The organism is Allosphingosinicella indica, assembly GCF_900177405.1.
Lineage (GTDB): Bacteria > Pseudomonadota > Alphaproteobacteria > Sphingomonadales > Sphingomonadaceae > Allosphingosinicella > Allosphingosinicella indica.
Genome location: NZ_LT840185.1, coordinates 2250342 through 2701859, shown reverse-complemented (window position 1 = coordinate 2701859; position 451518 = coordinate 2250342). Strand labels below are relative to the sequence as shown.

Annotated in this window: 427 protein-coding genes, 10 tRNA genes, 2 pseudogenes and 1 riboswitch (2 of these 440 running past the window's edge); of the genes and pseudogenes, 197 read left to right on the top strand and 242 right to left on the bottom strand. The window is 67.2% G+C overall.

Annotation, left to right across the window (positions count from 1 at the left end; all coding sequences use genetic code 11):
- The 7 genes from B9N75_RS13365 to otsA all read left to right on the top strand — a co-directional run.
- Positions 1–134: the 3' portion of a hypothetical protein gene (locus B9N75_RS13365; protein ID WP_085219235.1), read on the top strand. Its footprint begins 136 nt before the window's first position; only the last 134 of its 270 coding nucleotides appear in the window; the start codon falls outside the window, past its left edge; the stop codon is at positions 132–134.
- 53 nt (positions 135–187) lie between these two features.
- Positions 188–1327, top strand: a complete 1140-nt coding sequence (locus B9N75_RS13360; RefSeq protein ID WP_085219234.1) for a glycosyltransferase — start codon at positions 188–190, stop codon at positions 1325–1327.
- A 60-nt stretch (positions 1328–1387) separates the two neighbouring features.
- Positions 1388–2794 (top strand): NAD(P)H-dependent flavin oxidoreductase, encoded by a 1407-nt coding sequence (locus B9N75_RS13355; protein WP_085219710.1) that lies wholly within the window; start codon positions 1388–1390, stop codon positions 2792–2794.
- A 91-nt stretch (positions 2795–2885) separates the two neighbouring features.
- On the top strand, positions 2886–3374 hold the full coding sequence (locus tag B9N75_RS13350; RefSeq protein WP_085219233.1) for an SH3 domain-containing protein: 489 nt from the start codon (positions 2886–2888) through the stop codon (positions 3372–3374).
- Positions 3375–3398: 24 nt separating this feature from the next.
- Positions 3399–4136, top strand: coding sequence for a trehalose-phosphatase (otsB, locus tag B9N75_RS13345; RefSeq protein WP_244552362.1), 738 nt, complete (start codon positions 3399–3401; stop codon positions 4134–4136).
- Positions 4133–5923, top strand: coding sequence for a glycoside hydrolase family 15 protein (locus B9N75_RS13340; RefSeq protein WP_085219232.1), 1791 nt, complete (start codon positions 4133–4135; stop codon positions 5921–5923). Before otsB ends, B9N75_RS13340 begins: the two co-directional genes overlap by 4 nt.
- Positions 5920–7305 carry an alpha,alpha-trehalose-phosphate synthase (UDP-forming) gene (gene otsA, locus B9N75_RS13335; RefSeq protein WP_085219705.1) on the top strand — a complete coding sequence of 462 codons (1386 nt, stop codon included), beginning with the start codon at positions 5920–5922 and terminating at the stop codon, positions 7303–7305. The genes B9N75_RS13340 and otsA overlap by 4 nt, the downstream gene beginning before the upstream one ends.
- A gap of 4 nt (positions 7306–7309) precedes the next feature.
- Here otsA and B9N75_RS13330 read toward each other — a convergent pair whose 3' ends face one another.
- The gene (locus tag B9N75_RS13330; protein WP_085219231.1) at positions 7310–7627 is read right to left on the bottom strand and encodes a UrcA family protein; all 318 of its coding nucleotides are present in this window, start codon (positions 7625–7627) and stop codon (positions 7310–7312) included.
- Between the two features lie 144 nt (positions 7628–7771).
- Here B9N75_RS13330 and B9N75_RS13325 point away from each other — a divergent pair, with 144 nt between their 5' ends.
- A complete protein-coding gene (locus tag B9N75_RS13325; RefSeq protein ID WP_244552361.1) occupies positions 7772–8659 on the top strand; it encodes a LysR family transcriptional regulator in 888 nt (295 codons plus the stop codon).
- Positions 8660–8698: 39 nt separating this feature from the next.
- On the opposite strand, the gene B9N75_RS13320 is transcribed toward B9N75_RS13325, so the two are convergent.
- From B9N75_RS13320 to B9N75_RS13295, 6 genes are all read right to left on the bottom strand, one after another.
- A complete protein-coding gene (locus tag B9N75_RS13320; protein ID WP_085219230.1) occupies positions 8699–9220 on the bottom strand; it encodes a glycine zipper 2TM domain-containing protein in 522 nt (173 codons plus the stop codon).
- A gap of 108 nt (positions 9221–9328) precedes the next feature.
- The gene (gene rodA / locus B9N75_RS13315; RefSeq protein ID WP_085219229.1) at positions 9329–10432 is read right to left on the bottom strand and encodes a rod shape-determining protein RodA; all 1104 of its coding nucleotides are present in this window, start codon (positions 10430–10432) and stop codon (positions 9329–9331) included.
- The gene (mrdA, locus tag B9N75_RS13310; RefSeq protein WP_085219228.1) at positions 10432–12378 is read right to left on the bottom strand and encodes a penicillin-binding protein 2; all 1947 of its coding nucleotides are present in this window, start codon (positions 12376–12378) and stop codon (positions 10432–10434) included. Before mrdA ends, rodA begins: the two co-directional genes overlap by 1 nt.
- Positions 12375–12890 (bottom strand): rod shape-determining protein MreD, encoded by a 516-nt coding sequence (gene mreD / locus B9N75_RS13305; RefSeq protein ID WP_157123854.1) that lies wholly within the window; start codon positions 12888–12890, stop codon positions 12375–12377. Before mreD ends, mrdA begins: the two co-directional genes overlap by 4 nt.
- Positions 12887–13798 carry a rod shape-determining protein MreC gene (gene mreC, locus B9N75_RS13300; RefSeq protein WP_085219226.1) on the bottom strand — a complete coding sequence of 304 codons (912 nt, stop codon included), beginning with the start codon at positions 13796–13798 and terminating at the stop codon, positions 12887–12889. The genes mreD and mreC overlap by 4 nt, the downstream gene beginning before the upstream one ends.
- Before the next feature lie 19 nt (positions 13799–13817).
- Complete coding sequence (locus B9N75_RS13295; protein WP_085219225.1) at positions 13818–14858, bottom strand: rod shape-determining protein; 1041 nt, start codon at positions 14856–14858, stop codon at positions 13818–13820.
- A 148-nt stretch (positions 14859–15006) separates the two neighbouring features.
- Here B9N75_RS13295 and mutL point away from each other — a divergent pair, with 148 nt between their 5' ends.
- The gene (mutL, locus tag B9N75_RS13290; protein ID WP_085219224.1) at positions 15007–16800 is read left to right on the top strand and encodes a DNA mismatch repair endonuclease MutL; all 1794 of its coding nucleotides are present in this window, start codon (positions 15007–15009) and stop codon (positions 16798–16800) included.
- A gap of 575 nt (positions 16801–17375) precedes the next feature.
- Here mutL and ilvC read toward each other — a convergent pair.
- Together ilvC and miaA are read right to left on the bottom strand one after the other, a co-directional pair.
- A complete protein-coding gene (gene ilvC / locus B9N75_RS13285) occupies positions 17376–18359 on the bottom strand; it encodes a ketol-acid reductoisomerase (RefSeq protein ID WP_085219223.1) in 984 nt (327 codons plus the stop codon).
- 180 nt (positions 18360–18539) lie between these two features.
- On the bottom strand, positions 18540–19493 hold the full coding sequence (miaA, locus tag B9N75_RS13280) for a tRNA (adenosine(37)-N6)-dimethylallyltransferase MiaA (protein WP_085219222.1): 954 nt from the start codon (positions 19491–19493) through the stop codon (positions 18540–18542).
- Here miaA and serB point away from each other — a divergent pair.
- Entirely contained in the window at positions 19492–20367 is an 876-nt protein-coding gene (serB, locus tag B9N75_RS13275) for a phosphoserine phosphatase SerB (protein ID WP_085219702.1), read from the top strand. The two genes, miaA and serB, sit on opposite strands and share 2 nt — an antisense overlap.
- Positions 20368–20371: 4 nt before the next feature.
- On the opposite strand, the gene B9N75_RS13270 is transcribed toward serB, so the two are convergent.
- Both B9N75_RS13270 and B9N75_RS13265 read right to left on the bottom strand, forming a co-directional pair.
- On the bottom strand, positions 20372–20653 hold the full coding sequence (locus B9N75_RS13270) for a hypothetical protein (protein WP_072046882.1): 282 nt from the start codon (positions 20651–20653) through the stop codon (positions 20372–20374).
- A 98-nt stretch (positions 20654–20751) separates the two neighbouring features.
- Positions 20752–21723 carry an SPOR domain-containing protein gene (locus tag B9N75_RS13265; RefSeq protein WP_085219221.1) on the bottom strand — a complete coding sequence of 324 codons (972 nt, stop codon included), beginning with the start codon at positions 21721–21723 and terminating at the stop codon, positions 20752–20754.
- A gap of 192 nt (positions 21724–21915) precedes the next feature.
- On the opposite strand from B9N75_RS13265, the gene B9N75_RS13260 reads away from it, so the two are divergent.
- From B9N75_RS13260 to B9N75_RS13250, 3 genes are read left to right on the top strand one after another with little or no spacing between them, the layout of a single operon-like run.
- On the top strand, positions 21916–22635 hold the full coding sequence (locus B9N75_RS13260; protein ID WP_085219220.1) for a ParA family protein: 720 nt from the start codon (positions 21916–21918) through the stop codon (positions 22633–22635).
- An 11-nt stretch (positions 22636–22646) separates the two neighbouring features.
- Positions 22647–23234: a hypothetical protein gene (locus B9N75_RS13255; protein ID WP_085219700.1), complete on the top strand. Its 588-nt coding sequence runs from the start codon at positions 22647–22649 to the stop codon at positions 23232–23234.
- Between the two features lie 11 nt (positions 23235–23245).
- Positions 23246–24568: an SPOR domain-containing protein gene (locus B9N75_RS13250; protein WP_085219219.1), complete on the top strand. Its 1323-nt coding sequence runs from the start codon at positions 23246–23248 to the stop codon at positions 24566–24568.
- A gap of 22 nt (positions 24569–24590) precedes the next feature.
- On the opposite strand, the gene B9N75_RS13245 is transcribed toward B9N75_RS13250, so the two are convergent.
- Genes B9N75_RS13245 through B9N75_RS13230 form a run of 4 tightly spaced genes read right to left on the bottom strand, consistent with a single transcriptional unit; the run spans position 24591 to position 27637 of the window.
- Positions 24591–25085 carry a cupin domain-containing protein gene (locus B9N75_RS13245; RefSeq protein WP_085219218.1) on the bottom strand — a complete coding sequence of 165 codons (495 nt, stop codon included), beginning with the start codon at positions 25083–25085 and terminating at the stop codon, positions 24591–24593.
- Positions 25082–26023, bottom strand: a complete 942-nt coding sequence (locus B9N75_RS13240) for an aspartate carbamoyltransferase catalytic subunit (protein ID WP_172840908.1) — start codon at positions 26021–26023, stop codon at positions 25082–25084. Before B9N75_RS13240 ends, B9N75_RS13245 begins: the two co-directional genes overlap by 4 nt.
- 43 nt (positions 26024–26066) lie before the next feature.
- Entirely contained in the window at positions 26067–26528 is a 462-nt protein-coding gene (gene ruvX, locus B9N75_RS13235) for a Holliday junction resolvase RuvX (protein WP_085219216.1), read from the bottom strand.
- Positions 26525–27637, bottom strand: a complete 1113-nt coding sequence (locus tag B9N75_RS13230) for a DUF3089 domain-containing protein (protein ID WP_085219698.1) — start codon at positions 27635–27637, stop codon at positions 26525–26527. Before B9N75_RS13230 ends, ruvX begins: the two co-directional genes overlap by 4 nt.
- Positions 27638–27782: 145 nt before the next feature.
- Here B9N75_RS13230 and gatC point away from each other — a divergent pair, with 145 nt between their 5' ends.
- From gatC to B9N75_RS13195, 7 genes are read left to right on the top strand one after another with little or no spacing between them, the layout of a single operon-like run.
- The gene (gatC, locus tag B9N75_RS13225) at positions 27783–28070 is read left to right on the top strand and encodes an Asp-tRNA(Asn)/Glu-tRNA(Gln) amidotransferase subunit GatC (RefSeq protein ID WP_072047039.1); all 288 of its coding nucleotides are present in this window, start codon (positions 27783–27785) and stop codon (positions 28068–28070) included.
- Complete coding sequence (gatA, locus tag B9N75_RS13220) at positions 28070–29563, top strand: Asp-tRNA(Asn)/Glu-tRNA(Gln) amidotransferase subunit GatA (protein WP_085219215.1); 1494 nt, start codon at positions 28070–28072, stop codon at positions 29561–29563. Before gatC ends, gatA begins: the two co-directional genes overlap by 1 nt.
- A gap of 1 nt (position 29564) precedes the next feature.
- Positions 29565–31034 carry an Asp-tRNA(Asn)/Glu-tRNA(Gln) amidotransferase subunit GatB gene (gene gatB, locus B9N75_RS13215; RefSeq protein ID WP_085219214.1) on the top strand — a complete coding sequence of 490 codons (1470 nt, stop codon included), beginning with the start codon at positions 29565–29567 and terminating at the stop codon, positions 31032–31034.
- A gap of 8 nt (positions 31035–31042) precedes the next feature.
- The gene (locus B9N75_RS13210; protein WP_085219213.1) at positions 31043–32392 is read left to right on the top strand and encodes an amidohydrolase family protein; all 1350 of its coding nucleotides are present in this window, start codon (positions 31043–31045) and stop codon (positions 32390–32392) included.
- 39 nt (positions 32393–32431) lie between these two features.
- Positions 32432–33562 carry a dipeptidase gene (locus tag B9N75_RS13205; protein WP_085219212.1) on the top strand — a complete coding sequence of 377 codons (1131 nt, stop codon included), beginning with the start codon at positions 32432–32434 and terminating at the stop codon, positions 33560–33562.
- Positions 33562–34440 carry a bile acid:sodium symporter family protein gene (locus B9N75_RS13200; protein ID WP_085219211.1) on the top strand — a complete coding sequence of 293 codons (879 nt, stop codon included), beginning with the start codon at positions 33562–33564 and terminating at the stop codon, positions 34438–34440. The genes B9N75_RS13205 and B9N75_RS13200 overlap by 1 nt, the downstream gene beginning before the upstream one ends.
- Complete coding sequence (locus B9N75_RS13195; RefSeq protein WP_085219210.1) at positions 34437–35408, top strand: ornithine cyclodeaminase family protein; 972 nt, start codon at positions 34437–34439, stop codon at positions 35406–35408. Before B9N75_RS13200 ends, B9N75_RS13195 begins: the two co-directional genes overlap by 4 nt.
- On the opposite strand, the gene cysC is transcribed toward B9N75_RS13195, so the two are convergent.
- Positions 35409–37250 carry an adenylyl-sulfate kinase gene (cysC, locus tag B9N75_RS13190; RefSeq protein WP_244552360.1) on the bottom strand — a complete coding sequence of 614 codons (1842 nt, stop codon included), beginning with the start codon at positions 37248–37250 and terminating at the stop codon, positions 35409–35411.
- Positions 37251–37327: 77 nt separating this feature from the next.
- Here cysC and B9N75_RS13185 point away from each other — a divergent pair, with 77 nt between their 5' ends.
- From B9N75_RS13185 to B9N75_RS14260, 4 genes are all read left to right on the top strand, one after another.
- Positions 37328–38377, top strand: coding sequence for a hypothetical protein (locus tag B9N75_RS13185; protein ID WP_085219208.1), 1050 nt, complete (start codon positions 37328–37330; stop codon positions 38375–38377).
- A gap of 1 nt (position 38378) precedes the next feature.
- Positions 38379–39044, top strand: coding sequence for a Fe2+-dependent dioxygenase (locus B9N75_RS13180; protein WP_085219207.1), 666 nt, complete (start codon positions 38379–38381; stop codon positions 39042–39044).
- A 360-nt stretch (positions 39045–39404) separates the two neighbouring features.
- The gene (gene cas5 / locus B9N75_RS14265) at positions 39405–39674 is read left to right on the top strand and encodes a CRISPR-associated protein Cas5 (protein ID WP_197685118.1); all 270 of its coding nucleotides are present in this window, start codon (positions 39405–39407) and stop codon (positions 39672–39674) included.
- 105 nt (positions 39675–39779) lie between these two features.
- Entirely contained in the window at positions 39780–39998 is a 219-nt protein-coding gene (locus tag B9N75_RS14260) for a Cas5 family CRISPR-associated protein (RefSeq protein WP_197685117.1), read from the top strand.
- 35 nt (positions 39999–40033) lie between these two features.
- Here the strand turns inward: B9N75_RS14260 and B9N75_RS13170 are convergent.
- Both B9N75_RS13170 and B9N75_RS13165 read right to left on the bottom strand, forming a co-directional pair.
- Positions 40034–40109: transfer RNA gene (locus B9N75_RS13170), tRNA-Lys, on the bottom strand.
- A gap of 178 nt (positions 40110–40287) precedes the next feature.
- Positions 40288–41475 (bottom strand): acetyl-CoA C-acyltransferase, encoded by a 1188-nt coding sequence (locus B9N75_RS13165; protein WP_085219206.1) that lies wholly within the window; start codon positions 41473–41475, stop codon positions 40288–40290.
- A 203-nt stretch (positions 41476–41678) separates the two neighbouring features.
- Here B9N75_RS13165 and B9N75_RS13160 point away from each other — a divergent pair, with 203 nt between their 5' ends.
- The 8 genes from B9N75_RS13160 to B9N75_RS13125 all read left to right on the top strand — a co-directional run bounded on the left by B9N75_RS13160 (position 41679) and on the right by B9N75_RS13125 (position 49581).
- On the top strand, positions 41679–42830 hold the full coding sequence (locus B9N75_RS13160) for an isovaleryl-CoA dehydrogenase (protein ID WP_085219205.1): 1152 nt from the start codon (positions 41679–41681) through the stop codon (positions 42828–42830).
- On the top strand, positions 42827–43078 hold the full coding sequence (locus B9N75_RS13155; protein WP_172840889.1) for a YgjV family protein: 252 nt from the start codon (positions 42827–42829) through the stop codon (positions 43076–43078). Before B9N75_RS13160 ends, B9N75_RS13155 begins: the two co-directional genes overlap by 4 nt.
- Positions 43075–44670: a carboxyl transferase domain-containing protein gene (locus tag B9N75_RS13150; protein ID WP_085219204.1), complete on the top strand. Its 1596-nt coding sequence runs from the start codon at positions 43075–43077 to the stop codon at positions 44668–44670. Before B9N75_RS13155 ends, B9N75_RS13150 begins: the two co-directional genes overlap by 4 nt.
- A gap of 5 nt (positions 44671–44675) precedes the next feature.
- Positions 44676–46568, top strand: a complete 1893-nt coding sequence (locus tag B9N75_RS13145; RefSeq protein WP_085219694.1) for an acetyl/propionyl/methylcrotonyl-CoA carboxylase subunit alpha — start codon at positions 44676–44678, stop codon at positions 46566–46568.
- Positions 46569–46739: 171 nt separating this feature from the next.
- A complete protein-coding gene (locus tag B9N75_RS13140) occupies positions 46740–47189 on the top strand; it encodes a MaoC family dehydratase (RefSeq protein ID WP_085219203.1) in 450 nt (149 codons plus the stop codon).
- Positions 47186–48040 carry an HpcH/HpaI aldolase/citrate lyase family protein gene (locus tag B9N75_RS13135; protein WP_085219202.1) on the top strand — a complete coding sequence of 285 codons (855 nt, stop codon included), beginning with the start codon at positions 47186–47188 and terminating at the stop codon, positions 48038–48040. Before B9N75_RS13140 ends, B9N75_RS13135 begins: the two co-directional genes overlap by 4 nt.
- A 24-nt stretch (positions 48041–48064) precedes the next feature.
- Positions 48065–48832, top strand: a complete 768-nt coding sequence (locus tag B9N75_RS13130) for a prepilin peptidase (protein ID WP_085219201.1) — start codon at positions 48065–48067, stop codon at positions 48830–48832.
- Positions 48833–48852: 20 nt separating this feature from the next.
- A complete protein-coding gene (locus B9N75_RS13125) occupies positions 48853–49581 on the top strand; it encodes a hypothetical protein (RefSeq protein WP_085219200.1) in 729 nt (242 codons plus the stop codon).
- Here B9N75_RS13125 and B9N75_RS13120 read toward each other — a convergent pair whose 3' ends face one another.
- Positions 49582–49968, bottom strand: a complete 387-nt coding sequence (locus B9N75_RS13120; RefSeq protein ID WP_244552359.1) for a RidA family protein — start codon at positions 49966–49968, stop codon at positions 49582–49584.
- A gap of 167 nt (positions 49969–50135) precedes the next feature.
- Here B9N75_RS13120 and B9N75_RS13115 point away from each other — a divergent pair, with 167 nt between their 5' ends.
- On the top strand, positions 50136–51677 hold the full coding sequence (locus B9N75_RS13115; protein ID WP_085219198.1) for a hypothetical protein: 1542 nt from the start codon (positions 50136–50138) through the stop codon (positions 51675–51677).
- An 80-nt stretch (positions 51678–51757) separates the two neighbouring features.
- On the top strand, positions 51758–54490 hold the full coding sequence (locus tag B9N75_RS13110; RefSeq protein WP_085219197.1) for a TonB-dependent receptor domain-containing protein: 2733 nt from the start codon (positions 51758–51760) through the stop codon (positions 54488–54490).
- Positions 54491–54623: 133 nt separating this feature from the next.
- Here B9N75_RS13110 and B9N75_RS13105 read toward each other — a convergent pair whose 3' ends face one another.
- A complete protein-coding gene (locus tag B9N75_RS13105; protein ID WP_157123853.1) occupies positions 54624–55244 on the bottom strand; it encodes a prolyl hydroxylase family protein in 621 nt (206 codons plus the stop codon).
- Between the two features lie 212 nt (positions 55245–55456).
- Between B9N75_RS13105 and B9N75_RS13100 the strand changes: the two genes are divergently transcribed.
- The 12 genes from B9N75_RS13100 (at position 55457) to gspN (ending at position 66404) form a co-directional block, all read left to right on the top strand.
- A complete protein-coding gene (locus tag B9N75_RS13100; protein ID WP_342039333.1) occupies positions 55457–56236 on the top strand; it encodes a type II secretion system protein N in 780 nt (259 codons plus the stop codon).
- The gene (gene gspD / locus B9N75_RS13095) at positions 56233–58425 is read left to right on the top strand and encodes a type II secretion system secretin GspD (protein WP_085219195.1); all 2193 of its coding nucleotides are present in this window, start codon (positions 56233–56235) and stop codon (positions 58423–58425) included. Before B9N75_RS13100 ends, gspD begins: the two co-directional genes overlap by 4 nt.
- 74 nt (positions 58426–58499) lie before the next feature.
- Entirely contained in the window at positions 58500–59999 is a 1500-nt protein-coding gene (gene gspE / locus B9N75_RS13090) for a type II secretion system ATPase GspE (RefSeq protein ID WP_085219692.1), read from the top strand.
- Positions 59992–61221, top strand: a complete 1230-nt coding sequence (gene gspF / locus B9N75_RS13085) for a type II secretion system inner membrane protein GspF (RefSeq protein WP_085219194.1) — start codon at positions 59992–59994, stop codon at positions 61219–61221. The genes gspE and gspF overlap by 8 nt, the downstream gene beginning before the upstream one ends.
- A gap of 2 nt (positions 61222–61223) precedes the next feature.
- A complete protein-coding gene (gene gspG, locus B9N75_RS13080; RefSeq protein ID WP_085219193.1) occupies positions 61224–61646 on the top strand; it encodes a type II secretion system major pseudopilin GspG in 423 nt (140 codons plus the stop codon).
- The gene (locus B9N75_RS13075; RefSeq protein ID WP_172840907.1) at positions 61618–62097 is read left to right on the top strand and encodes a GspH/FimT family pseudopilin; all 480 of its coding nucleotides are present in this window, start codon (positions 61618–61620) and stop codon (positions 62095–62097) included. The genes gspG and B9N75_RS13075 overlap by 29 nt, the downstream gene beginning before the upstream one ends.
- A complete protein-coding gene (gene gspI, locus B9N75_RS13070; protein WP_342039332.1) occupies positions 62060–62512 on the top strand; it encodes a type II secretion system minor pseudopilin GspI in 453 nt (150 codons plus the stop codon). Before B9N75_RS13075 ends, gspI begins: the two co-directional genes overlap by 38 nt.
- Positions 62509–63111, top strand: coding sequence for a type II secretion system minor pseudopilin GspJ (gene gspJ / locus B9N75_RS13065; protein WP_085219190.1), 603 nt, complete (start codon positions 62509–62511; stop codon positions 63109–63111). The genes gspI and gspJ overlap by 4 nt, the downstream gene beginning before the upstream one ends.
- Positions 63108–64097, top strand: a complete 990-nt coding sequence (gene gspK / locus B9N75_RS13060) for a type II secretion system minor pseudopilin GspK (protein ID WP_172840762.1) — start codon at positions 63108–63110, stop codon at positions 64095–64097. The genes gspJ and gspK overlap by 4 nt, the downstream gene beginning before the upstream one ends.
- Positions 64094–65212, top strand: coding sequence for a type II secretion system protein GspL (gspL, locus tag B9N75_RS13055; protein ID WP_085219188.1), 1119 nt, complete (start codon positions 64094–64096; stop codon positions 65210–65212). Before gspK ends, gspL begins: the two co-directional genes overlap by 4 nt.
- Positions 65209–65688 carry a type II secretion system protein GspM gene (gene gspM / locus B9N75_RS13050; RefSeq protein WP_085219187.1) on the top strand — a complete coding sequence of 160 codons (480 nt, stop codon included), beginning with the start codon at positions 65209–65211 and terminating at the stop codon, positions 65686–65688. Before gspL ends, gspM begins: the two co-directional genes overlap by 4 nt.
- Positions 65688–66404 (top strand): type II secretion system protein N, encoded by a 717-nt coding sequence (gspN, locus tag B9N75_RS13045; RefSeq protein ID WP_085219186.1) that lies wholly within the window; start codon positions 65688–65690, stop codon positions 66402–66404. Before gspM ends, gspN begins: the two co-directional genes overlap by 1 nt.
- Here gspN and B9N75_RS13040 read toward each other — a convergent pair.
- The 3 genes from B9N75_RS13040 to B9N75_RS13030 all read right to left on the bottom strand — a co-directional run bounded on the left by B9N75_RS13040 (position 66374) and on the right by B9N75_RS13030 (position 69426).
- Complete coding sequence (locus B9N75_RS13040; protein WP_085219185.1) at positions 66374–67357, bottom strand: bile acid:sodium symporter family protein; 984 nt, start codon at positions 67355–67357, stop codon at positions 66374–66376. The genes gspN and B9N75_RS13040 overlap by 31 nt on opposite strands.
- A gap of 151 nt (positions 67358–67508) precedes the next feature.
- The gene (locus B9N75_RS13035) at positions 67509–68240 is read right to left on the bottom strand and encodes a hypothetical protein (protein ID WP_085219184.1); all 732 of its coding nucleotides are present in this window, start codon (positions 68238–68240) and stop codon (positions 67509–67511) included.
- 1 nt (position 68241) lies between these two features.
- On the bottom strand, positions 68242–69426 hold the full coding sequence (locus tag B9N75_RS13030; RefSeq protein ID WP_425292398.1) for a toxic anion resistance protein: 1185 nt from the start codon (positions 69424–69426) through the stop codon (positions 68242–68244).
- Between the two features lie 197 nt (positions 69427–69623).
- On the opposite strand from B9N75_RS13030, the gene B9N75_RS13025 reads away from it, so the two are divergent.
- Positions 69624–70964: an APC family permease gene (locus B9N75_RS13025; RefSeq protein WP_085219182.1), complete on the top strand. Its 1341-nt coding sequence runs from the start codon at positions 69624–69626 to the stop codon at positions 70962–70964.
- Complete coding sequence (locus B9N75_RS13020; protein ID WP_085219181.1) at positions 70961–71521, top strand: SAM-dependent methyltransferase; 561 nt, start codon at positions 70961–70963, stop codon at positions 71519–71521. The genes B9N75_RS13025 and B9N75_RS13020 overlap by 4 nt, the downstream gene beginning before the upstream one ends.
- On the opposite strand, the gene B9N75_RS13015 is transcribed toward B9N75_RS13020, so the two are convergent.
- On the bottom strand, positions 71491–72363 hold the full coding sequence (locus tag B9N75_RS13015; protein ID WP_172840887.1) for a subclass B3 metallo-beta-lactamase SIQ-1: 873 nt from the start codon (positions 72361–72363) through the stop codon (positions 71491–71493). The two genes, B9N75_RS13020 and B9N75_RS13015, sit on opposite strands and share 31 nt — an antisense overlap.
- 111 nt (positions 72364–72474) lie before the next feature.
- On the opposite strand from B9N75_RS13015, the gene B9N75_RS13010 reads away from it, so the two are divergent.
- Positions 72475–73341, top strand: a complete 867-nt coding sequence (locus B9N75_RS13010) for a LysR family transcriptional regulator (RefSeq protein ID WP_085219179.1) — start codon at positions 72475–72477, stop codon at positions 73339–73341.
- Here B9N75_RS13010 and ligD read toward each other — a convergent pair.
- A complete protein-coding gene (gene ligD, locus B9N75_RS13005) occupies positions 73338–75854 on the bottom strand; it encodes a DNA ligase D (RefSeq protein ID WP_085219178.1) in 2517 nt (838 codons plus the stop codon). The two genes, B9N75_RS13010 and ligD, sit on opposite strands and share 4 nt — an antisense overlap.
- Before the next feature lie 93 nt (positions 75855–75947).
- Positions 75948–76817, bottom strand: a complete 870-nt coding sequence (gene ku, locus B9N75_RS13000; RefSeq protein ID WP_085219689.1) for a non-homologous end joining protein Ku — start codon at positions 76815–76817, stop codon at positions 75948–75950.
- 134 nt (positions 76818–76951) lie between these two features.
- On the opposite strand from ku, the gene B9N75_RS14140 reads away from it, so the two are divergent.
- Positions 76952–77368 carry a hypothetical protein gene (locus B9N75_RS14140; protein ID WP_157123851.1) on the top strand — a complete coding sequence of 139 codons (417 nt, stop codon included), beginning with the start codon at positions 76952–76954 and terminating at the stop codon, positions 77366–77368.
- A 386-nt stretch (positions 77369–77754) separates the two neighbouring features.
- Here B9N75_RS14140 and B9N75_RS12990 read toward each other — a convergent pair whose 3' ends face one another.
- Complete coding sequence (locus tag B9N75_RS12990; RefSeq protein WP_085219177.1) at positions 77755–78225, bottom strand: Lrp/AsnC family transcriptional regulator; 471 nt, start codon at positions 78223–78225, stop codon at positions 77755–77757.
- 113 nt (positions 78226–78338) lie between these two features.
- Here B9N75_RS12990 and B9N75_RS12985 point away from each other — a divergent pair, with 113 nt between their 5' ends.
- From B9N75_RS12985 to B9N75_RS12975, 3 genes are read left to right on the top strand one after another with little or no spacing between them, the layout of a single operon-like run.
- Entirely contained in the window at positions 78339–79559 is a 1221-nt protein-coding gene (locus tag B9N75_RS12985; RefSeq protein WP_197685116.1) for an amino acid aminotransferase, read from the top strand.
- Positions 79552–81636 carry an alpha-ketoacid dehydrogenase subunit alpha/beta gene (locus B9N75_RS12980; RefSeq protein ID WP_085219176.1) on the top strand — a complete coding sequence of 695 codons (2085 nt, stop codon included), beginning with the start codon at positions 79552–79554 and terminating at the stop codon, positions 81634–81636. Before B9N75_RS12985 ends, B9N75_RS12980 begins: the two co-directional genes overlap by 8 nt.
- Positions 81636–82862, top strand: a complete 1227-nt coding sequence (locus tag B9N75_RS12975) for a dihydrolipoamide acetyltransferase family protein (protein ID WP_085219175.1) — start codon at positions 81636–81638, stop codon at positions 82860–82862. Before B9N75_RS12980 ends, B9N75_RS12975 begins: the two co-directional genes overlap by 1 nt.
- Before the next feature lie 54 nt (positions 82863–82916).
- Here the strand turns inward: B9N75_RS12975 and B9N75_RS12970 are convergent, their stop codons facing one another.
- The 4 genes from B9N75_RS12970 to paaG form a co-directional block, all read right to left on the bottom strand.
- A complete protein-coding gene (locus B9N75_RS12970; RefSeq protein WP_085219174.1) occupies positions 82917–83732 on the bottom strand; it encodes an outer membrane protein in 816 nt (271 codons plus the stop codon).
- A 264-nt stretch (positions 83733–83996) separates the two neighbouring features.
- The gene (locus B9N75_RS12965; protein ID WP_085219173.1) at positions 83997–84323 is read right to left on the bottom strand and encodes a glycine zipper 2TM domain-containing protein; all 327 of its coding nucleotides are present in this window, start codon (positions 84321–84323) and stop codon (positions 83997–83999) included.
- 143 nt (positions 84324–84466) lie between these two features.
- Positions 84467–86485 (bottom strand): phenylacetic acid degradation bifunctional protein PaaZ, encoded by a 2019-nt coding sequence (gene paaZ / locus B9N75_RS12960; protein ID WP_085219172.1) that lies wholly within the window; start codon positions 86483–86485, stop codon positions 84467–84469.
- A 104-nt stretch (positions 86486–86589) separates the two neighbouring features.
- On the bottom strand, positions 86590–87369 hold the full coding sequence (paaG, locus tag B9N75_RS12955) for a 2-(1,2-epoxy-1,2-dihydrophenyl)acetyl-CoA isomerase PaaG (protein ID WP_085219171.1): 780 nt from the start codon (positions 87367–87369) through the stop codon (positions 86590–86592).
- A 10-nt stretch (positions 87370–87379) separates the two neighbouring features.
- On the opposite strand from paaG, the gene paaI reads away from it, so the two are divergent.
- The 7 genes from paaI (at position 87380) to paaE (ending at position 93202) form a co-directional block, all read left to right on the top strand.
- Complete coding sequence (paaI, locus tag B9N75_RS12950) at positions 87380–87805, top strand: hydroxyphenylacetyl-CoA thioesterase PaaI (RefSeq protein WP_085219170.1); 426 nt, start codon at positions 87380–87382, stop codon at positions 87803–87805.
- A 91-nt stretch (positions 87806–87896) separates the two neighbouring features.
- Entirely contained in the window at positions 87897–89099 is a 1203-nt protein-coding gene (gene pcaF / locus B9N75_RS12945) for a 3-oxoadipyl-CoA thiolase (protein WP_085219169.1), read from the top strand.
- A gap of 72 nt (positions 89100–89171) precedes the next feature.
- Complete coding sequence (gene paaA / locus B9N75_RS12940) at positions 89172–90155, top strand: 1,2-phenylacetyl-CoA epoxidase subunit PaaA (RefSeq protein WP_085219168.1); 984 nt, start codon at positions 89172–89174, stop codon at positions 90153–90155.
- 142 nt (positions 90156–90297) lie between these two features.
- Positions 90298–90579 (top strand): 1,2-phenylacetyl-CoA epoxidase subunit PaaB, encoded by a 282-nt coding sequence (paaB, locus tag B9N75_RS14135; RefSeq protein ID WP_157123849.1) that lies wholly within the window; start codon positions 90298–90300, stop codon positions 90577–90579.
- Between the two features lie 124 nt (positions 90580–90703).
- Positions 90704–91549 carry a 1,2-phenylacetyl-CoA epoxidase subunit PaaC gene (gene paaC, locus B9N75_RS12930; protein WP_085219166.1) on the top strand — a complete coding sequence of 282 codons (846 nt, stop codon included), beginning with the start codon at positions 90704–90706 and terminating at the stop codon, positions 91547–91549.
- Between the two features lie 56 nt (positions 91550–91605).
- The gene (gene paaD / locus B9N75_RS12925; protein WP_425292397.1) at positions 91606–92124 is read left to right on the top strand and encodes a 1,2-phenylacetyl-CoA epoxidase subunit PaaD; all 519 of its coding nucleotides are present in this window, start codon (positions 91606–91608) and stop codon (positions 92122–92124) included.
- Between the two features lies 1 nt (position 92125).
- Complete coding sequence (gene paaE, locus B9N75_RS12920) at positions 92126–93202, top strand: 1,2-phenylacetyl-CoA epoxidase subunit PaaE (RefSeq protein ID WP_085219164.1); 1077 nt, start codon at positions 92126–92128, stop codon at positions 93200–93202.
- Positions 93203–93205: 3 nt separating this feature from the next.
- Here the strand turns inward: paaE and B9N75_RS12915 are convergent, their stop codons facing one another.
- Both B9N75_RS12915 and B9N75_RS12910 read right to left on the bottom strand, forming a co-directional pair.
- Positions 93206–94105, bottom strand: coding sequence for an SDR family NAD(P)-dependent oxidoreductase (locus B9N75_RS12915; protein WP_085219163.1), 900 nt, complete (start codon positions 94103–94105; stop codon positions 93206–93208).
- Positions 94106–94211: 106 nt separating this feature from the next.
- Positions 94212–94595 (bottom strand): hypothetical protein, encoded by a 384-nt coding sequence (locus B9N75_RS12910; RefSeq protein ID WP_085219162.1) that lies wholly within the window; start codon positions 94593–94595, stop codon positions 94212–94214.
- A 134-nt stretch (positions 94596–94729) separates the two neighbouring features.
- On the opposite strand from B9N75_RS12910, the gene B9N75_RS12905 reads away from it, so the two are divergent.
- On the top strand, positions 94730–95146 hold the full coding sequence (locus B9N75_RS12905; RefSeq protein ID WP_172840886.1) for an EVE domain-containing protein: 417 nt from the start codon (positions 94730–94732) through the stop codon (positions 95144–95146).
- A 6-nt stretch (positions 95147–95152) separates the two neighbouring features.
- On the opposite strand, the gene phoB is transcribed toward B9N75_RS12905, so the two are convergent.
- Genes phoB through B9N75_RS12875 form a run of 6 tightly spaced genes read right to left on the bottom strand, consistent with a single transcriptional unit; the run spans position 95153 to position 101367 of the window.
- The gene (gene phoB, locus B9N75_RS12900) at positions 95153–95851 is read right to left on the bottom strand and encodes a phosphate regulon transcriptional regulator PhoB (RefSeq protein ID WP_085219685.1); all 699 of its coding nucleotides are present in this window, start codon (positions 95849–95851) and stop codon (positions 95153–95155) included.
- A complete protein-coding gene (gene phoU, locus B9N75_RS12895) occupies positions 95844–96551 on the bottom strand; it encodes a phosphate signaling complex protein PhoU (protein WP_085219160.1) in 708 nt (235 codons plus the stop codon). The genes phoB and phoU overlap by 8 nt, the downstream gene beginning before the upstream one ends.
- A gap of 11 nt (positions 96552–96562) precedes the next feature.
- Positions 96563–97372, bottom strand: coding sequence for a phosphate ABC transporter ATP-binding protein PstB (pstB, locus tag B9N75_RS12890; RefSeq protein WP_244552356.1), 810 nt, complete (start codon positions 97370–97372; stop codon positions 96563–96565).
- A gap of 14 nt (positions 97373–97386) precedes the next feature.
- Positions 97387–98655: a phosphate ABC transporter permease PstA gene (gene pstA, locus B9N75_RS12885; protein WP_085219159.1), complete on the bottom strand. Its 1269-nt coding sequence runs from the start codon at positions 98653–98655 to the stop codon at positions 97387–97389.
- On the bottom strand, positions 98648–100033 hold the full coding sequence (gene pstC / locus B9N75_RS12880) for a phosphate ABC transporter permease subunit PstC (RefSeq protein WP_085219158.1): 1386 nt from the start codon (positions 100031–100033) through the stop codon (positions 98648–98650). The genes pstA and pstC overlap by 8 nt, the downstream gene beginning before the upstream one ends.
- Before the next feature lie 41 nt (positions 100034–100074).
- On the bottom strand, positions 100075–101367 hold the full coding sequence (locus B9N75_RS12875; RefSeq protein ID WP_085219157.1) for an ATP-binding protein: 1293 nt from the start codon (positions 101365–101367) through the stop codon (positions 100075–100077).
- 96 nt (positions 101368–101463) lie between these two features.
- On the opposite strand from B9N75_RS12875, the gene B9N75_RS12870 reads away from it, so the two are divergent.
- From B9N75_RS12870 to nadC, 9 genes are all read left to right on the top strand, one after another.
- Positions 101464–101871 (top strand): hypothetical protein, encoded by a 408-nt coding sequence (locus B9N75_RS12870; RefSeq protein WP_157123847.1) that lies wholly within the window; start codon positions 101464–101466, stop codon positions 101869–101871.
- 11 nt (positions 101872–101882) lie between these two features.
- Positions 101883–102158, top strand: coding sequence for an HPr-rel-A system PqqD family peptide chaperone (locus tag B9N75_RS12865; RefSeq protein ID WP_085219155.1), 276 nt, complete (start codon positions 101883–101885; stop codon positions 102156–102158).
- Entirely contained in the window at positions 102155–103018 is an 864-nt protein-coding gene (locus B9N75_RS12860; protein WP_085219154.1) for an HprK-related kinase A, read from the top strand. The genes B9N75_RS12865 and B9N75_RS12860 overlap by 4 nt, the downstream gene beginning before the upstream one ends.
- A complete protein-coding gene (locus B9N75_RS12855; protein ID WP_085219153.1) occupies positions 103015–104061 on the top strand; it encodes a nucleotidyltransferase domain-containing protein in 1047 nt (348 codons plus the stop codon). Before B9N75_RS12860 ends, B9N75_RS12855 begins: the two co-directional genes overlap by 4 nt.
- Before the next feature lie 48 nt (positions 104062–104109).
- Positions 104110–104964, top strand: coding sequence for an MBL fold metallo-hydrolase (locus B9N75_RS12850; protein WP_085219152.1), 855 nt, complete (start codon positions 104110–104112; stop codon positions 104962–104964).
- Positions 104961–105653 carry a DUF4230 domain-containing protein gene (locus B9N75_RS12845; protein ID WP_244552355.1) on the top strand — a complete coding sequence of 231 codons (693 nt, stop codon included), beginning with the start codon at positions 104961–104963 and terminating at the stop codon, positions 105651–105653. The genes B9N75_RS12850 and B9N75_RS12845 overlap by 4 nt, the downstream gene beginning before the upstream one ends.
- Positions 105650–106651, top strand: coding sequence for a quinolinate synthase NadA (gene nadA / locus B9N75_RS12840; protein WP_085219150.1), 1002 nt, complete (start codon positions 105650–105652; stop codon positions 106649–106651). The genes B9N75_RS12845 and nadA overlap by 4 nt, the downstream gene beginning before the upstream one ends.
- 74 nt (positions 106652–106725) lie before the next feature.
- Entirely contained in the window at positions 106726–108828 is a 2103-nt protein-coding gene (locus tag B9N75_RS12835) for a prolyl oligopeptidase family serine peptidase (protein WP_085219681.1), read from the top strand.
- Positions 108825–109673, top strand: coding sequence for a carboxylating nicotinate-nucleotide diphosphorylase (nadC, locus tag B9N75_RS12830; RefSeq protein WP_085219149.1), 849 nt, complete (start codon positions 108825–108827; stop codon positions 109671–109673). The genes B9N75_RS12835 and nadC overlap by 4 nt, the downstream gene beginning before the upstream one ends.
- Here nadC and B9N75_RS12825 read toward each other — a convergent pair.
- A complete protein-coding gene (locus B9N75_RS12825; RefSeq protein WP_085219148.1) occupies positions 109670–110110 on the bottom strand; it encodes a DUF4112 domain-containing protein in 441 nt (146 codons plus the stop codon). The two genes, nadC and B9N75_RS12825, sit on opposite strands and share 4 nt — an antisense overlap.
- Before the next feature lie 12 nt (positions 110111–110122).
- A complete protein-coding gene (locus B9N75_RS12820; protein WP_085219147.1) occupies positions 110123–111571 on the bottom strand; it encodes an ABC transporter substrate-binding protein in 1449 nt (482 codons plus the stop codon).
- A 159-nt stretch (positions 111572–111730) separates the two neighbouring features.
- Here B9N75_RS12820 and B9N75_RS12815 point away from each other — a divergent pair, with 159 nt between their 5' ends.
- Positions 111731–112051, top strand: coding sequence for a PilZ domain-containing protein (locus B9N75_RS12815; RefSeq protein WP_085219146.1), 321 nt, complete (start codon positions 111731–111733; stop codon positions 112049–112051).
- 5 nt (positions 112052–112056) lie between these two features.
- Here B9N75_RS12815 and B9N75_RS12810 read toward each other — a convergent pair.
- Positions 112057–112143, bottom strand: a tRNA-Leu gene (locus tag B9N75_RS12810).
- Positions 112144–112238: 95 nt separating this feature from the next.
- Between B9N75_RS12810 and B9N75_RS12805 the strand changes: the two genes are divergently transcribed.
- Both B9N75_RS12805 and B9N75_RS12800 read left to right on the top strand, forming a co-directional pair.
- Positions 112239–113174, top strand: coding sequence for an ABC transporter ATP-binding protein (locus tag B9N75_RS12805; RefSeq protein WP_085219145.1), 936 nt, complete (start codon positions 112239–112241; stop codon positions 113172–113174).
- The gene (locus B9N75_RS12800) at positions 113174–113941 is read left to right on the top strand and encodes an ABC transporter permease (RefSeq protein ID WP_085219144.1); all 768 of its coding nucleotides are present in this window, start codon (positions 113174–113176) and stop codon (positions 113939–113941) included. The genes B9N75_RS12805 and B9N75_RS12800 overlap by 1 nt, the downstream gene beginning before the upstream one ends.
- Before the next feature lie 181 nt (positions 113942–114122).
- Here B9N75_RS12800 and B9N75_RS12795 read toward each other — a convergent pair whose 3' ends face one another.
- From B9N75_RS12795 to cmk, 3 genes are all read right to left on the bottom strand, one after another.
- Entirely contained in the window at positions 114123–114401 is a 279-nt protein-coding gene (locus B9N75_RS12795; RefSeq protein WP_085219143.1) for an integration host factor subunit beta, read from the bottom strand.
- A 206-nt stretch (positions 114402–114607) separates the two neighbouring features.
- Positions 114608–116311: a 30S ribosomal protein S1 gene (gene rpsA, locus B9N75_RS12790; protein ID WP_085219142.1), complete on the bottom strand. Its 1704-nt coding sequence runs from the start codon at positions 116309–116311 to the stop codon at positions 114608–114610.
- Positions 116312–116502: 191 nt separating this feature from the next.
- A complete protein-coding gene (gene cmk, locus B9N75_RS12785) occupies positions 116503–117147 on the bottom strand; it encodes a (d)CMP kinase (protein WP_085219141.1) in 645 nt (214 codons plus the stop codon).
- A 178-nt stretch (positions 117148–117325) separates the two neighbouring features.
- Here cmk and B9N75_RS12780 point away from each other — a divergent pair, with 178 nt between their 5' ends.
- From B9N75_RS12780 to B9N75_RS12770, 3 genes are all read left to right on the top strand, one after another.
- Positions 117326–117649 carry a TIGR02300 family protein gene (locus B9N75_RS12780; protein ID WP_085219140.1) on the top strand — a complete coding sequence of 108 codons (324 nt, stop codon included), beginning with the start codon at positions 117326–117328 and terminating at the stop codon, positions 117647–117649.
- 83 nt (positions 117650–117732) lie between these two features.
- Positions 117733–117808 (top strand) — tRNA-Ala (locus B9N75_RS12775).
- 244 nt (positions 117809–118052) lie between these two features.
- Positions 118053–119090 (top strand): AI-2E family transporter, encoded by a 1038-nt coding sequence (locus tag B9N75_RS12770; RefSeq protein WP_085219139.1) that lies wholly within the window; start codon positions 118053–118055, stop codon positions 119088–119090.
- Here B9N75_RS12770 and B9N75_RS12765 read toward each other — a convergent pair.
- Positions 119077–121458, bottom strand: coding sequence for a YadA-like family protein (locus B9N75_RS12765; protein ID WP_085219138.1), 2382 nt, complete (start codon positions 121456–121458; stop codon positions 119077–119079). The genes B9N75_RS12770 and B9N75_RS12765 overlap by 14 nt on opposite strands.
- Before the next feature lie 232 nt (positions 121459–121690).
- On the opposite strand from B9N75_RS12765, the gene B9N75_RS14130 reads away from it, so the two are divergent.
- A complete protein-coding gene (locus B9N75_RS14130) occupies positions 121691–121867 on the top strand; it encodes a hypothetical protein (RefSeq protein ID WP_157123845.1) in 177 nt (58 codons plus the stop codon).
- A gap of 10 nt (positions 121868–121877) precedes the next feature.
- Here the strand turns inward: B9N75_RS14130 and B9N75_RS12760 are convergent, their stop codons facing one another.
- Both B9N75_RS12760 and B9N75_RS12755 read right to left on the bottom strand, forming a co-directional pair.
- On the bottom strand, positions 121878–123155 hold the full coding sequence (locus tag B9N75_RS12760; protein WP_085219137.1) for an MFS transporter: 1278 nt from the start codon (positions 123153–123155) through the stop codon (positions 121878–121880).
- 21 nt (positions 123156–123176) lie between these two features.
- Positions 123177–124751 (bottom strand): leucyl aminopeptidase, encoded by a 1575-nt coding sequence (locus B9N75_RS12755; RefSeq protein ID WP_085219136.1) that lies wholly within the window; start codon positions 124749–124751, stop codon positions 123177–123179.
- Between the two features lie 144 nt (positions 124752–124895).
- Between B9N75_RS12755 and pgsA the strand changes: the two genes are divergently transcribed.
- A complete protein-coding gene (gene pgsA / locus B9N75_RS12750) occupies positions 124896–125462 on the top strand; it encodes a CDP-diacylglycerol--glycerol-3-phosphate 3-phosphatidyltransferase (RefSeq protein WP_085219135.1) in 567 nt (188 codons plus the stop codon).
- A 39-nt stretch (positions 125463–125501) separates the two neighbouring features.
- Here pgsA and B9N75_RS12745 read toward each other — a convergent pair whose 3' ends face one another.
- The 3 genes from B9N75_RS12745 to B9N75_RS12735 form a co-directional block, all read right to left on the bottom strand.
- Positions 125502–126119: a fasciclin domain-containing protein gene (locus tag B9N75_RS12745; protein ID WP_085219134.1), complete on the bottom strand. Its 618-nt coding sequence runs from the start codon at positions 126117–126119 to the stop codon at positions 125502–125504.
- Positions 126120–126167: 48 nt separating this feature from the next.
- The gene (locus tag B9N75_RS12740; RefSeq protein ID WP_085219133.1) at positions 126168–127088 is read right to left on the bottom strand and encodes a hydrogen peroxide-inducible genes activator; all 921 of its coding nucleotides are present in this window, start codon (positions 127086–127088) and stop codon (positions 126168–126170) included.
- 83 nt (positions 127089–127171) lie between these two features.
- Complete coding sequence (locus B9N75_RS12735) at positions 127172–127438, bottom strand: hypothetical protein (protein ID WP_157123844.1); 267 nt, start codon at positions 127436–127438, stop codon at positions 127172–127174.
- A gap of 131 nt (positions 127439–127569) precedes the next feature.
- Between B9N75_RS12735 and epsC the strand changes: the two genes are divergently transcribed.
- Both epsC and B9N75_RS12725 read left to right on the top strand, forming a co-directional pair.
- Entirely contained in the window at positions 127570–128274 is a 705-nt protein-coding gene (gene epsC, locus B9N75_RS12730) for a serine O-acetyltransferase EpsC (RefSeq protein ID WP_085219131.1), read from the top strand.
- The gene (locus tag B9N75_RS12725) at positions 128274–128618 is read left to right on the top strand and encodes a DUF2794 domain-containing protein (RefSeq protein ID WP_085219130.1); all 345 of its coding nucleotides are present in this window, start codon (positions 128274–128276) and stop codon (positions 128616–128618) included. The genes epsC and B9N75_RS12725 overlap by 1 nt, the downstream gene beginning before the upstream one ends.
- Here the strand turns inward: B9N75_RS12725 and B9N75_RS12720 are convergent.
- The 3 genes and pseudogenes from B9N75_RS12720 to bla form a co-directional block, all read right to left on the bottom strand.
- Positions 128599–129655 (bottom strand): annotated as a pseudogene (locus B9N75_RS12720) (hypothetical protein). The gene B9N75_RS12725 and the pseudogene B9N75_RS12720 sit on opposite strands and share 20 nt — an antisense overlap.
- Before the next feature lie 18 nt (positions 129656–129673).
- Positions 129674–130240: a TetR/AcrR family transcriptional regulator gene (locus tag B9N75_RS12715; RefSeq protein WP_085219679.1), complete on the bottom strand. Its 567-nt coding sequence runs from the start codon at positions 130238–130240 to the stop codon at positions 129674–129676.
- A 32-nt stretch (positions 130241–130272) separates the two neighbouring features.
- Positions 130273–131481 (bottom strand): class A beta-lactamase, encoded by a 1209-nt coding sequence (bla, locus tag B9N75_RS12710; protein ID WP_244552354.1) that lies wholly within the window; start codon positions 131479–131481, stop codon positions 130273–130275.
- 315 nt (positions 131482–131796) lie between these two features.
- Here bla and B9N75_RS12705 point away from each other — a divergent pair, with 315 nt between their 5' ends.
- Genes B9N75_RS12705 through B9N75_RS12690 form a run of 4 tightly spaced genes read left to right on the top strand, consistent with a single transcriptional unit; the run spans position 131797 to position 136594 of the window.
- Positions 131797–133953, top strand: coding sequence for a TonB-dependent receptor (locus B9N75_RS12705; RefSeq protein ID WP_085219128.1), 2157 nt, complete (start codon positions 131797–131799; stop codon positions 133951–133953).
- 30 nt (positions 133954–133983) lie between these two features.
- Positions 133984–135045: an alanine racemase gene (gene alr, locus B9N75_RS12700; protein ID WP_157123842.1), complete on the top strand. Its 1062-nt coding sequence runs from the start codon at positions 133984–133986 to the stop codon at positions 135043–135045.
- A complete protein-coding gene (locus B9N75_RS12695; protein WP_085219127.1) occupies positions 135042–135839 on the top strand; it encodes an MlaE family ABC transporter permease in 798 nt (265 codons plus the stop codon). Before alr ends, B9N75_RS12695 begins: the two co-directional genes overlap by 4 nt.
- Positions 135836–136594 (top strand): ABC transporter ATP-binding protein, encoded by a 759-nt coding sequence (locus B9N75_RS12690; RefSeq protein WP_085219126.1) that lies wholly within the window; start codon positions 135836–135838, stop codon positions 136592–136594. Before B9N75_RS12695 ends, B9N75_RS12690 begins: the two co-directional genes overlap by 4 nt.
- 106 nt (positions 136595–136700) lie before the next feature.
- Here B9N75_RS12690 and B9N75_RS12685 read toward each other — a convergent pair whose 3' ends face one another.
- Positions 136701–137876, bottom strand: a complete 1176-nt coding sequence (locus tag B9N75_RS12685; protein WP_085219125.1) for an acetyl-CoA C-acetyltransferase — start codon at positions 137874–137876, stop codon at positions 136701–136703.
- 50 nt (positions 137877–137926) lie between these two features.
- The gene (locus tag B9N75_RS12680; protein WP_172840885.1) at positions 137927–138892 is read right to left on the bottom strand and encodes an alpha/beta hydrolase; all 966 of its coding nucleotides are present in this window, start codon (positions 138890–138892) and stop codon (positions 137927–137929) included.
- Between the two features lie 91 nt (positions 138893–138983).
- On the opposite strand from B9N75_RS12680, the gene phaR reads away from it, so the two are divergent.
- A complete protein-coding gene (phaR, locus tag B9N75_RS12675) occupies positions 138984–139532 on the top strand; it encodes a polyhydroxyalkanoate synthesis repressor PhaR (RefSeq protein WP_085219123.1) in 549 nt (182 codons plus the stop codon).
- A gap of 44 nt (positions 139533–139576) precedes the next feature.
- On the opposite strand, the gene B9N75_RS12670 is transcribed toward phaR, so the two are convergent.
- The 3 genes from B9N75_RS12670 to B9N75_RS12665 all read right to left on the bottom strand — a co-directional run bounded on the left by B9N75_RS12670 (position 139577) and on the right by B9N75_RS12665 (position 142580).
- Positions 139577–140425 carry a class I SAM-dependent methyltransferase gene (locus tag B9N75_RS12670; RefSeq protein WP_085219122.1) on the bottom strand — a complete coding sequence of 283 codons (849 nt, stop codon included), beginning with the start codon at positions 140423–140425 and terminating at the stop codon, positions 139577–139579.
- 297 nt (positions 140426–140722) lie between these two features.
- Positions 140723–141724, bottom strand: a complete 1002-nt coding sequence (locus tag B9N75_RS14125) for a hypothetical protein (protein WP_157123840.1) — start codon at positions 141722–141724, stop codon at positions 140723–140725.
- Positions 141725–141872: 148 nt separating this feature from the next.
- Positions 141873–142580, bottom strand: coding sequence for a hypothetical protein (locus tag B9N75_RS12665; RefSeq protein WP_085219121.1), 708 nt, complete (start codon positions 142578–142580; stop codon positions 141873–141875).
- 49 nt (positions 142581–142629) lie between these two features.
- On the opposite strand from B9N75_RS12665, the gene B9N75_RS12660 reads away from it, so the two are divergent.
- On the top strand, positions 142630–142851 hold the full coding sequence (locus tag B9N75_RS12660; RefSeq protein ID WP_157123837.1) for a hypothetical protein: 222 nt from the start codon (positions 142630–142632) through the stop codon (positions 142849–142851).
- A gap of 389 nt (positions 142852–143240) precedes the next feature.
- Here the strand turns inward: B9N75_RS12660 and B9N75_RS12655 are convergent, their stop codons facing one another.
- Complete coding sequence (locus B9N75_RS12655) at positions 143241–144761, bottom strand: TadA family conjugal transfer-associated ATPase (RefSeq protein ID WP_085219119.1); 1521 nt, start codon at positions 144759–144761, stop codon at positions 143241–143243.
- Positions 144762–144863: 102 nt separating this feature from the next.
- Between B9N75_RS12655 and B9N75_RS12650 the strand changes: the two genes are divergently transcribed.
- Positions 144864–145769: a DMT family transporter gene (locus tag B9N75_RS12650; RefSeq protein ID WP_085219118.1), complete on the top strand. Its 906-nt coding sequence runs from the start codon at positions 144864–144866 to the stop codon at positions 145767–145769.
- Here B9N75_RS12650 and B9N75_RS12645 read toward each other — a convergent pair.
- The 9 genes from B9N75_RS12645 to B9N75_RS12605 all read right to left on the bottom strand — a co-directional run bounded on the left by B9N75_RS12645 (position 145742) and on the right by B9N75_RS12605 (position 154581).
- The gene (locus B9N75_RS12645) at positions 145742–147139 is read right to left on the bottom strand and encodes a class I SAM-dependent methyltransferase (protein ID WP_244552353.1); all 1398 of its coding nucleotides are present in this window, start codon (positions 147137–147139) and stop codon (positions 145742–145744) included. The two genes, B9N75_RS12650 and B9N75_RS12645, sit on opposite strands and share 28 nt — an antisense overlap.
- Positions 147139–147360: a hypothetical protein gene (locus tag B9N75_RS12640; protein ID WP_085219117.1), complete on the bottom strand. Its 222-nt coding sequence runs from the start codon at positions 147358–147360 to the stop codon at positions 147139–147141. Before B9N75_RS12640 ends, B9N75_RS12645 begins: the two co-directional genes overlap by 1 nt.
- A 63-nt stretch (positions 147361–147423) precedes the next feature.
- On the bottom strand, positions 147424–149019 hold the full coding sequence (locus B9N75_RS12635; RefSeq protein WP_085219116.1) for a hypothetical protein: 1596 nt from the start codon (positions 149017–149019) through the stop codon (positions 147424–147426).
- A gap of 42 nt (positions 149020–149061) precedes the next feature.
- Entirely contained in the window at positions 149062–149322 is a 261-nt protein-coding gene (locus tag B9N75_RS12630; RefSeq protein ID WP_085219115.1) for an ATP synthase F1 subunit epsilon, read from the bottom strand.
- A complete protein-coding gene (locus B9N75_RS12625; protein WP_085219114.1) occupies positions 149322–150020 on the bottom strand; it encodes a hypothetical protein in 699 nt (232 codons plus the stop codon). The genes B9N75_RS12630 and B9N75_RS12625 overlap by 1 nt, the downstream gene beginning before the upstream one ends.
- Before the next feature lie 3 nt (positions 150021–150023).
- Entirely contained in the window at positions 150024–151487 is a 1464-nt protein-coding gene (gene atpD / locus B9N75_RS12620) for a F0F1 ATP synthase subunit beta (protein ID WP_085219113.1), read from the bottom strand.
- Between the two features lie 27 nt (positions 151488–151514).
- A complete protein-coding gene (locus B9N75_RS12615) occupies positions 151515–152402 on the bottom strand; it encodes a F0F1 ATP synthase subunit gamma (protein ID WP_085219112.1) in 888 nt (295 codons plus the stop codon).
- A gap of 83 nt (positions 152403–152485) precedes the next feature.
- Positions 152486–154015, bottom strand: a complete 1530-nt coding sequence (gene atpA, locus B9N75_RS12610; protein WP_085219111.1) for a F0F1 ATP synthase subunit alpha — start codon at positions 154013–154015, stop codon at positions 152486–152488.
- 11 nt (positions 154016–154026) lie between these two features.
- Positions 154027–154581 (bottom strand): F0F1 ATP synthase subunit delta, encoded by a 555-nt coding sequence (locus B9N75_RS12605; protein WP_085219673.1) that lies wholly within the window; start codon positions 154579–154581, stop codon positions 154027–154029.
- Positions 154582–154841: 260 nt separating this feature from the next.
- On the opposite strand from B9N75_RS12605, the gene B9N75_RS12600 reads away from it, so the two are divergent.
- The 3 genes from B9N75_RS12600 to B9N75_RS12590 all read left to right on the top strand — a co-directional run bounded on the left by B9N75_RS12600 (position 154842) and on the right by B9N75_RS12590 (position 156967).
- On the top strand, positions 154842–155255 hold the full coding sequence (locus tag B9N75_RS12600) for a DUF1203 domain-containing protein (RefSeq protein ID WP_172840884.1): 414 nt from the start codon (positions 154842–154844) through the stop codon (positions 155253–155255).
- A 79-nt stretch (positions 155256–155334) separates the two neighbouring features.
- Positions 155335–156381, top strand: coding sequence for a bifunctional DNA-binding transcriptional regulator/O6-methylguanine-DNA methyltransferase Ada (gene ada / locus B9N75_RS12595; protein ID WP_157123963.1), 1047 nt, complete (start codon positions 155335–155337; stop codon positions 156379–156381).
- Positions 156382–156487: 106 nt separating this feature from the next.
- Positions 156488–156967, top strand: a complete 480-nt coding sequence (locus tag B9N75_RS12590) for a DUF3617 domain-containing protein (protein WP_085219108.1) — start codon at positions 156488–156490, stop codon at positions 156965–156967.
- 7 nt (positions 156968–156974) lie between these two features.
- On the opposite strand, the gene B9N75_RS12585 is transcribed toward B9N75_RS12590, so the two are convergent.
- Positions 156975–158525 (bottom strand): cryptochrome/photolyase family protein, encoded by a 1551-nt coding sequence (locus tag B9N75_RS12585; RefSeq protein ID WP_085219107.1) that lies wholly within the window; start codon positions 158523–158525, stop codon positions 156975–156977.
- 11 nt (positions 158526–158536) lie between these two features.
- Positions 158537–160702, bottom strand: a complete 2166-nt coding sequence (locus B9N75_RS12580) for a primosomal protein N' (RefSeq protein WP_085219671.1) — start codon at positions 160700–160702, stop codon at positions 158537–158539.
- A 210-nt stretch (positions 160703–160912) separates the two neighbouring features.
- On the opposite strand from B9N75_RS12580, the gene B9N75_RS12575 reads away from it, so the two are divergent.
- A complete protein-coding gene (locus B9N75_RS12575; protein WP_085219106.1) occupies positions 160913–162031 on the top strand; it encodes a serine hydrolase domain-containing protein in 1119 nt (372 codons plus the stop codon).
- Between the two features lie 10 nt (positions 162032–162041).
- Here the strand turns inward: B9N75_RS12575 and B9N75_RS12570 are convergent, their stop codons facing one another.
- A complete protein-coding gene (locus B9N75_RS12570; RefSeq protein WP_244552352.1) occupies positions 162042–163328 on the bottom strand; it encodes an acetamidase/formamidase family protein in 1287 nt (428 codons plus the stop codon).
- 119 nt (positions 163329–163447) lie between these two features.
- Here B9N75_RS12570 and fsa point away from each other — a divergent pair, with 119 nt between their 5' ends.
- Complete coding sequence (fsa, locus tag B9N75_RS12565) at positions 163448–164101, top strand: fructose-6-phosphate aldolase (RefSeq protein ID WP_085219105.1); 654 nt, start codon at positions 163448–163450, stop codon at positions 164099–164101.
- 52 nt (positions 164102–164153) lie between these two features.
- Here the strand turns inward: fsa and B9N75_RS14120 are convergent, their stop codons facing one another.
- The gene (locus B9N75_RS14120; protein ID WP_157123835.1) at positions 164154–164753 is read right to left on the bottom strand and encodes a hypothetical protein; all 600 of its coding nucleotides are present in this window, start codon (positions 164751–164753) and stop codon (positions 164154–164156) included.
- 123 nt (positions 164754–164876) lie between these two features.
- Between B9N75_RS14120 and B9N75_RS12560 the strand changes: the two genes are divergently transcribed.
- Positions 164877–165437, top strand: a complete 561-nt coding sequence (locus B9N75_RS12560) for a DUF484 family protein (protein ID WP_085219104.1) — start codon at positions 164877–164879, stop codon at positions 165435–165437.
- Positions 165422–166345: a tyrosine recombinase XerC gene (locus tag B9N75_RS12555; RefSeq protein ID WP_085219103.1), complete on the top strand. Its 924-nt coding sequence runs from the start codon at positions 165422–165424 to the stop codon at positions 166343–166345. Before B9N75_RS12560 ends, B9N75_RS12555 begins: the two co-directional genes overlap by 16 nt.
- Here B9N75_RS12555 and B9N75_RS12550 read toward each other — a convergent pair whose 3' ends face one another.
- The 7 genes from B9N75_RS12550 to rsmI all read right to left on the bottom strand — a co-directional run bounded on the left by B9N75_RS12550 (position 166346) and on the right by rsmI (position 170522).
- Positions 166346–166738 (bottom strand): hypothetical protein, encoded by a 393-nt coding sequence (locus B9N75_RS12550; protein ID WP_157123834.1) that lies wholly within the window; start codon positions 166736–166738, stop codon positions 166346–166348.
- Positions 166689–167081 (bottom strand): hypothetical protein, encoded by a 393-nt coding sequence (locus B9N75_RS12545; protein ID WP_085219101.1) that lies wholly within the window; start codon positions 167079–167081, stop codon positions 166689–166691. Before B9N75_RS12545 ends, B9N75_RS12550 begins: the two co-directional genes overlap by 50 nt.
- Entirely contained in the window at positions 167078–167551 is a 474-nt protein-coding gene (locus tag B9N75_RS12540) for a hypothetical protein (protein WP_157123832.1), read from the bottom strand. The genes B9N75_RS12545 and B9N75_RS12540 overlap by 4 nt, the downstream gene beginning before the upstream one ends.
- A gap of 160 nt (positions 167552–167711) precedes the next feature.
- A complete protein-coding gene (locus B9N75_RS12535) occupies positions 167712–168320 on the bottom strand; it encodes a DedA family protein (protein ID WP_085219099.1) in 609 nt (202 codons plus the stop codon).
- On the bottom strand, positions 168317–169270 hold the full coding sequence (gene gshB / locus B9N75_RS12530) for a glutathione synthase (protein ID WP_085219098.1): 954 nt from the start codon (positions 169268–169270) through the stop codon (positions 168317–168319). The genes B9N75_RS12535 and gshB overlap by 4 nt, the downstream gene beginning before the upstream one ends.
- 74 nt (positions 169271–169344) lie before the next feature.
- On the bottom strand, positions 169345–169695 hold the full coding sequence (locus B9N75_RS12525; RefSeq protein ID WP_085219097.1) for a YraN family protein: 351 nt from the start codon (positions 169693–169695) through the stop codon (positions 169345–169347).
- A complete protein-coding gene (gene rsmI, locus B9N75_RS12520; protein ID WP_085219667.1) occupies positions 169692–170522 on the bottom strand; it encodes a 16S rRNA (cytidine(1402)-2'-O)-methyltransferase in 831 nt (276 codons plus the stop codon). Before rsmI ends, B9N75_RS12525 begins: the two co-directional genes overlap by 4 nt.
- A gap of 13 nt (positions 170523–170535) precedes the next feature.
- Between rsmI and B9N75_RS12515 the strand changes: the two genes are divergently transcribed.
- Positions 170536–171717: a penicillin-binding protein activator gene (locus tag B9N75_RS12515; protein ID WP_085219096.1), complete on the top strand. Its 1182-nt coding sequence runs from the start codon at positions 170536–170538 to the stop codon at positions 171715–171717.
- Between the two features lie 202 nt (positions 171718–171919).
- Here B9N75_RS12515 and hemW read toward each other — a convergent pair whose 3' ends face one another.
- From hemW to rph, 3 genes are read right to left on the bottom strand one after another with little or no spacing between them, the layout of a single operon-like run.
- Positions 171920–173080 carry a radical SAM family heme chaperone HemW gene (hemW, locus tag B9N75_RS12510; protein WP_085219095.1) on the bottom strand — a complete coding sequence of 387 codons (1161 nt, stop codon included), beginning with the start codon at positions 173078–173080 and terminating at the stop codon, positions 171920–171922.
- Positions 173077–173727, bottom strand: coding sequence for an RdgB/HAM1 family non-canonical purine NTP pyrophosphatase (gene rdgB, locus B9N75_RS12505; protein ID WP_085219094.1), 651 nt, complete (start codon positions 173725–173727; stop codon positions 173077–173079). Before rdgB ends, hemW begins: the two co-directional genes overlap by 4 nt.
- A complete protein-coding gene (gene rph, locus B9N75_RS12500; RefSeq protein ID WP_085219093.1) occupies positions 173724–174455 on the bottom strand; it encodes a ribonuclease PH in 732 nt (243 codons plus the stop codon). Before rph ends, rdgB begins: the two co-directional genes overlap by 4 nt.
- A gap of 107 nt (positions 174456–174562) precedes the next feature.
- On the opposite strand from rph, the gene hrcA reads away from it, so the two are divergent.
- From hrcA to B9N75_RS12485, 3 genes are read left to right on the top strand one after another with little or no spacing between them, the layout of a single operon-like run.
- Positions 174563–175606: a heat-inducible transcriptional repressor HrcA gene (gene hrcA, locus B9N75_RS12495; RefSeq protein WP_085219092.1), complete on the top strand. Its 1044-nt coding sequence runs from the start codon at positions 174563–174565 to the stop codon at positions 175604–175606.
- Complete coding sequence (grpE, locus tag B9N75_RS12490) at positions 175603–176154, top strand: nucleotide exchange factor GrpE (protein WP_085219091.1); 552 nt, start codon at positions 175603–175605, stop codon at positions 176152–176154. Before hrcA ends, grpE begins: the two co-directional genes overlap by 4 nt.
- The gene (locus B9N75_RS12485; RefSeq protein WP_085219090.1) at positions 176147–177376 is read left to right on the top strand and encodes a threonine synthase; all 1230 of its coding nucleotides are present in this window, start codon (positions 176147–176149) and stop codon (positions 177374–177376) included. The genes grpE and B9N75_RS12485 overlap by 8 nt, the downstream gene beginning before the upstream one ends.
- Here B9N75_RS12485 and B9N75_RS12480 read toward each other — a convergent pair.
- Positions 177349–177813 (bottom strand): vgr related protein, encoded by a 465-nt coding sequence (locus tag B9N75_RS12480; RefSeq protein WP_085219089.1) that lies wholly within the window; start codon positions 177811–177813, stop codon positions 177349–177351. The two genes, B9N75_RS12485 and B9N75_RS12480, sit on opposite strands and share 28 nt — an antisense overlap.
- A 115-nt stretch (positions 177814–177928) precedes the next feature.
- A complete protein-coding gene (locus B9N75_RS12475; RefSeq protein ID WP_085219088.1) occupies positions 177929–178387 on the bottom strand; it encodes a copper chaperone PCu(A)C in 459 nt (152 codons plus the stop codon).
- A gap of 128 nt (positions 178388–178515) precedes the next feature.
- Between B9N75_RS12475 and dnaK the strand changes: the two genes are divergently transcribed.
- Positions 178516–180438 carry a molecular chaperone DnaK gene (dnaK, locus tag B9N75_RS12470; RefSeq protein ID WP_085219087.1) on the top strand — a complete coding sequence of 641 codons (1923 nt, stop codon included), beginning with the start codon at positions 178516–178518 and terminating at the stop codon, positions 180436–180438.
- A gap of 114 nt (positions 180439–180552) precedes the next feature.
- Positions 180553–181671, top strand: coding sequence for a molecular chaperone DnaJ (gene dnaJ / locus B9N75_RS12465; protein WP_085219665.1), 1119 nt, complete (start codon positions 180553–180555; stop codon positions 181669–181671).
- 3 nt (positions 181672–181674) lie between these two features.
- On the opposite strand, the gene B9N75_RS12460 is transcribed toward dnaJ, so the two are convergent.
- The 4 genes from B9N75_RS12460 to radC all read right to left on the bottom strand — a co-directional run bounded on the left by B9N75_RS12460 (position 181675) and on the right by radC (position 186856).
- The gene (locus B9N75_RS12460; RefSeq protein ID WP_085219086.1) at positions 181675–184242 is read right to left on the bottom strand and encodes an HWE histidine kinase domain-containing protein; all 2568 of its coding nucleotides are present in this window, start codon (positions 184240–184242) and stop codon (positions 181675–181677) included.
- Positions 184239–184781 (bottom strand): biliverdin-producing heme oxygenase, encoded by a 543-nt coding sequence (locus tag B9N75_RS12455; RefSeq protein ID WP_085219085.1) that lies wholly within the window; start codon positions 184779–184781, stop codon positions 184239–184241. The genes B9N75_RS12460 and B9N75_RS12455 overlap by 4 nt, the downstream gene beginning before the upstream one ends.
- On the bottom strand, positions 184778–186091 hold the full coding sequence (purB, locus tag B9N75_RS12450) for an adenylosuccinate lyase (protein ID WP_085219084.1): 1314 nt from the start codon (positions 186089–186091) through the stop codon (positions 184778–184780). Before purB ends, B9N75_RS12455 begins: the two co-directional genes overlap by 4 nt.
- 78 nt (positions 186092–186169) lie before the next feature.
- The gene (radC, locus tag B9N75_RS12445; RefSeq protein WP_085219083.1) at positions 186170–186856 is read right to left on the bottom strand and encodes a RadC family protein; all 687 of its coding nucleotides are present in this window, start codon (positions 186854–186856) and stop codon (positions 186170–186172) included.
- A 128-nt stretch (positions 186857–186984) separates the two neighbouring features.
- Here radC and B9N75_RS12440 point away from each other — a divergent pair, with 128 nt between their 5' ends.
- The 4 genes from B9N75_RS12440 to B9N75_RS12425 all read left to right on the top strand — a co-directional run bounded on the left by B9N75_RS12440 (position 186985) and on the right by B9N75_RS12425 (position 191391).
- Positions 186985–190164: an intermembrane phospholipid transport protein YdbH family protein gene (locus B9N75_RS12440; protein WP_085219082.1), complete on the top strand. Its 3180-nt coding sequence runs from the start codon at positions 186985–186987 to the stop codon at positions 190162–190164.
- Positions 190161–190373 (top strand): YnbE family lipoprotein, encoded by a 213-nt coding sequence (locus tag B9N75_RS14435; RefSeq protein ID WP_085219081.1) that lies wholly within the window; start codon positions 190161–190163, stop codon positions 190371–190373. Before B9N75_RS12440 ends, B9N75_RS14435 begins: the two co-directional genes overlap by 4 nt.
- A gap of 14 nt (positions 190374–190387) precedes the next feature.
- Positions 190388–190771: a YdbL family probable chaperone protein gene (locus tag B9N75_RS12430; RefSeq protein WP_244552351.1), complete on the top strand. Its 384-nt coding sequence runs from the start codon at positions 190388–190390 to the stop codon at positions 190769–190771.
- Positions 190772–190899: 128 nt separating this feature from the next.
- Positions 190900–191391, top strand: a complete 492-nt coding sequence (locus B9N75_RS12425; RefSeq protein WP_085219080.1) for a YciE/YciF ferroxidase family protein — start codon at positions 190900–190902, stop codon at positions 191389–191391.
- A 50-nt stretch (positions 191392–191441) separates the two neighbouring features.
- On the opposite strand, the gene accD is transcribed toward B9N75_RS12425, so the two are convergent.
- From accD to B9N75_RS12405, 4 genes are all read right to left on the bottom strand, one after another.
- Positions 191442–192293: an acetyl-CoA carboxylase, carboxyltransferase subunit beta gene (gene accD, locus B9N75_RS12420; RefSeq protein ID WP_085219079.1), complete on the bottom strand. Its 852-nt coding sequence runs from the start codon at positions 192291–192293 to the stop codon at positions 191442–191444.
- A gap of 64 nt (positions 192294–192357) precedes the next feature.
- A complete protein-coding gene (pyrF, locus tag B9N75_RS12415) occupies positions 192358–193032 on the bottom strand; it encodes an orotidine-5'-phosphate decarboxylase (protein WP_085219078.1) in 675 nt (224 codons plus the stop codon).
- On the bottom strand, positions 193029–193397 hold the full coding sequence (locus B9N75_RS12410) for a lipopolysaccharide assembly protein LapA domain-containing protein (protein ID WP_085219077.1): 369 nt from the start codon (positions 193395–193397) through the stop codon (positions 193029–193031). Before B9N75_RS12410 ends, pyrF begins: the two co-directional genes overlap by 4 nt.
- Before the next feature lie 56 nt (positions 193398–193453).
- The gene (locus tag B9N75_RS12405; protein WP_085219076.1) at positions 193454–195757 is read right to left on the bottom strand and encodes a patatin-like protein; all 2304 of its coding nucleotides are present in this window, start codon (positions 195755–195757) and stop codon (positions 193454–193456) included.
- Between the two features lie 204 nt (positions 195758–195961).
- Here B9N75_RS12405 and B9N75_RS14420 point away from each other — a divergent pair, with 204 nt between their 5' ends.
- Positions 195962–196495, top strand: a complete 534-nt coding sequence (locus B9N75_RS14420; RefSeq protein WP_280173569.1) for a septal ring lytic transglycosylase RlpA family protein — start codon at positions 195962–195964, stop codon at positions 196493–196495.
- Between the two features lie 59 nt (positions 196496–196554).
- Entirely contained in the window at positions 196555–197838 is a 1284-nt protein-coding gene (locus B9N75_RS12395; RefSeq protein ID WP_085219074.1) for a serine hydrolase domain-containing protein, read from the top strand.
- Here B9N75_RS12395 and B9N75_RS12390 read toward each other — a convergent pair.
- On the bottom strand, positions 197825–198520 hold the full coding sequence (locus tag B9N75_RS12390; RefSeq protein ID WP_085219073.1) for an endonuclease/exonuclease/phosphatase family protein: 696 nt from the start codon (positions 198518–198520) through the stop codon (positions 197825–197827). The two genes, B9N75_RS12395 and B9N75_RS12390, sit on opposite strands and share 14 nt — an antisense overlap.
- 86 nt (positions 198521–198606) lie before the next feature.
- Here B9N75_RS12390 and radA point away from each other — a divergent pair, with 86 nt between their 5' ends.
- The 4 genes from radA to B9N75_RS12370 all read left to right on the top strand — a co-directional run bounded on the left by radA (position 198607) and on the right by B9N75_RS12370 (position 202470).
- Positions 198607–199977 carry a DNA repair protein RadA gene (radA, locus tag B9N75_RS12385; protein ID WP_085219072.1) on the top strand — a complete coding sequence of 457 codons (1371 nt, stop codon included), beginning with the start codon at positions 198607–198609 and terminating at the stop codon, positions 199975–199977.
- 66 nt (positions 199978–200043) lie between these two features.
- The gene (locus B9N75_RS12380; protein ID WP_085219071.1) at positions 200044–200568 is read left to right on the top strand and encodes a CvpA family protein; all 525 of its coding nucleotides are present in this window, start codon (positions 200044–200046) and stop codon (positions 200566–200568) included.
- A complete protein-coding gene (gene cysS / locus B9N75_RS12375; protein WP_244552350.1) occupies positions 200565–201875 on the top strand; it encodes a cysteine--tRNA ligase in 1311 nt (436 codons plus the stop codon). Before B9N75_RS12380 ends, cysS begins: the two co-directional genes overlap by 4 nt.
- 148 nt (positions 201876–202023) lie before the next feature.
- Positions 202024–202470 carry an iron-sulfur cluster assembly scaffold protein gene (locus B9N75_RS12370; RefSeq protein ID WP_085219069.1) on the top strand — a complete coding sequence of 149 codons (447 nt, stop codon included), beginning with the start codon at positions 202024–202026 and terminating at the stop codon, positions 202468–202470.
- On the opposite strand, the gene B9N75_RS12365 is transcribed toward B9N75_RS12370, so the two are convergent.
- Entirely contained in the window at positions 202433–204259 is a 1827-nt protein-coding gene (locus B9N75_RS12365; protein ID WP_085219661.1) for a monovalent cation:proton antiporter-2 (CPA2) family protein, read from the bottom strand. The two genes, B9N75_RS12370 and B9N75_RS12365, sit on opposite strands and share 38 nt — an antisense overlap.
- A 68-nt stretch (positions 204260–204327) precedes the next feature.
- A complete protein-coding gene (gene trmFO / locus B9N75_RS12360) occupies positions 204328–205653 on the bottom strand; it encodes a methylenetetrahydrofolate--tRNA-(uracil(54)-C(5))-methyltransferase (FADH(2)-oxidizing) TrmFO (RefSeq protein WP_085219068.1) in 1326 nt (441 codons plus the stop codon).
- Positions 205654–205791: 138 nt separating this feature from the next.
- On the opposite strand from trmFO, the gene B9N75_RS12355 reads away from it, so the two are divergent.
- Entirely contained in the window at positions 205792–206223 is a 432-nt protein-coding gene (locus B9N75_RS12355; RefSeq protein WP_085219067.1) for a DUF488 domain-containing protein, read from the top strand.
- 111 nt (positions 206224–206334) lie between these two features.
- On the opposite strand, the gene gyrA is transcribed toward B9N75_RS12355, so the two are convergent.
- The gene (gyrA, locus tag B9N75_RS12350; protein WP_244552349.1) at positions 206335–209025 is read right to left on the bottom strand and encodes a DNA gyrase subunit A; all 2691 of its coding nucleotides are present in this window, start codon (positions 209023–209025) and stop codon (positions 206335–206337) included.
- Between the two features lie 399 nt (positions 209026–209424).
- On the opposite strand from gyrA, the gene B9N75_RS12345 reads away from it, so the two are divergent.
- From B9N75_RS12345 to B9N75_RS12330, 4 genes are all read left to right on the top strand, one after another.
- Entirely contained in the window at positions 209425–210636 is a 1212-nt protein-coding gene (locus tag B9N75_RS12345) for a tetratricopeptide repeat protein (protein WP_157123825.1), read from the top strand.
- 29 nt (positions 210637–210665) lie between these two features.
- Positions 210666–211907, top strand: coding sequence for a tetratricopeptide repeat protein (locus B9N75_RS12340; RefSeq protein WP_085219064.1), 1242 nt, complete (start codon positions 210666–210668; stop codon positions 211905–211907).
- A gap of 198 nt (positions 211908–212105) precedes the next feature.
- Entirely contained in the window at positions 212106–213734 is a 1629-nt protein-coding gene (locus tag B9N75_RS12335; protein ID WP_085219063.1) for a sensor histidine kinase, read from the top strand.
- A gap of 52 nt (positions 213735–213786) precedes the next feature.
- Positions 213787–213861, top strand: a tRNA-Ile gene (locus B9N75_RS12330).
- Positions 213862–213986: 125 nt separating this feature from the next.
- Here the strand turns inward: B9N75_RS12330 and B9N75_RS12325 are convergent.
- Both B9N75_RS12325 and B9N75_RS12320 read right to left on the bottom strand, forming a co-directional pair.
- Positions 213987–214063 (bottom strand) — tRNA-Pro (locus B9N75_RS12325).
- Positions 214064–214126: 63 nt separating this feature from the next.
- Complete coding sequence (locus B9N75_RS12320) at positions 214127–215512, bottom strand: M28 family peptidase (protein ID WP_085219062.1); 1386 nt, start codon at positions 215510–215512, stop codon at positions 214127–214129.
- A gap of 153 nt (positions 215513–215665) precedes the next feature.
- On the opposite strand from B9N75_RS12320, the gene ettA reads away from it, so the two are divergent.
- Together ettA and B9N75_RS12310 are read left to right on the top strand one after the other, a co-directional pair.
- Complete coding sequence (gene ettA / locus B9N75_RS12315; RefSeq protein WP_085219061.1) at positions 215666–217345, top strand: energy-dependent translational throttle protein EttA; 1680 nt, start codon at positions 215666–215668, stop codon at positions 217343–217345.
- The gene (locus tag B9N75_RS12310) at positions 217342–217899 is read left to right on the top strand and encodes an AAA family ATPase (RefSeq protein WP_085219060.1); all 558 of its coding nucleotides are present in this window, start codon (positions 217342–217344) and stop codon (positions 217897–217899) included. Before ettA ends, B9N75_RS12310 begins: the two co-directional genes overlap by 4 nt.
- Here B9N75_RS12310 and B9N75_RS12305 read toward each other — a convergent pair.
- Together B9N75_RS12305 and B9N75_RS12300 are read right to left on the bottom strand one after the other, a co-directional pair.
- The gene (locus tag B9N75_RS12305; RefSeq protein ID WP_085219059.1) at positions 217883–218614 is read right to left on the bottom strand and encodes an NYN domain-containing protein; all 732 of its coding nucleotides are present in this window, start codon (positions 218612–218614) and stop codon (positions 217883–217885) included. The genes B9N75_RS12310 and B9N75_RS12305 overlap by 17 nt on opposite strands.
- Before the next feature lie 21 nt (positions 218615–218635).
- On the bottom strand, positions 218636–219271 hold the full coding sequence (locus B9N75_RS12300) for a carbonic anhydrase (protein ID WP_085219058.1): 636 nt from the start codon (positions 219269–219271) through the stop codon (positions 218636–218638).
- A gap of 89 nt (positions 219272–219360) precedes the next feature.
- On the opposite strand from B9N75_RS12300, the gene lipA reads away from it, so the two are divergent.
- On the top strand, positions 219361–220320 hold the full coding sequence (gene lipA, locus B9N75_RS12295; RefSeq protein ID WP_085219057.1) for a lipoyl synthase: 960 nt from the start codon (positions 219361–219363) through the stop codon (positions 220318–220320).
- 8 nt (positions 220321–220328) lie between these two features.
- Positions 220329–220829 carry a type II toxin-antitoxin system RatA family toxin gene (locus tag B9N75_RS12290; RefSeq protein WP_085219056.1) on the top strand — a complete coding sequence of 167 codons (501 nt, stop codon included), beginning with the start codon at positions 220329–220331 and terminating at the stop codon, positions 220827–220829.
- On the opposite strand, the gene B9N75_RS12285 is transcribed toward B9N75_RS12290, so the two are convergent.
- Together B9N75_RS12285 and B9N75_RS12280 are read right to left on the bottom strand one after the other, a co-directional pair.
- Positions 220751–221257 (bottom strand): CinA family protein, encoded by a 507-nt coding sequence (locus B9N75_RS12285; protein WP_172840905.1) that lies wholly within the window; start codon positions 221255–221257, stop codon positions 220751–220753. The two genes, B9N75_RS12290 and B9N75_RS12285, sit on opposite strands and share 79 nt — an antisense overlap.
- 47 nt (positions 221258–221304) lie before the next feature.
- Positions 221305–222474 (bottom strand): bifunctional 2-C-methyl-D-erythritol 4-phosphate cytidylyltransferase/2-C-methyl-D-erythritol 2,4-cyclodiphosphate synthase, encoded by a 1170-nt coding sequence (locus B9N75_RS12280; protein ID WP_085219054.1) that lies wholly within the window; start codon positions 222472–222474, stop codon positions 221305–221307.
- Positions 222475–222533: 59 nt separating this feature from the next.
- Between B9N75_RS12280 and dusB the strand changes: the two genes are divergently transcribed.
- From dusB to hflX, 5 genes are all read left to right on the top strand, one after another.
- Complete coding sequence (gene dusB / locus B9N75_RS12275; protein ID WP_085219053.1) at positions 222534–223532, top strand: tRNA dihydrouridine synthase DusB; 999 nt, start codon at positions 222534–222536, stop codon at positions 223530–223532.
- Between the two features lie 88 nt (positions 223533–223620).
- Positions 223621–225873: a sensor histidine kinase gene (locus tag B9N75_RS12270; RefSeq protein ID WP_244552348.1), complete on the top strand. Its 2253-nt coding sequence runs from the start codon at positions 223621–223623 to the stop codon at positions 225871–225873.
- 6 nt (positions 225874–225879) lie between these two features.
- Positions 225880–227268, top strand: a complete 1389-nt coding sequence (gene ntrX, locus B9N75_RS12265; protein WP_085219052.1) for a nitrogen assimilation response regulator NtrX — start codon at positions 225880–225882, stop codon at positions 227266–227268.
- A gap of 119 nt (positions 227269–227387) precedes the next feature.
- The gene (hfq, locus tag B9N75_RS12260) at positions 227388–227885 is read left to right on the top strand and encodes an RNA chaperone Hfq (protein ID WP_085219051.1); all 498 of its coding nucleotides are present in this window, start codon (positions 227388–227390) and stop codon (positions 227883–227885) included.
- Positions 227882–229186 (top strand): GTPase HflX, encoded by a 1305-nt coding sequence (gene hflX / locus B9N75_RS12255; protein ID WP_085219050.1) that lies wholly within the window; start codon positions 227882–227884, stop codon positions 229184–229186. The genes hfq and hflX overlap by 4 nt, the downstream gene beginning before the upstream one ends.
- On the opposite strand, the gene mazG is transcribed toward hflX, so the two are convergent.
- The 9 genes from mazG to B9N75_RS12210 all read right to left on the bottom strand — a co-directional run bounded on the left by mazG (position 229183) and on the right by B9N75_RS12210 (position 237593).
- Positions 229183–229947, bottom strand: coding sequence for a nucleoside triphosphate pyrophosphohydrolase (gene mazG, locus B9N75_RS12250; protein ID WP_085219049.1), 765 nt, complete (start codon positions 229945–229947; stop codon positions 229183–229185). The two genes, hflX and mazG, sit on opposite strands and share 4 nt — an antisense overlap.
- Positions 229948–230001: 54 nt before the next feature.
- Positions 230002–230604 (bottom strand): retropepsin-like aspartic protease family protein, encoded by a 603-nt coding sequence (locus B9N75_RS12245; RefSeq protein WP_085219048.1) that lies wholly within the window; start codon positions 230602–230604, stop codon positions 230002–230004.
- Positions 230601–231365 (bottom strand): MBL fold metallo-hydrolase, encoded by a 765-nt coding sequence (locus tag B9N75_RS12240; protein WP_085219047.1) that lies wholly within the window; start codon positions 231363–231365, stop codon positions 230601–230603. Before B9N75_RS12240 ends, B9N75_RS12245 begins: the two co-directional genes overlap by 4 nt.
- Positions 231362–232138, bottom strand: coding sequence for a TatD family hydrolase (locus B9N75_RS12235; RefSeq protein ID WP_085219046.1), 777 nt, complete (start codon positions 232136–232138; stop codon positions 231362–231364). The genes B9N75_RS12240 and B9N75_RS12235 overlap by 4 nt, the downstream gene beginning before the upstream one ends.
- Positions 232138–233685: a methionine--tRNA ligase gene (gene metG / locus B9N75_RS12230; RefSeq protein WP_085219045.1), complete on the bottom strand. Its 1548-nt coding sequence runs from the start codon at positions 233683–233685 to the stop codon at positions 232138–232140. Before metG ends, B9N75_RS12235 begins: the two co-directional genes overlap by 1 nt.
- A 5-nt stretch (positions 233686–233690) precedes the next feature.
- Entirely contained in the window at positions 233691–234674 is a 984-nt protein-coding gene (locus B9N75_RS12225) for a DNA polymerase III subunit delta' (RefSeq protein ID WP_085219044.1), read from the bottom strand.
- Positions 234671–235312, bottom strand: coding sequence for a dTMP kinase (gene tmk, locus B9N75_RS12220; RefSeq protein WP_085219043.1), 642 nt, complete (start codon positions 235310–235312; stop codon positions 234671–234673). The genes B9N75_RS12225 and tmk overlap by 4 nt, the downstream gene beginning before the upstream one ends.
- A 1-nt stretch (position 235313) precedes the next feature.
- Complete coding sequence (locus tag B9N75_RS12215; RefSeq protein ID WP_085219657.1) at positions 235314–236480, bottom strand: D-alanyl-D-alanine carboxypeptidase family protein; 1167 nt, start codon at positions 236478–236480, stop codon at positions 235314–235316.
- 81 nt (positions 236481–236561) lie between these two features.
- Complete coding sequence (locus B9N75_RS12210; protein WP_085219042.1) at positions 236562–237593, bottom strand: lytic murein transglycosylase; 1032 nt, start codon at positions 237591–237593, stop codon at positions 236562–236564.
- Between the two features lie 113 nt (positions 237594–237706).
- Here B9N75_RS12210 and B9N75_RS12205 point away from each other — a divergent pair.
- From B9N75_RS12205 to B9N75_RS12190, 4 genes are all read left to right on the top strand, one after another.
- Positions 237707–237796, top strand: a tRNA-Ser gene (locus B9N75_RS12205).
- Between the two features lie 52 nt (positions 237797–237848).
- The gene (locus B9N75_RS12200) at positions 237849–239345 is read left to right on the top strand and encodes a tetratricopeptide repeat protein (protein WP_157123823.1); all 1497 of its coding nucleotides are present in this window, start codon (positions 237849–237851) and stop codon (positions 239343–239345) included.
- 76 nt (positions 239346–239421) lie between these two features.
- Complete coding sequence (locus B9N75_RS12195) at positions 239422–240612, top strand: acyl-CoA dehydrogenase (protein WP_085219040.1); 1191 nt, start codon at positions 239422–239424, stop codon at positions 240610–240612.
- The gene (locus tag B9N75_RS12190) at positions 240612–241733 is read left to right on the top strand and encodes a CaiB/BaiF CoA transferase family protein (protein ID WP_085219039.1); all 1122 of its coding nucleotides are present in this window, start codon (positions 240612–240614) and stop codon (positions 241731–241733) included. The genes B9N75_RS12195 and B9N75_RS12190 overlap by 1 nt, the downstream gene beginning before the upstream one ends.
- A 66-nt stretch (positions 241734–241799) precedes the next feature.
- Here the strand turns inward: B9N75_RS12190 and B9N75_RS12185 are convergent, their stop codons facing one another.
- The 3 genes from B9N75_RS12185 to rpmE form a co-directional block, all read right to left on the bottom strand.
- A complete protein-coding gene (locus B9N75_RS12185) occupies positions 241800–242069 on the bottom strand; it encodes a GlsB/YeaQ/YmgE family stress response membrane protein (protein WP_085219038.1) in 270 nt (89 codons plus the stop codon).
- A gap of 102 nt (positions 242070–242171) precedes the next feature.
- Positions 242172–242714 carry a GNAT family N-acetyltransferase gene (locus B9N75_RS12180; protein ID WP_085219037.1) on the bottom strand — a complete coding sequence of 181 codons (543 nt, stop codon included), beginning with the start codon at positions 242712–242714 and terminating at the stop codon, positions 242172–242174.
- Positions 242715–242717: 3 nt separating this feature from the next.
- Positions 242718–242945, bottom strand: a complete 228-nt coding sequence (gene rpmE, locus B9N75_RS12175) for a 50S ribosomal protein L31 (protein WP_085219036.1) — start codon at positions 242943–242945, stop codon at positions 242718–242720.
- Between the two features lie 102 nt (positions 242946–243047).
- Positions 243048–243247: riboswitch (cobalamin riboswitch) on the top strand.
- Positions 243248–243326: 79 nt separating this feature from the next.
- On the opposite strand from rpmE, the gene B9N75_RS12170 reads away from it, so the two are divergent.
- The 4 genes from B9N75_RS12170 to B9N75_RS12155 are packed head-to-tail and all read left to right on the top strand — an operon-like array spanning position 243327 to position 247612.
- Complete coding sequence (locus tag B9N75_RS12170) at positions 243327–245204, top strand: TonB-dependent receptor plug domain-containing protein (RefSeq protein ID WP_172840883.1); 1878 nt, start codon at positions 243327–243329, stop codon at positions 245202–245204.
- A complete protein-coding gene (locus B9N75_RS12165; protein ID WP_172840882.1) occupies positions 245173–245958 on the top strand; it encodes an ABC transporter substrate-binding protein in 786 nt (261 codons plus the stop codon). Before B9N75_RS12170 ends, B9N75_RS12165 begins: the two co-directional genes overlap by 32 nt.
- Positions 245955–246923 carry a FecCD family ABC transporter permease gene (locus tag B9N75_RS12160; protein WP_085219033.1) on the top strand — a complete coding sequence of 323 codons (969 nt, stop codon included), beginning with the start codon at positions 245955–245957 and terminating at the stop codon, positions 246921–246923. The genes B9N75_RS12165 and B9N75_RS12160 overlap by 4 nt, the downstream gene beginning before the upstream one ends.
- Positions 246920–247612, top strand: coding sequence for an ABC transporter ATP-binding protein (locus B9N75_RS12155; protein ID WP_085219032.1), 693 nt, complete (start codon positions 246920–246922; stop codon positions 247610–247612). The genes B9N75_RS12160 and B9N75_RS12155 overlap by 4 nt, the downstream gene beginning before the upstream one ends.
- Here the strand turns inward: B9N75_RS12155 and fabZ are convergent.
- The 13 genes from fabZ to B9N75_RS12090 form a co-directional block, all read right to left on the bottom strand.
- Positions 247609–248046, bottom strand: a complete 438-nt coding sequence (fabZ, locus tag B9N75_RS12150; protein WP_244552346.1) for a 3-hydroxyacyl-ACP dehydratase FabZ — start codon at positions 248044–248046, stop codon at positions 247609–247611. The genes B9N75_RS12155 and fabZ overlap by 4 nt on opposite strands.
- Before the next feature lie 53 nt (positions 248047–248099).
- A complete protein-coding gene (locus tag B9N75_RS12145) occupies positions 248100–248696 on the bottom strand; it encodes an OmpH family outer membrane protein (RefSeq protein ID WP_085219030.1) in 597 nt (198 codons plus the stop codon).
- A complete protein-coding gene (gene bamA / locus B9N75_RS12140) occupies positions 248696–251356 on the bottom strand; it encodes an outer membrane protein assembly factor BamA (RefSeq protein ID WP_085219029.1) in 2661 nt (886 codons plus the stop codon). The genes B9N75_RS12145 and bamA overlap by 1 nt, the downstream gene beginning before the upstream one ends.
- A 140-nt stretch (positions 251357–251496) precedes the next feature.
- Positions 251497–252633: an RIP metalloprotease RseP gene (gene rseP, locus B9N75_RS12135; protein WP_085219028.1), complete on the bottom strand. Its 1137-nt coding sequence runs from the start codon at positions 252631–252633 to the stop codon at positions 251497–251499.
- Positions 252630–253787 carry a 1-deoxy-D-xylulose-5-phosphate reductoisomerase gene (locus tag B9N75_RS12130; protein ID WP_085219027.1) on the bottom strand — a complete coding sequence of 386 codons (1158 nt, stop codon included), beginning with the start codon at positions 253785–253787 and terminating at the stop codon, positions 252630–252632. The genes rseP and B9N75_RS12130 overlap by 4 nt, the downstream gene beginning before the upstream one ends.
- Positions 253784–254614 (bottom strand): phosphatidate cytidylyltransferase, encoded by an 831-nt coding sequence (locus B9N75_RS12125; RefSeq protein WP_085219026.1) that lies wholly within the window; start codon positions 254612–254614, stop codon positions 253784–253786. Before B9N75_RS12125 ends, B9N75_RS12130 begins: the two co-directional genes overlap by 4 nt.
- Positions 254611–255345 (bottom strand): isoprenyl transferase, encoded by a 735-nt coding sequence (locus B9N75_RS12120; RefSeq protein ID WP_085219025.1) that lies wholly within the window; start codon positions 255343–255345, stop codon positions 254611–254613. The genes B9N75_RS12125 and B9N75_RS12120 overlap by 4 nt, the downstream gene beginning before the upstream one ends.
- Positions 255342–255899: a ribosome recycling factor gene (gene frr / locus B9N75_RS12115; protein ID WP_085219024.1), complete on the bottom strand. Its 558-nt coding sequence runs from the start codon at positions 255897–255899 to the stop codon at positions 255342–255344. The genes B9N75_RS12120 and frr overlap by 4 nt, the downstream gene beginning before the upstream one ends.
- A gap of 3 nt (positions 255900–255902) precedes the next feature.
- Entirely contained in the window at positions 255903–256622 is a 720-nt protein-coding gene (pyrH, locus tag B9N75_RS12110; protein ID WP_085219655.1) for a UMP kinase, read from the bottom strand.
- A 145-nt stretch (positions 256623–256767) separates the two neighbouring features.
- A complete protein-coding gene (gene tsf, locus B9N75_RS12105) occupies positions 256768–257712 on the bottom strand; it encodes a translation elongation factor Ts (protein WP_085219023.1) in 945 nt (314 codons plus the stop codon).
- A gap of 88 nt (positions 257713–257800) precedes the next feature.
- Positions 257801–258556, bottom strand: a complete 756-nt coding sequence (gene rpsB / locus B9N75_RS12100) for a 30S ribosomal protein S2 (RefSeq protein ID WP_085219022.1) — start codon at positions 258554–258556, stop codon at positions 257801–257803.
- A gap of 387 nt (positions 258557–258943) precedes the next feature.
- Positions 258944–259747, bottom strand: coding sequence for a CDP-diacylglycerol--serine O-phosphatidyltransferase (gene pssA / locus B9N75_RS12095; protein ID WP_157123822.1), 804 nt, complete (start codon positions 259745–259747; stop codon positions 258944–258946).
- Between the two features lie 7 nt (positions 259748–259754).
- Positions 259755–260492, bottom strand: coding sequence for a phosphatidylserine decarboxylase (locus B9N75_RS12090; RefSeq protein ID WP_085219650.1), 738 nt, complete (start codon positions 260490–260492; stop codon positions 259755–259757).
- Positions 260493–260608: 116 nt separating this feature from the next.
- On the opposite strand from B9N75_RS12090, the gene B9N75_RS12085 reads away from it, so the two are divergent.
- Entirely contained in the window at positions 260609–261823 is a 1215-nt protein-coding gene (locus tag B9N75_RS12085; RefSeq protein ID WP_085219021.1) for an NADP-dependent isocitrate dehydrogenase, read from the top strand.
- A gap of 10 nt (positions 261824–261833) precedes the next feature.
- Here the strand turns inward: B9N75_RS12085 and B9N75_RS12080 are convergent, their stop codons facing one another.
- Both B9N75_RS12080 and B9N75_RS12075 read right to left on the bottom strand, forming a co-directional pair.
- Positions 261834–263057: an FAD-dependent oxidoreductase gene (locus tag B9N75_RS12080; RefSeq protein WP_085219020.1), complete on the bottom strand. Its 1224-nt coding sequence runs from the start codon at positions 263055–263057 to the stop codon at positions 261834–261836.
- On the bottom strand, positions 263054–263263 hold the full coding sequence (locus B9N75_RS12075) for a hypervirulence associated TUDOR domain-containing protein (protein WP_085219019.1): 210 nt from the start codon (positions 263261–263263) through the stop codon (positions 263054–263056). Before B9N75_RS12075 ends, B9N75_RS12080 begins: the two co-directional genes overlap by 4 nt.
- Before the next feature lie 104 nt (positions 263264–263367).
- On the opposite strand from B9N75_RS12075, the gene B9N75_RS12070 reads away from it, so the two are divergent.
- Positions 263368–265158, top strand: a complete 1791-nt coding sequence (locus tag B9N75_RS12070) for a cation:proton antiporter domain-containing protein (protein ID WP_085219648.1) — start codon at positions 263368–263370, stop codon at positions 265156–265158.
- A 3-nt stretch (positions 265159–265161) separates the two neighbouring features.
- Here the strand turns inward: B9N75_RS12070 and alaS are convergent, their stop codons facing one another.
- Both alaS and B9N75_RS12060 read right to left on the bottom strand, forming a co-directional pair.
- A complete protein-coding gene (alaS, locus tag B9N75_RS12065) occupies positions 265162–267822 on the bottom strand; it encodes an alanine--tRNA ligase (protein WP_085219018.1) in 2661 nt (886 codons plus the stop codon).
- 50 nt (positions 267823–267872) lie between these two features.
- Positions 267873–268352, bottom strand: a complete 480-nt coding sequence (locus B9N75_RS12060) for a hypothetical protein (protein WP_085219017.1) — start codon at positions 268350–268352, stop codon at positions 267873–267875.
- 194 nt (positions 268353–268546) lie between these two features.
- Here B9N75_RS12060 and B9N75_RS12055 point away from each other — a divergent pair, with 194 nt between their 5' ends.
- On the top strand, positions 268547–270565 hold the full coding sequence (locus B9N75_RS12055) for an elongation factor G (RefSeq protein ID WP_085219016.1): 2019 nt from the start codon (positions 268547–268549) through the stop codon (positions 270563–270565).
- Positions 270566–270678: 113 nt separating this feature from the next.
- On the opposite strand, the gene B9N75_RS12050 is transcribed toward B9N75_RS12055, so the two are convergent.
- Complete coding sequence (locus tag B9N75_RS12050; RefSeq protein ID WP_157123820.1) at positions 270679–272007, bottom strand: dicarboxylate/amino acid:cation symporter; 1329 nt, start codon at positions 272005–272007, stop codon at positions 270679–270681.
- A 142-nt stretch (positions 272008–272149) separates the two neighbouring features.
- Between B9N75_RS12050 and B9N75_RS12045 the strand changes: the two genes are divergently transcribed.
- Entirely contained in the window at positions 272150–273466 is a 1317-nt protein-coding gene (locus B9N75_RS12045; RefSeq protein ID WP_085219015.1) for a dicarboxylate/amino acid:cation symporter, read from the top strand.
- 9 nt (positions 273467–273475) lie between these two features.
- On the opposite strand, the gene B9N75_RS12040 is transcribed toward B9N75_RS12045, so the two are convergent.
- Both B9N75_RS12040 and speB read right to left on the bottom strand, forming a co-directional pair.
- Positions 273476–274099: a glutathione S-transferase family protein gene (locus tag B9N75_RS12040; protein ID WP_085219014.1), complete on the bottom strand. Its 624-nt coding sequence runs from the start codon at positions 274097–274099 to the stop codon at positions 273476–273478.
- Complete coding sequence (gene speB / locus B9N75_RS12035) at positions 274096–274929, bottom strand: agmatinase (protein ID WP_085219013.1); 834 nt, start codon at positions 274927–274929, stop codon at positions 274096–274098. Before speB ends, B9N75_RS12040 begins: the two co-directional genes overlap by 4 nt.
- Before the next feature lie 75 nt (positions 274930–275004).
- Between speB and B9N75_RS12030 the strand changes: the two genes are divergently transcribed.
- Entirely contained in the window at positions 275005–276249 is a 1245-nt protein-coding gene (locus B9N75_RS12030) for a multidrug effflux MFS transporter (protein WP_085219012.1), read from the top strand.
- 93 nt (positions 276250–276342) lie between these two features.
- Here B9N75_RS12030 and recA read toward each other — a convergent pair whose 3' ends face one another.
- Entirely contained in the window at positions 276343–277413 is a 1071-nt protein-coding gene (gene recA, locus B9N75_RS12025; protein WP_085219011.1) for a recombinase RecA, read from the bottom strand.
- A 287-nt stretch (positions 277414–277700) separates the two neighbouring features.
- Here recA and wrbA point away from each other — a divergent pair, with 287 nt between their 5' ends.
- The 3 genes from wrbA (at position 277701) to B9N75_RS12010 (ending at position 280582) form a co-directional block, all read left to right on the top strand.
- Entirely contained in the window at positions 277701–278300 is a 600-nt protein-coding gene (wrbA, locus tag B9N75_RS12020) for an NAD(P)H:quinone oxidoreductase (RefSeq protein WP_085219010.1), read from the top strand.
- Positions 278297–278554 (top strand): hypothetical protein, encoded by a 258-nt coding sequence (locus tag B9N75_RS12015; RefSeq protein ID WP_085219009.1) that lies wholly within the window; start codon positions 278297–278299, stop codon positions 278552–278554. The genes wrbA and B9N75_RS12015 overlap by 4 nt, the downstream gene beginning before the upstream one ends.
- Before the next feature lie 81 nt (positions 278555–278635).
- Complete coding sequence (locus B9N75_RS12010) at positions 278636–280582, top strand: S9 family peptidase (protein WP_085219008.1); 1947 nt, start codon at positions 278636–278638, stop codon at positions 280580–280582.
- Here the strand turns inward: B9N75_RS12010 and B9N75_RS12005 are convergent.
- From B9N75_RS12005 to B9N75_RS11960, 10 genes are all read right to left on the bottom strand, one after another.
- Positions 280579–281616, bottom strand: a complete 1038-nt coding sequence (locus B9N75_RS12005) for a sensor histidine kinase (RefSeq protein ID WP_085219007.1) — start codon at positions 281614–281616, stop codon at positions 280579–280581. The genes B9N75_RS12010 and B9N75_RS12005 overlap by 4 nt on opposite strands.
- Positions 281613–282059: a response regulator gene (locus B9N75_RS12000; RefSeq protein WP_085219006.1), complete on the bottom strand. Its 447-nt coding sequence runs from the start codon at positions 282057–282059 to the stop codon at positions 281613–281615. The genes B9N75_RS12005 and B9N75_RS12000 overlap by 4 nt, the downstream gene beginning before the upstream one ends.
- Positions 282056–283561, bottom strand: coding sequence for a sensor histidine kinase (locus B9N75_RS11995; RefSeq protein ID WP_244552345.1), 1506 nt, complete (start codon positions 283559–283561; stop codon positions 282056–282058). Before B9N75_RS11995 ends, B9N75_RS12000 begins: the two co-directional genes overlap by 4 nt.
- A 52-nt stretch (positions 283562–283613) precedes the next feature.
- Complete coding sequence (locus B9N75_RS11990; RefSeq protein ID WP_244552344.1) at positions 283614–284738, bottom strand: FAD-dependent oxidoreductase; 1125 nt, start codon at positions 284736–284738, stop codon at positions 283614–283616.
- Entirely contained in the window at positions 284735–286651 is a 1917-nt protein-coding gene (locus B9N75_RS11985) for a S9 family peptidase (protein WP_085219004.1), read from the bottom strand. Before B9N75_RS11985 ends, B9N75_RS11990 begins: the two co-directional genes overlap by 4 nt.
- Before the next feature lie 27 nt (positions 286652–286678).
- Entirely contained in the window at positions 286679–289648 is a 2970-nt protein-coding gene (gene addB, locus B9N75_RS11980) for a double-strand break repair protein AddB (protein WP_157123819.1), read from the bottom strand.
- A 137-nt stretch (positions 289649–289785) separates the two neighbouring features.
- Positions 289786–290547, bottom strand: a complete 762-nt coding sequence (locus tag B9N75_RS11975) for a nucleotidyltransferase family protein (RefSeq protein WP_085219002.1) — start codon at positions 290545–290547, stop codon at positions 289786–289788.
- Positions 290544–291533, bottom strand: a complete 990-nt coding sequence (locus B9N75_RS11970) for an aminoglycoside phosphotransferase family protein (RefSeq protein ID WP_085219642.1) — start codon at positions 291531–291533, stop codon at positions 290544–290546. The genes B9N75_RS11975 and B9N75_RS11970 overlap by 4 nt, the downstream gene beginning before the upstream one ends.
- A complete protein-coding gene (gene tsaE, locus B9N75_RS11965; protein ID WP_425292396.1) occupies positions 291530–291976 on the bottom strand; it encodes a tRNA (adenosine(37)-N6)-threonylcarbamoyltransferase complex ATPase subunit type 1 TsaE in 447 nt (148 codons plus the stop codon). Before tsaE ends, B9N75_RS11970 begins: the two co-directional genes overlap by 4 nt.
- The gene (locus B9N75_RS11960; RefSeq protein WP_085219001.1) at positions 291973–294339 is read right to left on the bottom strand and encodes a sensor histidine kinase; all 2367 of its coding nucleotides are present in this window, start codon (positions 294337–294339) and stop codon (positions 291973–291975) included. Before B9N75_RS11960 ends, tsaE begins: the two co-directional genes overlap by 4 nt.
- Positions 294340–294422: 83 nt before the next feature.
- Between B9N75_RS11960 and B9N75_RS11955 the strand changes: the two genes are divergently transcribed.
- Entirely contained in the window at positions 294423–295391 is a 969-nt protein-coding gene (locus B9N75_RS11955; RefSeq protein ID WP_085219000.1) for a 2OG-Fe(II) oxygenase, read from the top strand.
- 32 nt (positions 295392–295423) lie between these two features.
- On the opposite strand, the gene ahcY is transcribed toward B9N75_RS11955, so the two are convergent.
- Both ahcY and B9N75_RS11945 read right to left on the bottom strand, forming a co-directional pair.
- Positions 295424–296836 (bottom strand): adenosylhomocysteinase, encoded by a 1413-nt coding sequence (gene ahcY / locus B9N75_RS11950; protein ID WP_085218999.1) that lies wholly within the window; start codon positions 296834–296836, stop codon positions 295424–295426.
- Between the two features lie 115 nt (positions 296837–296951).
- Complete coding sequence (locus tag B9N75_RS11945) at positions 296952–297512, bottom strand: YqgE/AlgH family protein (protein ID WP_085218998.1); 561 nt, start codon at positions 297510–297512, stop codon at positions 296952–296954.
- A gap of 113 nt (positions 297513–297625) precedes the next feature.
- On the opposite strand from B9N75_RS11945, the gene B9N75_RS11940 reads away from it, so the two are divergent.
- Positions 297626–298108 (top strand): peroxiredoxin, encoded by a 483-nt coding sequence (locus tag B9N75_RS11940; protein ID WP_085218997.1) that lies wholly within the window; start codon positions 297626–297628, stop codon positions 298106–298108.
- A 3-nt stretch (positions 298109–298111) separates the two neighbouring features.
- Here B9N75_RS11940 and B9N75_RS11935 read toward each other — a convergent pair whose 3' ends face one another.
- The 4 genes from B9N75_RS11935 to B9N75_RS11920 are packed head-to-tail and all read right to left on the bottom strand — an operon-like array spanning position 298112 to position 302384.
- Positions 298112–298693 (bottom strand): YbjN domain-containing protein, encoded by a 582-nt coding sequence (locus B9N75_RS11935; RefSeq protein WP_085218996.1) that lies wholly within the window; start codon positions 298691–298693, stop codon positions 298112–298114.
- 13 nt (positions 298694–298706) lie between these two features.
- Positions 298707–300533: a M2 family metallopeptidase gene (locus tag B9N75_RS11930; protein WP_085218995.1), complete on the bottom strand. Its 1827-nt coding sequence runs from the start codon at positions 300531–300533 to the stop codon at positions 298707–298709.
- Positions 300534–300592: 59 nt separating this feature from the next.
- Positions 300593–301351, bottom strand: a complete 759-nt coding sequence (locus B9N75_RS11925) for an alpha/beta fold hydrolase (RefSeq protein WP_085218994.1) — start codon at positions 301349–301351, stop codon at positions 300593–300595.
- A 4-nt stretch (positions 301352–301355) separates the two neighbouring features.
- Positions 301356–302384: an aspartate-semialdehyde dehydrogenase gene (locus B9N75_RS11920; protein ID WP_085218993.1), complete on the bottom strand. Its 1029-nt coding sequence runs from the start codon at positions 302382–302384 to the stop codon at positions 301356–301358.
- 163 nt (positions 302385–302547) lie between these two features.
- Here B9N75_RS11920 and B9N75_RS11915 point away from each other — a divergent pair, with 163 nt between their 5' ends.
- Both B9N75_RS11915 and B9N75_RS11910 read left to right on the top strand, forming a co-directional pair.
- A complete protein-coding gene (locus B9N75_RS11915; RefSeq protein ID WP_085218992.1) occupies positions 302548–303360 on the top strand; it encodes a DUF2189 domain-containing protein in 813 nt (270 codons plus the stop codon).
- A 56-nt stretch (positions 303361–303416) separates the two neighbouring features.
- The gene (locus B9N75_RS11910; RefSeq protein ID WP_085218991.1) at positions 303417–305660 is read left to right on the top strand and encodes a M20/M25/M40 family metallo-hydrolase; all 2244 of its coding nucleotides are present in this window, start codon (positions 303417–303419) and stop codon (positions 305658–305660) included.
- Between the two features lie 57 nt (positions 305661–305717).
- Here B9N75_RS11910 and rplS read toward each other — a convergent pair whose 3' ends face one another.
- Genes rplS through B9N75_RS11895 form a run of 3 tightly spaced genes read right to left on the bottom strand, consistent with a single transcriptional unit; the run spans position 305718 to position 308376 of the window.
- Positions 305718–306113: a 50S ribosomal protein L19 gene (rplS, locus tag B9N75_RS11905; RefSeq protein ID WP_085218990.1), complete on the bottom strand. Its 396-nt coding sequence runs from the start codon at positions 306111–306113 to the stop codon at positions 305718–305720.
- Between the two features lie 11 nt (positions 306114–306124).
- Positions 306125–306856: a tRNA (guanosine(37)-N1)-methyltransferase TrmD gene (trmD, locus tag B9N75_RS11900; RefSeq protein ID WP_085218989.1), complete on the bottom strand. Its 732-nt coding sequence runs from the start codon at positions 306854–306856 to the stop codon at positions 306125–306127.
- Positions 306853–308376: a serine hydrolase domain-containing protein gene (locus B9N75_RS11895; protein WP_085218988.1), complete on the bottom strand. Its 1524-nt coding sequence runs from the start codon at positions 308374–308376 to the stop codon at positions 306853–306855. Before B9N75_RS11895 ends, trmD begins: the two co-directional genes overlap by 4 nt.
- Positions 308377–308464: 88 nt before the next feature.
- Between B9N75_RS11895 and B9N75_RS11890 the strand changes: the two genes are divergently transcribed.
- Positions 308465–309382, top strand: coding sequence for an NAD(P)/FAD-dependent oxidoreductase (locus B9N75_RS11890; RefSeq protein WP_085218987.1), 918 nt, complete (start codon positions 308465–308467; stop codon positions 309380–309382).
- Here the strand turns inward: B9N75_RS11890 and rimM are convergent.
- From rimM to ffh, 3 genes are read right to left on the bottom strand one after another with little or no spacing between them, the layout of a single operon-like run.
- Positions 309379–309864 (bottom strand): ribosome maturation factor RimM, encoded by a 486-nt coding sequence (gene rimM / locus B9N75_RS11885; protein ID WP_085218986.1) that lies wholly within the window; start codon positions 309862–309864, stop codon positions 309379–309381. The two genes, B9N75_RS11890 and rimM, sit on opposite strands and share 4 nt — an antisense overlap.
- 44 nt (positions 309865–309908) lie before the next feature.
- Entirely contained in the window at positions 309909–310481 is a 573-nt protein-coding gene (rpsP, locus tag B9N75_RS11880; protein WP_085218985.1) for a 30S ribosomal protein S16, read from the bottom strand.
- Between the two features lie 27 nt (positions 310482–310508).
- Positions 310509–311966, bottom strand: a complete 1458-nt coding sequence (gene ffh, locus B9N75_RS11875; RefSeq protein WP_085218984.1) for a signal recognition particle protein — start codon at positions 311964–311966, stop codon at positions 310509–310511.
- A gap of 276 nt (positions 311967–312242) precedes the next feature.
- Here ffh and B9N75_RS11870 point away from each other — a divergent pair, with 276 nt between their 5' ends.
- Genes B9N75_RS11870 through B9N75_RS11850 form a run of 5 tightly spaced genes read left to right on the top strand, consistent with a single transcriptional unit; the run spans position 312243 to position 317432 of the window.
- On the top strand, positions 312243–313805 hold the full coding sequence (locus tag B9N75_RS11870) for a putative bifunctional diguanylate cyclase/phosphodiesterase (protein ID WP_244552343.1): 1563 nt from the start codon (positions 312243–312245) through the stop codon (positions 313803–313805).
- Positions 313806–313844: 39 nt separating this feature from the next.
- Positions 313845–314648 carry a diaminopimelate epimerase gene (dapF, locus tag B9N75_RS11865; protein ID WP_085218983.1) on the top strand — a complete coding sequence of 268 codons (804 nt, stop codon included), beginning with the start codon at positions 313845–313847 and terminating at the stop codon, positions 314646–314648.
- Complete coding sequence (mtaB, locus tag B9N75_RS11860) at positions 314645–315880, top strand: tRNA (N(6)-L-threonylcarbamoyladenosine(37)-C(2))-methylthiotransferase MtaB (RefSeq protein ID WP_085218982.1); 1236 nt, start codon at positions 314645–314647, stop codon at positions 315878–315880. The genes dapF and mtaB overlap by 4 nt, the downstream gene beginning before the upstream one ends.
- A 23-nt stretch (positions 315881–315903) precedes the next feature.
- Positions 315904–316809 carry a signal recognition particle-docking protein FtsY gene (ftsY, locus tag B9N75_RS11855; RefSeq protein ID WP_425292421.1) on the top strand — a complete coding sequence of 302 codons (906 nt, stop codon included), beginning with the start codon at positions 315904–315906 and terminating at the stop codon, positions 316807–316809.
- Positions 316806–317432: a septation protein A gene (locus B9N75_RS11850; protein WP_085218980.1), complete on the top strand. Its 627-nt coding sequence runs from the start codon at positions 316806–316808 to the stop codon at positions 317430–317432. Before ftsY ends, B9N75_RS11850 begins: the two co-directional genes overlap by 4 nt.
- Before the next feature lie 105 nt (positions 317433–317537).
- Here B9N75_RS11850 and B9N75_RS11845 read toward each other — a convergent pair whose 3' ends face one another.
- The 8 genes from B9N75_RS11845 to ccmC form a co-directional block, all read right to left on the bottom strand.
- Positions 317538–318146 (bottom strand): superoxide dismutase, encoded by a 609-nt coding sequence (locus B9N75_RS11845; RefSeq protein WP_085218979.1) that lies wholly within the window; start codon positions 318144–318146, stop codon positions 317538–317540.
- A 102-nt stretch (positions 318147–318248) separates the two neighbouring features.
- Positions 318249–318893 (bottom strand): tetratricopeptide repeat protein, encoded by a 645-nt coding sequence (locus B9N75_RS11840; protein WP_244552342.1) that lies wholly within the window; start codon positions 318891–318893, stop codon positions 318249–318251.
- A complete protein-coding gene (locus tag B9N75_RS11835) occupies positions 318893–319315 on the bottom strand; it encodes a cytochrome c-type biogenesis protein (RefSeq protein WP_085218978.1) in 423 nt (140 codons plus the stop codon). The genes B9N75_RS11840 and B9N75_RS11835 overlap by 1 nt, the downstream gene beginning before the upstream one ends.
- Positions 319312–319839: a DsbE family thiol:disulfide interchange protein gene (locus B9N75_RS11830; protein ID WP_085218977.1), complete on the bottom strand. Its 528-nt coding sequence runs from the start codon at positions 319837–319839 to the stop codon at positions 319312–319314. The genes B9N75_RS11835 and B9N75_RS11830 overlap by 4 nt, the downstream gene beginning before the upstream one ends.
- Complete coding sequence (locus tag B9N75_RS11825) at positions 319836–321761, bottom strand: heme lyase CcmF/NrfE family subunit (protein WP_085218976.1); 1926 nt, start codon at positions 321759–321761, stop codon at positions 319836–319838. Before B9N75_RS11825 ends, B9N75_RS11830 begins: the two co-directional genes overlap by 4 nt.
- Positions 321758–322195 carry a cytochrome c maturation protein CcmE gene (gene ccmE, locus B9N75_RS11820; protein ID WP_085218975.1) on the bottom strand — a complete coding sequence of 146 codons (438 nt, stop codon included), beginning with the start codon at positions 322193–322195 and terminating at the stop codon, positions 321758–321760. Before ccmE ends, B9N75_RS11825 begins: the two co-directional genes overlap by 4 nt.
- Positions 322192–322323 (bottom strand): heme exporter protein CcmD, encoded by a 132-nt coding sequence (ccmD, locus tag B9N75_RS14115; protein ID WP_157123817.1) that lies wholly within the window; start codon positions 322321–322323, stop codon positions 322192–322194. Before ccmD ends, ccmE begins: the two co-directional genes overlap by 4 nt.
- A complete protein-coding gene (ccmC, locus tag B9N75_RS11815) occupies positions 322320–323039 on the bottom strand; it encodes a heme ABC transporter permease CcmC (protein WP_085218974.1) in 720 nt (239 codons plus the stop codon). The genes ccmD and ccmC overlap by 4 nt, the downstream gene beginning before the upstream one ends.
- A 109-nt stretch (positions 323040–323148) precedes the next feature.
- On the opposite strand from ccmC, the gene B9N75_RS11810 reads away from it, so the two are divergent.
- On the top strand, positions 323149–324075 hold the full coding sequence (locus B9N75_RS11810; protein WP_085218973.1) for a DMT family transporter: 927 nt from the start codon (positions 323149–323151) through the stop codon (positions 324073–324075).
- Here the strand turns inward: B9N75_RS11810 and B9N75_RS11805 are convergent.
- Both B9N75_RS11805 and B9N75_RS11800 read right to left on the bottom strand, forming a co-directional pair.
- The gene (locus B9N75_RS11805) at positions 324072–325121 is read right to left on the bottom strand and encodes a Glu/Leu/Phe/Val family dehydrogenase (protein ID WP_085218972.1); all 1050 of its coding nucleotides are present in this window, start codon (positions 325119–325121) and stop codon (positions 324072–324074) included. The two genes, B9N75_RS11810 and B9N75_RS11805, sit on opposite strands and share 4 nt — an antisense overlap.
- Positions 325122–325149: 28 nt before the next feature.
- Positions 325150–325226: transfer RNA gene (locus B9N75_RS11800), tRNA-His, on the bottom strand.
- Positions 325227–325334: 108 nt separating this feature from the next.
- On the opposite strand from B9N75_RS11800, the gene B9N75_RS11795 reads away from it, so the two are divergent.
- On the top strand, positions 325335–326327 hold the full coding sequence (locus B9N75_RS11795) for an LLM class flavin-dependent oxidoreductase (RefSeq protein ID WP_085218971.1): 993 nt from the start codon (positions 325335–325337) through the stop codon (positions 326325–326327).
- Between the two features lie 39 nt (positions 326328–326366).
- Here B9N75_RS11795 and B9N75_RS11790 read toward each other — a convergent pair.
- The 3 genes from B9N75_RS11790 to lon form a co-directional block, all read right to left on the bottom strand.
- Positions 326367–326441, bottom strand: a tRNA-Val gene (locus tag B9N75_RS11790).
- 137 nt (positions 326442–326578) lie between these two features.
- The gene (locus tag B9N75_RS11785) at positions 326579–326854 is read right to left on the bottom strand and encodes an HU family DNA-binding protein (protein WP_085218970.1); all 276 of its coding nucleotides are present in this window, start codon (positions 326852–326854) and stop codon (positions 326579–326581) included.
- A 149-nt stretch (positions 326855–327003) separates the two neighbouring features.
- On the bottom strand, positions 327004–329415 hold the full coding sequence (gene lon, locus B9N75_RS11780) for an endopeptidase La (RefSeq protein ID WP_085218969.1): 2412 nt from the start codon (positions 329413–329415) through the stop codon (positions 327004–327006).
- 89 nt (positions 329416–329504) lie between these two features.
- On the opposite strand from lon, the gene B9N75_RS11775 reads away from it, so the two are divergent.
- The 3 genes from B9N75_RS11775 to B9N75_RS11765 are packed head-to-tail and all read left to right on the top strand — an operon-like array spanning position 329505 to position 331132.
- Positions 329505–330086, top strand: coding sequence for an anthranilate synthase component II (locus B9N75_RS11775; RefSeq protein WP_085218968.1), 582 nt, complete (start codon positions 329505–329507; stop codon positions 330084–330086).
- A gap of 57 nt (positions 330087–330143) precedes the next feature.
- Positions 330144–330794 (top strand): transcriptional repressor LexA, encoded by a 651-nt coding sequence (lexA, locus tag B9N75_RS11770; protein WP_085218967.1) that lies wholly within the window; start codon positions 330144–330146, stop codon positions 330792–330794.
- Positions 330794–331132: a VOC family protein gene (locus B9N75_RS11765; RefSeq protein WP_085218966.1), complete on the top strand. Its 339-nt coding sequence runs from the start codon at positions 330794–330796 to the stop codon at positions 331130–331132. Before lexA ends, B9N75_RS11765 begins: the two co-directional genes overlap by 1 nt.
- Here B9N75_RS11765 and B9N75_RS11760 read toward each other — a convergent pair.
- Complete coding sequence (locus tag B9N75_RS11760; protein WP_244552340.1) at positions 331078–333225, bottom strand: ComEC/Rec2 family competence protein; 2148 nt, start codon at positions 333223–333225, stop codon at positions 331078–331080. The genes B9N75_RS11765 and B9N75_RS11760 overlap by 55 nt on opposite strands.
- A gap of 104 nt (positions 333226–333329) precedes the next feature.
- Between B9N75_RS11760 and gltX the strand changes: the two genes are divergently transcribed.
- The gene (gene gltX, locus B9N75_RS11755; RefSeq protein WP_085219630.1) at positions 333330–334757 is read left to right on the top strand and encodes a glutamate--tRNA ligase; all 1428 of its coding nucleotides are present in this window, start codon (positions 333330–333332) and stop codon (positions 334755–334757) included.
- Positions 334758–334769: 12 nt separating this feature from the next.
- On the top strand, positions 334770–336056 hold the full coding sequence (locus B9N75_RS11750) for a citrate synthase (RefSeq protein ID WP_085218965.1): 1287 nt from the start codon (positions 334770–334772) through the stop codon (positions 336054–336056).
- A gap of 12 nt (positions 336057–336068) precedes the next feature.
- Here the strand turns inward: B9N75_RS11750 and B9N75_RS11745 are convergent, their stop codons facing one another.
- The 5 genes from B9N75_RS11745 to B9N75_RS11725 all read right to left on the bottom strand — a co-directional run bounded on the left by B9N75_RS11745 (position 336069) and on the right by B9N75_RS11725 (position 341877).
- A complete protein-coding gene (locus B9N75_RS11745) occupies positions 336069–337628 on the bottom strand; it encodes a S41 family peptidase (protein ID WP_157123816.1) in 1560 nt (519 codons plus the stop codon).
- A 204-nt stretch (positions 337629–337832) separates the two neighbouring features.
- A complete protein-coding gene (locus tag B9N75_RS11740; protein WP_085218963.1) occupies positions 337833–339206 on the bottom strand; it encodes a sensor histidine kinase in 1374 nt (457 codons plus the stop codon).
- Entirely contained in the window at positions 339203–340261 is a 1059-nt protein-coding gene (locus tag B9N75_RS11735; RefSeq protein WP_085218962.1) for a DUF2336 domain-containing protein, read from the bottom strand. Before B9N75_RS11735 ends, B9N75_RS11740 begins: the two co-directional genes overlap by 4 nt.
- A gap of 35 nt (positions 340262–340296) precedes the next feature.
- A complete protein-coding gene (locus B9N75_RS11730; RefSeq protein WP_085218961.1) occupies positions 340297–341505 on the bottom strand; it encodes a hypothetical protein in 1209 nt (402 codons plus the stop codon).
- Between the two features lie 63 nt (positions 341506–341568).
- Positions 341569–341877, bottom strand: a complete 309-nt coding sequence (locus B9N75_RS11725; protein ID WP_085219628.1) for an Hpt domain-containing protein — start codon at positions 341875–341877, stop codon at positions 341569–341571.
- Between the two features lie 81 nt (positions 341878–341958).
- On the opposite strand from B9N75_RS11725, the gene B9N75_RS11720 reads away from it, so the two are divergent.
- Entirely contained in the window at positions 341959–344262 is a 2304-nt protein-coding gene (locus B9N75_RS11720) for a coiled-coil domain-containing protein (RefSeq protein WP_085218960.1), read from the top strand.
- Here B9N75_RS11720 and B9N75_RS11715 read toward each other — a convergent pair.
- The 19 genes and pseudogenes from B9N75_RS11715 to ndhC all read right to left on the bottom strand — a co-directional run bounded on the left by B9N75_RS11715 (position 344259) and on the right by ndhC (position 362468).
- Positions 344259–344531 (bottom strand): DUF1467 family protein, encoded by a 273-nt coding sequence (locus tag B9N75_RS11715; protein WP_085218959.1) that lies wholly within the window; start codon positions 344529–344531, stop codon positions 344259–344261. The two genes, B9N75_RS11720 and B9N75_RS11715, sit on opposite strands and share 4 nt — an antisense overlap.
- A gap of 4 nt (positions 344532–344535) precedes the next feature.
- Positions 344536–346173 carry a ribonuclease J gene (locus B9N75_RS11710; RefSeq protein WP_085218958.1) on the bottom strand — a complete coding sequence of 546 codons (1638 nt, stop codon included), beginning with the start codon at positions 346171–346173 and terminating at the stop codon, positions 344536–344538.
- A gap of 117 nt (positions 346174–346290) precedes the next feature.
- Positions 346291–347073 carry a type III pantothenate kinase gene (locus B9N75_RS11705; RefSeq protein WP_085218957.1) on the bottom strand — a complete coding sequence of 261 codons (783 nt, stop codon included), beginning with the start codon at positions 347071–347073 and terminating at the stop codon, positions 346291–346293.
- Positions 347074–347083: 10 nt separating this feature from the next.
- Positions 347084–347770 (bottom strand): biotin--[acetyl-CoA-carboxylase] ligase, encoded by a 687-nt coding sequence (locus B9N75_RS11700; RefSeq protein ID WP_085218956.1) that lies wholly within the window; start codon positions 347768–347770, stop codon positions 347084–347086.
- A gap of 25 nt (positions 347771–347795) precedes the next feature.
- Positions 347796–349241 carry an NADH-quinone oxidoreductase subunit NuoN gene (nuoN, locus tag B9N75_RS11695; protein ID WP_085218955.1) on the bottom strand — a complete coding sequence of 482 codons (1446 nt, stop codon included), beginning with the start codon at positions 349239–349241 and terminating at the stop codon, positions 347796–347798.
- Positions 349241–350788 (bottom strand): NADH-quinone oxidoreductase subunit M, encoded by a 1548-nt coding sequence (locus B9N75_RS11690; protein ID WP_085218954.1) that lies wholly within the window; start codon positions 350786–350788, stop codon positions 349241–349243. Before B9N75_RS11690 ends, nuoN begins: the two co-directional genes overlap by 1 nt.
- Positions 350785–352836 (bottom strand): NADH-quinone oxidoreductase subunit L, encoded by a 2052-nt coding sequence (nuoL, locus tag B9N75_RS11685; RefSeq protein ID WP_085218953.1) that lies wholly within the window; start codon positions 352834–352836, stop codon positions 350785–350787. The genes B9N75_RS11690 and nuoL overlap by 4 nt, the downstream gene beginning before the upstream one ends.
- 7 nt (positions 352837–352843) lie before the next feature.
- Entirely contained in the window at positions 352844–353149 is a 306-nt protein-coding gene (nuoK, locus tag B9N75_RS11680; RefSeq protein WP_085218952.1) for an NADH-quinone oxidoreductase subunit NuoK, read from the bottom strand.
- The gene (locus tag B9N75_RS11675; protein WP_085218951.1) at positions 353146–353754 is read right to left on the bottom strand and encodes an NADH-quinone oxidoreductase subunit J; all 609 of its coding nucleotides are present in this window, start codon (positions 353752–353754) and stop codon (positions 353146–353148) included. Before B9N75_RS11675 ends, nuoK begins: the two co-directional genes overlap by 4 nt.
- A gap of 31 nt (positions 353755–353785) precedes the next feature.
- Positions 353786–354271, bottom strand: coding sequence for an NADH-quinone oxidoreductase subunit NuoI (nuoI, locus tag B9N75_RS11670; protein WP_085218950.1), 486 nt, complete (start codon positions 354269–354271; stop codon positions 353786–353788).
- The gene (gene nuoH / locus B9N75_RS11665) at positions 354268–355419 is read right to left on the bottom strand and encodes an NADH-quinone oxidoreductase subunit NuoH (protein ID WP_085218949.1); all 1152 of its coding nucleotides are present in this window, start codon (positions 355417–355419) and stop codon (positions 354268–354270) included. Before nuoH ends, nuoI begins: the two co-directional genes overlap by 4 nt.
- Positions 355416–357437, bottom strand: a complete 2022-nt coding sequence (nuoG, locus tag B9N75_RS11660; protein ID WP_085218948.1) for an NADH-quinone oxidoreductase subunit NuoG — start codon at positions 357435–357437, stop codon at positions 355416–355418. The genes nuoH and nuoG overlap by 4 nt, the downstream gene beginning before the upstream one ends.
- A complete protein-coding gene (gene nuoF / locus B9N75_RS11655; protein ID WP_425292395.1) occupies positions 357437–358741 on the bottom strand; it encodes an NADH-quinone oxidoreductase subunit NuoF in 1305 nt (434 codons plus the stop codon). The genes nuoG and nuoF overlap by 1 nt, the downstream gene beginning before the upstream one ends.
- Positions 358738–359406, bottom strand: a complete 669-nt coding sequence (nuoE, locus tag B9N75_RS11650; protein ID WP_085218946.1) for an NADH-quinone oxidoreductase subunit NuoE — start codon at positions 359404–359406, stop codon at positions 358738–358740. The genes nuoF and nuoE overlap by 4 nt, the downstream gene beginning before the upstream one ends.
- Positions 359399–359656, bottom strand: coding sequence for a hypothetical protein (locus B9N75_RS11645; protein WP_085218945.1), 258 nt, complete (start codon positions 359654–359656; stop codon positions 359399–359401). Before B9N75_RS11645 ends, nuoE begins: the two co-directional genes overlap by 8 nt.
- A complete protein-coding gene (locus B9N75_RS11640; RefSeq protein ID WP_172840904.1) occupies positions 359653–360870 on the bottom strand; it encodes an NADH-quinone oxidoreductase subunit D in 1218 nt (405 codons plus the stop codon). Before B9N75_RS11640 ends, B9N75_RS11645 begins: the two co-directional genes overlap by 4 nt.
- A gap of 32 nt (positions 360871–360902) precedes the next feature.
- Positions 360903–361547 (bottom strand): annotated as a pseudogene (locus B9N75_RS11635) (NADH-quinone oxidoreductase subunit C); the annotation flags it as partial.
- 4 nt (positions 361548–361551) lie between these two features.
- A complete protein-coding gene (locus B9N75_RS11630; protein ID WP_085218942.1) occupies positions 361552–362100 on the bottom strand; it encodes a NuoB/complex I 20 kDa subunit family protein in 549 nt (182 codons plus the stop codon).
- Positions 362091–362468, bottom strand: coding sequence for an NADH-quinone oxidoreductase subunit A (gene ndhC / locus B9N75_RS11625; RefSeq protein WP_085218941.1), 378 nt, complete (start codon positions 362466–362468; stop codon positions 362091–362093). The genes B9N75_RS11630 and ndhC overlap by 10 nt, the downstream gene beginning before the upstream one ends.
- A 173-nt stretch (positions 362469–362641) precedes the next feature.
- On the opposite strand from ndhC, the gene B9N75_RS11620 reads away from it, so the two are divergent.
- Positions 362642–363340, top strand: coding sequence for an META domain-containing protein (locus B9N75_RS11620; protein ID WP_157123815.1), 699 nt, complete (start codon positions 362642–362644; stop codon positions 363338–363340).
- A gap of 106 nt (positions 363341–363446) precedes the next feature.
- On the opposite strand, the gene B9N75_RS11615 is transcribed toward B9N75_RS11620, so the two are convergent.
- Positions 363447–363875: a VOC family protein gene (locus tag B9N75_RS11615; RefSeq protein ID WP_085218939.1), complete on the bottom strand. Its 429-nt coding sequence runs from the start codon at positions 363873–363875 to the stop codon at positions 363447–363449.
- A gap of 10 nt (positions 363876–363885) precedes the next feature.
- Complete coding sequence (locus B9N75_RS11610) at positions 363886–365277, bottom strand: DNA recombination protein RmuC (RefSeq protein ID WP_085218938.1); 1392 nt, start codon at positions 365275–365277, stop codon at positions 363886–363888.
- 120 nt (positions 365278–365397) lie between these two features.
- Between B9N75_RS11610 and B9N75_RS11605 the strand changes: the two genes are divergently transcribed.
- The gene (locus B9N75_RS11605) at positions 365398–365778 is read left to right on the top strand and encodes a four-helix bundle copper-binding protein (RefSeq protein WP_085218937.1); all 381 of its coding nucleotides are present in this window, start codon (positions 365398–365400) and stop codon (positions 365776–365778) included.
- Between the two features lie 129 nt (positions 365779–365907).
- Here B9N75_RS11605 and def read toward each other — a convergent pair whose 3' ends face one another.
- Both def and recR read right to left on the bottom strand, forming a co-directional pair.
- On the bottom strand, positions 365908–366432 hold the full coding sequence (gene def, locus B9N75_RS11600; protein WP_085218936.1) for a peptide deformylase: 525 nt from the start codon (positions 366430–366432) through the stop codon (positions 365908–365910).
- Between the two features lie 39 nt (positions 366433–366471).
- On the bottom strand, positions 366472–367068 hold the full coding sequence (recR, locus tag B9N75_RS11595) for a recombination mediator RecR (protein ID WP_085218935.1): 597 nt from the start codon (positions 367066–367068) through the stop codon (positions 366472–366474).
- A 64-nt stretch (positions 367069–367132) separates the two neighbouring features.
- Between recR and fmt the strand changes: the two genes are divergently transcribed.
- Both fmt and truA read left to right on the top strand, forming a co-directional pair.
- Positions 367133–368038 carry a methionyl-tRNA formyltransferase gene (gene fmt / locus B9N75_RS11590; RefSeq protein ID WP_085218934.1) on the top strand — a complete coding sequence of 302 codons (906 nt, stop codon included), beginning with the start codon at positions 367133–367135 and terminating at the stop codon, positions 368036–368038.
- Positions 368035–368802, top strand: coding sequence for a tRNA pseudouridine(38-40) synthase TruA (gene truA, locus B9N75_RS11585; protein ID WP_085218933.1), 768 nt, complete (start codon positions 368035–368037; stop codon positions 368800–368802). Before fmt ends, truA begins: the two co-directional genes overlap by 4 nt.
- On the opposite strand, the gene B9N75_RS11580 is transcribed toward truA, so the two are convergent.
- From B9N75_RS11580 to B9N75_RS11525, 12 genes are all read right to left on the bottom strand, one after another.
- Positions 368697–370673, bottom strand: coding sequence for an XrtA/PEP-CTERM system amidotransferase (locus B9N75_RS11580; RefSeq protein ID WP_085219626.1), 1977 nt, complete (start codon positions 370671–370673; stop codon positions 368697–368699). The two genes, truA and B9N75_RS11580, sit on opposite strands and share 106 nt — an antisense overlap.
- A gap of 4 nt (positions 370674–370677) precedes the next feature.
- Positions 370678–372210, bottom strand: a complete 1533-nt coding sequence (gene xrtA / locus B9N75_RS11575; RefSeq protein ID WP_085218932.1) for an exosortase A — start codon at positions 372208–372210, stop codon at positions 370678–370680.
- Positions 372207–373397, bottom strand: coding sequence for a TIGR03087 family PEP-CTERM/XrtA system glycosyltransferase (locus B9N75_RS11570; RefSeq protein WP_085219622.1), 1191 nt, complete (start codon positions 373395–373397; stop codon positions 372207–372209). The genes xrtA and B9N75_RS11570 overlap by 4 nt, the downstream gene beginning before the upstream one ends.
- Positions 373394–374452 carry a FemAB family XrtA/PEP-CTERM system-associated protein gene (locus B9N75_RS11565; RefSeq protein ID WP_085218931.1) on the bottom strand — a complete coding sequence of 353 codons (1059 nt, stop codon included), beginning with the start codon at positions 374450–374452 and terminating at the stop codon, positions 373394–373396. The genes B9N75_RS11570 and B9N75_RS11565 overlap by 4 nt, the downstream gene beginning before the upstream one ends.
- The gene (locus B9N75_RS11560; protein WP_172840881.1) at positions 374449–375330 is read right to left on the bottom strand and encodes an XrtA system polysaccharide deacetylase; all 882 of its coding nucleotides are present in this window, start codon (positions 375328–375330) and stop codon (positions 374449–374451) included. The genes B9N75_RS11565 and B9N75_RS11560 overlap by 4 nt, the downstream gene beginning before the upstream one ends.
- Complete coding sequence (locus tag B9N75_RS11555) at positions 375299–376345, bottom strand: ExeA family protein (protein ID WP_085218930.1); 1047 nt, start codon at positions 376343–376345, stop codon at positions 375299–375301. Before B9N75_RS11555 ends, B9N75_RS11560 begins: the two co-directional genes overlap by 32 nt.
- Before the next feature lie 12 nt (positions 376346–376357).
- On the bottom strand, positions 376358–377965 hold the full coding sequence (locus B9N75_RS11550) for a hypothetical protein (protein WP_085218929.1): 1608 nt from the start codon (positions 377963–377965) through the stop codon (positions 376358–376360).
- Positions 377965–378918, bottom strand: coding sequence for a P-loop NTPase family protein (locus B9N75_RS11545; RefSeq protein WP_085218928.1), 954 nt, complete (start codon positions 378916–378918; stop codon positions 377965–377967). Before B9N75_RS11545 ends, B9N75_RS11550 begins: the two co-directional genes overlap by 1 nt.
- Positions 378919–378926: 8 nt before the next feature.
- Positions 378927–380468, bottom strand: a complete 1542-nt coding sequence (locus B9N75_RS11540) for an XrtA system polysaccharide chain length determinant (RefSeq protein WP_085218927.1) — start codon at positions 380466–380468, stop codon at positions 378927–378929.
- A 25-nt stretch (positions 380469–380493) separates the two neighbouring features.
- The gene (locus B9N75_RS11535; RefSeq protein WP_085218926.1) at positions 380494–381144 is read right to left on the bottom strand and encodes an XrtA/PEP-CTERM system exopolysaccharide export protein; all 651 of its coding nucleotides are present in this window, start codon (positions 381142–381144) and stop codon (positions 380494–380496) included.
- Between the two features lie 140 nt (positions 381145–381284).
- Positions 381285–382520: a pyridoxal-dependent decarboxylase, exosortase A system-associated gene (locus B9N75_RS11530; protein ID WP_244552339.1), complete on the bottom strand. Its 1236-nt coding sequence runs from the start codon at positions 382518–382520 to the stop codon at positions 381285–381287.
- Complete coding sequence (locus B9N75_RS11525; RefSeq protein ID WP_085218925.1) at positions 382517–384019, bottom strand: acyl-CoA ligase (AMP-forming), exosortase A system-associated; 1503 nt, start codon at positions 384017–384019, stop codon at positions 382517–382519. Before B9N75_RS11525 ends, B9N75_RS11530 begins: the two co-directional genes overlap by 4 nt.
- A gap of 50 nt (positions 384020–384069) precedes the next feature.
- Here B9N75_RS11525 and B9N75_RS11520 point away from each other — a divergent pair, with 50 nt between their 5' ends.
- From B9N75_RS11520 to B9N75_RS11505, 4 genes are read left to right on the top strand one after another with little or no spacing between them, the layout of a single operon-like run.
- Positions 384070–385068, top strand: coding sequence for a GNAT family N-acetyltransferase (locus B9N75_RS11520; RefSeq protein ID WP_172840880.1), 999 nt, complete (start codon positions 384070–384072; stop codon positions 385066–385068).
- 32 nt (positions 385069–385100) lie between these two features.
- Positions 385101–385373: an acyl carrier protein gene (locus tag B9N75_RS11515; protein ID WP_085218923.1), complete on the top strand. Its 273-nt coding sequence runs from the start codon at positions 385101–385103 to the stop codon at positions 385371–385373.
- Complete coding sequence (locus B9N75_RS11510) at positions 385370–386002, top strand: alpha/beta hydrolase family protein (protein WP_085218922.1); 633 nt, start codon at positions 385370–385372, stop codon at positions 386000–386002. The genes B9N75_RS11515 and B9N75_RS11510 overlap by 4 nt, the downstream gene beginning before the upstream one ends.
- Positions 385990–386772, top strand: coding sequence for a hydrolase 1, exosortase A system-associated (locus B9N75_RS11505; protein WP_172840879.1), 783 nt, complete (start codon positions 385990–385992; stop codon positions 386770–386772). Before B9N75_RS11510 ends, B9N75_RS11505 begins: the two co-directional genes overlap by 13 nt.
- A gap of 3 nt (positions 386773–386775) precedes the next feature.
- On the opposite strand, the gene trxB is transcribed toward B9N75_RS11505, so the two are convergent.
- The gene (gene trxB / locus B9N75_RS11500) at positions 386776–387741 is read right to left on the bottom strand and encodes a thioredoxin-disulfide reductase (RefSeq protein ID WP_172840878.1); all 966 of its coding nucleotides are present in this window, start codon (positions 387739–387741) and stop codon (positions 386776–386778) included.
- Between the two features lie 140 nt (positions 387742–387881).
- Between trxB and hppD the strand changes: the two genes are divergently transcribed.
- A complete protein-coding gene (gene hppD, locus B9N75_RS11495; protein ID WP_085218919.1) occupies positions 387882–388928 on the top strand; it encodes a 4-hydroxyphenylpyruvate dioxygenase in 1047 nt (348 codons plus the stop codon).
- Positions 388929–389014: 86 nt separating this feature from the next.
- On the opposite strand, the gene B9N75_RS11490 is transcribed toward hppD, so the two are convergent.
- Positions 389015–389626 carry a flavodoxin family protein gene (locus B9N75_RS11490; protein WP_085218918.1) on the bottom strand — a complete coding sequence of 204 codons (612 nt, stop codon included), beginning with the start codon at positions 389624–389626 and terminating at the stop codon, positions 389015–389017.
- Positions 389627–389696: 70 nt separating this feature from the next.
- Positions 389697–389773: transfer RNA gene (locus tag B9N75_RS11485), tRNA-Met, on the bottom strand.
- A gap of 173 nt (positions 389774–389946) precedes the next feature.
- On the opposite strand from B9N75_RS11485, the gene B9N75_RS11480 reads away from it, so the two are divergent.
- Entirely contained in the window at positions 389947–390384 is a 438-nt protein-coding gene (locus tag B9N75_RS11480; RefSeq protein WP_342039331.1) for a DUF3775 domain-containing protein, read from the top strand.
- Here the strand turns inward: B9N75_RS11480 and B9N75_RS11475 are convergent.
- Both B9N75_RS11475 and B9N75_RS11470 read right to left on the bottom strand, forming a co-directional pair.
- A complete protein-coding gene (locus tag B9N75_RS11475; protein WP_085219616.1) occupies positions 390381–390881 on the bottom strand; it encodes a 2'-5' RNA ligase family protein in 501 nt (166 codons plus the stop codon). The two genes, B9N75_RS11480 and B9N75_RS11475, sit on opposite strands and share 4 nt — an antisense overlap.
- On the bottom strand, positions 390878–392797 hold the full coding sequence (locus B9N75_RS11470) for a potassium transporter Kup (RefSeq protein ID WP_085218917.1): 1920 nt from the start codon (positions 392795–392797) through the stop codon (positions 390878–390880). Before B9N75_RS11470 ends, B9N75_RS11475 begins: the two co-directional genes overlap by 4 nt.
- 153 nt (positions 392798–392950) lie before the next feature.
- Here B9N75_RS11470 and ald point away from each other — a divergent pair, with 153 nt between their 5' ends.
- On the top strand, positions 392951–394051 hold the full coding sequence (ald, locus tag B9N75_RS11465; RefSeq protein ID WP_085218916.1) for an alanine dehydrogenase: 1101 nt from the start codon (positions 392951–392953) through the stop codon (positions 394049–394051).
- 55 nt (positions 394052–394106) lie between these two features.
- Here the strand turns inward: ald and B9N75_RS11460 are convergent, their stop codons facing one another.
- The 3 genes from B9N75_RS11460 to tpiA form a co-directional block, all read right to left on the bottom strand.
- Positions 394107–395750: a CTP synthase gene (locus B9N75_RS11460; protein ID WP_085218915.1), complete on the bottom strand. Its 1644-nt coding sequence runs from the start codon at positions 395748–395750 to the stop codon at positions 394107–394109.
- A gap of 86 nt (positions 395751–395836) precedes the next feature.
- Positions 395837–396247, bottom strand: a complete 411-nt coding sequence (secG, locus tag B9N75_RS11455; RefSeq protein ID WP_085219614.1) for a preprotein translocase subunit SecG — start codon at positions 396245–396247, stop codon at positions 395837–395839.
- Positions 396248–396357: 110 nt separating this feature from the next.
- The gene (gene tpiA, locus B9N75_RS11450) at positions 396358–397101 is read right to left on the bottom strand and encodes a triose-phosphate isomerase (RefSeq protein WP_085218914.1); all 744 of its coding nucleotides are present in this window, start codon (positions 397099–397101) and stop codon (positions 396358–396360) included.
- 125 nt (positions 397102–397226) lie between these two features.
- On the opposite strand from tpiA, the gene B9N75_RS11445 reads away from it, so the two are divergent.
- Positions 397227–399176 (top strand): peptidylprolyl isomerase, encoded by a 1950-nt coding sequence (locus B9N75_RS11445; RefSeq protein WP_085218913.1) that lies wholly within the window; start codon positions 397227–397229, stop codon positions 399174–399176.
- A 188-nt stretch (positions 399177–399364) separates the two neighbouring features.
- The gene (locus B9N75_RS11440) at positions 399365–402349 is read left to right on the top strand and encodes a DUF3857 domain-containing protein (protein WP_342039347.1); all 2985 of its coding nucleotides are present in this window, start codon (positions 399365–399367) and stop codon (positions 402347–402349) included.
- A gap of 9 nt (positions 402350–402358) precedes the next feature.
- Here B9N75_RS11440 and clpX read toward each other — a convergent pair whose 3' ends face one another.
- The 8 genes from clpX to B9N75_RS14255 all read right to left on the bottom strand — a co-directional run bounded on the left by clpX (position 402359) and on the right by B9N75_RS14255 (position 415103).
- Positions 402359–403618 (bottom strand): ATP-dependent Clp protease ATP-binding subunit ClpX, encoded by a 1260-nt coding sequence (clpX, locus tag B9N75_RS11435; RefSeq protein ID WP_085218911.1) that lies wholly within the window; start codon positions 403616–403618, stop codon positions 402359–402361.
- Positions 403619–403912: 294 nt separating this feature from the next.
- Positions 403913–407242 carry a type ISP restriction/modification enzyme gene (locus tag B9N75_RS11430; protein WP_197685115.1) on the bottom strand — a complete coding sequence of 1110 codons (3330 nt, stop codon included), beginning with the start codon at positions 407240–407242 and terminating at the stop codon, positions 403913–403915.
- A gap of 49 nt (positions 407243–407291) precedes the next feature.
- Positions 407292–407939 carry an ATP-dependent Clp endopeptidase proteolytic subunit ClpP gene (clpP, locus tag B9N75_RS11425; RefSeq protein ID WP_157123812.1) on the bottom strand — a complete coding sequence of 216 codons (648 nt, stop codon included), beginning with the start codon at positions 407937–407939 and terminating at the stop codon, positions 407292–407294.
- A 53-nt stretch (positions 407940–407992) separates the two neighbouring features.
- Positions 407993–408961 (bottom strand): glycosyltransferase family 2 protein, encoded by a 969-nt coding sequence (locus B9N75_RS11420; protein WP_244552338.1) that lies wholly within the window; start codon positions 408959–408961, stop codon positions 407993–407995.
- 201 nt (positions 408962–409162) lie between these two features.
- Positions 409163–410743 (bottom strand): trigger factor, encoded by a 1581-nt coding sequence (gene tig / locus B9N75_RS11415; RefSeq protein WP_085218908.1) that lies wholly within the window; start codon positions 410741–410743, stop codon positions 409163–409165.
- A 67-nt stretch (positions 410744–410810) separates the two neighbouring features.
- Positions 410811–410895 (bottom strand) — tRNA-Leu (locus B9N75_RS11410).
- Between the two features lie 100 nt (positions 410896–410995).
- Positions 410996–413320 carry a putative bifunctional diguanylate cyclase/phosphodiesterase gene (locus tag B9N75_RS11405; RefSeq protein WP_085218907.1) on the bottom strand — a complete coding sequence of 775 codons (2325 nt, stop codon included), beginning with the start codon at positions 413318–413320 and terminating at the stop codon, positions 410996–410998.
- A 7-nt stretch (positions 413321–413327) separates the two neighbouring features.
- The gene (locus B9N75_RS14255) at positions 413328–415103 is read right to left on the bottom strand and encodes a FecR domain-containing protein (protein ID WP_197685114.1); all 1776 of its coding nucleotides are present in this window, start codon (positions 415101–415103) and stop codon (positions 413328–413330) included.
- 161 nt (positions 415104–415264) lie between these two features.
- On the opposite strand from B9N75_RS14255, the gene B9N75_RS11385 reads away from it, so the two are divergent.
- Positions 415265–416938 (top strand): ShlB/FhaC/HecB family hemolysin secretion/activation protein, encoded by a 1674-nt coding sequence (locus tag B9N75_RS11385; protein WP_085218906.1) that lies wholly within the window; start codon positions 415265–415267, stop codon positions 416936–416938.
- 18 nt (positions 416939–416956) lie between these two features.
- Here the strand turns inward: B9N75_RS11385 and B9N75_RS11380 are convergent, their stop codons facing one another.
- Complete coding sequence (locus B9N75_RS11380; protein WP_085218905.1) at positions 416957–417550, bottom strand: peptidylprolyl isomerase; 594 nt, start codon at positions 417548–417550, stop codon at positions 416957–416959.
- Positions 417551–417719: 169 nt separating this feature from the next.
- Here B9N75_RS11380 and B9N75_RS11375 point away from each other — a divergent pair, with 169 nt between their 5' ends.
- The 8 genes from B9N75_RS11375 (at position 417720) to B9N75_RS11340 (ending at position 424065) form a co-directional block, all read left to right on the top strand.
- Positions 417720–417965: a hypothetical protein gene (locus B9N75_RS11375; RefSeq protein ID WP_085218904.1), complete on the top strand. Its 246-nt coding sequence runs from the start codon at positions 417720–417722 to the stop codon at positions 417963–417965.
- A gap of 45 nt (positions 417966–418010) precedes the next feature.
- Positions 418011–418247, top strand: coding sequence for a hypothetical protein (locus B9N75_RS11370; RefSeq protein WP_085218903.1), 237 nt, complete (start codon positions 418011–418013; stop codon positions 418245–418247).
- Between the two features lie 55 nt (positions 418248–418302).
- Positions 418303–419304 carry an N-acetyl-gamma-glutamyl-phosphate reductase gene (argC, locus tag B9N75_RS11365; RefSeq protein ID WP_085219610.1) on the top strand — a complete coding sequence of 334 codons (1002 nt, stop codon included), beginning with the start codon at positions 418303–418305 and terminating at the stop codon, positions 419302–419304.
- On the top strand, positions 419301–420461 hold the full coding sequence (gene argJ, locus B9N75_RS11360; protein ID WP_172840876.1) for a bifunctional glutamate N-acetyltransferase/amino-acid acetyltransferase ArgJ: 1161 nt from the start codon (positions 419301–419303) through the stop codon (positions 420459–420461). Before argC ends, argJ begins: the two co-directional genes overlap by 4 nt.
- A gap of 142 nt (positions 420462–420603) precedes the next feature.
- A complete protein-coding gene (gene argB / locus B9N75_RS11355; RefSeq protein ID WP_197685113.1) occupies positions 420604–421470 on the top strand; it encodes an acetylglutamate kinase in 867 nt (288 codons plus the stop codon).
- Positions 421467–422330: an ornithine carbamoyltransferase gene (locus B9N75_RS11350; protein ID WP_085218900.1), complete on the top strand. Its 864-nt coding sequence runs from the start codon at positions 421467–421469 to the stop codon at positions 422328–422330. The genes argB and B9N75_RS11350 overlap by 4 nt, the downstream gene beginning before the upstream one ends.
- Positions 422327–422791: an arginine repressor gene (gene argR, locus B9N75_RS11345; RefSeq protein WP_197685112.1), complete on the top strand. Its 465-nt coding sequence runs from the start codon at positions 422327–422329 to the stop codon at positions 422789–422791. The genes B9N75_RS11350 and argR overlap by 4 nt, the downstream gene beginning before the upstream one ends.
- A 26-nt stretch (positions 422792–422817) precedes the next feature.
- Positions 422818–424065 carry an argininosuccinate synthase gene (locus B9N75_RS11340; RefSeq protein WP_085218898.1) on the top strand — a complete coding sequence of 416 codons (1248 nt, stop codon included), beginning with the start codon at positions 422818–422820 and terminating at the stop codon, positions 424063–424065.
- A gap of 3 nt (positions 424066–424068) precedes the next feature.
- Here B9N75_RS11340 and B9N75_RS11335 read toward each other — a convergent pair whose 3' ends face one another.
- On the bottom strand, positions 424069–424326 hold the full coding sequence (locus tag B9N75_RS11335) for a hypothetical protein (RefSeq protein ID WP_085218897.1): 258 nt from the start codon (positions 424324–424326) through the stop codon (positions 424069–424071).
- A 46-nt stretch (positions 424327–424372) separates the two neighbouring features.
- Complete coding sequence (locus B9N75_RS11330; RefSeq protein WP_157123811.1) at positions 424373–425053, bottom strand: TIGR02117 family protein; 681 nt, start codon at positions 425051–425053, stop codon at positions 424373–424375.
- Positions 425054–425132: 79 nt separating this feature from the next.
- On the opposite strand from B9N75_RS11330, the gene B9N75_RS11325 reads away from it, so the two are divergent.
- The gene (locus B9N75_RS11325) at positions 425133–425519 is read left to right on the top strand and encodes a PaaI family thioesterase (RefSeq protein ID WP_085218896.1); all 387 of its coding nucleotides are present in this window, start codon (positions 425133–425135) and stop codon (positions 425517–425519) included.
- Here the strand turns inward: B9N75_RS11325 and B9N75_RS11320 are convergent.
- From B9N75_RS11320 to B9N75_RS11310, 3 genes are all read right to left on the bottom strand, one after another.
- A complete protein-coding gene (locus tag B9N75_RS11320; protein ID WP_085219605.1) occupies positions 425513–426628 on the bottom strand; it encodes an acyl-CoA dehydrogenase family protein in 1116 nt (371 codons plus the stop codon). The genes B9N75_RS11325 and B9N75_RS11320 overlap by 7 nt on opposite strands.
- Positions 426629–426630: 2 nt before the next feature.
- Positions 426631–427794 (bottom strand): acyl-CoA dehydrogenase family protein, encoded by a 1164-nt coding sequence (locus B9N75_RS11315; RefSeq protein WP_085218895.1) that lies wholly within the window; start codon positions 427792–427794, stop codon positions 426631–426633.
- 62 nt (positions 427795–427856) lie between these two features.
- The gene (locus B9N75_RS11310; protein WP_172840875.1) at positions 427857–428555 is read right to left on the bottom strand and encodes a hypothetical protein; all 699 of its coding nucleotides are present in this window, start codon (positions 428553–428555) and stop codon (positions 427857–427859) included.
- A gap of 113 nt (positions 428556–428668) precedes the next feature.
- Here B9N75_RS11310 and B9N75_RS11305 point away from each other — a divergent pair, with 113 nt between their 5' ends.
- The 3 genes from B9N75_RS11305 to B9N75_RS11295 all read left to right on the top strand — a co-directional run bounded on the left by B9N75_RS11305 (position 428669) and on the right by B9N75_RS11295 (position 431620).
- Positions 428669–429907 carry an acyl-CoA dehydrogenase family protein gene (locus B9N75_RS11305; protein ID WP_085218893.1) on the top strand — a complete coding sequence of 413 codons (1239 nt, stop codon included), beginning with the start codon at positions 428669–428671 and terminating at the stop codon, positions 429905–429907.
- 139 nt (positions 429908–430046) lie between these two features.
- Positions 430047–430823, top strand: a complete 777-nt coding sequence (locus B9N75_RS11300) for an SDR family NAD(P)-dependent oxidoreductase (protein WP_085218892.1) — start codon at positions 430047–430049, stop codon at positions 430821–430823.
- 5 nt (positions 430824–430828) lie between these two features.
- Positions 430829–431620, top strand: coding sequence for an SDR family NAD(P)-dependent oxidoreductase (locus B9N75_RS11295; RefSeq protein WP_085219603.1), 792 nt, complete (start codon positions 430829–430831; stop codon positions 431618–431620).
- Here the strand turns inward: B9N75_RS11295 and B9N75_RS11290 are convergent.
- A complete protein-coding gene (locus tag B9N75_RS11290; RefSeq protein WP_085218891.1) occupies positions 431613–433559 on the bottom strand; it encodes an LTA synthase family protein in 1947 nt (648 codons plus the stop codon). The genes B9N75_RS11295 and B9N75_RS11290 overlap by 8 nt on opposite strands.
- 259 nt (positions 433560–433818) lie before the next feature.
- Here B9N75_RS11290 and B9N75_RS11285 point away from each other — a divergent pair, with 259 nt between their 5' ends.
- The 8 genes from B9N75_RS11285 to B9N75_RS11245 all read left to right on the top strand — a co-directional run bounded on the left by B9N75_RS11285 (position 433819) and on the right by B9N75_RS11245 (position 441262).
- Positions 433819–434481 (top strand): glutathione S-transferase family protein, encoded by a 663-nt coding sequence (locus B9N75_RS11285; protein ID WP_085218890.1) that lies wholly within the window; start codon positions 433819–433821, stop codon positions 434479–434481.
- A gap of 72 nt (positions 434482–434553) precedes the next feature.
- Positions 434554–434895 (top strand): ArsR/SmtB family transcription factor, encoded by a 342-nt coding sequence (locus B9N75_RS11280; RefSeq protein ID WP_172840874.1) that lies wholly within the window; start codon positions 434554–434556, stop codon positions 434893–434895.
- Complete coding sequence (locus tag B9N75_RS11275; protein WP_085218889.1) at positions 434892–435362, top strand: ArsI/CadI family heavy metal resistance metalloenzyme; 471 nt, start codon at positions 434892–434894, stop codon at positions 435360–435362. The genes B9N75_RS11280 and B9N75_RS11275 overlap by 4 nt, the downstream gene beginning before the upstream one ends.
- Positions 435359–435766: an arsenate reductase (glutaredoxin) gene (gene arsC / locus B9N75_RS11270; protein ID WP_085218888.1), complete on the top strand. Its 408-nt coding sequence runs from the start codon at positions 435359–435361 to the stop codon at positions 435764–435766. The genes B9N75_RS11275 and arsC overlap by 4 nt, the downstream gene beginning before the upstream one ends.
- Positions 435759–436820 (top strand): ACR3 family arsenite efflux transporter, encoded by a 1062-nt coding sequence (gene arsB, locus B9N75_RS11265; protein WP_085218887.1) that lies wholly within the window; start codon positions 435759–435761, stop codon positions 436818–436820. The genes arsC and arsB overlap by 8 nt, the downstream gene beginning before the upstream one ends.
- 1165 nt (positions 436821–437985) lie before the next feature.
- Positions 437986–440043: a 3-hydroxyacyl-CoA dehydrogenase NAD-binding domain-containing protein gene (locus B9N75_RS11255; RefSeq protein ID WP_085219599.1), complete on the top strand. Its 2058-nt coding sequence runs from the start codon at positions 437986–437988 to the stop codon at positions 440041–440043.
- A 64-nt stretch (positions 440044–440107) separates the two neighbouring features.
- A complete protein-coding gene (locus B9N75_RS11250) occupies positions 440108–440713 on the top strand; it encodes a cytochrome b (RefSeq protein ID WP_085218885.1) in 606 nt (201 codons plus the stop codon).
- A 108-nt stretch (positions 440714–440821) separates the two neighbouring features.
- Positions 440822–441262, top strand: a complete 441-nt coding sequence (locus B9N75_RS11245; RefSeq protein WP_085218884.1) for a glycine zipper 2TM domain-containing protein — start codon at positions 440822–440824, stop codon at positions 441260–441262.
- Between the two features lie 72 nt (positions 441263–441334).
- Here the strand turns inward: B9N75_RS11245 and B9N75_RS14100 are convergent, their stop codons facing one another.
- On the bottom strand, positions 441335–441496 hold the full coding sequence (locus B9N75_RS14100; RefSeq protein ID WP_157123810.1) for a hypothetical protein: 162 nt from the start codon (positions 441494–441496) through the stop codon (positions 441335–441337).
- Here B9N75_RS14100 and B9N75_RS14095 point away from each other — a divergent pair.
- Complete coding sequence (locus tag B9N75_RS14095) at positions 441486–441650, top strand: hypothetical protein (RefSeq protein WP_157123809.1); 165 nt, start codon at positions 441486–441488, stop codon at positions 441648–441650. The two genes, B9N75_RS14100 and B9N75_RS14095, sit on opposite strands and share 11 nt — an antisense overlap.
- A 32-nt stretch (positions 441651–441682) precedes the next feature.
- Here the strand turns inward: B9N75_RS14095 and B9N75_RS11240 are convergent, their stop codons facing one another.
- Both B9N75_RS11240 and B9N75_RS11235 read right to left on the bottom strand, forming a co-directional pair.
- Entirely contained in the window at positions 441683–442111 is a 429-nt protein-coding gene (locus B9N75_RS11240; RefSeq protein WP_244552337.1) for a GFA family protein, read from the bottom strand.
- Positions 442112–442137: 26 nt separating this feature from the next.
- Positions 442138–442683, bottom strand: coding sequence for an NADPH-dependent FMN reductase (locus B9N75_RS11235; protein WP_085218883.1), 546 nt, complete (start codon positions 442681–442683; stop codon positions 442138–442140).
- Positions 442684–442806: 123 nt separating this feature from the next.
- On the opposite strand from B9N75_RS11235, the gene B9N75_RS11230 reads away from it, so the two are divergent.
- The 4 genes from B9N75_RS11230 to kdsA are packed head-to-tail and all read left to right on the top strand — an operon-like array spanning position 442807 to position 447138.
- Positions 442807–443979 carry a hypothetical protein gene (locus tag B9N75_RS11230; RefSeq protein WP_085218882.1) on the top strand — a complete coding sequence of 391 codons (1173 nt, stop codon included), beginning with the start codon at positions 442807–442809 and terminating at the stop codon, positions 443977–443979.
- The gene (locus B9N75_RS11225) at positions 443976–444974 is read left to right on the top strand and encodes a KpsF/GutQ family sugar-phosphate isomerase (RefSeq protein ID WP_085218881.1); all 999 of its coding nucleotides are present in this window, start codon (positions 443976–443978) and stop codon (positions 444972–444974) included. Before B9N75_RS11230 ends, B9N75_RS11225 begins: the two co-directional genes overlap by 4 nt.
- Positions 444971–446290 carry an RraA family protein gene (locus B9N75_RS11220; protein ID WP_085218880.1) on the top strand — a complete coding sequence of 440 codons (1320 nt, stop codon included), beginning with the start codon at positions 444971–444973 and terminating at the stop codon, positions 446288–446290. The genes B9N75_RS11225 and B9N75_RS11220 overlap by 4 nt, the downstream gene beginning before the upstream one ends.
- A 2-nt stretch (positions 446291–446292) precedes the next feature.
- Positions 446293–447138, top strand: coding sequence for a 3-deoxy-8-phosphooctulonate synthase (gene kdsA, locus B9N75_RS11215; protein WP_085218879.1), 846 nt, complete (start codon positions 446293–446295; stop codon positions 447136–447138).
- On the opposite strand, the gene B9N75_RS11210 is transcribed toward kdsA, so the two are convergent.
- From B9N75_RS11210 to glmS, 4 genes are all read right to left on the bottom strand, one after another.
- Positions 447090–447941 carry an inositol monophosphatase family protein gene (locus B9N75_RS11210; protein WP_244552336.1) on the bottom strand — a complete coding sequence of 284 codons (852 nt, stop codon included), beginning with the start codon at positions 447939–447941 and terminating at the stop codon, positions 447090–447092. The two genes, kdsA and B9N75_RS11210, sit on opposite strands and share 49 nt — an antisense overlap.
- A complete protein-coding gene (locus B9N75_RS11205; protein ID WP_085219595.1) occupies positions 447938–449524 on the bottom strand; it encodes an MFS transporter in 1587 nt (528 codons plus the stop codon). The genes B9N75_RS11210 and B9N75_RS11205 overlap by 4 nt, the downstream gene beginning before the upstream one ends.
- A gap of 66 nt (positions 449525–449590) precedes the next feature.
- Positions 449591–450235 (bottom strand): TetR/AcrR family transcriptional regulator, encoded by a 645-nt coding sequence (locus tag B9N75_RS11200; protein ID WP_085218878.1) that lies wholly within the window; start codon positions 450233–450235, stop codon positions 449591–449593.
- A gap of 68 nt (positions 450236–450303) precedes the next feature.
- Positions 450304–451518, bottom strand: the 3' portion of a protein-coding gene (glmS, locus tag B9N75_RS11195; protein WP_085218877.1) for a glutamine--fructose-6-phosphate transaminase (isomerizing). Its footprint extends 606 nt past the window's final position; 1215 of the gene's 1821 nt are visible here — the last part of the coding sequence; the start codon falls outside the window, past its right edge — the gene reads right to left on this strand; the stop codon is at positions 450304–450306.

Genomic DNA, 451518 nt, shown 5'->3' with positions numbered 1-451518 from the left:
CGATGCTCACTAAGAAGTATCGCTGCGTCCGCCGCCACGACGTGCCGCATATAGCCGAGCTCAGCGGTCTCCTCGACGTCTTCTGGCAGGAAGTGAAGATGGCCGAGGCGCATCGCGAGAATCTGCTGCACTGACGGAATGGCAGGCCACGGATGACGGCGCCGCCCCGTCGGGGCATAAGGCGGCCATGCCCGTGCGCATCCTCCACGCCCATTCCACCTTCTCGCTCGGCGGGAAGGAGGCGCGCGCGACCCGCCTGATGAATGCCTTTGGCGATGCCGCGGAGCATAGCATCCTCTCCGCCATGCCCGATCGTCTCGAGGCGCGCGACGCGGTGGCGCAGGGTGTCGTCGCTCAATATCCTGACGATGCGCCTCCGCTCACCGGGATGCCGGGCCTGCCGCGGCTGTTCCGCCTTTCGCGGTATCTCAAACGCTTCGATCTGGTGCTCAGCTACAATTGGGGCGCGTTCGATGCGGTGATGGCGCGCTATCTCTTCGGCGGCCCGCCGCTCATCCATCACGAGGACGGTTTCAACGAAGACGAGGCCGCGCGGCTCAAGCCGCGCCGCAACCTCTACCGGCGGCTGGGGCTATCGGGTACGCACCGCCTCGTCGTGCCCTCCGCGCGCCTCGAAACGGTCGCGCGCACGGCCTGGGCGCAGCCTGCCGAGCGTATCGTGCTCATCGCAAACGGCATTGCGGTGGGCCGTTATGCGCAGCCGCCCGAGCCGGGCGCGATCCCCGGCTTCGAGCGTCGCCCGGGCGAGCTGGTCGTCGGCACCGTCGCGGGCCTCCGCGCAGTCAAGAATCTTCCGCGCCTCGTACGCTGCTTCGCCGCCGCGGATCTCGCCGATGCGCGGCTCGTCATCGTCGGCGAGGGGCCGGAGGCGGAGCGGATCGCGCGCGAGGCGGGCGCGCTCGGCATCGGCAACCGCGTGCTGCTTCCCGGCTTCCTTGCCGATCCGCACCGCTGGATCGGTCATTTCGATATCTTCGCGCTCTCGTCGGACAGCGAGCAGGCGCCGATCTCGCTGATCGAGGCGATGGCGGCCGGCCTTCCGGTGGTCGCGACGGCCGTCGGCGACGTGCCCGCGATGGTCGCGGACGACAATCGCCCGCTGATCGTCGCGCCCGAAGACGAGGCCGGTTTCGCGGCTGCGCTCCGCACGCTCGCCGAGCGGCGCGATCTGCGCCGGACGATCGGGGCCGCTAATCGCGCGCGCGCTGTCGCGGAGCATGACGAGGATGCGATGATCCGCGATTATGCCGCGCTTTACGAGGGAGCGATCAGCCGCCCCGGCGCGTTGTATCGGCCGCGCGGCTGATCTTTTTGCGCTAACGCCTCGTCGTGCCTATAGACGGGCTTTCGTCAATTCGGAGGCATGATGTTCAAGGGTCTGAGGCCCATCCGCTACGCTGGCCGCGAAGTCTGGCCGCTCGTAGAGGGCGGCAAGGGCGTATCGGCGACCAATCACATGAGTTCGGGCGCGTGGGCCGCGGCCGGCGGCATCGGCACCGTCTCCGCCGTCAACGCCGACAGCTACGATCCGGAAGGCCGCATCGTGCCGCAGGTCTACAATGCGCTCACCCGGCGCGACCGGCACGAGGAGCTGATCCGCTACGCCGTCGACGGCGCAGTCGAGCAGGTGCGCCGCGCCTATGACATGGCCGGCGGCAAGGGCGCGATCAACATCAACGTGCTATGGGAAATGGGCGGTGCGCAGCGCGTGCTCCACGGCGTTCTCGAACGGACAAAGGGTCTCGTTGCGGGTGTCACCTGCGGCGCGGGCATGCCCTACAAGCTCTCCGAGATCGCCGCCTCCTACGGCGTCAACTATCTGCCGATCATCAGTTCCGCACGCGCGTTCAGCGCGCTCTGGAAACGCGCCTATTCGAAGGCCGCGGACTGGCTCGCGGCGGTGGTCTACGAGGATCCCTGGCTCGCGGGCGGCCACAATGGTCTGTCCAATGCCGAAGACCCACTCCAGCCGCAGGATCCCTATCCGCGCGTCAAGGCGCTGCGCGATGCGATGCGCGCCGGCGGCATTTCCGACGAAGTCCCGATCGTCATGGCGGGCGGCGTCTGGAACCTCAAGGAATGGAACGACTGGATCGACAATCCGGAGCTCGGCCAGATCGCCTTCCAGTTCGGCACCCGGCCGCTGCTCACCCAGGAAAGCCCGATCCCCGATGATTGGAAGGCGCGGCTGATGACGCTGGAGGAGGGCGACGTGCTGCTCCACCGCTTCTCGCCGACCGGCTTTTATTCCTCCGCGGTCCGCAATCCGTTCCTGCGCAATCTCGAGGCACGCTCGCACCGCCAGATTGCATTCACCAAGGAATCGCTCGGCGACCATGCGTTCGAGCTCGACGTCGGCATCGGCACCAAGAAGAACCATTGGGTAACGCGCGGCGATCTCCTCCACGCACGCGAATGGTACGCGCAGGGCTTCACCGAGGCGGTGAAGACGCCCGACGAAACGCTCGTCTTCGTGACGCCCGAGGAAAAGACGATCATCCGCAAGGACCAGGCGGATTGCATGGGCTGCCTCAGCCAGTGCGCCTTTTCGTCCTGGGCGGACAACGAGAAGAACTCGACCGGCCGTCTCGCCGATCCGCGCAGCTTCTGCATCCAGAAGACGCTGCAGGACATCGCGCACGGCGGGCCGGTCGAGGAGAATCTCATGTTCGCGGGCCACGCCGCGTTCCGCTTCCGCAAGGATCCCTTCTACTCGAACGGATTCGTGCCGACGGTGAAGCAGCTCGTCGACCGCATCCTGACCGGCGACTGAGTCCAGCGCCGGGACATATCGTCCACACCGGTTGAACAGACGCGGGTTGCGGGCCTATGGCTGGCGCGTGGACCGCGAGGGGAGGCACGTCATGTTGAGGCCCGCGATGCTTGCTGCCGCAATCACCGCGGTGGCGCTGGCCGCGATGCCGGCGGCAGCGCAGGAAAAGCGTAAGACGCCCTATTGGGCTTCGATCTCCGCGGGCAAGGCGCTGATGCGCACCGGCCCGGGACGCAACTTTCCCGCCACTTGGCTCTACCAGCGCGCCGATCTCCCCATCGAGGTGATCGAAGTCTACCCCAATTGGCGCAAGATCCGCGATCCGGGCGGCACCGAGGGCTGGATGCTCGTCAACCTGTTGAGCGACACGCGCACCGCCATCGTGCAGGGATCGGGCGAACTCACGATGCACAAGAAGCCGGAGGCCGGCGCGCCTGTCGCCTATCGCGTGCAGCCTGGCGTCGTCGGCCGGATCAGCCGCTGCAAGGCGGGCTGGTGCCGGCTCGACGTGAAAGGCAAGGCGGGCTTCATCGAGGCACGCAATCTTTACGGTCTGAAGCCGGGCGAGGAACTCGATTGAGGGTCTGACGCTTCTGTCTGCTTCGTGCCAATAACCGATCTCTCCCCCCCACCGCCGCTTGCGCCCGACGTGGCGCTGTTCCTCGATTTCGACGGGACGCTCGTCGAGCTTGCCGAAGCGCCCGACGCGATTTCGGTGCCGCATCATCTGCCGCGCCTGCTGACCCGGCTGGGAGAACGACTCGACGGACGCATCGGGATCATCTCGGGCCGCGCGCTCGCCGATCTCGAACGCCATCTCGATTGCCGCGGCTTCGCTGTCTCCGGCTCGCACGGTGCCGAGCTGCGCCTGGGCGACGGCACGTCGCTCCCAGTCGAGACGCCGGAATCGCTGTCCGCCGCGCGGATCGCAGTGCGTGCGCTGGCTACGCGTTTTCCCTTGCTGATCGTCGAAGAAAAGCCGGCTGGTATCGCCGTCCACTATCGCCGCGTGCCTGAGGCCCAGGATGCCGTGATCGCTCTGATGACCGAGCTGGCCGAGGGCGACGGCTTCGTCCTCCAGCGCGGCAAGATGGTGGCAGAGCTGCGCCCGCGCGGGGCCGACAAGGGCGCTGCGCTTCGCCGCTTGATGAGGGAACCGAAGTTCGCGGGCGCGCGTCCTCTCTTCGTGGGAGACGATCTTACCGATGAAGACGCGTTCGCCGCAGCCGCGTCGATCAACGGCGCCGGCATACTCGTCGGTCCGCCGCGCAAGACCGCGGCGCGCTGGCGTCTCGCCGATGTCGCGGCGGTAGCGGCCTGGCTTGAAGAGGGAGCAAGATGAGGAACCTGTCGCTCTGGCCGATCGGCAATTGCCAGGTGAGCGCGCTGATCGACGACACGGGCACCTTCGTCTGGGGTTGCGCGCCGCGGATCGACGGCGACCCTCTGTTCTGCGGCCTGCTCGAGCCGCGCAGCGACGGCGAGAGTGCGCTCGGCGAATGGCGCATCACGCTCGAAAATCAGGACAAGGTCGAGCAGCGCTATCTCGGCAACACGCCAATCCTCTCGACGCGGATCACCGACACCGATGGCGGCGCGATCGAAATACTCGACTTCTGCCCGCGCTTTCCGCGCTCCGGCCGGATGTATCGGCCGGTGGCGTTCGTCCGCATTGTCCGCCCCGTCTCGGGCGCGCCGCGGATGCGCGTGCGGCTCAATCCAGCGAAGAATTGGGGATCGGAAGCGGCCGAGCGGACCAACGGCACCAACCACATCCGCTATCTGCTCAAGCCCCAGCCGCTTCGCCTCACCACGGACGCGCCGATCGGCCACGTTCTCGAAGGGCGCGCGTTCCGGGTCGAGAAGGCGCATCATTTCTTTCTCGGACCCGACGAGCCGTTCGTCGGCAATGTCGGCCATACGCTTGCGGCAATGCTTCACCAGACGTCGGACGAATGGCGGCTGTGGGTGCGCGGCCTCGCCATTCCTTTGGAGTGGCAGAAGGTCGTGATCCGCGCCGCGATCACGCTCAAGCTCTGCCAGCATGAGGAGACTGGCGCGATCGTCGCCGCAATGACCACTTCGATTCCGGAGGCGGCGAGTTCCGGCCGCAACTGGGACTATCGCTACTGCTGGATCCGCGACGCTTATTACACCGTCCAGGCGCTCAACCGGCTGGGCGCGCTCGACGTGCTGGAGAATTACCTCTCCTACCTGCGCAACATCGTCGACGAGGCGCAGGGCGGCCACATCCAGCCGCTCTACACCGTCAATGGCGATCCGAAGCTGGAGGAGTGGGTGGCCGAAGGGCTGGCGGGCTATCGCGGCATGGGCCCGGTGCGCGTCGGCAACGCCGCCTACACCCAGATCCAGCACGATGCCTATGGCCAGATCGTCCTTTCCAACGTCCAAGCTTTCTTCGACGAGCGGCTATTGCGCAAGGCAACGACCGACGATTTCACGGCGCTGGAGCGGGTCGGAGCGCGCGCGTTCGAGATGTATGACCAGCCCGATGCGGGGCTATGGGAATTCCGCACGCGCACCAGCGTCCACACCTACAGTTCGGTGATGTGCTGGGCGGCGTGCGACCGGCTCGCCAAGGCGGCGGACGCGATGGGCCTGGACGAGCGCGCCTCCTACTGGCGCGAGCGTGCCGACGAAGTGCGCGCCGTCATCGAGGAGAAGGCCTGGCACGCCGGCGAGGAGCGGTTCGCGGCTACGTTTGGCGGTGACGAGCTTGACGCGAGCCTGCTCCAGCTCATCGACATGCAATTCCTCGGCCGCGACGATCCCCGCTTCCTCGCCACCTTCGCCGCGGTCGAGAAGGGGCTGCGGCGCGGCGAACATATGCTGCGCTATGCCGCGGAGGACGATTTCGGCCTGCCCGAAACCGCGTTCAACTTCTGCACCTTCTGGCTGATCGAGGCGCTGCATCTCGTCGGCCGCGAGGAGGAAGCGCGGGCGCTTTACCTTAACATGCTTGAGCGGCGCACCCCCGCCGGGCTGCTATCCGAGGACACCGATTTCACGACCGGCGAACTGTGGGGCAATTATCCGCAGACTTATTCGCTCGTCGGCCTGATCAATTGCGCCGGGCTGCTCTCCCGGCCGTGGAGCGCGATACGGTGAGCCGCCTGATCGTCATTTCCAACCGCGTCTCGGCGCCCAAGGGCCAAAGCGGCGGATCGCAGGGCGGGCTTGCGGTCGCGCTCGCCGCGGCGCTGCGTGAATATCGCGGCATCTGGTTCGGCTGGTCGGGCGGCATGACCGATCATTTCACCGGCCACATCGATCTGCAGCGGCACGAGGGCGTGACCACTGCGACGATCGACCTCGAAGGGCAGGACGTCGACGAATATTACAACGGCTATGCCAACAAGACGCTGTGGCCGCTCTTTCACTATCGCATCGATCTCGCCGAATATGACCGCAGTTTCGGCAGCGGCTACGAGCGGGTCAACGAGCGTTTTGCCGAGACGGTCGCGCCGCTGATCGAGCCCGACGATCTCGTCTGGGTGCACGATTATCATCTCATCCCGCTCGGCCAGCAGCTTCGCCAACGCGGGCTCAAGAACCGGATCGGCTTCTTCCTGCACACGCCGTGGCCGCCGGCGCGCCTCCTGACGGCGCTGCCGTTTCACCAGCGGTTGGTGCGCTCAATGCTAGCCTATGATCTCATCGGCTTTCAGACCGAGGAATGGTTGCTCTCTTTCCGCCACTATATCGAGGAGGAGCTTGGCGGCACCGTGGACCCCGACGGCACTGTCCGTGTCGGCGATCGCACACTCAGGGCCGCGGCTTTTCCGATCGGCGTCGATTACAAGGATTTCGCCGACACCGCCGCCAGTCAGGAAGCCGCCGAGGCCTGCGCGACGCTTCAGGACTCTGCTGAACTCAAGAAGGTCATCATCGGCGTCGACCGGCTCGATTATTCGAAGGGCATCGAGGAACGGTTCAACGGCTACCGCCGCTTCCTGGAAGAGAATGACAATTGGCGCGGCAATGTGACCTTGCTCCAAATTGCGCCGCCCTCGCGCGGCGAAGTCCACGCTTATGAAGCTATCCGTGAGCGGCTCGACGAATTGAGCGGACGCATCAACGGCGAGTTCGCGCATGTCGACTGGGTGCCGATCCGCTATGTCAACCAGGGTTATGGCCGCGCCGCGCTCGCCGGCTTCTACCGCGCTGCGGATGTCGCGCTGGTCACCCCCTTGCGCGACGGCATGAATCTAGTCGCCAAGGAATATGTCGCCTCACAAAACCCCGACGATCCCGGCGTCCTCATCCTTTCGCGCTTCGCGGGCGCCGCGCACCAGCTTCGCGAGGCGATCATCATCAATCCCTACAGCAAGGACGAGCTGTCCGACGCGATCCGCTCGGCGCTCGAAATGCCGCGGGAGGAGCGCATCCGCCGCTGGAATGCGCTCATCGAAAGCGTCAAGCGCGACGACGTCGTCGCCTGGCGGCGCGATTTCGTCGCGGCGCTCGAAGGGGTCAAGGTGGCCGCCTGACCCGTCACTGCGATCCGGCGAGCCGCACCGGACGCTCGGCCGCGGCTATCGCGATCGCGCGTTGCTCGGAAATCGCGGCCAGCGTCGCGTCCCGGCACTCGCGGACCTTGCTGCGCCCCTCGGCGTCCGCGTCCGACGGATGCCCGCACACCTCGCGCACGGCACGCGCGATGCGCTGGTCGAGCCGCGCGCGGCCATTTGCAGACGTGAGATCGAGGTCGACGGTGAGCACCACTAGCGAGGGTTGCGCGGCGAGCTGAGCCGACGCGGGCGCGGTGACGGCTGCACCGGTCAGCGCGAGAAGGAAGAGGGCGTTTCGCATTGTATGTCTCCGCTTGGCGCCGGATCGTGCCGGCGGAGTGCCCAGATAGTCCGCCGTCCGCGGCCGCGGGAGCAACGATGTTGCGCGACCATTCTGCGAAAGTGCAGAATGATCGCGGTACCGGGATGGCGCATTGGGATTGGGATGATGTTCGATTGGAACGACCTGCGCGCCTTCCTGGCGGTCGCCGAAGCGGGGAGCACGCTCGCCGCCGCCCGTGCGCTGCGTGTCAGCCAGACCACGGTCGCGCGACGCATCGCTGCGCTGGAGGCAGCGATCGGGCTGACCTTGTTCGAGAAGCGGCAGGCTGGCTATGCGCTGACCCCGATCGGCCAGGCGCTGGTCGAGGCTGCGCGGGAAGTCGCTTCGGCCGCCGGACGCTTCGCCGATGCCGCATCCGGCGCGGCGCGCGACGTCAGCGGCGCTGTGCGGATCACCACGCTCGAAATCTACGCGGTGACCATCCTGCCGCCGATCCTCCGCGATCTGCACGACGCCCACCCCGGCATTCAGATCGAGCTCGACATGAGCGAGGAGCCGCGCGATCTCGCCGCCGGCGCTGCCGATATCGCGCTCCGCAACGCCGCCGCGCCCGACGGCCCGGGCCTTGTCCGCCGCAAGGTCGCCGACGATCCCTGGACGCTCTACTGCAGCCGCGCCTTTGCCGATGCGCACGGCGTCCCGCGCAGCCGCGACCAACTTGCGCAGCATCCGATCGTCGGCGGGGGCGGGGACAAGGTGTGGCGCGCCTATCGCGCCTGGCTGCAGCGCCACGATCTCGAAGGCGCAGTCGCGATGCATCAGGGCTCGGTGATCGGGCTGCTCGCCGCGGTGCGGTCGGGGATCGGGCTCGCGATCCTGCCGAGCTTCGTCGCCGACCGCGATCCCGATCTCATCCGCTGCCTGCCGCCCCGCGAAGGCGATCCGGCCGCGATGTGGCTGCTGACGCACGAACGCCTGCGCCACGTGCCGCGCATCCGGACCGTGCTCGATTTCCTCGGTGAGAGACTGACCCGGCTGGCGAAAGCCTGAGCCAGCGCGGGCCCCGGCTCGTGCCGGGGCCGAACGCCTTTAGCGGCAGCGCACGTCGTTGCTGCGCTCGACTCCGCGGCCGAGCAGCGCGCCGAGCGCACCGCCGATCAGCGTGCCAGCGGTACGGTTGCGGCCGCCGTCGATCAGATTGCCGAACAGCGCGCCACCCGCGCCGCCGATGATGAGGCCGGTCGTGCCGTCGGTCCGGCGGCAATAATAGCGGCCGTCCGATCCGCGATAGACATAGTCGTTCTCGGACAGCAAACGCTCCTGATAGCGCGGATCGTCGCGATAATAGCGCGCGGCGTCATAGTCGGTCGCGTAAGGATCGCGCGCGCCATAATCGCGGTCGCGATAGTCCCGGTCGCGATAATAGCCGCCGCGGCGGCTGCGCGCGTCCTCATAGCGCTGGCGCTCGCGCTCGTAGAGCGCGCGCTCGTTGTCGAACCGTTCCTGGGCCGCCTGCCAGCGGGCTTCCTCGGCGCGCGTCTGGGCGACGGCGGGGGCGGTGAAGGCGGGGATGGCGGCAAGCGCCGCGAGGGCGACAAGGCTGGTCCGCATGGGTCAATCTCCTAGATACGCGTTACAAACGACCTCATTGTGCCACGCGTCTGCTCAGGGAGAAAGCGCGATGCGGCGGAAGGTTGCAAAAGCCTCCGCGGGGCGGCCTCAGCGCCGGTTGGCGCGGTTGTCGCGGTCGATGGCCATCATGATGCCGAGGCAGATCATCACCGTCAGCATCGCCGATCCGCCGTAGGAGAAGAGGGGGAGGGGAATGCCCACCACCGGGGCGAGCCCCATCACCATCAGGAGGTTGATCGCGAAATAGAAGAAGATGGTGAGCGTCAGCCCGGCGGCGGTGAGGCGCGAGAAGCGGCCCTTGGCGTCGAGCGCGACGCGCATGCCCCAACGGAAGATGAGCGTGAAGCAGGCGATGAGGAACAGTCCGCCGGCCAGTCCCCACTCCTCCGCCATCGCCGGGAAGATGAAGTCGGTATGCTGCTCGGGAAGGTAGTTGAGGTGGCTCTGGGTGCCGTTGAGGAAGCCCTTGCCGAACAGCCCGCCCGATCCGATCGCGATCTTGGACTGGGTGATGTGATAGCCCGCGCCGAGCGGATCGTCCTCGGGATTGAGGAAGATCAGCAGCCTCTTCTGCTGGTGTGGCAGCAGGAAGGAGTAAGCCAGCGGCACCAAGGCGGCGACCGCGGCCATGCCGCCGAGGAACAGCCGCAGCGGCAGTCCGGCGAGAAACATCACCACGATCGCCGAGAAGATCAGCAACAGCGCGGTGCCGAGATCGGGCTGGATGAGGATGAGCACGCCCGGCACCATCGTCAGCGCCGCCGCCGGCCAGATCGCGCTGAACCGCCGTATCTCGCCCGCCGGGAGCGCGGCGTAGAAGGAGGCGAGCACGAGCACGAGCACCGGCTTCATCAGTTCGGAGGGCTGGAGCCGGAGCGGGCCGAGCTCCAGCCAGCTCTGCGCGCCGCCGCGGACTGCGCCGATGGTCTGGACGACCACGAGCAGCAGCATGATGATACCGTAGGCCGGGAAGGCGGCGCGCTTGAATGTGTCGATGCGCACGTAGGAGATCAGCACCGCCATGCCGAGCAGCGCGAAGAAGCGGACGAAATGGTTGAGCGCCCAGGGCGTGATCGATCCGCCGGCGGCGGAGAAGAGCGTGACGCCGCCGAACATGCCGACCGCGACGACGAGCAGCAGCAGCCGCCAGGGCAGCCGCGCGATCGTCTGCGGGACGACGCCGTCGACCATCAGGCGGTGCCCTGCGATGCCTTGAGCGCGGCTTCGGCGGCGGCTTGTGCTTCGCGCGCCGGCTTGCCCGCCACCCAGGCGGCCGCCTGCGCCTCCATCCGCTTGGCGATGTCGCCGCCCCAGCCTTCCTCCATCGGCAGCAGCGCTTCCATCGCCTTCTGCTTGTCGAAGAGGTAGGTGAGCACGTCCTTGGCGACCGGCGCGGCGGCGCGCGATCCGCCCATGCCATGCTCGATCACCACCGATGCGGCGTAGCGCGGATTGTCGGTGGGCGCGAAGCATACGAACAGGCCGTGATCGCGATATTTCCACTCGCCGCCCTGGCCGCGCTGCGATCCGGCGATGCGGCGCACCTGCGCGGTGCCGGTCTTGCCGCCCATCTCGATGCCGGGAAGCTGGAGGCGGCTGCGCCCCGCGGTGCCGTTGCCGTTGACTACTTCCCACATGCCGCTGCGCACCGTCTCGAAATGCTCGGCGGGCATCGGCAGTGCTTTAGGCACGGTCCTGTCGCCGCCGATCAATCTCGGCTGGAGGTTCTTGCCCGATGCGATCCGCGCTGACATCACCGCGAGCTGGAGCGGATTGACGATCAGATAGCCCTGGCCGATCGACGCGTTGAGCGTGTCGGACTGCGTCCATTCCTGCTTGTATTTCCGCCGCTTCCACTCGGAATCTGGCACCGTGCCGAAGCTCTGCGATTCTACCGGAAGATCATATTTGGCGCCGAGGCCGAGCTGGCGCGCATAGCCTGCGATATGATCGTAACCGACCCGCCGCCCCATCGCGTAGAAGTAAGTGTTGCAGCTCTTCGCGATCGCCCGGTGCATGTTCATCGGCCCGTGGCGGCCGAGGCAGCGGAAGAAGCGGTTGCCGAGATTGTAGCCGCCGCCGCAGCTCACCGTCTCTTCGGGTTTAACGCCCGCACCCAGCAGCGCCATCGCCACCATCGGCTTGATCGTCGAGCCCGGCGGGTAGAGCGCGTTGAGCGACTTGTTGATCAGAGGGTGGCGCTGATCGGCGGAGAGCATGTTCCACTCGTCGTGGCTGATCCCGTCGGAGAAGCTGTTGGGATCGTAAGCCGGCATCGACGCCATCGCGAGGATGTCGCCGTTGTGGAGATCGATGACGACCACCGATCCGGATTCGTTGCCGAGCCGCCGCGCCGCATAGGTTTGAAGCCCCGCGTCGATGGTGAGCGGCATCGGCGCGCCGCTCTTGTCGGCGAGGGTGGAAAGCTCGCGCACCAGCTTGCCGCGCGCGGTGACTTCGACGCGCTTGGCGCCGGGTTGGCCGCGCAGGCGCTCCTCCATCGTCTTTTCAAGACCCTGCTTGCCGATCTTGAAACCAGGCGTCAGCAGTAGCGGCGCCTTGTTCTCGGCTTCATATTCCTTGCGGTTGGGGATGCCGACATAGCCGATCAGGTGGCCGACCGCGGCGCCATCGGGGTAGAAGCGCGAGAAAGCGCGGAGCGGCGAGACGCCGGGAAGTTCGGGCAGTCGCACCGTCACCGCGGCGAATTTCTCGAACGAGAGGTTCTCCGCCACTGCGACCGGCTGATAGCCTGCGGCACCCTTCAGATCGTCATGGATGCGCTCGATCTCGTCGCTGCTGAGCCCGAGGATCTTGGTGAGCTCGGCGATGATCCGCTCACTGTCGCGCAGACGATCGGGGATGAGATCGACCCGGAAATCGCTGCGGTTGATCGCGATCGGCTGGCCCTGCCGGTCGACGATCCAGCCGCGCCGCGGCGGAATGAGCTGCATGTGGACGCGGTTGCCCTCGGCGAGCAATTTGTAGCGCTCGTTTTCGGCGATCGCGATATAGCCGAGCCGCCCGGCGAGGATCGCCGCGACGCCGCCCTGCAACGCACCAAGGACCATGGCGCGGCGGGTGAAGGTGAAAGCCTGCGAATTCTCGGTGATCAGCGGCGGGGCGCGGCGCCTCATCGCGTAAGTCTCCACCGGTCGAGCCCGACGACGATGCGCGACACGATCGGATAGGCGAGGATCGCCAGCCCGATCTGCGGCAGCATGATGGCGAATTCGATCCGGCTTCCCATGAGCCAGGCGATATACCAGCCGCCGGCTGTATGGAGAATGACGAGGACCGCGGCGAGCAGCCAGTCCATCCAATAATCGCGATAGATGGCGCGGCTGTCGATCAGATCGACGATCAGGAAGGCGATCGTCCAGAGCGCCATCGCCTGGCCGATGGGATGGCCGGCGAACACGTCATCGACGAAGCCCAGCGCCAGCGCGGCCTTGGCGGTCCACATCTCGGGCCGCAGCAACCGCCAGGCGAGCGCGGTGAGGAAGGCGAAATCGGGAACCAGCGGCGTCTCGATCACGATCGGCAGGATCGAGAGCGCGATGGCGAAGAGGATCGAACCGACGGGGACGTAGGACCGGCGGACATATTTCATCCGCATGTCGTGCGGGGTGAGGGCGATCCGGCTCACGGGCGGGGAGGCGCCGGTGCGGGCGGCGGAGCGGTCGGCGCGGTCGGCGCGATCGGCGCGTTCGCCTGCGGCATGTATGCGGGAAGCACGATCGCGAAATCGAGCTTGCCCGGATCGGCGAGCGGCTGAGCAATGGTGAGGTCGCGCGTCACCTTGAGCACCCGCGCCACCGGAATGCCGGGCGGATAGATGCCGCCGACGCCGGATGTGAACACCACGTCGCCGCGGCGGAACGGGCTCTGGCCGACCTCGAGGGTGCGCAGCTCGATCGTGCCGTCGCCGCGCCCGGTGGCGAAGGCGGGCGTGCCGTCGCGCGCGAGGACGATGGGGACGCTGTTGCCGCCGTCGGTGACGAGCAGCACGCGCGCTGCCGAGCGGCCGGTCTCGACGACGCGGCCGACGAGCCCGTCGACCGAGCGCACTGGCTGGCCGATCACCACCCCGTCGCTGCCGCCGACGTCGATCGTCGCCAGCCGGCGCGCGCTATCGAACGTCGATCCGACGACGCGGCCGGTGGCGACCGCCGTCTCGGCGCGCTGGCTGATGCCGAGCAGCGCCTTCAGCCGCCTATTCTCCTGCCGCAGCGCCTGCGCCTCGATCGCCGCGCGGCGCCGCTGGGCGAGCTCGCTCCGCAACGCCTCGTTCTGCGAGGCAGCGAAGAAATAGGCGTTCACCGAGTCGATGCCGTCGCCGATTCCGCGCACCGCTCCGCGCCCGGCCGAGGAGACCGGCGCGGTGAGATCAAGCGCAAGGCCCTTGAGCCCGTTGAACCCGCGCGGATCGATGACCGCGACGATCAGCAGCAGCAGCGCGAGGATGACGCCGCCGGCCGCCACGACATAAGACAGGAACAGGCCGTATTGCGCCCGCCGGGAAAAGCCCGGGCGCCGTTTGGATGGCGGCGCCATTATCCGTTCCTCTGCCCGATCAGGCGGTGGTCAGCACGCCGCGGAAGACCTCTTCCTCCAGCGCGCGACCCGTGCCGAGGGCGACGCAGGTCAGCGGATCGTCCGCGACCGTCACGGGGAGGCCCGTCTCGTCGCGCAACACTTCGTCCAGACCCTGCAGCAGCGCGCCGCCGCCGGTGAGCACGATGCCCTGGTCGACGATGTCGGCGGCCAGTTCCGGCGCGGTATTCTCGAGCGCGATGCGTACGCCCTCGACGATCGTGCCGACCGGCTCGGACAGCGCTTCGGCGATCTGCCGCTGGTTGATCGTGATTTCCTTGGGCACGCCGTTGACGAGATCGCGGCCCTTGATCTGCACCGAGAGGCCGTCGCCGTCCGACGGCGGCTTGGCGATGCCGACCTGCTGCTTGATGCGCTCGGCCGTCGCTTCGCCGATCAGGAGATTGTGGTTGCGGCGGACATAGGAGGAGATCGCCTCGTCCATCTTGTCGCCGCCGACGCGCACGGAGGTGGTGTAAGCAAGGCCGCGCAGCGAGAGCACCGCGACTTCGGTCGTCCCGCCGCCGATGTCGACCACCATCGATCCGATCGGCTCGGTCACCGGCATGTCGGCGCCGATCGCGGCCGCCATCGGCTCCTCGATCAGCCAAACCTGACTGGCGCCCGCGTTGGAGGCGGCGTCGCGGATCGCGCGGCGCTCGACGGAGGTAGAACCGGAGGGCACGCAGATCACGATCTCGGGCCAGCGCGGGAAGCGGCGCTTGCCATGCACCTTCTGGATGAAATGCTTGATCATCTGCTCGGCGACATCGATGTCGGCGATAACGCCGTCACGCAGCGGCCGGATCGCCTCGATCTGGTCGGGCGTCTTGCCCATCATCAGCTTGGCGTCGTCTCCCACCGCCTTGACGCGCTTGACGCCGTTGATCGTCTCGATCGCCACCACCGACGGCTCGTTGAGCACGACGCCGCGGCCGCGGACATAGACCACGGTATTCGCCGTGCCGAGGTCGATCGCCATGTCGTGGGACGGGAATTTGAGAAAACGCCAGAAGGACATTGGGGGAGGTCTCGCTTCCTGAAAACCGGGCGCGGGAGAAGGGTGCGGACCCCCGCGATTTCGCCTCTATAGGGTGCCGTCCGGGGCGGCGTCCACCACAGTTGAAGGGCGCTCGCAGGACGGCGCGCCTTGGTCTAGGGGAGGGCGCATGTCAATACGCCGCCTGCCCGAACATCTGGTCAACCGCATCGCCGCCGGCGAGGTGGTCGAGCGGCCCGCCAGCGCGCTGAAGGAGCTGGTCGAAAATGCGATCGACGCGGGCGCGACGCGCATCGCGATCGCGCTCCAGGCGGGCGGGACGGAGCGGATCGAGGTCGCCGACGACGGCTGCGGCATGGACCGGGATGAGATGGCGCTGGCGCTGGAGCGGCACGCCACCTCCAAGCTCCCGGACGACGCCATCGATCAAGTCGCGACGCTCGGCTTCCGCGGCGAGGCGCTGCCTTCGATCGCCAGCGTCGCGCGGATGCGGATCGAAAGCCGGGTGAGGGGCGCCGACGGCTGGCAGCGCACCGTCGACAATGGTGTGGTGGCGGAAGAGGGGCCGGCGGCGCTCCCGCCGGGCACGCGGATCACGGTCGAGGATCTGTTCGCCCGGGTACCCGCGAGGCGCAAGTTCCTGCGCTCGCCCCGATCCGAATATGCCGCCTGCGTCGATGCGGTGAAGCGGCTCGCGATGGCGCGGCCCGACATCGGCTTCACGCTGGAGCATGACGGGAGGCGGACGCTCGCGGTCCAGCCGGGCGAGTCGCGGCCCGATAGGGTGGCGGCGCTCACCGATCGCGGCCTCGCCGACAACAGCGTGGCGGTGGACCATTTGCGCGGCGATATGCGGCTCGGCGGGGTCGCCGGGCTGCCGACCTTCAACCGCGGCGTCGCCGATCATCAATATCTCTTCGTCAACGGCCGTCCGGTAAAGGACCGGCTGCTGATCGGCGCGGTGCGCGGCGCCTATGCCGAAATGATCCCGCGGGATCGCCATCCCTTGCTCGCTTTGTTCGTCGATCTCCCGGCGAGCGAGGTCGACGTCAACGTCCACCCGGCCAAGACCGAGGTCCGCTTCCGCGATCCTGGCGGTGTCCGCGGCCTCATCGTCGGCGGCCTCCGCCACGCCCTCGACGCCGCCGGCCACCGCAGCGCCCAACGCCCGAGCGCCGCCGCCTTGGGGAACTGGCAGACCGAAACCTCTCCCCTCCGCCATTCCCGCGAAAGCGGGAACCCAGCTTCTTTCTTCTCGGCTCACTTAGAAGGCTGGGCCCCCGCTTTCGCGGGGGTGACAGGGGAGGTGCGGGAGCAGTTCCTCGACTACGCCCCCCAGGCCCGCGCCGAGCCCGCCACCGAGCCACCGCCGCAAGCCGCCGCGCACCCGCTCGGCGTCGCGCGCGGGCAGGTCGCGGCGACCTATATCGTCGCCGAGGCGGAGGACGGCCTCGTCATCGTCGATCAGCACGCGGCGCACGAGCGGCTGGTGCTGGAGCGGATGCGCCGCGCGATGGCCGACGGCGGCGTTGCGCGCCAGGCGCTCCTGCTCCCCGAAGTGGTCGAACTCGATGAGCCGGCGTGCGACCGGCTGGAAGCGCGCGCCGCCGAGCTCGCCGAAATGGGGCTGGAGGTGGAACGCTTCGGCCCGCGCGCGATGCTGGTCCGCGCGACCCCGGCGCTCTTGGGTCAGGGCGATTCCAAGGGCCTCGTCACCGATCTCGCCGACGAGCTGGCCGCCTATGACGACGCGCTGAGCCTTCGCGAGCGGCTCGACCATGTCGCCGCGACCATGGCCTGCCACGGCAGCGTCCGCGCCGGCCGCATCCTCTCGGTCGCTGAGATGAACGCGATCCTCCGCGAAATGGAAGTCACCCCCCACTCCGGCCAATGCAACCACGGCCGACCGACCTGGGTGAAACTGGCGCATGGTGATATCGAAAAGCTGTTCGGGCGAAAGTGAGGGCCAGTTTCCGCCTATTGCCATTGCTGCTATAAGTGTCTGCTATAAGCGCGGGTTTTAGCACGACATGGACGTGTCTGATTTCATCAATCTGTCAGTAATGGCGATGGCATTCCCAGGGCCAATCGTAACAGGCTTTATACCCCGAAGGTGGCTGATATTTTGGATTATATTCGTCATTCTTTTTTACGCTATTTGGATGATCTTCTTTGAAGGCATTTTGCAGGTTTTGGATAGGCAAGACGGTTGCCCTGGAGGTGGATGTTTTGCATCTGTAATCGTTTTATTATTTCTCCTCGTAGTTGGGATAGGTTTCAACGCGATCGTTATAATTGGCAGGGGTATCCGCGAAATCTTCTCGAACGAAAGCTATATTCGATAAGGCTGTTTCTACCGCGGAGAGGTGCCGGCCGCAGGTGGCAGCGGCTGTTTTCCTACACGTACGAATTCTGCGATAACGAGCAACTCGAACTCTTCCCATCATCCGCTTTTTTGAACTCGAGTTCAGCCCTAGCAAGTTGATCCGCGCAAACCTCATGGCCAGTGCGAACATTGGGACCTTTCGGCTGCCTCCATCACGGCTTGGCGAGATTTCTCAGTCGGGCGCCGGCGGCTTCGATCGGGTGGGCGGCGGCTTCGGCGCGGCTGGCTTTGAGGCGGGGGTAGCCGGCCTTGGCGTCGGCGATCAGCCGCTGGGCGAGATGGCCTTCGCGGACGTCGCGGAGGATGCGGCGCATCTCGGTGCGCGTTTCGGCGGTGACGATGCGGCGGCCGCCCTCCAGCGCGCCGAACTCGGCGGTGTTGCTGATCGCCTCGCGCATCCCCGCGATTCCGCGCTCGGTGATGAGGTCGGCGATCAGCTTCACTTCGGTGAGGCATTCGAAATAGGCGACTTCGGGCGAGAAGCCCGCCTCGACCAGGGTGTCGAACCCGGCCTGGATCAGCTCGGGGATCGCGCCCCAGATCACCGCCGCCTCGTTGAACAGATCGGCCTCGCATTCCTCGGCGAAGCTGGTCTCGATCATGCCCGCGCGCCCGCCGCCCAGCGCCGCGGCATAGGAGAGCGCCAGCGCCTCGGCGCCGCCCGATGCGTCCTGCGCCACCGCGAACAGGGTGACGAGCCCGCGGCCCGCCGCATATTCGGAGCGAAGCGCGGTGCCGGGCCCCTTGGGCGCGACCAGCATCACGTCGAGATCGGCACGCGGCACGATCAGCCCGAAGCGGATCGCGAGGCCGTGCGCGAAGACGAGCGCGGCGCCCTGTTTCAGATGGGGCGCGAGGTGGCGCTCGTAGACTTCGGCCTGATCCTCGTCGGGAAACAGCATCACCGCGACGTCCGCCCAAGCTGCCGCATCGGCGAGGTTCGTCACCCCAAGCCTGTCCGCCTCGGCCCGTGCCCTGCTGGCGCTGCCCTCGCGCAGCGCGACGACGAGTTCGCCGACGCCGCTGTCGCTGAGATTCAGCGCCTGCGGCCGCCCCTGGTTGCCGTATCCGAATATCGCGACTTTGCGGTCGCGGATGAGGGCAAGGTCGGCATCGGCATCAAACAAGGCGCGCATGGCGGGGGATTAGGCGATGCGGGGCAGGGCGGCAATCTTAAGGCCGAACTCCCCTCCCTTCGCGGGGGACAGGCGGAAAGGTCGAACCGTCGGAGAGGGAGGGGCCGGGGGTGGGTTTCGCTCCTTCTCCGGGCATAACCCACCCCCAACCCCTCCCTCGCAACCGATGGCAACTGTCCGTCATTCGCCGAGGGAAAGGAGGGGGGATTTAGCGAGTATAAGGCCCAATGCCTCTTCCACTTTATCCCCCTCCAGCGCCGCCTCGAACCGCGGCCATTCCGCCGGCGGCTGGTGGCGGAACCAGGTGTATTGGCGCTTGGCGTAGCGCCGAGTCGCGGTGCGGCCGGCTTCGAGCGCTTCTTCGCGGGTCGCTTCGCCGCGGACGAAGGCGGCGATCTCGCGGACGCCGATCGCGCGCATCACCGGCAGGTCCGGATCGAGCGCGCGGTCAAGCAAGGCTTCGACCTCCGCGATCCCCTCAGGCGCCATCATCGCGGCGAAGCGGCGGTCGCAGCGTTCGTAGAGCCAGTCGCGCGGCGGCAGCAGGACGAGCGGCGCGAGCGCGATATCGCCGCCGATCCCGCCCGATCGTTTGGCCTGCCAGTCGGCGAGCGTCCGGCCGGTCGATCGGACCACCTCCAGCGCGCGGGCATTGCGCGTCGCGTCGGTCGGGCGAAGGCGCGCCGCGGCATCGGGATCCTCGATCGCCAGCGCCGCATGCGCCTCGGCGACGGCCATCGCCCGCACCGTGGCACGTACCGCGGGGTCGATGTCTGGCACCGGCGCGATGCCGTCGAGCAGGGTGCGGAGATAGAGGCCGGTGCCGCCCGTCAGGATCGGCAGCCGCCCCTCGGCATGCACCTTGGCGATCGCGGCCTTGGCGAGCGCCGCCCAATCCGCCGCCGAGCAGGCCTCGGCGCCGTCGCGGATGCCGTAGAGCCGGTGCGGCGCGCGCGCCTCGTCCGCCGTATCCGGGCGCGCCGAGACGATCGCAAGGTCGCGGTAGAGCTGCGCGCTGTCGGCGTTGATCACCGTACCGCCGGTCCGCTCGGCGAGGGCGAGCGCCAGCGCCGACTTGCCGCTCGCCGTCGGCCCCGCGATAAGCGCCACCGCTGGCAAGGAAGACGAATCCATGTTCATCGCGACGGTGATAGCATCGGGCGGGCTATCGAGCGCGCTGCTTTCGGACGCCGAGGATGCACTGCGCGATGCCGGGATCGAGCCGATGGGGCGGAGCTGGGTGGAGCGCGACATCGCCTGCGATCTGCTGTTCTCCGCATCGCCCCGCGCGGCCGAGGCGGCGCTGGAGCCGCTCCGCGCCCACGTCGACATCGCCGTCCAGGGCGAGGCGGGGCGGCGCAAGCGGCTGCTCGTCGCCGACATGGATTCGACCGTCATCACCGTCGAGTGCATCGACGAGCTTGCCGATTTCGCCGGGGTGCGCGCCCGCGTTGCCGAGGTCACCGAGCGGGCGATGCGCGGCGAGTTCGATTTCGAAGGCGCGCTGGAGGAACGGGTGGCGCTGCTGAAGGGGCTGCCGGAGCGGACGCTGGCGCGCTGCTATGAAGAGCGGGTGAAGCTGACGCCGGGCGCCAAGGCGCTGGCGCATACGATGCGGGCGCACGGCGCGCGCTGCCTGCTGGTCTCGGGTGGTTTCACTTACTTTGCCGATCGCGTGGCGCAGCGGGCGGGTTTCGATCGCGCTGCGGCGAACCGGCTGGAGGTGGCGGACGGCGCACTTACCGGCACCGCGCTACCCCCGGTGCTGGGCGCTCAGGCGAAGAAGCAGGCGCTGATCGACGAGGCGATCGCGATGAGCATCGACCTGTCCGAGACGATGGCGGTGGGCGATGGCGCCAACGACATTCCGATGATCGAGACCGCGGGGCTCGGCGTCGCTTATCACGGCAAGGCCGCGGTCAATGCCGCCGCGCAGGTCCGCATCGCGCACAATGATCTTGGTGCGTTGCTTTATCTGCAAGGCTATGCCCGCGCCGAGTGGCGCTGAGCGGTCAGGCCGGGCGGCTCATGTCCGAAGCGATCGCCGCCATCGCGAAGGCGACTGAGGCCTCGCCGCGCTCGAAGCCGATCGCGATGCCGTCATTGGCGAGCGAGCTGACCACACCGCGGATCGCGCCCGCTTCCGGGTGATGCAGCTCGATGCCCGCGCCGAGCGGGGGCCGTGCGCAGGTTTCGAGGAAGGCGCCGGCGGCGGACACGTCGCGGAGCGCCGCTGGGCTGGGGAGATCGGCGATCAGCACGCACATGCTGCGCCGACGCCAGCGCGAGGCCATGGCCGTGGACCCGATGAACCTGCGCCGTGCACCCATGACCGCCCCCTTACGCGATTGAGCCGCCGTCTTACCGGGGATGCGGAAAGATAAGGTTAAACTCAGGGCGCGACCGGGAAGCAGGCCTGGCCGGCAGCCTTGGCTGCCGCGCAGACGCCGTCGGCGGCGGATTTGCTGGCGATCGGACCTACGCGCAGGCGGGTGAACTTGCCTGCCGGTTGATAGGAGGGTGTGAAGCCCGACAGCGCGGAGAGCTTGCCGAGCTTGCTCCACTGCGCGCGGGCGGCATCCGGGCTGTTGTAGGCGCCGAGCTGGACCTGCCAGCGTCCGCCCGCGGCAGGCGCGGCGGCAGGCTGCGGGGCCTTCGTGGCTGCCTTGGCGGCAGGTGCGGGCGCAGGCTTGGGCTTCACCGGCTCGGCGGGCTTCAGGACGCTGCCGGCGCGTGGCAGATCGGCGCGCGCCATCGCGGCCGGGTTCGGTTGCTTCGCCGCGGCCTCCATCTGGCGGGCGAGCGCGATGCCGCGCGTTTTGTCCGCCTGCGCCATATGCTTGTCCATCTGGGCGAGATTGTTGGCGGCGGGCGGCAGCCCCTGCGCCGAGGCGCGGGTCATCAGCGCATAGGCGCGGGCGCGGTCCTGCGGCACGAAGTCGCCGTTGAACATGGCGGTGCCGAGAACATATTGCGCGCGGGCATCGCCGCGATCGGCGGCTTTGCGGATCCAGGGCATGGCGTCGAACTGCTTGCCATTCTGGAAGAGCAGCAGGCCGAGATTGGCTTGCGCCTGATCGTGACCCTGCTGCGCGGCCTTCTGATACCAGCTCTGCGCGATCTTGAGATCGGCGGGCACGCCGCGGCCGAGCTTGTAGGCCTGGCCCATATTGAACTGCGCGTCGGCATCGCCTTTGTCGGCGAGTGGGCGCCAAGCGCGCACCGCGCCGGTGAAGTCCTTGCGGCCCCAGGCATCGACGCCGGCCTTGACCGGATTTGCGCCCGGCGCGCTCGCGGCAGGCGGCGCAGCCGCGATGCAGGCGAGGGCGGCGCAGGCCAGGGCAGTCAGTCGCGTGAAGGACATGTGCGTCTCTCCGTTGGATACGAAGCGCGGTGTAGAAGCGAATGGTTAACGCGCTCTTAGCATGTTTTTCAACGGCTTCGGATATCGTCTCCGAAATGGACCTGGCGATCGGCCGCGCCGGCCAGTTAACCGGATATTAGCGACATCGGGCGCAATTCCCTCCGCAATCGAACCGCAAGCCGAGGGGAAATCATGCGCGTTCTCGCATTGTCGTCGCAGAAGGGTGGATCGGGCAAGACCACGCTCTCCGGCCACCTCGCCGTTCAGGCGCAGCGCGCGGGCGCGGGCCCCGTCTGTCTGATCGACATCGATCCGCAGGGCTCGCTCGCCGATTGGTGGAACGAGCGCGAGGACGACATGCCCGCCTTCGCGCAGACCACGGTCGCGCGGCTCGGCGCCGATCTCGAAGTGCTGCGCCAGCAGGGCTTCAAGCTCGCCGTCATCGACACGCCGCCGGCGATCACGATGGCGATCCAGAGCGTCATCCAGGTCGCCGAACTGATCGTCATTCCGACCCGCCCGTCGCCGCACGACCTGCGTGCCGTCGGCGCCACCGTCGATCTGTGCGAACGCGCGGGCAAGCCGCTGATCTTCGTCGTCAACGCGGCGACGCCCAAGGCCAAGATCACCTATGAGGCCGCGGTCGCGCTGTCGCAGCACGGCACCGTCGCTCCGGTCACGCTCCACCACCGCACCGATTTCGCCGCCTCGATGATCGACGGCCGCACGGTGATGGAGGTCGATCCCAAGAGCAAGTCGGCCCGCGAGGTCGAGGAGCTGTGGGAGTATGTCTCCGACCGTCTCGAGAAGAATTTCCGCCGCACCGTCTTCGCCGCGCCGGGGATGATGCCGGCGCATGCCGCCGCGCAGCGGCCCGCCAGCGGCTTCGGCCGGCGCGTGGTGGGGCAGTGAAGGGGATGGGCATGACCGACATCAAACCCTTCGCCTCGCTCTCCTCCGGCCTGCTCGCCCGCAAGGGCGCGGCCAAGCCGGCGATGCGTCCGCAGGGCTTCGGCCATTTCGGTGGCAATATCGAGGATCTCGGCTGGAACGATATGGGCCAGGCCGGCGGCTTCGAGCCGCAGCCCGAGCGCGTGCCGAGCTCCATCGCCGCGCTGACCCCGGCGCCGTCGGCGTCGGACAGCGAGGAGCATGTCATCCCTGAAGTCGCGCCCGAAGCACCGACGCCGCCTCCGGTCGTCGAGCAGCAGCGCAGCATCGAGGCCAAGTTCGGGGGCAGCGACAAGCCCGTTCGCGTCAAGGTCCAGGCGACCGCCGCGGTCGTGCCCTTGCCGCAGGTTCCGCGCGCCGCCGCGGGCGCCAAGGGTAAGGCGGCGTTCACGCTCCGCCTCGATCCCGATCGTCATCTGAAGCTGCGCCTCGCCTGCGCGGTCAACCATCGCTCCGCGCAGCAGATCGTCACCGAAGCGCTCGACGCCTTCCTCGACGCGCAGCCGGAACTCGATTCGCTCGCCGGGCAGGTGCCCGCTGCGGGCGGCAAGCGGCACTGAGGGGAAATCACATGATCCGCACGGCCACGCTCAAGATCGCCGCGTCGACCCTGATCCTGGGGATGACGATGGTGGGCTGCACGACGCAGCACAGCCCGCGCATCGCTTCCGCCTCGGCCAAGGCGCCCGCCGGGGAACGCCAGGCGAACAAGCTGCATGCCGAAGCCTATGCGCTCGCCGGCAAGCAGGATTATGCGACCGCGCTGGAGCGTGCCGAACAGGCCGTCGAGCTTGCGCCGCGCGACGCCGGTTACCGGCTGATGCTGGCCGATCTCTATCTCAAGAACGGCCGCTATGCTTCGGCCGAAACCGCGTTCTCGGACGTACTGACGCTGGCGCCCGACAACAACCGCGCTGCTCTGAGCCTGGCGCTGATCCAGATCGCGCTCGGCAAAACGTACCAGGCGTCCGCGCGCCTCGATTCGATCGCGGACCGCGCTGCGGCCAGCGATGTCGGCCTCGCTTATGCGCTCGCCGGCCGCACCGACCGTGCGATCGCGCTGCTCGAACGGGCTGCTCGTGAGCACAATGCCAACGGCCGCACGCGCCAGAATCTTGCGCTCGCTTATGCGTTGAGCGGCGATTGGCAAAAGGCGCGGGTCACCGCGGCGCAGGATGTCTCGCCGATCCAGCTAGAGCGTCGCATGGAGCAATGGTCGGCGATGGCCAAGCCGGCCGAGGGCTATACGCAGGTCGCTACGCTGCTCGGCGTCCAGCCGGTGGTGGACGATGCCGGCCAGCCGGCGCGTCTCGCGCTCGCCCCCGCGCCAATCGAGAATCACGCGTTTGCCGCTGCCGAGCCGCAGCCGGCCTTCGTGCCCGCTGCTCAAACGGTTGTGCCGGTCGCCGATGTGCCCGCCGCGCCGGTGACGCTGGCATCTTCCGATATTGTCGCGCCGGTCGTCCAGCCGGCGGCCGTCTTCGAAGGCACGGCTGCCAACGATTACAAGCCGGTGCCGCGCTTTGCTCGCGCCGAAGCTCCGGCCGTCAAACGCGCCACGATCCGCAAGGCCAGCGCGGTTCAGGCGCCGCGTGGCGATAGCCCGTTCGTCGTCCAGATCGGCGCATACAGCACGCCGGGCTCGGTCGAGCGCGCATGGGATGCGGCGCAGGCGCGCTATCGTCTCGCCGAAAGCGTGACGCCGCTGACCACCACCGTCACCATTCCGGGCCGCGGCGTCTTCCATCGTCTCGCCGTCTCGGGCTTCGAAAGCCGTTCCGATGCGAACGACCTCTGCGCTTCGATCAAGGCGAAGGGCGGGGCCTGCTTCGTGCGGACCAGCGCCGGCGACGCGCCGGTGCGCTGGGCCTCGCGCAACACGGCGCGCGGCTGATCCGGTCTAGGGCGGCCGGCGCTCAGGCGTCGGCCGTGCCGGTTTCGCCTTCATAATAATCGGTGTCGCCGCCAGCGCGGTACATCTTGCGCAAGCCGTGTTCGCCCGGCTTGCCGGTGACGGCGAGCAGCTTCCCCGAATCGGGATATTCGCACACCTCGACCTCGACCATCGTCGACACCGCGAGATAGCGCATGTCGGTGCTGCCGGTGTTGATGATCTGGTGCGCCACCTCCGGTCCGCCGGTCGGGCAGGCGATCACGTCATGCTTGCGGATCGGATAGCGCTCGCTGCCGAAGCGCAATTCGCCCTCGCCCTCGAGGATGAAGAACATCTCCTCCTCGCCATGATGGTTGTGGAACGGGCATTGCACCTTGCCGGGCGGCAGCACGGTCAGATTGTAGCCGAGATCGCGCGCGCCGATGTGTGGTGCGAGGCTGGCGCGCTTCGAGGTGAACCGGCCGTTCTCTTCCACATCGTCGAACTCGGCATCGTCGATGTTGAGCACCGGCTTCATGCGGTTACTCCTCGTCGCTCGCGGGTCAGCAGGTCGAGGCAGGCCATGCGGACGGCGACGCCGAGCTCGACCTGCTCCACGATCAGCGACTTCTGTGGATCATCGGCGAGCGCGCCGTCGATCTCGACGCCGCGGTTCATCGGACCCGGATGCATCACCATCGCCGACGGATTCGCCGCCTCGAGCCGTTCGCGGGTGAGGCCGTAGAGCGCGTGATAGTCGCCGAGCGAATCGGATAGCGCCGCGGCCATCCGCTCGCGCTGGACGCGCAGCATCATCACGATGTCCGCGCCGGCGATGCCCTGATCGAAATCGGTGAAGCCTTCGACGCCTTCGGGTAGCCGGTCGGGCAGCAGCGACGGCGGGCCGACCACGCGCACCTCGGCGCCGAGCAGCGGCAGCGACTTGAGGTTGGAACCCGCGACCCGGCTGTGGCGGATGTCGCCGCAGATCGCCACCTTCACGCCTTCGATCTTCCCCAGGCGGCGGCGGATGGCGAGCGCATCGAGCAGCGCTTGCGTCGGGTGTTCGCCGGTGCCGTCGCCCGCATTGATGACCGGGCAGTCCATCACCGCCGCGACATCCGCCGCCGCGCCATTGGCCTCGTGGCGGATGACCATCACGTCGGGGCGCATCGCGTTCAGCGTCAGCGCGGTGTCGGCAAGGCTCTCGCCCTTCTTCACGCTCGATGCGGCGACGTGGAAGTTGGCGACTTGTGCGCCCAGCCTCTTACCCGCGATCTCAAACGAGAAGAGCGTCCGCGTGCTGTTCTCGAAGAAGGCGTTGATCTGGGTGAGGCCGGCCAGCCGGTCGTCCTGCTTGCGAAGCCCGCGGTTGAACGAGACCCACTGCTCCGCCTCGTCGAGAATCAGCGTTAGATCGGCTGCGGAAAGCCCCTCGATGCCGAGGAGATGGCGGTGGCGATAGGCTGGCATCAGGTGCGGCTATACGGCGCGGCCCGGAGCCCGACAACTGCGCGGATCAGGCCATCGTCAACGCGTCGATCGCGCCTTGGAGGATGTAGGCGGCGGCCATCTTGTCGACCAGTTCGGCGCGGCGGGCGCGGCTGGCATCCGCCGCGATGAGGGTGCGGGTCACCGCTTGCGTCGACCAGCGCTCGTCCCACAGCAATAGCGGCAGGCCGAGCGGCGCGAGATTGCGCGCGAAGGCGCGGACCGATTGCGTGCGCGGGCTGTCGCTGCCGTCGAGATTGAGCGGCAGGCCGACGACGAGGCCTGCGATGCTCTGCTCGATCATGATCTCGGCAAGCCGCGCCAAGTCCTTGGAAAACTTGCCGCGCCGGATCAGCTCGGCGGGCGTCGCGATCGTCCAGGCGGCATCGCAATAGGCGAGGCCGATGGTGTGCGTGCCGACATCCAGCCCCATCAGTCGGCCGCCGCCGGGCAGCGCGGCGCGGAAGGGCGCGCGGTCGGCGGTGATCATCGCGCCACGAAGGCGGCGAGCCGCGCGGCGGCGTCGGCGCGGATGTTCGCCCAGAACAGGGCGTAGTCGAAGACGTGGTAGTTGTTGCCGGGCAGCACATAGGGGCCGAGCTCGGGCGGATTCTCGCCGATCAGCAGGAAGCCGCGCACGTCGCAGCGCGCGGGGACCGCGCCGGGCCTCAGCTCCGCGCCGGTGAGATCGGCATTGGGGATGAGCGTGCCGAGATCGGCACTCGCCTCTGCCGAATCGCCCGCATTGCCGGTCAGCGGATTGACGCACAGCATCGGCGTCCCGGCCCGCGAGCGGCCGTCGGGCGCGACCGAAGCGTCATAGACGTCGGTCACCATCTTCGGATCGGCAGGTTCGCCGAAGCTCTGCCACGAGACGACGCAGCCCGGTTGCCCCGCGCTTTCGCACGCCGGCAGCCCCAGCGCCTGGATGTCGGTGGTGAGCGAGACCGGCCAGCCGATCACATAAGCAGCGGCAATGCGGTCTGCGAGCGGCGTGCCGGCGATCCGCTCGGCGAGCAGGCGGGTGAGGTGGAGCGAGCCCTGGCTGTGCGCGGCGAGGATGATCGGCCGATCGGCGGGCGCTTCCTTCACGAACTGGTCGAACGCCGCCACGACGTCGCGATAGGCGAAGTCGAGCGCGCGCTCGGCATCTTCCTTGGTGGTGAGGAACGCGCCGAAGGTCGCCTGGCGGTATTTGGGCGCCCAGATCGCGCCGACATCGTTGAACGCGCTCGCCTGGCTGCGGACGAAGAGCGCAGCGCGATCCTGCGAGTCCTTGTCGTCGAGCGGCGCGTTCCAGCGCGATCCGTCGAGAAAGCTCGTCGGGTGGATGAAGAACACCGATGCCTGCGGTGCATCGGTTGCGGTGAAGCCTTCCGGCACCCAGAGCGCGGCATTGCCGGGAATGTCGGGCCGCGCGATCCACATGGCGCGATCGGCATAAGCGGACGGGGCGGGCGGCGCCGCCGTCTCCTCGAACTTCGCGGTCGGGACGAAATAGGCCTCCATCAGCTCGGCCTGGAACAGCCGGTAGGCGAGCGCGCCTGCCAGCACGAGCACTACCAGACCCGCCACAACCCACAGAAACCGCCGCGCCAGCATCAATAACTCCACTTCGTCCGCGCGCCCGTAGAACAGAAGGAGCGTGCCCAGCGCAAGGCGCGGCTTGAAAGCGGGGGCGGGGCGATGCTAGCGCCGCCTTCTCCCGCGCATCATTCTGGCGCGGGCGCAGCAAAGGCATTGCATGTCCGTCGATCAGGCCACCGTCCGCCATATCGCGAACCTTGCGCGCATCGCCGTCAGCGACGGCGAGGTCGAGGCGCTGGTTCCAGAGCTCAACAACATCCTCGGCTGGATCGAGCAATTGCAGGAGGTTGACGTCAGCGGTGTCGCGCCGATGACCGCAGTGATCCCCAATCACCTGCGTCTGCGTGAAGACGTGGTGACCGACGGCAATGCGCGCGATGCAGTGCTGGCGAATGCGCCGGCGGCAGAGCACGGCTTTTTCGCCGTGCCGAAGGTGATCGAATAATGAGCAATCTGACCGATCTCGGCGTCGCGGCAATCCGCGACGGGGTGAAGGACGGCGCCTTTTCGGCGCGCGAGGTGGCGGAGGCGTATAACGCCGCGGTCGCCGGCGCAAAGGCGCTCAATGCCTTCGTCATCGAAACCCCCGACCATGCGCTTGCCGCCGCCGATCAGGCGGACCGCGACCGCGCGGGCGGCACGCTCAAGCCGCTTTCAGGCGTGCCGATCGGCATGAAGGACCTGTTCGCCACCAAGGGCGTCCAGACCACCGCGGGCAGTCACATGCTCGAAGGGTTCACGCCGGTGTACGAATCAACCGTGTCGCAGCGGTTGTGGGACGCGGGCGCGGGCATGCTCGGCAAGCTCAACATGGACCAGTTCGCGATGGGCTCGTCCAACGAGACAAGCTATTTCGGCAACGTCATCTCGCCCTGGCGGCGCGGCGACGGCGGCAATGCGCCGCTCGCGCCCGGCGGATCGTCGGGCGGTTCGTCTGCGGCGGTTGCGGCGCGGCTCTGCCCGGGCGCAACCGGCACCGACACCGGCGGCTCGATCCGCCAGCCCGCCGCATTCACCGGCATTTCGGGCATCAAGCCGACCTACGGCCGCTGCTCGCGCTGGGGCATCGTCGCTTTCTCCTCCAGCCTCGACCAGGCCGGGCCGATGGCGCGCGACGTTCGCGATTGCGCCATCCTGCTGGAGGCGATGAGCGGGTTCGACCCCAAGGATTCGACGTCGCTGCAGATGGACGTTCCCGCCTGGGATGCGAACCTTAGTGCCGATCTCAGGGGCAAGAAGGTCGGCATTCCCAAAGAATATCGGATCGACGGCATTCCCGCCGAGATCGACCGGGCGTGGGAGCAGGGCATCGCCTGGGCGAAGGACGCCGGCGCAGAGATCGTCGAGATATCGCTGCCGCACACCAAATATGCGCTACCGACCTATTACATCATCGCCCCCGCCGAGGCGTCGTCCAACCTCGCGCGCTATGACGGCGTCCGTTACGGCCAACGCGTCGCGGGCGAGGGGAGCGGCACCGGCGCGGGGCTTGCCGAAATGTACAAGGCGACGCGCGCCGCGGGCTTCGGCGCCGAGGTGAAGCGCCGGATCATGATCGGCACCTATGTGCTCTCGGCGGGCTTCTACGACGCCTATTTCAACCAGGCGCAGAAGGTGCGCGCGCTCATCGCCCGCGATTTCCAGAAGGCGTTCGAGACGGTGGACGTGATCCTGACGCCGACCGCGCCGTCGGCTTCCTTCGCGCTCGGCGAGAAGAGCGCCGATCCGATCGCCATGTATCTGAACGACGTGTTCGCGGTGCCCGCGAGCCTCGCGGGTCTCCCTGCGATGTCGGTGCCCGCGGCGCTCGACGATCAGGGCCTGCCGCTCGGCCTCCAGATCATCGGCCGTGCCTTCGACGAGCAGGGCGTCCTCAACGCCGGCCTCGCCATCGAGCACCGCGCCGGCTTCACCGCACGCCCGGAGGCATGGTGGTAAGATGAGCAGTTATCGCATCCAGGGTGCCACGGGCGAGTGGGAGGTCGTGATCGGCCTCGAGGTCCACGCGCAGGTGACGTCCAACTCCAAGCTCTTCTCCGGCGCGGCGACCGAATTTGGCGCGGAGCCGAACAGCCAGGTGAGCCTGATCGACGCAGCGATGCCGGGGATGCTGCCGGTGCCGAACCGCGAGTGCATCCGGCAGGCGGTGCGCACCGGCATGGCGCTGGAGGCGGAGATCCACGCCTGGTCGCGGTTCGACCGCAAGAATTATTTCTACGCCGATCTGCCGCAGGGCTATCAGATCAGCCAGCTCTACCACCCGATCGTCGGCGAGGGCACGATCGAGATCGAGGCGGGCGAGACGACCAAGACGATCGGCATCGAGCGCATCCATCTCGAGCAGGATGCGGGCAAGATGATGCACGACCAGCATCCGAGCTTCTCCTACGTCGATCTCAACCGGTCGGGGGTCGCGCTGATGGAGATCGTGTCGAAGCCCGACATGCGATCGCCGGAAGAGGCTGGGGCTTACGTCCGTAAGCTGAGATCGATTCTCCGCTACGTCGGATCGTGCGATGGCAATATGGAGCAGGGCTCGATGCGCGCCGACGTCAACGTCAGCGTGCGCAAGCCTGGCGCCGAGTTCGGCACGCGCACCGAGACCAAGAACGTCAATTCGGTGCGCTTCATCCAGGCCGCGATCGAATATGAGGCGAACCGCCAGGTCGACGTGCTCGAGAGCGGCGGCAGCATCGTCCAGGAAACCCGGCTGTTCGATCCCGACAAGGGCGAGACGCGGAGCCTGCGCTCCAAGGAAGAAGCGCATGATTACCGCTACTTCCCCGATCCCGATCTGCTTCCGGTCGAGCTCGACGAGGCGTTTTTGCGCGATTGCCGCGAGAGCCTGCCCGAACTGCCCGACGCCAAGCGCAGCCGCTACGAGAGCGAGCTGGGCCTCAGCCATTATAACGCCAGCGTGCTCACCGCCGATGCCGAGACGGCGCGCTGGTTCGAGACCTTGCTCGCCGCGACGGGAAAACCCGCCGCGGATGTGGGCCGCGCGGCATCCAACTGGGTGATCTCGGACCTGTTCGGCGCGCTCAACCGCCTCGGCAAGGACATCGGATCGAGCCCGGTGACGCCGGAGCAGGGCGCACGGCTGATCGGGCTCGTCGCCGATGGCACGATCTCGGGTACGCTCTCGAAGCAGGTATTCGAGGTCATGCTCGAGACGGGGCAGGATCCCGACGCGATCGTCGAGGAACGCGGCCTCAAGCAGACCAGCGACACCGGCGCGATCGAGGCGGCGATCGATAGCGTCATCACGGCGAACCAAGACAAGGTCGCCGACTATCGCGGCGGTAAGGACAAATTGTTCGGCTTCTTCGTCGGCCAGACGATGAAGGCGATGGGCGGCAAGGCCAATCCGGGCGTCGTGAACGAACTCCTCAAGAAGAAACTGGGCTGACGCGCGTGATGCGGGGAGCAGCGCGGGCGATGCTGCTTGGCCTCGCGCTCGCGCTGCTTCCCGCCCAGGCCGCGCCGCCGCCCTATGCGCCGCCCGCGGCGGACACGCGCGTCATCTACAGCGGCGCGACGCTGATCGACGGCACCGGCGCGCCGCCGCGCCGCGACATGGCGGTGGTGGTGGAGGGCGAGACGATCCGCGCGGTCGTCCCTGTTCGCGATCTCGATGCAAATCTCCGCAATGGTGCGGAAGTCGTTGATCTCAAAGGCCGGTATCTTCTCCCTGGCTTGATCGACAGCCACGTCCACCTCGCGACGCCGCCCGACCGGCCGTTCGCCGAGGCGATGATGCGGCGCGATCTCTACGGCGGGATCACGGCGGTACGCGATATGGCGGACGATCTGCGCCAGATCGCCGATCTCGCCCGCGCATCGCGCGTCGGCGAGATGCCGGGGCCGGACATCTTCTTCGCTGCGGTGATGGCTGGGCCGAGCTTCTTCGACGATCCGCGCACCCGCGCGGTGACGGCGGGTGCCGAGCCCGGCCATGTGCCGTGGATGCAGGCGATCGACGACGCGACCGATCTGCCGCTCGCGGTGGCGATGGCGCGCGGCACCGGCGCCACCGCGATCAAGATCTACGCGAACCTGCCGCCGCATCTGGTGAAGACGATCACCGCCGAGGCGCATCGCCAGAAGTTCAAGGTCTGGGCGCATGGCATGGTCTTCCCGACGCCGCCCGCCGACGTGGTCGGGGCCGGGCCGGACGTCATCAGCCATGTCTGCTACCTCGCCTATCAGGCGATGGACCGCCGCCCGGAGAGCTATCAGGCGCGCTTTCCCGTCGACGCCTCGCTGTTCGCGCGCGACAATCCGGCGATGACCGCGCTGTTCCGGGACATCGCGAAGCGCGGGATGATCCTCGACGCGACGATCCGCGTCTATGCAGCGGCCGAGGAGCGGGCGCGGAGCGATCCGAATGCAAAGCCGGTGCACTGCACGTCCGATCTCGCCGCGCGGCTGACGGCACAGGCAGTGCGCGAGGGCGTGATCGTCTCCGCCGGAACCGACGGGTTCAGCGCCAAGGGCGATCCCTGGCCAGCGCTCTACGGCGAGCTGGACTTGCTGGCGAAGAAAGCGGGCCTGTCCAATGCGGCGGTGATCCGGGCGGCGACGTTGACCGGCGCGCAGACCATCGGCGAGGAAGCGCGGATGGGGAGCATCGCGCCGGGCAAGCTTGCCAACATGATCGTCACCGCCAAGGATCCGCTCGCCGACATCGCCAATCTCAAATCGCTCGAGATGACGGTGAAGCGCGGGCGGCGGTTTCAGCGGATGGATTACCGGACGGAGCAATAGGAGGGCGCATTGGGGCAGGGGATCGACAGGCGGCTGTTCATGGCGGGCGCGGCGGCGGGGCTGATGACGGCGCCGTCCGCCTTGGCGGCAGCAGCGCAGCCGGGACGGCGCGACATGCTGATCGTCAACGCGCTCGGCGGCCTCTACAATCCCAACCCTTCGCCCGGCCCGGAGCGGGGCGACAAGGCCGTCCCCGGCGCCGACCAGATCCGGCTTTCCGACCGGGTGATCGCGGATGCGCGCGCATCGGGGATGAACGCGGTCAACACCACGCTCGGCTATGTCGCTGGCGAGGACGAGCCCTTCGAATATAGCGTCAAGGAAATCGGCCAGTGGGACGCTGCGATCCGCTCGCGCCCGAAGGATCTGATGAAGGTCCTGACCGCCGCCGACATCGAGCGCGCGCGGGCAAGCGACCGCATCGGCCTCATTTACGGCTTCCAGAATGCCGCGATGATGGGCGACGACGCGGCGCGCGCCGACATCTTCGCCAATCTCGGCGTCCGCATTATCCAGCTCACCTACAATCTCGCCAACCAGCTCGGCGACGGATCGATGGCGCCGGCAAACCGCGGGCTGACCAAGTTCGGCCACGAGGTGGTCGAGCGGCTGAACCTCAACCGGGTGATGGTCGATCTCTCGCACAGCGGGCAGCGCATTTGCCTCGACGCCGCGCGCGCATCGAAACAGCCGATCTCGATCAACCACACCGGCTGCCGGGCGCTGATCGATCTGCCGCGCAACAAGACCGACGAGGAATTGCGGCTGGTCGCCTCGAAAGGCGGCTTTGTCGGCATCTATTTCATGCCCTTCCTCGATGCGAACAGCGTCGCCAAGGCGAGCGACGTCGTCGCGCATATCGACCATGCGGTGAACGTCTGCGGCGAAGATCATGTCGGCATCGGCACCGACGGCGGCACCACCGCGATCGACGACATGGCCGCCTATCGCAAGAAACTGCTCGAGCAGAATGCGGCGCGGCAGAAAGCGGGGATCGCGGCGACCGGCGAGAAGCCGGACACCATGCCCTTCGTCGAGGATCTCGCCGGGCCGACCCAATTCTACAAGCTCGCCGATCTGCTCGCCGCCAAGGGTTATAAGGAAGCGCGGATCGAGAAGATCCTCGGCACCAACTTCCTGCGTTATGCGCGCGACGTCTGGGGCGCCTGATGCCGCCGGAGACTATCGAGTTCGTCAACACCGTCTTCGTGCCGGTGGGCCTGATGCTGATCATGTTCAGCATGGGACTGACCCTGGCGCTCAAGGATTTCGGCCTCGTCCTCGGCAACGGCCGCGCCGTGGGGGCGGGGCTGTTCGGGCAATTGCTGGTGATGCCGCTGCTCGCGCTCGCCATCGGCATCGTCTTCCGGCTCCCGCCCGAGCTGGCATTGGGTGTCTTCATCCTCGGCATCACCCCGGCGGGGACGACCTCGAACGCGCTGACCTTCGTCGGCAAGGGCAATGTCGCGCTTGCGGTGGTGCTGACCGCGCTTTCCAGCCTGATCACCGTTTTCTCGATCCCGATCCTGTTGAGCTGGGCGCTGCCGCATTTCTTGGGTGACGGCGGCGGCACGGTGCCCGAGCTGTCGATCCCGACGACCATCCTCCAGCTGCTACGCATCACTATCCTGCCGATGGCGGTTGGTATGCTGGTCCACCGCCTCGCGCCCGGTTTCGCGAGCCGCATGGCGCACTGGTTGCGGCCCACCTCCTTCATCGTGCTCATCGGCGTGATCGTCTTCGCGGTGGTGGTGAGCCTCGATATGGTGCTCGCCAATCTGATCCAGGCCGGCCCGCCGCTCTGGGTGCTCAACGTGCTGGCGATGGGGACCGGGCTGCTGCTCGCCAGACTGATCGGCGTCGGCGGCCGCGATTCGATGACGCTCGCGATCGAGGTCGGCGTCCACAACGTCACGCTCGCGACCTTCCTGACGCTGACCGTGCTCAACAGCCTGCCGCTCGCGGTGACGCAGAATATCTACGGCGTGGTGATGCTGGTGAATGCGATGATCCTCATCCGCTGGTTCCGCGCGCGGACCGCGGCATGATCGTCATCGGCCGGGACGCGGTCGCCCGGCATCTGCCTTGCGACACCTGCATCGCGTTGATGCGCGAGGCGATGACGGCATTGTCGCGCGGCGAGACGCGGCAGCTTCCCCGCGGCATCGTCGATCTCGCCGGCGGGCGGATGTTCGGGACGATGCCCGGTGCGCTGGCAGCGGATGGCGTGTTCGGCGCCAAGCTGATCAGCGTCTTCCCCGACAACTTCGCGGCCGGGCGCCCCTCGCATCAGGGCGTGGTAGCGCTGTTCGATCCCAATAGCGGCGCGCCGCTTGCCGTGCTCGACGCCAACGAACTCACCGCGATCCGCACCGCCGCCGCTTCGGCCGCGGCGAGCGACGTGCTGGCGCGGGCGGATGCGCGGACGCTCGCGATCCTCGGCTATGGCGAGCAGGCGTGGCGGCATGTCGAGGCGATCCGCACCGTCCGCCCGATCGCGTCGGTGACGGTCTGGGGCCGCGACACAGCCAAGGCACGGGCGTTTGCCGCGCGGGTCGAGGCCGAACTCGGCCTTGCGGCGGAATATGCGCCGAGCGTGGCAGAAGCGGTCGCCGTTGCGGACATCGTCTGCGCGGTGACAGCGGCGTCCGAACCGATCCTGCACGGCGCCGAGGTCCGGCCCGGCACGCACGTCAATCTCGTCGGATCGGGCCGCGACGGGCCGACCGAGGCGGACGTTGTTCTGGTCGCCAAGGCACGCTTCTTCGCCGATCATCGCGATTCGGTGGAGCGGCAGGGCGCCGAGCTGCGCCGCGCGATCGCGGCGGGCGCCGTCGGCGGCGATCACCTGCTCGGCGAGATCGGCGATGTGATGGATGGGCGCCTTGCCGGCCGCGTGGGGGAGGAGGATGTGACGATCTACAAATCGCTAGGCCATGTCGTGCAGGATTTGGCGAGCGCCTGGCACGTCTATCGTGCCGCGTTGGCAGCGGGGACTGAGCCTGTCGACTTTTGATCAGGTTTCGAGCTTAAGCAAATAGTCCACGATCGCCTGCGCGGCATCTTCGGGGCTGGTCCGCGTCGTGTCGATGCGCAGCTCGGGCGTCTTGGGCGGCTCGTAGGGCGAATCCACACCCGTGAAGTTGGCGAGCTGGCCGGTGCGGGCCTTGGCGTAGAGGCCCTTCACATCGCGCCGCTCGGCCTCGTCCAGCGGCGTATCGACGAAGATTTCGACGAACTCGCCCGGCGCCATCCGCTCACGCACGGCGCGGCGCTCGGCGGCGAACGGACTGATCACCGCGACCAGCACGATCAGGCCCGCATCGGCCATCAGCCGCGCAACCTCGCCGACGCGGCGGATATTCTCCGAGCGGTCGGCATCGGTGAAGCCAAGATCGCGATTGAGCCCGAGGCGGAGGTTGTCGCCGTCAAGCAGGAAGGAATGGCGGTCGAGCGCGTGAAGCCGTTTTTCGACGAGATTGGCGATGGTCGACTTGCCCGCGCCCGAAAGCCCGGTGAACCACAACACGCGCGGCCGCTGGTGCTTGATCGCGGCGCGCGCGGCGCGGGTCACGTCGAGGGTCTGCCAATGCACGTTGGTCGCCCGGCGCAGCGCGAAATGGATGAGGCCCGCGGCGACGGTCGCATGGCTGATCCGGTCGATCAGGATGAACCCGCCGAGCGCGCGGCTCTGCTCGTAAGGCTCAAACGGCAGCGGCGCGTCGGTCCACAGATGCACGACGCCGATCGCGTTGAGGCCGAGCGTTTTCGCCGCGAGGTGGCCCATCGTATCGACGTCGATCTCATATTTCGGCGCCTGGACGGTGGCGGCGACGGTGCGCGTGCCGAGCTTCAGCCAATATTGGCGGCCGGGCAGCATCTCCTCCTCGCCCATCCAGATCAGCGTCGCCTCGAACTGGTCGGAAACTTGGGGCGGATCGTCGGGCGCGCAGAGGAGCTCGCCCCGGCCGCATTCCACCTCGTCGGCAAAGGTCAGCGTCACCGCCGCGCCGGGGCCCGCCTCGGCGCAATCCTCGCCCGCATCCAGCAGCCGGGCGATCGTCGTGCGGCGGCCGGAGGGGATGAGCAGCACGGGATCGCCGGGTGCGATGCGTCCCGCCGCGATCGTCCCCGCATAGCCGCGAAAGCTCGCATCGGGCCGGATGGCGAGTTGCACCGGCATCCGGAACGCGCCGTCCGCGCCGGCGCCCGGCGCGTCGACTTGCTCCAGATGCTCCAGCACCGTCGGCCCATCATACCAGGGCATCGCTGCGGAGCGCGTGGCGATATTGTCGCCCGCGGTCGCCGAAACGGGGATCGCGGTGAAAGCCTGGATACCGATCCCCGCGGCATAGGCAGCGAAGTCCGCGACGATCGCGTCGAACGTCGCCTGGTCGTAACCCGCGCGGTCCATCTTGTTGACGGCCAGCACGATCGCGCGGACGCCCATCAGCGCCGCGATCGTGGCGTGGCGGCGAGTCTGGGTGAGCAGGCCCTTGGTGGCATCGACCAGCAGCAGGGCGAGATCGGCAATCGAGGCCGCGGTCGCCATGTTGCGGGTATATTGTTCGTGGCCCGGCGCGTCGGCGACGATGAAGCTGCGCCGCGCAGTGCCGAAATAGCGCCATGCCACGTCGATGGTGATGCCCTGCTCGCGTTCTGCCGAAAGCCCGTCGAGCAGCAGCGCATAATCCACCGCGCCGCCCAGCGTGCCGAAGCGCCGCGAATCCGCCTCCAGCTCGGCGAGCTGATCGCTGGGGATCGCGCCGGTCTCGGCGAGCAGGCGGCCGAGCAGGCTCGACTTGCCGTCGTCCACCGAGCCGCAGGCGAGGATGCGCAGGAGGGAGCGTTCGGTCATCGCTGCGCTTCTTAGCAGCGTCGCCGCGCTTTGCATCCGCTTGTCGCCGCGCATCGTGCGTGCGAAAGCCGCGGCCGATGACCGATGCCCGCGCGCCCTTCGCCGATCGCTTCCGCGCCGACGCGAGCATTTTCGTCCAGGCCTATGACAGCGCAACGGATCAGGCTTTGATCGCGATGATGAGCGAGGCGGATTATAGAGCGGCGAGCTTTCTCGATGAGCGGATCATGACGCAGGGCCGCGCCGCCGAATGGGCGGGCTGGGACGATCTCGCCGCGGTATCGAACGGGCTGCGGCAGGATGCGCAGTTCATCTTCCACATCGGCCATGTCGGATCGACGCTGATCGCGCGGCTGCTCGGCGAGCTGCCCGGCGTACTGGCGTTGCGCGAGCCGCTAATCCTGCGCGCGCTAGCCGAGCTGGCGCGGCTGAAGGGGAGGGCGGAATCGCCTTGGTCGCCGGAGCGGTTCGATCGCCGCGTCGGCGATGCGCTGGGCTGGCTGTCGCGGACCTTCCGGCAGGAGCAGCGCGCCCTCGTCAAGGCGACGAGCTTCGCCAGCGACGTCGCGCCCGCCGTGCTGCGGCCGGGCACCAAGGCGCTGTTCCTCTATGTCAATCCCGCGACCTATATGCGCACGATCCTGGCGGGCGAGAATTCGGTGCGCGAACTGGCGAGCCTGAGCGCCTCCAGGCTCACCCGGCTGCACGAGCGGATCGGCGCCGAGCCGTGGCGGCTGTGGGCGCTTTCCACCGGCGAGCGTGCCGCGCTGGCCTGGGCGTGCGAGATGGCGGCGCTGGAGGCTGCGGCGAACGACGATGTGCTATGGATGGACTTCGACGCATTCCTCGCCACGCCGGCGGATGTGTTGATGCGGATCGCCGGTCATTTTGGCGAACCGCTCGATGCGGCCGAGGCAACCCGGTTGACGTCGGGCCCCATCATGCAGCGCTATTCCAAGGCGCCCGAGCACGGCTACAGCGCGGAATTGCGGCGCGAAGTGCTCGCCCAGGCGGAGCGCGATTGGGCGGAGGAGCTGGATCGCGGCGCGCGATGGATCGACGCTGCCGGCGCCGATCACGATCTCATCGGCCGCGCGCTCGCCCGCGCGGCAGCCAAGCGAGGATGACATGTTCAGGCTGATCGAGAATGTGCTGGGCCCGGCCGAAATTACCGAGCTGAAGCGGATCGCGGCGGCGTCCGATTTCGTCGACGGGCGGGTCAGCAACCCCAATTCGCGCGTCAAGAACAACCTCCAGCTCCACGATCAACAAGCGGGGGACCGCGCCGCGCAGATCATGGCGCACGGCCTGTTCCAGACGCCCGAGTTCGTCGATTTTGCCTTCCCCCACCAGATCGCGCCGCCGCTGATGACGCGGTACGAGGTCGGCATGGGCTACGGCCTGCATCCGGATTCGGCGCTCATTCCGCTCCACACCGGCCCGCTCCGCTCGGACCTCTCCTGCACGCTCTTCATCAACGATCCCGCGGATTATGATGGCGGGGCGTTGCACCTCCTGCTCGGCACCGCGGAACTGCGGTTCAAAGGCCCGCCCGGCTCGGCAATCGTCTATCCCTCGACGACGCTCCATCAGGTCGAACCGGTGACCAAGGGCCAGCGCCTCGTCGGCATCACCTTCATCCAGAGCCGCGTCGCCGACACCGCGCGCCGCGAGCTCCTCTACGATCTCAACGAGGTCGCCGCGCTCGAGGGCCTCACCATGGCGCCCGAGAATTTCACGCGGCTCCAGACGGTGCAGGCCAACCTCTACCGGATGTGGATGAACACGCCCTGATCGCTTCGACGTTGCCGACGAGTTATAGACAGACTTGTTGCGCTGTCAGCGGCAAAGTCTATCTAGCGTGATGCGGATGATCGCTTCGCCATTCGCAGTTCGCCGCAGTCGCGGCGGAGGTTTAGACGACGCTTCAACGATCAAGGTCAAGCAAGCTTTTCCGCGAGACTGCGAAATCTGGAATTCGATCATTTGATCTCCTATCCACACCGCATGGCAGTGACGCGTCTTCTCAAACCGGCAAGGCCGCATCGCTGATTCCAAAACGATCCACTTCGGACATAACCAGCCCGATTTCGGACAAGATTGGATTTGCGCGCGAACAATATGGGAACAAAGTGGCTCGCGAGGAGCCATTACATGTCTGTACGATTGCGGGTTGTCGGGCCAATGGCGTGTTTTGCCCGACCGGAAATTCGGGAAGCTCGTGTCAGCTATGATGTCATGACGCCCTACGCCGCACGAGCAATCCTGGAAGCAATACACTGGAAGCCGGCGATCCGATGGATCGTGGACAGCATCACCATCTTCAACCCAGTCCGATTCGACGATGAGTCAAAATCGGTCGATAACGGCTCGAGATTAGCGGCCAGAGAACGATTGCTTTGGCCGACGTCGATTATTGCGTGAAGCACACTTCGCGATGACGTCGTATGCCTCGCCGGGCGAAACTGAAGCGAAACACGCAGCGATGTTTCGTCGTCGGCTCTCGCAAGGCCGATTTCACAGACCTCCTTGTTTGGGGCGGCGGAATTTCCAGCAATAGTATGGCTCAAAGAGGAGAAACTGGGAGAAATCGCAAATGCTTTTTGGAGATTTGGCAAGGATGATGTCGGCTGGATTTTGTACGATCTCGATTTCGAAAAAGGACGGCTGCCGATTTTCTTCCGCCCAGTCATTTCAGACGGTGTGATGGCAGTACCCCGAGCCAAAGATGCGGCGCTTGTGCGGTGACACAAGTTGCATCGCGACAGATTGCTTCGCAAAAATGGTGGACGCACTAGGGCTCGAACCTAGGACCCGCTGATTAAGAGTCAGCTGCTCTACCAACTGAGCTATGCGTCCACGCCGGCGACCGCCGCGATGCCAGCGGCCTTCTGGCGGCTGGGCGGGTGCCCGCTAGCATGGGATATTTGGGGATGCAACGGCCTGCGGGCGGAAAAGCGTAGCGCCGCGGTTTCCCGCAGCGCCGCTCTCGCTCGGTCTAACCCGGCACTGTGGGCCATCTTCCTTCGCGCGGATCTCATTCCACCAGTTCCACCGCGACTGCGGTCGCTTCTCCGCCGCCGATGCAGAGCGAGGCGAGGCCGCGCCTGCCACCGTGGGTCTGGAGCGCGCTCAGGAGCGTCGCCATAACGCGCGCGCCGCTGGCGCCGATCGGGTGACCAAGCGCGGTGGCGCCGCCGTGGACGTTGATCTTGTCGTGGGGGATGCCGAGATCGCGCATCGCGATCATCGCGACGCAGGCGAAGGCCTCGTTGACCTCGAACAGATCGACGTCGCCGATCGCCCAGCCGGCGCGGTCGAGCGCTTTCTGCATCGCGCCGACGGGGGCGGTGGTGAACAGCGCCGGCTGGTGCGCATGCGCGGCATGGCCCGTAATCCGCGCGACCGGCTTGAGGCCGAGCCGGTCGGCGACGCTCTGACGGGTGAGCAGCATCGCCGCGGCGCCGTCCGAGATCGACGAGGCGTTGGCGGCAGTGATCGTCCCGTCCTTGGCGAAGGCGGGCTTCAGCGTCGGAATCTTGGACGCATCGCCCTTGGCGGGCTGTTCGTCCCGGTCGATGGTGACCACGCCCTTGCGGCCGGCGATCTCGACGGCGGTGATCTCGCGATCGAACCAGCCTTGCTGCTGCGCTTTCTGCGCGCGCTCCAGCGAGGCGATGGCGTAATCGTCCTGCGCTTCGCGGGTGAACTGGTAGCTCTGCGCGGCTTCCTCGGCGAAGCTTCCCATCAGCCGGCCCTGCTCATAGGCGTCCTCGAGTCCGTCGAAGAACATATGGTCGATCAGCCGGTCGTGGCCGATGCGCGCCCCGCCGCGGTGCTTGTGGCTGAGATAGGGAGCGTTGGTCATGCTCTCCATGCCGCCCGCGATGATGATATCGGCCGATCCGGCGGCGAGCGTATCCGCCGCCATGATCGCCGCCTGCATGCCGCTGCCGCACATCTTGTTGACCGTAGTCGCCTCGATATGGTCGCCGAGGCCGGCCTTGATCGCGGCCTGCCGGGCAGGGGCCTGGCCGAGCCCGGCGGGCAGCACGCAGCCCATGTAGATCTTGTCGATCGCCTGCGCCTCGACGCCGGCGCGCTCGACCGCGGCCTTGACGGAGGCGGCACCGAGCTCGGTCGCGGACGCACCGGAGAGGCTGCCCTGGAACGAGCCCATCGGCGTGCGCGCGTAAGAGAGAATGACGATCGGATCGGCGGACATATTCGAAACTCCTTGCCGCTCATGTCGAGCAGGGTTCGAGCGAAGCCGAGAAGCCGCGTCGAGACACGTCCCTCGACGCCGCGTCTCGACATGGCTCGACGCTGGCTCGGGATGAGCGGTGCTTCAAGCACATAGGCTGCCGCGCCGCCTTGTTCAAACCTTGGCGGCTCTGCTACGCGCCGGACGAGTCAGGAGAGAATATAATGTCCGACATGGGGCTGGATTTCGCGCTGGGGGAAATGGCGGACACGATCCGCGACACCACCCGCCGCTTCGCCGAGGACCGGATCGCGCCGCTCGCCGCGAAGATCGACGCCGAGGACTGGTTTCCGACCGAGCTGTGGCCAGAGATGGGCGCACTCGGCCTCCATGGCATCACCGTCGCCGAAGAGGATGGCGGGCTGGGGCTCGGCTATCTGGAGCATGTCGTCGCGCAGGAGGAGGTCGCGCGCGCGTCCGCCTCGATCGGACTCAGCTACGGCGCGCATTCCAACCTTTGCGTCAACCAGATCCGCCGCTGGGCAAACGCCGAGCAGAAGGCGCGCTATCTGCCCAAGCTCATTTCCGGCGAGCATGTCGGCAGCCTCGCCATGTCCGAGGCTGGGGCCGGTTCGGACGTCGTCTCGATGAAACTCAAGGCTGAGAAGAAGGGCGATCGCTACGTCCTCAACGGCACCAAATTCTGGATCACCAACGCCGCTTATGCCGATACCCTCGTAGTCTATGCGAAGACGGGCGAGGGGAGCCGCGGCATCACCACCTTCCTTATCGAGAAGGACATGAAGGGTTTCGCGATCGGCCAGAAGCTCGACAAGATGGGGATGCGCGGCAGCCCCACGGCTGAGCTTCTGTTCGACGATTGCGAGGTGCCGGAAGAGAATGTGATGGGTCCGGAGAACGGCGGCGTCGGCGTTCTCATGTCGGGGCTCGATTACGAGCGGACGGTGCTCGCCGGCATCCAGCTCGGCATCATGCAGGCCTGCCTCGATGTCGTGATCCCCTTCGTCCGCGAGCGCAAGCAGTTCGGGAAGGCGATCGGCAGCTTCCAGCTCATCCAGGCGAAGGTCGCCGACATGTATGTCGCGCTCAATTCGGCGCGCGCCTATGTCTATGCGGTGGCGCGGGCGTGCGACGCAGGCAAGACGACGCGCTTCGACGCCGCGGGCGCTATCCTGCTCGCTTCCGAAAATGCGGTGAAGAGCAGCCTCGAGGCGATCCAGGCGCTGGGCGGCGCCGGTTATACCAAGGACTGGCCGGTCGAACGCTATGCGCGCGACGCCAAGCTGCTCGACATCGGCGCCGGCACCAACGAGATCCGCCGCATGCTCATCGGCCGCGAATTGATCGGCGCGTGAGCGGCACACTCGAATGGTTCGCGACCATCGGAGGAATCATCGCGGCCTTCATGATCTCGCTCGACAACGGGCGGCGGATCACCGGCTGGGGTTTCGTCCTGTTCGTGTTCGCCAGCCTGTCGTGGATCGCTTACGGCCTGATGGATGAGGAGACGGGGCTGATGACGCAGAATATCGTGCTGCTGGGCATCAACCTGCTCGGCGTTTACCGCTACCTCATCCGCAAACGCGCCCCGGAGGCGGCATGACGATATTGACGAGCAAGATCGACGAAGCCTCGGACGCCTATCGCGCCAATGCCGCGCACAATCGCGCGCTGGCGGAGGAGCTGCGGGCACGGGTCGTGGTGTCGGCGCGCGGCGGGCCGGACAAGCATCGCGACCGGCACGTCAGCCGTGGCAAGCTGCTGCCGCGCGATCGCGTCACCCGGCTGCTCGATCCCGGATCGCCCTTCCTCGAGATCGGCCAGCTCGCCGCCTGCGACATGTATGGCGGCGAGGCGCCGGGGGCGGGGATGATCGCCGGCATCGGCCGCGTCTCCGGCCGCGACACGATGATCGTCGCCAACGACCCGACGGTGAAGGGCGGCGCCTATTTCCCGATGACGGTGAAGAAGCATCTGCGCGCGCAGGAGATCGCGCTGCAGAACCGCCTGCCGTCGGTCTATCTGGTGGACAGCGGCGGCGCCAACCTGCCGCACCAGGCCGAGGTCTTTCCCGATCGCGAGCATTTCGGCCGCATCTTCTACAATCAGGCGCAGATGTCGGCCGAGGGGTTGGCGCAGATCGCATGTGTGATGGGAAGCTGCACCGCGGGTGGCGCTTATGTGCCGGCGATGTCGGACGAGAGCGTGATCGTGAAGAACCAGGGCACGATCTTCCTCGGCGGCCCGCCGCTGGTGAAGGCGGCGACCGGCGAAGTGATCAGCGCTGAGGATCTTGGCGGCGGCGATCTCCACGCGCGGAAATCCGGCGTCGCCGATCATCTCGCCGAGAATGACGATCATGCGCTCAGCATCGTCCGCGACATCGTCTCGCGGCTGAACACGGTGAAGGCGCCGGACATCGACATCGCCGATCCGGTGCCGCCAAAATTCGATCCCGACGAGCTTTACGGCATCCTGCCGGACGACGTGCGCACGCCCTATGACGTGCACGAGGTGATCGCGCGGATCGTCGATGGCAGCGAGTTTCATCCGTTCAAGCCGCTCTACGGTACCACCCTGGTGTGCGGCTTCGCGCGTATCTGGGGCATGCCGGTCGCGATCCTCGCCAACAACGGGATCCTGTTTTCGGAAAGCGCGCTGAAGGGCGCCCATTTCATCGAGCTCGCCTGCCAGCGGCGCGTGCCCCTGCTGTTCCTCCAAAACATCTCGGGCTTCATGGTCGGCGGCAAATATGAGGCGGAGGGCATCGCCAAGAACGGCGCCAAGCTGGTGACCGCGGTTGCGACCGCGCAGGTGCCCAAGATCACCGTGCTGATCGGCGGCAGCTTCGGCGCGGGCAATTATGGCATGTGCGGCCGCGCTTATTCCCCGCGCTTCCTGTTCACCTGGCCCAACAGCCGGATCAGCGTGATGGGCGGCGAGCAGGCGGCGAGCGTGCTGGCGACCGTCCACAAGGATGCGGATAGTTGGTCGCCCGAGGACGCGGAGACATTCAAGGCTCCGATCCGCCAGCGCTACGAAGACGAAGGCAACCCCTATCACGCCACCGCCCGGCTCTGGGACGACGGCATCATCGATCCCGCGCAAACGCGCGATGTCCTCGGCCTCGCGTTCGCCGCAACGCTGAACGCTCCGATCCCGGAGCGCGCGCGCTTCGGTTTGTTCAGGATGTGATGGCCATGATCCAGTCTCTCCTCATCGCCAATCGCGGCGAGATCGCGTGCCGGATCACCCGGACAGCGCGGCGGCTCGGCATCCGGACGGTCGCGATCTATTCGGATGCGGACCGGCATGCGCTGCATGTGCGTGAGGCCGATGCGGCAGTGCATATCGGGCCGCCAGCGGCGCGCGCTTCCTATCTGGTGGGCGAGAAGATCATTGCCGCCGCTAAGGAGACGGGGGCGGAGGCGATCCATCCGGGCTACGGCTTCCTAAGCGAAAATGCGGCCTTCGCGCAGAGCGTGATCGACGCCGGGCTGATCTGGGTGGGGCCCAACCCCGCCAGCATCACCGCGATGGGCCTCAAGGACGCTGCCAAGAAATTGATGGACGCGGCGGGCGTGCCGACCACGCCGGGCTATCTCGGCGAGGACCAGGCGCCCGAGCGGCTGAAGGCGGAGGCCGATGCGATCGGCTATCCGGTGCTGATCAAGGCGGTGGCGGGCGGCGGCGGCAAGGGGATGCGGCGCGTCAACGACGCCGCCGACTTCGCCGACATGCTGCAATCGTGCAAGCGCGAGGCGGCGGCATCTTTCGGCGACGACCGCGTGCTCATCGAGAAATATATCCTCTCGCCGCGCCACATCGAGGTGCAGGTGTTCGGCGACACCCACGGCAACGTCGTCCACCTGTTCGAGCGCGACTGCTCGCTCCAGCGCCGCCACCAGAAGGTGATCGAGGAAGCGCCCGCGCCGGGCATGGACGCTGAGACGCGTGCGGCGGTGTGCGGGGCGGCGGTGAAGGCGGCCGAGGCGGTGGATTATGTCGGCGCGGGGACTATCGAGTTCATCGCCGACGCCAGCGAGGGCCTCCGCGCCGATCGCATCTGGTTCATGGAAATGAACACGCGGCTCCAGGTCGAGCATCCGGTGACCGAAGAGATCACCGGCCAGGATCTCGTCGAATGGCAGCTCCGCGTGGCATCGGGCGAGCCCCTCCCCAAGCGACAAGACGATCTCGCGATCAGCGGCTGGGCGATGGAAGCGCGGCTCTATGCCGAGGATCCCGCGCACGAGTTCCTACCTTCGACTGGCCGCCTCGAACATTTCGATCTAGGACGCCGCATCCGCATCGACACCGGCGTGGAGGAAGGCGATCGCGTCACGCCGTTCTACGATCCGATGATCGCCAAGCTGATCGCCAGCGGCGATACGCGCGAGGAAGCGATCGACACGTTTCTCGGCGCGCTCGACGAGGTCGAGGTGTGGCCGGTCAAGACTAACGCCGCTTTCCTCGCGCGCTGCGCCGCCGATGCCGATTTCCGCGCAGGGCGGGTCGATACCGGCTTCATCCCGTCGCGCATCGATGCGCTGGTGCCCTCGTCCGAACCGGGTGACGGCGTATGGGCGATGGCGGCGACCGCGATGCTGGCCAGCGACTTCGGCCGCGCCGCCGCGCCGGGCGATCCCTGGCGTGCGCTGCAGGGCTTCCGTGCCAACGACGCGGCGGAGACCGGCGTCGCGCTGCGGCAGGGCGGCGAGACGCGTGTCGTCGATACCGACGACGCCGAGCTTGCCGGCGTCGCCACAGCGCAGGGCGATGCGATGCTCGTGTTCGCCGAAGGCCAGGCCTTCGCCTTCACCTTGCCCGGTGCGGGCGGGGCCGGCGCAGGCGGCGCCGGGTCGGACGGCACCCTGCTTTCGCCGATGCCGGGCCGGATCATCGCGGTCGATGCGCGGCAGGGCGACAGCGTGAAGAAGGGCCAGAAACTCGTCACGCTGGAAGCGATGAAGATGGAACACAGCCTCGTCGCACCGTTCGACGGCGTGGTAGCCGCAATCGACGCCGCGGAGGGCGCGCAGGTGACCGAGGGGGCGATGCTGGTGAAGATCGAGAAAGGGGAGGGCGCGTGAGGTCATCCTTCGCAGCTCCTTCTTCCCCCCTTGTGGGGGAAGGATACGCAGCCTTGGCGACGAAGGCGCCTAGGCGGAGTTGGATGGGGGGTGGCGCTGCCACGCAACGCCGCGCGCCGGCGGCGCGCACCCCCACCCCAACCCCTCCCCACAAGGGGGAGGGGCTTTAATATGCCGGGCCGCTATTACGACCAGTGGAGCGTCGGGGACCGCCTCTCGCACCAGCCGCACCGGACGGTCACGGAGACCGACAATCTCCTCATCTCGACGCTGACCCACAACCCCCAGCCGCTCCATCTCGACGCGGAATATGCCGGCGGCACCGAGTTCGGCCGGATCGTCGTCAACGGCACTTTCACCTTCGCGCTGCTCGTCGGGCTTTCGGTTGGCGATACGACGCTCGGGACGCTCGTCGCCAATCTGGGCTACGACAAGGTGCGCATGCCGAGCCCGGTGTTCGTCGGCGATACGCTGCGCGCGGAGACCGAGGTAATCGCGCTCAAGGATTCGAAATCGCGGCCCGACGCGGGGATCGTGACCTTCGCCCACCGCATGTTCAACCAGCGCGGCGAACTGGTGTGCGAAATGGAGCGAACCGCACTGATGCGGCGGCGGTTGTGAAACTGCGCTCGCTGCTGTTCGTGCCCGGGGACCGGCCGGAGCGCATGGCGAAGGCGCTGGGGCTCGGCGCCGATGCGCTGATCCTCGATCTCGAGGATTCGGTGGCCGCCGCCGCCAAGCCCGATGCGCGCCGGGCGGTCGCGGATTTCGTAAGCGAGAATGCGACCGCCAACCTCTGGGTCCGGATCAATCCGCTCGACGGCGGCGAGTGGGAAAAGGATCTGGATGCGGTCGTCGGCGCGAGGCCGCACGGCTTCGTGCTCCCCAAGGCCGAGGGCGGCGCGTCGGTCGATGCGCTGGCCGAGCGGCTGACCGCGATGGGCAACGCCACCGCGCGCATCCTGCCGATCGCGACCGAGACGCCCGCCGCGATGTTCCAGCTCGGGAGCTATGCCGGCGCCAAGCGGCTCGCGGGCATCACCTGGGGCGCGGAAGACCTGCCAGCAGCGATCGGCGCAGTCACTTCTCGCGAGGCGGACGGCAGCTTCACGCCGCCCTACCAGCTCGCCCGGTCGCTCACCCTGTTTGGCGCGGCGGCGGCGGGGGTGGCACCGATCGAGACCGTCTATCCCGATTTCCGCGATGCCGACGGCCTCGCCGCTTATGCCGGCCGCGCGCGCCGCGACGGCTTCACCGGAATGATGGCCATCCATCCCGCGCAGGTGCCGGTGATCAACGCCGCCTTCACGCCGAGCGAGGCGGAGGTGGCGCACGCCCGCGCCGTGGTGGATGCGTTCGCCGCCAACCCCGGCGCCGGCGCGCTGTCGCTCGACGGCAAGATGATCGACCGCCCGCATCTGGTGCAGGCCGAACGCATTCTCGCCGCCGCGGGCGAAAGTCCGGCGATCTAGCACAGCGCTGGACGCGGCGACGCGATGGCATCCCTTCCGCTCCCGCCACTCTGGATAGCCGCCGTCATCGGCCTGGCCCTCGGGGCTATCGTCGGCAGCTTCCTCGCGACCGTGCTGATCCGTTGGCCCGCGGGGCGATCGGCGCTGGGCGGCCGGTCCGCGTGCGACGGATGCGACGCGGCGCTCGGCGCGGCGGAACTGGTGCCGGTGCTGAGCTGGGCGCTGCAGCGCGGCCGTTGCCGCCGTTGCGGCGCGGCCATCGATATCCGTCATCCCGCCATGGAAATTGGCGCCGCGCTGATCGGGCTGATCGCCGCGCTCGCGCTGTCACCCGTCGCTGCGCTGATTACCGCCCTGTTCGGTTGGTGGCTGCTGCTGATCGCCGCGCTCGACGCCGAGCATCAGTGGCTTCCCGATCGGCTGACATTCCCGCTCATCGTCGCGGGCCTTCTGGTGGCGTGGCTCGGGATTGGACCTGTGCTAGAAGACCGGTTGATCGGCGCCGCTGCCGGCTTCACCGTGCTGGCCGCGATCGGCTTGCTTTACCGGCTGCTGCGCGAGCGCCTCGGGCTGGGCGGAGGTGATCCCAAATTGCTGGCGGCGATCGGCGCCTGGCTCGGCTGGGCGCAATTGCCGCTGGTGCTGCTTGGTGCGGGGCTGGTCGGGCTTGCGGCGATCGCAGCGCGGTGGCTGCGCGGCGAGCGCATCGCCGCGACCGACCGGCTACCGCTCGGCACGCTGATGGCCGTCACTGCCTGGCCGCTGTGGCTGGTGGTCACGCGCTTGTCATAAGCCGACGCTAGGCGGCCGCGATGGCCGCGCTCGCGCTCCACGATCCCAAGGTCCGCAAGGCCGCGCTCGGCGGCGCGATGGCGCTTTCGCTTGCGGCTTTCGCATGGACGCTCTGGCCGCAGACATCCGCGCCGCCGGCATCAGAACCCGTCGCGATCGCTCCACCGATCCTTCCGCCCGCGCCGGTCGCTCCGCCGCCCGAACCGGCCGCGCCCGCGCCGCTCGCCGCCGGTCTGTCGACCCTGGTCCTGCGCGGCGTGCTGGCCAGCGGCGCGGTGTTCGGCGACGGCGCGAGCCAGCGGCTCGTCCGCATCGGCCGCGACGTGATGCCCGGCGCGACACTGAAAGCGATCGGCGTCTCGCACGTCATCCTGGCCACGGCATCGGGCGACATGCGGCTGGCCTTCAACCGCGCCGCGACCGCCCAAGCACCCGCCGCCCCGACCGCAACCGGGCAGCCTGCGGCGGCGAATGCCCGTCGGGAAGTCGCCGCGCTGCGCATGGGACTCGAGCCGCGCAAGGCGGACGGCGGCATCCGCGGCTATCGCGTGAAGCCCGGCGCGCGGCTGCCGCTGCTCGCATCCGCGGGGCTCCAACCGGGGGACGTCCTCATCGCGGTCGGCACCGATGCGATCGACAGCGAGGAGCGATTGTTCGACATGCCGCAGCAGATCGGCGCCGATCCGGTCGCCATCAGCTTCGAGCGCGGCGGCCGGACGATGACCGCGAAGGTCTCGCGCGGCGGCTGATCAGCGCGCCACCGCCACCGCATCCACCTCGACCAGATAGCCGTGGTGCAGCTCGGGCACCGGAATCACGGCGCGCGCCGGCTTCGCGTCACCGAACATTTCGGCGAAGACGCGGTTGAACTCGGGCCAGTTCTCGATGCCGACGATATAAGCGTTGACCTTGAGCATCGTCTCAGGCCCCGCCCCGGCCGCCTCCGCGATGGCGAGCAGGTTGCCGAGCGCCTGCCGCGCCTGATCGGCGAAGGGCGCCGACGAACGGTCGCTGCGGTCGGGCGGCACCGGCAATTGCCCGGCGATATGGACAAGGCCCTCCCACCGCGTCGCCTGCACATAATGGCCTGCGGGTGCCGGAGCGTTTGCGGTGCTGATCTGATCGATACCGGCCAAGGCCTGTCCTCCCATGTTGCAGAATCAAGACGCTTTTAAGTCGCTTCGTTACACGAAGCCGTAACAATCGCGACGCCGAACCTCCCTAGCGGGCGAGTGGAGCGGGGCAGGGCATTCTTCGAGTCCCTTCCCGCAGCGAACACTCGTTCAACAAGGGGATTTCGATCATGTCCGTTCTTCGTACGATCCTGCTGCTCGGCAGCGCCCTTCCTCTCGCAGCCTGCGGCGCCGACAGCGTGGGATCGCCCGGGGAAGGCGTGATCGTCGTCCCCGGCACGCCGACGCCGAGCCCCAGCCCGACGCCGTCGCCGAGCCCGACGCCCAGCCCGAGCGGCCCGGCGGCGTCCTGCCCGACCGGCACCACCGATCTCGGCGTCATCGCCAACCGCCGCAACTGCCGCATCTCGAACGACATCCGCGGCGATTATCGCATCCAGAACCTCGCCGGGACGATCTACTCCTTCTCGGGCCGCGTGAACGTCGGCGTCGATGTCGGCGGTGATGGCGCAGCGGCGGGTGGCCAGGCATCGCGCTTCACCATCGATCCGGGCGTCACACTGTTCGCCTCGTCGGGCGCCGACTTCCTCGTCGTCAACCGCGGCTCGCAGATCTTCGCGCAAGGGACGGCCGACAAGCCGATCGTCTTCACCTCGCGCCAGAATATCGAAGGCACCGCGACCGACAGCAGCACCAACCAGTGGGGCGGCATCATCCTGCTGGGCCGCGCGCCGATCAGCAATTGCGCCAGTGCGGTGCCGGGCGGCTCGTCCGGCTGCCAGCGCCTCGTCGAAGGCCCCGGCGCCAACGCCTTCTACGGCGGTGACCAGGCGGGCGATTCGAGCGGCGTGATGCGCTACGTCCAGATCCGCTACACCGGCTTCTCGCTGGTCGAGGGCAACGAGCTGCAGGGCCTTACCACCGGCGGCGTCGGCGCGGGCACCGAGATCGAATATATCCAAGTCCACAACAGCGGCGACGACGGCATCGAGATCTTCGGCGGCCGCCACAACATGAAGCATATCGTCATCACCGGCGCGGACGATGACAGCCTCGACACCGACTTCGGCTACAAGGGCTTCATCCAGTTCCTGCTCGCGATCCAGCGCGATCAGGCCAGCGGCGACAGCGGCGATACGATGATCGAGGCGGACTCGACCGACGACGGCCTGTTCGACGCCGTGCCGCGTCAGAACACCCGCCTCGCGAACTTCACCTTCATCCAGCGCCGCACGGGCCGCAGCGCGATCCTGCTGCGCGGCGGCACCGATTACGGCCTCTACAACGGGGTGGTCGTTGGCCCTACCAACTGCCTCGACGTCGATACGCCGCAGACGGTGCAGGCCGCCAATGCAGGCATCGACGAGGTTGGCCCGCCGGTGTTCCGCTCGGTGGTCTTCACCTGCCCAACGGCATTCGATCCCGATGCCGACGCGTTCGAGGACCAGGCGTTCAACGCCGCCGGCAACAGCGGCAACAATCCGAACTTCGTCTCCACGCTGACGGATCTCTTCGTCAACGGCGCGAACGAGCGGGGTGTCGCTCCGGTCGCCAACCTCACCTCGATCAGCGCCTTCTTCCAGAACGTGGATTATATCGGCGCCGTCCGCGACGCCAACGACACCTGGTACCGCGGCTGGACCTGCGACTCGGGCTACGCCCCGCTCGGCAGCGGCAAGGCCTGCACCGCGGTCCCCGAACTCAACGTCTGATCTGAACGAACCGGAAAGGGGCGGCGGCCAGCGGGCCGCCGCCCCGCCGCACAACCGAATTCCCTGGGGGTTACCTTACAATGTCCAAGCCGCTGACGCTCGGCGCGATGCTTCTCCTCACCACGGCGCTCCATGCGCCGGCTGCGTTCGCGCAGGACACTGGCGGACATCCCCCGATCCAGAGCCCGGTCGCCACCGCCAATCCGGACGCGGGGGCCTCTCCGGCCGCTGAGGAACCCGGCCCCGACGCGGCGGACGACACGCGGGTGGACGTATCTGCGCCTGGCTTCGATTCCAGCCTGGAGATCGTCGTTACCGGCCGCAACATTCCCAATGTGCTGCGTGCAACGCCGCAAGTCATCTCGGTGCTATCGACCGCGGACATCGCCCGCACCGGCGAGGGTGATATCGCGGGCGCGCTGCAGCGCGTCACCGGTCTTAGCGTCGCCGGCAACGGCTTCGTCTACGTCCGCGGCCTCGGCGATCGCTACTCGCTGGCCCTGCTCAACGGCCTGGCCTTGCCGTCGCCCGAACCGTTGCGCCGCACCATCCCGCTCGACATCTTCCCGACCGCCGTGCTCGCCTCGACGCTTGTCCAGAAAAGCTATTCGGTGAATTATCCGGGCGAGTTCGGCGGCGGCGTCATCAACCTCACCACTGCGGCGATCCCGGACGAGAGCTTCCTCACTATCGGCGGCAGCGTCGGCGCCGACAGCTTCACCACCAACCAGCTCGGCTACACCTATTACGGCAGCGACAGCGATTTCACCGGCTTCGACGACGGCACGCGCACCCCGCCGCGCATCCTGCGTGATGCGCTCAACAGCGGCGCGCTGATCGCGGAAGGCGCGACGTTCAGCCGCCGCGACATCCAGGACATCGCCGCGAGCCTCGTCAACGCGCCGACCACGCTGGTCCAGCGCAACAACCATATCCCCGCCAATTTCGGCCTCGACCTCAGCGGCGGCACGGCGTTCGAAATCGGCAGCACCCGCGTCGGCATCATCGCCAGCGCGGGCTGGAGCAATAGCTGGAAAACGCGTGAGGCGACGCAGCAGACCGGCGGCCTCAACACCATCGCCAGCGATTTCCGCACGGTCCGCACCGACAACCGCATCGTCGTCAACGGCCTGCTCGGTCTCGGTGTCGAGTTCGGCGAGAACAAGATCCGCTGGACCAACCTCTACATCCGGGACACGCTGAAGCAGGCGCGGCTGGGCGAGGGCTACAGTCTTTCGGTCGGCGATCCCGATCCGTCGCAGCCGCCGCAGCTCATTCGCCAGGGGACGGCGTGGTTCGAGCGGCAGCTCATCAACAGCCAGCTCGTCGGGGAATTCCGCGCCGACCCGTGGTCGCTCGACGTGCGCGCGGGCTATGCCAACTCGCAGCGCGAGTCTCCGTATGAGCGCAACTTCTCCTATCTCTACAGCCCGACGGTCGGCGATTACGTCAACAACCTCACCGCCACCGGCCAGACCGCGACCGTGTCCTTCAGCAACCTCAACGAGGACGTTTATAACCTCGGCGCGGACCTCACCTACCGCTTCCCGAACGATTATGCGCTCACCGCCGGCTACGCCTATCTCGACACCAAGCGCGACGCCTACCGCCGCGACTTCGCCTATCGTCCGGCCAATGCGCTCGGCATTGCGGTGTCGCAGCTCCGCCCGGACTATCTGGTCTCGGACTATAACATCTATACCTACGACATCCTGCTGGTCGAAACCTCGGCCCTCGCCGGGGCTGCCGCCTATGAGGCCGATCTCACCGTCCACGGCGCCTATGCAAAGCTCTCCGGCGAAATCCTGCCGGGGCTGAGCGCCGAGGCGGGCGTGCGCTACGAGGACGGCAAGCAGTCGGTGACGCTGATCGACCTGTTCGATCAGGGCGGACTGGTCCAGACTCCGGCGCTCAAGAACGATTACTGGCTCCCCGCCGCGACAGTGACGTGGAATTTCGCAGAGGATCAGCAGCTCCGGCTCAGCGCCTCCAAGACGATCGCCCGGCCGCAGTTCCGCGAGCTGGCGCCGCAGCTCTATCTCGACATCGAATCGGATCGCCAGTTCATCGGCAATCCGTTCCTCGTCGACAGCGAGCTCACCAACGCCGAAGCGCGCTACGAATGGTATTTCGCTCGCGACGAGCGCGTCAGCCTTGCCGGTTTTTACAAGAAGATCGACCGGCCGATCGAGGCGGTTGCGACCTTCGCCACCGGCGGCACGCTGCAGACGACCTTTGCCAATGCGCCAAAGGCCGATCTCTACGGCGCCGAGGTGGAGCTGCAGAAATATTTCGCGCTCGACGGGCTGGGCGGCGATTTCTTCACGCCCCGACGCGCAGTGCTGATCGCCAACTACACCTACGCCGACTCCAAGCTGAAGGTCGGGCCGGACGACACGACGATCATCAACGACAGCCGCGGCCAGCGCCCCGCGACCGAAGTGTTCGGCGACGGCGACCGGCTCACCGGCCAGTCGAAGCATCTCGTCAACCTGCAGCTCGGTCTGGAGAACACCGACCGGCTGTCGCAGCAGACCTTCCTGCTCACCTACGCCAGCAACCGCATCACCAACCGCGGGCCCTTCGTCGGCGACATCCGCCAGGCGGACATCGTCGAGCGGCCCGGCCTCAGGCTCGATTTCGTGGCGCGCGAGGGTCTGGAGATCGCCGGCAAGGAAGTCGAAGTGAAGTTCGAGGTGCGCAACATCACCGGCGAGGACTTCATCGAATTCCAGCAGGACGACATCCGCATCATCAACAACGGCTATCAGGTCGGGACCAGTGTCTCGCTGGGAGCCTCGGTGAAGTTCTGATCGGACTGTTCCCCGGCGAAAGCCGGGGCCCAGCCGCTGCCTACCGCGTCATTGCGAGCGCAGCGAAGCAATCCAGTGGTGCCGCTGGATTGCTTCGTCGCTACGCTCCTCGCAATGACGATCGTGTGAGACGTCACCGCGGCCAGGGGCGTTCCCGAAACCACTTGGTGATAACATATTTCGTGCCCGCGCGGACCTTCATGCCGTGGTGCAGCGTGTTGACGTTGGGGCGGCCGTCGGGCTTTAGATTGTTCCAGGCGAGCAGCTTGCCGGTTTCGGGCTGCACCGTCTTGTCGATCGTCTTGAACCGTGTCGCACCGCCCGCGTCCGGCTCGTTCAGGTAGATCATCACGGTCCAGGTCCGCTGCCCGCTGTCTTGGCAATAGCGCTGAAAGCCTTCGCCGCTCGGCTCGAAATAATCGGTATGCGCCTTGAACTCCTGGCCGACCGCGTAACGCTGGCCCTGGATCGGCTCGCCGAGCGCGAGGTCGAGACCGGTGAACGCCGCGATCTTCGCCTCCAGCGCGGCGATCGCCGGGCCGGCGCCTTCGAGATCGCAGGTCTCGCTCGTCCGGAAATATTTGTCGCCCATGTCGTCGGAGATGGTCGAGGGGCGGCGGTTGACGTCGATCAGCGCGACGATCGCGGCGCATTCCTCGGCATCGAGGAAGCCGCGTTTGATGAAGAGGTCGAGCTTGGGGCTCGGGACCTTCTGCACGCCTTGGTGGGCGGCAAGTGTCTGGGCAGTGTCCATATCGGCTGACTAGCCCTAAAACGATTGGAAATCAGCCCGATTCGGCCAGAAGGCGAAGGGCAGTTCGGCATCGTCCGGGGCGGCGGGAGCGCTTCAATTTCCTGTCATAATTCCAGAACCGATGTGTCATGTATGCGCTTTAGGGCCGAAGGGGTGGGTAACGATCGATGCGTATAGCTCTGGATCCGCGGGCTCGCCGTCTGTTGCGGCGGGTGCCGAGAACGACCGTCTATACGGCGCTGGAACTCGCTCTCCTCTCGCTGCTCGCGATCCAGGGCGCGCGGCTGGCGTGGACGATCTTTGCGCCGGTCGATCCTGTGGGTGACTGGCGGACGGCGGATTCGCTCCGCCGCGTTGCGCCCGCCGCGCCGGTCGGCTTCGATCCCTTCTTCCGCCTAGTCGGCGGCGGCACCGCGGTCGTCACCGCGCTCAACCTCAAGCTCTTCGGCGTCCGCGAGGATCGCGCCTCGGGTCGCGGCTCGGCGATCGTCGCACTGCCCGACGGCACCCAACGCAGCTTCGCCGTGGGCGAGGAGATCATGCCGGGGGTGAAGCTCAGCGCCGTCGGCTTCGACAGCATCACCATCGACCGCGCCGGCACGCCTGAGCAGCTCTTCCTCGACCAATCGACGCCCGCCACCGACGCGACTCCGCCCGCGCCCGCGCCGACCGCGGCCAGCACCACCCAGATCTTCGCGACGCCCGAACCTGCGCCGCCGCCGCCATCGCCCGCCGCGAACCAGATCCAGTATCAGCCGCGGCTCGAAGGCGGGAAGGTGACCGGCGTCACCGTCAATCCGCAGGGCAATGGCGAGGCGTTCCGCGCCGCGGGCCTCCAGCCGGGCGACGTCATTGTCTCGGTCAACGGCCAGCGCGTCACCGGCGCCGAGCAGGCCCGCGCGCTCGCCAATCAGGTGCGCGACAGTCAGGTCTCGGTCGAGGTCGAGCGCGGCGGGCAGAACGTGCCGCTCACCGTGAGGGCGCCGCAATGAGCCGCCGCGGTCTCCGCATCGCCATCGCGATGGCGCTCGCTTCGGTGTCGGCGGCGCCGGCGATGGCGCAATATGTCGTCAACCTCCGCGAAGCCGACATCCGCGCCTTTATCGAGGATGCCGCGCGCGTCACCGGGCGGACGATCATAGTCGATCAGGGCGTGCAGGGTAAGGTATCGGTCGTCACCCAGCGGCCTTTGTCACGCTCCGAATATTTCGAGCTGTTCCTCTCGACGCTGCGCGCCAACGGCCTCGTCGCGGTGCCGGCGCAGGGCGGCGCGCTGCGCGTCCAGCCGGTCGCCAGCGCCGCCACGACCGCCAGTCGCGTCGGCCGCGCGCCGAGCCCCAACAGCTTCGTCACCGAGATTTTCCGGCTGCGCAACATCGACGCCGCCTCGGCGGTGGACAGCGTCCGCCCGCTGGTCAGCCGCGAGGGATCGGTCACCGCCAACCGCAACTCGCTGATCGTCGCCGATTTCGCCGACAATATCGGCCGTATCCGCCAGATCCTGTCGAGCATCGACCGCGATTCCTCTTCGACGCAGCTCGTCGCGCTCGAAAATGCCGGCGCCCGCGAGATCGCCGAGGCGTTAACCGCGCTGGTCGGCGGGGGCGGGGAGGGGCGTGCCGCCGCGGTATCCGTGGTGCCCGTGGACAGCTCCAACTCGATCGCGCTTCGCGGCGATCCCGCCGCCGTCGCGCGGCTCGCCGAAGTCGCCCGCGATCTCGACCGGCGTGCCGCGAGCGGCACCGAAATCCGCGTCGTCTTCCTAGAACATGCCGATGCCGCGCAGCTCCTTCCGGTGCTCCAAACCCTGCTCGGCCAGCCGGCGCAGCAGGCGGCGCCGCAGCAGCGGACGATCCGCACGCAGACCGGCAACCGCACCGTCGCCGAGCCCACCGCCATCTCGGCCACGCCCGCCGCCGCGCCTGCTGCGACAGGTGCAACCACGGGCGGAAACGGCGTCGGCGCGTTCGGCAACAAGAGCGCGATCGTCACCCGGTTCGAAGGCGCCAACGCCATCGTCATCGCGGCGCCGATCGACGTGCAGCGCCAATTGGGCGAGGTGATCCGCCAGCTCGACACAAGGCGCGAGCAGGTGCTGGTCGAGGCGATCATCGTCGAGATCGCCGACAATGCGGCCAAGCAGCTTGGCGTTCAGCTCCTGCTCGCCGGGCTCAAGGGCAGCAACATCCCGTTCGCGGTGACCAATTATTCCAACGCCAGCCCGAACATCGCGACCATCGCCGGTGCGATCGCGGCGGAGCGGCTGCGGACGACCACGACCACGGTCAACGGCCAGGTGGTGACGACGACGCAGAATTCGTCGCTCGCCGACACGCTCCAGCAGGCGGCGGCGCAGCAATTGCTCGGCGCCAATGCAGGGCTCGCGGGGATCGGCTTCCGTAGCGGTAACGCGATCTTCGGCGCGATCGTCAACGCGGTGAAGTCCGACAACAAGTCGAACATCCTGTCGACGCCGTCGATCATGACGCTCGACAATCGTGAGGCGCGCATCCTCGTCGGCCAGGAAATCCCGATCACCACCGGCGAGGCGCTGAGCGACAATTTCGACAACGCCTTCCGCACCGTCCAGCGGCAGAACGTCGGTATCAGCCTCGAAGTGAAGCCGCAGATCAACGCCGGCGGCACGATCAAGCTCGATCTTCGGCAGGAAGTCAGCTCGATCGCCGGGCCGGTCTCGTCCGATTTCTCCGATCTCATCCTCAACAAGCGCGAGATCGAGACGACGATCACCGTCGACGACGGCGACATCGTCGGCATTGGCGGCCTCCTCGACGACAATGAGCGGCGCACGATCGAGAAGATCCCCCTGCTGGGCGACATCCCGCTGCTCGGCGCGCTATTCCAGTCGAAGGGCCGCGCGCGCGCAAAGACCAACCTCATGGTCTTCATCCGCCCGACCATCCTGCGCTCGGCGGAGGATGCGCGGCGGATGACCGACCGGCGTTACGGCTATATCCGCGGCATGCAGTTCCTGCAGGATCCGAACCAGGAGCCGAGCATCGACGAGCTGGTGCGCGACTATATGGGCGCGGTGCCGCCGGGTAGCAGCTCTTATGATCCGGCGGGCACTTTGCAGCCGGCGATCGCGCCGGTCGCGCCGCAGGCGGGCGATCAGGTGGTGACACCGGTAATGCCGCAAGTCGGCGATCCCCAGCCGTGAAGATCGGCCGCGGCAGTAGGGAGGGCGGCGACGCCCCCGCGACCGCGGCCGAGCAGGCTGGCGATGCGATCGAGCTGACCGCCGAGCGCGCGCTTCCCGTCAACATTCCCTATCCCTTCGCCAAGCGCTTCGGTGTCGCGCTGTTGGGGGAGGAGGACGGCCATCTCCAGGTCGCGCTCAAGGAGGGCGCCGATCCCAAGGCGCTGATCGAGGTTCGGCGCTATCTCGCGCGGCCGTTCGACGTGCAGTTCGCCGCGCCCGACGCCTTCGATCGCATCCTCTCGGATCGCTATGCGATGGACGGTCAGTTCGCCGCCGACGCGGCGGGATCGCTCGGCCTGGGGGACGATCTCGCGCATCTCGCCACCGATCTTCCGACCGCGGATGATCTGCTCGACTCCGCCGACGATGCGCCCGCGATCCGCCTCATCAACGGCATCATTGCCGATGCCGCGCGGCAGGGCGTGTCCGACATCCACATCGAGCCTTACGAGACCGGCCTCGTCGTGCGGATGCGCGTGGACGGCGTGCTGCGCGAGACGCTGCGGATGCCGCCGCACGTCGCGCCGGTGGTGGTCAGCCGCATCAAGGTGATGGCGCGTCTCGACATCGCCGAACGGCGCATCCCGCAGGACGGCCGCATCGGCCTCACGCTCGGCGGCAAGCTGCTCGACGTCCGCGTCTCGACGCTGCCCAGCCGCGCCGGCGAGCGTGTGGTGCTGCGCATCCTCGACAAGGAGAATGCCGGAATCGGGCTGGAGGAGCTGGGCATGCCGCCCGCGATCGAGGCGGTCTTCCGCGACGCGCTCGCCGAACCCAACGGCATCGTGCTCGTCACTGGCCCGACAGGATCGGGCAAGACGACTTCGCTCTACGCGGGGCTGCGCCTCCTCAACGACGGCAGCCGCAACATCCTCACGGTCGAGGATCCGGTCGAATATGCGGTGGAGGGCGTCGGCCAGACGCAGGTCAACGACAAGGTCGGCCTAACGTTCGCGACCGGGCTTCGTGCCATCCTCCGCCAGGATCCCGACGTCGTTATGGTCGGCGAAATCCGTGATCGCGAGACGGCGGACATCGCCGTCCAGGCGTCGCTCACCGGTCACCTTGTGCTTTCGACGGTGCATACCAACGACGCGGTCGGCGCGATCACGCGGCTGCGCGACATGAAGATCGAGCCGTTCCTGCTCGCCTCCACGCTCCGCGCCGTCATCGCGCAGCGGCTGGTGCGACGGCTCTGCCCGCATTGCCGGGTGCCGGTGCAGGCGTCGGGCTCGGTCAGTGCCTTGCTCGGCTTCGATCCCGGCACGACGATATACGAGGCGCGCGGCTGCTCCGAATGCGGGCAGAGCGGCTACAAGGGCCGGATCGGCGTGTTCGAGGCGGTGCGCATCGATGAAACGATCCGGCGGCTGATCAATTCCGGCGGCGACGAGGCGGTGATCGCCAGCCACGCCTTCCGCGGCGCCCCCAATCTCGGCGCGGCGGCGCGGGCGCTGGTGCGCGAAGGGGTGACGACGCCCGAGGAAGCCGTCCGCATCTCGCGCCGGGAGGCCGAGCCGGAACATGTCTGATTTCGACTATCTGGCGCTCGACACCGCCGGCCGCGAGAAGCGCGGATCGGTGCGCGCCGACAATGCCGACGCCGCCCGCGCGCTGCTCGGTAACCGCCGACTCTATGTGGTGCGCATGGAGCCATCGACCGGCGCATCGGCATCGCCGTTGCTGTCGCGCGGCAGCTTCCGCTTCCGCCGCCGACTGAGCTCGAAGCAGCTTACGCTCTTCACCCGCCAGCTCGCGACATTGGTCACGGTCAGTCCGCTCGAGGAATCGCTCCGCACGATCGCGCGCCAGTCCGAGCAGGAGCACGTCCGCCGCGTGCTGGACGCCGTGCACACGGCAGTGGTCGAGGGCCGCCGCCTGTCCGAAGCGATGGGGCGCGAGCCGTCGAGCTTCCCACCGCTCTACCGCGCGATGGTCTCCGCGGGCGAAGGATCGGGGACGTTGCCGCAGATCCTCGCCCGCCTTGCCGACCTCCAGGAGCGCCAGGCCGAGGTCCGCGGCAAGGTGATGAGCGCGCTCGCCTATCCGGTGATCCTCTCGATCGTCGCGACCTTCGTGGTCTTTGCGCTGATGGTGTTCGTCGTGCCCAAGGTTGTCGAGCAGTTCGAGGATGTCGGGCAGGCGCTGCCGTTGCTCACCCGCATCGTCATCGGCCTTTCGAATTTCCTCGGCAACTGGTGGTGGCTGCTGCTTGCCGCGATCGTGGGCCTGATCCTCCTTTTCGCGCGGGCGATGCGCGACGAGCGGTTTCGGATGAGCGTGGATCGCCGCCTGCTCAAGATCCCGCTGCTCGGCCGGCTAATGCGCGATCTTCACGCCGCACGCATGGCGCGGACGCTTTCGACGATGGTGGCGAGCCGCCTGCCGCTGCTCGAAGGCCTGAAGCTCACCACCCAGACGGTGCACAATCGCGCGCTGCGCGCGGCTTCGGCGGACATCACCGAGGCGATCCGCACCGGCGGCAGCCTGTCGGTCGCGCTGCGCCGCGCCGGCATCTTCCCGCCGCTGCTCGTCTATCTTGCCGCATCGGGCGAGGCGTCGGGCAAGCTCGACATCATGCTGGAGCGCGCCGCCGACTATCTGGAGCGCGAGTTCGACGGCTTCACCGCCACCGCGCTGTCGCTGCTCGAACCCGCGATCATCATCGTGATGGGCATGATCGTGGCGCTGATCGTGCTATCGATCCTGCTCCCCATCCTCCAACTCGACACGCTTGCGGGCGGAATAGGATAGACATGCGCCTTCTTTCGACACTCGGCCGCCTTCGCCGTCAGGACGACGAGGAAGGTTTCACCCTCGTCGAGCTGATGGTGGTGATCGTCATTCTCGGACTGCTCGCGACGGTGGTCGTCATCAACGTGACGCCGGCGCTCGACAAGAGCGCGGTCACCAAGGCGAAGGCGGACATCGCGACGCTGGAGCAGGGGCTGGAAATGTACCGGCTCAACAACCTGCGGTATCCCAACGGGCAGGAGGGGCTGCAAGCGCTGGTCGCGGGCGGGTTCGTCAAGCGACTTCCCGACGATCCCTGGGGCAACCCCTATCGCTACGCGGTGCCGGGGGCGAACGGGCAGGCGTTCGACATCATATCGTACGGCGCCGATGGCCGCGCGGGCGGCGAGAATGAGAATGCCGACATCAGCAACTGGAGCGGCTGACCGCGCATTCTGCTCGCATAGCGACGGCTTCACCCTCGTCGAGCTGCTGATCGTGCTGACCATCATCGCGATCGTCTCGACTGCGGTGGTGCTCGCGATTCCTGGCGACCGCAGCCATCTGATCGGCGAGGCCGAGCGTTTCGCCGCGCGTGCCAAGGCGGTGCAGGACCGCGCGGTGATCGATGCCCGCGCCACCTCGATCCGCGTCACCGCATCCGGTTACGGCTTCGATCAGCGCGGCCCGGGCGGCTGGCAGCCACTGGGCGGCGTGCCGGTCACCGAAGTGCCGTGGGACGGCGGCACCCTCGCCGCAGTTGCGCCGGGGCAGGAGGCGCGGATCGTCTTCGACGCAACCGGCATCGTCGAGCCGGCGCGCGTGCTCCTCCGGCGCGGCGACAGCGAGGCGGCGATCGATGTCGCCTATGACGGGAAGATCCATGTCGTCCGCTGAACGATCGGAAGACTGGGCTCCCGCTTTCGCTAGGGCGCCTTCGCGCGCGGAGGACGCGTGCGAAGGCGGCTTCACTCTCATCGAGATGCTTGTCGCACTCGCTATCTTCAGCCTCGCCGCGCTTGCCTTGCTGCGGCTCGAGGGCGCGACGGTCTCGAACACCGCGCGCCTCCAGGAACAGGCCTTCGCGCAGATCGTCGCGCGCAACGTCGCGATCGAGGCAATGACCGATCCTGTCCCGCCCGCGCTCGGCACCGAGACTGGGCAGGTCGAGAATGCCGGGCGGAGCTGGACGTGGACGCGTGTCACCGGCCTCTCGCCCGAGCCGCGCATCCAGCAGATCAATATCAGCGTGCAAGGCCAGCTCGGCCCGGAAGCGGCGCGGCTGGTCATCTTCCGGCGCGCAGCGCAATGATCCGCGCGTCATCGGGGGAGGGCGGCTTCACGATCGTCGAGCTGCTCGTGGCCTTGCTCATCTTCGGGATGCTGTCGGCAGCGGGCGTCGCCTTGCTCTCGTTCAGCGTGCGCGCGCAGGACGCCGCCAACGCCCGGCTCGGCGAACTGTCGGAGGTGCGGCGCACTGGCGCGATCCTGACCGCCGATCTCGCGCAGGCGACCGAACGCCTCACCCGCGACGAGGCCGGGGCGCCGCGGCCGGCGTTCGAAGGCAATGACGGCGGCCAGACGGTGCTGATGGGCTTCACCCGCCGCGGCTGGGAAAATCTCGACAATGCCGATCGCCCTTCGATCCAGAAAGTCGAGTATCTGCTGGGAGAGGGGCGGCTGGAGCGGCGGGCCTGGCGCTTCGTCGACGGTGCGGCGGCGATGCCTCCCACGGTACTGATCGAAGGCGTGCGCGCGGTCCGTCTCCGCTATCGCGACCAGCGCGGCGAATGGCGCGATCGCTGGGATCCCAACCGCCCGGTCGATCTGCCCCGCGCGGTCGAACTCACGATCGACACCGAACGCTACGGCAACATCCGCCAGCTCTTCCTCGTCGGGGTGACGCTGTGAGGGTTCGCCCGTCCGAGCGCGGCGCGGCGCTGCTCGCGGTGCTGCTACTCGTCGCGGTGATGGGCGCGCTGACCGCCGCGGCATTGGAGAAGCTGCGCCTCTCGACCGCGCTCGCGATCAACACTGCTGCGCTCGATCAGGCGCGCGCCTTCGCGGTCGGCATCGAATCGCTGATGGCGCTGACCGCCGACGATCTGCTTGCGCTCGACGCGCAGCGTACCACCAACGCGGGGGGATGGAACGGCGGCGTCCGCCGCATCCCGCTGCCCGACGATCTCGGCCTCGCCGAAGCGACGGTGCGCGACGGGGGAAATTGTTTCAACATCAACAGCGTGGCGGAAGGTGTTCCGCCCAATCCTCTGGTGCCGCGCGCGACCGGCGTCGCGCAATTCTCGGCGCTGATGCGGCTGCTCGGCGTGCCGCAGGGCCCGGCGGACCGGATCGCGGCGTCGGCGGGCGACTGGGTCGACGGCGACGATATCCCCAGCGTCGGCGGCGGCGAGGATGCGGTCTACGCCGGAGCCGCGCAGCCCTATCGCGCCGGCAACACTTTGTTCGCCGACGTCACCGAGCTGCGCGCGGTGCAGGGCATGACGCCGGAAATCTACGCGCAGGTCCGCCCGTGGATCTGCGCGCTGCCCAGCGCTGATCTCTCCCCGATCAACATCAACACCTTGAGCGTCGAACAGGCGCCGCTCCTCGCGATGCTCGCGCCCGACCAGATCCCGCTGGAAACGGCGCGCGCGGCAATCGCGGCGCGGCCGGTGGCGGGATGGGACAATCTCTACGATTTCTATCGGCTCGGGCCGATGCAGAGCGTGCTGCTTCCCCTCGACGTTCAACTGCAACCTCAGCTAAGGACGCGCTGGTTCTCGGTCGATATCCGCATCGCGCTGCAGGGGGCGGAATTGAGGGAATCGGCGCTGATCGACGCCCGGATACGGCCGGCGCGGGTGATTGCGCGACGTTGGGGGAGTGAGGATTGAGCGCCATCGACGCCCTGCTGATCTTCCTCGACGCCGCGGGCGATCGAGAAGGCTGGCTGCGCCTGTCCGATGGGCAGGTGGTCGCGCGCGGCGCCGCCGAGGATGTGATCCCTTTGGTGACCGAGGACGCGCGCGCGCCGCTGATCGCCGCGATCGTCCCGGGCGACAGCGTCGCGATGCACTGGCTGGAAGTACCTGCGGGCCTCGCGCCGTTGCAGGCGGTGGCCGCCGCGCGGATCGCCGCCGCCGACGTCTCCGCCCAGCCACTCGCCGACATGCATGTCTCGGTCGGTCCGGAATTGCCCGACGAGCCGGTGCGCGCGGTGGGCATCGTCCCGGCACTCCCGATGGCGGGCTGGATCGGGCGCCTCCAGGCCGACGGGTTCGATCCCGACCTCATCCTGCCCGAGCCGCTACTGATCGCCGCACCCGATGAAGGCTATGCGCGGTTCGATCGCGGCGCGGTGCCGCTGTGGCGCGGCCGATCCGACGCCTTCGCCATCGAGCCGGAGCTCGCCGCGCTGGTGCTTGGCGACGCGCCCGTCACGGCCCTCGACCGGGCGGGCTTCGAGGACGGGCTGGACGCCGCTATTACCGAACCCGCGATCAATCTCCGCCAAGGGCCGTTCGCGAAGCGCAAGCGCTGGAAGATCGAATGGCCGGTCGTGCGCCGCCTCGCCGCGCTCGCGCTCGGCATTCTCGTCTTGACGCTGGCGATCCAGATCGCCGCGATCCTGCGCTATTCCAGCGCCGCCGACGGGCTGGAGGCAGAGCTCGCGATGGTCGCCGAGCAAGCCGCGCCGGGTGCCGGCACCGCCTCCGATCCCGGCATCGCGATCACCCGCCGCCTTGCCGATCTGCGCGGCGCGGGGCTCGGCTATGGTGCGCTCTCCGGCATCCTGTTCGACGCGATCCGCGCGACGCCCAATGCCGAGCTGCAATCCTTGGTGTTCGATCGCGACGGCAGCCTGCGCGCCGCGGTGCAGGGGGATGGCGATGCGACGCTTGCCGCGGTGCAGGATGGCATCCGCGCCGGCGGATTGACCGTCGAAGCCGGTGCGCCGCGCAGCGGCGGCGGCCGGCAGATCGTCGATCTTACGGTGCGCGGATCATGATCGATAGCTTCAAGCGCTGGTGGCAGGGCCGAACCTTGCGCGAGCAGCGCCTGCTGCTGGCGATGGGCGGGCTCGCCGCGCTGGTGCTCGCCTGGCTGCTCGTCATCCGCCCGCTCGACGACGCGCTGTCCGCCGCGCGGGAGCGGCATGGCGCCGCCGCAATCGCGCTGGCGGAGGCGCGCGCCAACGCCGCCGCGATCCAGGGCCTTCAGAACGAGGCGCCGGCCAATCTCGGCGGGCCGATCGACACGATGCTCAACCAGTCCGCTACCGAGGCGGGCTTCCCGGTGGCGCGGGTCGAGCGGGTGAGCGAGAGCGAGGCGAGCATCACCATCGACAGCGCACGGCCGCAGGCGCTGTTCGGCTGGATACGCCAGATGGAAGCGCGCGGCCTCGTCGTCGCGCGGCTCACCGTCACCGCCAATGCCGATCCTACCGTCTCGGCGCAGGCGACCTTCCGGCGGAGGGGCGGCTGATGCGTATCCGCCTGCCGCTCGGCCGCAGTCTGTTCTTCCTCTGCGCCTTGCTGTTCGCGCTGATCGCGCTGTTGCCGCTCCGGCTGGTGCTCGGCTGGCTCGATCTCGATGTGCGCGGTTTTGCGGCACGCGAGGCGCGCGGCAGCATCTGGTATGGCGCGCTCAGCGAAGCGCAGCTTGGTCCGGTCGCGCTCGGCGATCTCGATGCGCGGCTCAACGCGCTGCCGCTGTTCCTCGGCCGCGCGCGCGTCGATCTGGAGCGGCGCGACGAAGCCAATCCGTTCACCGGCGCGATCACCGTGTCGCGCCATGCCTTTGGCGTCGACGATCTCACCGGCAAGCTCGACATCGGCTCGGCGTTCGGGCCGCTGCCGGTCGCTGCGCTCGATGCACAAGGGCTGAGCGTGCGGTTCGCGGACGGTCTCTGTGCTAGTGCCGAAGGGGCGGTGACCGCGAGCATTGCGGGCGATGTCGGCGGGCTGACCCTGCCGCCCTCGCTCACCGGCAATGCGCGCTGCGATCAGGGCGCGTTGCTGCTGCCGCTCGCCAGCGCATCGGGGATGGAATCGCTCAATTTCCGCCTCCGCGCCGATGGCAGCTACGCGATCCAGCTCGCCGTGCGGCCGCAGGACGATGCGGCGCGCGACCGGCTGACCGCCGCGGGCTTCCAGCTCGGCTCGGCCGGCTATGTTCTCTCCGCGGATGGAACCCTCTGACCCATCCACGCCGCGACCCAGGCGCAGGCCACGAGCTGGGCGGCGTGGTAGAGCATGATCGGCAGGATGACGAACCCGGCCGCGGCGCCCGGGAAGAGGATATGCGCCATCGGCACGCCGCTCACCACCGACTTGAAGGTGCCGCAGAAGAGGATCGCGACCCGATCTTCGCGGGCGAACCCGCCCAGCCGCCCGATCGCCGCGGTCGCGCCGAGCGCGGCGACGAGCAACACGGTCACGAAGCCCGCGACGACACCGATTTCGGCAGGCGGCACGCGCTGCCAAAGTCCGTCAAGCATCGCCGCGGAAAAGGCTGCATAGACGGCGAGCAGGATCGTCCCCTTGTCGACCGCAAAGACGAGATTCGGGTGGCGCTCGATCACCCCGAGCATCGTCGGCCGCAGCAGATGGCCAAACACGAACGGCACGAAGAGCGTGAGGACGATCTTCCAGATACCGCCAAGCGCGATCCCGCTGCCCTGCGCCGCGAGCAGCGCACCGAGTAGCAGCGGCGTCAGGAATACGCCCAGAAGTTGCGAACCCGCCGCCGCCGCCACTGCCCCCGCGACATTGCCACCCGCCATCGACGTATAGGCGATCGACGACTGCACTGTGGAGGGCAGGGCGCAGAGAAAAAGGATGCCCGTCCAGATCTCGGGCGAGAACAATCCCGGCAGCAGCCGCGACAGCGCAAGGCCGGCGATCGGGAAGAGGATGAAGGTCGCCGCGAAGATCGCGAGGTGCAGTCGCCAGTCGGTGAAGCCTTTGACCAGCGCCTCGCGCGGCAGCCGCGCGCCGTGGAGAAAGAACAGCAGGAAGATTGCCGCCAGCGTCGCCCATTCTGCGACATCGGCGGCGATCCCGCGCACCGGCAGCAAGGTCGCGACGCCGACCGTCGCGAGCAGCCAGAGGATGAAGCGGTCCGGTAGGATGCGGTCGATCAGGCGCGGCATACGGCACCCTTAACGCCCCTCCCTGATTTCAGGGAGGGGTTTGGGGTGGGTGCGAGCGAAGCGAGCCTTTCGGGGCTTGAAGCGTCTTCGCCGGCATCGAGCCGGCTCAGCCGCGACCCCCCCCCGGCCCTTCCCTTTGAGGGAGGGGAGTTTAAGTGTCTGGGTCCTTGTAGCGGCTTTCTAGGAAACGGCCCTTGGCTTCGAAGGCACTCAGATCGTCGCGGGCCATCTTGCGGCCGAGATCGTCGAGGGCGTCCTTGGCCGCGTCTAGCCCGGCGACCAGCCGTTCGTCGACCGTCAGGCCGCCGCCGTCGCGCTCGTGGCGGTAGGCGGCGGGCACCTTCTCGTAGCGATCGAGCAGCTCGGGGATGTGCTGGCCCATCAGCCGCCGCGCGTCCTGCGCCAGCGGATCGAGCGTCTCCATGCCGCCGAGCCGCGATTCGAGCAGCGGGAGCTGCGCCGAGATCGCGTCGATCTTGCGCCCGGCCGTGACCGGCAGCGCGGTGCGGCGGCGGCTGAGCAGCGAATCGAGCCGGCTCACCACGTCGCGGTTAGACATTTCGGACGTGAACGGCGCTGCGGCGATCGGCCGCTCGCCCGGCCAGAAGGAGAAGAACAGAAGGATCGCCACGATCGCCACCGCGATCAGGAACAGCCCGCTGATCCCGATCGGCCCGACGATCAGCCCGAAGCCGATCGTCGCGACCAGCAGGGCACCCACCGCCATACCGATATTGGCGATCCGGCGGCCCATCGATCGCGCGCTGCGGCCGATGTCGCGGCGCCGTGCGGCGCCGGCCGCTGGCGTGCCGTGATCGTAGCGCGCGATGAGATCGTCGAACCGCGCGATCGCTTCGTCGACGCTGGCGGGCGGCCGCGCCATCTCAGCCCTCGATCGCGGTCAGCGGCGTCGCCGCTTCGAGCCGGTTCTGCGACACACCCTCGGCGCGGGCGATGTAGCCGCGCGATTTCTCGACCTCGTTGGAGAGCGTGTCGACGGTCTGCTTCATGTTGCCAAGCGCCTGCAGCTTGAACTGGTCGATCTGGTCCATCGTGTCGTAGATGTTCTGGAAGGCGCGCTGTAGCGTCTCCAGCGGGATGGTCGCCGAAGCCGCCTGCTTGTGGATCTCGCCGGTCTGGTTCTTCAGCATCGTGCCCGTGCCGTCGATGACATTGGCCGTGGTGGTGTTGAGCGCCGTGATCTGATCGAGCACCAGCTTCTGGTTGGTCAGCGCCTGCGCCACCGTCACCGCGGTGCGCAGCGCCGAGACCGTGGTGGTCGATGCGCGGTCGACGCCCTTCACCAGCTCGACATTGTTCTTCTTGACGAGATCGAGCGCGAGATAGCCCTGCACCGTCACCGCCATCTGGGTGAGCAGATCGGTGGTGCGCTGACGGGTATAGAACAGCGCCGTCTCGCGGATCGCCTTGGCCTTGGCGGGGTCGGTCGCGTCGAGCTCGTTCGCCTTCTCCTCGAGCTTCGCGTCCATCGTTTTCGAGATGTGGATCATCTGCTCGAGCTTGCCCATCGTCTTCCAGAGGCCCGCGCGCTCCGTGTCGATGGCGGCATTGTCCATCAGCAGCTCGTCCTTGCCCGACGCGAGCCGCGCCAGGATCGCCGAGATGTGCGTCTGGGCCGACTGATACTGGCGGAAATAGCCCTGCAACTTGCCGCCGAAGGGGATGATGCCGAGAAACTTCTTGCGCCCGGTCAGTTTGCCCTGGCGGCTGGGATCGAGATCCTCGACCGTCTTGCGGAGCTGGGTGAGGTCGCTGCCGATGCCGGTGTCGCTGTCGATCGCCTTTACCGGTCGGTCGAGAAAGCGGTTGGAGGCGCCCGCGGCCTCGGCGATTTCCTTGCGGCCCATCGCGGTGAGCTGATCGACCTTCTTGCCGAACTCGGGCGAATTGGCGTCGATCGTCACCAGCTCGTCGACGAAGGTGTCCACCTTCACTTGCAGCGCCGATCGCTCGCTGTCCTTCAGCGGCACCAGCCCCGCGGCATCCTGCGGCGCGACCGGCGTCAGCACCTCGGGCGGATCGAGCTTCAGCTTGGTTTCGGTGGCCATGTCGCTTCCCATGTCGAACGTCGGTCCCGGCAAGATGGGGGAGAGGGCCGCATCTGCGCAAGAGCCAATGTGTATTATCAGGGCAATACAGAAGGCGCAAATCGGTTCGCGGCGCAACTTTCCGTGCCGAAAGGTCGTTCAATGCAAGTCGGGCGCGGGAGAAGCAGCAGAATGACAGTCGCGAGGATTGGCCGACGATGACGGCAGAGGCGGAAGCGAGGGCGTCCGGTCCCGGTCAGACGCTCGGCCTTCGCCACGTGATCGTGCTCACCGTCGGCATAGTCATCGGCGCCGGCATCTTCCGCACCCCGTCGCTCGTCGCCGCCAATGCCGGGAGCGAGACGGTTTTCCTCCTCACCTGGTTCGTCGGGGGATTGCTCTCTATCGTCGGCGCGCTCGTCTATGCCGAGCTGGCCTCGACCTATCCCAGCGCCGGCGGTGACTATCATTTCCTCACCCGCGCCTTCGGGCGGCGGCTAAGCTTCCTCTACGCCTGGGCGCGGCTGTCGGTGATCCAGACCGGCTCGATCGCTTTGCTCGCCTTCGTTTTCGGCGATTATATCGCGGCGGTGCTGCCGATCGGGCCGATGGGGCCGGCGTTCTATGCCGCCGGCGCCGTCATCGCCTTCACCCTCATCAACTGGCTCCACGTCCATCGCGGGATGGGCAGCCAGATGTGGCTGACCGCGATGGAGGTCGGCGGGCTGCTGCTCATCATCGGCGCCGGCCTGCTGTTCGCGCCGGAGGGCACCAGGCTGCCGCCGCCGTCGGGCGAGGCGCAGGTCGGGCTGGTCCTCGTTTTCGTGCTGCTCACCTTCGGCGGCTGGAGCGAAGCGGCCTATGTGTCGGCGGAGCTGCGCGGTCCAAAGCGACGGATCGCCTGGGCGCTGGTCGGCGGGCTGACGCTGGTGACGGTGCTCTATCTGCTGGTCAATTATGCCTATCTCCGCGTGCTCGGCCTCGACGGCATCGCTGGATCGGAAGCCGTGGCGTCAGACATGATGAATGCGACGCTGGGGCCCACGGGCGCGGTGGTCATCAGCCTGATGGTCGCGATCGCCGCGCTCACCTCGCTCAACGCCAGCGCAATCACCGGCGCGCGCACCAGCTACGCGATGGGACGCAATTTCCCGCAGCTCGCCTGGCTCGGCAAATGGGACGAGGCGCATGGCACGCCGCGCAACGCGCTGGTGGCGCAGGCGGTGATCGCGCTGGCACTTGTCATCGCCGGTGCCTTCACCCGCGACGGTTTCCAGCATGCGGTCGAATATACCGCGCCGGTGTTCTGGCTGTTCCTGCTTCTCGTCGGTGTTTCGCTGTTCGTGCTCCGCGCGCGCGATCCGGGCGCCGAGCGGCCGTTCCGCGTGCCGCTCTACCCGATGTTGCCCGCGCTCTTCTGCCTCACCAGCGCCTATCTCCTCTATTCCAGCCTCGCCTACACCGGCGCGAGCGCGCTGTTCGGCGTCGCCGTGCTCGGTGTCGGTGCGCTGCTGCTTCTGTTTCTCGAAGTTCCGAACGAAGAGGAGGTGACGGCATGAAGTTCATGGTCCTGGCGGTGGCAGGTGCCGCCGCGCTCGCGTCCGCGGCGGCGATCCATTCGCAGAACACCGCGGAGCCGCAGCTCGAAGCCGCGCGGCCCGACGTTATCTACGTGCCGACGCCGCAGCCGGTCGTCGATGCGATGCTCAAGATGGCGAAGGTCAAGAAGGGCGACGTGCTCTACGATCTTGGCTCGGGCGACGGCCGCATCCCGATCACCGCCGCCAAACAGTTCGGCGTGCGTGGCACCGGCATCGACATCGATCCCGAGCGGATCAAGGAAGCCAATGCCAATGCCAAAGCGGCGGGCGTCACCAATCTGGTCACCTTCAGGCAGGCGGACCTCTTCAAATCCGACTTCAGCGAAGCGACCGTGGTGACGCTCTATCTGCTCGACAGCCTCAACGAGAAGCTGCGGCCCAAGTTGCTCGCCGAATTGAAGCCCGGTACGCGCATCGTCAGCCACGCCTTCCGCATGGGCGACTGGGAGCCGGAAGCAGAGCAGGAGATCGACGGGTCGCGAATCTATTTCTGGACGGTCCCCGCGCGCAAATGATCCGCCTGCTGCTTGGCTAGCTCTGTTTCGAAGCGGCGGCTGGAAGCATCGAGGAAGGCGCTGCAGCCTTCCGGATCGAGAAACGGGTTCGGCGTCGCGCCGGCCCGGCCCCGTTTTTCGTCCATGTTGAAATAGGAGCCGTGCGAACCGAGAAAGATGTCGCAGGGCAGTGCCTTCAGCTTCGCGAAGCTGGCGCGGAAATCGGCCACGATGTTGGGATAGGCGGGGTTGCCGATCAAACGGTAGCCCGGCGCGGAGGTGCCGCAGATGAAGAGCGCGGTCTTCGTCGCGCCGTCTACCTTCAGCGGCATCGTCCACGTCGTGCAGCCCTTGGTATGACCCGGAGTGATGTGGGCGGTCAGCGTCGCGGTGCCGATCGTCACGCGGTGGGCGTCCTTCACGATCCCGTCGACACGCGCGACAGGGTAGGGGACGGCGTCGCCGAAAGCGAAGTCGCGCTTGCCGCCGCGCTTCATCAACGCCGCATCGGGCGCGCTCAGTAGCAGCTTGGCGCCGGTCGCCTTCTGGATCGCGGCAAGGCCACCGGCATGGTCGAAATGCGCCTGGCTGTTGAGCAGGATGCGCACGCGCTTGGGATCGAAGCCCAGCGTGCGGATATTCTCGATCACGCGCGGCGCGAAATCCGGCACACCCGCGTCCAGCAGGACCAGCCCGTCCTTGCCGCCGTCGATCAGAAAGGCCGCAATGTCGCGCGAACCGACATGATAGAGCCCGTCGGCGATCTTGAACGGCGCGATCGGCTCGCTCCATTTGGGATCGTTCGCCGCGGCGGGCGCGGCCGTGGCAAGTAGAAGCGATACGAGAATGCTCAGTCGGCGCATGACAGTTCTCCCGAAGACAGGGTCTGATTTCTGCCGAAAACTGCCTTTGGTGGCGCCGCGGGGCAAACGATGATAGCTCGGCGCTGTGTTTAGAAAAACTAACGGGTGTGCATGATCCGCCCCAATCTTCCGCTCAACGCCCTGCGTGCTTTCGAGGCGGCGGGGCGGCATCTGAGTTTCACCAATGCGGCGATCGAGCTGTGCGTGACGCCCGCCGCGCTCAGCCACCAGGTGAAGGCGCTGGAGGAGCGGCTTGGCGCGCTCCTGTTCCGCCGCCTGCCGCGTGGGCTGGCGCTTACCGACGAGGGGAGGGCGCTGATGCCCGCGCTCACCGAAAGCTTCGATCGCATCGCCGACATGCTCGGCCGGTTTCGCGGCGGTGCGGTGCGCGAAGTGCTAAGCGTCGGCGTGGTCGGCACTTTCGCGGTCGGCTGGCTGATGCCGCGGATCGCGCGCTTCCAGGAGGCGCATCCGTTCATCGACCTCCGGCTGCTCACCAACAACAACCGCGTCGATATCGCCGCCGAGGGCCTCGATTACGCCATCCGCTTCGGCGACGGCGCCTGGCACGGCACGGACGCGGTGCGGCTGTTCGAGCCCTCCTTCACCCCACTATGCAGCCCGGCGACCGCCCAGCGCCTGCGACAGCCGCAGGACCTGGCGCGCGAAATATTGCTGCGCTCCTACCGCGCCGACGACTGGCCGGACTGGTTCCGCGTCGCCGGGCTCCAGCCGCCGCCGCTGACCGGCCCGGTGTTCGATTCCTCGCGGCTGATGGTCGAAGCGGCGATGCAGGGGGCAGGGGTCGCGCTCGCGCCGCCGCGGCTGTTCGAGCGCGAGCTGGCCGACGGCCGGATCGTCCAGCCATTCGCGGCGGCGGTCGCGACCGGCGCCTATTGGCTGACGCGCCTCAAGTCGCGCGAGCCGAGCGCGGCGATGAAATCATTCTCGGATTGGATGGCGGCCGAGGCTGCCTAGACGTCGGGCAAAACCTGGTCGGCGACACCCCAGCCTTGCAGCGTCCGGCTCGACGCACGTTCGAGCAATGTCTCCGCATCCTTCACCGAAAACGCGTTGCCGCCCTCGAAATCGGCAAGCTCGTCCCAGGCGATCGGCGCGGCGATCGGCGCGCCTTCGCGGGCGCGGGCGGAGTAGGGGAGGATCGCGGTCGATCCGCGCTGGTTGCGCAGCCAGTCGAGGAAGATGCGCCCTTTGCGCTTGGCCTTGGACATGGTCGCGGTGAAGCGATCCGGCTCCGCCTCGGCAAGCGCGAGCGCGAAGCGCTGGGCGAAGTCCTTGACCGCCGGCCACTTCGCCTCCGGCGTCAGCGGCGCGATCACGTGGAGGCCCTTGCCGCCGGTCAGCATCGCGAAGGTCTGGAGGCCGATGTCGTCGAGGTACCGGCGAAGGTCCGTCGCCGCCTTCTTCACCGCATCGAAGCCAAGCCCCTCGTCGGGATCGAGATCGAACACCAGCCGGTCGGGCATCTCGACTGCTTCGACGCGCGATCCCCAGCCATGAAACTCGATCGACCCCATCTGCACGCAGGCGAGAATGCCGGGCACGTCCTCGACATAGAGATAATCCTCCTTGCCGCCGTCCTTCTCGCGGATCGGCACGGCATGGACGTGCGGGCCGAAGCTTCCCGCGTCGTGCTTCTGGAAGAAGCAATGTTTCGCGCGACCCTGCGGACAGCGGACCAGGCTCACCGGCCGGTGCGAGAGCGTGGGGAGCATCAGCGTCCCGACCGCACGATAATAATCGGCGAGGGCGCCCTTGGTGATCTTCGCATCGGGGAATATGACGCGATCGGGGTTGCTGATGCGCACGTCGTCCTTGTCCGCCGCGGGGAGAGCGGCGGGCTTCTCGACCGTTACCGCATCCGCCTTCTTGTCGCTTCTGAGCCCCAGGAAGCTCGCGTGGCGCACGACATTTTCCGCGGTGAACTCGGCGAAGGCGATTTCAGCGACCAGGCTCGGCGTCACCCAGCGTGCGCCGCGAGCCTCGGCGCGGGGAACCTCCGCCGGCGCGGTCTTACGGCCGAGCTTGTCGAACTTCGCCATCAGCTCGGTCATCACTGCCTGAGAGAAGCCGGTGCCGACCTTGCCCGCATAGCGCAGCGTCTTGCCCTCGCGCACGCCGAGCAGCAGGTTGCGCAGCGCGCGCCCCGCTTTGTCGCTCGGCGTCCAGCCCATAACGACGAACTCCTGCCGCCGCGTGCATTTGACCTTGAGCCAGCTCTTCGTGCGCGCGCCGCGATAGGGCGCGTCGGCCTTCTTGGAGACGATGCCTTCGCCGCCGGCTTCGCACATCGCGTCGAACAGCTTCTCGCCCGCGCCTACGACATGCTCGGCATAGAGGATCGCGGGTGGCTTGCCCTCGCCGATCAGCGACGCGAGCCGCGCCTTGCGCTCGATATTGGGGAGCTTGGTGAGGTCTTTGCCGTCGATTGCCAGTGCGTCGAACAGGAAGAGGGTGAGGCCGCGCCCGCCCTCGCTTATCGCCTGCTGGAGTGCAGAGAAACTGGTGACGCCGCGATCGTCGAGGCTGACGATCTCGCCGTCGAGCAACGCCGAGCCGACCTCCAGCTCAGCGGCGGCCTCCGCGATCTCGGGGAACTTGTCCGTCCAGTCGAGCCCGGAGCGTGTGAAGATCTTCGCCCGCCGGCCGCCGATCGAGAGCAGGCAGCGATAGCCGTCATATTTCATCTCGTGCAGCCACGCCGATCCGCCCGGCACCGCATCGACGAGGGTCGCGAGTTGCAGTTTTCGAAAGGCGGGGGGCTTAAATCCTCCCCGGGACGGGGAGGGGGACCGCGCGCCCTTGGCGCGTGGTGGAGGGGGGCTGGAGCGAGACGCAGCCCCCCCTCCACCATGCTTCGCATGGTCCCCCTCCCCGTTCCGAGGAGGATCTTTTCCCTTCGCAATCTCGTCCATCGTCCGTCCGGTCGATACGGAGGTCAGATACGTCCCCGTCAGCCCATCGGGCGCCCCGGCATGTTCATCCTCGACCTTCCTTAGCAACCAATTGTCGCGCTTCTCGCCCGGGCGGCGCTTCATGCGGACGAGCAGCCACTCGCCCTTCATCCGCTCGCCGTCGAGCGTGAAGTGGAGATGGCCTTCGTCCAGGTCGTCGGCGCCCTTGCCCGCGATCGGCGCCCAGGTGCCGCGATCCCACAGCATCACCGTGCCGCCGCCATATTCGCCCTTGGGAATCGTGCCCTCGAAGGTCGCGTAGCTCAGCGGATGATCCTCGGTCTCGACCGCGAGCCTTTTGTCGGCGGGGTCTAGGCTCGGCCCGCGCGTCACCGCCCAGCTCTTGAGCACGCCGTCCTTTTCGAGCCGCAGATCATAATGCAACCGCGTCGCATCATGCTTCTGCACCATGAAGCTGTTACCGGGCTTGCGAGCGCGTTTGCCGGAAGGCTCCTTCGTCTTCGCAAAATCACGCTTGCGATTGTAGGTTTCGAGCGGGTCGGGCTTCTTGGCCATTATATCCCTCGCTAGTCCCGAGCGTAGTCGAGGGGCGTATCTGATGCGGCCGTGCTGGCGCCCCTCGACTTCGCTCGGGACGAGCGGAAAGCGTCAGCCATTGGCCGCTTTCTTGCGCGCCGGTGCCTTGGCGGTCTTCTTCGCCGGGGCCTTCTTCGCAGAGGCTTTCTTCGCCGCGCCCGGCTTCTCGACCGATTTCTTCAGCGCGGCCATCAGGTCGATCACGTTTGATCCGCGTGATGGCATCGGCGCCTCGTCGTCGGTCTCGATCTTGCGGCCCTTCGATTTGCGCTCGATCAGATCCTTCAGCGCATCGACATAGCGGTCGTGGAACTTGGACGGATCGAACTTCGCGGTTTTCTTGTCGATCAGCGTCTCGGCCAGCTCGAGCAGTTCGGCGTCGGGCTTCACGTCGCCGATGTCGCGGAAATAGCCCTGCGCCTTGTTGACCTCGTCGGCATAACGCAGCGTCTCCAGCAAGATGCCGCGGCCGCAGGGTTTGAGGCTGACGATATATTCGCGCCCCCGCATCGCGAGCTGCCCCAGCGCCACCTTCTTTGTATGCCGCAGCGCCTCGCGCAGCACCACGAAGGCCTCCTCGGCCAGATCGTCGGCGGGGACGACATAATAAGGCCGCTCGTAATAGAGCGGGTCGATCTCCTGGGAATCGACGAACTGGGTCAGCTCCAGCGTCTTCTTGCTCTCCAGCTTGACCGCTTCGATCTCCTCGTCTTCCAGCAGCACATATTTGCCCTTGGCGAGCGCGAAGCCCTTGACGATCTCGTCGGGATCGACCGCGCCGACGCCGGGCACCACCTTCTCATATTTGATGCGCTTGCCGGTGGGCTCGTGGATCTGGTTGAAGGCGATCGTCGCGCCGCTCTTGGTCGCGGAATAGATTTCGACCGGGATCGAGACCAGCGCGAGCCGGATCTGTCCCTTCCAATAAGGCCGTGCCGCCATCGCCATCGTCTCCGCAATCGTATCGCGGGCGATTCAATTGCTGGAGCGCACTAGGGTTCCACCGTCACTTAAGTGGCAGTCGGTGCCTGGCACACGCTTGCCGACATTGCCATTCCCGCCGTAGGAAGTTTGCAATGGGACGACGCGATTATAGCGAAGAGGCGCAGGCCTTATTCAAACGCTTCGCTGAGCGCCATGGTTTAATTTACATCGTCGAGACAGACGCGCCGATTGAGGTCTGCTGGACGTTTCCGGAGCAGCCGAAACTATCGATGGCCATGACTCTCGGTCTTCAAAACTGTGACGAACTCAATTTCGGAATTTCTGATTTCTGGTCGTATTTCTTTCCGTTCGAAAAGATAGCCGACGAGTTTGAGCGAATGCTTGATGCCTGGGTCGTCGGAGACGCGAGAGTGGCTGTGATGTACGGTCGAGGACGGTTGTTGCAAGTCAGAAAAGGCCAGCAGTGGAAAGCCATTTATGGAGCCAACGGCTGTCTATTTGCATTTCGTCGATGGCCTGGTAAATACGTTCAGAATGCCGGAACTTAAATGGAAGAGGCTGGTCTACGGAGAAAGCTGGTGCGGATAGGCACCTCTAATGTCCCGCCAATATTCCTCTTTGACGTCTGGATCGATCTCGACGGGCATTGTGCTGCCCTCGTAAAGCCGGTCGCAACCATCTTTGCGCGGACCTGAAATCCAATAATGGTCGCCCGTATCGACGTCGAAATAGTTCGCCTTGAACCCATTCCCGGCCAAATTCTGAAACGTGCGACCGTCGTAGTGAATTGATCGCCCGGATTTGGAGAACGTGACGCGACCGATCCGTGCCGGTCCGTTCAGGTCGACTTATCTTCAATGTACATTATGCGCGTTCGTCTGACTGGCATCACTAGCTCTCCGTCGACGTCATATACCCGATTCGGCAAGCTGCGCTAAACCGGTATCTCCGTCGTATATTTCACCTGACGGAGCGCGAAATTGCTGGCGGCGTTGGCAACGCTCGGGTGCGCCAGCACGCCGCGCATGATGAAGCGGTCGTAGTCGGCGACGTCCTTCACTGCGATCCGTAGCAGATAATCCCACTCGCCCGACATTGCATAGCATTCGACGATTTCGGCGCGCGACTGGATGAACTGCTCGAATTCGGCGCGGCTGGCGGTGGTCTGGCGGTTCATGCGCACCTGGCAGAGCACGTTGACCGAGCGGCCGAGCGCCTCGGGGTCGGCGAGGCGGACGGTCTTGCCGATCACCCCGGCTTGCTCCAAAGCCCTTATGCGGCGCCACACCGATGCGGAGGAGGCGCCGACCTTTTCCGCCAGCGCGGCATGGCTGAGGCCCGCATCGCGCTGCAGTTCGCGTAGCAGCCGTTTGTCGATCGCGTCGAGTTGACCGTCTTCCTTCATGTTGGACGGTTTAGCGAAACAAAGTTTGCAATTCTATACCGGGATCGCGGGCATTTGATACGCCTTCGCCCGACCAATGATCTAGGTTCGCCATCATCGCCAAGGGAGGTCTGATGACGCAAGAAGCCCACGCGGTGGAGGGGAAGACGTTGTTCGAGCGGCTGGAGGCGCAGCCCGCCGACGCGCTGCTCGCGCTCATTGCGCTCTCCCGCGCCGACACAAGGCCCGACAAGATCGACCTCGGCGTCGGCGTCTATCGCGATGCCGCCGGCAACACGCCGATCCTCCGCGCGGTCAAGGCCGCCGAGCGGGTGCTGATCGAAACGCAGGACACCAAGACCTATCTCGGCTCCGCGGGCGACGAGCGGTTCGTCGAGCTCATCAAGCCGATCGTCTTCGGCGCGCAGGCGGCACCCAACGATGCGATCGTCGGCGTGCAGACGCCGGGTGGCTGCGGCGCGCTGCGGCTGGGCGCGGAACTCATCCGCGTCGCGGGCGGCGGCGCGCGCATCTTCGTCGGCCAGCCGACCTGGCCCAACCATATGCCGCTCATCGGCAGCGCTGGCGTGCCGATCGTTCAGTATCCCTATTACGATCCCAGATCGCGCACCGTGCTGTTCGACGCGATGATGGATGCGCTGGAAGGCGCGAATGCAGGTGATGTCGTGCTGCTCCACGGCTGCTGCCACAACCCCACCGGCGCCGATCTCGATCTCAACCAGTGGCGCGCAGTCGCCGATCTCGTCTCGCGCCGTGGCCTCGTGCCGTTCGTCGATCTCGCCTATCAGGGCCTCGGCAACGGGCTGGAGGAGGATGCCGCGGGCACGCGGCTCGTCGTCGAGGCGGCCGATCAGGCGCTGGTCGCGCAAAGCTGCGACAAGAATTTCGGCCTCTACCGCGAGCGCACCGGCGCCCTGTTCGCCAAGGGGACAAGCGCCAAGAACGCCCAGATCATCCTCGGCAATCTGCTCGGCCTGGCGCGCACGAGCTGGTCGATGCCGCCCGATCACGGCGCGGCCGTGGTCCGCATCATCCTCGACACGCCCGAGCTCGCCGCCGACTGGCGCGCGGAGCTGCGCGAGATGCTGGCGCGTATCCGCGAGTTGCGGGCGCGCATCGCCGCCGCCGATCCGCGGCTCGCCTACATCGACGATCAGAACGGCATGTTCTCGATCCTGCCGCTGACGCCCGATCAGGTGCTGGAACTACGCGCCGCGCACGGCATCTATGTCGCGGGATCGGGCCGGTTCAACGTCGCCGGCCTGTCCGACGACAATGTCGATCGCTTCGCCGCCGCGGTGCTGTCCTTCCTGCCGGAGCCCGCCGATGCCTGAAGCGCTCGCCGCGAAAGCCCGCCCGGGCGGCAACGCGCCCGATCCGCGCTTCGATTGGCGCCGCGTCGCTTATCTCGTCCACGTCAGCCGCGCGCTCGACAAGCTGGAGGAGGAAAGGCTCGTTCCCGAGAAGAAGGTGCTCTACCAATTCTCGGCGCGCGGGCACGACATGGCGCAGATCATGCTGGGCTTGCAGCTCGATGCGAAGGGCGATGCGGTGTGCGGCTATTATCGCTCGCGCCCGCTGCTCCTCTCCTTGGGTGTGCCGCTGGAGGATGCGCTCGGCTCAGGCATGGGCCGCGCCGGCGGCTATTCGGACGGGCGCGACATCGGCGTCGTGTTCAATTTCCCCAATCCCGATGGCACCCCCGCGCTCCCGATGTGCGGCGGCGTCGGCGCGCAATATACGCCCACCGCGGGCTGGGCGCAGGCGATCACTTACTATCGCGATGTCCTGAAGGACCGCGCCTATCAGGATGCCATCGCGGTCGTGCTCGGCGGTGACGCATCGGTCGCCACCAACGGCTTCTGGGCGGCGCTGACCATCGCGACGACGCAGCGGCTGCCGATGCTCTTCTACGTCGAGGACAATCAATACGGCATCTCGGTGCCGTCGAGCTACCAGACGCCGGGCGGCAACATCGCGAAGAATCTCGCGAGCTTCGGCAATCTCGAAATCTTCTCGGGCGACGGCACCGAGCCTGCGGAAGCCGCGCGGCTCGCCGGGTTGGCGCTCGATCACGTCCGCTCTGGCAAGGGGCCGGCGATGCTCCGCCTCAGCGTACCACGGCTGCAAGGCCACAGTTTCCAGGACACGCAGACCTACAAGTCGGCCGATTTCGTCGACGAGGAGTGGGCGCGCGATCCGCTGCCCAAGCTCAAATCCTATCTCGTCGGGCCGCTGCTGTCCGACGAAGAGTGGGACGCCATCGCCGCCGAGGCCGACGCCGCCGTCGAGCAGGCGCGCGCGATTGCCGAGGGCAGGGGCGTCGCCGATCCCGAAACGGTCACCCGCCACGTCTTCTTCGAAGGCGAGATGCAGGTGCAGGGCGGCCAGTGGAGCAAGGGCTACACGCCGCCGGCCGCCACCGACGTGCCGCAGGGCGAGGGCCAGCGGATCAACATGGTCACAGCCATCCGCCGCACGCTCGATCACGAGCTGCAGATCAATCCGCGCGTCCTGCTGTTCGGCGAGGATATCGGCCCCAAGGGCGGCGTCCATGCGGTCACTCTGGGCCTCCAGGAAAAGCACGGCATCGAGCGCGTGTTCGACACCAGCCTTTCCGAAGAGGGCATCGTCGGCCGCGCGGTCGGCATGGCGCTCGCCGGGCTGATGCCGGTGCCCGAAATCCAGTTCCGCAAATATGCCGAGCCCGCGCTCGAGCAGATCAACGATTGCGGCACGATGCGCTGGCGCACCAACAACCGCTTCGCCGCGCCGATGGTGTTGCGCGTGCCAGGCGGCTTTTTTAAGTGCGGCGATCCCTGGCACAGCCAGACCAACGAAGTGCAGTTCGTCCACAATCCCGGCTGGCTGGTCGCGGTGCCGAGCAATGCCGAGGATGCGGTCGGCCTGCTCCGCGCTGGCCTGCGCGGCAACGATCCGGTGCTGTTCTTCGAACATCGCGCAATGCTCGACGATGTCTGGGCGCGCCGGCCTTATCCGGGCGACGATCACGTCCTGCCGTTCGGCAAGGCGAAGAAAACGCGCGAGGGCGATGATCTCACCATCGTCACCTGGGGCGCGATGGTGCCGCGCTGCGAGGCAGCGGCGGACGGGCGTTCCGCCGACGTGATCGATCTGCGCACTCTCATGCCGTGGGACCGCGACATGGTTCTGGACTCGGTGCGCCGCACGCGCCGCTGCCTGATCGTGCATGAAGATCTGCGCACCGGCGGCTTCGGCGCGGAGGTTGCCGCGGTCGTCGCCGACGAAGCGTTCCTCGATCTCGACGCGCCTGTCGCCCGCGTGACGATGCCCGACATCCCGAGCCCCCACAATCCGGTGCTGCTCGACTGGGCGGTGCCCAGCGTCGATCGCATCCGTGCCAAGATCGACGAACTGGTGTCCTTCTGATGATCGACGTCGTCGCGCCGATCGAGCAGGAGGGCACCAAGGCCGTCGTTCGCACCTGGCTCAAGCAGGTCGGCGACCGGGTGGAGATCAACGACCCGCTGGTCGAGCTGGAGACCGACAAGGTCGCCGTCGAAGTACCCGCGCCTGCCGCCGGTGTGCTGGCCGAAATTCTGCTCGACAGCGATGCAGAAGCGGCGCCGGGTGCGGTGCTAGGCCGGATCGACGACGCCTCAGGATCCGCTCGTCCCGAGCGTAGTCGAGGGGCGCCAGAACCGGCCTCCGAGACACGCCCCTCGACTTCGCTCGGGACGAGCGAAGACGTGCGGTCGATGCGTCTCTCTCCTTCTGTGAAGCGCGCGCTGATCCAGCACGACATCGATCCCTCCGCGATCGACGGCACGGGGCGCGATGGCCGTATCACTCGCGCCGATGTCGATCGCGCGGTCGATCAGGCGACGCGTGTCCAGCCCGAGGGGCCGCGCACCACCGCGCAGCCGCAGGTCGCGCCGAGCGATTCCGGCATCGCCTCGCACAGCGTGCCGCATGATCGCATGCGGCTGCGCATCGCCGAGAATATGCTCAATTCGGTGACGCAGGCGCCACACGTCACCGCGATGTTCGAATGCGATTTCAGCGCGATCATCGCGCATCGCGAGGCCCACAAGGCGGCGCTCGAGAAGAAGGGCGTCAAGCTCACCTACACCGCCTATGTTGTCGCCGCGGCGGCGGAGGCGATGAAGGTCGCGCCCGCGATCAACAGCCGCTGGCACGACGACCGGCTCGAACTGTTCGGCGACATCAACATCGGCGTCGGCACCGCGCTCGGCGAAAAGGGGCTGATCGTTCCCGTTCTCCGCCAGGTGCAGCGGCTGTCGCTGAAGGGCATCGCCGCCGGGCTCGACGAGATGACACGCAAGGCGCGCGCCGAGAAGCTCAACTCGGCGGACGTGCGCGGCGGCACTTTCACCATCTCCAACCACGGCGTTTCGGGATCGCTGTTCGCCTCGCCGATCATCATCAACCAGCCGCAATCGGCGATCCTGGGTGTCGGCAAGCTCGAAAAACGCGTCGTGGTCCGCGAGGCGGGCGGGGTGGACACGATCCAGATCCGCCCGATGGCCTATGTCAGCCTCACTATCGACCATCGCGTGGTGGACGGGCACCAGACCAACCTCTGGCTCAGCCGCTTCGTCGAGCTGATCGAAGGCTGGCCGCGGGACGCCTGACACGAAAAAGGCCCCGGCGTTTCCGCCGAGGCCCTTCCCACGCAACGAACTGGATCAGAAGCGGAAGCTGCCGGTGAGCTGCACCGAGTGATAAGTAAAGCGGTCGCTGGTTCGCGCAAAGTCGGTGCCCGCAGCATTTACCGTGGTAAACGGCGTACCCGCCGCGCCGCCGGCGCGAACGCGATAATCGTCGTCCTTCAGGCTGGTGTAGAGATACTGGAGGCCGACCGAGAAGTTCGGGCTGAACTTCTGCTCGATGCCGCCGCCGAGCTTGTAGCCCCACGCATCGTCGTTTCCGGTGTCGGTGAAGGTGTTGGCCGTGTTGCTTGTCGTGAAGCGGTTGCGCACCTTGCCGTAGGCAAGGCCGCCGGTGCCGTAAAACAGCGTCTCGCCGGTGGCGAGGCCGGCACGCAGGCGCAGGCCCGCGGTGTCGCGCAGGCGGCGCTCGAAGCTGTAGAAGGCAGGGGTGGTGCTGTACGCGGTCACGCCGTCGCGGATGTTGGTCCGCGCATATTCGACGACGCCGCCGAGCACGAACTGATCCATCTGATAATCATAGCCGGCGTGCACGCCAAATTCGACGCGGTCACGGTCCTTGCGGCAACCGGCGGCGGGGGTGGAGCCACGCGCGACGCCGCCGCAGAAGCCCGGCGAGAAGGCGTTGGCGCCCGCAGCGTTGTTCACCTGATCGCCGAAGCTGCCGTCGAGGTTCGTGTCAAAGACGATCCGCTCGTTGCCGTCGCTCGGCTGGAAGGAATAGCCGATTTGGCCACCAACATAGCCGCCGGTCCAGTCGGCGGTCTGCGCGGCGGCGGGAGCGGCCGCGATGGCGGTCGTGGCGAGCGCGGCGAGAAGAAGAGATCGGTTCATGCGGTTCGTCCTGTCCAGTTTGATTGGAGCAGATACGTCCCGAACCGCCGATCGGTGCCGTATGGGACCGCGGAAATCCGCCAAATATGATGTGTTGGCGGGGTGCAGTTGCAGGAATGCAACACTGGCAGGCCGGCCAAATTCGCGCTTTTTGGCTATATTTCCAACGGCGTAGCGCGAAGCCGTTCCGGATACGACATGAGATAGGCCGAGTAAGGAAAACGCCCGGGCATCGGCCCGGGCGTCCATCCTTCATTCGTTATGTCAGCGGCACTTGTTGCTGATCACGTTGCGGTCCACGTGGCGGCCGAGCAGCGCGCCGAGTGCGGCGCCGAGCACGGTCCCGGTGGTGCGGTCGCGCCCGCCGTCGATCTCGCGGCCGAGCAGCGCACCGCCGGCGCCGCCGACAATCAGACCCGTGGTGCCGCTGCCCTTGCGGCAGGCATAGCGCCGGTCCTGGCCGCGATAGTCGCGGGCGTCGTAGCGGTGGGAATGCTCATAGCCCGTGCGATGGGCATAAGCGGCGGTGGGAACGGTAACGGCCGGAACCGTAAGGCTCAGGGCCGTCATGGCGAGAACAACCTTACGCATGACAAAACTCCTTCCGGTAAACTCGGCGGGGACCAGATACGCGTGTCACCCGCCGAGCACCCTTCTGGACGATTCGCCTTGAGCCGCTCCTGAATTGATTTGTTAGCCGCCGTTCAGAAAAGTCGGCGTTTTGCTGAACAGCGTTACGGTCGGTTCATCGTCAGCAACTCGTAGGTCGCGACCACCTCATCATTCTGGTTGAGGATGCGCACCGCCCAGCGGACCTCGCCCTTCTCCTCGTCGCGGACGCTCTTCGATTTGACGGTAAGCTCTACCCGCATCGCATCGCCCGGATAGAGCGGCGTCTGGAAGCGGAGGTTTTCGAGCCCGGTATTGGCGAGCACCGGGCCGGGCGCCGGCTCGACGAAAAGCCCCGCGGCAAACGACAGGATCAGATAGCCATGCGCGACGCGACCCTCGAAAATGGGGCTCGCCTTCGCCGCCTCGTCGTCCATGTGCGCATAGAAAGTGTCGCCGGTGAAGCGCGCGAAATGCTCGACATCCTCCAGCGTCACGGTTCGGCTCGCCGTCTTCAGCGTATAGCCGATGTCGAGCTCGGCGATCCGCTTGCGGAAGGGGTGAACGTCACCCTCGGGCGTGTCTGCGCCCGGCAGCCACTGGCCGATCACCTTGGACAGCATCTCGGGCGATCCCTGGAGTGCGGTGCGCTGCATGTAATGCGCGACGCCGCGGACGCCGCCCATCTCCTCGCCGCCGCCCGCGCGTCCGGGCCCGCCGTGGACGAGCACGGGAAGGGGGGAGCCGTGACCGGTCGATTCCTTCGCCGAAGTGCGGTCGAGGATCACCATGCGGCCATGATAGGCGCCCGCGCCGAGCACGAAATCGCGCGCCGTGTCGGTGTCGTAGGTGAACAGCGAGAGCGCGAGGCTGCCCATCCCGCGATTGGCAAGCGCGATCGCATCGTCGAGATCGCGATAGGGCATGATCGTCGATACCGGCCCGAACGCTTCCACGTCATGCACCGCGTCGGCGCCCCAGGGATCGTCGGAGCGGAGCAGGATCGGCGATATGAAAGCGCCATTGCCGGGCACCGGCGGCGTTTCGGGATCGCCGGAGACGATCCGCGCCGATTTGGCGAGCTCGGTCACGCGCGCGCGCACGTCCTTGAGCTGCGCCTGGCTGGCGAGCGCGCCCATCTGCACGCCCTCTTCGCGCGGATCGCCGATCCGCACCCTGGCGAGCCGTTCGGCGAGCGCGTCCTGCACCGCGTCGAGATGCTCGGCCGGCGCCATCGCGCGGCGGATCGCGGTGCACTTCTGCCCCGCCTTCACCGTCATCTCGCGCGCGACTTCCTTGACGAACAGATCGAACTCGGGTGTCCCCGGCGCCGCATCGGGGCCGAGGATCGAGGCGTTCAAACTATCGCGTTCGGCGATGAAGCGCACCGACTCTCGCGCGATCACCGGATGAGACTGCAGTTTCATCGCGGTCTGCGCGGATCCGGTGAAGCTTACCACATCCTGCAGCGTCAGATGATCCATCAGGTCGCCGGTCGATCCCATCACGAGCTGTAGCGCGCCCGGCGGCAAGATGTCGGCCTCGATCATGATGCGGAACGCCGCTTCGGTCAGATAGCCGGTCGACGACGCCGGCTTCACGATCGCCGGTACGCCCGCCAGCAGCGTCGGCCCGAGCTTTTCGAGCATCCCCCACACCGGGAAGTTGAACGCGTTGATGTGGACGGCGACGCCCTGCAGCGGTGTGAAGACGTGCTGGCCGACGAAGGTGCCGCCCTTCGACAGCGGCTCCATCGCGCCGTCGATCAGCACCTTGCCATTTGGCAGCTCGCGCCGGCCCTTGGACGAGAAGGAGAAGAGGGTGCCAGCGCCGCCCTCGATGTCGATCCAGCCGTCGGCGCGCGTCGCGCCGGTCGCGTAATTGAGTTCGTACAGCTCTTCCTTGCGCGCCATGATCGCATTGGCGAGCGCCTTCAGCATATGCGCGCGCTCGTGGAAGGTCAGCCGCCTGAGCGCCGGCCCGCCGACGTTGCGGGCATGATCGAGCATCGCCTTGAAATCGAGCCCGCTGCTGCCCGTCTGCGCGAACACTTCGCCGGTGATGGCGCTGTGCACATCGGCGAGGCTGCCGTCGCCCCCCACCCAGCGATCGGCGGCATAATTGAGGAGTTTCAGGGTCTTCATCGCATTATCCCTTTCGCGTCACTGCGAGGAGCGAAGCGACGAAGCAATCCATGGCACCAACGCCGGGCTGGATTGCCGCGCTTCGCTCGCAATGACGGCTTTGGTCACTTCCCGGCAAAATTCGGCTTCCGCTTTTCCATGAACGCGGCGACGCCTTCGCGATAATCCTCGCTGTAGCCCAGCGCCCGCATCGCATCGCGCTGGCGGTCGAGTTCGGCGTCGAGGCTCTGGTCCCAGCTCTCGCGGATCATCCGCTTGATCTCGCCCAGCCCGCGGGTCGGCCCGGCTGCGAACTTCGCCGCCAGCGCGTCCACCTCGGCGTCGAGCGCATCGTCGTCGACCGCCTTCCAGATCAGGCCCCATTCCGCCGCCGTCTCCGCGGGCAGCGGATCGCCGGTCAGCGCCAGCCCCAGCGCGCGCGCTTGGCCGACGAGCCGAGGCAGCACCCAGGTGCCGCCGCTGTCGGGGATCAGCCCGATCGCCGCGAACGACTGGATGAACTTCGCCGATTTCGCCGCGATCACGATGTCGCACGCGAGCGCGATATTGGCGCCTGCGCCCGCCGCGACGCCGTTGACCCGCGCGATCACCGGCATCGGCAGCGCGGTCAGCCGCCGGATCAGCGGATTGTAGCGCTGTTCCACCGACTCGCCGAGATCGACCGCCTCGCCGGGCGCCACCGCGCGATCGTTGAGATCCTGTCCCGCACAAAAGCCGCGCCCCGCGCCGGTGAGCACCAGCGCGCGCGCATCGTCGAGCCGGCCGAGCGCGTCGGCGACCTCCTCGTGCATCTGGACGGTGAAGCTGTTGAGCCGGTCGGGCCGGTTGAGCGTCAGCCGCGCGACGCCGCCCTCCAGCTTGAAGTCGATGGTTTCGTAGGCCATGCGCGTTCCAATGGACGCAGATCGGATCGCCGACAAGGTTGCGCGCGCCATGCTGGCGGCGGAGGGCACCGGCCCGGCGTGGGGCGTGACGATCGAGGAAGCGCGTGCTGGCTATGCGCGCATCGCCATGCGGCTGCGGCCCGACATGCTCAACGGCCACGGCATCGCGCACGGCGGGATGATCTTCGCGCTCGCCGACACTGCATTCGCTTATGCCTGCAACAGCCGCAACGTCCGCGCCGTCGCTGCCCAGGCGTCGGTGGTGTTTCTCGACGCGGCGCAGGACGGCGAGCTGCTTGTCGCCGAAGCGCGTGAGGCCGCGACGGCCGGCCGCTCCGGCGTCTATCAGGTGAGCGTCCGCGGCGAGGACGGCCGCGCCATCGCAGAGTTTCAGGGCTACAGCCGCACCCTCGGCGGCGCGGTGATCGAACCTTGATCGTCATTGCGAGGCGCGCAGCGACGAAGCAATCCAGGGCGCGCGAGGCTGGATTGCTTCGCTCCGCTCGCAATGACGTGAGGAACGAGACATGACCCAAGCCTTCATCTGCGATGCGATCCGCACGCCCATCGGGCGCTACGGTGGCGCCTTGTCCTCGGTCCGCGCCGACGATCTCGCCGCGCACCCCATTCGCGCGCTGATCGAATGTAACCCGGGCGTCGATTGGGGCCAGGTCGAAGACGTGATCTACGGCTGCGCCAATCAGGCGGGCGAGGACAATCGCAACGTCGCGCGGATGGCGGGTCTGCTCGCCGGCCTGCCCGACACCGCGGGCGGTGTCACGCTCAACCGCCTCTGCGGTTCCGGCCTCGACGCGGTCGCGATGGCGGCGCGCACGATCCGGGCGGGGGAGGGCGGCCTGCTCGTCGCCGGCGGCGTGGAGAGCATGAGCCGCGCGCCCTTCGTCGTCGCCAAGGCGACCTCGGCCTTCGATCGCAAGGCCGAGATGTACGACACCACTATCGGCTGGCGCTTCGTCAACAAGCTGATGAAGGCGCAATTCGGCGTCGATTCGATGCCCGAGACGGCCGAGAATGTTGCCGAGGAGTTTGGGGTCAGTCGCGAGGATCAGGACAGGTTCGCGGCGGAAAGCCAGCGCCGCGCCGCCGCGGCGCAGGCCAACGGTCGCCTCGCCGCCGAGATCGCGCCGGTCTCGATCCCGCAACGCAAGGGCGACGCCATTCTTGTCGATCGCGACGAGCATCCGCGCGAGACCAGCGCCGAGGCCTTGGGCAAATTGAAGCCGATCGTCCGCGAGGGCGGCACGATCACCGCGGGAAATGCGTCGGGCGTCAATGACGGTGCCGCGGCGCTGCTCATCGCATCGGAGGAGTCGGCGAAGGCCAACGGCCTTACCCCGCGCGCGCGCATTGTCGGTGCCGCCGTTGCCGGCGTGCCGCCGCGCATCATGGGCATCGGCCCCGCGCCGGCGAGCGAGAAGCTGCTCGCCCGGCTGGGCCTGTCGATCGCCGACATGGACGTCGTCGAACTGAACGAGGCCTTCGCCGCGCAGGGTCTCGCCGTCATGCGCCGCCTCGGCCTCGCCGACGATGCGCCGCACGTGAATCCCAACGGCGGCGCGATCGCGCTCGGCCACCCGCTCGGCATGTCCGGCGCCCGCCTCGCCCTCACCGCCACCCAGGAACTGCACCGCACCGGCGGTCGCTACGCGCTGTGCACGATGTGCATCGGCGTAGGGCAGGGGATCGCAATGGTGATAGAGCGCGTTTGACGAGCGGAGGGATGCGCATTCGTTGACCGATCGGTCGGCGAATGGTAAATCCGTGGGGTCAGGAGCCAAGCGATGTACACGACCGAACTCAGCAAATCGAAGACCGTCGAGCATATCGAAGATCCGGCCAAGCTCGCCGCATTCGAGGCGCGGGTCGCGGCCGATGAGTTCATCGAACCCAAGGACTGGATGCCGGAGGCTTATCGCCGCACGCTGACCCGCCAGATTTCGCAGCATGCGCACAGCGAGATCGTCGGCATGCTGCCCGAGGGCAATTGGATCGGTCGCGCGCCATCGCTGCGTCGCAAGGCGATCCTGCTCGCCAAGGTGCAGGACGAGGCCGGCCACGGCCTCTATCTCTATTCCGCCGCCGAGACGCTGGGCACGAGTCGCCGGGAAATGATTGAGGCGCTGCATTCGGGGAAGGCGAAGTACAGCACCATCTTCAACTATCCGACGCTCACCTGGGCGGACATCGGCGCGATCGGCTGGCTGGTCGACGGCGCCGCGATCATGAACCAGGTGCCGCTGCAGCGTACCTCCTACGGCCCCTATGCCCGCGCGATGGTTCGTGTCTGCAAGGAAGAGAGCTTCCACCAGCGCCAGGGCTATGAGATCATGATGCACCTCGCCGCCGGCACCGACGATCAGAAGCGGATGGCGCAGGATGCACTCAACCGCTGGTGGTGGCCGTCGCTGATGATGTTCGGCCCGCCCGATGCGGACAGCCCCAATACCGCCCAGTCGATGCGCTGGCGGATCAAGCGCGACACCAATGACGACCTTCGCCAGAAGTTCGTCGATATCACCGTGCCGCAGGCGGAGGCGATCGGCCTCACCGTCCCGGACCGCGATCTTGCGTGGAACGACGCGAAGGGCGGCTATGATTTCGGCGCTGTCGATTGGGAGGAATTCTACGCGGTCGTCCGCGGCGAAGGCCCGGTCGCCAAGGAGCGGATGAAGGCGCGCCGCGACGCGTGGGAGCAGAACGCGTGGGTCCGCGAGGCGGCCGCCGCCCATGCCGAAAAGCGGGCACGCAAAGCGGAGGCGGCATGATGCTCTTTCTCAAATCCTCCCCGGGACGGGGAGGGGGACCGCACGAAGTGCGGTGGAGGGGGCTCTCCGCGCACACAGGGGGCCTCCGAACCCCCTCCACCAGCCTGTGGCTGGTCCCCCTCCCCGTTCCGGGGAGGATTTCGTGAGCGACTGGCCGCTCTGGGAAGTGTTCGTCCGTGCCAAGGGCGGCATGTCGCACCGCCATGTTGGCAGCGTCCACGCGCCCGATGCCGAGATCGCGATCCGCCACGCCCGCGACACCTACACCCGGCGAATGGAAGGGGTGAGCCTGTGGGTCGTGCAATCCGCCGCGATCACTGCGTCCGATCCGTCCGACGACGCAGCGATGTTCGCGCCCGCCGAGGACAAGATCTACCGCCACCCGACCTTCTACGACATTCCCGACGGCATCACCCACATATGATGGGGATCATCACCACCCTTTCGCCGCTCGGGCTGAGCCTGTCGAAGCCCTGTCCTTCTCTGTGCTCAAGCGCGGAAAGAAAGGCAGCCCTTCGACACGCTCAGGGCAGGCGGAGGGTCGATTAATGCCCTCGCTCCCCACCATCGAGAAGGATGTCGAGGCGAAGGCCGCGCGTGCGCCCGATCACGGCGCGTTCGATGCGCCGGTCGAAGCAGCGCATCGCGATGCGTTGTTCGATTATCTCTGCCGGCTCGGCGACGACAGCCTGATCCTCGGCCACCGGCTCGGCGAATGGTGCGGCCATGCGCCGGCGGTGGAGGTCGATCTCAGCCTCGCCAACATGGCACTCGATCTGGTCGGGCAGGCGACGCATTTCCTCAACGCCGCGGGCGCGCTGGAAGGGAAGGGCCGCGACGGTGATGCGCTCGCCTTCCGTCGCGACGTGCTCGATTTCCGCAACTGCCTTCTCGTCGAGCAGCCGAATGGCGATTTCGCCCAGACGATGGCGCGGCAATTCTATTTCTCGACCTGGCAGCACCTGCTGTTCGATCATCTGACGCGCTCCAGCTACGCCCCGATCGCCGATGTCGCCGCCAAGGCGGTCAAGGAAGTCGCCTATCACCGCGTGCTCAGCGCCGAATGGGTGGTCCGCTTGGGCGACGGCACCCACGAGAGCCGCGCGCGGATGATCGCCGGGCTCGACTGGATGGCGCGCTTCGTCCCCGAACTGTTCGAGAGCGACGGAACCGTCGCCGCGATGGCGGAGGCGGGAATCGGCGTCGATCCGGCGGTCTTCCGGTCGGATTACGAAAGCGCGATCGGCGCGGTTCTGGCCGAAGCGACGCTCGACGCGCCGCCCGCACAGCGCCCCATCCTCGGTGGCCGCCGCGGCCACCACAGCGAGCATCTCGGCCACCTGCTCTGCGTGATGCAATTCCTGCCGCGCACTTATCCGGACGCGACATGGTGAGCGTGGTGGTCGATCAAGTGCGACGCGCGAAAGCCCCTCCCCTTGATGGGGAGGGGTTGACGTGGGGTGGCGCTCAAGAACGAGGCCGAGCGTCTTCCGGAGACGCCACCCCCACCCAACCCTCCCCCATCGAGGGGGAGGGCTCGATCTGGCAGGTCCTCGAAGCCGTCCCTGATCCCGAAATCCCTGTGCTCGGGATTACCGATCTCGGCATCGTGCGCCATGCCGATGCGGATCGCGTCGTGCTCACGCCGACCTACACCGGCTGCCCCGCCACGCATGTGATCGAGACGATGGTCCGCGAGGCGCTCGACGCCGCAGGCTATCGCGCCACGCGGATCGAGACGGTGCTGACCCCGCCGTGGACGACCGACTGGATCACCGGGGAGGGCCGTGCGAAGCTCAAGGCCTATGGCATCGCGCCGCCGCTGCCTGCCGGTGTCCGCGCCGTCGAATGTCCGCAGTGCGGATCGTCCGACACCGCCGAGATCAGCCGCTTCGGCTCGACGCCGTGCAAGTCGCTCTGGCGCTGCCATGCGTGCCTCGAGCCGTTCGACCATTTCAAGTGCCACTGAGATGTCCGCCAGCTTCCATCGCCTGACCGTCGCCGAAATCGTGCCCGAAACGGCCGATGCCAAATCGATCCGCTTTGCCGTGCCGGAGGAGCTGAAGGAGACGTTCCGCTTTGCGCCCGGCCAGCATCTCACCTTGCGCACCGAGATCGGCGGCGAGGACGTGCGCCGCAACTATTCGCTGTGCGTCGCGCCCGACGAGGGGCAGCTCAAGGTCACCGTCAAGCGCATCGCGGGCGGCGTCTTTTCCGGCTGGGCGAACGAGCATCTGAAGCCCGGCGACAGCGTCGAGGTGATGGCGCCGCACGGCAGCTTCACGCGCGAGTTTTCGCCCGGCCACAGCGGTCATTACGTCGGCTTCGCGGGCGGCTCGGGGATCACCCCCGTCATCTCGCTCATCAAGACCGCGCTCGCGGTCGAGCCGGAGAGCCGGTTCACGCTCTTCTACGGCAATCGTGACAGCATGTCGGTGATCTTTCTGGAGGAGCTGGCGAAGCTGAAGAACCGTCACATGGGGCGGCTTGAGATCCATCATTTCCTGTCCGACGAGTTCGAGGACATCGAGTTGTTCAACGGCATGCTCGACCGCGCCAAATGCGACGCGATCCTCGAAACCCTCGTCGATCCCGCTGCCGTCGACGCCTTCTTCATCTGCGGCCCCGGGCCGATGATGGAAGCGGCGGAAGAGGCGCTCGCCGCGCGCGATGTCCCGCGTGAAAAGGTCCATGTCGAACGCTTCACCGCCGATCGCCCGTCGGCCGCGCAGGCGGCGGAGATGCAGGCGCTGACCGAGCAGGTGTCGGGCGCGGCGATGCTGGTGACGCTCGACGGACGCAAGCGCCGTGTGCCGTTCGACGCAGCAGCGGGTAACATTCTTGACAGCGCTCGCGCCGCCGGGCTCCCGGCGCCTTATGCCTGCAAGGCGGGCGTGTGCGCCACCTGCCGCGCGCGTGTCGTTTCCGGCGAGGTCGAGATGGCGGCGCGCTACGGCCTCACCGACGAGGAGGTCGCGGCCGGCTATGTGCTGACCTGCCAGTCGGTGCCGAAGGGCGAGGGCGTCGAGCTCGACTACGACGCCTGAGCGTCAGCCTTTCGAAAGCTGTTGCAGGATGAGCATCGCCTGTTCGGCGCCCGATTCCGGCACGATCTCGCCATTGCGGTCGACGATCCGGTCCCAGTTGGCCGCGACTGCCTCGACGCTGCGGTCGTCCGCAGGCAGCGCCACGCCCGGCGTCAGCGTGACATAGCAGGCCTGGAACACGCCCGCGCCCGCACCGAGGATCACGTTGCTCGGCGCATCGTCGGACACGAGGTAGATCGCGCCAGGCGTGACTAGTGCGGGATCGAACGCCGTCAGCATCGCCTCGGGCAGCAGATCCTCGGTCATCCGCGTCGCCGCCGTCGGCGCTATCGTGTTGACGTGGATATTGTACTTTGCGCCTTCCAGATGAAGCGTCTTGGCAAGCCCTGCGAGACCGAGCTTCGCCGCGCCATAATTGGCCTGGCCGAAATTGCCGAACAGACCGGTCGAGGATGCGGTCATCAGGATGCGGCCATAGGCTTGGTCGCGCATCCCGTTCCACACCGCCTTGGTGCAAATCGCCGATCCGGTGAGATGCACGTCCACCACCGTGCGGAAATCGGGGATGTCCATCTTGGCGAAGCTCTTGTCGCGCAGGATGCCGGCATTGTTGATGAGGATGTGAATGCCGCCCCAACGCTCGCGCGCAGCGGCCACCATTTCCTCGACCTGCGCTTCGTCGGTGACGCTCGCGCCATTGGCGATCGCTTCGCCGCCGGCCGCGCGTATCTCTTCGGCGACCTGCTCGGCGGTGTCGGAGCTGCCCGATCCGTCCCGCGCGCCGCCAAGGTCGTTGACCACGACGCGCGCGCCGCGACGTGCGAGCTCCAACGCGTAGGTGCGGCCAAGCCCGCCGCCGGCGCCGGTGACAATGGCAACGCGTCCGTCAAACGATAGGGTCATGTCGGAATTCGTTCCCCGCTCTGCTCGCGCAAGTCATGGGGGAGGGGCCGTCCGCTGGCAAGCAGCGGCGAAGCGGCGGGGCGCGCATGGCGCCCCGCCGTAAGCATCAGCGCGTGCGGCCGCGCTCGTAGGTCTGCACGCACCCGTCGGTGACGGTCTTGGTGCAGGGCTTGTATTCCTTGGTCGATGCCTGGGTGGCGAACACTGCCTGTTGGTTCGGCGCGGGCACGGCCGGACCGGACGGCGGAGCCTGGTTGGCGCCACCCGGCGCCATTGCGGGATCAGACACCACGGGGATGCCACGCGCATCGCGTTCTGGAGCGGCATTGCCCGGCGCGACCGTCGAGCCGCCGGCCATCGGGGCGGGCGCAGGCGCCATCTCGGTGGCGTTCGGATCGTTCGCCGTTTCCGGCGGCATCGTATCGGTGCTGGTCTGTGCGATAGCCGCGCCGCCGAGCATCAGGGCGGCCGCAAACATGATCGTCTTCATCGAAGATCTCCTCTGGTGAGCCGCCGGTACGCAGGCGACATGCGACCTAAACGTGGACGAAACGATTTTTCTCCATTGACGAAGAATGTTTGCGCGGCGGTTGAAAACGCGCCGGAAATATGTCGATTGGCGCGATGACCAAGCCATCGCACTGGCTCGTGAAATCCGAGCCGAACAAATATGCCTGGGACGATCTGGTCCGCGACAAGCGGACGATCTGGGACGGCGTACGCAACAACCAGGCGGCGCTCTATCTGAAGGCGATGCAGGTCGGCGACGAACTGCTTTATTATCATTCCAACGAGGGGCTGGCGATCGTCGGCATCGCCGAGGTGGTGCGCACCGCCTATCTCGATCCGAGCGACAAGAGCGGCCGCTTCGTCGCGGTCGACGTCGCGCCCGTCCGCCCGTTGCCGCAGCCGGTTACCCTCAAGGCGCTGAAGGCCGAGCCGGCGCTCGCCGGAATGGCGATGTTCCGCCAGTTTCGCTTGTCGGTGACGCCGATCACCGAGGAGGAATGGTCGGTGATCCTGAAGATGGGGGGCGAATAAAGGCCGTCAGGCGGTGCCGTCGGCATCCAGCGCGTAACCGGCCGAACGGACGGTGCGGATGATGTCCGGTCGTCCTTCCAGATTGATCGCTTTCCGGAGCCGCCGGATGTGCACGTCCACGGTGCGCGGCTCGATGTAGGAATCGTGCCCCCAGACCGCGTCGAGCAGACGCTCGCGCGAGAAGACTCGGCCGGGATGTTCGAGGAAGTGGCGCAGCAGGCGGAATTCGGTCGGCCCGAGCGCGACGGTCTGTCCGCCGCGCTTTACCTTGTGGCTGACGATGTCCATCTCGAGATCGGAATAGCCGAGCTGTTCGCCGGCGAGCGCGGGCCGGACCCGGCGCAGCACCGCGCCGACGCGCGCGACCAGCTCGCGCGGGCTGAACGGCTTGGTAACATAATCGTCGGCACCCGTCTCCAGGCCGCGGACGCGATCCGTCTCCTCGCCGCGCGCGGTGAGCATGATGATCGGGACGTTGGCGGTCTCCGAATGGCGGCGAAGGCGGCGGCAGACCTCGATCCCCGACACGCCCTCGATCATCCAGTCGAGCAGCACGATGTCGGGCGGGTTCTCGGTCGCGAGCAGCATTGCCTCCTCGCCGTCCGCGGTGCGCTCGACCTCGAACTCCTCGCGGGTGAAATGATAGACGAGCAGCTCGGCGAGCGCGCTGTCGTCCTCGACCAGCAGGATGCGGCCCTTAGCCATCGCTGCCGACCGTTTCCGTAGCAGCACCGCGCGGGCGGTCCGCAACATGCAAGCCGGTAGCCGCGAAATAGACCATCTCGGCGGCGTTGGTGGCGTGATCGCCGATCCGCTCGAGATTCTTTGCGACGAAGAGGAGGTGCGTCGCCGGTGTGATGTTGTGCGGATTCTCCATCATGAAGGTGAGGAGCGTGCGGAAGATCGAATTGTAGAAATCGTCGACCGCGCGGTCGCGCTCGCAGACCGCCAGCGCCTTCTCGGCATCGCGCGCGGCGAAGGCGTCGAGCACGCTGTGCACCATCTCGCCCGCGATCCGCGCCATTTCCGGGAGTAGCGACAGCGGCTCGATAACCGGTGCTTCGCCGATCACCTGCACGCGCTTGGCGATATTCTTGGCATAATCACCGATCCGCTCGACGACGCTTGCGATCTTCAACGCCGCGATCACCTCGCGCAAATCGTCCGCCATCGGCGCGCGCAGCGCGATGAGCTGGACGGCGGCGCGCTCCAGCTCGGTTTCCAGCGCGTCGATCCGCCGGTCCGCCTCGACGACGCGAAGAGCACCCTCGCTGTCGCGCTGCACCAGCGCGCGCATCGCCTCGCGGATCGCTTCCTCGGCCAGCCCGCCCATCTCCGCGATGGTCGCGCGCAGCTCGTCGAGGTCCTGATCGAAGGCTTTGACCGTATGTCCCGTTGTCGCCATCGTGATGCTCCTCAGCCGTACCGGCCGGTGATGTAATCCTTGGTCCGCGTCTCGGTCGGGTTGGTGAAGATGGCAGAGGTGTCGCCATATTCGACCAGATGGCCGAGGTGGAAAAAGGCGGTGCGCTGCGAGACGCGCGCGGCCTGCTGCATGTTGTGGGTTACGATCACGATCGCGTAGCGCCCGCGCAGCTCGTGGATCAGTTCCTCGATCTTGGCGGTGGCGATCGGATCGAGCGCCGAGCAGGGCTCGTCCATCAGGATCACTTCGGGATCGACCGCGATCGCGCGGGCGATGCAGAGTCGCTGCTGCTGGCCGCCGGAAAGCGCGGTGCCGCTATCGGCGAGGCGGTCCTTGACCTCGTCCCATAGGCCGGCGCGCTTCAGCGACCGCTCGACGATGCCTTCCAGCTCGGACTTGCTGGTCGCGAGGCCGTGGATGCGCGGACCGTAGGCGACATTGTCGAAGATCGATTTCGGAAACGGATTGGGCTTCTGAAAGACCATGCCGACACGGGCGCGGAGCTGGACCACGTCCATACCGGAGGAATAGATGTCCTCGCCATCGAGCGTGATCCGGCCCTCAACACGCGCCGAGGCGATCGTGTCGTTCATCCGGTTGAGTGTCCTGAGAAACGTCGATTTCCCGCAGCCCGACGGGCCGATGAAGGCGGTGACATTGTCCTGATCGATGTCGATCGAGACGTCGTCGATGGCCTTCTTGTTGCCGTAGAAGACGCTGACATTTTCGGCGCGGATGCGCGGATCGCCGTCGTGGCTGTGATCGGCGCGCTGGTGCGCGGCGATGTCGCTCATGCTCATGTCTGTCATCATTTTCACCAGCGGCGCTCGAACTTGTTGCGAAGATAGATGGCGAGGCCGTTCATCGCGAGGAGGAAGGCCAGAAGGACGATGATCGCCGCCGACGTCTTCTCGACGAAACCGCGGCTGACCTCGTCCGACCAGAGGAAGATCTGGACGGGAAGAACGGTGGCAGGATCGGTGATCCCGCTGGGCGGCGTCGCGATAAAGGCGCGCATACCGATCATCAGCAGTGGTGCCGTCTCGCCCAGCGCGCGCGCCATGCCGATGATCGTGCCGGTGAGGATACCGGGCAGCGCCAGCGGCAGGACATGGTGGAACACGACCTGCACCGGCGACGCGCCGATGCCGAGCGCCGCGTCGCGGATCGAGGGCGGCACCGACTTGATCGCGTTGCGGCCGGCGATGACGATGACGGGCATCGTCATCAGTGCCAGCGTCATCCCGCCGACCAGCGCGGCGGAGCGCGGCAGGTGCATGACGTTGAGGAAAACCGCGAGGCCGAGCAGGCCGAAGATGATCGAGGGGACCGCCGCGAGATTGTTGATCGACACTTCGATGAGGTCGGTCCAGCGGTTCCGCGGCGCATATTCCTCGAGATAGACCGCGGCCAGCACGCCGATCGGGAAGGCGAGGGCGATGGTCACCAGCATGGTGAGGAGCGATCCCTTGAACGCGCCCCAGATGCCGACGAGGGTCGGATCGGTCGAATCCGCGCCGGTGAGGAAGCTCCAGTTGAGCCCGGTGCGGACCGCGTCGCGCGCTTCGAGCCCAGCGTGGATCTTTTCCGCCTCTGCGCTGCCGCTGCTTTTGGCGGCCAGGTCGATGTCGGTCGCGGCGGGCACCCAGAGATCGGCCTGACGCTGGAGCAGTGCGGGATCGTCGCGCGCCGCATCGCGCAAAGCGACCCATGCCCCATCGGACAAGAGCCGGTCGCCAGTCTCGCCATAGGCCGCCTTCGCCGCAGCATCGGTGACGCCTTGGAAATCGGCCGCGGCGAGCGCCGCATTGGCCTGTCGCGCGTCGCCGGCGAGCAGCGCCGGATCGATCATCAGCGACGAGCGCGCGAAATCGACCGGCAGGCGGATTTCGGTCTGCGTGAAGCCCCGCGCCCCATTGCCGACCATCGTCAGCAGCAGGAAGGCGAGGAAGCCGACCGACAGCAGGATGGCGAGCAGCCCCATGAGCCGGAAGCGGCGCTCCGCAGCATAGCGGCGGCGGATGCGGCGCTGCATCGCCGCGCCCTTCCAGTCGGTCGGGCTGCGTTCAACGGCGCTATTCATAAGCTTCCCGATATTTCCGCACGACGCGCAGCGCGACGATGTTGAGCAGCAAGGTGACGATGAACAGTACCAGCCCCAGCGCGAAGGCGGCGAGCGTCTTGGCGCTGTCGAATTCCTGATCTCCGGTAAGGAGCTGGACGATCTGGGTCGTCACCGTGGTCACGCTGGCGAACGGATTGGCAGTGAGGTTGGCGGCGAGACCCGCGGCCATCACCACGATCATCGTCTCGCCGATCGCGCGGCTGACCGCGAGCAGAACCCCGCCGACGACGCCCGGAAGCGCCGCGGGGAGCAGCACTTGCTTGATCGTCTCGGACTTGGTGGCGCCCATCGCGAGGCTGCCGTCGCGCATCGCCTGCGGCACCGCGGCGATCGAATCGTCGGCCATCGAGGAGACGAAGGGAATGATCATCACTCCCATGACCAGCCCGGCGGCGAGCGCGCTTTCGGACGACGCGCCGGGAATGCCGACCGCAGCGGCGAAGCTGCGGATTGCAGGCGCGACGGTGAGCGCGGCGAAATAGCCGTATACCACGGTGGGGACACCGGCCAGCACCTCGAGGATCGGCTTCAGCCAGGCGCGGGCGAGGGGGCTCGCATATTGGGTGAGGAAGATCGCGCTCATCAAGCCGAGCGGAATGGCGACGATCATCGCGATGATCGCGCCGATGAAGATCGTGCCCCAGAACAGGGGAATGGCGCCGAACGCGCCCGACGATCCGACCTGATCGGCACGGATCGCGGTCTGCGGGCTCCACTGCGTGCCGAACAGGAATTCGATCGGCGAGACCTTGCTGAAGAAGCGCAGCGATTCGAACAGCAGCGAGGCGACGATGCCGACGGTGGTGAGGATCGCGATCAGCGATGCGGTGAGCAGCGCCGCCATCACCAGCCGCTCGACGCGCGAGCGGGCGCGGAAGGCAGGGCCGATGCGCGTGAAGGCGAACGCGCCGCCCGCGAAGGCGATCAGCACTGTGACTGCTGCGGCGACCCAACCATAGGTGGCGGCGGCGTCGCGATAGGCTTCGGCGAGCGCCTTGGATTCGGGACGGAAGGCGAATTGCAGCTTGCCCTCCGCCAGCGCGCGGACCTCTGCGAGCGCGGCGGCGCGGTCGATCGACGCGGCGGGAAGCGATGCGGCGGCGGGGTGATGCAGCGCGGCGTCCATCGCGAGACCGGGCGCGAGCAGGCTCCAGACGATCAGGAAGGCGGCGGCGGGCACCAGCGCCCACAAGGCAACATACCAGCCGTGATAGCCGGGCAGCGAATGCGCGCGCTGCGGCGCGGGGCCGGCCAGCGCCAGCGCGCGGGCACGGGCACTCGCCCAGGCGATCGCGCCCAAGCCGAGCAGCAGGAAGAACAGGCTGAAGGTCGTCACGGCCTCGGTCGAAATCCTCGATTGCCCCGGCGGGCCGACGGTCAATCCATGCCCGGCGCCTCGCTAGGGTCGTTTCGAGTGCCCTGTGTGACGTTTACGTGACTCTTTGATGACATCGGCCCCGGTCCGGCGGCGCGCGGAAGCAACACCGAGACCTGCGTGCCCTCTCCGGGAGTCGAGCGGATATCGAGCTGGCCGCGGTGCCGCCCGACGATATGCTTGACGATCGCGAGGCCGAGGCCGGTGCCGCCCATTGAGCGGCTGCGGCCGGGATCGACGCGATAGAATCGCTCTGTGAGGCGCGGTATATGATCGGGCTCGATGCCTTCGCCGCGGTCGATGACGGTGACGCGCAGCATTTCGGCACCCGCATCCTCGAAGCGGACGGTCACCGTCTCGCCCGCGCGGCCATATTTGATCGCGTTGACGATGAGGTTCTGGAGGAGCTGGAGGAGCTGGGTGCGATCGCCGAGCGCTACGGGCTGGGCGGCATCAGCGACGACCTCGATCCGACCGCCGCGCGCTTCGAGCAATTGCCCTGCGCCGACGCGGACCTCCTCGACCAGCGGCAGCAGCGGCACCGATTCGCGCGGCGGGCTGAATCGCTCGGCCTCGATTCGCGACAATGAGATGAGATCGTCGACCAGCCGGTGGATGCGGCGCGCCTCGGCATACATGAGGTCGACGAAGCGGCCTCGCGTCGCGGGATCGCCCGCGGCCTGATCGTCGTCGCGCAGCGTCTCGAGGAAGCCGAGCACGGTGGCGAGCGGGGTGCGCAACTCGTGGCTGGCATTGGCGACGAAATCGACGCGCATCTGTTCGGAGGCGTGCGCGGCGCTGCGGTCGGTCAAGCGGACAAGATGGCTGCCGTCCTCCATCCGGCTCGTCGCCATCTGCCAGCGCCGGTCGCGCTCGCCGAGGCCGATCAGATCGGCGCGGGTGACGCTCGATTCCGGCCGCTCGGCGGACAATTGCTCGGCGGCGGCGGGGTGGCGGATGGCGAGGCGGACGTCGACGCCCTCGATATGATCGCCGAGCACCGCGCGCGCCGCCGAATTGGCGGCGATCACGCGGCGATCGCGCACCACCAGCATCGGCTCGTCGATCGCCTCCAGCAGCCGCGCGGTGTCGGGGAGGGTGGACAGGGCGGCGCGCTGGCCGTCGTCGCTTCGGGGGCCGCCGTCGCCCGGCCATGCCAGTGCCGCCGCCGCAAGGCCGGCGATGAGCGCGACCAGCGCCGCCGCGACCGGGGCGCCCGCCGACAGCGCCAGCGCCAGCCCTGCCGCGACGAAGGCGGCGGCGATGATCAGGCGGCGCGGCGATACGCTGTTCATGTCCGCCTCCTATCCGTCCCGCGATGATACCGCCACCATCGCCGTCTTGCCGCAGCTTTACGCTTGTGAAAGGCCGCTGGGATTATGGCCGAGGGCATGAGCGAAGACAGCGGCAAGGCGCAGGAGATCGATCTCGCGGCGGCGAGCCGGCGGAGCGTGCTGATGCTCGGCGCGGTCGCGGCCTCGACGGTGGTGACGGTGCGCCCCGCGCTGGCGCAGACGGCGGGATCGGTGCTCAACTGCCAGATCCCGGTGCCGACGCCGCAATCCGGCGGCAGCTACATCGCTGCCGATGGCAGCCTGGTTGCGCCGGGGACGCCGGGGGCCTTTCCGCCCGCGCGCCGCCCGATCACCGGCCAGGAGGCTAAGCGGCTGCTGAACAGCGGCTATGCGCCCGCCGGCATGGATGCCGAGGCGAGCCAGGCCTATGCCAATTACATCCGCCGTCTGCAGCAGGGCATGAGCGGCTTCACCTGCTACGCCTCGCTGCAGATGTCGCGTTAAGCGGTGCCGGCATGTCCGGCCCCGTCTATCGTTCCGATCCCGCCGATGCGGTGCAGGTTGTCCCGCTCGACGGGCTGACCCTGCTCTTCCATCGCCCCTCGGGGCTGACGCATTTCCTTGCATCGCCCGCGCCGGAAATCCTTGACGCGCTTGCCGAAGCCCCCGCCGACGCATCGGCGCTCGCCGATCGGCTTGCCGCGCGGTTCGATCTCGGCGAGGGCGCGGTCGAGGCGCTTGCGGCGCGGCTCGGCGAGCTGGAGGCTGCGGGTCTGGTGCAGCGGGCATGAAGCACAGCCTCCGCCTCACGGTTGGCCCGGTCACGTTCCGAATTGGATCCGAATGGAGCGCGCCGGTCGACACTCTTCGGCATCTCTATGCGGGCTATAACGACGCCGATGCGGTCGCCGATTTCACCGTGCGGCTGGAGGCGGAGCGTCCGTGGCGGCGCTGGATCCGCCCCTCGATCGCGATCCGCGGCGATTTCATGCTGCCCGAAGCCGCGCCGCTCTCGATCGCTCACGGCCTGCTCGCCGCCGAGATGGGGATGAACCTTCAGATGGCGCTGGGGCAGAAGCGGTATCTGCTGCTCCACGCCGCGAGCGTCGAGCGGGACGGGCGCGCCCTGCTGCTCACGGGCCTCTCGGGTGCGGGGAAATCGACGCTGTCCGCGATCCTGGGCGAGCGTGGCTGGCGCTTCATGGGCGACGAATTCGCGCTGCTCGGCCTCGACGACGGACTGCTGCATCCGTTCCCGCGCGCGGTCAGCCTCAAGAATAGCGCGATCGACGCGATGCGCGCGATGCTCCCCGAAGAGCGGTTCGGGCCGCAGCTCTACGGCACGCCGAAAGGGACGATCCGCCATCTCCGCCCTTCGGTAGAGGCCGTCGCGCGCATGCGAGAACCCGCGCGGCCCGCGCTGATCCTGTTCCCGCGCTTCGGCCATGACTGGCCCGCCGAGGTGCGGTCGGTCGGCGAGGCGGAGCTGTTCATGCGGCTGACCCAGGCATCGACCAATTATGTCGCGCTCGGCGAGCCGGCCTTTGCAGCGCTCACCGCGCTGGTGAAGCTCCCGGCGCGCGCGGTCGATTATGGCAGCACCGACGAAGCCGTCGCGATGGTTGAACAACTGTGGCGCGAGGCGGCATGAGTCCGGCGCGCTGCCTGATTCGCGCACTTCGCAAGCCGCAGAGCGTTCGTGGCCTTTCGCCGACGGATTGGGAAGCGATGATCGCCGTCGCACGCGCCGAGCAATTGCTTGCTGCGCTCGCAATCCGCACCGCGCCGTTCGCGCCGGAAGGAAAGATCGCCGCGATCCTTGACGACGCGCGCCGCGACTGCGCGCGCGGGCGGACGCTCGCACTCTGGGAAGCGGAGATGGCGCGCCGTGCGCTTGCGCCGCTCGGCATGCCGGTCGTGCTGCTAAAGGGCACCGCTTATGCCGCGGCCGGGCTGGACGCCGGGGAAGGGCGCTATATCGGCGATCTCGATCTGCTGGTGCCCGCGCGCCATCTCGATGCGGCGCAGGCCGCGCTGCTTGCCGCCGGGTGGGAATGGGTCAAGGCGGACGCCTATGACGATCTCTATTATCGCCGCTGGATGCACGAGCTGCCGCCGCTGATCCACAAGGAGCGCGACCGGATGGCAGATGTGCACCACACCATCCTGCCGCCGACCGCGCGCCCGACGCCCGATGCCGACGCTTTGGTCCGCGATGCGACGCGTCTGGAGAGCGGGCTCAGCGTCTTCTCGCCACCCGATCTCGTCCTCCACTCCGCCGCGCATCTCTTTGCCGACGGCGACCTGGGGGGCGGGCTCCGCAACCTGTGGGACATCGACCGGCTGCTGCGCGAGTTCGATTGTCCTGCGTTCCGCGAGGCGCTCATAGAGCAGGCGGCACTGCACCAGCTCGCACCCGCGGTGCGCCGCGCTCTCCGGCTGTCGCATCGTCTCTATGGTACGCCCGTCGATCATGGCTTCGCAGGACGGCTGAGCATCGTCGACCGCCTGTTCGCCGCGCGGCTTGTCGCGCGTGACGGTTGGGGGCGAGAGACGCGCAAGGCCCTCCGCTTCGCTTTCTACGTCCGCTCGCACTGGCTGCGAATGCCGCCGCTGATGCTCGCGCGACACCTGCTGACCAAGCTCGGCAAGCGCCGAGCCGCCGCATCGCCGGCGGTCGAGGCCACCGCCTAGCACGCCTTCGCCTTGGATTTCGCCGCCGCCGGTGCCACATGGCGCGGCATGGAGACGATCGAGAGGTTCGAACAGCCGCACCCGCTGGTCCGGCGCGTGCTGGCGCCCAATCCGTCTCCGTTCACCTATACCGGCACCTGGACGCATATCGTGGGTGCGGGCGAAGGGCTGGCGGTCATCGATCCCGGCCCCGACGACGCGGACCACATCGCAAGGATTATCGGTGCGGTGGGCGACGCGTCGATCGCCGCCATCGTTTGTACCCACACGCATCGCGACCACAGCCCCGCCGCCCGCGCGCTCGCGGAGAAGACCGGCGCTCCGATCGTCGGCTGCGCGCCGCTGGCCATCGAAGATTTGGGTCCTCGCGCCGACGCGGCTTTCGATTTCGACTACACGCCCGATCGCATCCTTGCCGATGGCGAATGGATCGCCGGGGACGACTGGACGCTGGAAGCGGTGGAGACGCCCGGACATACTTCCAACCACCTCTGCTTCGCGCTGCCGGAAGCCGACATCTTGTTCAGCGGCGATCACGTGATGGGCTGGTCGACCAGCATCGTCTCGCCGCCCGATGGTGACATGGCCGCCTATATGGCGAGCCTCGACAAGCTGCTGGCGCGTGAGGAAGCGCTCTACCTCCCCGCGCACGGCCCCGCGATCGAAAATCCTCGCAAGCTGGTCCGCGGCATGCTGATGCACCGCCGCCAGCGCGAGCGGCAGATATTGCGTCAGCTCGAACAGGGCGAAGGAAGTGTGCCGGAAATGGTCAAGGCGATGTACCGGGGCGTCGATCCGCGGCTGCACCCCGCGGCGGAACGTTCGGTGCTCGCCCACCTCATCGATCTTCGCGCGCGCGGGCTCGTCATGGGCGACGGCGCAGAATGGAGGCTGGCGGCATGATCCGCCGTGGTCCGCTCGTCATCGCAATCGTCGCGGGACTGCTCGTCGGCGGGCTGCTCTTGGCGCTCGTCGGCGGGGCGAAATGGTTCCGCTCCGGCCCCGATGCCGAAGCAGTGGCGAGCGCGAGCCTGCAATCGGTGCGCGAGCAGGCGCGGCTGACCCCGTTCGTCGCGCGCTATGTCGCCGTCGTGACCGCGACGCAGCGCCGCTATGGCCTTAGTGCGCAGAAGACGATCATCATGCCGGGCACTGTTCGCTATGACATCGACCTCGCGAAACTGGGCGATGACGATCTCGCCTGGGATGCCGCGGCGAAGCGGCTAACCGTCACGCTGCCGCCGATCGAGCTCGCCGGACCCGAGATCGATCTCGGCGCGGTGCAGGAATATTCGGGCGGCGGCGTGCTGATGCGGCTCACCGACGCGGAGGCCGCGCTCGACACCGCCAACCGCCGCGCCGCGCAGAAGAGCCTGCTCGATCAGGCGCGCGGGCCGGTGCCGATGAGGATGGCGCGCGACGCAGCGCGCAAGGCAGTCGCGCGCAGCTTCGCGCTGCCGCTGGGCGCAGCGGGCATCGAAGCGACCGTGGTCGCGCGCTTTGCCGACGAGGCCGGCGCCGACGATCCGTCATGGCTCGACAGGTCGCGCCGGATGGAGGATGTGCTGGCCGAGGAGACCGCGAAGCAATGAACGCACCGAACGTCAGCCTGAAGGGCCTGGACCTCCGCGCCGAGATCGACCGGCTGCGCAAGGAGCGCAACGCGGTGATCCTCGCGCATTATTACCAGACGCCGGACATCCAGGACCTGGCCGATTTCGTCGGCGACAGTCTCGACCTCAGCCGCAAGGCCGCGGCGACGGACGCCGAGGTGATCGCCTTCTGCGGCGTCCGTTTCATGGCCGAGACGGCGAAGATATTGAGCCCCGATAAGATCGTTGTCCTGCCCGACATGGATGCGGGCTGCAGCCTCGAGGATTCTTGCCCGCCGGACCAGTTCCGCGCGTTCCGCGAGCGGCATCCGGATCATATCGCGCTCAGCTACATCAACTGTTCGGCGGCGGTGAAGGCGCTGAGCGACATCATCGTCACCTCGTCGTCGGCCGAAATCATCCTGAGCCAGATCCCGGCCGACCAGAAGATCATCTTCGGGCCGGACAAGCATCTCGGCGGCTATCTGGCGCGCAAGACCGGGCGCGACATGCTGCTGTGGCCCGGCGTCTGCATCGTCCACGAGGCGTTTTCGGAAACGGAGCTTCTGAAGCTCAAGGCACAGCATCCCGGCGCGCCGGTCCTCGCGCACCCGGAATGCCCGCCGCACATCATCGACCATGCGGATCACGTCGGATCGACGAAGAGCATCCTCGATTACGCGCTGGCGAGCGATGCGGAGACTCTGCTGGTCGCGACCGAGCCGCACATCATCCACCAGATGGAAAAGGCGGCGCCGCACAAGAAGTTCATCGGCGCGCCGGGCGCGGACGGCAACTGCAACTGCAACATGTGCCCCTATATGGCGCTCAACACGATGGAGAAGCTCTACGTGGCGCTGCGCAATCTTCAGCCGCGCATCGAGCTCGACGAGGATCTGCGCGCCGCCGCGCAGAAGCCGCTCGAGCGGATGCTGGAAATGGCGGGGCGCACGGTGGGGCAGGGCGATGTCGGCAAGCCCGTGATTTCCGGCGACTGATGCGCAAGCGGGGGTGACGTAGCGGCGCAGATCACCTAGCAATCCCGGCAGTTATCTTGCTGCTGGAGATTGATGTGCACCGTCCCGCGCTCGCCCTTGCCGCCATCCTCGCGCTTGCCGCCGCCGCGCCGGCCGCGTCGAGCGATGATCCCTATCTCTGGCTGGAAGAGATCGAGGGTGCGAAGGCGCTCGATCAGGTCAAGACGTGGAATGCGGCGACCGAGGCACTGCTGACCAAATCGCCCGGTTACGAGCAGGATCGGACCCGCGCCCGCGCCATCCTCGACGACGAGCAGCAGATCGCGCTGCCCGAGGATGTGATCGGTGCCAATGTCACCAACATCTGGCGCGACGCGAAGAACCCGCGCGGACTGTGGCGCGTCGCCAGCCTCGACAGCTATGCCGCAGGCAAGCCGCAATGGCGGACGCTGATCGACGTCGATGCACTCGGCAAGGCGGAGGGCAAGAGCTGGGTGTGGCACGGCGCCAATTGCCTGGCGCCCGAATATGTGCGCTGCCTCGTCTCGCTGAGCCCCGGCGGCACCGATGCCGACGTGGTGCGCGAGTTCGATGTCTCCACCGGCAAATTCGTCGAAGGTGGCTTCATGCTGCCCGAGGCCAAGAGCAGCGCCGCCTGGGTCGACAAGAACACGTTGCTGATCGCGACCGACTGGGGCGAGGGGTCGCTCACCGCATCGGGCTATCCGCGCATCGCCAAGCTCTGGAAGCGCGGCACGCCGATCACCACGGCGACGACGGTCAAGGAAGGCGAGGCGAGCGACGTCAGCCTGCAGGCCTTCTCGCAGCGCGACGGCGGCCGCATCTGGCCAATCCTCAACCGCGGCAAGACATTCTACACCGACGAGATGTTCGTCGGCACGGCAAACGGCAAGTTCGTCCCTGTGCCGGTTCCCGACACCGCCTCCTATCAGGACGTGATCGGCGGGCGGCTGATTTACAAGCTCAACCGTGATTGGGACGCGTTGAAGGCGGGATCGATCGTCGCCATACCGCTCGCCGACGTCGCGGCGGGCCGCGCGGTGACGCCAGAGTTGGTGATGGCGCCGAGCAAGAGCCAGGCGATCGAAGAGGTCTCGTCATCCGACTCGATCCTCTGGGTCAAGGCGCTCGATGACGTGTCGGGCAAGCTCTTCGCGCTGCGCCGCGGGGGCGACGGGCGCTGGGCCGCGACCGCAGTGCCGCTGGCGGGCAACAGCACCGTCCAGATCGCCGGCGTGGCGGGCGAGCGCAACATGGCCTTCGCGACTGTCGAGGGCATGCTGACCCCGCCGACGCTCTATGCGGTCGGCGCGGACGGCAAGGCGGCGGCCGTGCAGAGCCTTCCCGCCAAGTTCGACGCCGCGGCGATGGAGGTCGAGCAGCGCTTCGCCACCTCGAAGGACGGTACGCGCGTGCCTTATTTCCTCGTCCGCAAGAAGGGCGTGAAGGGGCCGGTGCCCGCGCTGATCCACGCCTATGGCGGCTTTCGCGCGGCGCAGACGCCGACCTATCTCACTGGCCAGCCTTATCGCTCCGGCCCGCTCGGCATGGTCTGGGTGGAGGACGGCAACGCCTATGTCCTCGCCAACATCCGGGGCGGGGGCGAATATGGCCCCGCCTGGCACGAGGCGGCGCTACGCGAGAAGCGGCAGAACAGCTTCGACGATCTCCACGCCGTCGCCGAGGATCTGGTCAAGACGGGCGTCAGCGCCAAGGGCAAGATCGCGATTTCGGGCCGTTCCAACGGCGGTGTGCTGGTCGGTGCGGCGCTCGTCCAGCGTCCCGATCTCTATGGCGCGGTGATCTCGGGATCGCCGCTCCACGACATGAAGCGCTACACCAAGCTGCTCGCCGGTGCATCGTGGGCGGCCGAATATGGTGATCCCGACAAGCCCGAGGATTGGGCGTTCATGTCGAAATATTCGCCCTATCAGAACGTGAAGAAGGGCGTGAAATACCCGCCGGTCTTCTTCTATCTCTCGACCAAGGACGATCGCGTCCATCCCGGCCACGCGCGCAAGATGGCCGCGCGGCTCGGCGACTATGGCAACGCCGTCTATTATCACGAGTATCTGGAGGGCGGTCACTCGGTCGGCGCCGACCATGCCGAGGATGCGGTCCGCGCCGCGCTGCTCCACGCCTTCCTCCAGCGGGAGCTAAGCGGGGAGGGGAAGTGAGGCTCGATCTCGAAGGCTTCGATCTCGATGCCTTCGTTCGCGCGACGTTGGCGGAAGACCTGGGGCCAACCGGCCGCGATGTGACGTCGGAGGCGGTGATCCCCGCCGATGCGCGGTTCCGCGGCGTGATGGACAGTCGCGATGCGATCGTCGTCGCGGGGCTGCCGATCGCGGAGACCTTCTTCCGCGCGCTCGATCCCGATGTAGCGATCGAGCCGCTAGTGGCGGAAGGCGACGCGGTGCCGGCGGGGACCGATCTTCTCCGCCTCACCGGCAACGCGCGGGCCTTGCTGACCGCCGAGAGGTCGGCGCTCAACACACTTCAGCATCTCTCCGGTATCGCGACGCTGACCCGCGCCTATGTCGATGCCATCGCGGGGACCGGCGCGATCCTGCTCGATACGCGCAAGACCATCCCCGGCCTTCGCATCCTCGAGAAATATGCGACGCGCATGGGCGGCGCACAGAACCACCGCATGGGGCTGTGGGATGCGGCGATGATCAAAGACAATCATGTCGCCGTGGCGAGCGGCGTCGGCGAGGCGGTGCGCCGCGCGGTCGATGCCGGGGTCGATCGGATTATCGTGGAGGTCGATCGGCTCGATCAGATCGAGCCGGCGATCGCTGCCGGGGCGACGCATCTGCTGCTCGACAATATGGATGCGCCTATGCTGCGCCAGGCCGTCGCGCTGGTCGCGGGCCGAGTGCCCACCGAAGCGAGCGGCGGGGTCACGCTGGAAACGATCCGCGCCAAGGCGGAGACCGGTGTCACCTACATCTCGGTGGGCCGCATAACCCAGTCCGCGCCTGCCGCCGACATCGGCTTGGACTTCGCCTCAGTCTAGGGGCGCCGCTCCACCACCTCGCCCTCGACGATCATCGTGTGCGGGTGATGCTTGTCGAGCCACTTCTTGAGGATGCGCAGGTTGCGCGTGTTCGAGCGGAAGGCGAAGTCGAAGATGTCGCCGACCAGCGGGATCGCGCCCAGCGCCGTGTCCACCCCGACATTGCCCGCCATGCGCATGAGGTGGAACTTCGACATGCCGAGGTTGCGCGCCTCCCACACCATCCAGGCGCCCATCGCGGCGGTGATCACGTCGCCCACAACCGGGACGAGGCCGACGATCGCATCGAGCCCGACAGGGCGGTTGATGCCGGGTACGATGAAGGCGCGCTCCAGCACCGCCTCCATCGCTTCGAGCCGCCGCCGCACCGACGCGGGGTCGCGTCCGACGGGAAGCTGGCCGGCGATGCGATCGAAATGGTCTTGCGGGCTCGGCATGGCGGTCCGCCTTCAGGGCTGGTTGGCGAGGAGCGACCCGGCGGCGCGGATCGCGAAGGGGTTGGGCTGGAAGCCGGTGAGGCGCGGCGACACCAGCGACCAGCGCACCGGCGCGGTGACCGGGATGAACAGGCTGGCGTCGGTCAGCATACGGTCGGCACCGGCAAGCAGGCTGGCGCGCTCGTTCATATCCTGCGTAGTGCGCGCGGCGTCCATCATCGCATCGGCCTCCGGCTGGCAGATGGGAACCTCACCGCAGCGGAAGGCGCGGACGTACCAGCTCGCAAGCGACGCGGGCGCGACGCGATCGATCAGGCGAAGGTCCGCGGCATTGCCCGGCGCGACGCGCTCGGCCTCGACCCCGATCGCGCGCCAATCGCGGCGGATATGCGCGAAGAGCACGCGGTAGCCGAAGCCGTCCGGCATCTCGATGCGGATGCGTGGCCGTCCGCCGTCCTGCGCAGCGATTACCTGCGCGGCGAGCGTGCGACGCATCGGCAGCGGGCTTGCGCTCCAGTCGGGCGTCGCGGGGGCTGGGAGTTCGGCAACGCCGAGCGGCACGATCGTCGCGCGCGGCTGAAGATCGGGGACGCCGATCGCGGCGACGATCGCCTCGCGGTCGATTGCCATCGACAGCGCGCGGCGGACGAGGGGGTCAGCGACCGGTCCGTCATCGCGCACGGGTACGAGGCCGAACAATCCTGCCACAGGATCGAAGCGCAGCGCATTGCCGCGCGGCTCGGCCGCGGCGGCGATGGGAAGGTCGCCGAGCGTCCCGCCGATTACCGCGTCCGCGCTGCCCGAAGCGAACCGGGCGACGGCGCGCGCCGCCCGCTCGCCGCGCAGCACGATCTGCGGCGCGGCGGCTTCGTCCGGCTCGGCATCCTCCTCGTCGGGCAAGCGCAGCGTGATCGCACCGTCGCTGCGCGCCGCACGATAGGGGCCGGTGCCGCGGCCCGCGCGCAGGATCGCCATTTCGGGCGCGGCGAGGAGTTGGAGGAAATTGGGCCGCGGCGCGCGCAGGCTGATCTCGAGCACGTCGTCGGTCATCGGCTCGATGTCGGCGATCGCGCCCAGCACCGGCTTCAGCGGGTTGCGGCTGGCGCGGCTGAAGCTTGCGCGCAGCCGCTCCACCACCTGCTCGGCGGTGACCGCGCTGCCGTCCGACCAGGTGACGCGTGACAGACGGAAGGTGTAACGGAGCCCGTCGTCGGAGACGATCCAGCTCTGCGCGAGCGCGGGCTCGACCTGCCCGGTGGCGTCGAAGCGCACTAGGCCTTGCGCCGTGGCTTCGAGCAGGAAGGTGGACGGTGGGGCAAGCGGGCGGAGGTTCGGGTTGGCCAGCTCCGGCGGCCCGCCGATCGCGCTGATCGCCAGCGGCCCGCTCCCCTGGTCGCGGCAGCCGGCGAGCAGCAGCGCGGCCGTCACGACGATCATCCCGAGGAAACGCGAACTCTGCATCTGCCGGCACGATAGCGCAGAGAGATGGCTTTGTGATGGGGCAAGTTGCCGAAGCCCGACGATCGCCGCGCGGTTTTCCGCGGCAATGCGTTTACGCCCCATTTACGCATCTTCAACCTATGTCATGCTATCCGCGTCCCATTCCAAAGAGGCTTGGCGATGACGCGCTCGGAGCATGACAGATCCTCCTATTCGGCCCGCAATGCCGAACGAGTGCCCGTCGATTCGAGCACGCGGCTGACCTCACCGAGCGAATATGATGTCGAGGTCCGCATCCGCGACGTGTCGACCACCGGCTTCCTCGCCGAATGCGACGGTGCGATCGGCATCGGCAGCTTCGTCTCCTTGGAAGTGCCCGGGGTCGGCCTCGTCCGCGCGCAGGTCCGCTGGCAACTCGGCCCGCGGATGGGCGGCATGTTCCTTGATCCGATCAGCCTCGATCAATGCGAGTGGGTCGCGATCCGCGCGAAGGCTGCCTGAGCCACTGGTGCGGACGGCGGGACTCGAACCCGCACGCCCCGGAGGGCAGAAGATTTTAAGTCTCCGGCGTCTACCTGTTCCGCCACGTCCGCACGCCTGCCGGTAAAGGCCGCTTCGCCGGGGTGCGTCAAGCGCGGTGCATCACGGCAGTAGCGCCGGCGTTCGATCCGCACTATCTCCACCGGCGATGCAGCCCGTCCTTTCGATCGCCTCACTCTCGAAGACCTACGCTTCGGGCCTCACCGCGCTGAACGACGTCAGCCTCGACATCCGCAAGGGCGAGATTTTCGCGCTGCTTGGCCCCAACGGCGCGGGCAAGACCACGCTGATCAGCATCGTCTGCGGCATCGTCACGCCAACCGGCGGTACGGTGCTAGTCGACGGGGTCGATGCGGCGCGCGATTTCCGCATGGCGCGGACCCGTATCGGTCTCGTGCCGCAGGAGTTGCACACCGATTCGTTCGAAACGGTCTGGGCGACGGTGACCTTCTCGCGCGGGCTGTTCGGCAAGCCGCCCAGCCCCGCCCATGTCGAGAAGGTGCTGAAGGACCTGTCGCTGTGGGACAAGCGCAAGTCCAAGATCCAGGAGCTGTCCGGCGGCATGAAGCGCCGGGTGATGATCGCCAAGGCGCTGAGCCACGAGCCCGACATCCTGTTCCTCGACGAGCCGACCGCGGGCGTCGATGTCGAGCTCCGCCGCGACATGTGGGCGCTGGTCCATCGCCTCCGCGAAGGCGGCGTCACCATCATCCTCACCACCCATTATATCGAGGAAGCCGAGGAAATGGCCGACCGCGTCGGCGTCATCAGCAAGGGCGAGCTAATCCTGGTCGAAGAAAAGACTGCGCTGATGAAGAAACTCGGCCGCAAGACTCTGACGTTGAACCTCGCTGACGCGATGGAAACGATCCCCGCCGAGCTTGGCGAATGGGCGTTGACGCTGAAGGCCGATGGCAACGAGCTGGAATATGAGTTCGATGCCAATGCCGAGCGCACCGGCGTGCCCTCGCTGCTCAAGCGGATGAGTGACATCGGCGTCGGCTTCAAGGATCTCAACACGCGGCAAAGCTCGCTCGAGGAGATTTTCGTGAACCTGGTCCACAAGGGCAGGGGGGAAGGCTGATGGCATTCAACCGCCACGGCGTCCTCGCCATCTATCGCTTCGAAGTGGCGCGCTTCGGCCGTACCATCCTCACCAGCCTGCTCGTGCCGGTGATCACTACCTCGCTCTATTTCATCGTCTTCGGATCGGCGATCGGTTCGCGGATGACGGAAATCGGCGGCATTCCCTATGGCGCGTTCATCGTGCCGGGTCTCATCATGCTGTCGATGTTCACCGAGAGCATCTTCAACGCCAGCTTCGGCATCTACATGCCCAAATGGTCGGGGACGATCTACGAGCTGCTCTCGGCGCCGGTATCGGCGTTCGAGACGGTGCTGGCCTATGTCGGCGCGGCCGCGACGAAGTCGATGCTGATCGGTCTCGTCATCTTCGCAACCGCGCACCTCTTCGTCGACGTGCAGGTGGCGCATCCGCTGCTGATGATCGGCTTCATGGCGCTGATCGCCATCACCTTCTGCCTGTTCGGCTTCATCCTCGGCATCTGGGCGCAAAGCTTTGAGCAGTTGCAGGTGATCCCGCTGCTCGTGGTGATGCCGATGACGTTCCTGGGCGGTGCCTTTTATTCGATCGACATGCTGCCGGCCGCGTGGCGCACGGTCACGTTGTTCAACCCGATCGTCTATCTGATCAGCGGCTTCCGCTGGACCTTCTTCGGCAAGGGCGATGTCGGCATTGGTGTCAGCATGATCGCGATGGTCGGCTTCCTGACGGTCTGCCTGACGGTGATCGCCTGGATGTTCAAGACGGGCTACCGGCTTAAGAGCTGAGGAGCTGCCTGCCAGCCATAAGTCTTGTCGTCATGCCGGACTTGATCCGGCACCCACCTTCTTTCGACGAAGCGGGGTGCGGGAGAAGATGGACCCCGGATCAAGTCCGGGGTGACGGATAGGTGATGCAACGCGCCGGATTGCCGCGGCGCTGCGCGCCTCGCAATGACGAAAGCAGGCCTCAGACGTTGAGGCGCTCGCGCATTTCCTTGCCGGGCTTGAAATAGGGGACGCGCTTGGCGGCGACGTCCACCGCCTCGCCGGTGCGCGGGTTGCGGCCCTTGCGTGCATCACGCTCGCGCGTCGAGAAGGCGCCGAAGCCGCGAAGCTCTACGCGGCCGCCGTTTTGAAGCTGTGCGGTGATGGCGTCGAAAACCGCCGTTACCACGCGCTCGATCTCCTTGGTGGTGAGATCGGGATGGTCGGCACTGAGCTTCTGGACGAGTTCGGAGCGGATCACGGTCTGCTTTCCCCAAGTTCACCGGGCCCTACGAATCGCGTGTGTTGCGCGACGGGCTAACTCAGATCAATCGCATCCGAATCGGGGAAAGGCAACGGATATCCGCCAAAAACCGCCCGGATTGCGGACGCTACGGTAACCGGACCCGTTGGTATTGAGAGGGAAAGAGAAACGGGGCGCGCCGTTTCCGGCGCGCCCCGAAGGCATCAATTGTTACGCTGCTTGAGCGCCTCGCCGAGGATGTCGCCGAGCGATGCACCCGAATCGGACGAGCCATACTGCGCCACGGCCTGCTTCTCTTCGGCGAGCTGCATCGCCTTGATCGAGAAGGTCGGCTTCTTGGAACGGTCGAAGCCCGACACCATCGCGTCGAACTTCTGGCCGACCTGGAAGCGCTCCGGACGCTGCTCGTCGCGGTCGCGGCCGAGATCGGTGCGGCGGATGAAGCCCGTCGCGCCATCGTCGCCGACCTGCACTTCGAGCCCGCCGTCGCGCACTTCGAGAACGGTGACGGTGACGACCTCGTTCTTGTTGACGCCGGCACTGGAGCCGCCGCCCGTCGCGACGCCGCCGCGCTCGAGCTGCTTCATGCCGAGGCTGATGCGCTCCTTCTCGATATCCACGTCGAGCACGACCGCCTTAACGGTCTCGCCCTTGTGATGCAGCGCCAGGGCTTCCTCGCCCGACACGCCCCAGGCGATGTCTGACATGTGGACCATGCCGTCGACGTCGCCCTCGAGGCCGACGAACAGGCCGAACTCGGTGGCGTTCTTGACTTCGCCCTCGACTTCGCTGCCCACCGGATGCTTCTCGGCGAACGCGGTCCACGGGTTCGACTGCGCCTGCTTGAGGCCCAGCGAGATGCGGCGCTTCTCTTCGTCTACCTCGAGGATCGCGACATCGACCTCCTGGCTGGTCGAGACGATCTTGCCCGGATGGACGTTCTTCTTGGTCCAGCTCATCTCGGAGACGTGGACGAGACCCTCGATCCCCGGCTCCAGCTCCACGAAGGCGCCATATTCGGTGATGTTGGTGACGCGGCCCTGGAACACGCCGTCGATCGGGTATTTCGCGCTCGCGCCTTCCCACGGATCGGCTTCGAGCTGCTTCATGCCGAGGCTGATGCGTTGCGTCTCGCGGTTGATGCGGATGATCTGCACCTTCACCGTGTCGCCGATGTTGATCACCTCGGAGGGGTGGTTGACGCGCTTGTAGCTGATGTCGGTGACGTGGAGCAGACCGTCGATGCCGCCCAGGTCCACGAACGCACCGTAATCGGTGATGTTCTTGACGACGCCGTCAACCACCTGGCCTTCGGTCAGGCTCTGGATCAGGCCCGAACGCTGCTCGGCGCGGGTCTCTTCCAGGATGGCGCGGCGCGACACGACGATGTTGCCGCGGCGGCGATCCATCTTGAGGATCTGGAAGGGCTGGGGGATATCCATCAGCGGCGCGACGTCGCGCACCGGCCGGATGTCGACCTGGCTGCCCGGAAGGAAGGCCACGGCGCCGCCGAGATCGACGGTGAAGCCGCCCTTCACGCGGCCGAAGATCACGCCTTCGACGCGGGCGGTGTCGGTGAATTCCTGCTCGAGACGGTCCCAGGCGGCTTCGCGGCGCGCACGGTCGCGCGACAGCATCGCTTCGCCCTGGTGGTTCTCGACGCGGTCGACATAGACTTCGACCTCGTCGCCGACGTTGAGCTCGGCCTTCTGGCCGGGGGCGGCGAATTCGCGCAGCGCGACGCGCCCTTCCGACTTCAGGCCGACGTCGATGACGGCCATGTCGTTCTCGATCGCGGTGACGGTGCCCTTGACGACGCGGCCTTCGAAGCCTTCGCTCTCGCCGCCCAGGGATTCATTGAGAAGCGCGGCGAAATCGTCGCGCGTGGGGTTTGCCGAAGTGGCCATAGAAATGAGAGTCCTTCTTGGTTCTTTGCCGGCCGCGGGTTGTCTCCCACGGTCTTTTGACCCGACTGCCGCGGCGGCCCCATGCCGTGCGCGGCGCCCGACGAAAAGCGCGCATCGCGGAAGGCTCGCCTGAAAGGGTGCTGCAAAAAGCAAAAAGGCGCGTGGAGGGAGCCGGCCGTTCCGCCGGTCCTCTACGCGCTCCGCTTGAGCCGAGCTTCCACGAGCGCGATCGCCCGCCGGACGGCGGCGTCTATAGTCATTTCACTGGTATCCAGCAAGTCGGCATCCTCGGCCTGGACGAGGGGCGCGGCGGCGCGGCCGGAATCGCGCTCGTCGCGGGCGCGGATGTCGATCAGCACGTCCTCGTAATGGGCCGCCAAGCCGAGGCCTGTGAGCTCCGCATGCCGCCGCTCCGCGCGGATTTCGGGCGAGGCGGTGACGAACAGCTTGGCGTCCGCATCGGGCGCGATCACCGTGCCGATGTCGCGCCCGTCGAGGACGGCGCCGCCGGGCTGCCCGGCGAAGTCGCGCTGGCGCTGGACCAAAGCTTCGCGGACGGCGGGATAGACCGAAACGCGCGAGGCGACGCCGCCGGTCATCTCGCTGCGGAGCTCGGGATCGTCGAAGTCGATCTGGCTGAAGTCGCATGCGCGTACTGCAGCGAACTCGCTGTCCGGATCGCCGCCCCAGCGCAGCAGGTTGAGCGCCACCGCGCGATAGAGAAGGCCGGTGTCGAGATGCGGCAGGCCGAAGTGGCGGGCGAGGGCCTTCGCGACCGTCCCCTTGCCGCTCGCGGCGGGTCCGTCGACTGCGATGATGGGGGCGGAGGATGTCATCGGCCCAGCCCTACAGACCGGCGCGGCGGGATGCCAGAGCCGCTTGGGCAGCGCCCGGCCAAACGCCCGGCTTGGCTTTTGACAGCCGCCCCCCCATGTGGCAATGCGCGCCCCGCATACGGCGGGGCTGCGACGCGGCCCGGCCGTCTCTCCAATCATTCGAAAGGCTTTTCCACCCATGGTGAAGGCGGAATGGGGCACCAAGCGCACTTGCCCCAAGTGCGGCACCCGCTTCTACGATCTCGGCAAGGAAGATCCCGTGACGTGCATCGAATGCGGCGTCTCGTGGGAGCCGGAGGCGGTGCTCAAGTCCAAGCAACCGCTGCCGTTCGACGCCCCCAAGCCCGAGCAGGAGAAGGACGCGAAGCCGGATTCGGACCTCGCCGAGGACGATCTGGACATCGATGAGGACGCCGAAGAAAATCCGGACGACGAGGTCGATCTGGGCGGCGACGATGATATCGGTGTCGCCAAATCGGGCGACGAGGACGAAGAAAGCTGATTGCCAGCCGCCGCCGCTTCGCATAAAGGCGGCGGCGCCCAGGACGCGGGTGGCCTTGAGGGCCGTTCGCGCCACCCGGATCGGGGGCCGTAGCTCAGCTGGGAGAGCGTCGCAATGGCATTGCGAAGGTCAGGGGTTCGATCCCCCTCGGCTCCACCATCCCCTTAAAAACTAAAAGGATCCTCGCCCCCTGGCGGGAGAGGAGCGAGCCTTGGGTGGTCCCGCGAGGGAGCGCCCTAGTGGCAGCGGTGAGGATGGGTGGCGACGCCGCATGCTCGCTGCGGCTCGCATCCTCACCCCGGCCCTCCCCCGCAGGCGGGAGAGGGGGCGATCGTGCGGGTGATGCTGCTTTTCCAATCGCCTCAGCGTCTCTATTCTGCCCACACACAAAGAGGGGCATCGCATGACCGGATCCGATACGGCGCGTTTCGCGGGGCGGGTGCTGATCGTCATCGCGCTCGCGGCATCCGCCTGGCTGCTGTGGCAGCTCCGCGACGTGCTGTTGCTCGTCTTCGCCGGCGTGCTCTTTTCGATCGTACTCAGCGCCGCGACCGGCGGCATCCAGCGCATCGCGCCGATGCCGCGCTGGCTGGCGCTCACCATCGCTTCGATCCTGATCCTCGCGCTGCTCGGCGGCGCGGTCTGGCTGTTCGGCCAGGAGGTGACGCGGCAGCTCGGCGAACTACTCGCGCGACTGCCCGATGCGTGGATTGCACTGCAGCGCGAGATCGGCGCCGCGGGAATTGAGGACGAGTTCCGCGAGCAGATGGGCCGCGCCATGCCGGACAGCGGCACCGTGCTCAACGCCATCCGCTTCGTGCTCGGCGGGTTCGGCAGCGTCCTCTCGGGTGTCGCGCTGGCGCTGCTCGGCGGCGTCTATCTCGCCGCGCAGCCGCATATCTATCGCCGCGGTACCCTGTTGATGACGCCGAAGCCACGCGCCGCGCAAGCGGAGCGCGCGATCGACGCGACGGGCGTGTCGCTCCGTGCCTGGCTGCTCGGCCAGCTCATCTCGATGAGCATCACCGGCATCGCCATCGCGGTCGGTCTCATCTGGATCGGCGTGCCGTCGCCGCTCGCGCTCGGCCTCATCGCCGGGCTGATGGGCTTCGTGCCGATGATCGGTCCGCTGCTCGGCGCGCTGCCGGGCGTGCTGGTCGCGCTGACGCTTGGCACCGATACGCTGCTGCTGACGATCCTGCTCTACTTCGTCGTCCAGCAGCTCGCTGGATCGGTGATCGAGCCGCTCATCATGCAGCATACCGTCAAGCTGCCGCCTGCGATGACGCTCTTCGCGTTGTTCGCGATCGGCGCGATCTTCGGGCCGGTGGGCGTGCTGCTCGGTGGCCCGCTTGCCGTCGTCTTCTATGTCCTGACGCGCGAGCTCTACGTGCGCGACGCGCTCGGCCACGAAATCGACAACGCACCTAGCGGAAGCTGAAGCCCACCCCGGCATTGGCACCGCCGCGGCCGCGCGTGTCGTAGGTCACGCCCACCTTCACCACCGTTTTCGCGTCGTTGAGCGCTGCAGAGGCGCCGAGCGCGAAGGCGGACTGGCCCTGGAAGGTGCCGAAGCCCATCGCGATCATCCCGCCGCCCGGATCGAACGCCTGCGGCAGCGCCGCCGCGGCGAGCGCGCCCGCAGTCCCGCCGTTGGCGTCGCGGCGCAGCCCGACCATATCGCGGCCGAGGTTCTCGAGCCGCAGATCGGTATAGGCATTGGCGTCGGCTACGGCCTGCGCGAGCCCCGCGTTGAGCTGGCCCACGTTCACCGCATCGGTGGTCGCGACGCCGGCGGCGACATTTTGCAGGACTACCGGAGTGCCGCCGCCGGCGAAGGTCACCGAGCCGCGGCCCGGATCATATTGAACGGAATTGCTGCCGAGCGCCAAGGCGTCCTCCGCCGTGGCGAGCGCGACCGAGACGGCCTGATTGGTCGAGAAGAGCTGGCCGCCGTTGACCGCCTCGGTCGATCCCGCAGCGACCGTGCCGGCGGCGACATTGGCCACCGTCACCGACGCATCGGCATCGCCACCGGCCAGCGTGACGCGATTCGTGCGGTTGCCCGACGCGTCATAATCGTAGCGCACGCTTTGCCCGGCGGCCGCCGCTGCATCCGCAGCCTGCTGTGACACGGCATGAAGCTGCCCGCCGTTGACCGCGTCGGTGGATCCAGCCGCGACCACGCCATCGCGGACGTTGTGGAGCCCGACCGGCCCGCCGCTTGCGCCGGCGAGCGTCACGTCGTCGGTGACCTGGCCACCATTGGGCGTCGTCGGGCTCGCTGCGTCCGAATAGCGGACGGGGGAGGGGCCGGCGTTGCCCATGTTGTTGGTGATGTTGGTGATCGCGATGCGGTTGTTCTCGACCTCGATCGAAAGTGCGTCGAGATCGACGCTCAGCCGCGCCACCTCTTGGTTGGTGGCATGGAGCTGGCCGCCGTTGACCGCATCGGTCGATCCGGTCGCGAGCGTCCCGGCGCGCACGTTATGGAGTCCCACCGCCCCGCCGCTGGCACCAGCAAGCGTCACTTCGTCGGTGACGGTGCCCGCATTCGGGACGGTGGGCGTCGCCGGGTCCGAATAGCGCGCCGGCGACGGGGGAGCGTTGCCGCCGCCGCCAATCGTCAGCGACAGATTGGCGATGGCGGTCGTATTGTTGGTCACCTGCGTCGAGAGATCGACGATGTCACCCTCGACGTTGACGATGCGGTCGCCCTGGTTGGTAACGACATTGGTGAGGTTGGTGACATCGCCCTGGATCGTCGTGATGCGATCGCCTTGATCGTTCACGATAGTGGTGAGGTTGGTCACATCGCCCTGAACGTTGGTGATGGCGGTGGTGTTGATTGCAATCGCCGTCGTATTGGCGCCGACCTGTTGGTTGGTGGCGAAGAGCTGTGAACCATTGACCGCATCACTCGAGGAAGCGGAAAGGGAGCCCGCGGCGACGTTGGTTACGATGGTGCCGCCGACTCCGGCGAGCGTAACGCGCCCGCGCGTAGCATCGTCATAGGTCACCGCCTCATCGCCGAGCGCGCCGACCATGGCCGCTACGCCGCGAAGCTGGGCGACATTGACCGCATCGCTGTCTGCTGATCCGGCGGCGACGTTGGTGATCTGGCGTTCCGCGCCGACGGCGCCAACCGAGAATTCGCCTGCCGAATCCTGCGCGGCCGCCAGCCCGAACGCGGTATAGCCGAGCTGCGCTCCGCGCCCGGCTTCGGAGCCGGCGCCGATCGCGACGCTGTTCGCCGCGGTTACCGAGGCGCCCTGGCCCAGCGCGATCGCGGCGACGGCACCCGCTTCGGCGCGAGCGCCGTTACCGAAGGCGATCGCGTCGATGTCGGCCGCGAACGCGGCTGCGCCGTTGGCGCCGAGCCCGGAAATGCGGTTGCCGCCGATCGCGATGCCCGCGGGATCGGCGAGCGACAGCGAGTCCGCTTCGAGATCGCAGCGATCATTCGGCCCCACAATATTGCCGTTCCGGTCGAGCACGCTGAGCGTGATTGGCGCGCCGGTGGCGGCATCGTTGAGCAGCCCGGTCGCGTTCAGATTGAGCGGGGGCAGCACCTGCCCGACGATCGGGATCACCGCAACGACGTTGAGAATGGAGTTGATCCGATTCTCAAGCGGCGATGCGATGCCGGTAACGACCGGGCGCATGATGTCGGTGACGACCGATCGCGGCAGGCTGACCCCCGAGCAGGCGCCGACCAGCGACGTCTGCGCGCCGGCTGGGCTCGTCGCAATCGTCGCGGGCAGAACCACGGCAGTGGCGAGAAGGGTGAAGCGGAATGCGGAACGCATGGCAGAGCCTCCGAATATTCCGGCCGGTCAGCGTTCGAGGCTGTTTGGCCGCACGTTCGGAAGATCGATCAAAGCGGTAAATCATAACTTACTGACAATCTTGAAGAATAATCCGCTTTGCATACCGAAACGCGCCGAAATGGCGGGGGCGGTTCGTCCCGCCCCGGCACAGGCCGTGAAACCCGGCGATGGGCCGTTGCAAACATGGTGAAGGCGCCGTTAACTTTCGGCCATGAATCGCCTGTCTCCGCTCATCACTCGCAAGACCGGCCGCTTCGCGCCGGCGCTGGCGATGGGTCTGTCGATGCCGCCTGCGTTGGAGTTCGCGCCGGAATGGCAGGAGGACGCGCAGCAATTCCTCACCGCCTGGATCGGCGGCATGGTGTTCTTCCTGACCTTCTTGAGCTGAGCCCGCGCGCTCAGTCGCAGGCGCGGTGCAGCTTCTGCGCGAGCCAGGCGGCGCCGAGACTCGCCACCGCCACCATCAGCAGCGTCTCGGCGACAGAGACTCCCATCTGCACCAGCGCGAACAGCAGCACCGCGGCGATCACCATCGCGCCCGAGTTGACGATATTGTTCGCCGCCACCGTGCGCGCCGTTTCCGACTTGGAGACCGTGGTGGTGAGGAAGGCGTAGAGTGGCACGACGAACATGCCGCCCGCCACCGCCATGCCGAACAGATCGAACATCACCCAATCCGCCTGCGGGATGCGGATGAACTGGGTGAGGTTCATCAACTGCTCGCCCGGCAGGATGTCCGGCCAGTGGATGACGTTCCAGTAGAGATGGACGATGAACAGCCCCATCACGATCGCCGAGACAGGTGAGTATTTTGCCAGCACCCGTCCGGCCAGCAGCCGATTGATGAGCACCGAGCCGATGCCGACGCCGACCGAGAAGATCGCGAGGAAGGCGGTCGCGACATGCTCGTCCGCCTGCAGCACGTTCTTGACCAGCGGCGGGAATTGCGCGGCCAGCACCGCGCCCATCGCCCAGAAGAAGCTGATCGATAGGATCGCGAGGAAAAGCCGCGGGATGTGCAGCGTCGCTGAGACGAGGGTGAAGGAGGCGCGGACGATGTGCCAGTCCATCCGGGGGCAGGGGGCGTCCGCCTCGGGCGGTGCAGGCGGGACCTTGCCGCCGACCAGCCGTCCTATCGCGGCGGTTGCTAGTACCGCACCCGCCGCGACCTGCGCTGGGATGAGACCGCCGACGATAGTGCCGAGCAGGATCGCGATATAGGTGCCCGCCTCGACGAGGCCGGTGCCGCCCAGCACCTCGTCCTTCTCCAGATGCTGCGGCAGGATCGCATATTTGATCGGGCCGAAGAAGGTGGAGTGGACGCCCATCGCGAACAGCGCGACCAGCATCAGCGGGATGTTGCTGAGCAGCAGCCCCGCCGCGCCGAACACCATGATCGCGATCTCCGCCGTCTTCACGATGCGGATGATGCGCGCCTTGTCGTTACTGTCGGCAAGCTGCCCCGCCAGCGCCGAGAAAGCGAAGAAGGGCAGGATGAAGACGCCGCCCGCGATGGCGTTGAACGAGGCTTCCTGCGTCGGGTCCGAATAGATGTGATAGGTGACCAGGATCACCATCGCCGTCTTGAACAGATTGTCGTTGAAGGCGCCCAGGAACTGGGTGGCAAACAGCGGCAGGAACCGCCGTTTGCCGAGCAATGCGAGCGATGGGGTCATGGCGCTGGCGCCGCGTGCCGATCAGTTGGCGGCGCTGGACGCGGCCGGCGCGACGCCCGCCACGGGCCGGAAGTCGCGCACGAAGCGATCGAGGAGACGAACGCCATAGCCCGCCGCGCCCTTGGGCACGGTCGGCAAGGCATCGGTCCGCCAGCTCACCGCGGCGATGTCGAGATGCGCCCAGGGCGTCCCGCCGTCGACGAAATAGCCGATGAAATGCGCGCCGAGGCTCGCGCCCGGCGATCCGCCCTCGGCCGAATTCTTGATGTCCGCGATGTCCGACTTCATCGATTTCGCGTGATTGGCGTGGAGCGGGAGGCGCCACAGTATCTCGCCCGTCGCCTCGCCCGCCGCGCTGAGCTGCTGCGCAAGCGGATCGCTGTTCGCGAACAATCCCGCATAGTCGCTGCCGAGTGCACCGCCGACTGCTCCGGTCAGCGTCGCGATGTCGACGATCGCGGCTGGCTTGAAGCGCCGCTCGCCGTAGGACACTGCGTCGGCGAGAACGAGGCGCCCTTCGGCATCGGTGTTGATGATCTCGATCGTCTTGCCGTTGTGCGCCTTGACGACGTCGCCAGGCCGGGTCGCGCCGCCATCGGGCATGTTCTCCGCCAGCGCGGCGATCGCGACGACGTTGACCGGCGCTCGCGACTTGGCTAGCGACAGCGCGGTCCCGACCACGGCGGCGGCGCCTGCCATGTCGCCCTTCATCCGCCACATGCCGGTGCCCGGTTTCAGCGAGGTGCCGCCGGAATCGAAGGTGATGCCCTTGCCCGCCAGCACCACGGGCGCGCCCGAGCCGCCCTTGTAATGGACGATCAGCATCCGAGGCGGGCGCTTGGAGCCTTGGCCGACCGACAGGATCGACCCCATGCCAAGCTCGCGCATCCGCGTCTCGTCGAGTGCCTCGATGGTGACGTTGCCGACGCCGCGGAAGGCAGCGCGGGTGCGAGTCACGAACTCCTCTGGCCAGACTTCGTTCGAAGGCTCGGTGATGAGGTTGCGCGCGAGCAGCACGCCCTCGGTGAGCGCCGCCGGTTGCGCCGCATAGCCGTCACCGCCGGCACCGCCGACGATCGTCAACGGCGCATCGCGGCCAGCGGCGCGCGGCTTGGCGGCATCGCGATACTTGTAGCGGTCGAAGGTGTAGCCCCCCAGCTCGGCCCCGATGCCGATCTGCGCGCCGGCGTCGGGGACGTTCGCGGCAAGGCCATTGGCCAGCAGCGTCACCGGCCCGTCGGTCTTGGCCGTCTCGGTGGCGGCGGTGCCGCCGATATCCTGAAGTTTCGCCGCCGTCAGCGGAGCGCTGCCCGTGCCGATCACCACGATCTGCGACCATCCGCCGATACCGCGCAGCGAGAGCGTGCTGCCCTCCTTGTAATCGAATTCCGCCGAAGCGAGCGCGCGGCCGATCGCATCGCGCGTGCCGCTATCCAGCGACCCGCCCCGCGAAGCCAGCTCCTCCGCATTGCCGAGCGGCAGCACCAGCGCGCCGGAGGCCTGCGGCGCCGCATTCGCGAAGCTCACCGGGCGGGCGGCGACGGCGGGCGTGAGGGCGGTGGCGGCAGCAAGGAGGGCGGCGGCGATACGGCGCATAGGGGGACGGGGCCTCGTGGCTGGGAATGGGAGCGCCTTCATAGGCGGGCGGCACGCACAGGCACAAGGGCCGCGCACCGCGAAGCGCGTCCGTATGCCAGCGATGGTTGGCGCATCCGCGCGGACGCGCTAACCACGGCGGCGATGCTGACCCTTCCCAATCTCCTGACGCTCTCGCGCATCTTCGCGGTGCCGTTGCTCGTCATGCTGCTCTGGCGGCCGAACTGGTTCGATTACGCCATCACCTTCGGCCTCTACTGCCTAGTCGGAATTACCGATTATTTCGACGGCTATCTCGCCCGCGCTAAAGGCACGGTGTCGCGGCTCGGCGTCTTCCTCGATCCGATCGCCGACAAGATCATGGTCGGCGCCGTCATCATCATGCTCGTCTCGACCCGTAGCGCGGTCAACGATCCGCTCATCCACGGCCTCCACATCATCCCCGCGATGGTGATCCTGCTGCGCGAGATCATCGTCTCGGGCCTGCGCGAATTTCTCGCGAGCCTGCAGGTATCGGTGCCGGTCAGCAAGCTCGCCAAGTGGAAGACGACGCTGCAGCTCGTCGCGCTTGGCGCGCTCATTCTCGCCGGTGCAGTGCCGCAATGGTCGTGGGTGGGGGGCGTCGGCCTCGCCAGCCTCTGGGCGGCCGCGGCGCTGACCTTGGTGACCGGCTGGGATTATCTCCGCGTCGGCCTCAAGCACATGGATTGATCCTCCTCCGCCGCAAGCGGCGAAGGAGGATTCAGGCAATCAATTAGCCGGAAGAAGAACGCCGTTAACGACGTGGATCACGCCGTTCGACTGCATCACGTCCGCCTGTGTTACGTAGCTCTTGTTGCCGTTCGCGTCGGTCAGGATGAGATTCTGCCCTTCCATCTGCGCGCGGATCTGGCCGCCTTGCACGCTGGTGTAGGTTGCGGTGCCGCTACCGGCCCGTATGTCGGCCATGATCTGCTCCGCGGTCTTCGTGCCGGGCACGACATGATAGGTCAGCACCTTCGTGAGCGCCGCCTTGTTTGCCGGCTGCATCAGCGTATCGACCGTGCCGGGCGGCAAGCGGCCAAAGGCGTTGTTGGTCGGCGCGAATACGGTGAACGGCCCCGGCCCCGACAGCGTATCCACCAGGCCCGCTGCCTTGACCGCGGCGACGAGCGTCGTGTGATCCTTCGAGTTCATCGCATTTTCGACGATGGTCTTGTTCGGATACATGGGCGCCCCGCCGACGGTGGGCACGTTTGCCGAACTCATGTTGCTCGACGCGGCGGTCGATGCCGGGCGGCTCATGCTGCCGTCCTCGCCCATCGAAGTGCAGGCTGCCGTCGCGAGCAGCGTCGCGTAGCCTGTTGCAATCATAAAAGTGCGATTCATGGCGTCTCTCCTTGTCCGTTCAGCTACGGGGGAGAGCGCGCATCGGTTTCAGGCAGCGCGGGCCTGCCGGTCGCCATGCGCAACTCGCAGCGCATCGGCAAGCAGGCGAAACTCCTTCTCGCGCGGCGATCCTCTGCGCCACACCAACGCGATGCGCCGGGCGGCATGATCGGCCTGCAGCGGCCGCGCAAGCACGTCGGTTCCGCTGAGGATCCCCGCCGACAGGGCCATCTCTGGCACCAGCGTGACGCCCAGCCCGTTGTCGACCATCTGCACCAGCGTGTGCAGCGAGGTGCCGAGCATCGTCGCTTCGGCCCTGAGTTCTGGCCGGTTGCAAGCCGCCAGCGCATGATCCTTCAGGCAATGGCCGTCCTCGAGCAGCAGCAGTTTGTCCTCGTCGATCGCGGCAGGCGTGATGCGGGCAGGGGGCTCGTCCGGCCCGGCGGGGAAGGCGAGAAACAGCCGGTCCTCGAACAGCTCGGCCGCCTCAACGTCGCCGCAGGCATAAGGGAGGGCGAGCAGCACGCAATCGACCTGCCCGCGATGGAGCGAATCGCACGCGGCGTGGCTGGTCTCTTCCCGGAGAAAGAGCTTCAGCTCGGGCCATTCGCGCCGCAGTCCCGGCAGCAGCGCGGGCAGCAGGAACGGCGCGATCGTCGGGATGACGCCCATGCGCAGATCGCCGGCGAGCGGACTGCCGGCGGCGCGCGCCATGTCGGCCAGTTCCTCCGCCTCGCGCAAGATCCGCCGCGCTTTCTCCGCAATCCGATCGCCGAGCGGCGTGAAACGCACCACCCGGCGGGTCCGCTCGACCAGCGTGACGTCGATCAGCGATTCCAGATCACGCAGCCCCGCCGACAGCGTTGACTGGCTGACGAAGCATGCCTCCGCCGCCCGGCCGAAATGGACGTGGTCCTTCAGCGCCACCAGATATTGGAGCTGCTTGAGCGTCGGGAGATAGATCGTCATCGGTTCGCTCGATCAATCGGGCAGGATTGATCGATTTGCAACCCGCTCGCGGTGCTGCGGGTGACGGCGTGGTACGCGACCGCTCAGTAGGCGCGCTGCTGCTGCACCTTGTCGATGTTGCGGCGCGTTTCCTGCGTCATCTCGTCGCGCATCTGCCATTCGGTGGCAGTGGCGCAGACGCGCGTCGGCCCGATGCGCGTGCCGGAAGGCGGCTGCTGCTTGCGACAGATGAGCTTGTCGCCGTCGGCGCTCGCGCTCGCTTTCTCGGCGGCGGGAGTCTGCGTCGCGGGGGCGGCGGCATGAAATGCGAAAGCAGCCGCGGCGGCCATTGCGATCCTGAGGGCGGACATCGTCCTATCCTTTCTGCTAGGCTGGGCGCAGTCTATCACACCCGCGCCCCGGCGCTAAGCGAAACGTCCGTGCTGGAAATCCGCTCTGGCGAGTATTATCTGCCTCGATCAGGCAGTCTGAGGGACCAGGAATGCTGTCGGCATTGGTCGAATATCTGGAATCGGTAAAGGCGCGCGATCCCGCGCCGCGCTCGCGCTGGGAAGTGTTGCTCTATCCGGGCGTGCTCGCGCTCGGCCTCCACCGCATCGCGCACTGGCTGTATCGCGGCGAGCTCTATTTCATGGCCCGCTTCGTCAACCATATGGCGCGCTTCCTCACCGCGATCGACATCCACCCCGGCGCCACCATCGGCCGCAACTTCTTCATCGATCACGGCTTCACCGTCATCGGCGAAAGCGCGGTGATCGGCGACGACGTGACGATCTACCAGAATGTCACCCTGGGCGGGACCAACCCGACCAACGGCGAGCCGGGCAAGCGCCACCCGACGATCCAGAATGGCGTCATCATCGGATCGGGCGCGCAGGTGCTGGGGCCGATCACCGTCGGCGCCCGCGCGCGGATCGGCGCCAATGCGGTCGTCACCAAGGATGTGTCCGAAGGCGCGACGATGACCGGTATTCCGGCGCGGCCGACCCTGGTCGGCGCCGAACATTATGCCCGCGATTTCGTGCCCTATGGCACGCCCTGCCACGAAACATTTGACCCGGCGACACAAAAGCTGGACATTCTCAAGTGCGAGATCGAGCAGTTGAGGAAGCGCGTGGCCGAACTGATCAAAGAACGGGATCGCGCGTCGGGTGACCGGGATCGCCGGGAGCGTGACCGGGCCTGATGGGCACCGTCCACCCTTTTCCTTCTTCGTCATCGCCGTCTTTGCAGGTCGCCTTCGACAGGGTGGAGCTTTCGCGCATCGTCGATCTCTACGGCCGCATGGTCGCCGCCGGGTTGTGGAAGGATTATGCGATGGAATTCGGCCGCGACGCTGCGGTGTTCCACGCCTTCCGCCGCGCCGCCGAGCGTGCCGAATATCGCATCGAGAAGCGCCCTGCGCTCAGCAACCGCCAGGGCATGTGGGCGCTCGTCGGGGAGCATGGCATGGTCCTGAAACGCGGCCACGAGCTTGGCCCGGTGCTGGCCCAGGTCGAGCGGCGTCTGCTCAAGGTTGTCGGGGATTAGGATCGATCGTCGCTGGCGGCAGCCGGCGGGCGAGATCCAGCGGCAGGCGTCCCACGATGGCCGAGCGCGCGGTGTGCCAGAACGCGGAGAGCAGCAGCAGCGCGGATCCGATTACCAGCGCCGTAAGCGCGAAGCTGAGTTCGACAGCGCCGGTGCCGGAGATCAGCCGCTCGATTGCCCACAGGACGTAGAAAAGCGCGGAGACCAGCAGCGCGCGCCGGTCGACCGCGAGCGCCGCAATGCCGAGCAGGATGTAGATCGAGACGACCATTGCGGCCGCGGTGGCGCTGGTTCGACCCTCTAGCACGCCCAGCAGGCTGAAGATCGGATGGACGATCATCGGCGCGGCGAGCAGGTGGAGCCAGAAGCCGACATCGGACCGGCGTGTGCGCCGCTGCGGGTCCGATCCATCCCAGCGCATCGCGAACGCGAAGACGGCGACACCCGCCACCAGGATCCCCCAGAGCATGACGGCGCGCGCCCACGGCGGATTGCCGATCGCCGCAGAAATAACCGAGAGGATAAGAAGGGAGGTCGCTGCGGCACCGGCGGCGATGGTGATCGGCACCTGGAACCGCCGCCAGTGTAGCCACGTGCCAACGGCGGTCAGCGCGGCGGCTGCAGCGAAGACGATCGAATTCCTTTGTGCTATCCGCTGCGAACAGGCCGCTCGCCTGGAGCAGCTCAACCGCCGCGAAGAACAAGCCCCCGACAAAGGCGCTAAACAGGATGATGCTGGGCAGCGCCATGCGCCGGATGCGCGTGAAATACTCTGCTAGCCCCCAGCCTGTAGTGGCCACGGCGATCGGGCCGATGCCCGGCGCGATCCGCCCGCCGATCCATCCCACCGCCACCAGCAGGATCACGGCCGCTATGGCGACGAAGATGTCGTTGAACCCGCTCAACAGGCGGAATTGCTCTTCGTCCACCGCCGGCGCGGCGCGGCGCGCGGCGACATGATCGCGGAAGGCCGCGGCCTGATCGGCGCTCAACGCACCCGCCGCCACGGCATCGTCCAGATCGCTCTCGCTATACATGGCGCTTCCCCCTCATCCTCACGCCAGCATCCGCTCCACCGCCATGTCGGCAAGCCGGTCGGTGTCGGTCGGACCTTTCGGGCGGAACCAGGTGTGGGTCCAGTTGATCATCCCGAAGAACAGCATCGCGAGCGGCAGAGCCTCGGCGGCGCGTTCCGGATTCAGCGTCGCAATGAGGCCTTCGACGGTCGCGATGATGCGCCGCTGTTTGGCGACCACCGCCGCGCGGCGCTCCGGCGCCAGCTTGTCCAGCTCGTTGAGGAGCACCTTGTGCCGGTCTTCCGCACCGACGTAGCGCCGCAGGAAGCCGCGGGCGAGCGCGCGGAGCTGCGTGTCCGCGCCGCCGGCCCTGGACGCCGTCTCCGCCTCTTCGACCAGCGCGTCGAGATGCTCTTCCATCACCGCGTCGAGGATATCCTCCTTCGACGGGAAATAATGGTAGACGAGCGATTTGGAGAAGCCGCCCGCCTTGGCGAGCTCGGCGATCGAGGTGCCGTCGAAGCCGCGCCGCGCATAGAGCTGCGCCGCCGCCGCGACGATCGCATCGCGGCGCTTGTCGTAATCGGGGGATTGCGGCCTCGCCATCGCCCACGCTTTCGCGCGCGGCTGCGCGAAGATCAATCGTGCGCGGCGCTCAGGATCGGTGCGAGCTCATCGGCGAGGCTGCGCTGCGGCTGGGCGACCGCACGCTGCACCGGCTGCTCGAACGTGCGCTCCAGCGGTCGATCGGGCAGCGGGCGGCTGGCCATGATCGGCGGATGCTCGATATTGGCATCGAAATCGATCACCGCGCGAGTCACGTCCTGCATCATCGCCATGCGCTGGGGCAGCGGCGCGGATGTGCGGCGGATCAGCACCGCGACCGCATAGCTGCGCCCGTCGGGGCCGGTCAGCAGGCCGATGTCGTTATAGCCCGCCTGCATCGCGCCCAGCACCTGGCCGGTGCCGGTCTTGTGCGCGAGGTTCCAGCCGGGGGCGAGGCCGCCCTTCAGCCGCTGCGCACCGGTGCGGGTGTTGGACATGATGCCGAGGATGCGGCTGGTCGATGCGGGCGAGAGCAGTTCGCCGCGCTTCAGCCGCGCCAGCGCCTCGACCACCGCGCGCGGCGTCGCGCCGTCCATCGGATCGGCGATGTAGCGTTCCAGGTTCGCGCGGCGCACTTCCGTCGGCAGCGCGCTCCGCGCCGTGTAGAAGCCATTGTTTGTCGCCCAGGACTGGTTCCATTCGATGCCGGCGATGCGGGTCTGCAGCAGCCGCTCGCCCGGGCCGAAGCGGATGCCGTCGAGGCCGTTCTTGTGCAGGAAGGCGCGCACCGCATCGGGGCCGCCGGCCTTCCACAGCACGAAATCATTGGCCGTATTGTCGCTCTGCGTGATCGCGCGGTGCATCAGATCGGACATCGTGGTAGTGAACCCGCCGTTCTTCAGCACCATCGCGCGGATCGGCTGGTGGAAGAGGGTCAGATCGTCGCGGCCGACGGTGACGCTGTTGGCGAGGTTGAGCTTGCCCTGATCGGCGCGGTCGAGTGCGGTGAGCTGCACCCAGAATTTGCTGACGCTCTGCTGCGGGAAGAAAGTGTCCCCGTCATAGGCGGTGGTCCAGCCGGTCGCGACGTCGCGAACCGCAATGCCGACATCGCCGTTGAACGCACGGCCGATCGATTGAACACGCGCTTCGAGGATGCGCTGCGCCGCCTGCTGGCTGGGCGAGAAAGCGGGGAGGGCCTGTTCGATCTTCTGCGCGGTGGCGGATTTGGGCGGCGATGCGGAGGTGGCATAAGCGTGCGGCACCATCGCGCCGACGATCGCGGAAGCCGCGAAAATCATGCACCGCGCCGATCGTTTCGCCGACCGCGCGGACGCTCCTTGGGTGATAGCCACTGGCCCCTCCATACTCACTTTACCCCGGTATCGCGTTCATAACATTACGAGTCTGGCTGTCAGCTTAATCTACGGCAGAAGGGGCAGGGCGTGTGCCCGACGGGGTGAATCGAGTCAGCCCAAAGCCCTCGCGTCTCTCTGCGGCGCGGGACAGGCCGTGACTGGGCTGCGATCAAACGATGCAAACATCACGAATACCGAGGTTGTGATAATGTAACATCTCTCGTAGGTCGCGTTGCGAAACCTGACCTGGAGTGATTCATGCGACTTGCCACGCTTCTTGCCGCCACCGCGCTTGCGACCGGATCGGGCGCAGCACTGGCTCAAGTGGAGAGCGAGCCCGCGAAAACCGCCGCGCCGGCGCCCACCCGCGGCAGCGATCACCTCCACGATACGCGCCCGGGCGACATCGTCGTCACCGCCGATTTCGTGAAGGAGCTCAATCTCCTCGCCGGCACGAACGTCCTCACCGGCGCAAATCTGGTGCGCGATATCCGGCCCCAGATCGGCGACACGCTCGCCAAGCTCCCCGGCGTCTCGGCGACTTCGTTCAGCCCGGGTGCATCGCGCCCGGTGCTGCGCGGCTTCCAGGGCGAGCGCATCCGCGTGCTGACCGACGGCATCGGCTCGATCGACGTCTCCAACACCTCCGCGGACCATGCGGTGACGATCGACCCGCTCACCGCCGAGCGGATCGAGGTGCTGCACGGCCCGGCGGTGCTGCTGTTCGGCAGTCAGGCGATCGGCGGCGCGGTCAACGTGCTCGATCGCCGCATCCCGCGGCAGGTTCCAGACGAGTTCGCCCATGTCGATGGTCTCGCCTCCTACGGTTCGGCGGCGGACGAGCGCTCGGTTGGCGCCTCGGCGGACTTCCCATTGGGCGGCGGTGTCGTCGCGCATGTCGACGGCAGCTATCGCAAGTCGGACGACCTGCGCGTCGGCGGCTTCGTCCTCTCGCCCGAGCTTCGCGCCGAGCAGCGCGCCATCGCCGCCGAGGAAGCGGAGGAGGGCCATGCCGAGGAAGCCGCGGAGGCGACCCGTCTCGCGAACCTCCGCGGCAAGCTCCCCGACAGCGCCACCGAGACCACGACGGTCGGCGGCGGCATCGCCATCATCCGCGATCGCGGCAGCCTCGGCTTCTCGGTGGGCTATTACGACAGCAATTACGGCGTGCCCTCGCGGCCCGGCGCCGGCCACCATCATGGCGAGGAGGAAGGCGAGGACGAGGACGGCCACGATCACGGCGAGGAATCGGTCTCGATCGGCATGAAGCAGTTCCGCTTCGATGCGCGCGGCGAGCTGGAGGTCGGCGGCGGCTTCGTCGACAAGCTGCGCGTCCGCATCGGCGCCGCCGATTACAAGCATACCGAGTTCGAAGGCGACGAGGTCGGCACCGTCTTCCGCAACCAGGGGTTCGAGGGCCGGTTCGAGGCGGTGCAGGCGGATCGCGGCGGCTGGCGCGGCGTCACCGGCGCGCAATATTATTCGCGCGATTTCAGCGCCACCGGCGCCGAGGCGTTCCTGCCGCCCAACCAGACCTCGCAGACCGGCCTGTTCACGCTGCAGGAGTTCGATCTCGGCGCCTTCGGGCTCGAGGCGGCGGCGCGCTACGAGCATACCGACGTTGCGGCGTCGTCGGTTGGCGTCGATCGCAACTATAACGCCTTTTCCGCCGCGATCGGCGGCTCCTACGAGCTGTCGCCGCAGGTGAAGGCGGGCATCAACCTCTCTCGCGCGGCCCGCGCGCCGTCCGCCGAGGAATTGTTCTCCAACGGCCCGCACGTCGCGACGCAGAGCTTCGAGGTCGGCGATCCCAATCTGCGCACCGAACGGAGCTGGGGCGGCGAAATCTATCTCCGCGCCCAGCGCCCGACCTGGAGCTTCAGCGCCGCCGCCTTCGCAAGCTGGTTCGACAATTACATCTATCAGGCTGCGACCGGCGAGGAGGATGACGAGCTTCCCGTCTTCCAATATTTCCAGCGCGACGCGACCTATTACGGCTTCGAGATGCAGGGATCGGCCAAGCTGTTCGACATGGGCAGGTTCAGCATCCAGGCCGATGGCGTTGCCGATTACGTCCGCGCCACGGTCGACGAGGCGGGGCCGGTGCCGCGCATTCCGCCGCTCCGCCTGCTCGGCGGGGTCGAGGCGCAGTCGGACAACATCGACGGCCGCGTCGAGGTCGAATGGGTGGACAGCCAGAAGCGCACCGCCGATTTCGAGAATCCGACCGATGGCTATACGATGGTCAACGCCTCGGTCGCCTGGCGGCCGTGGGGCAGGGAGAATCCTACGTCGATCATCCTGTCCGCCAACAACATCTTCGATGTCGAGGCACGCCGCCACGCCAGCTTCACCAAGGATTTCGTGCCGCTCGGTGGGCGCGACCTCAGGGCGAGCCTGCGCGTCAGCTTCTAGTGCGGCGCTTGGACTTGCCTCGCCGCTGCGATGGCCTCTATCGCGGCGCCGGTGACCCATAGCCCCCTCCGCTTGACCGCCGATTCCGCGGCGCTCGCCGCCAACTGGCGCTGGCTCGCGCGGGCGAGCGGTTCGGCGGCGTGCGGCGCGGCGGTCAAGGCCAATGCCTATGGTCTGGGGGCGGTCGAGGCGGCGAAGCGGCTGTACGAGGCTGGCTGCCGCGACTTCTTCGTCGCCACCTGGGCCGAGGCTGAGGAGGTGCTGCCCGCCATCGGCGATGCGTCGCTCTCGGTTCTTCACGGCTTCGCGTCCGAAGATCTGCAGCGCGCCGTGGCATCGTCGGCACGCCCAGTGCTCAATACGGTGCGGCAGGTGCAGGCGTGGCGCGAGGCGGGGCAGGGGCGGCCCTGCGACGTGATGATCGACACCGGGATCAACCGGCTCGGCCTCTCGGCGACCGATGTCGCCGGAGGGCTACTCGACGGTCTCGCGATCGACACGCTGATGAGCCATCTCGCCTGCGCGGACGAGGATCACCCGCTCAATGGCCGTCAGCTTGCCGCCTTTCGCGATGCGGCCGGCCGGGTGGGGGCCAAGCGTCTCAGCCTCGCCAACAGCGCGGGCATCTGCCTCGGCGCCGATTACGCCTTCGATCTCACCCGGCCCGGCCTCGCGCTCTACGGCGGCGTGCCGCGCGGCGAGGCGGCGGGGCATATCGCGCAGGTCGCGCGGATCGAAGCGCAGGTCGTCCAGCGCCGCCGCATCGGAGCGGGTGACAGCGTCGGCTACAACGCCACCTTCATCGCCGAGCGGCCGATGGAGCTGGCGATCCTCAACATCGGCTATGCCGACGGCTATCTTCGCGGCTTCTCGAACAGCGGCAGCGCCAGCATCGGCGGCGCGCAGGCGCCGGTCGTCGGCCGGGTCTCAATGGACCTCACCGCAATCGCGGTCGATGCCGCGCCGGAAGCGGGCGAAGGCGACTGGATCGCGCTCGACTTCGATCTGCCCGATGCCGCGCGCCAATCCGGCCTGTCGCAATATGAGTTGCTGACGGTGCTGGGCCGCCGCTATCAGCGGCGCTGGACATGACCAGTCTCTCCTCCAACCCGGTCGTGGCGGCCTTCGCGGCGATCGGATCCACCGTCATCGGCCTGTTCGCGGTGGTAGGCCGCGTCACGCTTTTCGCCTGGCACACGCTCGTGCGCGCGCTGACGCCGCCTTATTATCCGCTCCGCCTGTTCGAGCAGCTCCTCCAGATCGGCTGGTTCTCGCTGCCCGTCGTCGGCCTTACCGCGATCTTCACCGGCGCGGCGCTGGCGCAGCAGATCTACACCGGCGGATCGCGGCTAAACGCGCAATCGGCGGTGCCCGCGATCGTCGTCATCGGTATCGTGCGCGAGCTGGGGCCGGTGCTCGTCGGGCTGATGGTCGCCGGCCGCGTCTCCTCGTCGATGGCGGCGGAGATCGGCACGATGCGCGTCACCGAACAGCTCGACGCGATGGCGACGTTGCGCACCGATCCCTTCCGCTTTTTGATCGCGCCGCGCATCTTCGCCGCGGTCATCGCGCTGCCGCTGCTGACGCTCGCCGCCAACGTCATCGGCGTGCTCGGCGGCTATCTGCTGTCGGTCCACAAGCTCGGCTTTGCGGCGGGCACCTACATCCGCACCAGCCGCGATTTCCTCGAGCCGAGCGATCTCGCCATGTCGATGGTGAAGGCCGCGGTGTTCGGCTTCTTCATTGCGCTGATGGGCTGCTACCACGGTTTCAAGTCGAAGGGCGGCGCAGCCGGTGTCGGCAAATCGACCACCAATGCGGTCGTCTCCGCGTTCATCCTTATCCTGCTCTCCAATCTCATCATCACGATCTGGGCGTTCGGATGAGCAAGCCGGCGAAGATCGCGATCAAGGATGTTGCCAAGGCGTTCGGCGAGAATGTCGTACTCGACGGCGTCAGTCTCGACGTGAAGACCGGCGAGTCGCTCGCGATCATCGGCCAGTCCGGCACTGGCAAGTCGGTGCTCATCAAATGCATCCTCGGGCTGCTCACGCCCGATGCCGGATCGATCCGCATCGACGGGCAGGAAGTCGTCGGCGCGAGCGAGCGCGAGCAGGAGCGCATCCGCCGAAAGACCGGCATGCTGTTCCAGGGCGGCGCCTTGTTCGACTCGTTGCCGATCTGGCGCAACGTCACCTTCGGGCTGACCCGCGGCGCCTACAAGAACCCGGCGAAAATGCGCGATATCGCAGCGGAGAATCTGGAACGCGTCGGGCTCGGAGCCGACATCCTCGATCTGCGTCCCTCGGCGCTGAGTGGCGGGATGCAGAAGCGCGTGGCGCTCGCCCGCGCGGTCGCGCCGCGGCCGGAGATATTGTTCTTCGACGAGCCGACCACCGGGCTCGATCCGATCCGCGCCGACGTCATCAACGATCTCATCATGAGCCTGGTCGACGATCTCGGCATCACCGCGCTCACCATCACCCACGACATGGCGAGCGCGCGCAAGATCGCGCACCGGGTGGCGATGCTCTATCGCGGCCGCATCATCTGGTGCGGCCCGCGCGACCGGCTCTACGACAGCGGCAACCCCTATGTGGACCAGTTCGTCCAGGGGCAGGCCGAGGGGCCGATCCGCTAGCCAGCAATTTCGTCATTGCGAGGGTAGTGAAGCAATCCAGCGGCAGTGGAGCGGCGCCCGCTGGATTGCCCCGGCGCTACGCGCCTCGCAATGACAGGTGTCGGTGTCAGCCGCGCTCCACGCACATCGCGATGCCCATGCCGCCGCCGATGCAGAGCGTGGCGAGGCCCTTCTTCGCGTCGCGCTTCTCCATCTCATAGAGCAGCGTGGTGAGCACGCGCGCGCCCGACGCGCCGATCGGGTGGCCGATGGCGATCGCGCCGCCGTTGACGTTGACCTTGGCGGGATCGAGCCCGAGCTCCTTGCCTACCGACAGCGCTTGCGCCGCGAACGCCTCGTTCGCCTCGATGAGATCGAGATCGCCGACCGTCCAGCCGGCCTTCTCCAGCGCCTTCTTGCTGGCGAGGACGGGGCCGATGCCCATTACCGAGGGATCGACGCCCGCGGTCGCCCAGCTCTTGATCGTGGCGAGCACGGGGGCGCCGCGCTTCTCGGCCTCCTCGCGGCTCATCAGCACCAGCGCCGCGGCGCCGTCGTTGAGGCCGGAGGCATTGGCGGCAGTCACCGTGCCGTCTTTCTTGAACGCGGGACGGACGCCGGCGATGCTGTCGCTGGTGACGCCGGCGCGGATATATTCGTCATCCTCGACCACCGTATCGCCCTTGCGGCCCTTGACCGTCACCGGCGCGATCTCGTCCTTGAAGCGGCCCTCGGCGCGCGCCTTCTCCGCCTTGTTCTGCGAGGCGACGGCGAACGCGTCCTGATCGCCGCGCGTCACCTGATATTGCTCGGCGAGATTCTCTGCGGTGATGCCCATGTGATAGCCGTTGAATACGTCGGTCAGCCCGTCCTTGATCATCGTATCGACGAGGCCGAGGTCGCCCATCTTGGTGCCGCCGCGCACGTTCTGCGCATGCTGCGAGAGCGACATATTCTCCTGCCCGCCGGCGACGACGATGCTGGCGTCTCCGGTCTGGATCGCCTGCGCGCCGAGCGCGACGGCGCGGAGGCCCGATCCGCAGACCTGGTTGATCCCCCACGCGGGCACCTCCTTGGGAAGCCCCGCCGCCATCGACGCCTGGCGCGCCGGGTTCTGGCCCTGGCCGGCGGTCAGCACCTGGCCGAGGATCACCTCCGACACGTCCTCCGGCGCGACCTTGGCCTGCGCCAGCGCCGCTTCGATCGCGACGCGGCCGAGCTCGTGCGCGGGTGTGGCCGCGAAGGCGCCGAGGAAGGAACCGACGGGGGTGCGCTTGGCGGCGGTGATGACGACTTCGGTCATGCGGGCATGTCCTCTTTGCAGATGCGGGTGAAAGTCCTGGCCGCGTTCTATCAGCCCCGGAGCCACGCCGCCAGCGGCTCCCACAGCGCCGCCCGCGCGCGGCTGCCGACGACCATGCCGACATGGCCCTGCGAAAGCGCGATGCTGGCAACGGCGGGACCGGCGGTGGCGGCGGGGACGATGCGGTCGCTGGTCGAGAGGATGGCGAGGTCCGCGGCGCGATCGACCGGAGCGCCGCCCACTTGCCAGGCGCCTGTGCCGGTCACGTCGCGCTGGAGGAAATCCTCGAACAATTCGCGCGCGGCGGCGAAGGGGATGGGCGGGCCGTCATTGGCCCAATCCTCGAGCGCGACGAAGCCCGCGGCTTCGCTGCTGGCGGGATCGAGATCGGCGAAGGCTTCGAACTTGGCGACGGTGCGCGCGGGGTCGAGGCTCCAGAAGGCGGATTGCAATACCTCCATCGGCAATACGCCGAGCCGTTCGGCGAGCGGCCGGGCCTGCGTCCAGAGCGTCAGCAATCGATCGCGGTCGGCATCGGGATAGCCGGCGAAATGCCAGGGTGCGGCGATGGTCGCGAGGCGGGCGCCGGGGAGAAGCGCGGCGGCGCCGGTGGCGATGGTGCCGCCGAGGCAATAGCCGACCAGCGCCGCCACCCCGGTCTCGCGCGCGAGCGGGGCGGCGATGTCGGCGGCGTGGGCGGCGACGTCCATGCCGCTGCGCCGTGCGGCATCCTCGCCCCAGTCGAGCAGCAGCACGCGGGCGCCCTGGCCGGCGAGCCAGCCGAGCAGCGAGCGATCGCCCGGCATGTCGAGCACCGCGGGCGGATTGATGAGCGAGGGGACGAACAGCACCGCCGGGCCGCTGCCGCCATAATCGCGGACACAGGCGCCATGCGCTGCGGCGACCACCGGCATCGGCGCCGGCGGGGCGGGGCGGGGGGCCTGCTGATAGCGTTTCACCCCCGCCAGCGCCTTCGCCATCCGCGCCGGATTTGCTGCGGTCTCGCTGCGCAACATCTCCAGGAAAAGCGGCAGCGGGCGCGGTCTTTGTTGCGGTGCCGCAAGCGGCGGTGCTACGCCCTCGGTCGGGGCTTCAGGAGGTGAAGGCATGGCCGCTTCGGCATCCACGGGTGATGAGGGTCTCATCATCAAGAAATACGCCAACCGGCGGCTGTATAATACCGAGACTTCGACCTACATCACGCTGGAGCATCTCGCCGAGATGGTGCGCCAGAAGCGCGAGTTCAAAGTCATCGACGCCAAGAGCGGCGAGGACATCACCCACAACGTCCTGACCCAGATCATCATGGACGAGGAAGCGCGCGGCAAGGCGATGCTGCCGGTCAATTTCCTGCGCCAGCTCATCCAGCTCTACGGCGATTCGATGCAGGCGATGATCCCCGGCTATCTCGAAGCCTCGCTGGAGGCGTTCCAGCGCAACCAGTCCCAGTTCCGCGACGCGATGGCGGGGGCGTTCAACACAGGGCCCTTCGCCGAGATCACCAAGCGCAACATGGAGCTGTTCACCGCCGCCGCGGCGGGCGGCACTGCGCCGGGAATGCCGCCGCGCGATGCCGCCAAGCCCAACAGCGACGTCGCCGATCTCAAAGCCCAGCTCGCCGAGCTCCAGAAGAAGATCGACAAGCTGGGGGGGTAGGGGCGACCCTTTAGCCTGGGCCCCCGCGTGCGCGGGGGCGCGTGCTACGCACGCGGCTTCACAAATTTCAGCGTCATGCGGTCGCTTTCGCCGATCGCCTGATATTTGGCGCGGTCGGCGTCGCCCATGGTCAGCGTCGGCGGCAGCGTCCAGACGCCCTTGGGGTGATCCGCCGTGTCCTTGGGATTGGCGTTGATCTCCGATTCCTCGGCGAGCTGGAAGCCGGCCGCTTCGGCGAGGCGGCGGACGCTCGACACCTTCATATAGCCGCTCGACTTCTCGGCCGCCGCGTCGCGCGCTTCGGGCAGGCGGTGCTCGACGACGCCGAGCACGCCGCCCGGCTTCAGCACGCGATAGGCTTCCTTCATCACCGCATCGGCGATTGGCGCATCGCCCATCGCCCAATTGTGGATGTTGCGGAAGGTGAGCACGACGTCGGCGGAGCCGGCGGGAATGCTGGTGTCGGTGCCCGGCGTGATCGTCGCGACCTGGACCTTGGCATAGGCCTTGGCATCGGTGGCGATCTTCTTGCGGATGCCTTCCTCGTAGCGGCCCGTGGGCGGCACGACGTAGAGCGAACCGCGCTGGGCGAGATAGGGGGCGAGGATCTCGGTATACCAACCGCCGCCCGGCCACAGCTCGACCACCGTGTCGTTGGGCTTCACGCCGAAGAAGGCGAGCGTCTCCATCGGGTGCCGCCAGTTGTCGCGCGCCTTGTTGGCCGCGGTGCGCGTCGGCGCATCGATCGCGGCCTGCAGCGCGGCATGCTCGGCATGGCCACCGGCGCTATGGCCGGCCTGGTTATGCGCGGCGTGCGGATCGGCGGCCTGCGCCAGCGCCGGCCCGGCGGCGATCAGGGCCGCGCCCGCGGCGGTGATCAAAAGCTTCGACATCCTGCTTCTCTCCTCGATGGGTCTTGGCCGGTGATGGCCGAAGCCGAACGCGCGTGCAAGTTCGCGAGTCGTTGGCGAAAGGCGTGCGTATATTCGCGCTTTCCACGGCATTGGGGCGCGGATTCCGGCCTCCGCAGCGACACCTGACCCACGCATTTCCGCGGCTTTGCGCGCATTTGATTCGCTTGCTTCACAGGGTGGTGCACTTTCCCTCCCTCCCGCCGATCTGAGGTCGTGGCGAGCGAGCGGTGAAGGTAGCAGTGAGGTGGGGGTGTAGGACAGATGCGTCAAATACACTTAGCGATTTAAGAGCCCGCTCTGATCTTGCGATTGAGATGTGGCCACCTCTTCAGATTCAACGACCGACCACGGCAACGTCCAACCGCGTCCATGGGCAATCTTGTCTAGCGTGCGCTTACTGATTGCGGCGTTAAGAGCTACGTTCTTACGCGGATAAGTCGGCGGGTCGCCGGGAAGCCTAACATTCAGCGCTAGAGGCTTTTCCTCAAAGGCTAATGGCATATGGCCCTCATTGACGAGGTGGACAATTTCGTCAGCTACGGCATTTGCGCGCACCGATCCATGGAATGCGTCTTCTGATATTCCCGCCACAAGACAGGCTGCCCGCTTGATCGAAAACGACTGGATGCCATGCCACCAAGGAACTTCTGCCTCGTCGCGCGGAGAAAGCTCCATTTCTCGACGTAGCTCAGTTGCTGATTTTGCGTTGAGCAGCGGCACAGCTCGAATAGCCCTCGCACGAACTTCGCTATCATCACCCAATCTTAGCGGCGCAAGTATCGTATTTAGATATAAGAAGGCTCTGAGGGTGCCTGCCTCAGCTCCATCGGTCCTCAAATTTGGAATTGCAAAGTCATTCCATTTGTTCAGGCCCATAAGAAGCGTTTCGGATTGAGAGACCGCCAATTCGTACGTCATTGCGTCGTGTGATCCCAACGCCTGCCCAATCGCACTGAACGTCTGCGTCAAGTGATGCTCTAGTGCGTCAGCGCCAGTCTTTTCCCTATCCGAGTTAGAGCGATCGACCTTAGCGAGCCACGTATCGAGCCACGCTCCCGCGACTAGGCCGCCCAAGGCTGTCAGTGGGTACAGCACGTAAGAGGAAGTAAGGATGGCTACCGTGCTCGCCGCCACACGGTCCCACTTCTGACCGGCATCAAGATACCAGCCTTTCTGACGAGCGGCCTCAATGAAAAACTCGCTAACGACGGCCACAACAATGGCGCCGATGCAACTGACCAAAACCCACGTGAGAATCTTTCTAAGCCAGACGAGCATCAGACAGTACTGCGCCGTTGCGCTTCTCTTGAGGAGTCTGTTTATTTCCGCGACGCTTGTAGTTGCATTTTCATGCTCGCGATCACCACCGCGCATCAAAACTGCTCGCACCACTTGAGCAACCGAGGACAGAGCTGCTCTTTTCGACTTACAGCCCCCGCACCGACGGCGCGCGCTTGTCCCGCTTCCGCTGCCGCTCATTCTCCTCGCCGGTCCTCAGCAGCGCGCGCATCCGTTTCGCTTCCTCCAGCTTCTTGCGGCGCTTGATCTCGCGTTCGAGGATGCGGTGGGCGTGTTCGATCTCGGCGGCGTTTTCGGAAGTGACGACGTAGGCGACGTCGTCGACGCGATCGAGCTGGGTGCGGTTGAGCTCGTCGCTCCAGCGGTGGAGTCGCCAGAAGATGTCGCTCGCCTCCATCTGGAACTCGTCGCTGAACCGGTGCCGCCGCGCGTGGGTGAGGCCTAGCATCAGCCGATCGTTGAAGACCTTGCGCACACCCTTGAAGCGGCCGTTGCGGAAGGTGGGCCGCACCTCTCCGTTGATCGCGCGCTCGATGGCGTTGCCGGTGATGTCCTCATAGCCCATCATCACCGCCTGATCCCACGCGCAGGCGAAGCTCGCCGCGCCGGGCTTGTTGCGCAGGAGATAGGCGCTGCGCACCGTCTTGCCGACCATCGCCGCCGCCATGCGCGCGCTGCCGCAGCGGGCGAGCGCGCGGATGAAGAGGCGCTGCCGCTCCGCCGTCCAGCCGCGCGGATCGTGGTTGCGCCCGCGCCACGGCGTGAAGCGGGGGATGGGGACGCCCTCGGGCGTGTGATCGTGCTGGTCGCAATCGCGGGGGCTGTCCTTGCTCATGGGGTGAGGATACAGGAGCCGCCGCGCTGTAGGACATATGGAGGCGGGCGTGGCGATGGGCGTGGGCATCACCGAGAGCCTGGCGGACACGCCGCCGCTGTGGATCGCGGCCGCGGCGGCGCTGGCGTTGTGCCTGATCGCGACGGTGGCCGAGCGGCGGCGGCAGACGCGGCGGAATGTGGACAATCCGGGATGGGTGCCGTGGGCGGGGGTGTCGGTGGTGGCGCTGTTCGCGGCGGTGATCTGCGCGGTGCTGGCTATGCGGGGGTAGGGGCGGACGTCGTCATGCTGAACTTGGTTCAGCATCCAGGGTGGGGACGGTTGCGGGGTCTCGCAGATGGACCCTGAAACGAGTTCAGGGTGACGGTTTGGGGGGTGGGGGCGCTTGGTATGGCGCGCTACTACGCTGTCATGCTGAACTTGTTTCAGCATCCAGGGTGGGGACGGTTGCGGGGGTCTCCGCGATGGACCCTGAAACGAGTTCAGGGTGACGGTGATGGGGGTGGGCCGTCACGGGAGTTAATCCCGTGACGTCGGTCCTGTCGCCTGCGGCGCAGGCCGTCCGGCATTCGCGCTCTCTCGACCAGGCGCGGAATCGCTGCGCAATTCCGCGCCTGCTCTCGGGCGCTCATGCTTACGTCGGTCCTGTCGCGCTCGGCGTTAGAGGCAGGCTTCGAGGTAGGGCTTATCGAACCCGAACTGCTTGGCCTTTTCCAGCGTGTACGGCCGGAGCCCCATGCAGCGATATTCGCCGATGATCTTTCCGTCGGCGGTTTCGTCGAGATATTCGAACTTGAACAGCTCCTGGGTGACGATGACGTCGCCTTCCATGCCGATCACTTCGGTGATGTTGGTGGTGCGGCGCGAGCCGTCGCGGAGGCGTTTGACCTGGACGATGAGATCGACCGAGTCCGCGATCTGGCGGCTGATCGCCTCCTTCGGCACCTTGATGTCGCTCATCATCACCATATTCTCCATACGCGCGAGGCATTCGCGCGGGGAGTTGGAGTGGAGCGTCGCCATCGAGCCGTCGTGGCCGGTGTTCATCGCGGCGAGGAGATCGAAACATTCCGCGCCGCGGATCTCGCCCAGGATGATGCGATCGGGCCGCATACGCAGCGCGTTGATGACGAGATCGCGGATCGTGATCGCGCCCTGACCCTCGAGGTTCGGCGGGCGGGTTTCGAGCGGCAGCCAGTGCGGCTGCTGGAGCCGGAGCTCGGCCGCGTCCTCGATGGTGATGACGCGCTCGCCCGGATCGATCAGCTTCGACATGGCGTTGAGCATCGTCGTCTTGCCCGAGCCGGTGCCGCCCGAAACGACGATGTTCATGCGGCTGGCGCCGGCGATCTTGAGCACGGTCGCCATCTTGTCCGACATCGAACCGAAGTTCTTCATCATGTCGAGCGTGATCGGCTTTTCCGAGAACTTACGGATCGAGATGGCGGTGCCCTTGAGGCTCAAGGGCGGGATGATGACGTTGACGCGGCTGCCGTCCGAGAGGCGGGCGTCGGCGAGCGGGGTCGTCTGGTCGATGCGGCGGCCGACCTTGTTGACGATGCGCTGGGCGATCTGGAACAGATGCTCCTCGTCGCGGAACTGGATCTGCGCGAGCTGGAGCTTGCCCTTCTTTTCGATGAAGGTCTGATCCGGCCCGTTGACCATGATGTCGGTGACGAGCGCGTCGTTGAGCAATTCTTCCAACGGCCCGAGGCCGAGCAGCTCGTCGACCAGCACCTTCTCCAGCGCGAACTGCTCGCGGCGGTTGAGGTTGATCTTGAGCTCAGCGAGCACCTCGCCGATGATCGGGCGGAACTCCTCGGCGAGCTCGTCCTTGCTGAGCGTCGCGGCGGCCTCGGGATCGACGCGCTCGAGGAGGCGCGGCAGCACCTGCTCCTTGATGCGGTGGATCGAGGCTTCGAAACCTTCGTTGCGCGAGGAGGCATTCTCGGTCGCCGAGCTCATCCGCTCGTGCAGCCGCGACATCGCGTCGCCGGCGGCCGGCTCGAAGCTCATCTCCTCGTCCATCGGCAGCGCTTCGAGCGGCGGGAATTGCTCGCCGCCCTCGACCGGCATCGGGCCCGGCGGGGTGGTGCCGCCGCCCTTCATCGGCCGTGCGACGCCGAACGACGGCCGCTGCCCGGCCATGCCTGCGCCGCTGCGCCGTCCGAATGCGCTCATGCCCTACGCTTCCTTCACTGCCTTCCCGCAGATACGTGCGGAACTGGGTGAATAGGCCGGAAACTTTGACAATTGCCTAACCCGGCCCGATGGGCGGCCGCGATGCACCACGCACCGCGCTCCGCCTTGCTCATCGCGCTTGCCGGCTTCACGATGCTGTCGGTGGGCGATGCGGTGGTGAAGACGATGGCGGGGCTGTGGCCGGGAAGCGCGATCGCGGCGCTGCGCTATTGCTTCGGGACGGTGGGGCTGGCCGCGCTGGTGGCGGCGAAATTCGGGCGCGCGGGCTTCGTCTTTCCGCGGCCCTGGCTGCAGCTCGGCCGCGGCGCGGCGGTGGCGGTCGCGACGATGGGCTTCTTCATGGGCGTGATGGTGATGCCGCTGGCGGACGCGACCGCGATCGTCTTCACCGCGCCGGTCTGGACGGTGATCCTCTCCGCGCTGTTCCTCGGCGAGCGGCCGTCGGGCGCGGTGCTCGTCTCTATCCTGCTCGCCTTTGTCGGCGTGATGGTGATCCTGGAGCCCAACGTGCTGGCGTTCGGCGCCGAGGCGTTCCTGCCGCTGATCGCCGCGATGGGGATGGCGGCGCTGTTCCTGCTCAACCGCCGCGCGGCGGGGCTGGCGCCGGTGATCGTGATGCAATTGCTGGTCGCGGTGATGGCGGTGCCGCTGCTCGTCGGCGCGGCGGCGATCGGCCATTGGAGCGACGTCGACGCGATGCGGGTGACGATGCCGGAGACGAGCGTGGTGCTGCGCTGCGCGACGGTCGCGCTGACCGCGACGCTCGGCCACTGGTGCATCTTCCGCGCGACCGAGCTTGCCTCCGCCGCGACGGTGGCGCCGATGACCTATGTGCAATTGCTGGTGGCGAGCGCGGCGGGCGTGGCTGTCTTCGGCAACCCGCCGACGCTGCCGTTGATTGGCGGCGCGGCGCTGATCATTGCCGGCGGGCTATGGCTGTGGCGGGCGCAGCGCGCGCCTCAGCCGCCCGAGCGATCGAACCAGTAGAGCGTGCGGGTGCCGTCGTTGACCTGGGCGGTCTTCACGATCCGAGCCTGATCGCCGAGCAGCTTGGCGAAGTTGGCGTCGCTGTAATCGGGGAAGATGTCGGGGCGCTGCGCGAGCAGGCTCTGCACCATTGGGTCCGCCTTGTCGGGGAATTCGATGATGCCGGCGGGCGCCATGTCGACGATCCAGCGCACCGCCATGTCGAGCGGCACGTTCCTGCCGATGGTGATGTGGTGGATGAAGGCGAGCGCGACGACGGCGTCGGGCGCGGCGCGGCCGGCGAGACCCTTGCGCTCGGCCTGGCCCCAGCCCTGCGACGGGCTCGGGTTGGCGGCGTCGAGCCAGAGCGGCAGGAAATCGAGCTTTTGCTGCGCCGCGCGCGAATAAGCGAGCTCCAGCGCGCCATGATCGAAATCGAAGCCGACGACCTTCCCGGCGCCGGATTCGAGCGCGACCACCGAATAGTCGCCGCTGTTGCAGCCGAGATCGTAGAGCAGGCGCGGCTGCACCGCGGCGGTCATCTCCGCGACGAAGGCAGCCTTGGCGGCGGCGTCCGGCGTCTGATAGCTGTTGCGGCCGGCATAATCGCCCCAGACGGTGGCGTGCGACGGCGGCTTGAGGCCGGCGATCTTGCGGCGCAGGCCGCGCAGCATCGCTTTGGCGCCCTCCAGCGGAAATTTGGTCTGGCGGTAGCTTGCCGATCCGGTGCTGGTGCGCACCGAGCGGCGCTGCATCGCGGCCTGCGCGGCGACATGCACCGCCACCGTCCACGACAGCTTCTTGCGGAAGGGGAGGAGCTTGGCGGTGTCCTCGGGCGAGATGCCCTCCAGATTGCCGCGGAACCAGTGGTTGGGCTGCACTTCGAGCGCCGACCAGAGCAGCAGCGGGTTGAGGAACTGCATGCAGAACTGGCGGTGGCCGGCCCAGATCTCGCCCTCGACATAGGGGCGGAGCGAGAGGTGATCGATGAAGATCGGGCGGACGCCGTCGAACTGCACATTGTAGGCGGTGGCATCGGCGAGCGTGAAGCCGCGCTCCAGCGCATCGAGATGCAGATCGAGATGGAAGAGCGCGGCCGCGCGGTGGAGCGAGAAGCTCCATTCATAGGGATAGCTGATGAACGGCAGGCGCGGATGTTCGAGCACATGCGCGGCGCCGTCGAGGCCGTCAGGCCGGTCGGCGGCGCTGACGTCCTGATAGGGAACGAGGCGGCCCTCGCCGACCAGGCGGTCCAGAAAGCCGCTGTCGCGCGTCTGCCGGAAACCGTCCGCGGCGGACGGCATGATCGAACGGAGGATCGCGCCCGGCGTGTCGAACACGCGCCCGCCAGGATCGCGGAACGACCCCGGCTCGACGATCATCGCCGTCATCAGACGTCCTGCTCGGTGTCCGCCTTGCGGCGTGGCTGGAAGATCGCCTTCAGCCGGTAGAGCGAGGTGCGGAAGAACAGGGTCGCGCCCGCGATCGCGCCGAACAGCGCCTGGAGGATGATGCTGCCGGTGGCGGGATCGAGATAGGCATGTGCGGGCGCGGCGAGCCCCAGCATTGCGGTGAAACCGACCGCGGAGATCGCTGCCTTGGAAATGCCCATCCTACCCTCCTGAACCCCATGTCTCTTGGCGCAGGAGCTAGGCGGATCATGTATAATTAATCGTTAAAGCGCGGGGCGTTCGAAGGCGGGGAGGGGCACCTTGCGGCGCGGGGTCCAGCGATCGTCGGTCAGCAGGACGTGACGCTCGGCGTCGGCGGCCCCGGCGGGGTCGGGCGTGGCGGCGAAGCCGAATGCTGCGAAGGCGCCGAGCAGCGATGCGACCGGCGCGGCACTGCCGTCTTCTCCGGGCGCGACGCCGGGTCCGCGGACTGCAAAGAGGGTGGAATAGGTCATCGCATAATCGCGCGGCGACGGCTCGCCAGGCTGGCCCAGCTCCGGCACAATATCGACGATGCGCGAGCCGTGATCGCCATGAAGGATGACGATGGCGTCGCGGCCGTCAGGCGACTTGGCGAGCACGGCGAGCATCGCGTCGAGCCGGGTCAGGAGGCAGCGCGATTGCGCGGCATAATCCGCATCGCGCCGGACGCGATCGCCCTCCGCCTCCTCGAAGGTCCACGCACTGCGCGGCTTCACCTTGCAGGCGGCGTCGTAGAGGTAGGGGTCGTGGGGGAGCAGGAGGTGCGCGACATAGGCTTCGCCACGCCGCGCGCCGGCGAGCGATGCGGTGAGCCGGTCCATCGCGGCCATCGATGCGATGGGGAATAGCTTGGCGCGCTGTTCGAGCGGTGGCACCGCTTCGCCCGCCAGACTGCTGCGAACGTCGAGCGTCGCGGAATCGAGGAGGGTGGGAAGGACGGCAAGAGAGGCCAGCGAGCTCAGGATCGTTTCCGCCTTGGCCGAAGTCGGCATCGCGACCGCATCCATCGTCGCGAGATCGGAGCGGGGGTAGGTCGAACAGCCCGCGACGCCCTGCCTTGCGCACAGATCGATATAGTCGGTCTGAAGGACATAGGTCTTGTAGCTGGCGCGGCGGAGCAGCCCGAAATAGGCGAGCGGGCCGGGGACGCTGTGCTGGAGCCGCTGCGGCGTCGTCGCTGGGGCCGCCTGACCGAAAGACAGGATGTGCGGCAGGCTGTTGGTGGTGTTGCGATGCTCGCTATAAGCGTTGCCGTAGAGGCGGAAGCCGTGGCGGCGGAAGAAAGCGGTGTTGGCATCGCGCAAGGCGCCGAACGCCGCTGGATCGGCGGCCATGCCGCCGAGCCCCATATAGCCATCGAGAATGAGGTGGACGATGGGCGGTCCTGCCGCCGGATCGGGCGCGGCCTTGCGCGCGAAGGCGGGACGATCGGGCCGGTCGCCATGCAGGCCGGCAAGCTGGAAGACGAGGACGCCCGTGAAGGCCGCAGCGATGAGTTTGACCGCGGCGCGATCGGCGAAGAAGGCGACCACCAGCGTCGCGCCGAAAGCCGCCGGGACTAGCCAGAGCCGATCGCCATTGAGATCGACGGCCAGCGCGGCGAGCAACGCGGTAAAAAGGAAGGATAGGCGCGGCATCGCCAGCCTGTGGACGACGCCGAGCGCCAGGCCGAGCGCGACCATCGCCAGCGCGGCGAGCGTCACTTCGGCGCGCCACGCGGGATATTGATTGTGGTTGAGGAAGTTGAGCAGCGACGCGAGCAGCATCGCCGCCCATGCGTAGACGCGCAGCAGGCTATCGCCGTCGCGCCACCAATATCGCTGAAACGCTGGTCCCATGCCCGCGCCTTGGCACGGACATGGTTTCCGGAACGCTAACCCTTAAGCTTCGGCCTTCTCGGCGAGAACGGTGAGCCCCTTTTCGCTGACCTCGGCGAAGCCGCCTTCGATGGCGATCCGCTCGGGCTCGCCATTCTCGCTGCGGTAGATGGCAAGCTCGCCGTTGCGGACGGTTGACATGAAGGGCGCGTGGCCGGCGAGCACACCGAAATCGCCCTCGGTGCCGGGAACGACGACCATGTAAGCGGTCTCCGAGCGGACGAGCTTTTCCGGAGTGACGAGTTCGAAATTGAGATCGGCCATCAGTTTGCCTTCGTATCGATGAAGGCGATCGTCATGATCGCCTGGATGCCGGCGCCGCCTTCGACGGCTTCCTCCGGCCCGTCGAGCTGCATGAGGAGGCGCGTATCGCGAACGCCCGCGGCCTGGGTCCACGCCTTGCGCTCGACGCCGTTGGCCGTGTGCGACCGTGCGGAATCGCTCGACCAGTCCTTGTTGCCCGCCATGCGCGTGTTGATCTCCTCGCGCGCGGCGGGGGCCGCGGCGGTGTCGGAGACGGTGACGATGCATTGCGGACGGTCGGGGAAGGCGGTCAGCCAGACGTTGCCGGTCTTGGACGTCACCTTGGCGACCAGCCGGTCGTCGGGAAGGCGGCCCTTGCCGTAGGTCGCGACTTCCTCCGGCGCGACCTGATCGAGATCGACGCCTTCCTTCTTGAGCGCTTCCTCGCGCGCGCGGCTGACGTGGCTGCGGTTCGCGACCTGCTGGACGCAGGCGCGGAAGCCCGTCTCCAGCGCATCGGCGACCGCCTTCACATCGGCTTCGGGCACGCCCGATGCGGGCGCCGCATCGGCGGCCGGGGCGTCAGCAGCCGGTGCCGCAGGCGTGTCCGCGCTCTGACCTTCCGCCTCCGCCGCCGCCTCGACCGACGAATCGAGCGTCAGCGGCGTCTCGTCGGCAGGCTGCGACTGCAGCGCGGCGAAGAGCAGGAAGGCGAGCATGGCTCAGGCGTCCTGCGCCAGCTTCTCGGCCTTGGCAACCGCCTCGTCGATGCCGCCGACCATGTAGAAAGCGGCCTCGGGAAGATGGTCGTATTCGCCGTCGACCACCGCCTTGAACGAAGCCACGGTATCCTCGATCTGCACGAACTTGCCCGGAATGCCGGTGAAGACTTCGGCGACATGGAACGGCTGCGACAGGAAGCGCTGGATCTTGCGGGCGCGGCTGACGGTGAGCTTATCCTCTTCCGACAGCTCGTCCATGCCGAGGATGGCGATGATGTCCTGTAGCGACTTGTACTTCTGCAGGATCTCCTGGACGGCGCGCGCGGTCTCGTAATGCTCCTGGCCGACGGTGCGCGGCTCGAGCACGCGGCTGGTGGAGTCGAGCGGATCGACCGCCGGGTAAATGCCGAGCTCCGAAATCGCGCGCGACAGCACGGTGGTGGCGTCCAAGTGGGCGAAGGAGGTGGCCGGCGCCGGATCGGTAAGATCGTCGGCGGGCACGTAGATCGCCTGCACCGAGGTGATCGAGCCCTTGTTGGTCGAGGTGATGCGCTCCTGAAGCTGGCCCATATCGGTCGACAGGGTCGGCTGATAGCCCACCGCCGAGGGGATGCGGCCCAAGAGCGCCGACACTTCCGAACCCGCCTGGGTGAAGCGGAAGATGTTGTCCACGAAGAAGAGCACGTCCTGGCCCTCCTGATCGCGGAAATATTCGGCCATCGTCAGGCCCGACAGGGCGACGCGGGCGCGGGCGCCCGGCGGCTCGTTCATCTGGCCGAACACCAGCGCGACCTTGGAGCCGTCCGGCGTCGGGTTGCCCTCGGCATCCTTGGCGATGACGCCGGCGTCGAGGAATTCGTGATAGAGATCGTTGCCCTCGCGGGTGCGCTCGCCGACGCCGGCGAACACCGAAACGCCGCCGTGGCCCTTGGCGATGTTGTTGATGAGCTCCTGGATGAGCACCGTCTTGCCGACGCCGGCGCCGCCGAACAGGCCGATCTTGCCGCCGCGCGCATAAGGCGCGAGCAGATCGATGACCTTGATGCCGGTGACGAGGATGGCGGCGTCGGTCGACTGATCGACGAAGAGCGGTGCTTCGGCATGGATCGGGGCCGACTGATCGGCGCCGACGGGGCCGCGCTCGTCGATCGGCTCGCCGATGACGTTCATGATGCGGCCCAATGTCTTGGGGCCGACGGGGACGCGGATCTGCGAACCGGTGTCGTTGACCGGCTGGCCGCGGGTCAGGCCGTCGGTCGAGTCCATCGCGATGGTGCGGACGGTGTTCTCGCCGAGATGCTGGGCGACCTCGAGGACGAGGCGGTTGCCGTTATTGTCGGTCTCGAGCGCCGACAGGATCTCGGGCAGATCGCCGTCGAAGCTGACGTCGACGACCGCGCCGATCACCTGGCTGATGCGGCCGACATTGTTGGTGGTGGGGGCGATTTTCGCGGCGGTGGCCATGGTCTGCTTCCTTGCCTTCTAGTCGGATTACAGCGCTTCGGCGCCGGAGATGATTTCCACCAGCTCGGTCGTGATCGCGGCCTGGCGGGTGCGGTTGTACTGGATGGTGAGGCGGTTGATCATGTCGCCCGCATTGCGCGTCGCATTGTCCATCGCGGTCATGCGGCTGCCCTGCTCGGACGCGGCATTCTCCAGCATCGCGCGGAAAATCTGGACGGCGACGTTGCGCGGCAACAGCGCGGCGAGGATGTCCTCCTCGTCGGGTTCGTATTCGACCGCGGCATCGGCGGCGGACGAAGCGGGCGCTGCGGCGCTCTCGGCGACCTTGACCGGGATGATCTGCTGCTCGGTCGGCTCCTGCACCAGCGCGGACTGGAAGCGCGCGTAGAAGAGGTGGGCGACGTCGAAGCGGCCGTTGGCGTACATCTCGATGAGATCGGAGGCGATCGCCTGCGCATCGGCGAAGCTCACCTGCTTGATGGCGCTGGTATCGTGCTGGTGGATGATCTGCTTGGGGAAGAGGCGGCCGATGACGGCGCGGCCCTTCTTGCCGACCAGGTAAAAGAGGACGGTCTTGCCCTCCGCCTGGAGCGCATCGGCCTTCTTGCGCGCGGCGCGGACGATGTTGGTGTTGAACGCGCCGGCGAGGCCGCGATCCGAAGTCGCGACGACGATGAGGTGGACCTGATCCTTGCCGGTGCCGGCGAGGAGCTTGGGGCTTTCCGGCCCGATCACCACCTTGGAAGCGAGGCTCGCCATCACCGCGTCGAGCCGCTGGGCATAGGGACGCCCGGCCTCGGCGGCCTGCTGCGCACGGCGCAGCTTCGCGGCGGCGACCATCTTCATCGCCTTGGTGATCTTCTGCGTCGACTTCACCGAGCCGATGCGGACCTTGAGTGCCTTGAGGCTGGCCATTGGTGCTGCGTTTCTGCCTTTGTGTCACCCCCGCGAAAGCGGGGGTCCATCTGGGTTCCCGCTTTCGCGGGAATGACAAGTGGTTATCCGAACGTCTTCACGAAGCCGCCGATGATGTCCTTCAGCTTGGCGGTCGTGTCGTCGTCCAGCGCCTTGGTGTCGCGGATCTTGGCGAGGAGGTCGCCGTGATCGCTGCGGACGTGGCTCAAGAGCGCGCTCTCGAAGCGGGTGACGTCCGCGGTCGGGATCGTGTCGATGAAGCCGTTTACGCCGGCGAAGATCGAGACGACCTGCTCTTCCATCGGCATCGGGCTGAACTGCGGCTGCTTCAGCAGCTCGGTCAGGCGGGCGCCGCGGGCGAGGAGCTTCTGGGTCGAAGCGTCGAGATCCGAGCCGAACTGCGCGAAGGCGGCCATCTCGCGATATTGCGCGAGCTCCAGCTTGATCGAGCCGGCGACCTTCTTCATCGCCTTGGTCTGCGCGGCAGAGCCGACGCGGCTGACCGAGAGGCCGACGTTGATGGCCGGACGGACGCCCTGGTAGAACAGGTCGGTCTCGAGGAAGATCTGGCCGTCGGTGATCGAAATCACGTTGGTCGGGATATAGGCCGACACGTCGCCCGCCTGCGTCTCGATGATCGGCAGCGCGGTGAGCGAGCCCGAGCCGTTGTCCGCATTCATCTTCGCGGCGCGCTCGAGCAGGCGGCTGTGGAGATAGAAGACGTCGCCCGGATAGGCTTCGCGGCCCGGCGGACGGCGCAGCAGCAGCGACATCTGGCGATAGGCCACCGCCTGCTTGGAGAGATCGTCATAGACGATGACGGCGTGCATGCCGTTGTCGCGGAAATATTCGCCCATCGTGCAGCCGGTGTAGGGCGCGAGGAACTGGAGCGGCGCGGGCTCCGACGCGGTGGCGGCGACGACGATGGAATATTCCATCGCGCCATTCTCCTCCAGCGCGCGGACGATCTGCGCGACGGTCGAGCGCTTCTGGCCGACCGCGACGTAGATGCAATAGAGCTTCTGGCTCTCGTCGCTGCCCTGATGCGCCGCCTTCTGGTTGATGAAGGTATCGAGCGCGACGGCCGACTTGCCGGTCTGGCGATCGCCGATGATGAGCTCGCGCTGGCCGCGGCCGACGGGGACGAGCGCGTCGAGCGCCTTGAGGCCGGTCTGCATCGGCTCGTGCACCGACTGGCGCGGGATGATGCCCGGCGCCTTCACCTCGACGCGCATGCGCTCGGCGCCCTCGATCGGGCCCTTGCCGTCGATCGGATTGCCGAGGCCGTCCACGACGCGGCCCAGCAGACCCTTGCCGACGGGCACGTCGACGATGGTGCCGGTGCGCTTGACGGTGTCGCCCTCGCGGATCTGCGAGTCCGAGCCGAAGATCACCGCGCCGACGTTATCGGCCTCGAGGTTGAGCGCCATGCCCTGCACGCCGTTGGCGAACTCGATCATCTCGCCGGCCTGGACGTTGTCGAGGCCGTGGATGCGGGCGATGCCGTCGCCCACCGACAGCACGGTGCCGACTTCCGACACTTCGGCCTCGGTGCCGAAGCTGGCGATCTGATCGCGGATGACCTTGGAGATTTCAGCGGCGCGGATATCCATTGTCTGAGCCTTCAGCCTTTCATCGCGTGCGCGAGGGTGTTGAGTTTGGTGCGGATGGAACTGTCGATCATCTGGCTGCCGACCTTGACGACGAGGCCGCCGAGGATCGCCGGATCGACGTTGAGATCGACCGCGACGTCGCGGCCGAGACGGGATTTGAGGTTCGCCTTCAGCGCCGCGACCTGATCGTCGTCGAGCGGGTGGGCGGAGGTGACTTCGGCGGTCGTCTCGCCGCGGTGCTGCGCGGCGAGCAGGTTGAACGCGCGGATCGCCGGGCCGAGCTGGCCGAGGCGGCGGTTCTGCGCCAGAACGCCGAGGAAATTGGCGGTCAGCGGATCGAGCTTCATCGCCGTGGCGGCAGCGGCAACCGCCTTGGTTGCCTCACCGCGCCCGATCAGCGGGCTGGTGGTGAGCGCCGCGAAATCTTGCGATTCGGCGAGCGCCGTCTTGAGCGCCGCAAGGCTGGTCGCCACCGCGTCGAGCTTGCGCTCCTCGCGCGCGAGTTCGAACAATGCGGTCGCATAGCGCCCCGCCAAGCTTGCCTGAATGCCGCTGGAACTATCCACGCGCGCCGTAACCTCCGGATCGGAATGTCGGCCCATACGAAAAGGGGGCCAGCCGTGGGTGTTATCCCGAAGCGGCCCCATGGGTCGCGGGCGCCCTAGCAGGGGCCTCACGGGGATGCAAGGCGGCGTGCTTTGAAAGCAAGCCTCGGGACGCGAAGTGCCCCCCGACCGGCCAATGATGTCGCCGACCAAGGGAGATCCGATCCGTGACGTACCGAATCGAGGGACTGAGCCGGGAGCAATTCCTGCCGCTGTTCGCCATGACCGAAGCCGCGCTGTCGGAGCGCGGCGCGATGCGCGTGATATCGGATTCGCCGACCGGCTATCCGTGCCGCATATCCCTCGCCGAAGCCGCGCCGGGCGATCACCTCATCCTCTTCAACTATATTTCACACGATTGCGCCGGTCCGTTCCGCACGGCCTACGCAATTTATGTTCGCGAGGATGCCGAACTTGCGCCGTGCTTCGAGGATGAGGTGCCGCCGATCCTGGCGCGACGCACGCTCGGGCTGCGTGCTTTCGATTCAGGCGGAATGCTGAGAGCCGCCGCGCTTGCCCTGCCCGGCGAGGCAGACGCGAAAATCCGCGAACTGCTGGGCGACCCGGAAATCGCATCGATCCACGCCCACAACGCGGCCCACGGCTGCTTCCTCGCGAAAATCGAAAGGGGTTGAGCCGATGGCCGAGCTTGCAACGCGGATCGACAAACTTACACCGGCAGCCATGAACGAGCGCCCGCCTGTCCTCGAGCCCATGCCATCGGACGATGCCGCGTGGCGCGCGGTGCTGGCGCGCGACCGGACGGCGGACGGACGGTTCGTCACCGGTGTGCTGACCACCGGCATTTATTGCCGCCCGTCTTGCGCGGCGCGCCACCCCAAGCGCGAGAACGTCCGCTTCTTCGCCAGTGGCGCGGGCGCTCGCGAGGCGGGCCTCCGAGCCTGCCTCCGCTGCAAGCCCGACGATCTCAGCCGCGAGGAGGAAGCGCTGGAGCGCGCCTATGCGATGATCGCCGGCGCCGAATCGCCGCCGACGCTGGAGGCGCTGGCCGCCGCGGCCGGCTATTCGCCGCACCATTTCCACCGCCTGTTCAAGCGCGCGACCGGGATCACCCCGGCCGAATATGCGCGCGCCCGGAGAGCCAAGACGATGACGCAGAGCCTCGAAGCCAGCGACCGCGTGACCGACGCCATATATGATGCCGGTTATTCGGGGCCGGGGCGCTTCTATGCCGACGCCAAGGCGCGGCTCGGCATGACGCCCTCCACCTGGCGCGACGGCGGACGTGGCGAGACGATCCGCTGGGAAATGGCCGAGACCGACATCGGCACGATGCTGCTCGCGGCGACCGACAAGGGGATCTGCCGCCTGTCGTTCGACGAAGGCGAGGCGGATCTCCGCCGCCGTTTCCCCAAGGCCGAAATCCAGCGCGGCGGCGCGGCTATGGCGGCGCTGCTCGAGCGGACGATCGCGGCGGTGAACGCGCCGGAGAAGCCGCACGACCTGCCGCTTGATGTGCGCGGAACCGCATTCCAGGAGGCGGTATGGCGCGAGCTGCGCCGCATTCCGGCGGGCGAGACGCGGAGCTATGCCGAAGTCGCCGCGGCGGTCGGCAAGCCGGCTGCGGTGCGCGCGACGGGGACGGCGAACGGCGACAATGGCGTCGCGGTGCTCATCCCCTGCCACCGCGTGATCCGCGCCGACGGCAGCCTCGGCGGCTATGCCTATGGGCTGGAGCGCAAGCGCAAGCTGCTCGCCAAGGAAGGCGTCGGTGGCGAGCGCGAGCTGCCGCTCGGCTGACCGCAGCTTCGTCGCGGCACCCGGCGGCTTCGTCGCGAAGCGGTGCCGCGACGCCCTGCGGCTTTTCTAGCCGGACCTTCCACATCATGGGGACGGGGACAAGCGAATGATCAAGACTGCCGCCTATCTGGCGCCGCTGCTGATTTTGACGGGCTGCGGCTCGGGCGATGGCAAGGCCGAAAATCCGAACGGCCGATCGGTGATCATGGCATCGGGCGGCTATATGGGTCCGATCCGCGCGGGGCAGTGGCAGGTGATCTCGACCGGCGACGTCGCGGGCAGCGATTCGATGTGCATCACGCCCGAGCAGATCGCCGCCGACAGCTTCGCCGGGCGCTCGCTCGAGGACCGCGACTGCACCGTCTCGCGCGACCGGATGTCTGCGGGGGTGATCGAGGTCGCCGCGCAATGCGGCAGCGCCCGCCACTCGATGACCATCCGCGGCACCTATACCGAAACCGGCTTCAACCTCGCGACGACGCTGGAGCTGCCGGTGCAGGGCAAGATCGAAACGCTGCGCTCCAACCGCGCCGGGCGCTGGGTAGCGGCGGAGTGCAGCGAAGGCGGGGATGAGGCCGACGCCTGATGGTTGGTCAGCGCGCCCAGCCGGGCGCCGCGGGCTCCAGAGTTGTGAGGAAATCGGTGGCGCTGCGGCGGTAGGCGAGGCGGGTTTCCTCGTCCATCTTGTCCCAATTGGCGTAGGGAAAGGCGAGGCGGCGGTTGGGGCGGAGCTTGGCTTCGTTGCGGACGAGGAAATCCCAGTAGAGCGCGTTGAACGGGCAGGCGTCCGGCCCGGTCTTGGCCTTCACGTCGTAACGGCAGCCGCTGCAATAATCCGACATGCGGTCGATATAGGCGCCGCCCGCCGCATAGGGTTTCGATCCGAGCCGGCCGCCGTCGGCGAACTGGCTCATGCCGATGACGTTGGGCAGCTCCACCCACTCATAGGCATCGGCATAGACGACGAGAAACCAGTCGTGGATCGCGCGCGGCGCGACGCCGGCGAGCATCGCGAAATTGCCGAGCACCATGAGGCGCTGGATGTGATGCGCATGGGCGTTGTCGCGCGTCGCGCGGACGCATTCGGCGAGGCAGCGCATGTCGGTCTCGCCGGTCCAGTAGAATTCGGGGAGCGGCCGGTCCGCGCCGAGCGCATTGGCGTCAGCGAACTCGGGCATCTCGAGCCAGTAGAGGCCGCGCATATATTCGCGCCAGCCGATGATCTGGCGGACAAACCCCTCGACCGAATTGAGCGGCGCGGCGCCCGTTTCAAACGCCGCCACCGCGGCCTCGCAGACTTCGCGCGGATCGAGAAGGCCGAGATTGATCGCAGGCGATAGGACCGAGTGGAAGAGATGATCCTCGCCCGCCACCATCGCATCCTGATAGGCGCCGAACGAGGGCAGCGCGGTGCGGACGAAATGGCCGAGCGCGCGCTTCGCCTGAGCGCGGGTGACCGGCCAGGCGAAAGTATCGAGGCTGCCGAAATGGCCGGAGAAGCGGCGCTCGACGAGGGCGAGCACCTCGCGGGTGACGGCATCGGGCGGGAAGCGCATCGGCTGCGGCGCGGTGAGGTCTGCGGGTGGCGGCTTGCGATTGTCGGTATCGAAGTTCCAGCGGCCGCCGACGGGCGCGCCGTCCGCCTGCATGAGAAGCCCGGTGCGGCGGCGCATCAGCCGGTAGAAATGCTCCATCACCAGCTCGCGGCGACTGGCCGCCCAAGCGAAGAAATCGGGGAGCGGGCGAAGGAAGCGGTCGTCGGGCAATATGTCGACGGGCAGGCCGAAGGCAGCGCTCCAGCCCTCGATCATGCGCTGCACGCGCCATTCGCCGGCCTCGACGATACGGATGGACGCGGGGCGGTGGCGGGTGATCGCGCGGGCGACTTCGCCAGTGAAGCTGCCGCTGTTGCCGGGCTCGTCGAGACGGACGTAGTCCACCGTCCAGCCGGCCTTGGCGAGCGATGCGGCGAAATGGCGCATCGCAGCGAGGATGAGCGCGATCTTCTGCTTGTGGTGGCGGACGTAGGTCGTCTCGTCGGCGACCTCCATCATCAGCACCACGACATCCTCGCGGCGCAGATCGCGGAGCGAGGCGATGTATGGGCTTAGCTGATCGCCGAGGATCGGGACGAGAGTGTTCACGCCCGGCGCCGCTACAGGAAGCTGTAGGGATCTACGTCCACGGCGACGCGGACGGTGCGGGGCCAGTCGAGCTTGCCGAGCCAGTCGCGGATCACGTCCTGCACGTCGAGGCTGCGCGCGGCGTGGACGAGGAGGCGCTGGCGGTGGCGGCCGCGCAGCATCGCGAGCGGGGCGGGGGCAGGGCCGAAGACCGCCATCTGATCGACGCTGGGCGCGGTGCGGCCGATGAGGCGCGCGGTCTCGGTGGCGGCATTCAGATCCTCCGACGAGACGATGATGCCGGCGAGGCGGCCGAACGGCGGCATCGCGGCGTCGCGGCGCGCCTCGGTCTCGGCGGCGTAGAAGCCCTCGGCATCGCCCGACACGAGCGCGGCGATGACGGGCGCCTTGGGTTCGTGGGTCTGGACGAAGACGCGGCCCAGCTTCTCGCCGCGGCCGGCGCGCCCCGAGACCTGGCTGATCTGCTGGAAGCTGCGCTCGGCGGCGCGCAGGTCTCCCCCCGAAAGGCCGAGATCGGCATCGACCACGCCGACCAGCGTGAGATTGGGGAAATGATAGCCCTTGGTGACGAGCTGGGTGCCGATGACGATGTCGATATCGCCCGCCTCCATCCGACCGACGAACTCGGCGGCCTTGGCGGGCGACCAGATCGTGTCCGAAGTGACGATCGCGGTGCGCGCATCGGGGAAGAGCGCGGCGACCTCGTCGGCGATCCGCTCGACGCCGGGGCCGCAGGGGACGAGGCTGTTCTCCTCATTGCATTCGGGGCAGGCGCGCGGCGGGGGCATGACATGGCCGCAATGGTGGCAGGCGAGCCGCGCGGTCAGCCGGTGCTCGACCATCCAGGCGGTGCAATTGGGGCATTGGAAGCGATGCCCGCAGGCGCGGCAGAGGGTGAGCGGGGCGTAGCCGCGGCGGTTGAGGAAGAGCAGGGCCTGCTCGTCCCGCTCCAGCGTCTCGTCGATCGCTGCGACGAGCGAGGGCGCGAGCCAGCGCCCGCGCGGCGGCGGATCGGCGATGAGATCGACCGCGGCGATATCGGGGAGGGTCGCGCAGCCGTAGCGCGCGGGAAGTTTCAACTCGCGGTAGACGCCTGCCTCGGCCATCTGGCGGCTCTCGATCGCCGGGGTGGCGGAGGCGAGGATTACGGGAATGGCCTCCAGCTTGGCGCGCATCACCGCGACGTCGCGGGCGTGATACTGGACGCCGTCCTCCTGCTTGAAGCTGGTCTCGTGCGCCTCGTCAACGACGATGAGCCCGAGATCGCGATAGGGGAGGAACAGCGACGAGCGCGCGCCGACGACAACGCGGGCATCGCCGCTGGCGATGGCGCGCCACGCGCGGCGGCGCTGCGATTGACGGAGGCCCGAATGCCAGGCGACGGGCTCGGTGCCGAAGCGCGCCGAGAAGCGCTTGAGGAAGGGCTCGGTGAGCGCGATCTCGGGGAGGAGGACGAGGCACTGGCGGCCCTGGCGCAGTGCCTCGGCGACTGCCTCGAAATAGACTTCGGTCTTGCCTGAGCCAGTGACGCCGTCGAGCAGGAAGGGCGCGAAGCCGCCGTCGGCGACCGCGGCACGGAGTTCGGTGGCGGCAGTGTCCTGGGCTTCCGAAAGGTCGGGCGGGGCGTAAGCAGGATCGGGGACGGGGAAGGGGTCTTCCACCGACACTTCGACCGCCGCGATCGCGCCCGCCTTGACGAGGCCGCGGATCACGCCGTCCGATACGTCGGCGGCGAGGGCGAGTTCGCGCACCAGTCCCTGCCGCCCGGCGATCCGCTCCAGCGCCTGTTCGCGCTGCGGGGTCATGCGACCGGGCACCTCGCCGGTCGCGCGATATTCGATGACGGTGCGCGCGCCGTCGAGCGCGCTCGACGAGGGCAAGGTCATGCGCAGCACCGAAGCGAGCGGCGCGAGGTAATAATCGGCGGTCCATTCGACGAGGCGGCGGAGCGGCGCGGCGATGGGCGGCACGTCATAGGCGTGGAGCAGCGGGCGGAGGCGCTTGGCCTCGACCTCCTCGGCGGGCAGGCGCTCGGCTTCCCACACCACGCCGACAAGCTGGCGCGGCCCCAAGGGCGCGACGACGATCGACCCCGGCGCCACGGCGGCATCCTTGGGCGGACGGTAATCGAGCGGGCCGAGCGCGGAGTTGAGAACGATGACGCGGACGCGGGACATGGCGCCCATCTAGGATGCGCTTGGCGTCCGGTCCAACTTCGCCGCGCGCCGGATTCGCAAGAACGGACAACCGGTCGCAGCGGTAAGCACGGTAACAAGGGCTCCCGGCGCGGGGGCGCGCGAAGGGATGGGGGATGGTTCTACCGCGAATAATCAGCGGCATGATGATCGGATTGTTGGGCACGACCGCAGCGGCTGCGGCGGGGCTCGATGCGCGCGACCGGGCGGCGATCGAGGCGATGGAGCAGCGCATCGTCGCGCTGCCGCGCGCACCGGCAGGCGGAGCCGCCCGCGCCGCTGCTGCGCCGGATGGCGGAAACCAAGGTGCCCGCGGTCAGCATCGCGTTCATCGAGGACGGGCGCGTCAAATGGGCGCGGGCTTACGGGCAGGCCGCGGCCGGCCGGCGAGTGACGACGCGAACGCGCTTCCAGGCGGCGTCGCTGAGCAAGGCGGTGGCCGCGGCGGGCGCGCTGCGCATGGCCGAGCGCGGGGTGATCGATCTGGATGCCGACGTGGCGCCGCGCCTGCGGGGCTGGCGGCTGCCGGTCGCCGATCCCGGCAAGGGCGAAAGCGTGACGCTGCGCCGGCTGCTCAGCCATACCGCCGGGCTGACCCTCGGCGGTTATCCGGGCTATGCGGCAGGCGAGCCGGTGCCGACCATTGTCGAGAGCCTGTCTGGCGCGGTGCCTTCGAACACGCCCGCCGTCCGCGCCTTCGCGCCGCCGGGTGCCAAGCTCGCTTATTCGGGCGGTGGCTACAGCGTGGCGCAGCTTGCGATGAGCGAGGCGGCACGGCGCGATTTCGCATTGCTGATGCGCGATCGCGTGCTGAAGCCGGCGGGGATGGCGCATTCCGCGTTCGCGCGCTTCTCCGATCGCGAGACCGCGGTGGGCCATGACGAGACCGGCGCGCAGATCTGGGGCGGCAGCCATCGCTATTCCGAGCTCGCCGCGGCGGGGCTTTGGACGACGCCGTCGGACTATGGCCGCTTCCTCATCGCGATCCAGAAATCCTGGGCAGGTGAACAAGGAGCGTTGCTGAGCCGATCGAGCGCGCAGGCGATGGCGACGCCAGTGCTCGGCGACTATGGCCTCGGCGTGATCGCGCTCGACCGGGGCGGGCGGCGCATCATTACCCACGGCGGCAGCAACGCGGGGTTCCAGTGCCGCTTCACCGCCCTCCTCGACGGATCGCGCCAGGGCCTGGTGGTGATGACCAACGGCGACAATGGCGGCGCGCTGGCGGCGGCGATCCAGCGCACGGTGGCCGGGGCCTATGGCTGGGACGACACTTCGGCGCCGCCGACCCCGCGCGCGCCGGATAGCTGAGCCGAGCCGGTCAAGGCGCGGCTGCCGCAAGTCCCGCCAGCCGCGCCTTGGCGATGCCGGCGGCCATGCCGACATTCTGGCCGGCGAGGGTGGCGACGCGATATTCGGCGGCGCTGCCGAGGATGACCGCGGCGTCGGAGAGCGTGAGGCCGTAGGTCTGCTCCAGCCATTGGGTGAGGCCGGCGGTCGCAAGCTTGATCGCATCTTCGGTGGTTCCCGACTGGCCGATCGCCCAGAGGTGCGTCGCCGTCTCGACGCGCGGTGTCGCGATGCGGCTTTTCTTGACGAGTGTCGCGGTGAAGGTGACGTCCATCGAGGTTTCGAGCGCGAACTGGCTGGTCTCGCCGTCGCCCTGCGCGGCATGGGCGTCGCCGATGTAGAGCAGGCCGCCGGGCTGCTCGACGGGGAGATCGACGGTCGCGCCGGCGCCGATCTCGTTGAAATCCATGTTGCCGCCGAAGCGGCCCGTGTCGCCGGTCGAGGGCGGCGCGAAGCCGAACGGCGGGGCGAGCGCGATGCCGCCGAGCATGGGCTTCAGCGGGATCTCATAGCCCGCGAGCCGCCCCTCCGGCCGCGCGACGCCGCGCGCGCGATCGACCGTCCAGCGGACAGGCTTGCCGAGATCGCCGGCCCGGGCCGCGGTGGCGCGGGTCTGGGCACGGCCGACGAGCATGTCGAGGCTGTCGGCCCAGTCGCGATTGGGCGTCAGCGCATCGATACGGATGGCGAGCGTGTCGCCGGCTTCGGCGCCGGCGACGAAGAAGGGGCCAGTCTGCGGATTGCCGTAGAGCGCGCGCGTCTTGCCGGCGCTGTCGACGCCGCCGGAATCGATCGTCTCGGTCTGCACCGTGTCGCCCGAGCGGATGACGAGCACGGGCGCGCGATCGGCGGAGAAGAGGTTGGAGAAATCCGCGGGCGTGTAGCGGTGCGTGCGGGGCGGGCCATCGGCGGAGGCGATGCGGCGGGCGGTAAAGGCATGGCGGACGCGCTTGGTTCGGTCCTGCGTGTCGGGAAGGGTTGCGGTGCCATTTATTGTTGCGCCATCGACGCGCCCTTCGAAGCGGGCATCGCCGGTCTCGATCAGGATCGACTTCCCGTTGCGCGTCACGCGCGCGGGCGCACCGTCCAGCGTGCCTTCGGATGCGCCGGGCTCGATCAGCAGCGACTGGCTGAAGGTGTTGCCCCACCGATCGGTGCGCACCACCCATTGATCGGCCGCGAGCGCGGGACAGGCCGCAAGCACCGCACATCCCAGAGCTATCCACCGCATCGCCACCTCGCTTCCGATCTCAACCACATCTGTAGTCGCCGTGTCGGGAAAGGGAAGCCCCGCGGTACGCGGGCTCGCGGCGGGGTGACGCGCGGGGCGGGGGCGCTATAGGGTGCGGCGACTCATTTTCCTGCAGGATCGCACCCATGAAATTCTTCGCCGACACCGCCGACATCGCCGACATCCGCGAGCTTGCCGAGGCGGGTCTCGTCGATGGCGTCACCACCAACCCGTCGCTGATCCACAAATCGGGCCGCGATTTCATGGAAGTGACGCGCGAAATCTGCGGGATCGTGAAGGGGCCGGTCTCTGCCGAAGTGGTTGCGACCGACCATGACGCGATGATGCGCGAGGCGGAAATCCTGCGGAAGATCGCCGACAATATCGCGGTGAAGGTGCCGCTGACGATCGACGGCCTCAAGACCTGCCGCAAGCTGACATCGGACGGGACGATGGTGAACGTCACGCTCTGCTTCTCGGCGAACCAGGCGCTGCTCGCGGCCAAGGCGGGAGCGACCTTCGTCTCGCCCTTCGTCGGCCGTCACGACGACGTCGGCTATCCCGGCATGGAGCTGATCGCCGACATCCGCCTCGTCTACGACAATTACGATTTCCGCACTGAGATCCTGGTCGCGAGCGTGCGCAACCCGATCCACGTCCACGATGCCGCCAAGCTCGGTGCCGACGTGATGACCGCGCCGCCGAGCGTGATCCGCCAGCTCGTCAAGCACCCACTCACCGACAACGGCCTCAAGGCTTTCCTCGCGGACTGGGAAAAGACGGGACAGAAGATCGGCTGATTTGAGAGGGGGCTTGCTTTTGACGGTCGGTTCAGGAGCATGAAAGCATAAACTAGGGTTGCGGGCTCTTGATAGTGGCGCGATAGCGCTCAACAACAATGGGAGCCTTGTCCACCCAATCGCCGGCTAAGGAAAGTTTGTGCATTACCTCTCCATCAAGCCAATTTAATTCGCAACTCTGCATCCAATTATCCAATGCTTTGCGGTCACATTTAACGTAGATGTCCGGATGTTTTTCATAAGTTACGTAGACTAAATTCTGTTTCTTATAACGGCCTTGAGACCGCCACAGGCGCATAGACTCTCGTGTTTCCTCAAGTTCTACGGCCTCCGTAACGGGTGGATGCAGAGGTAGTGAGGAGGGAATCCACTGAAATATATCGTTGGGCTTTGTGATATAGGCCAAACTCCACGATGCGCCGAGTTGCCACCCCGTTACCTTGTCGACCTGGCCGAGAATAGATTGCCAAAACCAGCTTGGCATCTGGACTTCTGCGGCGTCATCCCACTGATTGATAAGGGTGTCGTTCGACTGAGGAAACCGGTATTGATTACCTCCAATCTCGATAACTCTCCATCCGGCCTCGCCGCCAGATGGAAGGGCAGCTTCCACTTGCAGCAGCGCGGCCCAGAGGATCGTTAAGGCATTCATTAGGCTGGCTTACAAGGACGCTGCGAAAGGGTCAAAAAATTGTTGTTCAGTGCCAACTAAGCCCCTCCATCAAAGCGTCCTTTCCCCATCGCTTCTTAACCATATTCGGGTTAGCCTCCCTTCATGGGCAGGGTGATCAGCTTCGAGAATGGTGCGCTGGCGAGCCTGCGCGCGCGGGTCGCGGCGGCGGAGGAGGCCAATCAGGACCTCATCGCCTTCGCGCGCGGCCATTCGGGCGCGGTCGCCTCGATCCATGAAGCGGTGCTCGCGGCGATCGAGGCCGAGGGGTTCGATCATTTGATCCATGTCGTGACGCAGGACTGGCCGCAGATATTGGGGCTCGACGCCGTCGCGGTCGGCCTCCATGCCGGCGACAAGGGGCTGCGCGCCGATGCGTCGGGGATGCAATTCGTCGATCCGCGGCTGATCGATCGGGCGATCGCGCCGTTCGACGGCGTGGTGCTGCGCAGCGTCGATCGCGGCCATCCGCTGTTCGGCCCGGCGTGCGAGCTGATCCGCGCCGAAGCACTGATCGCGCTCGACAGCGAGCCGCCTTTGCCGCGCGGGCTGCTCGCGCTCGGCCAGCGCGCCGCGCAGGGCTTCGAGACGCGGCAGGGCTCCGAACTTCTCCTCTTCCTGGGGCGCGTGCTGACGCGCAGCATGGCCCGGTGGTTGATGCCCTGATCGATCACCCCGCCCGCGATCTCGTCGCGGCATGGGGCGCGCATCTGGCGGAGGGCCGGCGACGGTCCGAGCATACCGTCCGCGCTTATGTGGCGACCGCGCACCGGCTGATCCTATTTCTGGGACAGCATCGCGGTGGCGCCGTCGATGGGGCGGCGCTGACCACGCTCACCGCCGCGGACCTGCGCGCTTACCTCGGCGCGCGGCGGCAGGAGGGGCTGGGCAACGCCTCGGCGGCGCGCGAGCTTTCCGCGGTGCGCGGCTTCCTGGCGTTCGCGGCGCAGGCGCAGGGCGCCGCCGCCGATCTCCCCCGGCTCAAAGGGCCGAAACGGGCGCGGAGCGTACCGCGGCCGATCTCGCCCGACGAGGCGGTCGCGCTGGCGGAAGATGCGGCGGAGGATGCGTCCGAGCCGTGGATCGCGGCGCGCGACCAGGCGGTGCTGCTGCTGCTCTACGGCTGCGGATTGCGTGTTGCGGAGGCGCTGGCGCTGATTGGCGCGGCGCTGCCGCTGGGCGAGACGCTGAGCGTCACCGGCAAGCGCGCCAAGACGCGGATCGTGCCGCTGCTGGGTCCGGTGCGCGAGGCGATCGAAAGCTATCTGCAGTTATCGCCGTGGCCGGTGGAGCGGGGGGCGCCGCTGTTCCGCGGCGCGCGGGGTGGACCGCTCAGGGGCGAGATCGTCCGGCGGGCGGTGCGGGGCGCTCGGGCGCGGCTGGGGCTTTCGGAGCGGACGACGCCGCATGCGCTGCGCCACAGCTTCGCGACGCATCTGCTGGGGCGCGGCGCCGACCTCAGGTCGCTGCAGGAACTGCTCGGCCACGCCAGCCTGTCCTCGACGCAAATCTACACGGCGGTCGATGCCGCGCATCTGATGGACGTCTATCGCAACGCCCACCCGCGCGCCTGATCATTCGGCGGCGAGGCGCAGCAACTCGACCTCGCGGCGGAGGCGCTGGATTTCCAGATCATAGACCGTGCCGCAATCGATCCGCTGCGGCTTGCGGCCAAGCGGGATGGTGACCCGTGCATAGGCGAGCGCGGACTGGTCGCGCTGATCGGAGATGATCGCGCGGGCGTTGTCGACCGGCTTGGCGGCGGTGCCGGCCATGCCGAGATCGAGATAGGCGCCGTTGCTGTTCATGCTCTGGCGGCAGCGGGTGCCGCTCGCCGTCTCGATCGAATCCTCGCCGCCGGGGCCGCCGGGCGCGGGGGGCAAATAGACGCCCTCCGCCGCCAGCCCCGCCGAAGCGTCAGCGAGCAGCAATGCGACGGGCAGAAAGCTTCGAGCAAACGCGCGCATGGACGGTTCCTTGTTCGGGCATCTCGCGCTCCGCGCAGACGCGGAACTGATAGGTTTCGCCGGGCGCGAGGCCGCGGGCGATGACGAGGATTGAGCGGTTCTGCTTCGACCCCAACCGGACGCGATCGGGGACGATGGCAACGCGCTCCTGCCGCGCCTCGTCGTCGAGGCCGACAGGATAGGCGAAAAACTCCGCCGGGCGATCGTAGGGGTTCATGACGGTGAGGTAGAAGGCCTTGCCGTCGCCGTCGGTGATGCCCTGCTTGGCAAGCGGGCCGAGCCCGACCGCGGCAGCGGGCGCGGCCACCGCGGCGATCAGCAGCAGGGCGGCGAGGCGCTTCATTGCTGGCAGGTCGCGATCGTGGTGACGGTGTAGCTACCGCCGTCGAAGCCATTGGCGCTCTGCACGCGGGCGTTGACGGTGAAGAGATCGAGCAGGCCCGAAAGCGTCTGCGTCGAGCTGGCCGACGTATAGGGCTGGGGCGTGCCGCGGCTCGACGTGTAGCGGATCTGCGTGGTCGCACCGCCGCCCCAGCCCGAAGGCCCGGAGAGGGTGGGCGCGGAGAAGGTGATGCGCGGCGCGGCGCCGATCGCCACCACTGCCATCGTCGCGGCGCTGCCGCCCGAGATTTCCGAGCCGAGCGTCGTGCCGTCCGACGAAGCGGCGAGGCGCCCGGTGGTATCGATCGTCAGCACGCAACTGTTGATCAGCGACGTCGTGAACGTGACGTCCGCCGCAGCCGCGGGCGAGACGAGCAGAAGAGACGCCGCAGCCGCAAGTGGCGCGGAAAAGAGCAATGATTTGGACGACATGGCGTTTACCGATCCCTTGCGGTGCAACGCCATCCATTTCTGGTCAAAGCGGTAAACGAAGTGCTAACCTTGGAACGAGAACTTCCGCCGAATAATCGATCCGAAATGGAAACGATCGGCCTTTCTCTAGGGACTCACCGGCGAGTAAGTCATCGCAAATTTATTTGTTGGGATGTCTTTTACGCCAAGTCAGTTGTCGCCAGACGTAGAGGAGAAGGATTGCAGCGATGACGATGATGGACAATGGACCCAAGATCTTGTCGACTTCGGCGAATCGCTGGCCGAGGAAATATCCCGCGATCGCAAGTCCCGCGCTCCAGCCGGCAGTGCCGACGGTAGACCAGAGCAGGAACGTCTTGAGCCGCATGTGAAGAAGCCCGGCGGGGATGGAGATGACCGAGCGTATCGTCGGCATCATCCGGCCGAGGCCGACGATGAGGCCGCCGTAACGGCCGAACAACCGCTCCGCCTTTTCGACATCGGGCCAGTCGACGGTGATCCAGCGGCCGTAACGCTCGATAAGCGGGCGAAACCGTTCGATGCCGATGACGCGGGCAAGAAGATACCAGAAGAAATTGCCGAACATCGCGCCCGCGGTTCCGGCAGCGATCACGCCCCAAAGGCTCATCGTGCCCTGGCCGGCGCGCACCCCGGCGAGCGACATGATGACTTCCGACGGGATCGGCGGAAACACGGTCTCGATAAACATCAGGAACATGACGCCCCAATAGCCGCCCTCGTCGAGGAGGCGGAAAACCCAGTCCGTCATGCGTTTGCGATCTTTCCTTCGATACAGTCCCAGATGAGGGCCGGCGTGTCGGTGCCGTTGAAACGGTCGATGGCGACGATGCCGGTGGGAGAGGTGACGTTGATCTCGGTGAGCCATTCGCCGCCGATGACGTCGATGCCGACGAAGAACAGACCGCGCGCCCTGAGCTCCGGCCCGATCGCGGCGCAGATCTCCTCCTCGCGTGAGGTAAGGCCGGTCTTGGCCGCCTTACCGCCGACGGCGAGGTTGGAGCGGATCTCGCCTTCGCCGGGGATGCGGTTGACCGCGCCGGTGACTTCGCCGTCGACGAAGACGATGCGCTTGTCGCCCTCGGCAACGCCGGGAAGGAAGGCCTGCACCATGTGCGGCTCGCGATAGGCGGTGTTGAAGACTTCGATCAGCGAGGAGAGGTTGGCGCCGTCACTAGCGATCTTGAAGATCGCCTTGCCGCCGTTGCCGTGGAGCGGCTTGACGACGATCTCGCCATGCTCGGCGAGGAAGGCGCGCGCCTCGTCGACCGAGCGGGTGACCAGCGTCGGCGGCATGAAGCGCGCGAAATCGAGCACCCAGACCTTTTCGGGCGCGTTGCGGACGCTGGCGGGATCGTTGATCACCAGCGTCTCGCCCTGCACCCGCTCGAGCAGGTGGGTCGCGGTGATGTAGCCGAGATCGAACGGCGGGTCCTGCCGCATCAGCACGACATCGGTGTCGCGGCCAAGATCGAGCGTCACCGGATCGCCGACCTGGAAATGATCGCCCTCGACGCGCTGGACGGTGACGGGACGCGCCTGCGTCCAGACGCGGCCGTCGGCGTAGTTCAGATCCTCGGCGGCATAGTGGAAGAGCTTGTGCCCGCGCGCCTGCGCGCCGAGCATGATCGCGAAGGTCGAATCGCCGGCGATGTTGACGCTTTCCAGCGGGTCCATCTGGACCGCGACGCGAAGGGACATGACCCGAGACACTCCTGCTACCGCCCGGGCTCAGGGCAGACGGTGGGGGTGAATAGGGAAGAGCTTGGCGTCTGTCACCCGTGCCAGACATTGGCGAGGTGGCGGGGCCAGCGGCCGTGGACCACGAACAGCGCATCGATGCGGATGTCGTCGCCTGCGCGGGCGTAGCGCGGGGCGAGTGCTTCGGCCGCAGCGGCGACGCGGCGGAGGCGGTATTCGTCGAGCGCGAAGGCGGAGGCTTCGGCGGTGCCGCGCGCCTTGACCTCGACGAAGGCGAGCGTGCGGCCGCGGCGGGCGACGAGATCGACTTCGCCGCGCGGGGTGCGGACGCGCTGGGCGAGAATGCGCCAGCCCTTGAGGCGGAGCCACCAAGCGGCGATCGTCTCGGCGCGGCGGCCGTCCCGCTCCGCCGCGCGCCGGTTCATTTGAGCGCCTGTGCCCGTTCGTAGACGTCGCGGCGTGGCAGACCGAGCGCTGCCGCCACCTCGGCCGCGGCGCGCGACGGCGAGAGGCGGGTCATCGCCTCGGCGAGCGCCGCGTCGACGTCGACGGCAGCGGGCGGGGCTGCTTCGCCCGGCGGGCCGACGGTGACGACGATCTCGCCCTTCGGCGTCTCGTTGGCGTAGCGGCGGGCGAGCTCGGCCAAGGTGCCGGTCACCGTCTCCTCGAATTTCTTGCTGATCTCGCGCGAGACCGACGCTTCGCGTTCGCCGAGACCGGCGGCCAGCGCGGCGAGCGTCGCGCCGAGGCGGGGGCCGCTTTCGTAGAAGATCAAGGTAGCGCGGATCGCGGCGAGTTCGGCGATCGCCGTCGCCTTGGCGCCCTGCTTGGCGGGGAGGAAGCCGACGAAGAGGAAGCGATCGGTGGGCAGGCCGGAGAGGGTGAGCGCGGCGATCGCGGCGCAGGGGCCGGCGACGGTGTGGATCGCGACCCCGGCGGCGCGCGCGTCGCGGACCAGCTTGTAGCCGGGATCGGAGATCAGGGGCGTGCCCGCGTCCGAGACAAGCGCGATCGCCTCGCGGGCCATGCGCGCGATCAGCCCCGCGCGAACATCGGCGCTGCTGTGATCGTGATAGGGGATCATCGGCCGGCGGACGCCGATATGGTGAAGCAGCTTGGCCGTGACCCGGCTGTCTTCGACCGCGATCGCATCGGCGCGGCTCAGGACGTCGGCGGCATGGGGCGACAGATCGGAAAGATTGCCGATCGGCGTCGCGACGATATAGAGGCCGGGTGTAAGCGTTTCAGGCATCAGGGGATCGGTCATGGCAGAGCAGCTCGGCAAACGGCAAGGGCGGCGCGCGTTCCTGACCGCGCTCGGCATGGCGGGGCTGTCGCTCGCCGTCGCGGGCTGTATCCCACGCACCGAGACGCGGCCGCTGCCGCCGACCGAGCGCCCCGTCGAGACGCCAACACCGACTCCAGGCCTGCCGGGGGACGAGGCACGCAACCGCGTCGCGGTGCTCGTGCCGCTCTCGGGCGAAAATGGCGGGGTCGGCCGGTCGATCGCCAATGCGGCGAACCTGGCATTGCTCGATGCGGGCGGCGAGGCGATCCGCATCACCACCTACGACACCGCGAACGGCGCTGCCGCGGCGGCCAACCAGGCGCTCGCCGAGGGCAACCGGCTGTTCCTGGGGCCGCTGCTTGCGGACGATGTGAGCGCGGTCGCGCCGATCGCGCGGAAAGCGGACGTCCCCGTCATCGCCTTCTCCAACGACGTCAGCGTCGCGGGGAACGGCGTCTATATCCTGGGCTACAACCCCAGCCAGTCGATCGACCGTGTCGTCGAACATGCGCGATCGAAGGGCATGGAGCGCTTCGCAGGCGTGGTGCCGGACGGGGTCTATGGGCGGCGCGCAGGGCAGGCGCTGATGGATTCGGTGCAGCGGCGCGGCGGGCGGCTGGTCGGCTTGCAGACCTACGACCGCAGCCCCGCCGGACTCAAGTCGGCGATCGGGCGGCTCGGCGAGCAATCGGCTTATGATGCGGTGCTGATCGCCGACAGCGGCCGGATCGCGATGACCGCGGCGCCGCTGCTGAAGGCGCAGGCGGCGAGCGCGCAATTGCTCGGCACCGAGCTGTGGAAGGCGGATTCGGACCTCGGCAAGACGACCGCGATGCGCGGCGCGTGGTTCGCGAGCGTGCCGGATGCGCTCTTCAACCAGTTCCGGACGCGCTATCGCGCCCGCTACAACGTAACGCCCTACCGGCTCGGCAGCCTCGGCTATGATTCGGTGCTGCTGGCGGTGCGCGTCGGCCGTGACTGGAAGATCGGGCGGCCGTTCCCCGAGCAGGCGCTGCGCAGCGGCGAGGGCTTCATGGGCGTCGACGGCGCGTTCCGCTTCGGCCGCGACGGCGTGGCGCAGCGCGCGCTGGAAGTGCAGCAGGTCGGCGCGACGGGCTTCACCGTGATCGCGCCCGCGCCGCGCGGGTTCGGCAGCTAGGTCGTATCGGCATTCAACTTCCCCTCCCTGGCAAGGGAGGGGATCAAGGGGTGGGTTAAGGCACGAGCGAGGCTCGATGCCTCGCTCGGGGCTTTTCTCGCTGGTGGCGATGAGTCTTTGCAGGCGCGCAGACACGCGCACCCACCCCCACCCCCTCCCTGCCAGCAGGGAGGGGAGCGATTTCGTTGAATGTCGATACCACCTAGACCCGCACCACTTCGGGCAGGATTGCGTCAAGCAGCAGCATCCCGCGCGGGGTGACGGCGAGGCGATCGCCTTCGCGGGTCAGGAGATGCTGCCGGGCGAGCCGATCGATGGCGGCATCGTCGACGATCTCCGCCGGCGTGCGATCGGCGAGGCGGGCGATGCGCGACAGATCGACGCCTTCGCGGAGGCGGAGGCCCATCAGCAGCGCCTCGACGGCGCGGTCGGAGCGAGGGATGTCCTGCTCCTCGACCAAGCCGTGGCGGTTGCGGCCGATCGCGGCGAGCCAATTCTCGGGCTTGCGGTGGCGCTGGGTGCGCTGCCCGCCGCGCCGCCCGTGCGCGCCGGGGCCGACGCCGGCGTAGGATTGGTAGCGCCAGTAAGCGAGATTGTGACGGCTCTCCGCGCCCGGCCGTGCGTGGTTGGAGATTTCGTAGGCCGGGAGGCCCGCCGCTTCGGTGAGCGCCTGGGTGATCTCGTAGAGCGCGGCGGCATGATCGGGATCGGCGGGGACGAGTTCGCCTCTGGCGGCGAGCGTCGCGAAGCGCGTCCCCGGCTCGATGGTGAGCTGGTAGAGCGACAGATGCTCGGTGCCGAAGGCGAGCGCGCGGCTGAGCTGGTCGCCCCATCCGGCCTCGCTCTGGCCGGGCAGCGCGTAGATCAGATCGAAGCTGACGCGCGGGAAGGCGGCCTGCGCGGTCTCCAGCGCCGCCAGGCCTTCGGCGACGCCATGCGCGCGGCCGAGGAAGGCGAGCGCCGCATCGTCGAGCGACTGGAGACCGAGCGAGACGCGGTTGACGCCCGCTGCGGCGATATTGGCGAAACGCGCCGCCTCGACCGAGGAGGGGTTGGCTTCGAGCGTGATCTCGATGCCGTCGGCGAAGCCCCAGTTGCGCTCGGCTGCGTCGAGGATCGCCGCGACTGTCTCCGGCGGCATCAGCGAGGGCGTGCCGCCGCCGAAGAAGATCGAGATCAGCCGCTTTCCCCGGATTGCCGCCGCTTCGTGCGCGAGATCGGCGAGCATGGCATCGCGCCACGCCGCCTGATCTACCGCGTCACGGACGTGGCTGTTGAAATCGCAATAGGGGCATTTCGAGACACAGAACGGCCAATGGACGTAGAGCGCAAGCGCCTCGTCCGCGGCGGAGGTGGTGTTCAATCGATCAGCGCCGCCACCAGCTTGCCGAACGCTTCCGCGCGGTGGCTGATCGCGTGCTTCCGGTCGGGGTCCATCTCGGCGAAGGTCTTGTCGCTGTCGATCGGCACGAAGATCGGATCGTAGCCGAAGCCCTTGTCGCCGCGCGGCGGCCAGACGAGCGTGCCGTGGACGCGGCCCTCGAAAATCTCGCACTGGCCGTCGTCGGGCCAGCAAAGCGCCAGCGCGCAGACGAAATGCGCGTCGCGGCTTGCATCCGGCCCGAGCGCGGCGAGTTCGGTTTCTACGCGCTGCATCGCGCGGCCGAAATCGCGCGGTGCCTCAGCATCGCCCGGCTCGCCGTCCGCGGGCACGGGGGCGGGGGCCTCGGCCCAGCGCGCCGAATAGATGCCGGGCGCGCCGTTCAGCGCATCGACGCTGAGCCCGCTGTCGTCGGCGAGCGCGGGGAAGCCGGAGAGATCGGCGGCGAAACGCGCCTTAAGCTCGGCATTGTCGACGAAGCTGTTCCCGGTCTCCTCGGGATCCGGGAGGTCGAGATCGGCGGCGGAGACAGGCTCGATCCCATACGGGCCGAGCAGCTCGGCGATCTCGCGGATCTTGCCGGGATTGTGGCTGGCGATGACCAGCTTGCCGGGCTGGAGCTTCCTCATCGCGCGGCAGCCGCCGCGGTGACCGCCGCGTCCTGCGCCGCGAAAATCTGGTTGCAGCCGATGCGGGCGAGGCGGAGCAGGCGGAGCAGCCCTTCCTCGTCATAGCATTCACCCTCGGCCGTCACCTGCGCCTCGACGATATTGCCATCGCCGGTCAGCACGAAATTGCCGTCGCAGCCGGCCTGGCTGTCCTCGTCATAATCGAGATCGAGCACCGCCTGGCCGCCGTGGAAGCCGCAGCTTACCGCCGCGACCTTCTGGCGGATGGGATCGGCCTCGAGCTGGCCGCCGGCGATCAGCTTGTCGACCGCGATACGGAGCGCGACCCACGCGCCTGAGATCGCCGCGGTGCGGGTGCCGCCATCGGCCTGGATGACGTCGCAATCGAGCGTGATCTGCCGCTCGCCGAGCGCCTCGAGATCGACGATCGCGCGCAAGGAGCGGCCGATAAGGCGCTGGATTTCCTGCGTGCGGCCGGATTGCTTGCCGCCCGCGGCCTCGCGCCGGCCGCGGGTGTGGGTGGCGCGGGGCAGCATGCCGTATTCCGCGGTGACCCAGCCCTTGCCCTTGCCGCGCAGCCACGGCGGCAGGCTGGTCTCGACCGATGCGGTGCACAGCACGCGGGTGTCGCCGAAGCTGACCAGCACGCTGCCTTCGGCGTGGCGGGTGAAGCCCGGCTCGATGAGAATCGCCCGCATCTGATCGGGCGCGCGTCCGGAGGGGCGCATGCATATCCTTTCGATTGGTTGCGCGGCACTTAGCTTTGGGGGCCGCGTCATGCCAGCCCTCAACGTCCGGGGTGACGAAAGAAGGCGGGCGACTTACATGGAGGTGCATGACGACCGCGCCCGTTTCCGAGCTGACCGACCGCGCGCGCGACGTGTTCCGGATGGTGGTCGAATCCTATCTCGATTCCGGCCTGCCGGTGGGATCGCGCACCGTCTCGCGGCTGCCCGGAATAAACCTCTCGCCCGCCTCGATCCGTAACGTCATGCAGGATCTGGAGGAACTGGGGCTGCTCGCCCACCCGCACACCTCGGCGGGGCGGGTGCCGACGGAAGGGGGCCTCCGTCTCTTCGTCGACGGGATCATGCAGGGCGCCGAGCCGAGCGAAGAGGAGCGTGCGGCGATCTCCGCGGGGCTGCGCGCCGGCGGGCCGATCGAGGAAGCGCTCGCCGCAGCGACGACGGCCTTGTCCGGCCTTTCCGCCTGCGCGGGGATCGTGCTGGTGCCCAAGCGCGAGCCGGTGCTGAAGCAGATCGGCTTCGTCCAGCTTTCGCCTGCCCAAGCGCTGGCGGTGATGGTGGGCGCGGACGGCAGCGTCGAGAATCGCGTCGTCGATCTTCCGGCGGGAGTCGGCGCATCGGCGCTCGCCGAAGTGGGCAATTATATCAACGCGCGGCTTTCCGGCCTGACCTTGCGCGAGGCGCAGCTTCGCCTCGCGGACGAGATAGCGGCGGGGGAAGCGGCGCTCGACAGCGTGTCGCAGGAGCTGGTCGCGCGCGGACTTGCGATCTGGTCGGAGGACGGAGCGAGGCGGCCGGTGCTAATCGTCCGCGGCCAAGCCAATCTCATCGATCCGTCCGCCGCCGCGGATCTCGAACGGGTGCGCCAGCTCCTCGACGAGCTGGAGGGCAAGGAGGAGATCGCCCGGCTGCTCGAACGCGCGCGCGCCGGCAAGGGGATGAAGATCTTCATCGGATCGGAGAACAAGCTGTTCTCGCTTTCCGGATCGTCGGTGATCGCAGCGCCCTATCGCGGCGCGGACGGCCGCGTCGTCGGCGTCGTCGGCGTGATCGGGCCGACGCGGTTGAACTACGCGCGCGTCGTGCCCATGGTGGATTTCACGGCACAGACATTATCGAGATTGATGGCATGAACGAAGACGGAAAGCTGCACGACGAGGCCGAGGAAATCCGCGTGGAGACCGCGGCGGACGCGCCCGAGCTGGAGCAGCAGGACAGGCTGACCGAACTGGAGCGCGAGTTGGAGGAGGCGCGCCAGAACGTCCTCTATGCGCAGGCCGAGACGCAGAACGTGCGGCGGCGGCTGGAGATGGAGAAGCAGGCCGCCTCCGCTTACGCCGCGACAAGTTTCGCGCGCGACATATTGAGCGTGAAGGATAATTTGGAGCGCGCATTGGCCTCGATTCCGGAGGAATTGCGCGCCGACGACAAATGGAAGGGTCTGCTGACCGGCATCGAGGCGACGGGGCGCGAGATCGACAGCGTATTCCAGCGCCACGGCATCACCCGCGTCGAGGCGATGGGCCAGCCGCTCGACCCCAACCGCCACCAGGCGATGCTCGAAGTGCCGAGCGCGGATGCAACACCGGGCACGATCGTCCAGGAAATGCAGGCGGGCTATATGATCAAGGACCGGCTGCTCCGCCCCGCGCTCGTCGGAGTGGCCAAGGCGGGTGGCTGATCCCGCCCGAAGGCGTTTCGTTTCCCACCTCGAATGCTCGCTGACCGGCGAACGCTATGAGGCCGGGCGGCTGCACGGCCTGTCGCGCGCGGGAAAGCCTTTGCTCGTCCGCTACGATCTCAACGCGGTGCGCGCGGCGTTCGACCCAACGGCGCTGGCCGCGCGCCCGCATGACATGTGGCGGTTTGCCGAACTGCTGCCGCATGGCGACATCACGCGGCTGACGCTCGGCGAGACCGCGACGCCGCTGATCGCGCTGGCCAGAATCGGCGCGGACACGGGCGCGCGGGCGCCGCTGGTGAAGGACGAAGGGCGGCTCCCGACGGGTTCGTTCAAGGCGCGCGGGCTGGCGATGGCGGTGGCGATGGCGGCCGAATTGGGTGTCGAGCGGATCGGGATGCCGACCAACGGCAACGCCGGCGCCGCGCTCGCGGCTTATGCCGCGCGGCTGGGGATCGCGGCGACGATCTTTTGCCCGGCCGACACGCCCGAGACCAACATTCGTGAAACGGCCGCGCTAGGCGCGCGGGTGTTTCGCGTCGACGGGCTGATCGACGATTGCGGCGCGATCGTCGCCAGGGGGGCTGCAGCGGGGCGTTGGCTCGACTTTTCGACGCTGAAGGAGCCGTATCGGATCGAGGGCAAGAAGACGATGGGGCTGGAGCTCGCCGAGCAGCTCGGCTGGCGGCTGCCCGACGCGATCTTCTATCCCACGGGAGGCGGCACCGGCCTCATCGGCATGTGGAAGGCGTTCGACGAGCTGGAGGCGATCGGGCTGATCGGCCCCGAGCGGCCGAAGATGTTCGCAGTGCAGGCCGAAGGGTGCGCGCCGATCGTCCGCGCGTTCGAGGCGGGCGCCGACCATGCCGAGCGCTGGGAGGATGCGCATACCGCCGCGGCCGGCATCCGCGTGCCCAAGGCGATCGGCGATTTTCTGATCCTGCGCGCGGTGCGCGAGAGCGGCGGGCGGGCGCTTGCCGTGTCGGACGCGGCGATTGCCGACGGCGTCGCGCGCGTTGCCCGGCGCGACGGACTGCTGCTCTGTCCGGAAGGCGCGGCGACGCTCGTAGCCTGGGAGCAGGCTCTTAGTAGCGGCTTCGTCAGTGCGGACGATCGCGTCGTGCTGTTCAATTGCGCGACCGGCCTCAAATATCCGCTGCCGGAAGACGGCGAACACTTCTCCGGCTCGCTCGATCAGGCGATGGGGACCAGCCCGGCGTAAGCGGCGAGGGGCGCCGCGCCCGGGAGCGTGTAGCCGCGTTCCGCGAGGAAGGCGTGGCGGACGATCTCGGCCTGCTGTTCGAGGCCGTAAAGTTCGAGCGGGCGGCCGAGCTCCAGCGTGTAGCCGTAGCGGCAGAAGGGGTGGCGCATCAGCGGCAGGTAGAAACGGCCGCGGTGCTGCGCCTGCCAGACGTGGGTCATCTCGTGAAGGAACAGGCCCTGGAGGCCGATGTCGGCGGCGGCGAAATCCGCGCGCCAGAGATCGCCGTGCGGGTGGAAATGGATGTGGCCGCAGGGCGCCATCGCGACGTGGCGCGGCTGGAAGGGAAACCATTTGCGGCGCCGGATGCGAACGGGCGCATAATCGATCGCATCGCCGAAGATGGTCCGCGCGAGCGCGATTTCGCCGGCAGTGAGCGGGCGGGATGTGTCGCTCATGTCGTGACCCGGGATGTTGTTCCCCGGCGAACGCCGGGGTCCAAAGCGGCGCCGGGCGCTGCGATGCCGTCAGGTGCTGGGCCCCGGCTTTCGCCGGGGAACAGGCAGGTTTGCGTCAATGTCCGGAGTGGCCACCGCCGCCGGGGGCGACGAGCTTGGCTTGCACGGTCACCGGCTGCGCGCCCGCGAAGGAGAAGGTGAGCGGGATCGTACCGCCGGCCTTGAGCGCCGGATCGACGCCGAACAGCATGAGATGCTTGCCGCCGGGCTCGAACGCGACGCGGACGCCGGGCGTGAGCGGCACTTCGGCGATAGCTTCCATGCGCATCACGCCGCCTTCGTTCATGCTCTCGTGCAGTTCGACGCGCTCGGCGCCCTGCGCGGTCACCCCGGTCAGCGTGTCCTTGGCGCCGCGCGCGGTGATGGCGAAATAGCCGGCGCCAGGGCGGCCGGAGACGGCGGGGAGGCGCACCTCCGCATTCTCGATCGCGATCGGCGATGCGGGTTCGGACGGGCCGCATCCGGCGAGCGCGGAAAGGGCGGCGGCGAGGGCGAGGGAGGAGGCGATGCGCATGGCGCTTTCCCTAGCCACGCCCGCGCCTTGTCGCAATCGAAACGCCACCTATATCGCCTCCGAAACGCCCGCTGCCGGATGGTCGCGGGCTTCACCCGATTTTTTACGAGGGGCATGAAGAGGTAAGCATGGCAAAGGTCATCGGTATCGATCTCGGCACCACTAATAGCTGCGTCGCAGTCATGGAAGGCGGCAAGCCCAAGGTCATCGAGAATGCGGAAGGCGCGCGCACGACGCCGTCGATCGTCGCGTTCACCAAGGACGGTGAGCGGCTCGTCGGCCAGCCGGCGAAGCGCCAGGCAGTCACCAATGGCGACAACACCATTTTCGCGGTGAAGCGCCTGATCGGCCGCCGGTTCGACGATCCGATCACCAAGAAGGACACCGAGCTGGTACCCTATCACATCGTGAAGGGACCCAACGGCGACGCGTGGGTGCAGGCGGGCGGCAAGGAATATTCTCCCTCGCAGATCAGCGCCTTCACGCTCCAGAAGATGAAGGAGACGGCGGAGAGCTATCTGGGTGAGACCGTCACCCAGGCGGTGATCACCGTCCCCGCTTACTTCAACGACGCGCAGCGCCAAGCGACCAAGGACGCCGGCCAGATCGCGGGTCTCGAAGTGCTGCGCATCATCAACGAGCCGACTGCGGCGGCGCTCGCCTACGGCCTCGAAAAGCAGGACGGCAAGACGATCGCGGTCTACGATCTGGGCGGCGGCACCTTCGACGTCTCGATCCTCGAGATCGGTGACGGCGTGTTCGAGGTGAAGTCGACCAACGGCGACACCTTCCTCGGCGGCGAGGATTTCGACAACAAGCTGGTCGATTATCTCGCCGAGGGCTTCAAGAAGGATGAGGGCATCGACCTCACCAAGGACAAGCTCGCGCTGCAGCGTTTGAAGGAAGCCGCCGAGAAGGCGAAGATCGAGCTTTCGTCCGCGGCATCGACCGAGGTGAACCTGCCGTTCATCACCGCCGACCAGAACGGACCCAAGCACCTCGTCCGCGCGATCAGCCGCGTCGACCTCGAGAAGCTCGTCGATCCGCTGATCCAGCGCACGATCGAGCCGATGAAGAAGGCGCTCGCCGATGCCGGCATCAAGACCGGCGACATCAGCGAAGTCGTCCTCGTCGGCGGCATGACCCGCATGCCCAAGGTGCGCGAGGCGGTGAAGGCCTTCTTCGGCAAGGAGCCGCACACCGGCGTAAACCCGGATGAAGTCGTCGCGATGGGCGCCGCCATCCAGGCCGGCGTGCTGCAGGGCGACGTCAAGGACGTGCTGCTGCTCGACGTGACCCCGCTGTCGCTGGGCATCGAGACGCTGGGCGGCGTGTTCACCCGGATGATCGACCGCAACACGACGATCCCGACCAAGAAGTCGCAGACCTATTCGACCGCCGAAGACAATCAGAATGCGGTGACGATCCGCGTCTTCCAGGGCGAGCGCGAGATGGCGGCCGACAACAAGATGCTCGGCCAGTTCGACCTGATCGGCATCCCGCCGGCGCCGCGCGGCGTGCCGCAGATCGAGGTCACCTTCGACATCGACGCCAACGGCATCGTCAACGTTCATGCCAAGGACAAGGGCACGGGCAAGGAGCAGCAGATCAAGATCCAGGCCTCGGGCGGCCTTTCGGATGCCGACATCGACAAGATGGTGAAGGAAGCCGAGCAGTTCGCCGACGAGGACAAGAAGCGCCGCGGCGCGGCCGAGGCGAAGAACAATGCCGAAAGCCTGATCCACACTACCGAGAAGCAGCTCGAAGAGCATGGCGACAAGGCGGACGAGGCGCTGAAGACCGAGATCCGCACCGCGATCGACGAAGCCAAGGCGGCGGTCGAGAGCGGCGAGCCCGATGCGATGACCGAAAAGGCCAGCGCGCTGGCGCAGGTCGCGATGAAGCTCGGCCAGGCGATCTATGAGAAGGAGCAGGCCGCGGCCGCTTCCGCCGGCGGTGACGAAGCCGCTGCCCAGGGTAGCGACGGCGGCCAGGGCGAAGAGGTGGTCGACGCCGAATTCTCGGAAGTGGACCAAGACAAGAAGGCGTAATCGTCATGGCCACGCCGCTCGCTCCGAGCCTGACCGCAGGCCGCCTTATCCCGAGATGGGTGAGGGCGGTTGCGGAAGGCCGGGGCGGGCGGCGTCGGCGCATGGGGCTGGGGCATGTTTGATACCGATTTCTACGAGTTGCTTGAAGTCGAGCGCACCGCCGACGACAAGACGATCAAGTCTTCGTACCGGCGGCTGGCGATGCAATGCCACCCGGACCGCAATCCGGGCTGCAAGGACAGCGAGACGCGGTTCAAGGCGATCAGCCAGGCCTATGACTGCCTGAAGGATCCGCAGAAGCGCGCCGCCTATGACCGCTTCGGCCACGCCGCGTTCCAGAATGGCGCGGCGGGTGCAGGCGGGGCACAGGACTTCGGCTCATTCGCCGACATATTCGAGAATATCTTCGGCGAGTTCATGGGCGGCGCTCAGGGCGGGCCGCGCAGCAATGCGATGCGCGGATCGGACCTGCGCTACGACCTCGAAGTGACACTGGAGGACGCCTATCACGGCAAGGAGGTCGAGCTCCGGGTCGACACCACCGTCGTCTGCGAGCCGTGCGAGGGCAGCGGCGCCAAGCCCGGCACCCAGGCGCGGACCTGCAACACCTGCAACGGCCACGGCAAGGTGCGCGCGCGCAACGGCTTCTTCGTGATGGAGCAGGTCTGCCCGACGTGCCGTGGCGCGGGGCAGGTGATCGCCGATCCGTGCAGCCGCTGCCACGGCGAAGGCCGGGTGGAGAAGCAGAAGTCGCTCCACGTCCGCGTTCCACCGGGCGTCGACGAAGGCACCCGCATCCGCCTGACCGCCGAGGGCGAGGCTGGTGTGCGCGGTGGACCCTCGGGCGATCTCTACATTTTCGTTCACGTCGCGCGCCACGCGATCTTCGAGCGCGAGGGCAACATCCTGTTCGCGCGCTGCCCGGTGAGCTTCACCACCGCGGCGCTCGGCGGGACGATCGAGGTGCCGGGGCTGGACCGGCAGATGCACAGCATCAAGATCCCGGCCGGCATCCAGTCGGGCAAGCAGATCAGCCAGCGCGGCGCCGGCATGCCGGTGCTCAACGGCCGCGGCCATGGCGACATGGTCATCCAGATCGACGTCGAGACGCCGACCAAGCTCAACGCGCGCCAGAAGGAATTGCTGGAAGCCTTCCGCGAGACCGAGACCGGAGACGAATGCCCGGCGAGCTCCGGCTTCTTCCAGAAGCTGAAGGGCCTCTGGGGCGAGTAAAACTCAGCCGGCGAGCAGGTCCGCGACGCCGCGCGCGATATTCTCGGCGGTGTAGGGCTTCTGGATAACGATCCGGTCGGAATGCTGCTCGGGGATCTGCGCCTGCTCGCCATAGCCGGTCGCGAACAGGAACGGCACGCCGAGCTCGGCAAGCCGGTCGGCGATTGCATAGGACGTGCCATCGCCGAGGTTGATGTCGAGCAGCGCGGCGTCAGGCCGATCGTCCTCAATCGCCTCGAAGGCCTGCGCGGTCGTCGCCGCGACCGCAACATCGCGCGCGCCGAGCCGCTTGAGCAGATCCTCGCCGTCGAGCGCGATAATGAGACTGTCCTCGACCAGCAGCACGGCCTTGCCGTCGAGCATTCCTTCGGCCTGCGTCTCGGCCTTTGTGTCCGGCTTCATGTCCGGAGTGGGGCGCGGCGCCTCCTGATGCAGCGCCTCGCTGACGTGCCGCTCGGGAATGCGGAAGCTCGCTTCGACACCGTTCAGCCGATAATGGATCTCCGCATCGCCGCCGATGTCGTAGGGAATCGAGCGCTCGATGATGGTGGTGCCGAAGCCGCGGCGGCTGGGCGCCTGCACCGGCGGCCCGCCCAGCTCGCGCCAGTCGATCAGCAGGTCGCCCGCAGCGTCGCGCCGCCATTTGATCTTGGCGCGGCCGCTATCGGACAGCCCGCCATATTTGATCGAATTGGTGACGAGCTCGTGGATGACCAGCGCCAGCGTCGAATAGGCCTGCGGGTTGAGGAGGACGGCGGGGCCTTCCATCTCGACGCGGTCGGCGCGACCGGCGAGGAAGGCGGCAACCTCCGCCTCGATCAATCCACGCAACGGTGCCGGACCCCAATGGTCCTGCGTGATCTGGTTGTGCGCGCGGGCGAGGGCGTGGATGCGCCGATCGACCAGCTTGACGAAATCCTCGATACTGGTGCCGGGTGCGGGCTTCGATTGCCGGATGAGACCCCGGATGAGCGCGAGGATGTTGCGGACGCGGTGGTTGAGCTCGGCGATGAGCAGCTCCTGCCGCTCGTTGGCGCGCTTTCGCTCGGCGCTCGCCTCCGATGACATGCGCAGCACCACTTCGATCAACGTCGCGCGGAGCGTTTCGGCGATGCGGAGTTCGGCCGGGCTGAACGGCTGCGAGCGGTTCTGCACCAGCTCCTTCCACTCGGCGAAGCTTTCGCGCGGCGTCAGGCGCGGGCCGTTGGGGCCATATTCCACCGGCTTGTGCGGATCGCCCGCCCAACGCACCGAGCGGATGATCTCGCTGCGGAACAGCACGACATAGTCACGCGGCGTGCGCGAAATGGGGATGGCTAGCATACCCGCGGCCTGGCCGGCGAAGCGGTCGGCCTCGGGGAAAATGTCGGCGATATGATCGGTGCCGTAGACGCGGCCCGCGCCGGTCGCGGCGAGCGCGCGGAGGATGCGCGAGAAATCGGCGAGCTCGGGCGTCGCGCCCGCGAGCGATCCGTTGCCGTCGATCCAGACGCCGACGCCATCGCAGGGGATGACGTTGGAGAGCATGTCGTGCAGCCACTCGCTGTCCTTGAGCAAAGTCTCGTCCGAGGCGACCGCGCCGAGCAATTGATCGGCGACGTCCCGCGCGCGGCGTTCGTGATCGACGGTGTTCTTCCGCTCGCGGCTTTCGAGCCGCATCGCGAACATCTGCGCGAACAGCTCGCACACCGAGCGCCGCTCGAAGCTAGGGCAGCGGGCGCTGTAATGATGGCAGGCGAAAAGGCCCCAGAGCTTGCCCTCGACGAGAATCGAGATCGACATGGAGGCATCGACCCCCATGTTCTTGAGATATTCGATATGGATCGGCGAAACCGAGCGCAGCACCGAAAGCGACAGGTCGATCGGCGCACCGCGCTCGTCGCGCGCAGGAATGATCGGCACCGGCACGGCGCCGATGTCCGCGATGACGCGCAGCAGGTTGCGGCGATAGAGTTCGCGCGCCTGCGCCGGGATGTCGGTCGGTGGATAGTGAAGCCCGAGAAACGAACCGATGCCGCTGCGGGCCGCTTCCGCCACCACCTCGCCAGAGCCGTCGGGAGCGAAGCGATAGACCATCACGCGATCGAACCCGGTCAGCGCGCGAATCTGGCGCGCGCCCTCGTTGAAGAAGCGCGTCATGTCGGGCGCCTGATCGAGCCGGGAGACCATCGAGCGGACGGTGCCGGTGGGATCGCCATGCTGCTCGTCCAGCGACGGCTCGGCCTCGATGACGATCTGGCCGCCGGTCATGTGAATGGCGATGTCGAAGGCATCGTGGTTCGCGGTCATGTGACAACGGAAGATGCGCTCGATCGAATCCGGACCGCGCAGGATGGCGAGGCGGTTGCGCATCGCGTGGATGGACCCCGCCTCGACGAAATCGGCAAGCGGGCGCCCGATCATCGCATCGGGGCCGGTGCCGAGGAAGTCTGCGATATTCGCCGACACGCGGGCGACGATCCAATCGGTGGTGACCGCGATGAGGAAGCCTATCGGCTGGATGGCGCCCAGTTGATGGATCGGCTCGCGATCGCAGTTGGTCAGATCGACCTGTGCCGACACCTTGTTCACGCGCGACCCAACTCCAATACCCGAGCCCCGCTGGACTCAAACGCCCCGAACACCATGCACGCGGCCTCCACCGCCCGATCGGTCTGATCAGGACGATTAAGGGTAACGTCGATAAGCGCCAACAGTTTCCGCCAAGCGCCCGGCGGCTGCGGCGCATCGAGGAACGCGCGCGGAAAATCGGCCTGGATGGATTTCTTGAGCAGCGATCCGCCGAGCCGCGATCCTTCGAGAACGTAGAGTGCGCCGAGCACGTCTGCCTCGCCCGCGAACACGGGGTGCGCGCCGTCCGGAATAGCGACGCCGAGGCGGGAGAGATCGGCGCGGAGCGCATCGCCGCGCCGCCGCTCGTGCCAGTCGGGGACCAGGTCTCCGATGCCGGCGGCGTCGAGCGCCTCCTCGATCGGCAGGAAGGCGCCCGCCTGCGCGGCCAGGAAGCCCCGATAGCCGTCTTCGCTGGCGAGATCGAAGCGGCCGAACAGCGCATCAACGCGCTCATGCTCTTCCGCGGTGCGCGCCCGGAGTGCGGCGCGGGTGCTCATGCGCCGAAGACGCGGGCGAAGATCGAGTCGACGTGCTTCAAGTGATAATCGAGATCGAACAGTACTTCGAGCTCGGCCGCTGAGAGGCGGGCGCCGACTTCCTCGTCTGCCTTCAGGAGATCGAGCAGCGACAGCGCGCCGTCCGATTCCCAGACGCGCATCGCGTTGCGCTGGACGAGGCGGTAGCTGTCCTCGCGGCTGACGCCCGCCTGAGTGAGCGCGAGGAGGACGCGCTGCGAATGGATGAGGCCGCCCATCCGGTCCATGTTCTTCTGCATGCGCGCCGGATAGACGAGCAGCTTGTCGACGACGCCGGTGAGACGCGCGAGCGCGAAATCGAGCGTGATCGTCGCGTCGGGGCCGATGTAGCGCTCGACGGACGAGTGGCTGATGTCCCGCTCGTGCCAGAGCGCGACATTCTCCATCGCGGGCAGGGCATAAGCGCGGACCATGCGGGCGAGGCCGGTGAGATTTTCGGTCAGCACCGGATTGCGCTTGTGCGGCATCGCCGATGAGCCCTTCTGGCCCGGCGAGAAATATTCCTCGGCCTCGAGAACCTCAGTGCGCTGGAGGTGGCGGACTTCTACGGCGAGGCGCTCGATCGACGAGGCGATGACGCCCAGCGTCGCGAAGAACATCGCGTGCCGGTCGCGCGGGATGACCTGGGTCGAGACCGGCTCGACGGCGAGGTCGAGCTTGTCGGCGACATGCTGCTCGACGCGCGGATCAATGTTAGCGAAGGTGCCGACCGCGCCCGAGATAGCGCAAGTCGCGATCTCGGCGCGTGCGGCCTCCAGCCGGGTGCGGCAGCGCGCGAACTCGGCATAGGCCTCGGCCATCTTGAGGCCGAAGGTCACCGGCTCTGCGTGGATGCCGTGGCTGCGGCCAATGGTTGGCGTCAGCTTATGCTCGATCGCGCGGCGCTTGAGAACTGCGAGCAGGGCATCGAGATCGGCGAGGAGGAGATCCGACGCGCGGGCGAGCTGGACGGCGAGGCAGGTGTCGAGCACGTCGCTCGAAGTCATGCCCTGATGCATGAAGCGCGCGTCCTCGCCGACATTCTCGGCAACCCAGGTGAGGAAGGCGATCACATCATGCTTGGTGACCGCCTCGATCGCGTCGATCGCGGCGACGTCGATCGCCGGCTTGGTCGCCCACCAATCCCACAGCGATTTGGCCGCGCTCTTCGGCACGACGCCGAGCTCCGCCAGCGCGTCGGTCGCATGCGCCTCGATCTCGAACCAGATGGCGTAGCGCGTTTCGGACGACCAGATGGCCGTCATTTCGGGCCGCGAATAGCGGGGGATCATGCCTGTTCCTGACGTTTGGGCGGGGACGCGCGGCGCCTAGCAAAGTCCCCCGCCAGCCGCAATCGCAGGCGCTTGCGCCTAGAGCAGCCCCATCGAGCGCAGGCTCGAATGGCCGGCGGTGCCGATGATGATATGATCGTGGACAAGGATCTTCAGGTGCCGGCCTGCCTCGACGATGTCGCGGGTGATGGCGATGTCCTGCTTGCTCGGCTTCGGATCGCCGCTCGGATGGTTGTGGACGAGGATGAGCGCGGCGGCGTGATAGTCGAGCGCGTGGCGGATGACCTCGCGGACGTAGACCGCGGCCTCGTCGATCGAGCCTTCGGACACCAGCTCGTCACGGATCAGCATATTCTGGCTGTTGAGATAGAGCACCCGCACGCGCTCGACCGGATTGTGCGCCATATCGGCGGTGAGATAGTCGAGCAGCGCCTGCCAGGACGAGAGGATCGGCCGCGGCTCGACCTCGGATTTCAAAAGCCGCAGCGCGCTAGCCTGCGCTATCTTGATGGCAGCCACCGAGCCTTCGGACAGCCCGCCGATGCGGGCCAGCGCCTGACCATCGGCGGAAAGCAGTGCGCCAAAGCCGCCGAATTCCCGGATGAGCTTCTTCGCCAAGGGCTTGGTGTCGCGGCGGGGAATGGCGAGGCCAAGGAGATATTCGACGAGCTCGTGATCGAGCAAAGCGTCTGGCCCGCCTTCGGCCAGCCGTTTGCGCAGCCGCGCACGGTGGCCCGCATTGTCGTCGACTTCCCCCTCCGCCATGCCGCAGGATTAAGGCGCGGCGCCGCGATGCGCAAACATTCTGGTTGCGGAACGCTCGGCGCGCGGCGAGGGTTGTCGCGCAATGCGCGCCGCCGATGTCACCGCCGAAGCACGGGCCCGATAGGCGCATGGAGCCCGAAGACATTGCGCCGCGGCGGCGCTGGCGCCCGACCTGGCGTTTCGTGTTGCTGGGCATCCTGCTGGTGGGCTTGCTCGCGCTGGCGATCCTCTGGGCGCAGCGCAAACCGCTCGCGCAGGGCCTGATCAACGACGAATTGCAGAAGCGCGGGGTCAACGCGCGCTACCAGATCGCCGATCTGGGCCTGCGCCGTCAGCGGCTGGTAGATGTCGTGATCGGCGATCCGGCGGACCCCGATCTCGTCGCCAAGGCGATCGACGTCGATCTCTCGCTGGGCTTCGACGGTAGCACGAAGGTCGAATTCCTCCGCATCCGCGGTGCGCGACTGAAGGGCCGGGTGGTCGGCGGCGAGCTCCGGCTCGGCGAGATCGACAAGCTTCTGCCGCCGCCGAGCGGCAAGCCGTTCACGCTGCCCGACATCGACGTCGATATCGACGACAGTTCGCTGCGGCTGGAAACGCCGGCGGGTCGGGTCGGCCTGGCGATCCGCGGGCGTGGCAATCTCGCCGATGGGTTTGATGGCCGGGTGGTGGCGAAGGCGCCAAGGATGGCGCTCGGCGATTGCCGGCTCGAGCGCGGCGTGGCGCGCGTTGCGCTGTCGGTCCGCGAGCGGCGGCCGGGCATCGAAGGACCGGTCGGCGCCGGTGGGCTGCAATGCGCCGGGCGCGGCGTGGCGCTGGAAGCGCCGGAAGCGATCGTCGACGCCCGCCTGTCCGAAGCGCTCGACCGGTGGCGTGGTAACGCGCGGCTGGCGCTGCCGTCGGGGCGGATCGGAGATCGCGCGTTCGCGCGGTTGACCGGAACGGTAGGGTTCGACGGCTCCGCCAACGCGATGCGCGGCACGATGGACCTGGCAGCCGAGCAGGCCCGGATGCCCAAGTTGCAGAGCGGTGCGCTGCGGCTCGCGGGCGGCTATCGCTGGACCGAGCGCGGCGGCGTCGCGGCGAGCGGCGATGCGGCGGCCGACGGGCTGCGGTTCGCGCCGTCGCTGCTGGCGCCCGCGACCGCGCCGCTGGAATCGCTCGACGGGTCGCCAGTCGGCCCGATCGGCGCGGCACTGGCCGACGCCGTGCGCCGTGCCGGGCGCAGCGCCAACGTGCGCGGGCGCTTCCAGTTGGTCAGCGATGCGGGCGGCGGCGCGCTCCGCATCCGCCGCATGACCGCCGATACGGCCAGCGGTGCGCGGCTGGCACTCTCCGGCGGCACCGGCGCGACCTATTATTTCGGCCTTGGCCGCGCCCGGCTCGACGGCACAGTGACGCTCGCGGGCGGGGATTTCCCGGACACCCGGATCGCACTGTCGCAGCCGGTGGCGGGGGCGCCGATCCGCGGCACCGCGACGGTCGCGCCGATGGCGGCGGGCGCGACGCGACTGGCACTGGCGCCGGTGCGCTTCGGGCCGGGCGCAGGCGGTGCGACGCGGATCGAGACGGCGGCGCGGATCAGCGGCCCGCTTGCCGACGGGCGCGTCGAGAATCTGCAATTCCCGATCAGCGGCCGGATCGGGCCGCGCGGTCGCTATGCCTTCGGCGAAACCTGCATCGCCGCACGGTTCGATTCGCTGCGCATATCGGGGCTCGTGCTTGGGCGCTCGACGCTGCCGGTCTGCCCGAGCGGCCCTGCGATCGCTTATGCCGATGCGCGGGGCCGGCTGGCGGGCGGCGCGCGCATACCCGGCGCGCGGATCGCCGGGCGGCTCGGCGGATCGCCGCTCAACGTCACGACGCGCGAGGTACGGGTGGCGCTGGCGAAACCCGGGTTCGCCGCGGACCAGGTCGCGATTCGCCTGGGACCGGAGGGCGCCGTCCACCGGCTCGATCTCGCGCGGATCGCGGGCGACTTCACCAGCGCCGGGATCGCCGGCACCTTCGCGGGCGCCGACGGCAAGCTCGCCAATGTGCCGCTGCTCGTCAGTGGCGGCGAAGGGCGCTGGACGTTGCGCGGCGGGCGGCTGGCGCTGGAGGGCGGGCTTACCGTTTCCGACGATTATGCCGATCCGCGCTTCCGGCCACTGAACAGCAAGGATTTCAAGCTGACGCTGGCGGACAACCGGATCGACGCCACCGCTTCGCTCAACCATCCGGCGAGCGGGACGTTCGTCACCCGCGCGACGATCCGCCACGATCTCGGCAGCGGGCGTGGCGATGCGGTGCTCGACGTGCCTGGCATCCGCTTCACGCCCAACGGCTTCCAGCCCGACGCGCTGACCCGGCTCACCACCGGCGTCGTCGCGCTGGTCGATGGCGAGGCGCGCGGGCAGGGGCGCATCGCGTGGAGTCCGGAAGGCGTCACCAGCACCGGCAGCTTCACCACCGACAACACCAACCTCGCCGCCGCCTTCGGCCCGGTCGAGGGGCTGGCGACCACGGTGAATTTCACCGATCTGCTCGCACTGGAAAGCGCGCCGGGGCAGGAGGCGCGGGTCAAGCTCATCCGGTCGGGCATCGACGTCTATGACGGGGTGATCCGCTACCAATTGCTGCGCGACCTCAAGGTGCGTGTGGAAGGCGGGCGATGGCCGTTCGCGGGCGGCGAGTTGCTGCTCGACGAGACATTGCTCGATTTCGCGCAGCCGACCGACAAGAATCTCGTCTTCCGCGTCGCGGGCATGGACGCGGCGGCGCTGATCGAGAATTTCGAGTTCGAGAATATCTCCGCCACCGGCACCTTCGACGGCGTGATCCCGATGGTGTTCGGCGAGCGCGGCGGGCGGATCGTCGGCGGCCATCTCGTCGCCCGCCCGGCCGGCGGCACGCTCTCCTACATCGGCGAACTGACCGACAAGGATCTGGGCGCCTACGGCAAGCTGGCTTTCGATGCGCTCAAATCGCTGAGCTACGACAAGCTCATCATCGATCTCGACGGCTCGCTCGACGGCGAGTTCCTGACGCGGATCGAGCTCGACGGCATCGCCCGCGATTCGGCGCTGGCGCCGATCAATGCGGGCGGCATCCAGGGCATCATCGCGCGCCGCGCGCTCGGCCAGCTCGCCAAGATCCCGTTCGAGTTCAACATCACGGTCCGCGGGCCGTTCCGCACGCTGATGGCGACCGCGCGCTCGCTGGAGGACCCCAGCCTCCTCATCCAGAGCGCGCTGCCGCCGGAGCTGCGCGAGCCTTCCGCCTTCGAATCCCCCGTTCAGCCAGAGGAAAGCGAGCCCATGCCATGATCCGTCCGAAATCGAGGAGACGCGAGTTTGACAGCGCGAAGGGAGTTCTGGCCGTGCCGTTCATCGCCTTATTGGGCGGGTGCGTGCAGGTGAGCGCGCCCGACAAGCCGATCGAGATCAATCTCAATATCAACATCAGGCAGGAAGTCGTGGTAAAGCTCCAGCAGGACGCCCGCGAACTCATCCAGCAAAACCCGGGAGTATTCTGACGATGACCCGACGCATGAAATTCCGCGCTGCCGCCGCGATCGGCCTGGCTGCGATCACCGGCGGCAGTGCCGCTTATGCGATGCTGCAGAACGATGCATCTGCGTCGCTGCGCTCCTCCGGCCAGGCGGGCGAGCAGGCGGACGGCTATATGGGCGTAGTCGGGTCGGCCTCCGCCGACATCCGCGCGCAGGTCGAGGCGGTGAACATCAAGCGCCGCGCTTATTACACCGATCTCGCTGCCAAGCGCGGCGCGAAGATCGAGGAAGTGGCCGCGGCGACGGCGTGCGAGATCTTCGCCAGCCGCGTCGGCCCGGGCCAATATTATCGCCTACCTGGGGGCAGCTGGACCAAGCGCGAAGGAAATGCGCCGGTGCCGAAACCGAGCTATTGCGGCTGATCAATCCGCACGCTGCGGAGTTTCAGTTTTTCGTATTGATTTAAGTCAATTAGCGGAACCACAGGGCCTCACGACCGCTACCGGCGGACGCGACTTCTAGCGTCCAATTCAGTAGCGGAGACCCAGCAATGGCCGAAAAGACACTCGACGACCTGTTCCACGACACGCTTCGGGACATCTATTACGCCGAGAAGAAAATCCTGAAGGCGCTGCCCAAGATGGCGAAGGGCGCGCAATCGCCCGAGCTCAAGGCGGCGTTCGAGAAGCATTATGACGAGACCGAAGGCCAGATCGAGCGGCTCGAGCAGGTGTTCGAGCTGATCGGAAAACGCGCGCGCGGCAAGAAATGCGAGGCGATCGAAGGCATCATCGAGGAAGGCGAGGAAATCCTCGACGAATATAAGGATACGCCGGCGCTGGACGCCGGGCTGATCTCATCGGCGCAGGCGGTCGAGCATTATGAGATCGCCCGCTACGGCACGCTGAAGCGCTGGGCGACGGTGCTTGGCCTCAAGGACGCCGCGAAGCTGCTCGACGAGACGCTCCAGCAGGAGAGCAAGACCGACGGCGATCTCACCAAGCTCGCCGACGCGGCCGCGAACGCCAAGGCTGCGGCCTGACGACAAAGGGAGGGCGCCGGACCGCGGTGCCCTCCCATTCCGATGACTGATCAGGCGGCGCTGTCGCGCGGTTGCAGATATTCGACGAGCTGGGCGAGCCGGTGGCGCAGCTCCGCGCGCGGTACCACCATGTCGATCATGCCATGCTCCAGCAGATATTCGGCGCGCTGGAAGCCCTCGGGCAATTTCTCGCGGATCGTGCTTTCGATCACCCGCTGCCCGGCGAAGCCGATGAGCGCACCGGGCTCGGCGATCTGGACGTCGCCCAGCATCGCATAGCTGGCGGTGACGCCGCCGGTCGTCGGGTCGGTGAGCACGACGATATAGGGGAGGCCCGCTTCCTTCAGCTCGGCGATCGCGACGGTGGTGCGCGGCATCTGCATGAGCGAGAGGATGCCCTCCTGCATGCGCGCGCCGCCCGCCGCGGTGAAGACGATATAGGGCACACGTTCGGCGATCGCGGCGCGCGCGCCTTCTAAGAAGGCGGCGCCGACCCCGAGCCCCATCGATCCGCCCATGAAGGCGAAATCCTGCACGCCGATCACCGCGCGGCGCCCCTCGACCGCGCCGCGCGCGTTGATCAGCGCGTCCTGCTCGCCGGTCGCCGAGCGCGCCGCCTTGATGCGATCGGTGTAGCGTTTGCTGTCGCGGAACTTGAGCGGATCTTCGCGCGTCTGCGGCGGGCTCAACGTCTCCCAGCCCGGATCGAACAGCAAGTCGAACCGCTTCTTCGGCCCGATCCGGCCGTGATGGCCGCAACGCGGGCAGACCGAGAGATTCTCCTCGAACTCCTTGGTGAAGACCATCGCCTCGCACTGCGGGCATTTGTGCCACAGCACGTCGGACGTCTCGCGCTTGGGCAGAAACGGGATGCTTTGGCGGACGCGGTTCAGCCAGCTCATGGGCGTGTCTCCTCGGGCGCGCCGTTTAGCGCGCCGGGCCGCATTGTCCACATCAGGGCAGGCCTCAGAGCGTCGCTTCGATCGCGCGCGCGGCGGTGTCGGGATCGGCAGCCTGGGTGATCGGCCGCCCGACGACGAGGATCGAGGCGCCGTTGTCGAGCGCCTGGCGCGGAGTCATCACACGCTTCTGATCGCCATGGCCGCTTTCGGCGGGGCGGACACCCGGAACTACGAAGAAGCCGTCGGGCCACGCGGCCTTGGCGGCGGCGACTTCGTTGCCCGAGCAGACAACGCCGTCGAGGCCGGCATCGCGCGCGAGCGCGGTCAGCCGTTCGACCTGCGGCTGCGGCTCGGCGGCTAGGCCGATCGAGCTGAGATCGCTGCCGTCGAGGCTGGTCAGCACGGTCACCGCGACCACCTTGGTGCCGGTGGGCGCCGCCGCCTTGGCATCCTCCATCATCGCGCGCCCGCCAGCGGCATGGACGGTGAGGATCGCAGGCTTCAGCGGGCGCAGCGCCTGGATCGCCTTTCCGACGGTGTTGGGAATGTCGTGGAGCTTCAGATCGAGGAAGATCGGCAGGCCGAGATCCGCCATTTCGCGCACCCCGGCGCGGCCGTTGGCGGAAAAGAATTCGAGCCCGAGCTTGATGCCGCCGACGTGATTGCGCACCCGCTCGGCGATGCTGCGCGCGCGGTCGAGCTCGGGCGTATCGATGGCGACGTAGATCGGGCTTCTCATGTGGCGGGCCAGACCTTGCTGTCGGTGGCGACGCGATCGTCCGCGCCGGTGCGCGGCGATGCCGGATCGGCAGGGTCGAGAGGTTCGACCGCAGCGGCGACCGGCGCCGGCGCGGCCGGGAGGCTCGCGGCGATCTGTCGTTCGAGCGCCTCCAGCCTGCGCTTCAGCGTCCAGATGCGCGCGCGGGAGATGAGGAACATCGGCACGAGGCCAAGCAGGAAGGCGAAGAAGATCAGCGCGGGCAGCTTCACGTCGGCCTGGAGGCCACCCCACAAGGTGAGCGTCACCGAGTTCCAATTGGCAGTCGCGAACAGCACCACCGCGACGGCCAGCGCGACCCAGAAAAGCGTTCTCAGGAATTGCATATGTCGCTCCGTTCGCTCGTCCCTAGGCTCTCCGAAATCGCCTGACCAGTCCAGCGCTAACCGATTTCCTTCTCCAGTGCTGCGAAGAGATCGGGGATCGCAGTGAGCCGCGCGCGCTCTTCATCGAGGATCGCGCGAAAGGCGGAACGCTTGAGGCCCGCGAAGGCGCCGGGCGGCAGGTGGCTGCCGTGGGGCAGCGCGGAGACGACGATGTCGATCAGCCGGTCGGCGCCGTGGAGGCGGCCCCACAGATAGTCGTTCTCGCGATAGGCGCGGCTGAAGAAGGCGCCGAAGCTGTTGAACTGGATGCCCTTCAAGGTCGCGGCCGCGCCGCCCTCACGGATCGCGGTCGCATCGTCCGGCGAGATGCGATCGACCTTCACCGGCTGGAACTCGTCGAGGCCTTCGCCCTGGAACAGCGGCAATGTCGCGACGTCGTAGAATGGGAAGCCGAGATAGGCGAGCAGCATGACCCGCCGCTCGGTCTTCGGGAGCCCTTCGAGTGCATCGGTCAGCCGCGCATCGACCTGCTCGTCGAGACGCTTGAGATCGAGCAGCGCGGCCAGCTCGGCGAGCGCGGGGCCGGGATGCTCCTGCGCGGCGCGGACCGCATCGCCGACGGGCACCGCGGCGGCTTCGATGCCGAGGCGATAGGTGCCGATACATTCGTAGACGATCGCCCGGGCCTGCTCGATCGCATCGGCGGGGGCGTCGTCGGTCTCCGCCATTTCGGCGAGGCGCCGCGCGACGAGGCGGAGACGCCGGACGCGATAATCCAAATCGAAGGTGCGCAGAAAATCGATCGCATCGTCGCGCGCGCCGTTCGCCGTCATCGCGCCCGCGTCGGCCAGCCCCGCATCGCGGAAATGCAGCCACATCCGCTTACGGATCGCCTCGCGCCGCTCGCGCCCGCCGCCGCCGCCCAGCCGATAGAGCAGCGCCGACACTTGCTCGACAACGGTAGCGATTTTTATGTGGCCGTAGGCGGCGTAGGAATAGCCCGCCTCGCGTGCCGCAGCATTCTGCGCCTGCGTACGCCAGCTCTTGAGGCGGGCGGGCGTCGGGCTCGACAACCAGAAGGTTATCCCGAAGGCGCGCTCGATCGCGGCCTCGACCTCGGGTTCCATCGCGGTGAGGATATGGCGGAGGCGCCGGATTCGTGCCGAGCGTCCGTCGATTGCCTCCAGATTGTCGCGGATCGGCTGCTCGCGCGGGATGTCGGAGAGCGCACCGAAGACGGTGGCGACGAAGCCGGGCGGCTCCGATCCCGCGCCGCCGCCCAGCCGCACGCTGTGGAGGCCTGGTTTGGGATCGATATAGACGAAGCGCCGGTCGATCTCGCGGCGCGCGGGGCGGCTCTGCAACGCGTCGATCGCCGGGCCGAAGGGTGCGTTGGCGAGCACCGATCCGTCGATCAGCACCGCACTTTCAGGGCTGCCCACCGCGGAAAGGCGGGGGAGCGCACGGGCGAGGAAGGCGGCGCGGCCGGGCCACGCCATCTTGCGCGTCTCGATCGCGCGGTCGAGCTCGCCGACCTGGAAGGGCGGGAAGGCGCCGGGAAAGCTTGCGGTGGCGCGTGCGGCGAAGGTGAGTTCGGCCGGGTGTGCGAGTTGCCGTTTCGCGCCGCCGGGATCGCGGAACGAGAGGATGAGGCGATGTTCTGTTTCGGTGACTTCGGACGGCGAATGAAGCTGCAGCCGCTCGGGGTGGCCGTGGAAATCGGTGACGGTGACGAACAGGTCGAGCGGCTGGTAGGCCGGGAGCAGCGAGGGGCCGCGCGCGCCCTTGGCCATCGCATCGAACGCGTCGAGCAGCAGCCCGGTGAAGCCGGGGCCGGAAAAGGGCGGCCAGAACCAGCGCGCGCGGACGAAATTGGCGAGCTTCGACCGCACCTCGTCGCGGTGGCCTTCCTCGACCGTCATATGGACCGCGCCCTTGCGGCCGGTGGAAAAGGCCCAGGCGATCGGCACCGCTGCCGCCTTGGCGATGCGCGTCACCGCATTGCCGCCGGGATCGAGCAACCGATCGACATCGGCGGTGTCGAGCCAAAGATCGGTCAGCGGATCGAGCGAGCGGCCGGCGGAGATGGCATCGGCGAGGAAAATGGCGTTGATGCCGCCTGCACTCGCGCCGGCGAGAATGTCGACCAGCACGCGGACGTCGGTGTCGGTATGTTCGGCGATGGTGGCAAGAATGTCGCGATAGACGCTTTCGCTGCCCGGTTCGGGCGGATCGCCGGTGCGGTGGCCGCGGCTGGCGCGGGCGAGCCGCCAGATCTCCTTGGTGATGCCGTGCATGTATACGGCAAGGCTGATCCCGCCGTAGCAGATCAGCGCCAGCCGCAGCTCTTTCTCCCGCATGGGCCGGAGCGTGACTCAATCGTCCGCGGATGTCGAGGCGGGCGGATGGAATGTAGAGGCACGGCGACGAGTGGAAGCATTACGACGGCGAATCGTTCCGGGCCCGTCATTCACCGCGCGAATCCCACGATCAGCCGAACGGTTACTTTCAGGGAACTTTTTCGCGCGTAAGGCGTGCCTCGCAATCGAACGGGGCAATCTTTCATGGCTGGCATGGCAACGCAGCAGACGCTTCTGCGCGCGATATCGCTGATGGCGATCGCTGCGATCGGCATCGCCGGCCCCGCCCAGGCGGACATGACCCAAGCCGCCGCCGCCGAGATGAGCGCCGCCGAGCGGCTCGACACCCCCAAGCTCGACATGCTGCTTGCCGACGACGATGCGCTTACCATGTCCGATGCGATCGACAGCGACGATGCCAGCGACGATGAAGTCGCCGTCTACGAGGCGGTCGGCAGCGGCGAAGCCAGCTTCTATGGCGCCGAACTCGCCGGCAATCGCACTGCCAACGGCGAGCGGTTCGATCCCGGCGCGCTCACCGCCGCGCACCGCACGCTGCCGATGGGCAGCAAGCTGCGCGTCACCAACCTCGGCAATGGCAAGAGCGTGATCGTCCGCATCAACGACCGCGGCCCGTTCGTGAAGAAGCGGCTGATCGACGTATCGCGCGCCGCCGCCGAAAAAATCAACATGGTCCGCGCCGGCAAGGCGATGGTGAAGCTGGAGCTTTTGCGCTAGCCCGTTCTTCGCGCTAGGATTTGAGGCGGGGCGAGCGCCCGCGGCGCGGACGGAGAGGCATGATTACCAAGCGTGTGTTGGCGGTTGCCGCCGCAGTGTTCGTGCTGGGCGGGGCCGCATGGGGATTCGGCGGACTGACGCAGGGCTGGCTCCCGGCCGAAGAAGCGCCCGCCGAGCCGCAAGTCGACGTCACCGAAATTCGCGACCTGCCCGCCAAGACCGACGGGCCGATCGACTATCGTAGGCTCGACCAACGCTTCCAGCTTCTTTCGCAGCAGAACGGCATGGTCGGCCTCGCCGTCGCGATCGTCGAGGATGGCGAAATCCGCTTCCTCAAGGGCTATGGCGAAACGGTGAAGGGCAGCGGCGATCCGGTGACGCCGAACACGCTGTTCCGCTGGGCATCGGTGTCGAAGGGCGTCGCCGGCGACATGATCGCCAAGCTCGCGGCCGAGAACAAGCTCTCGCTCTACGAGCCTGTCGCCAAATATTCGGCGTCGCTGAAGCTGCCCAACGGCAACGAATATAAGGCGACGGTCGCCGACGTGCTGTCGCACCAGCTCGGCCTGTTCAGCCATGCGCAGGACGGGCGGCTGGAGGACGGGCTCGATCCGAAGATGCTGCGATCGAGCCTGGTGACATTGAACGCCATCTGCTCGCCGGGACAGTGCCACGCCTATCAAAACGTTGCTTATGACGCGGCGAGCGAGATCGTCGAGAAGGTCACCGGCCGCAAATATGAGGATGCGGTGCGCGAACAGCTCTTCCTGCCGCTCGGCATGGACAGCGCCAACATGACCCGCAAAGGCCTGGTCGAAGCGAAGAGCTGGGCGCAGCCGCACGTTGCCGGAGGCCGGCCCGTCGAGGTTGTCGATTCCTATTATCGCGTGCCTGCGGCGGGCGGGGTCAATTCGTCGATCAAGGATCTGGCGCTGTGGATGCGCGCGCAGATGGCGACCGAGCCAGAGGTGCTTTCGCCCGAAGTGCTCGCGGCGGTGCGCAGCCCGCGCGCGGCGACGCCCGGCGAGAATGGCCGGATGCGCAAATATCGCGAGCGGCTGTCCAAATCCGCCTACGGGCTCGGCTGGCGGAGCTACGATTATGCCGGCCATCTGATCGTCGGCCATCGCGGCGGGGTGATGGGCTATCGCTCGCTCGTGCTCTACGATCCCAAGCGCAAGACCGGCGTCGCGGCGCTGTGGAACGCGCCGACCAGTCAGCCGGGCGGGCTCGAGTTCGAGGTGCTCGACATGCTCTATCGCCTGCCGGTGAAGGACTGGCTCGATCTCGACGGCAAGACGGCGAAGGCGCCTCCTGAACCGGACGATTCTACGCAGGCTTGATGTCGGCCCAGATCGGCAGGTGATCGGAGGCACGGCGTGCGGTGGCGCTCATATGCGCGCCGCTTTCCAGGATATCGAGGCGGCTGCTCACCATGATCCGGTCGAGCGCCGCCATCGGCCGGCGCGAATGGAAGCTCCGTCCGCACTCCGCGAAGCGCAATTCGCAGCCGAAGTCCTTGAGGCAGCCGCCGCGCGCGCTCCATTCGTTGAGATCGCCCATTAACACTGCCGGCGGATCGCCGTCACGCTCGGCGAGATGGGCGAGGACTGCCAGCGCCTGCCGCCGCCGCCAGAGGCCCGAAAGGTCGAGATGCATGCCGACGACACGCATCTCCTCGCCGTGGACCTTCAAATCGGCGAGCACCGCGCCGCGCGGTTCCAGCGAGGGAAGGCCGATCATCGCGTGGCCGGAAATATCGACGTGCCGCTTCACCAATATGGCGTTGCCGTGCCAGCCGATGCTGCCCGCACGCGCCTCGAACGGCACCGCTTTATAGTCGCTGTGCTGCTCCAGCATCGCGACTGGTATTGCCGACAGCCGCGCGCCGAACCGCCGATCCGCCTCCTGCAATGCGATCACGTCGGCGTCGAGTTCGTTCAGAACCTCGATGATCCGTTCCGGGCGGCGGCGGCGATCGGTGCCGATGGCCTTGCGCATATTGTAGCTGGCGACGCGGATCATACAGTTCCTTACATGCGCACGGCGCGCCCGCTTTGCAAAACCCGCGGGCTCTCGCTTCTTTCCACGCCTTTGCTACGAAGAGCGCCATGGCCAAGGCGAAGACGCGTTACATATGCCAGCTCTGCGGATCGGTGAGCCCGCGCTGGCAGGGACAATGCCCCGATTGCGAGGGGTGGAACACGCTGGTGGAGGATTCCGGCGGCGTCGTCACGCCGTTCCAGGCCAAGCATAATCTGCGATCGGGCGGGCGCGCGATCGAGCTGACCGGGCTCGATGCGAAGGTGCCGCTGCCCGAACGGCAATCGACCGGCATCCAGGAATTCGACCGCGCGCTGGGCGGCGGCCTCGTCGCGGGATCGGCGACGCTGATCGGGGGCGATCCGGGCATCGGCAAATCGACGCTGCTGCTCCAGGCGGCGGCGAGCATGGCGGCGCGCGGGCTGACGGTGGCTTACGTCTCCGGCGAGGAAGCGGCGGACCAGGTGCGGCTGCGCGCGCACCGGCTGGGGCTCGGCCAGGCGCCGGTGCAGCTCGGCGCGGCGACATCCGTGCGCGATATCCTGACGACGCTGGGGGAGGGGGCGCCGCCTGCGCTGCTCGTGATCGATTCGATCCAGACGATGCATTCCGATCTGATCGAGGGCGCACCGGGCACCGTCAGCCAGGTTCGCGCGTCTGCGGGAGAGCTCATCCGCTTCGCCAAGGAGAGCGGCGCCGCGCTCGTGCTCGTCGGCCACGTCACCAAGGACGGCAGCATCGCCGGACCGCGGGTGCTGGAGCATATGGTCGACACGGTGCTGAGCTTCGAGGGCGAGCGCAGCCACCAGTATCGCATCCTGCGCGCCGTCAAGAACCGCTTCGGCGGCACCGATGAAATCGGCGTGTTCGCGATGGCGGCGGAGGGGCTGGCCGAGGTCGGCAACCCCTCGTCGCTGTTCCTCAGCCACCGCGGCGAGGACGTGGCGGGCGCGACCGTCTTCCCGGCGCTAGAAGGCACACGGCCGGTGCTGGTCGAGATCCAGGCGCTGACCGTGCGACTCGCCAGCGGCGCGACGCCGCGGCGCGCGGTGGTCGGCTGGGATTCGGGGCGGCTGGCGATGATCCTCGCGGTGCTGGAGGCGCGCTGCGGGCTGAGCTTCTCCAGCGCCGAAGTCTATCTTGCCATTGCCGGCGGCTATCGCGTGATCGACCCTGCGGCCGATTTGGCGGTGGCTGTAGCGCTGGTCTCGGCGCTTGCCGAGCGGCCGGTGGCGCCCGACACGGTGGCGTTCGGCGAGATCGCGCTGTCGGGCGAGATCCGGCCGGTGGCGCATGGCGGCCTGAGGCTCCGCGAGGCGGCGAAGCTCGGCTTCGCGCGCGCGCTGGTGCCCGCCGCGCTCGGCAAGGAGAAGGCGCCGGTGGCGCTCGCAGGCTTCGCGACGCTCGGCCAGCTCGTCGATCATCTGCTCGGCCGCTGAAGGCTTTTCACCGCAGCGCAACAAGGCCGCTTCCCTCTGGCGCGAAGCTCGGATAGCCAGCGTTTCATGGGATTCACCGCGCTCGACATCCTTGTCCTGTTGCTGGTCGGCGGCGGCGCCGTGCTGGGCTTCATGCGCGGTTTCGTATGCGAGCTGCTATCTCTGCTCGCCTGGGTCGCTGCGATCGTCGCGCTGAAGCTGTTCCACACGCCGGTCGAAGACAGGCTGCTCGGCCCGGTCGGGAGCGAATCCGGCGCCGCGGTGCTCGCCTTCGCGCTGATCTTTGGCGTAGTATTCATCGGTGGGCGGATCGTCGCGCGGCGACTGGGCGCGGCGACGCGGCAGTCGGCGGTCGGCCCGATCGACCATTTCCTGGGCGGCGGTTTCGGCGCGCTCAAAGGGCTGATCGGCGCGACCTTGCTCTATCTTGCCGCCAACCTCTTCTACGACACCCTCTTCGGCCGCATCGCGCTCCGCCCCGAATGGATGACGGCATCGCGCACCTATCCTTTGCTCCACGCCAGCGGCCGCGCGATCGTCGATTTCGTCGAGGATCAGCGCGGCCCGGCGCCGGTAGAGGAGCAGAATTGATCCGCCTTCACGACACGATGGCGCGCGAGAAGCGCGTCTTCGAACCCGCCGATCGGGGCCGGGTGACGATGTATGTCTGCGGCCCGACGGTCTACAATCGCGCGCATATCGGCAACGCGCGGCCCGCGGTGGTGTTCGACGTGCTCGCCCGGCTGCTCCGGCACACCTACGGCGCGAACGCGCTGGTCTACGCGCGCAACGTCACCGACGTGGACGACAAGATCATCGCGGCGGCGGCGGCGGAAGGCGTAGATCCGGAGGTGATCACGCAGCGTTACGAGGATTTCTACCTCGCAGACATGGGCGCGCTGGGCGTGGCGCCGCCGGACATCGCGCCGCGCGCGACCGGCAATATCGCCGAGATGATCGCGATGATCGCGCGGCTGATCGAAACCGGCCATGCCTATGAGGGCGACGGCCACGTCCTGTTCCACGTGCCCTCCGATCCCGGCTATGGCGCGCTCGGCCGCCGCGACCGCGACGCGATGATCGCCGGCGCGCGGGTCGAGGTCGCCTCCTACAAGCGCGATCCGGCCGATTTCGTGCTTTGGAAGCCGTCCGAGCCGGATGTCATCGGCTGGGGCTCGCCCTGGGGGCGGGGGCGGCCGGGTTGGCACATCGAATGTTCGGCGATGATCGAGCGGCATCTCGGCGAGACGATCGACATCCACGGCGGCGGGCTCGATCTCATCTTCCCGCACCACGAGAATGAGATCGCGCAAAGCCGCTGCGCTCACGGCGGCGCGCCGCTCGCGCGCTACTGGCTCCACAACGGCTTCCTCGCAATGGCGGGCGGCGACAAGATGTCGAAGAGCCTCGGCAACGTGGTGACGGTCGCGGAGCTGCTGAAGCAGGGGCATAAGGGCGAAACGCTGCGGTTAGCGTTGCTCTCAGCGCATTACCGCCAGCCACTCGAATGGTCGGATGCGCTGCTTGCGCAGAGCAAGGCGACGCTGGACCGGCTGTATCGCACCGCGGGCGATGCGGACGGGGGTACGGCCGATGCCGGCGTTTCAGACGCGTTGGCGGACGACCTCAACACGCCGCTGGCGCTGTCGCGGCTCGCGGCTATCGACGCTCCCGATGTGCTTCGTGCCAGCGCGGCGCTGCTCGGTCTGCTTGGCGACAGCGCTGATGCCTGGTTCCGGGGTGAAGGCGATGCGCGGATCGACGGGCTCGTCGCCGCGCGCACCGAGGCGAAGAAGGCGCGCGACTTTGCTGAAGCCGATCGTATTCGCGATGAGCTGGCGGCGGAGGGGGTGCTGCTGGAGGATGGGCCGCAGGGGACGACCTGGCGGCGGGCCTAGTGCCGCTTTCGTCATGCCGGGCTTGATCCGGCATCTCACTGCTAGGGTCGGCGAAGAAAAAGCTGGACCCCGGATCAAGTCCGGGGTGACGGGGAGGGGTAGGCTATGAGCCCCTCCCGTTTCTCGCCGAACATCCTATATCCCGTCCGTGATCTCCTCGCTCTACTCCCGCGACATTCTCCGGCTCGCGACTGCGATCCCGCATCTCGGGCGGCTTGCCGTGCCGCACGCCTCGGCGGAGCGGCGGGCGCCGGTGTGCGGGAGTGTGGTCGTCGTCGATGTTGCGCTCGACGAAGACGGGTGCGTCGCTGCGCTGGGGCAGGAAGTGCGCGCGTGTGCGCTCGGCCAGGCATCCGCTGCGGTAATGGGCGGGCATGCGATCGGCCGCTCGCCTGCCGAGCTTGCCGATGCGCGTGACGCGCTGCGCGACTTTCTTGCCGGCACCCGCGACGATCCGGGCGGCTGGCCGGGTCTCGCCGTCTTTGCCGACGCGCGCGCCGTGTCGGCACGTCATGGCGCTATCCTGCTGCCCTTCGAAGCGGCGGCAGAAGCGGCGGCTAACTGCCCGGCGCGGCCGCAGGCTCCTCGGGATTGATGATCTCGCCCGGCCGCTGCGGCTTGATGAACGGCTCGGGCTGCGGGGTGCGGGTGTTGTTGCGGAACAGCCAGCGCCCGGCGGTGATCCCGCCGGCAAGCTGAAGCTCCAGCCGTTCGTCGTCGCGGCGTCGCACCTCGGCGATCTCCTCGTCGGCCGTGTCGGGATCGACGCCCAGGCCGATCATCACCTCGCGGCTGAAAACGACGGCGGATTCGAACGTCTCGCGGATCTGATATTCGACGCCCGCCTCAATGAGCCGCAGCGAATGGCCGCGGTCGAACGCGCGGACGTAGAGCTTGGCATAAGGAAATTCGGCCTTGCAGAGCTCGACGATCTTGTCGGCGGCGTCGGGCTTGTCGACGCAGACCAGGATCGCCTCCGTCTTGTGGGCGCCCGATGCGTGCAGCACGTCGAGCCGGGTGCCATCGCCATAATAGACCTTGAAGCCGAAGTTGCCGGCCGCCTGGATCATCTCCACGTCATTCTCGATCACCGAAAGATCGACGTTGCGGGCGAGCAGCGGCTGGGTGACGATCTGCGCGAAGCGGCCGAAACCGATGACGAGCACGCGGCCACGCAGCCCCTCGGCCTTTTCGACGCCGGTGGTGTCGATGGACGCGCTGTCGGGCAGGCGATCGACGAAGATCACGACCAGCGGGGTGAGCGCCATCGAGAGGATGACGATCGCCGTCATCACCGCGCTGGTCTCGGCATCGAACACGCCCGCGCCGAGCGCCGCGGAGTAGAGAACGAAGGCGAATTCGCCGCCCTGCGCGAAGAGCGCGGTGCGGTGGATCGATTCCGACCGGTCGGCGCCGAAGATGCGTGCGACGACATAGATGCCGATCGCCTTGACGATCATCGCAAGAATGACGCCGGCGAGCAGGAAACGCCATTGCGCCGCGACCAGCGAGAGATCGAGCGACATGCCGACACTCATGAAGAAAAGGCCGAGCAAGATGCCGCGGAACGGCTCGATATCGGCTTCGAGCTGGTGACGGAAGGTGGATTCGGAGAGCAGGACTCCGGCGAGGAAGGCGCCCATTGCCATCGAGAGCCCGGCCCATTGCATGAAGAGCGCGGTGCCGAGCACGACGAGCAGCGCCGCGGCGGTCATCACCTCGCGCGCGCCGGTGCGGGCGAGGATCGAGAAGAGCGGATCGAGCAGCCAGCGCCCCGCCGCGATTACCACGGCGAGCGCGCCGGCGGCGATGGTGATCGCCAGCCAGGCGGGGCGCGCGTCGGCGGCGTCGCCGAATGCCAGCGAGGCGAGCAGGGCGACGATGGCGAGCAGCGGGACGATCGACAGATCCTCGAACAGCAGGATCGCAATCGAGCGCTGCCCGGATTCGGCGGCGAGGGTGCCGCGCTCCTCCAGCATCCGCATGATGACCGCGGTGGAGGAAAGGACGAAGCCCATCGCGCCGATGAAGGCAACCGCGGGGGTGAAACCGGCGGCGACGGCAAGAAGCGTGAGCAGCGCGCCGCAGGTCAGAACCTGCGCGGCGCCGAGCCCGAAGATCGCGCGGCGCAACGTCCACAATCGTCGTGGCCGCATTTCGAGCCCGATGATGAAGAGGAACAGCACGACGCCGATCTCGGCGACGTGGAGCACGGTTTGCGCATCAGTGACGACCGCCAGCGCAAAGGGGCCGACGAGGAGACCGGCGGCGAGATAGCCGAGCACCGATCCGAGCCCGAGCCGCGTGAACAGGGGTACCGCGGCGACGCCCGCGCCGAGCAGCGCGACGGCGTAATTGAGATTCACCCCTTCGACGTCCGCCATGCCCGAATCCCCGTTTGCGCTTACTCCGAACATGGGCGCATCGGCGCGGGGCGCAACCCCGGCGGCGATCAGACGGCGGGGAGCGTCTCCATCCAGTCCGCCAGCGCATCGCGGGCGCGGGACGTATAGCGCGCCTTGCGCTCGGCCTTTTTCACCCGGCCGGTGACCGGCGGAAACAGGCCGAAATTGACGTTCATCGGCTGATAGCTGTCAGCCTCGGCGCCGCCGGTGATGTGGCCGAGGAGCGCGCCGAGCGCGGTTTCTGCCGGGGGGACGTCGAGCGATCCGCCCTTGGCCTCGGCGGCGGCGAAGCGGCCGGCGATGAGCCCGATCGCGGCGCTTTCAACATAGCCTTCGCAGCCGGTGATCTGACCCGCGAAGCGAACGTTGGGTGCAGACTTCAGACGGAGCTCGCCGTCGAGCAGTTCAGGCGAGCGGATGAAAGTGTTGCGGTGCAGCCCGCCGAGCCTGGCGAATTCGGCATTCTCCAGACCCGGGATCATCCGGAAGATGCGCACCTGCTCGGCATATTTGAGCTTGGTCTGGAAGCCGACGATGTTCCACAGCGTGCCGAGCGCATTGTCCTGGCGGAGCTGGACGACCGCATGCGGCCAGCGCCCGGTCCCGGGATCGTCGAGGCCGACCGGCTTCATCGGGCCGTAGCGCAACGTGTCGAGCCCGCGCGACGCCATCACCTCGATCGGCATGCAGCCCTCGAAATAGGGCGTGTCCTTTTCCCACTCGCGGAATTCGGTCTTGTCGCCGTCGAGCAGCGCCTGGTGGAAGGCGCGATATTGCTCTTCAGTCATCGGGCAGTTGATATAGTCCTTCCCGCCCTTGTCCCACCGCGCCGCCATCCAGGCGATGTCCATGTCGATGCTGTCGCGGTGGACGATCGGCGCGATCGCATCGAAGAAGGCGAGCGCGTCGGCGCCGGTCGCGCCGCGGATCGCCTCGGCGAGCGGCGCGGCGGTCAGAGGCCCGGTCGCGATGATCGCGAGGCCGTCGGCGGGGAGCGTATCGACGCGCTCACGTACGATCTCGATATTGGGATGGCCTGAGAGCCGCGCGGTGACCGCCGCCGAGAAGCCGTCGCGGTCCACCGCGAGCGCCGATCCGGCGGGCACGCGATGTTCGTCGCCGCACGCCATGATGATCGATCCGAGCGCACGCATCTCGGCATGCAGAAGCCCGACTGCATTATGCTCGGCATCGTCGGAACGGAAGCTGTTCGAGCAGACCAGCTCGGCCAGCCCATCGGTATGATGCGCGGGCGTCATCTCGCCGCTGCCGCGCATCTCCGAGAGCCGCACGCGCACGCCCGCTTCGGCGAGCTGCCACGCCGCCTCCGACCCTGCGAGCCCGCCGCCGATGATGTGAACCTGATGCGTCATGGCAGACCCACAACCACAATCGCGGCGTCCGCGAAAGCGGCTAGTCCCTTCTTTCTCCGCGTCTGTGCGTCTCCGCGCGAATAAAGGAGGTGCGCGCAGAGGCGCAGAGGCGCAGAGAGAAGGGGAGGTAAATGAGCGATGCGCATATTCACGATCGGCTATGAGGGCGCGACGCAGGCGGAACTGATCGCTGCGCTTAGCGCGGCAGGAGTCGAGCGGCTGATCGACGTGCGTGCGGTGCCGTTGTCGCGCAAGCCCGGCTTTTCCAAGAAAGTTCTCGCCGCAGCGCTCAAGGAGGCGGGAATCGATTACATTCATCTGAAGCCGCTCGGCACGCCGCCCGAGGGGCGCGAGGCGGCGCGCAAGGGGCGGCACGACGTGCTGGAGCGGGTCTACGCCGGCCAGCTCGAGCTACCCGAGGCGATGGCGGCCTCCGCGCAGATGCTGGCGCTCGCCGCGGAGAAGCCGAGCGCATTGTTATGCTTCGAGCGTGACCCCAAGACCTGCCACCGGACGCTGCTCCTCGATAGCATCGCGCCCGGTGCGGAGGTGGTAGACCTTTTCACCTGAACCACAATCGTCATGCTGAACTTGTTTCAGCATCCATGCTGGTGACGATCGGTACCGTCACCAAGATAGGCCCTGAACCAAGTTCAGGGTGACGAAAGGGGGGGCTGACGCTTACTCGGTCGGAGGAGCGCTTTCACCACCGTCGGCCAGATCGTCGCCGATGACCGCGCCGGTCTCGGGTGCCGTCTCCGGCGTCTCGGAGACGACCTCCTCGCCATCCTCCTCGCTTTCCTCGATCCGCGCGGCCGAGACGACATGTTCGCCCTGGCCGACGTTGAAGAGGCGGACGCCCGCGCTGTTGCGGCCGATGACGCGGGTATCGCCGACCGACATGCGGATGAGCTTCGCCTGATCGGTGACGAGCATGAGCTGTTCGCCATTGTGCGCGGGGAAGCTCGCCACCACGGGGCCGTTGCGGGCGAGGTTGTCGATATTGGTGATGCCTTGGCCGCCGCGGTTGGTGCGGCGATATTCATAGGCCGAGCTGCGCTTGCCATAGCCGTTGGCGCAGACCGTCATTACGAACTCCTCCGCCTCGGCGAATTCCGCCATCCGTTCTGGCGGGAGCGTCGGGGCGTTCTCATTCTCCTTCCACGGCGCGGCGCGGAGATAAGCGTCGCGCTCTTCGGTGGTCGCCTGGAAGCCATGGAGGATCGACAGCGAGATGACCTCGTCGTCGCCCTTCAGCGTAATGCCGCGGACGCCGGTCGAGGTGCGGCTCTGGAATTCGCGCACCGCGGTCGCCTCGAAGCGGATCGCCTTGCCCTGGCGGGTGGCGAGCAGCACGTCGTCCTCCTCGGTGAGCAGCGCGACGCCGATCAGGCGGTCGGTCGCGTCCTCGTCGAAGCGCATCGCGAACTTGCCGTTGGAGGGCACGTTGGCGAAGGCGTCCATGCTGTTGCGCCGCACGCCGCCATGGGCGGTGGCGAAGATGACGTGGAGCCGGCCCCATTCGGCCTCGTCCTCAGGCAGCGGCAGCACGGTTGAGATCGTCTCGCCGGGGGCGAGCGGCAGCAGGTTGACCATCGGCCGGCCGCGCGCCTGCGGAGCGCCTTCCGGCAGCCTCCACACCTTCTTGCGATAGACCTTGCCGTGGGTGGAGAAGAACAACACCGGCGTGTGCGTCGAGGTGACGAACAGCTTGACGATCGCATCCTCGTCCTTGGTCGCCATGCCGGCGCGGCCCTTGCCGCCGCGCGCCTGGGTGCGGAAAGTCTGGAGCGGGGTGCGCTTGATGTAGCCGCCGTGGGTGACGGTGACGACCATCTCCTCGCGCTCGATCAGATCCTCGTCGTCGATGCCGTCCCAGGCGGGCGCGATCTCGGACACGCGCGGGGTGGAGAATTGCGCATCGATCTCGTCGAACTCCTGCCGCATCACGGCGTAGAGCTTGACGCGGTCTGAGAGGATTTCGAGCAACGCGCCGATCGAGGCCGCCAGCTCCTTCAATTCGTCGCCAATCTCGTCGCGGCCGAGCGCGGTGAGGCGGTGGAGGCGCAGATCGAGGATCGCCTTCACCTGAAGCTCGGACAGACGGTAGCTGTCGCCCTCCACCTCATGCTCGACGGCCTCGACGAGGCGGATGTAGGGCGCGATCTCGGCGACCGGCCATTGTCGCGCGAGCAGCGCGGCGCGCGCCTCGGCGGGGGAGGCGGAGCCGCGGATGATCCGCACCACCTCGTCGAGGTTGGTGACGGCGATGACGAGGCCGAGCAACAGGTGCGCCCGGTCGCGCGCCTTTGCGAGCTCGAACTTGGAGCGGCGGGTGATCACCTCCTCGCGGAAGCGGACGAACGCCTCTATGATTTCGCGCAGGTTGAGCGTTTCGGGCCGGCCGCCGCGCAACGCCAGCATGTTGGCGGGGAAGGAAGATTGCGCGGGCGTGTGCCGCCAGAGCTGATTGAGCACCACGTCAGGGGTCGCATCGCGCTTCAGCTCGATGACGACGCGGACTCCTTCGCGGTTCGATTCGTCGCGGATGTCGCTGACGCCCTCGATCCGCTTCTCCTTGGCCGCCTCGGCGATCTTCTCGACCAGCCCGGACTTGCCGACCTGAAAGGGGATGGAGGTGAGCACGATCGACCGGCGGTCGCCGCGATTTTCCTCCACCGTGTGGCGCGCGCGCATGATGATCGAGCCGCGGCCGGTGTGATAGGCGCTGCGCGCGCCAGCCTGCCCGAGGATCAGCGGCGCGGTGGGGAAATCGGGGCCGGGGACGATCTCGATGAGCTCGTCCACGGTGATGCCCGGATTGTCCATATAGGCGCGGCAAGCGGCGATCACTTCGCCGAGGTTATGCGGCGGTATGTTGGTCGCCATGCCGACCGCGATGCCGCCCGCGCCATTGACCAGCAGATTCGGGAAGCGCGCCGGCATGACCTGCGGCTCTTCGCGCGATCCGTCATAGTTGGGCGTGAAATCGACCGTGTCCTTGTCGAGATCGTCGAGCAAAGTCATCGCCACCTTGGCGAGCCGCGCCTCGGTGTAGCGCATCGAGGCGGGCGGATCGGGATCCATCGATCCGAAATTGCCCTGACCGTCGATCAGCGGCACGCGAAGCGACCAATCCTGCGTCATGCGCGCGAGTGCGTCGTAGATCGCGCTGTCGCCATGCGGGTGATAATTGCCCATCACGTCGCCGACGATCTTGGCCGATTTGCGATAGGGGCGGCCGGGGACGAAGCCGCCTTCCTGGCTGGCGAAGAGGATGCGGCGGTGGACCGGCTTCAGCCCGTCGCGCACGTCGGGTAGCGCGCGCGCGACGATCACCGACATCGCATAGTCGAGGTAGGAGGTCTTCATCTCCTCGACGATGGAGACGGGGGAAATATCGCTGCTTTCAACGGTCGGCGGACTGCTGGCCAATTCTCGTGTCCCGATCTGTATGCGAAGGGCGCGCCCAGGGGCGCGCTGAAGGTGGACATCGTCCTAGCGAAGGATGGTGGCCGATGCCAGCCCCGCGCCCGCGTGCGTGTACGCGCGCGAGGGCGATGCGGCCGCCGCGAGTGCCTTATCCGGCTAGTGCGGTGCGGTCAAACCAGCGCGAAAACGGGCCTTTTCCTCATGGAAACCGGCACTTGCAGTTCAACGGCCGTTCAGGGCACCGCCTCTAGCAAGCGCCCCGGAATGCCGGTAGAACGCGCCCGATCCATAAGCCCCCGGGCCTGTTCCTGCCCGGCACCGGCAAACAGGAGGATGTCTATGAAGTCCGTAACCCGCTTGGCCCTGCTGCTGGGCGCCGCACTTTCCTTGCCGGCCACCGCCGGCGCGCAGGCGACGCAGCTTTCCAAGCAGGAGCGGACGGCGCTGAGCGCGGTGCAGACCGCGATGCAGGCGCGCGACTACGCCACCGCCGCCGGCGCGATCACCACCGCCAAATCGCAGGCGCAGAGCGCCTACGGCCATTATCTGGCGTCGTCCTACGAGTTGCAGCTCGCCATGCAGACCAACAACCGGGCAATGCAGGCCACCGCGATTGACGCGATGATATCGAGCGGCGCGGCGCCGGCGTCCAGCATGGAAGAGCTGTACAAGAACAAGGGCGCACTCGCGCTCGCCGCCGGGCGGCTCGATCAGGCAGAGGCGGCGTTTGGCAAATGGGCTGAGCTTTCGCCCAACAATGTCGATGCGATGCTCGCTCTCGCCGAGGTCAAGGACGATCGTAAGAAGGTCAACGAGTCCGTTACGCTCATCGACCGCGCGATCGATGCGCGGAAGGCCGCGGGCCAGCCCGTCCCCGAATCCTGGTACAAGCGCGGCCTGAAGCATGCATTCGATGCCAAGCTCGCGGCGCCCAGCCTCAAGTTCGCGACCGGGCTGGTCTCGGCCTATCCGAGCCCGCAGAACTGGCGCGACGCCTTGCTCGTCTATCGCGACATCGGCCAGCCCGATCCGCAGGCGAAGCTCGACATGATGCGGCTCATGCGCTCCAGCAAGGCGCTGTCGGGCGAGCGCGACTATCTGGCGATGGCATCGCTGCTGAGCGACGAGAAGCTTCCGGCCGAGAGTCATGCCGTGCTGCAGGAGGGCGTCTCCGCCAAGATGGTGGATGCGGGGAAAGGCGAGTATAAGACGCTCCTCGCCAACACCGACAAGCGCGCCGCAGGCGACAAGAAGGCGCTCGCCGGCCTCGACAAGAAGGCGGAGAGCGGCAAGGACGGGCAGGCGGCGCTGATGGCCGCCGACAATCATTTCGCGTTCGGGGACTATGCCAAGGCGGCGGAATATTACGCCATGGCCAAGACCAAGGGGGGCGTTGACGCCGGGCTGGTCGATACCAGGCTCGGCATGGCGCAGGCGCTCGGCGGCCAGCGCGCGGCGGCGGAGACGACGCTGCGCGGCGTGACCGGCCCGCGCGCCACGCTCGCATCCTATTGGCTCGTGTGGCTCGCCAACGGCGGCCGCACCGCCTGATTGCAATTCGCTATTTCGTACAGGAGACGATGACGATGAAGACCCTCCCCACGATTGCCCTCGCGCTTGCGCTCGCGGTCGGCGGCACCGCGCTCGCCCAGCCCGCCTTCGCGCAGGACAAGAAGGAAGAAGCGCAGCAGCGCAAGTTCAACCTCAGCTCGGGTGCGCGCAAGCCGATCAGCGAGCTGCAGACGGCGGTCACCGCCAACGACGAAGCGGGCTACACCGCCAAGCTGCCCGCCGCGCAGAAGGCTGCCAAGAACAACGACGACCGCTACGTCGTCGCGCAGCTCATGTTGCAATGGGCGATCGCCAAGAACGACGACCGGCTGAAGCTCGCCGCGATCGAGGCGCTCGAAGCGAGCGGCGGCGCGACCCCGGAAGAGATGGGTACCGTCTATCAGAACATCGCGGCGCTGAAGACCAAGCTGGGCGACACCGCCGGTGCGGAAGCCGCGATGGCCAAGCTTGCCCAGGCGCAGCCGGACAACCCCGACGTGATCGTCACCCAGGCGGAGATGAAAGCGTCTCAGCAGCAGCCCGCGGAGGCGCTCCAGCTCTTCCAGAAGGCCATCGCCGCCAAGAAGGCGCAGGGGCCGGTGCCGGAGGAATGGTACAAGCGCGGGCTGAAGTTCGCCTTCGAGGGCAAGAACCCACAGGCGACGGCACAGCTTAGCCGCGAGCTCGTCTCGGCCTATCCGACCCAGGAGAATTGGCGCGACACGCTGCTGATCTATCGCGACACGACGAACCTCGACAAGCCGGCGACGATCGACCTGCTGCGCCTGGTCCGCCAGGCGAAGGCGATGGCCGGCGAGCGCGACTATTACGAGCTGGCCGAGGCGCTCAATGACCGCGGCCTGCCGGGCGAGACCAAGGCGGTGCTCGACGAGGGCATCGCCGCCAAGGCGGTCGACCCCAACAAGCTCGCCTTCTCGGAAATGCTGAAATCGGCCACCGACAAGATCCCGGCCGATCGCAAGGGCCTGCCAGCGGAAGAGCAGAAGGCACTGGCTGGCGGTAGCGGCACCGCCGTGCTCGGCGTCGCCGACGCCTATTACGGCTATGGCGACTATGCCAAGGCCGCGACGCTCTACAAGGCGGCGCTGCAGAAGGGCGGCGTCGATGCCAATCTCGCCAACACCCGCCTCGGCATCGCGCTCGCGATGGCGGGGCAGAAGGCGGAGGCCGAGACGGCGTTCAAGGCGGTGACCGGCCAGCGCGCCGACATCGCCAGCTTTTGGATGCTCTGGCTCAACCAGCGCGCCTGACTGGGCACGCTTTCGATCGAACCACAGGAAGGGCGTCGGCGCGGGCCGGCGCCCTTCTTCGTTCGCGCCACAATCCACAGCTTTCTCGTCCCGATTCGGGAAGCGGCGCGGCCCGACCTTTTGCCCGCCCCGGCAACGCGATAGGACTGGCCGGGGCGCAGCGGGGCGCCTCGCTGGGGCAGGGACGGTCCAAGATCAATGCGCTTCGACGATCGGATCGCGACGGTGCTCGCGCTGCCCGAGGCGCAGGCCTGGTCGCGCGCCGCGAAATGGCGCCAGCTCGTCGATCTGCTCGCCCAGCATCGCGGCGGCGAGAGCGAGGGCACGACCGCCGCCATCGCCTATCTGCGCACCCACCGCGATGATCTCAGCAAGGACGCGCGCCGCGACATCGCGACGAGCCTCATCGGGCGCGCCGTCGCGCCATCGCTGATCGCCTTCTTCGCCGAGGATCATGCCGCGATCGCCGCGCCGCTGATCGCCGGCGCGCGCCTGTCTACGGACGAGTGGCTGGCGCTGTTGCCGCGGCTCACGCCCACCGCGCGCGCGCTGCTCCGCCACCGCGAAGATCTGGGCAGCGACGTCGCGCAGGCGCTCAAGGCCTTCGGCGCGAGCGATCTCGTTCTGGGCGGAACGGTGGAGGCAGTCGCCGATATCGCCAGGGCGGAGGAGGACGGCGGCCGCCAGATCCGCGATCTCGTCGCACGGATCGAGGCGTTCCGCCGCCACCGCCCGGTGCCGGCCGTGCTGCCCGCGGACCAGGCCGATTCCTTCCGCTGGGAAACCGGATCGGACGGCGTGATCGGCTGGGTGGACGGCGCACCGCGCGGGCCGCTGATCGGCCAGTCGATCGCCACGATCGCCGGTCCCGGCCGCCACGGTGTCGATGGCCAGGCGTCTGGCGCGTTCGAAAAGCGCGCGGGCTTTCGGGACGCGCGGCTGAGCGTTCCCGGTGCCGGCGCTGCTTCAGGCGATTGGCGCATTTCGGGCGTGCCGTTCTTCGACAGTCATTCGGGCAGCTTCCAGGGCTATCGCGGCACCGCAAGGCGCCCGCGGGCGGATGAAGTGGCGCGGCCGATCGGCGGCGGCGAGGGCGGGCTGTTCGGCACCGGCTTCCCGGCGGATTCGCTCCGCCAGCTCATCCACGAGCTGCGCACGCCCTTGAACGCGATTATCGGCTTCGCCGAGATGATCGAAGGCGAATATATGGGCGCCGCCGACACCGCCTATCGCGAGCGTGCGCGCTCGATCGTCGCGCGTGCCGGCGGGTTGCTCGCTTCGGTCGACGATCTCGACACCGCCGCACGGCTTGAAACCGGCCGCATGACGGTGGAACGCAGCGAGGCCGATGTCGTCGCGCTGCTCGTCCGCCTCCACGACGCCTATGAAAAAGTCGCTGGGGTGCGCGACGGCCGGATCGTCGTGGAGATCGAGCGCGATCTGCCGCCCGCCAAGGTCGATCCCGCCGCCGCCGAGCGGATGTTCGCGCGGTTGCTCGCCGCCACCGTCGGGCTGGCGGGGGAAGGCGAGACGATCTCCGCCAGCATGACGCAACGCCCGCTAGGCCCGCGGCGAATGCTGAGCCTTGGGCTCGATCGCCCGCGCGCCATTTCCGGGCTCGACGAGAGCGCCTTGCTCGATCCGGGCTACAGCCCCGACGGCGACTGGCCTGGCGCGCCCGCGCTCGGCCTCGGTTTCGCCCTCCGCCTCGTTCGCAATCTCGCCGAGGCAGCGGGGGGCGCTCTGACCATCGGCGCCGACCGCTTCACGCTCTATCTGCCGCCGGCCGAAAAGACGGCGCGGGTGACGGGCGAGGGGACGCTCTGATCCGCTTGCCAAGCCGAAGGCGGCTCCGCTATCGCGCCAGGAGGCGCGCGCTGGGCCTGTAGCTCAATGGTAGAGCCGGCCGCTCATAACGGCTAGGTTGCGGGTTCGAATCCTGCCGGGCCCACCACGCGCGCCGATCCCCGCATGCTGTCATGCTGAACTTGTTTCAGCATCCATTTCGATGACGGTCGCGACCTTCTCCAGCATAGACCCTGAAACGAGTTCAGGGTGACGCTTTGACTCAGGCGATGATGGTCGGGGAGACAGGATTCGAACCTGCGACCCTCTGCTCCCAAAGCAGATGCGCTACCAGGCTGCGCTACTCCCCGACGCCGCCGCCTTAGATGCCGGGCGCGATTTCGGCAAGGCGGGCCGCTTGGCGGCTCCCGCACTCAGTTCCTCGGCCTGACCGGCGAGGCAAGTTCCTCGGGCGCGTGCGCCATCACCGCCAGCATCGCCGTCCAGGCCGCGACATTCTGGCGGAGCTGTTCGGGATCGACCTTGTCGAGCGTGTCGTCGGGCGTGTGATGATAATCGAAATAACGGGTGCCGTCCTGTGACAGCTCGATCGTCGACATGCCGTCTGCCGCCATCGGCCCGATGTCCGATCCGCTGGCGCGGGTCGTCGATCCTTGGACGATACCGAGCGGCGAAAGGGCGGCCACCAGCCGGTCGATCGCCGGTTTGGCAGTGGCCGGTCCCTGGCTGTTGACCTTCCACACCCGGTCCGCGCCGAAATCGCTTTCGGCGATTATCGCGTGCTTCTCACCGCCGCGCTTGGCGCGATAGTCGAGGCCGCCGAAGAGGCCCACTTCCTCGGCGCCGAACCAGACGATGCGGATCGTGCGCCGCGGCACTCCTGCTTCGGCGATGCGCTTGGCGGCGGCGGTGACGATGCCGCAGCCCGCCGCATCGTCGATCGCGCCGGTGCCCTGGTCCCAGCTATCGAGGTGGCAGGCGACGAGGACAACGCCCGCCGCGGGATCGCTGCCCGGCACTTCGGCGATGACGTTGCCCGACTGGCGCTTGCCGATGTTGCGCGGGGTCAGCACCAGCTTCATCCGCACCGGCTGGCCGCGCTTCAGGATGCGCTGCAATTGCTCGGCATCGGGGAGGGAAAGCGCCGCGGCGGGGATCGGCTTCACACCCTCCGCAAAGGTCTGGACGCCGGTGTGCGGGTTGCGATGATAATCGGTGCCGATCGAGCGGATCACGATCGCCGCCGCGCCCTTGCGGCTCGCTTCCGACGGACCCTGCCGCCGCGCCGTGCCGAACGGGCCGTAGCCCGAACCGTCCTGCGTCGCCTTCATGGCATGACTAACGAAGACGATCTTGCCCTTGACCGCGGATGCCGGGGCGGCCTGCAGATCGGCGAAGCTTTCGAAGCCGACGACTTCAGCGGTGATGCCGTTCGCCGGCGTCGCGCCGCTGTTGCCGAGCGCGGCGAGCACCAGCGGCTGCGGGAAGGGGCTGACGATCTCCGCCTTCTCCTCTCCGCGCACCCACACCGGCATGTCGAAAGGCTCGACGCGGACGTTTGCGAAGCCGAGCGCGGTCAGCCGCTTCACCGCCCAGTCGCGCGCTCGCTTCTCCGCTTCGGTGCCGGCAAGCCGCGGGCCGACCTCGGTGGTGAGCCCCTCGGTGATGTCCCAGGCCAGATCGTCCTTCAGCGCCGCATCGCGGAGCGCGGCGACGTCTGGCTGGCCCTGCGCGGCGGCAGCGCCGGCAATGGCGAAGAAGGGAAGGGCGGCGAGCGCGGTGCGGCGGAGTCGGGTCATGCCGGCATCCCTAGCCAAGGCGCGAAACGGACGAAAGCCGTCCCATGCGTTTTCCGACGTGTCGGGGCTGTGGACGTTTGCCGCGCGCATCCCTAGTTAGGCGCCAACGCATTTTCTGCCGCCTCACCATCTTGCCGAAAGGGACGCGCCGCGATGGCCGCACAATATAGCTTTGTCATGAAGGGCATGACCAAGACCTTCCCGGGCGCCCCCAAGCCCGTGCTCAACAACATCAACCTGCAATTCTACCCCGACGCAAAGATCGGCATCGTCGGCCCCAACGGATCGGGCAAGTCGACGCTGATGAAGATCATGGCGGGGCAGGACAAGGAATTCACCGGTGAGGCATGGCCGGGCGAGCATATCCGCGTCGGCTATCTCGCGCAGGAACCGCATCTCGATCCGAACAAGACCGTGATGGAGAATGTCCGCGACGGCGTCCGGCCGGTCGCCGACCTCGTCGATCGCTTCAACGAGATTTCGACGCTGATGGCCGATCCGCCCGCCGATGCCGATTTCGACGCGCTCATGGCCGAGATGGGCGAGCTTCAGGAGAAGATCGACGCGGTCGACGGCTGGACGCTCGACAACCAGCTCGAGATCGCGATGGACGCCCTGCGCTGCCCGCCGGCCGACAGCCCGGTCACCAACCTCTCGGGCGGCGAGAAGCGTCGTGTCGCGCTCACCCGCCTGCTGCTCGAAAAGCCCAACATCCTGTTGCTCGACGAGCCGACCAACCACCTCGACGCCGAAAGCGTCCAGTGGCTGGAAAAGCATCTGATCGATTATCCGGGTAACGTCATCCTCGTCACCCACGATCGCTACTTCCTCGACAATGTCGTGAACTGGGTGCTCGAGCTCGATCGCGGCCGCTACTACGTCTACGAATCCAATTATTCCGGTTACTTGGAGAAGAAAGCCAAGAGGCTGGAGCAGGAAGAGCGCGAGGAAGCGGGCAAGCAGAAGGCGATCAACGAGGAGCTGGAGTGGATCCGGCGCAGCCCCAAGGCGCGGCAGGCAAAGTCCAAGGCGCGTATCAAGGCGTTCGACGAACTGGTCGAAGCGCAGGAGAACCGCACCCCCGGCAAGGCGCAGATCCTCATCCAGGTGCCCGAGCGGCTCGGCGACAATGTCATCGAGGCGAAGGGACTGACCAAGGGCTATGGCGACAAGCTGCTGTTCGACGATCTGACGTTCAGCCTGCCACCGGGCGGCATCGTCGGCGTGATCGGCCCCAACGGCGCCGGCAAATCGACGCTTTTCAAGCTCATCACCGGTCAGGAGCAGGCCGACGGCGGCGAGATCAAGGTCGGCCCGACTGTGCACCTCGGCTATGTCGATCAAAGCCGCGACCACTTGGATTCCAGCAAGAACGTTTGGGAGGAAGTATCTGGCGGATCGGATGTTTTCCGCTTCGGCAAGCATGAGATCGGGACGCGGGCCTATGTCGGCGCGTTCAACTTCAAGGGCACCGACCAGCAGAAGAAGGTCGGCCAGCTATCGGGCGGCGAGCGCAACCGCGTCCACCTCGCCAAGATGCTGAAAGAGGGCGGCAACGTCCTGCTGCTCGACGAGCCGACCAACGATCTCGATGTCGAGACGCTGCGCGCGCTGGAAGAGGCACTGGAGAATTTCGCCGGCTGCGCGGTGGTGATCAGCCATGACCGCTTCTTCCTCGATCGCCTAGCGACGCACATCCTGGCATTCGAAGGCGACAGTCATGTCGAATGGTTCGAGGGCAATTTCGAAGCCTATGAGGAGGATAAGATCCGCCGCCTGGGCGAAGAAGCCACTCGCCCGCACCGGATGACGTACAGGAAGCTGACGCGCTGAGCGAGGTCCGGCCGCCCTTTTACGTCCTCACCGGTGGACCGGGCTCGGGCAAATCGACGCTGATCGCCGCGCTCGCGGCACGAGGCTTTCGCACGGTCGCCGAGGCCGGCCGCGCCGTCATCCGCGAGGAACAGGCGCGCGGCGGAAACGCGCTGCCCTGGGCGGACCGCGCTGCTTTCGCGCGGGCGATGTTCGATCGCGATCTTGCTGAGCGTCGCTCTACGCCGAGAAACGGACCGGCCTTTTTCGATCGCGGACTGCCGGATGTCGCGGGCTATATGCGCCTGTCCGGCCTTTCCGTGCCCGAGGACATGGACCGGGCGATCGCAACGCTGCCCTACGCGGCGCCGGTCTTTCTGGCGCCGTATTGGGACGCGATATTCGCGCAGGACGCGGAGCGGCGTCAGGATCGCGAGGAGGCGCGCCGCACGGCGGAGATGATGGCGGACGTATATGCCGCGCTGGGCTACGAGATCGTTCTCCTGCCTCTCGCTCCGCAAGAGGAGCGAGCGGACTTCGTGCTGCGCCGGATCGGGCTCAACGCACGCGTTTGACGTAGGTGGCGCCGTCGCGGGTTTCGGTGACGAAATTGTCGAGCTTCTCGACCATCTCGGACAGCCGCGAATAGCCGTAGTTGCGCGCGTCGAACGAGGAACGGTTGCCGGCGCGCTGGCCGACTTCGGAGAGGCGGGCGAAGCCGCGGTCGTCGCGCTTGGAGGCCTTCCACGCGGCGCCCAGCAGATTGACCAGCTCGTCGTCGACCGTGGTCTTGGCGACGGCGTCCGCGCCGTTGCGCGCTGCGGCTTCTTCGGCCGCTGCCTTGGCGAGCGCGCCGACGTCGATGAAGCGAGTGCAGGCTTCACGAAAGGCCTCTGGCGTCTTCTCGGTGCCGAAGCCATAGACGGGCAGGCCGTCCTGGCGGATGCGCATGGCAAGCGGCATGAAATCGCTGTCGCTCGACATAATGCCGAAGCCGTTGACGCGGCCGCCGTAGAGCAGGTCCATCGCGTCGATCGTCATCTTCATGTCGGTCGCGCTCTTGCCCTTGGTGACGTCAAACTGCTGGTGCGGCTCGATCGCGTGGCGGTGCGTCATGGCGCCCCAGCCCTTGAGCGCGGTCTTGGACCAATTGCCGTAGGCGCGGCGGATGTTGACGGTGCCAAGCTCTGCCAGGACCGTCAGCACGGGGTCTAGCGCGGCGGGGGAGGCGTTGTCGGCGTCGATCAGAAGCGCGATGTTGCCGCTGGGGGGCGGGACGGTCTCGGACATGGAGCGGCTCCTAAGAATGGGTCAGGCCGGGCGGAAGGCGCCTTCGGCCTCGTCGAGCAGATGCAGCACGCCGTCCGCGATCGCGAAGAAGGCGCCGCGCAGCTTCAGCGCGCCCTCCGCCTCACGGTCCGCGACCCAGGGGAAGGTGCGCAGGTTCCCGAGCGACACGCGCACCGACTCCAGCTCCATGTCGCGGAAGGCTTCGGGCGTGAAGCCTTCGTGCCGCGCCAGCACCCGCTCGCGGGCGGGGTCAAGCAGGTCGATCCAGCGGGCGATGAAGCCGCCTTCGCCGGGCTCGGCGCCGACGAACTGGTCGGTGAGCGCCGCCGCGCAGCCGCCGCACGCGCCATGGCCCATGACGATCACCTCTTCGACGCGAAGCTGCGAGACGGCGAATTCCAGTGCCGCGGAGACGCCGTGATGATGCATATCGGGCTCGTAGGGCGGCACGAGGTTGGCGACATTGCGGACGACGAAAATCTCGCCTGGGTTCGAATCGAAGATGCGCACCGGATCGACGCGGCTGTCGGAGCAGGCGACCACCATCACCTTGGGAGACTGACCCGAGGCAAGCTCTTCCCACCGCTCGCGCTCCTGCGCCCAGCCGTTCGCACGGAATCGGCGATAGCCTTCGATCAATGCGTTGAAATCGGCCACGTCCCATCCTCGTTGCTGGAATATGCACTGCCCGTAGGGCCGGAGAGGAGGGGGTGGCAAGTCATCGCGCCCATCGCTATCTGGGCGCCATGAGCGAAGCAGACCCCGCGACCCCGATCGCCCCGGCGCCGGCCAAGGCGCGCAAGCCCGACTGGATCCGGGTGAAAGCGCCGACCAGCGTCGGCTTTGCCGAGACGCGCAAGCTCATGCGCCGCCTCAACCTCGCCACCGTCTGCGAGGAAGCGGCCTGCCCGAATATCGGCGAGTGCTGGACCAAGAAGCACGCGACGGTGATGATCCTGGGCGACACCTGCACGCGTGCCTGCGCCTTCTGCAACGTGAAGACGGGGATGCCGCGCGCGGTCGATCCGCTGGAGCCCGAGCATGTCGCGGTCGCCGCGGCGGAGCTTGGCCTTGAACATATCGTCATCACCTCGGTGGATCGCGACGATCTCCCCGACGGCGGCGCTAGCCAGTTCGTGAAGGTCATCGAGGCGCTGCGCCGCAATACGCCATCGACCACGATCGAGATCCTGACGCCAGATTTCCGCAACAAGAGCGAGAAGGCGGTCGAAGCGATCGTCACCGCACGCCCCGACGTCTACAATCACAATCTGGAGACGGTGCCGCGGCTGTATCCCACGATCCGGCCGGGTGCGCGTTATTACGCTTCGCTGCGGCTGCTGGAGAGCGTCAAGCGCCACGATCCTTCGATCTTCACCAAGTCCGGCGTGATGGTCGGGCTGGGCGAGGAGCGGCTGGAGGTCCATCAGGTGATGGACGACATGCGCTCAGCCGACATCGATTTCCTGACGATGGGCCAATATCTCCAGCCCACGCCGCGCCACGCGAAGGTGCTGGATTTCGTGACGCCGCAGGCGTTCAACGCTTATGCCGCGATCGCCCGCGCCAAAGGTTTCCTGCTGGTCGCCGCGAGCCCGCTCACGCGTTCCAGCTATCACGCCGGCGACGATTTCGCGAAGCTGCGCGCCGCGCGCGAGGCGAAGTTGGGTATGTCCGTCAAGCGCCCGGAAACGGCGAAAGGGTAAGCGCGCCGATGCCGCGCCATACCGAAAAGCGTCATCTGCCCTATACGCCCGAACAGATGTTCGATCTGGTCGCGGATGTCGGCCGCTATCAGGAATTCCTCCCATGGGTCGCGGCGACGCGGGTGCGATCGGACAGTGAGAGCGAAATGGTCGCCGATCTCGTCGTCGGCTTCGGGTCGCTGAAGGAAACCTTCACGTCGCGCGTCCGCAAGGTGCGGCCATCGAACGTCACCGTCGATTACATCGAGGGGCCGCTCAAATTTCTCCACAACGAGTGGGCGTTCGCGAGCGACGGGGCCGGGGGCTGCGACATCGATTTCTGCGTTGATTTCGCCTTCAAATCGCGGATTTTCGAAGCGCTCGCGGGCCAGTTCTTCGATCGCGCGCTGCGCCGGATGACCGCCGCCTTCGAGACGCGCGCGCACGCGCTTTACGGCGCCGGCTCTTCCTCGACAGGTGCGGGTTCCGATACCGGCAGCAGCAGTTCGAGCGCACAAAGCGCCGCCTGACGGCGGATGCCGCCGCGGCCGAGATCGCCGAAGGTCTTCAGGTCAGCCACTATCTCATCGGAATCGGCAGCGCGGCGTGCGCGGGCGAAAACCACGGTGCCGACCGGCTTCTTCTCGGTGCCGCCGCCGGGGCCCGCAATGCCGGTGATCGCGACCGCGGTGTCGGCGCCCGACTTCTCCAGCGCGCCGCGCGCCATCGCCCAGGCGACCGCGATCGACACCGCGCCGAACGTCTCGAGCACGTCACCGCTGACCGCGAGCACAGCGGTCTTCGCCTCGTTGGAATAGGTGACGAAGCCGGCTTCGAAGACGTCGGACGAGCCGGGTATCTCGGTCAGCGCGGAGGAGACGAGGCCGCCGGTGCAGCTTTCGGCGACCGCGATGCGCAGGCCTGCGGCGCGATTTTCCTCGATCACCCGGCGCGCCATGTCGACGAGCTCGTCGGGCAATGTCAGATCGGCATTATCGGTCACGCTCAGGACTGATCCCCCTCGGGCATTCGGATGCTGACGGCGGCCTGCGCCGCGATCCCCTCGCCGCGGCCGGTGAAGCCCAGCCGCTCGGTCGTCGTGGCCTTGATGCTAACCTTCGACACCGGCAGCCGCAACAGCGCGGCGATAGAGTGGCGGAGCGCCTCCCGCTGCGGGCCGATCTTCGGCGCTTCGCAAATGACCGTGGCGTCGACGAAATCGATCCGCCCGCCGCGTGCAATCGACAGATCGCGAGCGTGCTCCAGGAACTGGCCGGATGCGGCGCCGCGCCATTGCGGATCGCTGGGCGGGAAATGGCTGCCGATATCCCCATCGGCGAGGGCGCCGAGTAGCGCGTCTGTGATCGCATGGAGCAGGACGTCGGCATCGCTGTGGCCCTTGAGGCCGCGATCGTGCGGAATGCGGATGCCGCCCAGCCACAATTCCTCGCCATCGGCCAGCGCATGGACATCGAAGCCGAGCCCTGTGCGGCTCACCAGCCGCGCGCCGAGCCTCTCCTCCGCCCGCGCGAAATCCTGAGCATAGGTGAGCTTGTCGAGCATCGCATCTCCTTCGACCAGCGCGACCCTAATTCCGGCGGCGCGGGCGATCTGAGCGTCGTCAGTGGCGTTTGCGGCGCCATCCCAGGCGCGATGCGCGGCAAGGATCGCGTCGAACCGGAAGGCCTGCGGGGTCTGGACGCGGACCAGCGCCGAGCGGTCGGCGACGTCGCCGAGCGCATCGCCGCCATTGGCCAGCGTATCGACCACGGGCAGCACGGGCACCGCGCCGTCCGCGCTCTCCAAAGCGGCAAGCAGCCGATCGATGACCACCGGCGGCAAAAAGGGGCGGGCCGCGTCGTGGATGAAGATGCGGTCGATGCCGCTTTCTGCGGCCAGATGTTCGAGACCGTTGCGGACGGATTGCTGCCGGGTGTCGCCGCCGAGAATGGGCACAATGTCCGAAATGCCGGCGAACTGCGCTTCCTGCCCAGGGGCGATGACGACGTGCACCGCGTCGATCGCGGGATGCTCGAGCGCCGCCAGCGCATGGGCCAGCATCGGTCGGCCCGCGATCGGCACATATTGCTTCGGCACGTCGCCGCCGGCGCGCGTGCCGCTGCCCGCCGCGACCACCAGCGCCACCGTCCGCCCGGTGTTGAAAGCCCCTGTCATGGCGCGCGCCCTAGCCGAGCTTGCCCCCGAACGCCAACGCCCCTATTTGGCGCCTTCCCATGCGCACATTGCCGCCCATCTCCATCGGCCCCGTCGAGATCGGGACGCCGGTGATCCTCGCGCCGATGACCGGCGTGACCGACCGGCCGTTCCGTCGGCTGGTCAAACGCTATGGCGCGGGCCTCACCGTCACCGAGATGATCGCCAGCCAGGCGATGATCCGCGAGACGCGGCAATCGCTGCAGAAGGCGGCGTGGGATCCGATCGAGGATCCGGTCTCGATGCAGCTCGCCGGGTGTGCGCCCGCCGAGATGGCCGAGGCTGCCAAGCTCAACGAGGACCGCGGCGCCGCGATCATCGACATTAACATGGGCTGCCCCGTGAAGAAGGTGGTCAATGGCGATGCGGGATCGGCGCTGATGCGCGATCTGCCGCTCGCCGCCGCGATCGTCGAAGCGACGGTGAAGGCGGTGAAGGTGCCGGTGACGCTGAAGATGCGGATGGGCTGGGATCATGCCAGCCTCAACGCGCCCGAGCTGGCGCGGATTGCCGAGGATCTCGGCGTCAAGATGATCACCGTCCACGGCCGCACCCGCAACCAGATGTACAAGGGCGAGGCCGACTGGCGGTTCATCGCGAACGTGAAGCAGGCGGTGTCGGTGCCGGTGATCGTCAACGGCGACATCAATTCGCTTGATGACGTGGATACCGCGCTCGATCAGAGCGGCGCGGACGGCGTGATGATCGGCCGCGGCGCCTATGGCAAACCCTGGCTGCTTGGCCAGGCGATGCGCTGGCTGGAGAAGGGTGAGCGCGTGCCCGATCCCTCGATCGACGAGCAATATGCCGTGATCCGCGAGCATTACGAAGCGATGCTTGAACATTATGGGCATGAAGTCGGCGTCAATTGCGCGCGTAAGCACATCGGCTGGTACACGCGTGGGCTGCACGGATCGGCCGAGTTCCGCAACGCCTTCAACCAGCAGCCCGACGCCGCCAAGGCGCTGGCGATGCTGGATGATTTCTATGCGCCCTGGCGGACCCGCGCGGCCGCCTGACGCCGGTCGTCGCGCTTACGCGACGGAATGTGCCGACAATCGTTAATTACTGTGTTCTTTCTGCCACAATCAATGCTAGAGGCGCGACGTGATCGCCATCGCGCCGACCGACGTTGAGACGAGACCCCGCTGGCGGCGCCGGCTCTCGGTCGCGCTCCGCCGCAGTCCGCTGGTCCCGCTGGTCGAGATCGCCGCACTGGTGCTCCTCGTCGCGACCATGGCGGTCAGCTATTTCATCGTCACGCGACAGGGCGATCCGCAGGCGCTGCTGACGCCGCCGCTCGTCGCGGTGCTGCTCGTTGCCAATCTCGTCCCCGCCACCGCGCTTATGGTGCTCGGCGCGCGACGCTTGGCGATGCGCCGCGCGGCGCAATCGCCGATCGGGGGGAGGGGGCGGCTCCACGTCCGTCTCGTCGCGCTGTTCTCGGTGATCGCCAGCGTGCCGACGCTGATGGTGGTTATCTTCGCCTCGCTCCTGTTCCAGAGCGGGGTCGAATTCTGGTTCTCGGATCGCGCGCGCACCATCCTCGCCAATGCCGACAATGTCGCGCAGGTCTATGCCGAGGAGAACAAGGACCGCATCTTCCGCGATGTGCAGGCGATGACGGTCGACGTGGTCGGCGACATCAACCAGTACGGGCTCGATTCGCCCGGTTTCGCCGAGGCTTTGTTCCTCCAGACGGTCTATCGCGATCTTACCGAAGCGGCGGTGATCTCGGTGTCGCGCACCGGCGAGTTGCAGCTCCGCGCCGGCGTCAATCTCGACGACCGGCCGCTGGAACGCCGTTTCCCCGCCAAGGTGCTGAGCGAATTGCGCGGCGGAGAGACGCGCGTCGTCACCGATGCCGGCGATCGCGTCGAGGCGGTGGTGCGGCTTGATCCCGAAAGCGAGGTCTACCTCTATACATCGCGCAAGGTGAATCCGGCCGCGATCCAGCAGATCGAGGAAGCGCGGAGCGCGGCGAGCGACTACCGCCAGACGCTCGACCGGTCGCGGACGCTCCAGTTCCGCTTCAACGCGGCGCTGCTGATGGTGTCGCTGCTCATCGTGGCTATCTCGATCTGGATCGCGCTCGCGCTCGCCGACCGGCTGGTGCGGCCGGTGAGCCAGCTCGTCGACGCGGCGCGGCGCGTCTCCGGCGGCGACATGTCGGCGCGCGTGCCGCGATCGCGGATCCGCGACGAACTCGGCACGCTCGGCAATGCGTTCAACCGGATGACCCGCAACATCGAGGAGCAGACCGGCGCTTTGGTCTCGGCCAACCAGAATATCGAGGGGCGCCGCGCGTTCATCGAGGCAGTGTTGTCGGGCGTCACCGCGGGTATCCTCTCGGTCGATGCCGAACGGCGGGTAAGCCTCATTAACCGCTCGGCGGAGGCGTTGCTCAAGACCGGCACTGACAGCGCGGTGGGCGAGCGGCTGGCCGATCTCGCGCCCGAACTCGACCGTCAGCTAGACAGCGAGGAGCGCGAGGACATCATTCAGCTGACCAGCATCGGCGATCCGCGCACGCTCGCGGTGAAGCGGGTGAAGGTCGGCGCGGGCTATGTCATCACCTTCGACGACATCACCGAGCAATTGCTCGATCAGCGCCGGGCCGCCTGGTCGGACGTGGCACGACGGATCGCGCACGAGATCAAGAACCCGCTGACCCCGATCCAGCTCGCCGCCGAGCGGCTCCAGCGGCGCTACGGCGGCGAGATCGAATCCGATCCTGCGACCTTCGAGCGATTGACCGGCACGATCGTTCGGCAGGTCGGCGACCTTAGAAAGATGGTCGACGAATTCTCGTCCTTTGCGCGGATGCCCAAGCCGGTGTTCCGTGCCGAGGCAATCGCCGAGATCGCGCGGCAAGCGCTGTTCCTGCACGAGGTCGCGCACCCCGACATCCGCTTCGAACTCGACGCGCCCGAGCCGTCGCCGACCCTTGTCTGCGATCGCCGCCAGCTTGGTCAGGCGCTCACCAACATCGTCAAGAACGGCGTCGAGGCGATCCAGCAGAAGCGCGACGAGCGCGGATGGAGCGACGAGGGCGATCGCATCGCGATGACGATCTCAGAGGGGCAGGGGACGCTTGCGATCGAGTTGGTCGATACCGGTATCGGGCTGCCACAGGACCGCGCGCGTCTAACCGAGCCTTACATGACGACCCGCGTCAAAGGCACGGGGCTGGGGCTCGCGATCGTCAAGAAGATCGTCGAGGAGCATTTCGGCAGCATCGATTTCGACGATGCGCCCGACGGGGGAACGCGCGTGCGGCTGGTCTTCGACGCCGAAACGCTCGCGCGACTGGGGGAGAATGGTGTCGACTATCCCGAAACACATGTAGCGAACGGCTGATACATCATGGCTTTAGATATTCTTGTTGTCGACGATGAGCGGGACATCCGCGAGCTGGTCGCGGGCGTGCTGGAGGACGAGGGCTATGCGACCCGCGATGCAGCCGACAGCACCGGCGCGCTCGCCGCGCTGGCCGACCGGCGGCCCTCGCTGGTCCTGCTCGACGTGTGGCTGCAGGGATCGAAGCTCGACGGGCTGCAACTGCTGGAGGAGATCAAGCGTCGCGATCCGACGCTACCGGTGCTAATGATCTCGGGCCATGGCAATCTCGACACCGCCGTCGCCGCCATCCGCCAGGGCGCGGTCGATTTCATCGAAAAGCCGTTCGAGGCGGGTCATCTGCTCCATCTCGTCGGCCGTGCGACCGAGACCGACCGGCTGCGGCGCGAAAATGAGAGCCTGAAGGCGCAGATCGGCCAGGAGACCGAGCTCACCGGATCGTCGAGCGCGATCAACGCGGTGCGCGCGACGTTGAAGCGCGTGGCTGGGACGGGAAGCCGCGTGCTGATCACCGGCCCCGCGGGCGTCGGCAAGGAAGTCGCGGCGCGGCTGCTCCACGCCTGGAGCCCGCGCGCGAAGGGGCCGTTCATCGTCGTCTCTGCGGCGCGCATGACTCCGGAGCGCGTCGAAGAGGAATTGTTCGGCGTCGAGGAGGGGGGCGAGCTTGCACGGCCCGGCCTGCTCGAACAGGCGCACGGCGGCACGCTCTTCCTCGACGAGATTGCCGATATGCCCTTGCCGGCGCAAGCCAAGATCCTTCGCGTGCTGACCGATCAGAGCTTCGTTCGGGTCGGTGGCCAGCGTACCGTGAAGGTCGACATGCGCGTCGTCTCATCGACCGCGCGCCAGCTCGCCGAGGAGATCGCCGACGGGCGTTTCCGCGAGGATCTGTTCTACCGGCTGAACGTGGTCCCGGTGCATATCCCGCCGCTCTCCGAACGGCGAGAAGACATTCCGGAGCTCGTAGCGCATTTCACCGCGCGCTACGCGTCCGAGCAGCGGGTGCCGACCCCGACGATCTCGCACGATGCCAATGCCGCGCTGCAGGCCTATGATTGGCCGGGGAATGTCCGCCAGCTCCGCAACGTCGTCGAGCGAACGATCATCCTCGCGCCCGGCGAGCGGATGGCGAGCATCGACGTCGACATGCTCCCGCCCGAAATTCTCAACGAGCAGGCGCAGCTCAGTCCCGGCGAGGCGGTAAAGGCGATCATGGGGACGCCGCTCCGCGAAGCACGCGAGACCTTTGAGCGCGAATATCTGCGCGTCCAGATCCGCCGCTTCTCGGGCAATATCTCGCGCACCGCGACCTTCATCGGCATGGAGCGCTCGGCGCTGCACCGGAAGCTCAAGGCGCTTGGGATCGCCGACAGCAAGGGGGATGAGCAGCCTTGATTATCGCGTGCGTCCCCCGATCATGCTATGGCGCGGCGCGGGACGACTCCGGTCTTCCCCCAGGACGCGCGTTTAGGGTCCACCGCGGGCACTAGCCCCGCCAATAAGGAGAGAGAGAAATGGCCGATAAGGTCAACAACCTCCAGGACATTTTCCTGAACAGCCTCAGGCGATCGAAGATGCCGGTCACCATGTTCCTGGTGAAGGGCGTCAAGCTGCAGGGCATCATCACCTGGTTCGACAATTTCTCGGTGCTGCTGCGCCGGGAAGGGCAGGCGCAGCTCGTCTACAAACATGCCATATCGACCATCATGCCGGCGCAGCCGATCGACCTCGCCGATATCCAGCGTGCCTTCGCGGAATCGCTGGAGAAGAAGAAGCCGACGCTGCTGCAGGAGGTCTTCCTCGGCGCGGTCCGCCGCTCGGAGGAGCCGGTGACGATGTTCCTCGTCAACGGCGTGATGCTGCAGGGCGAGATCACAGCGTTCGACCTTTTCTGCATGCTGCTCAACCGCGATGGGCTGTCGCAGCTCGTCTACAAACATGCGATATCGACGGTGCAGCCGGATCGGCCGGTCAGTTTCTACGAAGACGAAGAGTCGGAGAACGACGTCTGAGCGTCTTCAACCGCGACAGCGATGCCGAAGTGAGCCGCGGCGCCCGCGCCGTCGTCGCGCTGCCCGATCTGGGCGGCGAGGCGCGGCGCGATCAGGATGCGCGGCTCGAGGAGGCAGCGGGCCTCGCCGAAGCGATCGGCGTCGTCGTTACCGACAAGCTGGCTTACAAGGTGCGCGCGCCGAAACCCGCGACGCTGTTCGGATCGGGGCAGGTCGAGCAGATCGCCGATGCCGCGCGCGCGGCGGAGGCCGAGCTCGTCATCGTCGATGCCGCGATCACGCCGGTGCAGCAGAAGAATCTGGAGGATGCGACCAAGGCGAAGGTGATCGACCGGACCGGGCTGATCCTCGAAATCTTCGGCGAGCGGGCGGCGACGGCGGAAGGGCGGCTGCAAGTCGAGCTTGCGCATCTCGATTATCAGGCGGGGCGGCTGGTCCGATCCTGGACCCACCTCGAGCGGCAGCGCGGCGGCTTCGGTTTCCTCGGCGGCCCGGGCGAAACGCAGATCGAGGCTGACAGGCGGATGATCCGCGACCGGATGGCGAAGATCCGGCGCGAGCTCGAGCAAGTTACGCGGACGCGATCGCTGCACCGCGCGCGGCGGCAAAAGGCGCCGTGGCCGGTGGTCGCGCTCGTCGGCTATACCAACGCCGGAAAGTCCACGCTTTTCAATCGACTGACGCGCGCTTCGGTGATGGCCGAAGATCTGCTGTTTGCGACGCTCGACCCGACGATGCGCGAGTTTGCATTGCCGGGCTTCGACAAGGCGATCCTGTCGGACACGGTGGGGTTCATCTCCGATCTCCCGACCCAGCTCGTCGCAGCCTTTCGCGCCACGCTCGAGGAAGTGACCTCGGCCGATCTCATCGTCCACGTCCGCGACATCGCCCATCCCGACAGCGACGCGCAGCGCCAGGACGTCGAGCAGGTGCTGAGCGACATCGGCGTTGTGGCGGGGGAAGGGGGCACACCCCGGATCGAAGCGTGGAACAAGCGCGATGCGCTAGCGCCGGAAGACGCCGAACATGCTGCGGCGGAAGCGGCACGGCGCGAGGATGTCGTTCTGCTCTCCGCGCTCAGCGGAGAAGGGGTCGAGGATCTCGTCCGCCGGATCTCGACGCAGCTTGGCGAGGGCAACCGGCTCCGCGCCATTCGGCTACCGGCCGATGCGGGCGAGGCGATCGCCTGGTTACATGCCAATGGCGAGGTGCTGCGCGTGACGCCCGAAGGGCTTGAGGCGGACTATGAGGTGCGGCTCTCCGATCCCGCGTGGGAGCGGTTCACCAAGCATTTCCTCTAGGTTTCGCGTTTCGCCTGCTGCCAGAGCGCTTCCATCGCCTCGATCGCCATGTCCGAGAGCGGCGCGCCGGCAAGCTGTTCGACCTTGCGGAACCGCGTCTCGAACCGTTCCGCGGCGCCGCGCAGCGCGGCTTCTGGATCGATGTTCAGATGGCGTGCGAAGTTGACGACCGAGAAAAGAAGGTCGCCGAGCTCGGCAGCGCGCTCGTCGTCGCTTGCGGCGCGGTCGATCTCGTCCATTTCCTCGGCGATCTTGGCGCGCGGGCCGTCGGCATCGGGCCAGTCGAAGCCGACGCGGGCGGCGCGCTTCTGGAGCTTCTCCGCACGTTTGAGCGCCGGCAGCGCCAGGGCGACGCCGGCCAGCGCGCTCGTGTCGTCACGCGTGCCGCGCTCTGCGGCCTTGAGCGCTTCCCAGCCGGGCGACGGCGCATCGCCGAAGACGTGCGGATGGCGGCGGACCATCTTGTCGGAAATCGCCGCCATGACGTCATCAAGCGTGAACGCGCCGCGCTCGGCCGCAATCTGCGCATGATAGACGACCTGGAGCTGGAGATCGCCGAGCTCATCCTTGAGATCCGCCATATCGCCGCGCGCGATGGCGTCGGCGACCTCATAGGCTTCCTCAATCGTGTAAGGCGCAATGCTCGCGAAATCCTGTTCGATGTCCCACGGGCAGCCGCCATCGGGATCGCGGAGCCGTGCCATGATCGCCGCCAATCGATCGATGCCCCGGCCAACCGGGGGCTGCTCCGGGTCACGCATCTATAAGTCCGATAATATACATTATGTAAAGTTGTGACGGATTGATGGGGCGCTTCATGGCTTGAGGATGAGCCAGCGTCCCTCGACGCCCCATCCCGACAGCGACGACAGGAAGTTCATGCCCAAGACGTTCATGTCGCCGAACGCGTCCGACATGTGCACTGCGAGGTTTTCGCGCCGGATGTCGCCGACGACGAGGCTTTCCGCGCGGCCACGCTGCACGGTCACGATGCCGTTGGCGGTCTGCACCAATGCAGGCAATCCGCCGCGCGCGCTGACGCCGGCACGCTTGGCCGTTTCGGTCGAGATGCTCGTTGTGGTCGCGCCGCTGTCGACCAGGAAGCGCACCTTCTGTCCGTTGAGCGTGCCATCGACCCAGAAATGACCGTCAAGCGCTTGGCGGATGCGGATTTCCTGTCCCGCGCCGGCGACGGGCGTCGCATCGCCGCGGACATCGGTGAGCAGCCGCCGGCCGAGATCGGCGAAATCGTCCTTCATCGTGAAGATGATAAATGCCGCACCGAAGATCAGCACCCAACTCAGCAGCATCTTAAGCACGCTGCCGAACGGTAATCTGCGGCTGAAAAGGCTGCTGCCGACCAGCACGATCGCGGCAAGCAACCAGAGGAAATTGGCGGCCTGATCGCCGTCTTTCACAACAAGATCTCCAATCCGTCATAACCGGGCTCGATGCCGGGCGGCAGTTCCGCGACCAGGCGCGCGTAATCCATCGAATGATCCATGTGCGTGAGGATAGCCCTTTTGGGCCGGATAGCGGAAATCCATTCGAGCGCTTCGGCAAGGCTCGCATGCGACGGGTGTGGCTGACGGCGGAGCGCGCCGACAATCCACGCGTCCACCCCTTCGAACAGATCGCGCATCTCGTCGGTCAAGACATTGCAATCGGTGGAATAACCGATAGCCACACCCGCGGCTTCGAAGCGCAATCCGGTCGACAGGATGTCGCCATGCGGCTGATCGACCGCGCGAACCGCGATGCCGCCGATGTCGATGCAATCGCCAAGATCCCGCCCGTCGAGCATCGGGGGATAGCCGCCGATGCCGGCAAAGGCGTAGGTGAAGCGCGCCGTCAGGCTCGCCAGTGTTTCGGGCCGCGCATAGCCGGGCAGCGCGTTGCCGCGCACGTGGAAGACCGCACGCAGATCGTCGATGCCGTGGCAGTGGTCGGCATGATCGTGGGTCCAGATCACCCCGTCGAGATGCGCGACATCGGCGTCGAGAAGCTGCTCGCGAAGGTCCGGGCTGGTGTCGACGAGGATCCGCGTTCCTTCATACTCGACGAGAATGGAGACGCGGCGTCGGCGATTGCGCGGCTCGGCCGGATCGCAATCGCCCCATTCGGTGCCGATACGGGGAACGCCCGACGATGTACCGCAGCCCAATATCCGGAGCTTCACGCCCCGGCCTTGGTGAACAGATCATGGAAGTTGCGCGTGGTCGCGGCGGCCATCGCCTCCAGGCTTTCGCCGCGGAGGTCAGCCAGAAAGCGCGCGGTGTCGGCGACATAGCCCGGCTCGCACGGGCGCCCGCGATGCGGCACCGGCGCGAGAAATGGGGAATCAGTCTCGATCAACAGCCGGTCCTGCGGGATCGCCTGCGCAACCGATTGCAAGTCCTTGGCATTCTTGAAGGTCACGATGCCCGAGATCGATACGTAGAGTCCGAGGGCCATGCCCTTTTGCGCCAGATCGAGCGACCCGGTGAAGCAGTGGAGGACGCCGGTGAAGGCGCCCTTCCCCATTTCTTCGTCCAGGATCGCAGCGGTATCTTCCTCGGCATCGCGGGTGTGGACGATGAGCGGCAGGCCGGTCTCGCGCGCCGCGGCGATGTGCGCGCGGAAGCTCGCCTGCTGGCGGCCGCGATCGGACTTGTCGTAATAATAATCGAGCCCGCTCTCACCGATGCCGATAACCTTGGGATGCGCCGCGCGCGCGACGAGCGTAGCGGTATCGACATCAGGATGCTGGTCCGCCTCGTGCGGGTGGATGCCGACCGAGGCGAAGACGTCCGCCTCGCGCTCGGCGATGCCGATCACCGCGTCCCATTCGCTTTCGCGCGTCGCGATGTTGAGCATCGTCTCGACGCCCGCGGCACGCGCACGCGCCAGCACGCCGGGCTGATCCTCGACCAGGCCCTTATAGTTGAGGTGGCAGTGGCTATCGACGAACATCAGTCTTCCATGGGCATTTCGAGCCGTGGGAAGATGGGGGTCGGCGGCGCCAGCGTGAAGTCCCGCGCATACCAATGGGCATCGGCGAGTGCGGCGAAATCGCGCGCATCCTCGGCGATGCCGAGCTGATCGAGCAGCCGCGCCGCCGATGCCGGGATCACCGGCTGGATGGCGATGGCAAGATCGCGAATCGCGCGCACCAGGGTCTCGAGCACCGCGTTCATCCGATCGGGATCGGTCTTGCGCAACGCCCAAGGCGCCTGCGCATCGATATACTGGTTGCAGGCGAATACGGCACCAAGCCAAGCTTCAACCGCCTGCGAGAGCGACAACGCAGCGAACTGCGTGGGGAAAGCATTGGTGGTGACATCGCGTACCAGAGCGAGCAGCTCTGCGTCCGCCGCCTCCTCTCGCCCGCCCTGCGGCAGTACGCCGCCGCAATTCTTGGCGATGAACGACAGGGTGCGCTGGGCGAGGTTGCCGAAGCTGTTGGCGAGATCGGCATTGACGCGGGTGACGATCGCGTCGGCGCTATAGCTGCCGTCCTGGCCGAAGCTGACCTCGCGGAGCAGGAAATAGCGTAGCGGATCGACACCGAAGAGATCGGCGATCGTCATCGGGTCGACGACGTTGCCGACCGACTTGGACATCTTTTCGCCGCGGTGGAGCAGGAAGCCGTGGCCGAACACAGATTTGGGTAACGGCAGGCCGGCCGACATGAGGAATGCGGGCCAGTAAACGGTGTGGAAGCGAACGATATCCTTGCCGATGAGGTGGAGATCGGCCGGCCAATATGTCTCGTACTTACCTGACGTATCGGGATAACCGACGCCGGTCAGATAGTTGGTCAGCGCATCGACCCAGACATACATGACATGATCGTCGCTACCCGGAACCTTGACTCCCCAGTCGAAGCTGGTGCGCGAAATCGAGAGATCCGCCAGCCCGCCTTCGACGAAACGCAGCACTTCGTTGCGGCGGCTTTCCGGGCGGATGAAATCGGGGTTGTCGCGATAATGCGCGAGCAGCGGCTCCTGATATTTCGACAGACGGAAGAACCAACTTTCCTCGACGGTCCATTCTACCGGCGTGCCCTGCGGCGACAGGCGGGCGCCGCTCTCCCCTTCGGTCAGCTCCTTCTCGTCGTAAAAGGCTTCGTCGCGGACCGAATACCAGCCTTCGTAGCGGCCGAGGTAGATGTCGCCGCGCGCCTCCATCGCGCGCCAGATGGCCTGGCTCGCGGCATGGTGGTCGGTTTCGGTGGTGCGAATGAAACGATCATGCGAGATGTTCAGTTTCGCGTCCATCTCGCGGAAATAGGACGACATTTCCTCCGCGAGCTCTGCCGGGGCGATGCCGCGGTCGCGCGCCGTCTGCGCCATCTTCAGGCCATGCTCGTCGGTGCCCGTAAGGAAGAAGACGTCGCGCCCCATCATCCGGTGGAATCGCGCGATGGCATCGGCGGCGATCGCCTCATAAGCGTGGCCAATATGCGGCCGCCCATTGGGATAATTGATCGCGGTGGTGATGTAGAAAGGCTCGGCCATCGGCGTCAGGCTGCTCTTCGGGCTGGGGCGAGCGCCGCCAGCATTCCGGCCAGCTCGAAGACGGTGCTCTCGGGATCGAGCGAGAGGCGCGTCGCGCTCCCGGCCAGGTCGCGCGCCCTTTCCCACAAGCCGAGCGCCTCGGCAAGCGCCGGCCCACGCCGCGCGCGCGCTGCGGTGGCGATCAGCGAGGGGAGCCGCGCCAGCAGAGCCTCGTACCGCGCCTGTGCCGCCTTGCCGGAAAGGCTGCGTGCCAGAGCCGATCGTTGTGCATTGGTGCGATCGCCGCTCGACGCGATCTCCAGCATCGCACGATCGAGCGCGGCGATGTCGAGCCCCTGAAACGCGATTGCGGTGCCCGGCCGCCCCTGCCCTGCGGCGCGCAATTCCGCGATTTCATGGTCGTCGGCTTCCGGAAGCGCCGCACGAAGCGCCGCCGTCATGGCGTGATCGTCCAGCGGCTTCAGCCGCAGCACGCGGCAGCGCGAGCGGATCGTCGGCAGCAGCCGCTCGGGCGCATGGCTGACGAGCAGGAACAAGCTGTGTGGTGGCGGCTCCTCTAGATTCTTGAGCAGCGCGTTAGCGCCTTCGCGTTGGAGATCGTCGACCGAGTCGATCACCACCGTCCGCCATAACGACTGCGATCCGCTGCGCGCGAACAGCCGTTGCAGCCGGCGCACCTGATCGACGGAAATGCTGCGCGCCAGATCGGCGCCGCTGTCCTTCACCAGCCGCTCCAGCCGGACATGATCGGGATGGCTGCCCGCGGCGACAAGCCGTGCGGAGGCGTGATCGTCGGGCACGTCGATGCCGGGCGTCGCCGCAGCGAGCCCGGCGCCTTCGGCGAGTACGCGCAGCGCCGCCTTGTCGGCGAATGTCGCCTTGCCGATCCCTTCCGGGCCGGTGATCAGCCAGGCGTGGTGCAAGCGCCCGCCCGCAAGCGCATCGCGGAAAGCGGCAACCGCCTCGTCATGGCCGAACAGCGGCGTCACCGATCGAGGTCCGCTATGGCCGCGAGCAGCCTTCGGGTCACCTCTCCGGGCGTGCCGAGCGCGTCGACGCGGCGCACACGCTGCGGCTCCGCCTCGGCGATCCGCGCGAAGGCATCGGCGACGGCGCGGTGGAATGCGGCATCCTTGCCGCCGATCCGGTCGGCGCCCGCGGCATCGCGTCTCGCAAGCCGCTCCATCGTCTCGACCTCGGGCAACGTCAGCAGGAGTGTCCGGTCCGGCAGCAGACCGTCCGAGCCGATCGCATGGAGCCGACGTATGGCGTTCGGACCGATCCCGCCCGCGCCGCCCTGGTAGGCAAGCGAACTGTCGAGGAAGCGATCGCACACCACCCATGCGCCGCGCTCCAGTGCAGGGCGGATCGTCCGCTCGACATGATCGGCGCGGGCCGCGGCGAACAGCAAGGCCTCGCTGCGCGCCGACCAGCGATCATCCGCCCCCTCCAGCAGCAGCTTGCGGATCGCTTCCGCGCCAGGACTGCCGCCGGGCTCGCGTGTCTCGATGACGTCATGGCCTCGCGCGCGGAGTGCCTCTGCCAGAGCGCGGGCCTGGGTGGATTTGCCGACGCCCTCGCCGCCTTCGAGCGTGATGAACCGCCCGCGTGCGGCCGGCCCGCCCACCTCAGGCGAAGAGCGAGGCGAGGCCCGCCCGGATCCGGCCGAAGAAACCCGCCTCGTCCACCGCCGCCGCTGCGACTAGCGGCATCGTCTGCGGCGGGGTGTCGCCCGTCGTGACGACCAGGTTGGCGATATGCTGTCCCTTCTTGATCGGCGCCTTGATGGGGCCGTCGTAAACGACCTTCACCCGCATCGCGCCGGCAGTGCCCGCAGGGAGCGTCACCGCGAGATCGCGCGGCGCGACGAGGCCGACTTCGCCCGCGTCACCCAATTGCACCTTGGCCTTGCCCACTTCCTTGCCGGCGGCGAACAGCGGCTTCGACTGCCACGCGCGGAAGCCCCAGTTCATGAAATTGGTCGATTCGCCGATCCGCTGGTTGAAGCTGGTCAGCCCCGCCATCACCATAACCAGACGGCGGCCGTCCTGGATGGCCGATCCGGTGAAGCCATAACCCGCCTCCTGCGTGTGGCCGGTCTTGAGCCCGTCGGCGCCCGCGACCTTGCCGAGGATCGGGTTGCGATTGCCCTGGGTGATCGGCTGGTTGGAGCCGAGCGTCTTGCCCCAGGTGAATTCGTTCTGCTGGTAGAATTCCTTGTAGAGCGCCGGGAAATTCTCGATCGTTGCGGTCGCCAGCGTGCCGAGGTCCCGCGCGGTCGTATAGGTCACACCTCCATCCGGCCAGCCGACCGGATTGCCGAAGTGGCTGTTCGCCATGCCGAGCCGCTTGGCCTGCGCGTTCATCAGCGCGACGAACGCAGGCTCGGTGCCCGCGATACATTCCGCCAGCACCACCGATGCGTCGTTGCCCGAGAGCGTGACGATGCCGTGCAGCAGGTTGCGGACGCTGACCTGCTCGCCGGGCGAGAGGAACATCGTCGAGCCGGCTTGCGGCCCGTGCCATTGCTGCCAGGTCTCCGGCCGCACGGTGCACATCTTGTCGAGGCTGAGCTCGCCCTTCTTGATTAGATCGAAGGCGACATCGACGGTCATGATCTTCGCCATCGAGGCCGGCGGCATGCGCCGGTCCGCATCCTTGGCGTAGAGCACCGCGCCCGACGACAGATCCTTGATGTAGGCGACGGGCGCGGGCGTCTCGAACGGCGGCGCAGCGGCCGAGGCAGGCAGCGTCAGCGCGGTAGCGATGAAGAGCGAAATCAGCGACTTGCGCATCATGATTGAAACATATCCTTGCAACGATAGGCGGCGGTCAGGCCGCATCTTAACGGCTCGATTCAGCCGCCGCCAGTAGCGTCAGCGGCGCACCGCATCGGCGAGAAGTCCGACTGAAAGCGCGTAGAAGTTCGAGCAATTGTAATCGAGGATGGTACGGTAGTTGGTGGTCAGCAGATATGCCGGCTGGCCGGGGCCGTCGGGCTCGAGCAGGCTCACCATCTCGCTGTCGGGCAGGCCAGCGCCGGAGATGCCCATGCGGCGGAACTCGCCGACCGTCATCCAGCGGCTGTGACGCTCATGGACGCGGCCACAGCGCGGCGCCTGGAGCCGATTGGCGAGTTGGCTGCGATCGATGCCCGCGGGCACGCGCACCTCGATGCCCCAGGGGACATTGGGCTTCCATCCGGCATTGGAGAGATAATTGGCGATCGACGCCAGCGCATCGTCCTGGCTGTTCCAGATGTCGATCTTGCCGTCGCCGTCGCCGTCGACCGCGAGCCGCAGATAGACCGACGGCAGGAACTGCGGATAGCCAGTGGCGCCCGCCCAGCTTCCCTTGAGCTGGCTGCGCGGCACACCCCGGTCGATCATCTTCAATGCGGCGACGAACTCGCTGGAGAAGAGATCGCGGCGTCGGCCTTCATAGGACAGGCTGGCGAGTGAGTTGAGCAGATCGAAATCGCCCGTGACCGCGCCGTAACTCGTCTCGTGCCCCCAGATCGCCATCACGATCGAAGGTGGAACGCCGTAGCGCCGCTCGATCGCGCGGAGGTTGGCGAGGTGTCCGTCGAAGCGCGATCGGCCGCGGCTGATCAACGCCGCATTGACGTGCCGCGCTTTGTAGGGCGCGAACGGTGGGATCGCGCTGTAGCCGGCCGTTCCGCCCGGCTGCGCTCGGTCGAGCTCGATGGTGCGCGGGCTGAACTGCAGCGAGGCGAAGGCACTTGCCAAGGTCCGCTGGCTGACGCCCTCGCGCTCCGCCTGCGCGCGTAGCTGCGGCAGATAGGCGCGGAACCCCTCCTCGGTATAGACCTGCGCCTGCACGGCGCTCCCGGCCGCGGGCGCAAAGCACAGCGCGGCGGCGATGGTGACGGCTTTCCAGATACGCATGACCCTCCCCTTCCCTGCTTTCGCCTTATGACGCAAGCGCCGAGGCGGTGCAGCCGGTTCCGCCGCGCCGCTTGCACGGGTGGTCGCGGGCGGGATAAGGCGGCGCCGTTCGGGGAAGAGTGGCCGAGTGGTTTAAGGCAGCGGTCTTGAAAACCGCCGTGGGTTCACGCTCACCGTGGGTTCGAATCCCACCTCTTCCGCCAGACCTTTTCATCGCGCCTGAAATCGGACACAACCCTTTGCAACGGAGGGGTTATGTCTGGTTTAAAGGGGGTGCTGGGGGCGGCGCTTATGTTGGCGGCCATCCCCGCGGATGCGGCGTGGCGGCGGGCCGAGACGGCGAACTTCATTCTCTACGGCGACATGTCGGAGAAGCAGATCGCGGAGCGGGCCCGGGCGCTGGAAGATTTCGACGCGCTGCTGCGGATGCTGACCGGCATTTCGTCGGGGCCGCCCGCCAACCGGCTGCCGGTCTATTTCGCGCCGGACAATAGCAAGATGCAGATCATCCGCCCTGTCCCGGGAATTGTTGCGGGCTTCTATTCCGCCACGCCGGACGGGATCGCGGCGTTCGTGGACCGGACGACCGATCGCTATCGCATCTTCCGGAACGACACCCTGTTCCACGAATATGTCCATCATTTCATGCTGCAATATTTTCCAGCCGGTTACCCCAAATGGTACGTCGAGGGGTTTGCGGAATATCTGATGACCGTCGATTTCCGCGACGGCGAGGTGGACATCGGCCGCTACAATGCGGAGCGCGCGCTGTGGCTGCTCAATCAGCGCGACTGGCTGCCGTTCGAGCATATGATGTTCGGCAGCGACCGGAAGGCGCGGGCGGACGACGCCATGCGGCTCTATGCGCAAAGTTGGCTGCTGGTTCACTATCTGATGAACGACGATGCCCGGCGCGCGGCGACGCCGAAATATATGACGGCGCTGGCCAAGGGCGAGGATGGCCGCAAGGCGTTCGCAGAGATATTCGGGTTTCCATCGTCCGAACTCGACGCGAGGCTGCGCACTTATGCCAAGGCGGGCATCGCTTACCGACGCCTCGTCTGGCAGAGCCGCGCCGAGGCCAAGGTCGCGACGCCGACGCTAGCCATCGGCGATTATCCGCTGCTCCAGGCGGCGATGCGCTCCGCCGTTCCCGAAAAGCAGCAGGCGGCGCTGCGCGGCCGGGTCAAACGCGCGGTCGGCAAGCGGGAGGACGAGCTGTCGCTCCGGCTGCTCGCCCAGGCCGAAGCCTTGTACGGTGACGGCACCGACGCGGACCGGCTGCTCGACCGCCTGCTCGCGGTCCGCGCCGAGGATGCCGAGTTGCTATATCTGAAGGGCATGCGCCATCTCCGCGCGGGGCGGCAGGACGAAGCCGCGCGTAAGGCTGAGTATGCAAAAGCGCGGACCTGGTTCGCACGGGCGCACAAGGCGGACGGGAATCATTTCCCGACGCTCTACCGCTACGCCGAAGCGCTGTCCCTCGAGCCCGATTATGCCTCGGTGAATACGCGCAACATCCTGATGCTGGCGCACAGCCTGGCGCCGCAGGTGACGGAAATTGGGTTGCAGGCCGCGCAACTCCTGATGCTCCGCGGCGAGTTCCGGGCGGCCGAGGGCGTGCTCGCGCCGATCGCCGCCAGCACCCATCATCCCAAGGGATCGGCGGCCGCGCTGGCGCTCATGGAGACGGCGCGCGCGGGGCAGAAGCCGGAGGAATTGCTCGGCTTCGGCTTCGCCGCCGACGAGTAGACATTCCCCGCCTGATGACGCAGAGGAGGCGCGGCCTTTTTCGTGGCCGTTTCCCGTCGCCTTCGCAGAGGACAGAATGACCGAACCCCGCATCACTTCCTTCGACTGGGCCGATCCGTTCGGGCTCGATGCGCAGCTCACCGACGAGGAGCGGATGGTCCGCGACACGGCCGAAGGCTATGCGCAGGAGAAGCTGCAACCGCGGGTGACCAAGGCCTATCTCAACGAGGATTTCGACCGCGAGATCATGAATGAGCTCGGCGCGCTAGGCCTCATCGGCGCGACGATCGCGCCGGAATATGGCGGCGCCGGGCTCGGCTACGTTTCCTACGGCCTGATTGCCCGCGCGGTGGAGCGGGTCGACAGCGGCTACCGATCGGCGATGTCGGTTCAGTCGAGCCTCGTGATGCACCCGATCAACGCCTATGGGACCGAGGAGCAGCGCAAGAAATATCTTCCCAAGCTCGCAAGCGGCGAATGGGTCGGCTGCTTCGGCCTAACCGAGCCGGACGCGGGCTCCGATCCGGGATCGATGCGCACCCGCGCGCAGAAGATCGACGGCGGCTACCGCCTTTCGGGCGCCAAGATGTGGATCACCAACTCGCCGATCGCCGACGTCTTCGTGGTGTGGGCGAAGTCCGAGGCGCATGACGGCAAGATCAAGGGCTTCGTGCTCGAAAAGGGCATGAAGGGCCTGACCGCGCCGAAGGTGAAGGAGAAGCTCTCGCTCCGCGCCTCGATCACCGGCGAGATCGTGATGGACGGGGTGGAGATTCCCGAGGAAAATCTGCTTCCCAATGTCGAGGGGCTGAAGGGCCCGTTCGGCTGCCTCAACCGGGCGCGCTACGGCATCGCCTGGGGCTCGATGGGCGCGGCGGAGGCCTGCTTCCACGCCGCGCGGCTCTACACGCTCGATCGCAAGCAGTTCGGTCGCCCGCTCGCCGCGACCCAGCTCGTCCAGATGAAGCTCGCCAACATGCTCACCGACATCTCGCTCGGCCTGCAGGCGGCGCTGCGCGTCGGCCGGCGGATGGACGAAGGCGTGCTGATTCCCGAGACGATCAGCCTCATCAAGCGCAACAATTGCGGCAAGGCGCTGGATATCGCCCGCATCGCCCGCGACATGCACGGCGGCAACGGCATCAGCGCCGAATTCCAGGTGATGCGCCATGCCGCGAACCTCGAGACGGTGAACACTTATGAGGGCACGCACGACGTCCATGGCCTGATCCTCGGCCGCGCGATCACCGGGATCGCGGCCTTCTAGTGGACAAGCCGCTTGCCGGGCTGAAGGTGCTCGAGCTCGCGCGCATCCTCGCGGGGCCGTGGGCGGGGCAGCTTCTGGCCGATCTCGGCGCCGAGGTGATCAAGGTCGAGCGGCCAGGCGCGGGCGACGATACGCGCCATTGGGGTCCGCCGTTCGTTACCGGCCCCGAAGGCGAGCCGCGAGACGCAGCCTATTTCCACGCCTGCAACCGCGGCAAGAAATCGATCACGGTCGATATGGACAGCGAGAGCGGCCAGGCGCAGATCCGCGCGCTGGCAGCATCGTCCGACGTGCTGATCGAGAATTTCAAGGTCGGCGGGCTGGCCAAATACGGGCTCGACCATGCCGCGCTGGCAGCCATCAACCCCGGCCTCGTCTATTGCTCGATCACCGGTTTCGGCCAGACCGGGCCCTATGCCAATCGTGCCGGTTACGATTTCATCATCCAGGGCATGGGCGGCGCGATGTCGCTGACCGGTGAGCCGGACGGCGCGCCGCAGAAAGCCGGCGTCGCTTATGCCGACATTTTCACCGGCCTCTATTCCACCGTCGCGATCCTCGCGGCGCTGCGCGAGCGCGACCGCACCGGCAAAGGCGCGCATATCGACATGGCACTGCTCGACTGCCAGGTCGCGGTGCTCGCCAATCAGGCGCTGAACTGGATGACCTCGGGCAAGGTGCCGGGCCGGATGGGCAACGGCCACGCCAACCTGGTTCCCTATCAGGCGTTTCCGACGTCGGACGGCGAAGTGATCATCGCCGTCGGCAATGATCGGCAATTCCAGCGGCTGTGCGCGATCTTGGGGCTCGCGGGCCTGGCAGATGACGATCGCTATCGCGCCAATGCGGGGCGCGTCGCCAACCGTGTCGAACTTATCGCCACGCTGGAAGCCGCGACGCGGCGGTTCGGGCGGATCGCGCTGTCGGAGAAGCTGGAGCGCGCCGGTATCCCGGCCGGCCCGATCAATCCGGTGGACGCGGTGTTCGCCGATCCACAGGTGGTGGCGCGCGGGATGCAGCTTCCCGCCCCCCTCCCCGGCCTCGCTTCGCCGATCGTGATCGACGGCAAACGGCAGGTGGCCGATCGGCGCAGCCCGCGGCTGGGCGAAGACGATCGTTAGATAAGCGAAAGCCCCGGACGCATTGCTGCATCCGGGGCCGATACGCCTACTGATCGTGGCGGGTGCTTAGCGCACGCTGCCGCGACGGAAGAGATTGACGATCGCGAGCAGGATCACCGCACCCAGGAACGCAACGAGCAGCGTGCGGACGTCGAGCGCACCGCTCATGATGTTGCCACCGCCGAGCAGCGGCCCGAGCAGGAAGCTGCCGAGCAGCGAACCGACAATGCCGACAACCACGTTGAGGATGATGCCCTGCTGGGCGTCGGTGCGCATCACGATGCTGGCAAGCCAGCCGATGACACCGCCGATGATCAAAGCGAGAATCAGGCCCATTATACTTCCTCCTCTACCATTCGTTCGGCCGACAAACTCCTTCGGCCGTGGATGAGGCAGAGACGCGTCAGGCGGGCGATTTGTTCCTCACCCTCAACGATTTTAGGCGACGAGCCATTTTCTGTGAAAAATCAACGTCGGCGCGGACCTGTATTCGCCCGCGGCAAAGCGCCGGAAACCGGCGCGATCGGCAACGCGGATCGAGGCCGCATTCTCGGGCGCGATGATGCAGGCAGTCAGCGGCGCCTTGAGTATTTCGTCCGCCCATTGCAGCGCGGCGGCAACCGCCTCGCCCGCATAGCCGCGTCCGTGGCTCCAAACGTCAAGCACCCAACCCATTTCGGGGATGCCGTCGATCGACGGTTCGATCGCGCGGTGGAAATCGGCGAAACCGACGTCACCGACGAAGCGTCCGCTTACCCGCTCGGTCACCGCCCAATAGCCGTAGCCGAGCAGCGACCAGAGGCCGTGGGCGCGGAGGATACGCGCCCAGGTCTCTTCGCGGGTCGACGGCTTGCCGCCGACGTAGCGCACGACCTCCTCATTCCCCCACATTGCGGCGGAGGCATCGAGATCGCCGGCTTCGGGCGCGCGCAGGATCAGGCGTTCGGTCGCAAGGACCGGAACGCCGTTCCCGCCGCCCAACGCTTATTTCTTGCCGAGGCTGAGACCGCCGAAGCGCTTGTTAAAGCGCGCGACCTGACCGCCCTTTTCGACCAGGCGGGTGCCGCCGGTCCACGCCGGGTGGACCTTGGGATCGATGTCGAGCTGCAGCGTGTCGCCCTCGCTGCCCCAGGTGGAGCGCGTCTCGAACACGGTGCCGTCGGTCATCTGCACCTTGATCATGTGATAGTCGGGGTGGGTATCGGCCTTCATGTCGCAAATTCCTGATGTGGCGGCTGGTTTCCGACCAGCCTGAAAAGGAGGCCGCGCCTTAGCGTCCGTCCCCCGAGTTGACAAGCCTGAACCCCCAGCCTAGCGGGCGACCCAGGCGAAGGTGCCGCCCGAAACGGCGGTGAAAAGGGAAGCCGGTGGAATACCGGCGCTGTGCCCGCAACTGTAAGCGGTGAGCCCCTCCCCTCTATGCCACCGGCGCAGCCGATTTCGGCGGCACCGGCAAGGCGGGGAACGGGCGGTGATCCGCGAGCCAGGAGACCTGCCCTCGCCGGTCGTCCATGCCCGGCCGGGACCAGCCGTACGCATGTGGAGAGGCGTGCCTTTCCTCCGAGACGACCCGTGTGTCGTCTTATGGAGGAAATGATGTCTCTGCTCTTGTTACTCGCGGCCAACGCCGCATCCGCCGAAATTCTCGTCACCGCTTCGCTGACCCCGGTCGATGAGGCGAACAGCCCTGCCAGCGCCACCGTGATCGACGCCCGCCGCGTCGATGCGCTGGGCGAAGCGCAGACCATCGATCTGCTCCGGCTCGTCCCCGGCGTGTCGGTCGCGCAGACCGGCGCGCGCGGCAGCCAGGCGCAGGTCCGCATCCGCGGCGCCGAGGCGAACCACAGCCTGCTGTTCATCGACGGCATCCGCTTTACCGATCCCGCCGCGGGCAATGAGGCGCGGTTCGAGACGCTGACCGCCGATGGTATCGGTCGGATCGAGGTGGTGCGCGGGCCGCAATCGGCCTTGTGGGGTTCCGAAGCGATCGGCGGCGTCATCGCGCTGGAGACGCCCGATGCGGCGCCCGGCCTCAGCATCTCGGGCCTCGGCGAATATGGCAGCCGCGACAGTCTGCGTCTCGCTGGTACGGTCGCAGCGGGCGGCGAGCGCGGGGGTGCGACCCTCACCGTATCGCGGCAGGAAAGCGACGGCATCGACATCCTCGGCGGCGGCGGCGGCGACCGCGATGGCTACGGCAACACGACCATCGGCCTCAAGGGTGTCGCGCGGCCCGCGGAGAATGCCGAATTCGGCGTCGCGGCGCGCTATGTCGATGCCTATGCGGAGTTCGACGGCACCGACCCGCTGACTTTCCTCCGCGCCGACACCGACGATAATTCGACGACCAGGACGGGCGCAGTGCGCGTCTGGGCGACGCTGGGCACCGATCCCGGCACGCCGTGGCGCTTCACGGTCGATGGCCAGTATCTCGGCAGCGCCAACCGCAATTTCGATGGCGATGTGCCACTCAACCGCAGCTTCGGCGACCGGTTCGCGGTCTCCGGCAAGCTCGAGCGGCGGCTCGATCTCGGCGGCACCCGCCACAGCCTCATCGCGCTCGTCGAGCGCGAGGACGAGAGCTTCAAGGCGCGCGACCAGGAGTTCGGCGGCTTCACCGATCAGGACCGGACGCGCGGCCGCACCGCCTTCGTCGGCGAATGGCGCGCCGACTGGGGCGACGTGCTGACCACCGACCTCGCGGTGCGCCATGACGACTTCAACCGCTTCGCCGACGAGACGACGTTCCGCGCCGGTGCGCTTGCGCGGCTGGGCGGCGGCTTCGCGATCGCCGGTTCCTATGGAGAGGGTATCGCGCAGCCGACCTTCTTCGATCTCTATGGCTTCTTCCCCGGCAGCTTCGTCGGCAATCCGGACCTGATCCCGGAACGATCGCGCGAGTTCGAGCTGGGCCTGCGCTGGCAGAGCGAGCGCGCGGCGCTGTCGGTGACCGCCTTCGATGCGCGGCTGCGCGACGAGATCGTCGGCACGTTCGATTCGACGACCTTCCTGTCGTCGGCGGCGAATGCCACCGGGATCAGCAAGCGCCGGGGCGTCGAGCTGGCAGGCGCACTCACTCCAATCGACGGATTGCGGCTGAGCGCGAACTACACCTGGCTCGACGCAAAGGATCAGCAGGTCGCCGGCACGCCGCGCCTGCGCGAGGTGCGTCGTCCCCGGCACAGCGCCAATGCGGCGTTCGACTATGAGGCCGGTCCCCTGACCCTGGGTGGGTCGGTCGCGTATGTCGGCAAGCGGCGCGACACCGATTTCGACCTGTTCCCGGCCGCGACGGTCATGCTGGGCGACTATGCGCTGGTCGGCTTCCGCGCCGCCTATCGCCTCACGTCGGCGATCGAGGCCTTCGGGCGGATCGAGAATGCGTTCGATGCCGACTATCAGGATGTCGTCGGCTATGCGACGCCGGGACGTGCGGTTCATGCGGGCCTTCGTCTTCGCTTCGGCGCTTAGCCTGGCCTTCGGTGCGGAGGTTGGCGCGGCGCCGCAGCGCGTGGCGTCGCTCAACCTCTGCACCGACGAGCTGCTGCTGATGATCGCCGCGCCGGAGCAGATCGCGTCGGTGACGCACCTGTCGCAAAGCAAGGCGGAATCGCCGCTCTGGCGGCAGGCGGCGCGCTTCCGCCGCAACGACGGCAGCTTGCTCTCGGTCGCACCCCTGAAGCCCGATCTGGTGCTGACGATGGGCGGCGGCGCGCGCGATCGCGTCCGCATCGCCGAGACGCTGGGCATCCCGACGCTCGATCTCGGCTATCCGGGCAGCATGGCCGACATAGAAACGAGCATCCGCCGCGTCGCCAAGGCGCTGGGCCGCGAACCGCAAGGCAAGCGCCTCCTTGCGCGGATCGCGATGCTCAAAGCCAGTACACCGCAACGGCAGCCGGACACGATCTGGCTTGGCGGCGGCGGACGATCGGTCGGCGCGAACAGTTTGGCAAGCGAATGGATGGCGCTGGCTGGCTTCCGCCAACGCGCGCTTCCGAGCGATCGCGTGACGCTGGAACAGCTCATCAGCAAGCCGCCGGAAGTTCTGCTGCGCAGCGACTATCGTGCCGGCGAATATTCGGGCGAGCAGCGCTGGCTGAACCACCCGCTTGCGCGCAAGGCGGGCGGCGCGCGCGTGATCCCGACCGACGGACGGCGCTGGACCTGCATGGGGCCCGCGATGATCGCCGAGGTCGAACGGTTGCGGAAGGTGGCGCGATGAGCCGGCGTGTTTCCGTCGTCCTTCTGGCCACGCTCACGGCGCTGGCGTTGCTCTCGCTCGCTCTTCCGGCCTCGCCGCTGATCGGGCTTCATGCCGAGAATGCCGGTCTGGCCGCCGCCGTCCTCACCGAACTCCGCCTGCCGCGCACGATGCTTGCCCTGGTTTACGGAGCTACATTGGGGGCATCGGGTGCGGCGGTGCAGGCGCTGTTCGCCAATCCCCTCGCCTCGCCCGATCTCACCGGCACGACAAGCGGCGCCGCGCTCGGCGCGGTCATCACGGCTTACCTGTTCGGGTTCACCGCTCCGCTCGCGCTTTCGGGCGGGGCGATGGGCGGCGCACTCGGCGCGTTGCTGTTGCTGATCCTGCTCGCAGGCCCGCGCGCCGAAACCGCGACGCTGCTCCTGTCCGGCCTCGCCATCAGCGCGCTCGCGGGTGCGCTCACTATTCTCGCCTTGGCGCTCGCGCCCTCGCCGTTCGCTTTCTACGACGCCTATGACTGGCTGATGGGATCGATGGTCGATCGCAGCCAGAAACAGCTCGCCTTCGCTGCCATCCCGGCGGGGCTGACGCTTGCGCTGCTGGTCCGGGTCGCGCCACAGCTCGACGCGCTCACCTTGGGTGAAGAGGTGGCGCAATCGATGGGTTACGACATCGGCAAGCTGCGGCTCAAGGTCGTCTGCCTCACCGCGCTTGGCGTCGGCGGCTGCGTCGCGGTGTGCGGCGCGATCGGCTTCGTCGGGCTCGTCGCGCCCATCTTCGCACGGCGGCTGACCGGGGGACATCCCGGGCGCGCTATCCTGCCGGCGGCCGCGATCGGCGGCGCGCTGCTCATCGCCGCCGATCTCGTCGTGCGCCTAGCGCCGCTGGGTCGGACGCTTCCCGTCGGCGTCGTCACTGCGCTCCTTGGCGCGCCCTTCTTCCTTTGGCTCGTCGCCCATATGCGCTGGAGCCTCAGCCGGTGAGCGAATTGCTAGACGCCCGCGACATCGCCCTGCCCGGCCGTTTGGCGCCGTCGTCGCTGATGCTGGCAGCAGGCGAGCGGGTCGCGCTCGTCGGGCCGAACGGCAGCGGCAAGACCAGCCTGCTCCACGCCATCGCCGGGGTCGGCAAGCCAGACGGCAGCGTCCGGATCGAAGGCACAGACCCTGCCGCCGTCGGCAAGGCCGAACGGGCGCGGCTGCTGTCCTACCTCCCGGCCGGGCGGGACATACGATGGCCATTGCTGGCGCGCGACGTGATCGCTTTGGGCGGGGCGGCGGCGGACATCTCCGATCTCGTCGCCGCGCTCGATCTCGCCCCGCTGCTCGACCGCCGCATCGATCGGCTGTCGACCGGAGAACGCAGCCGCGTGCTGATCGCCCGCGCGCTTGCCAGCCGCCCCCGCCTGCTTCTCCTCGACGAGCCGATCGCGAACCTCGATCCGCTCTGGCAGATTCGTGTGTTCGATCTCCTGCGGACGATGACGGGCCAAGCCATTTTGATGGCCATTCACGATCTCGATCAGGCGCAGGTCTTCGCGACGCGAATGCTGGTGATGCAAGACGGCGGGATCGCAGCCGATAGCGCGCCGTCCGACATCATGGCCGGCCCGGCGATACGCGACATTTTCAGGATCGAGCGTCGCGACGGCGCCTGGGTCGCGGCGGTTTAGGCCGGCGGGTCGGCGATCATCGCCGTGAAATTGGCCTGCGCGGCGAGCTTGCCGTCGACAAAGGCTTTCCCGGCGAATTTGCAGACGGTCGCGCGCTTCTGCACGAACGCGACTTCAAGGCGGAGCAAGCAGCCCGGCTCGACCGGCGTGCGGAACTTCGCCTCGTCGATCGCCATGAAATAGACGAGCTTGCCCGAACCGGCGAGGCCGAGGCTTTCGACCGCGAGAACGCCGGCGGCCTGCGCCAGCGCCTCCACGATCAACACGCCCGGCATGATCGGGCGGCCGGGGAAATGCCCCTGGAAGAACTCCTCGTTCATCGTCACCGCCTTGATCGCGGCGATCGACTGATCGACGATCAAGCTTTCGACCCGATCGACAAGGAGCATGGGGTAGCGGTGCGGCAGCGCGGCCATCACCCGGCGGACATCCATCGGACCTAGGGCCCGCGTCTCGCCGGCTCCGGCCGCGCTGCCGCCCTCGCTCATCAGCGGCCCTGCGGCTGCTGCTGGGCCTGCGGCTGCGCTTGCTGCGGCAGCGGCGTGACGCTGACGCTCGGGAGCTGCTGGTTGAGCTGCGCCAGCACGTCGTTGGTGACGTCGAGCGACGGCGAAGCGGCGAGCGTCGCGCCCTTGTCGACGACGATCGCGGCGCCGCGGCTCTGCATTACCTGGTTGACGATCGGCGTCAAGCGCGCGTTGATCTGCTGCGCGACATGCGCCTGCGTCGAGCGGAAGGTCTGCTCGCTGCGGGCGATCTCCTGGTTCGCGCTGTTCTGCTTGGTCTGCAGAGCCTGCACACGCTGCTGCAACGCGGCGTCGGGCGCCTTACCGTTCAGCGCACGCGCCGCGGTCTCGATCGACTGCGCTTCGGTCTGCAGCGGAGCCCCAAGCGCCTGCGAGCGCTGCTGCAGCGACTGGAGCTGGGTCTGAAGCTGGGTCTGCGCCGCCTTGCAGGCGGTGCATTCGGAGAAAACGCGGCCGATATCGACGACTGCGACGACGGCCGGATTGAGGCGCTGCGCCGGCGCGGCGGCCGGAAGCGCAAGCGCGGCGAGCGCCGCGCCGATCACGAATTTGTTCATCAGAAAGCGGTCCCTACGTTGAAGGTGAACAGTTTGGTGTCGTCCCCCGGCTGCTTAAGCAACGCGCGGGCTATATCGATCCTGAACGGACCGAACGGCGAGTTCCAGTTGACGCCGAAGCCGATCGACAGGCGCGGGCTGGGCGAATTGCCAAGAAACTGCTCGTCGAACGCCGGAATGGTGTTGGCGACGAGCCGGCTGCCGGTGGCGCAAACGATGCCCGGAATGTTCGGGATGCCCTCGACCGTTCCGTCCGGGAACAGACACTGGAGCTGGCCGGCCGAATTGAGGATCGGGATGACCAGATCTTCGAGGATGCCGTCGCCGTTGACGTCCGGGAAATTGGCGGTCGGCAGCGGGCGGGTGATGCCCCACAGCGCACCGATGTCGGCAAAGATCGACGGACGGAGGCCAAGCTCCTTGCCGGTCGCACCCAGCGGCAGCTCCAGTTCTGCGCGTGCGCGGTAATAATAGCGGCCGCCGAGCGCGTCGTCGGCGATCAGGCCGTCGCGGCCCGGGATCGGCACGCCATTCTCGTCGAAACGGCGGCGCTGGACGCGCGGGCCGACGCCGCGGATGTCGAAGCCGCGCAGATCCGGCTCGCCGAGGAAGAAGCGGTCGGTCAGGCGCACCTTGTCGATGCCCGGCCCGCGGCTGTCTTCGAAGCTGACGATGTGGCCGCCTTCACCGCTCACCGAGAAGATGAAGCCGCTTTCGGTGATCGGCCAATATTTGGCGGCGTTGAGACGGGTGCGCAGATATTTGGTCTCGCCGCCCAGGCCCGCGAAATCCTGGCTCAGCACGGCGCGCTCGCCGCGCGTCGGACGGACGCGGTTGTCGAGCGTGTCGTACAGCAGCGAATAGCCGATCGAGGAGGTGATGCGATTGCCGATCGCGTCGCAGAGATAGCGTCCGGCGAGCAACGGGTCGCAGGCCAGCGGCAGCGGTCCGTTCGGCCCGTCGGGATCGGTAAAGAAAGTGTCGCGATCGAGCGTGATCTGGTCGTAGTTCAGGCCGTAGCGAAGCGCGAGCGACAGATATTCGCCCAGCGGCACGCCGGCGCGGAGCTGACCGCCGGTCTGGGTCTGCTTATACGTAGTGTTGCGGCGGTTATTGATGAAGTTGAAGCTGGAATAGTCGCGGCGGTAGACGTCGACGCCCGCAGCGATATTCTTGTCGAAAATGTAAGGCTCGGTGAAACCCAGCTCGATCGACTTCGAATAGGTCGAATAATTGACCCCGGCGCGGACTTCCTGGCCTTTGCCCATGAAGTTGCGCTGGCGCACCGACAGGTTGACCAAGAACCGCTCGAGGCTCGAGAAACCGGCGGAGACCTGAAGCTCGCCGGTGGCGCGCTCTTCGAGATTGGTCTGCAGTACGACACGATCCGGCGACGAACCCGGAAGCTGCTGGATTTCCAGGTTGTCCTGGAAGAAACCAAGCGACTGGATGCGGTCGCGCGAGCGCTTGACGCGGATGCTGTTGAACGGATCGCCTTCCGCCAGGCGAAATTCGCGGCGGATCACCTTGTCGCGGGTATTAGTGTTGCCGTTGATATCGACGCGCTCGACATAAACGCGCGGCGCTTCCTGCAACTTGAACGTCACCGACATGGTGAGCGCTTCCTGGTCGCGATCGAACTCGGGCGAGGCCTGCGCGAACGCATAACCGAAGACGCCCGCCGATTCGGTCAGGCTGGTGACCGTGTCCTCAACCTTCTTGGCGTCGTACCAATCGCCTTGCTTCATCGACAGGTTCCGGGTGAGCGCCTCGCCGCTGAAGTCGCGGATGTCGCTCTCGACCTTCACGTCGCCGAATTTGTAGCGCTTCCCTTCCTCGACCACGTAGGTGATGATGAAGTCGCGCCGGTCGGGCGTCAGCTCGGCGACGGCCGAGATCACGCGGAAATCGGCATAGCCCTGCGTCAGGTAGAACTGCCTGAGCTTCTGCTGGTCGAACGCCAGGCGATCAGGATCGTAGGTATCGTTCGAGCTGAAGAAAGTGGTGAGGCGCGCCTGCTTGGTAGCCATCTCGTCGCGCAGGCGGCCGTCGGAGAAGGCCTCGTTGCCGAGCACGTTGATCTGACGGACCTTCGATTTCGGTCCCTCGTCGATCTCGAACACAACGTCGACGCGGTTCTGATCGAGCTGGACGGTCTTCGGCTCGATGCTGGCGGCGAAGCGGCCCTGCCGGCGATAGAGCTCGATGATCCGCGCGACATCCGCGCGGACCTTGGAACGGGTGAAGATCTGGCGCGGCGAAAGGCGGATTTCCGGCTGAATCTTATCGCTCTTCAGCCGCTTGTTGCCTTCGAGCACGATGCGGTTGACGACGGGGTTCTCGCGCACCTCGATGGTAAGCGCGCCCTGATCGTCGCGGATCTGCACGTCGGCGAACAGCTCGGTCGCGTAAAGATCGCGCAGCGCCTCGTCGAGCCGCTCGCGCGTATAGGGCTCACCCAGGCGCAGTGCGGTGTAGGAGAGCACCGTCTCCGCCTCGAGCCGCTGGTTGCCCGAGACCGCAAGGCCCCGGATCGTGCCCGCGCCGGGCTGGACCACCGGTGGCACGGCGACCGGCGTCGCGGTGGTTGCGGCAGGCGCCTGCGCGGCCGGCGCCGCTTGCTGCGCGAGCGCAGGCGTGCCGCCCAGGATTGTCCCCATGAGGAGCGCCGAGCACAGGCGCGGCCTGTTCGAAATTGCCTTGAATGACGTCACGCGTTCCCGCCCTTATGAAACCTGGCCGGGCTCCCTGTGGCCCGGCAGCGTTCCCCTGCCCTGGCCGCAGCCCTGCCCCAACATGGTCAACCGATCAACCCGCCAAGCTGTCTCCACACTCCCAAAGACGACAAGTCGTTGAGGGTGACGAAAATCATCAGAGCCAGAAGAGCGGCGAGCCCGGTGCGAAACGCCCATTCCTGCGCCTCCGGCTTCAAGGGTTTCCGCCGCACCGCCTCGATCGTGTAGAAGAGAAGATGCCCACCGTCGAGCAGCGGGATTGGCAAGAGGTTGATGAATCCCAGATTAATCGAGATCAGCGCCATGAACTCGATGAGATTGAGCCAGCCGAGACTCGCCTGCTGACCCGAGATCTGCGCCATCTTCACTGGTCCGGCCATTTCCTTGACCGATCGCTGCCCGGTGATGATCTGCCAAATCGCGGTGACCATCGTGTCGAGCGTGTCCGCAGTATGGCGGAACGAGGCCACGACGGTTTCGATGGGCCCGAGCGAGATGAATTGCGGCGCGCCCGGCGCAATACCGAGCAGGCCGATCTTGGCCTCGTTGCCGAACCGGTCTCTCATCACGTGGCTGGCGGGCGTGCCGGTCAGTTCGATCCGGCGCTCCTCGCGCTGGACGAGGAAGGTCAGCGGCTGGCCGGGGCGCAGGCTGACATAGGTGCGGATGTCCTCGAACCGCTCGACGCGGCTGCCCTGGATCGCGACGATGCGATCGCCTGGCTCAAAACCGGCCGCAGCGGCGGCGCTGTTTTCCTGGATACCGGCGATCACCGGCGGCGTGCGCGGCTCGCCGAAGCTCCCGAACAGCGCGATGTAGATGAGGATAGCAAAGACAAAGTTGATCGCAGGCCCCGCAGCGACGATCAGGAAACGCTGCCAGACTGGCTTGGCCTGGAACGTCTTGTTGCGCTCTTCGGCGGGGAGAGCGAGCCAATCCGCAGTGGGTTGGCTCGCAGGGTTCATATCGCCTTTGAAGCGGACATAGCCGCCGAGCGGGAGCCAGCCGATCTTCCAGCGCGTGCCGCGTTTGTCGGTCCAGCCCGCAATCTCGCGGCCGAAGCCAATCGAAAACGTCTCGGCGTGGACGCCGAAATAGCGGCCGACGAGGAAGTGGCCCATCTCGTGGACGAAGACGAGCGGCCCGATTACGAGCAGGAAGCTCAGCACGGTGAGCAGGAAGCCGGGGCCTTCCAGGGTCAATGCATCTGCCTTTGCACGATTTCTTGGGCGATCCGGCGCGAATCCCGATCGATCGATAGCACATCGTCGATCGATCCGGGTGCTGCGGGATCGAGCTGGTCGAGCGTTTGCCGCGCTATTGTGGCGATATCAAGGAAGCCGATCGCGCCATCGAGGAAAGCCGCGACCGCAATCTCATTGGCCGCGTTGAGGATAGCCGGCCGCGCACCGCCCGCTGCCAGCGCTTCCCGCGCCAGCGCCAGCGCAGGAAAACGCTCCATATCGGGGGTTTCGAAGTCGAGCCGGCCGATGCGCGCGAGATCGAGCCGCTCGCACGGCGTCTCCATCCGCTCCGGCCAGGCGAGCGTGTGCGCGATGGGGATGCGCATGTCCGGCGCGCCGAGTTGGGCGAGGACCGACCCGTCGACATATTCGACGAGGCTGTGGATCACCGATTGCGGGTGGACGACGACATCGAGCTGACCGGCATCGACCGGGAACAGGTGGAACGCCTCGATCAGTTCGAGCCCCTTGTTCATCAACGTCGCCGAATCGACCGAGATCTTGGCACCCATCGACCAATTGGGGTGCGCGACGGCCTCGGCCGGGGTCATGCCGCGCATTTCCTCCAGCGTCCGCGTGCGGAACGGGCCACCGCTCGCCGTCAGCGTGATCCGGCGAACCGATTGTGGAGCAGCCCCCGCAAGGCATTGGAAGATCGCGTTATGCTCCGAATCCACTGGCAGCAGCGTCGCGCCATGCGCCGACGCGGCCTGCGTCATGACGTCACCCGCGGAGACCAAAGCCTCCTTGTTTGCCAGCGCGACCGTTTTGCCGCCTTCGAGCGCGCGCATCACGGGTTTGAGCCCGGCCGTGCCGACGATTGCCGCCATCGTCCAGTCGGCGCCCGCGGCGGCCGCGTCGCAGACCGCATCATGACCGGCGGCGGCTTCGACTCCGCTCCCGGCCAGGGCTTCGCGCAGGCCGTCCAGCAGCGCCGGATCGGCGATCACCGCGGTCTTCGCGCCAGTGCGCCGCGCGACATCGGCGAGGCCCGCGACATCCTTGGCCGCGGTCAGCGCCAGCACCTCGAGCCGGTCGCGGTTGCGCTCGATGAGGTCGAGCGTCGAGCGGCCGATCGACCCCGTCGCACCGAGGATGGTGACGCTTCTCACGCCGCCCAGAGACCGGCCATCAGCATGAACAGAGTGGCCAGCACCACCGGCAGCAGGCCGTCGAGCCGGTCGAGCGCGCCGCCATGGCCGGGGAGAATCGTACCGCTGTCCTTCACCCCGGCGCGGCGCTTCATCCAGCTCTCATAGAGATCGCCGCCCTGCGCGATCGCGCCCATCGCCGCGCCGACGTAGAGGAACGGCGCGCCCATCTCGAAGAAATCGGCTGCTGCCCATCCGATCACGGCGGCACCGAGCATGCCGCCGCCGAGACCTGCCCAGGTCTTGTTCGGGCTCAGCCGCGGGGCGAGCTTCGGCCCGCCGATCGACCGGCCGGCGAAATAAGCGAAGATATCAGTCGCCCAGGTAACGAGTAGCACCCAGAAGGTGATCGCGACCCAGGTCCAGTCGAGCACGATGAGCGCGAACGAGGGCAAGGCGATGTACAGGAAGCCGCCCGCCATCATGACGCGGCGGGTGAAGAGCCCAGCGAGCAGCGCGGCGGCAAGTGCCGCACCGAACCCCGTCCACACCGGCAGGAAGCTCGCGGCGGCGACCGTTTCGTCCATTTCCCCAGCCGGGTAGAGCCGTTCGGGCACCACGATCAGGAACAAGGCCATCAGCACCGCCGCGACCGCCGATTTGCGGCGCGAGACGCGGTGCATGTCACCCCACTCGATCATCATCACCGCCGCCGCGGTGACGACCAGCAGCCGGAACGGCCAGCCGCCGAACCAGACGGCCGCAACCGCGACTGCGATCATCGCGACGCCCATGGCGAAGCGGACCGGCAGATCGGAGGCCGGAATCGGCGTTTCGGCTTCGCTCATAAGCCGCCGAAACGGCGTTCGCGGCCGGCGAAATCGGCGAGCGCAGCGCGCAGCGCTTCACCGTCGAAGTCGGGCCACAGGGTGTCGGTGAACAGCAGCTCGGCATAAGCCGCCTGCCAGAGCAGGAAATTGGACAACCGGTGCTCGCCAGACGTGCGGATGAGAAGATCGAGCGGCGGCAGATCGGCGGTGTCGAGCGCGCGGTCGATCGCGGCTTCGTCGATCGCCTCGGGCACCATCGCTTCGCTCGCGAGACGCTGAACCGCGCGGACGATTTCCGCACGCGATCCGTAGTTGAGCGCCACGCACAGCGTCATGCGGCTGTTGCCGGCGGTGCGGGCGACGGCGGTATCAACCAGCTTGGCGACATCCGGCGCGAAAGCCGAGTGATCGCCTATCACCTTGATCCTGATACCTTCGCGATGAAGCGCTTCGAGCTCGTTCTTGATGTAAAGTCTGAGCAAACCCATGAGATCATTGATCTCGGCCTCGGGCCGACGCCAGTTCTCGGAGGAGAAGGCGTAGAGCGTCAGGCACTCGACGCCCGCCTCGCCGGCCGCGCGCAGCACCTTGCGCGCCGCTTCGGCGCCCGCGCGATGCCCGGCGACGCGCGGCAGCCCGCGCGCCTTTGCCCAGCGGCCGTTGCCATCCATGATGATCGCGACATGGCGCGGCACCGCGCCGCCTCCACTGGCGGGCGGCGGCTCGGCGCTGGCCGGGCTCGCGCTCACTGCTGGAGGATTTCCTTTTCCTTGGAGCCAGCCGCCGCGTCGATATCCTTGATCGTATCGTCGGTCAGCTTCTGCACCTCGGTGTCGAGCCTCTTGTGCTCGTCCTCGCTGATTTCCTTCTTCTTCTCGTCGGTCTTCAGCGCGTCCATGCCATCGCGGCGGACGTTGCGGACGGCGATGCGCGCCTTTTCGGCATATTGACCGGCGAGCTTGGCGAGCTCCTTGCGGCGGTCCTCGGTCAGATCCGGGATCGGCAGGCGGATATTCTGCCCCTCGCTGATCGGGTTGAGGCCGAGCCCCGCCGAGCGGATCGCCTTTTCCACCGCATTGACGTTGGATCGGTCCCACACCTGCACCGACAGCATGCGCGGCTCGGGCACCGAGACGGTCGCGACCTGGTTGAGCGGCATGTTGGCGCCATAGACCTCGACGGTCACCGGATCGAGCAGAGCCGTGGAAGCACGGCCGGTGCGCAGGCCCGCGAGATCGTGCTTCAACGCGTCGACCGCACCGCTCATGCGGCGCTGCAGATCGGACTTGTCATAGGCTGGCATCGCTCACTCCTCGTTCGATACGATCGTCGCGGTGCCTTCGCCGCCGAGCACCTGGGCAAGGTTGCCCTGCTCGCGGATGTTGAAGACGACGATCGGGATATTGTTGTCGCGGCAGAGCGCGATCGCGGTCGCGTCCATCACCTTCAAGTCGTCGGCGAGGACGCGGTTAAAGCCGACGCTCTCGTAGCGGCGCGCATCGGGCACCTTCTTGGGGTCCGCATCGTAGACGCCGTCGACCGACGTGCCCTTGAACAGAGCGTCGCAGCCCATCTCGGCGGCGCGGAGCGCGGCGGCGGTGTCGGTGGTGAAGAAGGGATTGCCGGTGCCGGCGGCGAAGATCACCACCCGCCCCTTCTCCATGTGGCGCACGGCGCGGCGGCGGATATAGGGCTCGGACACCGTCGCCATCGGGATCGCCGACTGGACGCGGGTATCGACGCCGATCTTCTCGAGCGCATTCTGCATGGCCAGCGCGTTCATCACCGTCGCGAGCATGCCCATATAATCGGCACTCGCGCGATCGAAGCCCTTGGCGGCGCCGGCGAGCCCGCGGAAGATGTTGCCGCCGCCGACGACCAGGCAGAGCTCGTGCCCCGCCTTCGCGTCCTTGATCTCCTGCGCGACGCGGGCGACCGTATCGGGATCGATGCCGAACTGCCCCGGCCCCATCAGCACCTCTCCCGAAAGCTTCAGGAGGATGCGGTTGAAGCGTGGGCGCGGCATGAGGCGTGCGGTTCCGATCTGGCGATGAGGCGCGAAGCGGCGCACCTTAGTAGGGCAGCGGGGGGCTGCCAAGCGCGACAAGCCTGCCACCTGCGAAGAGGCGCGGGAAAGTCCCGCATCCGCCGCAGGGGCAGGCTCATGTCGGTCAGTTGGTCGGTTCGGCCTGCTTGACGCCGGACACGGCGGCGACTTCGGCGGCGAAGTCGCTCGTCTGCTTCTCGATACCCTCGCCGAGCTGGAAGCGGACATAGTTTTTGAGCGCGATGCTGCCGCCGGCCTTCTTGGCCTCGGCCGCGACGACGTCCTCGATCTTCGTCTTGTTATCCATGACGAAGAGCTGGCTCATCAGCGCGTTTTCCTTGCGGTACTTCGCCATCGCGCCGTCGACCATCTTGGAGACGATGTCGGCCGGCTTGCCGCTTTCCGCTGCCTTCTCGGAGGCAATCGCGCGCTCGCGCTCGATCAGCGCGGGATCGAGATCCTCGCCGTTGAGCGCCAGCGGGTTGGCGGCGGCGATGTGCATCGCGAGCTGCTTGCCGAGCGCTTCCATCGCACCCTTGTCGGCATCGCCTTCCAGCGCGACCAGCACGCCGATCTTGCCGAGGCCGGCCGCAGCGGCGTTGTGGACGTAGGGCACGACCACGCCGTTGGCGACTTCGAGCACCGCAGCGCGGCGCAGCGACTGGTTCTCGCCGATGGTGGCGATGTTCGAGGTCAGCTTCTCCTCGACGGTGCCGCCTTCGGGCCAGCCGGCCTTGAGCAGCGCGTCGGTGTCGGCGCCATTCTTGAGCGCAAGCTCGGCAACGCCGCGGACGAACGTCTGGAACTGTTCGTTCTTGGCGACGAAGTCGGTCTCCGAATTGACCTCGACGGCCGCGCCGCGGGTGCCTTCGACGGCGACGCCGATCAGGCCCTCGGCGGCCTGGCGGCCCGCCTTCTTGGCGGCGGCGGCGAGGCCCTTGGTACGCAGCCAGTCGATGGCAGCTTCCATGTCGCCGTTCGTCTCGTTGAGCGCCTTCTTGCAATCCATCATGCCGGCGCCGGTGCGCTCGCGCAGTTCCTTGACGGCGGCTGCGGTGATCTCGGCCATTATAAGTTCCTTCTATCGTTCCCCGGCGAACGCCGGAGCCCAGCAAACAGGGAGAGACTGGACCCCGGCGTTCGCCGGGGAACAGCCATTACTCCGCGAGCGCGGCTTCGACCGGCGGCTCGGCCATCGCGCCGACGTCGACGCCGCGGGCGGCTTGGCCGCCCTGCTTGCCGGCGGTGGCCGCATCGGCGATCGCATCGCAGTAGAGGCGGATCGCACGGCTGGCATCGTCGTTACCCGGAACCGGGAAGGCGATGCCCTGCGGGCTGACGTTGGTATCGAGGATCGCGACGACCGGGATGCCGAGCGTGTTGGCTTCCTTGATCGCCAGCTCTTCCTTGTTGGCGTCGATCACGAACATCACGTCCGGGATGCCGCCCATGTCGCGGATGCCGCCGAGCGAAAGCTCCAGCTTGTCGCGCTCGCGGGTGAGCTGCAGCACTTCCTTCTTGGTGAGGCCGTGCGTGTCACCCGAAAGCTGCTCCTCAAGGCTCTTGAAGCGCTTGATCGAATTGGAGATCGTCTTCCAGTTGGTGAGCATGCCGCCCAGCCAGCGGTGGTTGACGAAATGCTGGCCGGAGCGGCGCGCGGCTTCCGCGATCGGATCCTGCGCCTGGCGCTTCGTCCCGACGAACAGCACCTTGCCGCCGCTCGCCGAAATCTGGCGGACGAAATCGAGCGCGCGCGCGAAGAGCGGCACGGTCTGCGACAGATCGATGATATGAACCCCGTTGCGATCGCCGAAGATGTACGGCTTCATCTTCGGGTTCCAGCGATGGGTCTGGTGGCCGAAATGCGCTCCGGCCTCGAGCAATTGCTGCATGGAGACGTCGTTGGACGCCATGATGTTTCTCCTTCCGGTTATACCTCTGCGGAGCCGAGAAGCTGGTTGCCCAACCACCGGTATGATGGCTCCGCATGTGGAATGGCGGCGCGCTTAGCGGCCGATGCCCCTCAAATCAACCCCTTGCGCGGCACGGTCTGGCGCAATTGCGATCATCCGTGGGCGCTTGGATGGAGCGAACCGAATCCCGCGGCGTTGCGCGCTATTGTGGATAACCAAGGGGATAAGCTGTGGGCATTCTCCTCTCAGGCTTGCTTTTTTCGACCCTGTTCGCCGTTGCGCTGCTGATGACGGCGGCGCTTCTCCGCCAGGGAGCCAACGCGATCCTGCTCGCGCTGGCCGGCGAATGGCTGCCGCAGCGTCGCGTCCGCATCCGGCGCATTCAGGTCAGCCCGCGGGCGTCTCGTCCGGCGGGGTTGCCGCTGGTTTCAGCCCAGCCGCTGCGCGCAGCCGCTTGACCTTGCCGTAGCTGAGGAAGCTCACCGGGATCAGCGCGGCGTAGACGATGGCTGCGAACGCCAGCGTCACCCACGGTTCGGACAGCAAGGCACCACCGACCAGAGCGATCACTACCAGCGCCCACAGCCGCACCCCGCGGCGGAGGCGCAGCGATGTCCATGAGAAGGTCGCGATGTTCGAGATCATCAGGAAGGCAATGAGCGCGGTCCACGGCGCGATCAGCAGCGGGTCGCGGAAGATGTCTTCGCGCGTCACGATCCAGAGATAGATCGGAAGGAACGTCAGCCCTGCCCCCGCGGGTGCGGGCACTCCGGTCAAAAAGCCCGCAGATTTATGGGGTTGGTCCTCGACGTCGATATTGGCGTTGAAGCGCGCCAGCCGCAGCGCCGCGCACACCGCATGGGCGAGCGCGAACATCCAGCCGAATTTGGGCAGGTCGTGCAGCGCCCAGAGATAGAGGATGATCGCCGGCGCGACGCCGAACGCGATCACGTCGCTCAGTGAATCCAGCTCGGCGCCGAACTTGCTCTGGCCGTTGAGCATCCGCGCGATCCGGCCGTCCATACCGTCGAGCACCGCGGCGATGATGACGAAGGCGAGCGCCCGCTCCCAATTGCCGTCGACTGCGAAACGAATGCCGGTAAGCCCCGAGCAAAGCGCCAGCGCCGTGACCGCATTGGGGACGAGCGCGCGCAAGGGGATGCCGCGCGGGCGGCGGATTGCCGGCCTCACAGCAGCCTCACTGGCTCACGCCCTCGATCGGCTGCGCCTGCCCGACGCGGGCGATGACCGTCTCGCCGGCCACCGTACGCTGGCCGAGCAACACCATCGGCGCGGTGCCGACGGGAAGGAATACATCGACGCGACTGCCGAAGCGGATGAGGCCGACGCGCTGGCCCGACGCCACGAGATCGCCGGGCTTGACCCACGGGACGATCCGCCGCGCGACAAGCCCCGCGATCTGCGTGAAGCCGATCTTCAGGCCGCCGGAGCTTTCGACGAGAATGTGCTGCCGCTCATTTTCCTCGCTCGCCTTGTCGAGATCGGCGTTGAGGAACTTGCCCGAGATATAGACGACGCGCTTGATCTCGCCGGCAATCGGCGAGCGATTAATGTGGACGTCGAACACCGACATGAAGATCGAAACGCGGGTGTAGGTACCTTCGTCCAAACCGCCCTCGCCGACCAGCTCGCGCGGCGCGGGGACGTCGGAGATGGTGGTGATCATGCCGTCCGCCGGCGCGACGATCAGGCCATCGCCTTTCGGTGTCGTGCGGATCGGATCGCGGAAGAAGGCGGCGACCCAGAGGGTGATGCCCGCCATCGGCCATGCCAGCGTCTCCCAGGCGAGCAGCGCGAAGAGCAGGCAGATCGCGGCGGAGATCACCACGAACTTGCGCCCTTCCGGGTGCACGCTCGGCATCCGGTAGCGGACGGTGGGGGTGAGGATGTCGTTCGGCTTTTCGAGCGAGGTCATGGCCATCCCTTATGCGGCGCCGCGAGGCGGGGCAACCTCGCCGGTTGATCGCCGCCCCGCCGCCGCCTACACGCCCTTCCCAACGCATCAGACCAGCAAGGGGACGCACGCGCGCCATGGCCAAGATCAAAGTGAAGAACCCGGTCGTCGAACTCGACGGCGATGAGATGACCCGGATCATCTGGCAGTGGATCCGCGAGCGGCTGATCCTCCCCTATCTCGATGTCGATCTCAAATATTACGACCTGTCGATCGAGAATCGCGACGCGACCGACGACAAGGTGACGGTCGAGGCCGCCAATGCGATCAAACAGCATGGCGTCGGCGTCAAATGCGCGACGATCACGCCGGACGAGGCCCGCGTCGAGGAATTCGGCCTCAAGAAGATGTGGAAATCGCCCAACGGCACGATCCGCAACATTCTGGGCGGCGTCGTCTTCCGCGAGCCGATCGTGATCGACAACGTGCCGCGGCTCGTTCCCGGTTGGACCGACCCGATCGTCGTCGGCCGCCATGCCTTCGGCGATCAGTATAAGGCGACCGACTTCCGCGTGCCCGGCCCCGGCAAGCTCAAAATCTCCTGGGAAGGCGAAAATGGCGAGCGGATCGAGGAGGAGGTGTTCGACTTCCCGTCCTCCGGCGTCGCGATGGGCATGTACAATCTCGATGAATCGATCCGCGACTTCGCCCGCGCTTCGATGAATTACGGGCTGCAGCGCAAGTGGCCGGTCTATCTCTCGACCAAGAACACCATCCTCAAGGCCTATGACGGCCGCTTCAAGGACATCTTCCAGGAAGTCTATGAGGCTGAGTTCAAGGACAAGTTCGCCGAAGCGAAGATCGTATATGAGCATCGTCTGATCGACGACATGGTCGCGAGCGCGCTGAAGTGGAGCGGCAAGTTCGTCTGGGCCTGCAAGAATTACGACGGCGACGTCCAGTCCGACACGGTCGCTCAGGGCTTCGGCAGCCTCGGGCTCATGACCTCGGTGCTGATGACGCCGGATGGTAAGACCGTCGAGGCGGAGGCTGCGCACGGCACCGTCACCCGCCACTATCGCATGCACGAGCAGGGCAAGGCGACCTCGACCAACCCGATCGCCTCGATCTTCGCCTGGACCGGCGGGCTCAAGTTCCGCGGCAAGCTGGACGACACGCCCGAGGTGACGCGCTTCGCCGAGACGCTGGAGCGCGTCTGCATCGAAACCGTCGAACAGGGCAAGATGACCAAGGATCTCGCGATCCTGATCGGCCCCGAGCAGAGCTGGATGACGACCGAGCAGTTCTTCGAGGCGATCCGCGAGAACCTCGAAACGGCGATGGCGGGCTGAGCCCCGCGCCTTAGTGCCGCATCTGCCCGGCGTCCGGCGAGCGCACATGCTCCCGCCGGACGCCGAGGCCGACGATGCGGGCGGGAATGGCGCGCAGCGTGGGGAAGCGCTGCAACAGCCGCACCGGCAAGGGCAGCCCGTCGAACGGCTGCGCGTCGGCCAACGTCGGGCCGATGACCAGGTCATGCGCGATCTTCTGGATGCGCTGGATTACGCGCGTCGGGAACAGCCGGCGGCGCTGGACGCGCTCGAGCAATGGATCGAGATCGTCGCCGCCCGCAGCCGGAGCGGCGAGGATGTTCGCGGCGGCGACCGCATCCTGGATCGCAAGATTGATGCCGACCCCGCCGACCGGCGACATGGCATGCGCAGCGTCGCCGATCGCGAGGAGCCCGGGGCGGCCCCAGCGCGTGAGCCGGTCGAGCGACACCGACAGCAGTTTGACCTGATCCCAGTCCGCGATCTCGCCCACCGCATCGGCCACGTCGGGGCGTGCCGCGGCGATGCGCTTGCGGAAGGCGTCGATCCCCTGCGCGCGGATCTCCTCCGCCGACCCCTTGGGGATGACGAAGGCGCACTGCCAGTAATCGCCGCGATCGATGAGCACGAGCAGGCGCCCGGGATCGAACATGCCGGTGGTGCGGTTGTCGGGCGTCGGCGCCTTCAAAAGCCGGAACCACAGCACGTCCATCGGCGCGCCGAGATCCTCCAGTGGCAGCGCCCCCGCCTCCCGCAGCACCGATCGCCGCCCATCCGCCGCGATGACGAGATCGGCGGCCAGCTCCTGCTCCCGTTCATCGGCCCGATAGCGCACACCTGCGATGCGGCCGTTCGTCTCGATCAGCCCGGTCGCCTCTGCATTCATCCGCAGCGTGAAGGCCGGATAGCGCCGTGCCGCATCGGCGACGCAATCGAGAAACTCCCATTGCGGCATCAGCGCGATGAAGCGGCACGGCGTATCGAGTCGGCGGAAATCGGCGATCGTCACCTCCTCGCCCGCGATGACGCCGGTCAGCGTCTCGGCGCGCGCGTGCGGACGGGCGAGCAGATCGTCGATCAACCCCAGCTCGTGGAACAGCTCCAGCGTGGAGGGGTGGACGGTGTCGCCGCGGAAATCGCGCAGGAAATCGCCATGCTTCTCCAGCACCGTCACCGGCACGCCGGCACGCGCGAACAGAAGCCCCGCCATCATCCCGGCCGGCCCGCCGCCGACGATGACGATCGATCGGGTCATGTCTTGGTCAGCGCCTCCGGCTTGTGCGCCGCCTTTGCGCCGCTCTTCGCGCTTTTCACGATATACTCCGGATTGTCCTTCGACGCCTTGACGTCATGTCCTTTGATCCTGGTCGGGCTGGTCTGCTTCTTGACGACCGTGCCGCGGGTCTTGCCCTGGCTGGTGTTCCACGCAACGGTGTCGCCGGGCTTGAGCGTCTTCGCCATATGCTGCCTCCTGTCACAGATGCACCGCAAACGCGCGAACATTCATTCCGCCGCCGCGCAGGGCTGACAAGGCTTGCCGATGTTGCCTAAGTAGCGGCATGTCGATGTCCAGCGAATTTGCCACCAGCGGTTTCGAAGATGCGCTGATCATCCTCGGCGCGGCAGGCATTGTTATTCCGACCTTCGCGCGCTTCCGCATCACGCCAGTGATCGGCTTCATCCTAATTGGCATGCTGGTCGGCCCCGCCGGGCTCGGCGCGCTCAGCGGCGATTATCCCTGGCTCCATTATTTCACGATCACCAATCGCGAGGCGATCGAGCCGTTCGCCGAATTCGGGATCATCCTGCTGCTGTTTGCGATCGGCCTCGAGCTGTCCTTCGCCCGCCTTTGGTCGATGCGGAAGCTGGTGTTCGGCGTCGGCGCCGCCGAGCTTTTGCTCTCCGCCGCACTGATCGGCATCGGCATCCATTTCGTCGGGCAAAGCTGGGGCGGATCGATCGGGCTGGGGCTGGCGCTCGCCCTCTCCTCCACCGCTCTCGTACTGCCGCTGGTCGGCACCAGCAGCCCCGTCGGCCGTGCCGCGCTCGGCATGCTGCTGTTCGAGGATCTGGCGATCGTACCGATCATCTTCCTGCTCGGCGCAATGGCGCCGTTCGCACAGCAGGAAGGCTGGGAGGGTCTCGCACAGACGCTCGTCATCGGCAGCCTCACCATCGCCGCGATGCTGTTCCTCGGACGCAAGCTCCTGCCGCCGCTCTTCGCGCAGGCGGCGCGCACCAAGAGCCCAGAGCTGTTCCTCGCCGCAAGCCTGCTCGTCGTCATCATCGCCAGTCTCGCGACGAGCGCCGCCGGCCTCTCGCCCATCGTCGGCGCGATCGTCGCCGGCGTGCTCATCGCCGAGACCGAATATCACGATCAGGTGGAGATTATCACCGCGCCGTTCCGCGGCCTCGCGCTCGGTATCTTCCTGATCACCGTCGGCATGAGTCTCGATCTCAGGCTCATCGCGGCCAACTGGCAGGCGCTGCTGCTGGCGCTGGTCGGCGTGGTGGTGGTGAAAGCGATGGTGACGGGGGTCCTCCTCCGCCTCTCCGGCGCAGGCCGGGCCGTGGCGGCGGAAACGGGGGTGCTGATGGCCTCTCCGTCCGAGACCACGCTGATCGTCCTCGCCACGGCCGCCGCAGCACAGCTCATCCGCCCCGAAACCGCGGCCTTCTGGCAGATCGTCACCGCCGTCGGCCTCACCATCACCCCGCTGCTCGCGCGGATCGGCCAAGACGTCGCGCGACGGATGGAGGCACGGACGCAGGAACCCGTGCCCGACTTCACTGTCGGCGACGATGGCGAGCAGCGCGCCGTCATCATCGGCTTCGGCCGCGTCGGGCGGCTGGTCGCGGAAATGCTCACCATGCACGGCAAACCCTATGTCGCGGTCGAATCCAACATCGATGCGGTGCGTGCCGCGCGGCGCGAGGGTTTCCCGATCATCTTCGGCGATATCGCCCGGCCCGAACTGGTCGATAATCTGAGGCTCGGCCATGCCAGCGCGCTCATCCTGACGATGGACAATCCCGTGCTGGCGCTGCGCATCGTCAAGAAGGTGCGCGGCTATTGCCCTGATCTTGCCATCGTCGCCCGCGCGCGCGACGCCACCCACGCCGCCGCGCTCTACCGCGCCGGGGCGAGCGACGCGGTGCCCGAGACGCTCGAATCCTCGCTCCAGCTATCGGAAGCCGTGCTCGTCGATCTGGGCATCGCAATGGGTCCGGTGATCGCCTCGATCCACGAAAAGCGCGCCGAGCAGCGCGCCGAAATCATGGAAATGGGCGAACTCGCCGAGCCGCCCAAGCTTAAGCGGCGGACGCTGCGCGAAGCGAAATCGGAAAGCGGCTGAGGGTCAGGCGGTAACGTTCTCGCCAGCCAGCGCCTTGCGCACCGCGTCCAGCGCGGCATCGGCCTTCGCACCGTCCGGCCCACCACCCTGTGCCATGTCCGGCCGGCCGCCACCGCCCTGCCCGCCGACCGCCGCGACGGCGGCCCTGATCAGATCGACCGCATTGAACCGCGCGGCGAGATCGTCGCTGACACCGACCGCCACCGTCGCGCGGCCGTCGTTGACCGCAACCAGCGCCGCCACGCCGGAGCCGAGCCGCTGCTTGGCCTCGTCCACAGCGCCGCGCAAGCCCTTGGCTTCGAAACCGTCGAGCACGCGGCCTTCGAACGCGACGCCCGCGATCTGCTCCGCCGCCGCGGGGGCCGCGCCACTGCCGCCGCCAAGCGCCAGCGCCTTCTTCGCCTCGGCAAGCTCGCGCTCCAGCCGCCTGCGATCCTCGACTAGGGCGGCGACACGCGCGGGCACCTCGTCGGGCGCGGCCTTCAACACCTGCGCAGCCTCACGCAGTTTCTCGTCGCGCGATGCCAGCCACTGGCGCGCGGCCTCGCCGGTCAACGCCTCGATGCGGCGGACGCCGGACGATACCGCACTTTCGCCGATCACCTTGAACAGACCGATGTCGCCGAGCGCGTTGACGTGGGTGCCGCCGCACAGCTCGACCGAATAGATGCCCTCGCCGCTCGTCCCCATCGAGACGACGCGCACTTCGTCGCCATATTTCTCGCCGAACAGCGCCATCGCGCCCTCCGCGATCGCGTCCTCGGGCGTCATCAGCCGCGTCGAGACCGCGCCATTCTCGCGGATGTGGCGGTTTACGTCGGCCTCGATCTCGGACATCCGTTCTGGTTCGACCGCAACGGGCTGTGAGAAGTCGAAACGCAGGCGCTCGGGCGCCACCAAGCTCCCCTTCTGCGCGACATGGAGGCCGAGCCGCTCGCGGAGCGCTGCGTGAAGAAGGTGCGTCGCGCTATGGTTGGCGCGGATCGCGCTCCGTCGCGTCCGGTCGACGGTGAGATGGACCGCATCGCCCACCGCGATCGCGCCTTCCGCGATCCGCGCACGATGCGCGAAGATGCGGCCGAGATGCTTCTGCGTGTCCTCGACTTCGGCGCGCAAGCCATTGTCGTTGCTGACGATACCCGCATCGCCGACCTGCCCGCCGCTCTCTCCGTAGAAGGGCGTCTGGTTGACGACGATATCGACCGTTTCGCCCGCCGCCGCGCGATCGACGCGGGCGCCGTCCTTGACCAGCGCGATCACCTCGCCCTCGCCTTCCTCGGAGGCATAGCCGGTGAAGTCGGTGCCGCCCTTCTCCTCGGCGAGGTCGAACCACAGATCGTCCGAAGCCTTGTCGCCCGATCCCTTCCAGGCGGCGCGCGCCGCGGCCTTCTGCTCGGCCATCGCCGCGTCGAAACCGGCACGATCGACGCCGAAGCCCTGCGCGCGGAGCGCATCTTCGGTCAAATCGTAAGGGAAACCGTAGGTGTCGTAGAGCTTGAAGGCGGTCGCGCCCGCCAGCGTATCGCCCGCGCCCATCTCCGCCGTCGCCTCGTCGAGCAGCTTCAGTCCCTTGTCGAGCGTCTGCCGGAAGCGGGTTTCTTCCAGCTTCAGGGTCTCGGTGATGAGCGGCTGCGCGCGGACGAGCTCGGGATAGGCGGCGCCCATCTCGGCGACCAAGCTCGGCACCAGCCGGTACATCAGCGGCTCGCTCGCGCCCAGCAGATGCGCGTGCCGCATCGCGCGGCGCATGATGCGGCGGAGCACATAGCCCCTGCCCTCGTTGGCCGGCAGGATGCCGTCGGCGACGAGAAAGCCCGAGGCGCGCAAGTGATCGGCGATCACGCGGTGGCTCGCCTGCCTGTCGCCGGTCGTCGCGGTCTTGGTCAACTCGCCAGAGGCGGCGATCAGCGCCTTGAACGTGTCGGTGTCATAATTGTCATGGACGCCCTGCAGCACCGCGGCAAGGCGCTCCAGCCCCATGCCGGTGTCGATAGAAGGCTTGGGAAGATTGCGGATGATCTCGTTGTTTTCCTGCTCATATTGCATGAAAACGAGATTCCAGATTTCGACGAAGCGGTCGCCGTCCTCATCCGGGCTTCCCGGCGGCCCACCGGGGATATGGTCGCCATGATCGTAGAAGATTTCCGAGCACGGCCCACACGGGCCGCTGTCGCCCATTGCCCAGAAATTGTCCTTAGTGGGGATGCGGATGATGCGGCTTTCGGGCAGGCCCGCAATCTTCTTCCAGAGATCGAACGCCTCGTCGTCGGTGTGGTAGACGGTGGCGGTCAACTTCTCGGCCGGCAGGCCCCATTCCTTGGTCAGCAGCGTCCAGGCGTGATGGATCGCCTGATCCTTGAAATAGTCGCCGAACGAAAAATTGCCGAGCATCTCGAAGAAAGTGTGGTGCCGCGCCGTATAGCCGACATTGTCGAGATCATTGTGCTTGCCACCCGCGCGCACGCATTTCTGCGCGCTCACCGCGGTCGAATAAGGCCGCGTCTCGAGCCCGGTGAAGACGTTCTTGAACGGCACCATCCCGGCGTTGACGAACATCAGCGTCGGATCATTCTGCGGCACCAGCGGCGCGGACGGCACGATGCGGTGGCCGGTCCTGGCAAAATAGTCGAGAAATGCGCGGCGGATGTCGTTGGTCGATGTCATCCGCGGCGATGTAAGCCCGTGCGGTCAAGCGGGCAAGCGGCGCGACAAGCTCAGTAGAGCGGTGTCGCGGGCTCCTCGATGGTCGGCACCGCAACCTCCGGCTCGGTGATCGGATAGCCGGCGTAGCGCGCAACGGCGGCGATCTCGGGCGCGGGTTCTGCCGATGGCGATGCTTCGACGGTGCGATAGCCGTCCTGTGCGCCGATGCTGGCAGCTTCGTAACCGTCGAAAGCGGGCGCCTCATAGGCGGCGTCGATCACATAATCGCGGCCCACGACATCACGGCCGACCACCGTGCAGCGCGGACAGCCGCTGCCATAATCATATTCGCCGGCGGTGCTGGCCTGAAGCGCATAGGAATCGGCGACGCCCGCCTTGGGATTGGGGACGAGGCTCGCGTAAGTTGGCGCGCTACTTTCCGCGCGCGCGGCGCCGACATGGCTCGATGCGCCATTGCCGAGATGCACGCCTAGACCCGCGCCAACGATCGCCAGCGCCGCCGCGATCGACCAGTTGCCGAACCTCTTCATCCCCTTGGTCCTCGTTACAGGGTGATCCTCAAGACCACCGCTCGCCCCAACGCGCATCGTGCCGCCTGCGTTCCGAAACGCTCCGCCACCGCCCCCCTTGCGATTCGCGGCGGATAGGCAGACGGTGGGTGTTTCGGCGCGCGAGCGCCCCTCCCCGCGGGCGCTCCGCCCCTTGCGACGGAGAGGAGAGGCACATGCCCGGAACAACCCAAGGCACCAGAGTCGTTGCGCTCGTCGGACCCGGCGGCGCGGGAAAGACGAGCCTCGCCGAAGCGCTGCTCCACGCCGCGGGCGCGATCGACCGGCACGGATCGGTGGCGGCGGGCAGTTCCGTCGGCGATGCGAGCGCCGAGGCGCGCGCGCGCGGCGGATCGACCGAGCTCAACCTGATGCACTTCGAATTTCTCGGCGATCGCTTCGCTTTGGTCGATTGTCCCGGATCGATCGGCTTCTCGGCCGACGGCGCGCTCGCCGTGGCGGCCGCCGATCTCGCCATCGTCGTCGTCGATCCCGAGGAGGATCGCGCGCTGCTCGCCGAGCCGACGTTGCGGCAGTTGGAAGCGCTCGGCGTTCCCCACGCCATCTTCGTCAACAAGGTGGATCAGGCACGCGGCAGCATCCGCGCCCTGCTCGAGGCGTTGCAGCCGATGAGCGCCTCGCCGCTGATCGCGCGCCAGATCCCGATCCGCGACGGCGACAAGATCAGCGGCTTCGTCGATCTCGCGCTGGAGCGCGCCTTCCACTACGTCCCCGGCAAGCCCTCCGAGCGCACCGAAATCCCCGCCGACCTCGCCGACCGCGAGAAGTCGGACCGCTTCCACATGCTCGAACAGCTCGCCGACCATGACGATGCGCTGCTCGAGCAATTGCTGATGGACGAAACGCCCGATCTCCCGACCGTGCTCGCCGATCTGGCGCGCGAGACGCGTGGGAATCTCGGCGTGCCGGTGCTGTTCGGCGCCGCGACCAGCGGCTTCGGCGTCCGGCGGCTGCTGAAGGCGCTCCGCCACGAGGCCCCCACCCCTGCCGACACCGCGGCCCGTCTGGGCGTCGAGGGGCCCGCGGCGATAGTCTTCAAGGTCTCGCACGGCAGCGCGGTCGGGCGCCTCGCGCTCGCCCGCGTGCTCGGCGGCGATCTCGCCGAGGGCAGCGAGACGAAGGGTCCCGATGGCGATCCGGTACGGATCGGGACGATGCTCGCAATGCAGGGGGAGAAGACCGCGAAGCTTCCCAAGGCCGAAGAGGGCGCGGTCGTCGCCTTGGCCAAGATTGAGGGCGTCGGCGCCGGCGAATGGCTGGGGCACGGCGGTTCGCTCCCCGACAATGACCGCCCCGCCGCCAACCACGTTCTCGCCATCGAGACGCGCGACCGCAAGGATGACGTCCGCCTCTCCAGCGCGCTCCACAAGCTCGCCGAGGAAGACCCCCTGCTGAGCTGGGAGCAGGACGAGGCACTGCACGAAACGCGCCTGCGCGGCATGAGCGACGAGCATTTGGGCGTCGCGCTCGCGCGGATGAAACGCCGCTATGGCGTCGACGTCCGCTCGCGGCCGTGCGCGATCGGATACAAGGAATCGATCCGCAAGTCCGTCAGCCAGCGCGGGCGGCACAAGAAGCAGTCGGGCGGCCACGGCCAGTTCGGCGACGTAGTGATCGAGGTCGCCCCACAAGAGCGCGGCGCCGGGTTCACCTTCCGCGAGACGATCAGCGGCGGCGTCGTCCCCAGGCAGTGGTTCCCGGCGATCGAGGCAGGCGTCAAGGACGCCATGGCCAAGGGTCCGCTTGGCTTTCCGGTCGTCGACGTCGCGGTGACGCTCACCGACGGCAGCTATCACAGCGTCGACAGTTCGGAGATCGCGTTCCGCACCGCGGGCCGGATCGCGATGAGCGAAGCGCTCGCCGCCGCCGCGCCGCATCTGCTGGAGCCGGTGCACAAGATCGTCGTGATGACGCCAGGCAATGCCACGTCTCGCGTCACCTCCGCTATCGCCAGCCGCCGCGGCCAGATGCTCGGCATGGGGCCGCGCGAGGGTTGGTCGCGCTGGGACCGGATCGAGGCGCTGCTTCCCGAATCCGAACTGCAGGGCCTCGACGCCGAGCTGCGCTCGCTGAGCCAGGGCCTTGCCAGCTACACCGCGAGCTTCGACCATTTGGCCGAGCTCAACGGCAAGCTCGCGGACGAGGTCGTGCAGAAGGTGCTCGAACCGGCCTGAGCGCCTTGAGGCCGTCACCCTGAACTTGTTTCAGGGCCCATGTCGGAGACGGTCGCGATCGTCACCGGGATGGATGCTTAAACGAGTTCAGCATGACGGGTGTGTGGTGGCCCTTAGCTCGGATGCGCCTCGGCGACGCCCTCGCCCTCCGGCGTGCGTTGCGGCGCCGGCGGCCCCTCGTCCTCACCGCGCGAGATGACCACCGCGGCGGTGAGATCACCCGTGACGTTGAGCGTCGTTCGGCACATGTCGAGGAAGCGGTCGACGCCGAGCACCAGCCCGATCCCTTCCGGTGGCACGCCCACCATCCCGAGGATCAGCGCCACCACCGGCAGCGATCCGGCCGGCACGCCCGCGGTGCCGATGCCGCCGAGAATGCAGACGAGCAGCACCATGAACTGCTGCGTCAGCGTCAGATCGACGCCGAAGAACTGGGCGAGGAACAGCACGGTCACGCCCTCGAAGATCGCGGTGCCGTTCTGGTTGGCGGTCGCGCCGATGGTGAGGACGAAGCGCGAAACCTTGGGCGGCAGGCGGAGCCGCTCCTCGGCAACGCGCAGCGCGGTGGGCAGTGTCGCGTTCGACGATGCGGTCGAGAAGGCGACGACCATCGCCTCCTGGCTCTGCCGGAAGAAATAGAGCGGCGACATGCCGCCGAGCGTCTTCAGCGCTACCGAGTAGACCACGAACATGTGGATCGCGAGCGCGAGCAGCACCACGCCGACATAGGCGCCGAGCCGGACGAGCAACTCCCAGCCGAACACCGCGGCAAGGTTGAACATGAAGCAGGCGATGGCGATCGGCGCCATGCGGATGACGATGCCGATCAGCTTCATCGTGACGTGGAAGATGCCCTCGACCGCTTCCTGCAGCCGCTGCGCGGAGGGCGTGTTGACCAGCAGCAGGCCGATGCCGAAGATCAAAGCGAAGAACATCACCGCGAGGATGTCGTTCTGCGAGGCCGCGGTGACGACGTTGGACGGGATGATGTTGAGGAAGGCCTGGACGCCCGACGGCATCTCGCGCGTGTTGGTGAGGATCGCCCCCGCCCCTTCGCGTGCCTCGCTGAGCAAAGATTGCGCGAGCGCGGGATCGACGCCGTCGCCCGGCCGGAAGATGTTCACCGCAGTCAGCGCGATCACCACCGCGATGCTCGAGATCGCGACTGTATAGACCAAGGTCTTGACGCCGATCCGCTTGAGCGCGGCGACGTCGCCCATCTCCGCCACACCCACGACCAGCGCCGAGAAGAGCAATGGGATGACCAGCATGAACAGCAGCCTGAGGAATATCTGCCCGATTGGCCCGGTCACATAGGTCGTGACGGTATCGACCCAAGGCGCGTCCGCCTGCGTGAAATGCACGATCAGTCCGAGCGTCAAACCGACCGCGAACCCGATCAGCATCTTCCACTGGAGCGAAAGCCCCTTGCTATCCGTCATGCCTTTGCCGGCCTCCTTGATTACCCGCGCCGAGCCAGGCGCGGGGTCTAGGATGCACGAAGCGGACGCCAGGCGCAAAACCAGAGCTTGACGGCGCCCGCGCGATATCATTCTTGGCGCCGCTCATTTCGGGGGACCAAGCGTGGCAAAGCGCCTCACCTATTTCATTCTCATCGGGCTGGTGGCCGGCATCCTGCTCGGCTGGGCGCTCAACGCGAGCATCTCCGACGGGACGGAGGCGAGCCAGGGGCGGCTCACCGAGATCGCCGGCTATTTCTCGATCGTGACGACATTGTTCCTGCGGCTGATCAAGATGATAATCGCGCCGCTGGTCTTCTCGACGCTCGTAGTCGGCATCGCGCATATGGGCGACACCGCGGCGCTCGGCCGCGTCGGGCTGCGCGCCTTGCTCTGGTTTATCGGCGCCAGCCTCGTCTCGCTGACCTTGGGCCTCATCCTGGTCAACACGCTCCAGCCGGGCGCGGGTCTCAACTTCCCGCTGCCGCCGGTCGATGCGGCGAGCGGCGTCGAAAAGGGCGGGTTCGATCTCAAGACCTTCGTCACCCACCTCGTCCCGGCCTCGATGGTCGAGGCGATGGCGACCAACGAGATCCTCCAGATCGTCGTCTTCTCATTGTTCGTCGGCGTCGCGATGACGGCAATCGGCGAGAAGGCCGCGCCGCTGGTCAGGGCGTTCGAATCGCTTGTCGCGGTGATGCTGCAGATCACCGATTATGTGATGCGCTTCGCGCCGATCGCGGTGTTCGCGGCGGTGGCGGGAACGGTCGCCGAGCGCGGACCCACCATCCTCGGCACCTTCGGCTATTTCATCGGCAGCTTCTACATCGGCCTCGTCATTCTCTGGGCGCTGCTGATCCTCGCTGCCTTCGTCATCGTCGGCAAGCGCGTGAAGCTGCTGCTGCGCTACATCCGCGAGCCGATCATCCTCGCCTTCTCCACCGCCTCGTCCGAAGCGGCTTACCCACGGACGCTGGAGGCGCTCGACCGGTTTGGCGTGCCGCCGCGCATCGCCAGCTTCGTGCTGCCGCTCGGCTATTCGTTCAATCTCGACGGCTCGATGATGTACATGACCTTCGCGGTCATCTTCATCGCGCAGGCCTATGGCATCGATCTGACGCTCGGCCAGGAAATCACCATGTTGCTGGTGCTGATGATCACCTCCAAGGGGGTCGCCGGCGTGCCGCGCGCCAGCCTGGTGGTGATAGCCGGCACGCTGGCGCTGTTCGACATTCCGGAGGCAGGGCTTTTGCTTCTCTTAGGCGTCGATCATTTCCTCGACATGGGCCGATCCGCCACCAACGTCGTCGGCAATGCGGTAGCGAGCGTAGTGGTCGCGCGGTCGGAAGTGCCGCTGGATCCGATCGAGCCAGCCGAGATCGAGCCGCCCAAGGCGCCGTCGCACGTCCCCCCGCCGCCGCCCGGCACCGATCGCTTCTAGCGGCGGCGCTCAGGCGTAGGCGTAAGGCCCGCCCTTGGCGAGTGCGGCGGCATAGGCCGGGCGGGCGTGGATCCGCTCGAGCCAGTCGAGCAGGTTGGGATAGCGGCCGTCGAGGCCGGCGCGGGCGCGTGCGGCCTCGAGCGGGAAGCTCATCATGACGTCCGCCGCGCTGAAGGCCTCGCCCGCGAACCAGGGCCGCGACGCCAGCTCGGCATCGAGCCAGGCGAGATGCTCGCCGAACATCTTGAGCAGTGGCCCGCGCGCCGGGCGGCCGAGCAGCCCCAGGCGGCCGACGACCAGCAGCCCGAACAGGGGCGGCATCATCGAGCCTTCCGCATAATGAAGGAAATGCCGGTATCGCAGCACGTCGTCGCGCGACGCCGGCGGGCCGAGCCGCCCGTCCGCCTTCTCGACCAGATATTCGATGATCGCGCCCGTCTCGGCGATGATCCGGCCCTCATCCTCGATCACCGGCGATTTGCCGAGCGGATGGACCGCTTTCAGCGCGCGCGGCGCCAGCATCGTCTTCGGGTTGCGCTCGTAGCGACGCACCTCGAACGGCAGGCCGAGCTCCTCCAGCAGCCACAGCACCCGCTGCGACCGGCTATTCTCGAGATGATGGACGGTGATCATGCGCCGTTCCTTGCGATAAGGCCGGCAAGCTCCTTGACGAGCTTGGCGGCGAGGGTTGCGGTGACGCCGTCGCGATCGCGCGCCGGATTGAGCTCGACGATGTCGGCGCCGACCACGCGCGCGGTCTGGCGATCGAGTATGTCGAGCACCTCGCGGACGCTGAGCCCGCCCGGTTCGTGGTGTGAGACGCCAGGGGCGAAGGCGGGATCGAAGCCGTCGAGATCGATGCTGATATAGAGCGGCGCGTCCAGCACGGGCACATCCGCGGGCATGAAGCCGCGCATCGGCACGATCTCGACGCCGAACCGCTCGGCCTGCGCGCGGCAGTGCGCATTGAGCGTGCGAATGCCGACCTGGATGAGACGGCGGGCATGACTGCCCTCCAGGATCCGCGCGAAGGGCGAGGCGTGCGAGCGCGGATCACCGCCGAAGTCATCGTAGAGATCGGGATGCGCGTCGATGTGGAGGACGTTGAGCGGGCCGTGCGCGGCGGCGACCGCTTCAACCAGCGGAAAGCTCACCGCATGATCGCCGCCGAGCGCGATCGGTACGGCGGCCGCGGCGATGGCATCGGCGACGGCGGCGCGGATGATGGCATCGTCGCCCGCATCCTCGTGGAGCGGCAGATCGCCGGCGTCCTCCACGACGATGTCAGCGGCGAGCTCGAACCCCGCTTCGCACGCCAGGTTCGAATGATCGGAAGCCAGCGCCGCTCGGATCGCGGGCGGTGCCGATGCGGGTCCGCGCAGAAAGCTCGAATGCACGTCGGTCGGCAGGCCGATCAGCCGCACCCGCGCCTTGTCCGCTTCCCCTGCCCGCGCCGCGTTCATCGAAAGGTCTTGGCTCGCAGGGGGTGGCTTGTCTAGGGCGGGGCTCGCCTTTTCCGTTTTGGATAGAAACCCGTCATGAGCGCCCAGCCCAGCGCGTCGTCGCCACAGCCTTCTGCGCCCGCGGCCTATCCCGGCCCGGGGATGCGCGAGTTCGTCGCGCTGATGGCGGCGCTGATGGCGACCAATGCGCTCGCGATCGATGCGATGCTGCCCGCGCTCCCCGCGATCGGCGCGGCGCTCGACGTCGCGGAGGAGAACCGCCGCCAACTCGTCATCACCGCCTACCTGCTCGGCTTCGGCGGCGCGCAGCTTTTCTACGGGCCGCTGTCGGACCGGCTCGGGCGAAAAGCGATCCTGACGATCAGCCTTGGTCTCTATGCCGTGTTCGCCCTGCTCTCCGGGATCGCCGCGAGCTTCGAGCTGTTGCTCGGCGCACGGGTGCTGCAGGGCATGGCGGCGGCCGGGACGCGGGTGCTGGTCGTCTCGATCGTCCGCGATCGCTTCCACGGTGCGGCGATGGCGCGGGTGATGAGTCTGGTGTTCATCGTCTTCATGATCGTGCCGGTGCTCGCCCCCGCCTTCGGCCAGGCGGTGCTGCTCGTCGCGCCGTGGCGGTTCATCTTCATCGGGCTCGGCGTCTATGCCGCGGCGGTGCTCGCCTGGGCGCTGATTCGTCTTCCCGAGACTCATCCGCCGGAAAAACGCCGCGCGCTGTCGCTGGCGAAGCTCCGGGAAGCCTTTGCGATCACGCTCTCGCATCGCCTGTCGATCGGCAACACGATCGCGCTGACGCTAGTGATGGGCGGACTGTTCGGCTTCATCAACTCGATCCAGCAGATCGTGTTCGACGTGTTCGGCCGTCCCGAGCTCATGGCGGCGATCTTCGCCTGCGTCGCGCTGCCGATGGCGGCGAGCTCCTATCTCAACGCGCGGATCGTCGAGCGGCACGGATCGCGGCGACTGATGCTGATCGCGCTCGCCGGCTTCTCGGCGGCCGCGGGGCTGCACCTCGCGGTCGCGGCGCTGATCGGCGAGACGCTGGTCAGCTTCGTCGCGATGCAGGCGCTGACGATGGTCTGTTTCGGCCTCATCTCGGCCAATCTCGGCGCCATCGCGATGCAGCCGCTCGGCCATATCGCGGGCACCGCCTCGTCTGTGCAGGGGCTGATCACCACCATCGGCGGCGCGCTGATCGGCCTCGCCATCGGCCAGGCGTTCGACGGGACGACGCTGCCGCTACTCACCGGCTTCACCCTGTGCGGGCTCGCCGCTTTCGCAGTCGCGCTCTGGGCCAATCGCAAGGCCGTCGCCGGCGCATGAAAAGGGGCCGGACGATCCGCCGGCCCCTTTCTCAATTTCTGCGAATGTTCCCAATGTTCGCACTGGCCATGGGCTGCGCGATCCTCGGTGCGATCAGTCGTCGTCGGGCTCCGGCCCGGTCATCAGCGCCTCGGCGACGTCGTCCGTGCGGCCGCGCACCGCATTCTCGATCCGCGCCGCAATCTCGGGATTTTCCTTGAGATAGACTTTCGAATTCTCGCGGCCCTGGCCGATGCGGATCGAATCGTAGGAGAACCAGGCGCCCGACTTCTCGACGATGCCCGCCTTGACGCCGAGATCGAGGATCTCGCCGACCTTCGAGATGCCCTCGCCGTACATGATGTCGAACTCGACCTGCTTGAACGGCGGCGCGACCTTGTTCTTGACAACCTTCACGCGGGTGGTGTTGCCGACGATATCGTCGCGGTCCTTGATCTGGCCGGTGCGGCGGATGTCGAGCCGGACCGACGCATAGAATTTCAGCGCATTGCCGCCCGTTGTCGTCTCCGGATTGCCGTACATCACGCCGATCTTCATGCGCAGCTGGTTGATGAAGATGACGATGCAACGCGAACGGCTGATCGAGCCGGTGAGCTTCCTCAGCGACTGCGACATCAGGCGCGCCTGAAGGCCGACGTGACTGTCGCCCATCTCGCCTTCGATCTCGGCGCGCGGCACCAGCGCCGCGACCGAGTCGACCACCAGCACGTCGATCGCGTTGGAGCGGACCAGCGTGTCGACGATCTCCAGCGCCTGCTCGCCGGTGTCGGGCTGCGAGACGATCAGCTCGTCGATGTCGACGCCCAATTTCTTGGCGTAGATCGGATCGAGCGCATGTTCGGCATCGACGAACGCGGCGGTGCCGCCCGTCTTCTGCGCCTCGGCGATCACCTGCAGCGCGAGCGTGGTCTTGCCCGAGCTTTCCGGCCCGTAGACCTCGATCACGCGGCCGCGCGGCAGGCCGCCGATGCCGAGCGCGATGTCGAGCCCGAGGCTGCCGGTCGAGATCGCCTCGATCTCGGTCTTCTCGCGGCTGCCGAGCTTCATCGCCGAGCCCTTGCCGAATGCGCGATCGATCTGGGAGAGCGCCGCTTCCAGCGCCTTCTGCTTGTCCATATTGTCCCCGGTCCGGTCGCTTCCGACCACTTTGAGCGATGCCGCCATTGGCTTCCAGCCTCCCGTATGATGTCCGCGCCGACCGATCAACGCTGCGCTTTGTGTATCTTGTTTGTTCCGTGAGAACAAGTAGGAAACATTGGGTGTGCGCGCGGAGACGCAGAGGCACAGAGAGGTCGGTACGCTCTTGCCGCACAGCGGCTTTCCAGATCGCTTTTTAGCTGAAGCCGCTGCGCGGCGCGGTGTTCTCCGCGCCTCTGCGTCTCTGCGCGAATAATGCTGCAACGATCAGAGGCATCAGATGTTGATCCGGAAACCGTTCCGGAGACCCGCGCATGACCAAGATCCTCGTTCTCTATTATTCCGCTTACGGCCATACCGAGACGATGGCGCAAGCGGTGGCCGAGGGCGCGCGGGAGGCGGGTGCCGAGGTCGACATCAAGCGCGTGCCCGAGCTGGTGCCCGACGAGGTCGCCAAGAAATCGGGCTATAAGATGGACCAGAAGGCGCCGGTCGCGAAGGTCGACGAGCTGGCGGATTATGACGCAATCATCGTCGGCGTCGGGACGCGCTACGGGCGGATGGCTTCGCAGATGGCGAACTTCCTCGATCAGACCGGCGGGCTGTGGTCGAAGGATGCGCTGCACGGCAAGATCGGCGGCGCCTTCACGTCGACGGCAACCCAACACGGTGGCCAGGAAACGACGCTGATCGCGATCCTTACCAACCTGCTCCACCTCGGCATGGTCGTCGCCGGCCTGCCCTACAAGTTCAAGGGACAGATGACGCTCGACGAGATCACCGGCGGCAGCCCTTATGGCGCGTCGACGATCGCCGGCGGCGACGGGTCGCGGCAGCCGAGCGAGAATGAGCTCGACGGCGCACGCTATCAGGGCCGCTATGTCGCCGAGATTGCCGCGAAGGTGACGAAATGACCGGCACCGATCTCGAGACGATGGAGCGCGTGGCACCCGCAGTCCACTTGGCGGCCGAGGCCAAGGCGGCTAGGGAACATGTCATGACAGAGAGTCCTTCCAAACCTGTGGCAAAGTCCGCCGACAAAGCCGCAGCCGACAAGTCCAACGTCAAGCTTGCGACCGGCATCGCCATGGGAATCGGATCTGCAGCGCTGGTCGCGGCTTTGCTCTACGTCAATCGCGACAAGAAGGACGGGCCCAAGAAGGGCTGAGGCTCGCTTCCCGCGGACAAGCGGGTTGCATGGTGCGACGCGGACGGCAAGGATGGGCGCCTGTCCATCTCGGGAGTCTCCATGCGCCTCGCCCTCATCACCTCGCTGCTGCTCGCCAGCGCATCGCCCCTCGCAGCGCAGACCGCCACCGCGCCCGGTGTCGAGCGGCGTCAGATCGGCACCGCGACGCTGGAGAATGTGCCCGCGATCCCCGATGCGGTGAAAGTCGGGGTGCAACGCTTCCAGAATTTCCGCGACGCGACGTTCCGCGACTGGCTGCCCGACGGATCGATCCTGATCTCGACGCGCTTCGGCACGACGAGCCAGATCCACCGCGTCGCCGCGCCGGGCGGTGCGCGCCAGCAGCTCACCTTCTTCTCCGAGCCGGTGGCAGGCGCACGCACCATTCCCGGGCAGGACCGCTACCTCTTCGTCCGCGACACCGGCGGCGACGAGTGGTTCCAGCTCTACACCGCCGGGCTCAGCGGTGATCCGGTCGCGCTGACCGAACCGGGCACGCGCAACCAGAGCTATGCCTTTTCGAAAGACGGCAGCCTCGTCGCTTGGTCGCGCGCGGTGAAGGGATCTGCCGATTACGCGATCTATACGGCAGATCCCGCCGATCCCGCGACGCGCAAGCTCGCCTATCAGGGCACCGGATCGATCGGGCCGGAGGATGTTTCGGCCGACAAGTCGAAGGTGCTGATCGCGCGCAACCTCTCCAACCGCGAGACGCGGCTCTCAGTGCTCGATCTCGCCACCGGCCAAGCGCGCGAGCTGGCGTTCAGCGCCAAACCCGCGCGCTACGAGGAATCGCGCTTCACCCCCGACGGCCGCGGCATCCTGACGATCAGCGATGCGGACAGCGACGTTCGGCGGCTGGTCGAGGTCGATCTGGAAAGCGGCAAGCGGACGGTGCTGACGCCCGGCCTCAAATGGGATGTCGAGACGTTCGACCTCTCCGACGGCGGGCGCGTGCTGGCCTATACGGTCAACGAAGATGGCTTCTCGCGCGTCGTGGTGCAGGACCGGATCACCCGCCGCGCCCTGCCCCAGCCCGACCTTCCCAAAGGCGTGCTGACCGGGCTCAAATTCTCGCCCGACGGATCGAAGCTCGCGCTTAGCCTCTCGACCGCCACCTCGGCGGGCGACGTTTGGAGCTGGGACGTCGCGGGCGGCGAACTGACGCGCTGGACCAATTCGGAGCTGGGCGGACTCGATCCCGCCAAGCTCGCCGAGCCGCGGCTGATCCGCTTCAAATCGTTCGACGGCTTGTCGGTGCCGGCCTTCGTCTATCGCCCCAAGACCGCGGCGGCGGGCGCGAAGACGCCGGTGATCATCGACATCCACGGCGGGCCGGAAGCGCAGACGCGCCCGGGCTGGAACGCCTATGCACAGCACTTCGCCGACGTGCTTGGCGCGACCGTGATCCTGCCCAATGTGCGCGGATCGGACGGCTATGGCACGCGCTACCTCAATCTCGACAACGGGCCGAAGCGCGAAGACAGCGTCAAGGACATCGGCGCGCTGCTCGACTGGATCGGCAGGCAAGACAATCTCGATGCCAAGCGCGTCGCGGTCTACGGCCAGAGCTACGGCGGCTATATGAGTCTCGCGACGATGACCCATTATTCGGACCGGCTGGTCGGCGGGGTCGAGCGCTACGGCATCTCCGACTTCATCACCTTCCTCAACAATACCGAGGCCTATCGCCGCGACAACCGGCGCGCCGAATATGGCGACGAACGCGATCCGGCGATGCGCAAGGTGTTCGAGCGGATCAACCCGCTCGCGAATGTCGCCAAGATCAAGAAGCCGATGCTGGTGATGCAGGGCGCCAACGATCCGCGCGTGCCCAAATCGGAAAGCGATCAGGTGGTCGCCGGCATCCGCGCCAACGGCGTGCCCGCCTGGTACGTCGTCTTTTCCGACGAAGGCCACGGCTTCCTCAAGAAGCACAACAACGATCTTCGCCGCGAGGTGGAGACGGTGTTCCTGGGCGGCTTGTTCGGCGTGAACGTGGACTAGGCCGCCGCGGCGCGGAGCGAGGCGCGGACGCCGCGCGGCACTGGATCGTAGCCGAGCGTCGCGCGCAGGCTCCCCGCCATCGCGGCGATGAGCTTGGTGCCGAGGCCGGTGCCTTGCGCGGCAGCGGCAGGGTCAAGCCCGCAGCCATCGTCCTCGACGGTCAGCAGGAAATCGCCATTGTCGCGGGCCAGCGCGATGCGGACCTCGCCGGAGGTGCCTGCCGGATAGGCATATTTGCAGGCGTTGCTGACGAGCTCGTTGACGATGATGCCGACCGAGACCGCGCGATCGGTCTTGAGCGCGACCTTCTCGGCCGACAGCGCGAGCTTGCGCGGTGCCTGCGGGGTCGACCAAGTCCGCTCCAGCTCGCGCACCAGCCCGGCGAGATATTCGTCCATCTCAATCGTATCGACGCTTTCCGACGTATAGAGGCTGCGGTGGGTGAGCGCGATCGCGCCGATCCGCCGCTGGGTGTCCTCGAGCGCGGCGCGGGCGGCGGGATCGGTGAGTGCCTTGGCCTGCATCGAGACGAAGGCCGAGGCGATCTGCAGGCTGTTGGCGACGCGGTGGTTGACCTCGCGCAGCAGCGCCTCGAGCCGGGCATTGCTTTCGCGGAGCGCCGCTTCGGCGGTGTCCTTGGCGAGGATCAGGCGGCGCTGGCCGAGCGCCTGCTCGAACGTGCGGGCGAGGAGATCGAAGAATTCACCGCCGGCGCCTTTCACCACATAATCGACCGCGCCGGCCTTGAGCGCCGCGACGGCGACGCTGCTCTCGTCCGAACCGGTGACGTAGACGATCGACGGCGGATTGGGCAGCGCGCCGAGCTGGGCGAGCGTGGTGAGCCCGTCCTGCCCGGGCATGTAGTGATCGACCGCGACCAGATCGAACGCGCCTGCCTCGGCCTTGGCGACACCTTCGATGCCGTTAGCGGCGGTCTCGACATGATAGCCGCGGCGCGACAGCGCGCGCTCCGCCAGCCGACGGAGACCCTCGTCGTCGTCGATGTAGAGGATGCGGGCGGAAGCCTCGCTCAAGCGTCCTCGCCGACGTCGGGAACCTGGATCACCGAAAGGAACAGGCCGAGCTGACGGATCGCGTCCGCAAAGCTTTCATAATTGACCGGCTTGGTGATGTAGACGTTGCAGCCGAGATCGTAGCAGCGCTGGATCTCGACCTTGTCGTCGGTGGTGGTGAGCACGACCACGGGCGTGCGCTTCAGCGGCCCCTCGGTCTTGATCCGGGCGAGGATGTCGGTGCCGCTCATGTCCGGCAGATTGAGATCGAGCAGCACCAGACCCGGACCATTGAGCGCGGGCCCTTCCGGCGCGTTGAACAGATAGTCGAGCGCGCTGGTGCCGTCGGTGAAATGCTTGATGTCGTTCGAGATACCGGCGCGGCGGATGTTCTTCTCGATGAGGCGCGCGTGGCCCTCATCGTCCTCGACCATGATGATCGTGACAGGCTGATGCTCGGTCACTGGCTAACCCCTTCCCCGGCTTGAAACTTCGGCGGCAGTGAAAGCCTGAACAGCGCGCCCCGGTCAAGCTCGGACTCGCACGAGATGAGGCCACCGAGGCGATAGGCGAGCGCGCGGACGTGGGCGAGGCCGATGCCTTCGCCGGGCTGGTCCTGCTGGCCCGAGCGGCGGAAGAGATCGAACACGCGCTCGTGATCGCGCGGATCGATACCGCGGCCGTTGTCCTCGACCTCGTAGAGAAGCCGCTTGCCGTCGCGGCGCCCGCGGACGGTGACGACCCCGGCGCGGCCCGGCTTCAGATATTTGACCGCATTCTCGATGAGGTTCTGGAAGATCTGCTCGATCGCCAGGCGGTCAGTCTCGATTGCGGGCAGCTTGCCTTCGATGCGGATTTCAGCGCCGGCCTCGCTCGTGCGATGCTGGAGCATGTCGGCGATGCCAAGCACCATCGCGTTCATGTCGATCGGCTCGGGCGCGAGGGTGCGACGGCCCTGGCGCGAAAGCTGGAGAATGGCGTTGATGAGCCGGTCCATCTTCTGCGTCGAAGAGCGGATGAAGCCGATCGCCTCGGGCAGATCCTCGTGCGCGGCGATCGCCGCATCGCTCTTCGCGAGCTCGGGATCGTTGGCCGACGCCTCGTCGAAATAGCGGGTGATCTGCTGGCGCGCGGTGTCGAGCTCGGCCGTAAAGCCCATTACGTTGACGAGCGGCGAGCGCAGATCGTGGCTGACGATATAGGCGAAGCGCTGGATCTCGTCGTTGGCGCGCTGGAGATCGACGGTGCGTTCCTCGACCGCATCCTCGAGATTCTCGTTGAGCGCGCGGAGCGCCGAACGCGAGGTCGCGAGATCGGTCGTGTAGCGCCGGATGGCGGTGACCGCGGCCGCAGCAACGATGAGCAACAGGATCCCCGCCAGCGCGGCGAGCGCGAAGAGCGTATCCGCCGCGCGCGTCTGCGCGGCGTTGCGCTCGCCCAGCAAGCGTCCTTCCTCGCCCAGCATCGCCGCCGCGCGTTCGCGGAGCTGGCGGGTGAGCGTGATCGACGGATCGTTGCGGAACTGCGCGATCGCTTCGTCGAAACGGCCCTGATCGATCAGCGTGATCGTCTGTTGCTGGAAGGCGAGCTGCTCCGCGAGCAAGGCGCGCGTTTCGGCTACGCGGCGCTGCTGCGCCGCATTGTCCGCCGTGAGCGCGGCGATCTCGTCGAGCAGCGGCCGCTGCGGCGCGACGGCTTCCTCATAGGCCTGGCGGTGATTGAAGGCGCCGCGCACGAGATAGCCGCGCCGTGCGGTCTCGGCCCGTTCGATCAGCGTGGAGAAATCGGAAATGCGGCTTTCGACCGTGCGCGTATGATCGATCGCCTCGAGATATTGCTGGTTACGCCACTGCGCCCAACCCGCCGCCGCCGCCGCGACGACGATCGCGATGAAACCGACGGTAACGAAACCGACGACAACGCGGGCGAAATTTTCTTCGGTGAGGAGAGACTTACGCGTGGTCACGGCACAGTCCGTTACCGGCATCGATGGAAAAGTCCATCACCGAAACGACCGCTCAGTCCACGCAGCGCATCCCGCCGACAATGCCGCGATGCGCCGCAAGGATGCGCGTTGTCGTCTCCGGGTCCGGCGTCGTCGACCACTCGCCATGCTCGAACGTGCCGCCAAGGATGATCCCGTCGCTGCGCGCGAACATGTAGCCGTCGTCGCCGATCAGCGCGTAATCCACCTCGGGCTGGGGCAGTAGGACGACGAGCTGGCCGCGGATCGGCGTCAGCTCTTCGTCCCCGAACAGCGCCCGCGCGCCGAGGCCGGTGCAGTTGAAGACCAGCCGTTCGGGGAGCGCGGCGACCTCTGCAGGCGATGCGAAATTGCGGACCGCGATGCGGGCGCCCGCCAAGCGCAGATCGCGCTCGATCTGGCGGAGAAAGCGCGGTGGCTCGACGATCATGCTGTCGAACTGGCGGACATGAGGGTAATCGAACGGATGATCGCCGGGACCGAGCAACCGTGCCTCGGGCTGAAGCGGTGCTATCCCCTCCTCGCCTTCCGCACGGATCGGGTTTCGCGACAATTCGTAATTGCGCATCCAGCGCACGCCATATTCGTCGCCGACCAGGATCTGGAAACGGCGATAGGAATAGTCCACAGCGGCGAGATATTGCGCCCGCCATTCTGGCGTGACCTGCGCGCGGCGATAATGCGCCGACGGCATCCACTGCCCGCCCGCTATGTTCGACGTGGTCTCAGGCGGCAGCGCGGCGGCGTAAATGACTACCGGGAACCCCGCCTCCTGCACCAGCCGCGCGGTGGTGAGGCCCACGATCCCGGCGCCGAGCACCGCGACCAGCCCCTGATGACCCTGCAGCCCGAGATCGACGGCGAGGCGCGACGTGCCCCAGCTCAGGGTGATCCCCGCGCCGCCATGGCCGTAATTGTGGACGAGCCGCTTGTCCGCGAAAGGCTCGGCACGGACGACGAAGCCCGATGGCCGGTACGGCCTGAGACCGACCAGCGTCCGGATGACGCGGCTTACCGAAACATGGACGGGCGGGAGGCAGCGGGTCGGGACGCTGCGCGCCGCCTGCGTGGTTGCGCAGCCGGGCAGCATCAGCCCGCTCATCCCCAGCGCCCCGCCCCCGATCAGGCTGCGGCGATCGAGGCGCGGGCTTGAGGTCACTTCAGATGCTGCTCGAAAAACCCGACGATCTCGGTGGTTGATTTCACGCGGTTAGGGAGCTTGCGCCAGCCGTGGCCCTCATCGGGGAACTCGACATAATTCACCGCGACATTGCGCGCCCGCAGGCTCTCGACGATCTGCTTCGCCTCGATCAGCGGGACGTTGGTGTCGTTGGCGCCGTGGAGGACGATCAGCGGCGTCGTGATACGATCGAGCTTATGGATCGGCGACAAAGATTTCAGCATCTCCGCCTCGGTCGCGGGATTGCCATATTCGTCGGTCGAGATCGCCGCCATCCATGGCTGGGTGTTCTTGAAGAAGGTGTCGAAATTGACGACGCCGAACAGATTGGCGCCCACGGCGAACATGTCGGGATATTCGGTCACCCCGGCCATCACCATATAGCCGCCGTAGGAGCCGCCCATGATGCCGAGCCGCTTGGGGTCGGCGACGCCCCTGGCGATCATCGCATCGGTGCTAGCTTTGATGTCGCGGACGCCGTCGACGCGCCTGGCGCCATTGTCGAGCGCCATGAAGCGCTTGCCGAACCCCGATGAGCCGCGGACGTTGGGCGCGAACACCGAGATGCCGCGCGCGGCGAGCGCCTGGATGTCGCCGCTGAGCGACGGGCGGGCCTGTCCTTCCGGGCCGCCATGATAGACGAAGACCAGCGGCCCCGCGCCGGTGACGCAGGGCGAGCGGTAGAGCCAGCCCGAGAGATCCAGCCCGTCATGCGCCTTGTAAGAGACCAGTTCCGGCCGGACGAACGTGGCGAGATCGACGCCGTCGTGCGCGCTCTTGGTCGCCTGGGTGACGCGGCCCGACGGGACGTCGATCAGATAGACGTCATTGGGACGGTTCGCAGCCGAGCCGTTGATCGCCAGCGTCTTGCCGTCGCGGGAGAAATCCATGTCGCTGATTATGTCGACCGGCAGCTTCGGGCCGGGCGTCACCTTGCCCGAGGCGGTGTCGAGGAAGGCGAGTTCGCTCCGCCCGGCGGCGTTCCATACCAGCGCGGCGCGGCTCCCATCGCGGGTGAGCAGCGCCGATTGCGCCTCGGCATCGTCGCGCTCGGCGAAATAGCGGATCGGTGCGGGCTTGCCCGCAGCATCGAGCGCGATCGTGCCGAACGCCATCATGTCGCGGCCGTTGTTGGAGATGACGTAGACTGAACGCCCGTCGGCGGAGAATTCGCCCCACGCCTGCTCGCCCTTGCCTTCGTGCGGGGTGATCAGTGTCTCGCGGCCCGAGGCGAGATCGACGAGATAGGCATTGTTGTCGTCGCGCGTCGCGGTGCGTCCGACGACGGCGCGCTTGCCGTCCGCACTGACGTCGCTGATGAGGTTGAGGCTCTTCTTCTCGACGACCGCGCGCTTCTCGCCGCTCACCGGATCGAGCAGGATAGCATCGAAGCCTTCCGGGAAGGCTGCATTGCTGCCGATGCGCAGCCATTTGCCGTCGTCGGTCCAGCCGGCAAGCTGGTTGTTGTCCTCGCCGCCCACGGTGAGGCGCTTGGCATCGCTGCCGTCGGGCCGCGCGACGTAGATCTGGACGTTGAGCCCGCCGCCCGGCGCGACGTCATAGGCGAGCCAGTCTCCTGACGGAGACCAGTGGACCGACTGGACGGGATCGGAAAGGTTGGTGACCTGCCGCGGTTCGCCGCCCGCCACCGGCATCGTCCAGACCTGCGGGATGCCGCTGGCGGAAGAGATGTAGGCGATCGACTTGCCGTCGGGCGAGAAGCTCGGACCGTAGGCGAAGCGGATCTTGGCGATCGCATCGACGGTGCGCGCAACCGACGCCGGATCGGCGGAGGCGGAGCAGGTTGCGGCCGGCTGCGCCTGGAGCGCGAGCGCGGCCTGCATGGGCAGCGCAGTGCAAAGCAGCAGCGCCAGACCGATGGACATCCTCATTTCAGCTCTCCCCTTTTGCCGGGGAGGCTAGGCAGGACCGTCCTCGGGCGCAACCGCGCCTTCGCGTCCGTACCATTCCTCAAGCCGCATGAGCTGATCATAGTCCGCGTAGGGCGCATATTCAGGATGGAGCTTGGCGGTGAAAGGTGCGTTGCCGGTGAGCCAATGTTCCGCCGCAGCCGTGAAGTGGCCTGCGGCGAGCGTGGTGAAATCCGCCGGATCGAGACCGCTGCGCCCGCCGACCGGGCTCTGGACATGGCCGATGCTGCCCGCCTTCTTCGCCAGCGACCAATATTCGAATGCCGCCGGAACGCCCTCGACGTCGGCGAAACCGCCCCGCTCGGCGATGAGACCGAGCAGGCCGAGCTGGAGCGAATAGCCCTCCCCCACCGCCTTGCTGCTGGGCGGGTTGCCAGTCTTGTAGTCGACGATGGCGAGGCTTCCGTCGGCGAGCCGGTCGATGCGGTCGGCGATGCCATAGAGCGCGATCCCGGCCACCTCCGCCTCGCCCCGCGCTTCAGCTTTGAGCGGCAGGCGGCCTGCGGCACGATCGGCGGCGACGCGCTCGGCAATCCAGTCGATCGCTTCCAGAAGACGCGGCTCCCACAGCGCCTTCAGCAGCGGATGCGCGGCGGTGTCAGCGAGCAACTGCTCGGCGCGGGGGCGAAGCTGCGTGGGATCGCAATCATCCTCCTTCATCCACGCTTCGAGCACCGCATGGACGGCATTGCCGCGCCAGGCCGGCCCCGGATCGGCATCGACCGGATCGAGCGGTGACAGGCCGAGCACGCGGCGCGCATAGAAAGCGAATGGGTCGGCTTTGAGGCGGTCGACTTCGGTGACCGAAATGCGGCGCGGGCGCTCGGCGCGCGGCGGCGACGGCGCGGGGCGCTCGATCTGGACCGGGGCGAGCGGCGCGTCAATCCGCTGCGCCCAGCGACGATAATGAGGATGGCGCCTCAGCCCGCCGGTCATCGCCTCCATCCGCAGCCAGAAGCGCGAGGCGACGGCGGGCGAGCGCGCATCGCGCCGCGCGCGCGTCACCAGCACCTCCTGCCCGCCCAGGCCACCGACAAGATCGTGCGCAGCAAGGCCGATGACGCGCTCCAGCGAGGGCAGCCCCAGCTCGGTGCGGATGCGCGGCGCGAGCCAGGGATCGGGCGGCGGCAGCGCGGGCCAGACGCCTTCGTTGAGCCCGCCGAGGATCATCAGATCGGCGCTCTGCAACCGCGCTTCGATCAGGCCCCAGATAAAGAGCCGGGGATGCTGGCCGTAAGGCGGGCGAACCGCGACACGGTCGAGCAGCGCTTCCAGCAAAGGCACGAGATTGGCGGCGGAGACGCGTTCCGGACCCGCCGCCGTGACATCCTGGAGTTCGGCGAAGAGATCGGCGGCGGAGCGACCCGCGGGGCCTGTCCAGGCGTCGTCGCCTGCAAGTGCTTCGGTAGCTTTGCGCAGCGCGTCGAGCGCTGCGGGCAGCGACAATGCTTCGCCTGCGAAATCGCTTTCGATCGGCTGGAGCAGCGGCAGCGCCTCGCGCCACCAGGCGAGCGCGGCGGCGCGCAGATCGCGGTCACGGCCTGAGCGGTCGGAAAGGAAGCGGGTGATGCCGTCGAGCCCGGCGGGCGGGCGCGGCCCCCGCAGCGCGCGATCGAGCGTGCGCGCACCGTCGAGCCACGCCGCGCGCCGATCGCCGCGCATGACCAGCGGGTGCTTGAGGAGCGCGAGCAGCGGCACCGGCGCGAACCGGTCGGCGCCGGCGGCGGCGATCGACAGCAGCAGCGTGCCGGGCGGCGTCTGCGAGAGCGGGCGGCCGGCGCTGTCGTCGGCCTCGACACCCCAGCGCTTTAGGTGTGCGGACACGCGGCGCGCGAGGCCGCGGTCGGGCGTCACCAGAGCGGCAGTCCGCCCCGGCGTTTCGAGCGCCTCGCGCAGCGCAATGGCGATCGCCTGCGCCTCCTCCGCCGGATCGGCGAGCTCGAGCGCGCGGACACCGGTCAAACGCCGGTCGGCGGGCTTGAGCCCTTGCCAGCGCGCGGTGAAGGCGGCGGGCTTCATCGCATTGGCGATCGCGCGGCTGCGCACCGCAGGGGCGTCGCGGCCCCCACCCCACCGCCACCGCGCGACTTCGGTGCGGTTCACGCCCATACGATCGAGCAGCAGCTTGATCTGGAACTGCGGGTGGGTTTCGATCGCGCGGCGTGCGAAGCCCGTGACGGGATCAGGCTCATGCGGGCCGAGCGCGTCCCACTCGTCCGCGGGCATCGTGGTGTCGAGTCCGGGCAGCACGACCATCCCGGCATCTATCCGCGAAATGCGTCGCAGCAACGCGGCGATCGCCGGTGCGGGGCTGGTGATGCCTGCCGCGACCACGAAGCCGCGCGGCGGCGCGTCACGCCATTTGCGCGCGACGCGTTCGAGCAGGCGATTGCGGCGATCGGCAAGGTCGATGCAGCCGCGCTGCGCCAGCACGCGAGGCCAGAGATCGAGAATCACTTCGAGCCGCTCCAGCGAAGCGAGCCAGTGGTGAGCGAGATCCGGAACGCCAGCGGCTACGTCGCGCAGCCTGACCGGATCGATCTTCTCTACATGAAGCTGGTCGAGAGTGCGGGCGAGATCCTCGGCGAGCCGGAGCGCCTCGGCAGCATCGACACCTTGCTGCTTCTCGACCAGCCGGGCGAGCAGCATCAGCCGTTCGAGCGGCGGAATGGCGGGCGGGATCGGATCGGTATCGTCCATCGCTTCGAGTGCGCCGAACAGCCGCTCGTCGATATCGGGATCGCCCACGGGGACGAGCCTCGGGAGCAGTAGCCCGCCTTCGGACCGGCGCACGAAAGCATCGGTGATCGCGCGGACGGCGCGATTGTTGGGGACGAGTACCAGCCCGCGCGCCAGGTCGGTCGTATCGCCCCGCGCCCGCGCAATGAGGCCAGCGGCGAGCGCATCAGCGAAAGCGCGATGCGGTGGGATGGTGAAGACGGCTGGCACGGGCGGCACTCTAGGGACGTTGGCCGGGCCGGGCAAAGGGCTCGATTTCTCCTTTCGTCATTGCGAGCGTAGCGAAGCAATCCAGCGGAGACGGGCGAGGCACATGGTTTGCTTCGTGGCTGTGCTCCTCGCAATGACGGAAAAGCTCAGATCTCGGCGAGCATCGCTTCGGTGGCCTTGATGTTGGGCGGCGCGCCGACGTCGAACCAGAGGCCCTGATGCACCGCGCCGTAGCAGCGCCCCGCCTCGATCGCGCGGTCCCACAGGATGTTGGTCGAGAACGGCCCCTCCGGCGCATCGGCGAGCAGACGCTTGGAGAGCATCTGGATGCCGGTGAACACGAACGGCGCCACCGTCCCGGCGCGCGGCCGGCGCAGCTTGCCCGCGGCGCTCATGTGGAAATCGCCCTTGCCCTTGTGGCAATTCGCGCGGGCGAGCGGGACGAGAAGCAATAGCGCGTCCATGTGCGCGTCGTCCCAGGCGGAGGCGAGCAGCTTCAGCGTATCGACCGGCCCATCGATCCAGAGATTGTCGGCATTGACCGCGAGGAAGGGATCGGCGTCGATCAGCGGCAGCGCCTTCACCAGCCCACCGCCGGTTTCTAGCAATTGCCCCCGCTCGTCGGAAACGGCGAACTCGATGCCCCGCACGCGGTTCTTGAGATGGGCTTCGAGCGCGTCGGCGAGATAATGGACGTTGACCACAGCTTTCTTGACGCCCGCGGCACGAAGCCGGTCGAGCGCGTGATCGAGCAATGGCTTGCCCGCTACCTCCACGAGCGGTTTGGGCCTAGTCGCGGTCAGCGGGCGCATCCGCTTGCCGAGCCCTGCTGCCATCACCATCGCGGTCGCCGGAACGGTGACGGCGGGGTGCGGGCGGAGCGCCAGGGGCGGCTTGTAACGGCTCATGCCGGCATCTCCTTCCAGGCCGCCGCACGCTTGTCCGCGGGTATGTTGGCGTCGAACCAGGCGCGGACCGACGCCAGCGCGGGGTGCGCGAGGTTGCGTTCGAGGTAGGACCAGACGCGCGGCTGCAGCGGCAGATAAAGCGGCTTGCCGTCGCGCTTCCAGAGACGCGTGAAGATGCCGAGGATCTTGGTGTTTCGCTGTGCGCCGAGCACTTCGTAATCGGCGCGAAAGGTGCCGCGATCGTCGATCCGCGCCGCGTCGGCGTAGCGGGCGAGCATCGCCGCCTCCAGTTCCGGCGCCACGTCGCGGCGTGCATCCTGAAGCAGCGAGACAAGATCGTAAGCGGGATGGCCGGCGAGCGCGTCTTGGAAATCGAGCAGGCCGAGTTCGTCGCGCCCCGGGAGAACCATCAGATTGTCGGCGTGATAATCGCGCAGCACCATCACCGGCGCTGCGGCGGCACGTTCGGCGACGCCGCGCCAGGCCTCGCACCACGCCGCGACATAGCCTGTCTCATCGACCTCAAGACCTAATGCCGGCGCATACCATTCAGTGAACAGCCCCACCTCGCGCGCCATCGCGGCATCGTCATAGGGTGGCAAATCCGACGGCGCAGGATCCGCGCCGAGCCGAGCGAGAATATCGACCGCGCTTTCGTAGATGCCAGGCTCGCGGCCGGGCTCGCGCGCGAGCAGCGGACCGACGCGATCGTCACCGAAATCCTCGAGCAGCAGCAGTCCTCGCTCGCGATCCACCGCAAGCGGCCGCGGCGGCGCGAAGCCGCGATCGAGAAGATGCTGCGCGACGCCGAGAAACGGGCCGACATCCTCATGCTCGGGCGGTGCATCCATCAGGACGGCGGTCGCACCGCCGCGTGCGACGCGAAAATAGCGGCGGAAACTCGCATCACCCGCGAGCGGCAGGATTTCGGCGCCGCCCCAGCCGTGCGCGGCAAGGAAATCGGGCGCCGCGGCGGGCGGAATCATCGGGGCGGCCATCGCGCCTCCCATGCCTCCGGAACCCGCGCTGTCAAGCGGCGCGCGCCATCCGGCGACACATCGAGGTCGAGCCGCAGCGCATGGCGCCACAGACGGTCACCAAGCCGCTCGGGCCATTCGATGAGCAAAGCGCTGTCGAACAGCGCATCGTCGAGCCCGAGCTCCTCCATCTCCCGCGCGCGCTCGATGCGATAGAGATCGACATGCCAAAGCGGCAGGCGGAGTGCGGGCGGCTCGTAAGCGATCACGATCGGAAAACTCGGGCTGGCTACATCTCCGCCGAAGCCGAGACCGCGCAATATGGCGCGCGCCAAAGTCGTCTTCCCCGCCCCGAGAGGACCGGAGAGCGCGACCACGTCGCCGGGGCGGAGCAGTGACCCCAAGGCTGCGCCCAACGCTTCGGTGTCGGCAGGACCGGGAAGCGCGATCACAGCAAGGGGCGCGGCAAGTGGATCGTGACGGTCGTGCCCTCGCCCACTTCGGAGACCAAAGCGATGGTGCCGCCGTGCGCCTCGATGAACTGGCGGGCGAGCGGCAAGCCGAGGCCGAGCGAGCCGCCATCGCCGCCCCGCGCCGCCGCAGTGCGGTGGAAGCGATCGAACACGCGGGCCTGCTCGAACGGCGCGATGCCGGCACCGTTGTCGGACACGGCGATCACCGCTTCCGACGCATCGCCGCTGGCGTGGAGCAGCACCCTGCCGCCGCCATGGGTGTAGTCGACCGCATTCTTGACGACATGATCGACCGCCTGGCGCAGCCGCCGCCGATCGCCGATCACGCTGCCGGCCGAGGGCGCGATGTCGAGCGCGAGATCGATGCCCTTGGCGGCGGCGGCCTCCTGCACCGCTTCCGCCGCTTCCTCGCACAGCGCGGCGAGATCGATCTCATCCTCGCTCAGCATCAGGCTGCCGCTGTCGCTCTGCGTCAGATCGAGCACGTCGTCGATCAGCACGCCGAGCCGGTTCACCGAATCGAGGATCGCGGCGACATATTCTGTCGCGGGGGCTTCGAGCTTGCCGGCATAGCCACCCTCCAGCATCTCGGCGAAGCCGGCGATCGAGGTGAGCGGCGTTCTGAGCTCATAGCTCATGTTGGAGACGAAGGCGGTCTTGAGCTTGTCCGCTTCCTCCAGTGCCTCCGCCCGCTCGCGCAGCGCAGCCTCGATCCGGCGGCTGTCGGTCACGTCGAGCATGGTGAAGAGCGCGTTGCCGTCGGGCAGCGGCACCGCGGCAAACTCGAAATCCGATCCGTCGAGCAGGCTGACCCGGCCGCTGCGCTGCTTGCGTTCGACGGTCGCGCTGCGCACCAGCTCGCGCACCAGCGCGGCGTGGCCCGGATTCTTGAGCTTGCCGGCGATGTGCGGGACGAGCGCGTCGATCCGCGGATGCGCGGAAAGCTGTTCCTCCTCGAACGCCCAAAGATTGCGGAAACGGTTGTTCCAGAGGTGCAACCGCCCGTCCGAAGCGAACACGCCGATCGCCTCGAACAAATTGTCGAAGGTCGCCGTCCGCACCCGCAGCAACGTGTCACGCGCCGATGCGAGGCGAATCTGCTCGGTGCGGTCCTCGAAGATCAGCAGCAGACCGCCGTCGGGCAGCGGCTGCGCGACGACGCGCAGGTGCTTGCCGCTCGGGAGCAGCCAATCCTCTTCCTCGGCGGCGAGGCCGGCGATGAACCAGCCGCCGCGCTCTTCGCGCCACGCGGGATAGTCGCGAACTTCGGGCAGGTGCGCTTGTTCGCGCATCGCATCGAGCACGCGGTTGAATTCGGGCTCGTCGGCCAGGAAGTCGCTGCGCAGCGCAAACAGCCGCGCGAACGGCTGATTGAAGAAGATCAGCGTCCGGTCGCGCCCGAAATGCGCGACGCCCGCGGAAAGCCTGTCGAGCATGTCGCGCTGCGCGGCGACGAAGCGGGCAAGCTCGGCGCGCGCCTGCTCGCGATCCTCGACGTCGATCGCATAGCCCGCAACGCCGGCGTCGCTGAGCGGCACCTCGACCACGCGCATCGTCCGGCGCTCGCCGGCGATGGTGGCGGGCACGGTACGGGCCACGACCTCGCTTTGCTCGCGCACCGCCTCTGCCTGGCTAAGCGGGCTGCCGCCCTCGCCTTCGTCGACCAGTTCGATGCCCGAGGTGACCACCGAAAGAGCATCGCCGCCTTCCACGGCCGCGACATAGGCGCTGTTGACCATCGCGAGGCGAAGGTCCGGTCCGCGGTGCCACATCGGGAAGGGCGCGGCCTCGATGAGCGCGGAAAGGGAATCGAGCGCGGTCGAAAGCCGCTCGCCCTCGCCCTCCAGGTCGGCGCGTCGCACTTCGCTTTCGGTGGCGTCGATCAACCAGAGCAAGGTGGTGCCGGACTTCCATGGGCGCGGCGCGGGCGCGCCCTCCACCCGAAAACGGCGGCCCGATCCGTTTACGCCGACGTGAAGCGAGAAGGCGCCACCGGCCCGTGCGGCACCCGCCACCGCTTCGCGCAACCGCTCGGCATCGCCCGGATCGAGGCCTGCATCGCTGTCGGCAAGCGACTGCAAGGTGGAGGGCGTATAGGAAAGGCCGAGAATGTCGGCGAGGCGGGCGTCCGCTTCGATCTCACCGCCGGGCGCGACGATCACCGGGATTGCGGGCCCCGCGTCGAGCAGTGCCCTTGCGCGCCGCCCCTCGTCTGCCACCGCGGAACCGCTGCGCAGTCGGCGCGCCCCGGCGAGCGACAGGAACAGCGCGATCGCCAGCCAGACGCCGGCGACAAGGGCGATGATGCCGAGCGCCTGGCGCGAGATTTCGACCGAACCCATGCTGCGCCGATGTCTAGGAGCAAGTGCGACACAACGGAAGAGCGGCGCTTGTGCGCGAACCGCGCCGGCCATAGCGTAAAGCGATGAACAACCCTGCGCCGCTCCGCCAGCATGTCGAATCGCTCGTCTCCCAATGGAAAACGGAGGACGCCCGGACGCTGCTCGAACAGCGCGTCGCGCAGGGCGATCCCGAGGCCTGCGGGGTGCTCGCGGTGTGGCGCTGCACGGGCCAGCATCTGCCGCGCGATCTGGACGAGGCGCGGCGGCTGTTCCTCCGCGCAGCGCAGGGCGGCGACGCGCATGCCGGGGTGATCTATACCAACTTCCTCGCAGCCGGGGTCGGCGGAGCGGCGGACTGGGCGGGCGCGCTCGATCTGCTGCGGCGGCGCAGCGCGATCGATCCGCAGGCCGGGCAGCAGCTCTATCTGCTCGGCGAAATGGCGCTGGACGACAAGGGCGATCCGGCCGAGGCGCTGCCCGAACCGCGCATCATCGGCACCTCGCCCGACGTCCGCCTCTTCCCCAAATTGTTCAGCGAGACCGAATGCGCCTATCTCGCCGCGCAGGCGATGCCGCTGATGCAGCCGGCGATGGTGGTGCACCCGACCACGGGAGAGCAGATCCGCAACCCGATCCGTACCTCCGATCAGGCGATCTTCACTTGGCCGATCGAGAATCCGGTGATCCACGCGCTGAACCGGCGGATCGCGGCGGCGAGCGGGACCAAGGAAGATCAAGGCGAGGCACTGCAGATCCTGCGCTACCGCCCGGGACAGGAATATAAGAAGCATCTCGACGCGCTCGCAGGGCTCGAGAACCAGCGCGTGATGACGATGCTCGTCTATCTGAACGCGGACTATGAGGGCGGCGAGACCGTTTTCCCGGAGGCGGACCTGTCGGTGCGCGGCGAGACCGGCGATGCACTGCTGTTCCGCAATCTGCTGCCCGGCGGCGAGACCGACATGCGGTCGATCCACGCCGGGCTGCCCGTAACCACCGGGGTCAAGCTGATCGCCAGCCGCTGGATCCGTCAGCAGCGCTTTATCGACTGACGGGGCGGCGTCAGGCACCGCCCCGTTCGCCATCAATAGCGATAGTGGTCCGGCTTGAACGGACCCTCGACCGGCACGCCGATATAATCGGCCTGCTTCTTGTTGAGCGTCGTCAGCTTCACGCCGAGCTTGTCGAGGTGCAGCGCCGCGACCTTCTCGTCGAGATGCTTGGGGAGGACGTAGACTTCGTTCTTGTACTTGCCGCCCTCGGCCCACAGCTCGATCTGCGCGAGCACCTGATTGGTGAAGGACGAGGACATGACGAAGCTCGGGTGGCCGGTGGCGTTGCCGAGGTTCACGAGGCGGCCCTTCGAAAGGACGATGATCTTCTTGCCGTCGGGGAACTCGACCTCGTCGACCTGCGGCTTGATCTCGGTCCACTTCATGTTGGCCAGCGCGCCGATCTGGATCTCGCTGTCGAAGTGGCCGATGTTCGACACGATCGCCATGTTCTTCATCGCGCGCATATGATCGAGCGTGATGACGTCCATGTTGCCGGTGGCGGTGACGAAGATGTCGGCGCGGGTCACCGCTTCCTCCATCGTCACGACCTCATAGCCTTCCATCGCCGCCTGCAGCGCGCAGATCGGATCGACTTCGGTGACGAGGACGCGCGCGCCGCCGTTGCGCAAGCTGGCGGCCGAGCCCTTGCCGACATCGCCGAAGCCGGCGACGCAGGCGACCTTGCCGGCGAGCATCACGTCGGTCGCGCGGCGGATCGCGTCGACCAGCGATTCCTTGCAGCCGTAGAGATTGTCGAACTTCGACTTGGTGACGCTGTCGTTGACGTTGATCGCCGGGAACGGGAGCTTGCCCTTCTTGGCGAGATCATAGAGGCGGTGGACGCCCGTGGTGGTCTCTTCCGAGACGCCCTTGATCGCGGCGACCGTCTTGGTGAGGTAGCCCGGACGCTCCTTCAGGAAGCGCTTCAGCGTCGCCGCGAAGATTTCCTCTTCCTCGTTGGTCGGCGTGAACAGCTCTTCGCCCGCCTCGACGCGCGCGCCCCACAGCGCGAACATCGTCGCGTCGCCGCCGTCGTCGAGGATCATGTTGCAGGTCTCGTCCTGCCCCCAATCGAAGATGCGCGCGGCATAATCCCAATACTCCTCCAGCGTCTCGCCCTTGACGGCGAAGACGGGGACGCCCGACGCGGCGATCGCGGCGGCGGCATGGTCTTGGGTGGAGAAGATGTTGCACGATGCCCAACGGACCTCGGCGCCGAGCGCGGTCAGCGTCTCGATCAGCACCGCGGTCTGGATCGTCATGTGCAGCGAACCGGTGATGCGCGCACCCTTCAGCGGCTGCGACGATCCATATTCGGAGCGGAGCGCCATCAGGCCCGGCATTTCGGTCTCGGCGATCTCGATCTCCTTGCGGCCGAAGGCGGCGAGGTCGATGTCGCGGATCACATAATCGTCGAACGCGGGTTTCGCCTGAGTGGCCACGAGGGATGCTCCTTGAGAAAATGATGTGGGATGCCGGCCTGCCGGCTATGGCGCGCCCTTACGGGTTCGCAGCGCGCAATTCAACATATAAAGATATCTTTATATGTCGTGCGGATCAGGCCGTTCCGGATTCCAGCGCGAGCAAGCGCGGATCGACGCCCGCGCCGCGAAAGCCATCCTCCCAGCGTGCGCCGACGTCGGATTTAAACAGCAACGCCTCGTCCCCCGCAGTCGTGAACCAGCCGTGGCGTTTCATCTCCTGCTCAAGCTGACCGGCACCCCAGCCGGCATAGCCGAGTGCTGCGATCCAACGCTCCGGGCCCTTGCCCTCGGCGATAGCGCGGAGGATGTCGAGCGTCGCGGACAGCGTCCAGCGCCCGGCGACGTCGATGCTTCCCTCCCCGCCCCAATCCCGGCTGTGGATGATGAAGCCGCGCTGCGGCTCGACCGGGCCACCTGCATGTATGCGGCAATCGGGCGCGACGCCGGGATCGATGTCGAGCTGCTTCAGTAGCGCGTGGAAGCCGATGTCAGACAAGGTGCGCCCTAGCCCGATGCCGAGCGCGCCGTCCTCGTCGTGCGCGCACATCGCGATCACCGCGCGCTCGAACCGCGGATCGCCGATCCCCGGCATCGCGAGAAGGAACTGGCCGGTGAGAAAAGGCGGGGCATCCATCGTTCCGCTATAGGCCCGCTCGCTAGTCACCGACAATGGCCGCACCCCCTGTTCGGCGCCCGTCCGCCTTGCTAGAGCCGCCGCCGACCGCACTTAGAGCAGAGGACAAGCGCATGAGCATCCAGGTAGGCGACCGCATTCCCGACGCGAATTTCATGAAGGCGACGGCCGAGGGTCCGCAGCAGGTTTCGACCGGCGATTATTTCGCGGGCAAGACGGTTGCGCTCTTCTCCGTGCCCGGCCCCTTCACCCCGACCTGCTCGGCGCGACACCTGCCGGGCTTCATCGAAAAGGCGGGCGACCTCAAGGCCAAGGGCGTGGACGAGATCGCCTGCACCGCCGTCAACGACGCTTTCGTGATGCAGGCCTGGGCCGATCAGTCGGGCGCGGGTGACCAGGTGACGATGCTGGCCGACGGCAATGGCGATTTCATCAAGGCCGTGGGCCTGCCAATGGACGGCAGCAAATTCGGCCTGGGCCAGCGTGGCCAGCGCTTCTCGATGCTGGTCAAGGATGGCGTCGTCGAGCAGCTCAATGTCGAGGAGCCGGGCGCGTTCAACGTCTCGAGCGCCGATTACATGCTGGAGCGGCTCTAAGCGCTAGGGCGTTCCGGCGGGCGACGGGGATGGCGTGGGGGCCGCGGGCCTCCGCGCCTCCAGCGGCCCCAGCACCTCGGTAGCATAGCGGTCTGCCTGGTTGGCGAAGACCAACAGGTTGACCGCCAGATTGCCGCGCACGAAGCCGAAATCCGCCGTCAGATAGCGCTGCAGCGCGGGACGGCCGTCGCTGGCGACAAAGGCTTTCGCGAAGGCATATTTGTGGTTGAACGCGCTGATCGCGTCGCCGGTCTGGTCGGCCGATGCGTTGGTGATACGCGTCCAATAGGATTGGACGCTCAGCGCCTTGCAATTGGCGCCGGTGGAATCGCAGCCGCTCATCGTGATCGTCGCACGGCGATTGTTGGTGAAGGTCACCATCAAAGTCGGCCGGGCAGGATCGCCGCCGCGCCTATATTGCGCGCCGATCTGTTTCAGCACCGGCTCCACCGTCGCAAAACTGAACGACGGGATGACCTGCCGGTTTTCCGGCGCGGCGGGGTTGAACCGGGGCGGCGCGACCTGCGCCGCCGCCCCGGATATCAAAACGGCGGACAGAACGGCCCCCGCCATAAGCCTTTTCATCAGAACCTCCGCGTCAGGTCCGCTGCCAGCCGCACTGCTGGCCGCGGTTCTGCTGCTTGAGCCAGGCGTCGAGCGGCCGGAAATATTCCAGCATCGCCTTGCCCGACATTTCGCGGCTGCCGGTAAAGGCCTGCAGCGCATCGGGCCAAGGCTTGGACGCGCCCATTTCCAGCATCGCGTTCAAGCGCTTGCCGACTTCCTTGTTGCCGTAGAATGAACAGCGGTGGAGCGGCCCTTTCCACCCCGCCTGGTCGCACGCCGCCTTGTAGAATTGGAACTGGAGGATGCGGGCGAGGAAGTAGCGTGTGTAGGGCGTGTTGCCGGGGATGTGATATTTCGCGCCGGGATCGAACTTGCTCTCGTCGCGCGCCACCGGCGGGACGATGCCCTGATATTGCAGGCGCAGGTCGTTCCAGCCCTTGTTGTAGCTGCTCTCGGGGATCGAGCCCTCGAACACGCCCCAGCGCCATTTGTCGACGAGCAGGCCGAACGGCAGAAAAGCGACCTTGTCCATCGCCTGGCGCAGCAGCAAGCCGATGTCCTTGTCCGCCGACGGCACCTGCGATTTGTCGAGCAGGCCGATCTGGACGAGATATTCGGGCGTGATCGACAGCGCGACAGCATCGCCGATCGCTTCATGGAAGCCGTCGTTGGCCCCGTTCAGATAGAGGAATGGCTGTTTGTTATAAGCGCGCTGGTAATAATTGTGGCCGAGCTCGTGGTGGACGGTGACGAAATCGTCGCCGTTGACCTTGGTGCACATCTTGATGCGCAGATCGTCCTTGTTGTCGAGATCCCAGGCGGAAGCGTGGCAGACGACCTCGCGGTCCTGCGGCTTGACGATCTGCGAGCGCTCCCAAAACGTCTCGGGCAGCGGCGCGAAGCCGAGCGAGGAGAAGAAGCCCTCGCCGGTCTTGACCATCTTGATCGGATCATAGCCCTTCTTCTCGAGCAGATCGCCGACGTCATAGCCGATGTCGCCCGCACCCGGGGGTGCGACGACGTCGTAGATGTTGCCCCATTCCTGCGCCCACATGTTGCCGAGCAGATCGGCACGGATCGGGCCGGTCTTGGACTGCACCGCATCGCCATATTTGGCGTTGAGCTTGCCGCGCGTATAGCAGTGGAGCTGGTCGTAGAGCGGCTTCACCTCGAGCCACAATTTGTCGGTGAGCGCAGCGAACTCATCGGCGGGCATGTCATAGCCCGACCGCCACATCGCTCCCGTGTCCTTGTAGCCCAGTTCCTTCGAACCCTCGTTGGCGATCTGGACGAGCCGGACGTAATCCTTGCGCATCGGCGCGCCGACATTGTCGTGCCAGCTCGACCACATTTCCTTCAGCTCTTCAGGATTGCGGTTGGTGCCCATCGCCGCTTCGATGTCGCTGCCGTTGATCTGCTGGCCCTTGAGCGTGCCGCGGCCCTTGCCGTAGGTCGACTGAAGGCGTGTCGCGATGGTGTTGAGCTCCGCCGCGGCGCCCGCGGTGGTCGGCGCCGGCAGCGTGATGCCGCCGCGCAAGATGTCGAGCTTGCGCTTGGTATCGGCCGAAAGACCGGGCGCCTTGGCGAATTTCGCCGCCTGATTAGCATAGGCGACCGACTTTTCGGTGCCGATCGTCCCGAAATGCGCGGCGAGCGCGTCGGTGTCGTCGTTGATGTACGTGGCGTTCACCCAGGCGGCGCGCGCGCCGATCACGGAGAAATCGCCGAGATCCTTCTCGGCGGCGGCGATAAAGGCGTCCGCTTCCTGCGCGGTCGGCGCGGCGCCCGACTGGGCGACGGCGACTCCTCCGGCAGCGAGCAGAGTGGCGAGGGCGAGCACGGATACAGCGGCTTTCATCAAGCATCCCCTTCGGCTTTTCGGTGTGGCGCGCGTTCTGGACCCGCGTCCGATGAGGGTCAAGCGATGAGGAAATCGCGGATCGCGCGGCCGAGTTCGGGCTTGGTGACGGCGCTCATGTGATTGCCGGGAATGCTTTCGAAGCGGGCATCTGGGATGGCGGCGGCGAGCGCTTCGCCCGATCCGTTGTCGTCATCTTCGTCGCCGGTGACGACCAGCACGGGCACCCGGATATCCGCCAGTTCCTCACGGCTGGTGTCGGCGAAAGTGTTGAGGATCAGGAGCAAAGCCTCGGGATCGCCCTTGGTTGTCTTGAGGAACGCTTCGGTCATCCACTCGGACGATCCACGCTCGAAGCTGCCGAGATTGGTGAGGACGTGCCGGAAATACCCGCCGCGGCCGTGAGTATCGAGGATACCGTCGAGGCCCATGCCCATCAGCACGGCGCGGCGCGGCGCGGCGCCCGCGGTAAGCATCCGCACCACCGTCCGCCCGCCGAGCGAATAGCCGGCGAGGTCATAGTCGGTGAGACCAAGATGCGCGACGAGATCCTCGCCGTCGCGGGCGAGCACGTCTGGCGCATAAGCGGCCGGGTCGTGCGGCTTGTCGCTTTCGCCATGCGCGCGAAGGTCCGGCATGATCACGCGGAAGCCCGCCTCGACGAGGAGCGCGGCATGGCCGTAGCGGATCCAATTCACCTCGGCGTTGGAAAAATAGCCGTGGATCAGGACCAGCGGACGCCCTTCGCCTATCTCGCGCCAGGCGAGTTGGACGCCGTCACGGGCGGCGAGATGGTGGAGCGTCGGCGCGGCGGTCAAGCGGTCACGCCGCCTTCTGGAGATGGCGGCGGCCGAGCAGCTCGGCGATCTGGACGGCGTTGAGCGCCGCGCCCTTGCGCAGGTTGTCGGAGACGCACCAGAGCGAGAGGCCGTTATCCACGGTTGGATCCTCGCGCACGCGGCTGACGTAGGTCGCATATTCGCCGACCGCCTCGACCGGCGTCACGTAGCCGCCGTCCTCGCGCTTATCGACCAGCATCACGCCCGGCGCTTCGCGCAGGATGCGCTGCGCGTCCTTGGCGCTGATTTCGTTCTCGAATTCGATGTTGATCGCTTCCGAATGGCCGACGAAGACGGGCACGCGGACGCAGGTCGCGGTCACCTTGATCTTGGGATCGAGGATCTTCTTGGTCTCGACCACCATCTTCCATTCCTCCTTTGTCGATCCGTCGTCGAGAAATGCGTCGATGTGCGGGATAACGTTGAAGGCGATCTGCTTGGTGAACGTCTTGGATTCGGCGCTGTCGCCGACGAAGATGTTGCGGCTCTGCTCGAACAATTCGTCCATGCCGCTTTTCCCCGCGCCGGAAACCGACTGGTAGGTCGCGACGACGACGCGCTTGATGCGCGCGAAATCGTGGAGCGGCTTCAGCGCCACCACCATCTGCGCGGTCGAGCAATTGGGGTTGGCGATGATGTTCTTGGCGCGATAGCCGTCGATCGCGTGCGCGTTCACCTCGGGCACGATCAACGGCACGTCGGGGTCCATGCGGAAGAGCGAGCTGTTGTCGATGACGGTGCAGCCCGCCGCAGCGGCGCCGGGCGCATAGGCCTTCGACGCCGCCGAGCCGGCCGCGAACAAGGCGATGTCCCAACCGGCGAAATCGAAATGCTCGATGTTGCGGACCTTAAGCTCCTGCCCGCTGTCGCCGAAGTCGATCACGTCTCCGGTCGATCGCGGCGAGGCGACCGCGGCGATCTCGTCGACCGGAAATTGCCGCTCGGCGAGGATGTTGAGCATCTCTCGCCCGACGTTCCCGGTCGCACCCACGACGACCACCCGATAGCCCATGACTTCAGTCTCCAATTTGCCCCGGCGATCTAGTCCCGACCGCCCCCCGATCCAACCCCGCGGATCGCGCGCGTGCCATTTTTCTGCTACGAAGGTCGTGATAGGCGGCGCCCGGCCCGCCCCGTCACCGGACGCCCGCCCCTTGGCTCCAAGGAGAGCGACGATGGCGATCACCCATAGCACAGCGACCGGCATTGGCGCAGGACCGCGCCCCGAAGTCTGCCGCATCGGCCATGCCGATCTCAACGCGGCGCTCCGCGAAGGCTGGCGCGATTTCCTCGCCAAGCGCGGCGATCTCATCTTCATCGGCTTGCTCTATCCGATGATCGGCCTCGTCGCGGCGGTGGTGGCGACCAGCGGGCCGCTGCTCCATCTGTTGTTCCCGCTCGCCGCGGGGCTGTCGCTGCTCGGGCCGCTCGTCGCGATCGGCTTCTACGAGCTGGCGCGGCGGCGCGAGCAGGGGCTGGAGTCGGACTGGTCGCATTTCCTCGACGTGCGCAAGCGTCCCGGTTTCGGCGGCATCATGGCGGTCGCGATGGTGCTGATCCTGCTGTTCGTCGGCTGGATGGTCGCCGCCGCGGCGCTTTATGCGGCGCTGATCGGCCCCGCGCCGGTGTCGGTCGGCGATTTCGCGACGCGGCTGTTCGCGACGCCCGAAGGCTGGTCACTGATCCTGATCGGCAATGTCGTCGGCTTTTTGTTCGCCGCGGCCGTGCTGGCGGTAAGCGTCGTCTCGCTGCCGATGCTCGTCGATCGCGATGTCGATGCCGGAACGGCGATATCCACGTCGATCGCCGCGGTGCGCCGCAACCCCGGCGAGATGGTGCGCTGGGGCATAATCGTCGCAGCACTGCTCGTCGCCGGCTCGATCCCGCTTTTCATCGGCCTTGCGGTGGTGCTGCCGTGGCTCGGTTACGCGACCTGGCATCTCTATACCAAGCTGGTCGACCGGTCCGAGGTGGCGATCCGCGGCTGAGGGTGGCGCGCGCGGTGTCACGCGGATAGGCTGCGCCCTCAAAGCGAGGGGGCGGCATGGGGCGTGGAATCATCGGGGCGATGCTGGCGCTCGCGCTGTTGCTGGCGGGCCTGTTCCTCAAGGACGGCGTTTCAGGTCCGCCGCCGCTGCGCACTGCCTCTGCTCCCGGGATGTTCGACGCGACGCGGGCAACGGACCGGCTTGCCCGCATATTGGGTGACGAGCGCCCGCACCCCGTCGACAGCGAGGCGAATGACGCGGTTCGCGACCGGCTGATCGCCGAGTTGCGCGCGGCCGGCCTCGAACCACGCGTCACCGACGATTTCATCTGCAACGGCTCCGCCAAGGCGCGCGGCATCGCTTGCGGGCGGGTGCGCAACGTGATCGCCACGATGGGGCCCGCCGAGGGGCGCCACCTCCTGCTCGCGACCCATTACGACTCCACTCCGGTCGGCCCGGGCGCCTCCGATGCAGGGCTGGGCGTCGCGACTTTGCTCGAAGTGGCGGCGCAGCTTCGAGGGCGCCCGTTGTCGCGGCCGGTGAGCTTTCTGTTCGACGAGGGTGAGGAATCCGGGCTGCTCGGCGCCCACGCGTTCCTGGAGCGCGATCCGCTGGCACGGAACGTCGATACGCTGCTCAATTTCGAGGCGCGCGGCGTCGACGGACCGGCGATCATGTTCGAGACCAGCAGCCCCAATGGTCCCGCGATCACCCGCTACGCCGTCGCGGTGGACAGGCCCGCCGCCAATTCGCTCAGCATCGCGATCTCGCAGCTCATTCCCAACACGACCGACGTCGCGGTACTGAAGGACGCCGGCTGGACGATCCTCAACTTCGCGGTGATCGGCAACGAGACGCGCTATCACACGCCCGGCGACGACATGGCGGCGTTCGAGCGTCGCAGTCTCCAGCATATGGGCGATCAGGCGCTGGCGGTGGTCCGTGCCGCCACGAATGGAGCCGCAGAGCCTGCGGCTGAAGGCGAGAAGGTCTTCACCGATCTCTGGGGCCGCGCGCTGATCGTTCTGCCCGCGCCGGTTGCTGTCGGCAGCCTATTCCTTCCGCTTGCCGTAACCGCTTATGCCGCATGGCGGCGGCAGGCATTCGGGCGACCCTTGCTTGCGGTCCTGTTCGCACTTGCCGGTGCGGGCGTGCTGACGTTCCTGATCCAGACGGCGGTCGGCTGGGCCATCGCGGGCGAATATTGGCGCGGGACGCCGATCCTGATCAAGCTCGCGACCTATGCGACGGCGATGCTCGCTGCCGTCGCCGCGCTCGCGTGGGCGCGATGGGACGCGGCACGTCTCCGTGCAGCGTTCTGGCTGGTCTTTCTGCTGGTTGGCGCCGCTCTCTCGGTGGCGCTGCCGGGCGCGTCGATCTACTTCCTCCTGGTCGCGCCGCCCGCAGCGATCGGATTGTTGCTGGCCTCCCGCTGGCCCGCTGCCGAGCGGATCGGCGCGATCCTCTCCGCGCTGCTGCTGTTCGCGCTCTGGGCGCCGACGATCGGGGCGGCCGAGACGACGCTTGATCACGCCACCATGGCGATCTTCGCGCCCTTGGTCGCGCTGGTACTGCTTCCAGCGCTTATCGAGCTGGCACCGCTGTTCGTGCGCGCGCCGGCACGGCCGCTGCTGGCCGCGCTCGCAGCAATCGCCGTTGTCGGCTGGGTCGCGACGCTCGCCGCGCCCGATTACAGCGCGAACCGCAAGCAGCCGTTCGGGATCGAATATGCGGTCGATGCGGACGCCGGCACGGCGCGCTGGCTGGTGGTCAATGACGGCGCGGCCCTGCCGGCTGCGATGAAAGGCTTCGAGGGCGGCGTGAAAGTGCCCTGGTCGGGCCGCAAGCGCTGGGCGTCGACAGCGCCGGTGGCTGAAGCGCCCGCCCCCGCCGCGACGCTGACCGGCACTGCCGCGACACCCGAAGGCCGCATCGTGCGATTACGCATTGGCGCCAACGGCGCAGACACCATCCTGCTGCGCGGCCCTCCGCAAGCGAAGGTGATCGAAGCGCGGATGAACGGATCATCGCGGCCGATGGGCGGGCGCGATCGCGAGGAGAGCGAAGCGGCCAATCGCTCGGGTGACAATGATTTCAGCATCCGCTGCCAGGGCCGAAGCTGCGATGGCGCGACGGTCGAACTGCTGCTCGGCAACGCGCGGCCGCAGCGCTGGTCACTGGTTGGCATCCGCAGCGGTCTGCCGGCATCAGCAGCGTCGCTCATCGCCGCGCGCCCCGCCAACGCGCAGCCGCAATATAATCCCGACGCCACGATCGGCGTTCGGCGGATCACGCTCTGAAACGAAAAAGGGCGGCCCCGCGGGACCGCCCCTCTATCGCTTGAAGCGCAGCGCCGTTCAGGCGCCGGCGGTTTCCTTGGCTTGCTCGCGGCGCGGATCGCGGCGCTCGGCGATGCGGGCCGACTTGCCGGTGCGGCCGCGCAGATAATAGAGCTTGGCGCGACGGACGGCGCCGCGGCGGACGACGTCGATCGAATCGATGTTCGGCGAATAGAGCGGGAAGACGCGCTCGACGCCCTCGCCGAAGCTGATCTTGCGGACCGTGAAGCTGCTGCCGAGACCGCGGTTGGCGCGGGCGATGCAGACGCCTTCGTAATTCTGAACGCGGGTGCGCTCGCCTTCGACGACCTTCACGCCGACGCGCAGCGTATCGCCGGGGCGGAATTCGGGGATGGTCTTGTTCTTGTTGAACGCCTCGATGGCTTCGGCCTCGAGCTGCTGGATCAGGTTCATCGATCTTGCCTTCACGTATCGCGTCGCGCGCCAGAGGGCGGTGGCCTTCGCGCGCCCCCATGGCGCTCGATCAGGTCCGGCCGCCTTAGCCGTGTATCGTCGACCGCCCTTTCACTCCGCCAGGCGGCGATCTTCGCATGATCCCCCGATCGCAACACTTCAGGGATCGTGCGCCCTTCCCATATCTGGGGTCGGGTATAATGCGGATATTCGAGCAGGCCGGCCTCGAAGCTCTCGTCCGTGCCGCTCGAAGGCGCGCCCATTACGCCGGGAAGCAGCCGAATGCAAGCATCGAGGAGGACGATCGCGGCCGTCTCGCCGCCTGAGAGAATATAGTCGCCGATCGACACTGGGATGATCGGCCGCGCTTCGAACAGCCGCTCGTCGATCCCCTCGAACCGGCCGCACAGGATCGAGATGCCCGGGCCGGCGGCAAGCTCGCGGACCAGCGCCTGATCGAGCGGACGCCCGCGCGGGCTCATCGCCAGCATCGGCGCATCCGGACGCCGGGCGAGCACATCGTCCACCGCGCTCGCCAGCACGTCCGCGCGCATCACCATCCCCGCCCCGCCCCCGGCCGGCGTGTCGTCCACCGAGCGGTGCTTGTCGGTCGCGAAATCGCGGATCTGGACCGTCTCCAGCGACCAGATGCCCTCGCACAGCGCCCGCCCCGCAAGGCTGACGCCGAGCGGCCCCGGAAACATCTCCGGATAAAGTGTGAGGACGGTCGCGGCGAAGGTCACTGTGCCACGACGGAATAATGCAGCTCCTGGATTTCCGCGGTGGGCGAAGGCGCGAGCAATAGTTCGCCCTGAATACGACCGTGCTCACAGCGCCAGGTGAAGCGGCCCGCCATGGCGGTCGTCGCGGTGATCGGAGTGTTGGTGTCGCAGGTGCCGACCGCGGCCTGGAGCGTGCCGAGTTCCGCTCGCCATTCCTCGACAGGCTTATCCATGAGGAAGTTCATCGCCAGCCGGTTGCGCGCGGCATTGACGTCGCCCGCCGCGAAGATCAGCCGCGCGGCGGCGTAACCGTCCTCCAGCAGAGGCGTGACGGCGATCGCGCGGCCGGTGAGCGCGCCGGCCTTGGACAGCGCGACGGCCGCATCCCACACCTGCGGCACGGGTGCATTGTAGGTGCGGTTGCTGAAGGCAAAGAAGCCGATGCCATGCTCGGGAAGCAGCAGCACGTAGGAGCCGTAGCCGGGATAGCCGCCGCTGTGGCCGAGCGTCAGGCCGAGATCGCAATCGACGGCGGCGCTCATGCCTTTCCCGTAAGCGCTCGGCACCTGACACGCGGTCGCGCCGGTCTTGCCGCGGCGTCGCGCGACCGAGACGAAGTTCGATCCCTGCGCAAGCTCGCGGACGGAAGCGCGGCGTACCGGGCCGGGATCGGCGCCGTCGCGCGGCGGCCAAGCGGCGAGCAGCCAGGCGACATATTTCGCATAATCATTGGCGCTGGTCTGAAGCCCGCCCATGGCGCCGAACACGCCATGCTTCATTGTCGGCTCCTCGGCCCAGCCGCCGTCCTTCCAGCGATAGCCGATTGCGCGCTGCTCGGCGGGCGCCTCGGCGACCTCGAAGCCGGTCGACCGCATGCCGAGCGGGGTCAGGATGTTGCGCTCGACATAGGTGCGGTATGGCATGCCGGAGACGTTGGCGACGATCCGGCCGAGCAGAGCATAGCCGAAGTTGGAATATTCCATCGCGGTGCCCGGTGCGCGGCTCATCGGTACGCCGGTCTTCAGGATGCGGGTGAATTCCGGCTCGCTCATCGGCTGCTGACGATCGCCCCAGGGGTTGTCGGTGACGAAGCCCGCCGTGTGCGAGAGCAGGTCGCGAATGCGGATGCGCGGCGAGTCGGTGGTGAGATAGCGCCAGCCGCGCATCTCGGGCACGTGCTTTTCTGCCAGATCGTCGAGCGAGAGCTTGCCGTCGTCGCGCAGCTTCAGGATCGCGAGCGCGGTGAACGCCTTGGTCATCGATGCGATGCGGAACAGGCTGTCTGCCGTGACGGGCCGCTTCGCCTCGATATCCTGCACGCCGAGCCCGCGGAAATAGACGAGGCGACCGTCGGCGACGATCCCGTAGGCGAGGCCCGGCGCGTGGCTGTCGAGCGCGAAATCGGCCATCATGCGGTCGATCTCCGGCGCCGCCGCGGCGATCGCATCGGTTTGGGCCGATTGCGGCGCGGCAGGTTGCGCGGGAAGGGCGATGGGCGCGGCTGCGATCAGCAGCGCGGTAACGAAACGGATCGGCTTCATCCTCGGCTCCCCTTTTCTCGATCGTCTAGCTCTGCGCGATGCGACACGCCAGACGGGAACCTCCCGTCGCGACGCGCGCTAATCGGGCATGAGCGGGAACCCTTGCGACTGCCTCGTGATCGGCGGCGGCCCGGCCGGGCTGACGGCGGCCATCTATCTGGCGCGCTTCCATCTTTCGCTGAAAGTGATCGACGCCGGCGACAGCCGCGCGGCGCTCATCCCCTGCACTCATAACCACGCCGGCTTTCCCGAGGGCATATCGGGCACCGATCTCATCGCGCGGATGAAGGAGCAGGCGCAGAAATATGGCGCCGGGATCGAGAGCGGGCGGGTGATGCGGATCGCCAAGGACGGCGACATCTTCGAGGCGCACTGGGGCGGCGGCACGATCCGCGCACGGTCGGTACTGCTCGCCACCGGAGTCAGCAACCGCAAGCCGCCGATGGACGAGGATCTCCACGCCGATGCGCTGGCCCGAGGCCTGATCCGCTACTGCCCGATCTGCGACGGCTATGAGGTGACCGACAAAAAGGTCGGCGTCATCGGCGACGATAGCCACGGCGTTGCCGAGGCCGTGTTTCTGCGCGGTTACACCGCCGACATCACCTTCATCGCGCCCGACGCCGCGCATGCCCTAGGACGGGAAGACGCAAAGCGCCTAAAAGACCTCGGCATTACGACGGTCGACGGACCTTGCCATGCGGTCGCGATCGACGAGGATTGCATCGTCGTCGATACCGCCAAAGGACCGCTGCGCTTCGATAGCGTCTATCCGGCGCTGGGATCGGACATCCATTCCGATCTCGCGGGCTCGCTCGGCGCCGAGCTGGCGGAAACCGGCTGCATCATCATCGACGATCACCAGCGAACGACCGTACCGGGCCTCTATGCCGCGGGGGACGTGGTGCTGGGTCTAGACCAGATCAGCCATGCGATGGGGGCTGCCGGCATCGCCGCGACCACCATCCGCAACGATCTCGCCAAGGGAAAGCCGCTCGTCCGCTAGGCGAGGAAGGCGGGATCGACCGTGACCGTCCCGTCCGCGAGATCGGCGACGCCGGGCTTGAACGGTATCAACGACTTCTTGCCATCGGGGCGCTCTATCTCGAGCAGGTCGCCCGCGCCGAAATTCTCGACCGCGGCGACGATGCCGACATCGGCGCCCTCGCAGTCGACGCAGCGAAGGCCGATCAGGTCGACGTGATAATATTCACCCTCCGCCAGCGGCGGCAGCGCATCGCGTGCGACGGTGACGAGCTGGCCGCGCAGCGCCTCGGCGGCATTGCGATCGGCGATGCCATGGAAACGCGCGATCGGCTGACCGCCGGCGGCGTTCATCGATTTGATCGTCAGCTCACGATCGCCGACCTGCACCTGCTCGAACCGCGCGATCGCATCCGCGCTTTCGGCGAACAGCTTCAAGCGCACGCCACCATCGATGCCGTGCGGCCCGGCAATCGCCGCCAGGGTGACGCGGGGTTCGGCCACCTAACCCCTCCCCACGACGGGGAGGGGTCGGACGATGCGAGAGATCAACCCTCGGCCTTCTCGGCGCCTTCCGCGGGCGCGGCTTCGTCGGCGCCTTCGGCCGGAGCCTCGGCGGACTCGCCTTCATTGGTCGCCTCTTCGGCGGGGGCGGCTTCGGTCTGCTCAGGAGCGGCTTCCTCGGCCGGAGCTTCGGCGGCAGGCGCTTCCTCGGCGGGAGCTTCTTCAGCCGCGGGCTCTTCGGCGGGCGCGGCTTCGGCGGCAGCGGCAGCCTCGGCGGCCTCGGCCTGCTTGGTCGCACGCTCCTCGGCGCGCTCCTTCGCCTTCTCGCCCGGCTCGGCCTTCTTCGGGTTGTTGCGCGCCGCGCGCTCGAGCACGCCAGCGGCGTCGAGGAAGCGGAGGACGCGATCGGTGGGCTGCGCGCCGACCGACAGCCAATGCTTGGCGCGATCGGTGTCCAGTTTCACGCGCTCGGGATTGTCCTTCGCCAGCAGCGGATTGTAGCTGCCGATACGCTCGATGAACTTCCCGTCACGCGGGTTACGCGCGTCGGCAACGACGATGCGATAATAAGGACGCTTCTTCGCGCCACCGCGCGACAGACGAATGGAAACTGCCATAATATCAATCCTTTCTGGTGATCTGGTCTATTTCTTCAAAAACTTGTCGAAACCGGGGGGCAGGTTGAACGGCGCGCTGCCGCCGCCAGGCCCCGGAAGGCCGGGCGGGAGCGCACCCCCTGCCCCGCCCAACATGCCGCCGAGCCCGCCGCCGCCGCCGAACATGGCGGCGAGCTTGCCGAGCCCGCCCATCTTGCGGATCTTCTTCATCGCGTTCGCCATCTCCTGATGCATCTTCAGGAGGCGGTTGACGTCCTGCACCGTAGTGCCCGACCCGTTGGCGACGCGAATCTTGCGTTTGGCATTCATCAGCTCGGGCTTGGCGCGCTCCCGGGGCGTCATCGAGGTGATGATCGCGTCGAGCCGGCCGAGCGTCTTGTCGTCCTGCGCGCGTTCGGCGACGCCGGCGAGCTTTTTCATGCCGGGCATCATCGAGGCAAGCGCGCCGAGCCCGCCCATCCGCTGCATCTGCTGGAGCTGATTGCGCAGGTCGTTCAGATCGAACTGCCCCTTCGCCATCTTCTTGGCGAGCGCTTCGGCCTCGTCCTGCTGGATGGTCTCCGCGGCGCGCTCGACAAGGCCGACGACGTCGCCCATGCCGAGGATGCGGCCGGCGATCCGCTCGGGATGGAAGGCCTCGATCTTGTCGAGCGCCTCGCCGACGCCGGCGAACTTGATCGGCTTGCCGGTGACGGCGCGCATGGAGAGCGCCGCGCCACCGCGCGCGTCGCCGTCGAGACGGGTCAGCACCACACCAGTAAGCGGCACCTGATCCGAGAAATTCTTCGCGACGTTGACCGCGTCTTGGCCGGTCAGCGCATCGACGACGAGGAGGATTTCCTGCGGGGTCGCGACGTCGGCGACCGCCTTCATCTCCTCCATCAGCGCCTGATCGACGTGGAGCCGGCCCGCGGTATCGAGCATCAGCACGTCGAAGCCCTGAAGCTTCGCGGCCTGGAGCGCACGCCGCGCGATGTCGACCGGCTGCTGGCCGGCGACGATCGGCAGCGTCGCGACATCCGCCTGGCGGCCGAGCACGGCGAGCTGCTCCTGCGCGGCCGGGCGGGCGACGTCGAGCGACGCCATCATCACCTTCTTGCGGTCCTTGCCCGCGAGCCGCTTGGCGATCTTCGCGGTGGTCGTCGTCTTGCCCGAGCCCTGGAGGCCGACCATCATCACGACCGCGGGCGGCGAGACGTCGAGATCAAGGTCGGACGCCTCGGCGCCGAGCATCTCGACCAGTGCGTCGTTGACGATCTTGACGACCTGCTGGCCGGGCGTGACCGATTTCAGAACCTGCTGGCCGACCGCGCGCTCGGTCGCCTTGTCGACGAACTCGCGCACCACCGGAAGCGACACGTCCGCTTCGAGAAGCGCGATCCGAACCTCACGCATGGCCGCGCGCACGTCCGCCTCATTGAGCGCGCCGCGCCCGCGGAGACGATCGAACACACCGGAAAGGCGGTCGCTGAGGCTGTCGAACATGGTCTTCCTTCCCCGATCGGAACGCCAAACGAGAAAGCGCCGGCGGGCGAAACCTCGCCGGCCAGCGCGCGTCCCGGGACGCCCGATCGTCATCGATCTTGGGATCGAATGGCCGCGCCTTTAACCGCCACGCCCCCCGAAGGCAAGCGCGGCCGGGGTTAACAGCTTCTTCACAGGCCTGTGGATAACATGCGCGCCGTGTGGAGTAACACCGAAAAGGCAATGGCGGACAAGCGGATACATCCAGGTACGGGCCATTCCGCCAATCGGGACTTTGTGATCATCGGGGTCGCGGTCGGCATATTGCTGCTGCTCGCGGCGATCGGCAATTTCGGCGTCGAGAGCGCCGCTGCGCTGCTGACCCGGTTTGGCGCGGACAACAGCACGCTCGTCCTCTGCCTGCTGCTCGTCAACGTTGCGCTCACGCTCTACGGGATCCGTCGCTATCGCGACACGGTGACCCTCATTCGCGATCGCGAGGCGGCCGAGCGCCGCGCACGATCGCTGGCTTCGACCGATCCGCTGACCGGTCTCTACAACCGCCGCGCCTTCGCCGCCTGCATCGCCGAGCTGCTCGGCAATGGTCCCAAGGTGCGCTCGGTCGCGCTGATCGTCATCGATATCGACGGCTTCAAGTCGGTGAACGAGCTCCACGGCCATCTCACCGGCGATCTCCTGCTCCGCCACGCTGCCGACCTGATCCAGGCGGCGACGCCCGGCGATGCCGTGGTCGCGCGGCTCGGCGCCGACGAATTCGGCGTCGCGTTCCGCTTCGATCCCGATCGGCCCGACGCCGTGGACTCGGTCGCGGCGACGATCGTCGCGCACCTGGGCACCGCCGTCGACTTGGGCGGGGTGCATGTCCACGTCAGCGCATCGGCGGGGATCGCCTGCACCGACCAGGAGTGCGACCGGTCCGATCCCCTGCTGCGCCGCGCCGACATCGCGATGTGCGCCGCCAAGAAGGAAGGCCGCGGTGAACGCGCCTGGTTCGATGCCACGCTAGAGCGCGAGCTTCGCAACCGCAACGAGACAGAGGCGGGCCTACGTCGCGGGGTTCCCGCCGGCGAGTTCGTACCCTTCTTCGAGCAGCAGATCGATCTGGAGAGCGGCGCGCTCCACGGCTTCGAGATGCTGGCGCGCTGGAACCATCCCGAGCGTGGACTGGTGCCGCCAGACGAATTCATCGACGTGGCGGAGGAAAGTGGGCTGATTTCCGATCTCTCGCTGTCGGTGTTCCGCCAAGGCCTAGAAATCGCGCGGCATTGGGATCCGGCGCTGACGCTGTCGGTCAATATCTCGCCGACCCAGCTCAAGGACCCGTGGCTCGCGCAGAAGCTGGTGAAGCTGCTCGTCGAGACCAATTTCCCGCCCGAGCGGCTGGAGGTGGAGATCACCGAAAGCTCGCTGTTCGAGAATCTCGGCCTCGCCCAATCGATCATCGCCAGCCTCAAGAACCAGGGCATCCGCATCGCGCTCGACGATTTTGGGACGGGCTATTCCAGTCTCGGGCACCTGCGCGCCCTGCCCTTCGACCGGATCAAGATCGACCGCAGCTTCGTCCAGTCGCTGACCGACAATTCGGAGAGCCGCGCGATCGTCAGCGCCATCGCGCGCCTTGCCGAGAGCCTAGGTCTCGCAGTCACCGCCGAGGGGATCGAGGACACGCAGATTTTGGAACGGCTCCGCGCGATCGGCCATTTCAAGGGTCAAGGCTGGCTGTTCGGCCGGCCGATGCCCGCCGCCGAGGTCGAGCCGATGCTGGCGGCGCGCAATCTGCTCGCCGCGGCGCCGGTCGCGGTCGCCGCACCGTCGCAGACCGTCCGCCGCGCCGGCTAGTGGACTTGATCCCCCCCGCACCCTAGATCGCTGCGCAGCATGATGCGGCGCTTTCACAAGATGCACGGCCTGGGCAACGACTTCGCGCTGTTCGACGCGCGCGAGGAACCGCTGGCGATGAGCGAGACGCTGGCGCGCGCCATCGCCGATCGCCGCACGGGCATCGGCTGCGATCAGGTGATCCTGCTCGGTCCGTCGCGCATCGCCGATCTCGCGATGCGCATTTTCAACGCCGACGGCGGCGAGGTCGAGGCGTGCGGCAACGCCAGCCGCTGCGTCGCCCTGCTCGTCGGCGGCAGACCGGCGATCGAGACCGCAGGCGGCGTGATCGCGGCCTCGGCCGACGCGGCCGGCATTTCGATCGATATGGGCGCTCCGCGCTTCGGCTGGGACGAGATGCCGCTTGCCTATGCGATGGATACCGAGGCCATGCCGGTCGGCTGGGAAGATCTGCACGACCCCGCCGCGGTGAATGTCGGCAACCCGCACGTCATCTTCTTCGTGCCCGATGCCGATGCCGTCCCGCTCGACCGGCTGGGGCCGCAGATCGAGCGCGATCCGTTGTTTCCCGGACGGGTCAACGTCAACGTGGCGAGCGTGACGGACGGCGCGATCCGCCTTCGAGTCTGGGAACGCGGCGCTGGCCTCACCCGCGCTTGCGGCACTGGCGCCTGTGCCACCGCCGTGGCGGCGATCCGCCGCAAGCTGGTGACGAGCCCGGTGACGGTTCACCTCCCCGGCGGCGCGTTGGAGATCGATTGGCAGCCCGACGGGACGATCCGCATGACCGGACCCGCCACCCACGTCTATGAAGGCGAGATCGACCTGGAGACGCTGGCATGAGCGGCGCGGAGGTCATCACGCTTGGCTGCCGCCTCAACATGGCGGAGAGTGAGGCGATGCGGATGCTCGCCGGCGACGCGGACGATCTGGTGATCGTCAATAGCTGCGCCGTCACCCAATCCGCGGTGCGTCAGACCCGCCAAGCCATCCGCAAGGCCAAGCGCGACCGGCCGGATGCCCGCGTCTTCGTCACCGGCTGCGCCGCGCAGATCGACCCCGGCACGTTCGCGGCGATGCCCGAAGTGGCGCACGTGATCGGCAATCGCGAGAAGTTCGAAGCGGAGAGCTTCGCGGGCGACGCAGCCAGGGTGCGCGTCGCCGACATCATGCGGGTACGCGAGACCGCGCCGCACCTCGTCTCGGGCTTTGCATCGCACTCGCGCGCCTTCGTCGAGGTGCAGAACGGCTGCGACCATCGCTGCACCTTCTGCATCATCCCCTATGGCCGCGGCAACAGCCGCTCGGTGCCCGCCGGGCTGGTTATCGACCGCATCAAGGCGCTGATCGACGACGGCTATCGCGAGGTAGTGCTGACCGGCGTGGACGTCACCAGCTACGGCCCCGATTTACCCGGCTCGCCGACTTTGGGCGGGCTGGTCGAGCGTATCCTGCGCCATGTGCCGGAGCTGCCGCGCCTCCGCCTTTCCTCGATCGACAGCGTCGAGATCGACGACCGGCTGTTCGATCTGATCACCGACGAGCCGCGGATGATGCCGCACCTTCACCTCTCGCTGCAGGCCGGTGACGATATGGTGCTGAAGCGCATGAAGCGCCGTCACAGCCGCGCGCAGGCGGTGGAGATGGTCGCCCGGATCAAGGCGCGGCGCCCGGAAGTCGCGATCGGCGCCGACCTCATCGCCGGTTTCCCGACCGAGGACGATGCGATGGCGGCGAACAGCCTCCGCCTGATCGACGATTGCGACATCGTCATGGCGCATATCTTCCCTTATTCGCCACGCGTCGGCACGCCGGCGGCGCGGATGCCGCAGGTCGAGCCTGCCGTGGCTCGTGCGCGCGCTCGAAAGCTGCGCGAAGCGAGTGAGCGCCGGCGAACGAACTGGCTGAGCACCATGATCGGCACGACCCAAAACGTGCTGCGCGAGCGCGGCGGCAGCGGCCATGCCGAGAATTTCGCGCCCGTCCGGCTTCCCTCACCCGGCCCCGTGGGGCAGATCGCGGCCGTGCGGATCGCCGGACTGGAGAATGATATGCTGATCGCGGAGCCTGCGTGACCGAAAGCCCCTGGTATGAGCGGATGCGTTCCGGCTTCCGCAAGACGTCCGACCGTCTCGGCGACAATCTCACCGGCCTCTTCACCAAGGCGGCGCTCGACGAAGCGACGCTCGACGGGATCGAGGAGGCGCTGATCGCCTCCGATCTCGGCCCGTCGACCGCGGCGAAGGTGCGCGCGCGCCTCGCCGCCGAGCGGTTCGAGCGCGGGCTGGACGAAGCGGGCGTGCGCGAGATCGTCGCGCAGGAGGTGGCGAAGATCCTGACGCCGGTGGCCGAGCCGCTGGAGATCGACGCCTTTCCGCGCCCGCAGGTGATCCTCGTCGTCGGCGTCAACGGATCGGGCAAGACCACCACCATCGCCAAGCTTGCGCATCTTTTCCTGGAGCAAGATTACGGCGTGCTGCTGGCGGCGGGCGATACCTTCCGCGCGGCGGCGATCGGTCAGCTCAAGGTGTGGGCCGAGCGGATCGGCGTGCCGATCATCACCGGGCCGGAAGGCGGCGATCCTTCCGCCATCGTCTTCGACGGCGTGAAGAAGGCGACGGCGGAGGGTATCGACGTGCTGATTGTCGATACCGCCGGGCGTCTGCAGAACAAGAAAGGTCTAATGGACGAGCTAGCGAAGATTCGCCGCGTCCTCGGCCGCCTCAACCCGGCGGCGCCACACGACGTGGTCCTCGTCCTCGACGCCACCACCGGCCAGAATGCGCTCAGCCAAATCGAGGTGTTCAAGGAAGTCGCCGGCGTCACCGGTCTCGTCATGACCAAGCTTGACGGGACGGCGCGTGGCGGCGTGCTCGTCGCGGCGGCCGAGAAATACGGCCTTCCCATTCACGCCATCGGCATCGGCGAGGGGATCGACGATCTCCGTCCGTTCGATGCCCAGGATGCCGCGCGCGCGATCGCCGGCGCTTCGGAGACCCAATGACCACTGTCCAGAAGCCGCGCGAGATGTCGGGGCTGGCCCGCTTCCTCATCGATCTCGGCCCGCTCGTCGTCTTCTTCGTCGTCAACGCCTTCGCCCCGGTGCCGGCGGCGACCAAGATCTTCGTCGCGACCGGCGCATTCATGGTGGCGATGATCGGATCGATGATCGCGTCGAAGATCCTCGCGGGCAAGGTTTCCCCGCTGCTCTGGTTCTCGGGCGCGATGGTGGTGGTGCTCGGCGGCATCACCATCTGGCTGCACAACGAGACCTTCATCAAGATGAAGCCGACCATCTATTATGCAATGGTCGCCGCGCTGCTCGCCGTGGGCCTCGCGACCGGGCGCAACCTCCTGAAGCTGGTGCTGGGCTCGGCCTATCCGGGGCTCAGCGAGCGCGGCTGGCAGCTTCTGACGCGCAACTGGATCCTGTTCTTCATCGCGATGGCGGCGGTGAACGAGTTGATCTGGCGCACCACCAGCACCGACTTCTGGATCGGCTTCAAGCTCTGGGGCGCCCTCCCCGCCTTCTTCCTCTTCGGCCTCGCCAACATCCCGATGATGCTGAAGCACGGCCTGCAACTCACCGACCCGAAAGAGGAACCGAAGGTCCCGCCGGTGGAATAATACCGCGCGACACCGTCATTGCGAGCGAAGCGGAGCATCCAGAGCGGCGTCTGTGCCCGCTGGATTGCTTCGTCGCTTCGCTCCTCGCAACGACGCCTGTGTGGCTTAGCCCGCGACCTTCGCCAGCCGCTCCTCGGCCTTTTCCCAGTTCACGACATCCCACCATGCCTTGAGGTAGTCCGGGCGGCGGTTGTTGTACTTCAGATAATAAGCGTGTTCCCACACGTCGTTGCCGATGATCGGCGTGCCCTTCACGGGGGCGTCGTCCATCAGCGGATTGTCCTGGTTCGGCGTGGAGACGATCTGCAGCTTGCCGTCGGCACTCGCGACCAGCCACACCCAGCCCGATCCAAACTGGCCGACGCCGGCTTCGTTGAACTTGGTCTTGAGGTCGTCGAACGAGCCGAACGCCTCGTCGATCAGCGCCGCGAGCTTGCCCGAGGGACGGCCGCCGCCGGCGCGCATCGTTTCCCAGAAGAACATGTGGTTCCAGTGGCCGCCGCCATTGTTGCGCGCCTTCTTGGAAAGCTTCGAAATGCCGCCAAGAATCTCCTCGAGGCTCTTGCCGTCGAGCCCTTCCTCGCCGACCGCTTCGTTGAGCTTGTCGACATAGGCCTGGTGATGCTTGTCGTGGTGCAGCTTCATCGTCGCTTCGTCGATGGTCGGCTCCAGCGCGGCATAATCATAGGGCAGCGGGGGAAGCGTGAAGGCCATGGTTCGGCTCCTTTCGTTTCGTCTGTGAGCGCGCCTAGCCCGTCATCGGTTCCGATGGCAGCGGCTTTTTTCGATCAGAGTTATTCGCGCGTATGGCGACGCTTATCGCACCTGCGGCACGGTCAGGTTCATCGCCCGCGCCTGCGCCAGCGCGGCAAGCCGCTCCTCGACCATTTCACGCCAGCTCGCATCGGGCGGCGCGGTGGCAAGGAGGTTGCGCCAGATCGCTTCCGCCTCGTCATATTTCTGGCCCTGCGCAAGCGCGAGGCCGTAGAAGAATTTGGGGCCGGGATGGTCGGGCGCGATCGCCTGCGCGCGCTGGAAGGCGAGTTCGGCCGAGGGCGTCATCATCCCGTCGGCATGGATGACGAGCGCATTGCCGAGGCCGACCCAGAGGTCCGCGTCGCGATCGTCCTTGCGCAGCCCCGAGCGGATGATGTCCACGCCGGCTTTGGTGTCACCCGAGCGCTGATAGCTTTCGGCGAGCGTCAGCCAGGTCGCGGCATTGTCGAACTCGCCCAGCATTTCACCGCGCGTTTCGGCAAAGGCCGTATCGGGAACCTTCTGGCGGACGGGTGGCGGCTTGTAGTGGCCTTCGGCCCCCGGATGCCCCTGCCAGGCGTAGCCCGCACCCGCGAGCAGCAGCCCCGCCGCTGCGAACTGGAGCGCCGGGCCGGTAACGCGCCCGAACTTCCACAAGGCGAGCAGGACCAGCGCCACGAGCGCCAAGAGGATCAGCCAGCCCATCAGCGTCCCTTCTTGCGGAACCGGCCGCGTGCGAGAAATACGCCGATACTGAGCAGGATCAGCGGCGCCGCCCATAGCGGCCAGGTCATCGGCTCGACCGGCGGCGCGTACGTCACCCAATTGCCGTATCGCTCGATCAGCCAGGAGCGGATCGACTCGGGGCTTTCCCCCGCCTCGATCCGCTGACGGACCAGCGCACGCATGTCTCCCGCCATTTCGGCATCGCTGTCGGCGATGGACTGGCCCTGGCAGACGAGGCAGCGCAACGTCTCCATCAGCGCGGAGGCTTTGGCCTCTTGCCTCGGATCGTCGAGCTGGGTGTTGGCGTAGCGCGCCGGTGGCATGAGCGAATCCGCCGACGCGGGGCCGGCGAGCAGAATCGCGGCGCCAAGTGCGAGGCTCTGAAAGAATCGTGTGGTCATTTCGCGGCCTCATAGGCGCGGATCAGCTCCGCCATATGCTCGGGGCGGATATCGCCGATATGCTGGTGGCGGATGATGCCCTTGCCGTCGACCACGAAGGTCTCGGGCACACCCGACGAGCCGAGCGCGATCTGCACCTGCGTCTGCGGGTCCGTCCCGATCCGCTCATAGGGATCGCCCCAGCGGGCGAGGAAATTGGCCACATCCTCGCTCCGGTCGCGGATCGCGATCGCGTCGATCGGTATGCCGCGGCGCTTGAGCTCCAAGAGCTGCGGCGCCTCGGCGATGCACGGCACGCACCAGCTCGCGAAGACATTGAGCAGCCGCGGCTCGCCCGAGCGAAGCTGCGCCGACGATAAAGGCGCGTGCGAGGCCACTGCAGGCGCGAGCGAGAATTCCGGCACCGGCTTGCCGATCAGCTTGGAGGTGATCTTGCGATCTGCCGGCGCGTAAAGGCCGACCGCGACCGTGATCGCAAAGATCGCGAACACCGCGAGCGGCGCCCAGAGGATGAGGCGCTTCATACCGCCACCTCATCGAGCTTGTGCGCCTTGCGGCGGCGCACCCGGCCAATCAGCGAGAGCAGCCCCCCCAGCGCCACCAGACCGCCGCCGATCCAGATCAGGGTCACCGCCGGCTTCCACCAAAGGCGAAGCTGCCAGCGACCATCGGGATCGCCTTTGCCGAGCACGGTGTAGAGCTGCCCGTCGATCCGCGTCGCGATCGCCGCCTCGCTCGTCTCGGTGGGCGGCGAGGAGAACATGCGCGCCTGGGGCTTCAGCTCGAACGGTTTGCCGTCGCCGCGCCGCGCGGTGAGCTGCGCCTCGATCGCCGTCCAGTTTGGCCCCGCGATCGGGTTCACGCCATCGAAATGGATTTCATAGGGGCCCACGCGCGCCGTCTGGCCAGGCCGCGCGGCCACCAGCGTTTCCTTGCTGAACGCCGTTTCGGACGCCATGCCCGCGAGGCTGACCGCGATGCCGAGATGCGCGATCACCATGCCCCAGGTGAAGAGCGGCGTGCGGCGGAGATTGCGGCCCCACAGCGGCGCGACGCTCGCCGCGGCGACACCGGCGGCGAGCACCAGGCCGAGCAGCGGGAAGATGCCGATCGAACCGCCGAACAGGATGACGGCGAACACAGCGACGGCGGAGATCAGGATCGGCAGCGCGATCCGGCTGACCACCGGCTTGACCCGGTCGCGGCGCCAGCGGACGAGCGGCCCCGCCCCCATCACCGCGACGAGGATCAGCGCGATCGGCCCCGCGGCGGTGTTGAAATAAGGCGGGCCGACCGAAAGCTTCTCGCCCGTCACCGCCTCGACGCCGAGCGGGTAGAGCGTGCCGACGAAGACGATGCCGAGGATGGCGGAGAGCAAGAGATTGTTGGCGACGAGCGCGCCCTCGCGGCTCACCGGCTCGAACGTCGCGCCCTCCTTCACCGTCCCGACGCGGAGGCCGAACAGCGCCAGCGCGCCGCCGATGTAGAGCAGCAGCAGCACGAGGATGAAGGCGCCGCGCTGCGGATCGACGGCGAAGGCGTGGACCGAGGTCAGGATGCCCGATCGGACGAGGAAGGTGCCGACCATCGACATCGAGAAAGCGACGACCGCCAGCATCACCGTCCAGGCGCGCAAGCTGTCGCGCGTCGCCAGCACCGTCACCGAATGGAGCAATGCGGTCGCGGCGAGCCAGGGCATCAGCGACGCGTTCTCGACCGGATCCCAGAACCACCAACCGCCCCAGCCGAGCTCGTAATAAGCCCAATAGGAGCCGGCGGTGATGCCGAGCGTCAGGAAGATCCAGGCGCCGAGCACCCACGGGCGCATCGCCTTGGCGAAATCGGCGCCGACATCGCGCGTCAGCAGCGCGCCGACCGCGAAGGAAAAGGCGATCGAGATGCCGACATAGCCGAAGTAGAGCGTCGGCGGGTGGAAGGCGAGGCCCGGGTCCTGGAGTAGCGGGTTGAGTCCGTTGCCCTCGATCGGGACCGGAAACTGCCGCTCAAACGGGTTGGAGGCGAAGAGCAGGAAGGCGTAGAAGCCCATGCCGATCGCTGCCTGTGCCGCCAGCGTCGCGATCAGCGTCCGCTCCTTCAACTTGCGCTCGAACAATGCGACCGCCGCCCCCGCAATGCCGAGCACCGCGACCCAGAGCAGCATCGAACCTTCGTGATTCCCCCAGGTGCCCGCGAACTTGTAGAGCCACGGCTTCATCGAATGGCTGTTGGAGACGACCAGCTTCACCGAAAGATCGGTGCGCAGGAAGACCATGATGAGCGCCGCGAACGACACGGCGATCATCGCGCCCTGCGCCGCGGCGAGCGGACGCACCGCCCGTGCGAACCCCTCGCCGCCGACCCGTAGCGCCGATGCGCCGAAGACGAGCTGCAGCAGCGACAGCGCCGCCGCGATCCACAATGCCGCGAGCCCCGCTTCCGCTATCATTCCAGACTTTCGCTCTTGTGCTTGTTCCCGCGCGCCAGCTCGGGCGGCATGTAATTCTCGTCATGCTTGGCGAGGATCTCCTCGGCCACGAACAACCCGCTCGGCTGGAAGCGGCCCTCGGCGACGACGCCGCTATCCTCTTTGAACAGATCGGGCGTCACGCCGGTGAAGCGCACCGGGATGGTGGCGTCGGTCTCGTCGCCGACGAGGAAGTTGATGGTGATGCCGTCGGCGTGCCGTTCGATCGACCCGGGACGGACCATGCCGCCGATCCGCACCGCGCGATCGAGAGGGATACCCGCGCGCGCCACGTCCGCCGGCGCGTAGAAATAGGCGGCCTGATCCTTCAGCGCCGACATGCCGAGCAGCACGGCGCCGAGCATCGCCACGATGGCGAGGCCGAGCAGGGTGAGGCGTTGGTGTTTGGCCTTCATGGTTCACGTCTCAAGGCATCGGCCTCAGCCTCGGCGCGGCGCATCGCTGCATAGCTCCACAGCAAGGTGCCGAGCGTGCCGATAACGGTAATCGCATAGGCGCCGGCGATGAACGGCCAGTGGTTCATGCCGCCATCCTCCGAAGCCGCGCATCGACCTTCTCGCGCGCGAGGATCGTCCGCATCCGCATCAGCACGATTGCGCCGAACAGCAGCGAGAAGCCGATCGCCGAGATCAGCAGCGGCCAGAGCATCGATGCATCGACGCTCGAGGTGCCGCGGACGATCGAGATGCTCTGCCCCTGGTGGAGCGTGTTCCACCACAGCACCGAATAATGGATGATTGGGATGTTGATCGCGCCGAGCAGGCCGAAGATGGCGGTAATCCGCCCTTCCCCGCCCCGCTCGCGATCCGCGCCGTCGAGCGCTATATAAGCGATGTAGAGGAAGAGCAGGATGAGCATCGAGGTCATCCGCCCATCCCATTCCCAATAAGTGCCCCAGGTCGGCCGGCCCCACAATGAGCCGGTAGCAAGACAGATGGCAGTGAAAAGCGCGCCGGGAATGGCGATCGCGCTCGCCGCGACAGACGCGAGCGGGTGCCGCCAGACGAGCTGCATGAAGCTCGCGATCGCAATGCCGGTCCATCCGCCCATACCGAGCCAGGCGGCCGGGACATGCGCATACATGATGCGCACGCTGTCGCCCTGCAGATAATCCTTGGGCGCAAGCAGCAGGCCATAAGCGAGCGCGCCGGCGGCGAGCACGCCGCCACTCCACCCCAGCCACATGGTCAGCGGCCGCGCGATCTTCAGAAAGCGCGCCGGATTCGCGAACTTGTGCATCACCCGCCCTTTGCCCGCGACCTGTTTAGCGAAGGCGGGCGCGGCGTCAAAGCCTCGGGCGTGCTCGGCTTGCCCTTTTTTGCGGCAACCCGCATGGCGACCCGGCTTCATGCCTGCATCCGCACCCATACAGCAGAACCGTCCGCTGGGCATCGCGCTCCGGCTCGGCGCTGTCCTATGCTTCGCGTGCATGGCCGCGGGGATCAAGCTTGGCTACGCCGCGGGCGCGAGCACGATCGAGCTGGTTTTCTATCGCTTCGCCTTCGGCCTGCCGCCGCTGCTGGCCTGGATCCTGTGGTCGGGCAACCTGAATGCCTGGCGCACGGCCCGGCCGGGTGCGCACCTGCTGCGCGGCGTGCTCGGGCTTACGACGATGATCCTGGCGTTCAGCGCGCTCGCCTATCTGCCGCTCGCCGAAGCGACCACGATCGGCTTCGCCGCCCCGCTGTTCGCGGTCATGCTGTCGGCGCTGATCCTGAAGGAGCCGGTCGGCAGATACCGGTGGAGCGCGGTGGCGGCTGGGTTTGTCGGCGTGCTGATCGTCATGCAGCCGGCCGGGTCGAGTCTGCCGCCCGCCGGACTGGCGCTCGCGGTCGCCTCGGCGTTCGGCGTCGCCGCGGTGACGATCACGATCCGGCAGATCGGCCGCACCGAAGGCACGCAGACCACCGTCCTGTGGTTCACCAGCTTCTCGATGATCGTGGTCGGCGCGCTGATGCCCTTCGCAGCGCAGATGCACGATGCGCGCGGCTGGGCGATCCTGCTCGCCGTGGGCTTAAGCGGCGGCATCGCGCAGATCCTGCTCACCGCCGCGCTGCGCTTCGCGCCGGTGTCGACCGTCGCGCCGTTCGACTACACGCAGCTCATCTGGGCAGTGCTGCTCGGCTGGGCGCTGTTCGACATCCATCCCGCCGCGACGACTTGGGCCGGCGCGGCAGCGATTGTCGCCAGCGGCCTCTACACGCTCTATCGCGAGCAGCGGCTGGGCGTGCTGGAGCGGCGCCGCGCGAGCGAGGCCGCGCAGCCCGAAGGTTAGGCGCGGCCGATCAGCCGCTGCGCCATCGCGTCCGCCACCGCGGCCGGGTTGCGGCCGGTCGTCTCGCTCTCGTCCCAGATCGAATCGAGCCGGCCGGGGATCTTCTCGATCCGCGCCTGGACGCCTGCCTGGTCCGCATCGCCGAGATATTCCGACGCGACGTTGATGATGCCGCCAGCGTTGATGACATAGTCGGGCGCGTAGAGGATGCCGCGCGCCTGAACCCGATCGCCGTCCTCAGGCGTCGCGAGCTGGTTGTTCGCGCCCCCGGCGACGATCGGCACGTTGAGCGCCGCGATCGACTGTTCGGTGAGGATCGCGCCTAGCGCGCATGGCGCCAGCACGTCGGCCTCAAGCGTCAGGATCGCATCGGTCGAAACCACCGTCCCGCCGACTTCCGCAGCGAGCTTTTCCGCACGCGCCTGATCGATATCGGCGACACTGATCCGGGCACCGTCCTTGGCGGCGAGACGGGCAAGACCGCCGGCGACGCTGCCCGCGCCCTGTATCGCGATGTGGAGGCCATCCAGGCTGTCGCGGCCGAGCTTGCGTTTCACTGCGGCCTTGACGCCCAGATATACACCGTAGCTGGTGTGCGGCCCCGGATCTCCACCGACCGCGCCCTCGGCGACCGGCAGGCCCGAGACATATTTGGTCACCTTCGACACCGCGACCAGATCGGCGACGCTTACGCCGACATCCTCGGCGGTGACGTAGCTTCCGCCTAGCCGCTCGACCGCGCGTCCGTAGGCAGCAAGCATCTCTGGCGATTTGGTGCGCGCGTCGTCGGCGAGGATGACAGCCTTGCCGCCGCCGAGCGGCAGGCCAGCCATCGCATTCTTGTAGCTCATGCCGCGCGAGAGGCGCAGCGCGTCGGCCAGCGCATCGCCGGACTGCTGATAATGCCAGAAGCGGACGCCGCCGGCGCCCGGGCCGAGATGCGTCGAATGCACCGCGATGATCGCCTTCAGACCCGACTTTGCATCGGTGACGAAATGCACGACCTCATGGTCGTCGAAATCGGGGGCCTCCCAAGGCGACTGCATGGCAATGTCCTGATATCGATGAAAAAACTGGGGCGACCGACGGGACTTGAACCCGCGACCCTCGGTACCACAAACCGATGCTCTAACCAGCTGAGCTACGGTCGCCACATGGGGTGCTAAACCGGCGCCGCACATAGGGGCGCGGCCATGCCACCGTCAAGGACAGTTGCGCGGTGCAGTGGCGAACCCGCGCCGCCACCCCATATCGCAGCCATGATACCGCTCTCGATCCTCGACCTCGCCCCGATCACCGACAATGGCGACGCCGGCAGCGCGCTCCGCAACGCTGCGGACCTCGCCCGGCACGGCGAGGCGCTCGGCTACAACCGCTTCTGGATGGCCGAGCATCATTCGATGCCCGGCGTCGCGAGCGCCGCAACCGCGGTGGCGCTCGCGCATGTCGGCAATGCCACGCAGCGCATCCGCATCGGCGCAGGGGGCATCATGCTTCCCAACCACGCGCCGCTGCAGGTGGCGGAGCAGTTCGGTACGCTGGAAGCGCTGTTCCCGGGCCGCGTCGATCTCGGGCTTGGCCGCGCTCCGGGCACCGATCAGGCCGCCGCGCGCGCGCTGCGGCGCACGCTCTCGGGCGACGTCGACCGCTTCCCGCAGGACGTGGTCGAGCTCATGGAATATTTCCGCCCGCCCGAGCCGCGCCGCGTCCGCGCGATCCCCGGCGAAGGAATGGACATCCCGCTATGGATCCTGGGCTCCAGCCTCTACGGGGCGCAGCTCGCGGCGGCGTTGGGACTGCCCTACGCCTTCGCGTCGCACTTCGCCCCACAACAGATGATGGAGGCGATCCACGTCTATCGCGCCGGCTTCCGGCCCTCGGCGCAGCTCGACCGGCCCTATGTGATGCTCGGCTTCAACGCCTTCGCGGCGGAGAGCGATGCGGAGGGCGTGCTGCTAGCCTCCTCGCTCGCCCAGGCTTTTGTCAATCTCAGAAGCGGCAATCCGACGCCGCTCCAGGCGCCCATCCCCGATTATCTGGAGAGCGTGACGCCGGTCCAGCGGATGGGGATCGAGCAGGCTTTGTACTGCTCGGCGATCGGTTCGCCCGACAGCGTGCGTACCGCGATGGAAGGGTTCGTGGCGCAGACGGGCGCCGACGAGCTGATGATCACGTCGCAAATCTACGACCATATGGCGCGGCGGCGCTCGTTCGAGATTGTGGCGGATGTCTGCGGGCTTTCGCCCGGCTGATCCGACGTCAAAGCTGCGGGGGAGCCGAAAGGCGGGGCATGGTGGGCGCGGCAAGGATTGAACTTGCGACCCCTGCGGTGTGAACACAGTGCTCTACCACTGAGCTACGCGCCCATGCCCCGCATCGCCGGCCGCTGGCCGGCGAAGAGCGCGCTCCTTAGAGCGCGGCCACGGCGCTGTCCAGCACCGCGGAAAACTAATCGCCTGTAGATCGAAGTCGGGCCGGCTGCCCTCCGGCCGGCCCGTCCCGATCAGCCGTTGACGGCGTCCTTCAGGCCCTTGCCGGCCTTGAATTTCGGCTGGGTCGATTCCCGGATCTGCATCGGCTCGCCGGTGCGCGGGTTGCGACCGGTGGACGCCTTGCGCTTGGAGCAGGCAAAGGTGCCGAAGCCGACCAGTCGGACCTCATCGCCCTTCTTCAGCGAAGCGGTGATCGCGTCGAAGACGCTCTCCACGGCCTTGCTGGCGTCGCTGCGGCTGAGCCCGGTCGTGTCCGCAACCGTGCCGATAAGCTCCTGTTTGTTCATTTCGAACCCCTGTTTACGCTTGGAATCGCGGCTGAGCGCCGAAAAACCATCTAAGAACAGGTGCCCTTGCGGAGTCAAAGGGGAATGCGCGCAATTTCGTCCGAAAATCGCGCATTCCCCAATGAAATCCGATGCTGCGGGGTAACAAATCAGTGGCGGCTGGCGACTCCTCCGCGGTCTTCCGGCGCTGCCGAAAGCTCGACTGGCGGAACCGCCGCCAACTCGTCTGCCTCGGTCCATTCGATGGGATCGACTGGCTGGGTGAGCGCCACCGACAGCACTTCGTCGACGTGGCTTACCGGAATGATCGTCAGCCCTTCGGTGATGACCCTAGGAATTTCGGCCAGATCCTTTTCGTTCTCGGCCGGGATCAGTACCGTCTTGATGCCACCGCGCAGCGCCGCGAGCAGCTTTTCCTTGAGCCCGCCGATCGGCAAAACCCGCCCACGAAGCGTCACCTCGCCGGTCATCGCCACGTCGCGGCGGATCGGGTTGCCGGTCAGGGTCGATATGATCGCGGTGACCATGCCGATGCCCGCCGAAGGGCCATCCTTCGGCACCGCGCCTTCCGGCAAATGGACGTGGATGTCCTTGCGCGAAAAGACGCTGGGCTTGACGCCATAGCTCGGGCTGCGCGCACGGACGAAGGAGAAAGCGGCTTGGACCGACTCCTTCATCACTTCGCCCAGCTTGCCGGTAGTGCGGATCTGGCCCTTGCCGGGGACCGTCACCGACTCGATGGTCAGCAGCTCTCCGCCGACTTCGGTCCAGGCGAGGCCGGTGACCGCGCCGATCTGATCCTCTTCCTCGCTGACCCCGAAGCGATATTTGCGCACGCCAACGAATTCGCCGAGCGTCTCGGGCGTCACTTCGAGCGTCACGTCCTTCGCTTCGAGGATGCGGCGCAGCGCTTTGCGCGCGACCTTGGCGATCTCGCGCTCCAGCGTGCGGACGCCCGCCTCGCGGGTGTAGTGGCGGATCAGCGAGCGCAGCCCCTCGTCGGTGATGACGAGCTCGCCCTCGGTCAGCCCGTGCGCCTCGATCTGCTTGGGGATCAGGTGGCGCTTGGCGATCTCCACCTTCTCGTCCTCGGTATAGCCTTCGAGACGGATGATCTCCATGCGGTCGAGGAGCGGCTGCGGCATGTCCATCGTGTTCGCGGTGGTGACGAACATGATGTCGGAGAGATCGTAATCGATCTCCAGATAATGATCCTGGAACTTGGAGTTCTGCTCCGGATCGAGCACTTCGAGCAGCGCCGACGCCGGATCGCCCCGGAAATCCTGGCCGAGCTTGTCGATCTCGTCGAGCAGGAACAGCGGGTTGGACGTGCCGGCCTTCTTGAGGTTCGACACGACCTTCCCGGGTAGCGAGCCGATATAGGTGCGCCGGTGGCCGCGGATCTCGGCCTCGTCCCGGACGCCGCCAAGCGACTGGCGCACGAATTCGCGGCCCGTCGCCTTGGCGATCGAGCGGCCGAGCGACGTCTTGCCGACGCCGGGCGGGCCGACGAGGCAGAGGATCGGCCCCTTGAGCTTGTTGGTGCGCGCCTGCACGGCAAGATATTCGACGATCCGGTCCTTGACCTTCTCCAGACCATAATGATCCTCGTCGAGGATGCGCTGCGCCTCGGTTATGTCGTGGCGCACCTTGGAGCGCTTGCCCCAAGGCAGCCCGAGCAGCACGTCGAGATAATTGCGGCTCACCGTCGCTTCCGCAGACATCGGCGCCATCGCACGAAGCTTCTTCAGCTCCTGCTTGGCCTTGGTTCGCGCTTCCTTGGAAAGCTTCAGCCGCTCGATCTTGCGGGCGAGCTCGGTCAGCTCGTCGCCGTCGCCCTCCTCGCCCTCGTTGCCGAGTTCGCGCTGGATCGCCTTCAACTGCTCGTTGAGATAATATTCGCGCTGGGTCTTCTCCATCTGCCGCTTCACGCGGCTGCGGATCTTCTTCTCGACCTGCAGCACACCAAGCTCGCCCTCCATGAAGGCGAACGCCATCTCGAGCCTGCGCACCGGATTGAGCTCGGCGAGCAGCGCCTGCTTGTCGGCGACCTTGATGGTGATGTTGGCCGCGACCGCGTCGGCGAGCTTGGACGCCTCCTCGATCTGGCCGAGCTGCACCGCCGTCTCGGCGGGGAGCTTCTTGTTGAGCTTCGAATAATTTTCGAACTGGTCGACCACCGAACGCATCAGTGCGGAGACTTCGGCGCCTTCCGGCTCCTCGCCCTCGACCGGCGTGACCGTGGCGACGAGATGCCCGCCCTCGGATTCGAGCGTGGCGAGCGTCGCGCGGCGCTGGCCCTCGACCAGCACGCGCACCGTGCCGTCGGGGAGCTTCAGGAGTTGGAGGACGGTGGCGACAACGCCGAGATCATAGAGCGCATCACGATCAGGATCGTCCTCGGCCGGATCGAGCTGCGAGACGAGGAAGATGGACTTGTCCGCCGCCATCGCGCTCTCGAGCGCCGCGACCGATTTGTCGCGGCCCACGAACAGCGGCACGATCATGTGCGGAAAGACGACGATGTCGCGCAGCGGAAGAACGGGGAAAGTTTCGGTCATCGGGACTCCAGTCTTGGCCCGTTATATGGGGCCTCCCCTTAACGCATCAATGACATTGACCGCGGGCGCGGCAGGCGCATGAAGGCGGCATGATCCTCGTCATCGACAATTACGACAGCTTCACCTGGAATCTGGTGCGCTATTTCGTCGAATTGGGTGCCGAGGTGCGGGTGGAGCGGAACGACGCGCTGACCGCGGCCGAGGCGCTGGCGAGCGGCGCACAGGCGTTCGTCATCTCGCCGGGACCGGGGCGACCGGAGGATGCCGGGGTGTCGCCCGATCTCGTCGCCGCCTGCGTGGCGGCGGCCCGTCCGCTGCTCGGCGTATGCCTCGGCCATCAGGCGATTGCGACGCATTGGGGCGAACGGATCGTGCGAACCGCGCCCGTCCACGGGAAGACATCGGCGATCGCGCACGACGGCAGCGGCGTATTCGCCGGCCTGCCGTCGTCCTTCACCGTCGCGCGCTATCATTCGCTCGCGGCGGAGGGCGTTGTCGCGCCGCTCCTCGTCAACGCCACCGCGGGCAGCGTCGTGATGGGTTTGCGGCATCAACATCTCCCGATCCATGGCGTTCAGTTCCACCCGGAAAGCGTGGCGAGCGATCAGGGCCATGCCCTCCTCGCCAACTTCCTCGATATCGCCGGCGTGACGCGCTCTGCGCTCGCTTGACAGGTTCCGCGGCGTTTCCTACACGTTCCCTGTCCGTTCCAATGAAGGGCCGAGGTGATGCTGACGCGCAAGCAACAAGAGCTGTTGATCTTCATCCACGACCATCTAGCCGACAGCGGCGTCTCGCCCTCGTTCGAGGAGATGAAGGACGCGCTGGAGCTGAAATCGAAGTCCGGCGTCCACCGGCTGATCTCGGCGCTCGAAGAGCGCGGGTTCATCCGCCGCCTTCCCAATCGCGCCCGCGCGCTGGAAGTGGTGAAAATGCCCGACGGCGCGGCATCCAAGGCGGCGCCCCGCCCCGTCATCCCCGCTGCCGCGAACTCGAACGACATCGTCGAGCTTCCGCTGCACGGCCGGATCGCCGCCGGCACGCCGATCGAGGCGCTGCAGGGCACCGAAAGCCTCGCGGTCCCCGCCGCGCTGCTTGGGCCGGGCGAACATTATGCGCTGGAAGTGTCCGGGGACTCGATGGTCGACGAGGGCATTCTCGACGGAGACTATGCGCTGGTGCGCAAGACCGACACCGCGCGCGACGGCGAGATCGTGGTCGCGCTGGTCGACAATAGCGAAGCAACGCTCAAGACCTTCCGCCGCGAAGGTTCGATGATCCGGCTCGATCCCGCCAACCGCAATTACGATCCGCAGCGCTACCGGCCCGATCAGGTGGTCGTGCAGGGCAAGCTCGCGGGCCTTCTGCGACGCTACTGATGGCACGGCTGAACTACGTCGAACTGCCCGTTCGCGATGTTGCCGCCGCCAAGGCCTTCTACGAGCGTGCGTTCGGCTGGAGCTTGACCGCGTTTGGGCCGACCTATGCCGCCACGACCAGCGGCGATACGGACATCGGTCTCCAGGGCGATAGCAGCGAAGCCCCCGGCGCGCCGCTGCCGGTGATCGCAGTAGACGATCTGGAGGCGGCAGTGACCGCGGTCGAGGCGGCCGGCGGGACGATCAGTAAGCCGATTTTCGCTTTCCCCGGCGGCAAGCGATTTCATTTCGTCGATGTCGCCGGCAACGAACTCGCCGCCGTGAAAGCCGACGACTGACCGTCTTGCCGCCAGGGGTGTCGCCCAACGCGATCCGCGACGCTGACGACCTTGGGCCGACCGCCCAATGATATGGCGAGGCCGCCGGTCTTTGCCAGCAATGCGCGATCGGCCTTGATCCAGCGCGGCGCACAGGCTTCTGGCAATCGCCGGTCGGCGACGACGATATCGGCCTCTGCGCAGGCACGGATCATGTCGCGCCAGGCGACGAAGTCACGGCTTCGGGTGGCCAGAAGGCGCCAACGCCGGCCGTCGCGGACGATATCGGTGACGCAGAGGTCGCGGCTACAGGAGGCCGTCCTCGTCTCGTCGAGCGCGGACAGTTCGCCGTCGGTGCCGAGCCCTTCGCCCAATATGCCGCGCACATAATCCCCGGCGCGACCGCGCAGCGTCGCGAACCTCCCGTCGGGCATGCGTAGCGCGAGATGGCGGCCGTCGCCCGTCACCAGCAGATCCGGCGGGGGTGTCGCGAATGCCCACAACGCGCCCGCGACGATCGGCGCGAAACCCGCCAGCCGCCAGCGCGTCTGCCAGAGCGCGGCCCATAGTCCGCCTGCCACGATCAGGCCGAAGGCGCCCGGCGGCATGCTCGGCAGCATCGCGAGCGCACCCGGCGCATTGGCCGCGCTATGGGCGATCCACAGCATGAAGGTCAGCCCCTGCCCTGCCACCCACCAGAAGGGCGCGCCGAGTCCGACGACATCGAACAACAATCCCAGCGCCTCGGCCGGCATGACGATGAAGGTGGTGAGCGGGATCGCGATAATGTTGGCGAGCGCGCCGTACATGCCGGATTTGTGAAAGTGGAACAGTGCGATCGGCGTCAAGGTAAGCTCGACGGCGATACCGGTGAGCAGCAGCGCGAGCATGCCGCGCGCGATCCGCGCCGCATATCCTTCCTCCCGCCGCGCGAGCAGCGCCTTTACGCGCGGATGCTCGTGCAGCACCACGATCGACGTCACCGCGGCGAAGCTCATCTGGAAGCTGGGTCCGGCAAGCGCATCGGGCCAGAACAGCAGCACGATGAGCGCGCCCGCCGCGATCAGGCGCAGGGTCAGCGCCTCGCGCCCCATCGCGATGCCGCCGAGGACAAGCAGCGCCGCGATGCACGAGCGGATCGTCGGCACCTCCGCGCCGGTGAGCAGCGTATAGGAAACGCCGGTCGCGGCGCCGGCCCCCGCGGCGACCAGCACCAGCGGCCAGCGCAACGCCAGCGCCGGGCTGAGCGCGAGCAGCTTCAAGGTCAGCAGCATCGCGGCGCCCACCACCGCGGTCACGTGCAGGCCGCTGATCGAGAGCAGGTGCGCCAAACCACTGCGCCGCATCGCTTCGGCATCCTCATCGGTGATCGCGCCGCGGTCGCCGGTCACCAGCGTCGCGGCGATAGCGCCCGCGCCGCCCTCGCCCACGCTTTCGCGGACATGCGCCGAGAGTTGCTGGCGCCAGCCCGCGATCCGGTCGCCCCAAGCGCCGCGCGGCGCTTCGCGCACTATTTCGACGTCGCCGATCACCCGCCCGGTGCCGCCGAGCCCTTGAAACCAGGCGACGCGAGCGAAGTCATACGCGCCAGGCACCGCCATCGGCGGCGGCGGCATCAGGCGCGTCCGCAAGGCGATCTCGGCACCCGGCCGGAGGCCATCGCGCATTCGGTCCTCTGGAATGCTCACGCGGACTTTGGGAGGGATGTCGTCGCTCGCGGTTGCGAGGGTCAGCCGTACGCTTTGTCGTGCGGGCAGCGGCTCGACCTGCGCGATCCGTCCGGTGAAGGATGTGACGACAGGCCTTTCCAGCACCGGCGCCGCAACCCGCTCCGCCTTCCACCATATGAGCGCAACGCCGAGCGCCGCTACGCCTGCGAAGATCGCCAGCGCGCGTCCCCATCGCGTGCCGCCGGCGAATGCGAGCGCGGCCATCGCCAACGCCGCTGCGATCAGCAAGAACACGGTCCACCACCGCGCGTCGGGCAGGACGAACCAGGCCGCGATGCCGGCACCCAGCCCTACCGGCAGCCACAGCGGCAGGCGGTCGTGCTCGCGCTCCGCGATCAGCTCCAGCGCTTCGGCCAGGCTGCGGAGCGACCCCAGCGGACGCACGCGCGCTCCAACACCGGCCGCTATTTGTAGCGACCGTACCGCTATGCTAGGGGCGCCCGCGTCTTTCGTCGCCATCTCGGGCGCCATCCTTGGAGAATCCGCGCGTGAGCGCAAGCATCGAGCCTCGTTCGGTCGTCACCCGTTTCGCGCCCTCGCCGACCGGGTTCCTCCATATCGGCGGCGCCCGGACCGCACTGTTCAACTGGCTGTTCGCGCGCCACCACGGCGGCAAGTTCCTGCTCCGGATCGAGGATACCGACAAAGCGCGCTCCACCCAGGCCGCGATCGACGCCATCCTGGACGGCATGCGCTGGCTGGGGCTCGACTGGGACGGTGACGCCTATTTCCAGTCGCGTTTCGCCGAGCGGCACGCGGCGGTCGCACACGAAATGCTCGCCAACGGCCACGCCTATCGCTGCTACATGACGCAGGAGGAGCTCGCCGCGCAGCGCGCCGCCGCGCAGGCCGAGCGCCGGCCGTTCAAGGTCAACAGCGTGTGGCGCGACTGCGCGCCCGACGCGCCCTCCCCCGATGCGCCCTACGTTGTCCGCCTGAAAGCCGAGCACGAAGGCGAAACGGTGATCGAGGATGCGGTCCAGGGCCGCGTCACCGTCCAGAATGCCGAGCTGGACGACATGATCCTGCTCCGCTCGGACGGCACGCCCACGTATATGCTCGCGGTGGTGGTAGACGATCACGACATGGGCGTGACCCACGTCATCCGCGGCGATGATCATCTCAACAACGCCTTCCGCCAGCTCGGAATCATCCGCGCGATGGGCTGGCCCGAGCCGGTCTATGCGCATGTGCCGCTGATCCACGGACAGGACGGCGCCAAAATGTCCAAGCGCCACGGCGCGATCGGCGTCGACAATTACCGCGACGAACTGGGCATCCTGCCCGAAGCCTTATCCAACTATCTCCTCCGCCTCGGCTGGGGCCATGGCGACGACGAGATCATCGCGCGCGAGGATGCGGTGAAATGGTTCGATCTCGCGCACGTCGGCCGTTCGCCCTCGCGCTTCGACATCAAGAAGCTCGAAAATCTCAACGGCCACTACATCCGTGAGGCCGACGATGCCCGGCTGGCGGACATCGCCGCCCCGGATATCGCCAAGCTGGTCGGGCGGCCGCTCACCGAGGCCGATCGCGATCTGCTGACCCGCGCGATGCCCGAGCTCAAGCCGCGCGCCAAATCGCTGGGCGAGATTGCGGAAGGCGCAACGTTTCTTTTCAAAACCCGTCCCTTGGACCTCGACGAGCGCGCCGCCGCCTTGCTAGAAGGCGAAGCGGCGGACCTGCTCGCCCTCGTCCATGCGGCGCTTTCCGCGCTGCCCGAGTGGACGGGCGAGGCGACAGAGCAGGCCGTGCGTGGGGTGTCCGAAAGCGCCGGCGTGAAGCTCGGCCAGGTGGCGCAGCCGCTGCGCGCTGCACTGACCGGCCGGGCGACGTCGCCGGGAATATTCGATGTGCTGGTTCTGCTGGGCCGCGACGAGAGCCTCGCGCGGATCGCGGAGCGGGCGAACCTATAGGGGAATGAGATTATGGCCGACACCAAAGCAGCGCTGAACATCGGCGGCAACACCAACGATTATGCAGTGCTCGACGGTTCGGTCGGCCCTTCGGTCATCGATATCCGCAAGCTCTACGGCCAGACCGGGCTCTTTACCTACGATCCGGGCTTCACCTCGACGGCGAGCTGCGAGAGCGCGATTACCTATATCGACGGCGACGAGGGCATTCTCCTCCATCGCGGCTATCCGATCGATCAGCTCGCGGAGAATTCCACCTTCATGGAAGTCTCGTACCTGCTGCTGAACGGCGAGCTTCCGACCGCCGACGAGCTCAAGAATTTTACCTACACGATCTCGCGCCACACCATGCTGCACGAGCAGCTCGCGACCTTCTACCGCGGTTTCCGGCGCGACGCGCATCCGATGGCTATCATGTGCGGCGTCGTCGGCGCGCTTTCGGCCTTCTACCACGACTCGACCGACATCACCGATCCCGAGCAGCGGATGATCGCCAGCCACCGGCTGATCGCCAAGATGCCGACGATCGCGGCGATGGCGTATAAATATTCGGTCGGTCAGCCGTTCATGTATCCGGACAACTCGCTGACCTATACCGGCAATTTCCTGCGCATGACCTTCGGCGTCCCGGCCGAGAAATATGAGGTCAATCCGGTGATCGAGAATGCGATGCGCCGCATCTTCATCCTCCACGCCGATCACGAGCAGAATGCTTCCACCTCGACGGTGCGGCTGGCGGGCTCGTCGGGCGCCAACCCGTTCGCCTGCATCGCGGCCGGCATCGCATGCCTCTGGGGTCCGGCGCACGGCGGCGCGAACGAGGCGGCGCTCAACATGCTCCGCGAGATCGGCACGCCCGACAAGATCCCGGAATATATCGCCCGCGCGAAGGACAAAAACGATCCGTTCCGGCTGATGGGCTTCGGCCACCGCGTCTACAAGAATTTCGATCCGCGCGCAAAGGTGATGCAGAAGACCGCGCAGGAAGTGCTGAAGGAGCTGGGCATCTCCGATCCAGTGCTCGATACCGCGCAGGAGCTGGAGCAGATCGCGCTCAAGGACGATTATTTCATCGAGAAGAAGCTCTACCCGAACGTGGATTTCTATTCGGGCGTAATCCTCAACGCGATCGGCTTCCCGACCTCGATGTTCACGGCGCTGTTCGCGCTCGCCCGCACCGTCGGCTGGGTCGCGCAGTGGAACGAGATGATCTCCGACCCCGAGCAGAAGATCGGCCGTCCGCGCCAGCTCTACACCGGCCAGACGCAGCGCGATTACGTGCCCGTCGACAAGCGCTGACCGCCGGCGCGGTCAGGAACCGCGCCGGGCCAAGTCCGCCATGATCGCTTCCAGCGCGACGTCCCTCCCCGCCCGGTAATCCGCCCACCGCTCGGTAAGGGGAATATCGGGCGCGATGTCCGGACTTGCCATGTCGAGGCATGCCACATCGGGCGGGCACGGCGTCGGCGAATAGGAATGCGCGGCATTGGCGAAATGCGCGTCGAGGCCCGAATTGGGTAGACGGATGTTGCCGCCCTCGGCCCACATGTCGAGCCGGTCGCCCGCCGGCTCCCCGACGATCGTGACATTGCCTGCCTCGCGCCATGACGCGAGGTGCGTGATACCGGCCGAGAAAGTGGCGCGGCCGGTGATGATGTAGCGCGGGATGCCGCGTGTCGCCTGCTCGAGCCGCTGCATCATGTCGCGGCCGAGTTCGAGATTGCCGCCGGTGTTGAACCTGAGATCGAGAATCAGCGCTGAAGGTTTCGTCCGCGCCACCTCCGCAAGCACGCGATCGGCAAATGCCGCCGTGGTCTCGGTGGCATCCTCCTGAGAACGGCTGTAATTGACATAAAGCGCGTTCGTGCCTGACAGCGCCTCATACCAATAATTGTGGTCGGGCTGGCGGAGATGCAGCGGCAGGGAAGCCCGTTTGTCATCGAGCGCCTGGACCCAATCGCCGGTCGCGGCCTTGAGCGGGCTGAGATCCCACCAAGCTTCCACCGCCTTGTCGCTTGGCACGAGCGCCGGCGTCGCCATCGTCACCTGGCCCGCCGCCGGGCAGTCCGCCAGTGTCAGCTTGACGCGATCGGCATCGGTGATCACGCCGACGCCCTGAAGCGCATCCGGGCTCGATAGCGAATAACTGCTTTTGTAGGTTTGCCAGGAGGCGTTGCCGGCGAAGAGCGGCGCCACCCGGCGCTTCGCCGTTGCGGCATCCACCCCGCCGATCGCCGTCACCCGGCAACCGAGAAACCCGGCCTGATCGCGCGGCGCCCGGACGATACGGAGATCGTCGCCGAACCACCAGAGCCGGATCGGCAGGCGGCGGAGCGCCGTACGGTTGCGGAGGAGATAGAGCCGCGTGTGCGCGTTGTCGGCCAGCGCGATCGCCGCGGCCATGCGCGCGATGATCTGATTGTCGTTGAGCCGCGGGATCTCGCGCCGGAGACTGCGAAGCGCTTCCTGGAAGCGAACACGGGCGTCGGGCGAAAAGCTCCGATCGGCTGCGGCGAAGCGGGTCGCGAGTGCATCCACATCCTGACGCCAGGCTTCGAGGCGATTGGCGGCTGCTTTTGGCAACACAAATGCCCGCAATTCGAAAGGACGCTCGGTCTGACCGCGTAATGTGCCGATGAGGCGGTCGTCCGTCCGCATTGCCTCGATCGGGATCGGGCCGCGGCTACCCTTGGCATTGGCTGTGAGCCGCTCGCCGCTCCATATCACATCGGTCAGCTCGAGCTTCTGGCCGTTGAGATCGAGCGTGCCAGTCGGCGCATCCGGCGCGAGCGTCAGGGTCGTAAAAATCGGCCACGGATCGCCGCGCATCTCGCCTTCCCAATTGGGCGCCGCCGCAGCCCGTGATGGCACGGCAACAGGCCGGACACTATTGGGACCGGCACACGCCGTCGTCAGCAAACTCGTCACAAAAGCAGCGCAGAACAAACGACGCATCAGACCCTCCAAAGCCATTCGGCTCGACAGTCAGCAATTCGCGTGCCGCTGGCTCTCGTCTCTGCGAAGCGCGTCGCTGTTTGTCCGAAAACGGACGACTACGTTCGTTTTCGAACGGTGTTAAGCTGCCGGGAGCGTCAGGGTGAAGCGCGCGCCCTGCCCCGGCGCGCTGTCGACGATGATGTCGCCGCCCATCGCGCGGGCGAGTCGGCGGGCGATGTAGAGGCCGAGGCCGGTGCCGCCCGGTTCGGCGGGATCGACCCGCTCGAACTTGTGGAAGATGCGCTCGTGATCGTCGGGCGCGATGCCCTTGCCCTGATCGGCGACGACGACGGCGACGATGTCGCCTTCGCGCTCGGTGCGGATCCAGACCATCGCGCCTTCGGGCGAATAGCGGACCGCGTTGGCGACGAGATTGGTGAGAATTTGCAGCGTGCGGCGGAACTCGCCGATCGCCGGCGCCTGCTCGTCCTCACCGGGCGTGTCGATCTTCACGCCGCGGTCCGCGCCGCGCACCGCGAGCAGGCCGGCGGCGCGGCGGGCGATATCGGCGAGATCGAGCGCTTCCAGCGACGGGCGGAAATCGGTCCGCTCGATCGCCTGGAGATCGACCAGATCGTCGACCAGCGCGAGGAGGTGCCGACCGGCCGAGGCGATATCGCCCGCATAGCCAACATAATCGTCGCCGAGCGGGCCTTCCGCCTGCGCGCGCATCGCCTCGGCGGCGCTGACGATATGGTCGAGCGGAACTCGCAGCGCCGTGTCGAGACGCTCGCCGAATGCCGGCGCATCGGGGTCGCGCGTGTCGTTGGCTGGGATGTCGGGATCGCCGATGCCGGTCGCCGAGCCGCGGAAGCCCGCGAAGCGCCCTGCCCCGTCGATCATCGGTATGCCGGCGAGGCGATAGCGCGCGCGCGTCGGCCCGCGCAGGATCGCGACCTGCCGATCGAAGCGGCGGTGATCGGCGAGCGCGGTCAGGATTGGCAGATTGCCGTCGCGATCCTCTTCGAGCCGGAACAGCCGGGTGAGCTGGCGGCCGATCAGATCGGCGGTCGGGCGCCCCGACGCGACGATCGCGGCGGAGGACAGGGCAGTGAAATTGAGCCGCGCGTCTGTCTCCCACATCCAGTCCGCGCCGGCGCGGAGGAAATCAGCGTCGCGCTCGTGCTGGGGCGCGTCGGCAGGCGGCCGCGCGGGCTGGCGCCGCCAGCCGGACACGGAAAGCGAGGCGCCCTCATCGCCCGGATCGGCGCGCACCCATAAGTCGAGATCGTCGTCGCCGTCCGCCGCGACGACCGCGCGCGAGACGACGATGCCGAGCCGCCGCGACAGCCGCACCAGGGCCGCGATCTGTGGCACCGCGATCGGCCCGCCGGGCACGCCGCCGGCGCGGAGGTGCAGCGCCTCGAGCATCGGTTCGGCCTCGATCAGCCGTCCGTCGCGATCGACACGGCCGCGGACCGGCGCGGCGTTGCTCTGCTCGAGTGCGCTCATGCCGCCTCGCGGTCCAGCATCCGGGCCAGCGCGGCGCGATAGGCCGGATCGGTGCGCCACAGCCGGAGCGCGGCGCGCGCGGTATCGGGATCGACGAGGTCGAAGAGGTCGAGCTGCGGCGCCAAAGCCGACTCCTCGCGCGCCAAGGCGAGCAGCAGCGCAGCAGAGGCATGCCGCCCGACGCCGGCGGCGCGCAGCAGAAGTGGCGCACCGCGCCCGTCGGTGTCGGACAGGATCGTCCACGCATCGCTGGCGGCAAGGCGCGCACGAAGCGCGATCGCGGCCAGGAACAGCGCAAAGCTGCCGCCGCCCAGCGCGTGGATCAGGAAATCATCGTCCAGCCGGCCTGCCGCATCGAGCAGCACCGCCAGCCGCGCGCAGCGGGCATCGAGCGTGTCGCCCTCGTCATAATGCGCGAGAAAGTTCGCAGCCTCTTCGGCGAGCCAGGCATCGGCGAGATCTGCGGGCAGCGCCTGTTGCCCCGTCATGTAGAGCCGTAGTCCCGCCGCGACCGTCCAGACCAGACGATGCTGGATATCCGCTGGAAGTTCGGTGCGGGTGACCAGCGGTTCCTCGATACGATCGAGCCGCCGGCTCCGCGCGATCAGCACTGCCATCGCTTCGGTTGCGATCTCCTCATCGCCGTCCCGGATGAGCGCGGGGAGCGGATCGTCAGCCGACGCGGCGGCGCGGTTGAGGCGATGCTCTTCCACGCGGCGCAGCAGCACTGCAAGCAGATCGCCATCGCGCCAGAACCCGGATCGATCGACCAGCGGCCCGGCGATCGCGACATGCGCTGACGAAAGCGCGGCGGCCAGCGCCTCGCGACCGGCCGCGGCGGCGCGCACCGCCAATGCCGTCCGAAGCTCGTCCTCCACTGCCCGGCCGAGCGCGTCTGCGAGGCCGGCGACGATGCGTCGCTCCTGCTCGCTGAGCCGCAGCGCTTCGGGAATGGCGAGTTGCCGTCCGGCGGCCGCATGGCGTCGTGCGGCAGCGACCAGCAGCCGCGCCGCATCGCTTCCGCGCTCACCCAGGTTCGGCGGTCCTTCCGACATAGGGGAGGCTTAGCGCGAACAGCGTTAAAGCGCTGCTAATCCTCGTCGGCGGGCGGCGCGGCGGGCCGGTGCACCGCGCGCTGCGCCCAAAAGAAGGATGCGGCGGCATAAAGCGCGAGCGCGCCGAGCCCGCCGATCCAGTTCCAGGTGAGCGCGAACGGCAGCATGAGGAGCGTCATCCCCTTTCGCTCCGCCAGCCACTCGGCCGCAGGAACTGGATCGCCCCGCGTTTCGCCGTGCAGCGCGAGCAGGAACGCCAAGGTCACTGCAACCAGCAGCAGGCTTCCCCACCCGAAGGTGGCCGACAGTGAAAAACCAAGCGCGGCGAGCGCGATGGCGGCGAGCGCGGGCAGGATCTGCGCCCACCAGTCGTGGATGCGCGGCTGCTCCATGCGAAGCAGCGACAGCCGGTCGGCGGCGCCGTCGAGCGGCGTCGCTGCCAGCATCACCGCACCGCCCACCCACAGCCAGTCGCGCGCGAACAGGACCGCCGCGACGATGGTCAACCCCGCCGCGGCGAAGCGCAACAGATCGGGGGTAACGCGGGTCGGCATCAGCAGCCGCGTCGCCAGCCGCTCGATCGGCGCGAGGATGTAGCGCGATGCCCAGCCGCCGCGCGCGGCATTGGCGCTTTCGACGATCTTCTGCTCGATCGCGATCAGATCGGCGTCACGCTGGGCTATCGTGAGTGGCGCATCTTCCGAATCGCCGCGCAGCGCGACCTGCCGCACGTCGGCCTGGACGGCATGGCGCAGCAGCGTCGACTGGAGATCCCATTCGCCCAGCATCGCCGCCGTCCGCCGCAGCATCGCGCCGTCGAGCCTGGCGATCCCCGCCCAGCGCGAATCGGCGTCGATCCGCTCGAACGTCTCGTCGCCGTCGTCGGGGCGGCTGAGCAAGGTGGCGCCGCTGGCATTGGCGATCCGGCCGAAATGCTCGGCATCGGCGATCAGCCCGTCGGCGATCAGCAGCAGCGGCTCGTGCGGATGCACCGCTTCCGCGGCCTCGGCGACGGTGCGCGCGACGCGGATCGAGATGCCTTCGCCGCGCAGCCGGTCAAGCGCCGCGATCAGATCGGGCGGCAGCCGCTCGACCAGCACGAGGATGGGATCGGCGCCCGCCGCCGCCGCCAGCCGCGCTTGGCGCTCAAGCAAGGTTCGTCCCGCGAGCGGCAAGGTTGCGCGTAGCCGCCCGCCGGGGCCGGCAGCATCCTGATAGGCACAAATGAGGGCGGCGAGCGCCAAGCGTCTTCCCCGAACAAGGTTGGAAGAGCCGGATAAGCCGCTGCCGCGGCTCTTGCAAAGCGCTTAGGCGGCGTTGCCACGGAAGTCGGTGAGTGCGGCTTGGATCCGGCGGAGGATAACGGGGTCGCTGGGAGCGCCGGTCAGCGCCTCTTCGGCGAGGTCCATAAGGCCGGTGACGCCGAAGCTCGCGGCGACGCTCTTGAGGCGCGAGGCGGCGATCGTCCAGTTGGCATCGCAGCGCGCGCGGGCCAGCAGGTCCGCCTGCCGCTCGGCGCTTTCGAGGAACGCGGCGCGCAACTCGGCCATCAGATCGCCGTCGGTGCCCACCGCGGCGGCAAGCGATGCGTTGAGGGCGCCCGGATCATAGACCATCCGCCCGGCATAGGCGACGAGCGTTAACACCCCGTTGCCGCCGCAGCTTTCGCCCGCGTCCAAACATGATACAGTCCCGTGATGAGCATGGGGTATCCGCGCGCAGAAGCGCAGCAGCCGCAAGGGGATGGGGTTTTCGCGGGGGTTTCGACGGTGCCCGAATCGGCGCCCGAGGAACAGACGCTCGCCGAATGGCTGGGCAGCGAGGCCGAGCCGGACGAGGAGCGCCCGTCACGCCGCCCCGCGATCGTCGGCGCGATCATCGTCCTGCTCGCGCTCGCCTGGATCGCCGTCTCGGCTTGGTCGGTGTGGCGCGCCGCGCCGCCGTCGATCGAGAGCGCGCTCGGCTGGGCGAACCTTGTCAGCCCGCCGCTGATCCTGCTCGGCATCGCGTGGATCATCCTCGGCCGCTCGCCGCGCCGCGAGACCGAGCGCTTCCGCCAGGCGGTCGCCGAGATGCGGAGCGAGAGCACGGCGCTGGAAAACGTGCTGGCGATCGTCGCGCAACGGCTCGCGGACAATAAGGCGCAGCTTACCGGCGAGGCCGAGCGGCTAATGACGCTCGGCGACGAAGCCGCCGACCGGCTCGGCCGCGTCACCCATTATCTCGCCCGCGAGACCAAGACGCTCGACCGCCAGGCCGAAGCGCTGGAGTCGGCCGCCTCGAACGCGCGGGTCGATATCGGCGTCCTTCTCCACGATCTGCCCCGCGCCGAGGAACAGGCGCGCGCGGTCGGAACGGCGCTGCGCGAAGTCGGCATCGAGGCGCATAGCCAGGCCGGGTCGCTCGAAGGGCAGCTCTCCGCGCTCGCCGCGCGCGGCCGCGAGGCGGACGAAGCCGCCGGCGGCGCGGCGCAGCGGCTCGGCGCGCATCTCGCGCGGATCGAGAGCAACGCCGCCGCGGCGTCCGAGCGGATGGAGCAGGCCGCCGCCGCGATGACCGCGGCGATCGACGGCAGCATGACCCAGGCCTCGGACGCGGTCGACACCACCCGCTCGGCGCTGGACGCGCAGGGTGCCGCGATGCTCGCCTCGATCGAGCAGAACCGCGCCGCCCTCGAACATGCCGGTGAGGAAGCGACGCGCAACCTCGCGCAGCGGCTCGAGACGATCAGCGGCCGAATTCAGGGTCTGGCGGGCCATCTCGCAACGCAGGATGCCGCGAGCCATGCGCTGATGGATCGCCTTTCCCGCGAGATGGCATCGCTCGAGGAGCGGTTCGACACGTTGCGCGAATCCGGGTCGACCGGCGCGACCATCCTCACCGATTCCTTCCAGACGGTGCGCGCCTGCGCGCAGGAGCTGTTCACCGAGCTCGGCACCGGCCACGAGCGCGCCGGCGATCTCATCGATCGCGCACATGAAATGGCGCAGGCGCTTACCGCAGTCGCCGAGCAGCTCGACGTCAAGATTTCCTCGTCGCTGGAGAAGGTAGAGGCGCGGGCCGAACAGACCAACGCGGCCGCGACCGCGATCCTCCCGCAGGTGCAGGCCGTCGAGGGTTCGGCCGACGCCGCCGCGATGCGGATGGGCGAGGCGGAAGCAAGCCTCAAGACACAGCAGGATGTGCTGGAGGCGTTGCTGACCCGGCTCGGTACAGGTCTCGATACGGCGCAGACGCAGATCCTCGCGCTGGGCGAAGCCGCAGCGGAAGCAGACCGCGCCGCCGCCAAATTGTCGTCCGAAACCGGGCCCAGCCTCGTCGAAGCGCTGGTCCGCGTGCGCGAAACCGCCGGTCAAGCGGCCGAGCGCGCGCGCACGGCAATCGGCGCGGTCATCCCCGAAAGCGCCGCCAAGCTCGCGGATGCGAGCCGCGATGCGATCGCCGCCGCCATTTCCGGCCCGATCCAGCAGCAGATGGACGATGTCGCCAAGAGCGCGGAAAGCGCCGCCGACGCGGCGCGCGCCGCGTCCGAGCGTCTCACCCGGCAGTTGCTCGCAATCAGCGAGACCGCCGCCGCGCTCGAACGCCGCATGGACGAAGAGCATAAGACGCGAGAGGAACAGGAATCGGCCGCGCTTTCACGCCGCGTCGCGCTGCTCATCGAGTCGCTCAATTCTACCGCGATCGACGTAACCAAGGTCCTGTCCAACGACGTCACCGACAGCGCCTGGGCGGCCTATCTGAAGGGCGATCGCGGCATCTTCACCCGCCGCGCAGTCCGGCTGCTTGATTCGGGCGAGGCGCGCGAGGTGCTGCAGCTCTATGAGACCGAGCCGGAATTCCGCGAGCAGGTGAACCGCTACATCCACGATTTCGAATCGATGATTCGCCGCGTGCTCGCGGACCGCGACGGATCGGCGCTCGGCGTCACCATCCTCTCGTCAGACATGGGCAAGCTTTACGTCGCGCTCGCCCAGGCGATCGAGCGCCTGCGCGCCTAACGCGCCGGCGGCGCGGCCCAGTCGATGTCGGCGACGCTGATCCAGCCGTAGAGATAGTTCAGATAAAACAGCGCGAAGGCGACGGCGGAGAGGATCGTCGCGCGGAGTGCCGCCTTGCCGAAGCTGAAGCGGTGCGGCGCGCTGTCGGCGTGACCGGGCTTGCTGCGCGCGCCCACCTCCTCGTCGGTGCGCACACCGAACGGCAGGCAGAGGAAGAAGCCCATCACCCAGAAGAGGGCATAGATGGCGAGGATCGAGCCGATCTTCATGTCGTCACACCCGGATCAAAAGCACATCGACAAGCGGCTTCTTGCCGGTCCAGTCGGTCGCGCGCCGGCGGACCGCGAGCCGGATCGCTTCGCGCAGCTTCGCCTCGTCGGCAGGCCCGCCGTTGGCAGCATCCTTCGCGGCGGCGCGGGCATCCGCCAGAAAATCCTCGCGATCCTCCTCGACCGGCAAGCCTGACAACGCGACTTCGACATCGCCGACGACGCGGCGGCCTTTGTCCAGCGCCACTGCGACGGCGATACTGCCGTTGACCGAGGCCTTGCGCCGCTCGTTCATCGTCGTCCCGTCGGCGGGCAGGATCACGTCGCCGTCGAGCACGAGGCGGCCGACGCGCTGCTCGCCCAGCTTCTTGGGGCCGTCCGGCGCAATGCGGACCAGATCGCCATTCTCCTGGACGAAGGCCTGCGGAATGCCTTCCTCGACTGCGAAGCGCGCATGTTCGTGCAGGTGCCGCGCCTCGCCATGGACCGGGATCAGCAACTGCGGGCGGATGCGGTGATACAGAGCGGCGAGCTCTGGCCGTGCCGGATGTCCCGAGACATGGACATGCGCCTGCCGCTCGGTGACGGTGATGACGTCGAGCCGCGCGAGCGCGTTCATGATCCGCCCGATCGCCAGCTCGTTGCCGGGTATCTGGCGCGACGAGAAGATCACCGTATCGCCCTTCTCCAGCTTGATCGGATGGCTGTCGAACGCCATCCGCGCGAGCGCCGCGCGCTGCTCGCCCTGCCCGCCTGTCGCGACGATCAGAACCTCGCGCCGCGGCAGCCGCATCGCGGTGTCGAAATCCACCGTCTCGGGAAAATCCTGCAGATAGCCAGCCGTCCGGGCGACGCGCAGGATACGATCGAGCGAGCGCCCTGCCACGCAAAGCTTGCGTCCCGTCACGGTCGCAACGCGGCCCAGGGTGTGCAGCCGTGCAGCGTTCGATGCGAAGGTGGTGACGACCACCCTGCCCTTCGCCGCCGCCACGCTCTCCTCGATCCCGCCGCGCACGGTCGCTTCGGAGCCGGACGCCTTCTCGTTGAACACATTGGTCGAATCGCAGACCATCGCCGCGATGCCCTTGTCGCCGATGGCGCGAAGCTCCTCGTCGCTCGCCGGTTGGCCGATCTGCGGCGCGGCATCGATCTTCCAGTCGCCGGTGTGGAAAACATTGCCGTGCGGCGTCTCGATCAGCAGCGCGTTCGCCTCGGCGATCGAGTGTGCGAGCGGCACCCAGGTGACGCCGAACGGTCCGATCGCCTCGGCCGCGACGGTGCCGACGACGCGCAGATCGACCTGGCCGGTCAGCCCTTCCTCCTGCAATTTCTCGGCGATCAGCCCGGCGGTGAAGCGAGTGGCATAGAGCGGCACGCCGAGATCGGCGGCGAGGTAGGGGATCGCCCCGATATGATCCTCATGCCCGTGGGTGAGGACGATGGCGGTGAGGTCCTTGCGCCGCTCCTCGATGAAGCCCAGGTCCGGCAACACGATCTCTACGCCGGGATAGGCGGGATCGGCGAAGGTCATCCCTAGGTCGACCATCAGCCACTTGCCGTCGCAGCCGTAGAGGTTGACGTTCATGCCGATCTCGCCCGATCCGCCGAGCGCGAGGAAGAGAAGTTCTTTGCCGGGTTTCATTCGTTTCTTTCGTTCGGGGCGCGCCAAATTCGTCATTGCGAGGAGCGGAGCGACGAAGCAATCCAGCCCTGCGTGTGCCGGGATCGCGGCGCTTTACCAACAATGGCGACGTCGCGTCTAAGTGGCGGATCGACCCCCATAGAGCAAGGCCAGACCCTGGACGGTGAGATCCGGCTCCACCGCGTCGAAGATGCCGGTGTGCTTGTCGAACAAGATGGCGAGACCGCCTGTCGAGATCACCTTGGTGGGCCGGCCAATCTCGGCCTTCATCCGCTTCGTGATGCCTTCCATCATCGAGACATAGCCCCAGAAGATGCCGATATGCATCTGCGCCTCGGTGGTGCGGCCGATCACCGACATATCGCCGTCCGGCGCCTCGATGGCGATCCGCGGCAGCCGCGCCGCAGCGGCGACCAGCGCGTCGAGCGAGAGGTTGATCCCCGGCGCGATCACGCCGCCTTTGTAAGCGCCCGAATAATCGACGACGTCGAAGGTGGTCGCGGTGCCGAAATCGATGACGATGAGATCGCCCGGGTGCGCCGCATGCGCCGCCATGCTGTTGAGCACCCGGTCCGCGCCGACCGTACCGGGCTCCGCGACGTCGAGCTCGATTGGCCATTCAATCGGCGGACGGCCGGCGATCAGCGCGTCGACGCCGAAATATTTGTTGGCCAGCACCTGGAGATTGTGGAGCGCGCGCGGCACCACCGTGCCGACGATCACCGCATCGATCGCGCTACGATCCAGCCCCTCCAGCGCGAGGAGCTGGTGCAGCCACACCGCATATTCGTCCGCCGTGCGCCGCGCATCGGTCGCGATCCGCCAGCGTGCACGAATTACCCCGCCGTCCAGCAGCGCGAACACGACATTGGTGTTTCCGGCATCGATCGCGAGCAGCATGAGCGGGCTTTCAGATGAGGAAGACGTCGCCGGCGTGCATGACACGGACGCTGCCGTCGGCCAAGCAAAGCCTGAGCGCGCCGTCGGCTTCGAGGCCGTCGAACAGGCCATCGCCTTCGGCTGTGGAGAGCGCGGTGCCGATGGGGTGTGCGGCGGCGAGCCAGGCGGTGCGGATCGGAGCAAGGCCCTCGTTCCGCCACCGCGCGAGCCAGCGGGCGAAACACTCGGCCAGTAACTCTACCGCCATACCGGGCGTGCAGGATGCCCCGAGCACCGCCAAGTTTATCGCACAGCGATCAATGTCGTCCGGGTGATGCGCGAGATTGACGCCGAAGCCGATCACCACCGCATCGCCCTCCCGTTCCAGCAGGATGCCGGCGAGCTTGGCGCCATCGGCGAGCAGGTCGTTGGGCCACTTGATCCGGATCACGGCGGCGGGTGCAAGGCGTGCCGTCACATCCTGCAACGCGACGGCGGCGACCAGCGCAAGCGTCGCGGCGGCCGGATCACCGGCTTGCAGGCGGACAAGCGTGCTGGCGTAGAGATTGCCCGGCGGGGATTGCCACGCCCTTCCCTGCCGTCCCCGCCCAGCGGTCTGCCGGTCGGCGCGAAGCCATAGTCCTTCCGGCGCACCATCGCGCGCATCGGCCAGCACATCGTCGTTGGTCGATGCGGTTTCGACAACGACACGGATCATGCGCTTGGCCCGGGGCCGATGTGGCTCAGAGCAAGGCGCTCGCGGCGATCAGCGAGGCGGTGCCGAGCGCAGGCAGCGCGAACAGGCCGAGCGGCGACACGAACAGCGCTGCGGCACCGATCACCATCGTCTCGGCCGGCGCATGCGTCGGGCCATAGGCCGGCGCCGGATCGTCGAAATACATCGTCTTGATGATCTTGAGATAATAGAAGGCGCCGATCACCGAGGTGGCGATGCCGACCGCCGCGAGCCAGGTCAGGTTCGCCTCGACCGCCGCGTTGAACACGTAGAATTTCGGCCAGAAACCCATCAACGGCGGGATGCCGGCGATCGAGAACATGAACAGCATCATCGCCGCCGCAAGCGCCGGGCGGCTGCGCGACAGGCCGGAGAGCGACGCGATCGTCTCCACCGGCCGCCCCTCGGCATCGCGCATGCGCAGCACGATCAGGAAGGTGCCGAGCGTCATCACCACGTAGATCGCCATGTAGAACAGCACCGCGGCAACGCCCGCGCGGGTCCCGGCGGCGAGGCCGATGAGCGCGAAACCGATGTTGTTGATCGATGAATAGGCCAGCAGCCGCTTGATATTCTGCTGACCGATCGCCGCGACGCCGCCGAGAATGGTGGAGGCGAGCGCCATGAAGATGATGATCTGCCGCCAGGCATCGGTCGCCGGGCCAAGCGCGTCGATCGTCACGCGCACGAGCAGCGCCATCGCAGCCACCTTCGGTGCCGAGGCGAAGAAGGCGGTGACCGGCGTCGGCGCGCCTTCGTAGACGTCGGGCGTCCACATGTGGAAGGGCACCGCCGAGACCTTGAAGGCGAGTCCGGCGAGGACGAACACCAGCCCGAACAGCTCGCCGGTCGAAACCCCGTCCGCCGCAACCGCTTCGGAGATGCCGGAGAACAGTGTCGTCCCGGTAAAGCCGTAGAGCAGCGAGATGCCGTAGAGCAGGATGCCGCTGGCAAGCGCGCCGAGCACGAAATATTTGAGCCCTGCCTCGGCCGAGCGCACGTCGCGGCGCTGGAAGGACGCAAGCACATAAGCGGCGAGGCTCTGCAGCTCGAGCCCGATGTAGAGCGTCAGGAGGTCGCTGGCCGAAACCATGACGCTCATGCCGATCGCGGAGAGCAGGATCAGTACCGGATATTCGCCGCGGTGATCGCCCTGGCGCGAGAAGAAGCCGGGCGCCGCGATGATCGCGACCGCGGAGGCGAGGAAGATCAGCACCTTGGCGAAGGCGGCGAACGGATCGGCCTGATACTGGCCGTCGAACAGTGCGCCGCCATTGCCGGCCGGGCCGAGCAGCGACAGCGCCGCGAGCGCGAGCAGCGCGACCGAAGACCAGCAGATGAAGCGATAGGCGCCCGGCGTCTGGCGGAAGGCGGCGAGCAGCAGCAGATCGGTCGCGCCGACGGCGAGGATCAGCTCCGGCGCGATGCGGGCGAAGATTTCCCAGATGGTCATCAATGCGCCCCTTCGCCGGCGGTGCGGTGTTCGGCGCCGGCGGGAACGCCGGTTCCGGGGGTCGCCTGGCCGTCACCCGCAGGCTTGGCGCGCGCGATCCGCTCGACCAGCACGCCGACGTCGGCGCGCATAGGCGCGAGGAAGCTTTCGGGATAGACGCCCATCCAAAGGACGGCCGCGGCGATCGGCGCGAGGATCGCCATCTCGCGCTTGTTGAGATCGGGCATCGCCGCGACATCGGGCTTGTCGAGCGCGCCATAGGCGATGCGGCGATAAAGATAGAGCATGTAGCAGGCGCCGAGGATGATGCCGGTAGTCGCGATGACCGCAACGAGGCTGGACGCCTCGTACGCGCCAACCAGCGCCAGGAACTCGCCGACGAAGCCCGACGTGCCCGGCAAGCCGATCGACGCCATCGTGAACAGCAGGAACAGCAGCGCGTAGGCCGGCATGTTGTCGGAAAGCCCGCCGTAGCGATCGATCTCGCGGGTATGGAGACGGTCGTAGATCACGCCGACGCAGAGGAACAAGGCGCCCGAGACGAGGCCGTGGCTGAGCATCACCACCAGCGCACCTTCGATACCCTGCCGATTGAAGGCGAAGAGACCGATGGTGACGAACGCCATGTGCGCGACGGACGAATAAGCGATCAGCTTCTTCATGTCCTTCTGCACCAGCGCGACGAGCGAAGTGTAGACGATGGCGACGAGACTGAGACCCATCACCAGCCAGAACATCTGCGCCGAGGCCTCCGGGAACATCGGCAGCGAGAAGCGGACGAAGCCATAACCGCCGAGCTTCAACAGCACGCCCGCCAGGATCACCGAGCCAGCAGTCGGCGCCTGGACGTGCGCGTCGGGAAGCCAGGTATGGACCGGCCACATCGGCAGCTTCACCGCGAAGGAGGCGAAGAAGGCCAGCCACAGCCATGTCTGCGCTTCGGGCGGGAAATCATACTCCAGCAGCACCGGGATGCTGGTGGTGGCCGATTGCTGCACCATCCACAGCATCGCGACCAGCATCAGCACCGATCCGAGCAGGGTGTAGAGGAAGAATTTGTAGCTGGCGTAGATCCGGTTCGCGCCGCCCCAGATGCCGATGATGAGATACATCGGGATGAGGCCGGCTTCGAACATGATGTAGAACAGGAAGATGTCCTGCGCGAAGAACACGCCCAGCATCAGCGTCTCGATGACCAGGAACGCCGCCATATATTCGGGCACGCGCTTGTCGATCGCCGTCCAGCTCGCGCCGATGCAGATCGGCATCAGGAAGACCGAGAGCATGGTGAGCATCAGCGCGATGCCGTCGATACCCAGCGCCCAGTTGAAGACGCCGAACAGCCGGTCGTTATACTCGACGAACTGCCACTGCGCCCCGCCGATGTCGTAGGAGGCCCAGAGCAGGATACCGAGCGCGAGATTGGCCAGCGTCGCGATCAGCGCCGTCCAGCGCGCGCCGTTCGCGCCCAGGAACAGGCAGGCGACCGCAGCCACGGTCGGCACCAGCAGCATGATGCTGAGGATCGGAAATCCGAGCGCGTTCATCGCGTCATCGCCCAGGTCGCGGCGGCGGCGAGGCCCAAGAGCATCACCAGCGCATAGGTATAGAGATATCCGGTCTGGAACCGGCCGAGCAGACGGTTGCCGCCGGTGGCGAGCGCGGCGATGCCATTGGGGCCGAACCGGTCGATCGTCCCCTCGTCACCGCGCGTCCAGAAGATGCGGCCGAGCGCCATCGCCGGGCGCACGAATAGGAAGCCGTAAAGCTCGTCGAAATACCATTTGTTGAGCAGGAAGCGGTAGAGCTGGTCGAACTGCGCGGCGAGCCGCGAGGGCGCATCCTTGCTGCGGATGTACATCGCCCAGGCGATGAACAGGCCGAGCAGCATCGCCGCCGTCGCCGACAGCTTCACCCACATCGGCACCTCGTGCATCGCGTGCATCAGGTGCGTGTCGAAGGCGACGCTGCCCTGCCAGAAGGCGGCGCCCTCTTCCGCATCGATGAAGATGCCGTGGAAGACGAAGCCGGCGAGCACCGCGCCGACGGCGAGCGTGCCGAGCGGCACCAGCATCGTCAGCGGGCTTTCATGCGGGTGATAGCCGGCGGTGCCGGTCTTCACCTGATGCGCGGCGGCGTCGTGCGCGTGCGGATCGTCGCCCGCATGTTCGTCGGACGGATGGTCGTGATGATCGCCGTGGACGGCATGCTGGATATGCTCCGAGCCAGCCCAACGCGCCTTGCCGAAGAATGTAAGGAAGACGAGCCGCCACGAATAGAAGCTGGTCAGCAGCGCCGCGAAGACCGTGATCGCGAAGGCGAAGCCGCCCACCGGGCTGGAGCTGGCGAATGCGGCCTCGATGATCGCATCCTTGGAATAGAAGCCCGCGAAGCCGAACACGCCGTAGATGCCCACGCCGGTGATCGCGAGCGTGCCGATCGTCATCATCCAGAAGGTGAACGGAATCTCCTTACGGAGTGCGCCGTAGAAACGCATGTCCTGCTCGTGGTGCATCGCGTGGATCACGCTGCCCGCGCCGAGGAACAGCAGCGCCTTGAAGAAGGCGTGGGTGAACAGGTGGAACATCGCCGCGCCATAGGCGCCGACCCCCGCCGCCACGAACATGTAGCCGAGCTGCGAGCAGGTCGAATAAGCGATCACCCGCTTGATATCGTTCTGCACCAGCCCGACCGTCGCAGCGAACAGCGCCGTCGCTGCGCCGACGAAGGTGACGATCGCAAGCGCCGTGTCGCTCGTCTCGAACATCGGCGAGAGGCGGCAGACCATGAACACGCCCGCCGTCACCATCGTCGCGGCATGGATCAGCGCGGAGACCGGCGTCGGCCCCTCCATCGCGTCCGGCAGCCAGGTGTGGAGGCCGAGCTGCGCCGATTTGCCCATCGCGCCGATGAACAGCAGGATGCAGAGCAAGGTCATCGTATCGATGCGGTTGCCGAGGAAGCCGATCGTCGAGCCCGCCATGCTGGGCGCCGCCTCGAGGATTGCCGGGATCGAAACGGTGCCGAACACCAGGAAGGTGCCGAAGATGCCGAGGCTGAAGCCGAAATCGCCGACGCGGTTGACGACGAACGCCTTGATTGCCGCCGCATTGGCCGAGGGCTTCTTGTACCAGAAGCCGATGAGCAGATAGGAGGCGAGGCCGACGCCTTCCCAACCGAAGAACATCTGGACGAGATTGTCCGCCGTCACCAGCATCAGCATCGCGAAGGTGAAGAGCGAGAGATAGGCGAAGAAGCGCGGCTGGCTGTCGTCCTCCGCCATATAGCCCCAGCTGTAGAGGTGGACGAGCGCCGAGACGGTGGTCACCACCACCAGCATCACCGCGGTCAGCGCATCGACGCGCAGCGCCCAGTCGACCGCCATGTCGCCCGATCGGATGAAGGTCAGCACGGGCTCGACGAAGGCGGTCTGCCCGCCGGCCATGAAACCGAGAAAGATCGGCCACGACAAAGCGCAGGAGACGAACAGAAGCCCGGTCGTCACCGCCTTGGCGACGGTGTTGCCGATCGCGCGATTGCCGAGCCCGGCGATGATCGCGCCCAGCAAGGGCAGGAAGACGATGAGCTTGATCACGGCCGCGTCAGCCCTTCATCTGATTGATGTCGTCGACCGCGATCGTGCCGCGGCCGCGGAAATAGATGACGAGGATCGCGAGCCCGATCGCCGCCTCGCCCGCTGCCACGGTCAGCACGAACATCGCGAACACCTGCCCCACCATGTCGCCGTGGAAGGCGGAGAAGGCGACGAAGTTGATGTTCACCGCGAGCAGGATCAGTTCGATCGCCATCAGGATGACGATGATGTTCTTCCGGTTGAGGAAGATGCCGAAAACGCCGAGCACGAAGAGGATCGCGCTGACGGTGAGATAATGGGCGAGACCGATCACAGCGTCACCCCCTCGCCCACCGGCTGGTCGATGTTGCGCACCGCATCCTGCGGGCGGCGGCGGACCTGCTGGCCGATGTTCTGCGGGCGGCTGTCGCGCCGCGTGCGGTGGGTCAGCACGATCGCGCCGACCATCGCGACCAGCAGGATCAGGCCCGCGGCCTCGAACACGAACAGATAGCGCGTGTAGAGCAGGATCCCGAGCGACTGGATGTTGGACATGTTGGGATCGACCGGAGCTGTCGGCGCGATCTGGACACCGCCCGCGCTCCACGCACCGAGCGCCAGCACCAGCTCCGCGAGGAACACCAACGCGAGCGCCGTTCCAAACGGCCAGTAGCGCGCGAAACCGGCGCGCAGCTCGGCAAAATCGACGTCGAGCATCATCACCACGAACAGGAACAGCACCGCGACCGCGCCGACATAGACGATCACCAGCAGCATCGCGATGAATTCGGCGCCGACGATCAACATCAGCCCGGCGGCGTTGAAGAAGGCCAGGATCAGCCACAGCACGCTATGCACGGGGTTGCGCGCAGCGATCGTCAGCGCGCCCGACAGCACGACGATCGTGGCGAACAGATAGAAGGCGACGGCTTGAATCACGTGACTGGCGGGGCCCCTGTTGGCGTGGCGCTTAACGGTAGGGTGCGTCGGTCGCAAGGTTCGCGGCGATCGCGCGCTCCCAGCGGTCGCCGTTGTCTAGAAGCTTGGCCTTGTCGTAGATCAGCTCCTCGCGCGTTTCGGTCGAGAATTCGAAGTTCGGCCCCTCGACGATCGCATCGACCGGGCAGGCTTCTTGGCAGAAACCGCAGTAGATGCACTTGGTCATGTCGATGTCGTAGCGCGTCGTGCGGCGGCTGCCGTCCTCGCGCGGTTCGGACTCGATGGTGATGGCAAGCGCCGGGCACACCGCCTCGCACAGCTTGCACGCGATGCAGCGCTCCTCGCCGTTCGGATAACGGCGCAGCGCATGCTCGCCGCGGAAGCGGGGCGAGATGGGGTTCTTCTCGTACGGATAGTTGATCGTCGCCTTGGGCTTGAAGAAGTAGCGCAGCGTCAGCGCATGCGCCTTCACGAACTCCCAGAGCGTGAACGTCTTGATGTAATGAGCGATGCTCATGAAGCGTCTCCGGCCCGTCGTGCGTCGGCCTCGAAATTGGTGCTGCGGGTGGTGCAGCTCGGGTGCAGGTTGGATGCCGCCACGGTGCCCGTCGCGGGGCCAGTCGGGCAGCTTTCACGGGTCAGCATCAGCCAGCCCGAGACCAGGAACACCCAGATCAGCGAGATCGGCAGGAAGACCTTCCAGCCCAGCCGCATGAGCTGATCGTAGCGGAACCGCGGCACCGTCGCCTTTACCCACGAGAAGATGAAGAAGAACAGGAAAATCTTGGCGAACAGCCAGATGATGCCGGGGACGAGATAGAGCGGTGCCCAGTCGATCGGCGGCAGCCACCCGCCCCAGAACAGCACGGCGTTGAGCGCGCACATCAGCAGCACGTTGCCATATTCGCCGAGCCAGAAGAGCGCGAAGCTCATCGACGAATATTCGGTCTGATAACCGGCGACGAGCTCGGACTCCGCTTCGGTGAGATCGAACGGAGCGCGCGCCGTCTCCGCCATCGCCGAGATGAGGAAGATCACCGCGAGCGGGAAAAGCAAGGGATTGAAGCCGAAGCCGTTCAGGAAGAAGACGTGGCTCTGCTGCGCGTAGATGATGCCCTGCAGGTTGAACGTCCCCGCCCACAGCACCACGCCGATCAGCACGAAGCCGATCGACACCTCGTAGCTCACCATCTGCGCGGCGGCGCGGAGCGCTGAGAAGAAGGGATATTTCGAATTGGACGCCCAGCCCGCGATGATGACGCCATAGACGCCGAGCGACGAGGCGGCGAGGATGTAGAGCAGCCCGACGTTGATGTCGGCGAGCGCCATGTTCGGCCCGAACGGGATCACCGCCCAGGCGATCAGCGCGACCGTGAAGGTGATGATCGGCGCGAGGATGAACAGGCCCCGGTTGGCGGCGGACGGGATGATCGTCTCCTTGAGGAAGACCTTCAACCCGTCGGCGAAGCTCTGCAGCAGTCCGAACGGGCCGACCACATTGGGGCCGCGGCGGAGCGCCATTGCCGCCCAAATCTTGCGATCGGCATAGATAATCATGGCGACCGCCAGCATCAGCGGCAGCGCGATCATCAGGATCAGGATCAGCGTCGCGACGAACCAGCCGAAGCCATAGCCCATCCAGGTGCTCTGGAACCACTCGGTCATTCGGCGGCCTCCTCGAACGCGTCGGCGTGGAGGATTTCCGCCGAGCAACGCTGCAACGTCGGCGAAGAGCGCGCGACAGGGTTGGTCAGGTAGAAATCGCGGATCGGATAGGTGACACCCGTCCCGGCCGCGATCTTCACCGCCTCAAGCGCGGGCGGCGCCCAATCGAAACGGACGAGGCCGCGCTCGGCAAAGGCCGCCACGTCCGCGAACAGGCGGGCGCGAAGCTCCGCATGGCTGTCGAACGGCAGCGGCGTGCCGATCATCGCGGAGAGCGCGCGCAGGATCGACCAGTCGGCGCGGGCATCGCCCGGCGGATCGGCGGCTTTCTCGGAATATTGCACGCGGCCTTCGAGATTGACGTAGATGCCGTGCTTCTCGGCATAGGACGCGCCGGGCAGGATCACGTCGGCAGCAGCCGCGCCCTTGTCGCCATGGTGGCCGATATAGACCTTGAAGCTCTTCGCGAAGGGCGCAAGGTCGGCCTCATCGGCGCCGAGCAGCAGAAGCAGCTTCGGCGCCTTCTCGGCAATCGCGGACATGCCGCCCGGCTGCGCATAGCCGAGCATCAGCCCGCCGGTGCGCGCCGCCGCGGTGTGCAACACATTGTAGCCGTTCCACCCATCACGGACGAGTTTCAGCCCCTTAACCAGCGCCAGGCTCGCGGCCTGCGCGCCGGCCACTTTGAGCGCTCCGCCGCCGACGATCACCGCCGGACGCTCTGCGCCCTTCAGCGCATCGGCAGCCGGCTTGGGCAGCTTGGCGAGCAGCGAGAGATCGTCGCCCAGCCATTCGACCGGATAGGTGAGATCGATTTCCGGCCCGATCGCGAACACCTTGGCGCCCGCGCGCACGGCCTTGCGGATGCGGGTGTTGACCAGCGGCGCTTCCCAGCGCGGGTTGGTGCCGACCAGCAGGATCGCGTCCGCCGTCTCGATGCCAGCGATCGTCGAATTGAAGTTCACCGCGCCGATATTGGTCGCGTCGTAGGCGAGCCCGGTCTGACGGCCTTCGACAAGGTTGGAACCGAGCGACGCGAGCAGCGCCTTGGCGGAATACATCGTCTCGGCATCGACCAGATCGCCCGCGACCGCGGCGACGCTCGATCCCGCCTTCTTCGCAACGGAGGCGACCGCTTCCAGCGCCTCGGACCAGGTCGCCGGCTGGAGCTTTCCGCCGGTGCGGATCCACGGCCGGTCGAGCCGGTTGAAGCCGAGCCCGTCAACCGCATGGCGCGTCTTGTCCGACGCCCATTCTTCGTTCACGTCATCGTTTATCCGCGGCAGCGCGCGCATCACCGCACGGCCACGGGTATCGAGCCGGATGTTGGTGCCAACCGCGTCCATCACGTCGATCGCCGGCGTTTTCACCAGCTCCCACGGCCGCGCCTCGAAGCTGTAGGGCTTGGAGACGAGCGCGCCGACCGGGCAGAGATCGACCACATTGCCCGAAAGCTCGCTGGTCAGCGCCTTTTCGAGATAGGAGGTGATCTGCATGTCCTCGCCGCGGCCGATCGCGCCGATCTCCTCGACGCCCGCCACTTCCTCGGCGAAGCGCACGCAGCGGGTGCACTGGATGCAGCGGGTCATGATCGTCTTGACGACCGGACCCATATATTTCTCGGTCACCGCGCGCTTGTTCTCGTCGTAGCGCGAGTGGCCGCGGCCGTAGGCGATCGACTGGTCCTGCAGATCGCATTCGCCGCCCTGGTCGCAGATCGGGCAATCGAGCGGATGGTTGATGAGCAGGAACTCCATCACCCCCTCGCGCGCCTTCTTCACCATCGGCGACATGGTGGTGATTTCCTGCCCGTCCGACGCGGGCAGCGCGCACGACGCCTGCGGCTTGGGCGGCCCCGGCTTCACCTCGACGAGGCACATCCGGCAATTGCCAGCGATGGCGAGCCGCTCGTGATAGCAGAAACGCGGAATCTCCTTGCCGGCAAGCTCGCACGCCTGCAGCACGGTCGCGCCCTGCGGAACCTCGATCTCGACGCCGTCGACTTTGACCTTAGGCATTACTCAGCGGCCTCCAGAACATCGCCGCGGCGCTCGTTGATGCGGCGCTCGATCTCGGGGCGGAAGTGGCGGATGAGGCCCTGGATCGGCCAGGCCGCCGCGTCGCCGAGCGCGCAGATCGTGTGCCCTTCGACCTGCTTGGTGACGTCGAGCAAGGTGTCGATCTCGTGAATTTCGGCGTCGCCTTCGCGCAGCCGCTCCATCACACGCCACATCCAGCCGGTGCCCTCGCGGCACGGCGTGCACTGGCCGCAGCTCTCATGTTTGTAGAAATAGGAGATGCGGCTGATCGCGCGGACGATGTCGGTGGATTTGTCCATCACGATCACCGCCGCGGTGCCGAGGCCCGATTTGAGATCGCGCAGGCCATCGAAATCCATCGGCGCGTCGATGATCTCGCGCGCCGGCACCAGCGGCACCGAAGATCCGCCGGGGATAACGGCGAGCAGATTGTCCCAGCCGCCGCGGATGCCGCCGGCATGCTTGTCGATCAGCTCGCGGAACGGGATCGACATCGCTTCCTCGACCACCGTCGGCTTGTTCACGTGCCCGCTGATCTGGAACAGCTTGGTGCCGGCGTTATTTTCGCGGCCGAAGCTCTTGAACCAGTCGGCACCGCGGCGGAGGATGGTCGGCACCACCGCGATGCTCTCGACATTGTTCACCGTAGTCGGGCAGCCGTAAAGGCCAGCACCCGCGGGGAATGGCGGCTTCAGGCGCGGCTGGCCCTTCTTGCCCTCGAGGCTCTCCAGCATCGCGGTCTCCTCGCCGCAGATGTAGGCACCGGCGCCGCGGTGGACGAAGAGATCGAAGTCATAACCCGACTTGGCGGCATTCTTGCCGAGCAGGCCCGCATCATAGGCCTCCTGCACGGCGGCAAACAGCGTCTCCGCCTCGCGGATGAACTCGCCGCGGATGTAGATGTAGCCGGCGCGCGCGCGCATCGCATAGCCGGCGATCAGCGCACCTTCGATCAGCTTGTGCGGATCGTGGCGGATGATCTCGCGGTCCTTGCAGCTCCCCGGTTCGGACTCGTCGGCGTTGATGACGAGGAAGTTCGGGCGGCCGTCCTTCGGCTCCTTGGGCATGAAGCTCCACTTCATGCCGGTCGGGAAGCCGGCGCCGCCGCGGCCGCGAAGCCCCGACGCCTTGATCTCCTCGATGATCGCGTCCTGCCCGCGCGCCATCAGATCCTTGGTCGCGTCCCAGTCGCCGCGCTTCTGGGCGCTCTTCAGGCCCCACGGCTGGAAGCCGTAGACGTTGGTGAAGATGCGGTCCTTGTCGGTGAGGCTGGTGATGGTCACGCCCATTCCCCCCGATAATCGTGGTTCTTGCCCACCATCTCCGGCAGCGTCGTCGGGCCGCCTTCGGGGCAGCTCGTTTGGCGATCGACCTGCGGGCCGGGCCTTGGCGTCTCGCCGCGGCCGAGCGCGTCGAGCACCGCGGTCATGCTGTCGAAGGTCAAATCTTCGTAATTGTCGTCGTTGATCTGGACCATCGGCGCATTGGCGCAGGCGCCGAGGCATTCCACCTCGGTCAGCGTGAACAGACCGTCGGGAGTGGTGTGGCCCTTCTTCAGCCCCTTGGCGTAGCAGGCGTCGAGCACGTCGTCCGATCCGCGCAGCATGCACGGCGTCGTGCCACAGACCTGGACGTGGAAGCGGCCGACCGGCGCCAGATTGAACATCGTGTAGAAGGTCGCGACCTCGTAGGCCCGGATATAGGGCATGGTGAGATAGGCGGCGACATATTCGATCACCGGGATCGGCAGCCAGCCCTGCGTTTCGGTCTCCGCGCCGACCTGCCGCTGCGCGAGATCGAGCAGCGGAATGATCGCGCTGTGCTGCCGCCCTTCGGGATAGCGCGCGACGACAATCTTCGCTTGCTTCGCGTTCGCCTCGGTCCAAGCGAATGCGCCCCAACGCGCGCGGACATCCGGCGTATCGCCCATGCGTTTGGCTTCAGCCATCTTGGTTTCCGATCGGCTGCGCGCCGGCAATCATCTTGCGCCGCTGCTCGATGCGCGGGTTTAGGAATCCCCACCAGACCGCATTGAACACGCTTGATGCGATGATCGCGGGCATCCCGGTCAACAACTCGATCTGCGGCAGTGAAATGAAGCGCGAATAGGCTGCCCAGCTTACCACCATCCAGGTGATACCAAGAAACGAAATCACCCGCTGATGACGGTCCGCGACTGCGAAGAAACGATCGATCATCGGTCGCACTCCCCGAAGACGACGTCGATGGCGCCGAGGATGGCGGTGACGTCCGCCAGCATGTGGCCCTTGCACATGAAATCCATCGCCTGAAGGTGGCTGAACGCCGTCGGCCGAATCTTGACGCGATACGGCTTGTTGGTGCCGTCGCTCACCAGATAGATGCCGAACTCGCCCTTGGGGCTCTCGGTCGCGACATAGACCTCGCCGGCGGGGACGTGGAAGCCCTCGGTATAGAGCTTGAAGTGGTGGATGAGCGCTTCCATCGATTGCTTCATCTCGCCGCGCTTGGGCGGCACCACCTTGCGGTCGAGGCTCGCGACCGGCCCTTCGGGCATCTCGTTGAGGCACTGGCGCATGATCCGTGCGGACTGCCGCACTTCCTCCACGCGCACCATAAAGCGGTCGTAGCAGTCGCTCTTGGTGCCGACGGGGATGTCGAAGTTCATCCGGTCGTAGACATCGTAGGGCTGGCTCTTGCGCAGATCCCAGGGCAGGCCGGCGGCGCGGATCATCGGTCCGGAGAAGCCCCACGCCAGCGCGTCTTCCTTCGAGACATAGGCGATATCGACGTTGCGCTGCTTGAAGATGCGGTTGTCGACCACCAGGCTCATCGCATCCTCGAACAGGCGCGGGAGCCGCGTGTCGAGCCAGTCGGCGATGTCGGTCAAGAGCTTCAGCGGCACGTCCTGATGGACGCCGCCGGGCCGGAAATAGGCCGCGTGCATCCGCGCGCCCGACGCCCGCTCGTAAAAATTGAGCGTGTCCTCGCGCAGCTCGAACAGCCACAGGTTCGGCGTCATCGCGCCGACGTCCATCACATGCGCGCCGAGGTTGAGCATGTGGTTGGAAATGCGGGTCAACTCGGCGAAGAAGACGCGCAGATATTGCGCGCGGAGCGGCACCTCGAGCCCGAGCAGCTTCTCGATGGCGAGCACGTAGCTGTGCTCCATGCACATCGGCGAGCAGTAATCGAGGCGGTCCATGTACGGGAGCGCCTGGAGATAGGTCTTATACTCGCAGAGCTTCTCGGTGCCGCGGTGGAGCAGGCCGACGTGCGGATCGACGCGCTCGATGATCTCGCCGTCGAGCTCCAGGATCAGGCGCAGCACGCCGTGGGCGGCCGGGTGCTGCGGGCCGAAGTTGATCGTGTAATTGGCGATATCGACATCGCCCGCCGCCGGCTTGGCGAGATCGGCGCCGGTCAGCGTGATTTCGTCGGTGGCGCTCACTTCTTCACCTCGTCGGCCTTCACCGGGCTCGGCGCGCCGGGCGCCTCGGGCACCGCTTTCTCGTCGCCAGGCAGGATATATTCGGCGCCTTCCCACGGCGAGAGGAAGTCGAAGTTGCGGAAGTCCTGCGCCAGCTTCACCGGCTCGTAGACCACCCGCTTCTGCTCTTCCGAATAACGCAGCTCGACATAGCCGGTGAGCGGGAAATCCTTGCGCTGCGGGTGACCGCGAAAACCATAGTCGGTGAGGATGCGGCGGAGATCCGGGTTGCCGGCGAAGAGCACGCCATACATGTCGAACACTTCGCGCTCCAGCCAGCCGGCGACGGGCCAGACCGTCGTGACGGTCGGCACCGGCGTTTCCTCGTCGGTGAGGACGCGGAGGCGGACGCGATGGTTCTTCGTCACCGAAAGCAGGTGATAGACAACCTCGAACCGTTCGGGCCGATCGGGATAGTCGACCCCGGCGATTTCCATGAGCTGCTGATATTCGAAGTCGTCGCGCAGCGTCCGGCAGACGTCGGCGATTGCTTCGCGCTGGACTGTGAAGGACAGCTCGCCGACGATCTCGACCGCCTCGACGATCGCATCGCCGAGCGCGGCGCGGACCGCGTCGATCAGCCCTTCGCGGGGCGCGACAAGGGGTGCTGGGCTCGCCATCGCGTCAGCGCTCGATCGTGCCGACGCGGCGGATCTTCCGCTGCAACTGCATGATGCCGTAGAGCAAGGCCTCCGCGGTGGGCGGACAGCCGGGGACGTAGATGTCGACCGGCACGATCCGGTCGCAGCCGCGCACCACCGAGTAGCTGTAGTGATAATAGCCGCCGCCGTTGGCGCACGATCCCATCGAGATGACGTAGCGCGGCTCCGACATCTGGTCGTAGACGCGGCGCAGCGCCGGGGCCATCTTGTTGCAGAGCGTGCCGGCGACGATCATTACGTCCGACTGGCGCGGGCTCGCGCGCGGCGCCGCGCCGAAGCGCTCCAGATCGTAGCGCGGCATATTGACGTGGATCATCTCTACCGCGCAACAGGCGAGGCCGAAGGTCATCCACCAGAGCGATCCGGTGCGCGCCCACTGGAACAAATCCTCGGTCGTGGTGACGAGGAAGCCCTTGTCGCCGACCTCCGCCTGGAGCGCGGCGAAATAGTCCGCGTCGGGCTGGGTGCCCGGCGGCGGCGCGGCGGGAAGCCGGTCGAGGGTCACTCCCATTCCAGCGCCCCCTTCTTCCACGCATAGACGAAGCCCAGTGTGAGCTCGATCAGGAACACCATCATCGCCGCCCAGCCGGCAATGCCGATCCAGCCGAGCGACACCGCCCAGGGGAAGAGGAAGGCGGCTTCGAGATCGAAGATGATGAACAGGATCGCGACCAGATAGAAACGCACGTCGAACTGCGCGCGGCTGTCCTCGAACGCCGGGAAGCCGCACTCATATTCGCTGAGCTTGTCGGCATATGGGTTGGTCGCGCCGGTGAGCCTTCCGACGATCATCGGTAGCACCACGAACGCCACCGACAGCGCGAGCGCGACGGCAAGGAACAACAGGATCGGCAGATATCCGGCGGCGACGGACGCCATCGAGGAATCTCCAAGCGAAGGAACGGATTTGCGGCGGCTTCTAGGACCGGCGCACCGGTGAAGCAAGGTTTGCAGCCGTGAGAATGACTCGCAACAATCCGGCTTTGTTCCGCTCTCCTTCAACCCCGCCGGAGAGGCCGGGAACCGCGATGCCGCATCGCGGTTGTCCCGCCATGATCCGCATCGTCCTCCCCGCACTCTTCGCCCTCACCGCTTGTGCCCCGATGGACGCGCCGCCCGCTCCGCCGCCGCCGGCCCAAGGCGCTGCCTATCGCGCGCTCGGCACAGAGCCTTTTTGGTCGGTCACCATCGCCGATGGCACGATGACCTACGAGGCGGCGGGCGAGCCGGCGGTCCGCATTCCCGCGCCCGAACCGCGGACCAGCTTTAACGGCCACCGCTACGTCACGCCGCGGCTGACGGTGGACATCACCCACGCCGAATGCAGCGACGGGATGAGCGACCGGCGCTATCCCGATACCGTGAAGGTGACGATGGACGGCCGAAATTTGAATGGGTGCGGCGGCGACGCGCTCGAACCTGCCAATCTCGACGGCACCAACTGGTCGATGACCGCGATCGGTGGGGAATCGGTCCCTGCGGGCGACCGTTATTTCCTTCGCTTCCGCGATGGGCGGATCGAGGGGAAGGCCGGCTGCAACGGCTTCGGCGGCGGCTACAGCGTCGATGGCGGCACGCTACAGCCCGGCCCGATCATCGCCACGCGCATGGCCTGCGCCGAACCAGCGATGACCCACGAGCGCAAGACGCTGGAAATCCTCGGCGGTCCAGCCCAGATCGCCTATCGCGGCGGCGACACCCTCCTTATCACCCGCAACAACGCCACGCTGACGCTGAAGCGCGCTTATTGATCTCTCGTCACCCCTGACTTGATCCGCCCCCCCGCCTGATCAATTGTCAGCAAGAAGATGGACGCCGGATCAAGTTAGGGGTGACGGTTTGCGGTAAGGGCCGCCCTTAAAAGCTGATCTTCACCGCATCCGCACTCCGTTCTGCCTCGCCGTGATAGACCGCCTCGATATTGTTGCCCGCGGGGTCCAGCACGAAGGCCGCGTAATAGCCAGGGTGGTATGGACGAAGGCCCGGGGCGCCGTTGTCGCTGCCGCCTGCAGCGATGCCGGCCTTATGGAACGCCTCGACCATTTCGCGGTTCGCGGCCTGGAAGGCCAGGTGATGGCGTCCGGTGAGTTTGCCCGTCGCGGCCGCGCTGTCGGCGGTGGAGACGAACAGCTCATCCGCCCAGAAATAATCCTCCGCCTCTCCGCCAAGGGGCACGCCCAGCACGTCGAGCACCGCGCCGTAGAAGCGCTTGGCCGCGCCCAAGTCCGCGACGACCAGATGGAGATGGTCGATCAGCCGCCCCCGATAAAGCTCCTGCGTTTCCATGAATGATCTCCTATTCGGCGGCTTCGGCTGTTCCGTCGCCGAATTTGGTGAGCGCGCGCGGCACGCTGTCGATGACCGGCAGTGGCTCGATCTCCTTGCCGCCGGTGGCGACTTCGAGCGTTTCGAACCGCTTTGCCTGGGTCAGCACCTGGCTTTCGATGCTCCCGGCAAACGCATTGTAGGCATCCGTTGCGAGGTTCAGGTTACGGCCGAGCTTGCGGATATGCTCGCCCATCGTCCACAGCCGCGCGTGCAATTCCTTGCCGAGCCGGCCGATCTCGGCGGCTTCCTCGGCTAGCGTCTCCTGCCGCCAGACGCTGGCGACGGTACGTGCGATCGCGACGAGATTGGTCGGCGTCGCGAGCAGCACCCGCCGCTCGAACGCCCATTCCCATAGCCCCTCGTCCTGCTCCAGCGCGGCGGTGAGGAAATGTTCGCCGGGAATGTACATGACGACATAATCGGCGGCGTCGCCGAACTGCTGCCAATAGGCCTTGCCGCCGAGTTGCTGCGCATGCGTGCGGATCGATCCGGCGTGCGCCTTGAGGTGACCTATGCGCACAGCCTCATCGACCGCCTCGCTGGCGTCGAGAAAGGCGTTGAGCGAGCATTTGGCGTCGATGATGATCTTGCGGCCGCCGGGCAGCCGCACGATCACGTCGGGCCGCAGCCGCCCGTCCCCGGTATCCACCGAGACTTCGGACTGGAAATCGGCATGCGGAGACAGCCCCGCCTGCTCCAGCACGTTGCGCAGCGATTGCTCGCCCCAGCGGCCGCGCGATTTGGGGCTGTGGCGGAGCGCGTTGACCAGCCGCACGGTCTCGTCGCGCACCTGCGTCTGGCCGGCGCGGACCAGCTCGACCGCCTCGCGCAGCTCGCGATAGCTCCCCACCCGCTCCTTTTCGACCCGGCCAAGGCCTTCCTCGTAGCGCTTCAGCGTCGTCTCGACCGGCTGGAGCAGCGCCTTCAGTTGCGCCTCGCTCTTCTCGCCCGCCTGGTGGAAGCGGGCGTCGGCGCGCTTCAGGAAATTCTCCTGCGCCTCGCCAAGCAGCTTGCCGCCGATTTCGCTGAACTGCGCCGTCAGCGCTTCGCGCGCGGCTTTCAATTCGGCAAGCTGATCGGCATGCGCACGCTCGCGCTCGGCCTGCGCGGAGGAAAGCCGCGCCACCTCGGCCCGCGCGTCGCCATGCTCGCGGCGCAGTGTCTCCAGCTCGCCGGTCAGCGCCGGCACCGCCTTTGCCCGCTCCTCCGCCGCCGCGAGATCGGCTATGGCCTTGCGGAAGTCCTCCAGCCGCTGATCGCGCTCCGCCCGTAACGCCGCGGCCTGCCGGCTGCCGAGAAACCAGCCCAGCCCGACGCCAATGAAGGCAAGGGCTATGGCGATGACGAGTGCGGTGTCCATGTCTGGCCCATCTGGAAGAACGAAGCGCGAACCTAGCCGGGTCGCGCGCGCCACTCAAGGCCGAAGGGAACCCTTGGGCTCGCGCGCCCGTTCGCAGTGCGATCATTCCGGGAGGAGCCGATGTCGATCGCGAAGATGATGGCGGAGCATCCCACCGCCAAACCGCCGGAAAGCCTTACCGAAGCCGTTCGGCACGTGATGTATTGCGCGGCGATCTGCAACGCCTGCGCCGATGCCTGCAGCGGCGAAGAGATGGACATGCGGCAATGCATCCGGCTGTGCAGTGACTGCGCCGACGTCTGCGCAGCCCTAACCCGCGTCGCGACGCGGCAGACGGGCGAGAACGGGCTGGTGCTCCAGGAGTTGCTCCAGCTCTGCGTCACCGCCTGCGACGTCTGCGCCGAGGAATGCGCGCGCCACGATCGCGATCATTGCCGCCGCTGCGCCGAGATGTGCCGCGAATGCGCGCGCGATTGCCGCGCCGCGCTGGATGCGCTGTGAAGCGTCTGCTGGTGATATTGCCGTTGCTGCTGGCCGCGGCCTGCGACAAGCCACGTTGGTCCAGGGATACCGAGCCGCCGCCCGCCACGCCGACACCGGCCGCCGAGGCGGAAACGACGTCCTAAAAGATCAAAGTGCGCGGCGCAGCTTGGCGACCTTCTTGAGCACCATGTCGCGCTTCAGCCGCGACAGATAGTCGATGAAGAGCACGCCGTTCAGATGGTCGACCTCGTGCTGGAGGCAGGTCGCCATCAGCCCGTCGAACTCCTTCTCGTGGCTCTTGCCGTTCACGTCCTGCCACTTGGCGCGGATCCGCGCGGGGCGCTCCACTTCGGCATATTGATCGGGGATCGACAGGCAGCCTTCGTTGTAGATGCTGCGCTCGTCCGACGACCATAGGATCTCGGGATTGATGAAGGCCTGCGGTGTCTTCACCGGCTCGCCGCCCTCTTCTTCCGGATCCTGCAAGTCGATCACCAGCAACCGGCGCGGCACCGCGACCTGGACACCGGCAAGACCGATGCCCGGCGCCGCGTACATCGTCTCGAGCATATCGTTGACCAACCCCTCCAGATCGGAATCGAACCGCTCGACGGGATCGGAGCTGGCGCGGAGGATAGGGTCGGGGACTTCGATGATGGAGAGCAGCGACATGGCGGCGCGCTAAAACGCGCAAGCCCGAGGGTCAAGCGGTCAGGAAAGCGGCCGCCGCGCCCGCAGCGCCTGCGCCAGCGTGCCCTCGTCGAGGTAATCGAGCTCGCCCCCCACGGGCAGGCCGTGCGCAAGCTGGGTAATGCGGACGGGGAAGCCCTCCAGCCGCTCGGCGAGATAATGGGCGGTGGTCTGCCCCTCGAGCGTCGCATTCATCGCCAGCACCACCTCGTCGATGCCGCCTTCGCCGACGCGCCGCAACAGCGCGTCGATGGTGAGATCCTCCGGCCGCACGCCCTCCAGCGCCGAGAGCCGACCGCCGAGCACATGGAAGCGGCCCGGGAACAGTCGCGAGCGATCGAGCGCCCAGAGGTCCGAAACATCCTCCACCACGCACAGCATCCGCGCGTCGCGGCGGGGATCGGCGCAGACGGTGCAGGGATCCCGCGTATCGACATTGCCGCACACCGAGCACACCGAAAGCCGCCCCGCGACCTGCTCCAGCGCGCGGAGCAGCGGCGTCAGCACCGCCTCGCGCTTCTTGATAAGGTGCAGCACCGCCCGCCGCGCCGACCGCGGGCCGAGGCCGGGAAGCCGGGCCAGCGCCTGGGTCAGCGCGTCGATTTCGGACGATGCCATGCGCCTGCCATATGGCGCGCGGGCCCGGCTTGCCAAGCGGCGCGGAGCATCTATGGCTCGGGCCATGCGCATCGCCTTCATGGGAACGCCCGAATTTGCCGTGCCGACGCTCGACGCGCTGATCGCGGCGGGGCACGAGATCGCGGCGGTCTACAGCCAGCCGCCACGCCCGGCCGGCCGCGGCAAGGCGCCGCGTCCCTCCCCCGTCCACGCCCATGCCGAAGCGGCCGGGATCGCGGTGCGCACGCCCGTCAGCCTGCGCGATGCGGAAGCGGAAGCAGCATTCGCGGATCTCGGCCTCGATGTCGCGGTGGTCGCTGCCTACGGCCTCATCCTGCCGCAGCCGATCCTCGATGCTCCGGCGCACGGCTGCATCAACGTCCACGCCTCGCTCCTCCCCCGCTGGCGCGGCGCGGCACCGATCCAGCGCGCGATCCTTGCCGGCGATGCGGAGACCGGCGTCACCATCATGGGCATGGAGCGCGGACTCGACACCGGGCCGATGTATCTGGCGCGCAAGACCGCGATCGACACCAAGAATGCCGGCGATCTCACCCGCGAGCTGGCCGGGCTCGGCGGCGCGCTGCTGGTCGAAGTGCTCGCACGGTTCGATACGATCACGCCTGAGCCGCAACCATCTGAAGGCGTCACCTATGCCGCCAAGATCGAAAAGGTCGAGGCGCGGATCGACTTTACACAGGATGCCGAAGCGGTCGAGCGGCAGGTCCGCGCCTTCGCGCCGTGGCCGGGCGGCTTTTTCGAGGTGCAGGGTGAGCGGATCAAGCTGCTCGCCGCCGACATCGTCGGTCGGTCGGGTCCGGCAGGCACGGTGTTGGACGACCAGCTTACGATCGCCTGCGGCTCGGGCGCGATCCGGCCGGTGCTTGTGCAGCGCGCCGGGCGTGGTGCGATGCCCCCGGCCGATTTGCTCCGCGGCTTCCCGATCGCACCCGGCGCCCGCCTTTCATGACCCGCTTTCGCCTGACGGTGGAATTCGACGGGCGGCCCTTCATGGGCTGGCAGCGCCAGGCGCACGGCCCGTCGGTGCAGCAGGCGATCGAGGAAGCGGCTGCGGCGATCACCGGCGAGGCGGCGGTGCTCCACGCCGCCGGCCGCACCGACGCCGGCGTCCACGCCCTCGCCATGACCGCGCATGTCGAAATCGCCAAGCCGATCGCGGCCGAACGGCTGATGGACGGCATCAACGCGAAGCTGCGTCCGCTCCCGGTCGCGGTGCTGGCGGCCAGCCAAGTGCCAGACGAATGGCACGCGCGCTTCTCGTGCATCGGCCGGCGCTACCTCTATCGCATCCGCAACCGCCGCGCGCCGCTCGCGCTCGATGCCGGGCGGGCCTGGCGCGTGCCGGTCCCACTCGATGCCGACGCGATGCAGCGCGCCGCGCAGGTGCTGGTCGGGCGCCACGATTTCACCACCTTCCGCTCGGTCCATTGCCAGGCCGAAAGCCCGGTCAAGACGCTCGATCTGCTGCGCGTCACCCGCTCGGGCGAACTGATCGAGATCGAGGCGGAAGCGCGCTCCTTCCTCCACCATCAGGTGCGCTCGATGGTCGGCTGCCTGCAACTGGTCGGCCGCGGCAAGTGGAGCGCCGACGAACTCGGCGCCGCGCTTCAGGCGCGCGATCGCGCCGCACTGGGGTTGAATGCGCCGCCCGACGGCCTGTTCTTCGTCGAGGCACGATATCCGGACGACCTGCCGATCCCGAATAGCCGCTGAAGCGAACGATCGAGCATCAAGAGCTGCCAGAGCAACCGGCCATGATCCGATCGACCCGATTTGTGTGCGGCGGCGAGCCGGGCGATCGTATCGCCGTCGAACCAGCCGAGCTCGGCCAACGCCGATCCACGCGCGATGCCCGCCGCCTCGCCGGCAAGCGGACCGCGGAACCAGGCCGAGACCGGCGTGACGAAGCCCATCTTGCGGCGATGCAGGATCGAATCGGGCAACGTCCCCGCAAGCGACTGCTTCATCAGCCACTTGCCCTCGCCGCGCCGCAAGCGCAGCCGCGACGGCACCCGCGCGGCGAATTCGATCAGGCGGTGATCGAGCAGTGGCTCGCGCGCCTCCAGGCTCACCGCCATGCTGGTGCGATCGACCTTGGTGAGGATGTCGCCGGGAAGCCAGATCTTGAGATCGGCATATTGCGCGCGTGACAGCGCATCGCGCGCCGGCGCCTTGGCCATCGCCTCGGCATAGCGGTTCTCGGCGACATGGCCGTCGAGCAATTTGCCAAACCCGTCGCGATAAATCTGGCCGCGGATCGCCGGCGGTGTCGCGCCCACGGCCTCGGCATAAGCGAGGCCGCGGTCCTGCCCCAGCGCCTGCAGCGTTGTCTTGGCGCGCAGCCATTGCGGCGCCCAGTCGAGCTTGGGATAGGCATTACCGAGCGCACGCGCGGCGCGGGCCATCGGGCCGGGCAGCAGGCCGCGCACCCGTTCCTCTCCCATGAACAGGCGATAGCGGCGGTATCCGGCGAATGCCTCGTCGGCACCGTCGCCCGACAAAGCGACCGTCACCCGCTCGCGCGCCAGTTCGCAGACGCGGTAGGTGGCAAGCGCGGACGCGTCGGCGAAAGGCTCGTCGAACGCCTCGACCAGCGTGTCGATCAGCCCGAAATCGGCCGCCGCGACGGTGCGCTCGCGATGGACCGTCGCGAACCGCTCGGCGATGATGCGGGCATAAGCGGTCTCGTCGTGATCCGCCTCGTCGAAGCCGATCGAGCAAGTCTCGACCGCCCCGCGGCTCATCCCCGCCATCAGCGCGACGACCGCCGAACTGTCGACCCCGCCCGAAAGAAAGGCGCCGACCGGAACGTCAGCGACCATTCGCGACGACACTGCGGCGCGCATCCGGTCCTTACATTCCTCGATCAGCGCGGCGGCCGGGCGGCGATCGGGCTGCGAGAAATCCACGTCCCACCATTGCACCGGCTGCGGCTGGGACCGGCCGCGACGGACCAGCAGATAATGGCCGGCCGGGAGCTTCCGCACCCCCGCGACGATGCAGGAATCGTCCGGTACGTATCCGAAGGCGAGGAAATCCTCGACGGCACGCGGATCGGGCGCGCCGCGCATCAGCGGATGGGCGAGCAGCCCCTTCAGTTCGGAGGCGAAGATCAGCGAACCGTCGGACAATTCGGCGATGTGGAGCGGCTTCACTCCTAGCCGGTCGCGGGCGAGAAACAGCGCATCCTCCGCCGCATCGTAGAGCGCGACGGCGAACATGCCATTCAAGCGCGACAAGCACTCCGGGCCCCATTGCCGCCACGCGGCGAGGATGACCTCGGTGTCGCTGTCGGTGCGGAAGACGTGGCCCTTCGCGGCCAGATCGGCGCGGACTTCGCGGAAATTGTAGATTTCGCCGTTGAAGACGATCGTCTGACGCTCGTCCGGCGCGAGCATCGGCTGGACACCGCCCGCGATGTCGATGATCGACAGGCGGCGATGGCCGAGGCCGACGCCTCGCGCCGTCCAGACGCCGCTGCCGTCGGGGCCGCGATGCGCCAGCGCGTCCGCCATCGCGCGCACCCTGGCGGCACTGACGGGCTTGGGGACGCCGGGGTGGAAGATGCCTGCGATGCCGCACATGGGATCAGCCCTCTGGCAGGCCGGCGGCGCGGTCGGCAAGCGGCGCCAAGGGGCCGGTCGCGCGCAGGAAATCATCTATCGCAGGACGCGGGCTGATGCCCTCCGCGGGCGCCTCAGCGGAGACGAGGATCGCCACCGCCCGTTGCGGCCCGCCGAGCAGCCGCGCCTTCATCGTCTCCCATTTCACCGCGAGCGGGCTGCCGGTGAGCGTATCGCCGACCCGGTAGAAGATCGCGACCTCGCGCACCGTTCCGTGCGATGCGATGCGCTCCAGCCGGCCATTTTGCGGTGCCGGCCCGGCGCCGATCCACGCCCAGGCCCCTTCGGGCGCGACCGCACCTTGGCCGAATCCGACGATCTCGCGCCCTTCTTCCTGCCGCGCAAAGATGGCGATGGCGAGATCGATGTCGCGGCCCGCGGCATCGCGATAATGACCCACCCGAAGAACATCCGCTCCGGCAAAGTGCGGCGCCCATGCGCGGCCTGCGCCTCGCACCTGCTTCTCCCAACCGGCAACATCCGGCAGCACTAGCGGCGGCGGGGTGACTTCGTTGCCGGCCGCGATCGCTGCGGTCCAAGCCACCGGAGCGAGGACGAGCGCGGCTGCAACGGCGGCGACCGGCTTCAGCGGTGAACGGCCGGGCGGAACGGGCTGCAGCGCCGCCGGGTCGAACCAGGGATCGTCGATCCCGCGGTCGAAGAAGTGCCAGCCGGCGCCCAGGATCAGCGCGATGACGATCGCGAAGAACACCCAGCCGTAGACGACATGATCGAAGCCCGACGCCGCCTCCACATCGGTGAGATGCGCGACATAGATGGTCGCAAAGGCGCGGACGCCGTTGGCGAGGATCGGGATGACCACCGCCGCGATCAGAAAGGTGATCCGCCGCTTCCAGCTCCGAAAGCACAGATTGGCGACGAGCGCGCCGAGCGCGATCATCGCGATGAGAAACTTTACCCCCGCGCAGGCTTCGGCGACTTCGAAATAGCCCGTAGGCGTCGAGATGAAGACACCCTCGATATGCGCGGGTACGCCGACGATGGCGAGGAGCCACATGCAGATTTCGGCGGTGACGCGCTGCATCAACGGTACGAACTCCTCGCCCGCGGGAACGAGGAAGAAGGCGAATGCGAGCGGGAAAAGCAGGCCGCGCGCGACGGCAGGGCCGAGCAGCGCGACCACTGCGCCCTGGAGCATCAGCACCAGCCCTGCATGGCGCGCGAGCGCAACGCCCCCCGCCTCGCCGAGCATCCAGCCCGCCGCGCCAGCGCCGACGATCAGCAGCCCCGGCATCCAGGCGACGGGCGTCAATTGTCGCAATTCCGGTAACCGCTGCCAGACGAGCCAGCCAATGATCGGCGGCAGCAGCATGCAATGATTGAAGGTCGAACTGTCGATCCAGATCCGCACCATGTCCGCCGCATCGCGCGCGATGAGCAACAGGATGCCGCCGGCGAGCAAGCCGAGCGCAACCAGATGCGTCCGCCAGCCGCCCTCGGCGACGGCCTGGACGCGGATCGGCAGGGCGATCGTCATGCCGCCGCCAGTGCCGGTGCGCGACCGACGAGTTCAGCCAGAGGCGCGAGGCAGGAATCCCAGTGATAGCGCGCTTCGACCGCGCGGCGGGCGGCGCGGCCCAGCGCATCGCGGCGGTTCGGGTCGGTCAGCAACGCAATCACCGCCTCCGCCGGATCGGCGGCAACGATCAGATCGCGTCCGGCCTCTGCATCGATCCCTTCGAACGCGGCGGGCGACGCGACCACGGCGCGGCCCATCGCCATCGCCTCCAGAACCTTGTTCTGCACGCCCCGCGCAATGCCGAGCGGTGCGACGACGACCTCGGCCTGCCGCAGCCATTCGCGCATGTCCGCCACTGCGCCGGTCACGGTCACGCCCTCCCCGGCTAGCGCACGGACCGAAGGATCGGGATTGCGGCCGGCGATGACGAAATGCGCGCTCGGCATGCGCGAACGAATGCGAGGGAGCGCCACACGCGCAAACGCAGTCACCGCCTCCACATTCGGACGATAATCCATCTGGCCGGTAAACAAGATCATGCCGGGCACAGGTTCGGCCGGGTCATCGGGCGCGAAATGGTCGAGATCGACGCCGTTGGGCAGCGCCTGCGCGGCCTTGGCCCCGCTCAGTTCGCGAAACAGACTGGCCTCGGCCTCGCTGACGAACAGACTGGCATCCGCGCGTGATGCGGTCTGGCACTCGATGCTCAGGAGTTTCGCAGCCTCGCGGCGGTATAGCCGCGAGGCAAACCCGCCAGCATCCGCATAGCCCGCGAATTTTGCCGAATCGACATCGACGAAATCCATCACGAACCGGCCTTGCCAATCGTGCGGAACATATTGCGCCATCTGGCTGGAAAAGCCGAAGATTGTGTCGATCCGCCGTGCGCTCACGATCCCGTCCACTGCCCGCTGCATTGCCGTGCTCGCGAACATTTCGACCGACACGGGCGTGCCGTCGGCGAGCGCCGACGCGAGTGCGGAAATCCTGCTCCTGCGCCGGACCTCGACATGAACCTCGCCCAGCGCCCAACCCAGCTCGGCGCGCAGCCCGGCAAGATGCGCAGCGTCAGCCGCATCATCCGCGAAGCAAGCGAGATGCACTTCGCCCAGCGCCGCCAGCGCTTTCAGCAGATGAAAACTCCGGATTTTGTCGCCGCGATCGGGCGGAAACGGGATGCGGTGGCCGAGGAAGAGAATGCTCATCCCAGCCCCCGCGCGATCGGCGGGCCGAGCCGGTTCGCGGCCCATAGCGGAAGCTTCCTCCAAATAGCCGTCTGCAGGCGATAGCGCGGGCTGAGCGGGTTGATCTCGCGCCCTGCCGCGCCTTCTGCGGTGCGTGAGGCGTAGCTCAGCGGCGCCGGGTCGAAGCCCCAATTCTTCTTGAAGGCATAAGCGCCCGTCCCCGTCTTGGACCGGCCGAAATCGAACCGGCGCATCCCGCGCTCCGCCGCGTGACGCATCAGAGCAAAATACATGAGGTCGTTCGCGCGCCGCTGCCGCGCCTCGAAAACGCCGCCGCCCCAATAAGGATAGACCGTGCCGTTGTGATAAAGGCTTAGCACCGAGGCCAGCGGTGCGCCTTTGCGGGAGATGGTGAGGATATCGGCGTCCGTGCCGAACGCATCGAGCACCGCGTCGAACAGCGCGCGCGGAAAGACGGGGGTGCCGAGATTGCGGACGCTTTCCGCATAGACACGGTAATGGTCGGCGCGGTCCGCCTCACCGCTGCCGATCCGGACGTCGAGATCGAAGGTCAGAGCACGCCGCACCTCCGCGCGCTGCTTGCGCGGGACGGCGGCCAATATCGAGGCTTCATCAGCGGGAAGATCGCGCGCGAAGCCGGCATACACGCCTTCGTTGACCTGCCACCCGTCCGGCGCAGCGCCGCCACGAAGCTCGACCGAGTCGATGCCGAGCGTCCGGGCAAGATCCCAGGCGCCACCGGCGAGAGCGGCAATGGCCTCGGCATCGCTGGCAAGAATGCCGCCGTCGACCGCGAAGCCGGACGAGACGAGCGCCGAGCCGAAAAGCGGTGACCGCGTCTCGGTGAGCGGCAACACGCCGATGATGACGCCGCCCGCGTCCGCGGCGAGATAATGCGCCTTCTGCCCGCAGCCGCGCTCGACCGCCGCGAGCCAACCGGGGCGATGAAAGGGCGTGGCGTCGGGGTGTGCCGAAACGAAAGCCGCAAGCCGGGGATCGTCGAGCGCCAGCGCTCTGACGGATGTCGCCGCGGCAACGCGCGTGGGCGCGTTCACGAGAGCCGCCCGCGCTCGTGCGCTACCACCGCGTCAGTGCGATCCCAAGTATGGGATTTTAAAAGTTTCAATAACTTGGACCGCATCGCTGGAAGGCGTGTGTAATGACGCAGCTTCGAGCGAAGCGGCGCGTTGGCGACACGCGGCTGGTCAGGGTCGATCTCCCAGGGATGGAAGTAAAATATCGCCGGGCGCCGCTCGGATCCGTTGACGCGGCCGATCGCCCAATCGGAGAAGGCATAGGGCAGAACCCGGAAGAAGCCGCCTCCTCCGGCCGCGAACCGCCGTCCCGCAACGTCGACCGTGGTGACCGGAAGTTCGATCATATCGGCCCCCGCGATAGGCCGGAAGGCGAAGCGCGGCGCTTCGGGCCAACCATAATGGTCGTGCTTCACCGGCGCGACGCTCGAGGAATATTGGTGTCCCTGCTCGGCCAATATCTCGTGCGCCCATGGCGTGCGCGCATCGATCGAGAAGCTCGGTGCGCGATAGCCGGTCAGGGCAATCCCTGCCGCGTCCTCGATCGCGGCACGCGCCTGTGCGAGGTCGGCGCGGAACTCGCGCGGCGCCATGGTGAACACGCGCTTGTGATCCCAGCCGTGGCTGGCGATTTCGTGCCCCGCCGCGACGATGCGGCGGATCAGCGCAGGGTGCCGCTCGGCGACCCAGCCCAACGTGAAGAAGGTGGCCTTGACGTCGGCCTCGTCGAACAGCGCCAGCACCGCATCGGTATTGGCCTCGACGCGGCGTTCCAGCCCGTCCCAGTCGGAACGGTCGATCACGCGCTCGAACGCGCCGACCTGAAACCAGTCCTCGACGTCGACCGACAGCGCGTTGGCGATGGGCTCAGGCGGCGTTGTGGCGATAGCTCGGCGCATCCGGCTCGCTCTCGACCCAGTCGACCAGCAGGGTGAGGACGCGGCGGAGCGCCACCTCCTGCTCTTCCAGCCGCGCCTCCAGGCTCGCGACGCGCCGTTCGAGCGCGATGTCGCGGACTTCGGCGGGCGCCGGCCGCGGTTCGGCCTCGACGGCGACCGGCCGCGCGCCGCGCAAGGGCAGAACATGCGCCTGCTCGCGGGTCGGCTGCTCGCTGACCAGATCGGCGGCGACGGCATCGACCAGCGCGACGTCGATCGTCTCAACCTGCGCGATCGCGGCCTGCAGCAGTAGACGATTGGCGAGCTGGTTGAGACGGCGCGGCACGCCGTCGCTATGGGCATGGAGCGCGGCAAAAGCGTCCGGATCGAACGCCGGGCGCCCGGTCCAGCCTGCGAGCGTCAGGCGGTGGAGCATGTAAGGCTCGACCTCGTTCGCCTCCATCGCCTCCAGATGATGCGTCGCGATGACACGCTGGCGGAGCTGCTCCAGCCCGCGATCGATCAGCCGCTCGCGGAACTCGGGCTGGCCGGTGAGCAGGATCTGCAGCAGCGGGCGGCCGTGAGCCTGGAAGTTGGACAGCATCCGCAGCTCTTCCAGCGACGAATGGCCGAGCGCCTGCGCCTCGTCGACGATCAGCAGCGTCCGCTTGCCGGTGGCGGCGACCGCGCCGAGCGCGGCCTCGATGCGGTCGAGCAGCGCCGCCTTGGCGAGCCCCGTGCTCTCGACCCCCAACCGATGCGCGACCAGGCGGAGGAGGTCGTCGCCCTCGACCTGCGAGGAGACGATCGCGATCGCGTTCAGCCGCGCGCGGTCGATCGTCGCGAGGAGATGCGCGACCAGCGTCGATTTGCCCGCGCCGATCTCGCCGGTGACGATCACGAAGCCTTCGCCCTGCGCGATGCCGTAGCCGAGATAGGCCTTTGCCTTCTTGTGCGTCCGGCTCTCGAACCAGAAGCGCGCATCCGGGGTCAACTGGAAGGGCGGTTCCGAAAAACCGTAATGATCGAGATACATCGTCCCCTCCCTTCAGAAGGAATAGCGGAGGCCGAGCAGCGCCGAGGCGGCGGTGGTCGCGTCCGAATTGTTGCTGTCGGCATGGAACAGGCCGAGCGCGGCCTGCGCTTCGAGCCGGTCGAGCAGGAAGCGGCGGGTGTAGCTGCCGGTGATACCGCTGCCGAACGCCGAGGCGTCGAGCAGACGGTCGCTGTCATACCAAGAGGCATAGGCGTCGAAGTTGAGCTCCGATGTCGGGCTCAGCGCGCGACTCGCGCCCGCCTGGAGCGTGACGCTTTCGTCGGTGACGCGGTTGAGCGCGAAACCCACGGGCTCGATGTAGCGGCGGTTGGCGTAGCCGCCGCCGAAGTTGAAGCCCCACGGCCCCCGCGATCCGGAGAAGAGAATGGTGGCGCCGCGGTTGCGGAAATTGCTCGAATTTATCGTCTGCAGCGCATCGTCGAAGCAGACGCCGCTGCCGGTCTCGCCGCCGAACACGCAGCCGCCGATGCCGCCGACATTGTTGAACAGCGGGTTGCGGCGCATGTCGAAATCGACCGGAACGCCCTGGAGATTGGTGGTCAGCAGCCGACCGAAGCTGTCGACGCTGTCGTAGACGAGCACGGAAACGCCCCAGCCCGAGCGGAAGCGATGCTGCAGCGAGGCGGTGACGGTCGTGCCGCCGTATCGCTCGCCGAACCGCGCCTGCAATTCGGTGCGGCGTGTCGGCCGCCAGATCACACCGACGTCCCAGATCATCCCGTCCTGATCATAGGTCAGTATGCGCGGCGCGCCGGGGTCGGCGACAAGGTTTCCGCCAGGCGTCACTACCGGGATTCCGTTTGAATCCCGCAGGATGTCAGCCTGCTTTATCGCAATGTCTTCATAGCCGATGCCACCGGTGACCGCGAAGGTCGGCGACACAGGCACCACGACGTCGGCGCGGACATATTTGCCCTCATAGGTCTGGTCGAGCCGATCGACGTCCTCGCGGGCGTAGCCGGCGCCCACTGTCCAGCCCACTGGAAGCTCGCCCGGGTCCATGCCCACGCTGACCGTCGCGAGATGCCCGGTGGCGCTGTTGTAGCGGTCGCGCTCGGCCCCGGGAACCGGCGGAAGCCCGGCTAGGCCGTGATCGTCGACCTTTACGTAGGACAGGCGATAGGCAGCGTTGACGGTGAGCGGCCCAGCCTGGGTGCTGACGCTCGGCCCCATATAGGCCGAATAGACTTCGGACACGCCGGGATCGTCGCTGGTGGAGAAGCCGAGGATCGGCGCACCGGCATCACCCCGCGCCCGCGCTGCGAGCGCGCCGGCTTCCATGACGACACTGCCCGGCACGACCTGCACGCGCGCCTGGGCGAGGCCAGTGTGGATATCCTCATCCACGAGATCGTCTTCCCAGGCGATCCGCCGCTCGTAGCGGTAACTCGCCTGCGCCTGCACGCTGCGCGTCTCCACGGTCGCATCCACGCCTGCGGCAAGCGCCGTATAGGTCAGCACATCACCGCCGCCGTTGAGATCGGCGGTCAGCACCTGCTGGACTTCCAGATAGGGCACGACATCCGAGCGAGGCTCGGCCGTCGAGGCGCCCGACAGAAGCAGCCCCGCGGCGAGTACGGCGGTGCGGACAAAGCGCATCACGCTGCCTTCCCGTAATAGCTGCCGAAGCGGCGGCCGGAGCCCATCGCGGCGGCGTTGAGCAGCAGGCTGACATGCGGGCAGGCCGAGAGCAGGCCGAGCGCCTCGCGCAGGTCCGCCTCGATCGTCTGGTCGGCGCGGACGATCATCAGCGTCTGACCGACATGGCCGGCGATCACCGCGGCCTGCGACGCCATCAGCGCGGGCGGCGAATCGAACAGCACGATGCGATCGGGCCGATGGCGGCCGAGCCGATCGAGCAGATCCGCGGTGCGGCCTGACGCCAAAAGCTCGGTCGCGTTGGCGACGCTGCGCCCGGCGGGCAGCACTGAGAGGCCCGGAATGTCGGTGCGGATCACGAAGGCTTCGGGATCGGCGAGCGGATCGGCGATCGCGTCGAGGAAGCCGGGGCCGCCTTCGAGGCCGAGTGTGTCGAGGATCTCGGGCTTGCTGAAATCGCCATCGACGAGCAGCACCTCGACATCCTCTTCGCCTGCGAGCGAGAGCGCGAGGTTGATCGCGCAGAAAGTCTTCCCCTCGCCCGGATGCGCGGATGCGACGAGGACCGAATGACGACGTCCCTCGGCCAGCGCGGCGCGGTTGCGGAGCAACTGGCGCTTGACGATGCGAAACTCCTCAGCGAGCCCGCCGGTCGGCGCATCGGGGCTGATCATCCCGCGCGCGGCCAGCGCAGCCCGGTCGATCACGGCCTTGCCGGCCGCCTTCGCGGGACGCGGCGCGGCGATCGGCGCAGGCGCGTCGGCGACAGGCGCGGGTGCCTTGGCGACGGGCTCGGGCGTCGCGGCCGCGACGGGTGCAGTTTCTGGCTTTGGCGGGACTGCCTTTTCGACGGTCGGCGCAGGAGGCGCTGACAGAAATGCACCGAAATCATAGACTTCGGACGCGCGCTCGAGCAGCGATCCGCTGCGGCCAAGGCTGCTGTGCTGGTTCATATCGTCCCTCACGCCACCGTGCTGCGCTGCCAGAATTCGACCAGCATCAGCACCGCATAGGCGCCGGCGAGCGCACCCCCTGCCCCCGCCAGCCACTTGAGCCGCTGGCGCCGGAGCGCGCGGTCCGCCGCGGAGACGAGCTCGCTGATCGATCCGATCACCGGCAGGCCGGTCGCGGTGGCGAGGCGTGCCTGGCTCGGGAATGTCGTCTGCACCTGGCCGGCGATGAAGGCAGCGCCCGCGCCGGCGACGAGCGCGATCAGCAGGATCGCCGAAAGCAGCAGCGGCCGGTTGGGCGTCGCAGGCACCGTCGGCGCGCTCGCCGGATCGATGATCCGGAACTGCATCGCGTCGGTCTTGGTTTGCACGTCGCTACGCAGCCGGAGCTGTTCGCGATCTTCCAGCAATTTGTCATATTGGCGCTTCAGCACGTCATAGTCGCGGTTGCGCCGCGCCTGTTCGGACACCACGCCGGGCTCACCGGTCTGCTGTGCGTCGAGCTCGCTGAGCCCCGCCTGGAGCTGGTTCTTGCGCGCCTGCGCCGCCGCGACCTGCGCTTCCTTCTCCGCCGCCATCGCGCGGAGCGAGCCATAGGCGGGGTTCGGCGTCGAGAAAGCGCCGCCGCCTGAACGCTCATTGGCGGCCTGCGGACGGAGCCGCGCAATCTCCTGCTTCATCGAGATGATGTCGGGATGCGCGTCGGTCCAGCCGCGGCCCTGCATCTGGCTGAGCTGCATTTCGAGCTGCGCGATCTGCCCGGACGCGACACCCGCGGCACCATAAGCGGCGGTCGAGATGCTGCTCGGCGTGGACGACAGTTGCGAGCGCAGCGCCGCGAGCGAGCTTTGCGCGACGATGAGCTGCTGATCGATCATCGACAGTTCGCTCCGCGCCGCCGACATGCGGCTGGCGATCGAACCGTCGCCCGGGAGCGCGCCCATGAACTTCTGTTCGAAGGCGACGCGCGCGGCATCGGCCTGCTGGAGCTGGCCTTCGAGCCGCTTGAGCTCGGTATCGAGCAGGCCGATCGCCTGGCTGGTGGTGCGGCGGTCGCCCGCCAGCTCGCCTTCGACCAGCAGGTCGAGCAGCCCCTGCGCGACGCCCTGTGCGGTGCGCGCATTCTGCGCGTTGGAGAAGCCGGACACGCCGGACGTGGCGCTGATCTCGAAGAGGTTGGGATTGTCGATCTGTGCGGTGATCTTGATCGATTCGCGCAGCGCCGACACCTGCGCCGCGAGATCGCGTTCGCTCGCCACCAGCGTGTTGAGATCGGTGCGGCGGACGATCTTCTCGAGATTGGCCGAGGAGGTCAGCGTCTGTTTGATGCGGAACAAATCGCCCTGCCGGTCGGCCGGATTGATGCCGATCGTGTTCGACAGCAGGTTGGGCGACTGCAGCAATACGCGCGCCTTCGACTCATAGCCCGAAGGAATGAGCGCGAGCACCAGCCAGCCGAGCACGGCGATGCCCCAGGCGACGCCCACCGCCAGCCAGCGGCGGCGCCACACCTGGTGCAGCGCGATGCGGAACTGTTCGTAGAGACCGTCCATCGGTGTCAGGACCCTTTCCGGCCGGTCAGAACATGCTTTCGGGGATGATGATGACGTCGCCTGGCTCGAGCCGGACGTTGGCGCTGGTGTCGCCGCGCTTGAGGAGGCGCGCGACCTTCAGATCATATTCGGTCTGCTTGCCGGTCGCGCGGTCCTGGCGGATGAGCCGCGCCTTGTCGCCGGCCGCTAATTCGCTGAGCCCGCCGACCTCAATCATCGCGTCGAGCAGGGTCATGTTGGCGCGATACGGCAGCGAAGCGGGCTTTTCGGTCGCGCCGACCACGCGGATCTGCTGCGAGAAGGTGCCCTGGAACTTGTCCACCATGACCGAGACGCGCGGGTCCTCGATATATTTGGTGAGGACGCCCTTGATGTCCTCGGAAAGCTGCGACGTGGTCTTGCCCACCGCCGGCATGTCGGAAATCAGCGGCGTGGTGATGCGGCCGTCGGGGCGGACCTGGACCTTCGCGCCCAATTCCGGGTTGCGCCACACGAAGATGGTCAGCTCGTCGAGCGCGCCGATGATATACTTGTCCTCGGCCGCGCCCTCGTCGGTACTGGCGAAGGTCGCGGCGGGCAGCACCCGGCCCGCGCTCTCGTTCGAGGCGCACCCGCTCAAGGCCAGCGCCGATCCCACTAGGGCGAGGATCAGCTTGTTGCTCGCAGACGTGCGCATCTCGTGTCCCTTTCCACTGCGCGCCGGGAAGACAGCCGACGCGATTTGGGAGCCGTGATGACGCCAAGAGGTAAAATTAGCGTTAGGCGAAAGGGGGCATCTGGCCGCGTCCCGGTTAGGGACGGCGCGATACGCGGCAGTTAACCGCCGTTTCCGACGATCATTTCGCGTGCCGGCCGCTGCGCGAGAAAGGCCTGCGGGCTCGCCGAAAGCCCATAAGCACCCGCCAGAAAGATGGCGACGAGATCGCCGACTTCGGCGCGTGGCAGCATGACGTCATCGGCCAACCGGTCGAGCGGCGTGCAGAGGCAGCCGACGATGCTGACCTCCTCTTCGGGCGCGTCGCCGAAGCGATCGGCGATCGCGACCGGATAGTTGCGGCGGACGAGCTGGCCGAAGTTCCCCGATGCGGCGAGCTGGTGATGCAGTCCGCCATCGACGATGAGGAAGGTCTTGCCGTGGCTGATCTTGCGATCGACGATCCGCGTCAGATACACGCCACACTCGCCAACGAGCCAGCGGCCGAGTTCGATGGCGAAGCGCGTGTCGGCAAGGATTTGCGCGCGGTTGCTCAAGGTTTTCGCCAGCTCAGCACCGATCGCCTCGACATCGAGCGGCTGTTCGCCGCCAAAATGCGGGATGCCGAAGCCGCCGCCGAGATTGATGAGCGGCGGCGGCGCTCCGGCTGCGTCCGCCAATTCGCCGGCCAGCGCGACCGTCGCCACCTGCGCCTCGATCAGCGCTGCGGCGTCGAGCGCCTGGCTCCCGGCGAAGATATGAAAGCCGCGCCAGTCCGCGCCGCCATCGAGGATCGTGCGGACGAGCGCCGGGACGCGTTGGGCATCGACGCCGAACGGCTTGGCGCCGCCCCCCATCCGCATGCCCGATCCCTTGATCTCGAAATCAGGGTTGACCCGCACGGCGAGCCGCGGCCGCTTGCCCAGCCGCGCGCCGATTGCCAGCGCGCGCTCCGCCTCCCCTTCGGATTCACAGTTGAGTGTCACACCGGCGGCGACCGCCTTCTCCATTGCGTCTGCCCGCTTGCCCGGACCGGCGAAGCTGATCTCGGCGGGATCAGCGCCGGCTGCCAATGCCATCGCCAGCTCGCCTTCCGACGCGATGTCGATGCCGTCGACCTTGCTCACCATGTGCTCAAGCAACGGCCTGTAGGGATTTGCCTTCATGGCATAATGTATATCCACGCCGTCCGGCAGTGCCGCGCGGAGTCGCGCGATCCGCGCGTCGCAGATCGCGACATCATAGACGAACAGCGGCGTATCGCCTGCCTCGGCGACCAGATCGGCCGGCGTGCGTCCGCCGATGCGCAATTCGGGGCCAGCGAAATCGGCCGGGATCGCGCCCATCATTTTGCTCATGACAGCAATTCGCCCCTGATCGCCTCGCGGTCGAGCTTGCCGTTCGGATTGCGCGGCAGCTCGCTCCGCCAGAGGATATGCTGCGGCTGCATAAAATTGGGTAACTCGCGCTTCAGATAGGCACGAAGACCGACATCGTCTTCCGCTTTCCCCCGCACGACCAGCGCAATCGCCTCGCCCAGCCGGTCGTCGGCGACGCCGAGCGCAACCGCTTCGGCGGCAAGGCCGCTGGCGATCGCCGCTTCCTCGACTTCGGTCGGGCTGACGCGATTGCCGCTGGTCTTGATCATCGCGTCGGCGCGCGACACGAAATAAAGCAGTCCGTCGGCATCGCGGCGCACATCGTCGCCCGACCAGACGGCAGTTCCGCCATAAAGCGAAGCCGCCGGTGCGGGCTTGAACCGCTCGGCGGTACGCGCCGCATCGTTCCAATAGCCTTGCGCCACCAGCGGCCCGGCATGGACGAGCTCGCCGGTCTCGCCATCCTCGGCAATCGTGCCGTCGGGGCGGGCGACCAGAACTTCGGAGAAGGGGATGGCGGTGCCGATCGAATCCGGGTGCGCGTCGACCAGCGACGGATCGAGATAGGTCGAACGAAACGCCTCGGTCAGCCCGTACATCGGATAGACCTCCGCCGCGGCGAACAATTCACGCATGCGCCGGATGATCGACACCGGCAGCCGTCCGCCGCTGTTGGTGAGGCGGCGAAGCTTTAGCGCCGCGGCCGGTGGCCACGCCGCCTCGACAAGCTGCACCCAGAGCGGGGGCACCCCGGCGAGCGTGGTGACGTCTTGACGCTCGACGGCGCGGATCACGTCGCGCGCGGAGAGATAATCTAGCGGAATGACGCAGCCGCCCGCCGCCCAGGTCGAAAGCAACTGGTTCTGGCCATAGTCGAAGCTCAGCGGCAGGACGCCAAGCACGCGGTCCTCGGGGGTCAGCCGCAGATAATGCGCGACGCTGATCGCGCCGAGCCACATATTCGCATGGCTCAGCATCACGCCTTTGGGGCGCCCGGTCGAACCCGAGGTGTAGAGCAGCGCGGCAAGATCACCGGGATCACGGTCCGACGGCCCGAGCGGCGTATGATCGTAGAGCGGCGCCTCCTCGACGATCGCGGAGCAGCCTTCCGGCAGATCATCCGCCTCCAGTGTCGCCAGGCGCGCGGCGCCCGTGATCAGCAGCCGCGCGCCGCTGTCGGCCAAGATGTGCGCCACCTGCGCGCGCTTCAGCACCGGATTGATCGGCACATGGACGAGTCCCGCGCGCGCCGCGGCCAGCGGAAGCAGGCTCGTCGTCCGTGTCTTGGGAAGCCAGCTCGCAACCCGGTCGCCCGGCGCGGCGCCCGCCGCCAGCAGCCCCGCCGCCAGCGCGCCGACCGCCGCCTCCAGCCCGGCATAGTCGAGCACGCCCTCGCGCGTGATCAGCGCCGGTGCCCGAGCCTCGCCAAGTCCTGCGAGATGGTCGAGCGGCCTCGGTTCGGGATCGGGTTCGCGCACCTAGGCTCCTGTTAACAGCCATGCGGCTAAGGAGGCTGCGGGATAGCGCGATGACGATCGATGTGAAACTCCTGCGTGACTGGGATGACGTCGCCCGCGATGCGGACGGCGCGCTCGATCGTGCGCGCCAGCCGTCCTTGTTCGACCGGCTCGAATGGCACCGCCTGATCGCCGCGCTCGGCGGCGTCTCCGGCGATACGCTGGTAGCGCGCGCTCGCGACGCCGACGGCGCGACATGGTTGCCGCTGCTCATCCATGGCCGACAAGGCCAACCGCACGCCAATTGGTACACACTGGCATTCGATGCCATTGGAAAACGATCGCTTAAGCCCCTGTCTTCCATAGTAAAGGCGCTCAAGGATCAGCTTGATATGCTGAGCTTGTCGCCCGTTCCCCCGAATAGCCTGCTGCCCTCCGCGCTACGTGAGTCTGGGTGGATCGTGAGGGAATGGGCCGCGACGGTCCGCTGGGAGGTCGATACGCGCGACGGGTTCGACGCCTATTGGTCGCGGCGGCCAGGCCAATTGCGCAGCACCTTCAAGCGGAAGGCCAAGGCGGCCGCGCTCGACATCGTCATCCATCGCGCATTCGAACTCGAGGGCTGGGCCGCGTACGACCAGGTCTACGCGCAGAGCTGGAAGGGCGACGAAGGCGCCCCCGCCATGCTGCGCGCGCTCGCCGAGCAGGAAGGCGCCGCGGGAACGCTGCGCCTCGGCATCGCGCGGCAGGACGGCCGCCCGGTCGCGGCGCAGCTCTGGCTGGTGGAGAACGGCCGCGCCACCATCCACAAGCTCGCTTATGCCGAAGACGCCAAGGCGCTCTCCCCCGGCACCATCCTCAGCCACGCGATGTTCCGCGCCGCGATCGACGAGGACGCGGTGACGCACATCGATTTCGGCACCGGCGACGATCCCTACAAGCGCGACTGGATGGACCGCGCCGTCCCCTTGCTGCGGATCGACGCCTATAATCCGCGTACGCTTCGCGGGCTCGCCGGGGCGGCGCGCGCCGCCGTCTCCGCGCTTGTCCGCCGCGCCGCGAGGCGCTAGGCGCGCGCCGAAGGCTCTAAGGGGGATCATCCGTGGCGCTTACCGATGAGGGCGATGTCGATCACGCACTGCGCGCGGTGCTCGTCGATGTGCTGGGTCTCCCGGCGGAGCGGGTCGCGGGCTTCACCGAGGCAACCCCCCTGTTCGGCGCGCTTCCCGAGTTTGACTCGATGGCCGTCGCGGGCCTTCTCACCGAGCTTGAGGAACGGCTCGGCATCCTCATCGAGGACCATGAGGTCGATGCCGACATGCTCGAAACCTACGGCGCGCTGCTGACCTTCGCGCGGGCCAAGACGCTCCGGTGACCATTCTCGCCTATCGCCGCAGCGACGCCGGCGACTGGCTGACCGAAATCGGCGAGGCAGAGGCGCCTGCCATTCTCTTCGTCCCCGCGTTGTTCGAGGAGATGAACCGCACGCGCGCGTTGACCGTCGCGGTGATGCGCGGGCTCGCCACGCATGGCTATCGCTCGCTGCTGGTCGATCTGCCAGGTACGGGCGAGAGCGAGCGTGACTTGTCGGGTGTCGGATGGAGCGAGTGGCGTCATGCCGTCGCCTCGCTGGAAAGCGCGACGATCGCGACCGCATCGCTGCGCGGCGGCTGCCTGCTGGATGATCCCGCTTCGAAGCCGGCCTGGCGCTTCTCGCCCGTCGTCGGCGGCTCGCTCGCTCGCGACATGCACCGGGCGGCGCTTGCCGGCGGCGCGGAGAATGCCGGCTTTCCGATCGCGCCGGATCTGCTCGCGGCGCTGACCGAAGCAAAGCCCGCCTCCGGTGAAGCGCGGACGGTGCGGCTGGTGAGCGATGCCCACCCGGCGGATCGCCGCGTCGACGGACCCGCACTCTGGCGCCGCTCGGAGCCGGGGCAGTCCACGCAGCTCGCCTACCTACTCGTCGAAGATATCGCGTCATGGGCCGCCCGATGCGCCGCCTGACCACCTTCACCTGCTCCGGCGAGACGCTCGGCGCCAGCCTCGACCCAGCCGACGGCGCGGTTGGTGTGTTGATGGTGACCGGAGGAAGCCAGACGCGCACGGGTTCGCACCGGATATACGAACGGCTCGCCAAGACTTTGTCGGAGCGCGGTTATCCTATGTTCCGCTTTGATCGCCGCGGGGTCGGCGACAGCAGCGGCGACGATCCCGGCTTTCGCGGCAGCGGTCCGGACATCGCCGCCGCGCTCGCTGCATTTCGAGCAGAACAACCGCAGTTGCGGGCGATCGCCGGTTTCGGCCTGTGCGACGGTGCGACGGCGCTCGCGCTCGACGCTAAGCCGTTCGAGCGGCTGATCCTCGTCAATCCCTGGCTGGTCGAGGCCGATCCCGGCGCCCCGCCCCCCGCTGCGGTGCGCGAACATTATCGTACTCAGCTCGCCAGCCGCGAGGGCTGGAAGCGGTTGCTGACCGGCGATCTTTCCTACGGCAAGCTAGTCGGCGGCGTCCTCCGCGCGGCTCGTGCCACCCGCACGCGGCTGGCGCGGCAGGTCGCGATCGCGCTGAAGAGCAGCGGCACGCCCGTGCACCTCATTCTCGCCCGGCGCGACGGCACCGCGATCGCCGCGGCCGAGCAATGGCGATCGAAGCGTTTCGCCCGCGTCTACAGCGATCCGCAGTTCATCGAGAGCGACTCGCACACCTTCGCGCGCGCCGGCGACGCGGACGCCCTGCTCGCGGCGGTGCTCCGCGTGCTCCCGCCGCCGCGCTGATCGTCAGGCGGCCTCGGCTTCCGCGAACTCGGCTTCGGCCAGGAACTTCTCGGCATCGAGCGCGGCCATGCAGCCGGTGCCCGCCGCGGTGACGGCCTGGCGGTAGATCTTGTCCATCACGTCGCCGCACGCGAACACGCCCGGCACGCTGGTCCGCGTGCTGCCGGTCTCGACCTTGAGATAATTGTCCGCGTCGAGCGCGAGGTGGCCCTTGAACAATTCCGTCGCCGGCGAATGGCCGATCGCGACGAACGCGCCTTCGGTGTCCATCCGCTCGATCGCGCCCGTCCGCGTGTCGCGCAGATCGACCGCGACCAGCCCCTCCGGATCGCCGCCGCCGACGAACTCGGCGACCTCGCGGTTCCAGAGCACGTTGATGTTCGGGTGCTTGAACAGCCGTTCTTGCAGGATCTTCTCGGCGCGGAGCGAGTCGCGGCGGTGGATCAAGGTGACGTCATGACTGTGGTTGGTCATGTAGAGCGCTTCCTCGACCGCGGTATTGCCGCCGCCGATCACCACGACCTTCTTGCCGCGATAGAAGAAGCCGTCGCAGGTCGCGCAGGCGCTGACGCCCTTGCCCTTCATCCGCTCCTCGGTCGGGATGTTGAGCCAGCGCGCCTGCGCGCCGGTCGCGATCACCACCGTGTCTCCGGAATAGACCGTGCCGCCGTCACCGACGAGGCGGAACGGGCGGCGGCTGAAGTCCACCTCGCTGATCGTGTCCCACATCATCTGCGCGCCGACATGCTCGGCCTGCTTCTGCATCTGCTCCATCAGCCACGGCCCCTGAATCACGTCCGCAAAGCCCGGGTAATTCTCGACGTCGGTGGTGATGGTGAGCTGCCCGCCCGGCTGGATCCCCTGGATGACGATCGGAGCCAGCCCAGCGCGCGCGGCGTAGATGGCTGCCGACAGCCCCGCCGGCCCCGATCCCAGGATGAGCATGCGGGAGGAGTGGGTGGCGGCCATGAATCATATCCTGCTGGGGAGGGTTACGGGCGTCCAGATAGGTACTCGCCGGGGCCCAAGGCAAGCCGCCGCATTTGCGGGCGCGGCGCCGGATTGGTAGAGGGCATGGCATTCCTCCTTTTCAGACGAAGGCTTGCCCCATGACCGCGCACGAAAATCCGCTTGGCCTCGACGGTTTCGAATTCGTCGAGTTTACCAGCCCCGATCCGGAGGCGATGGCGGATCTGTTGACGCGGCTCGGCTTCGCGCATCGCGGCACCCACAAGAGCCTCGCCATCCGCCGCTATGCGCAGGGCGACATCAACTTCCTGCTCAATATGGAGAAGGCCGGCCATGCCGCTGATTTCCGCGGCGATCATGGCCCCTCGGCCAGCGCGATGGCGTTTCGGGTCGCCGATGCGAAGGCGGCGCATGCGATGGCGGTCGAGCGCGGCGGCACCGATGCGAAGGGCGAGCTCGATCTGCCCGCGATCGAGGGCATCGGCGGATCACTCCTCTATTTCGTCGACACCTACGGCGCGAGCACGATCTACGATACGATGTTCGACAGCACTGGCGAGACGACGGAGAGCGCCGGCCTCCACACGCTCGATCACCTCACCCATAATGTGAACCGCGGGCGGATGGACCATTGGGCCTCTTTCTACGAGAAGCTCTTCAACTTCCGTCAGATCCGCTATTTCGACATCGAGGGTAAGCAGACCGCCCTGCTCAGCCGTGCGATGACCGCGCCGGACGACAAGATCCGCATCCCGCTCAACGAGAGCCAGGACGAGCACAGCCAGATCGAGGAATTTCTCCGCGAATATAAGGGCGAAGGAATCCAGCATCTTGCGCTCGCGACCGATGACATCTTCGCAACCGTCGATCAGCTCCGCGCCAATGGCGTGATCTTCCAGGACAGCCCGGACACCTATTTCGATCTCATCGACAAGCGCCTGCCCGGCCACGGCCACAGCGTCGAGGAGATGCGCAAGCGCCGCATCCTGATCGACGGATCGCCCGAGACCGGCGAGGGCCTGCTGCTCCAGATCTTCACCGAGAATATGGTCGGCCCGATCTTCTTCGAGATCATCCAGCGCAAGGGCAACGAAGGCTTCGGCGAGGGCAATTTCAAGGCACTGTTCGAGTCAATCGAACTCGACCAGATCCGCCGCGGCGTCCTGCCGGCGACCGAAGAGGCGTAATTCTTCCGTCATTGCGAGCGAAGCGAAGCAATCCAGACTGACACCGCTGGATTGCCGCGCGCTGCGCGCTCGCAATGACGGCGGCGTCAGGTCCCCGGATAATTGGCCTTCTTGAGCAGCCCCGCGAGATGCGCGGCGTTGCCCGCGACCATCTTCACCGTCTTTGCCACCATCTTGGGAACATCATCCAAGTCCTTGAAATCGGTCGATCCCATCGCCTCGCCGACCCAATAGGTCGCAGCGACCGCGGGGATCGTCCAGCCGGTATCGTTCAGGGCCTGAAAGAGGTCCGCGCTGATCGCATGCGCGCCGTCCTCGTTGCCGACGATCGCCGCGACCGCGACCTTGCCGTAGCTCGGCATCCGGCCCTGATCGTCGGTCTCGTCGAGAAAGGCGTCCATCCGCTCCAGCGCGCGCTTGGCGACGCTCGACATCTGCCCCATCCACACCGGCGTCCCCATGATGAGGATGTCGGCGTCGAGGATCTTCTCGCGGATTACGGGCCAGGCATCGTCCTCCCCTTCGTCCGACGTCACCCCGGGCTTCACGTCATGATCGACCAGCCGGATCGTCTCGACGAAATCCACGTCATGCTCGGCTAGCGCCTTGCGCAGCAGATCGATCATCCGGTCGGTCGAGGACGCCTCGTCGGACGAGGTTTTGAGTGAGCAATTGAGCGCGATGGCCTTCAGCGTCATGGCATATCCTTTGGAAAGCCAAAGGGATACGCGCCGCAACTCGGCCGGTTCCGGGCATATCTGCAGGAGGTGGTAGCGGAGGAGGGACTTGAACCCCCGACACGCGGATTATGATTCCGCTGCTCTAACCAGCTGAGCTACTCCGCCCCAACGGGCTTCGCGGCCGCGGCGCTGCGCGGGCGATGCGGCGCTATAGAAACGCCCGCGATTCCGGTCAACCGCTCTCGCACCCCCTATCCGCACCGTTGCGTGGCCAGCCCGGAACCGGCGGCGCGCGCCGTCGTTGCTCCTGCCAAAACGGCCCTCCCGGCCGCGGAGACATGACGATGGAATTGCTCACCCCGCTCGACACGATCTGCCGCCTCATCATCCGCGCCCGCGAGATGGAGGCGCAGGTTCCCGCGCAGGATGCGGACGAGGATCCCGACAATGTCGACGATTTCGACGACGAGGGCGGTGAAGCGCTCTCGGTGCTGGAGGATGAGGTGAATACCGGCGTCGAGGAGGAAATCCGCGCGCTGCTCGACGATCTCGCCGACGATCAGCTCGCCGAAGTGCTGGCGCTCGCCTGGGTCGGCCGCGGCACCTATGACACCAGCGAGTGGGACGATGCCACGCAGGAGGCCAGCGACAATGTCGAGCAGGGCAATGACGGCGCGATCGACGAGCTGATGGACATGCCGATGCTCGCCGGCCTGCTCGACGCCGGCCTCGCCGCCTTCGACCTCAGTTGCGAAGGCATCGGCCAGATCGACTAGCCGCGGAACGGGTAGCGGCGGATCGCCTCCCACGGTCCGCCGTCATACCGCCATGACGCCAGACCGGCGATCGCCAGCGGGCGGGGCATGAAATCCGCCGCAAGTCGCTGCTGCAGGCCGCGCGACTCCCGCGCCTCGACCTTGTTCTGAACGGTGACGTGCGGCCGCCACGGCGCCATGTCCTGCGGTACGAGCAGGCCGTGAAAGGCATCGGCGAGCTCCGCGCGCATCTCCGCCAGCGCGTCGCTCTCGATCGCAAATGCCGTCCCGTTGCCGAGGTTCATGATCCGCGCGATCCGTGCCGAGGGCGTCGGTCGGCGCGCTAGATCGGCCAAACGCCCGGCTAGTTCGCCTTCCACCGACGGCGGCAGGTGGTGGAAAAGCGTAAGGTGCGCCGGCACCTGGTTGCGCTCGGGCGGAAAATGCGCGCGGCGCAGGCCATCGAGCCAAGCGAAGTCCGCGTCGCCGAACAGCGCGGTGACAAGGATCGGCTTCAGATTTCCACCTGACTGCCGAGCTCGACCACGCGATTGGTCGGCAGCTTGAAGAATTCCATCGCGCTTTCGGCGTTGCGCATCATCCAGGCGAACAGCTTCTCGCGCCAGATCGCCATGCCCGGCCGCGACGAGGGCAGCAGCGTCTGCCGTGCGAGGAAGAAGCTGGTGTCCATCATCTTGAACGCGGTGCCGCACTCGTCCTTCAGGCTAGCGAGCGCGCCGGGGACGTTGATCTCCTCCATGAAGCCATAGTGGATCACCAGCCGGTAGAAACCGCCGTCGAGCCGCTTGATCTCGTGGCGGTAGGCCTCGGCGACGTGCGGCACGTCCTCCACCTTGATGGTCAGCAGGATCACCCGCTCGTGCAGCACCTTGTTGTGCTTCAGGTTGTGGAGCAGCGCATGCGGGATGCCGTCGGGGTTGGTGGTCATGAACACGGCCGTGCCCGGCACGCGGCTGGCGCTGTTCGCGGCGGACTTGATGAACACCGCGATCGGCATTGCGCTTTCGTTCATCCGGTCGATCATCAGCCGGCGTCCCTTCGACCAGGTGGTGAGGAAGGTGAAGATCACGATGCCGGCGGCCAGCGGGAACCAGCCGCCGTCGGGGATCTTGGTGAGGTTCGAGGTGAAATAGGCGACGTCGATGATGACATAGGTGGCGAGCGTGATGCCCGCCAGGATCGGGTTCCAGTTCCAGACGCGGAAGACCAGTACGCCCAGCATCAGCGTGGTAATGAACATCGTGCCCGTCACTGCGATGCCGTAGGCGGCGGCAAGGTTGCTCGACGAGCGGAAGCCGAGGACCAGGATTACGCAGGCGATCATCAGCGACCAGTTGACGAGCGGAATGTAGATCTCGCCCTGCGTCCGCGCGCTGGTATGGCGGATCGAGATGCGCGGCAGGAAGCCGAGCTGCACCGCCTGTCGGGTTACCGAGAAGGCACCGGTGATCATCGCCTGGCTCGCGATGATCGTCGCCAGCGTCGCGATGATGACGAGCCCCAGCCGCCATTCCTCCGGCGCCATGCGATAGAATGGGTTCTGCGCCGCGGAGGGATCGGTCAGCAGCAGCGCGCCCTGCCCGACATAGTTGAGCATCAGGCACGGCAGCGCCGCGAACAGCCACGCGAGCGCGATCGGCTTGCGGCCGAAATGGCCCATGTCGGCATAAAGCGCCTCGGCTCCCGTGATCGCCAGTACGACAGACCCCAGCGCCAAAAACGCCAGAAAGCCGTCGATGCGGAAGAAGTTGAACGCCCAGTAGGGATTGAGGAAGCTCAGCACTTCGGGCGCCTTGACGGCATTCACGACGCCGAGGCCCGCGAGAATCAGGAAATAGACGAGCATGATCGGGCCGAAGAAAGCCCCCATCCGCGCCGTCCCGCGCGACTGGATGGCGAATAGCCCGACGATGATGACGATCGCGATCGGAACCACCAACGGCTCGAGGCTGCTGTTGACGATGGTCAGCCCCTCGACCGCCGACAGCACGGAAATGGCCGGGGTCACCATCGAATCCCCGTAAAAGAGCGACGTCGCCAGCACGCCGAGCAGCACCAGTCCAACGGTCCGCTTGCCAGGACTGATCGATCGCGTGAGCAGCGCCAGCAGCGCCAGGCTCCCGCCCTCGCCCTTGTTGTCGGCGCGCATGACGATGGTGACATATTTCACCGTCACCACCAGCATCATCGAATAGAAGATGAGACTGAGCACGCCGAGAATATGCGCGGGATCGACCGCCAGCGGGTGATGGCCGACGAAGGTTTCGCGCAGCGCGTAGAGAGGGCTGGTACCGATATCGCCGAAGACGACGCCGAGCGCGCCCAGCGACAGCGTCGCTATGCCCTGCTGACGGCTGTCATGCGCACCCGCCGGTCCGGCGGGCGCATCTGGGGCGGCGGCGACGTCGTTCATCGTGGAAGAGGCTGTGAGGCCCTGCACCCCTGAAACGCCCGGACTCGCCGGGCGTCGGCGCCTCTAGCATAGCGGCCGGACGATCCGCAACGGCGACAAGCGGGCGAAGCCCGGCTATAGGCCGCGCGCATAATCGATCCTGGAGAGCGCGAAATGCGAATCGGTGTCCCGAAAGAGATCAAGAACCACGAATATCGAGTCGGCCTCACCCCGCCCTCGGTCGCCGAGCTGATCGCGGCCGGCCATCAGGTCATCGTCGAGACGCAGGCCGGCAGCGGCATCGATTTCGACGATCAGGATTATGTCGATGTCGGCGCGACGATCGCGCCCAACGCCGCCGAGACCTTCAAGGCGGCCGACATGATCGTGAAGGTGAAGGAGCCGCAGCCGCAGGAAATCGCGCTGCTCGAGCCGCGCCACCTGCTCTTCACCTACCTCCACCTCGCCCCCGATCCCGATCAGGCGAAGGGCCTGATGAAGTCGGGCGCGACCTGCATCGCCTATGAGACGGTGACCGCGCGCGACGGATCGCTGCCCCTCCTGAAGCCCATGAGCGAGGTCGCGGGCCGCATGTCGGTGCAGGTCGGCGCGCATTATCTCGAGAAGGAACAGGGCGGCCGCGGTGTGCTGCTCGGCGGCGTTCCCGGCGTCGCGCCTGCAAAGGTCGCGATTTTGGGCGGCGGCGTCTCCGGCGTCAACGCGGCGCAGATGGCGGTCGGCATGCGCGCCGACGTCACCATCTACGACATCTCCAACGCGCGGCTGGCCGAGCTCGACATGTTCTTCTCGAGCCAGATCAAGACCGCTTACGCCAGCAAGGCGGCGATCGCCGCTGCGGTGCAGAGCGCGCATCTCGTGATCGGCGCGGTCCTCGTGCCCGGCGCCGCCGCGCCGAAGCTCGTCACCCGCGACATGCTGAAAACCATGAAGCGCGGCAGCGTCCTCGTCGACATCGCAATCGACCAGGGCGGCTGCTTCGAGACGTCACACCCCACCACCCACGCCGATCCGGTGTTCGAGATCGACGGCGTGATCCATTATTGCGTGGCGAACATGCCCGGCGCGGTCGCACGCACCTCGGCCTTCGCGCTCAACAACGCAACCCTGCCCTTCGCGCTCAAGCTCGCGAACATGGGTGCGGAAGCGGCGATGAAGGCTGATCCGCACCTCGCGGCCGGGCTCAACGTCTTGGGCGGCAAGATCCGTCATCAGGCGGTCGCCGAAGCGCTCAACGAGGAGTTCGTGCCGCTCTGACGGCTTGAGACCAGTTGCAAGAAAAAGGCGGCTTGCGGGCCGCCTTTTTTGTGCGTCAGACCAGGCGGCTCTGCTTGACCGCGGCTTCGATGAAGCTCGCGAACAAAGGATGCGGGTCGAAGGGCTTGGACTTGAGTTCCGGGTGGAACTGGACCCCGATGAACCACGGATGGTCCGGCCGCTCGACGATCTCGGGGAGCTGGCCATCGGGGCTCATCCCGCTGAACACCAGCCCGGACTGCTCCAGCCGGTCCTTGTAATGCGTGTTGACCTCATAACGGTGGCGGTGGCGCTCGCTGATCGCCTCGGTGCCATAGACGCGCCGCACGACGCTGTTGCCGCCGAGTTTGGCGGGATAGGCGCCGAGCCGCATCGTCCCGCCGAGATCGCCCCCCGCTTCGCGCTTCTGGATACCCTCCTCGGTCATCCATTCGGTAATGAGGCCGACCACCGGCTCGGCGGTGTCGCCGAATTCCGTAGTGCTGGCGCCTTCCAATCCGCTGTGGCGCGCCGCCTCGACACAGGCCATCTGCATGCCGAGGCAGATGCCGAAGAACGGCACCCCCCGCTCGCGCGCGAAGGTCACCGACGCGATCTTGCCCTCGCTGCCGCGCTCGCCGAACCCGCCGGGGACGAGGATGCCATGCACCGGCTCCAGCATCGGCGCGACGTCGCCTGGCGTCCCATCCTCGTTGGCGGCGAACAGCTCTGCGTCCAGCCAGTTAATCCGCACCTTCACCCGGTTGGCGAGGCCGCCGTGGACCAAGGCTTCGGTCAGGCTCTTGTAGGCGTCCGGCAGCCCGACATATTTGCCGACCACGCCGATCGTCACTTCGCCCTCGAAATGCTCGATCCGGTCCTCGATATCGTCCCATCGGGAAAGATCGGGCGCCGGAGCATCGGTGATGCCGAAAGCGCGCAGCACCTCCGCGTCGAGCCCTTCGCGGTGATATTGGAGCGGTACCGAATAGATGCTCCTGGCATCCAGCGCCGGGATGACCGCTTCCTTCCGCACGTTGCAGAATTGCGCGATCTTGGCGCGCTCGCCCTCGGGCAATGGCCGGTCGACCCGGCAGAGCAGCACGTCGGGCTGGATGCCGAGCGCGGTCAGATCGCGCACGCTGTGCTGCGTCGGCTTGGTCTTCAGCTCGCCCGCGGCAGCGATATAGGGGATGAGCGTCGTGTGGATGCTCACCGTCTCGCTGCGGCCAAGATCGTTGCGGAGCTGACGCAGCGCCTCGATGAACGGCAGGCTCTCGATATCGCCCACCGTGCCGCCGATCTCGCAGATCACGAAATCGAGGTCCTCGGTATCGGCGCGGGCGAAGGCCTTGATCTCGTTGGTCACGTGCGGGATCACCTGCACCGTCGCGCCGAGATAGTCGCCGCGCCGCTCCTTGGTGATAATGTCGCGATAGATGCGGCCGCTGGTGATATTGTCCGCCTGCCGCGCCGCGACGCCGGTGAACCGCTCGTAATGGCCGAGATCGAGATCGGTTTCCGCCCCGTCGTCAGTCACATAGACTTCGCCATGCTGATAGGGGCTCATCGTCCCCGGATCGACGTTCAGATAGGGATCGAACTTGCGAATGCGCACGCGATAGCCGCGCGCCTGCAGCAGCGCGCCGAGCGATGCCGCCATGAGACCCTTGCCGAGCGAGGAGACCACGCCGCCGGTGATGAAAATGAACCGCGCCATGGGGGGACAGGCTTAAGGGCGGATGTCCGAAGCGCGCAACCCGCCGAATCGCGGCAAGCGCCTTTTTTGTTTCGGGCCTGCGGCTTTTACTGCGCCTGATCCTGCTCGGCCGGCTGGGCGAGCGGCACGTCGCCCGCGGCGGCCGGAGCGGCGGCGCCGGGGATCGCGGCCGGTGCGCCGGGCGCGGCCGGCTGCATCCCGCCGTTGGCCAGCGGCACGCTGCTGCCCGCCGGCTGCTGGCGGACCAGCGAATCGTCGAACTCGCTCGGCGCGGCGGTCACGGCCGCGAGGCCGGCGAGGATGATCGAGAGGACCACGAAGATCGTCGCGAGGATCGCGGTGGCACGGGTCAGGAAGTCGGCCGCGGCGCGTGCGGTGAGCAGGCCGGAGCTGGAACCGCCGACGCCGAGCCCGCCGCCTTCCGAGCGCTGCATAAGGATCACGGTGACGAGACCCGCCGCGACCAGCGTCTGGATGATGAGGAGGAACTTGAACATCTCGGGGCTTTCCATTCCGCCCGGCCGGTGCCGGATGAGAAAACAGGTTGGGCGCCGCCCGCATCGCGAACGGCGTATCGCGCGCCATCTAGTCTATCGGCAGCCCGGGTTCAATGCCGCCCGGCCGCCTCGATGATCGGCACGAATTGCGCTGCCGTCAGGCTCGCGCCGCCGACCAGCGCGCCATCGACGTCGCGCACCGCGAACAGCTCGGCCGCATTGTCGGCCTTGACCGACCCGCCGTAGAGGATGCGCAGCCGCGCGCCCTGATCGCCGAAGGTATCGACCAGATGCGCGCGGATCGCCGCGTGCATCTCGGCGACATCGTCCGGCGTCGCGACCTTGCCGGTGCCGATCGCCCAGATCGGCTCATAGGCGATCACCAGCTCCGCCTCCGCCTCCGGATCGGGGAGCGATCCGGCGAGCTGGGCGGTGACCACCGCCACCGCCCGCCCGGCCTCGCGCTCAGCTTCGCTCTCTCCGACGCAGACGATGGTCTGGAGCCCCTCGGATAGCGCCGCTGCCGCCTTGGCGCGCACCGCCGCGTCGCTCTCCTGCTGCTCGGCGCGGCGCTCGGAATGGCCGATGATGACCAGCCGCGCGCCCGCCTCCTTCAGCATCGCTGCCGAAATGCAGCCGGTATGCGCGCCGCTGTCGGCCGCATGGCAATCCTGCCCGCCGATCGGCAACCCGCCCCCGCGTGTCACCGCCGGCGCGATGAGGGTGAAGGGCGGGCAGATCGCGACATCCACCCCCGCCGCCTCGCGCGCCGCTTCCGCGATCGCCGGCAGTTCGCCGAGCTGGGCAATGCTGCCGTTCATCTTCCAATTGCCGACCACCAGCTTGCGATGCACCGCGACGATCCTTCCCGGAGAATAGAGCGATCGCGCCTAGCAGCAGCGGGTGGCCGCGCCAACCTTGCCGCGCCCGTCCGCCGCTTCTATGACGGCGCCTCCTTCTTCGATCGATCAGGTAGCCGATGCTTTCCATCTTCCGCCGTGGTGCCATCTCCAAGATCATGCTGCTGGTTCTGGCGATCGGCATCTTCGCGATCGTCATCACCGGTTTCGGCACTCCGGGCTCGATGGGCGGGCCGATCGTCGGCGGCAACGCCCTCGTCACCGTGGACAAGGAAAGCGTCACCCAGGCGCAGCTCTCCGATCAGGTAAACCGCCAGCTCCAGCGCGCCCGCGAGCAGCAGCCCGAACTGGATGTCGCGACCTTCCTGCAGGGCGGCGCGTTCGAGGAAATCCTCCGCCAGATGACCGGCCAGGCGGCGATGACCGCCTTCGCCAAGGATCAGCATTTCGCCGTCAGCAAGCGGCAGGTGGATGCGGAGATCATGGGCATCCAGGCCTTCCGCAACCTCGCCGGCAATTTCGACGAGCAGGCGTTCCGCCAGGCGCTGGCGCGCGAACGCGTGACCGAGGATCAGCTCCGCAGCGAACTCGCCCAGAACCTTATCCAGCAGCAGATCCTTTCGCCGGTCACTGCCGCGGTGCGCGTGCCGCAGGGCGTGGCCGAGCAATATGCCTCGCTGCTGCTCGAGCAGCGCACCGGCACGATCGGCATCGTCCCCGCCGCCGCGATGGGCCAGGGCAAGGAGCCGACCGAGGCCGAGATCGCCGCTTTCTACAAGGAAAACGGTACCCGCTATCAGATCCCCGAGCGCCGCGTGCTGCGCTACGCGACGTTCAGCCGCGATCAGATCGCTGCCGCCGCCGCGCCGTCCGATCAGGAAATCGCCGCCTTCTACAATTCCAACGCCGCAACCTACGGCGCCAAGGAAACGCGCACGCTAAGCCAGGTCGTGCTGCCTGATCAGGCCGCCGCGCGCGCTTTCGCTGCTCGGGTCACCGGCGGCGCGAGCTTCGCCGATGCCGCCAAGCAGGCCGGGTTCAGCGCGGCGGACACCGCCGTCGGCGCGCAGAACAAGGCGCAGTTCACCGAGCTGACCTCCGCCGCGATCGCCAATGCCGCCTTCGCCGCCGCGCAGGGCGCGATCACCCAGCCCGCGCAGTCGCCGCTCGGTTGGCACGTCGTCCATGTCGATGCGATCAACCGCGAGGCTGCGCGGCCGCTCGCCGCGGTGCGCGAGGAGATCCGCACCCAGCTCGGCCGGCAGAAGACCGAGGAAGCACTGATCGACAAGGTCAACGGCATCGAAGACGCGATCGCCAACGGCGCCAGCCTCGAGGAAGTCGCCAAGACGCAGAATCTGACGCTGCAGGAGACGCCGCCGATCACCGCGACCGGCGGCCGCCCGGATGCGCCCGACTGGCGCGCCCCGGCCGAGATCGCAGCGCTGCTCGAGCCCGGCTTCCAGCTCGAGGAGAATGAGGATCCGGTCGTCCAGGCGATCGGTGCCAATGCCGCGGGCGGCTATGCCGTCGTCGGCCTGACGCGGATCATTCCGGCTGCGCCCCCGCCCCTCGCCTCGATCCGCGACCGGGTGAAGGCCGATCTCGCCGCCAACCGCGCCGCCGAGCGCGCCCGCGCGGTCGCCACCGCGATCGCCGCCAAGATCAACGCCGGCACGCCCGCCGCCCGCGCCTTTGCGGAATCGGGTGAGCGGCTGCCGCAGGCGCAGACGGTCAACGCCCGCCGCGTCGATATCGCGCAGCCCAACACGCCGGTGCCGCCGCCGCTCGGCATGATGTTCTCGCTGCCGCAGGGCCGCGCGCGCATCCTCGCCGCGCCCAACAACGAAGGCTGGTTTGTCGTCCATCTCGAAAAGGCCGTTCCCGGCAATTTCCGCGAGGCGCCGCAACTCGTCCAGGCCACCCGCGCCCAGTTCCGCGGCATCCTTGGCGAGGAATATGCCCAGCAATTCGTCCGCGCGGTCGAAGCGGGCCGCAAGATCAAGCGCAACGAAGACGCGATCCGCCGCGCCAAGACCGAAATTCAGGGCGGCACCGTCGCCCAATAAATCCGGTGAAGCTAGACTTTATCGTTTGAAATCCCCTATCAATTTGTCCGTTGGCGCGGTCGACGCTGGCGAACAGGGGGTCTGGCTTGCGTTCATTACTTTGCACCGTCGCGGTCGTCGCCGCGGCTGTCACGGCCGCGCCGGCGGTTGCAGCGGAACAGTTCAGCATCGCGCCGCCGCCCGCCTGGGTGAAGCCGGTGGCGGTCCCTGATCCCGATCCGAAGCTGGCTGACCGTACTGCTCAGTCGCTGCTCGTGAGCAGCCAGCAGCGTTTCGTGGATGGCCAATCTTCCATCTATGTCGAAGTGGCGACACGGCTTCAGAATGCTCAAGCGCTGAATGCGGGTGGCACCATCGCCATCCCTTGGGATCCCGAACGGCTCTCGCTCGCCATTCACAAGGTCCAGATTCTGCGCGCCGGCAAAGTCATAGATGTCCTCGCCAGCGGACAGGAATTCACGGTCTTGCGCCGGGAGAGCAACCTTGAGCGCGCCATGCTCGACGGTACGCTCACCGCCGTCCTGCAACCGGAGGGGTTGGCAGTCGGGGATACGATCCTGACAGCCTTTTCCTTCACCAGAAAGCCAGGAAGCATCCACTTCCGGCCTCTGGCGATGATCGCCTTCCCATACGATACGCCAATTCGGCAGATGAGCCAGTCGGTGCAGTGGGACGATGCCGCCGGCCTGCGTTGGAAGAGCACGCTGCCTGGAACGCAGCCGCGCGAAACCGCTTCGAACGGGGTGAAATCGGTACGCATCGAATATGCCGATCTCGAAATCCCGTCTCCGCCGACCGACCTGCCGGCACGCCTGCGTATCGCGCCGTTGCTGGAATTCACCGGCTACGGCGATTGGGGGGAAATCGGACGTCTTTACGCTCCTGTTTATGCCGAGACATCCCGCCTAGAGGACGCCTCGCCGGTCAAGGCGCAAGCCGCTGCGATCGCGGCACGGCACCCCCATGCGAAGAACCGTGCGATGGCGGCGCTGCGCCTCGTGCAGGACGAAATCCGTTACGTCGCACTGGGGATGAACGAGGGCGGGATTCTGCCTGCCAGCGCGGATCGCACCTGGTCGCGGAAATTCGGCGATTGCAAAGGCAAGACGGTCTTGCTGATCGCGCTGTTGAAGGAGCTTGGTGTCGAGGCGAAACCATTGCTGGTCAGCGATACATGGAACACAGCGCTTGGCGATCGCCTGCCGAACGACAATCTGTTCGATCACGTCATCGTCGAAGCGACGATCGACGGGGAAACCTATTGGATGGACGGGACCAGGCTCGGCGATCGCGATCTCGACGCGCTGCGCTCATCGCCGTTCGGCTACGGCGTTCTCGTCAGCACGGACAGTACGGGGCTGAAACCGCTGCCGCTACTGCCCGCCGCCCGCCCGCTCACCGAAACCGACATCACCTACGATGCGTCGAAAGGGTTTCTCGATTCGGTGCCGGTAAAGGGCACGGTGCGATACCGCGGTGATCTCGCGATCAATGCGCGGATGGCGGTCGCCCAGGTCGGCCGCGATGCCTTCCTGAAAACGCTCCGCGACCAGGCCGCCGCGATTGAGTCGGACGACATAAAGACGAGCGATTTTACCAGCGACGAAGCGTCCGGGGATGTCGTCTTTACGTTCACCGGCACGGCCCGCATGGCGTGGCCGGATGCGCCCGGCGGCGTCGGCCAGCGGTTTCGCTTCGATGACGACGTGATCCGCTGGACGCAGACGTTCGACCGGCCCGCGACCAGTCCGCATGCGAAGGCGCCGTTCGCGCTCAACTTTCCTTTTCATATCGCGTGGACAGAGACGGTGATCCTGCCGCGTAATGGCAAGGGGTTCTCGATCGAAGGGACCGGGTTCGAGAAGACGATAGCAGGCGCCAAGATCGCCCGCAGCCTGAGCCTGGCCGACGGCAAGGCAGTCGCCCGCTCATCCTTCCAGTTTCTGCAGCCCGAAGTATCGTATGACGTGGCGGTCGCGGCGAAGGGCGATCTCCAGAAGGTCAACGCAGACCGCGCCTACATCCGGACACCAGCGGGCTACGAACCGACCGATGAGGAGGTTTCGGCGTTTCTGGAACGCGAACCCACGGACGCGGCCGGCTGGCAAGAGCGCGGCTTCCGCCACATGCGCCGCGACGAGCATGAAAAGGCCGCGGCCGATTTCGCCAAGGCTGCCGAGCTCGACGGGAACTGGTCGGTTCCGCACGCCAATCGCGGGCTGGCGCTCGTCTATCTCGACCGCTTCGAAGAGGCCGAGAAGGCGCTCGCCCGCGCCCGCGAGATCGAACCCGGCTTCTTCGTGATCGATCAGGCCTATGGCACGATGTATTTCCGCAAGCTCGAAGTCGAGAAAGCGGCGCAGGCATTCACCGCCTCGCTCAAATACGAGCCCGACAATCACTACAACCGCCAGTATCGCGCGATCGCTTATGCGGCACTCGGACGCTACGACGAAGCGCTCGGCGACATCGACCATATTCTGAAGCAGGATCCGGCGCGGACCGATATCTGGATCGACAAAGCGCGGGTATTGGCGAAGCAGGGCCGGCAGGATCCGGCTCTGGAAGCCCTGACCGCCGGGCTCGCGGTCAACGCCGACAATCTCTCCCTGCTCCAGGTCCGGGCGACGATGCTCACGCGGTTCGGGCGCGCCGACGAGGCGAAGCGCGCCTACGATCGGCTGATGCAGGCGGTCGAACGCCAGGCGGCGGCATCGGACGATCCGGCGGGTTTCGACGCCTATCGCGCCAACCGCCTCGCGGATCGCGGCGACACCGCGGGCGCAGTCGCGATCTGGGACCGGATGGTGGCGAAGACGCCGCGCAACCCGACAATGCTCAACAATCGGTGCTGGACTCGCACCACCGCAGGAACCGAGCTTGAGAAAGCCCTGGCCGACTGCGACGCTGCCCTGGCAATCGAGCCCGCGCACGTCTCCGCACGCGACAGCCGCGGCCTCACTTACCTCAAGCTCGGCCGCTTTCCGGAAGCTATCGCGGACTTCGACTTCGCGCTCGGCAAGCAGCCCGCGATGGCGGAATCGCTCTACGGCCGCGGCGTCGCCAAGCTGCGCAGCGGCGACAAGGCCGGCGGCGAGCAAGACATCGCCCGCGCCCGCCTCGCATTGTTCGATATCGACGCCGAATATGCGGGCTACGGCATCACGCCGTAGCCTACGCGCTCAGGCGGCGTCTTCTTCGGCTTTCTTGGCGAAGACACGGACCGGCTCCTTGCTGCCCGCAACCACGTCCTTGTCGATCAGTACCTCGTCGACGCCGTCCATGCTCGGCAGGTCGAACATCGTGTCGAGCAGGATATTCTCCATGATCGAGCGGAGGCCGCGCGCGCCGGTCTTGCGCTCGATCGCCTTGCGCGCGATCGCGCCCAGCGCGTCGTCGGTGAAGGTGAGCTTCACGTCTTCCATGTCGAACAGCTTGGAATATTGCTTCACCAGCGCGTTCTTCGGCTCCTGCAGGATCTGCACGAGCGCCTCGACGTCGAGATCCTCCAAGGTCGCGATCACCGGCAGGCGGCCGACGAACTCGGGGATGAGGCCGAACTTCAGCAGATCGTCCGGCTCGCCCTGGCGCAGCACCTCGCCGGTGCGGCGCTCCTCGGGCGCGGCGACATAGGCGCCGAAGCCGATCGACTTGCCCTGCAGACGGTCCGCGATGATCTTCTCGAGCCCCGCGAAGGCGCCGCCGCAGATGAACAATATGTTGGTCGTATCGACCTGCAGGAATTCCTGCTGCGGATGCTTGCGCCCGCCCTGCGGCGGAACGCTTGCGGTGGTGCCCTCCATCAGCTTCAAGAGCGCCTGCTGGACGCCCTCGCCCGACACGTCGCGGGTGATCGAAGGATTGTCCGACTTGCGGCTGATCTTGTCGATCTCGTCGATGTAGACGATGCCGCGCTGCGCCCGCTCGACGTTATAGTCGCTCGCCTGGAGCAGCTTCAGGATGATGTTCTCGACATCCTCGCCGACATAGCCCGCCTCGGTGAGCGTCGTGGCGTCGGCCATCGTGAACGGCACGTCGAGCAGCCGCGCCAGCGTCTGCGCCAGCAGCGTCTTGCCGCAGCCGGTGGGGCCGACAAGCAGGATGTTCGACTTGGAAAGCTCGACCTCGCCGGTCTTCCCGCCGTGCGCGAGGCGCTTGTAATGGTTGTGCACCGCGACCGAGAGGACGCGCTTGGCGCGATCCTGCCCGATGACATAATCGTCGAGATGCTTGCAGATCTCCGCGGGCGTCGGCACGCCGTCGCGCGTCTTCACCAGCGCGGACTTGGTCTCCTCGCGGATGATGTCGTTGCAGAGCTCCACGCACTCGTCGCAGATGAACACGGTCGGCCCGGCGATGAGCTTGCGCACCTCGTGCTGCGACTTGCCGCAGAAGGAGCAGTAAAGCGTGCTCTTGGAATCGCCGCCGGAAAGCTTGGTCATACAGTCTCTTGGGGGCCATGCCCCCGCTCCTTGAGGTTGGGACGTATCCTGACCGGAAATCTACACCGGCACAATGGCCCAAACGTTAACCGGGCGGCCACGCGCCGCCCTCACCCGCCGATGTGGCCCCGCCGCCACCGCCGCGCAAGGGGGCATCGGGAGGGACAAAAGCATACCGTAGAACCCGCGAATGTTCCCAATGTTCGCACTGACAAGGGTGTTTCGGGAATTCTACACCCGCGTTTGGGACCCGCGGCCGCCGATCCGCAGGATGCGAGGATGGCAGGGGAAATCCTACTTTGGAAGGCTTTGCGGTTCGGTTTCGATCGGAAGTTCGATCTCTTTCATGATCTGATCGGTCGCCAGCAGGATTTTGACGATCTTCTGGTAGTGGCCGATGTCGTCCCAGCTTAAAGCCCGTCCGCGGCGGTCCTTGAGCCATTTCTGGGCGGGCTGGTAGCCGCCGATGTGGAACGTCCAGGCAACGGGCGGCACGTCGGCGAAATACTGGTCCTTGTTGATATGGACCTTGCCGTCCTCAAACTTCGGATAGCCGCTCGCCACCACGTCGTCGCCTTCGCCGTGATAGGGATAGAGCGTCTCGCCGATCACGGCGGGCTCCATCAGGTGCAGGCGGCGGAGGAACTCGCCCTTCTCGCTGACGTGGCGGAAAACCTCGGGGCTCGGCGGATAGGGGATACGCGGGAAGTCGATCTTGAGGAATTCGGCGAAGGTCTCTCGATAGGCGGGCGCGTGCAGCACGCCGTAGATGTAATCGAACACCTTGACCTCGCTCGGCCGCGCCTCGCCGGTCGCGGCGCGGAAGTCGTGGTCGGGCCCGGCCTGGTCGGCGGGGTGGATTCCGGCGGCCTTGCAGATGGTAGCGTAGAGCTTGGGGTCGAGGTTGAGGGTGCGGTGTTGGGAAGCGAAGGCGTCGGACTGCTCGGTTGCTTCGTCAGGATAGAGGTAAAGCGGGAAATTGTAGGTGATATCGTAAGCGCTGAAAGCCTTATGTGCGGCGATTGATTCGACCACCAAAGCACCGACCTCGTCCTTTGTCTGACGCGTCAGCATCAGATTTAGATTGGGTCGGCGAACTAGGTGTCGCATAACGTCTGCGCGCCATCGCCAAAGCAACCTATTGTCGAAATAGGTCCACCGGGCATCCAGCGGGCGATACGCCATCGGAACCACAAGACTGTCGTCAACTGTGATAGAATCCTTATTACTCAGAACCCATTTCGCGTAGTTTTTCCCCAAGTCGAACTTCGACTTGAGGTCTGCCTCGCTGCATCCTGACGTGAGTAGGTAATCGAGGTTGTTGCGAAGATCGCTCGCACTATCCGCAACAATGAAACCGTCACCCATCGTGACGATTCCTGTTACATTTGTACGCAAGAGATCGCGTACGGCGAAACCCGCCTCGTATGCTGCGGATGCTGCATTCCGAACGATGAAGTCAAAGTGCTTTGGCTCGGTCGGAAGCGGCGTCGAAGTGAGTGCTTCAAGCGACCCTTCCCACAAGGCACTATATTTTGCTTCGCGAGAGCCCCAGAGCTCGCCGTGACGGACGATACCTAAAGATTCCTGTTTAGCAGGGTTTCGAACTGCAACTATCAGCGCCACGCCCTGCCGGATATCGAAGACGTTCTTGTCCGTTAGACCGTCGGGCGGCGTTTCCTGCTTATTCGCATTGCCATGGAGGTCCAGCACCCAAACCTTGTCGAAGGTCTTGAGCAGATGCCACCGCATTCCCCGAAAGGTGGGGTTGTCGAGATAGCCGTGGTTGGTGATGAAGCCGAGCACACCGCCTGACGGATTGTTAGCGATGAGGTGCTCGCCCATCCGGATGAACTTGACGTAATCGTCCTGGAGCCAGTGCTTCCGTTCGCCGAAGTGTTCCCCGTCGACGTATTTGTAATCCTCAATGAGTCCCGTAATCCAATCGCCCATGTTCTGCGAGACGCCCGAATATGGCGGGTTCCCGATCACACACATGATCGGCGTCTGGCGCTTCACCTCGCTCGCTCCGCGCGCTTCCTCGGCGAGCGGCTGGAAGAACAGGTCGCGGACTTCGCGCTCAGCGGGCTCAAGAGCGTTGGTCAGCCAGACCGACAAGCGCGGCGGGTTGGCGCTCGGTTTGTAGCCGGTCTGGCCGAGCATCATGTCGAGCTTCATGTGGCACATGGCGTAGCTCGCCATCAGCAGCTCGAAGCCGTGCAGGCGCGGCAGCAGGTCCTCTTCGACGTAGCTCGACCACTTGCCCGGGGCGCGGGCCTTCACCCGGTCGGAAATGAGCTGCACCGCCTTGGCGAGGAAGGTGCCGGTGCCGGTCGCCGGATCGAGGATCTGGACCTTGTGGACTTCCTTCTTGATCGTGCGCGGCTTGCCGGTCTTCGGGTCGTCCTGGCCGGTGTCCCAATCCACGGTGACCTTGCTGGTGTCGGCGAGGCCGTCTGGCAGCCCGAACTCGGTCTTGAGCACGTCGTCCACCGCGCGGACGATGAAATCGACCACCGGCTCGGGCGTGTACCAGACGCCGCGGCTCTTGCGCTTCTTCGGGTTGTAGGCGGCGAGGAAGTCCTCGTAGAAATGCACGAAGGGATCGTTGCGCGCGGTGAACTTGCCGAAATCGCGGAACAGCGAGTGCGGATCGCTGGCGCGCATGACTTCCACCAGATCGTCGACGATATAGATCAGACGCTTCGGAAGACCTGGCCCGGCGATATATTCGAATAGCCCTTTCAGGAACGGATTCGAAGCCGGCAACGTCTCCATCGCCTCCTGCCGGCTGAACGTCGCCGGCGTCAGATCGTGGAACCGCGCTGCGAACATGCCGTAGGTGATCGTCTCGGCATAGATGTCAGCGAATTCGCCGGGTTCGAGCGCCGGGAGGAGATTTGCCTTGAAGCTCTTGAACTGACCGCCGAGGCCGGAGCGAAATTGCGGATCGTCGGCAAGCGCAATGGCAATCTCGTCCTTGATGATCGCCGCTTTGGCCGCCATCATCTCTGCCAGTTTGGCGGCGGAGCGAATGCTGATCGGCTTCTGCTCGGCGAACAGTTTGAGCTGACGTTCCAGTTCCTCGAATCTGTCGGGCAGCGGCTGGAGCCCGCCTAGCTGCCCCATGAAATCGGCGATCGAGACGAAGTGAACGCTCGTGCCTTCGCGGATGAATTCGAAATCGACGCCGTTGGTGTAGATCAGGTTGGGATAGGCTTTCTCGTACCGCTTGCGCTGATCGATCGAATAGCCTTTGAGCCTGATGACGTCCTTGTCGATGTCCTTGGCTTCAGCCCAGCCCAACGGCACCCCAGCCCGCTCGAACAGGAAGTCGGGCATGCCCGCCTCGGACTTCTTCGGCTCGTTGATGACGGCAAGCGCCGGATCGATACTCTGAAACAGGCCGAAGAGCGCGGGACGATAACTATGCTCGGTCGCATGCCCGCTTTCATATTGAGCGCGAACCTGATCGAGATAATTGGCGATATTCAAAGCAGTCTCCCCCGCACACATTGGCGGGAGAAAGTGATGCTGGGAAGGTAGAAATCTGGACCCCGGATCAAGTCCGGGGTGACGGATGGGGCGTGGCGCATCGGACGGCGTGCCGCCCTCCCCGCCCAAAACAAAGGCCGCGGCAGTTTCCCGCCGCGGCCTTCGTCTCAAACCGATCTCAGGCCGCGTCGGCCTGGTGGGTCGGGTCGGCTTCGCCCACCGCCGGGCGCTTGTCGAAGACTTCGTCGACCAGGCCGAATTCCTTGGCCTCGCCGGCGGAGAAGAATTTGTCGCGTTCGACGTTCTTCTCGATCTCCTCGATGGTGCGGCCGGTGTAGCCCGCCATCAGCTCGTTCATCCGCTGGCGGATGCGCAGGATCTCCTTGGCCTGGATCTCGATGTCGGACGCCATGCCCTGCGCGCCGCCCGAGGGCTGGTGGATCATAATCCGCGCGTTGGTGAGCGCGACGCGCATCCCCGGCTCGCCGGCCGAGAGGAGGAAGGCGCCCATCGACGCCGCCTGGCCGATGCACACCGTGCCGACGCGCGGGCGGATATACTGCATGGTATCGTGGATCGCCATGCCGGCCGTCACCACGCCGCCCGGCGAGTTGATGTACATGAAGATATCCTTCTTCGGATTCTCCGATTCCAGATAGAGAAGCTGGGCGGTGACAAGCGTCGCCATATGGTCCTCGACCCCGCCGGTTATGAAGACGATCCGCTCGCGCAGCAGCCGCGAATAGATGTCGAAGCTGCGCTCGCCGCGGTTCGATTGTTCGATGACGATGGGTACGAGTGCGTTGACGATGTCGGCGTGGTCCATGGCGTCCTGCTCTGATTGGAGAAATGGCAACATCGGCGCTCCCGCGCGCCGGTTCAAGCCCCGCTTTGCATGCGGCTCGGCGACGGTTGCGGGGCGGCCTGGGGCGCGGGATGCGCGAGATAGGCGAGCCGCCGCACCTCACGCCGGCCGCGCACCACCGTGTCGAGGATCAGCCCGCACATGAAGCTCATCGCGGCAAGGATCATCAGCCCGGTGGCGAGGATCGCGGTTGGGAGCCGCGGCACGAGGCCGGTGTCGGCATAGGTGATGCCAAGCGGGATCGCGAGGAGGATGGCGATGAGCGCCAGCAGCAGCCCGAAGCTGCCGTAGAACAGCACCGGCCGCTCGATCCGGAAGAGGTGGCCGATGGTGCGCAGGATCCGCCAGCCGTCGCGATAGGTGGAGAGTTTGGACTCGGATCCCTCGGGCCGCGCGCCATAGGCCGTCGTCACCTCGGCGACGGGCATGGCGAGCTCCAGCGCGTGGACGCTGATCTCGGTCTCGATCTCGAACCCGCTGGACAGCGCCGGAAAGGATTTGACGAAGCGGCGCGAGAAGACGCGATAGCCCGAGAGGATGTCGGTGAAGCTGCGGCCGAAGATCGCGGCGAGCATGCCGGTCAGCATGCGGTTGCCGAGCCGGTGGCCGCGGCGATAGGCGGCTTCCACTTCCGATTTGCGCGCGCCGACCACCATGTCGAGCTGCTCCTCCGCCAGCCGCGCGACGAGGCCGGGCGCGGCGGCGGCATCATAGGTCGCATCGCCATCGGCGAGGACGTAGATGTCCGCCTCGACATCGGCGAACATGCGGCGGACGACATGGCCCTTGCCCTGCATCCGCTCGGTGCGGACGATGGCGCCCGCCGCCGCTGCGGCTTCTGCTGTGCCGTCGGAACTGTTGTTGTCGTAGACGAATATCGCCGCGTCCGGCAGCGCGGCGCGGAAGCCGGCGATCGTCTGGCCAATCGCCGCCGCCTCGTTATAGCAGGGCAGCAGAACCGCGATGCGCAGAGAAGAATTCAAGCGTCGCCCCCAGAAAACCCTCTCCCTCGACGGGAGAGGGATACGAAGACTTGGCGGCACAGCCGCCTAGTCGCAGTTGGGAGAGGGTGACAGCGGTCGAGATAGTTCTCTGATGCCGTCACCCTCTCACAGCTTCGCCTAGGTTCGCCAAGCGGCTCACCAAGGCTGCGCAACCCTCTGCCGTCTTAGGGAGAGGGAGCTTTACTTCTTGGCCGCAGGCTTCTTGGCAGGCGCCTTCTTGGCAGCAGGCTTCGCGGCTTCGGCCTTGGCGTCCGCCTTCTTGGCGGCAGGCTTCTCAGCCTTGGCCGCCTTCGCCGGAGCGGCCTCGTCGGCCTTCTTCGCGGATGCCTTCTTGGCTGGGGCAGCGTCCGCCTTCGCATCCTTCTTGGCCGCGGCCTTCTTGGCGGGCGCCTTCTTCGGGCCATGGTCGTGGCCGCAATCGGGGCCGTGGACGTGGCCGTCCTCGGCTTCGATCTCATGCTCAAGCGCGGCGCGATCCACCGTGCGATCGCTGATCTCAGCCTTCGAGAAGAGGAAATCGACGACCTTGTCCTCGAACAAAGGCGCGCGGAGCTGCGCCGCGGCCATCGGATCCTGGCGGACATAGTCGGCGAAACGCTCGCGGTCGGCCGGGCGATATTGCTGCGCGGCCTGCGCGATGAGGCGGTTCATCTCCTGCGCGCTGACCTCGACATTGTTGGACTGGCCGATCTCGGAGAGCAGCAGGCCCAGGCGCACGCGGCGCTCGGCGATCGCGCGATAATCGTCGCGCTCGGCTTCCATCTCCTTCAGCGCCGCCGCGGGGTCTTCCTCGTGGCTCGCCTCGTGCTCGAGCTGGCGCCAGATCTGCTCGAACTCGGCATCGACCATCGACGGCGGAACGTCGAACCTGTGATCGGCGGCGAGCTGATCCAGCAGCTTGCGCTTCATGTGGGTGCGGGTGAGGCCATTGAGCTCCTGCTCGACCTGGCCCTTGAGGAGGCCACGGAGCTGATCCAGATCCTGGAGGCCCATCGACTGGGCGAACTCGTCGTCCGCCTTCGCCTCGCGTGCGGTCTGCACCTCGTTGACGGTGACGTCGAAGGTCGCGGGCTTACCCTTGAGATAGGCGACGTTGTAGTCGTCGGGGAAGCTGACCTTGACGACCTTCTGGTCGTTGGCCTTCACGCCGACGAGCTGATCCTCGAAGCCGGGGATGAGGCGGCCCGAGCCGATCTCGATCGCCATGCCCTCGCCCTTGCCGCCTTCGAACGGCTCGCCATCGACCTTGCCCTCGAAGTCCATGACAACGACGTCGCCGACGGCCGCCTTGTGCTTGGCGGGCGCCGGATCGAAGCGCTTCTGGCCGGCGACGAGCTTCTCCAGCGCCTCGTCCACCGCCGCATCATCGGCCTCGACGGTCAGCCGCTCGAGCTTGAGCCCGTCGATCTTGGCGGCAGGGATCTCCGGGAGCGTCTCGAGCTCGACCTTGATCACCTTCGCATCGCCCTTGCCCTCTTCGAGCTGGACGGTGGGCTGCATCGCGGGACGCAGCTTGTTGTCGGCGATGATCTTCTGGACGCCTTCCTGGACGGCGCTGTCGAGCGCCTGCTGTTCCAGCGCGGGCCCATGCATCTTGCGGACGAGGTTGGGCGGCACCTTGCCGGGGCGGAAGCCGGGAAGCTGGACGCGCGGCGAAACCGTCTTCAGCTCGGCATCGATGCGGGCATCGATATCCTTGGGCTCGATGGTGATCGTGTAGGCGCGCTTCAGGCCCTCGTTCAACGTCTCGACAGTCTGCATGTTCGGCTCGAACCTTCGCTAACGGAAAATCTGGATGGCGCCTTGGTGACGGCGGGATCGCGGCGACTGGTGCGGGCGAAGGGACTCGAACCCCCACATCTTTCGATACCAGAACCTAAATCTGGCGCGTCTACCAGTTCCGCCACGCCCGCCGGGCCGCCGGTCGGCGGCGTCTATAGCAGCCTCAAGCCCAAGGGCAAGGCGGAGATGGCGGGAGACGGATTGCGGCTCACTGAACGCCGCGCCAGTTCGTTACGCCGCCACGGCCTCCGGCCGTTCCGTCAGATATTCGCGCATGGCGTTGGCGGGCATGGGTTTGGCGATGTGGTAGCCCTGGCCGGTGTCGCAGCCCATCGCGGCGAGGGCCTGGAGGCAGGCTTCGTCCTCGATCCCCTCGGCGACCACCTTCATGCCGAGCTCGTGCGCGAGCGCGATCGTCGAGCGGACCATGATCGCGTTGCGCTGGTCGGTCGCGACGGTCTGGACGAAGCTGCGATCGATCTTGAGCTCGCGCGCGGGGAGCTTCTGGAGATAGCCCAAGGACGACTGGCCGGTGCCGTAATCGTCGATCGAGATGGCGATGCCGAGCGAGCGCCAGCTCTCCAGCGCCGCGATCGCGCGCTCCGGGCTCGCCATCGCCGCCGATTCGGTGACTTCGATGGTGATCCGGTCGGTCGGGATCGGGCTGGTCACCAGCGCCTGACGGACGACCTCGATGAATTCGTGATCGGCGAGCAAGGTCGCCGAGACGTTAACCGCGACCGAAAGACGATGTCCCGCCTCTTCCCAGCCGCGCGCGTCTTCCAGCGCCTGGCCGAGGACGTGGATGGTGAGATCGCGCGCGCGGCCCGCGCTTTCGACCAGGGGGATGAAGCTGTCCGGCGCGATCGGCCCGCGCACCGGGTGCAGCCAGCGGACCAGCGCCTCGGCGCCGATCACCCGCCCGCTCGCGAGATCGAGCTTGGGCTGATAGGCGTTCCAGAGCTGCCCCGTCGCCATCGCGGCATCGAGCTCGCCGAGCAGCGAGAGGTGCCAGTTGGTCTCGTCGCTGTCCGCCGGGTTGTAGCGTTCCCAGCGCACCCCGCGCTGCGCGGCATGCTGCGCGGCGAGCACCGCATGGGCGACGCGCTGCTTGGCGCCCGCGCCGACGGTGGCAAGGCCGAAAGTCAGCGACACGTCCACCAGCCGCCCGCAATCGATCGGCGCGCGCATGACGGTCGCCAGCGCCTCGCTCCGGTCTTCGAAGCTGTGCTCGTCGCCCGGCTGCTCGGTCCAGGCGAGCGTGGCGTCGTCGGTGCGATAGATGGTGCAGCCCGAATGGCCGAAGCGGAGCCGATCGGCGACACGGTTGACGAGGATTGCGGTTGCCTCGGCGCCCAGCCCCGCGGCGATGGCGGCGAAGCGGTCGATCCGCGCCACCACCACGTTGCGATCGCCGTTCGGATGATCGACGCCGAGCGCGGCGAGATTGGGCAGGCCCGTCGCTTCGTCGGTCAGCACCCGGCGCTGATGGCCTTCGAGCGCGATGAGCAGCAGCCCGAGCAGCGATGCGGCGCCGAGCGCGGCGAGCGCGGGGGCGATCGGCATCGACACCGCCCAGACGGCTTCGGTGACGAGCGGCAGCGCGAGGATGATGGCGGTGCCGAGCCCGAGGCCGGTGATGCGGATGGCGCGCCGCCCGCTTTTCAGCGCCAGCGCGACGAGCGCGAGCGCGAGCAGCAGCGGCGCGAGCGGGCCGATGCGCATCGGCACCGGCCCCTGCATCAGCGTCTCCGCGCCCATCGCCTGGATGACGACGCCCGGAATGACGCCGTGGCGCGGCACCGCATAGCGATCGCCCATCTCGACCGCGGTCGCGCCGATCACGATCCGCTTGCCGGCAATGCTCTCCTCGGGAACGCGGCCTTCGATCAGGTCGATGACGCTGTGCCGCGGGATGCTGTCCGGCTCGATCGCATAATCGACCTCGAAGAAGCGGCCGACTTCCGCCGCGCGTTCGGCGACCATGCTGGCGAGCGACGGCCGCGGCACGCCCGCGGTGGGCACGCCCAGCGGCATACTGCGCACCTGGCCGTCGCGATCGGGCACGACATTGACCGCAGCGAGGAAGGCGTGATCGCCGAATTGCGGCGCCGGCAGGCTCTCGACGAAATCGGTGCTGCCCGCCCCCGCATATTGCCGGAAAGTCGGAAGCACGACGCTGCCGTCGGCGCGCTCGAGCGCCGCGGCGAATTTCGCGTCTTCGGCCGGCGTGGAAGTCGCGGAAAAATCGACATCGAAGGCGATCGACCGGGCTTTCGCCGCGCGCAGCCGATCGACGACCTCGGCATGGACCGAGCGCGGCCACGGCCATCGCGCGATCGCCTGGATGCTGCGCGCGTCGATCTCGACGATGTGCACGTCGCCGCTCGCGGCGTGCGAGCGGATCTCGGACCGGCCAAGCTGGAGCAACCGATCGACGGCGCCGCCCGCATCGGCCGCGAGCGTCAGCCCGCCGGCGACAAGCGCACCCCCGATGAGGATGCGCTTGCGCCAGCCGAGCAGCGCCGGGCCGATATGCGTGAGGTCGAGCGGCACCCGCGCCTCAGTTGCGGCCGAGCAGGCCGCCGAGCACGGGCTTCAGCACCGGCTTGACAATATCGAGCAGGCCTCCGGGCGGCGGCGGCACGACCTCGGGCAGCGGCGGGATCAGCTCTGGCGCAGGCGGCACTACATCAGGCGTGACCGGCGGCGGAGTTACCGGCGGCGCAACAGGTGGCGTGGTGACCGGCGGCACCTCGACCGGCGGCGTCGGGACGGGAGGCACCGGCTCGCCCTTGCCAGGACCGTCTCCCTTGTCGGGACCATCGCCCTTGCCGGGCTTGTCATCCTTGCCGGGCTTGTCATCCTTACCAGGCTTGTCGTCCTCACCAGGCTTATCGTCCTTACCAGGCTTGTCGTCCTTACCAGGCTTGTCGTCCTTACCAGGCTTATCGTCCTTACCAGGCTTGTCGTCCTTACCAGGCTTGTCGTCCTTACCAGGCTTGTCGTCCTTGCCAGGCTTGTCGTCCTTGCCAGGCTTGTCGTCCTTGCCAGGCTTGTCGTCCTTGCCAGGCTTGTCGTCTTTGCCGGGCTTATCGTCCTTGCCAGGCTTGTCGTCCTTGCCAGGCTTGTCGTCCTTGCCGGGCTTGTCGTCCTTGCCGGGCTTATCATCCTTGCCGGGCTTGTCGTCCTTGCCAGGTTTATCGTCCTTGCCAGGCTGATCGCCCTTACCAGGATTATCGCCCTTGCCCGGCTGATCGCCCTTCCCTGGCGCTTCGCCCTTGCCCGGCGTCTCGACAACGGGCGGTTCGGTCGGCGTCGGTACGGGGGTCGGAGCAGGCGTCGGTGTCGGTGTCGGAGCCGGCGTCGGCGTCGGCACGGGCGCAGGCGTCGGCGTCGGCGTCGGCGCGGGCGTCGGCGTCGGAGCAGGCGCCGGTGTCGGAGAAGGCGTCGGTGTCGGAGCAGGCGCCGGTGTGGGCGTCGGTGTCGGAGAAGGCGTCGGTGTGGGCGTCGGCTCAGCAGGGACGGGTGCTGCAGGCGCGGCGCTGCGCGTCTGCGCGATGATGTCCGCGGAGGCGAGCTGGATCGCCGCCTGCCCTTCCACCAATCCGCCCGTCGCCTCGGCCAGCGACATCGGGTTTTCCGCGACCGGCGCGACGATCGCGGCCGGCGTGGTGACCGGGCCGCTATAGCTGGGCGCAGCGACGGCCGGCTGCGCAGCCGCCCCTTCGGTCGCCGCCGGTGCGGCGGCCGGCGCCTTGGGCGATCGGATCTCGCGCTGGTTCGCGCCGTCGATGGTGAGCTTGTAGAGATCGCTGGCGCCGACCATCGCGATCGCACCCGGCGTCACCAGATCGGACGCGCCGCCGTCGAGCGTCTCGACCTGAACCGCCCCCTCGGTCACCTGCACCGACGCACCTTCCGCGCCGACGCTGACCGTGAAGGTCGTGCCCTTGACCACGGCGGCAAGATACGGCGTCTGAACGCCGAAGTGCGGCGTGCTCTTCTTCTGGATCTTGAAGAGCGCGGTTCCGAAATCCTCGATCATCTGGACGATCGAATTGGTCGCCGACGTTTCGGGGACGCGAAGCTGGCTGTTCGGCGACACGACGACGAACTCTTCGCCGCGCACCAGTACGGCGCGGGCGCGCGCTCCCGTCGCGATCACCGCACCCGAGCTGAGCAGAGCACCGCGCACCGCGGCGCGGGACTGGCCGCCCTGCGTCAGGCGGACATCGCCGCTCACTTCGCTCACCGCCCAGTCGGGCGTCGCGGCAAACGCCGGGGCGCCGCCAAGCGCCATCATCATCGGCACCGCAAAGATCATCGCCTTACGCATCACAGCCTCCAGGTCCGCGCCAGACGGGCGCTCGGAATGGATTTTCCTGTGGCGGCGAATAGACCCCTGTGATTTCCGGGGTGCTAAGGGGCAGGGTTAACGGCGCGCCAATCTCTTGTCGTATAACGAAAAATTAGGCTGCGTCCGATTAAGCCACCGGCATGTTCGGCGTATCCCCCTCCCCGCACCGCTTTCTTTCCACCGCTGTCGGCGCACTCGCACTGTTCGCGTCAACGGCACCGGCATGGGCGGCCCAGACGCCTCTCGATCGCGCCGACCCGGCAGTGGTGAAGGAAGAACTCCCCGATACGTTGCCGAGCAAGCCCAAGACGCCGTTGCCCACGACCGTTGCCCCCGATGCGGACGCAACTGTCGATGTCGGCGGCGGCATCGTCGCAGGCGCGATCCGCGTCGAGGGCGCCACGATCCTGCAGCCCGCCGCCTTCGCGCCGGTGATCGAGCGCTATGCGGGCCGCGAACTGTCCTCTTCCGATCTCGCCGCGCTCGCCTCCGATGTCGCAAACGTCGCGCGCCGCGCCGGCTACGGCCTCGCCACCGCCTGGATCCCGGCGCAACGCCTCGGCAACGGTGTGCTGCGCGTGGTGATCGACGAGGGCCGCATCGACGCCGTCGAGGCGAGCGGCAAGGCCGCCTCGGTCGCCGAACGCTATCTCGCCGCGCTCGTCGGCACCGGCCCGGTCTCGACCCGCGCGCTCGAACGCCGCCTGCTCGTCGCCGGCGACATCGCCGGCGTCACCGTCGGCAATGCGCGGCTCGAGCGGCAGGACGGTCGCAACATCCTGAAGGTCGCCACCGACCGCGATCGCGTCCGCGGCCGCGCCTCGCTCGACAATTGGGGCACTGCCGAAGTGGGCCCTGTCCGCGCGCAGGCCAATGTCGATCTCAGCGGCGTCGGATCGGACGACGACCGGCTGAGCCTCGGCGCGGCGATCACCCCGTTCGAGCCGCGCGAATTCGGGCTGGTCAGCGCCGAATACACCATGCCGCTCGGCACCAACGGCACCGACGTCAAGCTGGGCGGCTATTATGCCTATACCCACCCCGGCGGCGTGCTGTCGGGCCGCGATTTCGACGGCCACAGCGCCGAAGCCGGCGCCGAGTTCAGCCATCCTTTGCTCCGCACGCGCGAGACGAGCGTCTGGGCCTATAGCGGCTTTACGCTGCGCGAATCGGTGCAGTCGATCGACGGCGCACCGCTCCGGTCCGATCAGATCGCGATCCTGCAGGCGAGCATCTATGCGCTCGACATCTTCACCAATGGCTATGTCCGCGGCCGCGTTGCCATCTCACAGGGGCTCGACATCTTCGGCGCCACCGAACCGGGCGATCCGCTCGCCTCGCGCGACGACGCCAGCGGCCGCTTCGGCAAGATCGACGTCTGGGGCGAATATGTCCGCCGCGTCGCGCCGCGCGTGACGATGCAGCTCCAGGCGCAGGCGCAGCTCGCCACCCGCCCGCTCCTCTCCTCGGAGGAGATGGGGCTTGGCGGCCGCAGTTTCCTACGCGGGTACGACTATCGCGAGCTCTCGGGCGACAAGGGAATCGCCGGGTCGGCCGAGGTCCGCTACGATCTCGGCGAGATGCCTAAGCCGCTCAGCAAGGCGCAGCTCTATCTCTACGGCGATGTCGGCAGCGTCGGCAATTATCGCGGCGGAGGCGGCGGCGGCACGCTGGCTTCGGCCGGCGGCGGCGTCCGTGTCTGGCTGGGCAAGGCGGTCGAGGCCGGGCTGGAGCTCGGCATTCCCCTGAAGGACGGCGCGTTCGGCGCCGACCGCGATCCGCGCCTTTCCTTCACCATCGGCACGCGCTTCTGACGCAGCGCAGGGCGCCGCTCACTTCACGCGGCGCGCGCTGATGATCTTCACCGGCTTCATGATCGACTGCCCCATGGTGTTCTGCGACCGGCCGCCGGGATAGGTCGGCTTCGCCAAGATCTTCTGCACCACCGGCATTCCGCTCACCACTCGGCCGAAGGCGGCATAGCCGGGATTGCCGTCGCGCGCGTCGAGATAGGAGGAAGGCCCGAGGGTGATGAAGAAATCGCCCATCGCCGTGCCAGGTGCGTTGCGCGCCATCGACAGCGTCCCGTTGCCGTGCCGGAGGCCGGTCCTGCTGGTCGGCTCATGCGCAATCGGCGCCGGCGCGCCGACGACATATTTGTTGATGCCGCCCTGGATCAGCCCCTGCGTCGGCGCCGTCCGGTTGCGCGCAGCCCGGTAGAAGGTTTTGCCGTCGAACAGCTTCTCGTCGACGTAGCGGAGGAAGTTGGCGGCGGTGATCGGCGCGCGCTTCGTATCCACCTCGATCAGGATCACGCCCTCGCTCGTCTCCAGGCGCACCCGCGCGGCTTCGGCAGCCACTGGTAGCGTGAGAAGCAACAGGAAAGCGGCGGCCAGCGCCGCGCGGAGCCGGAACGCGCACGTCATGGCGCCTCGTTCGCAAAGCCGCGCGTGCGACACAAGGCTCCACTCGTCCCTTCGCCGCCACGCCCTGGGGCGGAGCGAGCCTTCGAGCGGACCAACCGGAAGGCAGGCGGAACGGTAGGCCCCGCCCCGCTCGTTGACGGCGTTCCATCCTAAAGAGGGAGAATTTTCCGTGTATTTGCGTAAACTGCCGGCCGCGCTCGCGGCGGCCACGTTGGTGCTTGCCGTCCCGGCATCCGCCCAGAGCGCAGCGGCGCCACTCAGCGTCTCGCGCGCTTCGGCCTCGGTCGATGGCGAGAACAATCTGGAGGGCGGCAACACCTTCGGCATCGTCCTCGGCGTGCTCGCCGCCGGCGCCTTCATCTATGGGCTCGTCGAGTTCATGAACGACGACAACGACAACCCGGTCAGCCCGTAACCGCCGCCAACCTCCTTTCTGTTAGGAACGAATATGCGTATCCCTATGAAGGCATTGATCTTTGCCAGTGCCACAACCTTGGCCATCGCGCCGGTTGCGGCGCAATCGGCAGCCAGCCTGTCGCCGTCACGCGCAAGCGCCGCGATGAGCGGCGAGAACGATCTGGACGGCGGTTTCCTGTCCAGCGGCGCGATCTTCGGCGCGATCGGCGCCATCGCCGTATTGGTGGCGGTCGTCTATACGATCGCCGACGACGACGATAATTCGCCGGTCAGTCCGTAAAAATCCAATCATCGCCGTCATTGCATAGTTATGCATGATTATGCATATGGCGGCGATGATTCGCACTGCCATCCTTGGCGCCTCCGGTTTCGTGGGCGCGGAATTGCTCCGGCTCGCGGCCGCGCATTCGGCGATCTGGCCCGCGCGCCTCTTCGGCGACAGCCACGCCGGTGCGTCGCTTCCGGCCGTTCATCCACATCTCGCCCTCGCTTATCCAGATTTGGTCGTCGAGCGTTACGCGTCTGAAGCCCTTCAAGACATCGATCTCGTGTTCGCGGCGCTGCCGCATGGCCACTCGCAGGCGATCGCCGCCGATATTCTCGATCGCGGCATTCCCTTTGTCGATCTCGGCGCCGATTTCCGCCTCGACGATGCGGCGTCTTACGAGCGTTGGTACAACGAGCCGCACGCCACGCCCGATCTGCTCGGCCGCTTCGCCTACGGCATACCGGAGATCAATCGTGACGCCATCCGCGACGCCAAGGCCGTCGCGGCCGCCGGCTGCTATCCCACCGCCGCCATCCTCGCGCTGAAGCCGCTGCTCGGCCTCATCGATCCCGGCACGATCACTGTCGATGCCGCCTCGGGCGTCACCGGCGCCGGCCGCGCGGCGAAGGAAGAGACCGCCTTCTGCACCGTCGACGGCAATTTCGCCGCCTACGGCCTGCTCTCGCACCGCCACACCGCCGAGATGGAGATGGCGCTGGGTGGCTCGATTCTCTTCACGCCGCATCTGGCGCCGATGACGCGCGGCATCCTCGCCACCTGCTACGCGAAGGCGCTGGGCCCTTGCGATCCGCTCGCCGCGCTCGCCGAGGCTTATGCCGGCGAACCCTTCGCCCATGTCTCGGAACGGTCGCCCCAGACCAAATGGGTGCTCGGCTCCAACGCCGCGCACCTCACCGCGCGTTACGACGCGCGGACCGGCCGCGTCGTCGCTATCGCCGCGATCGACAATCTGGTGAAGGGCGCCGCCGGCCAGATGATCCAGTGCGCCAACCTCATGCTCGGCCTCGACGAGGATGCGGGCCTTGCCAAAGTGGGAGTCTATCCTTGAGCGTTACCGCAGCCGAAGGGTTCGTCGCGGCCGGCCTCCACGCCGGCGTCAAGCAGCGCCGCCCCGACATGGCGCTTCTCGCCACCGAAGACGGCAAACCGGTGCCCTGCGCCGCCGTCTTCACCCAGAACAAATTCTTCGCGCCGCCCGTCGGCGTGTCACGCGAGCGGCTGGCGGCGAACGGCGGCCGGGCGGCGGCGATCATCGTCAATTCGGGCAATGCCAATGCCGGCACGGGCGCTCAGGGCCGCCGCGATGCCGATGCGATGTGCACCGAAACTGCCGCTGCGCTCGGCATCGCGGTCGACGACGTGCTCGTCTGCTCGACCGGGATCATCGGCACGCATCTGCCGATGGAGAAGATCGCCCCCGCCATTCCCAAGCTCGCACGCCAGCGTTCGGTCGAGGGCGCTCAGGATGCGGCGCGCGGCATCCTCACCACCGACAGCAAGCCCAAGCAGGCGGTGATCAGCGGATCGACCTTTACGCTCGGCGGCATGGCCAAGGGCTGCGGCATGATCGCGCCCAACATGGCGACGATGCTCGCCTTCCTCACCACCGACGCCGCGCTCGACCGCGACACGCTCCAGCGCGTGCTGGCGGATGCGTCCGACCGCACGTTCAACACGCTCAACGTCGATGGCGCGACATCGACCAACGACAGCGCATTTCTGCTCACCAGCGGCCGCCGCGGCCCCGCCGACCCGGAGGAATTCGCCGATGCGGTACACCGCCTCTGCGAGGATCTGACGCTGCAGATGGCGCATGACGCGGAAGGCATGACCAAGATGGTCCGCCTCACCGTCTCCGGCGCCGCCAGCGATGCCGAGGCGCGCGCCGCGGCCAAGGCGATCGCCGAGAACAATCTCGTCAAATGCTCTTGGTACGGCTCGGACCCCTATTGGGGCCGCCTGCTCGCCGCCGCCGGATCGGCGGGGATCGGCTTCGAGGCGGACAGCGCCACTGTCGCCTACGGTGGCACAATCGTCTCGCGCGGCGGCGAAGGCGTGGATCACGACGCCGGCAAGGTCGCCGCGCACATGCAGCACAAGGAAATCGCGATCGAGGTCGCACTCGGCCTCGGCCGGGGCCGCGCGCAGGTGATCGGCATCGACCTCGGCCCCGGCTACATCAAAGAGAATAGCGTGACGTCATGACGGCTCATTCCTTTCCAGCAACAGCGCTCATCTCGAGCAGCCGTCGAGCCTGTCGAGACGGCGTGTCGAGAGACGGTCTCTCGACGGCGCATCTCGACTTCGCTCGATGCTGGCTCGAGATGAGCGGAAAGAAAGCAGCGCGATGACCCCCTCCCAAACCGCCACGATCCTCATCGAGGCGCTGCCCTACATCCGCCGCTTCGCCGGCAAATCGGTGGTGGTGAAGCTCGGCGGCGCGGCGATCGACCAGGAACTCGATCGCGCGCTGGCGCAGGACGTGCTCTTGCTGCGCAGCGTCGGCGTCCGCTGCGTGCTCGTCCACGGCGGCGGGCCGCAGGTCGATGCGCTGATGAAGCGGATGGGCAAGGCGCCAGAGTTCCGCGACGGCCTTCGCGTCACCGATGCCGAGACGCTGGAGATCGTCCGCATGGTGCTGACCGGCAAGATCAACCGCGATCTCGTGGCGACGATCAATCGCGAGGCGCTTGAGGAGCCGGTCGCCGTCGGCGTCTCGGGCGAGGATGCGGGTCTGCTCACCGTCACCCAGCGCGATCCCGCGCTCGGCTTTGTCGGTGATGTCCAGCAGGTCCGCGCCTCGGTGCTCCACCGGCTGCTCGACGAAGGGCTCGCGCCCGTCGTCTCGACGATCGGCGCCGACGCCGCCGGCCAGCCCTTCAACGTCAACGCCGACGAGGCGGCGCGCGCGATCGCCGTCGCCATGGCCGCGGAGAAGATCGTTTACCTCACCGCAGCGCCCGGCCTGCTCGAAGACGTCGCCGATCCCTCCAGCCTCGTCCCCCGTCTCACCGCGGCGGAGCTGCGCGATCGCATCGGCCATGAATCGATCAGCGCCGGCATGATCCCCAAGCTGCGCGCCTGCGCCGAAGCGGTCGAGGGCGGCGTCGGCACCGCGCATATTATCGACGGCCGCGTCCCCCACGCGCTGCTCATCGAACTGCTCACCGACAAGGGCATCGGCACGATGGTCAAGATGGAGAAGGACTGGTGAGCGACATCCTGACGATCGCGTCGCTCGGCGCCGATGCGCTGAACGACATCCTGGCGCGCGCCGAGGCGCCGGACGCCGGCCGTCCGCTCGAAGGCCAGGGCGCCGCCCTTCTCTTCCAGAAGCCGAGCGCAAGGACGCGGAACTCGATGGAGATGGCAGTCGTCCAGCTCGGCGGCCACCCGGTCTACATCCAGAATGAGGAAGTCGGCCTCGGTACCCGCGAGAGCCCGGAGGACGTGGCGCGCACCCTCGCCTGCTATCACGGCCTGATCGCTGCGCGGGTGAAGGATCATGGCTGGCTCGAGAGCATGGCCGCCGCGGTCGATGTGCCGCTCGTCAACATGCTGTCCGACCGGCACCATCCGCTCCAGGCGCTCGCCGACATGCTGACGGTCAAACAGCTCGCCGGGCGTATCGAGGGTGTGAAGATCGCCTATGTCGGTGATGCCGACAACAATGTCGCCCGCTCGCTCGCCGAGGCGGCAGTGCTGCTCGGTGCCGATCTGACCCTAGCCAGCCCCGAAGGCTATGCACTGCGCGACGCCCCCGACGGCGTCCGCCAGACCGCCGATCCGCTGGAGGCTGTGAAGGGCGCGCAGTTCGTCTATACCGACGTGTGGGTCTCGATGGGTCAGGATGACGAGGAAACCCAGCGCCTTATGGCACTAACCTCCTATCGTGTCGGAAGCGAATTGATGGCCGTTTCGGACGACGCATGGTTCCTCCACTGCCTCCCCGCCCGTCGCGGGCTCGAAGTCACCGATGCGGTGATAGACTCGCCCAGGAGCGCGGTCTGGCGCCAGGCGGAGAACCGGATGCGCAGCGCGCGCGGTGCGATCGCATGGGCGCTCGGCCGATGACCGACGCCCGCGCCCAGCGCCAGCGCGCCATCGCCGCGATCCTCCGCACCGAGCCGGTGACGAGCCAGGAGGAAGTCACCGCCAAGCTCGCCGAGCGCGGCCTCAGCGCCACCCAGGCCACCGTATCGCGCGATCTCGATCAGATGGGCGCCGTCAAGGTGCGGCGCGGCGGCGTCATCTCCTATGCGCTTCCCGATCAAATCGGCGAGAGCGACTGGGCCGGCGCGCGGCTCGATCGGATCATCGCCGAATGGGTGATCGCGGTCGAGGCGGCGGGCAATCTCATCGTGCTGCGCACCCCGCCCGCCACCGCGCATATCGTCGCGCTCGCGGTCGATCAGGCCAAGCTGCCCGAAGTCGCCGGCACCATCGCGGGCGACGACACTTTGTTCCTGGCGGTGCGCGAGGGCGTCACGGTCGATACCGTCGCCGCGCGTTTCCAGGACATGATCGAAAGCTGACGAACCCTCACGTTCAAGGATCTAAAATGACCGACAAGCCTGTCCTGAGCGGAGCCGAACGGCCCAAGAAGGTGGTGCTCGCTTATTCGGGCGGCCTCGACACCTCGATCATCCTCAAATGGCTGCAAACCGAATATGGCGCGGAGGTCGTCACCTTCACCGCCGATCTCGGCCAGGGCGAGGAGGTCGAGCCTGCGCGCCGCAAGGCCGAGCTGCTCGGCATCAAGCCGGAGAACATCTTCATCGACGATCTGCGCGAGGAGTTCGTGCGCGATTACGTCTTCCCTATGTTCCGCGCCAACACGGTCTATGAAGGCCAGTATCTGCTCGGCACCTCGATTGCGCGGCCGCTGATCGCCAAGCGCCAGATCGAGATCGCGAGGGCGGTCGGCGCCGACGCCGTGTGTCATGGCGCCACCGGCAAGGGCAACGATCAGGTCCGCTTCGAGCTCGGCTATTATGCGCTAGAGCCCGAAATCCGCGTCATCGCGCCCTGGCGCGAGTGGGAGTTCGCCAGCCGCGAGCAGCTCATCGCCTTCGCCGAGGCGCACCAGATCCCGATCGCCAAGGACAAGCGCGGCGATGCGCCCTTCTCGATCGACGCCAACCTCCTCCACTCCTCGTCCGAAGGAAAGGTGCTGGAGGATCCGGCGGTCGAGGCGCCCGAATATGTCCACCAGCGCACCATCTCGCCCGAGGATGCGCCCGACACGCCGACGGTCATCACCATCGATTTCGAGAAGGGCGATCCGGTCGCCATCGACGGCGCGCCGCTCTCGCCCGCGGCGCTGCTCACCAAACTCAACCAGCTTGGCCACGACAATGGCATCGGCCGGCTCGATCTCGTCGAGAACCGCTTCGTCGGCATGAAATCGCGCGGCGTCTACGAGACGCCGGGCGGCACCATCCTCCTCGCCGCGCACCGCGGGATCGAGAGCATCACCCTCGATGGCGGCGCGATGCACCTCAAAGACGAGCTGATGCCGCGCTACGCGAGCCTCATCTACAACGGCTTCTGGTTCTCGCCCGAGCGCGAGATGCTGCAAGCGCTGATCGACCGGAGTCAGGAGCGCGTCTCCGGCCGCGTCACCGTCAAGCTCTACAAGGGCAATGCCACGGTGATCGGCCGGGAAAGCGCGAACAGCCTCTACGATCAGGATCTGGTGACGTTCGAGGAAGGATCGTCCGGCTACAGCCAGGCCGACGCGGCGGGCTTCATCCGCCTCAACGCGCTCCGTCTGCGGCTGCTCGCCAAGCAGAAGGCGCGCGGCTGAGGCTCAGGCCCAGTTGCGGCCCTTGAGCGTGGCGATTTCGGCGTCGTACGGCGCGCAACCGCCCGCCCAAGGCGAGACGTCGAACGCGTCGGCGCTGCGGTCTTTCCAGACGACGCGATAGCCGCGCGGCACCGGCTTCCACAGGCCGGAGCGGCGGATGAGCTGGCAATTGCACCGCGTGCAGTGCGAGAAATAGAAAGTGTCGTTCCACACCTGGCGCGGCGCCGCTTCATGCAGCCCGAGCCCGCATCGCAGCGCCATCGTCCGCGCTCCTCTCCGTTGCGGCGCCGAAGATGGGCGCAAATGGTTAAGAGGGCGTTAGCCAGCGCATCACGCTCCATTCGAGCGGGGTCCAGATTCCGGTCTTGATACCGGCATGGCGGAGCGCGGCCCCTGTCCACTCGTTGCAGGTGCGGAAGACGTCATAGCGCCCCTGCCCTTCGTAAAAGACATCATTCGCGCCATAGCCGCGGCCGGTGAGCGGCACTGTCCGCCCCTTCCGCACCACGAAGCTCGCGCGGAGGAAGGCGGCAAGGCGGCGATATTCCTCCGGCCGCACCAGGATGCGGCGATGATCGCGGTCCACGCGTGGCGGCGGCTCGTGCTCGACATGGACGAGCCCGGTGCCAAGCCCGATTCCGGCCTTGAGCGCTGTCGAGAGGCGGAGATCCGCCCAGGTCGGCGTCTCCAGATAGAATTCGCGATTGCCGAAGCCCATCGCGACATAATCGTCCGCGCCGCCGGGATCGCGCACGTCGTGCATCGGCGCGTAGGGCCGCCAGTCCATCTCGGCATTGACCGTCGGGACCAGGATCCAGGTGTGGACGCCGTTGGTGCGGATGAAGACCGGAATTCCCGCCGCCGGCGGAGTCCAGCCCGCGTTCGCGGGGATGACGCTCCCCGCCAGCACGGCGAGGAAATAGAGCAGAGGCAGCAGCACGAGCGCCGCCGCCGTCCCGATCGCTCCGCGCTTCACCCGCTGCCGCATCCGGGCAGCCTAGCCGCCTTAGCGCGAAAGCGGGAATCCTTGGCTTTCCCTACTGCGGCGGAGATGACATGGAGCGCACATGCAGTCGCTCCCGCCCTATGCGCAATTCCTCGGCCTCCAGACACTCCGCGCCGAAGACGGTGCGCTCACCTGGCTGATGCCCTTCGCCGATCATGTCGTCGGCCGTCCCGGCTATCTGCAGGGCGGCGCGATCGCGGGTCTGCTCGAATTCGCCGCGCTCGGCTCGCTCGCAGATGCGCTCGGCGAGACCGCGGGGATCGCGCTCAAGCCGATCAACGTCACCGTCACCTTCATGCGCGGCGGCGTGATCCACGACACCTTCGCTTCCGCCGCGATCACCCGCCTCGGCCAGCGCGTGGCCAATGTCGAGGCGCACGCCTGGCAGCAGGATCGCGCGAAGCCGATCGCCTCGGCGCAGATGAACGTGCTGCTGAAGCGTCAGTAGCCGTTCAGCCGCGCCAGCCGGTCGGCGTGGTAATTGGCGTCGCCGAACAGTTCGTCCAGCACCCGCTCGCGCTTCATGTAGAGGCCGATGTCATGCTCGTCGGTCATGCCGATGCCGCCGTGCATCTGGACGCCCTCCTGCACCGCCAGCCGCGCCGTCCAGCCCGCCTTGGCCTTGGCCACCGACACCATGGCGTCAGCCTTGGCCGACCCCTCGTCGAGCAATTGCTGCGCCTTGATCGCCGCCGCGCGGGCGATCTCCAGCTCCGAATAAAGGTGCGCGGCGCGGTGCTGCAGCGCCTGAAACTCGCCGATCGCGCGGCCGAACTGCTTGCGATCGCGCAGATATTCCACCGTCCGCTCCATCGCGCCCGAGGCTACACCGACCATTTCCGAAGCCGCGCCCGCGCGCGCCGCGCCAAGCACGCGGCCCAGCACCGCCTCGCCGCCGCCGATCTCGCCCACCACCGCATCGGCATCCACCGCGACGCCGTCGAACGTCATCCGCGCGCCGATGCTCGCGTCTGCCAGCCGCACGCCCTCGACATCGAGCCCCTTCGCATCCTTCTCGACTGCGAATAAGGTAAGGCCCTCATCCGCTTGCGCTGCCACGAAAATCACATCCGCGGATGCGCCCTGCACCACGAACTGCTTGGCGCCCGAAAGCGTGAAGCCATTGCCCTGCCGGTCGGCACGCATCGCGATCGCTTCCGGCCGGTGCTTGGCACCCTCGTCCACCGCCAGCGCCGCGACCGTCTCGCCGGCGAGGATGCCCGGCAGCCAGCGCTCGCGCAGCGCCGATCCTTTCAGCGCCTCCACCGCAGCAATCGCGGTGATCAGGAACGGCGAAGGCGTGAGGTTGCGCCCCACTTCCTCCAGCACGATCCCCGCCTCGACATGGCCGAGCCCCAGCCCGCCGTCGGCCTCGTCGGCGAGGATGCCGGTGAAGCCCATCTCGCCGAACTGCTTCCACAGCGCATGGCCGAAGCCGTCCTTGCAGTTCATGTCGCGATATTTGCGAAGCTGCTTCGCGATCGCGCCTTCCTCCGCCATGAACGCCCGCGCAGTATCGCGCAGCATGGCCTGGTCTTCGGTGAGGTACAGCGGCACGATCAAGCCCCCGGCAGTTGCAGGATGTGCTTGGCGATGATGCCGAGCTGGATTTCGCTGGTGCCGCCCTCGATCGAATTGGCCTTGGTGCGCAGCCACTCGCGCGGCGTGCGGCCGCCCTTCGATCGCTCGCTTTCCCATTCCAGCGCGTCGGCACCGCCCGCCGCCATCAGCAGCTCGCTGCGCGCCTTGTTGAGCTCGGTGCCGGCATATTTCATCATCGATGGCTGCGCGGGGTGGGCTTGCCCCGCCTTCAGCTCGTCGATGAACTTCTCGCTCATCGCGCGGAAGGCGAGCGCATCGACGTCAAACCGCGCGACTTCCGCCCGAAGCAGCGGATCGTCCGCCAGCCGCTTTTTCAGCGCCGCGCCGAGGCTCTCGCCGCCGCCGCCGAGCCCCATACCCGAAATCATCTCGCGCTCGTGGCCGAGCAGATATTTGGCGACGTCCCAGCCCTTGTTGAGCTCGCCGACGATCTGGTCCTTGGGCACCTTCACATCGTCGAAGAAGGTCTCGCAGAAGGGCGAATAGCCGGAGATCAGCAGGATCGGCTTGGTCGACACGCCTGGCGAGGCCATGTCGAACAGCAGGAAGCTGATCCCCTTGTGCTTGGGCGCCGCCGGATCGGTCCGCACCAGGCAGAAGATCCAGTCCGCCTTGTCGGCATAGGAAGTCCAGACCTTCTGGCCGTTGACCAGCCAATGGTCTCCCTTGTCTTCGCACTTCGTCTGCAGGCTGGCGAGGTCGCTCCCCGCGCCCGGCTCCGAATAGCCCTGACACCAGCGGATCTCGCCGCGCGCGATCTCGGGCAGGAAGCGCAGCTTCTGCTCTTCGCTGCCATATTTGAGCAGCGCCGGCCCGAGCATCGAGATGCCGAAGCTGTAGAGCGGGCTGCGCGCGCCGATCCGCGCCATTTCCTGCCGCAGGATCTTGGTTTCCTCGGGCGAGAGCCCACCGCCGCCATATTCGCGCGGCCAGTCCGGCACAGTCCAGCCGCGTGCCGCCATGGCGTCGAGCCATTGTTTCTGCTGCGGCGATTTGAACTCCGGGTTGCGGCCGCCCCACACCGCGTCGCCCTCGCCCTCCATCGGCAAGCGCATTTCCGCGGGGCAATTCGCCTCCAGCCATGCGCGCGTCTCCGCGCGAAACGTGTCGAGATCGCTCATCGCCGCTCCTTTACGTTTACGTTAGGTGGCAGAGATCGCGCAGTGGCGTCAACCGGTCGCGGTCACGAACAGAGCGACAGATAAGCGATCGCCATCACCGTGCCGTCTTCGACGGCGAGCTTGCTGGGCGGATAGGTCTCGCTTTCGGCGACGGCGCCCGCGGCGTCGAGCTTGCGGCGCTCGCGGGGGTTGATCGTCTTCGCCTGGCAATCGACTTCCAGCAGATAGATGTTGCCCGTCTGGCTGCCGGTGGCGTCGGTCATGCGGAACCACGCCCGGCGGATATTCTCTTCGCGCGCGATGGTCGACGCATCGATCGCCATGCTCTGTCCCGATTCGGCCTTGCCGAGGTTGAGCCAGTTGGGCCCGGCCGGCTTCGCTTCCGCCTCCGGTTGCGGGGCCTCCGGTTCCTCGACCTTGGCGGCGCATGCATCGGCGGCCGCCTTCACGGCCGTGCCCACCTCCGGCTCGACTGTCCGGCCGACATATTCCAGATCGCGCAGCGTCAGCCGATCGGCGTCGTAATAGCCCTTCTGCACCGAAGCCGCCGCGCGCTGCAGGCGGCGCAGTTGCAGCGGCGTCAGACTGGTGGCGAGCTGCGCGCCCACACATTGCGTCTCGCGCAGGTTGAGGCCGTAGCGGGTGAGTTCCGCGGTCACGATGCCTTCGCGCGGGCCGACATGATCGGCGATATTGCCCGCGCAGCCGCCGAGCAGGGCAAGGCCGAGAATGGCGCAGATCGAGCGGGCTTGGACGAGCATCGGCATGAGCGGCGCGGACCAAACCGCGCGGCTGCACAAAGGTCAAGGGTAGCGTAAAGCAACGCGTTCCGGCATTCGTTGGTGCGACAGGCGACAAGAGGGCTGCGGACGCGATGGACTTTTCCCTTACCGAACGCGAGGCGCATTACCGCGACCGGGTGCGCGATTTCATCGAGTCCCACGTCCGGCCGCGCATGCCGGATTACAAATCGCAGGTCGCGGAAGGCGATCGTTGGCAGCCCGTCCCGGTGATCGAGGAGCTGAAGCCCAAGGCCAGGGCTGCCGGCCTCTGGAACCTTTTCATGCCCCCCGCCCCCGCGCTCGCCCATGTCGACGAGAGCTTCGCCTTCGAAGGCACCCAGCTCACCAACCTCGAATATGCGCTCTGTGCCGAGGAGATGGGCCGCATCGTCTGGGCGTCGGAAGTGTTCAACTGTTCGGCGCCCGACACCGGCAACATGGAGGTGTTCCACCGCTACGGCACCCGCAGACAAAAGGACGAATGGCTCGCGCCGCTGATGAACGGGGAGATCCGCTCCGCCTTCCTGATGACCGAGCCGGGCGTCGCCTCTTCGGACGCGACCAACATCCAGTGCGAGATCCGCCGCGACGGCGATGATTATGTCGTCAACGGGCGCAAATGGTGGTCGTCGGGCGCCGGCGATCCGCGCTGCAAGGTCGCGATCGTGATGGGCAAGACCGATCCGGACGCGAAGAAGCACCAGCAGCAATCGATGGTGCTCATGCCGCTCGATGCGCCGGGCGTCACGGTCGAGCGCGCGCTCACCGTCTACGGCTATGACGACGCACCGCACGGCCATATGGAAGTGAAGCTCGACAACGTCCGCATCCCCGCCTCGGCGATGCTGCTGGGCGAGGGCCGCGGGTTCGAGATCGCGCAGGGCCGCCTCGGCCCGGGCCGCATCCACCATTGCATGCGCACCATCGGCGCGGCCGAGGAAGCGATCGCCGCGATGGCGAAACGCCTGCAGAGCCGCGTCGCCTTCGGCAAGGCCTTGAGCGAGCACAGCGTCTGGGAGCAGCGCATCGCCGAGGCGCGGATCGACATCGAGATGTCGCGCCTGCTCTGCCTCAAGGCCGCCGACATGATGGACAAGGCGGGCAACAAGGCGGCGAAGGCCGAGATTGCAATGATCAAGGTCGCCGCGCCGCGCATGGCGCTGCGCATCATCGACGATGCCGTCCAGGCGCACGGCGCCGCCGGCGTCAGCCAGGATTTCAACCTCGCGTCGAGTTGGGCCGGCATCCGCACCCTCCGCCTCGCCGACGGCCCTGACGAAGTCCACAACCGCGCCATCGCGCTGATGGAGTTTGCCAGGCATGGGGCGTGATCTCTCGACCCGCCGTCTCGACGGGCTCGACGGCTGCTCGAGATGAGCGGAACGTAGTTATAGATAGCCGCTCATCTCGAGCCAGCGTCGAGCGAAGCCGAGACGCGCCGTCGAGAGAGCGCATGAAGGAAGGCACCGCATGAACCTGTTCGATCTCACCGGCAAAGTCGCCATCGTCACCGGCTCCTCACGCGGCATCGGGCGCGCGATCGCCGAGGCGCTGGCCGATCACGGCGCCAAGGTCACCATCTCCAGCCGCAAGGCCGACGCCTGCGAGGAAGCCGCTGCCGCGATCAACGGCAAGCATGGCGACGGCACGGCGATCGTCGTCCCCGCCAACATCTCCTCGAAAGACGAGCTCCAGACGCTGGTTGACGAGACCCGCCGCCAGCATGGCCGCGTCGACATCCTCGTCTGCAACGCCGCCTCAAATCCCTATTACGGCCCGATGGCGGGGATCACCGACGAGCAGTTCGGCAAGCTCCTCACCAACAATGTCGTCGCCAACCATTGGCTGATCAACATGGTGGTGCCCGAGATGATCGAACGCGGCGAGGGATCGGTGATCATAATCTCCTCGGTCGCCGGCTTGTCGGCCTCCACCACGATCGGCGCCTATGGCATCACCAAGGCGGCCGACCTCCAGCTCGCGCGCAATCTCGCTGCCGAATATGGCGCGAGGGGCGTCCGCGTGAACTGCATCGCGCCGGGACTGGTGAAGACCGATTTCGCCCGCGCACTGTGGGAAGATCCGGACACGCTGAAGGCCGTCACCCGCGCCGCGCCGATGCGGCGGATCGGCGATCCGCACGAAATCGCCGGCGCCGCCGTCTTCCTCGCTGCACCCGCCAGCACCTTCATGACCGGCCAGGCGATCGTCATCGACGGCGGCGCGACGCTCGGCGCGGGGCTTTGAGCGCCGTGGCGCGGCTCGCCGGCAAGGTCGCGATCGTCACCGGCGCGGCGTCGGGCATCGGCCGCGCCACCGCCACCTTGTTCGCCGCAGAGGGCGCGTTCGTCATCGTCTCTGACGTCAGCGAGGCGATCGACGCAGCCGCCGCCGCAATCGGCCCCGCTGCCGTGGCGATGCGCTGCGACGCGGGCCGCGAAGCGGATGTCGCGGCGCTCGTCCGTACCGCCGCCGCGCGCTTCGGCGGGCTCGACATCTTCTTCGCCAATGCCGGCGTGTCGGGCGGTCTCCCTTCGATCCTCGAGCAGAGCGAAGCGGACTGGGCGGAGATCCTGCGGATCAACCTCATCGGCCCGGCGATGGCGATCAAGCATGCCGCGCCGCTGATGCGCCCGCGCGGCGGCGGGTCGATCATCTGCACCGCGAGCGTCGCGGGTCTCCGCTCCGGCGCGGGCGGGGCCGCCTATTCGGCGTCCAAGGCGGGCGTCATCAGCCTAGTCAAGACCGGCGCGCAGCAGCTTTCGGGCAGCAACATCCGCGTTAACGCCATCTGCCCGGGCCTGATCGAAACCGGCATGACCGAATTCGTCTACGAGCGCGCCCGCGCCAAGGGGCAAGGCGACAGGCTCGGCCACCTCAACCCCTTGCGCCGCGGTGGCGAGCCGGAAGAAATCGCCCGCGCCGCCCTCTTCCTCGCCTCGGACGAGGCGAGCTACGTCAACGGCCACGCGCTGGTCGTCGACGGCGGCCTCTCCTCCTCCCACCCTTTCAACCGCCAGGATTACGGACGGACGGCTATCTAGCCTTCTCGCGCCGCAGATGCGCGATCCACCGCTGCCGCGCCCATTCGTCGGTGAGGCGCTTCGCCCGGGCCGCGTCCGCGCCCGACAGATCGGCCAGCCGCCGCAGCGCGCCGTCGTCGAAGCGCACCGTCTCTTCGGTCATGTTCATCACCGTCCGCCGCCCGTCGGGCTCGACCATGCCGATCTCCGCCGGCCAGTCGAGCCCGCCGATATGCTGGAACACCGGCCGCGGCTTGCCCTCCCCCACCTCGGCACCGAGCGCGCGCAGCAGGATGCGGCGATAGTCGGAAAGCCCCACCGGCCGCTCCGGCGCGAGGCCCGGTCGGTTGATCACCAGCGGGATCGCGGTCTGCTGCCGGTTGATGACATGGCCATGGCCGAGAAACGCGTCGTCGAACAGCGACTCGCCATGATCGGCGGTGACGACCAGCAGCACGTCGCCCCACACGCCCATCGCCTTCAGCCGCGCGATCATTGCGCCGATCAGCCGGTCGCCATAAGCCGCCGCATTCCAATAGGTTGCTTCCACCCGGTCGCGGTTGGCAAGGCTGATCTCGCCGCGCGGGATCGGCGTGCCGGGCAAGATCTGCGGCATCCCCGGATGGTGATAGGGGAAATGCGCCTCCTGCACGTTCCAGTAGACGAAGGTTGGCTGCCGCCATCCCGCCGGATCGCCGAACGCACGGTCGAACGCGCCGAGCAGCTTCTTGCCGTCGATCAGCAGCGATCCCTTGGCCGCGAAGCCGAACGCGCGCTCGTCCTTCAGCGTCTCGGCATCGACGAAGACGTCGGCATTCTCCTTCATGCCGACCACTTCGGAAATGTCGCCGAAGCTCTCGGGTTGGCCGGAGAAGACCCCGATGCGATAGCCGTTGGCCTTGAGGTCGCGAAACAAAGATCCCGTCCCCGCCGCCGGATCGAGCGCGCCCGAGAACAGGCTCTTGAGCGACGCGGTGGTGAAGCCGACATGGCTGTAGGCGGCGGGCGCGGCGCTGCCGGTGCGGGCGAGCGCGTTCAGCACCGGCGCCACCTCGCGTCCGCCGGCGCGCTTGCCGAGCACGTCGGCACGCATGCTTTCGAGCACGATCAGCACGAGATGCGGCGGCTTCTCCGGCAGCCGCGGCGTCGGCAGCGTCTCGGCATCGCTGTCGAAGGTGAAATCGCCCCCTAGCCCGTCCTCGTCGACGCCATTCCCCGGCACGTCGAGCGCGAAGGGATGGCGCGCGCCGTCAAACGGATGGCGATCGACCTGCGCGCTGAACCAGCTGAACCCGTCGCGGTCGAAATCGGTGAGTTCGGAAAGCACCGCATTGGCAGCCGCGGGCGCGTTGAACCGCATCAGCGCATAGCGCGCATCGGGCACCTGCCGCGCGAAGAACAGCACCGCCACCAGCGGCAGCGCCAGCCACAGCAAATGCCGCCAGCCGAACGGCGGCGGCGCGGCCTCGTCCGCCGCATGGCGCCGCACCAGCCGCCAGCCGATCCACCACGCCGCGCCCGCCCCGGCGATCACCGCGGCCGCCAGCCCCGCCTCGTCCGCGACATAGAGCAAGGCATCGCCGATGCTCCCGCCGCCAAGGTTCTTCATCAGCTCGAAGCCGATCGCGTCGCTGAAATAGGAGAGGACTTCATATTTGAGCAGCAGCAGCGCCGCGCCGATACCGAGCGTGAAGAACAGGAAGTTGAACCGCGCCAGCGCGCTGTCCCGCCGCCGCCCGTGCAGCGCGCGGATCAGCAGGAACAAAGCCCCGATCAGCGCCCCCTGCGCCAGCGCCACCCCGGCGAGCACCAGCGCCGCCTCCGCCGCCGTATCGACGACATGCATCGCGCCGAACCCGCCGCCGAACAGCCCGTATTTCCGCTCCGCCAGCGCCGCCTCGAACAGGGTCAGCAGCGCGAAGGCGATGGCCGGCAGGGCAAGGGCGCGCAAGATCCGCATCGCGCCCCTCTATCCGCCCGGGCTTGCGAAACCCCTAAGCGCGCGCCGCGCCGCCTCTTTCTCTGTCACCCCGGACTTGATCCGGGGTCCACCTTCTTCCGGACGTCGCCAGATCGAAGAAAGATGGATTCCGGATCAAGTCCGGAATGACAATGAAGCTGGTCTCTGCGTCTCTGCGTTTCTGCGCGAACAACCCCTTGCCCGCTTGAGCCCCGCTCCCCGCCCCGATACGCTCCCGCCGACCCCCGGAGCGCCCGCCATGACCCCCACGATCACCGCCTTCGCCAATTCGCCGGACGAGGGGCAGGGTCAGGCGCGCGACATGCGGGTGCGGTGGGCGCTGGAGGAGGTCGGCGCGGCCTATGACGTGCGCCTCGTCACCTTCGCCGAGATGAAGGCGCCCGAGCATCTCGCACTCCACCCCTTCGGCCAGATCCCGACCTATGAGGAGGATGGCCTCGCGCTGTTCGAGACGGGCGCGATCCTGCTCCACATCGCCGGCCGCCACCCCGGCCTGCTCCCCGCCGATCCGCATGCCAAGGCGCGCGCGATCGCCTGGATGTTCGCCGCGCTCAACACCGTCGAGCCGCCCATCGTCGAGCATGAGGCGGCAGGCTATCTGGAGGGGGACAAGCCCTGGCACGCCGAGCGTATGCCGATCGTCGAGGCGCGCATCGCCACCCGCCTCGCCCAGCTCGCTGCGCATCTTGGGGAGGCCGAATGGATCGACGGCGCATTCAGCGCCGCGGACATATTGATGATCACCGTCCTCCGCCGCCTCGAAGGCTCAAACCTGCTTGCCGCCCATCCCAACCTGCTGGCCTATGTCGCCCGCGGCGAAGCACGGCCCACCTATCAGCGCGCGTTTGCGGATCAATTGGCGGTGTTTGAGGGCCGCGACCAAAGCGCCGAGGCCGATTAGCGGTTATTTCGATATAAGTCGAAATTATCATTGCAAGACATCGCGGCCGGAGATATTTCGATATTTATGGAAATGGGTTCACCCGCCGCGGTTGAGGCGCTTGCCGCGCTTGCGCAGGAGCATCGGCTCGCGCTGTTCCGTCTGCTCGTTCAGGCGGGCGATGACGGCCTTGCCGCGGGCGCGATCGCCGAAAAGCTTGGCGTTCCCAATTCGTCGCTGTCGTTCCATCTCGCGCATCTCACCCGCGCGGGGCTGATCCGGCAGCGGCGCGACGGCCGCTCGCGCGTCTACACGGCGGACTATCCGGCGATGAACGCGCTGGTCGCCTACCTGCTCGAAAACTGCTGCGCCGGCGCCGACTGCGGCCAGGCTGCCGATTGCCCCCCGCCCCAAGCCCAAAGGAAATCCGCATGAAGCGCCTTCACGTCCACGTCGGCGTCGCCGATCTCGATCGTTCGATCCATTTCTATTCCGCCCTCTTCGGGACCGGCCCGACGGTGCGCAAGGCCGACTATGCGAAATGGATGGTCGAGGATCCGCGGGTGAACTTCGCGATCTCCTCGGGCAATCATGCCGCCAACGGCATCGAGCATCTGGGCATCCAGGTCGAAGACGGGCCGGAGTTGCAGGAGGTCTACGGCCGGCTGAAGGCCGCCGACCGGCCGGTGCTCGAGGAGGGCGCCACCACCTGCTGCTACGCCCAGTCGGAAAAGAGCTGGATCGCCGATCCCGACGGTGTCGTCTGGGAGGCGTTCTTCACCAACGGCGAGGCCACCATATACGGCGACAGCCCCCAGCTTGGCGCACTTTCCGTCAATGCCGCCGAAAACGCCTGTTGCGTCCCCGCCCTTCCGAAAGCGGCCGAAGGCTGCTGCGGATGAGCGTCACCATTTATCACAACCCGGCCTGCGCGACCTCGCGCAACACCTTGGCGCTGATCCGCGCCACCGGCACGGAGCCGGATGTGATCCATTATCTGGAGACGCCGCCCGCGCGCGATGCGCTGGTCTCGCTCATCCAGCGGCTGGGCATCGGCGCGCGCGATCTCCTGCGCCAGAAAGGCACGCCTTATGCCGATCTCGGGCTCGACGATGAATCGCTCGGCGAGGAGCAGATCGTCGATGCGATGATGGCGCACCCCATCCTCATCAACCGGCCGATCGTCGCCGGGCCGAATGGGGTGAAGCTGTGCCGCCCGTCCGAAACGGTTCTCTCGGTTCTGGACCGGCCGCTGCGCTCCGATTTCGTCAAGGAAGACGGCGAAGTGGTTGCCGCCAATGGCTGAGGCGGCGGCGCGGCCGGCGATGTCGGCGTTCGAGCGCTATCTTTCGCTGTGGGTGGCCTTGTGCATCGTCGCCGGCGTCGCGCTCGGTGCCGCGGCGCCCGGCGCCTTCGCCGCGATCGCCGCTGCCGAGGTCGCGCGGGTCAACCTTCCGATCGCGGCTTTGATCTGGCTGATGATCATCCCGATGCTGCTCAAGATCGACTTCGGAGCCCTCGGATCGGTCCGCCAGCATTGGAAGGGCGTCGGCGTCACCTTGTTCATCAACTGGGCGGTTAAGCCCTTTTCGATGGCCGCCTTAGGCACCTTCTTCATCGGCTGGCTGTTCGCGCCATTGCTGCCCGCCGGCGAGATTTCCTCCTATATCGCCGGGCTCATCATTCTTGCCGCGGCGCCCTGCACGGCGATGGTCTTCGTCTGGTCGAACCTGTGCGAGGGGGAGCCCAATTATACGCTGAGCCAGGTGGCGCTGAACGACATCATTATGCTGTTCGCCTTCGCGCCCATTGTCGGCCTGTTGCTGGGCGTAGCCTCGATCACCGTACCGTGGGACACGTTGCTCCTGTCGGTGCTTCTCTACATCCTGATCCCGGTCGTCATCGCACAATTGCTGCGGATGCGCGTCCTCGCCCACGGCGGTCAACCGGCGCTCGATCGCGTGCTGCGAGCGCTGGGTCCGGTTTCACTCGTCGCGCTGTTGACCACGCTCGTGTTGCTATTCGGCTTCCAAGGCGAGCAGATCCTCGCGCGGCCGCTGGTGATCCTGCTCCTTGCGGTGCCGATCCTCATCCAGGTCTATTTCAACGCGGGCCTCGCTTACTGGCTCAGCCGCAAGTTCGGCGTCGCCTGGTGCGTCGCGGCGCCTGCCGCGCTGATCGGCGCCTCCAACTTCTTCGAGCTCGCCGTCGCCGCAGCCATTGCGCTGTTCGGCATCGATTCCGGCGCGGCGTTGGCGACGGTGGTTGGCGTGCTGGTGGAGGTGCCCGTCATGCTGTCCGTCGTCGCCATCGTGAAGCGCACGCGGGGCTGGTACGAACGGCGCGAGGCGACGGCCTAGGCGATAGGGCAGTGTCATCGCTCGCCGGGAAACCACCTCCCCCCGCACCGGCCTGGCCATCGCTCAACGTGCGACGGCGGGTGTTCGAGGTCACGAATGCCGGCTGACGTAGGTAGACGACGATTTGCCCTAGCGTCATGCCGGACTTGATCCGGCATCCATCTTCATCGTCGCGCAATCGCATGCAGTAGTCCCTGACTACCGATCAAATGGGGGGGGGGCGCCAATATCTGGTAAAAAACAAGCCGGCTTCAGCCCTGCCAGCTTGACCCATATGTCCCATTGATTTTGGTATGGCGCGGATGAGCCAAGTGACCCGACCAACGTTCGTGCAGCGTGTCCGCTACGCTCAAATGCTATGGAAAGCGTTCCGTGCAGAGGGACGCGGCGCGTTCGACGACGCGCTTCGGCATCTCGACCAGGCAGCTGCCGTGTTCCCGTTGACCGCGGCCGAGTGTGTGTATCGCGCGAACCTGCTCCTTCGGGCAACGCGATTGGAGGAAGCGCATCAGGCGTTTGCAATCTTGAGGAAAGAGCTTGAAGGAGCTCATGATGCGGATCGGCGATATCTCAGGCACTTCTGTACGCACCAGCTGGCGCTTCTGACCAACTCACCGCAATGGAAGTATGAGGCTAGTCAGGGAAATCTCATCAATTGCAGAGCCTACCTCAAACGCCGGCTCCCAATGGTGACCATTTAGCGGGTGAGCGAAGCGACGCTCGCGGCGCTTCCGGCTCGGCCGCCCTTCGCGTATTGGTGGCCGGCGCCAGAGCGCGACGGTTGCTGACAATCGGCGAATTGCACACCCCTGTCCTACACCCCGCACCCCTTGCTACCTTCGTCGCCGGAAAGCCGTGTCTTGGATTTCGGCGAGGGAGGGGAAAAGTGCACGACCCTGTGAAGCAAGTGAATCAAATCGGCGCAAAGGCGCGGAAATGCGTCGATCTGGATCGCGCCGATAACGCCGCAACCGCCTCGAACCGGCGATTTGGGCGGGTTTTCGCATGTGGTTTCCGCATCGACTCGCGAACTTGTACTGTGATTCAACTTCCCCGGCCGTCCGCGCGCATCCGCGCCCTCGCCTCATTTCGTCCCGCCGGTTGACGCGAACGTAAGCCGCCCCTTATGGCCGGTGCGGACATCCCGCATCACGGAGACGAGACGATGAGCCCCATCACCACCCGGCGTCATGGCGACGTGCTGATCGTCACCTCGAACAATCCGCCGGTCAACGCGCTCGGCATCGCGGTGCGCGAGGGGCTGGTGAAGGCGATCGAGGAGGCCGACGGCGACGATGCTGTGAAGGCGGTCGTCATCCGCTGCGATGGCAACACCTTCTTCGCCGGCGCCGACATCACCGAATTCGGCAAGCCCATGCAGATGCCGATGCTGCCGCAGGTGGTGGACCGGATCGAGGCGTGCACAAAGCCGGTGGTCGCCGCGATCCACGGCACCGCGCTCGGCGGCGGGCTCGAGGTCGCGCTCTCCTGCCATTATCGCGTCGCCGTGCCGGACGCGAAGCTCGGCGTGCCCGAAGTGAAGCTCGGCCTGCTCCCCGGCGCCGGCGGCACCCAGCGCCTGCCGCGCGTCGCCGGCGTCGAGACCGCGCTTGAGATGGCGGCGACCGGTAACCCGATCGGCGCCAAGCGCGCCGCCGAGATTGGCCTCGTCGATCGCATCGTCGAGGGCGATCTGGAGCAGCATGCCGTCGCCTTCGCCGAGGAAGTGCGCGAAATCCGCCCGCTCCCCAAGGCCAGCGAGCGCGACGACAAGCTCGCCGCGGCGCGCGCCAACCCCGGCCTGTTCGACGATTTCCGCAAGGCCAATGCCCGCAAGATGAAGGGCTTCGACGCGCCCGAGGCCAATATCAAGGCGATCGAGGCGGCGCTTTCCAAACCCTATGCCGAAGGCGTGCAGGACGAGCGGCGGCTGTTCATGGAGCTGATGAGCGGCACCCAGGCGCGCGCGCAGCAATATTTCTTCTTCGCCGAGCGCAAAGCCTCGAAAATCGAGGGCGTGGGCGAGGACGTCCGCCCGCGCGATATCCGCAAGGTCGGCGTCATCGGCGCCGGCACGATGGGCGGCGGCATCTCGATGAACTTCCTGTCGGCGGGCATTCCGGTGACGATCGTCGAGACCGCGCAGGACGCGCTCGATCGCGGCACCGCGCTCATCCGCAAGAATTACGAGGCGACCGCGGCCAAGGGGCGGATGACCGCCGATCAGGTCGAAAAAGCGATGGGCCTGCTCACCCCCAGCCTCAGCCTCGACGATCTCGCCGATTGCGATCTCGTGATCGAGGCGGTGTTCGAGAATATGGAGGTGAAGAAGGAGGTGTTCGGCAAGCTCGACGGCATCGTCAAGCAAGGCGCGATCCTCGCCTCGAACACCTCCTACCTCAACGTCGACGAGATCGCGGCGAGCACGGGGCGGCCGCAGGATGTCGTCGGCCTCCACTTCTTCTCGCCCGCCAACGTCATGAAGCTGCTGGAGGTCGTGCGCGGCGCCAAGACGGCGGACGACGTGCTGGTGACGGCGATGGCGCTCGCCAAGCGCATCCGCAAGGTCGCGGTGGTGGCGGGCGTCTGCTACGGTTTCATCGGCAACCGCATGCTGATCCCGCGCCAGACTCAGGCGATGAACCTGCTGCTGGAAGGCGCGACGCCCGAGCAGATCGACCGCGTCCATGTCGAGTTCGGCATGCCGATGGGGCCGTTCCAGATGGCCGATCTCGCCGGCGTCGATATCGGCTGGCATCGCGATCCGAACCGCATCGAGAATATCCGCGACAAGCTCTGCGCGATGGACCGCTGGGGCCAGAAGAAGGGCGCGGGCTTCTACGATTATGACGACAAGCGCCGCCCCTCCCCCTCGCCCGTCGTCGCCGATGTGATCGAGGAGTTTCGTGCCAAGGCCGGCGTCGAGAAGCGCGACATCTCGGACCAGGAGATCATCGAGCGGACGCTTTACACGATGGTCAACGAGGGCGCGCTCATCCTCGAGGGCGGCTTCGCCCAGCGCGCGTCCGACATCGACGTCGTCTGGGTCTATGGCTACGGCTGGCCGGTCTATCGCGGCGGGCCGATGTTCTGGGCGGACACCGAGGGCCTGCCCAAGATCGTCGAGGGGCTGAAGCGCCAGCAGGACCGGCTCGGCGCCGACTTCAAGCTCTCCGATCTGCTCGTCAAAAAGGCCGAGGCCGGGGAGAAGCTTTCGCGCTGACGGAGCGCTTCCGCGCAACCGCTTCGGCTCTGACTCGTTACGCTGTTGTAAGGAGATTGCACCGATGGCGACTGTTCCCGAGGCGACCCCGCAGCAGCGCGCGCTGCTCCGCTACGACAATGGCGCCGTCGCGCTGCACTGGATCACCGCGGTGCTGCTGCTCACCCAGATCTGGGTCGGCTTCACCTTCCACGGCATGGAGCGGGGGCCGGAGCGGATGGAGGTCTTCACCTGGCACAAGACGCTGGGCGTGCTGATCCTCCTCCTCGCGCTCGTCCGCCTCGCCTGGCGCCTCGGCCACAAGCCGCCGCCCTATCCGGAACAGCTGCCGCGCTGGGAGCGGCTGGCGGCGACGTGGAATCACCGCCTCTTCTACGCCATCATCATCATCCTGCCGCTGACCGGCCTCGCCGCGATCTCGGGCGGCGCGGAGGATTCGACTACCGGTCTCGTCGGCGGCATCCCCTTCCCGCTGATCCCCGGGCTCAGCGAGGATTTCGGCGATGCGATGGGCGATTTCCATGAATTGCTCGTCACCGGCACGCTGATCCTGCTCGCCATCCATGTGCTCGCGGCGCTCAAGCATCAGTTCGTCGATCGCTCGCGCGTCGCCGGCCGGATGCCGCCGTTCCGCGCTCCCGGCCACGAAAGCGCCCTGCCGCGCGATTGAGGCTCCACAACGGGCCGTTCATTCCGGCGACAGCGAGGATGGTGAACAATATGCCCACCGGCGGGTTGTTTATCCCGTCTTGATCCCGTTGTACTTGGGAGAAATATCATGTTGAGAAGTCTGTTGATCGGCGGCGCAGCGTTTGCCGCCACCTTCACCGCTCTCCCCGCCGCCGCGCAGGCGCAGGGCTATTATGGCGATCGCTATTATGGCGGCGGCTATTATCAATCCGGCTATTACGACCGGCGCGCCTATCGGGGCGATCGCTACTACCGCAACTACGACCGCGGCTATTACGACCGCCGCGGCTATCGCGGCCGCAATTATTACAACCGTGGCCGCTATTATGACCGTCGCGGCTATTATGGCCGCCGCTGCGGCAGCGGCACGACCGGCGCGATCGTCGGCGGCGCTGCGGGCGCGCTGCTCGGCCGCGAGATCGATCGCGGCAGCGGCCGCTACTACCGCCGCGGCGACGGAACGACCGGCGCGATCGTCGGCGGTGTCGCCGGCGCGCTGCTCGGCCGCGAGGTCGGCCGGAGCTGCTGAGCCGGCCATAGGCTGAAACGAAAAGGCCCCGGAGCGATCCGGGGCCTTTTTGCTATGGACGGTAAACGAAGCTCAGACCGCTTCGGCAGTGATCCCGGCAAAGTCCTGCGCGCGCTTGGCGAAATCCTCGGCTAGCTGGTGGTGCCACGCCCGCGCCTGCGGCGTGATCGCGCGCTGCGCCGCACGCTGCTCCTGCTGCGCCCGCCGCGCATAATAGAGACGGTTGGATTCCACGCATTCCTCCGGCCGCGACCGCCGCTCCGGACAAATCCGTCGCGACACCGGCTACCCCAATCCGACAATCCGCCTGCTCCTGCTGCAAAAGGCGAGTCAGCTCGGCCAGCAGACGGATGAAGCGAGCCATTTGAGCGGCGAACCGAAGAATTGATGTAGGTTAGACGCGCTTCGTCGGCGAATCGCTTAACTCAGGGCTGCAGCGCGGGGCGCCAGCGCTTCGGGCGGCCACAGTTGTTCGCGCTCGTAGAAGATGTCGAACGCGGGCACGCCATCGGGCAGAACTACCCATGGCTGCGTCGAGCGGGTAAAGATGTGGATATCGGGCCGGGCGGCGGAGGGATCGTCGAGCGTGCCGACCCGCACGAAGGCGATCAGCCGGCCGGCGCTGGCATAATGGCTCCAGAGCGCGACACAGCATTTGGGGCAGCGGGCGATCTCCTGCCCTTTGCCGCTTTCCGATGGCGTCATGACGTGATCGACCGCGCCGTCCACCGCCAGCGCATCCGCTTCGATCATCGCATTGACCGCGAACGCGCTGCCCGTTTCGCGCTGGCACCAGGTGCAGTGGCAGCAATGGACGATCATCGGCGGCTGCTGCAGCCGGTAGCGCACCGCGTCACAGGTTCAGCCACCCTCCATCAGCCGATCTCCGCGACGAAACCGGCGAGGAATTTGCGCAGCCGCCCACGCACCTTCTCGTCGACGAGATTGCCTTCGTCGTCGAACGCGTCGCCCGCGCGCGCTACCAGCAGCCGATCGCCGAACCAAGGCCGCGTGCCGAGCGTGCGCAGCACCGGCAGCCAGCCGCTCTGCGCGAGCACGGTGCCGAACCCGCCGGGCGACGCGCCGATCACCGCCACCGGCTTCCCCGCAAACACCCGCGCCGCATCGGCAGGCGGGCGCGAGGCCCAATCGATCGCATTCTTGAACACGCCGGGGACGCCATTGTTATACTCGGGGGTGACCATCAGCAGTCCGTCCGCCGCCGCGATCGCATCCTTCAGAGCCGCCACCGCCTCGGGCATGCCTTCGCGCTCGACATCGGCATCGTAGAGCGGAATGCCGTCGATCGACGCGATGTCGAGCTCGGACCCTTCCGGCATGACCTCCGCCGCCGCGCGCAGCAGCCCGCGGTTGTAGGAGTGGCGCCTGAGGCTTCCCGCAACGCCGACCAGATTTACCATCGCATCCCTCCGTTCGATCGGATCGGTTAACCGCCACCGCAGCGGCTGCGGAAGGGAAATTTAACCTTTGCCCTCAATAAGCGTTACCGGCGCATCAACCATGCGCCTTGGTTTCGGGGGCGCATGCGGATCCTATTCTACCTGCCGGTGGTGACGCCTTGGTGGTTCGACAATATCGTCATCCACCCGATCCGCGCGCTCGCCCGCGAGCATGAAGTGCATGTCATGGTGCCGCCGCTGTGGAGCGGGACGGGCATCGGACCCGACCAACTCGCCAATTGCGCCGATCTCGATCATGTCGCCTGGCACATCCTCGACGGCGAAGATCATCCGCTGCTCCGCACCGGAGAGGCGGATCGCGCGGAAATCGTCGATCTGGTGCGCGCAATCGCGCCGGACATCAGCTTCTGCCGCAGCGCCGATCTCGATACACCCGCCGCCTTCCCCGGCGTCGTCAAGCATCTGATGGAGGGCGGCGCCTCGCCCTTCCCTGTTGCCGGCTACGAGTTGCATCTGAAGGACAGCCCGTTCGCGACCGCCGAAATTCCAGAGCTCAGCGCCAGCCAGCGCGACTGGATCGACGCCGCGATCGCTCCCGCCTGGGACGCGTTGCGCCGCGACGCGGAACGCCAGGCGATCGGCCGCGCGGCCATGTGCGAGCGCTACGGCCTGCCTTCCGACAAGATCATCGTCGCGGTGCCGCTGGAATATGAGCATCGCGAGAATTTCTTCCGCATCCACAGCAGCCACCAGCGCAACGCCGATCTTGTCGCCGAGCTCGCGGAAACACTCGGCGACGAAATTTTCCTCGCGGTGAGCAACCATCCGCTGAACGTGCTCCACGTCGACAATCGCGCATTGGAGCGGACGATCGCTGCAATGCCCGATCGCGCGCGCCTGATCGCCGATGAGGGCGAGCGCGGATCGGCGACGCGGCTCATCAACATGCATTGCGACGGGATCTTCGTCGAGAATGGCAAGACGCTGACTTCTGGTGCTTTCTACGGCAAATCCGTTGTCCGCCGGTCAACCTTCGCCAGCGGCGAATGGACACGCGTCTATAGTTGCCTTGATCGCTTCGCGGCCGGTCTGCAGGACGGCAACGCGGACATCGCCGATCCCGCCGATGCCAAGACCTGGTTTGGTTATCACATCGCCAACAACGCCTTCGACCCCCGCGACCCCGAGGTATCCGCCGACGAACTGATCGCGCGGACGCTGACGCCCTTCGATCCCGGCCGCTGGGAACTGGGCATGGCCCGCTATCGCGCGTTCAAGCCGGAGCTTTTCCAATGACCGCGCTTCCCTTCCGCATAGACGGCGCCGCCGTCGTCGATGGGCCGGACCAGTGGTTCCGCCAAGTGCTCGAGACCGAGCGCGACGCGATCACAGCGTTCATCGCCAGCGACCAGGCCGACGTCACCGACGCCGTCGCGCTGATCGCCGGGCAGGAGCGGCCAATCGTCTGCACCGGCGTCGGCAAGTCGGGGCTCGTCGCCGCCAAGCTCGCCGCCACCTTCTCCAGCCTCGGCACGCCCGCGCTGTTCCTCAACGCCGCGGAAGCCGCGCATGGCGATCTCGGCGCGGTGCAGACCGGTAATGTCGTCATCCTCTTCTCGAACAGCGGCGCGACCGACGAGATATTGCGCATTCTGCCGCTGCTGAAGGCGCGCGGCTGCCTGCTCATCGGCATCGTCGGCAGGGCGGAATCGCCGCTGGCGCGCGCCGCCGACCATCTCATCCTGACCGAGATCGCGCGCGAGGCCGACCATATCGGCATGGCGCCGACCGCATCGACCACGCTGCAGATGGCTGTGGGCGATGCGCTCGCGGTCGCGGTCAGCCGGCTTCGCGGCTTCACCCGCGACGATTTCCTCCGCCACCACCCGGCCGGGCTGCTCGGCCGCCACATGATTCCCATCCGCCACCTGATGCGGAGCGGTGAGGACATGCCGACGGTGCTGCCGCACGCCTCGGTCGCCGAGCTGATCGGCGTCATGTCGGCGAAGCGTCTTGGCGCCGCCTCCGTCGTCGATCACGACGGACGTTTCCTGGGCCTCATCGTCGACGGCGACATCCGCCGCCTCATCCAGTCCCGCCAGGATCTCTACGAAACTCGCGCCGAGGCGATCATGGGCGCCGATCCGGTGACCCTGCCTGCCGAGGCGAACGTCGCCGACGCGCTGGTGCTGATGCAGGACAGCGGCGGCCGCTTTCTGGTGCTGCCGGTGGTCAACGAAGCCGGCGTACTCGAGGGCATGATCCACACTTACGATCTGGTGCAGGCATGACGCCGCGGATCGTCGCTTTCGTCCCCGCCAAGGGCAGCAGCGAGCGGATCGCGGGCAAGAACCTGCGCATTCTCGACGGCGAGCACCTCTTCAAACGCAAGCTCCGGCAGGTGCTGGCCTGCCCGCGGATCGATACCGTCTATCTCGACACCGAGTCCGACGATCTCGCTGATCTTGCCGCCGATCTGTCGGTCGAGCGGCTGCGGCGCCCGCGCGAGCTGGCGAGCAACGCCGCCGACGGCCATGAGATGTTCGCTTATGAATGTTCCGCGGTGCCGCCCGCCGATCTCTACATCCAGTGCCTCTGCACCGCGCCTTTCGTTTCCGCTGCGACGCTGACGCGCGCGATCGAGGCGCTACTCGCCGATCCCGAGGCGGACAGCCTGGTCGGCGTCTCGCGCGCCAAGCAATATTGCTGGGACGGCGCCGACCCGCTCTACGGACGCGGGCGAATTCCCAACAGCGTCGATCTGCCGCCGACGGTGGTGGAAGCGATGAGCCTCTACATCGTGCGCCGCCGCGAGGGCGATCCCGCCCCTACCCGGCGCTTCGGCGCGAAGCCGATCCTGTTCGATCTCACGCCGGAAGAGCAGATCGACGTCAACGTGCCCGCCGATCTGGAGCTGGCCGAAGCCGTCGCCGCGGGCCACCGGGCGGTCGAGACCGGGCGGCTGCGCGCGATGCGATCGCACCTGTCCTCCCCCGTCCTCGCCGATATCGCCAAGGAGCGCGGACTGAAGGCGGTGCTGCCGGCCGCGATACGCCCGACCAGCGGCGGCAAGATTCTCGGCCGCGCCAAGACGCTGGAGCTGGCCGCGCTCGACGAAGAAGCGCGCCGCTCCGATGCCTGGAAGGGCATCTACCGCGCGCTCGATTCCTACAGCTTCATCCGGCCGGGCGACGTCATCATGGTCTCGACCAAGGTGCCCAATCGCGCCTATTTTGGCGATCTCAACGCCAATCTCGCCATCCGCGCCGGCGCGGTCGGCGCGGTGATCGACGGCTTCACGCGCGATACGGCGGACGTGCGCGCGCTCGGCCTCCCCGTCTACGCGCGCGGCTCTTATTGCGACGACATCAAGTATGAAGGCACGCTGGCGGCGATGAACGCGCCTGTGCTGATCGGCGGCGTGCCGGTGGCGAACGGCGATTACGTCTTCGCCGACGAAGATGGCGTGGTCGTCATCCCCGAAGCGCACTGGCCGGCGGTCGAGACCGAGGCCTGGGACGTGCTGACCAATGAATCGCGCATCCGCATGTTCGCCGCGCGCGGACGCCCGGTGGGCGAAATCCTCGACGATTGCGGAGCCTTCTGACCATGACGACGCCGCGCACCATCACCATCGGCGACCTCTCGATCGCCAACGACCGTCCGTTCGTGCTGCTCGCCGGCCCCTGCGCGATGGAGAGCCGCGATCATGCGATCGAAACCGCCGACGCGCTCACGGCCATGTGCCGCGCGCTGGGCATCGGCCTCATCTACAAATCCTCGTTCGACAAGGCGAACCGCACGTCGATCGACGCCGCGCGCGGGATCGGGCTCGACACGGCGCTCGCCGTCTTCGCCGAGATCAAGGAACGGTTCGGCTGCCCGGTGGTAACCGACGTGCACGAGGCGACGCAATGCGCGGCCGTCGCCGAAGTGGTCGACGTGCTCCAGATCCCCGCCTTCCTCTGCCGCCAGACCGACCTGCTGGTCGCCGCGGCGCGGACCGGGCGGGTGGTCAACGTCAAGAAGGGCCAGTTTCTTGCGCCCTGGGACATGAAGAACGTCGCCGCCAAGCTCGTCGCCGCCGGCAACGATCGCGTGATGCTCACCGAGCGCGGCGCGAGCTTCGGCTACAATACGTTGGTCAGCGACATGCGTGCGCTGCCGGTGCTGGCGGAGACCGGCTTCCCGGTGGTGTTCGACGCCACCCATTCGGTGCAGCAGCCGGGCGGCCAAGGCACCAGCTCGGGCGGGCAGCGCGAATATGTGCCGGTGCTGGCGCGGGCCGCGGTGGCGGTAGGCGTCGCGGCATTGTTCATCGAGACACACGAGGCGCCCGAGCGGGCGCCGAGCGACGGGCCGAACATGGTGCCGCTGGCCGATATGCCCGCGCTGCTGGCGCAGCTTCAGGCGTTCGACCGGCTCGCCAAATCGCCCGCCGCCAGCGCGGCCTGAACCATCTCCCACGCCTCCGGGCTATGCGCCGCGAGGAGGCCGCTCCCGGCACAGCCCGGCCGGTAGGGCGATCCGTCGGGCCGCGCCGCCTTGCCGCCGGCCTCGTTGAGCAGCAGCACGCCCGCGGCATGATCCCAGGCCAGCGTCCGCCAGTAGAAAGCGAAATCACGCTCGCCGGCGGCGATGGCGGGATATTCGGCGCCGGCGCATTTCATGTTGGGTAGCAGGGCGCCGAACGCTTCCGCCCGCTTCGCGACTGCCCCAGCGATATCGGGCGGCATGAAGCGGCCGATCGAGCCTTTCATGTTTCCCGGCGAAAGGCGGGGCCCAGCATCCGACGTGCGAATGGGCGCCGGCTTTCGCCGGGGAACTTGGGCACCTGCGCCAAGCTCCGCCGAACACAGGGTGTCTTCCAGCGGATCGAGGATCCAGGCGCCGATCGTCTCGCCGTCGCGGAGCAGCGCCGCCATGACGGCAAAGACCGGCTCGCCCGCTGCGAAATTGGCGGTGCCGTCGAGCGGATCGACGAGCCAGACGAGCCCCTCCCCGGCCGCGTCGATCAGCGATGGGTCGGCGGCGCAGGCCTCCTCGCCGATGACGCGCGATCCGGGCAGCAGCGCCGCAAGTCCCCGCGTCAGGATCGCTTCGGCCTCGCGATCGGCGACGGTGACCAGCTCGCCCGGACTCTTCTCCTCGATCTCGCTAGCCGCGAGCGCGCGATAGCGTGGGAGGATCGCGGTCGCCGCCGCCTCGCGGAGGACGGCGCCGGCATCTTCGATCAGTCCGTTGGGAAGCCGCATCATGCCGCCTGTTCGACCTTGCGGTTCACCGTCTCGGGGAGCCAGAGGACGGTAACGATCAATGCCATCAGCACCACCGCGAAGGTGTACCAGAGGCCCGAATAGGGATCGCCCGTCCGCGCGATGATATACTGGCTGATGACCGGCAGGAATCCGCCGAAATAGCCGGTGCCGATATGATAGGGAATCGACATCGAGCTGTAGCGAATCCTGGCCGGGAACATCTCCGCGAGCAGCGCCGCGACCGGCCCGAAAGTCGCCCCCGACAGCGCCGAGAGCGCCAGCACGCCGACGAGGATCACCGCGATCCGCCATCCGTCCGGATGAACCTTGGCGAGATCGTAGCCAGCGGCGGACAGCGCCGTATCGAGCGCCGCGGGGCTCGTATCGGCCACAGGTGCACCACCGATGGTGACGCCAGCCTGCGGTGCCTCCGCGGTCGAATAAGCCACGCCCTTCTTGGAGAAATAGTCGAGCAGCCGCCCGCACTCGCCCTTCTGCGTCTTGGCGAAGGGATCGTAGCCGCAGGCCGGTCCGGAGACGACCACCGGCGCGCGCTCGGCGGCGGCCGAGAGCTCCGGGTTTCCTGCATCGCCGATCATCTTGAACAGCGGAAATAGCAGCAGGAGCGTCAGCACATAGCCGATAACGATCGGCTTCTTGCGCCCCACCTTGTCCGAGAGCCAGCCGAACAGGACGAACCAGATGAGCCCGGTCGCGGCGCCGATGCCGACCAGCGTTTGCGCGGTCGTGTCATCCACCTTCAGCGCATTCTGCAGGAAGTAGAGCACCTGGAACATCGCGGTGTACCAGATCACCGTCAGCCCCGCCGCGATGCCGAACAGCGCGACCAGGATGCGCTTGGCGTTGCCCGGATAGGTGAAGCTTTCCTTGAGCGGATTGGCCGCAATCTCGCCCGCCTCCTTCATCGCGCGGAACACTGGGCTTTCGGAGAGCTTCAACCGCATCCAGAGCGAAATGGCGAGCAGCGCGAGCGAGAAGATGAAAGGGATGCGCCAGCCCCACTCCGCCCATGCCTCGGCACCGACGATCGCCTGGGTTGCGAGGACGACGCCGAGGCTGAGGATGAAGCCGCCGGCGACACTAGCCTGGATGAAGCTGGTGTAGAAGCCGCGCTTGCCGGCGGGCGCATGCTCGGCGACGTAGATCGCCGCGCCGCCATATTCGCCGCCGAGCGCGAGGCCCTGCAGCACGCGCAGCAGGATGATGATCACCGGCGCGGCGAAGCCAATGCTGGCGGCGGACGGCACGAAGCCGATCGCCGCGGTGGCGAGGCCCATCAGAGTGATGGTGACGAGGAAGGTGTATTTCCGCCCGAGCCGGTCGCCCAGATAGCCGAACAGCACCGCACCGATCGGGCGGACGCCGAAGCCGACGGCGAACCCGGCGAGCGCGAGCAGAAGCTGTGCGATCTCGCTCTCGGCCGGGAAGAAGGTGCGGCCGATGATCGCGGCGAGCGTGCCGTAGATGAAGAAATCATACCATTCGAACACCGTCCCCAGCGAGGATGCGGTGATGACGAGCCGGATTTCCTTCTTCGACGGCTGATGCGCCGCGGCCCCCATGCTCATGCGAGCCTCCTCCCCTGTTTTGCGCCGGACCGTAGCAGCGCGGCGCGCGCCCGCAAGCGATCAAAGAACGAGGCGCGAGAGCACCTTCGAAAGCAGCGCAGCGCGGGCGCGTTCGGCCGACCAGGGCTCGTTGCCATAAGCGCCCGCGGCGGCCAGCGCGGCGAAACCGTGGATCATCGACCAGGCGGCATGCGTCGGCGCGAGCAGAGGATCCTGCGGGCCGGAGGCGGCGGGCGCCTCGGCACCACGAATTGTCCGGTCGAACGCCGTCAAGATGCGCGTGACGGCGGCGGCATGGGCGGGATCGGCGGTGTCGATCGCGCCGCGGCGCCACATCAGATCGAACAACGCGCGCTGCTCATGCGCGAACTGGACATAAGCATTGGCCTGCGCGGTGATACGCGCTGAGAAGTCTTCGTCAGGAACGGCCTCAAGCTGTTCTGCCAGAAGCACTATCCCTTCCGCGGCCACCGCAGTCAGCAGCCCCTTCATCCCGCCGAAATGATGCGCCGGCGCCGATGGCGATACCTGCGCGCGCCGCGCGGTCTCACGCAGGCTGAAACCGTCCGGCCCGCGCTCGATCACCAAAGCACGCGCAGCGGCGATCAACGCAGGGCGGAGGGCGCCATGATGATAGCCGCGATCGGGTTTGGACGCCGGAACAGCGTTCGGATCGACAGGGCGGTCGGGCGGAACATCGTTCATATTATCCGCGATTCTTCTTGAACATCGTTCGGATCGCGTAGCGTTTCGATCCGAACGGCGTCAAGACGTCATTCGACGGTGACCGATTTGGCAAGATTGCGCGGCTGATCCACGTCGGTGCCTTTCGCGACCGCGACATGATAGGCGAGGAGTTGCACCGGCACCGCATAGACGAGCGGAGCGATGAGCGGATGCACCGTGGGCATTTCGATCCGCGCAACGACGTCCCCCGCCTCGGCCAGCCCGGGCCCGTCCGAGATGAGCAGCACCTGCCCGCCGCGCGCCTGCACCTCGTGCATGTTGGAGACGGTCTTCTCGAACAGCGGCCCCGAAGGCGCTATGACGATGACGGGCACATTCTCGTCGATCAGCGCGATCGGCCCATGCTTCATTTCACCCGCCGCATAACCTTCGGCGTGGATGTAGCTGATTTCTTTTAGTTTCAACGCGCCTTCCAGCGCCATCGGATAATCCGGGCCGCGGCCGAGATAGAGGACGTCGCGCGCCTTGGCGACAAGCGGGACGATCGCCTCGATCGCCTCGTCCTGTCCCAAAGCGGCGTTCATCGCCGCTGGCGCCTCGGTGAGATGCCCGACGATCTCCCGCTCCTCCGCCTCGGTCAGGACGCCCTTGTCGCGCGCGACCTTGGTGGCGAGCGCTGCGAGCACCGCGAGCTGGCAGGTGAAGGCCTTGGTCGAGGCGACGCCGATCTCGGGGCCGGCATGGGTCGGCAGCAGCAGGTCCGCCTCGCGCGCCATGCTGCTGGTCGGCACATTGACCACGACGGCGATCTTCTGGCCCTCGGACCGCGCATGGCGCAGCGCCGCGAGCGTGTCGGCGGTCTCGCCCGATTGCGAGATGAAGAGCGCCATGCCGCCCTTTTCGAGCACCGGCGCGCGGTAGCGGAATTCCGAGGCGATATCGAGCTCGACCGGTACGCGGGCAAACCGCTCGAGCCAATATTTGGCGACCATCCCGGCGTAGAAGCTGGTGCCGCACGCGACGATGGTGATCCGCGGCACGTCGGCGAAGCTGAAGTCCATGTCCGGCAGCGCGACCTTCTGCTCCAGCGGGCGCAGATAGGATTGCAGCGTCTGCGCGACCACGATCGGCTGCTCGTGGATCTCCTTCTGCATGAAGTGCCGGTAATTGCCCTTCTCGATCGCGGCGGCGCTGGCGCCCGACGTGGTGATCGGCCGCTCGACCGGATTGTCGTTCGCGTCGTAAATCTGTGTGCCGTCGCGGGTGATGACGACCCAATCGCCTTCTTCGAGATAGGAGAT

Excerpts from the sequence above, each read along its gene's own strand:
- B9N75_RS13360 (WP_085219234.1), top strand. The coding sequence starts at position 188 with ATGCCCGTGCGCATCCTCCACGCCCATTCCACCTTCTCGCTCGGCGGG.
- B9N75_RS13355 (WP_085219710.1), top strand. The coding sequence starts at position 1,388 with ATGTTCAAGGGTCTGAGGCCCATCCGCTACGCTGGCCGCGAAGTCTGG.
- B9N75_RS13350 (WP_085219233.1), top strand. The coding sequence starts at position 2,886 with ATGTTGAGGCCCGCGATGCTTGCTGCCGCAATCACCGCGGTGGCGCTG.
- B9N75_RS13340 (WP_085219232.1), top strand. The coding sequence starts at position 4,133 with ATGAGGAACCTGTCGCTCTGGCCGATCGGCAATTGCCAGGTGAGCGCG.
- B9N75_RS13330 (WP_085219231.1), bottom strand. The coding sequence starts at position 7,627 with ATGCGAAACGCCCTCTTCCTTCTCGCGCTGACCGGTGCAGCCGTCACC.
- B9N75_RS13325 (WP_244552361.1), top strand. The coding sequence starts at position 7,772 with ATGATGTTCGATTGGAACGACCTGCGCGCCTTCCTGGCGGTCGCCGAA.
- B9N75_RS13320 (WP_085219230.1), bottom strand. The coding sequence starts at position 9,220 with ATGCGGACCAGCCTTGTCGCCCTCGCGGCGCTTGCCGCCATCCCCGCC.
- rodA (WP_085219229.1), bottom strand. The coding sequence starts at position 10,432 with ATGGTCGACGGCGTCGTCCCGCAGACGATCGCGCGGCTGCCCTGGCGG.
- mrdA (WP_085219228.1), bottom strand. The coding sequence starts at position 12,378 with ATGAGGCGCCGCGCCCCGCCGCTGATCACCGAGAATTCGCAGGCTTTC.
- mreC (WP_085219226.1), bottom strand. The coding sequence starts at position 13,798 with ATGGCGCCGCCATCCAAACGGCGCCCGGGCTTTTCCCGGCGGGCGCAA.
- B9N75_RS13295 (WP_085219225.1), bottom strand. The coding sequence starts at position 14,858 with ATGTCCTTCTGGCGTTTTCTCAAATTCCCGTCCCACGACATGGCGATC.
- mutL (WP_085219224.1), top strand. The coding sequence starts at position 15,007 with ATGTCAATACGCCGCCTGCCCGAACATCTGGTCAACCGCATCGCCGCC.
- ilvC (WP_085219223.1), bottom strand. The coding sequence starts at position 18,359 with ATGCGCGCCTTGTTTGATGCCGATGCCGACCTTGCCCTCATCCGCGAC.
- serB (WP_085219702.1), top strand. The coding sequence starts at position 19,492 with ATGTTCATCGCGACGGTGATAGCATCGGGCGGGCTATCGAGCGCGCTG.
- miaA (WP_085219222.1), bottom strand. The coding sequence starts at position 19,493 with ATGGATTCGTCTTCCTTGCCAGCGGTGGCGCTTATCGCGGGGCCGACG.
- B9N75_RS13270 (WP_072046882.1), bottom strand. The coding sequence starts at position 20,653 with ATGGCCTCGCGCTGGCGTCGGCGCAGCATGTGCGTGCTGATCGCCGAT.
- B9N75_RS13265 (WP_085219221.1), bottom strand. The coding sequence starts at position 21,723 with ATGTCCTTCACGCGACTGACTGCCCTGGCCTGCGCCGCCCTCGCCTGC.
- B9N75_RS13260 (WP_085219220.1), top strand. The coding sequence starts at position 21,916 with ATGCGCGTTCTCGCATTGTCGTCGCAGAAGGGTGGATCGGGCAAGACC.
- B9N75_RS13255 (WP_085219700.1), top strand. The coding sequence starts at position 22,647 with ATGACCGACATCAAACCCTTCGCCTCGCTCTCCTCCGGCCTGCTCGCC.
- B9N75_RS13250 (WP_085219219.1), top strand. The coding sequence starts at position 23,246 with ATGATCCGCACGGCCACGCTCAAGATCGCCGCGTCGACCCTGATCCTG.
- B9N75_RS13245 (WP_085219218.1), bottom strand. The coding sequence starts at position 25,085 with ATGAAGCCGGTGCTCAACATCGACGATGCCGAGTTCGACGATGTGGAA.
- ruvX (WP_085219216.1), bottom strand. The coding sequence starts at position 26,528 with ATGATCACCGCCGACCGCGCGCCCTTCCGCGCCGCGCTGCCCGGCGGC.
- gatC (WP_072047039.1), top strand. The coding sequence starts at position 27,783 with ATGTCCGTCGATCAGGCCACCGTCCGCCATATCGCGAACCTTGCGCGC.
- gatA (WP_085219215.1), top strand. The coding sequence starts at position 28,070 with ATGAGCAATCTGACCGATCTCGGCGTCGCGGCAATCCGCGACGGGGTG.
- gatB (WP_085219214.1), top strand. The coding sequence starts at position 29,565 with ATGAGCAGTTATCGCATCCAGGGTGCCACGGGCGAGTGGGAGGTCGTG.
- B9N75_RS13210 (WP_085219213.1), top strand. The coding sequence starts at position 31,043 with ATGCGGGGAGCAGCGCGGGCGATGCTGCTTGGCCTCGCGCTCGCGCTG.
- B9N75_RS13205 (WP_085219212.1), top strand. The coding sequence starts at position 32,432 with ATGGCGGGCGCGGCGGCGGGGCTGATGACGGCGCCGTCCGCCTTGGCG.
- B9N75_RS13200 (WP_085219211.1), top strand. The coding sequence starts at position 33,562 with ATGCCGCCGGAGACTATCGAGTTCGTCAACACCGTCTTCGTGCCGGTG.
- B9N75_RS13195 (WP_085219210.1), top strand. The coding sequence starts at position 34,437 with ATGATCGTCATCGGCCGGGACGCGGTCGCCCGGCATCTGCCTTGCGAC.
- cysC (WP_244552360.1), bottom strand. The coding sequence starts at position 37,250 with ATGACCGAACGCTCCCTCCTGCGCATCCTCGCCTGCGGCTCGGTGGAC.
- B9N75_RS13185 (WP_085219208.1), top strand. The coding sequence starts at position 37,328 with ATGACCGATGCCCGCGCGCCCTTCGCCGATCGCTTCCGCGCCGACGCG.
- B9N75_RS13180 (WP_085219207.1), top strand. The coding sequence starts at position 38,379 with ATGTTCAGGCTGATCGAGAATGTGCTGGGCCCGGCCGAAATTACCGAG.
- cas5 (WP_197685118.1), top strand. The coding sequence starts at position 39,405 with ATGTCTGTACGATTGCGGGTTGTCGGGCCAATGGCGTGTTTTGCCCGA.
- B9N75_RS13165 (WP_085219206.1), bottom strand. The coding sequence starts at position 41,475 with ATGTCCGCCGATCCGATCGTCATTCTCTCTTACGCGCGCACGCCGATG.
- B9N75_RS13160 (WP_085219205.1), top strand. The coding sequence starts at position 41,679 with ATGTCCGACATGGGGCTGGATTTCGCGCTGGGGGAAATGGCGGACACG.
- B9N75_RS13150 (WP_085219204.1), top strand. The coding sequence starts at position 43,075 with ATGACGATATTGACGAGCAAGATCGACGAAGCCTCGGACGCCTATCGC.
- B9N75_RS13145 (WP_085219694.1), top strand. The coding sequence starts at position 44,676 with ATGATCCAGTCTCTCCTCATCGCCAATCGCGGCGAGATCGCGTGCCGG.
- B9N75_RS13140 (WP_085219203.1), top strand. The coding sequence starts at position 46,740 with ATGCCGGGCCGCTATTACGACCAGTGGAGCGTCGGGGACCGCCTCTCG.
- B9N75_RS13130 (WP_085219201.1), top strand. The coding sequence starts at position 48,065 with ATGGCATCCCTTCCGCTCCCGCCACTCTGGATAGCCGCCGTCATCGGC.
- B9N75_RS13125 (WP_085219200.1), top strand. The coding sequence starts at position 48,853 with ATGGCCGCGCTCGCGCTCCACGATCCCAAGGTCCGCAAGGCCGCGCTC.
- B9N75_RS13115 (WP_085219198.1), top strand. The coding sequence starts at position 50,136 with ATGTCCGTTCTTCGTACGATCCTGCTGCTCGGCAGCGCCCTTCCTCTC.
- B9N75_RS13110 (WP_085219197.1), top strand. The coding sequence starts at position 51,758 with ATGTCCAAGCCGCTGACGCTCGGCGCGATGCTTCTCCTCACCACGGCG.
- B9N75_RS13105 (WP_157123853.1), bottom strand. The coding sequence starts at position 55,244 with ATGGACACTGCCCAGACACTTGCCGCCCACCAAGGCGTGCAGAAGGTC.
- gspD (WP_085219195.1), top strand. The coding sequence starts at position 56,233 with ATGAGCCGCCGCGGTCTCCGCATCGCCATCGCGATGGCGCTCGCTTCG.
- gspF (WP_085219194.1), top strand. The coding sequence starts at position 59,992 with ATGTCTGATTTCGACTATCTGGCGCTCGACACCGCCGGCCGCGAGAAG.
- gspG (WP_085219193.1), top strand. The coding sequence starts at position 61,224 with ATGCGCCTTCTTTCGACACTCGGCCGCCTTCGCCGTCAGGACGACGAG.
- B9N75_RS13075 (WP_172840907.1), top strand. The coding sequence starts at position 61,618 with ATGCCGACATCAGCAACTGGAGCGGCTGACCGCGCATTCTGCTCGCAT.
- gspI (WP_342039332.1), top strand. The coding sequence starts at position 62,060 with ATGTCGCCTATGACGGGAAGATCCATGTCGTCCGCTGAACGATCGGAA.
- gspJ (WP_085219190.1), top strand. The coding sequence starts at position 62,509 with ATGATCCGCGCGTCATCGGGGGAGGGCGGCTTCACGATCGTCGAGCTG.
- gspM (WP_085219187.1), top strand. The coding sequence starts at position 65,209 with ATGATCGATAGCTTCAAGCGCTGGTGGCAGGGCCGAACCTTGCGCGAG.
- gspN (WP_085219186.1), top strand. The coding sequence starts at position 65,688 with ATGCGTATCCGCCTGCCGCTCGGCCGCAGTCTGTTCTTCCTCTGCGCC.
- B9N75_RS13040 (WP_085219185.1), bottom strand. The coding sequence starts at position 67,357 with ATGCCGCGCCTGATCGACCGCATCCTACCGGACCGCTTCATCCTCTGG.
- B9N75_RS13035 (WP_085219184.1), bottom strand. The coding sequence starts at position 68,240 with ATGGCGCGGCCGCCCGCCAGCGTCGACGAAGCGATCGCGCGGTTCGAC.
- B9N75_RS13030 (WP_425292398.1), bottom strand. The coding sequence starts at position 69,426 with ATGGCCACCGAAACCAAGCTGAAGCTCGATCCGCCCGAGGTGCTGACG.
- B9N75_RS13025 (WP_085219182.1), top strand. The coding sequence starts at position 69,624 with ATGACGGCAGAGGCGGAAGCGAGGGCGTCCGGTCCCGGTCAGACGCTC.
- B9N75_RS13020 (WP_085219181.1), top strand. The coding sequence starts at position 70,961 with ATGAAGTTCATGGTCCTGGCGGTGGCAGGTGCCGCCGCGCTCGCGTCC.
- B9N75_RS13015 (WP_172840887.1), bottom strand. The coding sequence starts at position 72,363 with ATGCGCCGACTGAGCATTCTCGTATCGCTTCTACTTGCCACGGCCGCG.
- B9N75_RS13010 (WP_085219179.1), top strand. The coding sequence starts at position 72,475 with ATGATCCGCCCCAATCTTCCGCTCAACGCCCTGCGTGCTTTCGAGGCG.
- ligD (WP_085219178.1), bottom strand. The coding sequence starts at position 75,854 with ATGGCCAAGAAGCCCGACCCGCTCGAAACCTACAATCGCAAGCGTGAT.
- ku (WP_085219689.1), bottom strand. The coding sequence starts at position 76,817 with ATGGCGGCACGGCCTTATTGGAAGGGACAGATCCGGCTCGCGCTGGTC.
- B9N75_RS14140 (WP_157123851.1), top strand. The coding sequence starts at position 76,952 with ATGGGACGACGCGATTATAGCGAAGAGGCGCAGGCCTTATTCAAACGC.
- B9N75_RS12990 (WP_085219177.1), bottom strand. The coding sequence starts at position 78,225 with ATGAAGGAAGACGGTCAACTCGACGCGATCGACAAACGGCTGCTACGC.
- B9N75_RS12985 (WP_197685116.1), top strand. The coding sequence starts at position 78,339 with ATGACGCAAGAAGCCCACGCGGTGGAGGGGAAGACGTTGTTCGAGCGG.
- B9N75_RS12980 (WP_085219176.1), top strand. The coding sequence starts at position 79,552 with ATGCCTGAAGCGCTCGCCGCGAAAGCCCGCCCGGGCGGCAACGCGCCC.
- B9N75_RS12975 (WP_085219175.1), top strand. The coding sequence starts at position 81,636 with ATGATCGACGTCGTCGCGCCGATCGAGCAGGAGGGCACCAAGGCCGTC.
- B9N75_RS12970 (WP_085219174.1), bottom strand. The coding sequence starts at position 83,732 with ATGAACCGATCTCTTCTTCTCGCCGCGCTCGCCACGACCGCCATCGCG.
- B9N75_RS12965 (WP_085219173.1), bottom strand. The coding sequence starts at position 84,323 with ATGCGTAAGGTTGTTCTCGCCATGACGGCCCTGAGCCTTACGGTTCCG.
- paaZ (WP_085219172.1), bottom strand. The coding sequence starts at position 86,485 with ATGAAGACCCTGAAACTCCTCAATTATGCCGCCGATCGCTGGGTGGGG.
- paaG (WP_085219171.1), bottom strand. The coding sequence starts at position 87,369 with ATGGCCTACGAAACCATCGACTTCAAGCTGGAGGGCGGCGTCGCGCGG.
- paaI (WP_085219170.1), top strand. The coding sequence starts at position 87,380 with ATGGACGCAGATCGGATCGCCGACAAGGTTGCGCGCGCCATGCTGGCG.
- pcaF (WP_085219169.1), top strand. The coding sequence starts at position 87,897 with ATGACCCAAGCCTTCATCTGCGATGCGATCCGCACGCCCATCGGGCGC.
- paaA (WP_085219168.1), top strand. The coding sequence starts at position 89,172 with ATGTACACGACCGAACTCAGCAAATCGAAGACCGTCGAGCATATCGAA.
- paaC (WP_085219166.1), top strand. The coding sequence starts at position 90,704 with ATGCCCTCGCTCCCCACCATCGAGAAGGATGTCGAGGCGAAGGCCGCG.
- paaE (WP_085219164.1), top strand. The coding sequence starts at position 92,126 with ATGTCCGCCAGCTTCCATCGCCTGACCGTCGCCGAAATCGTGCCCGAA.
- B9N75_RS12915 (WP_085219163.1), bottom strand. The coding sequence starts at position 94,105 with ATGACCCTATCGTTTGACGGACGCGTTGCCATTGTCACCGGCGCCGGC.
- B9N75_RS12910 (WP_085219162.1), bottom strand. The coding sequence starts at position 94,595 with ATGAAGACGATCATGTTTGCGGCCGCCCTGATGCTCGGCGGCGCGGCT.
- B9N75_RS12905 (WP_172840886.1), top strand. The coding sequence starts at position 94,730 with ATGACCAAGCCATCGCACTGGCTCGTGAAATCCGAGCCGAACAAATAT.
- phoB (WP_085219685.1), bottom strand. The coding sequence starts at position 95,851 with ATGGCTAAGGGCCGCATCCTGCTGGTCGAGGACGACAGCGCGCTCGCC.
- phoU (WP_085219160.1), bottom strand. The coding sequence starts at position 96,551 with ATGGCGACAACGGGACATACGGTCAAAGCCTTCGATCAGGACCTCGAC.
- pstB (WP_244552356.1), bottom strand. The coding sequence starts at position 97,372 with ATGAGCATGAGCGACATCGCCGCGCACCAGCGCGCCGATCACAGCCAC.
- pstA (WP_085219159.1), bottom strand. The coding sequence starts at position 98,655 with ATGAATAGCGCCGTTGAACGCAGCCCGACCGACTGGAAGGGCGCGGCG.
- B9N75_RS12875 (WP_085219157.1), bottom strand. The coding sequence starts at position 101,367 with ATGAACAGCGTATCGCCGCGCCGCCTGATCATCGCCGCCGCCTTCGTC.
- B9N75_RS12870 (WP_157123847.1), top strand. The coding sequence starts at position 101,464 with ATGAGCGAAGACAGCGGCAAGGCGCAGGAGATCGATCTCGCGGCGGCG.
- B9N75_RS12865 (WP_085219155.1), top strand. The coding sequence starts at position 101,883 with ATGTCCGGCCCCGTCTATCGTTCCGATCCCGCCGATGCGGTGCAGGTT.
- B9N75_RS12860 (WP_085219154.1), top strand. The coding sequence starts at position 102,155 with ATGAAGCACAGCCTCCGCCTCACGGTTGGCCCGGTCACGTTCCGAATT.
- B9N75_RS12855 (WP_085219153.1), top strand. The coding sequence starts at position 103,015 with ATGAGTCCGGCGCGCTGCCTGATTCGCGCACTTCGCAAGCCGCAGAGC.
- B9N75_RS12850 (WP_085219152.1), top strand. The coding sequence starts at position 104,110 with ATGGAGACGATCGAGAGGTTCGAACAGCCGCACCCGCTGGTCCGGCGC.
- B9N75_RS12845 (WP_244552355.1), top strand. The coding sequence starts at position 104,961 with ATGATCCGCCGTGGTCCGCTCGTCATCGCAATCGTCGCGGGACTGCTC.
- nadA (WP_085219150.1), top strand. The coding sequence starts at position 105,650 with ATGAACGCACCGAACGTCAGCCTGAAGGGCCTGGACCTCCGCGCCGAG.
- B9N75_RS12825 (WP_085219148.1), bottom strand. The coding sequence starts at position 110,110 with ATGCCGAGCCCGCAAGACCATTTCGATCGCATCGCCGGCCAGCTTCCC.
- B9N75_RS12820 (WP_085219147.1), bottom strand. The coding sequence starts at position 111,571 with ATGCAGAGTTCGCGTTTCCTCGGGATGATCGTCGTGACGGCCGCGCTG.
- B9N75_RS12815 (WP_085219146.1), top strand. The coding sequence starts at position 111,731 with ATGACGCGCTCGGAGCATGACAGATCCTCCTATTCGGCCCGCAATGCC.
- B9N75_RS12805 (WP_085219145.1), top strand. The coding sequence starts at position 112,239 with ATGCAGCCCGTCCTTTCGATCGCCTCACTCTCGAAGACCTACGCTTCG.
- B9N75_RS12800 (WP_085219144.1), top strand. The coding sequence starts at position 113,174 with ATGGCATTCAACCGCCACGGCGTCCTCGCCATCTATCGCTTCGAAGTG.
- rpsA (WP_085219142.1), bottom strand. The coding sequence starts at position 116,311 with ATGGCCACTTCGGCAAACCCCACGCGCGACGATTTCGCCGCGCTTCTC.
- cmk (WP_085219141.1), bottom strand. The coding sequence starts at position 117,147 with ATGACATCCTCCGCCCCCATCATCGCAGTCGACGGACCCGCCGCGAGC.
- B9N75_RS12780 (WP_085219140.1), top strand. The coding sequence starts at position 117,326 with ATGGTGAAGGCGGAATGGGGCACCAAGCGCACTTGCCCCAAGTGCGGC.
- B9N75_RS12770 (WP_085219139.1), top strand. The coding sequence starts at position 118,053 with ATGACCGGATCCGATACGGCGCGTTTCGCGGGGCGGGTGCTGATCGTC.
- B9N75_RS12765 (WP_085219138.1), bottom strand. The coding sequence starts at position 121,458 with ATGCGTTCCGCATTCCGCTTCACCCTTCTCGCCACTGCCGTGGTTCTG.
- B9N75_RS14130 (WP_157123845.1), top strand. The coding sequence starts at position 121,691 with ATGAATCGCCTGTCTCCGCTCATCACTCGCAAGACCGGCCGCTTCGCG.
- B9N75_RS12760 (WP_085219137.1), bottom strand. The coding sequence starts at position 123,155 with ATGACCCCATCGCTCGCATTGCTCGGCAAACGGCGGTTCCTGCCGCTG.
- B9N75_RS12755 (WP_085219136.1), bottom strand. The coding sequence starts at position 124,751 with ATGCGCCGTATCGCCGCCGCCCTCCTTGCTGCCGCCACCGCCCTCACG.
- pgsA (WP_085219135.1), top strand. The coding sequence starts at position 124,896 with ATGCTGACCCTTCCCAATCTCCTGACGCTCTCGCGCATCTTCGCGGTG.
- B9N75_RS12745 (WP_085219134.1), bottom strand. The coding sequence starts at position 126,119 with ATGAATCGCACTTTTATGATTGCAACAGGCTACGCGACGCTGCTCGCG.
- B9N75_RS12740 (WP_085219133.1), bottom strand. The coding sequence starts at position 127,088 with ATGACGATCTATCTCCCGACGCTCAAGCAGCTCCAATATCTGGTGGCG.
- B9N75_RS12735 (WP_157123844.1), bottom strand. The coding sequence starts at position 127,438 with ATGTCCGCCCTCAGGATCGCAATGGCCGCCGCGGCTGCTTTCGCATTT.
- epsC (WP_085219131.1), top strand. The coding sequence starts at position 127,570 with ATGCTGTCGGCATTGGTCGAATATCTGGAATCGGTAAAGGCGCGCGAT.
- B9N75_RS12725 (WP_085219130.1), top strand. The coding sequence starts at position 128,274 with ATGGGCACCGTCCACCCTTTTCCTTCTTCGTCATCGCCGTCTTTGCAG.
- B9N75_RS12715 (WP_085219679.1), bottom strand. The coding sequence starts at position 130,240 with ATGGCGAGGCCGCAATCCCCCGATTACGACAAGCGCCGCGATGCGATC.
- bla (WP_244552354.1), bottom strand. The coding sequence starts at position 131,481 with ATGATTTTCGCGGCTTCCGCGATCGTCGGCGCGATGGTGCCGCACGCT.
- B9N75_RS12705 (WP_085219128.1), top strand. The coding sequence starts at position 131,797 with ATGCGACTTGCCACGCTTCTTGCCGCCACCGCGCTTGCGACCGGATCG.
- alr (WP_157123842.1), top strand. The coding sequence starts at position 133,984 with ATGGCCTCTATCGCGGCGCCGGTGACCCATAGCCCCCTCCGCTTGACC.
- B9N75_RS12695 (WP_085219127.1), top strand. The coding sequence starts at position 135,042 with ATGACCAGTCTCTCCTCCAACCCGGTCGTGGCGGCCTTCGCGGCGATC.
- B9N75_RS12690 (WP_085219126.1), top strand. The coding sequence starts at position 135,836 with ATGAGCAAGCCGGCGAAGATCGCGATCAAGGATGTTGCCAAGGCGTTC.
- B9N75_RS12685 (WP_085219125.1), bottom strand. The coding sequence starts at position 137,876 with ATGACCGAAGTCGTCATCACCGCCGCCAAGCGCACCCCCGTCGGTTCC.
- B9N75_RS12680 (WP_172840885.1), bottom strand. The coding sequence starts at position 138,892 with ATGTTGCGCAGCGAGACCGCAGCAAATCCGGCGCGGATGGCGAAGGCG.
- phaR (WP_085219123.1), top strand. The coding sequence starts at position 138,984 with ATGGCCGCTTCGGCATCCACGGGTGATGAGGGTCTCATCATCAAGAAA.
- B9N75_RS12670 (WP_085219122.1), bottom strand. The coding sequence starts at position 140,425 with ATGTCGAAGCTTTTGATCACCGCCGCGGGCGCGGCCCTGATCGCCGCC.
- B9N75_RS14125 (WP_157123840.1), bottom strand. The coding sequence starts at position 141,724 with ATGCTCGTCTGGCTTAGAAAGATTCTCACGTGGGTTTTGGTCAGTTGC.
- B9N75_RS12665 (WP_085219121.1), bottom strand. The coding sequence starts at position 142,580 with ATGAGCAAGGACAGCCCCCGCGATTGCGACCAGCACGATCACACGCCC.
- B9N75_RS12655 (WP_085219119.1), bottom strand. The coding sequence starts at position 144,761 with ATGAGCGCATTCGGACGGCGCAGCGGCGCAGGCATGGCCGGGCAGCGG.
- B9N75_RS12650 (WP_085219118.1), top strand. The coding sequence starts at position 144,864 with ATGCACCACGCACCGCGCTCCGCCTTGCTCATCGCGCTTGCCGGCTTC.
- B9N75_RS12645 (WP_244552353.1), bottom strand. The coding sequence starts at position 147,139 with ATGACGGCGATGATCGTCGAGCCGGGGTCGTTCCGCGATCCTGGCGGG.
- B9N75_RS12640 (WP_085219117.1), bottom strand. The coding sequence starts at position 147,360 with ATGGGCATTTCCAAGGCAGCGATCTCCGCGGTCGGTTTCACCGCAATG.
- B9N75_RS12635 (WP_085219116.1), bottom strand. The coding sequence starts at position 149,019 with ATGGGACCAGCGTTTCAGCGATATTGGTGGCGCGACGGCGATAGCCTG.
- B9N75_RS12630 (WP_085219115.1), bottom strand. The coding sequence starts at position 149,322 with ATGGCCGATCTCAATTTCGAACTCGTCACTCCGGAAAAGCTCGTCCGC.
- B9N75_RS12625 (WP_085219114.1), bottom strand. The coding sequence starts at position 150,020 with ATGCTCGCCTTCCTGCTCTTCGCCGCGCTGCAGTCGCAGCCTGCCGAC.
- atpD (WP_085219113.1), bottom strand. The coding sequence starts at position 151,487 with ATGGCCACCGCCGCGAAAATCGCCCCCACCACCAACAATGTCGGCCGC.
- B9N75_RS12615 (WP_085219112.1), bottom strand. The coding sequence starts at position 152,402 with ATGGCCAGCCTCAAGGCACTCAAGGTCCGCATCGGCTCGGTGAAGTCG.
- atpA (WP_085219111.1), bottom strand. The coding sequence starts at position 154,015 with ATGGATATCCGCGCCGCTGAAATCTCCAAGGTCATCCGCGATCAGATC.
- B9N75_RS12600 (WP_172840884.1), top strand. The coding sequence starts at position 154,842 with ATGACCGAAGCCGCGCTGTCGGAGCGCGGCGCGATGCGCGTGATATCG.
- ada (WP_157123963.1), top strand. The coding sequence starts at position 155,335 with ATGCCATCGGACGATGCCGCGTGGCGCGCGGTGCTGGCGCGCGACCGG.
- B9N75_RS12590 (WP_085219108.1), top strand. The coding sequence starts at position 156,488 with ATGATCAAGACTGCCGCCTATCTGGCGCCGCTGCTGATTTTGACGGGC.
- B9N75_RS12580 (WP_085219671.1), bottom strand. The coding sequence starts at position 160,702 with ATGTCCCGCGTCCGCGTCATCGTTCTCAACTCCGCGCTCGGCCCGCTC.
- B9N75_RS12575 (WP_085219106.1), top strand. The coding sequence starts at position 160,913 with ATGCGCGCGACCGGGCGGCGATCGAGGCGATGGAGCAGCGCATCGTCG.
- fsa (WP_085219105.1), top strand. The coding sequence starts at position 163,448 with ATGAAATTCTTCGCCGACACCGCCGACATCGCCGACATCCGCGAGCTT.
- B9N75_RS14120 (WP_157123835.1), bottom strand. The coding sequence starts at position 164,753 with ATGAATGCCTTAACGATCCTCTGGGCCGCGCTGCTGCAAGTGGAAGCT.
- B9N75_RS12560 (WP_085219104.1), top strand. The coding sequence starts at position 164,877 with ATGGGCAGGGTGATCAGCTTCGAGAATGGTGCGCTGGCGAGCCTGCGC.
- B9N75_RS12550 (WP_157123834.1), bottom strand. The coding sequence starts at position 166,738 with ATGCGCGCGTTTGCTCGAAGCTTTCTGCCCGTCGCATTGCTGCTCGCT.
- B9N75_RS12545 (WP_085219101.1), bottom strand. The coding sequence starts at position 167,081 with ATGAAGCGCCTCGCCGCCCTGCTGCTGATCGCCGCGGTGGCCGCGCCC.
- B9N75_RS12540 (WP_157123832.1), bottom strand. The coding sequence starts at position 167,551 with ATGTCGTCCAAATCATTGCTCTTTTCCGCGCCACTTGCGGCTGCGGCG.
- B9N75_RS12535 (WP_085219099.1), bottom strand. The coding sequence starts at position 168,320 with ATGACGGACTGGGTTTTCCGCCTCCTCGACGAGGGCGGCTATTGGGGC.
- gshB (WP_085219098.1), bottom strand. The coding sequence starts at position 169,270 with ATGTCCCTTCGCGTCGCGGTCCAGATGGACCCGCTGGAAAGCGTCAAC.
- B9N75_RS12525 (WP_085219097.1), bottom strand. The coding sequence starts at position 169,695 with ATGAACCGGCGCGCGGCGGAGCGGGACGGCCGCCGCGCCGAGACGATC.
- rsmI (WP_085219667.1), bottom strand. The coding sequence starts at position 170,522 with ATGCCTGAAACGCTTACACCCGGCCTCTATATCGTCGCGACGCCGATC.
- B9N75_RS12515 (WP_085219096.1), top strand. The coding sequence starts at position 170,536 with ATGGCAGAGCAGCTCGGCAAACGGCAAGGGCGGCGCGCGTTCCTGACC.
- rdgB (WP_085219094.1), bottom strand. The coding sequence starts at position 173,727 with ATGAGGAAGCTCCAGCCCGGCAAGCTGGTCATCGCCAGCCACAATCCC.
- rph (WP_085219093.1), bottom strand. The coding sequence starts at position 174,455 with ATGCGCCCCTCCGGACGCGCGCCCGATCAGATGCGGGCGATTCTCATC.
- hrcA (WP_085219092.1), top strand. The coding sequence starts at position 174,563 with ATGACGACCGCGCCCGTTTCCGAGCTGACCGACCGCGCGCGCGACGTG.
- grpE (WP_085219091.1), top strand. The coding sequence starts at position 175,603 with ATGAACGAAGACGGAAAGCTGCACGACGAGGCCGAGGAAATCCGCGTG.
- B9N75_RS12480 (WP_085219089.1), bottom strand. The coding sequence starts at position 177,813 with ATGAGCGACACATCCCGCCCGCTCACTGCCGGCGAAATCGCGCTCGCG.
- B9N75_RS12475 (WP_085219088.1), bottom strand. The coding sequence starts at position 178,387 with ATGCGCATCGCCTCCTCCCTCGCCCTCGCCGCCGCCCTTTCCGCGCTC.
- dnaK (WP_085219087.1), top strand. The coding sequence starts at position 178,516 with ATGGCAAAGGTCATCGGTATCGATCTCGGCACCACTAATAGCTGCGTC.
- dnaJ (WP_085219665.1), top strand. The coding sequence starts at position 180,553 with ATGTTTGATACCGATTTCTACGAGTTGCTTGAAGTCGAGCGCACCGCC.
- B9N75_RS12455 (WP_085219085.1), bottom strand. The coding sequence starts at position 184,781 with ATGAGCACCCGCGCCGCACTCCGGGCGCGCACCGCGGAAGAGCATGAG.
- purB (WP_085219084.1), bottom strand. The coding sequence starts at position 186,091 with ATGATCCCCCGCTATTCGCGGCCCGAAATGACGGCCATCTGGTCGTCC.
- radC (WP_085219083.1), bottom strand. The coding sequence starts at position 186,856 with ATGGCGGAGGGGGAAGTCGACGACAATGCGGGCCACCGTGCGCGGCTG.
- B9N75_RS12440 (WP_085219082.1), top strand. The coding sequence starts at position 186,985 with ATGGAGCCCGAAGACATTGCGCCGCGGCGGCGCTGGCGCCCGACCTGG.
- B9N75_RS14435 (WP_085219081.1), top strand. The coding sequence starts at position 190,161 with ATGATCCGTCCGAAATCGAGGAGACGCGAGTTTGACAGCGCGAAGGGA.
- B9N75_RS12430 (WP_244552351.1), top strand. The coding sequence starts at position 190,388 with ATGAAATTCCGCGCTGCCGCCGCGATCGGCCTGGCTGCGATCACCGGC.
- B9N75_RS12425 (WP_085219080.1), top strand. The coding sequence starts at position 190,900 with ATGGCCGAAAAGACACTCGACGACCTGTTCCACGACACGCTTCGGGAC.
- accD (WP_085219079.1), bottom strand. The coding sequence starts at position 192,293 with ATGAGCTGGCTGAACCGCGTCCGCCAAAGCATCCCGTTTCTGCCCAAG.
- pyrF (WP_085219078.1), bottom strand. The coding sequence starts at position 193,032 with ATGAGAAGCCCGATCTACGTCGCCATCGATACGCCCGAGCTCGACCGC.
- B9N75_RS12410 (WP_085219077.1), bottom strand. The coding sequence starts at position 193,397 with ATGCAATTCCTGAGAACGCTTTTCTGGGTCGCGCTGGCCGTCGCGGTG.
- B9N75_RS12405 (WP_085219076.1), bottom strand. The coding sequence starts at position 195,757 with ATGCGGGAGAAAGAGCTGCGGCTGGCGCTGATCTGCTACGGCGGGATC.
- B9N75_RS14420 (WP_280173569.1), top strand. The coding sequence starts at position 195,962 with ATGGCTGGCATGGCAACGCAGCAGACGCTTCTGCGCGCGATATCGCTG.
- B9N75_RS12395 (WP_085219074.1), top strand. The coding sequence starts at position 196,555 with ATGATTACCAAGCGTGTGTTGGCGGTTGCCGCCGCAGTGTTCGTGCTG.
- B9N75_RS12390 (WP_085219073.1), bottom strand. The coding sequence starts at position 198,520 with ATGATCCGCGTCGCCAGCTACAATATGCGCAAGGCCATCGGCACCGAT.
- radA (WP_085219072.1), top strand. The coding sequence starts at position 198,607 with ATGGCCAAGGCGAAGACGCGTTACATATGCCAGCTCTGCGGATCGGTG.
- B9N75_RS12380 (WP_085219071.1), top strand. The coding sequence starts at position 200,044 with ATGGGATTCACCGCGCTCGACATCCTTGTCCTGTTGCTGGTCGGCGGC.
- B9N75_RS12365 (WP_085219661.1), bottom strand. The coding sequence starts at position 204,259 with ATGGCGGACGTCGAAGGGGTGAATCTCAATTACGCCGTCGCGCTGCTC.
- trmFO (WP_085219068.1), bottom strand. The coding sequence starts at position 205,653 with ATGACGCATCAGGTTCACATCATCGGCGGCGGGCTCGCAGGGTCGGAG.
- B9N75_RS12355 (WP_085219067.1), top strand. The coding sequence starts at position 205,792 with ATGCGCATATTCACGATCGGCTATGAGGGCGCGACGCAGGCGGAACTG.
- gyrA (WP_244552349.1), bottom strand. The coding sequence starts at position 209,025 with ATGAAGACCTCCTACCTCGACTATGCGATGTCGGTGATCGTCGCGCGC.
- B9N75_RS12345 (WP_157123825.1), top strand. The coding sequence starts at position 209,425 with ATGAAGTCCGTAACCCGCTTGGCCCTGCTGCTGGGCGCCGCACTTTCC.
- B9N75_RS12340 (WP_085219064.1), top strand. The coding sequence starts at position 210,666 with ATGACGATGAAGACCCTCCCCACGATTGCCCTCGCGCTTGCGCTCGCG.
- B9N75_RS12335 (WP_085219063.1), top strand. The coding sequence starts at position 212,106 with ATGCGCTTCGACGATCGGATCGCGACGGTGCTCGCGCTGCCCGAGGCG.
- B9N75_RS12320 (WP_085219062.1), bottom strand. The coding sequence starts at position 215,512 with ATGACCCGACTCCGCCGCACCGCGCTCGCCGCCCTTCCCTTCTTCGCC.
- ettA (WP_085219061.1), top strand. The coding sequence starts at position 215,666 with ATGGCCGCACAATATAGCTTTGTCATGAAGGGCATGACCAAGACCTTC.
- B9N75_RS12305 (WP_085219059.1), bottom strand. The coding sequence starts at position 218,614 with ATGTCCGAGACCGTCCCGCCCCCCAGCGGCAACATCGCGCTTCTGATC.
- lipA (WP_085219057.1), top strand. The coding sequence starts at position 219,361 with ATGAGCGAAGCAGACCCCGCGACCCCGATCGCCCCGGCGCCGGCCAAG.
- B9N75_RS12290 (WP_085219056.1), top strand. The coding sequence starts at position 220,329 with ATGCCGCGCCATACCGAAAAGCGTCATCTGCCCTATACGCCCGAACAG.
- B9N75_RS12285 (WP_172840905.1), bottom strand. The coding sequence starts at position 221,257 with ATGGCGCGCCGGGTGATCGAGGAAAATCGCGCCGCAGGCCTGCGCATC.
- B9N75_RS12280 (WP_085219054.1), bottom strand. The coding sequence starts at position 222,474 with ATGACAGGGGCTTTCAACACCGGGCGGACGGTGGCGCTGGTGGTCGCG.
- dusB (WP_085219053.1), top strand. The coding sequence starts at position 222,534 with ATGCGCACATTGCCGCCCATCTCCATCGGCCCCGTCGAGATCGGGACG.
- ntrX (WP_085219052.1), top strand. The coding sequence starts at position 225,880 with ATGGCTTTAGATATTCTTGTTGTCGACGATGAGCGGGACATCCGCGAG.
- hfq (WP_085219051.1), top strand. The coding sequence starts at position 227,388 with ATGGCCGATAAGGTCAACAACCTCCAGGACATTTTCCTGAACAGCCTC.
- mazG (WP_085219049.1), bottom strand. The coding sequence starts at position 229,947 with ATGCGTGACCCGGAGCAGCCCCCGGTTGGCCGGGGCATCGATCGATTG.
- B9N75_RS12235 (WP_085219046.1), bottom strand. The coding sequence starts at position 232,138 with ATGTTCGTCGATAGCCACTGCCACCTCAACTATAAGGGCCTGGTCGAG.
- metG (WP_085219045.1), bottom strand. The coding sequence starts at position 233,685 with ATGGCCGAGCCTTTCTACATCACCACCGCGATCAATTATCCCAATGGG.
- B9N75_RS12215 (WP_085219657.1), bottom strand. The coding sequence starts at position 236,480 with ATGCGCAAGTCGCTGATTTCGCTCTTCATCGCTACCGCGCTGACGCTG.
- B9N75_RS12210 (WP_085219042.1), bottom strand. The coding sequence starts at position 237,593 with ATGCGTATCTGGAAAGCCGTCACCATCGCCGCCGCGCTGTGCTTTGCG.
- B9N75_RS12200 (WP_157123823.1), top strand. The coding sequence starts at position 237,849 with ATGTCTGGTTTAAAGGGGGTGCTGGGGGCGGCGCTTATGTTGGCGGCC.
- B9N75_RS12195 (WP_085219040.1), top strand. The coding sequence starts at position 239,422 with ATGACCGAACCCCGCATCACTTCCTTCGACTGGGCCGATCCGTTCGGG.
- B9N75_RS12185 (WP_085219038.1), bottom strand. The coding sequence starts at position 242,069 with ATGGGCCTGATTCTCGCTTTGATCATCGGCGGTGTCATCGGCTGGCTT.
- rpmE (WP_085219036.1), bottom strand. The coding sequence starts at position 242,945 with ATGAAGGCCGATACCCACCCCGACTATCACATGATCAAGGTGCAGATG.
- B9N75_RS12170 (WP_172840883.1), top strand. The coding sequence starts at position 243,327 with ATGATGTCTCTGCTCTTGTTACTCGCGGCCAACGCCGCATCCGCCGAA.
- B9N75_RS12165 (WP_172840882.1), top strand. The coding sequence starts at position 245,173 with ATGCGGGCCTTCGTCTTCGCTTCGGCGCTTAGCCTGGCCTTCGGTGCG.
- B9N75_RS12160 (WP_085219033.1), top strand. The coding sequence starts at position 245,955 with ATGAGCCGGCGTGTTTCCGTCGTCCTTCTGGCCACGCTCACGGCGCTG.
- fabZ (WP_244552346.1), bottom strand. The coding sequence starts at position 248,046 with ATGGATGTCCGCCGGGTGATGGCCGCGCTGCCGCACCGCTACCCCATG.
- B9N75_RS12145 (WP_085219030.1), bottom strand. The coding sequence starts at position 248,696 with ATGAACAAATTCGTGATCGGCGCGGCGCTCGCCGCGCTTGCGCTTCCG.
- bamA (WP_085219029.1), bottom strand. The coding sequence starts at position 251,356 with ATGGGGACAATCCTGGGCGGCACGCCTGCGCTCGCGCAGCAAGCGGCG.
- B9N75_RS12125 (WP_085219026.1), bottom strand. The coding sequence starts at position 254,614 with ATGAGCGAAGCCGAAACGCCGATTCCGGCCTCCGATCTGCCGGTCCGC.
- frr (WP_085219024.1), bottom strand. The coding sequence starts at position 255,899 with ATGCCAGCCTATGACAAGTCCGATCTGCAGCGCCGCATGAGCGGTGCG.
- pyrH (WP_085219655.1), bottom strand. The coding sequence starts at position 256,622 with ATGCCGCGCCCACGCTTCAACCGCATCCTCCTGAAGCTTTCGGGAGAG.
- tsf (WP_085219023.1), bottom strand. The coding sequence starts at position 257,712 with ATGGCCGAGATCACCGCAGCCGCCGTCAAGGAACTGCGCGAGCGCACC.
- rpsB (WP_085219022.1), bottom strand. The coding sequence starts at position 258,556 with ATGGCGTCCAACGACGTCTCCATGCAGCAATTGCTCGAGGCCGGAGCG.
- B9N75_RS12090 (WP_085219650.1), bottom strand. The coding sequence starts at position 260,492 with ATGACCTCGCTCGAAAAGCCGAACGACATCCTCACCCCCACCGTCCGC.
- B9N75_RS12085 (WP_085219021.1), top strand. The coding sequence starts at position 260,609 with ATGGCCAAGATCAAAGTGAAGAACCCGGTCGTCGAACTCGACGGCGAT.
- B9N75_RS12080 (WP_085219020.1), bottom strand. The coding sequence starts at position 263,057 with ATGACCCGATCGATCGTCATCGTCGGCGGCGGGCCGGCCGGGATGATG.
- B9N75_RS12075 (WP_085219019.1), bottom strand. The coding sequence starts at position 263,263 with ATGGCGAAGACGCTCAAGCCCGGCGACACCGTTGCGTGGAACACCAGC.
- B9N75_RS12070 (WP_085219648.1), top strand. The coding sequence starts at position 263,368 with ATGTCCAGCGAATTTGCCACCAGCGGTTTCGAAGATGCGCTGATCATC.
- alaS (WP_085219018.1), bottom strand. The coding sequence starts at position 267,822 with ATGACATCGACCAACGACATCCGCCGCGCATTTCTCGACTATTTTGCC.
- B9N75_RS12060 (WP_085219017.1), bottom strand. The coding sequence starts at position 268,352 with ATGAAGAGGTTCGGCAACTGGTCGATCGCGGCGGCGCTGGCGATCGTT.
- B9N75_RS12055 (WP_085219016.1), top strand. The coding sequence starts at position 268,547 with ATGCCCGGAACAACCCAAGGCACCAGAGTCGTTGCGCTCGTCGGACCC.
- B9N75_RS12050 (WP_157123820.1), bottom strand. The coding sequence starts at position 272,007 with ATGACGGATAGCAAGGGGCTTTCGCTCCAGTGGAAGATGCTGATCGGG.
- B9N75_RS12040 (WP_085219014.1), bottom strand. The coding sequence starts at position 274,099 with ATGATCACCGTCCATCATCTCGAGAATAGCCGGTCGCAGCGGGTGCTG.
- speB (WP_085219013.1), bottom strand. The coding sequence starts at position 274,929 with ATGAACGCGGCGCGGGCAGGGGAAGCGGACAAGGCGCGGGTGCGGCTG.
- B9N75_RS12030 (WP_085219012.1), top strand. The coding sequence starts at position 275,005 with ATGAGCGCCCAGCCCAGCGCGTCGTCGCCACAGCCTTCTGCGCCCGCG.
- recA (WP_085219011.1), bottom strand. The coding sequence starts at position 277,413 with ATGGCGGCATCGCTCAAAGTGGTCGGAAGCGACCGGACCGGGGACAAT.
- wrbA (WP_085219010.1), top strand. The coding sequence starts at position 277,701 with ATGACCAAGATCCTCGTTCTCTATTATTCCGCTTACGGCCATACCGAG.
- B9N75_RS12015 (WP_085219009.1), top strand. The coding sequence starts at position 278,297 with ATGACCGGCACCGATCTCGAGACGATGGAGCGCGTGGCACCCGCAGTC.
- B9N75_RS12010 (WP_085219008.1), top strand. The coding sequence starts at position 278,636 with ATGCGCCTCGCCCTCATCACCTCGCTGCTGCTCGCCAGCGCATCGCCC.
- B9N75_RS11985 (WP_085219004.1), bottom strand. The coding sequence starts at position 286,651 with ATGAGGATGTCCATCGGTCTGGCGCTGCTGCTTTGCACTGCGCTGCCC.
- B9N75_RS11975 (WP_085219002.1), bottom strand. The coding sequence starts at position 290,547 with ATGAGCCGTTACAAGCCGCCCCTGGCGCTCCGCCCGCACCCCGCCGTC.
- B9N75_RS11970 (WP_085219642.1), bottom strand. The coding sequence starts at position 291,533 with ATGATTCCGCCCGCCGCGGCGCCCGATTTCCTTGCCGCGCACGGCTGG.
- B9N75_RS11960 (WP_085219001.1), bottom strand. The coding sequence starts at position 294,339 with ATGGGTTCGGTCGAAATCTCGCGCCAGGCGCTCGGCATCATCGCCCTT.
- B9N75_RS11955 (WP_085219000.1), top strand. The coding sequence starts at position 294,423 with ATGAACAACCCTGCGCCGCTCCGCCAGCATGTCGAATCGCTCGTCTCC.
- B9N75_RS11945 (WP_085218998.1), bottom strand. The coding sequence starts at position 297,512 with ATGGATGCCCCGCCTTTTCTCACCGGCCAGTTCCTTCTCGCGATGCCG.
- B9N75_RS11940 (WP_085218997.1), top strand. The coding sequence starts at position 297,626 with ATGAGCATCCAGGTAGGCGACCGCATTCCCGACGCGAATTTCATGAAG.
- B9N75_RS11935 (WP_085218996.1), bottom strand. The coding sequence starts at position 298,693 with ATGAAAAGGCTTATGGCGGGGGCCGTTCTGTCCGCCGTTTTGATATCC.
- B9N75_RS11930 (WP_085218995.1), bottom strand. The coding sequence starts at position 300,533 with ATGAAAGCCGCTGTATCCGTGCTCGCCCTCGCCACTCTGCTCGCTGCC.
- B9N75_RS11920 (WP_085218993.1), bottom strand. The coding sequence starts at position 302,384 with ATGGGCTATCGGGTGGTCGTCGTGGGTGCGACCGGGAACGTCGGGCGA.
- B9N75_RS11915 (WP_085218992.1), top strand. The coding sequence starts at position 302,548 with ATGGCGATCACCCATAGCACAGCGACCGGCATTGGCGCAGGACCGCGC.
- B9N75_RS11910 (WP_085218991.1), top strand. The coding sequence starts at position 303,417 with ATGGGGCGTGGAATCATCGGGGCGATGCTGGCGCTCGCGCTGTTGCTG.
- rplS (WP_085218990.1), bottom strand. The coding sequence starts at position 306,113 with ATGAACCTGATCCAGCAGCTCGAGGCCGAAGCCATCGAGGCGTTCAAC.
- B9N75_RS11895 (WP_085218988.1), bottom strand. The coding sequence starts at position 308,376 with ATGAAGCCGATCCGTTTCGTTACCGCGCTGCTGATCGCAGCCGCGCCC.
- B9N75_RS11890 (WP_085218987.1), top strand. The coding sequence starts at position 308,465 with ATGAGCGGGAACCCTTGCGACTGCCTCGTGATCGGCGGCGGCCCGGCC.
- rpsP (WP_085218985.1), bottom strand. The coding sequence starts at position 310,481 with ATGGCAGTTTCCATTCGTCTGTCGCGCGGTGGCGCGAAGAAGCGTCCT.
- ffh (WP_085218984.1), bottom strand. The coding sequence starts at position 311,966 with ATGTTCGACAGCCTCAGCGACCGCCTTTCCGGTGTGTTCGATCGTCTC.
- dapF (WP_085218983.1), top strand. The coding sequence starts at position 313,845 with ATGATGCGGCGCTTTCACAAGATGCACGGCCTGGGCAACGACTTCGCG.
- mtaB (WP_085218982.1), top strand. The coding sequence starts at position 314,645 with ATGAGCGGCGCGGAGGTCATCACGCTTGGCTGCCGCCTCAACATGGCG.
- ftsY (WP_425292421.1), top strand. The coding sequence starts at position 315,904 with ATGCGTTCCGGCTTCCGCAAGACGTCCGACCGTCTCGGCGACAATCTC.
- B9N75_RS11850 (WP_085218980.1), top strand. The coding sequence starts at position 316,806 with ATGACCACTGTCCAGAAGCCGCGCGAGATGTCGGGGCTGGCCCGCTTC.
- B9N75_RS11845 (WP_085218979.1), bottom strand. The coding sequence starts at position 318,146 with ATGGCCTTCACGCTTCCCCCGCTGCCCTATGATTATGCCGCGCTGGAG.
- B9N75_RS11840 (WP_244552342.1), bottom strand. The coding sequence starts at position 318,893 with ATGGGCTGGCTGATCCTCTTGGCGCTCGTGGCGCTGGTCCTGCTCGCC.
- B9N75_RS11835 (WP_085218978.1), bottom strand. The coding sequence starts at position 319,315 with ATGACCACACGATTCTTTCAGAGCCTCGCACTTGGCGCCGCGATTCTG.
- B9N75_RS11830 (WP_085218977.1), bottom strand. The coding sequence starts at position 319,839 with ATGAAGCGCCTCATCCTCTGGGCGCCGCTCGCGGTGTTCGCGATCTTT.
- B9N75_RS11825 (WP_085218976.1), bottom strand. The coding sequence starts at position 321,761 with ATGATAGCGGAAGCGGGGCTCGCGGCATTGTGGATCGCGGCGGCGCTG.
- ccmE (WP_085218975.1), bottom strand. The coding sequence starts at position 322,195 with ATGAAGGCCAAACACCAACGCCTCACCCTGCTCGGCCTCGCCATCGTG.
- ccmD (WP_157123817.1), bottom strand. The coding sequence starts at position 322,323 with ATGAACCACTGGCCGTTCATCGCCGGCGCCTATGCGATTACCGTTATC.
- ccmC (WP_085218974.1), bottom strand. The coding sequence starts at position 323,039 with ATGCACAAGTTCGCGAATCCGGCGCGCTTTCTGAAGATCGCGCGGCCG.
- B9N75_RS11810 (WP_085218973.1), top strand. The coding sequence starts at position 323,149 with ATGCCTGCATCCGCACCCATACAGCAGAACCGTCCGCTGGGCATCGCG.
- B9N75_RS11805 (WP_085218972.1), bottom strand. The coding sequence starts at position 325,121 with ATGCAGTCGCCTTGGGAGGCCCCCGATTTCGACGACCATGAGGTCGTG.
- B9N75_RS11795 (WP_085218971.1), top strand. The coding sequence starts at position 325,335 with ATGATACCGCTCTCGATCCTCGACCTCGCCCCGATCACCGACAATGGC.
- B9N75_RS11785 (WP_085218970.1), bottom strand. The coding sequence starts at position 326,854 with ATGAACAAACAGGAGCTTATCGGCACGGTTGCGGACACGACCGGGCTC.
- lon (WP_085218969.1), bottom strand. The coding sequence starts at position 329,415 with ATGACCGAAACTTTCCCCGTTCTTCCGCTGCGCGACATCGTCGTCTTT.
- B9N75_RS11775 (WP_085218968.1), top strand. The coding sequence starts at position 329,505 with ATGATCCTCGTCATCGACAATTACGACAGCTTCACCTGGAATCTGGTG.
- lexA (WP_085218967.1), top strand. The coding sequence starts at position 330,144 with ATGCTGACGCGCAAGCAACAAGAGCTGTTGATCTTCATCCACGACCAT.
- B9N75_RS11765 (WP_085218966.1), top strand. The coding sequence starts at position 330,794 with ATGGCACGGCTGAACTACGTCGAACTGCCCGTTCGCGATGTTGCCGCC.
- B9N75_RS11750 (WP_085218965.1), top strand. The coding sequence starts at position 334,770 with ATGGCCGACACCAAAGCAGCGCTGAACATCGGCGGCAACACCAACGAT.
- B9N75_RS11740 (WP_085218963.1), bottom strand. The coding sequence starts at position 339,206 with ATGAGCGCACTCGAGCAGAGCAACGCCGCGCCGGTCCGCGGCCGTGTC.
- B9N75_RS11735 (WP_085218962.1), bottom strand. The coding sequence starts at position 340,261 with ATGTCGGAAGGACCGCCGAACCTGGGTGAGCGCGGAAGCGATGCGGCG.
- B9N75_RS11725 (WP_085219628.1), bottom strand. The coding sequence starts at position 341,877 with ATGGTCTATGATCCGGGCGCCCTCAACGCATCGCTTGCCGCCGCGGTG.
- B9N75_RS11720 (WP_085218960.1), top strand. The coding sequence starts at position 341,959 with ATGAGCATGGGGTATCCGCGCGCAGAAGCGCAGCAGCCGCAAGGGGAT.
- B9N75_RS11715 (WP_085218959.1), bottom strand. The coding sequence starts at position 344,531 with ATGAAGATCGGCTCGATCCTCGCCATCTATGCCCTCTTCTGGGTGATG.
- B9N75_RS11710 (WP_085218958.1), bottom strand. The coding sequence starts at position 346,173 with ATGAAACCCGGCAAAGAACTTCTCTTCCTCGCGCTCGGCGGATCGGGC.
- B9N75_RS11705 (WP_085218957.1), bottom strand. The coding sequence starts at position 347,073 with ATGCTGCTCGCGATCGATGCCGGAAACACCAATGTCGTGTTCGCGCTG.
- B9N75_RS11700 (WP_085218956.1), bottom strand. The coding sequence starts at position 347,770 with ATGATCCGTGTCGTTGTCGAAACCGCATCGACCAACGACGATGTGCTG.
- nuoN (WP_085218955.1), bottom strand. The coding sequence starts at position 349,241 with ATGACCATCTGGGAAATCTTCGCCCGCATCGCGCCGGAGCTGATCCTC.
- B9N75_RS11690 (WP_085218954.1), bottom strand. The coding sequence starts at position 350,788 with ATGAACGCGCTCGGATTTCCGATCCTCAGCATCATGCTGCTGGTGCCG.
- nuoI (WP_085218950.1), bottom strand. The coding sequence starts at position 354,271 with ATGAGCATCGCTCATTACATCAAGACGTTCACGCTCTGGGAGTTCGTG.
- nuoH (WP_085218949.1), bottom strand. The coding sequence starts at position 355,419 with ATGACCGAGTGGTTCCAGAGCACCTGGATGGGCTATGGCTTCGGCTGG.
- nuoG (WP_085218948.1), bottom strand. The coding sequence starts at position 357,437 with ATGCCTAAGGTCAAAGTCGACGGCGTCGAGATCGAGGTTCCGCAGGGC.
- nuoE (WP_085218946.1), bottom strand. The coding sequence starts at position 359,406 with ATGGCTGAAGCCAAACGCATGGGCGATACGCCGGATGTCCGCGCGCGT.
- B9N75_RS11645 (WP_085218945.1), bottom strand. The coding sequence starts at position 359,656 with ATGATCGATCGTTTCTTCGCAGTCGCGGACCGTCATCAGCGGGTGATT.
- B9N75_RS11630 (WP_085218942.1), bottom strand. The coding sequence starts at position 362,100 with ATGGGAGTGACCCTCGACCGGCTTCCCGCCGCGCCGCCGCCGGGCACC.
- ndhC (WP_085218941.1), bottom strand. The coding sequence starts at position 362,468 with ATGGCGTCCGTCGCCGCCGGATATCTGCCGATCCTGTTGTTCCTTGCC.
- B9N75_RS11620 (WP_157123815.1), top strand. The coding sequence starts at position 362,642 with ATGATCCGCATCGTCCTCCCCGCACTCTTCGCCCTCACCGCTTGTGCC.
- B9N75_RS11615 (WP_085218939.1), bottom strand. The coding sequence starts at position 363,875 with ATGGAAACGCAGGAGCTTTATCGGGGGCGGCTGATCGACCATCTCCAT.
- B9N75_RS11610 (WP_085218938.1), bottom strand. The coding sequence starts at position 365,277 with ATGGACACCGCACTCGTCATCGCCATAGCCCTTGCCTTCATTGGCGTC.
- B9N75_RS11605 (WP_085218937.1), top strand. The coding sequence starts at position 365,398 with ATGTCGATCGCGAAGATGATGGCGGAGCATCCCACCGCCAAACCGCCG.
- def (WP_085218936.1), bottom strand. The coding sequence starts at position 366,432 with ATGTCGCTGCTCTCCATCATCGAAGTCCCCGACCCTATCCTCCGCGCC.
- recR (WP_085218935.1), bottom strand. The coding sequence starts at position 367,068 with ATGGCATCGTCCGAAATCGACGCGCTGACCCAGGCGCTGGCCCGGCTT.
- fmt (WP_085218934.1), top strand. The coding sequence starts at position 367,133 with ATGCGCATCGCCTTCATGGGAACGCCCGAATTTGCCGTGCCGACGCTC.
- truA (WP_085218933.1), top strand. The coding sequence starts at position 368,035 with ATGACCCGCTTTCGCCTGACGGTGGAATTCGACGGGCGGCCCTTCATG.
- B9N75_RS11580 (WP_085219626.1), bottom strand. The coding sequence starts at position 370,673 with ATGTGCGGCATCGCAGGCATCTTCCACCCCGGCGTCCCCAAGCCCGTC.
- xrtA (WP_085218932.1), bottom strand. The coding sequence starts at position 372,210 with ATGACGATCGCCCTGCCGATCCGCGTCCAGGCCGTCGCCGAGGGCGGC.
- B9N75_RS11570 (WP_085219622.1), bottom strand. The coding sequence starts at position 373,397 with ATGAGCATTCTCTTCCTCGGCCACCGCATCCCGTTTCCGCCCGATCGC.
- B9N75_RS11560 (WP_172840881.1), bottom strand. The coding sequence starts at position 375,330 with ATGCGCCGAGCTATCGCCACAACGCCGCCTGAGCCCATCGCCAACGCG.
- B9N75_RS11555 (WP_085218930.1), bottom strand. The coding sequence starts at position 376,345 with ATGTATCTCGATCATTACGGTTTTTCGGAACCGCCCTTCCAGTTGACC.
- B9N75_RS11550 (WP_085218929.1), bottom strand. The coding sequence starts at position 377,965 with ATGCGCTTTGTCCGCACCGCCGTACTCGCCGCGGGGCTGCTTCTGTCG.
- B9N75_RS11545 (WP_085218928.1), bottom strand. The coding sequence starts at position 378,918 with ATGAACCAGCACAGCAGCCTTGGCCGCAGCGGATCGCTGCTCGAGCGC.
- B9N75_RS11540 (WP_085218927.1), bottom strand. The coding sequence starts at position 380,468 with ATGGACGGTCTCTACGAACAGTTCCGCATCGCGCTGCACCAGGTGTGG.
- B9N75_RS11535 (WP_085218926.1), bottom strand. The coding sequence starts at position 381,144 with ATGCGCACGTCTGCGAGCAACAAGCTGATCCTCGCCCTAGTGGGATCG.
- B9N75_RS11530 (WP_244552339.1), bottom strand. The coding sequence starts at position 382,520 with ATGAGCAAAATGATGGGCGCGATCCCGGCCGATTTCGCTGGCCCCGAA.
- B9N75_RS11520 (WP_172840880.1), top strand. The coding sequence starts at position 384,070 with ATGACGATCGATGTGAAACTCCTGCGTGACTGGGATGACGTCGCCCGC.
- B9N75_RS11505 (WP_172840879.1), top strand. The coding sequence starts at position 385,990 with ATGCGCCGCCTGACCACCTTCACCTGCTCCGGCGAGACGCTCGGCGCC.
- trxB (WP_172840878.1), bottom strand. The coding sequence starts at position 387,741 with ATGGCCGCCACCCACTCCTCCCGCATGCTCATCCTGGGATCGGGGCCG.
- hppD (WP_085218919.1), top strand. The coding sequence starts at position 387,882 with ATGACCGCGCACGAAAATCCGCTTGGCCTCGACGGTTTCGAATTCGTC.
- B9N75_RS11490 (WP_085218918.1), bottom strand. The coding sequence starts at position 389,626 with ATGACGCTGAAGGCCATCGCGCTCAATTGCTCACTCAAAACCTCGTCC.
- B9N75_RS11480 (WP_342039331.1), top strand. The coding sequence starts at position 389,947 with ATGACGATGGAATTGCTCACCCCGCTCGACACGATCTGCCGCCTCATC.
- B9N75_RS11470 (WP_085218917.1), bottom strand. The coding sequence starts at position 392,797 with ATGAACGACGTCGCCGCCGCCCCAGATGCGCCCGCCGGACCGGCGGGT.
- ald (WP_085218916.1), top strand. The coding sequence starts at position 392,951 with ATGCGAATCGGTGTCCCGAAAGAGATCAAGAACCACGAATATCGAGTC.
- B9N75_RS11460 (WP_085218915.1), bottom strand. The coding sequence starts at position 395,750 with ATGGCGCGGTTCATTTTCATCACCGGCGGCGTGGTCTCCTCGCTCGGC.
- secG (WP_085219614.1), bottom strand. The coding sequence starts at position 396,247 with ATGTTCAAGTTCCTCCTCATCATCCAGACGCTGGTCGCGGCGGGTCTC.
- B9N75_RS11445 (WP_085218913.1), top strand. The coding sequence starts at position 397,227 with ATGCTTTCCATCTTCCGCCGTGGTGCCATCTCCAAGATCATGCTGCTG.
- clpX (WP_085218911.1), bottom strand. The coding sequence starts at position 403,618 with ATGACCAAGCTTTCCGGCGGCGATTCCAAGAGCACGCTTTACTGCTCC.
- clpP (WP_157123812.1), bottom strand. The coding sequence starts at position 407,939 with ATGGACCACGCCGACATCGTCAACGCACTCGTACCCATCGTCATCGAA.
- tig (WP_085218908.1), bottom strand. The coding sequence starts at position 410,743 with ATGCAGACTGTCGAGACGTTGAACGAGGGCCTGAAGCGCGCCTACACG.
- B9N75_RS14255 (WP_197685114.1), bottom strand. The coding sequence starts at position 415,103 with ATGCGTAAGGCGATGATCTTTGCGGTGCCGATGATGATGGCGCTTGGC.
- B9N75_RS11385 (WP_085218906.1), top strand. The coding sequence starts at position 415,265 with ATGTTCGGCGTATCCCCCTCCCCGCACCGCTTTCTTTCCACCGCTGTC.
- B9N75_RS11380 (WP_085218905.1), bottom strand. The coding sequence starts at position 417,550 with ATGACGTGCGCGTTCCGGCTCCGCGCGGCGCTGGCCGCCGCTTTCCTG.
- B9N75_RS11370 (WP_085218903.1), top strand. The coding sequence starts at position 418,011 with ATGAAGGCATTGATCTTTGCCAGTGCCACAACCTTGGCCATCGCGCCG.
- argC (WP_085219610.1), top strand. The coding sequence starts at position 418,303 with ATGATTCGCACTGCCATCCTTGGCGCCTCCGGTTTCGTGGGCGCGGAA.
- argB (WP_197685113.1), top strand. The coding sequence starts at position 420,604 with ATGACCCCCTCCCAAACCGCCACGATCCTCATCGAGGCGCTGCCCTAC.
- argR (WP_197685112.1), top strand. The coding sequence starts at position 422,327 with ATGACCGACGCCCGCGCCCAGCGCCAGCGCGCCATCGCCGCGATCCTC.
- B9N75_RS11340 (WP_085218898.1), top strand. The coding sequence starts at position 422,818 with ATGACCGACAAGCCTGTCCTGAGCGGAGCCGAACGGCCCAAGAAGGTG.
- B9N75_RS11335 (WP_085218897.1), bottom strand. The coding sequence starts at position 424,326 with ATGGCGCTGCGATGCGGGCTCGGGCTGCATGAAGCGGCGCCGCGCCAG.
- B9N75_RS11330 (WP_157123811.1), bottom strand. The coding sequence starts at position 425,053 with ATGCGGCAGCGGGTGAAGCGCGGAGCGATCGGGACGGCGGCGGCGCTC.
- B9N75_RS11325 (WP_085218896.1), top strand. The coding sequence starts at position 425,133 with ATGCAGTCGCTCCCGCCCTATGCGCAATTCCTCGGCCTCCAGACACTC.
- B9N75_RS11315 (WP_085218895.1), bottom strand. The coding sequence starts at position 427,794 with ATGAGCGATCTCGACACGTTTCGCGCGGAGACGCGCGCATGGCTGGAG.
- B9N75_RS11310 (WP_172840875.1), bottom strand. The coding sequence starts at position 428,555 with ATGCTCGTCCAAGCCCGCTCGATCTGCGCCATTCTCGGCCTTGCCCTG.
- B9N75_RS11305 (WP_085218893.1), top strand. The coding sequence starts at position 428,669 with ATGGACTTTTCCCTTACCGAACGCGAGGCGCATTACCGCGACCGGGTG.
- B9N75_RS11300 (WP_085218892.1), top strand. The coding sequence starts at position 430,047 with ATGAACCTGTTCGATCTCACCGGCAAAGTCGCCATCGTCACCGGCTCC.
- B9N75_RS11290 (WP_085218891.1), bottom strand. The coding sequence starts at position 433,559 with ATGCGGATCTTGCGCGCCCTTGCCCTGCCGGCCATCGCCTTCGCGCTG.
- B9N75_RS11285 (WP_085218890.1), top strand. The coding sequence starts at position 433,819 with ATGACCCCCACGATCACCGCCTTCGCCAATTCGCCGGACGAGGGGCAG.
- B9N75_RS11280 (WP_172840874.1), top strand. The coding sequence starts at position 434,554 with ATGGGTTCACCCGCCGCGGTTGAGGCGCTTGCCGCGCTTGCGCAGGAG.
- B9N75_RS11275 (WP_085218889.1), top strand. The coding sequence starts at position 434,892 with ATGAAGCGCCTTCACGTCCACGTCGGCGTCGCCGATCTCGATCGTTCG.
- arsC (WP_085218888.1), top strand. The coding sequence starts at position 435,359 with ATGAGCGTCACCATTTATCACAACCCGGCCTGCGCGACCTCGCGCAAC.
- arsB (WP_085218887.1), top strand. The coding sequence starts at position 435,759 with ATGGCTGAGGCGGCGGCGCGGCCGGCGATGTCGGCGTTCGAGCGCTAT.
- B9N75_RS11255 (WP_085219599.1), top strand. The coding sequence starts at position 437,986 with ATGAGCCCCATCACCACCCGGCGTCATGGCGACGTGCTGATCGTCACC.
- B9N75_RS11250 (WP_085218885.1), top strand. The coding sequence starts at position 440,108 with ATGGCGACTGTTCCCGAGGCGACCCCGCAGCAGCGCGCGCTGCTCCGC.
- B9N75_RS11245 (WP_085218884.1), top strand. The coding sequence starts at position 440,822 with ATGTTGAGAAGTCTGTTGATCGGCGGCGCAGCGTTTGCCGCCACCTTC.
- B9N75_RS11235 (WP_085218883.1), bottom strand. The coding sequence starts at position 442,683 with ATGGTAAATCTGGTCGGCGTTGCGGGAAGCCTCAGGCGCCACTCCTAC.
- B9N75_RS11230 (WP_085218882.1), top strand. The coding sequence starts at position 442,807 with ATGCGGATCCTATTCTACCTGCCGGTGGTGACGCCTTGGTGGTTCGAC.
- B9N75_RS11225 (WP_085218881.1), top strand. The coding sequence starts at position 443,976 with ATGACCGCGCTTCCCTTCCGCATAGACGGCGCCGCCGTCGTCGATGGG.
- B9N75_RS11220 (WP_085218880.1), top strand. The coding sequence starts at position 444,971 with ATGACGCCGCGGATCGTCGCTTTCGTCCCCGCCAAGGGCAGCAGCGAG.
- kdsA (WP_085218879.1), top strand. The coding sequence starts at position 446,293 with ATGACGACGCCGCGCACCATCACCATCGGCGACCTCTCGATCGCCAAC.
- B9N75_RS11210 (WP_244552336.1), bottom strand. The coding sequence starts at position 447,941 with ATGATGCGGCTTCCCAACGGACTGATCGAAGATGCCGGCGCCGTCCTC.
- B9N75_RS11205 (WP_085219595.1), bottom strand. The coding sequence starts at position 449,524 with ATGGGGGCCGCGGCGCATCAGCCGTCGAAGAAGGAAATCCGGCTCGTC.
- B9N75_RS11200 (WP_085218878.1), bottom strand. The coding sequence starts at position 450,235 with ATGAACGATGTTCCGCCCGACCGCCCTGTCGATCCGAACGCTGTTCCG.